The following is a 461373-nucleotide window of genomic DNA, read 5'->3' on the forward strand; positions in this document are numbered from 1 at the left end:
ACAACGGCGCGTCGGCTCAGACGGTCACGCTCGTGACGGCGTTGTTCGATGCCTCGGGCGAGGACGGAGCGATGGTTAACTTCTCGTATCAAACGCAAACGCTCGGCGCCGGCGCAACGTCGACGTTGACGGCGGGCTTCAAGCTGCCGAACGCGGTTGCCGGATATAAGGCCAAGCTGTTCGTCGTGAGCGGCAGCAACTTCTTGGCCCCGTCCGGAATTCTAAGCGAGCCGGCCGTCTTGGCCGGAAAGTAAGCCGTTAACAGTATTAGAAGTTCCGGACGACACAGAGCTCGTCCGGAACGGAGGAGGATATGGCCTATGAGAAAGTGGATCATAATGCTGATCGCCGCGCTGTTCATTCAGCTCTTGCCAGCCGTGGCGGGAGCAGCTTCCGGAGCTTTGACGGCCTCGATCGATCAAAGCGACCGCAAGGTAGTCATCGAGGGCAGGCTTGCGGAGCCCGGCGCCGAAGTGCTGGTCACGGTCACAGACCCGAACGGACGGCTCGACTACTTCAATCAGAAAACGACGGACGAAACCGGCGCTTTTCGCTTCAGCTACGTGAGCGGTTCGACGACGGCGGGCATCTATCGCGTTCGCGCCATCGGACCGTCGGGTGCCGGCGGCAACGACCTGCAAGCCGAATATACCTATACAGGTTCTGCAACGAACGGCAATGAGCCGGGAACGGGGGCCGTCTCACCGTCAGCAGATGTCGAGATTGTCTTGGGCGCGGACGGAACGGTTGTGTTAAAGCCGCGTCTCACCCGCGATCCGGTCAATGGCGGCCTCTACGCCACGATTGGCAGCGAGGCGCTGAAGCGGGCGATGGAATTGGCGACACCGGATTCTGGCGGGATGCGTCATCTCCTCATTCAAGCGAAGTCGGAAGAGCCGGCAAAAGCGTATCGTATCGCGCTGCCCGCAGCGGCCCTGAGCATGGATTCGAAATCGGCGTCCATTACGCTGGACACGCCGATGGCCGCCGTTACGGTCCCATCGGACATGCTGGCCGCAGAGGGAGCTTCGGTTGCGGAGTTTGCAATTGAGGAAGCGAGTCGCGACGGATGGAACGAGGCGACAAGCGCAGGCGTAGGCAATCGTCCGGCAGTCGATATCGCCCTTAAGCTCGACGGGAAGCCGGTAAATTGGCGCAGCGAGTCCTCTCAAGTGGATGTGACGATTCCCTATGCGCCCGCGTTAGCGGAACAGGACGCCGAAGAGCGGCTCATCGTCCGGTATGTCGACGATAGCGGCCAATCCGTTCCGATCCTTAACAGCCGGTATAAGGACGGCAAGGTCTCTTTCCGAACGCCGCATTTCAGCACGTATGCCGTCGCGTTCGGCGGAGAGACGTTCATGGATTTGCCCGTTGCCCACTGGGCGCACCAGGCTGTAGGCGCATTGGCGGCCAGGGGCATCGTCCAAGGGAGGACGGACGGTTCCTTCGCTCCGGCAGCTTCAGTAACGCGAGCCGAATTTTTGACGCTCCTGACGAGAACATTGGAGCTGCGCGCGGATGACGGCGGCAACATTTCAGGCGAGCTTTCTTTTAAGGACGTGTCCTCCAGCGCCTACTATGCGCCGGCGCTTCGCGCTGCGGCCAAGGCAGGTGTCGTCAAAGGCGACGGCAGCGGCAACTTTAGGCCGAGCGAGCGGATATCCAGGCAAGAGCTGAGTGCGATGGTCTATCGGGCGCTTGTCTCGACGGGACGGCTTGCCACGGCAGAGAGTCAGGCGGCAAGCATTGTTTTCAAAGATGAATCCGAGATCGCCGCTTACGCGCGAGACAGCGTCAAGGCGCTCGCTGACGCCGGCATTATGCAGGGCAGCAACGACGCGTTCCGTCCGGCTGCATCCGCTTCGCGGGCCGAAGCCGCGCAGGTTATGTATAAAATCTGGTTTGCGAATGCTGAATAAGGCGGCTCGATGGCCATTTCCGTCCGATGGGGCGGAGATGGCCATTTTTTGTTAAAATCAGTACTTTAAGAAACCGCCTCCAACCGATCATTATAGAGAGATGATATTTATAAGAGGGGTTCTTGAACAGAATGGCGAAAAAAACGATCATGCGCAAAACGTACCTCCGAGCGTTTGTCACCTCGGCTATTTTAATAACGGTCATTGTTAGCGCGTTTTCTCTGTACCTGGTGCAAAGGTTCTCCCAGTCCGCGCGGGACGAGGTTCTCTCGACCATACAGAACCAGCTGAAGCAGGTGCAAAAAAGCACGGAGTTTACGCTATACAAGCTCCGCTTGTACGGCATGCGGATGTTCGCGGACGAATTGGTCCGCGAATGGTTCTCGAGCCCGAACGATCCGCAGCTGCTCGTGCGCCTGTCGAACAGCATGAAGGAGTACGCCGCGTCCGAGCCTTTTATCCAAAATATTTATTTGATCAGCGCCAGAGAGAATCGCGTATGGACGCTGCGCGAGTCGATGTTCGACAATATCGATTTTTTCGATCAGCCGCTGCTTCAGAAGGTCAGGAACGACAGAAGTCCTTATTTCCGGTTTCAGGGGCACCGCGACGAGAAGCGGTCGTATATTTATTTGGCGATTCGCGACAACTCGATGAAAAACTCGGACGGCTATCTCGTCATGATGGTCGATAAACGCAACTTCGACGACAATGTGCTGCAGTCCGAGATATACAGCCAGATGCAGCTGCTCGTAACGGACGCCGCCGGCAATTTTATTCTTGGCAACGAGAACGAACGGCTGCTGACGGCGATCCCCACGTTCGGAGAGATGCCGGAGGGCAGCTTCGATTGGAAGGGCGACGGCCGGAAGTGGTTCGTTCATACGGCGCAAATCGAACCCGAAGGCTGGCACGTCTACCAGTTTACCCCTTGGGATGTCTGGCAGTACAAGCTGAAGGAGCTGCGCAACGCCATTTTATGGTCGGCGGTGGTCATGCTGACGCTCACGCTCATCTTCCTGTTCTGGGTTTCCCGCCGGCATTATATGCCGTTCAGCGAGCTGATCGGCTTGATTCAGCGCCATGGGACGGACGCGGACGAAAGCGGACGCCTTCAGCCCGAGCATCAGATTTTGCGCAGCGGGATCGGCAAGCTGGTGACGCAGGTCGAGCAGATGAACCAATCGGTCAAATCCAACCGGCAGACGATCCGGGAGGATATGCTGCGGTTATGGATTCGCAACGGGACGCTGCCGGCCGAAGCGCTTCAGTCGCTGATCGAGCTGACCCCGATCGCAAAAGCGATGCAGTTGGGGCTTGCGGTCGTCCGAATCGAATATTATTCCTCCTTCGAGGAGAAGTACAATTTTTATTCCAGAAAGCTGCTGAAATACGCCATGGGCAACATTGCACAGGAAACGCTGCGCTATCACCATGCAGAATGCGAAGCCGTCGATTTTGACGACGATCATATCGTATTGATCTGGGCCGGCTCGATGTCCGGCGAGGACATTCGCCGCATGCTGACGGATATGAAAGCAAATATCGACCGATGCCTGCATATCGCTACGGTATGTTCCTATCATAAGACGACCGAACAAAACTTTAATCTTCAATCCGTTTACCGGCAGGCGATAGAGTATTCCATGCTGAAGTTTTTGAACGGCGAGGACAGAATTTACGAGGAGTCGGATTGGAGCCGGTTTCAGACGCAAACGCTGGAGCCGTTCTCCGACAAGCTGATTCAACAGCTGCTTCAATCCGTCAGCAAGGGCGAGGAGCACGAGGCGTTCCTTGTCATGGAGCAGCTGTTCGCGCGCCTGCGGCATCTGCCCTTCGAAGAATGCAGATTCCAGCTCATCCGGCTCGTGTACGGCATGAAAAAAATATTTTTGCGGGCCGGCGCGCTTCAGGACTTCGACGGCGTATCGCGCCAGCTGGATCGCTTCGCCAACCTGAACGAGGTTTACGTGTGGCTGAAGAACGAGATGATCGCGTTCAAGGAACGCAACCAAAAGCCGGGCCGCGAGACGCGCAAGGAGGACGTCGTCGCTTCCGTCGTCGACTACGTAAGCAGACATTTGCAGGAAACGGTATTGACCGTCGAACAGATCGCCGAGCATATCGGTCTTTCCCCGAACTATGTGCGAACGATATTCAAGGATGTGTTGCAGCTGTCGCTCTCGGACTTTATCCTCGGCCTTAGGATCGAGAAGGCCAAAAAGCTGCTGCGCGCGACGGACTGGCCGATCACGCAAATTATGGATTCCGCCGGCTTCCAGACGAAGAGCCACTTCTTCACGGTGTTCAAGAAGGCGACTGGGATGACGCCCATGCAGTTCAGGTTCGAAGCGGACGATAGTCGCATCTAGGCAAGCATTAGAATGTAGGCAAGCATGATAGGAAGAGCCTCTATTTCATGGAACGATGAAATCGGGGTTCTTTTTTGCGTTTCGTTATAATGAGAACCTGCAAAACCGCATAGAAGCAGCCTTTTGATAGAACGAGAACTATCCAGAACCAGGAAAGCCCCGATAAGATGGGGGCACCGAAAGGGGAGGGAAATGTCCATGGGTAAAGTGTTGAAATCGTTATTGGCATTCGTAATTTTATTAGGGACATGGAGTTGGTCTGCGAACAACGCCCGTGCGGCGGAACGCGGCACGCTGAGCATGGATCAGACGGTCGTAGAACGAGGGCAGCCGTTGACGATCCGTTACGCGGGAGCTCAGGGCAAAAAGGACTGGATCGGCATTTACCTCAAAACCGAAACGCCGAAAAAGGGAACGAATGCCTGGAAATGGGGCTATGTGAACGACATCCCCGATGGCACGATCACGCTGACGGATGCAAGCGAAGGCAAAAAGGAATACCCGAGGCTGCAGGATCTGCCGCCGGGAGATTACTATCTCGCGTATTTGCTTAACGATGGTTATACGGAAAATGCGGATCGCTTTTATTTCCAAATCGTCAACAAAGCGATCACACAATTGAAAGCGGTTCCGGATTCGGTAGCGTTAAAGCTGGACGACCAGGAGAACAGCGCGCAGCTGCAAGTCGAAGCAACCTACAATACGAACGAAACGAAGGACGTGACGGCGGCAGCCGGCATTCAGTATGTCAGCAGCGATCCGCAAGTCGCGACGGTGACCGCGGCAGGATTGGTGCAAGCCGTGTCGGCGGGAGCCGCTACGATCAATATTGCGTTCGAAGGAACATCGGCAGCGGTCGAAGTCACGGTAGCGCCGGCGACGCAGGAACCCGGTCCGAAGCCGGAGATCGAGTTCAAGGTAATGAGCTTGAACCTGTGGGCGGGAGACGCCATCAAAAAGCACGGCAAAGACAAGGTGGTCGAGTTCCTCGAGAACGTGATCCGGGTGTCGGGCGCGGATGTCGTCGGCATCCAGGAATCCAACGATGCGATCGTGACGCAGGCAGCTGCAGCGCTAGGCTACAACATCAGCATCAGGACCGGCTCGGATCGCAGTCTCATCAGCAAATACCCGATTCTCGATGTCGATAAGGACAAGGACTATTACCTGATCGAGGTCGATCCGGGCAGAGCGGTGGCCGTCGGCAACGTGCATTTGAATTCCAAGCCCTACGGCCCCTACAGCATTGCGGACGGCATGGCCGTGCAAAGCGTCATTGCCGACGAAAATGTAGGGCATATGGTCGAGATGCGCAACCAGTTCGGCAAGCTTCCCGCGCTAGCCGAGCAAGGGCTGCCCGTCTTTCTGACGGGAGACTTCAATGTGCCGTCGCACCTGGATTGGACGGAGGCGACGAAGGACCGCTACTTCGGCAAAGCGGTGGAGTGGCCGGTATCGAAGAAGCTGGAGCAGCTGGGCATGATCGATTCCTATCGGGCCATCTATCCCGACCCGGCCGCGATGCCCGGCATTACCTGGGCGGTCGAAGGTACCGAGTGGAGAAAGCCGAAGGAAGTATACGATCGAATCGACTATGTGTATGCCGGAGGCCCTGCGACGACGCTCGGCAGCAAGCTGATCGGCGAGAAGGAAGTCAACGGCGGACCGACCTCCTATGCAGACGTACAACTGGACAGCTACTTGCCAGACCATCGCGCCGTCGTATCCACGTTCAAGGTGAAGCCGCGCACCTATGCGGACTTGAATTTGCCGTCGGCTCCCGAGCCCGAGCTTACCAGTACGCTGAATATGGATTTGAAGACGGTAGAGCGCGGGCAGCCATTGACCGTCCAATACACAGGGGCTCAAAGCGCTAAAGACTGGATCGGTATTTACCGCGCAAGCGAAACGCCGAAAAAAGGGACGAACGCCTGGAAATGGGCTTATGTCAGCGGTATTCCAAGCGGCACGATAACGATCACGGACGCAAGCGAAGGCCGCAAGGAATATCCGAGGCTGCAGGATTTGGCGCCGGGTGAATACTATCTCGCGTTTTTGCTTAACGACGGTTATACGGAGAACGCCAAACGCTTCTACTTCCAGATTGCGGACAAACCGACGGTATCCCAATTGACGGCTGTCCCGCAATCCGTGGAGCTGAAGCTGGGTGAAAAGGATAGCGAACAGCTGCAGGTCGATGCCACCTACAGCACGGCTGAAACCAAAGATGTGACAACGGTGGCGGGCATCCTGTATGTCAGCAACAAGCCGCAAGTGGCGACGGTCACTTCGGCAGGACTGGTAAAAGCCGTTTCGGCAGGAACGGCCGAAATCGGTATAACGCTTGAAGGGAAAACGACGACGGTCAAAGTGACGGTAAGTCCGACACCGACACCGACACCGACACCGACACCGACACCGACACCAACGCCGACGCCGACGCCGACACCGACACCGACACCGACACCGACGCCGACACCGACACCAACGCCGACGCCGACACCTACGCCGACACCGACACCGACGCCGACGCCGACGCCGACACCTACGCCTACGCCTACGCCAAGTCCGACGTCTGCACCAAGTCCGACGCCCGCGCCAACCGCCAAACCGTTGAATGAAGTGTTCAGCGATGTAGGCCGCAACAACCCTGTACAGGCTTCCATTCAGGCGATGTACGACAAAGGCGTCGTCCTCGGCACGCCGGATTATAAATTCAACGGCAATGCCGCGCTCAAGCGGGCGGACGCCATCATTTTGTTGAACCGTCTGTTCGGGATCAAGGACAACCTGACAACTGCGTTTCAGGATGTGAAGCAGGACAGCTATTTTGCCGGAGCCGTCGGGGCGGCCAGCGAGCTGGGCCTGGTTAACGGCACGGATGCGAATACGTTTAATCCCAAGGGCCATGTTAGGAATCTCGATTACCTGGTGATGTCCTATCGCTACCTGACCCTCCAGAAGTTCATTGCCGAGGGAGATCGCAACGATTCGGCAGCCGGAAAGCAGAATCTGGGCGACGTCCCGGGCTATGCCAGGGAGGCGGTCCGCTACTTCCTCGGTCAAGGTCTGATCGCGCAAGCCGATGTCTTGCGTCTGTCCGATGCGGTCACGCGCGAAGAGGCGGTCGTGCTGCTGGCGAAGCTTGATCGGATCTATCTGAACGCTGAATCGTAAGCTGTACGTTGAGGTTGCCGACTGTGCGAGCAGGGGCAGCCTCTTTTTCGTAAACCGGCGAGAAAAGAAGTTCTTGCTGCGTTTCGTTACAACGAGAACCTGCAAAAACCGCATAAGAACGGCGTTTTGGTAGAACGAGAACTATCCAGAACCGCGCGCCTTCCGATACGATGAGGACATCGAAAGGAGAGGGCACAATTGAGTTTCTTGCGGGAGCTTCACAAAAACAAAAGTATTTATGCGATGGCGTTGCCCGGTCTTCTATTCCTGCTCGTGTTCGCCTACTTGCCTATGGTGGGCCACGTGATCGCCTTTAAGAAGTTTTCCGTCTCGAAGGGCATATGGGGGAGCGAATGGAACGGCTTCAATAACTTCAAGTTCTTTTTCGGCAGCGACGACTGGATCCGCGTGACGCTCAATACGATGGGACTTAACGCGCTGTTTCTCGTCTTCGGCCTCGGCCTGGCCGTGATCCTGTCCATCGCGCTGAACGAGATTCATGCCCGACTTTACAAGAAGCTGGCGCAATCCATTATATTTCTGCCGTATTTCGTCTCCTGGCTGGTCGTCAGCCTGATGGTTTTCGGCTTGCTCAATTCGACGAACGGCATGATCAATCACGAGCTGCAGTCGCTTCATATCGGCGCGATCGATTGGTACAGCACGCCGGCGTATTGGCCGGCCATCCTGACCGTCATCTCCATCTGGAAGTTTGCCGGATACAACTCGATCATCTTTTTGGCGGCCATCTCGGGCATCTCGGACGAGCTTTACGAGAGCGCACGCATCGACGGCGCGAACCGGCTTCAACAAATCTTTTACATTACATTCCCTTTGCTGAGACCCACTTTGGTTATATTGACGCTGCTGGCGGTCGGGCGGATCTTCTATGGGGACTTCGGTATGATCTACGGCATCGTCGGCGAGAACTCGCTGCTTTATCCGACGACCGACGTGATCGATACGTTCACGTTCCGCGCGCTTCGCGGGCTGGGCGACTTCGGCATGGCATCCTCGGTGGCGCTCTACCAGTCCGTCATGGGGCTATTGACCATTCTGCTGTTTAACGGACTCGTTAAAAAATACGATCCTGATTCCAGGCTTTTCTAAAGGAGAACCCGCAAATGCAACGACGTTCGAAAACGAGTATCGGCGATCGGCTCGTCAACGGTTCCGCTTATGCGATTACGACGCTTTTCGCCCTCTTTTGCTTGATTCCGTTCTGGATGGTCATTATCGGCTCCTTTACGGACGAGAGCAGTCTGAGAGCGGAGGGCTTCAAGCTGATCCCCAGCAAGCTAAGCCTGTACGCCTATGAATTTTTGCTGCGCGGCGGGCAAGTGTACCGAAGCTATCTCGTGACGATCGAGACGACCGTCATCGGCACGCTTACGGCGGTCCTGATCAGCGCCATGTTCGCCTACGTGCTCGCCCATCGCAAGATCAAGTACAAAAATGCGTTGTCGTTTCTCACCTATTTTACGATGCTGTTCGGTTCGGGTCTTGTCGGCTTTTACATTCTCGTCGTCAACTGGCTGCATCTGAAGGATACGCTTTGGGCCTTGATCCTGCCGTATCTTCTGAACCCGTTCAATACGTTCGTTCTCGTATCGTTTTTCCGTACGGTGCCGTACGAGCTGAACGAAGCCGCGACGGTCGACGGCTCGGGCGAATGGCGGACGTTCTTCCGCATCATCCTGCCGATCACGACGCCGGTCCTCGCCACGACGACGCTGCTGTACGCCTTGCAGTACTGGAACGACTGGTGGCTCGCGCTTTTGTTCATCGACGACTATACGCTGCACCCGCTTCAGATCATGATTCGGCAGCTCATCTCCAACATGAACGCCGCAGCTTACATTCAGGGCGCGTCGACCGGCCAGCTCCAGCAGATCCCGGCCTACGGGGTGCAGCTGGCGACCGTCTGCGTGACCATCGGACCGATCGTGCTGCTGTATCCGTTTCTGCAGCGCTACTTCGTCAAAGGGCTGACGATCGGCTCGGTCAAAGGCTAATTCGGGCTATAACCGGCATTATTCGGTTGAGCATATAAAGAAACATTCCAGGGAGGCAATCGAAATGAAAAGAAAATGGATGCTGCTGGCGTGCTTGACGACGCTGACCGCCTCGGGCGCGCTGGCCGGCTGCAGCGGCGGGGACGACAACAAGGAAGCGGAGGGCTCAAGCCCTGCCGGCACGAAGCAAGCGCAACAAAGTGAGGCGCTTAGCCCCGCCACGTTAAAGATTTATATTCCCGGAGACCGCCCCAAGGATATGGACGCCGTCATCGCCGAAGCCGAGAAGCGGATGGAAGGCACGCTTAACGTCAAGCTTAACATCACGTTTATTCCATGGTCGGATCTGGACAATAAAACGTCGCTCGCGCTCGCTTCCGGGGAAGCCGTCGACCTGATCTTCGATGCGCCGTGGCTGCATATGAACAAGATGGTCGCCTCCGATACGTACGAGGATCTGGAGCCGCTGCTGCAGCAGTACGGTCAGACGATACTGAAAACCCGGCCGCAGGAAATGTGGGACGCGAACAAGTTTAACGGCCATATTTACGGCATACCGCTCGGCGTCTCTCAATATCAGATCAAGGGCTTCTACATCCGCAAAGACTTAAGAGAGAAGTACGGCATGCAGCCGCTGAAAACGTTCGACGATCTCTCGCAGTACCTGTACAAGGTGAAAGAGAACGAGCAGGGGATGAGTCCGCTGACGACGCTCGTGTCGACCGACCGCATCACGAACGCGTATCCCTTCTATTTCGATTCGACCTACGACGTCAAGCAGGAAATTCCTGAGATGTATCCTTTCTTCTATAAGAAAAACAATGACGGAAAAATCTATACGCTGTTCGAAAATAAGGACGAGGGCATCTGGTCGGGCATTCAGGGCATGCGCAAATGGTATCAGGACGGCATCGTGAACAAGGATAACCTGGCGGTGCAGAACGAGCGGGATTTGTTCACGGCGGGAAAAACGGCGGCGATCACTTCAGCGGACGTCGGCATCCCGTCATCGATCCAGGACGCCGTCGGCAAGCTCGGCGGGTCGGCCGAATGGGTCACCTTTATGGATCCGTCGCAAAAGTACCAGACCGACTTCAAGCAATGGAACTTCATCAGCGTGCCGAAGAGCAGCAAAAACAAAGAGCGCGCCATCATGTTCCTGAACTGGGCGAACGAAAAAGAAAATTACGATTTGCTCAGCTACGGCCTGGAGGGGAAAAACTGGGAGGCAGTCGGCGAAGACGGCTTCAAGGCGCTGAACGGCGATTATCCGAACTTCGGCTTCGACTGGATCTGGAACCCGACCAACGAACGCTACGACGCGTCCCTGTCGCCGGATGAGCTGAAATGGTGGAACTGGGCGAAGGACGCGGCCAACTTCACGAAGTCGAAGGATTCCGGCTTCACGTTTAATCCAGAGCCGGTGCTGCAAGAGATGGCAAGGCTGAAGGCGAACTCGTACGTTTATCCGATTCTGCTAGGCACGCTCGATCCGGACAAATCCTTTGCCGACTTCGAGGCCAAATACGGAGCGGATCTGAAAAAAATTCAAACGGAATATCAAAAGCAACTGGATGCTTATCTGGCGGCGCAGAAATAAGGAGATTCGAAAATGGCCTTGAGCAGGTTTCCGCACAATCCGATCGTAGCAACGAACGACGTAAAGCCGATCCATCCCGATTTTCAAGTCGTCGGCGTATTTAACGCAGGGGTGGCGACCTTTGGAGACGAGATTATTCTATTGCTGCGCGTCGCGGAGATGCCCATTCAGTCCGACGATAACCAGGTGTTGGTGCCCGTGCTGAGCGAAACAAGCGGACAATTGGAAATCATCCGCATCGCCAAGTCGGACGACCGGTACGATCTGTCGGATTCGCGCGTGATCAAGCAGCGGGGCAAGTACGCGTACCTGACCTCCCTCTCCTATCTAAGGATTGCGCGCAGCGCCGACGGTGTGCGCTTCACGGTGGACCCCGGTCCGGCGATGCTGCCGGACGGCCCGCTGGAGGCCTGGGGCATCGAAGACCCGCGGATTACGCAGATCGGCCGCCAATATTACATCACGTACAGCGCGATCTCGTCAAAGGGCGTGAGCGTCGGCGTCGCCGTGACGGAGGATTTCGTGACCTTTGCGCGAACCGGCACGATGCTTCCTCCTGAGAATAAAGACGTCGCGATTTTCCCCGAAAAAATCTGCGGCAGCTATTATGCGCTCCATCGTCCGGTCCCGAAGGCGATCGGTTCTCCCGAGATGTGGATCGCGCAGTCTCCCGATCTCATTCACTGGGGACGGCATCGGCATCTGATCGGCCTTCGGGAAGGTCAATGGGACGGCGGGAGAATCGGCGGCGGCGCCGTCCCGATCCGGACGCCCGAGGGCTGGCTTGCCCTGTACCACGGCGCGGACGAGACGGACCGCTATTGCATGGGCGCGCTGCTGCTGGACCTGGCGGACCCGGCCCGCGTGATCGCCAGATCCCGCGTGCCCATCCTGGAGCCGGAAGCGGAATACGAGGTGAACGGCTTTTTCGGCCGGGTCGTCTTTTCGTGCGGCGCGCTGCTGCTGGATCGGACGATCCGCATGTATTACGGCGCCGCGGACGAAGCGATGGCCGGCGTGGACATCCCGTTGGCCGATATTTACGACACGCTGTATTGAAAGGGCGGAGGGCAGTGCGAGCTGCCTTCTTTTATCCCGATATTGGAAGGCGCTTTCAAATTGCGTTGAGTTTAAAAAAAGGAGCGCATGTACATGGCTGAACCTGTGCAAAGGTTTGTGAAAAAGTGGCTTTGTCTTGTTCTGATCGGTTCGATGATATCGTCCTTGTGGGTATCGGCCTCCGCGGCGGCGAGCACGTCCGACGGGACGAACGCGGCGCAGGAGATCGCCGATATGAAGCGGATGAAACAACGGATGGTCGAATTTTACATCTCCAAAGACATCATCAACGACGGAACGAACGGCCGGGTCGAATGGACGTTCAAATCGCAGGCCGCCGCTTACTTGTCCAGCCAAAAGCCGGACGGAAGCTGGGCGGACGTCGATTATGCGAGCAAGCAATCCGCCGCCAACGGGCGAGGGTGGCCTTCCTACCTGGCCCTGGACCGGATGCAGTCGATGGCTGCGGCGTTCGCCGATCCGAAGAGCCTGAGCTATCATAGCGAAGCGATGCTGGACGGCATCAAGCGGGCGCTGGATCATTGGTTCACGGTCAAGCCCACTTCGACCAACTGGTGGGAGAACACGATCGGCACCCAATTAAGGCTGGAGAAGGTCGCGCTGCTGTGCGAAGGCTACTTGACGGCGACGCAAGCCTCCAATATCGTCGGCACGCTGGACAGCAGCCCGAACACCGTCGACGGCGCCAATTCGTCCTGGTACAACCAAAACTACATGTACCGGGGCTTGCTGCTCGAGGATGCTCAAAATGTCCGGAATGCCGTGGACGCCTTTAACGTGCTGTCGGCCGTGACGACGACGGTGACGGGCATCCAGTCGGACATGTCTTTTTTCCAGCATGGCAAAACCAACTATACGACGGGCTACGGCAGAAGCTTCGCCAGAGACATGTCGTTCTGGGCGTACGTTACTTCGGGTACCGTCTTCGCCTACAGTCAAGCGGCGATCGACTCGCTGTCGTCCTACCTGCTCGACGGCACCCGATACCAGGTGAGAGGCGACGTCGCCGACCTGGGCATGGGGATGAACGGACCGGACTGGCCGGACTACGCGAGCGCGGCCCTGACCTTCTATGAAGATCCGATGCAGTGGATGGAGGCGGCCAATCCGAAGCGGGCTTCGGAGTTTGCGAGCTTCCTGGACAATATTCGCCGGATCGGCACGAGTACGAGCAACGGACTGAACGACAACAATATGACGCAATGGCAGACGCTCGTCTCGTCCCATATGCGGGCGGACTACGGCATTACGGTCAAGATGTCCTCCAGCACGGTGAAGGGCGGCGAATGGAGAACGATCAATCCGGGCGGCTACAACCTGCTGTACTGGACGCCGCAGGGCGCGACCGCCATCCAGCGGACGGGCGACGAATACAGGCCGGTCTACCCGTTGATGGACTGGATGCACGTTCCGGGCACGACGGCTCCTTACGTACTTACGAAGGACGGGAATTTCAACAATCCCCGGACGTTCGTAGGCGGCGTGACCAACGAGCGCTACGGCGCCACCGCCTTCGACTTCAACAAGCTGAGCACCAGCGGCAAAAAGGGCTACTTCTTTTTCGACGACGAAATGGTGGCGCTCGGCGCGGGCATCGCTTCCACGAACGCCGCTCCGATCCATACGACCTTGAACCAAAGCAAGGCGGTCGGCGACGTGATCGTGGACGGCCAGACGATGGCGGAAGGGACGAAGCAGACGAACGGCAAGTGGGCCTACAACGATCGGATCGGCTATGTATTCCCGAATCCGACGGACTTCCAGGTCAAGCTGGAGACGAAAACCGGCAAATGGAGCGACGTCGTCACGGGCAGCTCGACGGAGCCGATCACGAAGCCGATCTTCTCCATCTGGCTCGATCATGGCGTCAAGCCGACCGGCGCTACCTACCAGTACATCGTGCTGCCGGACAAATCCGCCGAAGAGGTTGGCAGCTACGCGAGCGACAACCCGATCCGCATCCTTTCGAACACGGCATCGGTTCAGGCCGTTCGGCACGAAACGCTGCGCCTGTCGGAAATGCTGTTCTATCAGCCGGGAACGGTGACGGTAAGAGACGGGCTGACGGTTGCTGTGGATAAGCCCGCCATGGTCATCGTCGACGAATCTGCGTCGCCTGTGCGCATCTCGGTCGCCAATCCCGAGACGCCGGGAATTACGGTGAACGTGACGCTGGACCGGGACGGGGAAAAGACGACGACGACGTATCGGCTCGGCAAAGACATCTTCGCCGGCCGAAGCGTGACCCTGAACGAGGGAGCCGCCCTCGACGACAGCGGATTCGACCTTGCCTACACCAAAGGCGCGGCTGCTTCCTCCAGCCAAGGCAAGCAATTCGCCTCGAATGCGACGGATTTGTACAGAACGTCCTACTGGCATTCGAACGCTTCGGACGACGAATGGCTTTACGTGGATTTGCAGGACTCATATACGATCAATAAAGTCCGCTTGAAGTGGGAGTCGGCCTACGGGAAAAGCTACAAAATTCAAGTGTCGAACGATGCCGTCGCCTGGACGGACGTCTACGCCACCTCGCTTGGAGACGGCGATATCGACGACATTTCCTTCGGCAAGGTAAACGCCAGGTACGTCCGCATGCAGGGCGTCCGGCAGGGGAACGCGAACGGCTATTCGCTGGCTGAATTCAACGTCTACGAGGCGGTCGCGCCCAATCTCGCGGAAGGCAGGAACGTGGTAGCGAGCTCGATCCGGGCGGCCGACGTATCGGCGGGCAATGCGGTCGACGGCTCGCTGACGACCCGCTGGGGATCCAACTACACGGATCAACAGTCGATTTACGTCGATCTGGGCGCAAGCCAGACGATCGCGAAGGTCGTGCTGCATTGGGAGGCCGCGTACGGCAAGGAGTATCAAATCCAGGTTTCCGACAATGCGGCGGATTGGACGACCGTTTACAGCACCGCGAACGGAGACGGCGATATCGACGAGATCGCCTTCGAACCGGTGAATGCGAGATACGTCAAGATGAACGGCTTAAAAAGAGGAAGCACCTACGGCTATTCGCTCTGGGAATTTAAAGTGTACGGCGCCGAGACCGCGGAGCGGATACCCGCCCGGGTCGAGCTGAAGGCGACGCCGTCTTCCGCGACGGTCGGCGACGACGTGTCCGTCTCGGGCGTTGTGTATGACGGCGACGGGCTTCCGATATCCGGCGTGGCCGTCGAAATTTCGGCATCGCCGGGCAGTGCAGACACCGTTCGCGCGATCACGGACGAAAACGGCGGGTTCAGCCATATTTACGCGGCGCCGGGGGTTGCCGGCGACATGACGATCTCGGTCATCCTGCCTTCGAGTCCGTCTGTAACCGGAACGATCGTCGTGCCGGTGAAGCGGGCTCAGCAGGTGCCGGTTCGAATCGGGCTGCAGGCGACGCCAACTTCCGTGGCGGTCGGCGGGGCCGTGTCCGTAACGGGAATCGTCTACGACGGCGACGATCTGCCGGTTGCTGGCGTAGAGGTCGAGCTCGCTGCTTCCGCGGGCGGCTTCGAACAGACTACAGCGGTAACGGATGAGAACGGCGGATTCAGCGCGATCTTTAAGGCACCGTCTGTTGCGGGAGAAGTGACGATTACGGCCGCTTTGGCCGCGAATCCGTCCGTGGCGAACACGATTGCCGTTTCGGTTCATGAGGCCGTGCAAGTGCCCGCTCGCATCGAGCTGCAGGCGACGCCGTCTACCGTGACGGCGGGGAGCGAAGCGTCCGTCGCGGGCGTCGTATACGACGGCGACGATCTGCCTGTCCCCGGCGTAGAGGTCGAAGTCTCGGCCTCGGCGGGCAGCGTCAAAACCGTGAGACTTGTAACGGATGCGAACGGCCGGTTCGACACGGTGTACACGGCACCGTCCGCAGCCGGAGAAGCGACGATCACGGCCGCCTTGACCGCTTATCCGTCTGTGACGAACGCGGTTAAAGTGTCCGTCGGCCAAGCCGAGCAAGTGCCTGTCCGAATCGAAATGCAGGCTGCGCCATCCGCCGTGTGGACCGGAGACGAAGCGACCGTGACGGGCATCGTAACGGATCGCGACGGTCTGCCTGTGTCCGGCGCAGCGGTTGAGCTCGCGGCTTCATCGGGCAGCATTCAGGCGTCCAAAGCGACAACGGATGCGAACGGCCGGTTCAACGTTCGCTTCACGGCACCATCCGCTGCCGGAGAGGCAACGATCACGGCCACGTTGTCCAAGACGCCGTCCGTGACCGGCAAAATAAGCGTCTCCGTCCACGAGCGTCCAAACGGCGGCAATCCGAACGGAGGAACCGTGACGCCGCCGGCCAAACCCGACGAGCCAAGCGATGGTCCGGACACGCCGGACGTTCCAGGCCGCGAGTTCTCGGACATCGCCGGTCACTGGGCGCAAGCGAGTATTATGGAAGCCGCAAAAAGAGGGATCATTACAGGCTATCCGGACGGCTCGTTCCGTCCTTACCGCACGGTGACGCGCGCCGAATTCGCGGTCATGCTGGTCAAGGCGCTCAAGCTTCAGAACGAAGCGTCGGTCCTGTCCTTCGAGGACGCGGACCGAATCGGCCAATGGGCCCGGACGGCCGTTGCGCAAGCCGTAAGCATGGGGCTGATCCGGGGCGACGCGAACGACAACTTCCGTCCGGACGCGCCGTTGACAAGATCGGAAATGGCCGTCATGCTCGCGAGAGCGTTGAGCCTGACGCCTGAAGCGGCGTCCGCGGGCTTCACGGACGATCGCGACATTCCGGCCTGGGCCGTCGGCGCTGCTGCCGAGATGAAGAAGCTGGGCATCATGCAAGGCAAAGGCGGCAACGGCTTCTTCCCGAACGACGTCGCGACGAGAGCGGAAACGGTCGCCGTACTGCTCCGGATGCTGGAGGCGAAGGAAAAGGAACAGGAATAACAATAAGGATTAGCACAAGAAGAAGCGAGAAAAACCGAATGATCGAAGTGCCAGCCCCTTTCTCGATATTTTTCGAGGAAGGTTTTTTCTTAATTTGCAACACGTAGAAAATCGAGGAGCACACACTTGCTGCACTTGCTAACTTGGATGTGTCGAGCCATTTTCTAGAGTACTGAAACAGCCGGCGGAAGTAAATAGGTATAGCTCGAGCAAACAATTGGAGGGAGAAATCCGGTTCAACTACGCTAATCTTGATTCAATTGAGCGGGGAGTGTGGGGCGATAAGTGTTCAAAAGCAGTTAATCGGCGCGCTGAACCAGGACGGGGTGAAATAAGTGTTCAAACGCAATTAATGAGATCAAAATCGGACCAAAAACGTTCGAAGTTGACAATTTAACTGCACTTTAACACTTATTCCATCCAGGACGTCGCGATCAAGGGAAATAACGGCTTTTTAACAGCTATCGGACGGGGCGCGAGCGCAAGGCCACGAGCGCAAGGACGCCAAGCCCTCAGGCTTGGTGTTGTTCATAGTTCACGATCGCCCTTATCGGCCTCGGAATACTCGCAGTCCCGTCAAGTAACGCTGTACAGTGCCTATTCGGTTCGGCATACAACGCAGACCCGTCAAGTAACGCTTTAAAGCGTCTCTTTACCCCAGATTACGCCGCTGTCGTGTCAAGTAACGCTGTACAGCGTCTCTTCGGCTACGAATACGCCGCAGTTCCATCATGTAACGCTATACAACGCCTTTTCAGCTAGCGGTCGGCTATTGGAACAACTGTTTGGGACCAGACGATTTTTCTTCGTCCGCATCGGCAGGAGGCGTGCTAGGTCGCCGCTCCCGCCCGCTCCGACTCGTTTGCGCGCCGTTTGTTCGGCCGTCTGGCAATCAACAGGATTAATTCGACAAGCAGCACGGGCAGGGTCACGCGCGCAGGATAAGCCAAGTATCGCGGCTCCCAGGTCGGACGGAATTTTTCTTTATATTTGCGCAGCCCCTTGAAGCCGTACCAGTGCCCGCCGTATTCGTAAAGCCGGTTCGCCAGCTTTTCCTCGCGCATGGCGGCGCGCGCTTCGCCGACGCTGGACAGGGGAGCCATGCCCAGATTAAAGACGGAATAGCCCTGATCGTGGGTCCACTCGAGCAGGCGAATGAACAAAAAGTCCATCGTCCCGTTCGGGGTATCCGCGAGATGGCGCATCAGGTCGATGGACATCGTCCGCCCGTCGTCGTAGCTTGGCGCCAGTGTTGCGAATGCGACCTCCTGTCCGTCCGGCGCCAACAGCGCGGCGATCGGCGCATTTTGCAAATAGGCGGTCTCGAACCAGCCCAGCGAAAATCCTTTTTCCCGACGGCCTTTGAGCCATGCCGCCGAGATCCGGCCCAGTCGCTCCAGCGTTTGCGGGTCGTACGGAGGCTGCAGCACCTCGAACCGGTATCCGTCGCGTTCAAAGCGATTAATGACGTTACGAAGATTGGTATTTGCTTTTCCGGCCAGCGAAAACGTCGTCAGATTCACCAGCGCTTCTTCGCCCAGCTTAAAAAAGCGATAGCCATTTTCGTGATAAATCGGCAAATAGGCGGGGGCTACCTGGTAAAAAACGACCTCCAGATCGTATAAATCGGCATGCCGCTGGCATTCCTGAATGCCGCTGCTGATCAGCGAAGCGTCGCCCAGCGGGTCTCCGAGTACCACAAATTTATTGCGAATGATCGAATAAGGAATGAGTACGCGACCGTCGCATGCCCAGAAAAAGCGCTTGTCCCCCGTAAACAGCATATGCGTGAGCAGGTTGCCCTGGGCTCCCTTCAAAAAATCGCGAACCCGGTCCAGCTCCTCGGCGGAAGCGCCGCATGCCGTTATTTTGTTCGGTCGCAGCACAAGCGCGAGCGACAGCAGCAGCCAAGTCACGCCGAGGCCCGTCACGACGGCGATCGTGTGCTCGGTCGGGTTCAGAATCAAATGAAGGTAGCGATTGTCAGGAATCCGGCGCACAAAATTAGGCACGGTACCGGCGGCTACGATATCGTAAACATAGGCGATGAGCAGGGTGGTCGCGGCCCAGACCGCCATGCGCTCCCGAGGGATCGGCGCGCCGATCCTGTAGAAACGCGCGCGCGATAAATAAAGCAAGAGCGCGACAAACAGCAGAAAGATCGCTTCCTCGAAATCAAACGCCTTGGTGAACGTAAACAACGCGCCGGCGCACAGCAGGCCGAGCGTCCACTGATAGGCACGCTTGATTCTGCGGGAGATGCCCCATGACAGAACGATCAGCATCAATCCGATCGTGAGGCTTAATTGGTGGGAAAGGCGCATGAGCGGCGCGGATAGAAGCTCCTCGGCAAATTCCAGCCGTCCGAGCAGGCCGGGCGTCGCAGCCGACAGGAGCAGCACGCCTCCGCTTAGAAATACCAGCTTGCCGAGCGCCCATGCGCCGAATTCGGAGATCCAGGCATGCTGGCCGGGGAATTCCCACAAGCGCTGCCAGCCGTTGAGCGAATCCTCCAGCGCGGCCTCATCGTTATCCGCCGCTTTCTGCCGGTTCTGGGCAAATTCGAATGCGCCAATAATGAGCCCGATGAGCCAAGGGAACAGATAATAGAGGATGCGAAATAGAACAAGCACCGCGGCGGTGTGCTCAGGCGCGTAGCCGAGCGCTTGCAGACCGAACAGCGCGATCAGGTCAAAACCCCCGATGCCGCCGGGCGCGAGGCTCACCAGTCCCGCTACGGCAGCGACGGTGAAGATGCCCATCGCCGTAAGGAAAGGGAGATCCGGAAGCAGCGTCGATCCGACCATCCAGAACACGGCGCCCGCCAGCGCCCACTCCGCCATGGAGACGAGCACGGATGCGACGATGGTGGAGGGATTCATCCGCGGCAGGCCGCGGTTCAACCATTTCGCATAAAAAGAAGTGCGTTGAAACAGCAAATAGCCGGGCAGGTAAAGCGCCAGGGCCCAGACGGCATATAGCGTCCAGCGATGGGTTCGAATCACCGCGTCGATCGGAAAAAGCCCGCAGATCCCTCCCCAAGCCAGAATCGATATCCCTGTGATGGTGATCGTAGAGAGGAAGGCGATGACGGCCGTTATGGTCGGAACCGATAGACCGCGGTTGCGGTACAGATAGGTGCGCAGCGCGGCTCCGGCCACGCCGGCGAAACCGATGACGCTATTCGAGGTGTTGGCGATCCAAGCAATGCGAAAAGTCGCCCAGCGTCCGATGGTAAGCCGGAAATGCCGGCGAAGCACGAATTCGTAGCCGCCGACCGCCGCGACGGCAACCAGAGACGATGCGATGAGCAGCAGCAGCCGCGACGGCTCGATCTGCCGCAATACATGCAGCGTGGCCGCCCAGTCGATTCGGTGGAATTCGGCTTGTCCTTCCCAGACGATGAGTCCGATCACGGCGACTGGAATCAGGATTTGGATTACTTTTAACCGGTACAGCGTAGACAAGAGCTTCAGCGCCTTTAGGCGAGGGAGCTCTTTTTTGGTTTTTGCCATAAATGTTCTCCTCATCCACTGGTCGTACACAAAGTATACCCTGAGCGACCTTTCTGAAAAAATATTTATTTTGCGGCGAACAAGCGCAGCTCGTTTAACGTCCTTTTTGATATGACCCAAGCCAAGTGTTAAAAGACGGCGCAAGTAGGAATGATACCAACAAGTTGGCCGCACTTGTTCATCGTGGAGGCGATTACCATTGGACACGCTGACAAATTTGCTTGCGCACTACGGATATGGACTTATCTTCTTGTTCCTGTGTCTCGAGATGCTCGCGCTGCCGCTTCCCGGCGAAATGATGATGAGCTATATCGGACTTTTTGTGTATGAACAAAAATTGAGCTGGCTGTTCAGCATCGTATCGGCAGGCACGGGCGTGTTGACGGGCGTGACGCTCTCATACTGGATCGGGTACCGGCTGGGCCGGCCGTTTATCGTTCGTTACGGGCATCGCGTCCATCTGACGGAAGCGCGCATAGACAAGCTGACCCTTTGGTTTGAAAAGTACGGGGACAAGCTGCTTTTCGTCGCTTATTTTATTCCCGGCGTCCGCCATATAACCGGATATTTTTGTGGCGTGACCCGCATGCCTTTTCGGCGTTATGCGCTTTATGCTTATACTGGCGCGATATTCTGGGTGGGGTTGTTTATCTCCCTCGGCAAGGTGCTGGGTCCCAAGTGGGAACAGTATCACTCGACGGTCAACCGTTATATGATTATTTTCGGCATCGTCTCTGCGCTCGTGGCCGGCCTGGTCTATGTGTACAAAAAGTACAAGGACCGGGTCCTAGAAGCGCTCATGCAGCAGCTGGCGCATGGGGTGCGCCGTTTTCGTTCGTTCGGGAAGGTACGGCTGCTGCTGTTGGCTGCTTTCGCGGTGTTTATTGTTTTTTTCTCGCTCATGCTCGGCGTGATTCAAGACTTTTTGGGGCAGGAGTTCGGCCAATTCGACGAGATTGCGTCCTTTCTCGTCATCGCCTCCTTCGGTCCCGGTTGGGACGGATGGATGCACGTCTTCGAGCAGCTCGGCACGCTTTATTTGTATGGCCCCGTGCTTGGCCTGACAGCGATTTGGATCATGCTGCGCAGCAAGGAGCGGAGGCTCGACCTGATCTTTCTTGTATGGGTTGTCGTAGGCGGAGAGTTGCTCGACGAAATTTTGCGCACGGTCTTCCATCGTCCGGGGCCGGTCGCGGCTGATGTTCAGCTTTTTAATACGTTCCCCAGCGAAGAAACGCTGATTACCTTGACGGTCTGCGGATTTTCGGCTTTCCTGCTGCTGCGCCACTACCACTTTCGTTATGTAAGGGTGCCCCTCGTGCTGGGCGTCATCTCGATCTGTCTCGCGGTGGGCGTCAGCCGGATTTATTTCGGGGTGCAGTACCCCAGCGACGTCTTTGCGGGCTATGTGTTCGGGGGCGCATGGGTCAGTCTCCATGTGATGCTGCTGGAGATTCTCCGGAAGCTGCGAGCCGTGGGGGATTGATGGCAGTCGCAACCGGAAGTCCCGGCAGGCAATCGGCAGGCAATCGGCAGGCAATCGACAATCCTTCCGCAAGATCATGCCTATCGATGAACCGCTAATCGGAAAGGATAGAAAGAGGCCGTGCTTTCCATCCTGAGTCGGGCGGGGCGATTCGCGGGCAGATGGGCGCGCTATTGGCATGCAGACGATTTTCCGGCGGTTTGCATTTAAAAGCCTGCATTTTTACATGTATTTTCTGCCGACCAAGGGCACGTGAAAAAATACATGAAAATTTGCAGGCAAATTCAAAGCGCAAGCCGGAAAACGGGCTGATGGAGGAAAATACCTGCACATTCGCATCTTTTGTTCCCGAAAGGATAGATATCGGCGAAATTAGATGTATATTTGCAGGTTTGCGTCGAAATGAGGCGACGGGTGACGATTGACTGCTGGCGCCCCGGATTTGAAATGAAGCTCCAGGTAGAGATTCTTCGCCTAGTGACGCTGTAAAGCGTCTCTTCGCCTTGGTTGGCGTCGAGATCCCACCAAGTGGCGCTGTAAAGCGTCTCTTTGCCTTGGTTGGCGTCGAGATCCCGCCAAGTGGCGCTGTACAGCGTTTCTTCGCCACGGATGGCGGCGAGATCCCGCCGTCGTCCAATACTGTCGGCTTAGCTTAGAAGCCGATATTGTCCTTCAGGTGAATCGTGCCGTTTTTAAACGTCGTATTGGCGCCCTTATCGTTGATCAGCGTATTGCCCGTGAAGTAGATGTCCTTGATCTGACCGTCGCCCCATACGCCGATTCCGCGATGCGCGGCGTTTTTGATCGTGTTGCCCGTGAAGGTGACGTTGTCGATGACGCCGGTCGACGCATACACGAGCACGTTCGGATGGTTCTGGGGCTCCTGGATGCCAGTGTGGTCGACCGTATTGCCTTTCACCGTAACGTTGTTGACGTTGGTCGTATTGTAGGAGCCTTCGCAGGCGATATAAATGCCGGCCATTTGCGTATCCTTGACGGAGTTGCCTTCAATTAATACGTCTGTACCGCCGACGACGGAGATGCCGCGTGCGAGCGAGCCGTATCCGACATCGTTGTTGCGGATCGTGATGTTATTAACGGCCGGCTCGTCGTAGCTGACGACCGCAATCGTATCGTCGCCGACGCCCTTCACCAAGTTGCCTTCGACCGTAATGAAGCTGCTGCCGTTCGTCATATGAATGCCGTCGGCGCCAGTCGAATCGACGATGTTGTTCGTGATCCGGCCGCCCTTGGCTTCATAGGTAACCATGATGCCGGCCGTGCTGGACTTGTACACATAAATGCTGTCGATGACAAAATTCGTAGCGCTGCGGACGGTGATGCTGTTCTTCTCGTTGGCGCCGTTGCCCCGTGCTACCGTCGTCGCATACGCATGCTTGATGCCGCTCAGCGTGACGCCGTCGCCCTTGATGTCGATGGAGCCGTTTTGCGGATCGGTCGAGGTAAGCGTCGTCTGGTCCTTGCCTGCGCCGCGCAGGCTGATGCCGTCAAGCGTCAAGATCTTGCCGAGCGTGAAGTTGCCGGCCGGGACGGTCACGAGCTTGCCTTGCGTCTTGGCCTTGGTCAGGCACGAGAGGAAGGCCGCGTAGTCATCCTTGCCGTCGTCAGCGATGGCGCCGCAGCTCGTCACGTCGATGCCTGCTGCCGGCGTAGGCGTCGGAGTTGACGTAGGCGTCGCCGTTGCAGTCGGCTTGGCAGTAGGCGTCGGAGTAAGTGTTGGTGTTGGCGTTGGTGTTGGCGTCGGGGTTGACGTAAAAGCGGGCGTAGCCGTTGCTGTCGGCTTGGAGACCGGCGTCGAGGTAGCCGTAGGCGCAGCAGTCGGTTTAACCGTTGGCGTCGGAGTCGTAGTTGGTGTTGATGTTGGGGTTGGAGTAGGAGTTGGTGTTGATGTTGGGGTTGGAGTAGGAGTTGGTGTCGCAGCCGGCGCATCGGACTTGAATTCGATGGTCGGACTCCAGAGCGTTTCGTCGCTGACGGCTGTATTTTTACGGTTCACGATGAAGTAGATGGCCGTTCCCTTTTCGACAGGGACGCTTCCGACGCTTTTCGGGGCGTAGCCTTTGACGTAGATTAGCGTATTTTTCCACAGCAGCTTGCTGTCCTTCAGGACCGTAACGACGGTTCCGTCACCTTGCTCGGAGCTTCTGGAAACTTCACCGGTGATCGCGATCGTACCCTTGTCCGGCGCGACCCACTTGAGGACGGAGTCGGCGTTCTCGTCGGGACGCTGCGTATCCTTCGATACCCATGGATAATCGCTGTTCGCAGGCTGCCAGCGCTTGTTGGCAGCATTATAAACAAGGTCCGTGTAGATGGAGCCTACGAGTTTCTGATAGTACCATTGATGCTGGCCTTGCACAGTTCCGAAGTCGGCGGCGGCGGAGAAGACTTGCGTGGTCGTGCTGCTTGCGGCGTATGCCGGCTTTTCGGTAGAAGACGAGAAACCATAAACGACACCGAGAGCCAAAACAAGCGCCATAGCCACCGAACTGAACTTTTTCAAGAAAAAACCCCCATCGCATGTTTGAGTGTTGGATTGAGTGGGTAAAGACGGAGTGACAGGTCTGTAAAATGAATATCGGCGCTGCGAACGGCGGCATGAATATCTTGGCATCACCTTTTCGGGTGCCAGATTATTCCTGCTGCTTTTCGAGCTGAATTACGCCAACTTACACACCATCGCTTCCGTCCTCAGCCTTATCCCCAGTCCTACTCTTTGTTGCCTCTCCCGCATGTCCCTCAATATTCCTATTCAGCGGTATCGCCATCCGGACGAGCGCTCCCATAATCGGGCTGCACTTCCCATCCGTACGGCAATCTAAAGCCCGCACAACGTCAAAACAAAGTTTGATCGTGGATTTAAACTACCGGATCGGCAAAAACCGATGCTAAGATGAGCCTATCTTCCAAGGAAAGGGGCTCGCGAGCAATGAAATCGGTGCGCATACAGGGCAGCCGCCGCACCAGCCGATCAAGCTTCATCGTTACATTAAAACGCAACAAATGGCTGTTGTTGTTGGCCGCGCCGGCTACGATCGCCGTCATCCTGTTCTCTTACCTGCCCATGTTCGGCGTCGTACTCGCATTTAAGCGATACAACTTTACGGACGGCATATTCGGCAGCCCCTGGTCGGGCTTCGACAACTTCAAGTACTTGTTCGCGACACGGGATGCATTCAACAGTACGATCAACACAGTCTATTTAAATGCCTTGTTCATCGTATTCTCGCTTCTCGGTTCGATCGTCGTCGCCTTGCTCATGATGGAAGTGCGCAACAAGTGGCTCGTGAAGTCCTATCAATCGGTGCTGTTTTTTCCTTACTTCATCTCGTGGGTCATCGTCGGCTACTTCGCTTATGCGCTGCTCAACTACGATACCGGCACGGTGAACCGATTGCTCGAGGCTGCGGGGCTGGATGCCGTTCAGTGGTATACGAAGCCGCAATACTGGCCGGCGATACTGGTACTCGTCTATGTATGGAAAAACGTCGGCTACTTCAGTCTCATTTACTTGGCGGGAATGCTGGGCATCGACAAGGAGTATTACGAGGCGGCGACGATGGACGGGGCGACCAGGCTCCAGCAGATTCGCAAGATCACGCTGCCCCTGCTCGTCCCGCTCATCACCATTATGGTGCTGATGCAGGTCGGAAGAATTTTTTTCGCGGATTTCGGCCTTTTTTTCAACGTGACGCAGAACAGCGGCGCGTTGTACAGTACGACCGACGTCATCGACACTTACGTATTCCGCACCTTCCGCGTGCTGGGCGATGCGGGCATGGCTACGGCGGCAGGCTTGTACCAGGCCATATGCGGGCTGATTCTCGTCTGCATATCCAATTGGCTGGTCAAAAAAGTGAATCCGGACAACGCTTTGTTCTAAGAAAGGATGTAATGGCATGAGCCGCAAAACCGAATGGGGCCGAGGGCTCGTTCACCTGACGCTGCTTCTTCTCGCCGTCGTCTGCATCGTTCCGCTGCTTCTCGTCGTATCGGCATCGTTCTCGGACGAGACCGCGATCGCCGAATACGGCTATACGATCATACCGAAATCGATCAGCTTGTACGCGTACCGCTACATTCTGTCGAATCCGTCGCAAATTTTTTCGGCCTATGAAGTGACCATTATCGTCACGATCGTCGGCACTGCGCTCAGCCTGTTGATCTCGTCCTGCCTTGCTTATGCGCTGTCCCGACGGGACTTCGCGTACCGGCGCGGCTTCGCGTTTTTTATTTACTTCACGATGCTGTTCAACGGCGGACTCGTGCCGAGCTATATGCTGGTCACTCAAACGCTGCATTTGAAAAACAGTCTGGGCTCGCTCATTCTTCCGTACCTCATCGTACCGTGGTTCGTGCTGCTCCTTAGAACCTACTTTTCCGAAATACCGGAGCCGCTCCTCGAGAGCGCCAAACTGGAGGGGGCCGGGGAGCTGAGAATCCTGTGGAACATCGTGCTTCCGCTGTCGCTCCCGGCAATCGCCACCGTCGGTTTGTTCATCATTTTAATGTATTGGAACGACTGGTATCTGGCGCTTCTGTATCTGGACGACAGCCACAAGTTCCCGCTCCAATATTTGCTGTACACGATCATGCAGAACTTGTCCGCGATCAAAGCGAATCCGATGCCGGGAATGGCGATTCATCTGCCCGGCGAAAACACCAGGATGGCCATCGCCGTCCTCGCTACCGGACCGATCCTGTTCGTTTTCTTATTCGTACAGCGGTACTTCGTGGCAGGGCTGAAAGTCGGCGCGGTCAAAGGATAACGATAGGCTTATACCGGGAGCCCGGATAAGTATAGATGGACTGCCACACACAGACATAGGGAGGAAAAAGAATGAAAAGGGCGAAGCAATGGCAAGGGCTGGTCTTGTCCGCATGCATGGCAGGAACGATGATGCTGGCCGGCTGCGGCAACAACAACGGAGAGAATAGCGCAGGTTCGGAGACTGCAAAGGCATCGGCGTCCGCAGGGGCTTCGGTAAGCGCGACCGCATCCGCTTCAACGCCGTCCGCGGCCAGTCTGGCACCGGTGGAGCTGTCCTGGTACGTTCCCGGCACGCCGCAAAAAGATACCGAGCTGGTGGAAGCGGAGATCGACAAGTATCTGAAGGACAAGATCAACGCAACCGTCAAAATCAAGTTCATCGATTGGAGCTCCTTCGAGCAAAAGATCAACGCGATGACGGCGACGGGGGAGAATCTAGACCTTGTCTTCACGGCGTCGTGGTTCAACAATTACATTACCAATGCCGGCAAAGGCGCTTATCTCCCCTTGAACGATCTGCTCGATCAGTACGGCCCGCATTTGAAGGAGAAGTTCGGCAAGTACCTGCCCTCCGCGCAAGTCAACGGCAAGCTGTACGCGATTCCGTACAACATCAGCGCGATGGCGCTGCAGCGCGGGATCGACGTCAGCAAGGAGCTGGCCGACAAGTATAAGTTCGATCCGAGCGGCATTAAGAAGCTGGAAGACTTCGAGCCGCTGTACGCGCAGATCGTACAGAACGAGAAAGGGATTATCCCCGTTGGCATGGACAACAACCAACGCTCTTATCTGGCCATGTATACGCTTCCTTATATGTTCATCGACAACAAGCTCCCGGGCGCCGTCAAGCAAGGCGACGACTCGCTTACGGTCGTCAACCAATATGAGACGCCGGAGTTCAAGCAATACGTGGAGCGGATGAGAAGCTGGAACGAAAAGGGCTTCATCAACAAGGACTCCGTCTCGCTGAAGGATTCCGATACCCCGCTGAAGGCGAAGAAATTCGCCGGCATCGTCGACAATGCCGCGCCGGGCTGGGATGTGTCGTTTAAAAACAATTACGGCTTCGATATTTATCAGGTCACGACGACGGAGCCCGAGATCACGACGTCCGGCATTTTCTCCAGCATGACCGCCATCAGCAAAACGAGCAAAAATCCCGAAAGAGCGATGATGCTGCTGGACCTGGTGAACTCGGACCCCGCGCTGCTCAACCTGTTCGCGTTCGGGATCGAAGGCAAGCATTACACGGTCGTCGACGGTTCCTCGGACATCAAGATCATCAAGCGGCCGGACGGCGTCACGGCGGAGACCAACGGCTACGATCTGAACGGCGGCGGCTGGCTGTTCGCGGATCCGTGGATGCTGTACGACTACAGCCCGGACCGCGTCGCGCAGGTCGAGGCCCAGAAGGCGTTCGTGGACACTGCGAAGCTGTCGCCGATCCTCGGCTTCGTCTTTAATCCGGATGCGGTGAAGACGCAGGTGGCGAGCGTCACGGCGATATTCGATCAATATATGCCCGCGCTCGGATCGGGCTCTCTCGACACGGACAAGGCGCTCGCCGAGTTCACGGACAAGCTGAACAAAGCAGGCGCCAAGGAGATCGTACAGGAAATGCAGCGGCAGATCGATGCCTGGAAAACGCAAAAATAAGACGAGCGGATCCAGAAGTCGGAGTCGGAGTCAGCGAGCGCACGGCGATGCCGGCGCTCCGCCTGGCTCTGATTTCTTTCCCATTTTCCGCGCGGAAGGCGTTATGATAGGGGTAGCCCAGCAAAGGAGTCTGCAGCGATGAGATTTCTGAACCGTTCCTACAGCATGTACAAGAAGATGATTCTCTACATTTCGGTTCTGATCGCCGTCGTTCTTTTCGTGCAATCTCTCATCCTGAACCGGAATTTTGAGAAGATCGGATCCAGAATGACGTTCGATTCGAACGTTAATATGCTGTCCCAGATCAGTTACAGCGCGAATTATATGAACGATGCGGTGAGAAGCTTCGCCGCCACCATCTATTCCGACCCTAACAATCTTCCGCTGAGATACGCGCCATCGGCCAACCCGGAAGAGATATATGGACAGCTCCAGATCATCGATACGATGGTCAACCAGTCTCCCTATATTTATTCCGTATACATATATAACGGCGAGCAGGACCGGTTTTACTCCTCGAAAACGGGCACGATCGTCGACGCCGATCATTTTCCGGATCAGGATCTGGCGCAGCTGATCGAGCAGAATCTGCTGCCGGCCGATTATCAATTTTCGCCGATTCCCCGGCAAATTCCGCTTAACAGCTACAACGGGGCGAACCGGCTGGCTACGAACGTGCTGACCTACCTCATCTGCGATCGATACTCCGACAGCGGACGCATTCAGAGCGCCATCGTCATCAACGTGAAGGTGGACTACCTGACGGGTCTGATCAAGGAGCTGAAAAATAAAGGCTCGTCCCTGTCCAACGATGTCGCGATCGTCACCGGCGGCGGTCTCATCAGCGACGGATTGCATGCCGATGCGGAGCAGGCAGGGCCGCTCGGCAAGGCTTCCATGCAGCGGGTCGCGGGCAGCACGGAGAAGTCCGGCTACTTCAAAGCCGGTTCCGGAAAAGACAGCAAGCTCATTACCTACGTTTCCTCGGACATTTTGGACTGGAAATTCGTAAGCGCTACGCCTTTTCAAGAAATCGTCAAGGACATTAACAAGATCAGGCTGGTCACCTACTTCGCTTGTGTCGTTATCGCCGCCATCGGGCTGGTGCTTGCTTATTTTCTGTCCAAGCACCTGTACTCCCCGCTGCGCCGGGTGATCGGCACGGTCGGCAGCGCGGTCAACGCGGATCCGGCCGGGGAGCAGATCAGCGAGATCGAATTTTTGTCCCGGGTGTTCATGGATAACATCGAATCGGCCAAATCGCTGAAAATCGCCAAAAACGAGAACGACTACCGGCTAAAGCAGCAGGAGCTTCGCCATCTGCTCACCGATCGCAGCCTGAGTCCGGAACAGATCGAGAAGACGTTCCTTCGTCTGCATGTCGGCCTGCTCCCGCGCAGTCCGCTGTTCGTCTGTCATTTTGCGATCGACGATTTGGACGCGTTCCAGCGCCGATTCAGCTTGCGGGACCAGGAGCTGTTCCGGTACATGGTCGGGAACGTGAGCGGCGAGATGATCGACGGGCAGTTCCGCCACGAATTCGTCGTCCTGGGCGATCGCCAGCTGATCCTGATCTCGCAGAGCCGGTCGGACGATGCCGTGAGCGCGTATTCGCAGGTGCCGGGGCTGATGCGATGCATTCAGGAATGGTTTGCCGAGAAAACCGGTCTGTCGCTGACGGTGGCCATCGGCTATCTGGTACCCGACGTATCGGAGATCCACTCCGCTTACAACAATGCCGTTGAACTGTCCAAGTACCGTTTCATCTACGGACATCGATCCATATTGACGCCGGAGGCTGCGGATGCCGTCAGCGCGGAGGCTTTCGAGCGGCCCATCAGCCTGGAGCGCCAGCTGGACGAGAGTCTGTCCGCGGGCAAGCTGGACGACTGCATCCGCCACTATTCGGATATCGTCCGGCACATCTCGCGTTACTCGTACGATGACGTCGCTTCCTATCTGCTCTACTTTTGCTACCTGATCTATATGAAAGTCAACGATCTGGAGTCCAAGGGCTACGACAAGCTGCCCCTCGAGATCCAGCCGTTCACGCAGGAGATCGTCGCCTGCGAGACGCTCGAGCAGGTTAACGTCAAGTTCATGGAAATGTTCGCGTCGATCGCCGAGGTCGTGAAGCAGAAAAAGTTCAAACGAAAGAATGCATTGGCGGAAAAGATCATTCACATTCTGGAGACGGATTACCGCAATAAAGGCTTGTGCCAGGAAGGCGTCGCCAGCGATCTGAACGTATCGAAGGACTACGTGGGCCGCATATTCAAGGAGACGTACGCCCAGTCCTTCGGCGAGTACCTGAACGAAATCAGGCTGAATCGGGCGGCTCAGCTGCTCAGCACGACCAAAAAGAACATCGCCGAGATCGCCGAGGAGATCGGCTGGGAAAATAAAAATTACTTGTACACGCTGTTCAAAGCCAAGTTCGGCATGACGACAAGCGAATATCGAACCAAATACGGCCTGTGAGCGCACAGGCTTTTTTTGCGGAAATTTAGAGGCTTGATGTGCAGTTAAATAAACAAATGACGTGATCTTAAACTTTAAAACGAAGCGGAACGCTTGCCATAATCAAGGCGACGGACACGGCACGACCGTTACGGGCGTGCGTCGAACGCGTCGAATTTGAAGGCGGAGGCTTCCTATGGAACAAGACAGCGGTTGTCCGTTTGAAACGGTGTCGTTAACGTGCGAGTACGCGGTCAATCCCATCGGGATTGAAGAAAAGCACCCGCAGCTCGGCTGGGCGATGACGCATAAAGAGAGAGGCCAACGCCAGACAGCATACCGGATTGTCGCGGCGAGCTCGACCGGGCTGCTGGAGGCGGACCGCGGCGACTTGTGGGATACCGGCAAGATCGAGTCGGCGTTGTCCTGCGGCATCGCGTACGGCGGGAAGGCGCTCGGCAGCGGCGAAGCCTGCTACTGGAAGGTGAAGGTCTGGGATGCGGACGGACGCGAAGGTTTATTCAGCCATATGGCTTCCTTCGAAATGGGGCTGCTTGAGCCGGGAGACTGGAAGGGAGGCTGGATCGGTCCGGCCGGCGGCTGGAACGGCGCGTCGGTGCTGCTGCGCAAGGCATTTCGACTGGAGAATAGAGCGGTGAAGGCCAGGGCGTACGTGGCGGGGATCGGGTACTTCGAGCTGAGGCTGGACGGCAGCAAGGTCGGCGATCATGTGCTCGATCCGGGTCCGACCGACTACGGCAAGCGGGTGTTCTATGTAGCCTTCGACGTGACGGATCGCTTGTATGCCGGCGACCATGCCATCGGGCTCATCCTGGGCAACGGCTGGTACGGCGCGCCGAAGGCGCGCATTCAGCTGAATATCGAGCTGGAGGACGGCTCGCGGGAGCAAATCACTACGGCGTGGGATTGGGACAAAGGCTGGCATATCGCGCAAGGCCCGATCGTAAGCAACAGCATCTACGGCGGGGAAACATACGACGCCAGACTGGAGAAGGAAGGCTGGGATACTGCCGATTACGATATGGCCCGGTACAATCACCGGGCGAACGGATGGATTACCGCATCTGCGACGGACGGTCCGGGCGGCGCGCTCGTCCCGCAGACGATGGAGCCGATCCGGGTGATGGGGGAGCTGGAGCCGGCCTTGAGCCGGCTGCCAGGAGACAAGGTGCAGGTGTACGATTTCGGCCAGAACATGGCCGGCTGGGCGAAGCTCACCGTGCTCGGCGAGCGCGGCGCAATCGTCAAGATGAGGTATGCGGAGACGCTGCATGACGACGGCTTCGTGGATCAGGACAACCTCAGACTGGCCGAAGCGACGGACACTTACATCTTGCGCGGAGGTGGAGCGGAGGTTTACGCGCCCAGATTTACGTATCACGGCTTCAGATACGTGCAGGTGGAGATCGCTGCGGGGCAGGCGCAGGTCGAGGGAATCGTCGCCCAGATCGTGCGTTCCTCCGTCTTCGCAGCGGGGGATTTCGCATGCAGCGACGAGCTGGTTAACCGGCTCCATCGCAACGTCTGGTGGACGGAGGCAAGCAATCTTCACGGCATGCCGACGGATTGTCCGCAGCGGGACGAGCGGATGGCCTGGCTCAACGATGCGACTGCGAGAGCGGAGGAGGCGTTCTACAACTTCGACATGTCGCGGTTTTATCCGAAGTGGCTGGACGACATCGCGGATACGCAGGACGAACGGACAGGCGCGATCGCCGACACGGCGCCTTACCGCTGGGGCTTCCGGCCGGCCGATCCGGTGGCGAGCTGCTACCTGACGATTCCGCTGATGCTGTACGGGCATTACGGAAACAAGAACGCGCTGCGGCGGCATTATGAAGGGATGAAGGCTTGGAACCGCTATTTGGAGGAGGAAGCGGAAGATTTCATCGTGAGGCGCAGCTATTACGGCGACTGGGCTTCGCCCGTCGTCGATTGCGAGCCGAACGGCGAAGGCGACGGTGCGGTCTCGCAGCACACGCCGGGCGCGCTGGTCTCGACGGCGCACTTCTATTGGAATGCGACGCTGCTGGCCCGTGCGGCGGATATTCTGGAGCGGCCGGACGAAGCGTCGCGATTCGCGGCGTTGGCGGACAGCGTCAAGCAGGCCTTTAACGCCGCATTTCTGGAAGAGCAGACGGGCCGGTATGCAGGCGGAGGCCAAGGCCCGGCCAGCATCGCGCTCCGGTTCGGACTGGTGCCCGAAGAGCGGGCCGCCGCCGTTCTGGCCGATCTGGTCGTCGATATCGCCGATCGTTACGACTATCATTTGAGCACCGGCAATCAGTGCACCAAGCATATGCTCGAGACGCTGGCCGAGCGCGGACAGATCGAGACGGCTTACAGGCTCGTGACGCAGACGACGTATCCGAGCTGGGGCTTCATGATCCAGAACGGCGCGACGACGGTATGGGAGCGATGGGAGCTGGATATCGGCAATACGATGAATTCGCGCAATCATCCGATGCACGCCCATGTCGGCTCGTGGCTGTACAAGTATGTGGCCGGCATCGGCCTCGCGCAAGACGCGCAAGGGTTCGACCGGGTCCGGATCAAGCCTTATCCGGCGGGAGATCTCGCATTTGCAGGCGCTAGCATGCACACGGTCAAAGGGGTGGTCGCCGTCCGGTGGCAGCGAGAGGAGGGAACCTTTACGATGCGGGTCGAGCTGCCGGCCAATGCCGGCGGCACGGTCTGTCTGCCCGTTCCCGAAGGGGAGTGGGAAATTCGAGAGGAGCGCGGCCCGATCTGGCAGGCGGGGCGGTACGTGGAAGGAACGGCGGGCGTCTATGGCTGCGCGCCGAAGGACGGCTACGCCGAACTTGCGGTCGGCTCGGGCAGCTATGTTTTCATGGTACGAAAAATGAACGCGAGGGAGCGGTCTTCATGAACAAGTATGCAGTCATTCTCGGCAATCTGGGGAACACCCGGGACCGGTTCTTAAGCTCGGGCTACAAGGATCAGCCGGATCAGGCGGCGATGCTGCGCCAGGCGGCCGAGATCGATGGGATCCAAGGCGTGGAGCTTGTCGGGAGCTGGGATATTACCGATAGCACCGTCGAGGAGGTCGGGGATCTGCTCGACAAAAACAACCTGCAATGCGTATCGATCATTCCCGACTTGTTCGCCCAGAAGCGGTGGGGCGGCGGAAGCTTCGCGGCCAAGTCCGCGTCCGTCCGGGAACAGGCGTTGGAAGAGACGATGAAGATGGCGGAATTGGCGCGAAAATTGAAATGCCCGCTGATCAACGTCTGGCCGGGACAGGACGGCTACGATTACCCGCTGCAAGGGAATTTCCCGCAGGAGAGAGCCTGGCTGCAGGAAGGCTTGGCCAAGGCGTGCGCCGCCTATCCCGACCTCCGCTTCAGCCTCGAATACAAAGTCAAAGAGCCCAGGACGCACAGCTACCTGGCTCGCGCGGCCGATACGCTGCTGACCGCCGTCGGCACGGCGCTGCCGAACGTCGGCGTGACGATCGATACCGGCCACTCGATCATGGCGGGCGAGAACATGGCGGATGCGGCCGTTCTGCTGCAGCAGACGGGGAACAGGCTGTTCCACATGCATTTCAACGACAACTACAGAGCCTGGGACGACGATATGATCGTAGGCTCGATTCATTTTGTCGAATATATCGAGCTGCTCTACTGGCTGAAAACGACCGGTTACGAGGGCTGGTACTCGATGGATCAATATCCGTACAGGGAAGACGGCCAGGGCGCGGTTCGGGAAAGCGTGCGGTTTCTGCAGGGGATCGAGCGCATGCTGGACGACGCGGCGATGGACGAGATCGGGGAATTGATCCGGGAAGGCAATGCCGTCAAGTCCACGGCCTGGTTCCGCAGCAAGGTATTTAACCTACAATGAGAGGCGGAGTGCCTGTGAGAACGATAAAAGCCTGCGCAGCCGGAACGATCGTCGCCATCGCCGCTTTGCTGGGGAGCGACCGGTCGGCAAGCGCCAGCAATGCGGCATTGCCGATCAGCTACGTTGCGGCATCTTCCAGTCAGACGGGCTACGAGCCCGCCAAAGCCGTCGACCATGTTTACGACAGCGGGGCCAATCGGTGGGCGGCGAACGCCGCTCCTTCGGCCGCGAGTCCGCAGTGGATTTCTTTTGACCTCGGCAGCCTCAAATATGCCGGCGCGATCGAGATTTTCCCCGAAATCGGAAGCGGACCGAAGGATTTTACGATCGAGACGTCCGCGGACGGCGTCTCCTATACGGTCCAGCGTACGGTTCATTTAACGGCCGACAAGCGGACCTACAGCAGTTGGACGCCGCTCAAGACCCGGTATATCCGTGTCAAAGCGACGGCTGGCTTTGGCGGCAAGATGCAAATTCGGGAAGCTTATCCGTTTTCGGAGATTTACCCTTATCGCGTAGGCACGTTGGCCGCTGGCGATCCTTACGATTTCTCCAGGCTCACCGAGGCAGGCTTCGACGCATTAAAAAAGGCGAACGTTCAGCTGGTAAATATGGCTCTGGGCGGCTATGCGCCCGATTATGCGGCACAGATTCTTCCGAACGGCGGCGATCCGGACGTCGATGCCAACTACCACTGGGCGAAGGCGGACGAGACGGTCGCGCGGTTCGCGAGCCACGGCTTCGATATGGCCTTCGGCCAGAATATCGGTCTCACTACGACCGCATGGCCGCAATTAAGCGATCCGATGGTGGACGAGCACGGCAACGCGTTCGACACCTCGATCCGCGGCAATCCTTTTGCAAGCGATTACTTGACGTTATCCAAAGCCTTCGTTAAAAAAGTCGCCGCACACTTCGCGGACAATCCGTACGTCAGGTCTCATTTGATTACGGGTCCGGGATTTTTCGGCGGCATGGAAATATTCGGCGGCGATATCGTGAATCCGTCTTTGTACGTCTACGACGACAATGCCAAAGCACGGTTCCGGGAGTGGCTGCAGGCGCACTATGCCAGCCTCGCCGCGCTGAATTCGGCATGGGGAACCGCCTATGCTTCGTGGAGCGGCGTTCAGCCGCCGCTGCCGCTGAGGACCGGCATGACCGGCGCCTACGATGCCCGTCAGAGCTGGTCGGATCTCATGTTCTGGCTCCGCGACTATGTCGTGGCGTTCGCGCGGCAGACGGCTTCGGACGTCAGGGCCGTCACGGACAAGCCGCTGTCCGTCGAGATCGACGGCACGAATCTGTTCAGTCCGATGGAGAGCCAGGCCAGCGTGGGGCTGGTCGCGAGAGTGTTCGGCGATTACAAGCCGTTCGTCCTGGCGGGCAGCTCGTCCGACGAAGTGTTCGGCTCCGCGGCGCTGGCCGCCGCCGCTCGTTTTTACGGCTACGCTACGGCGATGGACAACGCCAATTATGAATCGGCCGAGATCAGCGACGATACGATGTTCGGGCTGATGTCGAAGGGCATCGGCACGTTCAACAACAGCAATCTGGCCGAGGATTTTATCGGCAGCGGCTGGGTGGGCGCGCCGCATACGACCGGCTGGGACCCCTCGGCCAGCTATACGCCTACGCACGAGCTTAACCAGTTCGCCGAGAAAACGAAGCGGCTGCTGGCGGTCGACCCGCTGCCGGCGCAGAGCGATGTCGCCGTCTATAATTCTTTTTACTCCAGCAACTACCGCAAAGGCTATCGCTATGACGACTATATGAATATTTACGACAAGGATCACGGCGTCGGCTTTAACGTCCGTCCGTTCGCCAGCTGGTCCCATTATATCGACAGTCCGGACATCGTCGACGATTTTCTGATCGAGGACGGCGCGCTGTCGAACTACAAGCTGCTGGTAACGGCCAATGCCAGCCTGACGCTCACGTCCGATACGGCGCAGAGCAACCTGCTGAGCTGGATTCAAGGCGGAGGCGCCATCGTCGGCTTTGGCAAGGACAGCTTTAACTACAAGCTGAACCTGTCGACCCGCTCCATCTCCGGCGGGACGAACGTGTCCGACTGGATGATGGGACTGTCCGGGGGCGCCGCTGCGACGACGACCGCGAGCCGCACGGCAAGCGTGGCTGCCAACAAGCCGGCCTGGCTGACTTCGCTGAAGCCGGGAGAGACGGCGACGTTCGCCGTGGAAGACGGCAGCCAGGCGCAGGCGTTCACTTCGCTCGTCAGCGGGGCGACGCCCGTGCTGGTCGACGGCAGCGGCCGTACGATCATGGCGGAATATGGCTACGGCGCCGGCAAAGTGCTGTTCAGCACCATTCCCGTCAGCGACAGCGAGCTGTTCCACGATGAATTCATGGGCAAAATCTTGCACGACTTCGCCGACCATGCGGGAATCGTGCGGGAAGTCGCGTACGACGGCGATCGCTTCCACGCGGCCTATATGGGCACGAACAAGCTGGACGACAGCAAGGTCGTCGTCGTCGCCGATCCGAAGTATATGGCCGGCGGTCAATATTCATCCAACGGAGAGGTCGCCGATCCCCAGTACCAGGGGAACGGGCAGACGATGACGATCAAGACCGGCGCCGGTCTGAACGGGCAGGCGGTGACGTTGGATGTCACAACGCCGTGGAACCATGTCAGCGGAGGCACCATTCGGGAGACCTCGCTTAATACGCCGCAGAAATTGATTACGTATACCGCTTCTTCTTCGCAGCCGCTAACGCTGCAGGCGCTGCCCTACGGGTATTTGCCGATCGCGGGCGTATCGGCCGGCATGGCCGATACGCCCTATACGCCGGATAAAGTAGCCGACGGTCTGAAGGAGGACTCGGGTTACTGGCTGGGCGGAGGCGCGTCGGTGGCGAATCCGCAAGTGCTGACCGTTGATCTCGGCAAAGCGTACCCGGTTGCCGGCATGGACTTGTACCCGTACGCCGATGCCGACGAGAACGAGCTGTTCTCGTTCGAGGACGGGCGATACGACGGCTGGACCGTCACCGGCGCCGCATTCGGCACAGCTCCGAGCTCGGGAACGCACGGCGGCTCGGTGACGAATATCAAAGGCAAGTTCTGGGCCGATTCGAGGTGGGGCGACGACTCGATCACGGGCAAGCTGCGCAGTCCGAAATTCATGATCGACAAAGACGTATTGAGCCTGCGAATCGCCGGCTACGACGGCCCGGCAGGCACGAACGGGCAAAATTACATCATGATTAAACGCGCGTCCGACAACACGCCGCTCTATGTCGTCCGTCCGCCGCAAAGCAATGCGCTCGTGCCGCGGCAGCTCGACGTGCAAGCATCGATCGGAACGGAGGTGTATCTGGAAGCGACGGATGCCGACGTCGATGCCGCCTATGGCTGGATCGGCTTCGACAGCGTCTCGCTCAGCAACTACAAAGACAAGGGAGCGGTCGCCGATTTCTCGTTCGAGCAGGGCACCTTTGCGGGCTGGAGCGCTTCCGGCGCAGCATTCGGAACGGCGCCTTCGAGCGCGGATCACGGCGGGACGGTGACGGGGGTGCGCGGCGTTTATTGGGCGGATTCCCTGGCCGGGGGGCAGGCTGCAACAGGCACGCTTAATTCGCGCCAGTTTTTGCCCGAGAAACAATTGCTGACCTTCCGCATCGCCGGCTTCGACGGAACGAGCGGCACCGACGGCAAAAACTTCGTCTATCTGCGAAGGGCGTCCGATGACGCCATATTGCTAACGGCCAAGCCGCCGCAAAGCGGCAGCTTCAAGCTTGTAAACTGGGACGTATCGGCTTACATGGGGACGCGCGTGTATATGCAGGCGGTGGACGGAAATGGCGGAAGCGCCGATGCTTGGCTCGGAATCGACGACGTCCGATATAGCGGCGATCTTGGCTTCGAACGGGGAACCTACGCCGGCTGGACCGTCACCGGAACGGGTTTCGGGTTGTCGCCTACCTACCAGAAGACGGATCCGACGCGTCCCTGGGGCAAGACCGTGGCGTCCGTGCCCGGCTACGACGGCAAATATTTCGCTTCGACGCATGCCGCAGGCAGCACCGCAACGGGAATCTTGACCAGCCGAAGCTTCGTCGTCGACAAGCCGATCCTGTCGTTCCGCGGCGCGGGCTACGACGGACCGGGCGGCAGCAACAACCAGAATTACTACTGGCTCATGCGCGCTTCGGACGATACGCCGCTCATCGTAGGCAAACCGCCGCAAAGCGATCATTTCACGACGACTTATTGGGACGTGTCCGCGTACATCGGCGAGGAAGTTTATTTCAAGGTGGAAGATACCGATGCATCGGACGGCAGCGCAGGCTGGATTGCGTTCGACGACCTGCAGCTGCTCGGCAACTTCGACTTCGAGATCGGCACTTGGGCAGGCTGGACGACGACCGGCACGGCCTTCGGCTCGTTCCCGCTGCTGTACGATCCGAACGGAAGCGTGAGCGGGTTCCGCGGATCGCGTTATGCGGCCTCTTATCTGAACGGCAATGCGCCGACGGGGACGCTGACGAGCGAGCGCTTTACGCTGGAGAGCGGGACGTTTTCTTTCCGCAAGGCCGGCTACGACGGCCCTTCGGGTACGAACGACCAGAACTTTTACTATTTGCGAAGAGCATCGGATGACGCCATCTTGTTTAGCGCCAAGCCGCCGCAGAGCGATTCATTCGTGACGGAGACGTGGGACGTATCCGCCTATGTCGGCACAAAGGTTTATTTTCAGGCGGTGGACGGGGCTGCCGATTCGTGGCTGGCGGTGGACGATATCCAGTGGCGCGGCGCCGGACCGAAGACGTTCGCGGTACAGGTATCGTCCGACGGTACGACCTGGAGCGCGCCCGTGCTCACCGTCGCCGACCAAGGCAACCGCTTCGGCAGCTATTCCTGGACGCCGGCGAACGGGCGTTATATTCGGTTGAGCATTACGGAGGGTTATGGCGATCAGGTGGCGATCAAGGAGCTCGCATTCCGCCAAGCGTTGAAGGAGCTGCCGATCGCAGCGGCCACCGCGTCGTCGGAGGGAGCGGGCTACGAGGCGGGAAAGGCGATGGACGGCATTGCCGATTCCGATAGTAACATGTGGTCGAGCGTCGGCGCTCCGCCGTCCTGGATACAATTCGACCTGGGCGCCGTTAAAAGCGTAGGAGCCGTTGAGGTATTCGCCCGCAACAGCGCGTTCGCGCAAAAGCTGGGGCCGGCAGAGTTCAGCGTTAAGGTGTCGGCCGACGGCGTCGGCTGGACGACCGTGTACATCGCGAAAAACAACGGCGAGAACGATACGACCTACACGTTCCCGGCCGCGAGCGCCAGATACGTGAGGCTGGATATCGCGAGCGGCTGGAACGGAACGTCGCAAATCAGGGAGGTCAAGATTTTCGAATGAATGATTTCATTGATTCGCGGGATTCTTTAGAGTCATTTGACTCGCTTGATTCGCTTGCGGGCGGGAAGCGGCTGTTCGATCGGGACTCTCCCGTCTACCGCATGCCCGCCGTCACAGCCTGCCCGGAGCTGGATTACCGGTCCGCTTCGGGGGACATCGTCAAGGCCTTGTATTTCCGAGGCCTTGATTATCTCGGCCGGCCGACGCGGGTATTCGCTTATATGAGCGTCCCCGCAGAAGCATCCGACGCGTCGCCGGTGCCGGCCGTCGTGCTCGTTCACGGCGGTCTTGGCACGGCGTTCGCCGAATGGGCGGACAAGTGGCGCGCTCTCGGCTATGCGGCCATCGCCATCGATACGGAAGGAAACAAGCCGATTGCGCCCGGGAGCTGGGATTACGAGCGGGACGATTCCGAATTGGCCGGTCCCAAGGGCGATCCGACGTTCGCGACGATCGGCCGGCCTTTGTCCGAGCAGTGGATGTACTTTGCCGTCGCCAAGGCGCTGCTCGCGGGCACGATCCTCCGTGCCGACGACAGGATCGACGGCGGCAAGATCGGGATCGTCGGCATCTCCTGGGGCGGATTTATCGCCAGCCTCGCGATCGGGCAGGACGACCGTTTCGCTTTTGCCGTCCCGGTATATGGTTCAGGCTATTTGCAGGAGTCCCATGGCGACTTCCGTTCGAAAATGGCGCCCGACCCCATCGCTTCGCTATGGGACCCATCCGTCTATCTCGATGCCGTGGCGATGCCGACGCTATGGCTGAACGGCGATCTCGACTACGCTTTTTCCCCGGACGCCACGAGCAAGTCCGCCGCCGCTACAGGAGGGAGCCTTTGCCTGCTGCCCGATATGGGGCACGGACATGCCGAGGGATGGGCACCTTCGGAAATTTACCAGTTTGCGGACGGCGTGACGAAGGGAGGGCCCGGGCTAATCCGAATTGTCCGCCAACCTGCGGCGTTGGCCGGCCGTGGGATCGAGCTGGCTTTTAAGTCACCGTCAGGCGTCTCCGTAACGCAGGCATACGTCCGCTGCTCGAAAAGCGCGCTATCCTATGCCGTCGACGGCGAAAACGGCGCTTGCCGGGCGACCACGCCATGGGTCACCGTTCCTGCTATCGTCGACGAGTTAAGCGGCACGATTCGCGCCGAGCCTCCACCCGCAACGCAGCTCTACTACGTGAACATCGTCGGAACGGACGGCGCAAGGTCGTTTACCGTATCTTCTCAATTGGTTCAACTGGAAGGCACGCGCTAGATTCGCATGAAACAGGCCTCGATCGCGGCGATCGAGGCCTGTTTTTAACGGGATGACCAGGGTTCGGATGTTGGGCTAGTCGAAAAAGCGGCATATGTACCGCCTCACGAGAGCGAGATAAACGGCAAAATCGCGCAGCTCCCTCAGAAACCGCCTTCCGTGACCGAAGTTACACGGAATAACCGTGCAACTCCTGTAGAGACCGCCTCCCGGATCGAAGTTACACGGAAACGCTCGTACCTCTACGCCGATAAGTGCAAATGGGCATTATTTCCTCATCGGGGACGCTCGATCCTGTGCCGATAGGCGCAAAAAGACATTATCGGAGCGTCCGCGAAGCTCGTAAAGGCAGCGATAAGCGCCAAAAGGCACGATCGTCGCCTTCGCTACCCCCGGAAAGGTACCGATAATCGAAGCAGGACACTAACGCCGGCTATTTTTTCATGTTTTATTCAAAGCTTCTGCGGCAATCCGGTTGATTGAGGGAAATAGATGCATTGTTGCTTCCGGCGGCAGACGTCGCAGCGCGAGAGACGCAATTTATGTACGATACGAATGCGCAAAATTAGCTAATGCAAAGCGCCGCACGCTAAAACAAACAAACATACTGGGACGCCCTCTCCATGAGTCTTTCCCGACGATCCGCACGAACGGGTTGTTCCATGCCGATCAACTGCTGCAGCGCGGTTCGAGCCAAATGCGAATATACGTCGTTTCCGCAACATCTCCGCTCTAGCTCCTGCGCGTCGAAAGGCTGTTTGGCAATCAGTATCTTCCGCAAGCCATTCGACCAGGTCACCCAATCGGACGGCTTATCGCAAGCTTCAAGCACCCACTCGCTCGCGACCGGTCCGGCATTCGTGGATAACAGCAAATGAATTCGATCGCAGTCGAGGTCTCTTTGAACGAAGGGTACGATGAAAAGCTCCAGCTTAAAGATGAGGACGACTGGCGATGAGCTTGCCGGAGCGGCCGGCGTTTCGATGGCTTGCACTTGCATGTTACGGTATCTCTCCCTTCGAGCCGCGACGGCTTGCCATTTATGATAGGCCGATCCGCTCGATCTGTAAAATGCAGCGATAGTGGATAGGCTTATCTTAAAGGCAAATTTTTCAGCCGCAGTAAAGCAAGGCTCGTAAAACCACTCATTTTGCGATAAATCTCGTCGTCTCTTGCATTTGCTTTGGCATTGGCATTTGTTCGGTCAGTTTCGCGAGCCAATTCCGCTATCAGTCCCGCGAACGAAAACGATAACCGACGCCCGGCTCCGTCAGTATAAACTGCGGCTGCGTCGAATCCGCCTCCAGCTTTTTGCGCAGGTGGCCGATGTACACGCGCAGGTAGTGGCTGTCGGACTCGCTATGCTGATCGCCCCACACCTGCTGCAGCAGGTGCCGCTGGGTGACGACTTTGCCGGCGCTCACGGCCAGCAGCTTGAGCAGGTCGTATTCGGTCGGCGTCAGCTTGACCCGCTCTCCGTTCAATTCGACGACGCGATGAATCAGATCGATGGTCAGCGCGCCGAACGTCAGGACCGGCTCGTTAATCGATTGAGAAGCCGCATGCCGCAGCGCCACCCGGATGCGGGCGACGAGCTCGCCCATGCTGAACGGCTTGGTCACATAATCGTCCGCCCCGCCGTCCAGCGCCACGATCTTGTCTTCCTCCCGATCCTTGGCCGTCAGCACGATAATCGGCGCCAGCGACCATTCCCGGATGCGGCTGAGCACCTCCAGGCCCGGCAGATCCGGCAGCCCGAGATCAAGCAAAATCAAATCCGGCCGAACCAGCGCCGCCTGCTGCAGCCCTTCCTCGCCGGTCGCCGCCTCGTGAATGACGAATCGGTATGCCTGTAAAGTTACGCGAAGCAGCTTGCGAATTTGCGGCTCGTCATCCACGATCAAAATTCGTGCGCCTTGCTCATTCATCGCCATCGTTCTCCGTTTCCTGTTCCTTTAACCGATCCTGCCGGTCCTGCCAGTCCCGCCGGTCCTGCCGTTCGCCGGCATCGCCCAGCGGAAGCGCGATCGTCATTACCGTGCCATGCGGCTCGTTGCGCCTTCCCGATATCGTGCCGCCGTGCAGCTCCGCGATTCCTTTGCAGATGGCGAGGCCCAAGCCCGTGCCCGTTACTTGCCTCGTGGCATCGGCACGATAAAACTTGTCGAATATCCGCCCGTATTCCTCCTCCGCAAGTCCGATCCCCTGATCGGCCACCGCAATGACCAGTGTGTCCGAGTCGAACGACACCGCGATGTCGATCTCGCTGTAATCCGGGCTGTACTTGATCGCATTGCCGACGACGTTCGCCAGCATTTGCTCCAGCAGCACTTCGTCGCCCGATACCAACGGGACGTGTTCGGGCAGCCGCACTCTAAACTTGCGATGCTCCTTGTAGTCCTGAACCTGGGCCAGCGTTACCCCGACCAGATCCTCAACGTCGCACCAGTTTCTCCGCAGCCGCAGCATGCCGCTCTCGAGCTGCACCATGCTGAGCAGATTTTTCACCAGCCGGTTCATCCGCAGCGCGCCGTCGCGAATATTGATCGACAACTCCTTCCGGTCCTCGGAGGTGAACGGCGCGTCGTCCGACGCCAGCACGGTGGCGGAGCCGATGATCGCGGCAAGCGGCGTCCGCAGCTCATGGGAAACGGAATCCAGGATCGCCGTGCGCAGACGTTCCGATTCGGCCGTCAGATGCGCGATCTTGGCTTCCTCGGCCAGCTTCGCGCGGGCGACGGCGCTAGCGGCCAGTCCGCCAAGCGCCTCGAGCATTTCTCGCTGTCCGGCAGTAAACAAGCTCTTCCGCTCCTTCAGATTAAGCGCGAGCACGCCGTATACGCGCTCCTCGGTTCGCAGCGGCAAATAGCAGCCGGGCGCGTCGCGCAGCGTATGCGAGCCATAGCCGATCGCTTCGCCGTGATCGAAGGCCAGCTTGGCGGTCGCTTTTTCCGCTTCGCCTCGTCCCCAATCGCTATCCGCGGCGGAGCGGTGGCTAAGCACCAGAGTGCCCTTTGCGTCCGGCATATAAATGGCGACCTCGCTGCCCATCGATTGCGCCGCTTGACGGGAGACGTTATCGAGCAACACGTTCACGTCGGTGATCGCGTTCATCTGCCTGCTCAGCGTATATAGCGCCGTCGTCTGCGCTTCTCTCTGCTTGGCATAAAGCAACTGCTGCTTGAGCCTTGAAGCCAGGCTGGCGGTCAGCGCGGCGACGGCCACGTAGACGGCGAACGATACCAAATAACGCAGGTCCGCCACCGAGAAGCTGAGCGTCGGCGGGACAAAAAAGAAATCCAGCGCGACGATCGCGAGTACGGCCGCATAGATCGCAGGGCGAAGACCCCACCAGACCGCGCTGACGAGGATCGGAAATAAATAGATCAGCGCAATATTCACCAGATCGAACGCGAGGCCGAGCACATGCATGACGACCGTCATGAGCGCGACCAGAAGGGTGATGCTTGCATAAGGCCGCCAGCGCGCCCATAAAGCTTGCAGGTTCCGCACGAATTTACACTTCCCGCCCGCACGAATTTCCGGACTCGTTTTCCTTAAGGTTACTGTAAACAGCGAAGAAAATAAACCGTAAAGAGGTGTAAAAATACTATAAAAATCACTCATAATCTTAATAATATTCAGTATTCGAGAGAAAACGGGAGAACAGTACCTTTTTTATTTCCATTTCTATCGATTTTAATCGAATATCCATTTAAATCCGATTTGGGTTCCTTTACAGCAAGTTCAGCCGGGCGTAAGATACGTGCAGAACGGTGCCTGGCTAGCACGGAGGCAGCGGATTGACGGTTTGATGAGGGAAGGGATTGCGAGACTGTTTTAACAAATGGCTTTCACAAAATCGTTAGACGCTGAATCCTGGAACGAGCAGGAACGGGGGAACCAATCGGGGCCATATACGGCTCCACGGGGTGAATCGCCAGGCACATGACAGTGCCCGGCGTAGGGCGGCTCTCGCGCCCGAATCCGACAGCTAACCTCGCAAGCGTATCGGAGAGGCAACACTTGTCGCGCGCGATCCAAGACGACGGTCTTGATCAGAAGCCGCGGGAAAGGTTCCTCCTTTGCCGGGCTTCTTTTTTGTTGCCTTCTTCCTACTTAGGAGGGGGAGCTTATGGAACAACGTCGTATTTTAGTGGCTGCGTCGGATGCGGCGGGGAGAGACTTCATTCGCCAGGCGCTGTACAAAAAGCTGCCTGTAGCCGCGCTTACGAACAACGGCAGAGAAGAAAAGGCGCTGCGGAAGATCGGAGTAAGCGAAGTTGTGCATGTAAATACTTCCTGTATCAACGAGAACGCCGCCGCGCCCGCATTTCCGATCGGACGGGTGTTCATTTTCGAATCCAGCCTGCCGCTGACCTGCCGGTATTTGCAATGGGCGACCGGGTGCTCGTGTCTTGCGATTACTGTCGTTACGCATGCCTGGCATCCGGAAGTCATTTACAAAAAGCTGGGCGCGAGATACGTGGTGCGTACGCAAACCGGGGAAGTCGGATTTTTGCTCAGCCGTCTGCTCGATTGATTTTAAAAAGGAGTGTATGACCTTGCTCGATATTTGGATGACGTTGACGTTACTCGCCGCCTTTGCGCTTGTCGCCGGATTCGTAATCTGGTGCGACAAATCGATCGACGATGCGGGAGGCGAGCGCGCATGACGATCGTGCTGATTTTCACCGGCCTGCTGCTGATCTACCTGGTGTACGCCTTGCTGCACCCGGAGAAATTTTAACGATACGCTTATCTGAGTCGCTTTAGCCCAAGGAGGAAAGGCCATGGATCTCTTGCAAATCGTCATCGTCATCGGCATTCTCGTGCTGATCGCCAAGCCGCTCGGAAATTATGTTTTCCACGTCTTCTCCAACGCTCCCAATCGGACCGACGGACTGTTCGGCTGGGCCGAGAAGCCGATCTTCGCGATACTCGGACTTAAAGTCCGTCCGGGGATGAGCTGGAAGCGGTACGCGCTCAGCTTCGTCGCGACCAACTTCGTGCTCGTGGCGGTCAGCTACATTCTGCTGCGGATACAAAGCGGACTGCCTTTCAATCCGAACGGCATCGGCAACATGGAGCCGACGCTGGTCCTCAATACGGTCATCAGCTTCATTACGAATACGAACCTGCAGCATTACAGCGGCGAGACGGGCTTAAGCTACTTTTCGCAGATGGCGGTCATCATGATGATGATGTTCACGTCCGCGGCGACCGGGTTCTCGGTGGCGGTGGCTTTTGTCAGAGGCATTACGAGCAAAGGAAGGACGCTGGGCAACTTCTTCGAGGACTTCGTCAAATCGCACACCCGGATTTTTTTCCCGCTTGCCATTCTCGTAACGCTCGTATTGGTGGCGCTGCAGGTGCCGCAAACGCTGGATCCGACGCTGTCGGTGACGACGCTGCAGGGCGCCGCGCAGCAGATCGCTATCGGACCGGTCGCCTCGCTGGAAGCGATCAAGCATCTGGGCACGAACGGCGGCGGCTTTTTCGGCGCGAACTCGGCGCATCCGTTCGAGAATCCAAGCGCGTTGACCAACGTGATCGAGATTCTGTCGATGTGGGCATTGCCCGCGGCGCTGCCCTTCACGTATGGCCGATTTGCGAAGAGCCGCAAGCACGGCTGGGTTATTTTCTCGGCGATGATGGCGCTGTTCCTCGTGTTTCTGACGGTCGCCTACACGGCGGAGAAGAGCGGCAATCCCGCGCTGGAAGCGCTCGGCATCGACGCTTCGCAGGGCAGCATGGAAGGGAAGGAAGTTCGCTTCGGCATCGCTCAGTCCGCGCTGTTCACGACGGTGACGACGGCGGCGACGACGGGCACGGTCAACAATATGCACGATACGCTGACTCCGCTAGGCGGTCTGGTGCCGCTCGCCGAGATGATGCTGAACGTCGTATTCGGCGGCAAAGGCGTCGGCCTCGTCAACATGCTGATGTACGCGATGCTCGCCGTGTTCATCTGCGGCCTCATGGTCGGCCGGACGCCGGAGTTCCTCGGACGCAAGATCGAGCCGCGCGAGATGAAGCTGATCGCGGTCGCGATACTGGCCCATCCGTTCATCATCTTGGCGCCGACGGCGATCGCCTTCCTGACCGATCTGGGCAAGGGATCGATATCGAATCCCGGTTTTCACGGCATCTCGCAGGTGCTGTACGAATATACGTCTTCTGCCGCCAACAACGGCTCAGGCTTTGAAGGCTTGGCGGACAATACGCCGTTCTGGAATGTTACGACCGGCCTCGTCATGTTTTTCGGACGCTACGTTTCGATGATCGCGCTGCTGGCCGTCGCCGGTTCGATGACGCGCAAGCAATGGGTGCCCGAGACGATCGGCACGTTCCGCACGGATAACGCGCTGTTCACCTTCCTGCTGATCGGGACGGTCATTCTGATCGGCGCGCTGACCTTCCTGCCTGCGATCGTGCTCGGACCCGTCGCGGAGCATCTGACGATTCGCCAATAAGAGATGGAGTGAAGCAGCCGTGAACGATAAACGCAAAAAAAGCATGTTTTCCGGACCGCTGGTCGCAGACGCCCTGAAGGCGAGCGCGATCAAGCTGAATCCGGCGGTCATGATGAAAAATCCGGTCATGTTCGTTGTCGAGGTCGGCACGGTCATCGTGCTGCTCATGACGCTCTTTCCCGGTTACTTCGATGCGAAGGACCGCATCGGCTTCAATCTGACGGTATTTCTGATCCTGCTGTTCACGGTGCTGTTCGCCAACTTCGCCGAAGCGCTGGCCGAGGGCAGAGGCAAGGCGCAGGCCGATACGCTGAAGCGGACGAAAAAAGAAATTACCGCCAATAAGGTCGTTAACGGCGGCGGCGTAAAAACGGTGCCCTCGACCGAGCTTCGCAAGGGAGATATCGTCGTCGTCTCGCAGGGAGAGATGATTCCCGGGGACGGCGAAGTGATCGAGGGGCTGGCATCCGTCGACGAGTCCGCGATCACCGGCGAATCCGCGCCTGTCATCAAGGAGGCGGGCGGGGACTTCAACTCGGTAACGGGCGGCACGCGGGTTGTCAGCGACCGGATCAAGATCCGTATTACGAGCGATCCCGGCGAGACGTTCATCGATCGGATGATCGCGCTCGTCGAAGGCGCCAAGCGGCAGAAGACCCCCAACGAGATCGCGCTGAATACGCTGCTGATCAGCCTCACGATTATTTTCCTGATCGTCGTCGTCACGCTCGGACCGATCGCGTCCTACGTGGACGTCAAGCTGGAGGTGCCGGTGCTGATCGCGCTGCTGGTCTGTCTGATTCCGACGACGATCGGCGGGCTCCTGTCCGCGATCGGCATCGCCGGCATGGACCGGGTGACACAGTTCAACGTGCTCGCGATGTCGGGCAAGGCGGTCGAGGCCGCGGGCGACATCAACACGATGATTCTCGACAAGACCGGTACGATCACCTTCGGCAACCGGATGGCGAGCGACATCGTAGCGGTCGGCGATGCCCGCATCGAAGAGACGGCCGCCTGGGCGGCGATCGCTTCGATCCGGGATGAGACGCCGGAAGGCCGCTCCGTGCTGGAATGGATGAAAAAAAACGGAAAAACGTTCGACGCTGCGATTGGCGAAGGCGGCAGCTTCGTGGAATTCAAGGCGGAAACGCGGATGAGCGGCATCGATCTGCCGGACGGACGCCAGGTCCGCAAAGGCGCCGTCGACGCGATCCGCAAATGGGTGGCGACACAGGGCGGCGTCGTACCCGAGGATCTAAGCAAGCAAGCGGACCGGATTGCCTCGGAGGGCGGCACGCCGCTCGCCGTAGCCGTCGACAAGCAGGTATTCGGCGTCATCTATCTCAAGGATACGGTGAAGCCCGGGATGAAGGAGCGGTTCGACCAGCTGCGCGCGATGGGTATCAAGACGATCATGTGCACGGGCGACAACCCGCTGACTGCGGCGACGATCGCGAGAGAAGCCGGCGTGGACGACTTTATCGCGGAGAGCAAGCCGGAGGACAAGATCGCGGTGATCCGGCGCGAGCAGGTCGACGGCAAGCTGGTCGCCATGACCGGAGACGGGACGAACGACGCGCCGGCGCTCGCGCAAGCGGACGTGGGGCTTGCGATGAACAGCGGCACGACGGCCGCCAAGGAAGCGGCCAACATGGTCGACCTCGACTCGGACCCGTCCAAGATCATCGAGGTGGTCGCGATCGGCAAGCAGCTGCTCATGACCCGCGGCGCCTTGACGACGTTCAGCATCGCCAACGATATCGCCAAGTACTTTGCGATCATCCCGGCCATGTTCATGCTGGCGATTCCGCAGATGGACGCCTTGAACGTCATGCAGCTCGGTTCGCCGCTGTCGGCTATTTTATCGGCTTTGGTGTTCAACGCCATCATCATTCCGCTGCTCATTCCGCTGGCGATGAAAGGCGTCGCTTACCGGCCGATGAGCGCTTCGCGCCTCCTCAGCCGCAATCTGCTCGTCTACGGCCTCGGCGGGATCGTGGCGCCCTTCGTCGGCATCAAGCTGATCGATATGCTCGTTCACGTGTGGATCTGATTGCGCGACAGCGAGTAACCCATTTGAAAAGAAAGAAGGAATCGGCCATGAGTACGCTTGTGCAGGACCGGCAGGACGACGACGGCGCGCGCTCGGGCGGCTCGACGCTCTGGATCGCCGTTCGCATCAGTCTGCTGTTCATCATTTTATGCGGTATCGTCTATCCGCTCGTCAGCACGGGGCTCGCGCAGCTGCTTTTCCCACACCAGGCGAACGGCAGCTTGCTTAAGGACAACGGCGGCAACGTAGTAGGCTCCGAGCTGATCGGACAGCCGTTCACGGATCCAAGCTACTTCCAGGGTCGCGTCTCAAGCATCGACTATAAAGCGGAGGCTTCCGGTTCGAATAATTACGGGCCTTCCAATCCGGACCTGCTCGCCCGCACCAAGGAATCGATCGCGAAGTGGCGGCAGGAAAATCCGGACGTGCCGGTCGATCGGCTGCCGATCGCGCTTATCACCAATTCGGGCTCGGGGCTCGATCCGCATATTACGCCACAGTCGGCGCTTGTGCAGATTGCGAGGATCGCCAAGCTGACCGGCCTATCCGCGGCCGAGCTGTCGTCGCTGGTCGACGTTTACACTGAAGACCGCGACCTGGGCATTTTCGGCGACAAGCGGGTGAACGTGCTGAAGCTCAATCTCGCCCTGAAGGAAAAGCTGGGCAAATAAAAATCGTTCAAAGCCCTGTCCGTGCCTGTTATGACGGACGGGGCGGTTGCCTATCTGTCCCTTTGTTCCGCTGCCGATCTGAAATTTTTTCATTGTGTCGCTTTGTCCGACCAACGGCGGTCTTTATCGCATTTTTCGCATATAAACGAGGTGTATCCTTTTGCCGGTAGCCAAGCTTAACGGAACGTCGCTCTACTATGAGACGCAAGGAAGCGGAACCGCTCTTCTGTTCATTCACGGGCATGGCTGGACGCATCGCATGTTCAAGCCCCAGCTCGATTACTTTTCCGACCGTTATCAGGTGATCGCCTGCGATCTGCGCGGCAACGGCCGCTCGGGCGAATTGCGGCAGTCTCCGGATGACATTATCGATACGCAGTGCCTGGATCTGATCATGCTGCTGAACGCGCTTCATATCCGGGAAGCGGTGTTCGTCGGCATCGCTTACGGCGGTTTGATCGTGCAGCAGATTGCGACGCAGTACCCGGAGCGGGTCAAGGCGATCGTCATCGCGGACAGCTTCTGCCGCAGCGAGGCATCCACGTTTCTGGGCAAGCTTCAGCTGGCTGCCGCGTATCTGAGCTGGGTAGATTACTACGCGCCCGGCGAGCTGCTGCTCCCCTCGCTGCGGCTCGCGTACCGCCGGTGGGGACGCGCTTACAGCGAGCTCCGGCGAAATGTGCTGGACCGGAGACCGCGAGAGCTGTACCGGCAGCGGCTGGCGACCAGGCGCATCGATTACTCGACACGTTTAACCGAATTTACCCGGCCTGCATTAGGCGTCGTCGGCGACTACACGGCGTTTGGCGTCGAGCGCATGAGAGAGGTCGTCGCCCACCTGCCGCAAGCCAGGCTGGCGATCATTCCCGACGCGAACGAACCGAGCAGCCTGTGCCAGCCGGATTCGTTTAACGATGTGATCGAACAATTTCTGGAACGGCAGGCGCTGCGGCCGCGGCGGGAGGAGGGGAGCGGATGACGGAGTTTCGGCGCAAAACGCCGGAGGAGATTTTATACTCGATATCGAAGCTGCATCGCGGACGCCTGAAGGTTATCATCGGCGCGGTCAGCGGGTCGGGCAAAACGTATCATATGCTGCGGGAAGGCAATCTGCTGAAGCAGCAGGGGATCGACGTGGTGATCTGCGCGGTAACGACGATGCAGCGTGCGGAAACGGTGCAGCAGACGCTCGAGCTCGAGCGCGTGCCCAGCATTCATTGGCATAAGGAAGGCATCGAGCAGAAGGATCTGCCGCTCGACGCGCTGCTTGCCCGCAACCCGGAGGTGGTGCTCGTCGACGGCCTGGCCCACCGCAACCGCGACGGCGCGCGGTTCAAGACGCGGCTGGAGGATATCCGCTACCTGATGGATCACGGCATCAGCGTGATTACGACGATCAACGTGTACGAGCTGGAAGGGGAAGACGAGATCGTCTACAAGCTTACGGGCATACGCGCGGAGGAGACGGTACCCTCCGACACGCTGGAGCTGGCGGACGAGGTGCGTCTGATCGACGTGTCGCCGGAGACGATCCTGAAGCGAATCGACGAAGGCATTCTGGGCGACCGGCGGCATCCGGCGATGTGCCGTCGCGGCAACCTCGGCGTGCTGCGCGAAATCTCGCTGCGGCTGATGGCGGAGGGCGTCAACGATTCGCTGGAAAAGCATCGCGAGGCGCTTGGGCTCGTTGGCCCTTCCGGCGCAGCGGAGCGGATCCTCGTCTCGGCGCAATACCACTGGAACGGATCGCTCCACGTGCGCAGAGGACAGCAGATTGCCAGACGGTTGAACGGGGATCTGATCGTCGTGACGTTCGTACGTCCCGGGCGGACGCTGACCAAGGACCAGCAGGTTTTCAAACGGTCCATTCAAAAGCTGGCCCAGAAGGTGGATGCGAAGTTCGAGGAGCTGCCGCTTCCCGGCCGGCGCAAGCTTCCGTCGCTCCTCGTGCGTTATGCGACCGAGAACAACGTCACGCGAATCGTGATGGGGCATTCCGATAAAAACCGCTGGCAGGAAAAGTGGCAGGGCTCCATCGCCAACCGGGTGCTGCGGAAGACGAAGAACATCGACGTGTTCATTATGGCGGATCGCGCGGAGCAGACCGGCGAGCGCATCCTGCCGATTAAGCCGAGGCCCAAGGCGGCCGCGGAGCGATATCGCCGTCTTAGCACGGGAGAGATCGAGAAAAAGATCGAAACGATCCGCCGGGGCACCTTTAAGGTTTATATCGGAGCGGCTCCCGGGGTCGGCAAAACGTTCAAGATGCTGCAGGAAGGCAACAGCTTGCTCGGCAAAGGGATCGACGTCGTCATCGGCCTTCTGGAGACGCACGGGAGGAAGGAGACGGCGGAGCAGGTCGGTGCTTTGCCTGTCGTGCCGAGAGCCGTCATCCCCTATCAGTCGGCCAGGCTGGAGGAGATGGATACGGAGGCGATCGTCGCGCGCCGGCCCGAGGTCGTCCTGGTCGACGAGCTGGCGCATACGAACGTGCCGGGAAGCCGGGACAAAAAAAGATACGAGGACGTCATCCGCCTCCTGGACAGCGGCATTTCCGTCATTTCCACCGTAAACGTGCAGCATCTGGAGAGCCTGAACGACGCGGTTGAGCAGCTGACGGGCGTTCGCGTGCGAGAAACGGTCCCGGATGCGATTCTGCGGCTGGCGGACGAGGTGGAGCTGATCGACGTTACCCCTCAAATGCTCCAGCAGCGCATGCGCGAGGGGAAAATCTATGCGGCGGATAAGGTCGATCAAGCGCTCGGATCCTTTTTCAAAATCGGCAATCTGATCGCGTTAAGGGAACTTGCGCTTCGCGAACTGGCGGACGACGTGGACGAACGCCTGGAAGCCTGGGACCGCAACGCCTCGCTTCGCGGCCAATGGCGGCGGCAGGAGATGATTTTCGTATGCGTGGACGCAGGCCCGCGCGCCGAGCGGCTGATTCGCCGCGGATTCCGCATCGCGCACCGGCTCAAGGCGGAGTGGCATGTGCACTATGTGCAGCGGGGCGCCGAGGCGAGCGGCGATGCCGCCAAACGCTTGGATACGCTGCGCCAGCTATGCGAACGGCTGGGCGGGAGGATGGAGATCGCTCCCCTTGGCGGCCGCAAGCGGATCGGCGAAGCGCTGCTGCAGCGAATGAACGAATTGAACGCGACGCTGCTGATCGTCGGCCAATCCCGCCGGCCGCTTTGGCACTCGCTGCTGAAGGAGACGGTCGTTCATTTTATGCTTCGCCGGGCCCGGGGAACCGATATGCTGATCGTCGCGGATTTCGACCGGAGCGCCGGAGAGTAAAGGGCCATAGCCGTTCGTCAAAGGAACATCCGGCAGCCGATCTCCATTTACGCACAACGTACGATCGGAATCTTCAACGGTAATGGATGAAATGCAGGAACCAATCGCAAGCCGGGCTCAGCACGAACTGTTGAAGGCGGATCAGCGTCAAGCGGGGCCAATCGTTCAGCTTGGCAAGGCTCATATAGACGCTCCAGGCGACAAGCAAGAGGAAGCCGGCCGATTCTCCCTTTCGTCCGTGCGCCAGCATCGCTTTACACCCGAAATAGGCGAACAGCAAAATTCCTGCGGCGAAAACGCCGAAGAGCGGGGTAAGCTTCATTCGTTTTCCTGCTCCTCGAGTTTTTTGAACGTTTTGGTGCTGACGCCGACTCGCTCGATTTTCATTTTAATGTCGGTTTTCAACGCGATCGACGCGAACGCCTCGTCCCAGTTGTTCTTCACCGACTTCCAGTATTTCGGATCATGCCGATGGACGGCTTCCGCGAAGCCAAGAACGTCGGCTTTGTGCATTTTGACGGCCTTCCAGGCCTCGTCGACGATATTGTCGATTTCCTCCTTTAATCGGGCTTCCAATTGCTGAAGGACGCTGGGCTCCAGCAGATCGAGCGCGCAGTCCATCTCTTCGAGCGCGCCTTCTGTCCGAATGCGGACGTCCATGGTCAGCCGTTCGCCGGCTCGCCTCGGCACGAGCTTCGTCGAAGACTTCGTGATTCGGAAGGTTCCCAGCTGCTCCGTCTGGCCCCTGTTGACGCATGGAAAAGCGAAGGTGGCAGACTTGATGCGGTCGGCGATAAAGGAGACGCCCAGCGCTTCCCGCTGGTTCAGCCAACCGACCATCCGATCGGCTTTGAACAGGGCGAGGCGTCCGAGTTTAAGCCTCGCCGTCAAGCTGGTCTTCGACAGTTGATCCGTCCGGTTTACGTCCGGCGAGCCGCCGATGTAGATTTCCGGCAATACGCCGCTTCGTCCATCCCCCACGATACTCATTGCGAACTCGTATACTTTGACGGCAGGCAGAATCGAATCGATTCTGCTTTCCTTCGCGATCAGGGCCTGCAGCCCTTCTCCGCTGATGCGCTGAATGGCGAACAACTGACTGATTATTCGCGAAGGGTCCCCTTCGGAGATCAGAATATTGACGGTCTCCCGCGCTTCCGGCAGCCTGAAGTACACGTCCAGGATGGCGTTCATGCCGGAGCGGGCGGCTCTGTCGCTTACGACCAGCACGCGATTATGCGCAAAATAGAGCTCCCGCGGGCTTTCCATGACGCTGCGGGACACGGCCTCCCTGATCGTTTTTCCCGTGGTCGAATACACCGTAATCGGCGATCCGCTGCTGCCTGCGCCGCCGCCGCCGTAGCCTGAAGAGATGGCTGAAGGGATAATGATCTGGTAGGAGATGGTCCAGCCTTTATCCGTCTTGTCGAAGCTCGTGGCGGACGTGATGGCGAGCTCGTTGAGCTCGGTCCGGTCCCAGCACCCCGACAGCAGGATGCAGAAGGCCAGGCAAGAGGCAGCCAAGATACCCTTACGAATCGTTCGGGTCATACGAACGTCGCCTCCTCATTCCTTTGGCCGTGACCCACAGACCCGCCGCGATGATTGCCGGCACCAGCGCATTGCTGAACAGCAGGTCTAAAAAACCGGTTTTAACGGTGTATGCGTAGAAGTCGGCGGCATTGCCCCACGAGTACAGCGCATTCAGCAACACGAACAGACCCAGCGCGAACAGGAATGGCCGCTCGTTGCGGATATGGAAGCTTTGCACCAAGCACTGGCTAGCCCCGAACATGAGGACCGAGAGCTTCAAATACATGGTCAGCAGCCAGATCGAGATGAATACGATCTCGAGACGCTCAAGCAGGCTGCCGATCTCGATGACGCTCACGATCAAAAAACCGGGGTAGGTGATGAGCGGCACGAGGCGCGGGCCGAACGTCGCGATCGAGACGGCGACGGTGACGGTGATCGACGCGCCGGCAAGCGCCACACCCGCGATTCCCGCACGGATCGCGCTTTTTTTTTGCCGGATATAAGGCGCTAGCAGCAGCAAGACCGCGACCTCGGACATCCAGCTGGCAGGGAGGAGACTGCCCTTCAGAACGGGCGTAAAGGAGCCTTCCCACAGCGGCAACAGCGGCTTCACGTGCATGTTTTTCATAATGAGCAGAGAACCTGCGGCGATCAACAGGACCGAGAAGAGGAACGTGATCATGTTGACTCTGACGATCGTCTCGATCCCTTGGCCGACCGCGTAGAGCACGACCAGCATGATGATCGACATCGTCAGCCATTGCGGCGTGCGATGCAGCACTTCATCGGATATAAAATACGAAAATTCGCTCAGGGTGATCACGGAGACTGTGATATAGTAGCGGGCCAGGAACAGTCCGATCAATACGCAAGCCCATCGTCCGAGTCGTTTCTCCAGCCAATTCATCAGGGGCATGCCGGGGTTTTGATTGCCAATATGGCCGACCAGCACGGCGATCCCGATTCCGATGAGCGTGCCGATCGCCGCCGACTGCCAGGCATTTTGCTTCGCGAACGATGTGATCGCTCCTGGAAGCAGCAGGATGCCCGTCGGCGCGATCGTGAACATGATGAGCGCAGACACTTGAAAGGACGTGATTTTCTCTTTCATTCGTCGTTCCTTTCGCCGGAAAAGGACGAAGGCGGCTCGGGTTTTTGGTTTTTGCCTTGCCGGACGTTCGCCTTCGGATCCGCGATCAGCCGCGGCCTCGTCGAGAGCGCCCACCAAGGCAAGCGGATGAACACATCCTTCAAATTGGGTATCGAGAGCGGTGACAACGGCAGCATGAACGGAATGCCGAACGACCGGAGACTGACCATATGGATCAACAAAAACATCAGCCCCGTCATGACGCCGAACAAGCCGAAGGTGCCGCCCAGTATCATCATGGCAAAGCGGATGAGCCGAGAGGCCGTCGCCATGTTGACCGACGGGATGACGAAGTTCGCGATGGCCGTAAAGGAAACGACGATGACCATCGCCGCCGATACGAGCCCGGCCTGCACGGCGGCTTGACCGAGCACGAGAGCGCCGACGATCGAGATCGCCGATCCCATCGCTCTCGGCATGCGCACCCCGGCTTCGCGGAGCACTTCGAAGGTGATCTCCATGATGAAGGCTTCCACGATCGCCGGGAACGGCGTCCCCTCCCGCTGCGCGGCCAGGCTGATCAGCAGCGTCGTCGGAATCATTTCCTGATGAAAGGTCGTGATCGCGATGTACAGCGAAGGGAGAAGCATTGAAACGAGGAACGAACCGAACCGGATCAATCGCAGAAAGGAAGCGATGTCGAAGCGTTGATAATAGTCTTCGCTCGATTGAAAGAAACGGTTGAACGTGACCGGCGCGAGCAGCACGAATGGCGTGCCGTCCACGATGATCGCGATCTGGCCTTCCAGGATCCCGCCGACGATCGCGTCGGGGCGCTCCAGGTTTTGCAGCGTCGGAAACGGCGTGAACGTCCGGTCCTGAATGAACTCTTCGATATAGCCGCTCTCCAGGATGCTGTCCGTATCGATGCCATCGAGCCGTTCGTGGATTTCGTCGACGATTTTTTGGTTCGCAATGTCCTTCAGGTAGACGACGGCGATTTGGGTTTGCGTCACCGTTCCGATGCTTTTATGATCGATCCTCAGTTTCGGCGACTTGATTTTTCTCCGGATGAGCGAAGCGTTCGTCCGCATGCTTTCCGTGAATCCTTCCTTCGGTCCGCGGATGACGGTCTGGGAGCTCGGTTCTTCTATGCTTCGATGCTCGCCGCCCGCCGTGTTCGCGCATACGGCGATCTCGCTCCCCTCGACAAGCACGACCGTGCTGCCCTCAAGGAGCGACTTGAGAATCTCTTCGCCGGTTCGGACCTCCGCGATGCCGCCGACGGCCAGCACCTTGTCTTTGAGCAGCCGCAAACGTTCGGAGCCCGTTATCGACTCGACGAGCGATTGTGCCGCGTCCAGAATGCGATCGACGATCCTCCCGTTGACGGACATCGGATCGACCAGTCCTTCGATGTAGACGATTGTCACGAGCGGCTGCCCATCTGCGCCGCAGGCAAAATCGCGGGTCACGATATCCGCGCCGTGGCCGAGCTCGTTCATCATCCATTCAAGCGCAACTGCGGACGATTCGGGAATCGGGGTTGAACGTCGTTTGGTCATGCGCGCACCTTCATTTGTCGGTTTTTCGCCAGCATGATCAAGAGTAGGAGCAGGGGAATGGCGATTTGAAAGATAGGGAAGTGATACTTCAAATTGTATTTAAAACCGATCCACACCTGCGCCATCTGGCTGCGAAACAGGAGGGAGCCGCCGAAGATCACCATCCCGACCGGCAGGATCATCGTGCGGTGCCGCAGCTTGAGCAGACGGGAAGCGGTGAGCGTAGCTGCCAAAAAGTAGGTCGTTTGCTTCATGAAGACGCCCGTGAACAGAAGCAGAGCGACGAAGGGATCCATCCGCTCGATGACGCTCGCGATTTGGACGAAGCTCGTGCCCATCATGAACGGAATGGAGCTGATCAGCGATACCGGACCGAGGCTGCCGATGATGGCTATATTGGTGACGACGATGAAGACGCCTGCGAACAAATAGCTGAACAAGGTGACCCGGCTTAACGTCTTGCGGTCGCCGTAATATTGCCAGAGCATCAGAAAAACGACCATTTCTCCGAATGGAAAAGAAATAACCTCGGGAATCGCGGCGTCGAAAACCGGCCGCACGCCCCCCTCCATGATCGGCTGCAGCCGTTCGAGATGAACGATATCTGCGCCGATGAGCAAGAAGATCAGCGCGCAATAGACGATGAGAACGACAGGGAGGAGAACCTCGGCCAGGCGGAAAAACACTTCCACCCCTTGATAAACCGCATAGGCGGACAAAAGAATTAATACGAGCAAAACGACAGCAAGCGGGGTATGCGGAAGCAAATATACAATCATCAAATCGCTGAATTCGCGAAAATTCCGGATGGATTTATAGCTGAAGTAGAGGATGTAGGAAACGGCGAGCACCGTGCCCGCATACTTTCCGAAGTAGGCCAGCAAGATGTCGACGAGATTCTGGCGAGGCGCGAGCTTCTGGATCGACAGGGTGACGAACGCGAGTAGCGCGAAGCCGACTAGCATGGCGAAGAGCGTGGCGATCCAGGCATCGCGCTTGGCGTCGCTGGCCAGCAGGAACAGAGACGAGCTGCCGATCTGAAACAGGATGATCAAAGCGGACAATTGAAAGCGGCTGTACTGGACGATGGCTCGCACCTCCCTCGGCAGGGTAAATATGGAACCTTCGTATTTTGCATGAGGGGGAATGAAATTATGCACCTGTCCGAATAGACGAAGAGCCGCCCCAGGTCGGAGCAGCCCTTTTCGCAAGGTCTCGAAGCTTACTCGGCTGAACGGGAGGGCATCGGTGCGATTGCGCCGCTTACGCCGTCCGGCGCAGTGGCCAAACGCCAGATCGCTACGAGCTTTAGCCTTTACGGCTAGGCAGCTTCGTCACGGAACCCGTGCCTGGGGATTGCTCGGACGCGAATTCCGTATCGCTTTGCGTCGAAGACGGAACCTTGTTCGCTTGAACGTTTTGACCTTGGCGGGTCGTGTTGTTTTGCTTGTTGTTCGGCATGTGTCGCACCTCCCGGTTTTAAATTGAAACAGCCTGAATAGGTTTCCGAATGCGCCGACGAACTATGCTGGAAGCGTCCATGAAAATAAAGGGCACAAAGGAACTGTCGTAAAAGGTTGAGAAGCCTCGGCCGACGCCACGGTTTCGCCAAGAAGCGCTAGACAGCGTCTCTTGGCCACGGTTGGTGCAAGAGCAGCCATATAATGTTGCACAGCGCCTCTTTGCCAACAATTGGCGCCGGAGCCGCCTAAGAAACGCTGTACAACGCCTCTTGGCCGCGAATATCGCCGAGGTCTCCCAAAGAAACGCTGTAAAGCGCCTCTTGGCCGCGAATATCGCCGACGTCACCCAAAGAAACGCTGTACAGCGCCTCTTGGCCGCGAATATCGCCGACGTCCTCCAAAGAAACGCTGTACAGCGCCTCTTGGCCGCGAATATCGCCGACGTCACCCAAAGAAACGCTGTACAGCGCCTCTTGGCCGCGAATATCGCCGACGTCACCGAAAGAAACGCTGTACAACGCCTCTTCGCCGCATTTTTCGCGAAGGTCCCCCAAAGAAACGCTGTGCAGCGCCTCTTGGCCGCGAATATCGCCGAGGTCCGCCAAAGAAACGCTATACAGCGCCTCTTGGCCGCGAATATCGCCGAGGTTCCCTAAAGAAACGCTGCACAACGTCTCTGCTCCAAATTTACACCGAGCTCCCGCCAAGTGGAGACGGCTTTGCTATCCCCGTAATCTACTCAAAAAGTGGCCGCAGACCGAAACGCAAACGGGACGAAGCAGGAAATTCCTCTGCTTCGCCCCATTTTTAAAATCAAATTGCTCTAACCGACAATCAGTTTTCTCCCCGTGCCTTCAGCTGCGCGAGCAGCTTGTCGCCTTCGACGTCCAGATTCGGCAGGATGCGGTCGAGCCACTTCGGCAGGCGCCAGGCGGCATTGCCGAAGATCGCCATGACGGCGGGGACGAGCGCCATGCGGACGATAAAGGCGTCGACCAGAATGCCGACCGCGAGGGCGAAGCCGATCTGCTTGATCATGATGTCCGGCGCGAAAATAAAGCCGGCAAAAACAGAGACCATGATGACAGCGGCTGCAACGACGACGCGGCTGGCTTGCTCGTAGCCGTGCACGACGCTGTCGATTCCTTTATGACCGTGTACATAGGATTCGCGCATCGAGCTGACCAGGAATACCTGGTAATCCATGGCCAACCCGTACAAAATGCCGGTGACCAGAATCGGCATGAAGCTGAGCAGCGGTCCGCCGGTGTCGAAGCCGAAAATCGCGTGGAGCCAACCCCATTGGTAGACGGCCGTCGTAATACCGAACGTCGCGAGTACGCTGAGCAGGAAGCCGACCGTCGCCTTGATCGGCACGATGATCGACCGGAAAACGAGCAGCAGGATGATCAGCGACAGAATGACGATAATGACGATGTAGACGGGGAAAGCCTCCGCCAGCTTGGCGGACATGTCGATATTGATGGCGGTGAAACCCGTGACGCCGATCTTCACGTCGTTGGTCTGCGCGATCGGCGAATCCGTGGCGCGCAGCGCCTGCACGAGATCCTTGGTCGCGTCGTCCGTCGGACCGGTCGTCGGGATCAGGCTGATGATGCCGATGTTGCCCGCTTCGTTCACGCCCATCGGCGAGACGATCGCGACGCCCGCTTGCTTCTGGAGGCCCTGAACGATCGCGCCCAGCGTCTCCATCGTGATCTTGCCCGATTCGGCGCGCGGCTCGGCAACGAGCAGAAGCGGGCCGTTGTAGCCTTCTCCGAAGCCTGCGGAGATGGCGTCGTAGCTCTGACGGGCGCCCGTGTCGAGGTTCGCCGTCGCGCCGGACGGAATGCCCATCTTCATCTCGACGACCGGAATGGCGGCGAAACCGAGGACGACGATGACGATAACGACGACGAGCCAGCGTGCCTTGACGATGCCTTTAACCCACGCATGCGCGAATCCGTGCTTCTCGGAAGCCGAAGCGCTCTTGTTGGCGCGCGCCTTGGCCGAACAGATGCGTTCGCCGATAAGGCCAAGCAGGGCGGGCAGCAAGGTCAGGGCGATCAGCACGTTGACGAGGACGGTCGCCGCGGCGACCAGGGCCATGGCCGACAGGAACGTGATGCCGATAACGAGCATGCCGCACAGGGCGATGATGACGGTCAGGCCGGCGAAAAAGACGGCGCTGCCGGCCGTGCCGATCGCCCGGCTGGCGGCCTCGCGCGCGCTTAGCCCCTGGTCGAGAATCATGCGGCGCTGCCGATTGACGATAAACAGCGCATAGTCGATGCCGACCGCGAGTCCGACCATAAGAGCGAGCACCGGCGTAATGTCGGTCATCGTGATGAATTTGGAAAACGCGAAGGCTGCGCCGACGCTGATGCCGACCCCGAGGATGGCGATCAGGAGCGGCAGGCCCGCTGCGACGACCGAGCCGAGCGTCATCAACAGCACGACGGCCGCGACGACGATGCCGACCGCTTCGGTGGAGCCGATCGCCGGTTTGCTCTTCAGCGAGTCGCTGGGCAGCGCAGTGATGCCGGAGCCGTTCTGTTGGACGCGCTCCGCGGCTTCGATGATTTGATCCGGTACTTCTTCGGGGAGCGACGTCTGCTGCATGGTAAATTGGAATTGGAACAGCGCGACGCTGCCGTCGGCGGAGATCAGGACGCTGGGTACCGGCGCGCCGTCGATCATCATCGGGCCGTAAGGCGCCGCGGCGGCCGCTGCTTGCCCGGCTCCGCTATCCTGGGCCGCGCCCGCGGCGGCCGAACCGCCCGCTTGACCGCCCGCTTGACCGCCCGCTTGACCGTCCGCCTGACCGCTCGCCTGGCTCGCATCGGCAGAAACGCCTGCCGCAGCGGCTTGCTGGGCCAGTTCGGCCGGATTGATGACGTACTCGTTGGCGTAGACATCGTTCACGGCCTTTTGAATCAAGGCGCCACGCTCCGCGGTGTCGAGGCGCTCGCCCTTCGGCGCGGTGAATACGATGCTGGCCTGGCCGCCGGACGCCGCCGGCAGCTCCTCGGCCAGCTGGTCCAGCACCTTTTGCGATTCCGTGCCCTCGATCTTCATCTCCGAGCTGACGTGGATGCCGTTCACGCCGAGCAGCGCGAGGACGACGGCGAGGATCACGAGCCAGCCGGCGATGAACGGCCACGGTTTGCCGTAGGCGGTCTTGCCCACTTTGTACAGGAATGTCGACATAACGGGGGTTTCTCTCCTTTATATATACGGTCTGTGCGAAAATCTAAATTAGAAGCCCTTGCGCAAATGGTTGAAAGCCGTATCCAGGTATTGCTCGAACGTCATTGCTTCAGCAGATTCTACCGCCGTTTCGCCGGGCAGAAATACGTTAAGACTGCCGTCGATGAGCGGCAGCATGATGCCGTACATCGCCCCGGCCAGCAAATGGGCGTAGCTCTCGGGATATCGCCCGCGGGACAGCTCGCTCAGAATCGTCTGCGCCTCGAATTGCAGCTTGCGAAGCAAGCTCAGAATGTACGGCTCGAGCGTCGGCGCTTCCTTAGACATCGTCAAGAGCGTGCGGAGCTTTCGGAACATTTCTGCGGTAATCCGCAATTTGAGCAAATGCTGCAGCGTATCGAGCGGAGGGGCATCGGGCGGTATGGCGGCGAGCACCTGCTCCGGCGGCTTGTGGTTTTCCTTGAAGGTCACTGTGGACATGACGACGGCCTCTTCCTTGCAAGAAAAGTGGTTGGCGAAGGTTCTTCTCGAATAGCCGGCGCGCTGCGCGATGTCGTCAACCACGAAGCCGTCCAGCCCGCGTTCCAGCGCGAGCTCGTAAGCCGCATCCGCCAGCGCGTGCGCGGTCGCCTCTTTTTTCATATCGCGTAAGTTTTGTTTGATCATCATATCTTCGTTATTTTTACACCCCGATTCCAAATAAGAAGCCTGCCTTGGCAAATGCCTGCGTTCTAATATAGATTATTGCCCAAAGTGCAAAGTTGCACAATGGGTAACGTATTACGAATTTGTGAACGCATTCCGGCCATCTATTTTTTGGCGCGGCATCCTTATCGTTGAATTCGTCATCGGCCCGTTGAATCCGTCATCGACGGGGCGGTCGGCTCGAATTACAATAAGGTATACTTTTAGTGCGAATGATCTGTATCCCCAATGGATATCGTTTCGGAGAAAGGGATGAAAGCGCTCTTGTATACCGTACTGGTCGTAGATGACGAAGCCATCGTATGCCGGGGCATTAAGGATTCCCTGGAGGCGTCAGGTCTGAATATCTCTCACGTGCTTACCGCGTGGAACGGCTATGAAGCGCTTGATTACGTGCGCATGGAATCCGTCGACCTCGTTCTGACCGATATTCAGATGGACGGCATGAACGGCATCGAGCTGATGGAGTCGATCTTGTCGGAGAAGCCCGATATTCCGGTCGTCGTCATCTCCGCGCACGACGAGTTTCAATACGCACAGCATTGCATACGCCTCGGCGCGCGCGATTATTTGATCAAGCCCGTGCTGCTCTCGCAGCTGACGCAGGTCGTCGAGAAGGCGCTGTCGGATCGTCACGAGAAATACAAGCGAATCGCGGAGGACTCGCTGAAGCAAAAATTTTCGCTCACGGGCATGACCTCGCTCAGAACCTACATTTTAAATGAAGCGATCGCGGGCGCGCTCATGCCGGCCGAAGACGATCCTTTTATTTTCGAGCAGCTCGAGGTTCGGTTGGAAGGTCCTTATTTTGCGGCATTCGTCATCGAGCTGCTATGGGAACGCGCGGGGTGGGAAGGAGAAGCGATCCGTTCCTTTCGAGACCAGAATCTGCTCAAATATGCTTCGCTTAACATCGTCGAGGAGACGGTATCGGATTGGGAGGCGATCTCCTTTTTCGGTCAGGGCAATCGCCTCGTTACCATTTTGCAATTCCGCGACTTCGGAGCGTCCCAGGATCGGACGGAGCAAGTGACGCAGCTGAACCTCGTTGCGGCAGGCGTCGTGAACAACATCCGCAGCTGTCTGCGGATGGAAGCCGTAATCGGCATCAGCCCGCTGCGTCGCGGACTGTCGGAGCTGCCCGAGTGCTACCGGCAAGCGGCGGAAGCCGTGAGATGGCGCGGCTTGTACGAGACGCACAACGTGTTTTATGCGGAGGATTTTCAGCGAAGAGAGGCGTCGATCCGGGTCCAGTGGCAGGAGAAAACCGACCGGCTCGTCGAATGGATGAAGACGGGGAGCAAGGGCGAAGAGGTCCATGACGCGGTCCGGCGCTTTACCTTGGATATCGCGCCCGCATTCGATACGGCGGAAGCGACCGCCGGGATCGCGCTCAGCATCGCATACCGCGTATATGCCATGCTGCTGGACATGAAGGAGACGGTAGGCGAGCGGTATCGGGCGCTGGAACCGATCGTTTATTTTCAGCTGCCTTCGGCGGCCATCGAGATCCGGCATCGTCTCGAAGCTTACCTGACGGAGGCCGCGACGCTCATTCGCACGTCCATGGACGACCGCGACCACGTCATCGTGCAGCAAGCGATCGATTATATCCGGAGGACGTACAGGCACAAAGGCTTGAAAATACAAGATATCGCGGACCATGTCCATTTGAGCCCGAACTACTTGAGTTATCTGTTCAAGCGAATCGCGGGCGATACCGTGTGGGATTTCGTCACCAGCCTGCGGATGGAGGAGTCCCGTCACTTGCTGCTTAGCACGTCCAAGAAACGATATGAGATCGCGGACGAGGTCGGCTACGAATCGCCGGAGCATTTCAGCCGGATATTTAAGCGCTTTTACGGAGAAAGTCCCAATACCGTTCGTCGATGAGGGTGACTACCATTGTTCAGGCAGGCGAATTCGTACGGATTAATGAAAAAAGCGCTGCTGTTCGTCGTCGTGCTGATCCTCGTTCCGATGCTGCTGATCTTCTGGGTCGCCTCCGACCAGGCGTCCCTGTCGATCAAGCAGCAGACGGGCAAGGCCTTTTTTGAGTTGAACAGGCAAAATCATGCGACAATGGACCGCGTGCTGGACTCGATCGACCAGACGACGGTGGCGCTGATCGCTTCGGACGCGGTGCAAAAATGGAACGACGTCGAGCGAATCGCGGACGATGAACGCGTGCAGCGGTACGTGGCCACGGAGAAGCTGCTTGCCGATTATTCCTCCCAGGTCAAATACTCGCTGTTCGTCATGACGGACCGCGTGTCCGAGTTCGAATTCGCGCCGAATTCGGACGTGTCGGACGGCGGCGTTTTTTTCGTACGGGACTTTAAGGACATTCCGTGGCTGAACACGGCCATTCAGGCGAGCGGCCTCGGTACCGTATCGCTCATCGATAAGTTCGGCTTCAAACAAAAGCCGCAAAAAACGATGGCCTATACCAGAGCGGTGACGGACATCTCCTTGGGGCGCAAGACGACCAGCGTGCTCGTCGCCACGGCGATCGAGAACAAACTCAAGACGGATATGAACGCATTCGCGCTGCCCAAAGGCACCGATGTCTTTCTCGTGAACGCCGACAACGAAGTGCTGGCCGGCACCGCTGCGCTCGGCTCGAAGTCGGAAACCCCGGAGACGGGAAAAGTGCTGTTTCCCGGCGTCCGCATCACGGGCAATGTCATGCATATCTTTCACGACAGCGTGGCTTACAATAACCGCCTCATTTACGATATCCCGGTCGAATCGCTCGTCGGCGCCCACAAGAAGGTGCAGGAGATTTTGCAGCTTTCCGCGGTGTGCTATTTTATCGTCGTCATGTTTTTCTTCTTCTATTTGGGCAAGTCCTTTTTCAGGCCGATGGCGAGGCTCGCGAGCCTCACGAGATCTTACGAGCCGGGCCAGGCGTTCGCGAGTTTCGGAGAGGCGGACCGCAAGGACGAGATCGGGTTCGTCTACCGCACCTTCTATAAAATGACGCAGAGGCTGAACCAGCTCGTCAAAGAGAAGTACCTGATGGAGATCAAGCAAAAAGAATCCGAGCTCATGCTTATGCACTCACAGATCACGCCGCATCTGCTCTACAACACGCTGGACTCGGTTTACTGGTACGGCATCCGGGGCGGCGTCCCCGAGGTGGCGCATATGGTGCGCGACCTGTCGACGATGCTGCGGATCGGCCTTAGCAGAGGCAAAGAGATCATCACGATCCGCGAAGAGCTTAATCATGTCGAAGCCTACTTAAACCTGCAGGAGAAACGGTACGAAGGCTCCTTCCTGTACCGGATCAATCTGGAGGAAGGCGCAGACGCCTATTTGCTGCCGAAGGTCGTCATCCAGCCGCTCGTGGAAAACAGCATCCTGCACGGGGTCGGCAAGATGGACGGGGAAGGCGAGGTCGCGATCGATATCCGGGTGTCCGGGGGCTTGCTGCTGATCGCGGTCGAAGACAACGGATTTCGCCCCGTCGACCTGGCGAAGATCGAGGCCATCCTGTCGGGAACGGCCGACCAGGACAAGGGCTTCGGCATCCGCAACGTCCACAAGCGGATTCAGCTGCGGTTCGGCGACGCGTACGGCCTCTCGTTCGAAGCGCGCGAAGAGGGCGGGACGAGAGCCTTGATCCGGCTGCCGGCGGTTTTATCGGAGAGCGAGATCAAGGGAACGGGATGAGGCAGGCGATCACAAGCGTGTAACAGCGGAAGCGGGAAGAAGCGGGAGGGTTCCCGCTTCTTCCCGCTTTTGATGTTTTGATAAGTGGGGACTGCATGGAGATTGCTGCGTTGGCGGGGGAGCGTCGGTGGCGGGCCGTTGCGCGGCACTGAGGTGCTTAAAGTATCGACGTAGGTTAATAGTTGGCCGGTGCGCGGGATTGTGGTGCCTAAAGAATGTAGCTTGGCCGCAGGCGGGGGCTCCAGTAGCGATGGTGCACCATGTATGCGCATCTATGGGCAATCCCGGCCACGGGTCCGCAGCCTCGTCGCCAGCCCGCTCCGCCACGCAGCGTTCTGTGAGAATCCGTCACGCGATGCATAGGTTCGATCATGGGATTGGCGGGGACCGCCATTTACAATAGAAGGTATAACTCGAATAGTAGAAAGGATGGTGGCTGGTTTGGCATCGCAATCGCCGGTTGCGCGCAAAGGGGAAGCCGGCGGCCGGCTATCGAAGTCGTTCAGAGACTATTTCTGGGGCGTCGCGTTCCTGGTCCCGGCAATCGCCGTTTTCGGCTTGTTCTTATGGACGCCGATCGTGAAGGGCGTCGTTTACAGCTTTTACAGCATCGACTTCGTCAACGGGAACCACTTCATCGGCTGGACCAACTACGTCGAAGCGCTGGCGAGCAGCGATCTGGGCATCGCGGTCCGCAATACGCTCTTTTATATGTTCCTCGGCGTCCTCATGGGATTCTGGGTGCCGAGCGTCGTGGCGATCGCCATATCGGAGCTCCGGCGATTCCAGAGCGGGATGCGGCTCATCGTTTACTTGCCGAACATCGTGCCGGCGGTGGCGCTGTACGCGATGTGGATGTGGCTGTACGATCCGCTCGGTCCGCTTAATCAGTTGTTGTCCTGGTTCGGCATCGACCGCGTCGACTGGCTGACGAACAAGCACTGGGCGACCTTCTCGATCGTCCTGGCCGAGACATGGCAAGGCTTCGGCGCGACGGCGCTCATCTATCTGGCAGGCATCGTCGGCATTCCGAAGGACCTGTACGAAGCGGCCGAGATCGACGGCGCCGGGGTGTTCAGACGAATTCGGCATATTACGCTGCCCGGCATCAGGCATTTGTACCTGCTCCTGTTCATCATGCAGCTGATCGCGACCTCTCAAGGCTTCCAGACGCAAGTGGCGCTGACCGGCGGCGGCCCGAACAACGCGACGCTGACCTATATGTATCAGATTATCAATCAGGCGTTTACGTATATGAATTACGGCAGAGCCTCCGCGATGGGCGTAATGATGTTCGTCGTGCTGACGGTGCTGTCCGCCGTTCTGTACCGCCTGCAAGGAAGGAGCCCTCAAGCATGAGCAAAGCCGTCCGCGAACGAAGCATTATGTCCTCGTTCGATATGAACAAAAAGTCGGTCATGATCGCCTACGGCGCGATGCTGGCGCTGCTCCTCGCGCTTGCCGTGACGCTCTTGTATCCGTTCGGAATGACGCTGTTCGGTTCGCTGAAGACCAAGGAGGAAATCTTCGTCTTTCCGCCGAGCTATTTTCCGCATCATCTGGAATGGGGCAATTATGCTTTAGGCTTTAAATACGTCAATCTGACGAGAGCGTTTTTGAATACGCTTTTGCTTTATGCGGGGAACGCTTTCTTCGCGCTGCTCATCCCGGGACTGGCCGCGTTCAGCCTGTCGCAGATGAAGGTCCCCTATCGCAAGACCGCGACGCTGTTTTTCATGAGCACGCTCATGATCCCGAGCGCGACCTATCTGATTCCGAACTTCCTCAATCTGCAGAGCCTCGGCATGCTCAATTCCTACTGGGCGTTCTGGCTGCCAGCCGGCGCGAATGCGTTCAACATCCTGCTGCTCAAAAGCTTCATGGACGGCATCAACAAGGAGCTGTTCGAAGCGGCGCGCATAGACGGCGCCTCGGAGCTTCGCTGCTTTGTCAGAATGGCGCTGCCCCTCTCGCTTCCCGTGTTCTCGACGCTGCTCATATTCACGTTCACGGCGACCTGGAACGATTGGTATTGGCCGTCTCTCGTGCTGTCTGTCAAAGAAAAGTATCCGATCTCGTCGCTCGTGTATTATGATATCGTAACCGCCACGATGCTGACCTGGAACGTCAAGTTCAGCGTACTTACGGCCATCATGATTCCGCCGCTTATCTTCTTCATCATTTTCCAAAAAAATATTATGCACGGTCTGAATCTGTCGGGCGTCAAAGGATAATCCGCGGTGAATCCGTCATCACAATGCTGTGGATCCGTCATCGAATCGGCAAGCCCGCACCGTTATGATGAACTTGTCAAATGAATCAAATATAGGAAGGGGAACTAAAAATGAACAACAAGAAAAAAGGTCTCGCATTTTCCTTGCTCACCATGATGCTGGTCGCCACCGCCTGCGGAGGCAACAACAATGGCAACGCAGGAGCATCCGCTTCGTCGAGCGCTTCCGCCTCGCCAAGCGCCTCCGCATCCGCTTCCGATGCGGGCGCCTCCAGCCCGGCCGCTTCCACCGAAGCGCCGAAGATTACGATGACGATCCAGTACCCGAAGCCGGACAACACGGAGGCCATCGCGCTTGAAGACAGCCGGATCAAGCGGTTCGAAGAGAAGTATCCGAACGTGACGATCAAGAAAAACGATTGGCAATACGCGCCCAGCGAGATCGGCATCAAGATGGCCGCGCACCAGGCCCAAGCCGCATTCAACACGTTCGCTACGGAAGGGAAGACGCTCTCGGAGCATCAATGGGCGGCCGATCTGACGACCCTGATGGCCGGCTATGAGCACAAGAACGACTTTAATGAAAAGCTACTCGGGCCGATGACGATCGGCGGCAAACTGTATGCGCTGCCATACGACGGCTACATCATGAACGTCATGATCAACAAAAAGCTGTTCCAAGACAAGAACATACCGCTGCCGACCGCGGATTGGACGTGGGACGACTTCTATAACGCGGCAAAAGCGACCGCAGATCCGGGGAAAGGGATCGCGGGCTTCGCGATTATGGCCAAGGGCAACGAAGGCGGCTGGAACTGGACCAACTTCCTGTATCAAGCAGGAGGCAAGGCGGAGAACGTGGCGGACGGCAAAGTGACTTCCGCGTTTAACTCCGATGCCGGCGTCAAGGCGATGGAATTCCTGAAGAAGCTGAGATGGGAAGCGAATGCGCTGCCGCAAAACTGGGCGCTGAATTATAATGAAACGTACAACTTGTTCAAGCAAGGACGCGCGGCGATGGTCATCGGCCAGAAGATCGAAGACTCGGTCAACCAGGCCGGCATGAAAAAGGAAGATCTGATGGTGCTGCCGATGCCTTCTATGGAGAAGGGCGGCGATCATGTCGGCGTGATGGGCGGCAACTATCGCGTCATTAACCCGCAAGAGCCGCCGGAAGTGCAGCAGGCCGCGTTTAACTATCTGACGCTGGATTACTTCAATCAGAGCGGTCTTGACGAGCTGAAGCGCATTCTGGATGAGCGGAAGACGAACAATCAGGTTTACTTCTGGGATCCGACGAGCGTGTATTACAACATCGATTCCGATTACGGCAATCAGATGAAGGACATCCTCGCCCAGTATCCGGATACGGTGTTCACGGTGGACGATCAAGCGGTCTCCATGATGAAGGGCGAGCCGGAAGCGACCTATAATGCGCAGGATTACTACGGGGTCATCACGACCGCCATGCAGGCAATCTTGTCCGACAAGAACGCAGACCCCAAAGCCGAGCTCGACAAGGCGGCCAAAAAGTTCGACACCGAAGTGCTCTCGAAAATCAAAGTGGAATAGGAAGCGGAGGAAAGCAGCATGACAGTAGTGCGCAGGCTGGCAAATGAGGAAATGAAATTAGCAGTCCGCTTGTCGGACGATACGTTTCGCGACGCGGAGCAGACGTCGATGGGGACCGCGTTTCCCTTTATATTCTCGGACGCGGCGGCGCACTTGTCATACGGCGCATTCGAAGCGGACGGGAGGCTCGTAGCGTTCATGGGTCTCGTGCCCTGGACGGTACGGATCGGCGCGGCCGAGCTGAGCGTGCTATCGCTCGGCTCGGTGTGCACGGAGCCTTCGGCAAGAGGCAAGGGCTATGCAAGTCAATTGCTGCAGCAGGTGTACGCGTTCGCCCGCGAAGCGGGCGCTTCGCTGCTGCTCGTATCGGGCGACCGTTCGCTCTACACGCGCAACGGATGCGCGCCCTTCGGACGGGTGCTCCGGTACCGCGTGAACCCGGCGCAGGCGCAGACGCTGCTCGCCGGCGGCCGCGGCGAGGAAGGGATCGTCCGCGAGCTGCGCGCGGACGATCTGTTCGCGCTGCACGCGGCGATGGCTTCCCGGCCCGTGCGGTATTGTCTCGGCGTCAACGAGCTGGCGATGCTGCTCAAGGCGGAGGCGTTCGCAAGCATCATGAAGATGTCGCAGCGCGTGCTCGTGCATGAATCGGGCGGATGGATAAAAGGCGCCGCCGTAATCGGCGTCTCAAGGAAGTCGGACGGGTACGGAACCGTGCTGGAGCATGCCGGAGATCCGGAGGCGCTCGCGGCGCTGTTCGGGGAAGCCGTGCGCCGGTACGGACTCTCGACGCTGGACGTTCCCGTGCCATGGCACGAGCGCGAACTGCAGACCAAGCTAGACGGCATTCCCGACGAGACGGAGAACCACCCCGGCACGGTGGGCATCATGGACGGCGATGCGCTGATCGATCAGCTTCGCCCATGGCTTCGGGAGAGGGGGGATATTAGCGAACTTATCCTTAAGCAAAGGGAAGACGGCCATTGGCTGCTAGGGAGAACGGGAGGCCCGCCACCTGCCATTTACACTTCGCAGCAGCTGATCCGGCTTATTTTCGATTGCTCCGGCGCGCGTGACGAGCCTGCACCGGAAGGCGCAGAAGCTTTCCGCGATTTGTTTCCGGTCCCTTTTCCCTACACCGCAGGACTGTGCTATATCTGAGCATTTCGATTTTATTTCATTGACGGAGGGCATCCCGATGAAAAAAACGATTGGCTTCAGCATTCAAGCATCGCTGACGGTAACCGCCATTGTAGCAGTATCGCTGGGCGTTCCGCTGGGCGCGCCGCTCAAATCCGCGCATGCGGCCGGCGTCACCGCGGTCAGAGCAGCGGACTTCCTTGATTCGCTCGGGGTCGCGATCCATCTGGGCCAGGGGCAGAGCGCGGCGTCCGTCGGCGCCGCCATGTCCTACGCGGGGCTTCGCAACGCCCGCGATATGATGAACGAGCTCGGCGACGCGAATGGCTTGCTGTACCTGTACAACACTTACGGCATCCGGACCGACGCGGGCGTGAACGGCCCGAACGACGCCAATCTGACGGATCAGCTGAACAAGGCCAGGACGCTCGCGAACGCCGGCGCGCTTATGGCGATCGAAGGGCCGAACGAGCCGGGCAACTTCCCCGTCACGTTCCAGGGTCAGACTTCTTCCCTCACCGGCACCTTCATGCCTGTTGCCAAGTACCAGCAGTCGCTGTATAGCCAGGTCAAGGCGGACTCGGCGCTGCTGAACTATCCCGTATACAGCGCGTCCAACCTCGGTGCCGAACCGGACAATGTCGGCCTGCAATTTATCAAAATCCCGAGCGGAGCGGGGACGCTGATGCCGGACGGCACGACCTATGCGGACTACGCGAACTCCCATAACTACGTATCGGGCAGCAACGGCCAGCTGTTCGGGCAGACGCTCGGCGACAACGTGACCTGGAACGCTGCCGACCCGACGCTCGAAATCTACAATTCGCTGCGTCAGGATTTCGGCGTGACCTGGAACAAGAAATTCAACGGCTATACGAACGCACAATTGCAAGCGCTACCAAGGGTGACGACCGAGACCGGCTGGCCGTCGACCGGCGGCCCGGGCAACGTCATTACGCCGCAGCAGCAAGGCAAGCTGTTCATGAACCTGTATCTGAGCCAGTTCAAACGAGGCATCAAAAATACGTTTATTTATCAGATCAAGGACGACAGCGAAGCGAACTTCGGCTTCGTCGACGTCAATTACAATTACAAGCCGGCCGCCGACTATATGCATAATTTCACGACGATCCTTAGCGACTACGGCTCCATGACGCCCGGGCAGCTGGGTTACTCCATCGCCGGCGCGCCGGCGACCGTTCACGATCTGCTGCTGCAAAAGCATGACGGCACGTTCGAGCTCGTCGTCTGGAACGACCGTTACAGCGGCACGAACAATATTACGGTCAATCTGGATGTCCCCGCGGCGATCGCGAGAACGTACGATCCGACCGTCGGGACGACGCCGACCGCGACGTATGCGGGCGCAAGCGCCATTAGCCTGGCGATGACCGATCACCCGATCGTCATCGAGATTCCTGCCGCCGCGGCGGCGACGGTATCGGGTACGTACACCTATGCGACCGGCTATTCGTCCACGCAAGGGGCCAACCAGTGGTATTACAAGCAGTGGAACGGCTCGGCTTATTCGGACATGACCTGGAACGGTGCCAGATGGAAGGGAGCGCAGACTTGGAGCCTGATCGAATCGACCATGCTGCATCCGGACACGAACGCATCCACGCTCGCCTGGAAGGCGCCGAAGGCTGGCACCGTGAACATCAGCGGCAATGTCCGGAAGCAAGACATGGGCGGCGGAGACGGCGTCAACGTCAAAATCATGAAAAACGGTACGCAAGTATGGCCGGCCAGCGGATGGCAGTACATCGCCTTCAACGACGGCACGGGGTATAACCCGAACGTGAACGTATCCGTTGCCCAGAACGACATGATCTACTTCATCGTCGACAAAAACGGCAACAACGCCAGCGACGCGACGTACTGGAATCCGATCGTCGCGTATCCGCCTTCCTACACGTTTTCGAACGGATTCTCCGCCACGCAAGCGGCCAATCAATGGTCTTACAAGCAGTGGAACGGCTCGGCCTACTCGGACATGACCTGGAACGGCACCGCTTGGAAGGGCGCGCAGACCTGGTGCCAGATCGTGCCGAACGTGCTGCATCCGGATACGAACGCCGCCGCGCTGGCCTGGCGGGCGCCGCAAGCGGGCACCGTTAATGTCAGCGGCAACGTGAGGAAGCAGGACATGGGCGGCGGAGACGGCGTCAACGTCAAGATCATGAAGAACGGCACGCAGATCTGGCCGGCGAGCGGGTGGCAGTCGATCGCCTTCAACGACGGTACGGGTTTTAACCCGAGCGTGAACGTGACCGTCGCCGTAAACGACGTGATCTACTTCGTCGTCGACAAAAAGGGCGACAACGCCAGCGACTCGACGTATTGGAATCCGACGATCGCTTATTAAATCAGTCCGACTTCGCAGCAATATAGAAGCCGTCCCCCGTTATCGCGATGAGGGGGGCGGCTCTTTTCATTTTTTCCCGATCCACACGCCAACTTCCGAAAAACGGAGACGCGATACGAAATATCGAGCCTACCCAACGTTGCGGGAGGGATCGTACAATACAAACAGATGAAAACACTTACAACGCTTGAAAAAGACAGGAGGTCGATCGTATGGATGCCCGTGCGGAGGCGCTGGAAGCGCAGCGGACGCAGGCGCGCACGCGACGGGGCGGGGCGGCCGGATGGGCCAGGAAGCTGCTCGCCCAGCGCTACCTCCAAGCGATGGCCTTGCTGGGCGTAGCCTGGATGCTCGTGTTCAACTACATCCCGATGTACGGCCTGATCATCGCGTTCAAGGAGTACAACATCATCAAGTCGGTCGGCGAGGCGCCGTGGGTAGGCCTGACGCATTTCCGCGAATTTTTCTCGGACGAACAACTGCCCGGCGTTATCCGCAATACGATCGGCATCAGCCTGCTCAAGCTGATCGTTGGCTTCCCGCTGCCGATTCTGTTCGCTCTTTTTCTGAACGAGCTCAGGTCGGTCCGGTTCAAAAAAGCGGTGCAGACGATCTCGTACCTGCCGCACTTTCTGTCATGGGTCATCCTGGGCGGCATTCTCACGACCTGGCTGTCGGACGTAGGCGTAATCAACAAATTTCTGCAGGCGCTCGGCCTCATTCGCGATCCGGTTGATTATCTGGCCAGTCCGGGATACTTCTGGACGATCGTCGTCTCCTCGGACATCTGGAAGGAGCTCGGCTGGTCGGCGATCATCTATCTGGCTGCGATGGCGAGCGTGTCGCCGGAAATGTACGAGGCGGCGACGATCGACGGCGCCGGACGCTTTCAGAAGATGCAGTACGTGACGCTGCCCGGCATCGCCGGCACGATCTCGATTCTGTTCATTCTGGCGGTCAGCGGCCTCTTAAACTCCAACTTCGATCAGATCTTCGTCATGCGCAACGCACTCAACGACAGTACGAGCAACGTCATCGACATATTCGTGTACCAGACGGGCATCTCCCAATCCCGTTATTCGTACGCGACCGCCGTCGGCCTGATCAAGTCCGTCATCACGCTCGGACTGCTGCTCGGCGCGAACGGCATCTTAAAGCGCATGAACCAATCCACGCTGTTCTGACCGAGATCTAGAGAAGGGAGGGAATCCGATGTTCGCATTAAAAAGAAGAACGAGAGGCGAGGCCGTCTTCGATGGCATCAACGTCCTGCTCATGCTCGTCATCTGCTTCGTGACGATCTACCCGGTCTGGTACGTGCTCGTCAACTCGCTGAACAGCGGGCAGGACGCCATGCGCGGCGGCATCTACTGGCTGCCCCGCGTGTTTACCCTGGACAACTACGCGGCGGTCGTCGACAATCCCGGCATCGTGACCGCGATGGGGATCACGGTCGCCAAGACGCTCGTCGGCACCGTCCTGCACGTCTTTTTCACGGCAATGGTCGCCTACGCGTTCTCCCGGCGGGAGCTGATCGGACGCAATCTGTACATGATTCTCGGCACGGTCACGATGATCTTCAACGGCGGGCTCATCCCGACCTTCCTGCTCATTCGCGACTTGCAGCTGCTGGACAATTTTTTCGTATACATCATCCCGGCCATGTTCAGCTTTTTCGACCTGATTATCTTCGTATCGTTTTTCCGCGAGCTGCCGCAGGGACTCGAGGAAGCCGCCAAGATCGACGGCGCCAACGACCTGGTGCTATTCCTGCGGGTCGTCATCCCGGTCTCGCTGCCGGTCGTCGCGACGATCGCGCTGTTCCACGGCGTGTGGCAGTGGAACGACTACTTCGCGGGCGTCATCTATATCACGCAGAACACGGAGCTGCAGCCGATCCAGACGTTCCTGTACCGCGTCGTCGCGCAGAACGATACGAGTCAGATGGTGACGGCGGCGGCAGGCGGCATTACGAAGTCCGTCACGTCCAACTCGGTGAAAATGGCGACGATGGTCGTCACGACGCTGCCGATCGTGCTCGCGTATCCGTTTTTGCAGCGATACTTCGTGAAGGGGCTCATGATCGGGTCGATCAAGGGCTGATCCGGACGGACGACGCTTCCATTAAATAGGGCAACCACGATTTTCCACATAGAAGACTGTCCATTAGAAAAGCAAAGGGGAACGAACATGAACAAACGCGTATCCAACAAAACGATCGCCTCCACGCTGCTGCTCGCGCTGACGTTCTCGCTGTCGGCCTGCGCCGGCGGCAACAACGAGAGCCAGTCGAGCTCGAGCGCACCCGCCTCAAGCAGCGCCAGCCCGTCCGCCAGCGCGTCTTCGGCTTCGGCGACCGCCTCCGCTAGCGCGGAGAGCGAAGGCGTTGCGTCATCCGACGCGCCGGGCTGGCAGGCAGATGCCGCCAAGCCGATCACCTTCGACTGGTACCTGAACTTCTCCTGGTTCCCGAACAAGTGGGGCGTCGATCCGACCTCCCAATACGTCACGAAGAAGACGGGCGTCAACATCAACTTCATCGTACCGGCGGGCAACGAGAACGAGAAGATGAACACGATGATCGCCTCGGGCAAGCTGCCGGACTTCATCACGCTCGGCTGGTACGAGGACGCGGTCAAAAAAATGCAGGAGGGAGGGCTCGTACTGCCGCTCAACGAGCTGGCCAAGGAATACGACCCGTATTTCTTCAAGGTCGCCGACCCCGCGAAGCTGAGCTGGTACACCCAGCCGGACGGCAACGTCTACGGTTATCCGAACGCATCGTCCTCGCCCAAGGACTACGAGACGTACGGTACGAATTTTACGTCCAATCAGACGTTCCTCGTGCGCAAGGACATGTACGAAGCGCTGGGCAAGCCGGACATGCGGACGCCGGAAGGCTTCCTCGCCGCCCTCAAGGCCGCGAAGGAAAAGTACAAGGACGTGAACGGCCAGCCGCTCATCCCGCTCGGCCTGCACGAGTTCACGACGACGGGCAACTATTCGCTGGAAGATTATTTGGCCGACTTCCTGGCCATTCCGCGCGACGTCGACGGCAAGCTCAACGACAAGTACGCCCTCGTCGACAACGAAGAATACGTGAAGTGGCTGAAGGTATTCCGCCAGGCGAACCAGGACGGCCTGCTCGCGAAGGACATCTTTATCGACAAGCGCACGCAGATGGAGGAAAAGATCGCGCAAGGCCGCTACTTCGCGATGATCTATCAGCGCTCCGACCTGGCCGCACAAGAGAACGTGCTGTACGCCAAGGACCCGAACTCGGTGTATATCGCCGTGGACGGTCCGGCCAACGCGAAGCTGGATCCGCCGAAGCTGGCCGGTCCTTCGATCTCCGGCTGGACGGTCACGCTCATCTCCAAGGACGTCAAGGACAAAGCGCGCGCCATCAAGTTCCTCAGCTACCTGATCAGCGAGGAAGGACAGAAAGATCTGTACCTTGGCGAGAAGGGCTTCTCGTACGATACGATCGACGGCAAGGACCAATTCAAGCCGGAAGCGCTGCAGCTCATGCAGTCCGACCGCACTTCTTTTGACAAAAAATATGGATCGTCGTACACTTTCTGGATGCTGATGGACACGAACATGAACCTGCAATGGGCGCCGCCGAGCGTCGAACCGACGAAGCAGATGGAGGACTGGACGCGCGGCAAGACGGTCAGCTATTCGCAGTACGACCTGATCGATCCGCCGGCCACGTCTCCGGAGGGCATCTCCAAGACGAAGATCGACACGCTCTGGAGCAAGGCGCTGCCGAAGCTGCTGCTGTCGAAGTCCGACGCGGATTTTGACAAGATCCTGCAGCAGTTCAAGGACGACCGCGCCAAGGCCGGCTATGACGCCATGCAGGCGTTCCGCCAGAAGAAGTTCGAAGAGAACGTCAAAAAGCTCGCGGATTTCATGAAGTAAGGCTTTGACCAAGGACTGTCGCCCCTTTCGGGACGGCATGTCCTTTTGGAGTTTTTCGGGCGAAGCTTAGAATACGACGGCAACGGAAGTGACGGCATGCGGATGCGGACATGGTGGAAAAAAACGGTGCGAAGGCTGGTCGAGCGGCAGGAGCAATGGTCGCTGCAGACGCGGCTGATCCTGGCGTACGTGATCATCCTGCTCATTCCGAGCGTCCTGATCTCGCTGCTGCTGTTCAGGCAGTTCGCGGGCAGCGCGATCGACGAGATGGAGCGGAAAAACGAAAACACGCTCGAGATCGAGCGGCTTAATATCGACAACAACATCGAGACGATCAGGCGCGCGGCCGACCTCAGCCTGGCGGACCAGGAGGTACTCGATTACATCTCCCGGTCGACGGATCCGGATACCGCCGAGTTGATCGACTTCAGCACGACGGTCGTTCCGGCGCTCGGCCGGCTTCAGTCCAACAATCCGAATATCGCGCACATCCGCATCTATTTCGACAACAAGCGGATCAACGAGATCTATCCGGTATTCGCGGACGAAGAGCGGGTCGCGAAGGAGCCGTGGTTCGGCCGCCTGACCGCTTTGGAGAACCGAACCGCGTGGAGCTTGACGCCGAACGACCCGGATCCGTTCAAGATGATATTCGAGAACGCGCCAGCCGGTCAGCCGAAGGTCGCTTTTCTGAAGGAGATCATGTACCCGCTGGGCGTTCACGCCGGCATACTCGAGGTCGACATGCTGATGTCCAGCTTCTTCCCCAAGACGTTCGGCAGCAGTGCAGACGACATGTCCCAGCTGGTCATCTCGGATTCGCAGGGACATCTGTACTACAACCCGCAGCAGAAACTGCTGGCGGCAACCGGCGTGTCGCCGGAAGAGCTCGCCGACGCGCTGAATCCGGGGGTGCGGCAGCAACCGGCGAGCTTCCGCCTGACGCTTGGGGGCCAACCGTTCCTGGCCGTCTCCCGCGAGATCGAGCCGCTGGGCGCCCGGATGATCAATGTTGTCTCGCTGCAGCGTGTGCTGGACAGCGCGAGGCAGACGCGCGACCGCCTTATCGCAGCCAACGTCATCCTGATCGCGATTCTGAGCATCGCGACGTATGCGCTCAATTCGTTTATTTTGAAAAGGCTGCACATGCTGACCGATTCGATGAAGCGGGTTCGCCAGGGCGACTTCGGATTCGACCTGACGGTCCGCGGGGGCGGCGAGGTCGGCGAGCTGGCCCATCATTTCCGCAAGATGCTGCGCAAGATCAACGAGCTGATCGCGGATGCGGTGAACAAGAAGGCCGCGTCCAAGGAAACCGAGCTGCGGTCGCTCAAGAACCAGATCGATTCGCACTTCCTGTACAATACGCTCGAAAATATCAAGATGATGGCGGAGGTGGAGGGCCAATATCCGATCTCGGACGCGCTCACCTCGCTGGGCGGTCTGATGCGCTACAACCTCAAGTGGACGAGCGAATACGTCCGGCTGCGCGACGAGATCGCGCATATCACCAATTATATCGCCATCATGAACATCCGATACGAGAACAGAATCCGTCTCGCGCTCGACATCCCGGCCGCCCTGCTCGACCAGGAGCTGCTCAAGATGTCGCTGCAGCCGATCGTGGAAAACGCGGTTAAGCACGGGCTCCGCGCGTCGTCCATGGAGGCGCTGACGATCCGCATCGAGGCGGAGGCGCGCGAGGGGACGCTGCTGCTCGCCGTTCGCGACGACGGACGCGGCATGCCGGCGGACCGCGTCGCGCAGCTCAACCGGTCGATCGCTCTCGAGGCGCCGGAATCTCCCGGCGCAGCGGCGGCCGGAGCGGACGCCGGGCGAGAAGGGGGCGGCATCGGACTACGCAATGTCCATCAGCGCATCCAGCTTTATTACGGCAAGGAGTACGGCCTCGCGGCCGAAAGCGAGGAAAGCGCTTATACGCGCGTCGTCATACGGATTCCATACTTTATTTTGACGGGAGGCGCAGGCTGATGCGAACGCTGCTCATCGTCGACGACGAGAAAAACATACGCGCGGGTCTGAAGGCCATGATCGAGCGCCAGTACCGGGACCGGTACGACGTGTCGCTGGCCGCCGACGGGACGGAGGCGCTGGACGTCATCCGGGACGGACGGATCGACATCCTGATTACGGACATTCGCATGCCGGAGATGGACGGCCTGGCGCTCATCCGGCATGTCGCGGAGCTGTCCCCGAATACCGCCGTCATCATCCTGAGCGGCCACGACGACTTCCAGTATGCGAAGGAAGCGATCAAATTCCACGTGCGGGAGTATTTGCTGAAGCCGATTGTCCGGGAAGAGATGTACGGCATTCTGGACAGGGTGGAGGCGGAGCTCGGCCGCGCCGAGGAAGCAGAGAGCCGGCTCGACGAAGCCGACCGGGTTCGCGAGGAGCTGCGGACGGCCCAGCTGCACTATATATTCGTGCACCCCGCCATCGATCCGGCTGACGCCGCGGAGCGCTGCAGGTCCGCGGGGCTGGAGCGTCTGGAGACGGCTTACCGGGTCGGCGCGCTTAGGTTCGCCGGCGACCGCGGGCAAAATGTGCTCGCGCAGGAGTTTCTTGCGCGCGGCGCGGAAGGGCGCGCGACCTTCCATCTGGAGGATCAGGACGGTTACCTGATCGTATTGACCGACGAGGCGGCGCTGTTCGACAGACTTATGCGGCATTTGAAGGACAAGAGCGTCTCCTCCGCCTACCATATCGGGCTGAGCCGCATGAAGGAGCGGCTTGAGGATGTTCGCGCCGGCTATGCCGAGGCCCGGCGCGCCGCGGGCTACAGCCTGCTGCAGCCGCGCTGCAGCTCGTCGATCATTCGCTACGAGAGCGTTATGGACCGGACGGACGCTCCTGAGCTGCCGGTCGACGACGTCCGCAGGCTCGCCAATATGCTCGGAACGGACCGCGAAGCGGATATGAAGGCGATTTTGGTGCGCTTGTTCGATCTGAAAAAGACTTCGGAGGTGTCGCTCGACTATTTGGAGCGTCTCAGCAAGCTGCTGAACGAGACGGTATTCGACGACGTATTCCGCACGTACGGCGAAGCGTCGCTGGAAATTTTGCGTCTGTATAAGCGTGTGGGCAGCATCTATCGTTTCTCGGACATCCACGAATATTTTCACGAGGCCGAAAATCTGCTGTTCCGGCTGAACGATTACGTCCGGACGGTCCGCTCCACGCTCGGGGATAACCGGGAGATGCGGAAGGCCGTTGCTTATATCGAAGCGCATTATGCCGAAGACCTGAACATGGCCACGGTGTCCAATCACGTATCGCTCAATTATTCGTACTTCAGCGAGCTGTTCAAGGAATACACGGGGCAGAGCTTCGTCTCGTACGTCAAAGCCGTGCGCATCGAGAAGGCCAAGGCGCTGCTCGCGCGTACGGACGCCAAAATATACGAGATCGGCCAAAGCGTCGGCTTCGAAAACGCGAAGCAGTTCAACCGCGTCTTCCGGGAGCTGGAGGGCGTCCCGGCGTCGGAATATCGCGTGAGGCGGCAGGGGGCGGGCCACCTTGCGGGGGAGCTGGATACCTCCGACACGTAAAACAAGCTTTTTCCCCGCTCGATATGACCGATTCCATTTTTTGTCGCAGGAATACGATGATCGTATCCTAAGACAAGGAAGTGATTGAATTGGCCAATCGAAATGTACGCCTCGCACTCTGGTCCGGCACCAACTTTACGGGCCGCCGCATCGTTTTCCGGCGCGGAGGCGTGGCGGTTCGGGACCTGGGGGCATTCCGGTTTAACAACATTTTGTCGAGCTTTCGGCTCAACAATGTCGTGCAAAGCGCCCAAGTCACGCTTGTGCTGTTTTCCCAAACGAACTTCCGCGGCTCGTTCCGCGTGTTCCGCGGGAGCCAGAGCGTAGCGAATCTGGGAAGCTTTAATTTCAACAACGTCACGTCTTCGTTCGTCCTGGTCGGGCGCAGACTGACGAACGAAGAGATCGCCCGCATACAAAGTACGGGCACTCCGCCGCGCGACGTGCTCGTCATCAGGCAATAAAGGATTCGCAGCCGAGCTCTTACTAGACAAGCTGCACCGCCGCAAACGAATCGAAATGACATGACCGTCAGGGCGATATCCCTGGCGGTTTTTTCGGTTTATTCGCCCCGTTGCCCGAAAGTTTATTTTTTTTTAATCTTTTCCTTATTTCCGGTTTATTTTCGTTTTCAGGCGATTTAGAATTGGCCGCTAATATGAATTCAGGCGGCCGACGAAGCCGCGAATCGGAATCAGGAGGTCATGAAGGATGAAAAAGAAATTGGCGATGGTAGGAGCGGGGCTGACGATCGGGAGCGCGCTGCTGGTAACGTCGGCGTTTGCGGACATCGGGGGCGCGGGCGGCGGCTACGAGGCGTATAAGACGGCGATCAAAACGACCGCGGCGACGGAGAACGCGACGCAGCATTACGTCCTCTCGGTGAAGGATAACGGCCAGGAGCTGCTGAACGTCAACGGGACGCTGAAGGAAAGCAAGGCCGCACGGGGCGTTAGCGGCAGCGCAGAGATCGCGACGGGCGCGGCGTCCGAACAGCTCGAATTTTACCATCAGGACGGTACGACGATCTTCAAGTCCGGCAGCAGCGACACGTACAACGTGGCGACAGAGACGGACGAATCGGATCGCACCGAAGGCCATGACTGGGGTCCCGAGGATCCCGCCGTTGGGCAAGGGCTGGAGAAGCTGGCCGACGCGCTCGTCGGCAATCTGAAAAATAACGTAAACCTGAGCGGCGGAACGGGCGGCGCGCAAGCGATCGACATGACGCTGAAGGGGTCGCAAATCCCGGCGACGTTTAACGTGATCGGCTCGCTCGTCGTGAAGGAAGCGCTGAGCGCGGAGAACGCGCATCGGGAGTCGGCCTTGAAGGATACGGGCGTCGTCGGTATCGATCTCTCCCGCCTGGACGCGAAGCTGCCCCGGTTGACGCAGGACGTGAACATCGACGAGGTCTCGCTGCACGCCGAGATCGACGCGAATCACTTTATCGTCCATCAGGTCGTCGAACTCGCGGTCACGGGCAAGGATGAAGCGGGCGCATCGCGTCGCCTGACCGTCAGCGCGGATATCGATACCTGGGACGTGAACGCCACGACGCCGGATACCTTGGACCTGGCCGGCAAGAAGATCAACAAGATCGAAGCCGACAAGCTTCAAGACTAACTGGCGAATGACATCCGGAAAAAGGGAGCGGCCTGGCGGCCGCTCTGCCGCTTCACTAAGAGGAGGGAGATTATGTCGGAAGCCGCGGTGCTGGACATACAAGGGCTAACGAAACGCTATAGAAACAATCGGGGCGTAAGCGAGGTCGCGCTCCAGGTAAACAGAGGCGACGTCTACGGCTTCTTCGGCCCGAACGGCGCCGGCAAGTCCACGGTCATGAAGATCGCCGCCGGCTTGGTCCGCGCGGATCGCGGAAGCGTCCGGCTGTTCGGATTCGATATCGCCGAGGACTACGAGCGCGCCATGCGCCGCGTCGGCGTGCTGATCGAGAAAGCCGAAGCCTTCGAATACATGAGCGCCTACAAAAATCTGGAGCTGGCCGCAAGGCTGTATCCGGAGCTGCCGAGGACGCGGATCGACGAGGTGCTCGAGCTGACCGGACTGTCGGCGAGCAAGCGGGAGAAGGTCGGCCATTTTTCGCTCGGCATGAAGCAGCGGCTGGGGATTGCGTCGGCGTTGATCGGCCGGCCTGAGCTGCTCATCCTGGACGAACCGACCAACGGGCTGGATATCGAAGCGACGGTCGACCTGCGGGAGCTGATCGGACGGCTTGCGAGCGAGGAACGAATCACCTTTTTCCTGTCCAGCCACCTGATCTCGGAGATGGAGTCGATCTGCAACCGGATCGGCATCATTCAGGAAGGCCGGATCATTCGGGAAGGCAGCTTGACGTCGCTGAAGCAAGCTTCGGGCCAGTCGCTGGAGAGCTACTATATCAGTCAGATTCGGTCGGAAAAAGGAGGAGAGACGAATGGAGCTGCTCAAGCGATCGACCGTTAATGAGCTGATGAAGCTGTATGCGAGAAAAAAAACGATCTGGCTGCTGTTGGTCGCCTTGCTCTTGCCCTTCGCAGGCCTGCCTGTCGTCCGGCAGTTGCAGAACGGATTGGGCGTCGCGGGTATCGCAAGCGATCAGTATGCCGTCACGATCCTGAACGCCATGACGCTGTTCGTGCTGCCGCTGCTGATCTTCATGACCGCGTCCGATATGGTATCCGGCGAGATCGGCGACAAGACGATCCGATCCGTGCTGTCCCGCCCGGTGAGCCGGTCCAAGATCTATGCCGCGAAGCTGCTCGCGCTGTTCGTTCATACCGCCGGACTGCTGCTGCTTGTTTTCGTCGCATCGGAGGCCGCGGCCTTCCTGCTGCCGGACGCCGGAATAGCGGCGGGGGGACTGGCCGAAGCCGCCGTCGCCTATGCGGCGTCCGCTCTCCCCTTGTTCGTGCTGTGCACGGCGGCGGCATGGGTATCGCTCGGCTTCAAAAACGCGAGCGGCGCGCTGACGGTATGCATCCTGCTGTACGCGGCCGCCAAGGGGCTGGCGCTCGTTTTCCCCGACTACATGGTCTTTTCGCCCGTCACGTACATGAATTGGCATCAGCTCTGGCTGGGCGGTTCGATCCCCGCAGGGAGAATATTCGCGATTCTCAGCCTCCTTGTCGGTTGCGGTATGGTATTCTATACAACGGGCTATTACTTTTTCGATAAAAAAGAAGCGTAGGAGAATGCATATGTCGATCCGCATCAGGCTCTTGCTGTCTTATCTGGCGATGCTGATCATCCCGCTCATCCTGATCGGCATCTCCTTCCTGGTGATCGTCGTCTCTGCGGTCGGCGATCTGAAGTCGGTGTTCACGCTGGATACCGGAGACGGCAATCCGCTCGCGGCGATCATGGGCGAAGAGTCAAGCATCGCATCGGATATCCGGACGCGAATCGCCGGCGACCCCGACTCCTTGCGTGACCCTTCCCTGATGAAGGCGTACGACGATCGGCTGCAGAAGATCAACATGGGATTGATCGTCCGCTTGGACGATCGGGTCGAATATATCTCGCCGGACCTGAAGGAGACGAGGGTCGCTTCCAATCTGCCGCCCTTCGGCACTGAAGTCCGCTGGATGGAAGGCCACGATATCGGCAACGGCAGCTGGATGCTGGACCGTCAGTATAACGTCGTCTTCCAGGACGGCTCCAAAGGCAGCTTTTATATGCTGCTGAACTTGGATTTTCTGGGCTGGCTCGCGGAGCGCATTTCCAAGCCCTTTTTACTCGCGCTCCTGATTATCCTGGTGGTGGTCAACGGCATATTGACGTATTTCGTTTCCCGCAGCATCATTCGCCCGCTTCGTTCCCTGCGGCGAGCCGCAGAGGAGATCAAGGAGGGCAATCTGTCCCACCCGGTCCGCCCCGAATCGCGGGACGAGATCGGCGAGCTTGCGGCCGCATTCGAGGAGATGCGGATCAAGCTGAAGGATTCGGTCGACCTGCAGCTGCAGTACGAGGACAATCGCAGCAGTCTAATTTCGAACATTTCCCACGATTTGAAATCTCCGGTCGCCGCGATTCGGGGCTACGTCGAGGGCATCATGGACGGCGTCACGCATACGCCCGAGATGCTGGACAGCTACATCAAGACAATTCACCGAAAAACGGTCCAAATGGACCGTCTGATCGACGAACTGTTCCTGTTCTCGAAGCTGGACCTGAAGCGGCTGCCGTTTCACTTTGAAGAAGTGACGCTGGACGACTATCTGTCGGATTGCGCCGAAGAGCTCCAGTTGGACGCGGAAAAGCGCGGCGTGAAGCTGATCTACGAGCCGCCCGCGCTAGCGGAGCCGGCCGTCGTCGTGGCCGACCGCGAGAAGCTGAAGCGCGTGTTCGTCAATATCGTCGAGAACGCGGTGAAGTACGCCGACAAGGCGGACGCGGCCATATGGATCGGATTTATCGAAGAAGACGGGTATTACAAGATCGGGATCCGCGACAACGGGAAGGGCATCTCCGCGGAATCCTTGCCTCATATCTTCGAACGGTTCTACAGGGCGGACGCGGCCCGCAACGTGGATACGGGCGGCAGCGGACTCGGCCTCGCGATCGCGCAACAGATCGTCGAGGAGCACGGCGGCAGACTGACGGCGACGAGCGAGCTAGGGGCGGGCACGTTGATCACGATCTCGCTTAAGAAATGGACAGGAAGGGGGGCGCCGGATGAAACGCATCCTGATCGTCGAGGACGATCTCAGCATGGCAGAGCTCGTACGGGATTATCTCGCGATTCATAACTATGAACCGCATATCGAGACCAGCGGCGACCGGGGGTTGAAGCGGGCGCTCGAAGGCAAATTCGACCTGGTCCTGCTCGACCTGATGCTGCCGGGGATGGACGGCTTCGAGATTTGCCGCCGATTGCGCAGCGAGCTCGATATCCCGATCCTCATGGTCTCCTCCAAGAAGGAGGACATCGACAAGATCCGAGGACTCGGGCTCGGCGCGGACGACTACGTCGTCAAGCCGTTCAGCCCGAGCGAGCTGGTGGCGCGCGTGAACGCGCACCTCGCCAGGTACGAGCGCCTGTCGGGTGGCGGCCAGAAGCGGGAGGAGATCCGCATCCGCGGCCTGCTCATCGACAAAGCCTCGCGCCGCGTCTTTGTTAACGACAAAGAGGTCGCGTTCACGACGAAGGAGTTCGATCTGCTCGCGTACCTCGCCTCCAATCCGAACCGCGTATTCAGCAAGGAGCAGCTGTACGAACAAATCTGGGGCATGGACTCGCTCGGCGACCTGCCTACGGTCACGGTGCACATCCGCAAGATCCGGGAGAAAATCGAGATCGATTCCTCCCGGTCGCAATACATCGATACGATATGGGGAGCCGGCTACCGCTTCCAGGTTTAAAGGAACGGAATGAGAACGCGGCCGGGCAGCGAGGTCAGGCGCGATGCCGGCACATTTCCGCGCACATGAGGATGAACGCGCCTGCGCCGTGCAGATCGTTCTTGCTGGTCGGTCGCGCGATATAGTGGGCGTAGTCCCCAATGCCCGTGCCGATGCAGATGCCGCCGATGACGACATGCCCGTCGCCGTCGAACGTCAGCGTATCGATCACACCCTGATAGCCCCTCCAGGCGTTCGCCATATACTTAGCGTCCAGGTAGCCCATCCGTACCGCTTTGGCGATCGCATGGACGTAGAGGGCGGTGCAGGAATTTTCAAGCCAATTGTCCGGCCGGTCCGTCTGGTCCACGACCTGGTACCAGCGGCCGGTGGCGGCGTCCTGATACTTCGTCAGCGCGACGAGCAGGTTCTGCAGGATGGCCGTCAGCTTGGCTCTGTCGCGGTGATCCTCGGGCATGTACTCGAATATCTCCAGCAAGGCGACCGGATACCAGCCGATGGCGCGCCCCCAGAACTCCGAGGCGAGGCCGGTCTTCGGGTCCGCCCACTCGGCGGTCCGGGTCTCGTCCCAGCCGTGGTACATCAAGCCGGTGACGGGGTCGGTCGTATGCTCCGCCATGAGCAGCGCTTGGTGCGCCATCAGATCGAAGTACGCATCGTCGCCGAACGTTCGGCCGTATTGGACGGCGATCGGGCCGCCCATGTACAGGCTGTCAAGCCACATTTGATTCGGGCAATAGTCTTTGTGCCAAAATCCCCCCGACGGATTTGTTTTCCACGATTTAATGAGCGGCACTAGCGCGTCCAGCGCTTTCTTGTAGCGTTCGTCTCGGGTTTTCTCGTACAGGTTGAACAGGAGCACGCCGGGCTGGATGTCGTCGAGCTCCTCCAGGTTGATCTTCCGGATGCTGCCGTCCTCGCTTACATGGCTGTCCACCCAACGCTTGATGTAGTCCAGGTATTTGGAATTCCCCGTCTCCCTCCAGCATTTCTCCATGCCCGACAAAAAGACGCCTTGATGATAGTGGAACCGGTCCGGGGGGAGCTGCTCGGGCTCGAACTTGGCCATCAGCGCCTCGCAAGCCAGCTCGGCCCACTGGATCGGGGAGTAGTTATCCCGGGACCGGGACGTTTCTGCGGCTGCCGTTTGCGGCTGTTCCATCTTGCGCATTCCTCCTTTGTGTTATAAACCTATAGTAGCAGCGATAAATGTTCATTTTTTGCGATTTATGCGGAATTCTTCTTATATCTTGCGGTAAAAAAGGAATGCGAAGGGCGGTGGCCGCCAGTGGAGGAGATCCGGTACGATAATGCGGAAGGAACCTTCACGGTTTCCCATCGGAAGGCGCCGCGGCATCATATGCCGGTTCGGCACTTTCACGGCACGTACGAGATTTTTTATTTGATGTCGGGCCGGCGGCGGTTTTTTATCCAGGACCGGACGATCGTCATCGGCGAAGGCGACATCGTCGTTATCGCGCCGAACGTCGTGCACCGGACGACCGATACGGATAGGCCCGAGCACGAGCGGATTGTCGTGAACCTGCGCGGGGAAGACATGCTCGCGGTGAACGGCGCAAGCGCGGATATGCTGGATGCGCTGTCTGTGCGGGAGTTCGTCGTTATCTCTGTTGGCGCTTCGGCCGAACGGCATGACCTTGACGCGCTTGCGCGGCGGATCGTGCGGGAGGTTCGCGACCGCGGGCCGGGTTTTGAGCTTTACGCGCAGACGCTTGCCATGCAGCTGCTGGTGAATTGCTTCAGGCTGGCGGGTCCGGCAGATGAGCCGCTCCGGGACGACCCGAGCCCGATGCATGCCCGAATGTCGGAGATCGTCAAGTTTATCAACGGGCATTATGCGGAGCCGCTGTCGCTGCGGATGCTGTCCGAGCGCTTTTTCGTCAGTCCCTATTACTTGAGCCGCTCCTTTAAGGAGGTAACTGGCTTTGCGTTTGTCGAATACGTCAACAGCGTCCGGGTCAAGGAGGCGAAGAAGCTGCTGGAACAGTCCACCCTTCCGGTCAATCAGATCGCGAGGAAGGCTGGCTTTCGGTCCGTCACGCATTTCGGGCGCGTGTTCAAGCTCGTCACGGGCCGCCCGCCGATGTACTACAGGAAAGGGAGATAGTCGGTTTTTGCGGTACGCAGGCCGGTTTTTCACGCGAATCTTATTGAATAAGAACAATCGTTAAATCTGCTTATTTGCCCGGTTTCCCGCTTACGTTACATTGACTAGTAGGCAAGCTCATCAAGGAATCCGGGAGGCAAAGGTACGCGATGATATTCGAGAGGTTCGAGGAGAAGCACATAGAGGGCGCGTTGGCGCTGTGGAACAAGGAGCTGGGCGCCTCGTTTCCTATGCGGCCGAGACTGCTGCGGCAGAATGCGCTTGAGGATAGCCGGCTGCTGCTCAAGGGATCTTGGGCCGCACGCGATTCCAAGAACGGGACGGTCGTAGGCTTCGCGATCTCTAAAATGCCGGGCGAGGACGACGGCCGCTTCGGTCTTCGGCGAGACGCCGGGTGGATCCAGGCGCTGCTGGTCGATTCGTCGCAACGGGGGAGCGGCCTCGGGAGCGAGCTGCTGCGTCTGGCCGAAGATGCCATACGCGAAGCCGGAGCGGAGCGAGTTGCACTGGGCAACGATCTGCATCGCCGCCTGTTCCCGGGCATACCGGGAGAACTCGCGGCGACGCGACAATGGTTCGAACGCAGGGGTTACGTTCACAGGGAAGACGTCTACGACCTGATCAAGTCGTACGGACCGGACGAGCGCGTCGCCATGCCCGCATTCGGCGGCGGCGCGTTGGCGAGAGTCGCGGGGCCGGCGGACCGGGAAGCGCTGACGGCGTTTATGGCGAGGTGCTTCCCGGGAACCTGGGATTTGCAGCATCGCGACTATTGGGAGAGGGGCGGCATGGGGCGCGAGTACGTCCTGCTTGAGAAGGACGGCGCGATCGTCGGCTTCTGCCGGATAAACGATGCGGCTTCGCCTCTGCTGGCGCAGAATGTGTACTGGGCGCCGCTATTCGAGGAGGAGCTCGGCGGCATCGGTCCGCTCGGCATCGACGAAGCGTGCAGGGGATATCGGTATGGCATCTCGATCGTGCAAGCCGCCATTCACTTCCTGACGGCGCGCGGCGTGCGGCGGATCGTCATCGACACGACGCCGTTCGTCGAATTTTACGGCAAGCTCGGCTACGAGGTGTGGAAATCGTACGCCAAATACGATAAGGAGTTGGCCGAGGCGTAAGCGGGCGCGATCGTAAAATCGCTCCCGTGACACCGCCGCGGGAACCGGCGGATAGGGGAACCTGGTCCGCGGAGACGGAAAAATGGGCAATTTAGCATAGCAAAGTAGCGAATCGTATGTCCGGAACTCACCACCCGCGCACAGCCTTTGCAGCACCACTCTCCAGTATCTTGCGCGATTCAACGCGTCAAATCGCTTCGGCGCCGTAGGACCAGCAGGTAGACTCGTTTGCTATAGGGAATATGAGCGGCACGCACGTCAAACACCGTCAGGGCGATAATCCTGACGGTGTTTGAACGTCCATCGCGCCTCGAGGCCATCAACCCGCGATTTACACTTAATTTGATGGTGCTACGCTGACTTTGAATCGCTAAATGGTCAGACTTGGAATAATAATTTTTAGACTGATCCAAATATTAAACCAGCGACGGTCAAGGACCTGAAAAATAAAGTCCTGGACCACCGCCGGTTTTATTGAACTAAAGTCTCCCGTTAGTTTAACTCCCTCTAAATCAAGTTTTCAAGCGTTTTACATCCTGTCTAGGCGGTAAGCCATACATTCGGGAATACTCGCGGCTAAATTGGGATGGACTTTCATAACCTACCCGAAATGCTACATCTGTGGCATCTGCCCCTTCGGTTAATAGTAAACGCCGTGCCTCCTGAAGTCTTAGTTGCTTTTGAAATTGTATTGGGCTCATCGCAGTAACTTCTTTAAAGTGTCGATGTAGCGTAGAAACACTCATATTAGCAATGTCGGCAAGTTCTTCAATTCGTTGTGATCGTGAAAAGTTGTTTGTCAGGTATAAAATTACATCGTTGATTTGATGAGCGGAACTACCCATAATCGCTATTTGCTGGAGCGCCCTTCCATGCTTACCTTGCAGAACTCGATATAGAATTTCCTTTGTATAGAGTGGCGCGAGCAGCGGTATATCATTTGGATGATCCATTAAACGCGCTAGCCTAAGGGCTGGATCGAGTAAAGGTAGATCTATCTGGCTTACATACATACCACGCTTAGCATTTTCCTTTGAACCTTCCTCGATATTTGAGTCGCGTATAACCTCTAAAATTTGATCTGCAGTAAATTCGAGAATATAGCCTAAATACGGTTCATTGGGTGTAGCTTTAGTGATTTTGGCGATAACGGGTAGATGAACAGAAGAAATTAGATAATCAGATGGGCAGTATCGAAATCGTTCCTCTCCGAGTAAAACCTCTTTCTCTCCCTGAACGACAATACAAAAAGAAGGGGTATACATTCCATGGTTAGTTACAAGCGCATTGGAATCGCGAACAAAACGTAAGAATGGGATATCGGTTTGATAAACGCCGTCCTTTTCCGAATATCGAGTAATAATGCCGGCCAGTTCTTGTTGCTGTTTTGCAATGACTTCAGACATTGGAACAATCCCCTTCTGCCTTTATTGTAGTTGAATTATAGTCGACTTCAGGAGCGTTTATAAGTGTCATGGGACGATTAGGCAAACATTTGACATGATCGGGATAACGGTCGCCTTTCGATTCAGTGCATAATAAGTATGTGGGAAGGGAAGAGATTCAAGGATGCTGAGCGTAGGCTTTCTTCAGTAGTGTGGAATAAAGTTCATAAAATTAACGGAGGATTTCATATGCAAAAAGTTGTTTTGAACAATGGTGTAGAGATGCCTGTACTCGGTTTTGGTGTTTTTCAGATAGCGGATCAAAATGAATGTGAACAAAGCGTTTTCGACGCCATCGCGGCAGGCTATCGGCTAATTGATACTGCGGCTTCTTATATGAATGAGGAAGCAGTGGGTAGAGCGATTAAGCGGAGTGGCGTGGCACGAGAAGAACTGTTTATTACGACAAAGCTTTGGGTGCAGGATACTGGCTACGAGAAAACTAAGAAGGCATTCGAGCGATCGCTGGCACGGTTGCAGCTTCACTACCTCGATCTATATTTAATTCATCAGCCTTTTGGTGATGTACATGGTTCTTGGCGAGCGATGGAGGAGTTGTATCACGAGGGAAAAGTCCGTGCAATTGGTGTAAGTAACTTTCATGAGGATCGTTTGATCGATATGATTATTCAAAATGAAGTTACGCCGGCCGTTAACCAGGTTGAAACGCACCCGTTTAACCAACAAATCGACAATGCAAAATTCATGAAGGAAAACAATGTTCAGATCGAGTCCTGGGCACCATTCGCTGAAGGGAAAAACGATCTTTTCCATAATGAGGTATTGGTGTCCATAGCTCAGAAGTATAATAAATCCGTTGCTCAAGTGGTTTTGCGTTGGATGACGCAACGAGAAGTTGTTGTAATACCAAAATCTGTTCGTAAGGAACGAATTATTGAGAACTTCAACATCTTTGATTTTGAATTAACCCAGCAGGACATGGAGTCGATTGCTAAGCTGGATACAAAAGAAAGCCTGTTCTTCTCGCATCGTGACCCTGCGATGGTAAAATGGATCAGTGAACGTAAGCTAGAAATTTAATCTCCATACTTTCCCTTAAACAAAGAGCAGGTAGGCATGTCTATCGCCACCTGCTCTTTAAGCTCTAACACACCGTTTGTTGAACAAATCTGCCCATTAGGAGTGTACAGTATGATCTCTAACGACATCATCTCCAACCGGCCCGCTGAAGTATCTCTGTCACAAAATCGCTTTTAGCATTCGTGTATGCCGAACGGTCGTAACTGAAGCGTTTGGCAAGTCCCAATTTTAAGTCACTGTATCTTTTGGCGTCTTCGAGATGGCCTCACAAAGCGAAAAAGTATATGTCGCTTATATTCCACATTGTCCACTGTACATACGTACAGGTGATGCCAAACGACATCGTCGGGAGGAATAAAGGCCTCTCGTCCATTAGCCCCTAAATCACCTTCATGGACATAGCCTAGAGTTGCGAGTCTTTGGATAGCCGTGTGCACATCTTCTTGTGTAGAGACCACTACGTCCATATCGACAATAGGCTTTGCTGCTATTCCTGGAACCGATGTACTACCAACGTGCTCAATTGTGATAATAAGGTCATTTAATACCGGGAGTACAAACTCCCTTAGCTCTTCAAATGTCCGAATCCAACCAGGGTCGTACTCAACAACTTTTAGCGTCAAGCCCAAGCGATCCCCTCCAGACTATTTATCATTATATTCCGGGTAATTTGTATAATACATACAATTTTCTGAACAGCCTATTGGAACACTAGGCAGGATTATTCCCCATTTTATCATGATTCCATTGAGCAAAACTGCCCTTTAGCTAATGAAAACGACAGCTGATCTTTAGATCTGCTGCCGCTGTGTATGCTTGTGCTACCGTCTGCCGTCAACTGAAACCTTATCTAAGTGATCTAGATGCAGGTGTTAGCCAGTTCAAATGTTTTATGTATTCAGCTTCAGTTCTGCTTGCTCCTAAAATACTCTGCTGTTTCATGAATTTCATCATTTTCTGAGAATAATCCTCGATCAATAAATACTTTTAATAATTCTGGGGCTACCTCTCGAGTCACTTCTAGTAATCTAATGTATTGCCATTCGTCCGCCCAATCAATACATCTAATAGCAACTTCAGAATAGTATTGTGTCAACCACTTGGGTGGTATTTTCTTCATACTGTCTCTTGCTAAAGTAATTACAGTTATGTTCTGACTCTCGCAAGCATAATTAACAAGAACCCCCAGCAAGTTCATTCCAATTTCACTTGGCATTTGGTCGAGGGTTTTTAGACTTTCATAGGCATCCGGTAGTACTTTGTTAAGCGCTTTGCGTAACTGTAACTCGTAGGGATCAACTGATGGGCTGTCCATTATTATTCACCTCCGTAATCCACTGGTAAGACCTTGAACTGACAATTGGCGGTTTCACTGTCGTACTTGTGTTTAACGACATCAAAGCAGCTACCTTTTCCACACTCCCTTTAGGAGTAAACTTACAATAATTCTTTAATGTATGTACTTCATTGCCAACCTTTAGCTGAACTGCCTGCCGGATCCTGCCGGCAGGCAGCGTAGCTGAACCATCGATCCTCGTTAGGCATAATTTTCGAATGGTTTCTTAAATAGGTTTGTCAACGGCGCGTACCCCTGTATTTTTTCATCAGGTTAAAAACCAAGTAAGCAACACTTGTACAGAGCAAGAGAATTCTATCAAGTTTTAAATTAAGCTCGGTATTACTTCCGCTGAAAATATAATCATGGTAAAAGAAATGATTTTCGAGCGTAAAAGAACGTCCTGAAGCATCCAATCATTTAACGTTAATGAATTGAATTTGTTGCGTTAAACTGCTCGTTAGGCTGAATGTCAGCTGCCGCTCTGCAACGGTCTATACTTTAATTTTCAGTCTCACACGTTATTTCATAGAACGCCCGCGTAATCCCAGTTCCTTATACAAATGCCCGTCCAGGTAATCGTGCAAATAAAACCGCGAGCGCAAGTAGTGCTCCGCCATATCGGCCGGCTGGAACGTTCGGAGCACCGTCTCCATGCGCGGCCGGACCTTGTCGAGTCCCGTTCGGGTGATCCGGTAGTGTCTTTTACTAATTATGACTTCTCCTGAACTCGCTCGGCGTAAGCCCCGTGTAGCGCTTGAACACGCGGTTGAACGAGGCGACGGTATAGTAGCCGACGAGCGAAGCGATCTCCTGGATGAGCAGATCGGTATCCCGCAGCATCTGGCTGGCTTTGTTGATGCGCACGGTCAGGATGTAGTCGCTGAGATTCGTGCCCGTCTTTTCCTTAAAGTACGTGGACAAATAAGGTCCCGTGATGCCCAGCTTGCCCGCGATCGCGTCGAGCGAGAGATCGTCGCCGAAATGCTCCTCGACGTATTCCATGACGAACTTCGTGATGATATCGGTCTCGGATTTCTTCGCGCGCACGGCTTCGGCCGACTTCGCGAGGAACTTCCCGAAGAACGCCTTGTATTGCTCCAGCGTGTAGCAGCTTTTCAATTGATCGTAGGGCGATCCGCCTTCGGCGAAGGTCGTGAACGATATATTTTGCGCGTACAAAATTTTGATCGTGCGATTGACCACGTCCTTGGCGAAGTCCTGAAATTGATGGGCGAGCGCGCCCGCCCGCGCGAGCTGGTCGAGCAGCTGGTTCACGAGCGGCACCGTCACCTCGTCGCAGCCGGCCTGCAGGTTGGCCGTAAGCTCCTGCTCCTCGGAAGGCGCCGGTATCATAAGCGAAGGCTGCGGGATCCATTCGCCGATGACCTGCACGTCCTCGCCGAGCCTGCGCTGCTTGACCAGATCGAGGACGTCCTGGTACGTCTCCGCGAAGTCGGCGGAGTGGCTGCGGACCGGGCTGATCGCGATCGTGAAGTTGCAGTACGGGATGTCCGTACCCAGCATGCGGACCAGTTCGTCCATATTTTCGCCTTGCAGGCTCGCGCCGCGATCGTTTTTGACAAACAGGATCGTCAGCACCTGATCCTTCTCCAGCTGGAAGGTGAGGGAATCGTCGTACCGGCTGGAGAAATGCGCGTCAATCAGCTCTTTGTACATGTTGAAGGCGCGTAGGGGCGCGTTCGCGATCTCCTTGGCGAAGCGCTCCTTGAATTCGATCTGCGACAGCACGAGCCGGTAATGCGCGTCCGAGTCGACGGTCACCGGCAGCTGATCGACGCCGCCGTGAATCTTTTTCAGCTTCTTCATATAAGCGAACTGCTGCAGCAGGTTGTTTTTGGCGAGCAGGTCTTCATGATATTCTCGGTTGGAGCGCGACAGGTCGCTTAACGTGTCGTGCAGCAGGTTGAATTCCTTGATCCGGCTCCCCTCGCCCGCGGGGACGCCGACCGCGCGCAGGGACTGCACGGAGCGGATCATGTTCGCAAGCGGATTGTGGAACCGCTTGGAGAACCAATACGACACAGCAAGGCCGATCAGCACCGACAGGACGAGCAGCGCCAGCATGATCAGGTTCAGCCGGCGAAGCTGCGCGGCCAGTCCTTTGTCGGGCACCATCTCAAAGTACGTAAACCCGGTCTCCCCGCCGGTCCGATAGAAGTAGTAGCTGTTGTCGATTTTTACATAGCCCTTCCCGGTCTTCCCGGCGATCTCCGTCGGAAGCGCGACACTGTCGTCGGAAGAATAGAGCGCTTGCCCCGCGGCGTCGACGATAAAAAACGTGCTGCTCGGCTTGGCCTGGTGAAAAGCCGTATAGATGCGGTCGCCGTTCAGGAAAGCGATGAAGGCGAAGTCGCGATCGTAGCCGTTTTTGACCAGAATCGGCATCAGCGTCCCGAGCGGCTTGCGCTCGAAGGGCGTGACGGAGGCGAACGAAGCGGCGGGATACACTTTGAAGCTAACCTCGCGGTCCATCTCGTGCCGCCAAAAATCGGCCGTATACGCCGGTTCATAATAAAACTTCGAAAACATCGTATCCGCGTCGCGCGTGCCGTCCCGGTCGATTATGAAGTCGTCGCCGCGGAAGTAATAGACGATATTGTCCAGGTAGAGCGAGGTGTTGTTCAAATCGTGCGCCAGCGACTTCTGCACGTCGACGACGACGTCGTACCGCCTCATCGGATCGCCGCGCTTCAAGATTTCCGTGTCGTTGTCGAATAGATAGCCGAGCATAAAGCTGCGAACCAGCTTGATATGTTTCTCGTAATTGGCGGCCGTCGCGTTCAGATTTAGGCTGCTGTTCAGGATGATCTCGTCCCGGATGTTTTGCCTGAAAAACGTGAAGGCAACCCAATTGATGGAGACCAGAAGGAGAATGATCGCGATGAAGCTGCCGAACAAGGTGTAGAAAAGAGACATCTGATTTTTGGCCGTCCCCCGGAATCGCGCCGTCCATTTCATCCGATTACTCCTTTTTAACAATTTCGTCGATCGAGCTTTACATAAAACTGAGTATAGCCCCGTGTCAGCTTTACTCTCAATACTCATCGCTTCGGAAACTTATCCTTTCTTACGATCAACCGCAAATACGCCCTTCTTTTTAAGATTCGACAAGAACCGTAAGATTCCCTGATGGCGAGCCCCTCGCCGCGCTTGCTATGATGACCGCATTCGAATGGAGGAGGCGGTCTTACAAATGGGATATCGCGTGGCCGTGATCGGAGCCGGCATCATCGCAGGCTCGCATCTGAAGGCGATGCTGGGCAGAGATGACCTCGCGCCCTGCGCGGTCGCTGACATTGCCCTGGATCGGGCGAACGCCTTGGCGGCAGAGCACGGCATCCCGTCCTACGCGGACTACAAAGAAATGATCGAAAAAGAACGGCCGGATATCGCGGTCGTCACCCTGCCTCATTTTTTGCACAGGGAAGCCGCGTGCTTCGCCGCCGCCCGAGGCTGCCATATCATGCTCGAGAAGCCGATGGCGATGAGCGTGAGCGAATGCGACGAGATCATCGAAGCCGTGTACGCCGGCGGGGTCAAGCTGATGGTCGGCCACACGCAGCATTACGACGCGGCCAATCTCGCGGCCAAGGCCTGGATCGACGGCGGCCGGCTCGGACGACTGACGATGATTAACGACAGGCGCCACCAACGGTACGACACGCCAACCAGGCCGGCATGGTTTTTCGAGAAAGACAAGGCCGGCGGAGGCATCCTGACGAATCTGGGTTCGCATTCGATCGACAAGATCTTATGGATGACTGGCGAGAGAATCGCGAGAGTGACGGCAAGCATCCGCTATGCGGATATGAGAGGGGATATCGAAGGGGGCGGCTCGGCCTTGCTCGTGACCGAATCGGGCATACCCGCGACGCTGTCGCAATCGGGCTACCCGGGCGCCGTCGTCGACGAGACGGAATTCCGGTTCACGGGCGGCTGCATGAAGCTGCTGACGGGTAGAGGGCTCTGGGTAAGCGACGGAGGCGATTATGAGCAAGTGAACGTGCCGCCGCAGCCGGACCCGTTCGTCCGCCAGTTCGAGGACCTGATCGGCGCGATTCGCGACAACCGCGAGCCCGAATGCTCGATGGCTTACTCCCGCAGCGTCGTGGCAGTCGTAGAGAGTCTGTACCGCTCGCATGAACGAGGGGCGGAAACGGAGGTCGAACGTTAAGAAGCTTCGCGAATGTAACGAAAACCGAAGAAATGCGAGGTTTCCGCATATCGCATCATTGCGCCGCCTTCGGAACATTCATTAAGCTAGGCGGCATAGACACATCGCTTCAGACTGGAGGGTCGCAAGTGGCGTTATTCCGATTGAAATTCAATAGAAGCAAGTACCTGCTGCTGCTCTTTTTGCCGGCGCTGATCTACTACATTCTGTTCAAGTACGTGCCGATGTTCGGCATCCTCATCTCGTTCAAGGATTACAACCCGTTCAAGGGGATCTGGCAGAGCGACTGGGTGGGACTCAAGTATTATTCGATGTTTTTTCACAGTCCGGACTTCCCCAAGCTGCTGAAAAACACCGTCCTGCTCGGCGTCTACAAGGTCGTCTTCGGCTTCCCGGCCCCGATCATTCTGGCGCTGCTGCTTAACGAAGTGAGGAAGGGCGTCGTCAAGCGGCTCGTGCAGTCGATCAGCTACCTGCCTCACTTCATCTCGAACGTTGTCGTGGTGAGCATGATGTTCCTCTTCCTGTCACCGACAAGCGGCCTCGTCAACCACTTGATCGAATGGATGGGCTACAGTTCCGTCAACTTCATGCAAAACGAGAACTATTTCCGCACGCTCTACATCTTGTCGGAGATCTGGCAGCATATCGGCTGGGAAACGATTATTTATCTGGCCGCGCTCAGCGCCATCGATCCGCAGCTGTACGAAGCGGCGACCGTGGACGGAGCGAGCCGTTGGCATCAGTTGCGCCATATTACGGTACCCGGCATCATGCCGGCGATCGTCATCCTGTTTATCCTGAACATCGGTCACGTCCTCGACATCGGCTTCGAAAAGGTGTTGCTCATGCTCAATCCGTCGATCTATTCGACCGCGGACGTGCTGAGCACGTACGTGTTCCGGACGGGCATCCAGGCGATGAACTACAGCTACGGTACCGCGATCGACCTGTTCACGAGCGTCGTTAACCTGCTCTTCATCCTCACGGCGAACTGGATCAGCCGCAAGACGAGCGAGACGAGCCTATGGTGAGGAAAGGAGCGAACGCGTCATGAAGCCTAAATTCGGTCTATTCGATGTCATTTTGTATGTCGTGCTGTTCGCCGTCGCCGCGTCTGCGCTGTATCCGTTCATTTATATGATCGCGGTCTCGCTCAGCGGCACCGTGCCCGTGCTGAAGGGCGAAGTGTTCTTCTGGCCCAAGGAATTCAACCTGAACACGTACGCGGCCGTCTTCGACAATCCGGAGATCGGACGCGCCTACGTCAATACGATTATCTATACGGCGATCGGCACGGCCATCTCGCTCATCGTCAGCGCGGCGGGAGCTTACTCGCTCTCCAAGCGTGATATGCTGTTCCGCAACGGTTTTATGGTCATGGTCGTCATTACGCTCTTTTTCAGCGGCGGCATGATCCCGACCTTTCTCGTCGTCAAAAGCTATCATCTCATCGATACGATCTGGGCGATGGTACTGCCGGGCGCAGTCAGCACGTGGAACCTGATCGTCATGCGCACGTTTTTCTCCGGCATGCCCCAGGAGGTGGAGGAGTCCGGCAAGATCGACGGGTTGACCGACATCGGCATCTTTTTCCGGCTCGTGCTTCCGCTGTCCAAAGCGATTCTCGCGACGATCGGCCTGTTCTACGGCGTCGCCATCTGGAACAACTTTTTCTCCGCGCTGCTCTATCTGCGGGATGCCGACTTGTTCCCGCTGCAGGTCATCGTTCGCAATATGGTGCTGCAAGGCTCGGGCGGCGCCAATGGCGCGGGCAACATCGGCGGCGACAGCATGATCGTCGACGAAGCGCTCAAGTACGCCACCATTATCGTGACCACGGTTCCCATCCTCTTGATCTACCCGTTCCTCCAGAAGTATTTTGCCAAGGGGGCGCTCATCGGGTCGGTCAAAGGTTAACATACAGACATGGGAAAATTCGATCGGAAAACAGAAAGTGAGGGGCAACAATGAACAAAAAGACAGCAGTCGTATTGTCCGCGGTCATGGGCGCGAGCGTCGTGCTCGGTGCATGCTCGAAAAACAACAACGAAGGGGCGAGTCCGTCGCCGTCCGCCTCGGCCACGACTTCCGCAAGCGCAGGGGCCAGCGCGTCCGCCGCGCCGACGACGATTACGCCGCAAACGTTCACGTTCCTGGATTACAGCAATCCGAGCTGGCCGTACGACGCGAACTGGAAGATCTGGTCCTATATCAAGGAGAAGACCGGCGTCACGCTCGACATCCAGCTGCCCGCGGGCAATCTGCTCGAGGACGCGATCAGCCTGGCCATCGCCGGCGGCGACATGCCCGATATCATGTGGACGCAGGAGAAGCGCCTCGCCGACAAGTTCGGCCAGCAGGGCGCGCTCGTCAACATTCTCGACTACGTCGACGACATGCCGAACTTCAAAGCCTGGATGGAGAAGTACCCGGCCGAGACGCAGAACATGCTGTCCTCGGACGGCAAGATGTACGAATTCCCGAACCAGGGGCTCGGGGAGTCGAATCGCCGGACATGGATGTACCGCGAGGACGTCTTCAAGAAGCTGAACCTGTCGACGCCGAAGACGTGGGACGAGCTGTACGAGACGCTCAAAAAGCTCAAGGCGGAATATCCGGACAGCTACCCGCTTACGGTGCGCAACGGACTGCGTTACTTCGAGGACTTCGCGGCGGGCTTCGGCGTATCGGCGCCGGTCGACGCGCAGCGGGTGAGCGCTTATCTGGACGGGACGAGCGGCGAATGGAAGTACGCGCCGATTCAGCCTGCGTACAAGGACATGCTCGTCTATTTCAACAAGTTCTATAAAGACGGACTTATTCCGAAGGACTTCCTGACGATCGATACGAAAATGTGGCAGGACATCGTGTCCACGAACCGCGCGTTCGTCACGCTTGACTACATCGGGCGGATCGACTTCTACAACAGCGCGCTGCGCAAGGACAATCCGGACTTCTCCATGAACTTCATGGCGCCGCCGGCGGGTCCGACCGGTCTGCAGAAGAACGCGTTTACGGCTGTCACGGAAGAAGGCTTCATGATCTCCTCCAAATCCAAGAAGATCAAGGACATCGTCAAGTTCATCGATTTCTTCTACTCCGAGGAAGGGCACAAGCTGGTGAGCTGGGGCAAGGAAGGCGACACCGTCAGCGGCGACAGCTTCATCGAGAAGTACACGGACATCTCGGACCTGCGCAAGAAGACGGGTCTGTCGACCGACGGCACGTACACCTGGTTCGACTTTAACGCCCACATCTCGGTCTCCTCGCCGGAACTGAAGTCCGCCTACGAGCAGGCGCCGCAGTACGACAACGCCAAGACGTCGACGCCGCCGTTCACGCCGGAGGAGCAGCAGGTGCTGAGCACGAAGGGCGATTCGCTCAACAGCCACCGCGACGAGAACTTCGCGAAGTTCATCATGGGCACGCGCAGCTTCGATACGTGGGACAAGTTCGTCGAAGAGCAGAAGAAGCTCGGCTACGAAGAGATTTTAGAGATATACAAAAAAGCGGACGAGCGCGCGAAGGCGGCCGTGAAGTAAGCAAGCAGCAAAAGGAAACATCGCAAGCCCCGTTGGTCGAATCGGCGGGGCTTTGCCATACCCGAAGGCGCGAAAGGAAGGTTCTGTATGACACTTCTCAAGTTGAAAAAGAAGCTGGCGGCCGCGATGGCCGCGCTCCTGCTCGTCTCAAGCGCGCTCGCCGCGCTGCCGCCGAACGAGGCGGATGCGGCCGGCGGGGACGACTCGCCCTTGATCGTTCCTTATTCGCAGCAGCTGAACGCCATGGATTCCACGACGAACGTAGCGGGCGACACGGTCGGCACCGCTGGCGTCGCCCTCGTCCCGAATGCCGATCCGACCTACATCAAGGAAGGCACGGGCTCAAAAAAGTGGCTGCTTGCAATCAACGTAGATGCCGCGAATCCGACCGCGTACATCGCAGGCGCGGCACTGATTTATCCGAAGGCCGCGCCAAGCGTCGATCTGAACGGCTACGGCACGTTCAAGTTCTGGGCGTACAACGTGAAGGCCCGGACGGGCGATCAGGCGGACAAGCCGATCCAGCTCCGGTTTTTCATGAAGGGAGACAGCGAATATTATTATTACCGGCTGCCGCTCGATTGGACGGGATGGAAGGAAGTCGAGATTCCGCTTGACGTCGTCAAGACGCAGAAGAGCTCGGCCAATGTCAAGGCGTGGGGGCCGCTCGACTACGTTCGTCTAGACCAGGCCGGCGTCGGCGGCACGACGCTCGATCCGAGCTTAAGCATGTATCTCGACGACTTCCGCCTGACGGGGACCGGCGAAGTATATCCGGCTGTCGCGGACAAGCCTTCAGGCGAATACGTCAACAAGACGACGGTGACACTCTCGAGCGCGACGAAGCCCTCGACGCTTGCGGGCGTTTACTACAAGCGGGTCGGCGTCGACGACGATTTTCAGCGCTATTCAGCGCCGCTCGTGCTGACCGAGAATACGACGCTTGTGGTTAAATCGTCTCTCGCCGGGACGGACAGCGCGGAGACGACCTATAACTATACGTTCGTCTACCGCGACTTCGTGGAAAACGTGACGGCCAGCCCGTCCGCCGGCACGTACGCCGAACCGAAAACGGTTGCCTTGCGTTCGGCGACGGAAGGCGCGGCAATTTATTACAAGATCGAGGGCACGGATGCGGACTTCAAGCCTTATACGGCGCCGCTGCCCGTCGATCGTTCGCAGACGATTACCGCCAAGGCGGAGTTCGAAGGCAAGGTCAGCGAGGAGACGCGCTATGCGTACGACATCGATCTGTCCAGCAGCTCGAGCCTGCAAATCGGCAATACGGAAACTTTCGCCGGCTGGACGAACACCGTCCCTGCGGCCGAGCCTGCCGTCATGGGCGGCTTCTCCGGCCGCTGGCTCGATCCGACAACGCCGATCGACGTCACGGACATTACGAATGCGCCCTGGCAAGCGAACGACCAGCTCGAATTCTGGCTGTATTCGGACCGCTTGTCCAACAAAAAAATATACGTCATCGTCAGCACGCCGGACGACGCCAATCCGGGCAACGAATATTTCATGAGCTCCTTTTTCGTCGATTGGCAGGGCTGGAAGAAGATCGAGCTGCCGTTTAACAAATTCCTGAATTCCAACGGCGGTGCGAAGCTCGAGAATATCCGCAAAGTCATCTTCCATCCGCGGTGGTACGATTCGGATCCGGTATCGAGTCCGGACGACAAGCTGTACTTCGACGCGATGGCGCTCGCCAAAAACGCGGTTGAGCCGTCGATCCGGCAGATCGACAAGAGCGCGCTACCGGGCAGCGAGGTTCACTACGCCTTTTCGTTGAAAAACATCGGCGGCGCCGATACGGCTTATGCGCTGTCGCTGAAAACGCCGATGGGCGCGGGTTATGGGACGACGTTCCCGGCGACGACCGCGGTCGTGGCAAACGGCGCCGAGACAGACGTCGACTTGTTGGCGACCGTGCCGGCCGCCGCGCAAGCGGGCAGCGCGACGAAGGCGGTCCTGAACGTCCATCCGCTCGCGGGCGGCAAGGATACGACGATCGAACTGAATCTAAAGGTCGGCGCGCCGAGAACGGCGACGAAGCAGCATCCATACGTGATGCTCTCCGGAGATCAGCTCGCCGAGGCGAAGGCCAAGATTCAGGAGTATGGCTGGGCGGCGGATTACCTGGCCGCGATCCGGATCAAAGCGGACGAATGGGTGAATAAATCCGTATATTACCCGTCCAAGCCCGGCGGAGAGAGCACGCTGTACGTGTGCGGGGACACGCCGCTCGTCTTCGATTACGACAAGCCGCACGAGCACAGGTGTCCGACAGACGGCACCTGGCTTACGGGCGACGACCTGGACGCCGCCTGGCGGTTCACCGCCCACACGGTGAACATCGAAGCCGCGCGCAATCTCGCGCTTGTCTACGCGTTGACCGGCGAGACGAAGTATGCGGCGAAGGCCAAGGAGATACTGACGCATTATGCGGCGCTGTATCCGAGCTACCCGCTGCAGCCGCTGAACGGCAGAATCTACTATCAATCGCTCGACGAAGCCGTCCAGATCATCGAGCTGGCGCATGCCTACGATCTGATCGAGCCGAGCGGCCTGCTGACCGCCGCCGAGAAGTACGACATCGAACAAAACCTGTTTGCGCCTTCGGCGAAGACGCTGCAGGGCTACGATGTCGGCAAGTCCAACTGGCAGACGTGGCACAACGCGGCCATCGGCACGATCGGGGCGATTCTGGAGGACAAGACGCTGATGGACTTCTCGGTAGATGGCCGCAGCGGCTTTAACTTCCAGATGAACAACAGCGTGCTGTCCGACGGATTTTGGTACGAGGGAGCGATCGGGTACCATTTCTACGCGCAGTCCGCGTTGTTCGACCATGCGCAGGCATTGCTCGGCATGGGCTACGATTTATTCGCCAACCCGAACTTCAAGAAAATGTACGACGCGACGCTGCAGTACGCGTTTCCGGACCTGGGCATTATCAACGGCAACGATTCCGGCAAGTACCCGACGAGCCTGGCGGCGCCGGGACGGGTCGTGCCGATGGACTACGAGGCCGTCTACGCGCACTATGGCGATCCGGCCTACGGCGCGCTGCTGAACAAGCTGTATGTGGACAAAGGACGCGTGCGCGGCGGATTCGTCGTGCCAGGCAATACGTCTTCCGGCATTGCCGGCGAGCAGGCGGTTTTCTATGGCGCGGAGGTTATCCCAAGCGGCGGATCGCTGTCAGCGGAGAGCATGAACTTCACCGGACTCGGCCATTCGGTGCTGCGCGCCGGGGAAGGCGAAAATCAGCTGTACGCGCTCGTCGATTACGGCTTGCACGGCGGCTACCACGGGCACCCGGACAAGCTGCACCTCGAGATTTTCGGCCAAGGCGAGCGTCTCGCGCCGGATCTCGGCATTCCGCCTTACAGCAATTCGATGTACGAGTCCTACTATAAAAAGTCGTTCGCGCACAATACGGTGCTGGTCGACGGGGATACGCAGCAGATTCCGACCGTAAACGGCGCGGAGACGTACGAGCCGACGAAGCTGTTCCTGCAGTCGGGGCCGCTCGGCATCATGACCAATACATCAAGCAAAGCCTACGCGGGTATGGATCGGTACGAGCGCACCGTCGCGGTGACGAAGGACTACCTGATCGATCTGTTCAGCGTCGCCTCAGGCACGGAGCGCCAGTACGATTGGGTGCTGCACGGCATGGGCGACTTCCAGGCGGACCAGGCGATGGCGCCGTATGCGGGTCCGCTCGGCACGAAGGATGCATACTCCTTTTTCCGAAACGGCAAATCGCAGACGGTGGCAGGTCAGTGGGAGGGCGCTTGGAAGCTGCCGTCCGGCAACGGGCTGAAGCTGTTCAGCCTGACCGGCACGCCGTCCGCGCCGACGCAGATCATCGTGGGCGAAGCGCCGGGACCGGGCAATGCGACCGACGTCTACACGCCAACGCTGGTGAACCGCGTCCAGGCGAAGAGCGCGCAATTCGTCAGCGTGCTGGAGCCGTACGCCGGCGAGAGCGCGATCGCCTCCGTTGGCAGGACGGAGGACGGGCGGATCCAAGTGAAGCTGAAGGACGGACGCGAGCAAGTCTTCTATTATAATGCGAATGCCGAGACGGCAGGCGCGCTGCAATATTACTTTGTGGACGGGAAGGAAGGGACCGCGGCGCAGGTGCGGCCGGAGGCGAGCTTCGCAGGCGGCGTGCTGGATCTTGCTGCCGGCGATGACGGCGCGTTCGACAGCCTGACGGCCGTCGTGTATGCGCCGGGCGCGACCAAGGTCCGCTGGAACGGCGAGGAGATCGCCTTCAAGTCGGACAACGGTTTCGTCATGGCGAGCGTGCAGGCGAAAGACGAGCCTGAGCCATCGACTTCGCCGTCGCCAACGCCGACACCGACACCGACACCGACACCGACACCGACACCAACTTATGTGCCTTCGCCGACGCCATCGCCGGCCAAGCAAGCGGAAAAGCAGGTGCAGCCAGGCGAGGCCGTCTCGCTGTCGCTTGGCCAGGAAGTTACCGTATCCGTACCGGCTGGCGCGTTGAACCGGCCTGTGACCTACAAGATCGTCAAGCTGGAAGACGCGGCCTTCATCGCGCAGCTGCTGAAGGATAGCGATCCAGCTGCCAGCGCGATCTACGAGATCGACAAAAGCGAGTCGGGCAAGTTCGCGGTGCCGATTACGATTCGCTTGACGTTCGATCCGGCCAAGGTCGGCGATGGCCGGAAGCCTTCCATCCATTATTACGACGAGTCGAAAAAGCAATGGATCGAGATGGGCGGTACTGCAAGCGGCACCTCCGTCGAGGTCACATCCGACCATCTCACCAAGTTCGCCGTATTCGCGGTGAACGCATCGCCGGTCTCGATATTCGCCGATACGCAGGGGCACTGGGCGAGCGCCGACATTCAGACCGCTGTGAAGGCAGGTATCGTGAAGGGCTATGAGAACGGCACCTTCAAGCCGAATCAAAGCGTCACTCGCGCGGAGTTCAGCGTCATGCTGATGAACGCGCTGCAGCCCGAAGGGCAGGCCGGCGCCGTGCCGGACTTCGCCGACCGCGACCAGCTTGGCGACTGGGCGGCGGAGGCCGTCGCGCAGGCGGTCAAAGCCGGCATCCTGCACGGCTACGACGATCGCACGCTCCGCCCGAACACCGGGCTGACCCGCGCGCAGCTCGCGGTCATGCTCGCAGCCGCGCTGGGCAGCGATCCCGCCTCGGATCCTGACGCCGCGTCCGCCTTCACCGACGCCGCGCGCATCCCGTCCTGGGCGTCGAGCGCCGTGCGCGCGGTTCAGGCGGCGGGCCTCATGAAAGGCCGCGCCGGCGGCCGCTTCGAGCCGGGCGGAACCGTGACCCGCGCCGAAGCGGCGACCGTCGCCGTACGTATAATCGAGCTCTTGAAGGTGAAGGGGCGTCCATAAGGTCGCCGTAAAAAATGCCGCTGGCGCCCGTATCGGGCTGCCGGCGGCATTCTTAGTATCCCGAGTGATTTAAAAAAGGTAAAATTAAAAACCACAAATTGCAGCAAAAACCGCGACAGCCTTCGTTAAACAAATGGAAAAAGACACTTCAATTATGCAGCCTGCCAGTAGATCCGGCGGGCTGTTAAGTTAACTGGCAGGATAGTTAAATCATTGGTGCTAAGAACTTTTTGTTACAATACCTTGCTATATAGAGTATTATGCTATATAAATATAATACAAGTTATTTCCAAGTTTGTGAGACGTGGAGGTGTACATGTGGAAGTAAATAAAGAGGTATTAAAAGGTCATATAGACACGATAATACTTTCCTTGTTGTGCAACAAGGAAATGTACGGTTACGAACTTGCCAAATTAGTTAGAGAAAATAGCAAAGAACAATTCGAATTGAAAGAAGGCACGCTTTACTTGTCACTGAAGCGGTTGGAAAAAAACGAGTGGATATATTCCTACTGGAGTGACGAGCAAGGACCTGGTGGAAGAAGGAAATATTATAAAACCACGCCATCGGGCGAAGAAACTTTCCAACAAAAACTTTCGGAATGGCGGTTCATCAAAGGGATAATCGATTCATTTTTGGAAGGGGAAGATAAGAAATGAAGAAAGTCGAAGCATTCGTGGATTCTGTTTATCAAAACGCAGTAGGAAACAAAAGAGAAATAAAAGAATTAAAAGCTGAAATGAGGAGCCACCTTCTGGAAGCAATTCATGAATTGAAAAAAGAAGGAAAACCAGAACAAGAAGCAATTCAGCTCGCAATCGAACGTTTTGGTGGAGAACAGGAAATGCGTTATGAAATTTCTCAGCTTTACCACAAACAAAAGCTCTTTGCAAAAGGGCTGTTATTTACAGCCATAGCGGTACTTTTAGTCGCTATATTCTCGTTTCAATTCCTGTATCAACGAGATTATTTGAGCAGTCATGATTTTCCGCATCGCATGAATGAGAAGATAATTGGCGTTCTAAACGACCACGAATCCATCACGGAAGAAGTCAAAAAAGAAGTTGAGTCTATCATGCAAAGCAATAAGAGAGTCGACAAAATGGAAATTTACTATACGAAAGGTTCTGATGGAAAACCGTTAGAGGGAACTGAATTATTTAATTATTTGGAAAACGCAAAACCTATTTATTCATACTCTGAAGATGTTGATACACCAAGATGGCTATGGGCTGGGTATTATCGCGGCGGTAACGGTATGGGAAACTGGTTTATTTACACGTCGGCATTCGGTTATTACGTAATATCCATTTTAATTCTGGTATTGGGAACCACTCTTTATTGGGCTTTATTCACAATCTGGGCAATTGTCTATGCTTTCCATACGACAAAGAAAGCGAGCGTCTTATGGGTGCTTATTTTCTTGCTTTTTAACATCATCGGTTTCGCGGCCTTCCTTTTGACTAATAAGAGGATTTCCAAACGTATTCAAATCTAATTAATAATTATTTGATTAGGGACGGGAATTGAAAATGAAACGTAGAGACTCTTAAGCTCCTAACGGGAGACTTTAGCTTCCCAGGACACAGCGGCAGCCGGCCACAGCTATCAATATAGATGACCTAAGAATATCAACTAGACAGTTCAACTAGCGTTTCGAGGCCCGGGTAGCCAAGTCAAGTTCAGACCCGTGTAAACAGGTACATGGCGCTCCTCATTGTCAGTCCTCCGGATAGCCGCATCATCCTTGACGTCATTGGCCGCGAGGAGTATGCCTTTCTTTTCAAGTCATGCCGTTCGCCGCTGCCACGGAAGCACCCTTCAGAAAAGAACCAGCGAGCCGCACATGCTCGAACGGCAGCTGAGGATTCGCAATACGGCGCAGCATCAGCTCCGCCGCTCGCTCCGCTGCCTCCTTTAGGAGCAGCACAGGCCGCGCAATGTCGGGATAGAGCGGATGGACTTCACTGTCCATCCTGATCACCGACACGTCGCCCGGAACGGACAGCCCCGCCGCCTGAAGCGACGCCATCGCCCAGGTCACGTCCTCGTTAACCGCGCAGACGATCGCCGTAAAATCCGACTCTCTTAGCCTCGCGCCAAGCATCCCCGGGCTTTCCGTACGATTCGCCGCGATATCCGTAATATGCTCGTTCGGCTGCAGCGGCAATCCGAGCCGACTGCACGCGGCCTGAAACGACTGCCAGCGCAAGCGGAAGCCTCGCTGCGCCTTGATATCGCCGATGAACAGGATGTGGCGATGCGCGTACGCGACAAGCAGGTTCACCGCCAGATGGACGGCGTGCTGCACATCCCAAATGACACTGTCGACCTCCACGGCATCCGGCGGGTAATTGATCATCACCTTAGGCAGAGGAAGATGGAGCAGCGCCGCCTCAGTCCAATACGGCAGCGCCGGAGACAGAAACAGCCCGTCCATATAAAGCACCCCGCTCCGCTCAAGCCATTCCTGCGAATCTCGTTCGCCAACCAATCTTGCGGGGATAACGAGCGAGACAAGGTGATGCCCGAGCTCATGCAGCCGCCGATCGAGCCCCTCGACCTGCAGACTGTAAAAAGGCCCCTCACCCGCCATCACCGTGGCGAACCGGCGGGGCTTCCCCGCACCGACCCACGGAATCTGCTCGGCGGACAGACCGGCGGCTTGCGCCTTTGTCCGATAGCCGAGCTCCCGGGCGGCTTGCCAAATATCCCGGCGAGTCGACTCTGACATGCCAGGCAGTCCCCGCAGTGCTTTGGACACAAGCTGAGACGCTCTGCGATCGTTTGCAGACTGATTTCTTTTTTGCGAGGCATGCCGCTCTCCTCCACGCGCTTTTTCCATTAATGTAACAAAAGTGAAACTATAATGAAACCCGTACCTCTCCTATAATGAAGCCAAATCGAGGATTGAAAGGATGGAGATGGCGGTGAGTATACATTCGTCCGTTCCGCTTCAACGTGCTGTAGAAATATACGACGAGGCCGATATTGTCGTAGTGGGAGGAGGGCCTGCGGGCACGGCAGCGGCCATTAGCGGAGCTCGCTGCGGCAAAAAGGTCGTACTCCTCGAGCACTCGGGACAGCTCGGCGGCATGGGGACTTTGGGGAATGTTAGCGTATTCATGGGCGTCGGGAATGTGACGGGGATATACCGGGAAATGGTGTCGGAGGTGTTGCCGGATCACCTGCCGCAATCGCACGAGGGCTCCATCTGGCCGCAATATTCGCCGTTCGAGCTGCGGCATTATCTCAACACAAAGCTTGAGCGGGAAGGCATCAAAGTTTACTATCATACGAGCTTCGTCGCTGCCGCGATGGTAGGCGATACGGTAACCGGGGTGATCGCGAATACGCGCCAGGGGCTGAAGGCGTTCCTCGGCCGGACCGTGCTCGATTGCACCGGCGACGCCCGTGTGGCTCAGGACGCCGGCGTGCCCATTCGCACCGGACGGAGCGAAGACGGGCTGACTCAGCCCATGACGCTCATGTTCATGATGCAAAACACCGGTAAGCCGGTGAAGCCATATCTGCCCGACGACTGCTACTACTACGAGACGGTCGATGAACTCCCGCAAGGCCGCCATTTGTATTGGGAGCGCAACGGCAATGGCACACTCCTCGTTAATATGACCCGGGTCAAAGGCAACGGCGCCATGATCGAGGATATTAATTTCGCGGAAAAAGAATCCCTTCGCCAAGTATTCTCCGTGGCCAACTACTTGCAGCGCCACGGCTTCGAGACGTATGTGCTGTCGCATGTGCCCGGTCAGGTCGGCGTCCGGGAGACAAACTAGATCGAAGGACGCTATACGTTGACGGAGAACGATGTGACGGGCGGCCGGCGCTTCGAGGACGTCGTGGCGCAGACGAACTACGAGATCGATATACACAGCCCGGACGGGCGCAAAGGAACAGACGAACGCCACGTAAGCGGCTACGATATCCCGTACCGCTGCATGTTACCCGTTAGCGTGAATGGCTTGCTGGTCGCAGGGCGTTCGATATCGGCCACCCACGTCGCCATGTCATCGATGCGCATTCAGGCCACGTGCTACGCGCTCGGTCAGGCCGCCGGTATCGCGGCCGCATGTGCCATCGATGACGGCGTGGACCTCGCCCAGGTGCCGATCCCTAGACTGCATGAGCGAATGCAGGAGCAAGGCGTTAAGTTTCTAAAGTAGGACGAGAAGAGAAGAGCGCCAAGGAGCAGGCGCAGCTCCCGGCGGTCTTTTTGCTATGGGTGATGCGTATGGGCTCTTACGGATTCGTAGAAGTTCTTCATCTTCAAATGTTGACAATAATAAGCTGTGTAACTATTATAGTTACATAAAGAAGGGGGTGAGCGAAGTCAAAATCAGCACCAGATTCTCTGTAGCGATTCATATACTGAGCATGTTGTCGATAGGTAAAAATACGATTTGTACTTCTGAGCTGTTTGCGAGCAGTGTAAACACAAATCCGGTAGTTATTCGTCGAATAACCGGTATGTTGAAAAAAGCAGGCTTTATTAATGTGAATTTAGGTTATGGGGGAACAACGCTTTTAAAGCCAATTGAGCAGATAACCTTGCTTGACGTATATCGGGCGGTTGATGTTGTGAAAGAGGGGCACCTGTTTCAGATTCATGAAGATACAGAACTGTCGTGCATTGTTGGAGCTAATATTCAAAATGTTCTTGCGATTATATTTAAAAAAGTTGAAATTTCTATGGAAGATGTTCTCGCTAGCTTCACTATACAAGATATTGTAAATGATTTATTAAAAAAGGCACAGTAAGATTAAAGCCTTTTTTTAGATCACTATGTAACCGAAACGGTTCCAGTTACATTAAAGCGAATTACACATAAAATTTCAAAGGAGAAATTAAAATGGGTAAAATACTTATCACTGGAGCAACAGGTAATCTCGGCATCAGGACACTAGATCTTCTTCTTCAAAAAGTTCCGTCAAATCAGATCGCTGTATTGGTACGTGATCCGGAATCTGAAAAGATAGAAAGATTTGTTAAGGAAGGTGTAGAAGCTCACCAGGGCGACTATTTTGATTATAACTCCCTTTTGCGAGCCTTTAATGGTGTTGAAAAAGTGATGCTCATTTCCGCGGTAGCATTTACCGACCGCAATACACAACATTTCAACGTCATCGCGGCTGCAAAGCAGGCTGGGGTTAAACAAGTGATCTACACGTCGATCATACGAAAAGAAAATTCAAATCTTATTTTGCCCGAAGTAACGATGTCAGACTTATTTGCTGAACAAACGCTTAGAGCATCCGGATTAGACTATACCATTCTGCGGAATCCACCGTACCTTGAAACCTTGCATTCGTTTTATGGAGATGCGCTTAAAGTTGGCGGCGTGCGAGTACCGGAGGGTTCCGGTAAAGTAGCCGCTGCATCTCTGGATGATTTGGCGGCAGTCAACGTGGCTATTCTCACCCAAAACGGGCACGAAAATCATACATACAATCTAAGTGGCAGTGAGGGAAGCTCTTTTGCAGACATCGCTGAAGCCCTCACGGAGATAAGTGAGAAAAATATCGCTTATGAGACCCTTAGCGAAAATGATTATCTTGAAGCCATGGGCATGCCTGCTTTTACAAATGATTTCTTATTAGGTTGGGTGCGAGCAGTCAACACTGGAGAATTCTCGGAAACGTCCGGGGATCTTGAACGTCTAATTGGCCGAAAACCAATGACATATAAGGAGTTCTTTAAAAAACAAATATCCATTTCTAAATAGGAAGATTAAAAGCTGTTAGTGCGCCTGGGAAAAAAGGCAACATCGTTTTGAAATTTTAATTGCTGGCTCCTGCGGCGCTGGTTACACCCTTCAGGGAACCAGCGCAGTTTTTTAAATGAGATCAAGATGTTTTTAATCTGATGGCATCGTAGAAGGTAAGTCGGTTTTTCCCGGAAATTTTTGATGCATAGAGAGCATCATCGGCTGCAGCTAATAATTGTGCCGGGTCTTGTGCCGTCTGTGGCCAGAAAGCCGCACCGATACTGCATCCAATATGGATGACACGGCCATTAAAAATGAATGGATCATTTAACAATTTAATCATTCGATTAGCCACTGTCGTTGTTCCATCTAAAACGGTCTCCGGAGAGAATTGGAGGATGGCAAGGAATTCATCTCCTCCAAGACGTACAGCCATCTCACCTTCTCTCAAACAGGAGACTAGTCGATGTGCTACGTTTTTTAGTAATTCATCGCCTGTTTGATGACCGTACGTGTCGTTTACACGTTTAAATCCATCCAGATCGAGGTACAGGAAAGCCAACGCACTTTCGGACTCCTTTGTTTGAGAGATTGTGTCTTCTAGATACGAATCCAGTGCGTTTCTGTTAGGTAGGCCGGTTAGGTGGTCATGGTTAGCTATTGTTTCCATCTGATCAAGTGCACGTTCCGTGCGGGTAAGTTCGCTAACAAGACTCTGCAGAGATTTTGACATGATCTCTATATCCTTGATCCCTCGATGCTGTGGAATCGACACACTCTCGCCATTTCGTAATTGATCTGCAGCACGTGTAATTCGTTTCAGCGGAACGGCGATAAAGCCCTAACAAACCAGTTGATCAAGGTGAAATAATAGATGCAGCAGCACAGATTAACAATAGCCGTTCTTTGAGAGTTGAAACCGGTGCGAATGCGTTATCGACCGGCTCACGAACGATCACGGTCCAACCAAGCCCTGGATAATCCAAATAACCATCGCCATAAGCGAATGCGGTCAAATAGTTATGACCGCCGGCCATTTGACAGTGGCGTAACTATTTTTTCCTTCTTGGGCGGCAGATAGCCCAGGGATGTCCAATCGTGTACCCACCATTTGTTCTGGACCAAGAAGGATTGTATTATCATTCTTGCTCACAATGAAGATATCGTAATAGCTGTTTCGGTCCATTAATGGCTGAAGGATCGATGCACTTACTTCCTTGGACCATTCCCAACTCAAATGTGTCGCAAGCACACCAACCGTAGCTCCAGAATCATCGGTTACTGGGATACTGATATCGACGAATTCAAGCGGATCACCGCTTGGATTGGGAAGCAACTTTGCCAAAAGAACGGCTTCATGAACGTCACCAATGAAGGTTCCTTTAATCCCATTTTGAAATACCGGACGTTGTGCTACATTTTTTCCTTTTAAGATGCCGCCAGTCGAGGCAATAACATTCCCTTTAGAGTCTGTAAATCCTACCCAGGTGAAAGAGGGAATGTGAGTCTGCAAACTTTCTAGAACACGTTGAATGGCAACAGGATCACTCGGATTGTTAATGACATCGAGCGTCCCTACTACGTTAATTTCGCCGGCACGTGACCACATATAGTGGTCGAGTTTTTCCGCCATCTGAAAGGAGATTTCAGTCAGCGATTTACCGATCTCATTCTTAATTGCAGAACAGAACTTGTATGATTAGAGATGACCATTGTGAGTATCGTTGAAAGCATGATGATAATAACGGCTGACTTGACTGAAAGTATGGTTCGTAAATTAAGTGACATTGTTCAAGCCTCCTGCAAAAACTATCAGCTATAACCAATAGGAATTTAAGGGGCAGGAGCTTGGATATCTTTCCAATAGCTGCGAGGAAGGTCTTTCGAGCAAGTTAATTTTAAACTTTGGGTAAAATAGGGGGCGCGAAAATACAAGTCGCATTAACGAAAGGGTGACGTCCAACATGACGAACAAAAGGTTGGAAGGCATTCGGGCGCTCGTGACGGGAGCGTCCGGCGGTCTGGGCTATGCGATGACGGAAGCGCTGCTGGCGGAAGGGGCCAAGGTAGCGGTATCCTTTAGAGCGGGAGATAAGCTGGATCAAGCGGTTGCAGGCTTTAATGAAAAAGGATACGATGCGCACGCCCTGCCGCTTGACGTGCGATCCGAGCAGTCAGCAGAGGAAGCTGCACGTTGGGTCCGCCGCGAATGGGGCGGGCTCGATGTGCTGGTGAACAACGCCGGCATCGGAATGAAGACAGTAAATCCGCGCTTTCTCACCGAGCCTCAGCCTTTTTACCAGGTAACGCCCGAAGGCTTTCGGAATTTAATCGATACCAACGTGACGGGCTATTTCCTCGTCGCCCGCGCTTTTGCGCCTCTTATGATCGAGCAGGGCAAGGGGCGTATTATCAACATTTCAATGAACTATGAAACCATGAAAAGAAAAGGCTTCGTGCCTTACGGTCCGTCACGCGCGGCAACCGAATCGCTCTCTTATATCATGGCAGAAGACCTAAGGGAACACGGCGTGGCGGTCAATATGCTGCTTCCCGGCGGGGCGACGGTGACGGGGATGATTCCTGACGAACTGCGCAAGGAACTTGGCCCGCAGACACGTCTGCTCACGCCGGAAATTATGGCAGCACCCATTGTCTACCTCGCTTCACCGGACGCGGAGGGCGTGACGGGAGAACGGATCGTGGCAATCGAATTTGAGCAATGGTTGTTCAACCGGGACAATAAAGGATAACCAACGATGGAGGAGCACGATAATTTTAAATACTTGGATGAGCAGTTACAACATAAACATTCCAAGGAATAAGTGCAATAGGAGCCATTCCTGTAATGAAGCATCAAGGGTTGACGAAACTGTCGTCGTCCTGGAAGGGACGGCTCTGTTCCCGCATACGCGCTCAAGTAGCTGACATTCTCTCCCAAGTCGTTTCGTCATCTCGTTAAAGTTGAAATCCTGCGATGAGCGAGAAAACAGACGAACAAAATTTCTTTTGAGCGGGGGGGAGTCAAATGGCACAAGAATCTGATGAGCGCGAGTTGCAACAAATCAAACAATTGCAACAGATGTTTCTGGAGAAACTGATAACTCAACCTTATCCCATGTATCCGAATTACGGAAAAATCACACGTTATGAAGAAATCCCCATTAATTTACCTGAACAACGTCAACTTCGTCATCCTGGTGTAGAGGGATTAATGGTGCCGCTTCCAATCATTGAAAATCCGAATTACAAAGGGAGCGGTAAGTTAGCGGGTAAAGTTGCTCTTATTACGGGAGGGGATAGTGGCATTGGTGCGGCAGCAGCCATTGCCTTCGCAAAGGAAGGTGCTGACGTTGCCATTGCATACTTGGACGAACATGAAGATGCTAATCGAACAAAAGCAAGAATCGAAGAACTAGGGCAACGTTGCCTGTTGATGCAAGGAGACTTGCGAGATAAACAACAATGTATCGCCATTGTAGAGCAAACCGTAAAAACCTTCGGATGCCTGGACGTTTTATGTAACCATGTTGGCATCCAATTTCAACAACTAAGCCTTCTTGACATTACAGACGAACAATTCGACGACACCTTCAAAGTCAACATATACTCACATTTTTACACAACGAGAGCAGCGATTCCTTACTTAAAACCAGGCAGTTCCATTATCGGTACTTCTTCCGTCGTAACGTATGTAGGCGAGCAGCAAATGATCGATTATACAGCCACAAAAGGCGCAATTGTCGGTTGGACACGTGCTTTGGCTAAAAATGTTGTGAAACAAGGCATTCGAGTAAACGCCGTTGCTCCGGGTCGAATCTGGACGCCACTCATTGCAGCCAGCTTCTCGTCGGACCAAGTGGCTGTTTATGGCGCATCTAACCCCATGGAACGAGTGGCTCATCCATTTGAACTCGCACCGACGTATGTTTATCTAGCTTCTGACGATTCGCGTTTTGTTACAGGTCAAGTGCTGCATGTGGACGGTGGGGAATCCACGAATTCTTAATACAAGGAGGTCCTTGGATTGAGATATGAATTTAGTCCAGAAGTTAAGTTATTGCTTGTGAATCGTTCAACGGAAAAAGTGACTATGATCTATATTGAGGATTCATGGCAGATGCCTCGAATAGGACTTAGACCGCCTTATTATTGCTACCCAAATTATAAAATGAATTATCCAATCCTATAACCAGAGATTCGCTCGATGTGAGCGCCAGAAGCCCGTGTATCAGCTAAACTGACACGGGCTTTGCCGTTTGTAGAAATCTTCAGGAAATGGCTGTGCATTCGGTAGTACGCAGTATACAAAAGCCGCCAGCCTGATCGCGGACGAACCCCCGATTGTGCCGGATGACAAAAGTGATTAGAGCCACTTTAAGCGCATTTTCAGTACCCGTTCAACCAAGCATCAGTTGGCATTCACGCGGCATTCAGCCTGGGGGGCTATCCTTGTCTTACCGGAACAACCGGTGAGAGAAGGAGGTGAGAACGTGAAACGCGCTTCAATACTTAAGGGAATCGCCATCGGTTCGCTCGTCGTTTTGTTCATGATCCTCGTGGCCAAGCTGTTCGGGCTGCCCCATCACGAAGCGGTCGCCCATCCGCAGGCATGGGGCCATGGCTTCGGGCGGCGCGGCTGGCAGCCGCCTTCGACGGACGGACAAGCTGTCGCCGTCCTGCCAATCGTGACGGTCGTCCTGCGCGTCATCGTGCTGTTCTGCGGCGCCGTCGTGCTTTTCAAAGCGAAGGGTCTGCTAAGATGGGCGGGCGCCCTGATCGCCGCCGTCTCTCTGATGAGCCTGCTGACGCCGTTCTGGGGACTTGCGGTCGTCGCCCTCGTCATCTGGCTGACGTTCAGAATCAAGCGAAACGAAGCCTTCGAAGCCTCCGCTCAAGAGGCTGTACCGTCGCCGTATACGACCAGCATGAACCGCGGCCAATTTTTGGACGAGTGGGAACGCAGCCAATATAAGGAGGAACGATAAAATGGGAATTTTCTCGAGAATGAAGGATATCGCAATCGCAGACGTCAACCGGGTACTGGACCGCATCGAAGATCCGATCAGCATGGCCCGTCATTATATCAGGCAGTTTGAAGAGCAAATCGACCGCGCCCGAGGCGCGCTGGCTACCCAGCTCGCGGCCGAGCAGCAGTACGATCTGCTCGTGGCGCAGACGGGACAGCTCGTGGACAAGCGCGCGAGGCAGGCGGAGCTGGCCGTAGACCGCGGCCAGGACGATATCGCTGCGCTGGCCTTGCAGGAGAAGCTGCATCACGGCAAGCTGCTGCAGACCTACCTCGAGCAGCGGGATGTCATCCGCAATCAGACGGCGAATCTGCGCCGGGAGATCGAACGGCTGCAGGAGCTGCATCGCGAGCTGAACAATAAGCTTTCCTTCCTCATGGCCCGCGCCAATGCCGCGGCGGCGATCCGGGAAACGGTAAAAGCCGTTCCTTACGGCGATGCCGACAAAATTTCCAGGGAGTTCGGACGCATCGAACAAAAGGTCATGCGGTGGGAGGCGGGCGCCGAAGCGCATCTGTCCACGGGCCGTCCGTCGGTCAATCTGGCGGAATGGTCGGAGCGGGACGAGATCCAGTCGGAGCTCGAGAAATTGAAGGCCGCAAGGCAGGCGTAATTTTCAAATCGTCCTATCCCTCAAGCTGGTTCCGGCACTTGGCCGTGGCCGGCTTGTTTCTTATGATTTGGAGGTCGTTGTTTAAGGGCGTTATTTGCAGGCGGCATGGACAAGATTTTAGAGAAGTCATCGTAAAAATGAATTTTGTACATGGCGTAGGGTGCGAATACTGGACTATACTCTGACATAAGGAGGAGAGGACGCAATGAGAATCGATGCTCACCAGCACTATTGGTCGATCGCGCGGACGGACTACGGATGGCTGACGCCGGACAAAGGCATCTTGTATCGGGATTACGGGCCTGATGACCTTAAGCCGTTATTGGCCCGCTATGAATTCGATGCGACGATCGCCGTTCAGGCCGCCCCCTCGGTGGAGGAGACGCTTTATTTGCTAGGCTTGAGCGAGTCGGAGCCTACGCTGGCAGGCGTTGTAGGATGGCTGGACCTGACGGATCCGCGGATGGAACGGGAATTCGTCAAGCTGAGGGAACACTCGTCATTCGTCGGCATACGCCCGATGATCCAGGATCTTCCCGACGGCTGGATCCTGCAGGATGCGGTTGTGGAAAATATCCGGATGCTTTCGGAGGCCGATTTTCCGATCGACCTTCAAGCGCGTCCGCGTCATCTCACCGACCTGATCCGCCTGGCCGAGCGCGTGCCGAAGCTTCGCGCGGTCGTCGATCACCTGGCCAAGCCGGAAATCGATCGAAGCGCCTGGCTGCCCTGGAGCGAACATTTCGCCGAATTAGCCGGTCACGAAGGGATTTTTGCCAAAATATCCGGCTTTTCCGCAGAGCCCGGACGTGAGTGGAAGTTGAAGGAGGCCCGGCCTTATGTCCGCCACGCTCTGGAAGCGTTCGGTCCGGACCGGGTCATGTACGGAAGCGATTGGCCGGTTTGCCTGGAGTCTTCCACCTACGATGCGGTTTTGCAAGCGACGATCGATTTCGTACCCGATAGTTGGACCGAAGAAAATCTCGACTTTTTATTCGGCAAGAACGCCGAGAAGTTTTATAAGTTAACCTTGAATCCCGGCAAGTGACGCGACGAACGAGGGGCAAGCGCATGCGGCAATGATTCCGGTCCTAAGGAGTTGGAGAAATGGCAGACATACAACGTGCGATGCAAGATCTTTTGGAACGAAAGGTCGAGGAGGGAAACGAGCGGGGCCTTCAGCTTGCCGTGTATTATCAGGGCGAGCTCATCGTCGACGCTTATGCCGGAATTGCCGACCAAGCAAGCGGGAGAGCGGTTGATGGGAGTACGCTTTTCCCGGTTTTCTCGACAACCAAAGGTGTCGTTGCAACCGTAATCCATTTGCTGGCAGAACGTGGACGATTACAATACGATACGAAAATCGCGGATATTTGGCCCGAATTCGGCGTGAACGGCAAATCGGATGCGACAATCGGGCATGCGCTTTACCATACGACAGGAATCCCGCACATGCCGACGGGGATCGGTATTGCGGATGTGGGCGATTGGGATAAGATGTGCGAGGAGATCGCAAGGCTGACTCCCCAATGGCCCCCGGGCGAACGTATGGAATACCATGCGATTACATATGGCTGGATATTAGGCGAGGTTGCGCGCCGGGTAGACGGGCGTCCGTTTTCGCAGATACTCAAGGAAGATATTAGCGTGCCCCTCGGCATTACGGACATGTACGTGGGCTTGCCGGAGGGAATGGAACATCGGGTGGCCGTTCTCGAGGAGCCTGGTTACGTTCAGCCAACCGAAGAAGCGGATTCTCTGCAGGCCATCCCCGCCTGGATCTGTCCGCTGCATGCGTGGATGAATACGCCGGCAGCCAGACGGGCATGCGTACCGGCCAGCAACGGCATCATGTCGGCCCGGGCGGCGGCCAGGCATTATGCCGCGCTGCTTCCCGGCGGGATCGACGGCGTCCAGCTGTTGCCGGATTCGCGTATGAAGGTCGCGACAGCGCCGCTAAGACTGAAGGACAATGTTCCGTTGCCCAGAGGAATGGGATATGGACTCGGGAAAGAGGGCGATATCATGGGCGACCGTCTTGTGATATTCGGGCATGGCGGGTATGGCGGCTCTATTGCGTTCGCCGATCCGGAGTTGGGGCTTGCCGTCGGTTTTACGAAAAATTTGTATTCCCCAAACGATGCCGGCTCGTCTATCATGGAGGAATTGAGAAGAAGAGTAGCCGGATTGTGAAGTCAAACAAGAGGTGACGGGAAACCCGCCTCCTCTTGCTCAACCTCAAACGATCAATACAGCTGCGTGATCTTCCACCAGTTGATATCGAAGCCGCCCGTGACGGCATAGAGGCCGAACTGGTAAGTGCCGGCCGTTATCTGCACGACGTGCGAGACGGTCCGGTAGCTGGAGAAGCTGCCGGTATTCGGCACATTGATTTCGCCCAGCACGGTCGCGCCGGAATTAATGTCGAGCGAAATCTTGCCGTTGTTGTTCGGCGTCGCCACGCGATATTCCACGAGATAGGTGCCGGTCCGCGGAATTTGCACGTTGCTGAACGCGATCCAATCTTGGCTGTCGATGCCGCCGACGTTTTGTCCGCCCCCGGTATCCGGCGTCGTCTCCTTCATGACGCCGCTCATCGACGTGTAGTCCTCCGCCTGGAACGTGCGCGTGAAGCAGTCCCCCGTACTGAGCTCGCAGATGTCCGCACGGTTCGTGGATACCTTCAGGTCGTCGTACCAAACGTACGAGTCGTTCGCGGGCGCGAACGACGACGTAGCGCCGCCGAAGAACGAGGAGAAGTACGCTTTGTCCACCAGATCCGTATTCCGCACGAACCGAAGACCGGTAATGTTGGCCGCCGATACGCCGTTGTACCAGATCTGGATCTCGCCGTCCGGGTTGGCGTTGCCGTTCGTCACCGTGTTCACCTTCAGCCGCTGGACGATGTTCACCCACGTGCCCTTTGGATAGTAGATGTCGGAGCCGTTAGGATTTTTCAGCACCGCGTAGTCTCCATACTGCCCCGCATCGTCCATATGATAGTAGTAAATGGCGGCTTGGCCGCCGCTGCGCCAGATCATGCGCGAGGTGAAGCCGTTGTAGCCCGTGCATGGAATTCCGCCCGAACATGCACCGCCTCCAGCTAACCCAAGCCCTAGCTTCCCCGCGAACTCGGTCGTTCCCCAACTGTAATCGCTGCTGAAGCGAACCCAGTAAGACAAATAGTACTCTCTTCCCGGCGTCACCTCGAACGGCGCCTGGGCGCCTGAATTGGGCGGATCGATCTGACCTTGCGGATAAAAGACGCGCAGCGACTGGCCGCCGGAATGGTTGAAGTTGTAGCCGTCAATCCAGGTGCGCGTGCTCATGCCGTTGTCCCAAGGCGCGTTCCATCCGTCGAGCGCCCACTGGCTCAGCGTATAGGCGCTGCCTCTGGCCGGACGCTCGAACGTATTGATCTTGGGCGCGGCGAAGGCGGCGCCTGCATCCGTCAGCAGTAGCAGCAGTACGATCAGCGATACTAATTTTTTCATCGTATCCCTCCTCGATTTGTTAACGCTTCCAAATTTGCCGTCACATCCGATCCGTTCTGGTTCGCCGGGGCTCCATCCGCCACCCCCTTATTCGCGCAAGTCGCCGGCTTATGTTTCTTTTCCAAGCTCTTCGTACCGTTTGGCGCAGAAATAACGTAACATGCGGGATATCCGGGGCGAAATTGGCATGTATGCTGAATATTCTCATTGCTTAAACAAGCAAGCCCCGACGCGCGCATGAATGATTTCGATTCTTTGCAATCGACCTGAAGCGGGGGCGCTCGAATCCGGAATGCGGTATAGTTAAGCCTGAAAATGTAAATGGCAGGTGTTCGCTGATGATCGGCTCTTATTTGTTTCCCATTTCCTATGCTTTCTTAAGTTTTCCGATTGCGGCCGCGATCTTTACCGTTCCGTTCCTGGTCGTGCAGTACCGGCGCCATGGCTATGTCCACAAATGGCGGGCGTTGATCCTGTACCTGCTGCTGCTGTACCTGCTGAACGCCGTGTTTTTAATCTTGCTGCCGCTGCCGTCGTCGATCCACAATGCGCCGCCGGATGCGGGCTCGTACTTCCAATGGATTCCGTTTCACTTCCTGACCGATATCGTTAGGGAAACGGGTGTCTCGCTCGATCGTCCGTCGACGTATCCGCATCTGCTGATCGAGCGGGCGGTGCTCCAGGTGGCCTTTAACGTGCTGCTGACGATTCCGTTCGGGCTGTTCCTCCGCTATTATTTGAGAGCTCACTGGGTTCGCTGCTTGCTGTTGTCCTTCGGCTTGTCCTTATTGTTCGAGACGACGCAGGTGACGGGCATCTTCGGCATCTACGATTATCCGTACAGGCTGTTCGATGTCGACGATCTGATGACCAATACGGCCGGGGGAATGGTCGGATATGTATTGGCGCAATGGTTCGCAAGCCTCCTGCCCCGAATCGACCGGCTGGACGCGGGAGTCGACCTATCGCTGAAGCGGGTGAGCTACACCCGAAGAGCGATCGCCGCCGGAATCGATTGGTGCTTGCTGCTGCCGGTTTGCGCCGTTTTGGGGATGCTTCGCTTACCGATCCTTTACGTCTTCGGCTTCATCGTCATCGTTTATTTTATCGTCATTCCTTATGCGACGAACGGCCGGACGGCCGGCAAATGGGTCGTGCGCATCCGCGTGCGCGGAAAAGGGGAGCGCGTATCGCTGCGGGAGCTGATCGTGCGGTACGGCTTGTTGTATCTGCTGGCCGGCGGCATCAACCTGACCTATCCGATCGTGGCCGTCCGCGACTTTTCGCCGCTCGTCCTCATCCCTTACGCCGTCGGACTGTTCGCGATGGACGTCTGGCTCGGCATCCATGGGATCCGCTGCGTCTTGAGCCGTCGGCGCATGCCGTTCCACGATAAGTGGAGCGGTACGCGACAGGTCGTCAGTTAGGGGAATGCGGCTTTGAATTGAAAAGGCTATTTCTCAAAATAAAGTTGTGATCGACGACATGTTCGTGCACCATCTCCGGATAATAGTGAGCGATGACCGTCTCGTTGGGGACATCTTTGGGTACGCGCAAAGCTCGCGAATACAGCTCCGTGCCTGATTGCAGATTTTCATCAAATAAGATGAAACAATCTAAAGACCGGACGAAAATCCATTCGACCGTTTCGCCATATGGATTTTCATAATCCATTTCATTCTGCTTGGCTTTCTTTTCGGCGATAGTATAAGCGTGGTCGGGCGACTGCGCATTTACGAGGAGAATGCTTTCTTCGAATGACTTATGCGTGTTGGAATAGTTTTCGTCTATCGTTGCAGGATCAGGATGGCCGGTTATGACGGCTTCGTACAATACCTTTACCGCGTACCATCCCCAGGTTGATTTTCTGTTTTTTTGATTTTTCATGGGATCGACTCCTTACGAGATGCCTGGAAAAACCGAATATTCTAGCGTATTCTAGTTACTACCCGCTTTAAATGCCTCAAAAAAACGATCTTGGGTATCACGTGAATGGCGTGGACGGGCGAGTGGAGTCCGTGCATATGAAAATAGCGCATTTCTGCGCTATTGTTAAGCATCCTATAATTGAAGGGCGGTCGAGTGGAGTCCGGGCATGCAAGCGATCAACGAACAGGCGTGTAGCTGAGCGCCATGACGCCGGAGTCGAAGCGTTTGGTATCGATCAGTATCAGATTGAGTCGGTCGCGAATGCCACCCAACAACCGGGGGCCATGTCCGGCAACGATGGGCTGTACCAGGAAGTGATACTCATCTACCAAGCCTAGCTGCGCCAGGGTCGAACCGAGGCCCGGACCGCCGTTAACGAGCAGCGTTTTCCCTTCCGCCAGAAGCTTCGGCACTTCCTCGGAAACGGGTCCTTTCAACAAAAAGGAGTTGTGCCACGACACGTGATCCAGCGTCCTCGAGAAGACGTACTTGGGTTTTTGATCGAGCTTGCGTGCGAAGTCGACCAGGAATGGAGGTCCTTTGCCGCTGCTGGCGATGGCTGGCCAGGCACTTTCCATCAGTTGGTAAGTTTCTCGTCCGAACAGCCCGCCATCGGTCCGGTCCATCAGATCCTCCGAGTACTGGTGAAGTTCCTCATCCGCAATCGCCTGTCTGTGGTCGCAGCAACCGTCCAACGTCACATTCATTTGCAGAATTACGCGTCCCATATGCATGCAGCCTCCTTTATGTATGCATTCTATCATTAGAAATGCGTGGCGGTTTCTTATCGATTGCTATTGTGCAAAAGCCGGCTCCGCATGTGCGGATCCGGCTTCTTTGGCAATCTCGGCAGGCGATTATGCTTCCTGAACTTTGACTTCCGTCCGCGCTGACAGGTCCTTGACCTCGTGCGGATGATCCTTGCGTTTGATGAAAAAGGAGAGCAGCAGGCCGACAACGCCGATTGCGACGATAACGAGGTACGCATCGTTGATGCCCTGGATCATCGCTTCCATCGACATATGCGCCTGGTCGGTGCCGCCGGCGGCAGCCATCTCCGTGTAGTGCGTCTTGGTGCGGTCCGTCATCACGGTGACCAACAGCGAGGTGCCGATGGCGCCTGCAACCTGCTTGATCGTATTCGAGATCGCCGTGCCGTGGGCGCCGAGCCGCGGCGGCAGCTGGTTGAGACCCGCCGTCGTGATCGGCATCAGGAACATCGCCATGCCGATACGTCGGCCCGTCGACATGAGCACCAGGTACGTATAACTGGTCGAGTCGGTCAAGTTCATAAAGCCGATCGTCGTGCCGATCGTGATGGCCATGCCGATGACGGACAGCCACTTCGCGCCGAAGCGGTCGAACAGCTTGCCTGTGATCGGCATCATGAAGCCCATCAGGAGCGAACCGGGGAGCATCAGCAGGCCGGACTCCAGCGCGGTGTAACCCCGTGCGTTCTGCAAATACAGCGGCAGCAGCATCATGTCCGCGTACATCATCATCGTGACGGCGATGTTGATGATGGTCGTGAGCGTGAACATGTCGTACCTGAAAGCGCGAAGATCGAGCAGCGGATTGTCGGACGCCAGTTGACGCCAAGTAAAGAGAACTAAGGCGACGACGCCCGCGATCAAATACGTGATGACCTCGGTGCTCGACCATCCCAGGCTGCCTGCCCGGCTAAAACCGAATAGCACGGCGCCAAAGCCGATCGTGGACAGAAGCACGCTGACGATATCGATTTTCGGGAACGACCGCTCCGACACGTTGCGAAGATAGATAAAGCCCAAAATGATGACGAGTACGACAAACGGCAGCATGCCGTAGAACATCGTTTCCCAAGGGAAGTTCTCGAGGACGTACCCGGCAAGCGTCGGTCCGATCGCAGGCGCGAAGATGATGGCGAAACCGACCATGCCCATTGCCGCGCCGCGTTTGTTGGGCGGGAACAGAGTCAGAATGACGTTCATCAGCAGCGGCATAATAATACCGGCACCGGCCGCTTGTATGAGGCGTCCGGTCAGCAGCACCGGGAAGCCGGTTGCGACAGCCGACACGATCGTACCTGCCAGGAAAATAATCATGGAAGCCTGGAACAGCTCCCGGGTCGTGAACCGCTGCATTAAAAAGGCCGTAATCGGAATCAGCACGCCATTGACCAGCATATATCCGGTCGTCAGCCATTGCGCCGTCGTGGCCGAAATTCCGAAGTCAGTCATCAGTTCCGGCGTAGCGACGCTCATGATCGTCTGATTCAAGGTCGCAAGGAATGCCCCCAGAATCATGATGAACAGGATCGGCCCCTTTTTAAGCGAACCGCCCTCACCAACCAAGGTTTTACTCAACTGCCTCATCCCTCTCAAGTCCGCGGTGGACTAAATTTACACAGTGTAATATAATTAACACGGCATAAATTAGATTTTAACCGGATCTGCGAGCTTTGCAATCGACAGTAATCGATGGATTGTAAATTATCTCGCATGGAAACGGAATCTCGTCGTTTAGTTTCGATATGATAGACAAAACGAAGAGGAACTGTAGTCCAGCCAGCGGAATTCGATTGGAGGGTTACTATGAGTCAGGCCACGCCGCGCACCGATCCCCGTATCGTTCGCACGCGCCGCATGCTGCGCGATGCATTAGTCGAACTGCTGGAGGAGATGGACGTCGAGAAAATCTCGGTGAACCGACTGGCAGAGCGCGCTACGATCAACCGGGTGACGTTCTACCTGCATTACCGGGACATCCCGGACATGATGGAAAAGATGGCGGACGAGATGATCGAGGACCTGCGCGCGATCCTGCAATCGCCCGCAGCCCGGCAAAGTCCCGCCCAACAGGCCGAAGGCTGGCCGCTGATGGTCAATCTGCTGGAGCATATCGCCGAGAACTTCCGGTTTTACAAGGTCATTTTGACGACCAGGCGGACGACGGTTTTTACGGAGAAATTTTTAAGGCTGCTGACCGATATGGTCGTGGAGCGAATCGACAGCCCGGAGGGGGAAGCGAACCTTGCCGCCCTGGGCATCCAGCGGGATGTCGTCGTCTGGTACGGCTCCTCGGCATTGATCGGCACGATTATCTCATGGCTGCGCAACGACATGCCCTACACGCCGCTATATTTGGCCAAGCAGTTCATGCTGATGAGGCGTCAGCACGAGAAGCCTCCGGTATTGCCGAGAGCGACCGATCAGTAGACGTATCTCCGCTGCCACCAGTAGCTGAACAGAAACAGCAAACCTTCGGTCAGCAGCTTGGAGGCAAAGAGCGGGAAGCCGATCGTCTCGTGGAGCGAATAAAGCAGCGCATAATTGAAGATCAGAATAATGACGGCCAATGCATAGTAGCGGGGGAGAGAGCGTCGGACACCCGTACGCTTGCCGCCGAACACGAATTTGCGGTTCATCGCATAATTAAAGGCGGAGCTGAAAATGCGGGCGCCGACGACGGCGACCAGCAGGTTGGACGTTATCCATTGCAGCAGGAACAGCAGGGTGAAGTCGAGCGCAGCCGACAGAACGGACGATGCGCCGAACTTGAGAAACGGAAAGTAAATGCGTGCCGAGTCGGCGAGCGGACGGAAATGCGAGGACTTGTTGTCGTCGAGGTAGACGGTGTCGATCGGCACCTCGACGGTCGCGTATCCCGCCGGCTTGGAGGCGAGCAGCATGTTCATCTCGTACTCGAACCGCTCCCCGGGCACGCGGCAGAGCCAATCGAGCATATCGGTCGAATATCCGCGCAGACCGGTCTGCGTGTCCTGAATGGGCGCACCCGTCGCAAAAGCGTATATCAATCGGGTGGCCGAGTTGCCGAAGCGGCTGCGCAGCGGCACTTTGCCGGTGAAGCGACGGCTGCCGAGTACGATATGGCGCCGGTGCGTGCGAACCTTTTGCGCGATTCGCATAATATCGTGGGGCAGATGCTGCCCGTCGCTGTCCGCGCATACGACGCCTTCCGTGTCGCCCGTGCGCTTAATAAAGTCGAAGCCGGTTTTTAACGCCTTGCCCTTGCCTTTGTTATCTTCATGCGTCAAAACGGTGCATCCGGCCTCCCGCGCCGATTGGAAAATGCCGTTGTATTTGTCCCCGCTGCCGTCGTCCACGATCAAGATCGGCGTATCGGTTACCTTTTTCAAGTCGTGAATCAGACCCAGCAGCCGCTCGTCGGGTTCGTAAGAAGGAATTAAAATCGTCATAGCCATGCCTCCTCGGCGAGATTGTCGTCAGCCCTTATTCGGGAAGAAAGATGATGTCGCTTACGCCCCGTTCCTTTTCCTTGCCTTGCGGATTGTTCACGACCTTGCCGTTGAAATACATCGTAGAGGAGCCGCCGCCGTCCAGGTTGTAAGCCTCGGTCGCGCCGAGCTCGGCGAACAGGTCCGCAAATTCATTCAGCGTCATGCCTCTGCTGTCCGACGAGCGTCCGTCCACGACGACGAATACATAGTGGTTGGGCGCGATCATGCCGATGCCCGTCCGCGGATTTGCCCCGTCGATCGTGCGGTTGCCGAAGTTGGTGTCGATCTTGACGTTGTCGAAGTTGTCGACGGCGACGCCATTCTGGACGAGCGTCGGGCCGAACGAGAAGGTGTTGGTCACGCCGTCGGCCAGCAGGGAGGCGGAAGTCTCTTCCTCCTCGTCATAGGACTTCATCGATCCGTCCGAGAGCAGGGCCAGCCCTTCGCGCGCCGGTTCGTCCCGGTAGAGCGTGCCGTTACGAATGACGACGCCGTCGTTGCGGAAGCCGTAGTAATCGCCGTTAATCGCGAATACGGCGCCGTGGTTGGCCGCGATGGTGGACGTGTTTTGCGTGATATTCGTGCCGAAGGCGTCTTTGGCGAACGCCGTTTGGATGCTCGTGCCGTTTTTGAGGATCACGTCCGCGACATAGTAGGTGATCAGGTCGTCGCCCGAGCCCTTTTGCACCTTTTGGATGCTGATTTTTTCGTTGTCGCTCTCGTAGTTCCAGTCGTCGGACTGAACGCTGCCGGTCGAGGCTGTCGTCGAGTCGGACGCTGAGCCAGTCGTCGACGTTGATGACGAGGCTGCCGCAGAACCGTTTGTTGAGGCGTCCGGGGTCGTCCCCGCGGTAGAGCCGGCCGACAGATTGGATACGTTCGACGAAGTCTGCGCGCTCGCAACCCGGACCTCCACGTGCTCGATCAAGTACCGGTCGGCGAGCTTATACGTGACGGTTCCGAGCGTCGCGAGGACCAGGACGACGGATGCAATGATTTTGGTTTTTCGCTTCAGGCGTTTAATGGCGACCACTCCCTGTCGGTATGAAGAGGATGTATGCTGTACGGGATTCATTATCGCGGAGGGAACTGAATCGACCTTGAACGCAGGCTGAAGGAAGGGTGAGCCGAAGCTGACCGATTGCTGAAAGTGTGAATAGGGGCGAATTGCAGCTTGAGCTGCGGATGCGAGAGGGGCTATTCGCCGGGCGGAAGGGGAAATTCGGGGAGAGGGCGTGAAGGTACCGGGAAGGTACCGGGAAGGGGGCGAGAGGTGATAGGAGGAAGCAGTCAGAGGTTCTAAAGGTACCGTCTTTTACCGTGTAACTCGGCCACTCATGGCCCTCGCCGGGGCCGTAACACGGTTTTTCCGTGTAACTCGGTCGCTGCCGCGAATGCCAAAAAAGCCCCCTCTCGGCCGATTGCCGAGAAAGGGCGCACATGGATGCTCAAGTCGTCGGTAAGCTCGCGCGCTTCTGCTGCTCCTCCCGGTATTGGCGGGGGGACAGTCCGTAGCGCATGCGGAATTGCCGATGGAAGTAGGTGTAGCTGTTGAAGCCGCAGGACGCCGCGACGGCATCGAGCGACATGGACGTGTGCCGGATGCGCTCGCAGGCGGTCGCGAGACGGACTTCGATCGCGTAACTCATGATCGATTGGTTGAAGCAGCGCTTGAACAGCGACACGGTGCGGGATACGCTGACCCCGGCGTGTCTCGCGATCTGCTCGAGCGTCAGCGCCTCGGCCGCGTGCTGGTCGATGAAACGCTTGATGCTGTAAGCGACATAAGCGGGAGTAGAGGCCTTTTCCGTACCGGCCGTCTCGTACAGCCGCTGCAGCGACAGGCAGAAGGCGCGCAGCAGGTAATCGGTCAGCTCGTCTCTCGCGTTGCCGGACCGGAGCGTTTCCCGCTCGAGCCGGCTCCATAACTTCAGCAGCTCGTCGTCGAGCGGGACGGCGGTTTTTCTCGGCGGGTCGAAGCGCGCCCACCATTCATCGATCCATGTGCCCGTGCAGATGACGTAATAATCGATGCTGTTGTCCCTCAGGATCAGCTCGTACGGATCGCCGGGCCTGAATAGGAGCAGGTCGCCGGGAAAAATTTCGGAGAATTCGCCGTCGATCAGCGCCTCGCAGCTGCCGCTCGTTTGCAGCCGAATTACGTATGTATATAACTGCTGTACAGGATTGCGGGACCGCCTCTTGTGATGCGCCATGCCGACGTAAAGCGGATCGGCGCGCAGCTGCTGATCGTTCGACATGGCGGTTCTCCCTCCTCCGACTCGGGCATTGCGGCTTCGCAGGCTCCCCGCCGCAAGCATTCGTTCGTCGTTAATAACCGCGCTCGCGAAGCCACTCCCTGCTGACGCGAACGCTCTCGAGCGCCGGACCCGCGCAGTCGTCCTGCTCCACGATGAGCCATTCGGTGCCGGCCGCTTCGGACGCCGCCAGCACGGCGGGCAGATCCATGTCGCCGCGCCCGAGCTCCACCGTCTCGACTTCGCCGGCCGGGGATTTGCGCATATCCTTCAGATGGATAAGCGGCACGCGTCCCGCGTATTTCCGAATATATGCAACCGGATCGCATCCACCGTGCGCGACCCAGCATACGTCGAGCTCGCTCTTCATGAAGCCGGGCGAGACGCGGCCGAAGAACGCGTCGAACCACCGCTCGTCCTCGTACGTCTCCGTAAATTCGATCCAATGGTTGTGGAAGCCGAACGTAATCCCCTGCTCCGCGAAGCGCGTGCCGCAAGCTTCAAAAAAAGCCGCCGCTTCCGGCAGAGGCATTCGCTCCGATGCGGTGATCCCCGGGCAGACGGCGAAGCGGTTGCCAAGAGCAGCGCTCATGGCAAGCTCCTCGTCCAGGTGATGGCGCAGCCGGTTCACGTTCACGTGCGTGCTGACCGTCTTCAGCGACAGCCCATCCATCAACTCGCGCAGCCGCTCCGGGTCATATCCGTAATAGCCCGCGAATTCGACGCCCTCGTAGCCTAGCTCGGCCACCCGCCGCAGCGTTTGCTCGAAGTCCCGCTCCAGCTCGTCCCTTAACGTATACAATTGCAATCCGACCTTCATTTTCGTCATCGTCCGCATCCTCCGATTTCGCTGCTCGCTTAAGCTTTGTTTCTATTATAGAAGCAGCAGATCGGCGCGAACATAAAGGATGTCATTAGAACATGAACGATCTGACTGCCGCAGGCGATCGGGATCAGGCCTGATGCTTGCGATAATCGCCCGGCGTGAGCCCGGTGTGCTTTTTAAAGGTGCGGTTGAAATGGCTGATATGATTGTAGCCCGCGCGCGTCGCGATCTCGGTCACGCTGAGGTCCGTGCCCAGCAGCAGCTCCATGGCCGCCTGGATGCGGAGCGCGGACAGCAGCTCGATGTACGATTTGCCCTTGACCAGCTTCAGCAGGTTGCTGAAGTAAGACGGCGCCATAAGCGCCCTGGCCGCCATATCCTCCAGATGAAGGTCCTCGTCGTAGTGCGACTCCATATAGGCGATCGTTTCGAAAAAAGCTTTGCGGTGGTAAGCGACCTGCTGCCGCTCGCGGGGGCTCTCGGCGCCGGAATATCGTTTGTACTGCCGGCAGGTCAGCACGAGCAGCTTGAGCAGCTCGGCCCGGATCGCGAGCCGATAGCCTTCCTCTTTTTCCTCCCACTCGGCCGCGATGACGTCCAGCAAGCTTTCGACGACGGCCTGCGCGGGCAGCGTCAGCGTCATCTTGGGCATCAGGTCGGCCTCGGCGATAAGCGGGCGGATGAAGGCGAAGTCGACGAATGTCTCGATGCTTGCCAGGTCCCGCAGGCTCTCATGGATCGCATGAGGCATGAAGTCGACCTGGTACATGACGAAGTCCATCCCTTCGCGCCGCTCAAGCCGATGCTCCTGAAAGGGCGGAATCGAAAAAAGGTCGCCTTTGGCCAGCACGTGGCACTGTCCGCCCGCCCAATGAAGGCAGCTGCCGGAGCGCATATAGCAAAGCTGCAGATGCTCGTGCGCGTGCAAAACGTCGTTCATCGTCCGGGGCCGCCGAATCTCGATCTTAAAGGGAAACGCGTCGTCCAGCATCTCTTTGGAGCCGTAAATCGGATAATCGGGCATAGGACCTCCGCTGCGTCTCGTTCTATTCCTATCATCGTACACGGATTCTCGGAAATGTTCAAAAGAAGCGCGGAAAAAGGGAGGCGATCCCCCTGAAAGCCCTGCCATAATCATCATGTCCGGTTGCGAGAGACGAAAACGAAAGTGAGGTGCGGCATGAATCGATTGGCATTCAGCACGCTCCCTTGCGAGGGCCTGACATTGGACCAGATGCTGGAGCTGGCCGTCCGCTGGGGCTTCGGCGGGATGGAGCTCAGGGAGGGCGCGTCATGGGGCGTATCCACGGACATGACGGCCGAGGCGCGCAAGTCGGCATTCCGCAGCTTTGAACGGGCCGGCGTCCGGGCGACCGACATCGCCTCTGGCGTTTGTCTTACCGGTCTTGACAGCGATGAGGCGCAGCTCGAAAACTTGCGGCGCTCGGTCAGGCTGGCGCATGACCTGCAGGCGGGTGGCGTACGGATTTTCCTCGGCTACTTCACCGAACGAAGGGACCAGATTATGCCGGCCATCCCCTACGGGGCGCTTGTCGCGCATATCGCGGCCGCCTGCGACGATGCGGTGCCGCTCGGCGTGCCGATCTGGATCGAGACGCACAACGAGTTCGCGACCGGCCGCTCGCTCCGCAAGCTGCTGGACGATGTGGGGCGCGACAACTGCGCGGTCATCTACGATATCATCCACCCGCTCGAAGAGGGCGAGCAGCCGGAGGAGACGGTGGCGCTGCTGGGTGCGCAGTGCGCCCACGTCCATATGAAGGACGGCGTCCCGTTCGAGGATCCGATGCGGAGCAGCTGGAAGTACACGCGGATCGGAGAGGGCCGGGTTCCGGTCGTTTCTATCGTAGAAACGCTGGAGCGCGCGGGCTATTCGGGCAGCTACTCCCTGGAGTGGGAGACCAAATGGCGGCCCGAGCTGCAGGCGCCGGGCATGGAGCCCGAGACGATTTTTCCCGCCTATGCGGCGAAGATGCGCGATATTTTAGACCAACTTGGGAAATGAGGGACGCAATATGAAAACATTGGTTACGATTGCGGATCTTGGACTGCTGGAGCTGTTCTGGCGGCCCGCGGTCCGCGACAAGCTGGCAAGCTTTTCCGAAGCCGACTTCGTCGAGCCGGGGCAGCCGTTCGACACTGCGGCGCTGGCCGAGCGGATCGGCGATTACGACGCCTGCATCACGTCGTGGGGATCGCCGTTTTTCTCGCCGGACGCGCTCGCGTCCGCCGGCAAGCTGAAGTTCATCGGCCATGGCGCCGGCAGCGTCGCCTCGATCGTCGGCGACGACGTGTTCGATACGCCGATCGTCGTGACGAGCGCCAACACGGTGCTCGGACGTTCGACCGCCGAGCTCGCCGTATCGCTCATCCTGGCAGGCGCCTGGAATCACGCCGGCTACGCCGCCAGGCTGAAGCGCGGACAGTGGAGCAACAACAACCGCGAATCCGTGCTCGGCGTGACGAGCAGAACCGTCGGCATCGTCGGCTACGGCGAGATCTCGAAGCAGGTCATCGCCATGCTGAAGCCGTTCGACGTCCGGCTGCTTATCCATTCGGGCTATTGCCCGCCGGAGGAGGCGGCCGCGCTGGGCGCGGAGCTCGTGGGCTTGAACGAGCTGTTCGAGCGCAGCGATATCGTCTCGCTGCACAATACGTGGACGCCGCGGACAGAGGGCATGATCGGCGCGGAGCAGCTCACGCGCCTGCGCGACGGAGCGCTGTTCGTCAACACGGCGCGCGGCCCGATCGTGCAGGAGCAGGCGCTGGCGGACGAGCTGCAAGGCGGGCGCATATTCGCGGCGCTCGACGTATACGCGTCGGAGCCGCTGCCGCGGGAGCACGAATGGCTCTCGATGGACAACGTGCTCTGCCTGCCGCATATCGGCGGCTTCCACGGCCTCCTGAAGCGCGATCTGTGCGATTTTATCGTCGACGAGCTGCATCGGTTCACGAAGGGCGAGACGCCGATCGGCACCGTCACCCGCGAGCATTTCCGCCGGTTGACGCCGAGATAACGATCCCGAAGGCAAAGCGCGTCCGAATAACCAAGACCCAACAGAATAAGCGGGATGCCGCGGCTTAGATTCCGGAAGCCGAGGCATCCCGCTTTTTGGCGTTCTTTTCAAAATATCAGAATTGACTGCTTGCCTAACAAATTTGACCATCCTTTTGGCGGAGATCTTTAAAATAAAAGAAACAAAAGGAGGATGGAAGAGATGAACATCGGTTTAATCGGGTGCGGCGCAATGGGAAGCGTTTATGCCGATCGTTTGGCATGGATGAATGGGGTACGGGTGACCGCAGTCTGCCATCCCGAGCGGGCTAAGGCAGCGCGTTTAGCTGAGTTGCTGCATGCCGGCGTCCACGAGTCCTACGGCGAGATGATCGCGCGTCCGGATCTGGATATCGTCTGCGTGACTTTGCCGACTTATTTGCATAAGGAATACGTGCTGCAGGCGCTGAACGCCGGAAAACACGTGATTTGCGAAAAACCGCTTGCGCTTACAGAAGCCGATTGTTTGGAACTCATAGAGGCAAGCCGAAAGAATAAGGTCAGGTTGTGCGTCGCGCATGTGGTCCGATTTTTTCCGGAATATAGAGATGCCCGAACGCTCATGCGCGCTGGGAAGGCGGGATCGGTCGCGTCCGTGCGTGCGGCAAGAGCTAGCCTAATGCCGACGGAGAACAGTTGGTTTTTGGATAAGCGCAAAAAGTTGACCGCCGGACACAAGAAAATCCGGTTTACCAAAGGCGCGAATTCAGCGGAAATCGACTATTTGGATGTCATGCTTAAGCCTTGAAGCGAAAAAAGCAGTCTGTCTCCATTAGAGGGCAGGCTGCTTTTTGTTGCGCCTCATCGGGGAAACTTTTTTTAAAGCTCATCCCAGCCATTCCGCCGAGACCGACGATATGCTCGCAAGTTGCCTTAACGGGTGGAAAAAACGCATAGCGCCTCATCGCGTTGGTGATGCTAACGATTGGCGCAACACTTTCAATTCCAAACATTCCAAGCATGGAGACAAAGGGGAGTCGGATCTGATGTGGCAAAGGGCAATGGCGGCCGCGCTCGTATTGACGACGTCGCTGACGATGGCAGGATGCGCGAGCAAGCAGGGCGACGTCGGCAATTCGAACATCAAGCCTCAGAGTATCAATGACCGGTTCTCCGACGACGGTCGCAACGAAATGAACCGCATGCACGGCACGCAGCGAATGAACAACAATGTGGTCGGCCTTCACGGCAACAGCCACCTGGAGATGGACCAGAAGATCGCGGATAAACTCGCCGCGCGGTCCGACGTACAATCGGCTTACGTCGTCCGCTCCGATCGCAATGCCTACGTCGCGATCATGTCCGAAGGACATGGAGACCATGAGCTCTCGAGCACGCTGAAGGGCGAGATCGCCGACGAAGTCAAAACAATGTCGCCGGCCACGGACCACGTGTACGTGTCGTCCAATCCCGAATGGGGCGACCGGATGCGCGGCTACGCCGAGCAAGTGCGGCAAGGGCACCCGATCCAAGGGCTCCTGACCGAGTTTAACGCGATCGTGAACCGGATCTTCCCGACGGCCGAAGACGGACACCGCAATGCCGGCTATGAGGGAACGGCAGGCAATGCCGGAGACAACGGCCTCCATGGTAACGGTGCTTATAGTGGCGGCATCCATGGCAGCAGCCTTCAAGGCAACGGCACCCACAGCGGTGGTGTCCACGGCAGCGGCGTAACCGGGGGCGCAAACGGCGGCCCGGCATTTGGCACGAACGCCCGTCACCCGCATATGAACAACGTTTCCCGGCCGTAGCATTCAACCGAAATATAAACATGAAACAGCCTGTCGCGAAGCGTGCGACAGGCTGTTTGCATGGACTTCAATCGTTTCCCGCAGTGTTGCGCCCAATTTACGCACTCACCGCACCAGCCAATGGTACGCTTCATATGATAGATCGACTGTACCCTTCACCCTGCAAGCATCTGAATCCCGGGCAAGGAGGGGTGACATACGTTGAGAAGCAGCGACCACAAGAACAAATTCCTTCTTACCAATCGGGAACGCGAAGTGTTCGAGCTATTGGTACAGGACAAGACGACCCGTGACATTGCCCAACAGCTGTTCATTAGCGAGAAGACGGTTCGAAATCATATTTCGAACGTCATGCAAAAGCTGAACGTCAAGGGTCGTTCGCAAGCGGTCGTTGAGCTGATTAAGCTCGGGGAATTGAAAATCTGATCCGGAGCGATCCGGACGCGGACCGGCCTTCTTTTCACCGCTTTAGGCGGAGGAAAGAAGGTTTTTGGTTTGCGAAAAAACGGGGAAGGGTGCTAATTTCACTTGACCCCGCACCGGTCCATACGGTTTAGCCTCCAACCGAATACGTTAAGAAAGAAGGATATTCGCGATCTGAACGGGGGGGCCGGTGCGTTTGAGGCTTCTATTCGCCTATTATTTGCCGAGCGGCGGCATGGAGACGTTAAACCGCTTGAGGGCCGAGCATCTCCGCCGCCATGGCGTCGATTGCCACCTTTTGTATTTTTGGAGCGGCGAAGGACTGGGCAACAACACGACGGGCATCCCGACAATCATTACGAACGACGATTCCGAAATCAAGCATCTGATAATTAACGGCGGCTACGACGCGATTTTCGTTTCCACCGACGCGCTGACGCTTGCGCGCTTCCGCCGATTGGGGTTCGCAAAGCCGCTCATATACGAAACGCAGGGTCTCGGCTCCAAGGAGCAGGCGCGCGAGACGCTGCTCGGGGCCGCGCCGTTTATTCGCAGCTTCGCGAGCGCCGTCCTCTATCCGCGGACCTCGCATTTGCACGAGCTGTTCCAGGGCATGTTCAGCGACATTGCCCAGTTTTCCTTCGACAACCTGCTCGACACGGAGCGGTTCGGATACCATCCGGTCCCGATTCATCCGCACCCGATCATCGGCTGGATCGGCCGGATCGAGCCCAACAAAAATTGGCGGGCGTATCTGCAAATCGGCGCGGAGCTGCTCCGACGGGGACACGACGTGCATCTGTGGATGTTCGAGGATCCGACGCTGAACCAGCCGGACGATGAAGCCGCGTTCAAGGGCCAGCTCGCCGCGCTCGGGCTCTCGGATCGCGTCGTACGCCACTATAACGTCCCGAACCTTGTCATGTCCGACTATTTGTCCATCATCGGCGATTCGGGCGGCTTTCTCGCGTCGACCTCCATTGCCGAAGGATTCGGATATGCGGTCGGTGAAGCATTGCTATGCCGTTGTCCCGTCGTCGCGGCGGATTCCGACGGCGTCAGGGCGTTCATCGAGCATAGCCTGACCGGTTTACTGTATCCGCAGCACGGCATCGGCATCGCCGCCGACCTGGGCGAAGCCCTGCTCCTCGACGGCGCGTTCCGAGAGCAGATGAGAACGATCGGCAGGCACTACGTGACGCAGCGGTTCGCGCCTTCCTTGTACGTGAACAATTTGCTGCTCATGCTGAGGGCGCTTGGCATCGGCTAAGCGCTCTTCTTGTCGATTTTTGAGGGAAATCGCTTCAATTCCGCATAATCGCGCGCAATCCTGGGGTTGCTGCGGCATTACGGCGACTTATCCCGTCAATTGCGCGCTAAGCTCTCGTTTTTATCGTTTTGTTCAGGTTTACATATCGTTCCGAATGCTTGAGAATGAGGAAGTTAATCAATCTGTGAACACGCGTTAACAGCTTGTTCTAAAGGAGTGTTCGCGATGAATACCGCCGCGGTCCCGAAGTCGGAGCCGACCTCGTACGGACTGGAGCATCTATTCGAAAACGAAGCGTTGACGGATCGGCGCCCTTCGAGAATTTTGTATCTACTATATAAAGACCACTGGATCAAGCTGTTATGGTCGGCCTTTTATTTTCTGATCAAGCACTCGCCGGTCTATGTGCTCCCGATCATCACCGCCAACCTGATCAACATGGCAACCAAGCCGGATAAATACAGCACGAGCTCGTTATGGTGGAATATCGGCATTCTGTTCGTCGTTATCGTACAAAACGTACCTACTCAGGTGCTCCATATCAGCTATATGAGCAAGGCCATCCGCTACGTCGAAGCCAGCCTGCGAAGCACGCTCGTCCGCAAGCTGCAGCGGCTGTCGATGTCCGCGCACGGCGAGCTGGCCGCGGGCAGGCTGCAGTCGAAGGTGCTTCGCGACGTCGAAGCGATCGAGTTTTTGTCGCGGCAGATGATGCTGTCGGTGCTGCCCGCGATCGTCAGCGTCGTCGTGGCGGTCGTCATCACGGCGGGGAAGAGCTGGACGGTCATGCTGTTCTTCCTGCTGACGATTCCGGCGGGCGTCGCGATGGTGACGTTTTTCCGCAAAAAAATACAGCGCACGAACAGCGACTTCCGCAAGCAGATCGAGTCGATGTCGGGTCAGGTGTCGGAAATGGTCGGCATGATGCCGGTCACGCGGGCGCACGGCCTGCAGGAGACGGAGATCAACAAAATCGACAGTACGCTTAGCAAGCTGCGCACCAAAGGGTACAAGCTCGACATCGTGGAAGCCTACTTCGGCTCGGCCGCCTGGGTAACGTTCCAGACGTTCCAGGTGCTGTGTCTGGCGTTCACCGTGCTGCTCGCGTTCCGCGGAGAAATCCCGGTCGGCGACATCGTGCTGTATCAGTCGTACTTCGCCATGATTCTCGGCGCGATCACGCAGCTGATCAACATTTACCCCAACATTGCCAAGGGCTTCGAATCGATCTATTCCGTCACGGAGATTCTGCTCTCGCAGGACACGGAGGAGTATCGCGGCCATCGCAAGCTGGAAGAAGTCAGAGGCGAATTCGATTTCCGAAACGTAAACTTTGGCTACCCCAACTCGGATCGGCACGTGCTAAATGGCTTTGATCTGCAGGTCAAGGCCGGCGAATGCATCGCGCTCGTCGGCGCCTCGGGCGCCGGCAAGTCGACGGTGCTCAACCTGGCGATCGGCTTCAGCAGGCCGACGTTCGGCGAAGTCGCGATCGACGGCGTGCCGATGGACGAGCTCGACATGACGTCCTACCGGTCCCGGATCGCGGTCGTCCATCAGAGCACGGTGCTGTTCTCCGGGACGATACGCGAGAACATCACGTACGGGCTCCCCTCGGTCAGCGAGGAGCGGCTCGACGAAGTTATCCGGATGACCTATTTGCAGGATGTAATCGCGCAGCTGCCGCAGGGCCTCGACACCGCGGTCGGCGAGCATGGCGGCAAGCTGTCGGGCGGCCAGCGTCAGCGGATCGCCATCGCGCGCGCGCTCGTGCGCGATCCGAAGATCATCCTCCTGGACGAGGCGACCTCCGCGCTCGACAATGAATCCGAGTACTACGTGCAGCAGGCGATGCAGAAGCTGATTCAAAATCGCACGACGTTTATCGTGGCGCACCGATTGTCCACGATCCGGGACGCCGACCGCATCGTTGTCATGAAGCGCGGACAGGTGGCAGAGATCGGCACCTACGACGAGCTGATGGCAAAGGGCGGCGAATTTTACCAGTTGAAGCAGCTTCAGGCGTGATGGAGCGGCTGCAGGCTGTCGTGGTCTTCCTGAGAGGCCGTCACGACAATGGCTCGTCCGGCTGCGGCGAGTTCCGCTAGGAGGCTCTGTCCGGAGCCTCTTTTTGCTGATAATGGGACCTGTTCGATCAGGAGCCTCCGCCCGGCGCTTCTCGGCCTCTGTCGCACGCCCTTGCCAGCTCGCAGGCGCATGACTAACTTATTTAATGGAAGGAATCGGGCGATCGGCGTCGAAAGAGGGGAATAGTACGCTTTTGCAGCGTAAAATGTCGAGGGGGTTGTCGAAAATGAGCCGGGAGCGTTTTTCCGCGAATCCCCGTTTGCTGCTGGCGCTGCTGCGCAATCCGTCGGCCGCGCTCGCGCTGCGCGGCGCCGAGGATTTGCCGCTCGGCTTGATCGGAGCTGCGGTGTCCGTCGCCGGATTTTATGTTTGGGTGCTGGCGGTTCAAAACCGGATCGAGCATGCGATGTCGTTTTTTTCGGTCCTCTTCGTGAGCCGGCTCTTCAGCTCGGGGCTGGCGTTCAAGCTGCTGCTGCTTGGCCTGCTGTCTTTATTGGCCGTAACGGCATCTCTATCCGCAGTGGGGAACCGACTCGGCCGCCGCAAGCGCTCCTGGATCGAGATCGTCACGTATCAAGGAAGCTCGCAGCTGATGTTCGGGGCGGGCTACATCGTCTCCGCGCTGGCAGCGTTTCTGTCGGTCAAGCTGTCGTTGGCGCTGACGGGCGGCCTGCTGCTGCTCAGCCTGCTCACCTTGGTCATCCATGCATTGGAGCTGCACGAGGTGGACCGCAAGGACAACTTCGCCGCGGTGCTCATGTCCGTCGCCAGCTATGTCGTTCTGTTTTCCATATGCTGGCTGCTGCTTTTCTAATGCGGTATAAGCCGGATATACGCGATCGCAAATGGCAAGCCGGAGCCGCTCAGGATAGCTGGGCGGCTTTTTGCGGCAGCCGGACCTGGAATACGGTGCCCCGCTTCTCGTCCGAATGGACCGTCAGCGTGCCGGCGTAGTGAGCGACACGCTCCCGCACGATCGGCAGTCCGAGCCCCCGATTGCTCCCCGGTTTGGTCGAAAATCCCGGCTCGAACAGCCGCGCGCGCGCCGCTTCGCTGATCGGCGGGCCAGGATTGGACACGGTCAACTCGAGATAACCGTCATACAGTCGGAAGCCCGCTCGTACGCGGCGCTCGCTTGGCGGCATTTTCACAACCTCGTCAAAGGCATTGTCAATCAGATTGCCGGCGATCTTCACGATGTCGATGACCTTGACCGGGGATTGCGGGTTCCACCGACCGGCGAATTCGCTGGAAAAGTCAATCCCGAGGCCTAGCGCGACGGCTGTCTTCGCTTGGAGCAGCGCGGCGACGGCGGGGATATCGTGATGAACGATGTCGCCGACCTCATGCGTCTCTTTCACGATATCCGACATGAAGGCTTTCAGCTCTTGGATCTTGCCGAGCTTCAGCATCGTATGCATGACCTGGATGTGGTTGAGAAAGTCGTGGCGCTGCCCCCTGATGGAGGTGAACATGCCGCTGATCTGTTCGATATAGTGCTCTTGCGTGGACAGCACGGTATCCTTCTGCGTGCGGTCGATCAGACGAACGACATAGAAGATGGTCGGCAAGGTCAGCAGCACGGTCGCGTAAAACAGGCAATCGAAAACGGCGTAATGCGCGTTTGCGCCCGGCGCGACGCGGAACAGAAGCGCGGTTGTGCCGGCGAGAAGCTGGAGCAGCAGACAGACGAGCACGCGGACCAGCCCGTTGCGGCGAATGTAGCCGCCTGCCGCGCGCAGACCGGCGTACCAGCGGACGGCCAGCGGTCCGACGGCCGCCGCGATCGTCCATTGGACGAACAGCGCCGGATACAAGCAAACGATGAACTCCAGGAAGTTTTCCTTTGCCGAGAAGCCTTCCGTATTCCCGTAAATCACGCCTTGGAGGTAGAGCACGGTCAAATCGCTCAGGGCGCTGATGACATAGGAGAGCAGAACAATCATCAGCTTTTTTTTGGCGCCGATATTTCTGAACAGAACGAAGAGCAGCAGGGTCGTAGCGGCTATGGAATTCAACATGTGGACGGGCATCGTCAGGACGGGGAATAAAAGATCCGTATAGATCGATTGAAGTGCCGCGAGCGCGAAGATGCGCCGCCAGCGGCCTGCAGGCCGCAGTCCAAGCACCGCAAAGGAGAGCCACAGAAGCGTGAACGATTGCGGAATGGAGATGAGCAGGTCTTGCCGGGCAAACGATGCCAGATCTTGCATGATGACGTTCTCCTTTTAAGCGCGGCTCGACTAGGCTGCATTCTCTATGCTACATTGAGGGCGAGGGCAGTGTATGTTTATACTTTAAATCGTTTTGCCGATTTTGCCCACTGCGTTCGATACGAATCGATAAAGAGAGGCGTCGAAAATGGCGGGCAACGACAATGCCGGAGAAGAATTAACCAAGCACGAGCAGCTGCTCGAATACATAAGAGACCTGCCGATCGGCACGCGCATTTCCGTGCGGCAGATGGCAAAGGACAGGGAAGTATCGGAGGGAACGGCCTACCGGGCGCTCAAGGAAGCGGGACTGGCGGGGTACGTCAGCACGAAAGAGAGGATCGGGACGGTCCGCGTGGGCCGGAAGCGGCGCAGCCATCCCGAGCAGCTGACGTTCGCCGAGGTGCTGGAGATCGTGCAGGGCAGTCTGCTCGGCGGCGGCGAGGGTCTCGACAAGACGCTGCACAAGCTGGTCATCGGCGCGATGGAACTGGACGAAATGACGGGCTATATCGACGCGGGGAGCCTGCTTATCGTCGGCAATCGCGAAGGCGCTCACCGCATCGCGCTGGCGCATGGGGCCGGCGTACTCGTCACGGGGGGCTTCGGGACGAGCGAAGACGTGAAGGAGCTGGCGGACGACCGCCAGCTCCCGATTTTGACCTGCAAGCACGATACATTTACTGTCGCGTCGATGATCAACCGGGCGATGTACGACCGGCTCATCAAGCGCAAGATCATGATGATCGCGGATCTGGTCGAGCCGACGGCCAAGGTCGGCTCCATCAAGCAATCCGCGACGGTGGCGGACTTCCTCAAGACGAGCGCGGAGACGGGGTACTCGCGCTTCCCGGTCGTCGACGAGTGGAACCGCGTCGTCGGCATGGTGACGTCCAAGGACGTCGTCGGCCGGCCCCCGGATCAATCGGTGGACAAGCTCATGACGCGCAGGCCGATGACGGTCACAATGAACACGCCGATCGCGTCGGCGGCACACCGGATGGTGTCCGAGGGCATCGAGCTGCTGCCCGTCGTCGACCGCCAGCGCAAGCTTGCGGGCGCGGTCAGCCGGGCCGAGCTGCTGCGGGCGATGCAGTTCGCTAACCGTCCCGAGCAGCTTGGCGAGACGTTCGACGCGCTCGTGTGGGCGGGCTTCGCCGAGGTGCGCGACACCGAAGGCCGCCAGTCGTTCACGGGCCTCGTGACGCCCCAGATGTCGGGGGCGCTCGGCACGCTGTCCGAGGGCGTGCTGACCATGCTCATGCAGCAAGCCGTCGCCAGGATGGCGGCGGAGCTCGGCCGGCATGAGCATATCGTCGAGAATATGACGGTGTATTATCTGAGGACGATCCCGATCGACGCGCAGCTCTTGATCCGGCCGCATCTCATCGAGGCGAGCCGGCGCCATCTTAAGCTGGAGGTCACCGCGTCGCTCGCCGACGGGGAGGTCATGGCCAAGGCGATGATCACTGCGCAGACGATCGACGCTTCGTGAAGAAGGCGTGATTGCGCATGCCGGCGAACAGGTTAAAGATGCCGAGCACGAGGAAGGCGGAACCGACGATAACGCGGAGCGTCGAGCCGCTGTAAATGAACATCTGCAGCAGCGCCAGCGCGATCAGCATGATGCCGAGGCAGATGTTCATGCGGGCGGTCATCAGACCGCGCTGCGTCGGATCGGCGCTGCGCCGCGACCGGAAGCTGAAGCCGACCGACAAGATCAGCGAGACGAGAATGGCGATGCCGAAGATCCAGGACAGGATCGCTTCAAGATTGGACAAAGGGGGCAGCTCCTTCAAATGGCGAATTGTCCCTCATTGTACCATATTCCCTATTCCGATTGAATGGCGCTTGCGCTCACCTTCTGAGCAGCGGCGCCGCTTCCGCCCATATCGTCAGCCGTCCGTCCGCCGCCAGCGCCGTGCGGATATGCACAGCGTAATCTTTTTTTTCGATATCCGGATATACGGCGCCGTCCAATAGGCTGCGGGCGAGTGCGGCGTCGGAGCCGATATCGTAGATTTTTCTCCCCATGAAGCTCCGCTTCAGGCTCGTCATGAGCCGCTCCTTGAGCGCGCTTTCCGTCACGGCGTCGAGGGGCTCCCGGCCGGGCGCCTCGTTGACGTACAGGACGATGCTCGAGATGATCGTTTCGCCGGCTTCCGGCTTCTCCTTTTGCCGTGCCTGCTGCTCCGCCAGTTCCGCCTGCTCCTTGAGCTCGTAATTGTTCAGGACGATCCTGTTCGTCTGATCGAGCACGATCGCGCTGTAGACCGCCGCGCCCACGATCATGCCGCATAGAAAAAAGGCCGCGGCCTGCATCCCTCGCCCGTATTTCGCAAAAACGGGTACTCTCATACGTCTCACCCCGGATTTCTGCACATCCATTGCACCAGCTCCGTCGCCAGATGGGCGCCCAGGAAAGCGCAGACGATGTAGCCGATCTGCTGAACGGCCGGCGACAAATACCCTTCCATCACATTCGCTTCGATCACGCGGATGGGATCGATCGAGCCCCCTACGGCGACGACGACCGCCCAGATCTTGATCCGGCTCGCGATCTCGAGCACCGTCTCTGCCGGCGGACGCCAGAGGAACAGCGCCGCCATGCCTGCCAGCATCGCTCCGCCGAGCACCACGCCGAAGGCGATACAGAAGTCGAGCACCGCATGCGCGTATACGCGGTTCATGTCCATCCCCTCCTATGCTTATATGTATGGGACGTGCCCGCGCCGATATGATACAATTCGATTAATGGGAACAAAAACGGGAACACGGGGAGGCATGGCGATGTGCGGATTCGTCCATCTTCATAACCATAGCGAATACAGTCTGCTGGACGGGGCTTCGCGCATCAAGGACATGACCGCAAAGGCGGCGCAGCTCGGCATGAAGGCGCTGGCGCTGACCGATCACGGCGTCATGTACGGGGCGATTCCTTTTTACAAGGCTTGCCGGGAACGCGGGATCAAGCCGATTATCGGCATGGAGGCGTACGTCGCCGCCGGATCCCGGCTGGAGAAGGCCTCGCGCCGCGACCAGCCGATCTATCATCTCACGCTGCTCGCCAAAAACGCGGTCGGCTACCGCAATCTGATGAAGCTAAGCTCGATCGGACACCTCGAAGGCTTTCACTACCGCCCTCGCATCGACTTCGAAGCGCTGTCCGGGCATGCCGAGGGGCTCGTCTGCCTGAGCGGCTGCATGAGCAGCGAGCTGTCCCAGCATCTGCTGCAGGGGCGGGACGCCGAGGCGCGGGAGACGGCGCTGCGCTATCGGGAGCTGTTCGGCGAGGACTATTTCCTCGAGATCCAGGACCACGGCCTGACCGATCAGAAGCGGATTACGACAGGCGTGCTGAAGCTGTCCGACGAGCTGGGCATACCGCTCGCAGCGACCAACGACTCGCATTATTTGAACGAAGAGGATCACGTCCTTCAGGACGTGCTCATCTGCATCGGAACCGGCAAGACAGTGGATGACCAGGACCGGTTCCGGATCGGCACGTCGCAGCTGTACATGAAGACCGGCGAGGAGATGTCCGCGCTGTTCCGCCACCGGCCCGAGGCGGTGACCAACACGGCGCTGATCGCGGATCGCTGCGAGCTGGAGATCGATCTTGGCGCGCATATCTTGCCGAAGTTCTCGCCGATACCCGAAGGGATGACGGCGGAGACTTATCTGGCCGAGCTATGCCTGGCAGGTCTGCGGAAACGGTACGGCGAAACGGCGGCATCGGCAGGCGCGGGCGGGGCGTACGTAGGGGCCAACGGCGCTACGGACGACGCGGCTGCGGCGGAGACCGTTGCCTCCGAGGCAGAGGCGCGGCTGCGTTACGAGCTCGACGTCATCGCCAGGATGGGCTTCAGCAATTACTTCCTGATCGTCTGGGACTTCATCCGCTACGCGCGCGAGCAAGGAATCGCCGTCGGGCCGGGGCGGGGCTCGTCGGCGGGCAGCATCGTCGCTTACAGCCTGCGCATCACGGACGTCGATCCGCTCAAGCACAAGCTGCTGTTCGAGCGTTTTCTGAACCCGGAGCGCGTGAGCATGCCCGATATCGACGTCGACTTCAGCGACGAACGGCGGGACGAGGTCATCCGCTATGTCGCGGCCAAGTACGGCAGAGGCCACGTCGCGCAGATCATCACGTTCGGCACGCTCGCCGCGCGCGCCGCGGTGCGCGACGTGGGCCGCGTCCTCAATCTGCCTTACGGGGACGTGGACCGGGCCGCCAAGCTCATTCCCGGCATGCCCGGCATGTCCATCGAGCGGGCAGCGAAGGACAACCCGGACTTTCGAGCTCTGACGGAGAAGGGCGGACCGATCGCGGACCTGATCGCGATGGCGCGGCGCGCGGAGGGCATGCCCCGGCACGCGTCGACGCACGCGGCCGGTGTCGTGATCTCGTCCGAGCCGCTCACGGATTACGTCCCCCTGCAGGAGGGGGCGGAGGGCGTGCCGCTGACGCAATATTCGATGGAGCACCTCGAGGCGGTCGGCTTGCTCAAGATGGATTTTCTCGGCCTGCGCAATTTGTCGATCATCGAACGAGCGATGCAGAGCGTGCTCGAGTCGACGGGCCATGCGCTGCGGTGGGAGGAGATTCCGTACGACGACCCGGCTACGTACGAGCTGCTCGGACGCGGCGACACGACGGGCGTCTTCCAGATGGAGTCCGCCGGGGTGCGGCGGGTGCTGCGCGACATGAAGCCCAAGTCGTTCGAGGACATCGTGTCCGTCGTGGCACTGTATCGGCCGGGACCGATGGACTTCATCCCGCAGTTCATCAAGACGATGCACGGGGAGATCGCAGCCGAATATCCGCATCCGGACCTGGAGCCGATCCTGCGGGATACGCACGGCATCATCGTCTATCAGGAGCAGATCATGCAGATCGCGTCCCGGATGGCAGGGTTCTCGCTGGGCGAGGCGGATCTGCTGCGGAGGGCGGTCGGCAAAAAGAAACGGGAGATTCTCGACGAGCAGCGCGCACACTTTGTGAAGGGCAGCCAGGGGCAGGGGTATACGGACGAAGAAGCGAACCGGGTATACGATATGATCCTGCGCTTCGCGGACTACGGATTTCCGCGGGCGCATGCTGCCGCCTACGGCGTGCTCGCTTTCCAGACAGCGTACCTGAAGGCGCACTATCCGGTTCCGTTCATGGCGTCCATGCTTACTTCGATCATCGGCAACCAGCGCAAAACGGCAGAGTACGTCGACGAATGCCGCCGCATGGGCATTCCCGTGCTGCCGCCGGACGTGAACGAGAGCCGGGTGCTTTTTACGCCCGTTTGCACGGCTGCCGCGTCCGAGCAAGAGGAGACTCGGGGACACGGCGCCGCGTCAGACGATCCTGCTCGCGCGTTTGCAGTGTCCGGCGATCCCGCTCGTACGTTTGCAGTGTCCGGTGATCCCGCTCGCTCCTTCAATGCCATCCGCTTCGGGCTTGCCGCCGTCAAAAACGTCGGCACCCAGGCCATCGAGAGCATCATGAAGGAGCGGACCGACAGGCCGTTCGAGAGCCTGTCCGATCTGTGCAGACGCGTCGATCCGCGCGCTTGCAACAAGCGCGTGCTCGAGTCTCTGCTGCTGTGCGGCGCGCTCGACGCGCTGCCCGGCCACCGGGCGCAGCTGCTCGCCGCGCTCGACGAGTCCGTCGAGGCCGCGGCGATCTGGCGCAAGGAAAAGGAGGAGCTGCAGCTCGAGCTGTTCGACCTCGGCGACGCCCCGAATTGGGAGGTGGACCTGCCGGAGGTCGCTCCTTACACGCAGAGCCAGACGCTGGAGCTCGAGCGCGAGCTCCTCGGATTGTATTTGTCCGGCCATCCGCTGGACGCGTTCGACGGGCTGTGGCAGGAAGCGGGCCTGGACCGGCTCGCCGATCTGGCCGAGGCGGAGGACGGCGCACAGGTCGTCACGGCGGGCATGGTCGTCTCGCTCAAGCCGATCGTGGCCAAGAGCGGCCAGGCAATGGCCTTTCTCGAACTCGAGGATCGGATCATGGGCGCGGAGCTCGTGGTGTTCCCGTCCGTCTGGAAGTCGGCATCGGCCTTCGCGGGAAAAGGCGCGCTCCTGCTCGTACGGGCCAAGCTCCAGCAGGGCGACGAGGACTTCAAGCTGCTGGCGGACGAGATCGTGCCGCTGGCTGCGGATACGCTAAGGCGCGAAGCGGCCCGCATGCGCAGAGGCGGTCCCGGCGGCTATCGCAGCGGCGGGACCCGCCCGGGTGCCGATGCGGGCCGCGGCGCCGACCGGTCCGAAGCCAAGCCGGCTGCAGCGGAGGGCGCGCGCCGGACGACGTCGGTCGTCAAGCCGGCAGCGTCGCCGGACAAGGCCCGGGCAGGCAGCGGCGAAGCGGGAGCGAGCGCCCAGCGCTTCTACGTCCGGATCGACGCCGGTCACGAGGCGCCGTCCGTGCTCAAGGATCTGCAGGCGCTGCTTGCCAGGCACAAAGGGCCGCTGCAGACTGTATTGTTCTACGAGCGCGAGCGCAAATCGCTGGCGTTGAACGATTCTTACCGCGTCCTGCCCTCGGCTGCGCTTACGGCCTCCGTCGAGCGCCTGCTCGGCGAGGGTACAGCGAAGGTTAAATAGATGGCGACTTTTCGCGGCATTGTTGCGCAACTCCGCCGAAACCGCCATCAAGTAGCTGAGTAACACGGAAAAACCGCGCAATTCCGCCGAAACCGCTACCCGGTAGCTGAGTAACACGGAAAAACCGCGCAACTCCGCCGAAACCGCTACCCGGTAGCTGAGTAACACGGAAAAACCGTGCAATTCCGCCGAATCCGCCATCAAGTAGCTGAGTAACACGGAAACCGCGCAACTGTGTGCCGATAAGCGCCCAAAGACACTAACGCCACCTCCGCTACACGCGGGACTGTGCCGATAAGCGCCAAAAGACACTAACACCACCTCCGCTCCACGCGGGACTGTGCGGATAAGCGCCCAAAGACACTAACGCCACCTCCGCTACACGCAGGACTGTGCCGATAAGCGCCAAAAGACACTAACACCACCTCCGCTACAGGGAGTGATTTTCTGCGCTAATGATCGTGGAGCGGGCAGCTTCCCTTCAATGTACAGCGCGTTGGCATGATGACATAACGTCCAATCGGTTTACCAAGACGTCTCCAGCAGCCTGCAGCGTCCGAACAAAATAAATTCGGCGCCGCGAACGCGGGTTTTTGCGGCGGTTCGCATACGCGCCAAAGCCGCGCCGCAAGCGGACATCGCCGCCGTTTTCGTCCGCCGGCCCGCAGCGCTTTGGGCGGCGCCGCCGCCCGCCGGCCCAGTCGCCATGGCGGCTCACGGTTGCTAGTCCCGATCTTTGTATGCTATCATTTCCTTATTGTAGAATCGATCACCTTTGGAGGTACCGCGTCATGTGGACGGTCATTTATATCGCGCCGACCGCCAAGATTGCGGAGCGGATTCAGAGTCGTCTGGAGGGCGAGGGCTTTCTCGTCCGGGTCCGGTCGATCAACCTGGTCAAGCCGCAGTACGAGATATTGGTGCCTTCCGGTGAAGTGCAAGAAGTTCAAGAAGTGCTCGGCAGTATATTGCATATGTGACTCATGCGGCAGATTGCCGTCCTTCGCGGGTCGGATCGTCCTATGCATGTCGCGCCTGATAGCTGCGGATTTCGTCCGCGCGGGCCGCGTTTTCTCCGTACGGGACACGCCCGTGCGGAGCACCGCCCGCCGCCGGCGGGACCGCCATTTTTGCGCCTTGTGAGGTGTCGCTGTGTTTAAGGATTTATTCCAGAAGAAGAAATATGCTACCGTACCTTCCGTCTCCCAGGCCCCGGCGGCCAGCGAGCGGCCCAAGCGCGAGATTCCCGAAGGATTGATGAATCGCTGCCCGAAGTGCGGGAACATTCAGTTCAGCAAGGAATGGGAGAAGAACCTCAAGGTGTGCTCCACCTGCGGTCATCATTCGCGGCTCAACGCCCTGGAGCGCATTGCGATGACGCTCGACGACGGGCGTTTTTTTGAGACCGATGCGGACCTGACCTCGGAGGATCCGCTAGAATTTCCTGGCTACAAGGCCAAGCTGGAGCAGCAGAAGGCGAGCTCCGGACTCAAGGACGCGGTCGTTACGGGCGAAGGTGAGCTCGGGGGCATCAAGGTCGTCGTCGGCGTCATGAGCTTCGACTTTTTCAGCGGCAGCATGGGGTCCGTCGTCGGTGAAAAAGTGACGCGCGCCATCGAGCTTGCGGCCGCCAAGAAGCTTCCGCTGCTGCTCTTCTCGACTTCCGGCGGCGCCCGGATGCAAGAGAGCATCCTGAGCCTGATGCAGATGGCGAAGACAAGCGCGGCGCTCGCGAAGTTTCAGGAAGAAGGCGGACTGTTCATCTCCGTGTTCACCGATCCGACGCTAGGCGGCGTATCCGCCAGTTTCGCGAGCCTCGGCGATTATATTTTGGCCGAACCTGGCGCGATCGTCGGTTTTGCCGGACGCATCGTCATCGAGCAGACGATCCGGCAGAAGCTGCCCGACAACTTCCAGACGGCCGAGTTCAATCTCAAGCACGGCCAGCTGGACAAGGTCGTGCATCGCAAGGACATGAAGGCTTTCTTGATCAATCTGCTGGAGATGCATGTCGCGGGAGGTGCTTCAGATGGACAATAAGCTCCCCTTCGAAGGCCCGTTGTCCGAGCAGCGCCGCAAGATCGACCATCTCAAAAAAGTCGGCGTCGAGCAGAACATCGACTTCAGCGAGGAGATCGCCCGGCTCGAAGAAGCGTACAAGAAGCTTGAAGACGAGATATACAGCAACCTGTCCGGCGCTCAGATCATGCACCTGGCCCGCGTTCATTCCAGACCGACTACGCTCGATTATATCAACGAGATTTTCGACGATTTCATCGAGCTGCACGGCGATCGGCTATACGGAGACGATCTGGCGATCGTTGGCGGCATTGCCAGGCTTAACGGCGTGCCGGTGACGGTAGTCGGCCACCAGCGGGGCAAAGACACGAAGGACAACATCCAGCGGTTTTTCGGCAGTCCGCATCCCGAAGGCTTCCGCAAGGCGCTTCGCTTCATGCAGCAGGCGAACAAGTTCGGCCGGCCTATCATTACCTTTATTGATACGAAGGGCGCTTACCCCGGCGATTCCGCCGAGGCGAGAGGGCAATCCGAAGCGATCGCCCGCAACCTTAAGGAAATGGCGCTGCTGCGCGTCCCCGTCATCTGCGTCGTGATCGGCGAAGGCGGGAGCGGCGGCGCGCTGGCGCTCGGCGTAGGCAATCGCGTGCTGATGCTGGAGAATTCCATTTACTCCGTTATCTCGCCGAACGGTGCGGCTTCGATCCTCTGGAAGGACGCCTCCAAAGCCGACCAGGCGGCGGAAGCGATGAAGATTACGGCCAAGGATCTGCTCGAATTCGGCATCATCGAGGAGATCGTGCCCGAGCCCAAGGGCGGCGCGCATCTGGATCCCGCCCGGACGGCCGAGGCCGTCAAGGCCGCGGTGTGGCGCCATCTCGAGGAGCTGTCCGGCATGTCGCCGGAGGCGCTCGTGGAAGACCGATACCGCAAGTTCCGCAGCGTGGGCAAGTTCGCCGCGCCAGAGCTCGTATGAGTATGACCGTGCGCCCTTCCGATCCCCGGACGGGCGTTCGGCATGAGTTTTAACATCCGCATTACCGTTCCGGCGTCTGAATCGGCGTCCGGGCGGGTACAATCGGTGGTATACGGTATAATTCCGTCCGCTTGACATCCAATGGAGGTAATCTTAATCATGCGCAAAACGAAAATCGTCTGTACGATCGGCCCATCCAGCGAATCGCTCGAAAACACGAAAAAACTGATCAACGCAGGCATGAACGTGGCACGCTTAAACTTTTCCCACGGCGACTACGAGGAGCATGGCAACCGGATTAAAAATATCCGTCAGGCGTGCGAGGAGCTCGGCAAGACCGTCGCCATCCTGCTCGACACCAAGGGACCCGAGATTCGCCTCGGCAAGCTGAAGGAAGAGCCGATCGAGCTGGTGGCCGGCGATCACATCACGCTGACGACCGAAGAGATTCTCGGCGACCGCGACCGCATCCCGGTTACCTACAAGGAGCTGCCGGGCGACGTGCACGTCGGCTCGACGATCCTCATCGACGACGGCCTGATCGGCCTGACGGTCACCAAGATCGAAGGCACCGAGATCGAATGCCAGATCGTCAACAGCGGCCCCATCAAGAGCAAGAAGGGCGTCAACGTGCCGGGCGTCGCGATCTCCATGCCGGGCATTACCGAGAAGGACGCCAACGACATCCGCTTCGGCATCGAGCAGGGCGTCGACTTCATCGCCGCTTCGTTCGTCCGCCGCGCGAGCGACGTGCTCGAGATCCGCGAGCTGCTCGAGAAGCACGACGCGCGTTACATCCAGATCATCTCCAAGATCGAGAACCAGCAGGGCGTGGACAACCTCGACGAGATCCTCGAAGTTTCCGACGGGCTGATGGTCGCGCGCGGCGACCTCGGCGTCGAGATTCCGGCCGAAGAAGTGCCGCTCGTACAAAAGCAGATGATCGAGAAGTGCAACCGCGTCGGCAAGCCGGTCATCACGGCGACCCAGATGCTCGACTCGATGCAGCGCAACCCGCGTCCGACGCGCGCCGAAGCGTCCGACGTCGCCAACGCCATCTTCGACGGCACCGACGCCATCATGCTCTCCGGAGAGACGGCCGCGGGCAAGTATCCGGTCGAATCGGTTCAGACGATGTCCCGCATCGCCGAGCGCGCGGAGTCCGCGCTTCGCTATCGCGAGATCTTCACGAAGCAGGCCGAAGCCCAGCAGACGACCGTCACCGAAGCGATCAGCCAAGCGGTCGCCAACTCGTCGCTCGACCTGAACGCCAAGGCGATCGTCACGTCCACGGAGAGCGGCTATACGGCACGGATGGTATCCAAGTACCGTCCGAAGTCCCCGATCATCGCGGTAACGCCGGTCGAGCAGGTTCGCCGCCGTCTGCAGCTCGTCTGGGGCGTCATCACGGTGGACGGCAAGTCCGCTTCCACGATCGACGAGATGGTTGACATCGCCGTTCAGGGCGCGATCCACTCCGGCATCGTGCGCCTCGGCGACACCGTCATCATCACGGCGGGCGTACCGGTCGGCCGCTCCGGCACGACAAACCTGATCAAGATCCACAACATCGGCGAGCTCATCGCCAAGGGCCAAGGCATCGGGTCGCAGAGCGCGACCGGCCGCGTAGTCGTCGCGACTTCGCCGGACGAAGCCATCAGCAAGATGACCGAGGGCGCGATCCTCGTCACCCCGGCGACGGACAGGGAGTACATGCCTGCGATTCAGCAAGCGGCTGCCGTCATTACCGAGACGGGCGGCATCACGTCGCATACGGCGGTTGTCGGTCTTAACCTCGGCATTCCGGTCATCATCGGCGTCGAGAATGCGACGCAGCTGCTGCACGACGGCATGGAGATCACGTTGTACGCGGAGCACGGCGTCATCTATACCGGACAAGCCAAGGTACTGTAATACGACGATAACGACTAACGGGACGACAGACGGAGCAAGCTCCGCTTGCGTCCCGTTTCTTTTGAGCGAACGAGGGAGGATTAAGCAATGGCAAGCGCATGGCTTCTGCACCCGCTTCGAGTGAGGTACCAGGAATGCGACCAGATGGGCGTCGTCTATCACGCGAATTACGTGAACTGGTTCGAGATCGGGCGAACCGAATGGGTGAGGCGGATCGGCTGCGATTACCGGGAGATCGAGACGAAGGGACTGCTGCTGCCGCTCGTCAAGCTCGACGTCAACTTCGCGCAGCCTGCCCGTTACGACGACTGGGTCACGGTGTGCACACGGGTCGCGGACAAGACGGCGTTGCGGATCGAGTTCGAATCGCGGATCATGAAGGGCGACCTGACGGCGAGCGTAGGACGCGTGTCCAAGGACGACCCGGCGGGAGAACTTCTCGTGTCGGGCGTCACGAAACACGTCTGGGTGAATAACGAATGGAAGCCGGTCCGGCTCGACCGGGAAGCGCCGGAGGTTTGGACTGCGTTCAAAGCATTAGCGGAAGCGTAACGGGCGGTTTTAGACGCATATCCCCGATGATTGCCATTCGCCGCCATACGAATAGACGTGCCAGAGACCCTTTTAACGACATCCTCTTCGTTCTGGAAAGCAGCTTCTGCTGCAACGCCGTTTCGCACGCGCCGTATAAGAGAAGACGGAAAGGGGAGTTTGCCATGATAAAACGCTTGATGTGGATCGTCATTGTCGCCGTCCTGCTCGAGGCATGCGGTATTTATATGATGCAGCGATGGATCGGCGGTTGGCCAACCTTCCTGCTGCTCCTTACCGGCGCAGTCGCAGGTGCGCTGCTGATGCAATCCGAGGGACGTAAAGTGTGGGGCGAGGCGCGCCTCCAGCTTTCTTCCGGCCAAATGCCTGGACATGCGATTCTCGACGGCATCTGCGTGCTTGCAGGCGGGCTGCTTTTGATCGTGCCGGGATTTCTGTCCGACCTCGTCGGGCTCGCCATGCTGCTTCCGTGGACGCGCTCGTTATTCAGGATGGGGCTGTACGGCTGGCTCGCAGGCAAAGTACAGTCGGGCGCGTTTCGGATCTCAGGCGGCGGGTTTCGCAGATTCTGACGAAAAGGATCATAACCGCTCGATTTTACATTCCCTTCACGTTCGTTTGACGCTGCGATAACATCCCACTAACATAATGGTCATAAGACTGTAGCTTCAATTATTGCAGCGCAATGGTTCGAATTGAAAAGGGGAGAGCGACAAGCATGCACGGATCCCAGAAATACATTAACCGTGATCTTAGCTGGACTGAATTCAACCGGCGCGTTCTTGAAGAAGCCGAGGACCCGGGCACGCCGCTGCTCGAGAGATTTCAATTTCTCTCGATCGTGGCGAGCAATCTGGACGAATTTATGAGCGTGCGCGTAGCCGGACTGCGCGAGCAGCTTAAGGCCGGCTTCAACAAGCCGGACTTTACCGGATATACCCAGGGCGGCTTGCTCAAGCGGCTGTCCAAGCGGGTCGCGCGCATGGTGAGACTCCAGTACAAAACGTACCGAGAGCTGCTGCGCCTGCTTTCCAAGGAAAATATTGCGCTGGCTTCCTGGGAAGATCTGAACGAGGAGCAGCAAGAGGCGATGACGGTCTATTTTCAGGAGATCGTCTTCCCGGTTTTGACGCCGATGGCGGTCGACACGAGCCGCCCGTTTCCGTTGCTTCACAACAAGGAGCTGTATCTGGCGGTCGTGCTGAGACCTGAGGATATGGTGGGCGCGGACCAGGAAAACGGGATTTATTTCGCCATCGTGCAAGTGCCGTCCATTCTTACGAGAACGGTGGAGGTCGCCAAGCGCAAAGGAAGCCGCAAAAACGCGTATTTGCTCCTGGAGGAGCTGATCCGGGTACAGATCGGACAGCTGTTCAGCGGTTACGTGACCGAGTCCGTGCACGCATTTCGCGTAACGCGCAATGCCGACCTGGCGCTTAACGAGGAAGGCGCGGAGGATCTTATCAAGGAAATGGAAAAGGAGCTGCGCCGCAGGCGAAGAGGCTTCCCGGTAAGGCTCGAGATCGAGAAGGGAATGTCGATTCAGGCCAGGGAGCTGCTCATGGAGGAGCTCGAGGTCGGCGAGGAGGATATCTTCGAGATCGACGGACCGCTCGACCTGACGTTCCTCTCGAAGTTTACGGGCTCGCTACCAAATATGGAGCATTTGCGATACCCGCCGATCGAGCCCGTCTACCCGGCTGCCTTCGACGTAGCGGACGATATTCTCTCCGTGCTGCGCGAGCGCGGGGATGCGCTCGTCTATCATCCTTACGAATCGTTCGAAGTCGTCAACGACTTTATCAGCGAGGCGGCGGAAGATCCCGACGTGCTCGCGATCAAGATGACGCTTTATCGGGTCAGCGTCAATTCGGTGCTCGTCCAGGCGCTTGCGAGGGCCGCAGAATCGGGCAAACAGGTGACGGTTGTCGTCGAGATTAAAGCACGGTTCGACGAAGCCCGCAACATTGCATGGGCCAAGCAGTTAGAACGCGCGGGCTGCCACGTCGTCTACGGCCTGGTCGGTCTGAAAACGCATGCCAAGATCACGCTAGTCGTGCGTCGGGAAGCCGGATCGCTGCGCCGGTACGTGCATGTAGGGACGGGCAACTACAATGAAAATACGGCCAAACTTTACACGGATGCCGGACTGTTCACCACTAACCCGTGGATCGGCGCGGACGCGTCGGCGCTTTTCAACGAGATGACTGGCTATTCGTCGCCGCACGATTGGCGTGCGTTTGCCGTTGCGCCTGCAGGTCTCCGTCCCCGGCTGTATGAGCTGATCGACCGCGAGATCGAGAGCGCCAAGCAGGGTAAGCCTGCGCGCATCGTCGCGAAAATCAATTCCTTATCCAGCCAGCCTATGGTGGATAAGTTGTACGAAGCGTCGCAAGCGGGCGTCAAGGTAGATCTGATCGTGCGCGGCGTATGCTGTCTGCGTCCCGGCGTGCCGGGCTTAAGCGACAACGTGCGCGTCATCAGCATTGTGGATCGATTTCTCGAGCACTCCCGCATCCTGTACGTGTCCGCTGGCGGCGAGGACGAGGTTTTCATCTCGAGCGCGGACTGGATGAGCCGCAACCTGAGCCGGCGCGTCGAGCTGCTGTGTCCGGTATACGACCGCGGTCTCCGGCTTGCGCTTCGCAATATGCTGGAGCTGAACTTGCAGGATAACGTCAAGGCCAGGGAGCTTATGTCTTCGGGCGGCTACGTTCGCGTCCAGAACGATCAGCCGCCGCTTCGCAGCCAGTTCGCTTCCAGCGATATTCCGCTATGGAAGACGATCGCCGACGCCAAAGATTTCACATGAATAACTAATTCGTCTAATCTGCCATTTACATTCCGGGCATAAGATAAGACTGCGGGATGGAAATGGAGAGGAGGGACGAGGATGATCGAGTTCGATGTCATCGTCGGCGGCGAAGTCAAGGAGACGCTCAGGCCGAACACGTCGAGGCTGAAGGAAGTTTACGACTACATCAACGAACAGATGAAGCTGATGCGCGGCAAGTACGGCTACGAAGTCAGAGTAATGCGCAGAATTTTATATTAAAAAAAAAGGAAGCCCGCAGGCGTCCTTTTTTTTATGAAGAGATATATAGCGATCAATGGAATGATGGCTATACGAACTAGACGAGGCGTAACGAGGGCGTCAGTCCCCAGCATTTTTTGAAATCTTTGCCGAGCGCCTGGACCTCGGTCGTCTCCACGGGAAGCGCATGGCTGGCTGCGGCATCCAGCAGCAGGCGGCCGGCTGCGCCGCTGGTTACGCGAAGCGACGTAATCGCTTGGGATTCGCTGCGGTCCAGCGCCGCGGCGAGCTGCAGCAGCATGCCGAGCTTGGCGCAGAGCTCTTCGTCGCCGGGGCGTACCAACGCCCGATAGGCTGTCAGGCTGCGCCTCAGCGCATTGGCGTTGCGATAGGAGGCGATCGCCGCGACGAGCAGCTTTTCGCGGTGGGACATGCCGTTCCAATGCGCATGCATGAGGATATAGAACGTATGCTGGGCGCAATCGTTGTAATCGAGCACGGCTCCGATCCGGAAGAGCCGGGATGCCGCGCTAAGCAGGCGGCGCCAATCGGCAGGCAGCTCGATGCCCGGCGCAAGCTGGTCGTACAGGGCGAGCGAGAGCCGGTTCACCTGGGCCAAATGGCTCAAGGGCGCGCCGGGGTACAATGCGCACAAATTGCGGATGCTTTCTTCCGCAACGGCGTCCTCGCCGTCCGTCTGCAGCTCCGGCAAGCAGGTATCGTAGAACAAGCCGTCGCGAAGACCCGCGCCGCAGACCACGATTCCCGAAGAGCGGCAGGCGCGGAGCACCGCTTGAAGAATGATAAGTCCGGGCACGATGACGTCCGCGCGATCCTTCGACAAACCCGGGAGCTTCCGGCGCTTTTCCACCGTCAGGGGGGCGAGCAGGTCGATAGACGAAGCCAGCTGCTCCGACGTAATCTCGTACCCGTGCAGGTTGGCGAAGGGATATTCGTCCAGACGCTGGCGCAGCTTGCCGAGCGCGCGAACCGTGCCCCCCAGACCAATGACGGGGAGTCCGGGATGCTGGGAGATCCAGGCCTGCGCGCCGAGCTTGTCCAGAATGTCCGCCTCCATCGCGTCGAGCGTCGACTTAACGACGGGCGCTTCGCCAAGGCTGAATCGGGTAGACGTATTGACGCAGCCGATGGGAAACGAAACCGACGAGACGATCTGGCGGTTGCGAAGAAGCGTGATCTCCGTGCTCCCGCCGCCGATATCGACCACGAAGCCGTCTTCCACGTTCATCGTGCGCAGCATGGCAAGACTGCCGAGCCGGGCTTCCTCCTCGCCGGGCAGCAGCTCGATGACAAGGCCCGTTTCCTCGAAAAGCGCGGACAGCGCCTGGTCCCGGTTCGAAGCCTGGCGCACCGCGGCCGTCGCGACCGTCCGGATGCGTTCGGCGCCGTGAATGCGGCAGATGCGCTTGTAATGGCGCAGCACCTCGCCGAGCTCGGATACGGCTTCGGCAGGCAGCCTGCCGTCGGGCGTCAAGCGCTGGCTCAGCCTGGCCGGCCAGCGGCCTTGGTCGATGACGCGGTACGCGCCTTCTTCCGTCACGCGGTAGACGGACAGACGAACCGTATTGGAGCCGATATCGATCATACCCGTCGTCTGGGCTGTAAATGACATAAAATCCTCCTCCGGCAGCGTTCGCCCTGAAGCGAGCGTCCGCCCTGAACGCTATATCGCTCTATTCTAACATCATGGGCTCGCGCGCAAAAGCACGGAGCCGCCCGGATAGGGCGAAAGGGCATAATTCCGCGTAACGCTTGGACACAATATGTGTAACATCAGCCAGCGCGGGGAGGATCTTATGGAAAAATCCAAGTATTACGTGTCGGTCCAGGCCAGGACGATCAATACGCAGCGCGGAGACGCCGCTTACGAGTTTGAGATCGAGGCGGGCGAAGAAGAACTGGTTCAGCTGCAGGAGCTGTTCGATTCGATGGACGAATTCGACCAGGCCGGCTTTTGGCGGTCGCATCAGCCTTTTTTGGAATACAGCCACGATCCGGAAAACGACGGCTACGATTACTACCTGAAAGAAATCTATCGCCGTCTGAGCGATTGGGGCACGGAAGAGACCAAACGCCATATCGCTACGATGGATGTCGGTTCGATGTGAAGGATAGACCCGGTCCTATAAAAAGCGCAGCGGCGTTCCGGGTGTTCCGGAATCGCCGCGCCGACGCGTCAGCGCGCGAATGTGAGAGTATTCGTCTATATATGCGATAAAGCATTTTTATGCTTCGTTCGGTTCCATTCCCAATTGAAATCGTTTATCATTAATGAAGGCTTTAAAAACCGAAAGTAATATGGGTTTACGTGGACGAAGCGGACGGCAAGGTTGACGGCGCGTCCGGACCGCCGGCCCCGAATTTCCGTAAAGCGCATTGTGCGCTTATTTGATTCGTTATCTTGGAATTGAAGGAGAGAGAACCATGACAGCTACCAAAGGCCTTGAAGGAATCGTCGCCGCATCCTCGTCCATCAGTTCCATTATCGACGGCGTGCTGACGTATCGCGGGTACAATATCGACGAGCTGGCCGAGAAGGCGAGCTTCGAAGAAGTCGCATATCTGCTCTGGAACGGCAAGCTCCCGACGCAGGGCGAGCTGGATGCGCTGAAGTCTCAGCTTAGCGATGCTGCGGCAGTGCCGAGCGAAGTCATCGACGGACTTCGTCTCTATCCGAAGGGCGCGAACTCGATGGCCGCGCTCCGCACGGCGATCTCGAGCCTGGCGCTGTACGACGCCGAAGCGAACGACCCGAGCCGGGAGGCCAACTACCGCAAGGCGATCAAGCTGCAAGCCCAGATGGGCACCGTGATCGCCGCCTTCGCGCGTCTGCGCCAAGGCCAAGAGCCGGTCGCGCCCAAGCCCGGCGTCGGCGTCGCTCACAACTTCCTTTACATGCTGACCGGCGAAGAGCCGGCCGAAGTCGCGGTCACCGCGCTCGACAAGGCGCTTGTCCTGCACGCGGACCACGAGCTTAACGCTTCTACGTTCGCTGCTCGCGTTACCGTCGCGACGCTGTCGGACATTTACTCCGGCGTCACGTCCGCGATCGGCGCGCTGAAGGGCCCGCTGCACGGCGGCGCCAACGAAGCGGTCATGGTCATGCTGGACGAGATCGGCACGCTGGACAACGTCGAGCCGTACATCCAGAACAAGCTTAACAACAAAGAGAAGATCATGGGCTTCGGCCACCGCGTCTACCGCACGGGCGACCCGCGCGCCAAGCATCTTCAGCAAATGTCCAAAAACCTGAGCGAGCTGAAGGGCGACAGCCGTCTGTACGACATGTCCGTCCGCATCGAAGAGCTCGTGACCGGCCAGAAGGGGCTGAAGCCGAACGTCGACTTCTACTCGGCTTCCTGCTACACGCTCCTCGGCATTCCGCGGGACCTGTTTACGCCGATCTTCGCCATCAGCCGCGTCTCGGGCTGGACCGCGCACATTCTCGAACAGCTCGGCGACAACCGTCTGATCCGCCCTCGCGCGGAGTATGTCGGCCCTGTCGACCAGCACTACGTGTCGATCGCCCAGCGCTAAGTTCAAGCTCTGCGGCAAGCCGCGGGCTGTCCGTCCCCTTCGGGCCGGCCGGCACGCCGGTTTGTCGCGCTGCTACGCGTGCACCGGCGAGCATTCATGGTGCGAATTCATTACCTACATCTACTATCCAGGAGGCTACCTACCCATGCAACTCGAAAAATTCGAACTGCCGCAATCCGGCGAACCGATCAAAGTGGACCAAAACGGCGTCCTGAACGTCCCTAACAACCCGATCATCCCGTTCATCGAAGGCGACGGTACGGGCCGCGATATCTGGGCCGCTGCCAAGCGCGTGCTCGACGCAGCCGTTGAAAAAGCATACGGCGGCGAAAAGCAAATCTCCTGGTACGAAGTATTCGCAGGCGAGAAGGCGTTCAACGCTTACGGCGAATGGCTGCCTGCCGATACGCTTACCGCGATCCGCGAATACATCATCGCGATCAAAGGCCCGCTGACCACGCCGATCGGCGGCGGCATCCGCTCCCTGAACGTTGCGCTTCGCCAAGAGCTTGACCTGTACGTGTGCCTGCGTCCGGTTCGCTACTTCGACGGCGTTCCTTCGCCGGTCAAGCGTCCGGAGCTGGTCGACATGGTTATCTTCCGCGAAAACACCGAGGACATCTACGCTGGTATCGAGTATCAAGCTGAGACCGCCGACGCAAAGAAGGTCATCGAGTTCCTGCAGCAGCAAATGGGCGTTAAGAAGATCCGCTTCCCCGAGACTTCGGGCATCGGCATCAAGCCGGTATCCAAGGACGGCTCCGAGCGCCTGATCCGCGCAGCCATCGAGTACGCGATCAAGCACAAGCGCAAGTCGGTTACGCTCGTCCACAAGGGCAACATCATGAAGTTCACCGAGGGCGCGTTCAAGAACTGGGGCTACGAGCTGGCTGAGCGCGAATTCGGCGACCAAGTGTTCACCTGGAACCAATACGACGCAATCAAGGCTGAGCAAGGCGAAGAAGCGGCTAACGCAGCGCAAAAGTCCGCGCTGGCAGAAGGCAAGCTCCTCGTGAAGGACGCGATCGCCGACATCGCGCTGCAGCAAGTGCTGACGCGTCCGACGGACTTCGACGTCATCGCGACGCTGAACCTGAACGGCGACTACCTGTCCGACGCCCTGGCTGCCCAAGTCGGCGGCATCGGCATCGCTCCTGGCGCGAACATCAACTACTTGACCGGCCACGCGATTTTCGAAGCGACGCACGGTACCGCGCCTAAGTACGCCGACAAGGACGTCGTCAACCCGGGCTCCGTGATCCTGTCCGGCGTCATGATGTTCGAGCACCTCGGCTGGCTCGAAGCGGCCGACCTGATCTACAAGGGTCTGGAAAAGTCCATCAACAGCAAGATCGTCACGTACGACTTCGCTCGTCTGATGGAAGGCGCGACCGAGGTCAAGTGCTCGGCGTTTGCGGATGAAATCATTAAAAACATGTAGTTTTTTCGGGGGCTTAGCCCCCGGATCCCCCGGCACGACCCCTTAGATCCCCCTTCGGGATGCTACAACCCTCTAGATCCCCCATTCGGGGATGCACAACCCCCTAGATCCCCCTTCCAAGGGGGACTCCGAGGGCGTTGCCCTCTGGACACCCTGTCGAATAACGGTTGGGAGACAGAGGCGCAATGGTGAGGGAATGCCGGGGGAGAAGAGCAAATTATAACAGTCCTCTTTGTCGGTGCTTATGTGTCGGCGAGGGGGATTGTTGTTTTTAGGGGATACAGAGAGCAAGGGACAGAGCAGGGCAAGAGCAAGAGCATGGCAAGTGCAAGAGCATGGCAAGTGCAAGTACAAGGCAAGGATAGTGCTAGGGAAGAGTAAGGCAGGCGAGGTAACGGGTAACCTATTCGTGAGGAACTTTTAGGAGGGAATACGAATGGCAATGAAACGGGCGAAAATTACGGTCGTAGGGGCCGGGTTTACCGGGGCTACTACGGCATTGATGTTGGCGCAGAAGGAACTGGGGGATGTCGTCCTAGTCGACATTCCGCAGCTGGAAAACCCGACGAAGGGGAAGGCGCTGGACATGGCCGAGGCCGCGCCGGTGCAAGGCTTCGACGCCAGAATCGTCGGCACCGCGGATTATTCGGATACGGCCGAGTCGGACGTTGTCATCATTACGGCCGGCATCGCGCGCAAGCCGGGCATGAGCCGCGACGACCTGGTGAGCACGAACGCGGGCATCGTCAGGTCCGTCTGCGAAAACGTAAAGACGACCAGCCCGAACGCTTATGTCATTATTCTCTCGAACCCGGTCGATGCGATGACTTACGTCGCCAACAAGGCGCTCGGTTTTCCTAAAAACCGCGTCATTGGCCAGTCCGGCGTTCTCGATACCGCCCGTTACAACACGTTTTTGGCCCAAGCGCTGAATGTGTCCGTCGAGGACGTGCGCGGCGTCGTGCTAGGCGGACACGGGGACGATATGGTTCCGCTCGTGCGGTACACGACGGTGGGCGGCATCCCGGTCGAGCATCTGCTGCCCAAGGACGAGATCGAAGCGATCGTTGCGCGCACGCGCGTCGGCGGCGGCGAGATCGTCAGCCTGCTCGGCAACGGCAGCGCCTACTATGCGCCGGCGGCCTCGCTCGTCCAGATGACCGAAGCGATTTTGAAGGACAAGAAGCGTATCCTTCCGGTCATCGCCCTTCTGCAAGGCGAATACGGCTATGACAATCTGTTTATGGGCGTTTTGGCCGTGCTCGGCGGCGACGGCATCGAGAAGGTGTTCGAGCTCGACTTGACCGATGACGAGAAGGCGGCGCTCGCCAAGTCCGCGGCGTCGGTCCGCAGCGTCATCCAGATCGTCGAAAACGCCTGACGGCCTTACCGTCTTCTTGTGCATTCCCGACTCCAAGGTCCGACGACCTTGGAGTTGTTTATGCGAAAGAGAGCAAAACCGGAAAAGGAGATGATCCGATTGTCATTGGATTTATATAGAGAACGTCGAGATCGGCTTATTTCCTTTATGAAAAAGGAAAGGATCCGGATCGGACTGGTGACTTCGCCCACCAACGTCGCCTATCTCACGGGCTTCGCTTGCAATCCGCACGAACGTTTTCTCGCGCTTGCGCTGGACAGCGCCAATCGCGCCGAGAAGCTGTTTGTGCCGCTGCTGGACGCGACCGCTGCCCAAGAGGCCGCGCCTGGCCTCGCTATCGTACCGATCTCGGACGTCGACGATGCCTATGCGTTGCTGGGCGGGCACATGCCCGCGCCGGGCGTGGATTCGATCGGCGTGGAGAAAGGAGCCGTGTCGCTGGCCAAGGCTGAACGGCTTCAGACGGTGTATTCCGGCGCCGTCTTTGCCGATCTGGAGCAGTCGATTCTGGATATGCGGATCGTCAAAAGCGCGGACGAGATCGGCCGGATTCAACGGGCTGTCGATATCGTCGAGGCGGTTATGGCCCATGCGGTGTCGCAGGTTCGCATTGGAATGACCGAGCTTGCGCTTGCGGCGGAGATCGAGCGCAAGATGAGGGAGCTCGGCGCGGACCGCCCGGCCTTCGAGACGATCGTGCTCACGGGGCCGCGTTCGGCGCTGCCCCACGGCGTGCCGGGCCAGCATGAGATTCGCAAGGGCGACTTTTTGCTTATCGACATCGGCGTGCAGGCGGACGGTTATTGCTCCGACATCACGCGAACCTTTGTGGTCGGCGAAGCATCGAAAGCCCAGCGTGACATATATGAGGCGGTGCTGGCCGCCAATGAAGCGGGGATCGCGGCATCCGCGGCTGGCGTCCCCGTGTCCGCGGTCGATGGGGCCGCTCGCGAGACCATCGAGAAAGCGGGCTTCGGTCCGCTGTTCACGCATCGGGTCGGGCATGGCTTCGGCATGGACATTCACGAGCAGCCGTCCATGTCGGGCGCAAGCGGTACGCCACTGGCTCCGGGAATGGTTTTTACGGTTGAGCCGGGCGTATACGATTCTGTCGTCGGGGGCGTACGAATCGAGGATGATGTCTATATCATGGATGACGGCAAGGCCGGCGTCCTCACGCGTTTTCCGAAGCAGTTGACCGTCATCTCCGCGAAAGATCATTAAGGAGGGCATTTCCATGAGCGATTTTGCGCAAAAGCTGGATCGGTACGCGGAGCTTATCGTCAAGGTAGGCGCCAATGTGCAGTCGGGTCAGACGGTCGCGGTCAACGCGTCACTGGACAGCGTGGAGCTGGCAAGGTTGGTCGTGCGAAAGGCATACGAGGCCGGAGCGCGCAACGTGAAGGTATTTTGGACGGACGAGGTCGTCACGAGACTGAAATACGATCTGGCTCCCGACGAGGCTTTCCTGGAGGAGCCCAAGTGGTCTGCGGCAGAAAAGCTGGAGCTGGCCCGCGCGGGCGCGGCTTCGATCAATCTGATGTCGGACGATCCGGACCTGCTGAGCGGCGTGCCTGGCGAGCGGATCGCCAACGCGCAGAAGGCGGCGAGCCGCGTCATGAAGGACTATCGCGTGCTGTCTAGGGGCTTCAAGTTCAGCTGGACGATCGCCACTGCGCCTTCGAAGGGGTGGGCGGACAAAGTGTTCCCCGATGCGCCAGAGCAGGAACGGATCGGGCTTCTATGGGAAGCGATCTTCAAGCTTGTACGGGCCGACCGTGAGGATACCCTGGCCGCATGGGAGACGCATCTCTCCGAACTGAAGCGCAGAGCGGATATTTTGAATGCCAAGCAATACCGCGCGCTAAGGTACGCGGCTCCGGGTACGGTTCTGACCATCTCGCTTCCGGACGATCACATATGGCTCGGCGGGCGCAAGCAAAATGCAGACGGCGTCTGGTTCGTGCCGAATCTGCCGACCGAAGAGGTGTATACGGCGCCGAAGCGGGACGGCGTGCGGGGGATCGTGTCCAGCACCAAGCCGCTAAGCTACGCCGGACAGATCATCGACGGCTTCTCCTTCGAATTCGAAGAAGGCCGGGCGATTCGGACTTCGGCTGCGAAAGGCGCCGAAGCGCTCGCGACGTTGGTGCAAATGGACGAAGGTGCCGCCTATCTCGGCGAAGTCGCGCTCGTGCCCCATCGCTCGCCGATCTCGGACAGCGGCCTGCTATTTTACAAGACGCTCTATGACGAAAATGCGTCCTGTCACCTCGCCGTTGGCGGCGCCTACTCCTCTTGCGTCGCAGGCGGCGCGGATATGAGCCAGGAGGAGCTGTCTGCCCGCGGCTTGAACAACAGCACCGTTCATACCGACTTCATGGTCGGCTCGGGCGAGCTGGACATTTTCGGGGTGAACGCGGACGGGAGCGAAGAACCGGTATTCATCAAAGGCGCATGGGCGTTTTAAAGGTGTTTTAAAGACGTTTTAATGGCTTTTTGAAGTCATTTTGAAGACGTTTTGAAGCGAGCCTTCACGGCCTTTTTTACTTGTCCGCCATGTTTGTGTATACTAGGTGTGACTTGTCTTATTATGGTTGTGGAGGTACATTTCGCGATGTATGAGGTTATGATTTTTCTGCACATCGTCGGGGCGGTAGGAATGGGGATTTACGCCATTTTGCCGTTTCTGGCCAAGCGCTTCCGGCAGTTGTCCACACCGGCTCAGGAAGGCCTTGCCAGCGGTCTGGTAACTGCGGGGCGAATCGGCCAGTATTCCTTGGTCCTGCAGCTGCTGACGGGCGGCTACCTGATCTCTCAATCGGATTACAAGGTTTCGTGGATGGTAACGGTCATCGTATTGTTCGTCGCACTCGGCGCATTGTCGGGCATCGTACAGGCACCACTCAAGCGGATCGCTGCCGCTGCTGCCGGCGGACAAGACGCCTCGAGCAGCATTTCGCGCGTGCAGACGCTGAGCTTCGTGATCCTCGTTATTTTCCTGGTCGTCATCTGGCTGATGGAGAATCGTTGGTACGCTTAAACGTATTTTTAATTTAGCGGATCGACCAAAAAGGCTCTGCCGCGCGACATGCGCAGGCGGAGCCTTTTGCTTGGAGAGAACGAAAAGGCAGAGCACGGCAGCGACCCATGTCGGTATGATGGCCATCGGCGAACTTTTGCGATGGAAGGCGCGCGCCTGAAGCCCGTAAGCTTAATCGGCATCGGCATCGGCATCGGCATCGGCATCGGCATCGGCATCGGCATCGGCATCGGCATCGGCATCGGCATCTCGCTCGCGTTCGGACAGCTCGTCGATCGTCTTTTCAAAACTCGGCGCGAGCCGGTTCAGGAACCAGTCGATTTCGGGCATTCCAAGTGCGGCGAGCCGGTCTTCGAACTGCCTGCGCGCGGTAGCGAACTCGCGGTTGCCGGCCGACATTTCCGATACGCATTTGAGATAACCGTCCAGAATATCGGCCGCTTTGACGTACCGGTTCAGCTCGTCGTCCTGCATCTGCCGCATAAGCAGCGGCTCATAGACATGGATCAGCTCCGGGGGCACGGTGCCGAGCAGCCGTTCGGCGGCCAGTCGCTCGAGGTCCCTGAAGTTGGACAGCAGCGCGGGGTTATGATGCTTGACGGGCGTCGGGATATCCCCCGTGATGACTTCGGTCGCATCGTGGAACAATGCTCGGCTTGCCGCCTTGTCGGGGTCGACGTCGCGGCCGAATACGTCTCTCGCGATCGTGCACAACAAATGGGAGAGCAGCGCGGTATGATATGAATGCTCGGCAACGTTTTCCTTGGTCGAGTTGCGCATGAGGCTCCACCGTTCGATGTACCGCAGACGGTATAAATAAGCCAAAAAATGATGCTCCTGCATATCGCGGCTCCTCCTTATCCATTCCTCCATTTACTATAACTTACATGAGACTGCCCGGCATCCCCTCCGGTCTGTTAAGTTCGTCTGAATTTACACTGCGCTAATACTCCTGTGTTAAGATAAAGAAAAGTCGGCATTTGGAGGATTGGCTATACGCATGGCAAGCCGCACGGGAGCGCAGATGAGCAAGTTCCGCTTGAAGCTTACCGCACTGTTTATGCTGCTCATCGGATTGTCCGTGCTCACGGCGGGCATTTTCACGGGACAATTTTACAAGCACAACCATCTCGAAGCGCTCGGCAGCCACATGGAGACGCAGCTCCGCGTACTCTCTGCCGCGGCGCCCTGGCCGAAGGGCGAATCCAGGGAAGCGCAGACCGCGTATTTGCAGGCACAGGCCGTCCGGTTCAAGGAGCTCGCGGACATGCGGGTGACGTACATCGCGACGGACGGCGAGGTGGTCGGCGATTCCGACCATGAGCCCGGCACGATGGACAACCACGCGGGTCGCGAAGAGGTAAGGGAAGCGCTGGCGGACGGCATGGGCAGGAGCATCCGGCACAGCGACACTTTGAACGAGAACATGCTCTATGTCGCATACGCCGTCAAGGACGGAGCGACCGGGGAAGCGCTTGGCGTTATCCGGCTGGCGATGTCGCTCTCGGCCGTCGAGCACAGTCTCGATCGCATGTGGATGGCGCTTGCGCTCGGCCTGCTCGCGGTATTCGCGCTGGCAGCGGTCGTCAGCTACAGGGTGGCGCTTAGCGTCACGCGTCCGCTGGAGCGCATGACGTCCGCAGCCAAACGGATGGCGGGCATGGACTACAAGGTGCGAATTCCCGACGCGGGCAAGGACGAGGTCGGCGAGCTGGGCCGCGCGCTGAACGCCATGGCCGCCAATCTGCAGGACCATATGGGCGAGATTCGCAGGAACGAGCTGCATCTCCAGTCGGTGCTCGACCATATGATCAGCGGCGTCGTCATGATCGGTCCGGACGGCCGGATCCGCATCTACAACCGGAGCGCCGAGCTTCTGCTCGGCAGCCTGGCGCGCGAGCGGGTGGGCCGCAGCTATACCGAGGCCAAGCAGCAGTACGAGCTGCTGCAGCTGATTCGCACCGGCTTCGAGACCGGCGAGCCGATTCACGAGGAGCTGACGGTCTATTATCCGGAAGAACGGCTGCTCGAGCTGAATCTGGTACCGATCCCGATGGACGACGATACGGCGCCTGGCCTGCTTCTCGTCTTGCAGGACGTGAGCGCGATCCGACGTCTCGAGCGGATGCGCAGCGAGTTCGTCGCCAACGTATCGCATGAGCTCAAGACGCCCGTCGCTGCCGTCAAAGGCTTCGCGGAGACGCTGCTCGCCGGCGCGGTCAACGATCCGGAGACGGCCCGTTCCTTCTTGAAGATCATTCAGGACGAGAGCGACAGGCTGAACCGTCTGATCGGGGATATTTTAGAGCTGTCGAAGATCGAGTCGCGCCGCTCGCCGCTGCAATTTTCACCGATTGATCTTCGCACTTTCCTGGAGAGACAGCTGGAGTTCCTCGGCACGGAGGCCGCGAAGAAGGAAATCTCCCTGGAGCTCGACGCACCCGAGGAGCTGTTCATCGAGGCCGACGAGGACCGGCTCGGACAGATCGCGCTGAACCTGCTGCAAAACGGAATCAGCTATACGCCGGAGGGCGGACGTGTGCGGGTGAAAGCAGTCATCGTAGAGGCCGAGAGAGAAGAGGGCGGAGAAGTCGAGGAGTATGTCCGCATTACGGTTTCCGACACGGGCATCGGCATTCCGAAGAAAGACCTGCCCCGCATTTTCGAACGCTTCTACCGGGTCGACAAAGCCCGCTCGCGCAGTTCCGGCGGCACGGGACTTGGGCTTTCGATCGTCAAGCACCTGGTAGAGCTGCATCACGGCACGATTCGGGTGGAGAGCACGGTGGGCGTCGGATCGACTTTTGTGATTGAACTGCCGCTTATTCAAGACTATTAGCATTACGTTATTTTACGTGGCGTTAACATTCGGATGATGCTGAATTTACGGCGGCATGATAAATTGACTGAAGAGGCCGGGACGTCATACGGACCGATCGGACTGGAGGAGCTTATGTCGGACAAGGTGCTCATTATTGAAGACGAACCTACCATAGCGCGTCTGGTCACCTACAATTTGTCGCAAGACGGATACGAGACCGAAGTGATCGGCAACGGCGCGGAGGGACTTCACAAGGCGATTCAAGACGAATATGCGATCATATTCCTGGATCTGATGCTGCCCGGGATGAATGGCTTCGAGGTGCTTCAGAAGCTGCGCCAGCATGGCGTGAAGACGCCGGTCATCATCTTGACCGCCCGCAACGCGGAAGAAGAGGTCGTTCAAGGGCTCAAGCTGGGCGCGGACGACTACATCACCAAGCCGTTCGGGGTTGCGGAGCTGCTTGCCCGCACGTCTGCGGTATTGAGGCGCTCGCGCAACGAGGAGGCTCGACCCAAGTCCGATCCTACCGGCGAAAAGGTGATCTCGCTCGGCGCGCTGCAGATCTATCCGGACAAATACGAAGTGCAGGTCGGCTCCGAATGGATCACGCTTCGTCCCAAGGAGTTCGAGGTGCTGCTGTACCTGGCCGAGCGCCCGGGCATCGTCATTACGCGCGACGACCTGATGAATGTCGTATGGGGCTTCGATTATATCGGCGGACAGCGGACGGTGGACGTACATGTCAGTTCGCTGCGCAAGAAGTTGGAGCTGAACCAGCAATCGGTGCAGATCGAGTCGATCCGCGGCGTCGGCTACAAGCTGACGGTCAGCCGGAAGACGGGAATTGCCGGTAAGGTATAATAGGCTTGGCAAGCGGGACGGATTCGCCGGTTACGGACGGCGGATTCGTCTTCTTTGTGCTAAAATGGGAGCACGGATTTAAAGGAGTTGACGCGGAAATGAACGACTATACTGCGCAGCCGGACGGCGTGTTCCGTTCGGTCTGCTCGCTTGATTGTCCGGACCAATGCGGCTTGCTCGTGCACAAGCGGGACGGCGTTATCGTCAAGGTCGAGGGAGACCCCGATCACCCGGTCACCCGCGGCGCGATCTGCAATAAGGTACGCAATATGGCGTCCCGCATTTATGACGACAAACGGCTGACGACGCCCCTTAGGCGTGTCGGTTCCAAGGGCGAGGGGAGATTCGTGCCGATCTCCTGGGACGAAGCGGTCGCAGAGATTACAGATCGGTGGAAAACGCTGATCGCGGAATTCGGTTCTGAAAGTATACTTCCGTATAGTTTTTACGGAAACATGGGCCGGATCGGGACGGAGGGGATGGGGAACCGTTTTTTTAACCGGATGAACGCTTCCCATCTCGACCAGACCATCTGCGAGGCGGCAGGCACGGTCGGTTATCGGTATACGATGGGCGGCAGCTACGGCACCGATCCGGAGCAGACGGTTCATGCCAAGCTGTTCATCTTCTGGGGTATCAACGCGGTAAGCACCAACATGCATCAGGTCACGATCGCGGAGCAGGCCCGCAAGGCCGGCGCCAAGATCGTAGTCATCGACGTCCACCGCAACCGGACCGGCAAGTGGGCGGATTGGTTCATGCCGCTGCGTCCGGGTACGGACACGGCGCTTGCGCTTGGCATCATGCACGTCCTGTTCGCGGAAGGCATGACGGACGAAGCCTTTTTGCGCGAGTATACGGTCGGTCACGAGGAACTGCGGGCGCATGCGGCAGCATACGATCCAGCCACCGTGTCGGGCATCACCGGCGTACCCGAGTCGGACATCTTGGAGCTCGCCCGGCTATATGGACGGACGTCGCCCTCGTTCATTCGGATCGGCAACGGCATCCAGCATCACGACAACGGCGGCATGAACGTGCGTGCGATCGCCTGCCTGCCGGCGCTGACGGGACAATGGCTCGTGCCGGGCGGCGGCGCGATCAAGGGCAACGGAGGATACGTCAGGCACAACGCCAAGGCGCTCGAGCGTCCGGAGCTGCGCGGCGGGCGGCAGGCGCGGCGCATCAATATGAACCGGATCGGCGGCGCACTGCTGGAGCTGGAGCGACCGATCTCATCGCTTTATGTCTACAACAGCAATCCGGCAGTCGTCGCGCCGGAGTCGAACAAAGTCCGGAAGGGACTTGCCCGTGAGGATCTTTTTACCGTCGTGCACGACCTGTTCCTGACCGAGACCGCCAAGTACGCGGATATCGTGCTTCCGGCGACGTCCGCCTTCGAGAATACGGACCTGTACCATTCGTACTGGCATCATTACGTGCAGATCCAGCAGCCGGTGGTGGCTCCATACGGGGAGAGCAAATCGAACAACGAGGTGTTCCGAATGCTCGCCGCGTCAATGGGTTATTCCGAGGACGCGTTCAACGACGACGATGCGGAGCTGATTCGACAGGCTGTCGATTTCCCGGGCAATTCCGCTTACGACCCTGTCACTTACGAGGCGTTGGTCGAAAACAAATTCGTGCGCGCGAACGTGAAGCCGTTGTTCCCGGGCCGGTTGTCGACGCCCAGCGGCAAGATCGAGCTGTATTCCCAGGCGATGGAGCGTCATGGCTTGCCGCCGCTGCCGACGTATTCTCCGTTGGCGGAGACGGGGGACAATGCTTTCCCATTTGCCTTCATTCCGGCGCCGAACCATAACTTTTTGAACTCGACGTTCTCCAACAACGACAAGCATGTCCGCATGGAAAAGGTGCCGAAGCTGCACATGAACGCGGCGGACGCGGAATCCCTGGACATCGGCGAAGGGGACGAGGTACGCATCTGGAACGAGCGCGGCGAGGCTTGGCTGATCGCGTCGATCGGCGAGGACGTGCTGCCCGGCATCGTCGTAAGCCAGGGACTGTGGGCGGACAAGAGCGAGGGCCGCAATGCGACGGTCAATGCGCTTACGCCGGACCGCCTGTCCGACATGGGGGGCGGCGCCGTGTTTTTCTCAGGCCGGGTAGCGGTTGCGAAGGCGTCCGTATCTGTCGATGCGGTCGGCAGCGCGACCTGAAGCGTGATTGTATCGACAGAGAAGAAGCAGGGGGGCTCCTGCTTCTTTTTTGTGTTTTGAACGAGGCCGGCTGCTGCCGCCGCATACGCTTGACAAAGTCATGATATAAATTTAAACTAAATCTAAATATAAATGACTTGGAGTGGGTATTTAGGCTGGAACAGCGATGCGACACATCGTTATTTTCAGCGACTGCCACCTGAACTGGTAAGCTTTTTATAAACTCAATTTCAAATAAAGAGGGGATTCCCATGACCAAACGCAATCTGACGGCCCCCCGCAAGCTCGTCTACGACATCGTGATGCAGGCCCACGACCACCCGACCGCCGCCGACATCATCGATCGTCTCAAGTCGCAGGGACAGTCCGTCGCCTACGCCACCGTTTACAACTCGCTCCGCTATTTGACCGACGAAGGCCTGATTCATGAGCTCAAACTCGAGGGCAAGACGAGTCGATACGACGGCCGCGGCGAGGACCATGCGCATATCGTGTGCGTCTCCTGCGGCAAAGTCGACGAGGTGATGACGCCGCCGCCCGCAGAATGGCTCGCTAAGGTCGCAGAGGAGAGCGGATACGCGCTCACGGAAGAGCAATTTATTTTCAAAGGAGAGTGCCCCGCATGCCGGATATCCAAGCAGAAGAATTAATGGGCGCGTACTGCGACACGACGCGCAGGATCGTCGTCGTCAGCGCGTACCCGGCGCGGCTGCAGCCGCTGCTTGCGGAATTGACGACACGCTGCTATGACGTGCTCGTCTTCCGTCACGGGCAGGAGGCGCTGCTCTCGAGCCTTCAGATCGATCTGCTGATCGCGGACCGATCGGTCGCAGGGCAGGACCCGCTAAGCGGAATGTCAGAGCTTAAGACGCCTGCACTCTATCTCGTGGAGCCGACCGCGCTGCAGGCTGACCTTAAAGCTCCCGATCCGGCTTCCAACGCAAACGAAGCCTGGCCGGGCGATGTCGGCACGCTGCTTTCCCGAATCGAGGATATGGCCGGCAAGAGCGCCCCGATAGCCGGCCCGGATGAAGCGATATTTAAGGACATCCGTATGGACCTCCGGCGCGTCACCGTCCAGCGGGACGGACGGCGGATCGAGCTGACCAAGACGGAGTTCGATATTTTGCGGGCTTTGCTAATGGCCGGCGGCGGCGTGTTGTCTCGCCAGGACCTGATGGAAAAGCTGTGGGGAGAAGGCTACTTCGGCGGCAGCAATTCGATCGATGTCCATATCAAAAGCTTGCGCAAAAAGCTCGGCGACGACCCGAAAAATCCACTTTATATCGTAACCGTTCGCGGCGTGGGCTACCGGACGGCCGACTAGCCCGGTCGCATCCACCGGAAGAGCGTAAACGACGGAGCACCGCATTTTCTTCATCAAACGTTCATGCCGCCTTCATGGGGCCTTCATGCCCGCACGGCTGTCCGGTGATAAGATGAATTCATCGAACGCCAAGCGCCTGAGAGGAGAGAGTCATATGAGACATACGATTATCGTCGGCACGGGTCCTGCGGGACTGACCGCGGCCATCTATCTTGCCCGCGCGGGGCTCGCTCCGCTCGTCATCGAAGGTCCCGAGCCCGGCGGCCAACTGACGACGACGACCGAGGTCGAGAACTTCCCGGGATTCCCCGAAGGTATCATGGGCCCGGAATTGATGGATAATATGCGCAAGCAAGCGCAGCGGTTCGGCGCCGAGTTTCGCAGCGGCTGGGTGACGAAGGCGGATTTGTCCAAGCGTCCGTTCACGCTGACGGTCGACGGCAAAGAAGAACTGCAAGCGCAGACCGTTATCGTCTCCACGGGCGCGTCTGCCAAGTACCTGGGCATTCCCGGGGAAAAGGACAACGTCGGACGCGGCGTCAGCACCTGCGCGACCTGCGACGGCTTCTTTTTCAGAGGCAAGAAGATCATCGTCATCGGCGGCGGCGACTCCGCGATGGAGGAAGCGAACTTCCTGACCCGCTTCGCGTCGGAAGTCGTGCTGGTTAACCGGCGCACCGAGCTCCGCGCCTCGAAGATCATGCAGGAGCGCGCCCGCGAGAATGCGAAGATCAGCTGGAGCCTGAACCGCACGCCGCTCGAAGTCGTCGCCGGACCGCTCGGCGTGAAGGGCCTTAGGGTGCTGAACAACGAGACAGGCGAGGAAGAATGGATCGAAGCGGAGGGCGTATTCGTCGCGATCGGCCACACGCCGAACACGAAGTTTCTGGAAGGTCAGCTCCAGACGGACGAGACCGGCTATATTCTTGTCACGCCAGGCACGACCGAGACGAACGTACCGGGCGTGTTCGCTTGCGGCGACGTTCAGGACAGCAAGTACCGCCAGGCGATCAGCGCTGCGGGCACCGGTTGTATGGCCGCGCTGGACGCCGAACGGTTCCTGGAAGCGAACGAATCGCCGGCTTCCATCGCAGCCGTTTTCTAAGAGAACGCGAAATCGCAGTCTCTGGCGAAATAAACGTACTTTATCCATCACACTACACCTAGGAGGATTCATCCCATATGACGACCATCGCCAATCCGTATCCGTTCGCCAAAGTCGGCCTTCCCGCCCCAACGTTCAACCTGCTGTCCACGAAAAATCTCGATTCGCTAGAGGAGAAGGTGTCGCTTGAAGATTATCGCGGCAAATGGCTCGTGTTCTTCTTCTGGCCGTTCGACTTCACCTTCGTCTGCCCGACCGAGATTCGCGGCTTCAGCGACAGCTACGACGAATTCAAAGCGCTGAATTGCGAGGTGCTGGGCGCGTCGGTGGACAGTATCTATACGCACAAAGCCTGGATCGATACGCCGGTCGACCAGAACGGCATCGGCGCGATCAAGTTCCCGATCGTGTCCGACTTCACCAAGGAAACGGCGCATGCCTACGGCATTCTCGACGATGCGTCCGGCGCCGCCCACCGCGGTCTCTTCATCGTCGATCCCGAAGGCGTGCTGCGTTACCAGGTCGTGACCGACATGAACGTCGGCCGCAGCGTGGACGAGACGCTTCGCATCTTGCAGGCGCTCCAATCCGGCGGCCTGTGTCCGGTGAACTGGAAGCCGGGGCAAAAGACGCTTGGCTGATACCAAGCTATAACATAATAATGGACCGGAAGCGCGACTTCCGGTCCATTTGCCCGTTTGCTGCGCCATCGCTTCATCGAGGGGAGTTATGGGGAAAATGGGAAGAGGCTTGCCGACTGTCACCGCTTCAATGGAGGCGCAGGCGGCAGCCGAAAGGAGGAAAACGCGATGAACGAGGTCGTCGTAAAGCTCATGCAGCACCGCTCCGTACGATCCTTTGATCCGGCGCCGATTCCCGAAGCGCATCTGCGCGAGATCGTTGCGGCCGGCCAAATGGCATCGACTTCGAGCAATGTGCAGGCTTACAGCGTCGTCGCGGTCACGGACCCGGCGCTTAAGCGGGAATTGTCCGTCCTGACGGGGAATCAGGCTTATGTCGAGACCTGCCCGGCGTTTCTCGTCTGGTGCGCGGATTTGAATCGTCTCTCCAGCGCCGCAGCGGCGCATATCGAACCGGGCGACGAGACTTATGCGGATTCCGCGGAAAGTTTTATCGTCGCGACGGTGGACGCTTCGCTGGCCGCGCAGAACGCGGCGGCTGCCGCAGAATCGATGGGCTACGGCATTTGTTATATTGGGGGCATCCGCAACCGAATCGAGGAGGTATCGTCGCTTCTCGGCATTCCGAGTCTGGCATACCCGGTGTTCGGCATGTGCGTGGGGCTGCCGGACCAACCTGGTGGACAGCGCCCGCGCCTGCCCGTCGAAGCGGTGCTTCACTGGAATCGGTATAACGCTGAACAAGGGCTCGGCCCCGTCGGCGAGTACGACGAAACGATGACCCGATATTTGCAGATGAGAACGGAAGGCCGTAAAAGTACGCCGTGGACGAAAATCATGGCGGAATGGCTGACGAGGCCTAATCGCCTGGAAATGATGGAATACTTAAAGAAGCGGGGCTTCCTGCGGCGCTGAATCCGCGTCTTTTTTGTGACAGCGTGCATCGCGCTTGAGATCGCGTCGTTCATTGTCCTATACTACTATCTATTGCGACATACCGGCTTAAAACGAGCCGCTTGAAGGAGGATGGACGCGATTTTGAGCCCAACATGGAAAGGGGCGGCAGCGGCACTGCTGGCGATGACGCTGCTCGCAGGATGCGGGGCGGGACGGTCGGATTCGAACGGAGAATCGGCGTCTCCGACCGCATCGTCCGCGACCGCTTCGGCGACGGCATCGTCCTCGGCTGACCGGGCACTGCCGGCCGACGGGGAGGCGAAGACCTACCGTTTCGACCTCAAGTCAACGTCGGTCGAGCCGCTGCCCAAGTGGGCCGGCCAAGTCGACATGACCAAGAAGGATCCGTTGTACGTATCCGGTACCGACCTCGAAGGCGCGCTTACAATCAATCTGAAGCTGTCGCGCAAAGGCAATTACTTGATCGCCGGCGGCGAGGGCGTGCTGTGGAACGGGCAGCGCTCCGTCAAGTTCGCCATGCCGGACAATTCCACGCTGCTCGAGAAGCCGCTGAGCGCTGACGGCACCCTTGTATACGGAGGCCTCCAGGCGCGTTCGGATGAGATCGACCGGGACTTTTCCTTCGACCTGCGTCTCGTTCCGGAAGCGGGCGAGCTCGAGCTGCGGCTGCCGAACAAGGACGGTCTTATCCGCTTCGGACAGAGTGCGGTGCTCGAACGGCACGAGGAAGAGGTCGCCCAGGTCGTCTCGGCACCCTGAATTTCGAAGCCCCATCTTCCGGCGGGATGGGGCTTTTGGCGATGACGAAGCTTGACGCCCGAGGAACGCTGCACGTATAATTAATTAAAATCCGATTGACAATATCGGAATAAGGAAAAAGGTGTGAGCATTCATGTCCAAGATCGTCATTTTGCAAGGCAGCCCGACAGCTAAATCCCGATTGAACGGCGTGCTGGATCGCGTGCGCAGCCAGATCGAAGAGAGCGGCGCCGAAGTGTCTGTGATCAACGTTCGCGATTTGCCCGCGGAGGACCTGCTCCATGCCCGGTTCGACAGCCAGGCAATCGCGGAGGCCAACGCGCTGGTAGCGGACGCGGACGCCGTCGTCATCGCTTCTCCCGTATACAAGGCATCCTTCACCGGGATTCTGAAGGCTTACCTCGACCTGCTGCCGCAGAAGGGTCTGGAAAATAAAATCGTGCTGCCGCTCGTCGTCGGCGGAACGATCGCGCATTTGCTGGCGATCGACTACGCTTTCAAGCCGGTCCTGTCCGTACTTGGCGCCCGCAACATCCTGACCGGCGTCTTCGTGCTGGATACGCAGGTGACCTGGGGCGACGACGGCCAAGCGCGGATCGAAGAGGATATCGCAGGCCGCATCGATGCGGCGACTTCGCTGCTCGTGCAGGAAGCGCGCTGGCAAACCTCGCGGGCGCAGGGCTAAACGGATCGGCAGCCTCTTTTCTCAACATCAGATGCAACCATAAATGCAACCGATCCGCGGCGATTGAGCCCGGTCGGTTGCGTTTTTGTTAAATAATAAGCAAAAGCTTGTGGACGACCGCCCTTTCGTTATAAAATTGATGTCATGTTGTGTCTTGCGGGGATATGTTGAGGATACGAACGAAAGTCGTTAGCGATAAGGCAGCCAAAAGGAGAAGGTATCATGATGACCATTCACAGCAAAACGAGCCATTGCAAAATCGTCGATTGTACGGTACGCGACGGCGGACTCGTCAACAATTGGGATTTCAGCGTTGAATTCGTGCAGGATCTGTACCAGAGCCTGAACGAGTCCGGCGTCGAATATATGGAGATCGGCTACAAAAATTCGCCGCGCCTCCTGAAGGGCGCCGACCAAGCGGGACCTTGGCGTTTCCTGGACGACGACTTCCTGCGCAAGGTCATTCCGCACAAGCTGAATACGAAGCTGTCCGCGCTGGTGGACGTCGGCCGCGTCGACGAGAACGATATTTTGCCGCGGAGCGAGTCGCTGCTGGATCTGATCCGCGTCGCCACCTACGCGCGCGATACGGAGAAGGCGATCGAGCTCGGCACGCTGTTCCACGAGCGCGGCTACGAGACGACGATCAACATCATGGCGCTGTCCAACGTGATGGACAACGAACTGAACGAAGCGCTGGCTATGATCGGCGACAGCCCGATCGACGTCGTCTACATCGTCGACTCGTACGGCAGCCTCGATCCGGACGACATGCGTTTTCTGGTGGAGAAATTCAAGCGTACGCTGAAGCACAAGCGTCTTGGCGTGCACACGCACAACAACATGCAGCTGGCGTTCGCCAACACGCTGGCCGCCGCCGACCTCGGCGTCGAGCTGCTTGACGCATCCGTCTACGGCATGGGCCGCGCAGCCGGCAACACGCCGACCGAGCTGCTGCTCGCCAAGCTCACCAATCCGAGCTACAGCCTGCGTCCCGTGCTGGGCATGATCGAGCGCCATATGCTGAAGCTGCGGGAAAAAGAGGAGTGGGGCTACCTCATTCCGGATATGATCACCGGTACGCTCGACGAGCATCCGCGTTCGGCTATGGGCTGGCGCGCTTCGGCGGAGCGCGACCGCTTCACGGATTTCTACGACAAGATGACGACGCCCGAGATTTTCCCCGGCAAATAAAGTCGAAACGGCTCGAAAAAGGGACGAAGCAGCGCAGTCTGCTTCGTCCCTTCGCGTTAATGGTAGCCGCCGAGCTCGCCTTGGCCGCGGACGGCGGCGGCATGCTTTTGGGGGTTGGGGTGGAAGAAGGCGTCGCCGCTCAGCGACTTGCCGCCAACCGTAACCGCTTGGACGGATACGGCGATGTCGAGCGATTCGGCGAACCGCCGAAGGAGCGCCTCCTGCTGCATGCCGTCCAGCTCGATGTACCAGGAAAAGGTGCCGTAATGCTGAATGACGAACAACCTCGCTCGCTCGAAGGCGACCTGCCACTCTTCGTCGCCTTGCCGGACGAGCAGGGACGCAAGTTCAAAGGTTTCCATATTCGCATAATCTCCAGTCGTTAAAGGGAATGCCGATCCGATAGAATTGGCGTGACGGACGCGGCGGGCTATGATAGGGATAAGAAGCCGTCGCGTAGTCGATGCATTCATTGTAGCCGTTCGCAGGGCGGGCGCGCAACGCGGGAAGGAGCGGAGAGCATGCCGGGGATGGGAAAAGAAGAGGGGCTGCATGCGATATTTGTCTATGGATCGCTGCTGCCGGGGCTGGAGAACGCAAGCCTGCTTTGGCCCTTCGCCAGGTCCGATCCGCAGCGGGGATCGGTTCACGGAAGACTCGTGATTGCGGACGGTTATCCGGCATTGATCCTGCCTCCGCCCGGCACGACATCCGCAAGGCGCGTACGCGGCTTATGGACGCTTGTAGACCGGGAGACGCTGAGTCGGCTCGACCGGCTGGAAGAATACTTCGGCCCGGAGGAGGCGAACGACTATGAACGCGTCTGGGTGCGCGACGCCGCTCGCGACGAGCTGGCAGGCTGGGTCTACGTCTGGCCGGACGACCGTGGACGGGCCGATGCCCTGGTCGAATGGTGGCCTGACGCGCAGTTAGGTTTTTGACGCGCGATTCGTAGCGGCATATGCGTCCAAGATGGCCCCTTCGCGTCATGCGGACAGGCAGCGACATCGCTTATACTGGTAGTTACGAATTTTACGGACCGATGGAAGGCGGTAATGCGGCGATATGAGAAAAATCGAAATGGCCGGAACGGGCAGCGACAGATCGCGGACCCTATTCTCGCCGGCGGTTCGGCGGATGGGCATGCTGGCGCTATGGCTCGTCCTGATCGCTTCTTTGGCAGCGGTCTTCGCGCCGGCGGCGGCAGCGCATGCGATCTTGGAGAAGGCTGCGCCCGCGCAGGACGCACAGCTCGCAGACAGTCCCGGCGCTGTCGAACTGACGTTCAACGAACGGCTCGACGGCGGTGCGTCCGCGCGCGTCTCCGTCTTGAACAGCGACTCCAAGACCGTGGCCGCCGGCAAGCCGGAGCGAACCTCCCAAGGGAAGGGCATTCGTCTTGCGCTGCCCAAGCTGGGCGAGGGTCATTATACGGTGACTTATTCGGTTATCTCGGCAGACGGACATCCGGTCGAGGGCGCATACGTATTCACCGTGGGTAACCCTCCTCCGCTGACAGACGCCGCCGAGCTCGATCCGCATGCCCAGCTGGGACATAACGCCCACAATCATGGCGGCGAACAGGACCTGACGACGACCCGCTTTATTTTTTATGCCAGCCGAGTACTGTATTTCGCTTCCGTGCTGGTGCTGTCAGGGTTGCTGTTATGGGGGCTGCGACGCAAGTCGTCTGCCGCGGAGCAAACGTCCCGGGAGACCTGGATCGGCTGGACGGCACAGTTCGGCGCGCTTGCGACGCTAGTGTACGTCGTTCTGCAGATGTCGAACCTGACGGAGGGCGAGCCGTTCTCCGAATGGGGGCGCATCTTGACCGATACGACGGTCGGACGCCTCTATGCCGCGCAGCTCGTGCTTGCGTTTGCCGCGCTGCTGCTTCGCGGGGTGGGCACTTACGTCAGGCTGGTCTGGGTGCTGCTCGCGCTTGCGACGGAGGCTTGGAACGGACATGCCGCTGCGTTCGCGCCGGAAGCCTACACGCTGGCGCTCGATTTCGTTCATCTGCTGGCTGCGGCCGTCTGGTCGGGCGGGCTGGTGCTTCTCGCCGCCGTGTGGCATCGCGAGAGACCGGAGGCGGGCAGGTTCGCGATCGACTTTTCCAAATGGGCGCTGCTCTCCTTCCTGCTGCTCGCGCTGACCGGCACGCTCAGCACGTTGAAGTTTTTGCCCACGCTCTCCTATCTGTTCGAGACGTCCTGGGGTACGTGGCTCCTCATCAAGATCGGCCTGTCGCTGCTGGTCGTCGTCACGGCGTTTCTTATCCGCTTGCGTCTGCGAAAGGGCGAGCTGCCTCGCGCCGGGCTGCTTCGCGCGGATCTCGGCCTGCTCGGCGCCATCGTGCTTAGCGTGGGCGTATTGACTTACCAGAACCCGCTGCCGGCCAACCAGCCGATCTCCTACCACGAGATGGGAAATGACATGCACGTGACGCTTCGCATTACGCCCGGCGTGCCGGGAGACAATGCGTTTACGCTGAAAATATGGCTGCCGGACAGCGTCGGCGCGCCCAAGAAGGTCGCGCTTCGCCTTCGTCCGCTCGGCAGCGGAGACGTCGGATTTATCGACGTGCCGCTCGAAGCCTACGAAGATTCGGAGCTAGACGATTTCCCCGACTTCACCAAGGCGACCTTCCGGTCCAAGGGGCCTTACCTGGCGGTGCGGGGACGCTGGGAGGCGCAAATCCGGGTGACGGACAGCACCGATACCGAGATCGTGAAGTCCACGACCTTCCGCATTTATTAACGGCTCCAATCGGTGCCGCAGCCTCTGGGGACGGGAGAGAAGCCGATGAACGACCGCCGCATCAAATGGATGATCCTGCTCATCCCCACGCTGACGATCGGCCTGTGGGAGTATGTCAGGCATGCCTTCCTGCTGCCGTACATGACGATGGACCTGGGCAATTTTCTGGCGCCCTTCATCGTTCTCGCGGTGACGCTGACGCTCGTGCGGGGCTTGTTCGCGCGGCTGGAATCGTCCCAGCGGGCGCTCCAGCGCGAACGTTCGCTCAGCGCGGCGCTGGAAGAGCGGGAGCGGCTCGCGGGCGAGCTTCACGACGGCATCGCGCAGTCGCTGTTCTTGCTGGCGGTCAAGCTGGACAAGCTGGATGCGTCGCCGAACGAGGCGGCACGCGCAGCGACGGCGGGCGAACTGAGGGAGACCGTGCGCGACGTGCACGAGGATGTGCGTCAGGCGATCGCAAGGCTTCGTCTGCCTCCAGAAGCGGCCGACCATGCCTGGGTGGAGCCGCTGCGCGAGCTGCTCGGCGAGACGGCCGCTCTGACCGAGGCGAAGGCGGAATTCCGCTGGGAGATTCCCGAAGATATGCTCGGCGTTAAGGAAAAAGTCGAGCTGCACGCCTGTCTCCGCGAGGCGCTGGTCAACGTGCGCAAGCATGCCCGCGCGGAGCGCGTATACGTCGTGGGCGAGCGCGACAAGAGCGGCGGCTTCCGCTGCGCGGTCATCGACGACGGCGTCGGCTTCGCGGGCGATCCGCTGGAGGCGCCGGGCAGATTCGGCCTGCGCATGGTTCGCGAGCGCGCGAGCCGCATGGGGTGGACGTTCGGCGCCGAGTGCCGGGACGGTCTGACCGTGATCGAGCTGACCAAAAAAGGAGCGAACGAAAATGGACGGCGGATGGCGCATTCTGCTCGTTGACGACCATCGGCATGCGAGGCAGGGCATGCGGGAGATTGTAGAAGGATGTCCCGACTTCATCATCGTCGGTGAGGCCGCGAGCGGCGAGGAAGCGATCGGTTGCATGCCGGTTGCCAAGCCCGATCTCGTACTCATGGACATTCATATGCCGGGAATGGGAGGGCTGGCAGCCTCCAAGGTCATCAAAGACGCGTATCCCTGGGTCAAGATCGTCATCGCGACCGTATCCGACGAGCCCGCCCATCTGTTCGAGGCGCTCAAGAAGGGAGCGCAGGGTTACCTGCTCAAGAATCTGAATCCTTCGGCCTGGCGGGAATATTTGCGCGCAGTCGCTTCGGACGACGCCCCGCTGAGCCCGGATATCGCGCTATCGATTCTTAGAGAATTCGCCGGTCGCGGACGGGATGGCGGAGGCGATAGCCCGGCAGAAGCGCGAAGCCCTGTCAGACGGGTCGGCTTGCCGGAGAGCGACGAGCCGCCGCGCGAGGATCTGACGCCGAGGGAAAAGGAGATTCTCCTGGAAGTGGCGAGAGGACTCACCAACCGGGACGTCGCTTCCGCGCTCGGCGTATCGGAGCACACGGTCAAAAACCATCTGAAAAACATTTTGCAAAAGCTTCATCTCGGCAACCGGGTGCAGCTGGCGCGCTACGCATACGAGCAGGGCATCGTCGAACCGTGACGCTCCCTGCTTTTTCATTTTGACCCGATGGCTTTCCTTTTCAGAAAATAAGCTGATTTTGACATGAAAAATAGTATACTTGATGAGGTTTCCGGTATTTGCGAGTGTGGCTAAAATCAAGCTAAGCGAAAAAATGGTAGCGCTTACCTTATTTAACGCGCGAAGGAGGGGCGGATCATGCGGAATTTTTTCCGTCACTTCACCAATCACATGAAAATCAGGAACAAGCTGATTATTTCCTTTATCGCTGTCGTATTGGTGCCCACGCTGATCGTCGGCGTCTATCTGACCGTGGAGCTGCGGAAAATGGCGCTGCGAGGAGCGGCGGAGCAGATCGAGACGAACATGGATCGGGTTAAGAAACGAACGATGGACCTGCTTAACGTCTCCTACGATATCTCCTACCGTCTGTCCAACGATACGCGTCTCGGCCAGCTCGCCAATGGCGCCTACGATTCGACCTATAGCGTGGTGGACGCCTACCGCGAGTATCCCGACTTCAAGGAGTACGTGAACCTGTACCGAGAGATTACGAGCATGCGGCTGTACGTAGAAAACCCGACGCTCCTCGACAATTGGGAGATCATCCCTACCGACGAGCAGACGAAAAAAACGGACTGGTACCAATGGGCGAAAAAATCGGACGGCCTGATTCGTTGGAGCTATGTCACCGACGCGCGGGACGGCTTGCGTTATCTCAGCCTGATCCGCCGCATCGATTTTTACAAGCATTCCACGAACGGCGTGCTCGTCATCAACGCGAATTCGGCGATGCTCAACGGCATCCTGAGCCAGGAATCGTTCGATACGATGCTCGTCGCGGACCGCGATATCGTAGCCGCGAACCATCCCGAGCTGGTCGGCAAGACGCTGGAGGACCTGGCGATCGATCCCGATATCGTCGACCGGCGAAGCGGCGCGTTCATGACCAAGCTCGGAGATCGTCGCGTGCGGATTCAAATCGCGGATCTGTATCCGGACAACCCGCTGATCAACCTGCGAATTCTGTCCATCTTCTCGGTCGACGATATCGTGCGCGAGCCGAATCGGATCATTCGGTCGGCGGTGGCCGCGATCGGACTGGGCCTCGTCGTCGCCCTCGTTCTGATCCTGATCCTGTCCAAGCTGATCGGGGACCGGCTGCTCCGCTTGAGCAAGCATATCTCCAGGGTCGCGACGGGCAAGCTCGACCTGAGGCTGTCGATTGACGGCAAGGACGAGATCGGGCAGCTGTCTCGTCAGTTCAACGCCATGCTCGGCAGCATTCGGGCGCTGATGGGCGAAGTGAACGAATCCAATCGGCAAAAAAGAGAGCTGGAGACGAGGCAGAACGAGATCAAGCTTCGAATGCTCGCCAGCCAGATCAACCCTCATTTTTTGTTCAACACGCTGGAATCCATCCGCATGAAGGCGGTCGTGAGGAAAGAAACCGATATCGCCCGGACGGTAAAGCTGCTCGGCAAAATGATGCGCAAAAACCTCGAGGCCGGCAGCGGCGTCATCCCCGTATCCGCGGAGATCGATATGATCGGATGTTATCTGGACATTCAAAAATTCCGCTACGAAGACAGGCTGCAGTACAAGCTGAATATCGATCCGGAGGCGTTGTCCGAGCGCATCCCGTCGCTCGTCATCCAGCCGATCGTCGAGAATGCCGTCATCCACGGCATGGAAAACAAAGAGGAGGCGGTAACCGTGGAGGTCACGCTGCAAAGCCGCGTTGACGGCCTGTTCGTCGAGGTGAGGGACGACGGCGCCGGCATGTCCGCGGCGCGCTTGGCCGAGGTGACGGCAAGCCTGCGAGACCCGGGGGGCGCGGAATCCTCCGATCACATCGGCCTGCGCAACGTCAACGCACGCCTCGAGCTGTCTTATGGCCCGGAGCATGGGCTCGCGATCGAGAGCGCGCCTGACGAGGGAACCTGCGTCCGGTTCGTCATACCTCGGGGAAAGGGGGATCAAGCAGATGTATAAGGTCGTTCTCGTCGACGACGAGCCGTCGATCCGGGAAGGGCTCGCGGAGCTGCTCGACTGGGAATCGCTCGGGTACCGGATCGCCGGCTCGGCGGCCAGCGGCAAGGAGGCGTTAGGTTTGAACGCGCAAATCCGCCCCGAACTCATGATCGTCGATATTCGGATGCCGGGCATGGACGGCATGGAGCTGATTCGCGAGCTGAAGAAGGAGGACGCCGGTGTCCGCGTGCTTGTCCTCAGCGGCTATGCCGATTTTAATTACGCCCGCCAGGCCATCGCTCTTGGCGTCGACAATTATTTGCTGAAGCCCGTGGACGAGGATGAGCTGGCGGACAATCTATGCGCGATCAAGCGGGCGCTAGACGAGAGGGAAGCGCAGCGCGAAGCGGAAAAGCGAACGAAAGAGGAGCGTCTCTCCGAACGGCTGGAGACGATGCTGTCGGAAGCGCCGGCGAGCGCCGAGACGTGGGCTGCGGAGATGGCATCATGGGGCGAGGCAGATGCGGGCTTCCGGGTCGTGCTGATCGACATCGACGCGGACGGCGGAGAGACGGCGCTTGTGCGGCGGCAGATCTGCGAACGGCTTAAGGCCAGTTACGAGAAAACGGGAGCGGGCATCGTCTTCGGTGCGGGCGCTTCGATCGGGCTGCTGCTTGCGGACAGCGTGCTCCGGGATTCTGCCCGACGCAGATTAACGGCTTCTCTCCGCGATTGGGGCGAGCTTGCCGGCTGCCGGGTATTCGCGGCGGCAGGCGAGGGTGTGACCGATGCCGCTGGCATTCCTTTGTCGTTCGCTGCGGCCAAGCTGCGCGCGCAGCACCGCTTCTTTTACGACGGCGCGGACTTTATCGACGACGAGACGGCACGGCGGCTGCCGTCCCCGGAGGCGGTGGCCTTCGAGCCGGACCTGCTGCAACGGCAGGCGGAGCGCCTATACCTCGCGGTCTGCACGGGCAGCGAAGCCCGCGTGGCGCCGATCGTCGAGGAGATCGGCGATCTCATGCTGGGCGCCGGCGAAGGAGAAGATTCGCTCAAAGCCCGGTTCGTCCAGCTGCTGACGCGCCTGCTCGAGAAACTGTCGGCCCGCCAGCCGGGCGCCGGCTCCGCCCCGACGCTGCTTGAGTCGAAGCTGCTGGCGATTCACCGCGCATGCGGGTATCAAACGATGCTCGCGCAAATCTCAGGCCTCCTCGTTGAAGCGATTCGATTGACGGACGACGGCGGGGGAGAGCGTCAGATTCGCAAAATGACGCAGCTGATCGATGCCCACTACAAGGACAATCTGAAGCTGGAAAAGCTGGCCGAGGCGTTTAATTACAACAGCGCTTATCTGGGGAAGCTTTTCAAGTCCGTGACCGGGGATTCGTTTAACACCTATCTCGACAAAGTACGGATCGCCAAGGCCAAGCAGTTGCTCCAGACCGGGCTCAAAGTGTACGAGGCGGCGGAGCAGGTCGGCTATCCCAACCCGGATTATTTCCACGGCAAATTCCGCAAATACGAGGGCCTTTCGCCTGGCGCCTACCGCAGTCAATTCGAATCGTCGTGATCGCGAAGCATAAAGGACGGACAAGGCAGCAAATTCAGCTGTTGGGTCCGTCTTTTTTAGAGGCTTTCTGAAAACGTTTTCTGAAATCCCTGATTTTAGGAGGAAAGTGGGGCGGATTTGCCGGGTAGGACCGCTGAAAGCGTTCTCTTATAATAAAGCCAAGCAAGGAGGTGATCGCATGAGGACAATGACGGCAAACCAAGAAAGGCAAATGGAGAGCGTGTCACGGAAAAAGGGCGGCGCCTTTTGGAAAAAGTTTTTCCAGCAGCGATATCTGTATCTGATGTCCGTGCCGTTCGTCTTGTGGGCCTTCGTATTCAGCTACTTGCCGCTCTGGGGCTGGACGATGGCCTTCCAGAAGTTCAAGCCTGGCATTCCGTTCGGGGATCAGAAGTGGGTCGGTCTTCAGTACTTTAGGGAGTTGTTCGCGGACGAACAATTCTACCGGGTGCTGCGCAACACGCTCGCGATGAGCACGATGGGACTCGTCGCCGGCTTCGTCGTACCGATCGTGTTCGCGGTCGTCCTGAACGAAGTGCGGGCGATGCCGGTCAAACGATTCGTGCAGACCGTCTCCTATCTCCCTCACTTCGTCTCTTGGGTGGTGGTGGCGGGGATCGTCACGAAAATGCTGTCGACCGAGGGCGGCGTGGTCAACGATATCCTCGTCTCTCTCCATATCGTCGACGAGCCGATCCAGTTCATGGCCAAGGGCGGTTTGTTCTGGTACATCGTCACCGCCTCGGACGTGTGGAAGGAGATGGGCTGGAACACGATCATCTACCTCGCGGCGATCGCGGGCATCGGACCCGAACTATACGAGGCGGCCAAAGTGGACGGGGCGAGCCGGCTGCGCCAGATCTGGCATATTACGCTGCCGGGCATTCGCCCGACGATCGTCGTCCTGCTCATTATGTCGATCGGGCACTTGGTCGGGATCGGCTTCGAAAAGCAGTTCCTGCTCGGCAATCCGCTCGTCAGCGATTATTCCCAGGTGCTTGACCTGTACGCGCTCAATTACGGTCTCGGCCTCGGACGCTTCTCGTTCGGCACCGCCATCAACATTTTTAATTCCGTCATCAGTGTGTTCCTGCTCCTCGTCGCCAACGGCATCTTCAAACGCACGACCAAAGAAAGCATCTTCTAAGGAGGCCGGCCCGCATGCAAGCGATCAGACGTTTCGCCGGCCGTCCCTGGTCGGATCAGCTTTTCGAAGTCGTCGTGTACGTGATTTTGATCCTCGTCACCGTCGTTACGCTCTACCCGTTTCTCAACGTGCTGGCCATCTCGCTGAACGACTCGACCGACAGCGTGCGGGGCGGCCTGACGATCTACCCCCGTGTGCCGACATTCAAAAACTACGAGACCATATTCGCATTCGGCGGCCTGATGACCGGACTCAAGATTTCCGTGCTGCGAACGGTCGTCGGCACGCTGATGGGGCTCGTCAGCGCCTCCATGCTGGCCTTCACGATCAGCCGGGCGGATTTTCAGGGCAGACGCTTCATCTCCGCTTTCCTGGCGCTGACGATGTACGTGTCCGGCGGTCTGATCCCGTTCTACATTCTGATCCGCGACCTCAACATGATGAACACCTTTGCGGTCTACGTGCTGCCCGGACTCGTGAGCGCCTTCAACGTCTTTATCATCCGTTCGTTCATCGACGGCATTCCCTTTGCGCTGCAGGAATCCGCGAAGCTCGACGGCGCCAACGACTGGACGATTTTCTGGCGCGTCATCCTGCCGCTTACGAAGCCGGCCCTCGCCACCATCGCCCTATTCCTGGCGGTAGGGCAGTGGAACGCCTGGTTCGACACCTATCTGTACAACGGCTCCAGCGAGAAGCTCACCACGCTGCAATTCGAACTCATGAAGGTGCTGCAGAGCACGACGACGAACGCCGACCAGTTCCGCGGACGCAACATGACCGAGGTCATGCGGCAGATCTCGCCCGAATCGGTCAAAATGGCGATCACGATCGTCGTGACCGTGCCAATCCTCGTCGTTTATCCGTTTCTGCAAAAGTACTTCGTCAAAGGCATGACGCTCGGCGCCGTCAAAAGCTGACGCCCGCCGGCTGGACGCCGCGACAACCGAAGGGATCCGCAGGATTCGATCCTGTCCAAATAAGATCCATCATTCAGAGCAAACGGAGGGTTTAGTGATGAAAAAGAGAATGAAGGTAAACGCGCTGCTGCTCGCCGGCGCCATGACGCTGAGCTTCCTGTCCGCCTGCAGCAAGGATAACGGCGGCAATGGCGCCGCTTCCGGGGCCGCGCCATCCGGATCGTCGACGGCAACGGAAGCGGCCAAGGAAGGCGAGGATCTTAAGCCTGTCACGTTTACTTACTTTTCCGAAGACCCGAATCCGAACTGGAACAACATGCAGGACGACGTCTCCAAAGAGATCACGAAAAAGACCGGCGTCACGCTCGATGCCGAATTCGCGGTCGGCGACCCGGCGCAAAAAGTCGCGCTCATGGCCGCAAGCGGCGAGTATCCGGACATCATCGCGGCCAAAGGCGACATCGGCAAGCTCGTCGACGCCGGCGCGGTGCTCGACCTGACCGAGCTGATCGACAAATACGCGCCGAACATCAAAAAGGTGCTCGGGCCTTATATGAGCCGGGCGAAGTATACGACCGAAGACCAATCGATCTATTCGATCCCGACCTGGTCCGCGGTTGACGAGGTTAAGGCGGTCGCGGGCGGCGGCTTCGAGCTTCAGCACCGCGTCGTCAAGGAAGCGGGGTACCCGACCATCCGCACGGTACAGGATTACGAAAAGGTCATCAAGGATTATCTCGCCAAGCATCCGACGGACGAGAACGGCAACAAAAACATCGGCCTGTCCCTGAACGCGGACGACTGGCATATGTACATCTCCGTCACGAATCCGGCGACCTTCGTGACGGGCGGCTCGGATGACGGCGAATATTTCGTCGATCAGCAGACGCACGAAGCGATCTACCATTTCCGGCGTCCGGAGGAGAAGGAATATTTTCGCTGGCTGAACCACATGAACGCGGAAGGGCTGCTCGACAAGGAGAGCTTCGTGCAAAAATACGATCAGTACAAAGCGAAGGTCGCCTCGGGCCGCGTGCTCGGACTTATCGACCAGGACTGGGATTACAACGACGGCCAGCAGGCGCTCAAGACCGCGGGCAAATTCGACCAGACGTACGGCCACTATCCGGTCACGATGGGCGAACAGTTCAAGGAGACGTCGTTCTGGCCGACGGGCTTCATGGGCGGGTACGGCATCTCGATCTCCAGCAAGGCGAAGGATCCAGTGCGCATCATCAAGTTCCTCGACTACCTCGCTTCGGACGAAGGCCAGGTGCTCAACAACTGGGGTATCGAAGGCAAGCATTACGTCGTCGAAAACGGCAAGCGCGTCGTGCCCAAGGAAATCCAGGACCGCATCAACAACGACAACACCGCGTTCACCAAGGAGTCCGGCCTCGGCTTCTACTGGAACATCATGGTCCACTACGGCGACGGCGTGAAGGACCCGACGGGCAACTATTATACGAAAAACAGTCCGGAATTGATCACCGAGGGCTACAGCGACGCGGAGAAGGAAACGCTTGCGGCGTACAAGGCGACGACGTGGAAGGACCTGTTCCCGAAGGAAGACGAGTTTAACGTGAAGGCGTACGGCGCCGCGTGGAACATTCAGATTCCGGGAGAGGACGAAGTGTCGATCCTCGGCAACAAGATGAAGGACATCACCTGGAAGCGAATTCCGGAGGCCATCCTCGCGAAGCCCGAGGACTTCGACAAGATCTGGGACGCCTATCAGAACGACCTGATCAAGGCAGGCGTCGAAAAGATGGAGAAGGGCTACACCAAGTACGTGCAGGACCGCGTGAAGCTGTGGAGCGCGGACGAAGGGAAATAACGATTGGCGAGCCTCCGCGCCCTCTCCGGGCTGTGGAGGCTTTTTCATTTGCGGCCATGGCTCTTTGGGGTCATGCGCTTCGATGAGGACGGCCTCTATAATAGGCATATCCCATAGAAACGAAAGGTTGATCGTAGATGAAAAAAATCGGAGCCCTGCTCTTCGCCGCTACGATGGCGTTCGGGTATACGGGCTTGGCGAGCGCGCACGTCCGGGTCGAGCCGGCGGAGGTGGCGCAGAACGCTTACCAGGTGTTCACGATCCGCGTCCCGAGCGAAAACGAGGGCGTCAACACGACGCAGGTCAAGCTGGACGTCCCTGCGGGCGTGGAGGTGTCGCGCTTCGAGCCGTATCCGGGCTGGACGAGCACGACCGAAAAGGACGCGGACGGCAAGGTCGTCTCCGTCACCTGGAAGTCCGACGGCCAAGGCATCACCGAGACGGAGTTCGTGCAGTTTCTGTTCCAGGGGCATGTCGCGGAGGACGCGAAGGAGCTCGTATGGAAGGCGCACCAGACGTATTCGGACGGCGCCGTCGTCGACTGGAGCGGCGCGCCCGACGCCGATACGCCGGCTTCGGTGACCGCGGTAACGGCGGCTGCGGCCGACGGGGACGGGCACGGGCATGCGGATGCCGCATCGACGGAAGCGTCGGACGGCGATCGGGATCCGCTGACGCTGGGCCTTGCGATCGCGGGCCTGGTGGCGGGCCTGGCCGCGCTGGCGATCGCGCTCCTGCGCAGGAAGTCGCGCTGAGGGGAGCGCGAGGGCGCTCGGGCGAGCATAGCGGACTTGCGTGCCGCCATGGACGCCAAACCAACGCCTCGGGGCCGATAGCGGCAGAAAGTCCCGCTGTGGCCTGCAAACTAGCTGCCTCGCGGCGCTCTCCAGCGAGCGATAGGGGCAGCGCGTGCCGCTAATGGCCGGAGGGACGCTCTCCAGCGAGCGATAGGGGCAGCGCGTGCCGCTAATGGCCGGAGTGACGTTCTCCAGCGAGCGATAGGGGCAGCGCTTGCCGCTAATGGCCGGAGGGACGCTCTCCAGCGAGCGATAGGGGCAGCGCGTGCCGCTAATGGCCGGAGGGACGCTCTCCAGCGAGCGATAGGGGCAGCGCGTGCCGCTAATGGCCGGAGGGGGCGCTCTCCAGTGAGCGATAGGGGCAGCGCGTGCCGCTAATGGCTGGAGGCCGTGCTTGCCAGCGAGCGATAGCGGACGCTGGCGCCTTTATTTGTCGGCGCGTATCGCAACTGGGAGCGTAGCCGGATTGACACCCGGTCCGCGCCCGTGTACAGTTGAACCATGAATTCCACTGGGGGCGCCCGCGAGGGCTGAGATAAGGCAGCGATGCCTTGGTCCCTTTGAACCTGATCTGGGTCATGCCAGCGTAGGAAAGTGGACCAATGTGCGTAGCAAGCTGCATCGGATCGCAGCGCCGCAAGCCGTCAGGCCGCGTCGTTGCAGACCGCGTCGTTGCAGGCCGAGCCGTCTTTCCGCATCCGCGGGGAGCGTTCGTCCTTACGTCCGCCCCATGCAGCTCGAAGCTGCTCGTTTTGGCCGCTCCCGACGGGGCGGCTTTTTTGCATGCCGAATCGTGCGCAAAAAGCCGCGTCTCGTACGGAGCGCCGATCCAGGCGTATTTACGTCCGCCGACGGCTCAAACCGTCTTCGTGCGCGAATGCGTTTGCGGCTTCGTCCATCCGTCATTGTGTTTTCTTTTTTCGCAGCGCGCCCTTGTCGGCCTCCCGGAGGAATTCGTTCGAATTCATTCCAGGGAGGTTTTTTAGCGATGGAGAACATGACCGGGGCGCTGCCCGGAAGCCGCAAAGTCTATCTGAACGGAGAGGGAGACGTTCGCGTGCCGATGCGCGAGATCCGCCTATCCGATAGCACGGGACGGGACGGCTCCTCTCAGCCGAACGCGCCGCTGCTCGTTTACGATGCCAGCGGCCCTTACACGGACGATAGTTACGAGGCCGATATCCGAAAAGGACTGCCGACGATCAGGGACGCATGGATCGCATCCAGAGGGGACACGTTCGAATACGCCGGAAGGAATCCCGTTCCGTCAGACGACGGCTACAGATTCGAAGCGCAACCGCCACAAGCGCAGGCTTATCCGGGACTGAAGCGCAGACCCCGCCGGGCGGCGGCGGGACGGAATATCACGCAGCTCCATTACGCGCGCCGCGGCATCGTCACGCCCGAGATGGCTTATATCGCCGTCAGGGAAGGCATGACGCCCGAATTCGTGCGAGACGAGGTGGCTGCCGGACGCGCAGTCATCCCCGCCAACGTCAACCATCCGGAGTGTGAGCCGATGATCATCGGACGGCATTTCCACGTGAAAATCAACGCGAATATCGGCAACTCCGCCGTCGTTTCCTCCATCGAAGAAGAAGTGGAAAAGATGACCTGGGCGACCCGGTGGGGCGCGGATACGATCATGGATCTGTCGACGGGCAAAAACATTCACGCGACCCGCGAATGGATCTTGCGCAACGCCCCGGTCCCCGTCGGCACGGTGCCTATTTACCAGGCGCTCGAAAAAGTCGGCGGACGGGCCGAAGCGCTCACCTGGGAAATTTACCGCGACACGCTGATCGAGCAAGCGGAGCAGGGCGTCGATTATTTTACGATTCATGCCGGCGTGCTCTTGCGCTATATCCGGCTGACGGCCGAGCGGGTGACCGGCATCGTGTCGCGCGGCGGCTCCATCATGGCGGCCTGGTGCCTCGCGCATCACGAGGAGAACTTCCTCTACACGCACTTCGAGGAGATCTGCGAAATCATGAAGGCATACGACATCACCTTTTCGCTCGGCGACGGCCTCAGGCCCGGCTCGATCGCGGACGCCAACGACGAGGCGCAGTTCGCGGAGCTGGAGACGCTCGGCGAGCTTACCCGCATCGCCTGGAAGCACGACGTGCAAGTCATGATCGAAGGGCCTGGCCATGTGCCGATGCACCTGATCAAGGAAAACGTCGACCGGCAGATGGCGGTATGCCAAGAGGCGCCATTTTACACGCTCGGACCGCTCACGACGGATATCGCGCCCGGCTACGATCATATTACTTCGGCCATCGGTGCTGCGATGATCGGCTGGTTCGGCACGGCCATGCTCTGCTATGTTACGCCTAAAGAGCATCTGGGTTTGCCGAACAAAGAGGACGTCAAGGACGGCGTCATTGCTTACAAGATCGCGGCCCATGCGGCCGACCTGGCCAAAGGCCATCCGCGGGCCAAGCTTCGCGACGACGCGCTTTCGAAAGCCCGGTTCGAATTCAGGTGGCGCGACCAGTTCCATCTGTCGCTCGACCCGGAGCGCGCGATGGCCTACCACGACGAGACGCTGCCTGCCGAAGGGGCGAAGTCCGCCCACTTCTGCTCGATGTGCGGACCGAAGTTCTGCAGCATGCGGATCACGCAGGATATACGCGACTATGCGGCCGCCCGCGGACTGAACGACGAGGAAGCGGTGGAAACGGGCATGCGCGAGCAGGCGGACGGTTTCAAGGCAGCGGGCGGGAAAATCTATGTCTAGCGCCGGGTTTGGGGCATGGGCATCCGGCAGAGGCAGTCCCGCTCCCTGGGAAGTCGGCAACGCGCATGTCGAATCTCTGTCCAGATACGACCGTCAAATCCGCTTCGCGCCGATCGGAGCCGAAGGTCAGCACCTGCTCGAAGGCGCGTGCGTCCTCGTGGCCGGCGTCGGCGCACTCGGGTGCGCGCTCGCGCAGCAGATGGTCCGCGCCGGCGTAGGCACGGTCAGGCTCGTGGACCGGGATTTCGTCGAACGCGGCAATTTGCACCGCCAGTCGTTGTACGACGAGGCGGATGCCGCAGCGTCGGCGCCGAAGGCCGTCGCAGCGGCGGCACGACTGAGAGAGATCAACAGCGACGTCCGGATCGAGCCTTTCGTTGGCGAGATCGGGCCCGGGAGCGTCGGGACGCTGCTCGCAGGCGCGGACCTGGCGCTCGACGGAACGGACAACGCCGAGACCCGCCTCTTATTAAGCGACGCTTGTTTCGTCAGGGGCATTCCTTTCTTGTACGGCGGGGCGACGGGATCGGCAGCCAGCGCGGCGTCGCTGATACCGGGCCTGACGCCATGCCTGCGCTGCCTCATCGGAGGAGAACGAGAGGCGGAAGCAGGGGATACGTGCGATACGGCAGGTATCGTCGGCCCGGCGGTCGAGCTGACCGCTTCGCTTCAAGCGGCGGAGGCGCTCAAGTGGCTGAGCGGCAATCGCGGCGCGATGCGGCGAACATGGATTACAACGGATGTCTGGCGCTTCTCGCTGCGGGAGACGAAGCTGCCGCCAGGACGGCCATCCTGTCCTTTTTGCGGGGATGCGAGCTCCTCAAGCGCTGGGGAGCCGGAGATAGCAGGCTCTGCCGGGTTGGAAGCGACCGTCTTGTGCGGAAGAGGCACGATCCAGGTGGCGACGGGCCGCCCGCTTGCGCTGCAAGCTTGCGCAGACCGCCTCGCGCGCCGCGGCTGCCGGATTCTCGTCGTCAACGACTATCTCGTCCGGGCGCTGACGCCGTGCGGCGCCACGCTTGCGGCGTTCGGCGATGGTCGGGTGCTCGTACGCGGCCAGGCCGGCATTGCAGACGACGCAGACGAGGCGATCCGGCTATGCCGGACCTACGTGATGGAGAAACCCGGATATTCGGGGCCGGAGGAGGAGCTGCATTGAGAACGATCGAGGATTGCAAGCTGTACGTGATAACAGGCGAACAGTATCATCCGGGCAGGCCGTTAGCCGAGGTGATGGAAGCCGCAATCGCCGGCGGGGCGGACATCGTCCAGCTTCGGGACAAGAACGGTACGCCCGCGGAGCGGTTTGCGAAGGCTAAGTTTCTCCGCGCGTTGACCCGCCGCCACGGCGCGCTGTTCATCGTTAACGACGACACAGAGCTAGCTCTCGCCGCCGATGCGGACGGCGTCCATCTTGGGCAGGACGACCTGCCTTTGGAAGAAGCGAGGCGGAGAGTGGGCAGAGGCATGCTGATCGGCATATCCACGCACGAGATCGCGCAGGCGCTGGAGGCTGAACGCGCCGGCGCGGACTATGTCGGCGTTGGACCGGTTTATCCGACGGCGACCAAGCCGGGAAGGAAAGCCGTTACGACTTCTTACGTTTCCGAGGCTGCCGCGATGCTGCGGATTCCCTTTTTCGCGATTGGCGGCATTGCGCCCGAGACGGCCGGTGACGTGCTTGCGGCGGGCGCGCGGCGGCTATGCGCGGTATCGGCCGTGGTCGGGCATCCCGATCCGGCCGCCGTATGCGTATCGCTGAAACGCAGCATCGAGAAATGGGAGGCGCTGGACGCCGGGCGCATGAACGGCTGGACGACGGCCGAAAGCATGGAGACCGAGGAGACGAAAAAGTCCGAGAAGATTAAAGAGACTGAGGAGACTAAGGTGACTGAGGAGACTAAGGTGACTGAGGAGACTAAGGTGACTGAGGAGACTGAAGAGTCTGAAGTGACTAAGGTGACTGAGGAGAGTTTGGTGACCGAAGAGTGCATGAAAACGGCGGCTGTCGTCTCCCCGGTAGCCGCGACTGCCGACGGGATGCGGATCCCGTTGCTGCTGAACGGCAAACGCGCCTGGAGCGAAGCTTCCACGCTCGGCGCGCTCGCGACGGCTCTCGGCCTTGCCGAAAGAAGGGTCATGGCGGAGCTGAACGGCGAAGCGGTGCCGAGGGAGGACTGGAACACCGTTCAGATTCGCGCTGACGATCGCGTTGAGTTCGTACAATTCGTGGGAGGTGGATGATCGATGAACGCACCATCTTCGAAGCTAGCGATCGGCGGCATCGCGCTCAGGTCCAGGCTGTTCTTGGGCACGGGACGATATCCGAGTCCTGCCGTCATGCGCGAGGCGCTGGAAGCTTCGGGCGCGCAAGTCGTTACGTTCGCGGTACGCAGAGTCGACCTCGACGACGCCGGGGACGACCCGCTGCTGCGGCATACGGAAGGGAGGGACCTGGTCTATCTGCCGAATACGTCAGGCGCGTCGACGGCGGACGAGGCCGTCCGGATCGCCAGGCTGGCGAGGGAAGCGGGCCTCGGCAATTGGGTCAAAGTGGAGATCAGCGGACATCCGCGGCTGCTTCTGCCCGACCCGGTCGAGACGCTGAAGGCGACGGAACGCCTGGCGCGCGAGGGATTTACCGTCCTGCCTTATACGTCCGACGACCCGATGCAGGCGTTAAGGCTGGAGGAGGCGGGAGCCGCGGCCGTCATGCCGGGCGGTTCGCCGATCGGCACGGGGCTCGGCATTCTCAACCCTTACAGTTTAGGTTGGATCGCGGAACAGGCCGGCGTACCCGTCATCGTGGACGCAGGGCTCGGCTCGGCCGCCGACGCCGCGACAGCGATGGAGCTCGGCGCAGACGGCATCCTGGTCAATACGCCCGTGGCAAAGGCGCGGGATCCTGTCGCTATGGCCGCAGCTATGAGGCTCGGCGTCGAGGCCGGATGGCTGTCGCGGCAGGCAGGCCGAATCCCTCGGCGCGCGTACGCTTCGGCGAGCAGCGACGAGGCCGGCGCGTGGTTCGCGAGGCCGCCGGCGACAGGGGGGATTCGGCCTTGAAGCGGACCTTGCTCGTGCTGGGCGGCGGCATCGTCGGCTTGTCCTGCGCCTATGAAGCGCTGAAGCAAGGATGGCGCGTGATCATCGCCGACCGCGGCGAGATCGGCGGGCAAGCTTCGGGAGCGGCCGCGGGCATGCTCGCGCCTTATTACGAAAACGGAGACAGTCCCGACGCCTTTTTCCGACTTTGCATGGACAGCTTCGCCCGATATCCGGCTTGGACGGCGGAGATCGAGGATGCTGCCGGTGTGCGCGCGGGCTTGGTCCGATCGGGCAGCTTGCATGTCGCCCACCGCGACGCGGATCGGCTGTCGCTTCTTGGACGGCTCGCTTGGCAGTCGGGCCTAAGCAGGGGCATGGAGTGGCTGAACGAGACGGCATTGTCGCAGCTCGAGCCGTCTTTGCCACGAGGGCTTGCAGGCGCGCTCTATTGTCCGGAGGAAGCGCACGTGCAGGCACCTCTGCTGGTCAAGGCGCTCGCAAGAGCCTGCGAGCGGCTCGGCGCGCGGCTGCTGCCGCACGCGGGAGAGATGACCGCCGTGAACCAAGGCGCGTCCGGCGGACTCTCCGTCCGCTTCGAGGAATACGGCACGATCGGCGCGGACGCCCTCTGCTGCTGTCTCGGCGCATGGAGCGGTCAGCTGGCGGATTGGCTGGGACTGCGCATTCCCGTTCATCCGATACGAGGGCAAATTTGCGCCTACGACCCGGCGCCCGTCTCCCTGCGACATATCGTATTCGGCGCGCAGGCGTACTGGGTGTGCAAGCCGGACGGCTCGCTCGTCTGCGGCGCGTCCGAAGACGAAGCCGGCTTCGATCGGACGGTGACCGAGGGCGGCGTCGGAAGGCTCGTTCGGGCGAGCGGGTGGATGTTTCCCGGATTGGCCGGCGCCGCGCCGGCCCGGAGCTGGGCGGGGCTGCGTCCCGCCACGCTGGATGGGTGGCCGCTGATCGGCCCCGTGCCCGGCAGATCCGGCGTATATGTAGCCGCCGGTCATTATCGCAACGGCATCCTGTTGAGTCCGGCGACGGCAGCCGCATTCGGGGGGTGGCTGGCTGCGGGAGGAGGAGCGCGCGGCGTAGGCGGCGAAGCGGCGAGTCACGCGTTCCGGCCCGGTCGCTTCGGCCACTATGCAGGAGACGAGCGGAAGGAGGCGACGTCCGTATGAATGAGCCGGCGATGGCCGATCGGACAGGCGCCGAACGCATGGGGAGCGGAAGCGGCCCGGCCCGGGCGCTCACGATCGCCGGCTCGGACTCTGGCGGCGGGGCCGGCATCCAAGGCGACTTGAAAACCTTTCAGGAGCTCGGCGTATACGGTATGAGCGCCGTTACGGCGGTCACGGCGCAAAACAGCCTGGGCGTGCAGCAAGCCGAGCCCATGCCGCCGCGGCTCATCGCGGCCCAGCTCGACAGTGTGCTCGCCGATCTGGGCGCGGACGCGGCCAAGACCGGCATGGTTCCAACACCGGCGGCGGCGGAGGCCATCGCCGGCGTGCTGCGGCGCTTCGGCGTCCGCAGGCTTGTGGTAGACCCGGTGCGGCTGTCCAAGGACGGTTTCGCGTTAGCCGGACCCGGCGCATTCGAAGCGACGGCGAAGCTGCTGCTCCCGCTGGCCGAGCTGGCGACCCCGAACGTGCCCGAAGCGGCGGCCCTGCTCGGCGTTCGCGAGGGGGAGCTCGCCGAGATCGGCGCCCGCGTCGAGGCCGCCAGGTCGCTGCTCGCTTGGGGACCGCACTATGTGCTGCTTAAGGGCGGACATGCCCAGGATGACGCGTGCACGGATATATTGGTCGGCGCGGCGGACGGCGGCGCCGAGCCGATGCTGCTCCGCGGGCCGCGCCTGCCGGGCCCGGGCGCTCACGGCACGGGCTGTGCATTCGCCGCAGCCGCCTGCGCAGCCATGGCGCTCGGCCGGGACGTGCCGGCCGCTTGCCGCAGCGCCAAGGCGTTCGTCGCCGCTGCGCTCGCGGCGAGCTTCCGGCTGGGCGCCGGGACGGCAAGCCTGAATCATGCGTGCGGGAAGCCAAAAAAATAGTCCGAATGAAGAACGAAGTTAGCTTCCAACGCGAATCGGTTTTACAAAAGTCGCGTCTTTGTTTAATGCCGTGTTTACCTCCATCGGATAAAGTGGAGCAAATCACCGATGGAGAGGAACATGGATCCGTATGCAAACCTGGAAAACGACACTGGCCGCGCTGCTCGTCGCGGGCGCGATTCTCCCCGCCGCATCGTCGGCTCGCGCGGCAACGGTCTCAACGGTGCAAGGCTACGAGCCGCTCCGCAATCAGATGGATCAGATCGGCGCCACGATCACTTGGGACAGCGACGATAAATCCGCTTTGGTCAAGCTGAAGAACGGACTCGCGGGCACCTTCACGTCAGGCGAGAAGGCTTATCGACTGGCCGGCAAGGCAGGCGAGACGACGGACGAGGTTAAAATCGTCGGCGGCAAAATGTATATCCCGTCCAAGCTGTTGCAGGCCATCCTCGACGAGAATGCCAAGTACGCCGATCCGGCGGATATCATCGTCCCTTATTCGGTTACCGCCAAGGCCGAGACGGCCGCCGTGGAGGATGGCGAGGATGCGGCCGACGATCCGGCCATCTGGCTCGATCCGAACGATCCCGCTCAATCTAAAATCATCGCGACCAACAAGGGCGGCGGCGTCCTCGTTTACGATCTGAACGGCAAAGAGCTTCAGAACTACAAGGTCGGGAAGATGAACAACATTGACGTGCGCTACGGGTTCCGGCTCGGCGGCAACAAAGTCGATATCGTCGGCGCGACCAACCGTTCCACGAACACGGTCGACATCTTCAAGATCGACGGTGCGACCGGCGAGCTCACCGACATCGTGGCGGAGCCCATCAAGGCCAAGATGGAGGAAGTGTACGGATTCAGCCTGTATCACAGCCTGCGGACGGACAAGTTCTATGCGCTGGTGCTCGGCAAGGAAGGCGAGTTCGAGCAGTACGAGCTGAAGGATGACGGAAAAGGGAAGCTCGCGGGCAAGCTGGTCCGCGAATTCAAGCTCGCTACGCAATCGGAAGGCTTGGTTGCAGATGACGAATACGGCATGATGTATATTGCGGAAGAGGATTATGCGGTCTATAAATACGATGCCGAGCCGGACGGGGGAGCCGATCCACTGTCTACGGTGGACGAAGCGGACGGCCGCCGGCTGCAGGACGATATTGAAGGGCTGACGATCTACTACGGCGCGGACGGCCGCGGCTATTTGATCGCGTCCAGCCAAGGCAGCGACAGCTATGCGGTCTATGATCGCGAAGGCGACAATGCCTACATCGACAGTTTCAAGATCGCGGACGGCCCGTCGACCGATGGAACCTCGGTGACGGACGGCATCGACGTGCTGGGATTCGGGCTGGGCGAACAATATCCCTATGGCGTGTTCATCGCCCAGGACGACACCAATATCGACGGCGGCAAAAAGCTCAACCAGAACTTCAAAATGGTCGCCTGGGAACAGATCGCGCGCGGAGCGAAGACGCCGCTCCTGCTCGACAACCAAGTGGATCCGCGCATGCTCCAGAACCGCAGCGCCAAGTAATATTTCAAAGCGCTTCGTCATATCCTGAACGCGCCGAGCGCCGGAGGCTATTCCTCCGGCGCTTCTTTGCCGCGTGTAGAAGAGGAATTAATCGACGGCGCGGTTTGATCTCGTTTTGTCGCGAGCGACCCGAAAATCGCGCCATTCTATTAAGGTTATGATATATTTATTTCGTTATGGTCGTCGAGCAGCAAGCACATCGTCTTTTCCATCATGCATGGAGAAGGAAGGGGGACTTTTATGAATCAGGTTTATCAGGAAGGCAAGGTTTTTGCAAAGTCCTACATAGAACCCTTCACGGAGCGGACGGACGCGGAATCGAGATTTCCGGAGGAATCCTTTAAGGCGTTGGCCGAACATGGCTTTCTGAAGCTGCTGGTACCCGAGGCGTACGGCGGTTCGGGCAAGGGGCTGGAGGCGCATGCCGAGGCTTGCCTGGCTTTTGCGGAGACGTGCGCTACGACCGCGCTTTGCTATATGATGCACAATGTCGCAGTCATGTGCCTGGTCACGCACGGCAGCGAGGAGCTGAAGAAGCGGGTTTTTGCGGACATCGTCGAGAACGGAAAGTTCATGGCGCTGGCCTACAGCGAATTCGGAACGGGCACCCACTTTTATATTACGGAAACGACTGCCGAGGTTAACGGCGAATACACCACGTTCAACGGCAAAAAGAGCATGGTCACGTCCGCTTCCTATGCGTCCTACTATCTCGTGCTCGCGCCGTCTGCCGAAGAAGGCAAAATCAACAACTGGGTGTTCCCGCTGGCGTCAGAAGGCCTGTCGTTCGGACTGTCGGAATGGAACGGCTTGGGGATGAGAGGCAACTCGTCTTGTCCCGTGAACATCGATCATGTAACGCTGGATTCGACGCACCGCATCGGAGCGGAAGGTTCGGGCCAGGAGCAAGTATTCAATGTCGTCGCTCCGTTCTTCATCACGGGGCTGGGCGCGATCTACAGCGGTACGGCCATGCATATATTCGAGATCGCCAGCGGGCATGCTTCGGGCAGAAAATACCCCGACGGGAGAACGTTGTCCAATATCGAGACGATCCAAATTCATATCGGAAGCATCTACAAACAAGCGTCCGCAGCTAAAGCCCTTACGATGGAAGCCGCCAGAGCGGGCGCGAACGGAGAGGCCGACGCGTTGGCGAAGATTCTGTCGGCCAGAATCTTTGCCTCGGAAGCCGCGATCGAATGCGGAAGGCTCGCCATGAGGGTCGGCGGCGGCAAAGCCTACAATAAGGCGCTTCCGCTCGAAAGGCTGCTCAGGGACGCCTATGCCGGCCAGATCATGGCGCCAAGCGCGGACGTCCTGACCGTCTGGCTCGGAAAAGCATTGACGGGTCAGATGATCCCATAAACACGCAAAGGAGCGAGCGCGGTTGAGCAAGGATCCGATTAAGGTCGGGGCGGTTATCTACGATCCGCGGGTTACCGTGATCTGGGGAATCATCTCCGATTTTTTCAAAGAGGAAGGGCTCGAGATCGAATGCGTCTACTATAAGGATTACGAAGGACAAGTCGACGGCCTGATGAGCCGGGAGATCGACATCGCTTGGAATTCCCCGCTGGCCTGGCTGGATACGTATTTAAGGACGGACGGCAAGTGCCTGATGGGTTCCATGAGAGATACGGATCGTGACAGAAAAACCGTCTTCGTCGTTCGAAAAGACAGCGGCATCGCCGAGCTGGATGGACTGAGAGGAAAGACGATCGGCTTCGGCGCGGTCGATTCTCCGCAAGCCCGATTAATTCCGATCAATCATCTGCATCGGCATGGACTTGAATACGGAGCGGACTATACGGAGCAAAGGTTCGATATCGGCGTCGGCCTCCACGGCGACCACGTCGGCGGAGAGCTGGACGCGATGAAAGCATTGACGGCGGGAACGGTCGACGCCGCCGTCGCGCTGGACCTGAACTGGGAAGCTTGGAAAAAGGACGGCACCGTCGACGAGAACCAGCTGGTGTGCATAGATACGACGCCATTGTTCGACCACTGCATTTTCACGGCGCATCCCGATTTTTCGTCGGAACGATTCGCCGAATGGCAGAACGTGCTCCATCGGATGGACTACGGCAATGAAGCCCACCGGAAGATGATGGACATGGAGGGCTTGAAGGAATGGGTGGAGGGCCGAATCTCGGGATTCAGCCAGCTGCGCGAAGCCAACGGCTATTTAAAGTTTCTGAATACGTAAGGCCGATGAAAAGAGAAGCGTGGAAGCCTCCGCTACTTCTCTTTTCCCTATTTATATTCACTTCGGGAGATCGAACCTATGAAAAAACCGTTGCCGCTATTCCCCGTTTCCTTGATCGGAAGCATGCCCAGATCCAAAGAGGTGCTTGGCGCCTTAAGAATGACGAGAAGCGGAAGAATGGAACCCGGCGACTTCGACCGGCTGATCGAGGCGGAAACGCGCAAAGTCGTCCGGCTGCAGGAGGAATCGGGTATCGATATCGTCACGAGCGGCGAGCTGGGTCGGGATAACTACGTATCCTTCGTCGCTGGCAAAATCGGCGGCGTTCGAATGATGAGCATGAGCGACATGCTCGAATATATCGACGATAAAAAGGCGTTCGAGGATATGCTGACCGCGCTGGACGTGCCCGCCGTGAGCATTAAAAACGCGATTTGCGCGGGCAAGCTGCAGTACGATGGGGACATCGTCGCGAGCGAGCTTCGGATGCTTAAAAGGCTCACCGACAAACCCGTCAAGATTACGTTGCCGGGTCCCTATTTGCTGACCCGATCGATGTGGCTTCCGAATCTCTCCGGCCAGGCTTACGGGGGCAAGGAAGAGCTCGGGCAGGATGTCGTCCGGATCTTGAAGGCAGAGATCGACAACCTGGCGAGCATCGGCGTCGACGTGATCCAGTTCGACGAACCGGTATTGACCGAGGTCGTATTCACGGAGGGCAAGCCCAGATCCTTTATGTGCGCGGCGCTCTCCGAGAGAAAGGATCCGAAGGAGGAGCTCGAATTCGCCGCTTCCTTGATTGGACAGGTCATGGCGCACGTAGACCGAACCCGGACCGTCGCTTCTTTGCATGTGTGCAGAGGCAACTGGAGCAAAAACGAAAGCACGTTGTTGACAGGCCCATACACGCCGCTGCTCGAGTTGTTCGCCAAAGTGAATCCGGACCTGCTGACGCTTGAGTTTTCGACGCCAAGAGCAGGGGAGCTGAGCTCCTTGCTGGCCGATCCGAGGATTGCGGCCCATACGTCGCTCGGTCTAGGCACGATCAATCCGCGCACGGATGACGTCGAAACGATAGATTCGATCCTCTCAAAAGCGCAAGAGGCTGCGACCTACTTGCCGGTCGATCGAATATGGCTGAATCCGGACTGCGGCTTCGCTACCTTCTCCAATAGTCCCGTCAATGTACTGGAGACGATCGCGGGCAAAATTCGTTCGCTAACGGAAGCGGCTTCCGTGCTAAGGAGCAAGCATCATGAAGCGAACGGATGAACGATTAAACGCCTTGTACGAGTCCAAGATATTCGATATGAACTTTAGAGGCACGTCGGCCGACCTCTCCTCCGTAAAGATTTATACGAATAAAAACAGCGTACACGTCGAAAAGCAAATCAGCTTCGACTCGGAATACAAGCCGATCACCAGTCTTGAATATTTCGCGGGGTCCGTGCTCAGCAGCATCCTGTTGGCGTTTTTGGAGCGGCCGAATAGGGGCTCGGTCGTGGAAGAGATCGAGGGCGTGTTGAACCTTTCTCTGGAGAACCCTTTATCTCTGGTTGGCGTCAAAGGCTACGAGGAAGAACCGCGAATAACCAAAATGACGGTGACCGTCTTTCTATACGTAGACTTGGAGGACAAGGCTTTTGACGATTTTTGCTCGGGCGCGCTTGCGCGTTCCCCGATTTACAATACGTTAAAAAGATCGATGTCGCTTGAAGTCCTGTTTAAAAAGCTAATTTGAAGCGATCAATCGGAGACCGTCTCCGATGCCCGCTTGCTTGACGCGGCGCGTTCCCCTATAATAGTCAGTAATTCAAAGCAAAAATGGATAAATGCGACGATGGAGACAAGTAAGCAGCGCCTGCCTGACCAGGGAGGGTACGCCGAGACTGAGAGCGCGCCCGAGGAGAAGAGCTGCCGAATTTCACTCCGGAGCAGTCGCTTGAACGCCGACCATGCTAAGCAGCGTTGGCCAGTAGAGCGGACCGGCAGCGGCCCGTTACGCCGTTCGAGCGGGAATTCCGGCTTGACGCCGCTGCCGAACCGGCAGGCTGTCGTCAGCTAGTTTCCAATTAGGGTGGTACCACGGTCCTTTCGTCCCTTTTACGGGGAGGAAGGGCCTTTTTTGTCGGTTCGCCAACGGGCAAGCCGGCCGATAGACCAAGCGATGAAGGAGAGAGGCATCATGAAGGACCGGTTGGAGGCGCTGCGCGTCGAGGCGCTCGCGCAAATGCAGGAGGTGGCCGATGCCGGCCGCCTGAACGACCTGCGCGTGCATTACCTGGGCAAGAAAGGTCAACTTACGGAAATTTTGCGCGGCATGGGCGGACTCAGCGCCGAGGAGCGTCCGGTGATCGGGCAGGTCGCCAACGACGTGCGTGCGGCCATCGAAGCCGTGCTCGCCGACAAGCAAGCCGCCTTCGATCGCGCCGAGACGGAGCGGAGGCTGGCCGCGGAGACGATCGACGTTACGCTGCCGGGCAGGAGCGTCGCGGCAGGCAGCGTTCATCCGCTGACCAAGGTGACGCAGGAAATCGAAGACATTTTCCTCGGCATGGGTTATACGATTGCGGAAGGCCCTGAAGTCGAGACCGACTATTTCAACTTCGAGGCATTGAATCTGCCGAAGGATCACCCGGCGCGGGACATGCAGGACTCCTTTTACATTACGGACGAGATTCTGCTGCGCACGCACACTTCGCCGGTCCAGATCCGCGCGATGAAAAACGCGGACGGCGCGACGCCGCTTAAGGTCATTTGCCCGGGCCGCGTATACCGCCGCGACGACGACGACGCGACGCACTCGTTCATGTTCCACCAGATCGAAGGTCTGGTCGTCGGCCCCGACATCCGCATGAGCGACCTGAAGGGCACGCTGCTGCAATTCGTCCAGGCGATGTACGGCCCGCAGGTTCAGATTCGGCTGCGTCCAAGCTTCTTCCCGTTCACCGAGCCGAGCGCCGAGGTCGACGTCACCTGCACGCAGTGCGGCGGACAAGGCTGCCGGATGTGCAAGCAATCGGGCTGGATCGAGATTCTCGGCTGCGGCATGGTGCATCCGAAGGTGCTCGAGCACGGCGGCTTCGACCCCGAGCAAGTGTCCGGCTTCGCCTTCGGCATGGGCGTCGAGCGCATCGCGCTGCTGAAGTACGACATCGACGATATTCGTCACTTCTACAACAACGATCTGCGATTCCTCGGGCAATTCGCCCGCATGTGACGGCTGCTGCCGGTATTTTAGCGAAGGTGAAAAAGGAAGGAGCGGTATAACCCGTGAACGTATCCTATCAATGGTTAAGCGAATATATCGATCTCGGCGGCATCGAGCCGCAAGAGCTCGCAGATCTGCTCACGAGGGGCGGCATCGAGATCGACGGCGTCGCTTCCCGCAACGCAGGCGTCACGAAGACGGTCGTCGGCTATGTATTGGAAAAGGAAAAGCATCCGGACGCGGATAAGCTGAACGTCTGCAAGATCGATGCGGGCACCGGCGAAACGCTGCAAATCGTCTGCGGCGCGCCTAACGTTGCGGCCGGGCAGAAGGTGCCCGTCGCGCTCGTCGGCGCGAAGCTGCCGGGCGACCTGCAGATCAAGCGCGCCAAGCTGCGCGGCGTCGAATCGCAGGGCATGATCTGCTCCGCAAGGGAGCTCGGCATCAACGACAAGCTGCTGCCGAAGGAGCTGCAGGAGGGCATCCTCGTGCTGCCGGCTGATACGGCGGTGGGCACGGATATCGCCGACCTGCTCGGCCTGAACGATTCGGTGCTGGAGCTCGATCTGACACCGAACCGCTCGGACTGCCTGAGCCTGCTCGGCGTCGCTTACGAGACCGCCGCGCTGACCGGCCGGCCGCTGACGCTGCCCGAGCCGGAGAAGGCGCTGTACCCCGCGGCGGACAAGACCGCGGACGCGATCGCGGTCGCCATCGAATCGGGCGAAGCTTGCAGCCACTACGCGATGCGCGCCGTGAAGGGCGTCAAGATCGGCCCGTCCCCGCTCTGGCTGCAAAACAGGCTGATCGCCGCCGGCATCCGGCCGATCAGCAACGTCGTCGACGTCACGAATTTCGTCATGCTGGAGTACGGCCAGCCGCTGCACGCGTTTGACGCGGCCAAGGTCAAAGGCACCGTCCGCGTTCGTTTCGCACACGAAGGCGAGACGCTGGTCACGCTCGACGGACAGGAGCGCAAGCTGGAGCCGCACATGCCCGTCATCGCCGACGACGTACATGCGATCGCGCTCGCCGGCGTCATGGGCGGTCTCGATACCGAAGTGACGGCGGACACGGTCGATATTCTGCTCGAATCCGCCCGGTTCGCGGGCGCTCCGGTTCGCAAAACCTCGCGCCAGCTGGGGCTTCGTTCCGAGGCCTCGGCGCGCTTCGAGAAAGGCGTCGATCCGGATCGCGTGCTCGGCGCGCTGGACCGCGCGGCTTCGCTGATCGCGCAGACGGCCGGCGGACTCGTCACCGACGGGGTCGCCGAGGTGCGCCTCGCAACGCCTGCCCCGGCGGTCATCGAACTCTCGCTTGAGCGGATCAACCGGATGCTCGGCACTTCGCTCTCCTCGCTCGAAGTCAAGACGATCTGGTCGCGGCTTCAGTTCGCAGCCGAGCCGGCCGGCGAAGGAGTCTGGCGGCTGACAGTGCCCACGCGCCGCGGCGATATTACGCGCGCGGTGGACCTGATCGAGGAAGTTGCGCGGCTGAACGGCTACGACCGCATCCCGACGACCCGCATCGAAGGGCCGACGACCACGGGCGCGCTTACGAAATCCCAGTCGATCCGCCGGGAACTTCGGAAGCTGCTGTCGGAAGCCGGGCTCAGCGAGGCCGTGACCTATTCGGTCACCTCCGCAAGCCGCGCCGCGCTGTTTCCGGAGCTGTCCGGGGCTGCCGAAGGCATGCGGCCGATCGGTCTGGCCATGCCGATGAGCGAGGAACGCAGCTCGCTTCGCGCGACGCTGCTGCCGAATCTGCTCGAGGCCGCTTCCTACAACAAGTCCCGCCGCAACGCGAACGCCGCGGTGTTCGAGATCGCGAGCGTGTACCATTCCGCGGAGGAACGCCTTACGACCCTGCCCGCGGAGCATCCGCGGCTGGCCTTTCTGCTGACGGGCAACCGTCTGGGCGCAGGCTGGAACCAAACGGCGTCCGCCTACGATTTCTACGATGCGAAGGGCATCGTCGAGAAGCTGTTGGCGCGGCTCGGTCTGACCGGCGCGGTCCGCTTCGAGCAGGCGCAGCCGGCTGACTTCCATCCGGGCCGTACCGCGGCGTTGAAGCTGGCGACCGCGTCCGGCGAATCTACGATCGGCTACGTCGGCCAGCTGCATCCGGAGCTTCAACGCGAGTTCGATCTGGGCGACGCCTACGCCGCCGAGATCGATTTGAAGCCGCTCTATGAAGCGGCGGATTTCCGCATCGTATACAGCACGCTGCCGCGCTTCCCGTCCGCGGAGCGGGATCTGGCCGTCGTCGTCGACGGATCGTTGCCGGGAGCGTCCCTCGTGGAGGCTGCGCAGCAGGCTGCGGGCGAATGGCTGGAGTCCGTCCGCGTGTTCGACGTTTATGCGGGAGAGCGCCTCGGCGCAGGCAAAAAGAGCGTGGCGCTCTCGCTTGTGTACCGTCATCCCGACCGTACGCTGAACGACGAGGAGATCGCCGAAGCACAGCAATCCGTCGTTGCCCGGCTGGAACAATCTTTCAGCGCGGAGCTTCGAAAATAAGCAGGAAACGGCGCAAAGCGCAGCGAATACATCAGAACGCGAAAAGCGGGCTGAGAGACGTTCGCTGCGATTTTGCTTAATTGGAACGTGGGAGGAATAACCGTGAATGCTGACGACAAGACACGCGTAACGGTTGACATATACGGCACGCAATACACGTTGACCGGACACACCAGCAGCGAGTACATGAAGCGGGTAGCGGTACTCGTGAGCGATCAGATGCACAAGATTGCAAGCGGCTCGCCGCGGCTTGATCTCGCGAGGCTCGGCGTGCTCGCTTCGGTTAATATGGCCGACGAGCTCATGCGCATCCGCCGGGAAAACGAGCGGCTCCTCCACGAGGAAATAGAACGCAAGCGGTTGTCCGCCGAGATCGAGACGCTGCTGGCCGACTGGGACAAGCATAAGGCCGAGAGCGCTGCTGCACTGGAGACTGCGGAGCGGGAATACGCCGAGCGGCAGGCCGAGCTGCAGCAAAAATCCGAACAAGCCATCGCGGAAGCGACGGCAAGGGCGGACGAAGAGCGCGAACGGCTGCGCAGCGTTCATCAAGCCGAGCTCGATCGGATCATGGCCGACCACGCGGCCGAGACCGAGCTGTATGCCGAAGAGGCCGAAGAGCTCCGTACGGCCCACGCGGCAGAGCTCGATCGGCGCTCGTCAAGCTATCAGGCCGAGCTCGAGAGCCTGAAGTCCGCGCAGCGCGTCGAGCTTGAACGGCTTCAGGCTGAGCAGGCGTCGGAGCTTGCGAGCGCCAGGTCGGCGCACGAAGACGAATTGGAGCAAGCGACAGCGGCATTGCGCGCCGAGTTGGATGCGGCTGCCGCCAGACACGCGGCCGAGCTTGAAAGCGTCGTCTCGGCTCATGGAGCCGAGCTCGAGCGGATTCAGTCCGACCACGCCGCAGAAGCCGAGCTCTTTGCGGAGGAGAACGATTCCCTCAGGCAGGCGCATGCCTCCGCGATGGACGAGATCAAGTCCGCGCACGCGACGGAGCTTGCCCGGCTGCGGTCCGCGCACGAAGCGGAGCGAGAGCGGGTCCAAGCGACGTTCGAGGCCGAGCTGCGCGACGAGCGCGTCTCGCGCGCCGAAGAGCTGGAATCGCTGCGATCGGCGCATGCGGACGAGCTGGGGACGCTGAAGAGCGGACACGAGCAGACGTTGGCCGAGCGGACGGAGCGGCACGACGAAGAGCTGCGTACGATGCGCCAAGGCTACGAGGACGAGCTGGCCTTGCTGCTGGAGGGCAAGCAGGAAGAATTGCAGCGGCTGACGCTGACGCTGGAGACGGCGCTGCGGGAGCGCGAGGAGATTCGCGCGCGCATGCAGGATGCGCTGGATGCGGCGCTTATCGAGGGCGAGGACCGCGTGAACGCGCTTCGGGAGAACCATGCGGCGGAGCTGGCAAGTCTCGAGGCACGGCAGGCCGAGGAGAAGGAACGCCACGAGGCGGAACGCGTTTCCGAGCTTGAGGCGCTGAAGGCCGGTCATCTGGCGGACCTGGAGCGGCTTAGCGCGGGACATAATGCCGTGCTTGAGGAGCTCCGTCTGGAGCTTGCGCTCGAGCGCGAAGCCCGCGAGGCGGAAGGCGCGGCGGCCGGTGCCCGTTTGGCCGAGGCGCTGGAGCGAGCAGCGGCCGATCGTGAGGCCGCGATCGGCAAGCTGCGCGCCGAGCATGCGGGAGAGCTTGACCGCGTGCTCAAGGAGAGCCGCGGCGAAGCCGAAAGTCTGCGCGCCGCCCATCAGGCGGAGCTAGAGACGCTGAAGCAGCAAAGTTTGGACACGCTGGAGGCCTTCAAGAGCGAGAGCCGGGACGAGCTGGAGGCTGCCAAGACGGAGCTGGGCGGCGAGCTCGAAGCCGCCAAGGCGGCAGTGGAGCGCCTACATACGCAGCTGGCTGAGCAAATGTCCGCGGCGAGACAAGCCGTAGCGGCTGCGGAGGCGAACTTCGACGAGGAACGCCTTGCGCTGACGGTGTCGCTGGATGCCGCCAGGCAGGAGGCTGAAGCGGCCGGGCAGGCAGTTGCCGCTGCGAAGCAAGAGGCGGATGCGGCCAAGTGGCAGATCGATGCCCAAGCGCAGCGCTTCGCGGAGGAGCGCGGGCAACTGGCTGCGCAGGCGGACCGCCAAATGGCGGAGGCCGCAGCGCTGCTGGAGGAGCGCTTGCGCGAGGCTAACGAAGCCGCAGAACGGCGTCTTGCGGAAGAAAGAGCGGCGGCTGCCGCGGAACGCGAGGCTGCCGTGAAGGAAGCGGCTGCGCCGCTTGAAGCCGAGCTCGCTTCGACGCGCAGCGCCGCGGACGAAGCGCAGCTGGAACTGGAGCTGCAGCGCGAAGAGAGCGCTGAGGAGCTGGCGCGTTTGCGCGCGGCTCAGGCGGAGGAGCTTGCGAGACTTCGCGAAGCGCAAACGGAGGAGCTGTCGAAGCTTCGCGCAGCGCGAGACGAGGAACTTGCCGGCCTTGCTGCGGAAGGCGAAGCTGCGCTGAAGGAAGCCGTGGCGCCGCTTGAGGCTGAGCTCGCTTCGGCGCGCAGCGCCGCGGACGATGCGCGGCTGGAGCTGGAGCTGCAGCGCGAAGAGAGCGCCGAGGAGCTGACGCGTCTGCGCGCGGCTCAGGCGGAGGAGCTGGCGAGACTTCGCGACGCGCAGGCTGAAGCGTTGTCGAAGCTCCAAGCAGAACGGGCTGAAGAACTGTCGCGGCTTGCGGCCCAGCGTGAGACGGCGTTGAAGGAGGCTGTCGCGCCCCTCGAGACCGAGCTCGCCGCGGCACGAAGCGCAGTGGACGACGCGCATCTCGAACTGGAACTGCAGCGCGAGGCAAGCGACGAGGAGCTGACGCGTCTGACCGCGGCACAGCGAGAGGAACTGGCGCGTCTGCACGCGGCAAAAGACGAAGAACTGGCGAAGCTTCGCGCAGCGCATGCCGAGGAGCTGACGCGCCTTGCGGCCGAACGCGAAGCAGCCCTCAAGGAAGCTGCCGCGCCGCTTGAAGCCGAACTGGCCGCGGCGCGCAGCGCCGCGGACGACGCGCGGCTGGAGCTGGAGCTGCAGCGCGAAGAAGCCAGCGAGCAACTGTCTCGTCTGAGCGCGGTGCAGCGCGAGGAGCTGGTCCGTTTGCAAGCGGCAAGGGACGAAGAGCTGTCGCAGCTTCGCGCGGCGCAGGCCGAGGAGATGTCAAAGCTCCGCGCGGCGCAGGCGGAAGAACGCTCGCGACTTGCGGCCGAACGCGAGACCGCTCTCAAGGAAGCTGTCTCGCCGCTGGAAGCCGAAATTGCCGCAGCGCGGCAAGCTGCGGACGATGCGCAGTTGGAGCTGGAGCTGCAACGCGAGGAGAGCGCCGAGCAGATCGAGCGTCTGATCGGGGCACAGCGCGACGAATTGGCGCGTCTGCAGGCGGCAAAGGACGAAGAGCTGGCGCAGCTTCGCACGGCACAGGCCGAAGAGCTGTCGCGCATCCGCGAAGCGCAGGCCGAGGAGCAGTCGCGGCTCCGTGCCGCGCAAGACGAAGCGCTGCGCCAGGCGAAGGCCGAGGCGGAAGCTGGCGCGGCCTCTGGGCGTCAAGCGCTTGAGGAAGAGCTGCGCGTGACGCAGGAACTGTACGAGGCCGAGTTGAAGCAGGCGCTCGGCAGCCAGGACGCGGCACTCGCCGCCGCCGAGGCAGCCGGCGCAGAGAACGACCGATTCCAGGCGCGTTGGTCCGAGCGCGAGCGCGAATGGCAGTCGCAGCGCGCGAAGCTGGAAGCCGAAGCGGAGGCGCTGCGCGCAGCCGCGGAGCAGCGGGCTCAGACTGCTGCAGCGCATGAAGCTGCTCTGATCGAGGCGGAAAAGGCGGCTTCCGAGCGCTTGCGCGACGAAGCCGACGCCCGCGAAGCAGCCGAGCGTGAGGCGAACCGGCTCAAGGAGCTCGCGGATGAGCTCGCGGAACGCGAACAGACCGCGGCAGATGCGATCCGGCAGCTCCAGCGGCGGGCAGAAGAGGCGGCGCGCGAGCGAGATGCCGCGTCCGAGCGCCTGGAATCGCTGGAGAGCAAGCTTCGCCAGGCGACCGGCGAGCAGCAGCGCGAACGCGAGTCGCTGCAACGCGCCGAAGAAGAGTTGAGGTCGGCCCGCGAGCAGGCGGCTGCCGCCGTCGCGCTTCAGGCCGAGCGCGACGCACTCGAGCGGCAGCTGCAGGCTGTCGGCGAAGCCGAGCCGAGTCAGGCTGGCGAGGAAGCGACGGAACGGCTGACGCAGGAGCTCGAACGCGTCCGCAACGAGCATGAGGCGCTTAAGATCGAGTACAACAAGCTGCAGAACGAATACAACGAGTGGATCGACATGCTCGAGGAGCATACCTGACCGTCGCCGGAAGACTCGAAAGACCCGCCCTCCTGCGAATAAAATCGCCCTTCCGAACGGATGCAGATCCGGCCGGAAGGGCGATTTCTTTTTGCGCGTTATTTAACGATCAGGGTGGCCTTCATCGCTAAATGTCCTTGCCCGCAGACGATATTGCATTTGATCGTATAAGTGCCCGCCGCAAGCGTTGCGACCTTCGATTTTTTTCCGTTGCTCAACTTGACACCTGCCTTCTCGATCTCGACGCCGTGCGCGCCTTGCTCGTTCTCGAGCATGTAGCGGATCGGCGTATCCTTCGGCACGGTGTACTCGGCCTTGTCGAATTGCCAGTTGGTCGCCCGGATAACCAAGTCCTGCGATGCGACGGCGGTCTCCTGCTCTGCGGCATTTTCGTTCTTGCCTCCGCAAGCGGCGAGCGCTCCCGTCAATGCAAGCGCGGCCATTGCGGCAGCTATTCTTTTGCGTACCATTCTCATTTTCCCCCATCCCTCGTTTGCCGGGTATGAGCGGGTCATGCCCAGACTTTTCTATATTAGCACATCCTGCCGCAAGGATAAAAATGGCACTTTCGCCTGGCTTCGAGCCTACAAAGGGATGTCCGAAATCGACATGGACGAAGTCCGAAACGGGCATGGTCAAACGCGCAAGCATTATTTATAATGTGATAACGATTATCATTTTCATATAAGGAGCGTTATTCGAATGTTTGCAAGAACGAAGCCATGGCGGTTGGCCGTGATATGCATGTTTGTACTCTTGCTGCTCGCAGGCTGCGGAAAGAATTCCAATGCCGGGAACGGAAACGAAGCGGCAGGATCGTCTCCCGCTCCATCCTCCCAAGCTGCGGACCGCGGAGCCGATACGACCGTCTATAAAGACGCTTTGGACAGGGAAGTTACGATTCCGGCGCGTCCGCAGCGAATCGTTACGACGCAGTACTTGCCCGAGCTGCTGGCGGTAGGCGTCAAGCCGATCGGCGTCGTCTCTCACTTACTCACGGGATTCGTATCGGTGAAGGACGAGATCGACGGTATCGAAGACATCGGTCCCGCCAACAACATCAATCTGGAAAAGACGCTCGAGCTCAAGCCGGACCTCATCATCGCCGCGGATTGGGACAAGGACCAGCTGGACAAGCTGCAGGCAATCGCGCCGACGGTCGTCGTGGCCTGGGAGGGCGAGGATGCCTTCGCGCATTTGGACCAAGTCGCCGCCTTGCTCGGAAAGACCGAACAAGCGGAGGATTGGAAACGGGCGTTCGACGAAAAAGCCGCCTCCGCCGCAGAAAAGCTGAAGGCGTTCGTCAAGCCCGGCGAAACGTTCGGCGTCGTCGTCATCGGCGGATACGAAAAAGGCCAGCTGCGGGTTTATGGATCCGGCAACGTGGGTTATACGTTGTTCGAGACGCTCGGCTTCCCGATGACGGACGTCGTCAAGCAGGAATGGGATAAAGGCGGCCATGAGCTCGGCATACAGCTTTCTCTGGAAAAGCTGCCCGAATTCGCGTCCGCGGATCGTCTTTTCCTCGTCAAGTTCGACAACGACCCGGACTTTGCGGACCAGGTGCTGAACAGCGCACTGTGGAAAAAGCTGCCTGCCGTTCAAAACGGCCGCGTCTACGAGGTAAGCGACACGCTGTGGTTTTCCTACGACGTTCTGTCCTTCGACAAGCAGCTGGACGACGCAATCCGTCTGCTTGCCAAATAATCGAATAGAAGGCCAAGATCATTCCCGCTATGGGCATGGTCTTCCTGCATGTTAGGGGGATACCTCATGTTATCGAATCAAAAGGCGTCCGCTGCCGCTGCACGGCTTCCGTTTTTGTACCGTTGGACAGATATTGAGCGCGTCGAACCGCTTCCAGGGCAACCTGCGGAACTGCCAAGCCGATCTTCCTTCATGCTTGTCGCGGCCGAGTCCGGAGCGATGAAGCTGTCCGACGCGTGCGGCGTGCGGATCTGCGAATTGTCCGCCGGCGATCTCTGCGTGACCCGCGCGACCGTTCGCATCCATTCCGACGCAGACGCGGGTGCGGACGCCTGCGGGTTTGCCGTCGCCTTTCGCCGGCTGTCGCTTAATGAGACGGAGGCGAACCAGCGCGACATCATGGATGACGGGGGCGGAGGGCTGCCTTTAAATATGCGGCTGAACGTCGATCCGCAAGCGATCGGATGGATCGGCGAATTGTTCGCGCTCCGCGATGCCGAGAACCTGTCCGGGATGTATAACGCTCAAGCGTTGTTTCAACGGTTGATGGCCAGCGTGATTGAAGCCGGGAACGGGAACGGGAACGGGAAGGGGAGAGGCGCCATGGCGCCCGAACGGCTCGGTTTCCGGTACGCGGTAAGAGCGACGGTCGCTAAAATGGAGGCGCAGCCCGCCTTGGCTTGGACGGTCGAACGATTGGCGCGCGAGGCGGGGTGCTCCGTCCGGCAATACGCAAGAATATTCAAGACGCTGACCGGAAAAAGTCCGCTCAAGCATTTGACAGGGCTGCGGATGGCGGAGGCGAAGCGCAGGCTGCATAGCGGGGAAACACCGCTCGCCGACATTTCTGGCGCGCTTGGGTTTGCGGATCCTTTTCATTTCAGCCGCGTATTTAAACGTCACGAAGGGTTGTCGCCGAGCGTATACGCGCGCGCCGGAAGCCAGGGCGCTCGAATCGTGGCATTCCAATATCTCGGCGAGCTGCTCGCACTGGGCCTCAAGCCACTGGGCGCTCCGAGCCGATTAATGGACTGCCGTTTTTTTACCCCGCGCATCCGGGGGATCGCGTCTACAGGCGGCTCCGTCGTTGAACCGAATCTCGACCGGGTTCGGGCGCTTGAACCAAATCTGATCCTCACCTTCGACGGCCACCATTACGAACAGTACGCTGGCATTTCGGATACCTTGAATTTATCCTGGTCTTTGTCCCCGGAGGAGCGATTAATGGCCGTAGCCGATAAGGTGGGCAAGCAGGAGGAAGCGGCACGCTGGGTGCGGGCCTATCGCAAAAAAACCGAGGAGGCTGCCGACCGGTTCGCAAGAGGACCCGATCATGTTCGTACTGTGACGTTCATTTGGACGAACGGGCTGCCGGAGACCGTTCAAGTGTACAAGGAAGCGGGGTTAATCCACGATCTCGGCTGGCGTTCGCCAAGAACGGTAAGAGAAAGGAAGACCGAGGATTGCCGGCCATATAAGTTTGATATTCCCGTGGCGCTTTTGCCGCACTACGCGGGAGAGGCGCTGTTCGTCGCCGTCAGTCCCGATGAACGATCGCGGCTGCAGTTCGAGCTGCTGAAGCAGAGCGCCATATGGTCGGAGCTGGAGGCCGTTCGCCAAGGCCGGGCGTACGTCCTGGGGCAGGAGTGGCTGCGCGACGATCCTATATCGTTGGCAGGTCAGCTTCGAGAGCTGCAAGCGATCGTGCAAAAACCTCGCGGCATCCTTTGACGGAGCCGCGAGGTTTTTGATGGCAAGAACGGATTTAGCGCAGCCGGACGGCTCCATTAATGGTGCCGTTTGCCGGCTTTGTACGGGTTGCCGATCGGGATGAACAGGTCGATGATCCCGATGACCAGCGCCGCCAGCAGTGCGCCCAGGATCGAAGCCGTGACGCCGCTGACGACGAACTGAGCGAGCCAGATTACGAGCGCGCTGCACAGGAAGCCGACGATGCCGCGTCCGAACGGCGTCACGTTTTTGCCGAAAATCGCCTCGATAATCCAGCCGAGCACGGCAATCACGAGCGCGAGCATGAGGGCGCTCCAGAAGCCGCCGACCGTGAAATGGGGAACCAGGTATCCGACGATCATCAAAACGATCGCGGACACGATAAAGCGTACGACATGTCCTAAGAAATGCATGGCTTAATTACCTCCCGTTGTGGGGCTGTCGTCCGGCGAGCCGCCGGCATTAAAGGTATTGTATCCAGATTGATCGCCGGTTATAACGGAGTCGTAATGCAAGCGCAGCCGCCATCGGATATAATGGGAGGCGAGAGGAGTTGGCGCAACGCCGTGAACGACAAGGCGCTATATACATTGGAATACGATAAAATCGGCGAGCGGCTCCGCGAGCTTGGAGAGACCTCGCTTGGCAAGGAGCAGGCGGCCCTCATCCGTCCTTCCTCCGATCTCAGGGACGTGAACCGGCGGCTCGACGCGACGGCCGAAGCCGTACGCGCGATCGACGTCAAGGGCACTCCGCCGTTCGGCGGCATCACGGACGTCCGGCCAGCGCTCGGCCGCGCGAAGCTCGGGGCGATGCTGCTGCCGACCGAGCTCATCGATATCGCGCAGTTCATCATGGGCTCGAGGCGCATCCGCAAGTATGTAGGCGCCGTGTCCGAAGAAGCGGACATCCCGCTGCTCGAGGATCTTTGCGAGCCGCTGATCGATGCCAAGCAGCAGGAAGACGAGATACGGCGTTGCATCGACGAGCAGGGAGATGTCCTGGACGCAGCGAGCGCCGAACTGGCGGCGATCCGCAGGGAGATCCGCACGAACGAAGGACGCGCCCGGGAAAAGCTTGAGAGCATGATCCGCTCGTCCTCGGTGCAGAAGATGCTGCAGGACGCGCTTATTACGATGCGCGGAGACCGGTATGTCATACCGGTCAAGGCTGAATACCGCTCGAACTTCGGCGGCATCGTGCATGACCAGTCGGGCAGCGGCGCGACGCTGTTCATCGAACCGGAGGCCGTTCTCACGATCAACAACAAGCTCCGCGAGCTCAAGCTTCGCGAGACGCGCGAGATCGAACGGATTTTGCGCCAGCTGTCCGAGAGCGTGGGCGTCAAAGGCGAGCTGCTCATCGGGGACGCCGAAGCGCTCGGCTATATCGATTCGATCTTCGCGCGGGCGAAGCTGGCCGACCGGATGCAAGCGACCAAGCCACAGATGAACGGCGAGGGTCGCCTGCGGCTGAAGCGGGCCCGGCATCCGCTGATCGACGCCAAAAAAGTCGTGCCGATCGATATCGAGCTTGACGATACGCATTCGGCAATCATCGTCACCGGGCCGAATACGGGAGGCAAGACCGTATCGCTCAAGACAGTCGGCCTGCTTAGCTTGATGGCGATGTCCGGCTTGTTCGTGCCCGCCGACGAAGGTACGATCCTGTGCGTCTTCGACGGCATTTACGCAGATATAGGCGACGAGCAGAGCATCGAGCAAAGTCTGAGTACGTTCTCAAGCCATATGACGAATCTGATCGGCATGCTGGGCCAAGTGACGAGCCGAAGTCTCGTGCTGCTCGACGAGCTCGGCGCGGGCACCGACCCTGCTGAGGGCTCGGCGCTCGCGATCGCCATCCTCGAGCATCTGCATCGCCTGCGCTGCAGGCTGCTCGCCACGACGCACTACAGCGAGCTGAAGGCGTATGCGTACAACCGCGAGGGCATCATGAACGCCAGCATGGAGTTCGACGTCGCGACGCTGAGTCCGACCTACCGGCTGCTTGTCGGCGTGCCCGGCCGAAGCAACGCCTTTGCGATCGCGGAGCGGCTCGGTCTGCCCCGGTCGATCATCGACCACGCGCGGGGCGAGGTGTCCGACGACGAGCTCAAGGTCGACACGATGATCGCCTCGCTCGAGCGGGATCGGAGGACGGCCGAGTCGGAGCGCCAGCTGGCCGAGCGGATCAAGCGCGAGGCCGAGGAGCTGCGTCTCAAGATCGAAGAAGACCGCGCGAAGCTTCAGGATCAGCGCGTCAAGCTGCTCGAAGACGCCCGCGAGGAAGCCAGGCTTCAAGTGGCGAAGGCGCGGCGCGAGGCCGAGGAGATCATCTCCGATCTGCGCAAGCTCGCTCTGGAAGAAGCGGCGAGCGTCAAGGAGCACAAGCTTATCGAAGCCCGCCGCAGACTGGACGATGCCGTGCCGGCGCCGGTGGCGAAGCCGCGTCCGTCCGCATCCAAGAGCGCGAAGCTCGGACCGGGCGACGAGGTCAAGGTTTACAGCCTTGGCGGCCAAAAAGGCCATATCGTCGAACTGGCGGGCAACGACGCGTTCGTCCAGCTCGGCATCATGAAGATGAAGGTGGCGCTGGCGGATCTGGAGCCGGTCAAAGCGCCGAAGGACGCGGCAGCCAAAAAGTCGCAGCCAGTCGCGGCCGGCGCGACCGTGAAGCGTGCGGCTTCGGACCAGATCCGGACGGAGCTGGATCTGCGGGGCGCCACGCTCGACGAGGCGATCATCGAGACCGACCGCTTCCTCGACGAATCGTTCCTTTCGAATCTGCATCAGGTATATATCATTCATGGCAAAGGAACCGGGGCGCTGCGTACGGGCATTCAGGAGTTTCTGCGCAGGCACAAGCACGTGAAGAGCTACAGGCTCGGCAATTATGGCGAGGGCGGCGCCGGCGTTACCGTGGCGGAGCTGAACTAGCGTTAGGAGCGTTCCGCATGAATGAGCCCAGTTCCATCGACCGGCTGCTGTCCCATCCGGCGGTCGCGATCCCGGCGTATTTTTCCGTCGGCATTCTGATGCTGATCATCTGCCTGTACTGCTTCGAGCGGGTGACCAAGTACGAATGCTGGCAGGAAATCCGCAAAGGCAACTTAGCGGTCGCCATGGCGACCGGCGGCAAAATATTCGGCATCTGCAACATTTTTCGGTTTTCCATCCAATCCAAAGACAGCATCTACGAAAGCATGCTATGGGCGGGCGGCGGATTTCTGCTCCTGCTCGCCGCGTACCTGCTGTTCGAATTCGTCACGCCGGTATTCCGGATCGACGAGGAGATCGGCAAGGACAATCGCGCGGTGGGATTTATCTCCCTGCTGCTGTCCGTATCGCTTTCCTATATTATCGGCGCGGCGGTGACGCTGGACTGACAGCGGCCGCCGCAGGAGGTTTCGTATGAAGTATTTATGGGGAACGCTGTTCGCGCTTGCGGCCCTTTTCTTTATTTTAGGCATCGTCTATATGGTGAGGGAGGGTTAAAGCCGTGGCTGCCAACGTAATTATTTGCCCCTGGTGTCAATCCGAGATTATTCAGGAACCGGGCGAGGAGCCGGACAAGTACTGTCCGGTCTGCGACAATGAGCTAAGCGGGTACCGGACGCTTCGCTTCGGTCTGGGAGAAGAAGAGCCGGAAGAGGACGAAGAGGAAGAAGCGGAGGACGACTCGCGTTACGGACGCCCGGGTCGGCGCGGCCTGCCCGAAGACCTCGAGGGGCTTGGCCTGGACGGCGACGACGACTTGCGCGGCAAGGACGAAGCGCTGCTCCGTTACGAGGACACGGTCGAAGCGATTCTGGACGAGCAGGAATTCGTGCCGGAATGTCCGCAATGCCGGGAGTATATGATCGAGACGGGACGTCAGGTCGTTCAGACGGCCTCCTTCACGCCCAAACGGCCGGAGCGGCTGCGCGGCAAGGCGGTCCTCGAAGCTCCGTTTTCGATGACGCTGTATATGTGCCCTTCGTGCTTCACGATGGAATATGCGTTGTCCGAGGAGGACCGCAGCCGTATCGGAGACAATCTGAGCCGGGAACCCGAAGCCGACGGAAAGTGAGACGACGAATATGAAGAAGTTGGTGTATCAGAGCGTGACGGAGCTGATCGGCGATACGCCGGCCGTTCGGCTTAATCGCTTGACCGGACCCGACGACGCGGAGGTGCTGGTCAAGCTCGAACGATTCAATCCGAGCGGGAGCGTGAAGGACCGGGCGGCGAGCTCGCTCATCGAAGACGCCGAAGCGAGGGGCTTGATCGGACCGGGATCGCTGATCGTCGAGCCGACGAGCGGCAACACGGGCATCGGTCTGGCGATGAACGCAGCGGCCAGGGGCTACAGGCTCATCCTCGTCATGCCGGACAATATGTCCAAGGAAAGAATCGACCTGCTGAAGGCTTACGGCGCCGAGGTCGTGCTGACCCCCGCATCGCAGCGCATGCCCGGAGCGATCCGGGAAGCGCAGTCCATTGCGGCGGGCACGCCAGGCAGCTTTATGCCGAACCAGTTCGAGAACGCCGCCAACCCCGATGTCCATCGCAGAACGACGGCGCTTGAGATACTGGAGCAGACGGAAGGAAGGCTGGACGCGTTCGTGGCTACAGCGGGCACGGGGGGGACGATTACCGGCACTGGCGAGGTACTCAAGGCCAGGTTGCCCGGCCTTTACGTGTCCGTCGTAGAGCCGGCCGGCTCTCCCGTGCTGTCGGGCGGCGTGCCGGGACCGCACAAGCTCGTCGGCACGAGCCCAGGCTTCGTTCCGTCCATCCTCAATACCGACGTCTACGATGAGATCGTTCAGGTGACGGACGACGACGCCATCGACACGATGAGGCGGCTGGCGCGCGAGGAAGGGATATTGGCGGGACCTTCGTCCGGCGCTTCGGTATGGGCTGCGCTCCAGCTCGCCCGCAAGCTCGGCAAGGGCAAGCGGGTGCTGTGCATCGCGCCAGATACGGGCGAGCGATATTTGTCGATGGATTTGTTTTAAGATTCGCCTCGAGAGCCGCGTACTCAGTGAAGATCGTTTATGCCGTGCCGGCGGCTGCCTGTACGGTCTTTAACGAGCTGTCCCAATGTCATGCAATGACGGGGCGGCTTTTTCGCTTTTTAGGCTGCGTCTCGACTTGCTAAACCCGCGCTCAGGTGCGTGGAGAGCGGGCTTGTGCGGGAAGCGTGCACGAGAATAACGCAAATTTGGGCTATATTGAGTTCTGCGTGAGTGGCGGGTGAGCTGCCGGCAGTGTGGATACAACAATAGCGCAATTTATGCGATCTTTAAGTTTCTCTTGCGTGTGCCGTTCGCGGATAAGCAACCGGGGTTGGCCGCATACTATGCCCGATTGTCCATTTACAGGAGGGATTGTCATGCTTCAACCGATCACCGGCAAAGAGCTCGAGTACATCGCGGATTCGATGTCCAACGAGGATCTGCTCATCAAGCAATGTACGGCCGCTTCCGCGTCCTGCTCGAACCAGCAAATCAAGCAGGTGCTCGATCATCAGGCGCAGGTGCATACGCAGCATTACCAAACGCTGATGTCGCTGCTTCAGCAGCACCAGCCGCTCGCACCCACGCAACCCCAAGCCTAGAATCGCATCCGAAAGGGAGGTCACACGAAATGACGCCAGCAAACCAGTTTATGCCTGACGAGGATTTGGCTTATACCGTGCTCGCCGATCTGAAGCGCGTAACGCGCGAATACGCGACTGCGGCCACCGAGTCGGTCTGTCCGACCGTTCGCCAGCAATTCACGCAGCTGCTGAATGTGACGCTGCAGATGCAGGGCGAATTGTACACCACGATGCAATCTGCCAACATGTATAACGCCTCCTCGCCGACGCTGCGGCAGGAGATCGACAAGAACCTGAAGACGTATCAGGACACCCAAACGAAGACGCAGCAATTCGTGCAGCAAACGAAGCAGAACGCGATCCCGGCTTGGCAGCAGCAACAGCAAAACGCCCAGCAGCAAATGCAGCAGCACTGAGCGCGCAGCGCGCCCCGAGCAACATCCTCCCCCGGACGGCAGTAATCCGGCGGGAGGTTTTTTGTAAACGGGGGATATTGAAATTTCTTTTCACGGGGCCTGTATTTGATGTAATATGAGAGGTATTCAGGAGGGATCCCCATGAACGAATTTAAGTTGAAGATTCTGGATCTGCTCAAGGAAGACGCGAGATTGTCCGCTTCGACCATCGCTACGATGCTTGGGGCGGACGAAGTCGAAGTGTCTGCCGCCATCGCGGAGATGGAGCGGGACCATGTAATCGTGAAGTACGCTACGGTTGTGAATTGGAGCAAGGTAGACGACGAGAAAGTGACGGCGCTCATTCAAGTCGAGTGCACGCCGGAGCGCGGACGGGGCTTCGAGAGCATCGCGGAGCGCATTTATCTGTATCCCGAGGTCAAATCGGTATACCTTATGTCGGGCGCGTACGACTTGCAGGTGGAGATCGAAGGCAAGACGCTTAAGGAAGTCGCTTCGTTCGTCTCCAACAAGCTGTCGACCATCGAATCCGTTATCGCGACCAAGACCTTTTTCATTCTCAAAAAATATAAACAGGACGGGATTATCTTCGAGGAGTTCGAGGGTGATCAGCGCCTGCTCGTTTCTCCTTGACGCGATAAGGGAGCGAGTATTTCGAAAAGGACGGTTGTCCAATGATTACGAACCAACAGACGCGCGGCAAGGAATCGACCCAAGGGATGAATCGTTATTTGTCCGCCGGCGCGCGCGCCATCCCGCCGTCCGGCATCCGCAGGTTTTTCGATCTGGTCAGCGCCAGCAAGGACGGCAGCATCATCTCGCTGGGCGTGGGCGAGCCGGACTTCGTGACGCCGTGGCATATTCGCGACGCAGCGGTCTATTCGCTTGAAAAGGGCAAGACGCAGTATACGTCCAACGCGGGCATGCTGGAGCTGCGCGAAGAGATAGCTTCCTATTTGAACAAGCAGTTCAATCTGCAATACGAGCCAGGCAACGAAGTGCTCGTGACGATCGGCGGCAGCGAAGCGATCGACCTTGCGATCCGGGCGCTCGTCGAGCCGGGGGACGAGGTGCTGATCCCCGAGCCTTGCTACGTTCCGTACAACCCGATCACGGCGCTCGGCGGCGGCGTTGCCGTCGGCATCGAGACATTCGCCAAGGACGGCTTCCGGCTGACGGAGGAGGGCTTGCGCGCAGCGATCACGCCGCGTTCCAAGCTGCTGATCCTTTCTTATCCTAGCAATCCGACGGGCGCGATCATGAGCTACGAGGATATGCTGCCGATCGCAAGACTCGTCGAGGAGCACGATCTGATCGTCGTGTCCGACGAGATCTACGCAGAGCTGACCTACGGTTCCAAGCACGTCAGCTTCGCCTCCTTGCCAGGCATGAAGGATCGTACGATACTGGTGAGCGGCTTCTCCAAGGCGTTCGCGATGACGGGTTGGCGCATGGGTTACGCTTGCGGCCATTCCGAATTGATCGGCGCCATGCTGAAGATCCATCAGTATACCGTTATGTGCGCCCCGATCATGGGGCAGGTCGCCGCGCTAGAAGCGCTGAAGAACGGCATGGAAGAAATGTACCGCATGGTCGAGTCCTACAACCAGAGAAGAAGGCTCGTCGTTCAAGGCTTCCGGGATATCGGCCTGGACTGCCACGAGCCGCAAGGCGCGTTTTACGTTTTCCCTTCGATCGAGTCGACCGGCCTGTCGTCCGAGGAATTTTCCATGCGGCTCGTGAGGGACGCGAAGGTCGCGGCCGTGCCCGGACACGTGTTCGGCAGCGGGGGAGAAGGCTTTATCCGGTGTTCCTACGCATCCTCCGTCGCCCAATTGACCGAGGCGCTGGAGCGTATCGGACAGTTCGTTCGGCAGCTAAAATAGGGAAAATGGAAAAAGGATGTTATTTTTTCTAAAGTTCTGCTATAATTACCCTTGTTTTGCAGACTTGCCCGTAGCTGCGGAGAGGGGGAAAACGATGGCGACAGCAAGCAATCATTCTTTGGATTCGGCTCAGCCCGCAACGTGGGTGTCGGCCAGGAATGCCTACAGTGAAGCCGGTGCGTCTCCCTCTTATAACGACCGAAGCCTCATCGAAGAAATCGACTTGCTCAGGCGCCGCATGACGGAGACCTTCTTGCGGGAAGACTCCTTCACCGCGGAGCCCGTCATGGAGATCAGCCGCATGCTTGACGTGAAGATCAACGAATACATGAGACTCAGCTATCATGCCCGTTAAGTCCGGAGCTTCGCTCCGGGCTTTTTATTTTGCCGCGCACATGCACCGGCTCGACGCTTTTTCAAGTCGCCGCTCGATTGTGCTATAGTTAAGCTAGTTATTTTTGCGCCTGGGAGGTGTCGGGAGATGCTCCTGTTGGTAACCGGCGGCACCGGATCGGGCAAATCGGCTTATGCCAGGCAGTTGGCGGAGTCGCTGGGACGGGAGGCGATCGGCTTCAACTGTCCGGCGTGGCCGCAGATTGACGCCAACCCGGCGGGAAAGGCGGGCGCCGTATCCAATACCCTTGCCGCGGACGCGTTCGCGGACGTCAAGCATGCTTCCGGACGGCACGGCTTCGCATGGACCGAGCTGCCCGCAGACGGCTCCTGCGCGCAGACGCTGACACGCGTCAATCTGGACTCGAATCCTTACCGTGCCGAGCGAAGGGCGCTGGTGCTGGACAGCCTGTCAGGCTGGCTGCGGCATCGCGTGCTCGAAGACCGTCCGGGCGAAGGGGAGGAAGAGCGCGTGTCTGCCGAAGCGGGCAAGCTGCTCGGCGCGCTGCTGGCGTTCGAGGGCGTCGTCATCGTCGTGACCGAGGAGGCGACCGCGGGTCTGGCCTCGGAGCCGCGCGAGAGAGCCTTTATCAAGCTGCTGGCCGAATCCAACCGGAGACTGGCCGCGGCTTCGCATACGATCTACCGTCTGTCGTTCGGGATCGCCGAGGCGATCCGGGGCGAACGGATCTGATTCGGGAGGACAGGGCGATGAAGCTGTATACGAGAACCGGCGACAAAGGCACGACTTCGGTCATCGGCGGCAAGGTAAACAAGGACGACGAGCGGGTGGAGGCTTTCGGGACGATCGACGAGCTTAACGCGTTCGTCGGCCAGGCTGCGGCTACTGCAGGGACGGGAGCGGAAAAGACGGCGGATGCAGCAAACGAACCTCCGGGGGGAATCCGTGCGTTCCAAGTCCGGCTGCTCGAGGAACTGACCGTCATCCAGCACGAGCTGTTCGACTGCGGCTCGGATCTGTCCTACGCTGAGCCTCAGCCTGAACAGCTCAAGGTCAAGTCCGAGCTGGTGGAGCGGCTTGAGGCCTGGATCGACCGCCATGAGGCGGGCAATCCGCCGATCGCGAGGTTCATTTTGCCGGGCGGTACGGCGACGGCCGCCGCGCTGCATGTCTGCCGCACCGTCTGTCGACGGGCGGAGCGCGCCGTCGTGACTTTGGCGGCGACGGGCAGGCCGTGTCCGCCAGAAGTCGCAAAGTATCTCAACCGGCTGTCGGATTACTTTTTTGCGGCGGCGCGCGCCGCCAACGCCAAGGCAGGCGTGCAGGACGTCGAATACGAGCGGGGAGCGGCGGTTTTCCGCCGCATCGGCAAGGAGCTATAGCAGCGATGGAATGGGAACGCACGGAAGGGTATTACAAACCGCTCGTACACGTTGCGGACGAGCGGGACGAAGGCCGTATGCTGCGTGACGTACTTCGCAGCCGGGTCGGGATCTCGCGGCGGCTGTGGACGAAGCTGAAGGCTTCGGAAGAAGGCGTGACCGTGAACGGGAACGCGGTTTTTTCCAGTTTTATTTTATCGGCCGGCGACATCGTGGCGCTGCGGATGGCGGAAGAGTCCTCGGACGACATTCTGCCGCAGCCGATGGCGCTCGATATCGTGCATGAGGACGATGACCTGCTCGTGCTTAACAAGCCTGCGGGCGTCATCGTCCACCCGACGACCGGCCATTACGCGAATACGCTTGCGAACGGCGTCGTGCATTACTGGCGGGAGCGCGGCGAGCGCTGCCGGTTCCGACCGGTCAACCGGCTGGACGAAGATACGTCCGGCCTCGTGATCGTCGCCAAGCACCCGTACGCGCAGCAGCAGCTGTCCGCCCAGATGACGGCCGGCACGGTGCTCAAGCAGTACCGCGCCTATGCCTACGGACGTCCGCCTGCGGACGAGGGCGAGGTGAACGCGCCGATCGGCCGCGTGCCCGAAGACCCGCACAGGCGGGCCGTCCGGGAGGACGGTCAGCCTTCGCTTACGTACTACTCGCTGTCCGAAGCTTACCCTTGCGGCGCGAGCGCGCTGGACATCAGGCTCGGCACGGGCAGGACGCACCAGATTCGCGTGCATATGGGCGCGATCGGATGCCCGCTCGTCGGCGACGCCTATTACGCCGATCCGGCCTGGATGCGCACGCCGCTCGCCGGCGCGCTGTCCTGCGCGATCGGCAGGCAGGCGCTCCATGCGGCGCAGCTGGCGTTCCGTCATCCGGTGACGGGCGCCGAGACGAAGCTCGAAGCGCCGCTGCCCGCGGACCTTCGCGAGCTGGAGCGCGTCCTGCGCGAGCTTCCGTCGCGTCTGGACGTCCTTTGAGCATGCATTTATCGAACCTGGAGGAACGCAGCGATGTCTAAAAAGTTGACCGTTTACCAATACCCGTCTTGCGATACCTGCCGCAAAGCGATCAAAACGCTGCAGGGCGAGGGACATGAACTGGATTTGATTCATATCAAGGAGTCTCCGCCGTCCGTCGAGGAGCTGCGCAAGCTGGTCGCGGACAGCGGACTTGCGATAGGCAAATGGTTCAATACGGCGGGCGACGTCTACCGGTCGCTGGGCCTGAAGGATCGCATGGCGAAGCTGTCCGACGACGAGAAGCTCGAGCTGCTCGCGGGCAACGGCATGCTGATCAAGCGGCCGGTCGTCTCCGACGGACGCAAGGCGACCGTAGGCTACCGCGAGGAGGAGCTGAAGCGTGCCTATGCCGAATGACGGCCGGGAGCACGAAGAGAAGCTGGACGATCGGAAGCTTGCGGACGGCGGACAGGAAAGGCTGACGGATGCGGGCGACGGGATGGGCACTGACCAGCCTCAAGCCAATCCGCCCGGCCCCGACCTGCCGACCCCGAAGCCGATCGACCCGAACGCGCCGCCCGTTCCGCCGACGCATGGCGATGAGGAGCGGGTCGACACCCCGGAAGAGGGCGGCCGGCGCAAAGGGGGCGGCGGATCGTGGGCGGCGATCGGCGCCGTGCTCGCTTTTTTGCTGGGCAAGGGCAAGGCCGCGCTGCTGCTGTTCCTGAAGTTCGGCAAGCCGCTGATCTCGATGGCGATCACGGTCGGTGCCTACGCCATTATTTATCCATGGTCGTTCGCCGTCGGATTCGTAGCACTCATCTTCGTTCACGAGATGGGTCATGTATGGGTCGCGAAGCGAAAAGGCTTGCCGGTGACGGCGCCGGTGTTCATTCCTTTTCTCGGTGCGGCCATCATGATGAAGCGCAATCCGAAGGACGCGGCGACCGAGGCCGATATTGCGCTCGGAGGTCCGTATTTGGGCACGGCCGCAGCCTTCGTCTGTTACGGAATCGGCGTCTATACGGACAGCCCCGTTTGGCATATGCTGGCGTACGTCGGTTTTTTCCTCAACCTGTTTAACCTCGTTCCGGTCCGTCCGCTTGACGGCGGCAGAATCGCTTCGGCCGTGAACCGCTGGATCTGGCTCGCGGGCGTCGTTATCGGTCCGTTCATCATCTGGTACACGCATAGCGTTATTTTTATCCTGATCTGGGTGTGGTTCCTGTTCACAACCTACCGGAAGTTCAAGGCGAAGAAAGGCGAAGGCCCGGTTCACGTCGCCGAAGGCGTCTATCAGGCTAAGGCGGATCCCGCGCTGCCGGACTGGTTTTACCGCGGTTCCAGCCATTTGCGCGAGCTGCCGTATACAGCCTATTGCAAGCTGGACGGCCAGCATATGGTCGAGTTCGAATGGGAGGCGCTGTCCTTCAAGGGTGAGCTGCCGATCGACCAGGCGATTCTTATCCGGCGCGTCTACGCCCATCAACTCGAAGGCCCGGACGCCGAGCAGAACTTGACGCTGAAAGTGCGGGTCGAAGGCAATGTCTATGAGCCGGACAACTATTACGAAGTAAAAAGCCGCGACAGATGGCGGATCGGAAGCTTGTACATCGGTCTGATTGTCGTACTGGTCTATATGATGTGGGTCATTCAAGAAGCAGGCTGGACGAACCCGGCGCAATAACGCGGCCGGGTCGCTGCGCGCATACAGGAAGGATGCTGTAAACGATGAATCGGCAAGCTTGGAGATCGGATCGGCTGGACCGTCTGGGTTCGGCTATTTTTTCGGAGGTGGCCGGATGGAAGGCCGCAGCCCGCTCCGCGGGGCTCGACGTCATTCAGCTTGATATCGGCAGTCCGGACAGGCCGCCCGCAATGGGGATTCGCGAGCGGCTGGCCGCGGCGAGCCTGCGGCCCGAGCTTTACCGCTATCCGGGCACGGAGGGCAGTTCCGCGTTTCGCCAGAAGGCCGCGGAATGGTTCAAGCACCGTTTCGGCGTCGCCCTCGAACCAGAAAGGGAGATACTCTCGCTTATGGGAACGCAGGACGGGCTGGCCCATCTGGCGCTAGCCGTGACGAATCCGGGAGATGCGGCGCTGCTGCCCGACCCGGGCTATCCCGTCTATCAGGCCGGCCTGGCCGTAGCCGGCGTGGAGACCGTGCCGCTGCCGCTGACGGCGGAGCGCGGCTACCTGCCTGACTTCGAGGCGATCCCGGACGACGTCTGGGCCAAAGTCAAGTTCATGCTCCTCAGCTATCCGAGCAATCCGACCGCAGCAGTCGCCGACCTGTCCTTCTTCAAGGAAGCGGTAGCCTTCGCGAAGCGGCGCGGCGTTCTGCTCGTGCACGACAACGCCTACAGCGAGATGGCGTTCGACGGCTTCAAGCCGCCGAGCGTGCTGGAGGTGCCCGGAGCCAAGGAGATCGCGATCGAGTTCCATTCGCTGTCCAAGTCGTTCCATCTGGCCGGCGCGCGCATCGGCTTTGCGGTGGGCAATCCCGAAGTGCTGGACAGTCTTCGCGCTCTGAAGAACAATATCGACTTCGGCGTATTTCTCGCCGTGCAGGAAGCGGCCGTCGAAGCGCTGGAGCTGGACTTAAACGCGCCCGACCCCGTCGCGCCCGAGTACGAGTGTCGCCGGGACGCCTTCATCTCGGCGATGGCCGAGGCAGGCTGGACGATTCCGGCGCCGCGAGGCTCGATGTTCGCCTGGGCGCCGGTGCCGGCAGGCTGGAGCTCGCGCGAGCTCGCAAGATCCATGCTCGAGCATGTCGGCGTGGCGGTCATTCCCGGCAACGCGTTCGGCGCGCTCGGCGAAGGCTATGTGCGTTTCGCGCTTGTCGAGCCCGAGGAGCGGCTGCGCGAAGCGGCAGCCCGCATCGGGCGATTTTTGCGGGAGCGCGTTCCATCCGAATGACAGAGATACGACGATGCCTGGATAAACAAGGGGCCGAGTCCAATCCGTGCGTTATGCTATAATAGGGTGATAGTTTAACGCGCGAGGGTGAGAGATAAATGAATGGCAACGATCAAAGAGTGCTGCTGGTCGACGGCATGGCGATCTTATTCAGGGCCTACTTTGCGACCTCCTATACCGGATACATCCGCAAGACGAAGGCCGGACTGCCGACCAACGCGGTCCACGGCTTCGTACAATACTTTTTCGATGCGATCAAGACGTTTCGTCCTACGCACGTCGTCTGCTGCTGGGACATGGGGAGCTCGACCTTCAGGACGGAGCAGTTCGGCGCTTACAAGGGCAACCGCCCGGAGCCTCCGCTGGAGCTGATTCCGCAGTTCGACCTGGTCAAGGAAGTCGTCGCGGAGATGGGCGTCCTTAACGTTGGCATGCGCGGCTTCGAGGCGGACGATTGCATCGGCACGCTCGCTGCGGCGCTCTGCGCGGACGCCGAGGTGTATGTGCTTACCGGCGACCATGACCTGCTGCAGCTCGTATCGGAACGTGTGAAGGTCGTTATCATGAAAAAAGGCAAGCTCAATTATGCGGTATACGATCTGGACACGCTGATGAGCGAGAGGCAGTTGACGCCTGAGCAGATCGTCGATCTGAAAGCGTTCATGGGAGATACGAGCGACAATTACCCGGGCGTGCCCGGCATCGGCGAGAAGACGGCGCACAAGCTGCTGCTCGAGTATCGGTCCGTCGAGGGTGTGCTGGACAATCTCGACAAGCTGGCCAAAGGCGTTCGCGCCAAGATCGAGGCGAACCTGGAGCTGCTGCATCTTTCGCGCGAGCTGGCCAAGATTCGCCTGGACGCGCCGATCGCTTGCACGCTGGATGAATGCGTGCTGGAGATCAGGCGCGAAGCGGCGACGCGCAAGTTCGAGGAGCTGGAGTTCGGCGGCTTGTACAAGCTGCTGGGCGCGGCGGAATTGCTCGGCCGAGCCGAGGCTGCGGCGGCCATGGAGGATCCGTTTGCGGAGCCCGATGTTTTGCAGGCTGAGCTCACGTTTGCCGAAGCCGATGCCAAGCTCCGATCGTTCGGTTCATAGAGAGTAACAAAGAAGCGGTTAAAAGGGAGTACTCTCCTTTTAACCGTTTTTTGTTACTAACGATCTATCGCGTTTCTTTAACGGTCGTCATCCGTATCTCCGAGCGGATCTTCGCCCGGGTAAATGCGGGGCAGGTCCTCGTGAAGCTCGATATTTTCGTATCCGGAATGCGTATCCTGGTCGATGCGCCAAGGTTTTGACCGGCCCAGCTTCAGATTCGTGACGAGACTTGCGCCGTAAGGCCCTTCCGGGAACTCTTCAAGAAATAAGTCGTTGCGGGCAGACTCCACGGTGCTCAGATCTGTAGTGGTCCGGCGGTCTTCGGAGAGGAATCGGGACATGGAAAAAGCCCTCCTTTTATAAGGATGGGCTTATTGTGCGTTCCGGGTGGGCGGTTCATGCATAAGGATTGTTCAGGACCGTCAGTCCGTAAAATGAACCTCGCCGAGAACAAGCGCCAAAAACTGGGACAGCTCGGCTGCCGCTTCTTCCTCCAAACGGAAGACGGACGCGATGACGCCTTCTTCCTCCAGATCGTCGTAAGCGAGCACGCCGCTGCGGCCGGACTGCATGTCGACGACAAGCTTTTTGCCATAAAATCGGTTTGTCGTCACAATCGCCAAGTCGAAGCGGTTCAATCCCGGAGACACGAAGGTCACGAAGCGCGTGGACGTCTGCTCGGTACTGTCCGAAAGAAAATCGAAGTCTGCCATTTCCATGCGGGGAACTCCCTTCAGCTAAGTTTATTCGTACGGCGGTTTTTGATGAATGAATTGCGGGCTTACGATGCGATCCTCATAGCTCTTGTGGAACACGGAGGTTGCGGAAGGGGACATTGGAGGAATCAGCCAAGACCAGCGTCCGGTTACGTCTCTGCCGGCTTTTTCTTCATTGCGCTCGAAAACGCTGAACTGCTGCGCGGCCGTATGGTGATCGACGATCGTCACGCCGGCAAGCCGGTAGGAGTGAAGCACCGCGGCGTTAAGCTCGACCAGCGCCCGATCCTTCCAGAGCGACGCATTCGAAGACGTGTCCAGACCAAGATTGGCCGCAATCCGGGGCAGCAAATTGTACCTGGCCTCGTCGCCAAGATTGCGCGAGCCGATCTCCGTTCCCATGTACCAGCCGTTAAAAGGTGCCGCAGGGTACCGGATGCCTCCGATCTCAAGCAGCATGTCGGAGATGACGGGGACGGCGTACCATTTGGCAGGAAAGCCGGCGAACACATCCCGGTCCGGGTGGCTGAGAGGAACCTCCAGCGCGTGCGTTCGCGGAATTTCGAACAAACGCGGCGGCTTGCTGCCATGCTGGACGACGAGTGGCAGCAGATCGAACGGCGTTCCTTCGCCGCGCCAGCCAAGCCGCTCGCAGACCCGTGTAAACCCGACCGAAGCGGGGTCGCCCATTACGCCTGTCGTACTCTCGTAGCCTGCGTACCGCAGCAGCTGGTGATTCCAAATCCGAAACGTATCGCAGCCCTCTCCGGCCTGCGGCAGAATCGTGATCGCCGGTCGAATCTCCCCGCCGTTGACGGCGAACGCGAGATGCCGCAGCAGAGCGTCGAACACCTCTTGCTCGCTGGTTGCATCGCGCTCGTCGAACACATGCATCCTGTTCCAGAACAATCGGCCTATGCAGCGGTTGGCATTGCGCCACGCCATCTTTGCGCCGTGCGTCAGCTCTTCGGGGGTATGGCTGTAAGTGCCCGTCGCCGCAATCTCGGCAAGTACTTCACGACGTCTGGCGGCGGCAGCGGTTTCCTCCATTCCGGTTTCCTCGGCGACGCGCGTCAGAAAAAGCTCCGCCTCGGATCGCAGCGACCGTACGCCAATATCGGATGAAGTCGTCGTGTGCATAGTTACCCGCACTCCTTCGCGGTCAAGTTGGCAAGATGTTGAGTTTACCTTACCATAACGGTTCTGACCCGGCAAAAGTCGATCCTGTGAATATCGTCCCTTGAGGCTCTTGTCAAAATCGTCTAATTTTGGTACGCTGGAGCAGAACAGGTCGAACGGATGAGGAAGCACCTCTATCGCCAAGCGCGGGACGAGGTGCTTCTTTTTTGTCGCCTTTTTTCTCCCTTGGACGACTTGGTATCCCAGCGCCGGCGCATGCCGGACCCATACAAGGAGGACGAAGGCTATGAAGATCGTGTTTTTGAATCGGCTTGAGCAAGGCAGCGGTTACCCGGCGGGACGCGAAGGACAGGTATTCATCGGGGAGGAACAGGGCAATTGGACCGCAGGCTGGCAAGAGACGGCCGAAAACGGAGATGCCGAGCGGACGATCTGGTACGAGGGCACGAGCTGGGAGGAGCTGTTGTCGTCGTTCCGTCATGGCGTTGCGGGCAGGATGAAGGAAGGGTACCGTCCGATGCTGGACGGCATGCTCGAGGATACGCCGTTCTGGGAGCGCAAGCCGCAGCTGCAGACGCTGCTTCAATGCTATGCGGACGGACAACCGGCTTCGGACGAAGTGATCGAATCGCTTCGCGTATGGCGAAGAACGAAGGCGGCCGAGGAGAAGAGGCCGGCTTATATGATCGCGACCAACCGCGAGCTCCACGGGTTGGCGGTATTTTTGCCGCATAACCAGGCGGAGATGCAGCAGGTGCCGGGTTTCGGCAAGCTGAAGGCGGAGCGGTACGGCGTGGAGCTTGTCGCGATGCTGGCCAAGACGGAGCGCAGCCATTCATTCCCGCTGGACTGGGTATCCGGTGCGGTATCCGCCGATCAATACGCCGCTTGGATGTTCTCCCAGCGGGAGGATCGCTACGGCAAAAGCTTGTCGCTTATTCAGGAGAAGCGCAAGCTGCTGGCAGGCATTCGCGAGGGCAGCTCGCTGACGGAGCTCGCGCAGCAGATGCAGTGCGCGCGCAGAGAGCTGATCGCGCGGATCGAGCAGCTTGACGAAGAAGGCTACGACGTACTGCCGCTGATCGATCAGGAGCTGGCCGCCGTGCCCGAGCAGGAGAAGGAGGTCGCCTTGGGGGCGATGGACGAGCTGGGAGACCGCTTTCTCAAGCCGCTGCAGCAACGGGTGTACGGAGGCCAGACGGGCACCGAATATGCCGAGACCGAGCGACAGTACGAGAAGCTGCGCATGCTCCGCATAACGTTCCGTAGGAGCAGGAAGATCGCGATTTAAGGTCGAATTCGGCTATAAACCCGCGTTCATGGCAATAAAGCGCCCTTTTGCAGCCGAACCGGACGTGATATGATGCCAAGGATATTGAATCGGCACGCATGCGGGTTCGGCGAGGGGCGCTTACTTACATGGAATTGGACAAAAAAATGAAGCTCGGCCGTCTCACCTGGCCTATTATGATCGAGATGTTCCTCGCGTTTGCCATCGGCACGTCGGACACGCTGATGGTGAGCCGCATCTCGGACGATGCGGTAGCTGTCGTAGGCTTTTCCAATCAGTTTTTTAATGCCGTAATCGTCGTTTTTATGCTGGTCGCAAGCGGCGCGGGCATCTTGATCGCCAATCGTCTCGGCGCCGGTGAAGCTTACGAGGCGCGCAAGCTTGCGATCGTCTCGGTCGTCCTGACCGGCGCGATCGGGCTCGTCGTCAGCCTGCTCATGATATTCGGGGCAAGCCAATTCGCCGGATGGCTTGGCATGCCGCACGATATAAGGCCGCTCGCGAAGGATTACTTGGCGATCGTGGGCGGCGGTATGGTCTTCACCGCGATCGGCAATGCGTTGTCTACGGCCATCCGCAACACGGGCAATACACGCTCTCCGATGTACATCGCGATTATGATGAACGTCGTTCACATTTTTCTGAACGCGCTGTTTATTTTCGGCCTGCTCGGCTTTCCGAAGTGGGGGCTGTTCGGCGTAGCGTTGTCCACGCTGTTCGTGCGGGCGGCGTCGGTCGTGCTGCTGCTCTACGTGTTCCGCTCGTCCTTCGGCGGCCGGATCGGCCTCCGCGAATTTCTGCGTCCGGACTGGAGCAAGTCGCGGGAGATCTTGCGGATCGGCTGGCCGCTCAGCATCAACGGCGGCTCATGGCAGATCTCCCAGCTCGCGATCACGGGGCTCATCGGCGTGATGGGCGCGCAGGAGCTGGCGGCGCGAACCTATATGAACACGATGGAATCGTTCGCTTTCACGATCGGGTGGTCGTACGCGATGGCGGTGCAGATCCTGATCGCCTACCTGTTCGGGCAGGGAAGGCTGACCGAGGCGTATCGAAGCGCTTATCGCGCGATGGGGTACGGCATGGCGTTCGTCATGTTCAACACGGCGCTTATGCTCTTGTTCCGCAAGCAGATCATCACCTTTTTCACGGACGATCCGTGGATCGTGGATATGGCGATCGTGCTGCTGTGGCTCAATCTGATTCTCCAGCCGGGCAAGATGCTCAATATGGCACTCGGCCAATCGATCGTGGCGGTCGGCGACAGCCGTTATATGATGAAGATATCGATACCCAGCCAGTGGCTGGTGTCCGTCGGCCTTACTTATTTGCTGGGCATCCAGCTGGAATGGGGGCTTTACGGCGTCTATGCCGGCATGATCCTCGACGAGTATATCCGGGGCGTCGTGCTGTACCTTCGCTGGCGGCATCACCACAAGCGCGGTCTGTTCGCCGATAGCGGCGACCGCGGCGCGGGGGCGTTGGCCGCGACAGCGGGCGGCGTACAGGTCTAATCTTCGTTCAACGACAAAGGCGCTCCCGTTCGCTGCCGCTGCAGCGTATCAGGAGCGCCTTGTCTGAGGTAGCGGACCGGCGTCGTTCATAGCCAATCCTTCTTGCGGAATATATAGAACATTCCGAAGCCGAGACCGATCATGATGCACAGCAGTACGACGGAACCATACTGGTCGTGCATCCCGGGAATGTAATCGAAGTTCATCCCGTACACCCCGGTGAGGAAGGTGAGCGGCATGAAGATGGTCGTCAGCGCCGTGAATACGCGCATGATCTCGTTGGCGCGGTTGGCGACGCTGGACTGGTAGGCTTCGCGCAAGTTGCCCATCAGGTCCCGGTACGTCTCGAACGTTTCGTAAATTTTGACGGCATTTTCGTGAATGTCAATGAAGTATTTTTGCAGCTGGTGATCGATGAGCCTGAGATCCCGCTTGTTGAGCGTGGCGATGACGTCGCGCTGCGGGCCCAGCACCTTCTTGAGCCACAGAATCTCGCTTCGCAGCCCGATGATCTCGGTGAGATGCGACTTTTTGGTGTGCATCAGAATATCTTCCTCGAGCTGCTCGATGCGGGCCTCGATCCGGTCGCCGACGGAGAAATAGTTGTCGACCACGATATCGACGAGGTGGTACATCAAGCGGTCGGCCGAGTTGACTTCCTGCTCCCAGAGAATCGGCTTGATGCTGCGCAGCTCGTTGATCTTCTGACGCGTGACGGTGATCAGATAGTGACGTCCCAGGAAGACGTTAAGGGAGCGGAGGAAAATCTCCTCGTCGTCGAACCGGATGCTGTTGATGACCAGGAAATAATGGCTCTCGTAAACCTCGAGCTTGGGTCGCTGCTCTTCCTCCGTCAGACAGTCTTCGACGGCCAGATCATGGATGCCGAACAGCGGCTGCAGGACGACCAGGTCGTCGACGTCCGCGTCGATCCAGTAGAAGCCTTCATCCGGCGGAATAAGCGTTTGGGTAATATCTTCAACAGGCGTGAATACGCCTTGACGGACCAGGCGGATTTTCATGAATATCGCTCCTTGTCATAATCGGCTTAAGCGCCGCCCGGCGCGCCTGTCTAAGGTCGCATGGGTACGGCGCTGTCGTATTATGCAGGGCGAACATCCGCGCGCGAAGGGGTTTACTCGGCGGAGCCGGGCAAGCGCGGGGCTTCGGCGGCGGACTCTCGTCCTGCGGCAATGCGTCTTGAAGTGCGACTTGGCCCAGGATGATCTCCTTCCATGACCGGCTCCCCCCTTCCGTTTTTCGGATCGCTGCTTAGCTCCGAATCCGCCCTGTCCGGGCGCAATCCGTGTTAAGTATAATCCTCCGCTTGATCCCTTTCAAGGACAATTTCTCGCGGCTGTCTAGGCGCTTGACGGAAGCGGGACGATCGGTTACATTAATTGTAGTTTAACCCTTACAACCGAATAGTTTTGCCCATCTTATCAAGAGCAGGCGGAGGGACTAGCCCGATGAAGCCCGGCAACCGGCGTAGCGTACGCACGGTGCTAATTCTTGCGAAGACGTCCGTTTCGGACGTTTCTGGGAGATGAGAGAGGCGATCGCGCGACCGTTTGTTCACGACGACCCCTTTCCGACGAAAGCGGGTCTTTTGTTTTGCCAACACACCTGATTAGGAGTGATATTATGCCCATCAAGGTACCCGACAATTTGCCCGCCAAGGAGATACTGGCCGGAGAAAACATATTCGTCATGGACGAAAGCGTCGCCTACCACCAGGATATTCGGCCGCTTCGGATTGCGATACTGAATTTGATGCCGACGAAGGAAACGACCGAGACGCAATTGCTCAGGCTGATCGGGAATACGCCGCTGCAGGTAGAGGTCGTGCTTCTCCATCCGAAGACGCACACGTCCAAGAATACGTCTTCCGAGCATCTGGAGAGCTTCTACAAGACGTTTGACGAGATCTCCCACCAGCGCTACGACGGTCTGATCATCACAGGCGCGCCTGTCGAGACTTTACCCTTCGAAGAGGTCAACTATTGGGAAGAACTGAAGGACATTATGGATTGGAGCGCCAAGTACGTTACTTCGACCTTCCATATATGTTGGGCGGCCCAGGCGGGCCTTTATCACCACTTCGGCGTGCCCAAGCTGCCGCTTGAAGAAAAGCTGTTCGGCGTGTTCCCGCATACGATCGCGAAGCGCAACGTGCCGCTGCTGCGGGGATTCGACGAAATGTTCTACGTGCCTCAGTCCCGGCACACCGAGGTGAGACGCGAGGATATCGATAAGGTGCAGCAGCTCGAGGTGTGGGCCGAGTCCGAGGAAGCGGGCGTGTATATCGTGGCGTCGCGCGGGGGCAAGCAGATTTTCGTTACCGGACATTCCGAATACGACCCGAACACGCTGAAGTGGGAGTACGATCGCGACAAGGCCAAGGGGCTGCGGATCGACGTGCCGAAAAATTATTATCCGAAGGACGATCCGTCGAAAATGCCGCTGTCCACCTGGCGGGCGCACGCAAACCTGCTGTATTCCAACTGGCTGAACTATTACGTCTACCAGGAGACGCCGTACGACCTGGGCGCGGGCATCTGAGCGGAGGAGCCGCAGGAGAAGCGCTTGTACGCATGCATGCGTAGAGACGGCAGGATCGATCGAGTTAGCGGGCGCAAGCCCAACCTAATGAAGATGGAGGAATTCTATTTATGAAAATCGAAAGCCGTCTTGCCCAAATCGGTTCGCAGGAGGATCCGGCTACCGGCGCCGTGAGCTTCCCGGTTTACCAAGCGACCGCATTCCGCCATCCCAAGCTCGGTCAGAGCACGGGCTTCGACTACGCCCGCACGAAGAGTCCGACGAGAGCCGTGCTCGAAGAAGCGGCCGCGCAGCTCGAGAGCGGAGACCGAGGCTTCGCCTGCAGCTCGGGCATGGCCGCGCTCCAGACGATCTTCGCCCTCTTTAAGCAAGGCGATCACTTGATCGTCTCGCTCGACTTATACGGCGGCACCTACCGGCTGCTGGAAAAAATCATGTCCCGCTTCGGCGTGACGGCATCGTATGTGGACACGAACGATCTGGACGCGCTCGAATCGCTGCGTACGCCGGCTACCCGCGCTGTCCTGATCGAGACGCCGACCAACCCGCTTATGATGATTACGGACATCGCCGCGGTCGCTTCCTGGGCCAAGGTGCATGGGCTGCTGACGATCGTCGACAACACACTGCTCACGCCGTACCTCCAGCGGCCGATCGAGCTCGGCGCCGATATCGTCATCCATAGCGCTACCAAGTACTTGGGCGGTCACAACGACGTGCTGGCTGGACTGATCGTGACGAAGGGGCAAGCCTTGTCCGACGAAATGGCGTTTCTGCACAACTCGATCGGCGCGGTGCTCGGGCCGCAGGATTCGTGGCTGCTGATGCGGGGCATGAAGACGCTGGCGCTGCGGATGGAGAGGCACGAGTTCAATTCCGTCAAGCTGGCGGAGTGGCTGGACGAGCACCCGGCCGTGGCGTCGGTATACCACCCCGCGCTGCCGGCGCATCCGGGTCACGAGATTCAAAAACGACAGGCATCGGGCAGCACGGGCATCTTCTCCTTCCGCATGAAGGACGCCCGCACGATCGAGCCCATTTTACGCCATTTGCGCCTGATCGCGTTCGCGGAGAGCCTTGGCGGCGTCGAGTCGCTGCTGACCTATCCGGCAGTGCAGACGCACGCGGACATTCCCGAGGAGATCCGCCGTAAGGTTGGCGTGGACGACCGCCTGCTGCGCTTTTCCGTCGGCATCGAGCATATCGACGATCTGATCGGCGATTTGGGGCAGGCCATCGAGGCCGCCACGGCCGAGATCGGAGGGGAACGCGCGTGACGCATCCAAGCGACCGGCACGCGGGAGACCGCGAGTTCGCCACCAAGCTGATCCACTTCGGCGCGGAGATCGACGAGGCGACCGGCGCCTCCAGCGTACCGATCTATCAGGCGTCGACGTTTCACCACTTCGACCTGGAGCAGCCGCCCAAGCACGATTACAGCCGCTCGGGCAATCCGACGCGGGAAGCGCTGGAATCTTATATCGCGCTGCTCGAAGGCGGTACGCGCGGGTTCGCGTTTTCCTCCGGGATGTCGGCGATCTCGACGGCGTTCCTGCTGCTCTCGGCAGGCGACCACGTCATCGTCACGGAGGATGTTTACGGCGGCACCTACCGCCTGTTGACGACCGTGCTGAACCGACTGGCGATCGAATCCACCTTCGTGGACATGACCGACTTCGAGCAAGTCATCGCGGCGCGCAGGCCGAATACGAAGGCGCTGTTTATGGAGACGCCGTCCAATCCGACGCTCAAGATCACCGATATCAAGCGGATTGCTGGCTGGGCCAAGGAACAAGGGCTGCTCACGATGCTGGACAATACGTTCATGACGCCGTACCACCAACGTCCGATCGAGCTTGGCGTCGACCTGGTGCTGCACAGCGCGACCAAGTTTCTGGGCGGCCACAGCGACGTGCTGGCGGGCTTGATCGTTACGGCGGACGCGGAGCTCGGCAAACGGGTCAAGGCGCTGCAGAACGGCCTGGGGACGGTGCTCGGCACACAGGAGAGCTGGCTCCTCATGCGCGGCATGAAGACGCTGCAGGTACGCATGGAAGCGAGCGAACGCGGCGCGCGCAAGCTCGCGCAATGGTTGAGCGAGCATCCGGGCGTGGCGCGCGTTTATTATCCTGGACTGGAAGGTCATCCGGGTAAGGAAATTCACGAGCGGCAATCGCAAGGCTACGGCGCCGTCGTCTCGTTCGATGCGGGGAGCGGGGAAAAGGCGAGGCGCCTGCTCGGCAAGGTTCGCATACCGATCGTGGCGGTCAGCCTTGGCGCAGTCGAGAGCATTCTGTCCTATCCGGCGATGATGTCCCACGCCGCGATGCCTGCTGAAGTAAGGGCGGCGAGGGGCATTACCGACGGACTCGTGCGCTATTCGATCGGGCTCGAGGATATCGACGATCTCATTCGCGACCTCGCGCAGGCGTTGGAAGACTAAGAAGATCAAGGTCTAGCCGTGGTTTTGGACGGATAGAAGCGGCTGGAGGATCTGCTGGACGACGGCTAGAGGACGGCTAGAGGACGGCTAGAGGACGGCTAGAGGACGGCTAGAGGACGGCTAGAGGACGGCTAGAGGACGGCTAGAAACCAGCTAGAAACCAGCTTCCATAATTCGCCTTTCCGAGCATTCCGATTCGTGATAAAATAACAATATTCGACAAGAACGATTCGACAAAAAGATTCGACAAGACAAGGCAGGCGATGACGTGACCGCGACGATGCTGCTTGAGAGATTAAAGACGATGGCCAAGGCATTTCTGCCGGATCGCCGGTTGAATGCCTTCCCGCCGGATTTTACGATCCGGCGGCCGATCCTGTCTCTTCTACGGCAGTGTCTCGGTCGCGGAGAAGCCTGCTTTTTAGCGTTGTACCGCTGGGAGAGCAAGTTCGATCCCGAGCATCGGAAGCATGGCCGCGAGGACGAAAAGCGGCTGTCCGCCGCCAGCCGAAGGCAGCTCGCGCTGCTGGCGCGCGAGCAGTTCGGCAAGCGGGAGCTGATCGGCATGGATCAGTACGGCCCGCAAGATTATGTCGTGCTCGTCAGCGCGACGCAGGATCCTGACGAATCGTTCGTGCCCGTCTCGCTGTTTCGCAGGCTGGAGCTGCTGCGGCACGCCTTCGAAGGCGGCACAGCAGCCGTCTTGTCCGAAGCCGCGGAGCAATGGCAGCTGACCGGCACTTACGTGCCGGTATCGAGCGCTTCTTGGGCGGCAGATCGGGATGCGGCGACGTTGTTCAAGGAGACTTTCGATTTTGCGTTGGCGCTCGCCACGGGTGCGGTTACGCCGCAAGTAATCGAGGCCCGCAGGCAGCTCGACGAGATCTTGGCGGAAGGCCGGATCTCGGTGCTGGCGCAGCCGATCATGGACCTTAGAAGCGGCGATGTGTACGGCTGGGAAATTTTGACGCGTGGTCCGGCCGCTAGCGTGTTCCATATGCCGGACGAGCTGTTCCGCTTCGCTGGACAGAGCAAGCTGCTGAGCAAGCTTGAGTTTATCGTCGTACGGCATGCGCTGGACGAGATCGCGAGCCGGCGCATCTGCGAGCCCGTCTTTCTGAACGTCACGCCGGTGACATTGGCGCATCCCTTGTTCATGGCACATCTGGAGCAGTGCCTTGAACGGCATCCGTCGCTGTCCGCCGGGCAGATCGTGCTCGAGATTACCGAGCGCCACGAGATTCACGATCTGTCGGAGATGTCCCGGATATTGGACCGCTTCCGCGAGAAGGGTTATCGCTTTGCGATCGACGATGCAGGTTCGGGATACTCGAGCCTGCAATGGATCGGCGAGCTGATGCCGGAGCTGATCAAGATCGATCGCTCGGTTATCCAGTTCGTGGATCGGTACAAGGTCAAGGAAAGCCTGCTGCGCGCGATCGTGACCGCGGCCGGCGAGATGAGCTGCGATGTCGTGGCGGAAGGCGTCGAGCGCGAGGAAGAGGCGGACGTGCTGTTCCGGCTCAACGTCAGCATGGGACAAGGTTATTATTTCGCACGTCCGAATCCGCTGCTGCACGAGCATGAGCGTGGTATTTTCCAAGAGATGAAGGAACGGATACAAAGTCGGCGCGGATTGGTTGCTTCCTGATAATGGAAGCGCCTTTTCATTCGGAAGTAATCGTGATTTATTTCACAAAGAAATGCATGACAAGGACGGCGAACAGCGTTAAAATAAGTGCATAGTGAAGGAGGCTTGAACGATGAGTGCGGTGGATGGAATACTATCACGCGCGCTGCAGGGCCAGCGCTTGGAATTGGAAGATGTCGTCAAGCTGTTCGAGTCGGAAGAGATCGAGAAAATGGGTGCGGCAGCGAACGAGCTGATGCTGCGCCGCCACCCGGATCCGATTACGACATTCGTAGTCGGCCGGAATGTGAATTATACGAATATTTGCGACGTATATTGCCGTTTTTGTGCCTTTTACCGCGCGCCGGGCTCCAACGAAGGCTACGTGCTGCCGGACGAACTGATTTTGCAAAAGATTCAGGAGACGGTCGACGTCGGCGGTACCGAGATCCTGATGCAAGGCGGTACGAATCCGAACCTGAAGTTCGGCTATTATCTCGATCTGCTGCGCAAGATCAAGGCGCGTTTCCCCGATATTACGATGCACTCCTTCTCCCCTGCCGAGATTCACAAGATGAAGGATGTTTCGGATGGACTGTCGCTCGAGGAGGTCATTCGTCAGATACACGAGGCGGGCCTGGACTCTTTGCCGGGCGGCGGCGCCGAGATTCTCGACGATCGTACGCGCAAGAAGATCAGCCGGCTCAAAGGCTCTTGGCGCGATTGGATGGACGTCATGACGACCGCGCACAAGATCGGCATGAACACGACCGCGACGATGGTCATCGGCTTCGGCGAGACGATGGAAGAGCGCGCGCTGCATCTGTTGCGCGTGCGCGAAGCGCAGGATGAGTGCCTGAACAATGGCTACCCGTCCAAGGGCTTCCTGGCGTTCATCCCGTGGACCTTCCAGCCGGACAATACGAACATGAAGCGCGAGAAGGCGACGCCGGAAGAATATCTGAAGACGCTGGCGATCAGCCGCATCGCGCTCGACAATATCGACAACTTCCAGTCCTCCTGGGTTACGATGGGACCGGAGATCGGCAAGCTGTCGCTTACCTATGGCTGCAACGACTTCGGCAGCACGATGATGGAGGAAAACGTCGTCTCGGCGGCGGGCACCACGCATAAGGTCAACATCGAGCTCATCCTGAAGCTGATCCGCGAGGCAGGCAAGATTCCTGCGCAGCGGAATACGCGGTACGAGATTTTGAAGGTGTACAACGAGGACGAGAGCGTGACGCGGGACTTTATTATGCAGAACTGATTCCACTTCTTTTTTTGAACGCTTATCCAGCTTCTATCCCTTTGGGAAAAAGCGCGGATAAGCGTTTTTTTCGGCTGCCTGGAGGTTAGTGAAAACGAGGGCGGCGCTGCTCGGGCGTCTTAGCGGCAACGGGTGCCAGGTGTGCTCGTTAATACCGCCGGCAGGCCCACTACATCGCCCGTGACAGCCTCTGATATCGTCCCTGATCGCGGAGGATGCCCCACTTTTCCCATGTCGCCTTGCTCGTTACTCTATGTTGCCTGTTTGCCTGCTCCAAAAACATCTCTTCGGATTCCGCATTTTACCAACCCGAAATTAATAAAATATACCACATGCGGCGAGCGATCGTATATGGCGATTCCGGTCACCATATAGCTTAAGAACAGGAAGCCGGGGGTGAGCGGATGAACAGGGAGCGGTGGGCAGTTAGTTTGTACGGGGGGCTGGAGATGAGAAGCAGGCTTCAGCGCATGATGAACGATGCCTTTGAGGGGCTGGCCGACAGTGCGGGACAAGGCCCGTGGCGCCTTGCCGAACGCGGCGACGCCATCGTGTGCGGGCTGGATATTTCCGCTGGACAAAGGGAGTTTTGCGACAAGATCGGCATGGTGCTGGCGGAATTCGTGCTGGCGGTCAAGGAGCCTCAGGCGCTCGAACGATTTATGCAGCGGAGATTAGGAACGCGCGACCAGAAGGAAATCAAGACGGGGATCCGGGAAGCGATCGTCTTGCTGAACGGGGAGCTGCCGGACGGCGAAGCGGGCGGCCCGGACGCCGTCGCCGGCGAAGGCAGGAAACGAAGGCTGGTCAAGATAGCGGTGAAGCTTGGCGATTATTTATGGCGAAACGGCTCGCTTCATCTGGATGGCTTCATGCGGTTCCGTATGCGCGAGCATGCCGAAGAACTGAAGGAAGCGGCCGAAACTGCGGTGGAAGAAATGCTGATGGACCGGCAGTACCAGGAGTTCATGCGCCTGCTTCAATCGATGGTGAAGGGGCAGGAGACGGGACTGCCGGCAATCCACGTATTGCACGGCGGAGGACAAGGACCGACGCTGCTCGACGAGAAAATGCGTCCTTTGCAGGACGAACCGGTTACCGAACCGATCCTGCAGGCGGCATCCGATCAGCAGGACCGCGAGAGCTTGCTGGTCACTCGGCTGCTCGCGGCGAGCCCGAGAAGACTTTATATCCATACGGACGAACCGGATGCGCAGGTCGTGCGGACGCTGATGGGCATTTTTGGCGAGAGAGCCGCCATTTGCGACCATCCTGTGCCGCGCTGAAGCGGGCGCATGAAAAACCCATGCACAGGAGGCCGGAAGCTCCGAATCGAGTCCTATGTCCGCTTGACGCATGCGGCCGGCAGCGGGTATAATTCATCGTATCGGCTGTGAGAAAGACAGCGGCGCTGCAACGGACGGCCCAGAGAGAGGAACCTTGGCTGCAAGTTCCTTCCGGCAACGGCAAGCGTCGACCCCTTTCGAGCTGCAGCTCCGAACGCAAGCGGCATTCTGCACGGTTCGCAAGCAAGCGAACGGGCAGCGAGGCGCGCATCGCCACTAAGGGCTGCCGGGTCATGACCGTTACTCATGCCTAGAGAATCGTCCGTACGCCGTCTTGAGCGGCAGGCGCGACGGTTGAACGAGGGTGGAACCACGGACGCCATTAGACAGGCGCTCGTCCCTTACCGGGGACGGGCGCTTTTTTGCGTTGATTTGTCCCCAATAATAAATTCAACGCTGCCAAGGAGGCCAACGCAATGACTGTACAGATCAAATTGCCGGACGGAGCGGTCCGCGAATACGAGGACGGCTCCAACATCGCCGACGTCGCCGGTTCGATCAGCCCGGGACTGAAGAAAAACGCCGTAGCCGGCAAGCTGGACGGCAAAGTCGTCGACCTGAACGCCGAGCTGACGCCGGACGCCAAGGTCGAAATCGTGACGCTCGATTCCGCCGACGGCGTCGAAGTGATGCGCCACAGTACCGCTCACCTTATGGCGCAGGCGATCAAGCGCATTTACGGCGATACGGCCGTGAAGCTGGGCATCGGCCCGGTAATCGAGGACGGCTTTTACTACGATATCGACATGGAGCAGTCGATCACCCCCGACGACCTGGCGAAGATCGAAGCCGAGATGGAGAAAATCGTCAAGGAGGACCTGCCAATCGTGCGGCGCGTCGTCAGCCGCGAAGAAGCGCTTCGGATCTATACCGAGCTCGGCGATCCGCTCAAGCTGGATCTGATCAACGGGCTTCCCGAAAGCGCTGAGATCACCATCTACGACCAAGGCGAATTTTTCGATCTGTGCCGCGGGCCTCACCTGCCGTCGACCGGCCGCATCAAGTCGTTTAAGCTGCTCAGCGTGGCCGGCGCTTACTGGCGCGGAGACAGCAAGAACAAGATGCTGCAGCGCATTTACGGCACCGCCTTCGCGAAGAAGGCGCAGCTCGACGAGCATCTCCATTTCCTTGAGGAGGCCAAGAAGCGCGATCACCGCAAACTCGGCAAGGAGCTCGGCATGTTCACCTTCTCCCGCGAGGTCGGCCAGGGTCTGCCACTGTGGCTGCCGAACGGCGCTAAGGTGCGCCAGATGCTCGAACGCTACATCGTCGATCTCGAGGAGAAGCTCGGCTATCAGCATGTTTATACGCCCGTTCTCGCCAACGTCGACTTGTACAAGATCTCGGGGCACTGGGAGCACTACCAGGAGGACATGTTCCCGCCGATGCAGCTGGACAATGAGGAGCTTGTCCTTCGTCCGATGAACTGCCCGCATCACATGATGGTGTACAAGAGCGAGATGCGCAGCTACCGCGATCTGCCGATCCGGATTGCCGAGCTCGGCACGATGCACCGCTACGAGATGTCGGGGGCGTTGACCGGCCTGCACCGCGTGCGTGCGATGACGCTCAACGACTCGCATATCTTCTGCCGTCTCGACCAGATCAAGGAAGAGTTCAAGCGCGTCGTACAGCTGATCCAGCGCGTGTACGAGGACTTCGGACTCAAGGAATACCGCTTCCGCCTGTCCTACCGCGATCCGGCGGACAAGGAGAAGTACTGGCCGGACGACAATATGTGGGAAACGACGCAGCGCATGCTGCGCGAGGTTGTGGACGAGCTCGGGCTCCCGTACTTCGAGGCGGAAGGCGAGGCGGCGTTCTACGGACCGAAGCTGGACGTACAGGTAAAAACGGCGCTCGGCAAGGAAGAGACGCTCTCGACCGCCCAGATCGACGTGCTCCTGCCCGAGCGCTTCGAGCTTGAGTATGTCGGCGACGACGGCAAAAAGCATCGTCCGGTCGTCATCCACCGCGGCATCATCAGCACGATGGAGCGTATGACTGCGTTCTTGCTGGAGAACTTTGCCGGCGCGCTGCCGGTATGGCTGTGCCCGGTGCAGGCCAAGATCCTGCCGGTCAGCCAGGCGTTCGAGGCCTATGCGCGCGAGCTCGAGGACAAGCTTCGCGAATCCGGCGTTCGCGTCGTGGCGGATCTTCGCAACGAGAAGCTGGGCTACAAAATTCGCGAGGCGCAGCTCGAGAAGGTTCCTTATATGCTCGTCGTAGGCGAGAACGAGTCCGCAGCCGGTACCGTATCCGTACGCCGCCGCGGCGAAGGCGATATCGGCGCCGAGCCGATCGACGCATTTATCGCGCGAATCAGGGGCGATATCGACAGCAAGCGCACCGACTGACAGGTTTCGAATCGCGACGAATAAAGCTTGCGGGCTTGGGGCATTCTCCCTCTAGGAGGAATGCTACCAATGCCCGCAAGCTTTTTTTTCAGATCGGCCATCGTACTTCTCGTCGTTTCCGCCGCATGGACATCGTCCGACGCTCCGCGCGCGGTCGCGGAAGCAAAAGCGGAAGAAGAACGGGAGGAATCGTATCCCGCCACAGTATCGGTACTGGCGACCGGCTACACGGCCGGCGTCGAGTCGACCGGCAAGCGCCCGGGGCACCCGCAATACGGCGTGACCTATTCCGGCGTCAAAGTGAGGCGCAGCAAAGTATCGACGATCGCGGCCGATACGCGCCTATTTCCATTGGGGACGCTTCTTTATATCCCGGGCTACGGCTATGGCTGCGTGGCGGATACCGGCTCGCGAATCAAAGGAAGACGGATCGACCTCTATTTCCCGTCGACTCGCCAGGTTTTCAAGGAATGGGGGAAAAAGCAAGTCAAGGTCAAGGTCATCCGCCGCGGTAACGGGAGAGTGACGGAGACGATGCTGGACGAGATGAACGAGGTCGCGGTGGCGGGCCAGGACTTGTCCGACAAAAAATTCGATTCTTAGTATATTTATGATATTACGATCGGAATCCATATGTTAAAATAAAGGAGATGAGGATCAAAAGGCCTAAGGAGTGACATTGAGGCATGACGAACTCCCGCGGAGAAATCGGAAGTCGCGAACAATCCGCTATCGAGGACGAACTTCTGAACGAGTTGTATCGGGAGATGCTGCGGGTGGCCCGTCACAGGCTTCATCACAAGAGCGACGCGATCGACGTGGTCCAGGAAGCATGGGTTAGAATCTTGGAAAAGCGGGACACGCTTCGGGAGAGCAACAAAATTATCCCGTGGGCGAAGACGATCGCCGCCAATCTGGCGTTGAACGCCAACCGCGCCAGGCGCGTCAAGCCCGTCAGCGAGCTGAGCGAAGCTTATGCGGCCGGCGAGTCGGGGGCAGGCAGATTAAGCGAGCCGGAGACGATGGCGGAGCTGACCGATATTCTCGGACGGCTTGAGCCGGCGACGCGCACGCTGCTGCTTTACAAGTTTTATTACGGGTTCAAGGACGATGAGATCGCGGCTGCCCTGCAGGTGCCGGTCGGTACCGTCAAAGCCCGCATCCACCGGGGGAAGGCCAGGCTGAAGGCCGAGGCCGGTGGCGCAGGAGCCATGGATTTATAGCGATTCGAATATAAGAGAGGGGAACCGCGAGGTTCCTCTTTTATTTTGCCCGGCAGACAGATATAATGTTAGCTATTATTACATTCTGTCGATCCGATGTAGAATGTGTCGACGGAAGTCGGGGGCGATTCGCAATGGCCGGATGGCGGAAGTGGTTCAACGGAACGGACGGGACCGAAGCGAAGCGGGCGGCGTCCGATACGGCAACCGCCGTGTCGGCGGGGAGCGCGGCAGCAGGGCATGACGCGGATCAGGACAAGCTGCGGACGATGGTCGGCGAAGCCGTCGTCATTTCCGACCGGCTGCAGGCTGCGGTCGGCGAGGTGGATTCGAGCGTCGGGCAGCTGGAAGCGATCGCGGACCGTTCTGCCGTGCAGGAGGACCGGCTGCGGCAGCAGAGCAGGCTGGCTTCAGGGCGGCTGGACGAAGCGTTTTCGGCATTGCAGGAGGTTGCGGCCGCTTCGGAGGAGATTCGCGCCACCTCGGAGGGAATGAGCCGGCAGAGCCGGGAAGCCAGGGACGTCGTAATCGACGTATGCAAGTCGATGCTGCAGACCGACGAGGTCATGAACGATCTCGCGGTCCATCACGGTACGATGGAGGAGCGGGTAAGCGTACTCATTGCCGAAGCCTCCAAAATTACGCAAATGAACGATTTGATCCAGGAGATCGTCTCGCAGACTTCCCTTTTGGCGCTGAATGCGGCTATCGAGGCTGCGCATGCGGGCGAATTCGGCAGCGGCTTCACCGTGGTTGCCCAGGAGATTCGCAAGCTTGCCGAGCAGAGCAGCATTGCGGTCAAACGCTCGTCGGGCATCGTCCGCGACATCGAGGCGGGCATCCGGCAGGTCGTCGCTTCTGTAGCCGAGGAGAAGCAGTCGGTCGCGAGAGGCTTGGCCGAAATGCAGGTCAATCGGGACCGGATGGACGCGATTTACAACCATATCGTCAAAGTGGACGGACAGGTCGGCAAGACGCTCACCGCGGCGGCGGAGCAGGCGAGCCGGACTTCGGCAGCCAATGCGATGCTCAAGGATGTGGTCGACTCCGTCAATCAAATGATGTCCAGCATTGACGATACGCTCGCGCAAAATCTCAAGCAGCGCGAAGAGACGGCCAAGCTCGGCAGAGTGTCTACGGAGCTTAAGGCGGCGGCGGACGAGCTGATCGGCGCCGTTCATCAGGCCGGCGGCAAGGTTTGGTCGGATACCGGGCTCGCGGAAAAAGAACGTTGGATGCAGTTCCTCACGACGATGGCGGCCGATCCTGCGCTCGCCGGACTGAATGAGGATATCCACCGCAAGGTGCTCTCCGGTTGGCTGGCGCAGACGGCCGGCGTCGAAGCGATCTGGTCCAACAGGGCGGACGGATCCTTCGTTTTTTCCGAACCGGTCGCGGGCCTGCTCAACGCACGGAGCAGGGAGTGGTGGAAAAAAGCGATGGATGGCGAGATTTTCGTATCGGAGGTATACTTGTCCGCCATCACGAAAAAGCCCTGCGTGACAGTGTCGACGCCGCTGCAGGGAGCGGATGGCCGTCCGATCGGCGTCGTCGGCATCGATATTGTCATCTCTTCCTAAAAAATAGCTGACATAAGGGTTCTCATGCTGGCTGTTTTCCGATACAATTGGCTTACGTGTGATGAATCTTCACAAGAATAGACAGGTGATATTTCATGACAAAGCTCATTGTGCAAGGAATCCCGTCATCGGCGGCGCCGTCCCGGCAAGCGGAGGTGCACTCGCTGGTCGACGCGCTCATCGAGAAGCGGCTTGAGGAAGTCGCGGAGATCGAGCAGATGGTCCAGCGCTATGAGCGCCGCGTGCAGAAGGAAGAGCAGGCCTACCGGACGATGTCCACCTTTCGCAAGTTCCTGAGCGGCAAGAAGCCGGATCACCATGCGGCGGTCGAATATATCCATTACGTTAAAAAGCCGCTTGAAAAGGCCAGGAAGCTGCGCGAGGAGATTGCGCGGTACGAGGCGATGAAGCTGAACGGCGAATATATAGAAGAATAAGCATTTGCGCGGTTTGCGCGACATCAAAGAAGCTTTTCCGAGGACCTGCGGGTCGCATTCGGAAGAGCTTCTTTTGTCTTGCTGTCAGGCGTGATGAATTCGGGGCATCGGCATCGGTTCCTTGCCGAGTTCGGCCCAAATGTACTTCAATAGAAGCTCCGTCTTCAACCGCTCGGCTGCCGGCTCGTCCCACAGATTGCGCAGCTCGCCCGGATCCTCTTGCAAGTCGAAAATCTCGCCGTAGGTTTGATTGTAGTAAACGGTAATTTTGTACCGCTCGTCCACGTACGTTTTTTGGTGGATCGTCGTCGGTTCGTGGCGGAACTCGCAGATCGCGTGATCCCGCGCGCTGGAGCGGTTGCCGAGCCATGTCTCTTTTTGATCGACGCCCGTCATGGCATGCGGGATCGGAATGCCGCAGAAAGACAAGAAGGTCGGCGCGAGATCGACCAAGGATTGAATGGCGTCTGACCTGCGCCCTGCGGGTACACGTCCTGGATAACGGACGACGAAGGGGAGCTTGATCAGGTCTTCGTAATGAAACCCGCCTTTCGCCTGAAGCCCGTGCTGACCGAAAAAATGGCCGTGATCCGTCGTAAAAACGACAAGGGTGTCCTCGGCCAACCCGAGCTCGTCCAGCCGGTCGAGAATTTTGCCGATATACTTGTCCATCATGCTGATCATGCCATAGTAAACGGCGACCAGCTTTTTTTTGTCGTACGCCGTCATTTTGAACTTCGAGCCGTACTCGTAATAAAGATGCGAACGATAGCCATGGATGCCGTATCCGGTCTCGACAAGGTGCGAAAAGTCGGGATCCGCCTCTTGGGTGAGTCCGAAGTGCGGCGGATTGCGGTCGTGCTCTCCCGGAACAAGTGCAGGTATCGTCAGCTTGTCCGGGTCGTACATCGTATCCCAGGGTTCCGGCGCCAAATATTCGGGATGCGGATCAAAGAAGCTGGCCCAGAGGAAGAAAGGTTCGTCGGAATTTTTAAATGTTTCCATCATCGCGTTGGTCCGCTCTGCGATCCATGTATTGTAATGATATTTTTCCGGAATCGGCCATTTGTACGTCGCCGCGGGGTCCATCGTGCCGGTCGGCGCCAGGAAGTAATCCCGCCAGTTCGCGCAGCCTTGCTCCTCCATCCACAGCGCATAATGCTGTCCGACATGGGCTTCGTTCGTATGGTTGCGAGCCAGCTCGACGTGGTCGAAGCCGTAGAACCGTTTGTCGAAATTATGCCAATAATCCAGGTCCTGGAGAAGCGGATAAGCTTCGAGCGATTCGTATTCGGGGGTCGACATCAGCGGTTGGAAATGCGCTTTGCCGATCAAAGCGGTTCGATATCCTGCTTCCGCGAAGTCCTCGCCTACGGTGTGCCTGTCCTCCATTAGCTTCGTGCCGAGCGTCCAGGCGCCGTGCTGGCTTGGATACATGCCGGTTAGAATCGATGCCCTGCTTGGGGTGCAGGTCGGATTCGGGCAATAGGCTCTGTCGAACGTCGTGCCCTCCCGAACGAGACGGTCCAGGTTGGGCGTCGATATTTCGGGATTGCGAGCGCCGATGGTATTCCAGTGCTGCTGATCGCTTGTAATTAGCAAAATGTTAGGTTTTCTCGACAAGGATAATCCCCTCCTAGTATGATATTAGTGAAATGATAGCGTTTGATAAATAGCTATTTGTTAGATTTCTATTGTCATTTTGTTGTCTTCTGGAGAGAAAAGGAAATGGGTGAAAGGAGCAGGCGGGGATGATGCAGGAGTACGAATACGAGTATGCCCAGTTCATTTACTATACGCCCGGCCGTCTGGACAAACAGAGTCAGCTCTGGCCGGTCCGGGCGGGACGCAGCATCGCCAAGCCTTCATACGAGGTCGGACCGAAGCGGATCGAGTGCCACAGCCTTCATTTTGTATACGAGGGCAAAGTGAGGATCGAGTGGGCGGGGAAATGGGCGGAGCTGCACAAAGGCGATCTGTTCTGCTTGTTCCCCGGACGAACGTACCATTACCGTCAGCTTCCGTCCGAAGCGCCGCTTCGAATGAACTGGCTGGCGCTCGACGGCGCGAGAGTAGGGTCGCTGCTCGAACTGGCTGGGGTGACGCCGGATCGTCCCTTTCGGAAAAAGGCGGTCACGTCAAGCGTTAAGGCATCGGCCGAGCGCGTCATCGATGCGCTCTCCGCAGCCGAACGCCGGAAGCCGGCCGCGGCGTTGGCGCTGCAAGGCATAGTCTGCGAGCTGTTCGCCGGTCTGATCTTGGATGCGGCGCCGATCGATGCCAAGGAGCATGTCGGATGGATTCGCGAATGCCTGGATTTTATCGAGCTTCACGCGACGGAAGGCATCTCCGTGCAGCAGGTGGCGTCATTCGCGGGCGTGCACCGCTCGTACTTTTCCGACGTGTTCGCCGAACAAGTCGGCATGCCGCCGATGAAGTACATTCAGAAGATTCGAATGGAAAAGGCCATAAGTCTGCTGACCGAAACGGACGCGACGATTACGGAAGTCGCACTGTCTCTGGGCTACCCAAATTTGTACACGTTTACAAGAGCGTTCAAAGTCTATTACAAAGTCCCTCCTTTATCCGTTCGATCGACGAGAAGCGCACCTTCCGTGCAAGGATGACTACAAAGGAGAACGCTAAAAATGAAGCTGGCGGCTTTTCGAAGGCGGATTTCGCCCAGATTGAACATGCAAGGGAAGATTTTTATCGCATTTGCCCTGGTTACGCTGCTGTCCATCGTATCCGTGACGGGCATCGTTTACGTGAACATGCGCGATACGATCAAGCAAAATGCGGTCACCTCGGTGCTGGACAGCATCCGTCAGGCGGATGAATCGCTCAATATTATGCTGCAGGAAATCGACCGGCTGAACACGGTCGTCGTGTCCAACAAATACGCCGTCATCGACACGATCATGAGCCCGAGCGAGGAGATCAGCTATGAATGGTTTCAGGAGCAGAAGCTGATCACCGGTTTTCTCTCGGGGCTTATCGATTATAAGCCCTATATTTCGCGAATCGCCGTCGTTGGGCTGAACGGGAAGGTGTTTTTTTCCGGCAGTCCTTGGATCGACCGTACGTTCCTGGAGACGCCGACGATGGACTTTATTCTGCGCAACGGCTCGCGTCATGCTTATTTTAAGCCGGTGGGGACGGCTGACGCCATTACGGTCGGGCGCGAGATCCGATATAATCGCGAGGCGATCGGGGTCGTGATGGTGGATCTGAATTATGATTTTATCAAAAAAACGTATGCGGTAAAGCCGACTGCGGACAGTCTGCTGTACGTCCTGGACGAGCAGGACGAATTCGTCTACGCGACCGAGTCTGCGCCTTCCTCCGCGCCATCGAACGAAACCTTGGTCAGCGTCAAGCAGCGATTCGCCGGTGCGGGAGATGCTGCCGAAATGAAAATCGACGGAAGATCTTACATCGTCGTCCGCCGTCAATCCGCATATACGGGATGGACGACGCTGGCGCTGATCCCGATGGACTCGCTGCTCAGCGAATCCACGAGAATCCGCAATCTGATGATCGAAGTATCGCTCATCGTATTTGCCGTCGTCCTGATTGGCTCGCTTCAGATGTCCTCCCGCACGACCATCGACATCAGGAGGCTGAAGTCGATGATGACCCGGGTCAAAGACGGCAATCTATCCTTTCCCAAAACCGAGATCAGAACCAAGGACGAGATCGGCGAACTCTACCATGTCTTTATCAACATGGTGGAGGAGCTGAAGCGGCTGATGGAAGATATCCGGAACAGCGAGAAAAAGAAGCGCGAAGCGGAATTGACCGCGCTGCAGGCGCAAATCAGGCCCCATTTTCTCTACAATTCGCTCAATACGATCAAATACCTGGCCAAGCTCAACGGGGTGCCCAACATTGAAGAGGCGTCGGGCGCGTTGATCGAGCTGATGCGGGGCGTATTGGGCAACGCCAATGAATTTCTCTCGGTACGGGAGGAATTGAACTATGTGGCCAGCTACGTCGCGCTCGAAAAATACAAGTTCATGGAGCCGATCAAGCTGCAAACGCAAATCGAGGACGACGAATTGCTGGCGTGCCCGGTACTCAAGCTGATGATCCAGCCGCTGGTGGAAAATGCGATCGTTCATGGCGTCGGTCCGTCCGGAGGCGTCGTGCTCATTCGCGTCTTTGCGGAACAGGGAGACCTCAAGATCGAAGTGACCGACAACGGCAAAGGCATGACGCAGGAACGCATGGATATGCTCCTGGGAGAGCCGGACGCCTCGGAGCAGCCGTCCCGCTTCTCCGGCATGGGCGTGCGCAACGTGCATGAGCGGATCAATCGGATGTACGGCGAGCCGTACGGCGTGAAGCTATACAGCGAGCCGGGTCTGTACACGACGGCGGAAGTTCGTTTCCCCTTGCTCGGACAGACGGATCAATCATGGAAAGAGGAGCGTTGAGCCATGTTTCGAGTGCTGCTTGTAGACGACGAGCCGTTGGTGCGCCATCACCTGGCGACGCTTCTGGATTGGAATAAAGAAGGATTCGAATTGAGCGGCGAAGCGCATACCGGCGCCATGGCGCTGGCTTCGATCGGAAGATCGGCGCCTGATGTCGCGATCATCGACGTGAACATGCCGGAGATGAACGGCGTAGAGCTCAATCGAACGATTAAAGAAAAGCATCCGTCCGTGCGGACGATCATGCTGAGCAGCTACGACGATTACGACTACGTGCGCGAATGCCTGAAGGACGGCGCCGTCGATTATCTGTTAAAGCACCGGCTGAATGAGACGGCCCTTCTGGCGGTATTGAACAAAGCGGTCGAGATACGGCCTTTGGACGATCGGCAGCGCGGGGAAAATACCGGAGAGGAAGTGGCCGAGGATCGGGAAAATCCCGCGGTCATAAGAGATTTTCTTGCGGACTTGGCGAGAGGGAGGCCGGAGGCGGCGTCAAATTTGGAGGCCGAGGCAGGTCGACACGGAATGTTCCGGGGGGCGATCCGCTATGTGGCGGCCGCCGTGCAGATCGTGTCTTTCAGGCTGTTGACGGAGTCTTACAGCGACGTGCAGACGAATCGGCTTGCGCAGCAGGCCGTCGATATCATGCAGCAGAGTCTCGGAGACATGCGCGAGCGGATCGTGGCATATGCGGAGGATGGACGCTTGATCGTCTTGTTCGCGTTCAAGGAACGGAGCGAGCATATCGTCGCCGGCGAAGTCGGGAGAATGATCGCGAAGCTTCAGCATGCGCTCGAGTTATTGCTGAATCTCAAGTGCATGGCCGCGCCCGGTTATATTTGCGGCAACCTGGCGCAGTTTGCCGCCAGCTATGGCGCCGCGGTACGGGCGCTCGACGCTTCGCCGTCCTCGGAGCGGCCAAGCTTGTTCAACGGGCGCGTGTCGCTGACGATCGAGGAGCAGAAGGACCTTTTGCTCTCGATCGAGCGCTTGGACAAGGAAGGCATGCATCAGCTGCTCGCCTCCGTGTTTTCTTCCGTGCGCGGACAGCCCGTTCATTCCCAGACCGTTCAGATGATCGTCAGCGAGCTTCTTCATACCGGAGACAAAGCCGTCAAGAAGTGGATGCCGACTTTGTCGTCCGAAGCGATCAAGAGCGAGCTGCCGTCCCGCGCCGATCTCGGAAAAATCGCCGAGCTCGCCGAGTTGGAGCTGTGGCTCCAATCCTACTATGCCGGATTGCTCAAGCTGCTGAAGCGCCAACGCGCGAACGGGCCTTACTCCCGGCATGTATCGCAGGCGATCGAGCTGATTCTTGAAAAGTATCAAGGCTATATTACGCTGGAGCTGGCAGCCGGCGCGATCGGCCTCAATCCGTCTTATTTAAGCCGGATATTCAAAGAGGAGACGCATGCGACTTTTTCTGAATATTTGAACCGCGTGCGGATCGACGTCAGCTGCAAGCTGCTGGAGAGCGGCCGGTATTCGATCAAACAGATCAGCACGCAGGCGGGCTTTGCCAACTACAATTACTTTTTCAAGGTGTTCAAGGAAATGAAGGGCGTGACCCCGCAAGCCTATCTGAACGGCGACCGAACCGTCAAATAAGTGGAGTGAAAAGTCATAATATTGCAATTGGCAGCGTTTGCAGCGCGCTTACAATGAAAACACGCCGGTAAAACGCTTACAACGTCGGTTCGGTGAAAAACACATTAAGCGGAGGTCATAGAGGTATGCGTAAAAACTGGAAAAGCTACGCGATCGGCACGATGGTCGCGTCCAGTCTGGCGCTCGCCGGGTGCAGCTCGAATTCCGGCGCAAGCGGAGGTGCAGAGCCGGCTGCTTCGACTAGCAGTGCCGTAAAAGCAAGCGGATTCCCGATCGTGGATCAGCCGATCAAGCTGAAGATGTTCACTCGGACCGCGCCCGTTAACGGACCGTTCAAGGATATGCCGGTGTTCCAGGAATACGAGAAAATGAGCAACGTTCAGGTGGAATTCACCGAAGCGCCGACGGACGGATTTCAAGAGAAGAAAAATCTGCTCTTCGCGTCCAACGAGCTGCCCGACGCTCTCTACCGATCGGGACTCTCGCAGCTCGAGGCGACGCGATACGGAGCGGCCGGCCAGTTGATTCCTTTGGAGAACCTGATCGATCAGTACGCGCCGAACCTGAAGCAGCTGATGGATCAATATCCGGAGATTCGCGCGGGGATCACGACGCCGGAAGGCCATATCTACGCCATTCCGGGCATCGTCACCCTGGACGCCGCCCGCACGGACAAGAAGTGGATCAATCAGGCGTGGCTGAAAAAGCTGAACTTGAAGATGCCGGAGACGACGGACGACTTGTACAACGTGCTCGTCGCCTTCAGGGACCAAGACCCGAACGGAAACGGCAAAAAAGACGAGCTGCCGATGACCGCCCGCGCTCCGGTAGCCGGCCAGGGACTGCCTATACTCGCGATGATGAGCGGGTCGTTCGGTCTGGATTTGCAGTTCGGCTACAACATTAATCTTGAGAACGATAAAGTGAATATTTGGATGGGCAACGACCGGAACAAAGAAATGCTCATGTATTTGAACAAGCTTTATAAGGAAAAGCTGCTCGATCCCGAGATGTTTTCGCAGAAGGAAGCGGATTATCTGGCCAAGCAAGGATCGGGCAATACCGGATTTTTCTTCGATCAAACGAATAATAACTTCTTGTCGATCCAGGATCAGTATACCGGCATCGCTCCGCTGAAAGGTCCGCACGGCGATCAGCTGCAGAGCCAAGGTGCGCCGGTCGCGCGGGATTTCGGGGCATTCGCCATCACGTCCGTCAACAAATATCCGGAAGTCACAATGCGCTGGATCGATTACTTCTATAGCGACGAGGGATCCACGCTGCTGCGATTCGGCAGAGAGGGCGAGAACTACGAAGTGAAGGACGGTATTCCATACTACACCAAGGCATTCATCGACTCGGGCAACCAGTCGAAGCTCACGCCTTACGCCGGCGGCGGCGCGCCGCACCTCATCAGCGAAAAGGTCGCCTCCTTCATCAACCCGCCGCAAGTGCAGGAAGCGCAAAAGAAGCTTGATCCGTTCATGCCGAAGGTCCGCTACGCGGCGCCGATGTTCGACGAAGCGACCGCGCAAAAGGTAAACATCCTGCGCAACGATCTTGACAAGTACTACGAGGAGCAGAGCACGAAGTTCATCGCCGGCGCGCTCAGCTTCGACAAGTGGGATGAATTCCAGGCGACGCTGAAAAAGCTGAAGATCGACGAGCTGCAGCAGATCTACCAGGACGCCTACGATAAGATGAAAAAGTAATCCTGGCTTAGGCTTCCTCGAAAAGCGAGCAGAAGAAGAACGGAGTCCTCTCTTCGGACGAACGTGCCCGCAAGGGAAGTCCGGAGAGAGGCATCCTCCGCTCAGATAGGAGTAGATACGCATGGAGAGCGTGCAACCCAAAGCGGCCGCCGCAGCGACCGTCAGCCGCAAGCGGCAGGGCAGCGGACTGCTGAGACGGATGGCCAAACGGTATGATTTGTACCTGATGCTCCTTTTGCCGATCGCCTGGTATTTGATATTCAACTACGGGCCGTTGTACGGGCTGCAGATCGCGTTCAAAAATTTCAATCCGGGCAAGGGCATCGCGGGCAGCGAATGGGTGGGCTTCGAGCATTTTCAGCGGTTTTTCGAATCGTATTACTTTAAGAGATTGCTGTGGAATACGTTATCCATTAACCTGTTCTCCCTGCTGATCGCGTTCCCGGTGCCGATCCTGCTGGCATTGATCGTGAACGAGCTTCGCAGCAAGTCCTTCGGCAAATGGCTGCAGAACATTACCTTTATCCCGCACTTCATGTCGGTCGTCGTCATCGTAGGCATCCTCTCGGTCTTTCTGTCTCCGAGCACCGGACCTGTCAACAAACTGATCGAGTGGCTCGGGGGGGAGCCTGTCCGCTTCATGGAGTCCGTGGGCTGGTTCAAGACGATCTTCATCAGTTCGAATATCTGGCAGAATATGGGCTGGCAGTCGATCATCTATATCGCGGCGCTCAGCGGCGTGAATCCTCAGCTGTACGAGGCGGCGAAGATGGACGGAGCTTCCAGGCTGCGGCGAATATGGCATGTCTCCTTGCCGGGGATCGTGCCGGTCATCGTCATTTTGCTTATATTGGATATCGGCCACTTCATGGATGTCGGATTCGAGAAAATACTGCTCATGCAGAACAACCTGAATCTCGAAACGAGCGACGTCATCTCGACGTTCGTCTACACGACAGGCATCCTCAAGGGCGAATACAGCTATACCGCGGCGATCGGTCTGTTCAACTCGCTGATCAATCTGACGCTCCTGCTGCTCGTGAACCGGTTCGCGCGCAAGACCGCGGAGACGAGTCTATGGTAAAGGAGGCAACTTGCGATGGCTAGACCAACGACCGTTAAAAGCGCATCGGACGGCCGCGTATTCGACATTGTCGTGAACGTCTTCGCCGTGCTGATCATCCTCGTCGTCTTGTATCCGCTGATCTTCGTCGTCAGCGCTTCGTTCAGCGATCCGGCCAAGGTGCTCGGCGGAGAGGTGTGGCTGCTGCCCAAGGGGTTCACGCTGGCCGCCTACGAGAACATCCTGCACAACGGGAAAATCTGGACGGGCTACCGCAATACGATCTTTTACGCCGCGGCCGGCACGCTCATCAATATGATCATGACCGTTCTGGCGGCCTATCCGCTGTCGAGGCCGGATCTTCCGGGACGCAGGCTGCTCATGGTGATCATTACACTTACGATGTTTTTTAACGGAGGCCTCATTCCTACTTATATGCTTGTCAAAAACCTGCATATGGTCGATACGGTTTGGGCGCTGCTCGTACCCGGCGCGATCGCCACTTACAATCTGATCGTCATGCGCACGTACTTTCAGGCCAGCATTCCCTGGGAGCTGCAGGAGGCCGCCCACATGGACGGCTGCTCGAACTGGCGGCTGCTCTGGAATATCATCCTGCCTCTGTCCAAGCCGATTCTGGCGGTCATGGTGTTGTTTTACGCGGTCGGTCACTGGAACTCTTTTTTTAACGCACTCATCTATATTCGCCGGGAATCGCTCTACCCGCTGCAGCTCGTGCTGCGCGAGATTCTGATGATCAGCCAAAGCGACGCGGTGGACGCCAGCGTCGGGATCGAGGACAAAATCCTGCTCGCCGAGAGCATCAAGTACGCGGTCATCATCGTATCCAGCCTGCCGGTGCTGGTCATGTATCCTTTTGTCCAGCGGCACTTCGTCAAGGGCGTCATGATCGGATCGATCAAAGGTTGAAGACGCAATGAACCATTAATCACGTTCTATGGAGGCCGACCTTGAAAAAGAATGCAACGATATCGATCGACTGCAGCAGACCGAGCGACCATACGGTTAACCCTTATCTATTCGGACATTTCGTCGAGGACATACGCGATCATATGGACGCGATGCTCGCTTTCCCGCTGAAGGACATGGACTTCGAGAGCGAGGCGGAGGAAAAGCAAGCGGTCTCCGGCCGCTGGCGCGCCTATACGAACGGGAAAAACACGCAGTACGCCCTCGAGGCGTCCGCCCAGCGGCATTCGGGACGCGCTCAGCGTATCCGACTGCTGAGCGACGACGAGGCCTATGCCGGCATCGCGCAGAAGGCGGCGCTCAAGGGACCGATCGCATACGCGGTCAAGCTGGTCGCACGCGCTTCCGTCGAGCTGCGCTATTTGCTCGTCGAGGCGGTCGACCGGCGTACGGAGGCGTCGCTCGGCAGCGTCCGCATCGACTTGGCCAGCCACAACTGGCGCGAATACGAAGCGCGGCTGCCGGTCTCGGGCGCCTGCGCCGACGCGGAGATTCGCGTGTACGTACCTGCCTCGCATCCGAGGTGGATCGATCACGTGTCTACCGGCATGCTGTGGATCGATCACGTGTCCCTGCTCCCCGAGGACAGCGTCGGCATCGTGAAGCGGGAAGTCGTGGAGATGACGCGCGACCTGAACGCGGGCATGATGAGGCTCGCAGGCAACTACATCAGCGCCTACCACTGGGAGCACGGCGTAGGTCCCGCGCTCGAGCGGCCCGTCATGTACAACGAGGCGTGGGGCGGTTGGACGAGCAAGTACTTCGGAACGGACGAATTCATCGGCTTCTGCAAGGCGCTTGGGGTAGAGCCGCTCATCTGCGTGAACGACGGCTCTGGCACGCCGGAGGAAGCCGCGCAGTGGGTCGAATACTGCAACGGCGGGATCGACACTCCGATGGGCGCTCTGCGGGCCGCCAACGGGTATCCCGAGCCATACCGTGTCCGCTATTGGGAGATCGGCAACGAAGTATGGGGGCAGTGGCAGGTCGGCACCTGCTCCGCCGAGCGATTCGGCGAGCGCTGCGTCGCCTTCGCGCAGGCGATGAAGGCGGCGGACCCTTCCCTCGCGCTGATGGCCTGCGGCCATACCGACCAGGACTGGAACCGGGCCGTACTCGACATCGCGGGCGAGCATATCGACTATTTGACGCTGCATCTGTATCACGGCTACGGACGCTTCGGCATGAACCGGGAGACGCCGGCCGAGGAACGGTACAAGGCAATGGCTGCCTTCTCCGAATGGACGCGGTCGGATATCGGGCGGACGGCGGCGCAGATCGCCGCGAATCCGAAGCACGCCCATATCAAGCTGGCGATCACCGAGTACAACACGATGTATTATCCGAATACGATCCGCAAGGGATTGCCCGAGGAGCATACGCTCGGCGCGGCGGTCGCCAACGCCGCCAATCTGAACGAGATGCTGCGCGCGAGCGACCTGGTTCAGATCGGCAGCTTCTCCGATCTTGTGAACGGCTGGCTCGGCGGCTGCATTCGCGTCGGCGACTACTATGCGGATCAATACTGCGGCAAAGAGGCGGGCTGGAGCGGTCTGCCCCTGACCGTATACGGCACGCCGACTTATGAAGTGATGAAGCTGTACGCGGGCAGCGACATCAGCCGCATGCTGCCGGTCGATACTGTCTGCGGCAGCTTTTCCGTCCAATCTCCCAAGCCGGCGCCATTCGCACTGGACGTCCTGCCGGACCTGGACGTCGCGGCTTGCGCGAACGAGGACGGTACCGTCGTTACCGTATTTATCGTAAACCGCAGCCTGGAAGAGGTCAGGACGGAGCTTCGTCTGGACGACTTCGCGGCTTCGGACGCGACTTCGCTGCACGAGATCACCGGCGATTCGGCAGACGAGATCAACTCCGTATTCGAGCCGGCGAAGATCGCTTGCACGACCCGGGTCATATCCGCCGCCGAATGGCAGAGCGGATATCCACTGCGTCCGTCGTCGGTGTATGCCCTTAAGATCGCGACCAAGACCGGCAAGGGAGGCGCCGAATGACGACCAAATCGTATATCAAGGATTATCCGCGGCCGCAGTTCGTGCGCGACAGCTGGCTGAACCTGAACGGCCGATGGAGCTTCCGCTTTGACGATGAAAACGCGGGGGAAAAACTAAGATGGCAGGAGACGTTCGAAGGCACGCATACGATCAACGTACCGTTCACGTACGAGACGCAGGCGAGCGGGATCGGCGAAGAAGCGTTCCATCCGCAAGTCTGGTACAGCCGGTCCGTTCCGATCCCGAAGGAGGCCGAGGGCAAGCGAGTGCTGCTGCACTTCCAGGCCGTCGACTATATCGCCAAAGTATGGGTGAACGGGACGATGGCGGGCGCCCATCAGGGCGGCTATGCGGCTTTTAGCTTCGATATCACGCCGTATCTGGTCTTCGGGGCCGACAATACGATTACGCTCAAGGCCGAGGACAGCGACAGCTGCACGCAGCCGCGGGGCAAACAGCGCTGGACGAAGGACAACTTCGAATGCTTCTATGTTCAGACCACCGGCATCTGGCAGACGGTGTGGCTGGAGTACGCGGCGGAGCAGCGGCTCGATCGCGTCAAGATCACGCCGGACATCGACCGCAATCGGGTTCGCTTCGACTATGAGGTAACCGGGACGGAGGCGGCGAACGGGCTTCGGCTCGAAGCGATCGTCACGTTGAAGGACAGGCCGGTGAAGCGCGTCGGTCTCGATATCGATCGTCCGTGCCTATCGGTCGAGGTCGATCTCGTGCATGAAGCGAACGGTCCGTGGAAAAAAAGCTGGTGGTCGCCGGAGCTTCCGAATCTGTACGACGTGGAATTTGTGCTGTACGCAGGCGGCGAAGTGGTGGACCGCGTCGGCTCCTACTTCGGCATGCGCAAGATCTCGATCGAGAAAAACAAGGTGCTGTTGAACAACGTGCCGTTCTATCAGCGATTGATCCTCGATCAAGGTTACTGGACGGAGAGCCATCTGACGCCGCCGAACGAGGAGGCGCTTATCGAAGACATCGACAAGGTAATGGAGATGGGCTACAACGGCGTGCGCAAGCATATGAAAATCGAGGATGCTCGCTTTCTTTATTGGTGCGACGTGAAGGGACTGCTCGTGTGGTCCGAGATGGCGGCGACGTTCGAGTACCACGACCGGGCCGTCGAGGCGTTTTCGAAGGAATGGCTGGAGATCGTCCGTCAGCAGTACAATCATCCGAGCATCGTCGCATGGGTGCCGTTCAACGAATCGTGGGGCATCTCCTCCATTCTCCGCGACCGCAGCCAGCAGAAGTTCACGGAGGGCATCTACCATCTGACCAAGGCGATCGATCCGAATCGTCCGGTCATCGCGAACGACGGCTGGGAGCATACCGTGTCGGATATTCTGACGCTGCACGATTATGTCGAAACCGGGGACGAATTTCTGAAGCGGTATGCGGATCTCGAAGCGATCACAGATAACGATACGACTTGCAACAAGTGGAAGTATGCTTTTGCCGAAGGCTACGGTTACAGGGGGCAGCCAATTATGATCACCGAGTTCGGCGGGATCGCGTACCGGTCGGAAAAAGGCTGGGGCTATGGCCGCCAAGTCGATTCGGACGAAGCGTTCATCGAGCGATTCGAGGGTCTGACCCGCGCGATCCGCAGCGTAGAAGGCATCTGCGGCTACTGCTATACGCAGGTGACCGACGTGCAGCAGGAGGTTAACGGATTGCTGACCGAGGACCGCAAGCCCAAGATCCCGCTGGAACGGATCCGGGAGATTAATTTGTCCTAAGCATTTGGACCTTAGCAAACGAAAAGCCGATTCCGGAGTCGTCCGGGATCGGCTTTTTCTGATCAGTTTGAACCTTTCATGCGGGAGAGCTCAGGCATTCGTCGAGTCGTCAGACGTATTCTTACGAAGTCGGGTCCGCCCAAAAAAAGGGGGCGCTACTCTGCCTTCAGCCGCTCGATATCAAGGAAATCGTGCTCTTGGCTGTAAGCGGGCACACCGTGGATGCCGACGTCGAGACCGACGAGCTCTTCGTCGCGGGAGACGCGCACGGGTCGCCAGGCATTGATGAGCTTAAGGGCGCCCCAGGTGAGCGCGAAGCCCCAGACGGCGACGACGGCAAGCCCGAGGGCTTGAACGCCAAGCAGCTTCCAGCCGCCGCCGTAAAACAAGCCGGCGTTAGGGGACAGGCTCGGCACGGCGAACAGACCGACCGCGAGCGTGCCGATACTGCCGCATATCCCGTGAACGGCGAAGGCGCCTACCGGATCGTCGACGCGACGACGCTCGAGCCATTCGGTTGCCAGCACCATCGCGATGCCGCTGAACGCGCCGATGAAAATGGCCGCTCCGTCCGATACGAAGGCGCAGCCTGCGGTGATGCCGACAAGGCCGGCTAGCGCGCCGTTAATAACCGTAGGCGGGTCCGCTTTTTGATAGCGCAAAATGGTAAACAAGATGCAGGCAGCGCTGCCTGCCGCGGAGGCGAGCATCGTCGTTACGGCAATGTGGCCGATGTTCGGATTGGTCGCGCTGAGCGTGCTCCCCGAATTGAAGCCGAACCAGCCGAACCAAAGAATGAAGGCGCCGACGGAAGCGAGCGGGAGGTTGGAGGGCGGGACGATGTTGACCCGGCCGTCCTCGGCGAACCTGCCGATGCGCGGACCGAGGAACAGGGCGGCTGCCAGCGCGGCGAAGCCTCCGAGCGCATGAATGGCCGCAGAGCCGGCGAAGTCGACCATTCCCAGCTTCGCGAGCCAGCCGCCGGCGGACCAGATCCAGTGACCGGAGATCGGATAGATAAGCCCGGTCATGACAATCGTGTAGACGATGTACGCGCGGAAATGAATGCGCTCGGCGACGGCGCCGGATACGATGGAGATGACGGCAATGACGAATGCGCATTGGAACAGCCAGAAGGTGTCCGTCGAGATGTTCAGGCTGAGATGGGACAAGTCGCCCTTCATGCCGAAGCCGGACGTTCCGATCAAGCCGCCGGCATCCTTGCCGTACATTAGCGCGAAACCGACGGCGTAGAACAACAGGGCGCCGAACGAGATGTCCACGAATACCTTCATGATGATGCTGACCGCGTTTTTTTGCCGGACGAAGCCTGCTTCGAGCAGCGCAAAGCCGCCTTCCATCAATAAGATCATCGCGGCGGTCAATACAACCCATATTGTATCGACGCCGCTGGAGAGCGTCTCCAACGTCATTCTACTTCCCCCAGAATGCTTCGATTTTTTGTCGCATGACCACAAGAAGAATAAAAATACGACCAAATTATATATTTAGAAGTCATATATGTCAACGAAACATGTTATGAAAAATGACATGTTAAAGAGGCTGGGTAGCGCCTCAGTCCCGAGACCGAGGCAAGTTACATCCCGCGCCGCTATGGATGCGATTCGACTTTCCTTTATAATGTAACCAGCAGAACCTATTCGTACAGAAAACTGGAGGAACCCCTATGCAGCAATCGGTGCTTCACCGCATTTTTTGGGGCTTTATTCTGATCGGCGGCGGCCTGATCTTTTTATTGAATCAGAGCGGGATCATCGAGGTGGATATCGGCTATCTATTTTCGAACTACTGGCCCGTCTTGATGATCTTTTTCGGCATTCAGGGGATGCTGCTGCAGCGGAGAAACGGATTCGGCTGGAATTCGATCGTCGTTTTGATGGGACTTTTTTTCCTGGGGCGCAATTTGGGATGGCTGCATTGGGAGCTCGGCGATTTGATTCGTTTCGCCATTCCCGCCGCTCTTATCATAGCCGGTCTCAATATGGTTTTCAGAGGAAGCGGTTGCGGAAAATCGAAAAAGAAATGGGAGGAAAGCGGCTGGAACGAAGTGACGCCTCCGCCCGCTCCCAAGCCGTTCGAAGCTCCGCTGCCGCCGCCTCCTCCGCCGCAACCGTATGACAGCCCGACTGCTTTTGCCGATGATCCCGTTCCGGGAGACTCGCACGCGGCCGAGCGGCGTTCGGAGGATCCTGGCGAAGGCGATGCGCGAGGGCGCGGCTGGGATCCGACCGATCGTCTGAGCCAGCGCATGGAGCGGCGCCAGGAACGGATGGACCACTTCAACGCCAGGATGCAGGAGCGCGTCGAACGGATCCATGCCAAGCACCGCGAGCGTCATCAAGCCAAGGCGCGTGAACGTCATGCGAGGCACGGACATTTCGATGAGCAAGCTTATGGCGGGGGCAACGAAACCGAGCGGATGTGGAAGGAATATCACCGCCCGCCCGGCCATTCGATGCGAGGATCCCGTATCGACCACAGCCGATTCATCGGCGACGTGCACATCGGACAGGAGATGTGGGAGCTTCAGCCGATGAGCATCTCGCATTTTATCGGAGACACGACGATCGATCTGACGCGCGCACATATTCCCGTCGGCGAGACCCGTATCTACGTATCCGCGTTTATCGGGGACGTCAAGGCGTATGTGCCGGGCGATCACAGCGTCGGCATCCGCGTCGTCTCGAGCTGCCTGATCGGAGACGTGAAGGTGCTGGAGCAGAAACGCGGCGGCCTCTTCAATCAGATGTCTGCGGAGACGCCGGGATTTCAGGATACAGACAAACAAGTGGTGCTTATCGTTAGCTGCTTCATTGGCGACGTGCGCGTGACGAAGGTGGGATAACGACTGATGCCGAAGCTGCTTCGCAATATCAAGTGGGAGTGGGCTTTTTATGCGACGCTCTCGGGCGCCGTCGTGGTGGGCGTCATCTACGGCCTGTGGCGTCCTCATATTGAGGCGCTGCCTGCGGGCGCGGCCATCTACAGGCTGATTCCCTTGCTGATCGCCGTCCGGATCGTCAGCGCGTACTTCCGGGGCAGGAGGTATCAGAGCCGTATCGACGCGCTCCAGGAGGCGCTCAAGCAGTCGGCCGCCGGCAATTGGGAGGCGAGGCTCCCGGAGGAGCGGACCGATGCGTTCGCCGGCTCGTATCGCGAATTCAACCGGCTGCAGCTGGGGCTGGCCGAACGGCTTCGCCTGCTGCAGCAGCTCGGCGAGAAGGAAGTGATGGGCAAGGCGGCCACCGTAGAGGAAGCGGTGCTCGAGGAGCGCAGGCGGCTGGCCAGGGACCTTCACGATACGGTGAGCCAGCAGCTGTTCGCCATCCATATGAGCGCTTCGGCGCTGCCGGCGCTCGTGGACAAGAACCCCGAGCATGCCGGCCGCGTCATGCAGCAGCTCATCGAGATGTCCAAGGCCGCGCAGCGCCAGATGCGCGGCCTGATCGCGCAGTTGCGGCCGCTGGAGCTGCAGGGCAGGACGCTGCCGGAGGCGCTGGACCGCTGGTTCCCGGATTACTGCCGGCAAAACGGCATGCAGGGCACGCTCGACGTGCGCGTATCCGCTGCGCTGCCGCCCGCCATGGAGCATCAGCTCTTTTTGATCATTCAAGAGGCGATGGCCAACGTCATGAAGCATTCGGGCGCGGACGAAGTCAGGCTCGTCCTGGGAGAGACCGACAGGCAAGTACTGTTATCGATCGACGACGACGGCGATGGCTTCAGCGCGGATCGGGTCAAGGCGGGCTCGTACGGGCTGACCACCATGCGCGAGCGCGCGATTCAGCTCGGAGGCGACGTCGAGATTGCGACCAAACCAGGCGCTGGCACGCGTATCAAGGTCGGATTGCCCAAGTTCGCCCATGCGATCGAAGGAAACGGAAGGGGATAATCGGAAATGAGCGGAATAAGCGCGATGCAAAGCCCGAGCGGCGTATTGATCGTAGACGATCACGAGATGGTGAGGGCCGGCATTCGGACGTATCTGATGCTGGACGACCGTTTTGAGGTGATCGGGGAGGCTTCGGGCGGGCAGGAAGCGATCGACCGGCTTGACGCCGGCGCGTACGGAGGCCGAGTCCCCCAGCTTGTGCTGATGGATCTGATGATGCCCGGCATGGACGGCGTCGAGTCGACCCGCGCCATGCTGGCCAAGTATCCGCATGTACGCGTCATTATACTGACGAGCTTTCTGGAGGATGACAAAATTGTGGCCGCGATCGAAGCGGGAGCCGTAAGCTATGTGCTCAAGACGGTGTCGGCGGACGAGCTCGTCTATGCGATGCAGGGGGCGCTGCGCGGCATGCCGGTCATGAGCGGCGACGTCTCGCAGGCATTGACCCGCGGCCTTCGCAGACGGACGGCGCAGGATGAGGACGAGGGACTGACGGAGCGCGAGCGGGAGGTGCTGCTGCTCATTGCCGAGGGCAAGTCCAACAAGGAGATCGGGGACGAGCTGCATATCAGCATCAAAACGGTGAAGACCCACGTCAGCAACCTTCTTATGAAATGCGAGCTCGAGGACCGGACGCAGCTGGCTATTTTCGCGCACCGCAAGGGGTGGGCCAAGGCGTAGGCGAAGCGCAGGAAAAGGGGCGAGCGCATAGTCGATTCGCGAAATAACGATGCGCCGCATACTTATTTGGCGCGTACGATGTGCCGTATTCTTATTTGGCGCGTAGCTGGCTGGAATGGCGGAACAACGATGTACCGCATTCTTAAGCGGAGCGTGGCGGGCCATCTGACTGAATGACGAACGGGTGACGATGCCGGCGAGGTTTAGCTTACCAGTCAATCGGGCATTATATGGCTAAAAAGGCGGAATACCCATGCAGCAGCTGTCATCGCGACTTGCTTCGACGCAGGTTTCATACATTCAGGCGCAGGAAGGCCTTGACGATCTCGGATTTAACCTGGGCGGCAACTGGGATTACAAGACCGGCTCGTTCGACCGGGCGCTCGACAGAGAGCACAAGGTCTGGCTGCGGCTCCCCTTCGAGGTGGAACGGGGCGAGCTCGACGCAGAAGCGGAGAAGACCGATGCGATCATCCGGTTTGGCCAACCTTATGTCCTGAGGCACGAATATGAGGAAGGCCTGGATCAGGACGCGCAGCCGCGCACGCTCGGCGGTTTTTTCGACCAGTTCGCCGCGCCTTCGAACCCCGATGCCCAAATCGACGAATCATGGATCCGCGAAGCGGAGAGAGTGCTAGAGCAAGCGGAGGCTAAGTTTTTACACTAACCGCTATTAACCGGATTTACTAAGCGATCGTCCGCCAGTTAGATGGGGATATTCGAACGGCAGCCCTCCGGCGACACGGGGGGCATTTCTCTTTTTTTAACTTTTTAATATTGATTCAGTTCACTTTAAGATTGTTTTAAGGTAAGTAGGCGAATATGTAGTCAAGAAGAACAACGACCGCAGGCGCTAACGCCACGGTGACATGGGAGGAATCGAACATGGACGATCAGAACAAAAAGCCGGAAGACAATCTCTTCGGGTTCCGATATGGCAACGAACGCGAAGAGAACGGCGAAGAGGGAACGGCGAAAGGGCCGGAGTTCCGGTATGCGGATCATGCGGAAACGCGCGAGACGAACGCACGCGAGGAAGGCTACAGCGAAGCGGCTTCGGGTTCGGATACGCCGGACGCCGGATTTACGCCTCACAGAGAAGAAGAAACGAGGTTCACTTACGGACCTTTTGGCTCGGACCGCGAGCGCAGCACATCGTATGGCTCAGCCTACGATAGCGGCAGCGGCGCGAGCGAGCGTCCCGCGACGCCGGCGGTTCAGCAGACCGAAAGGGAGTACCGGCCGTTCACTGTATCGGGCAACGGCAGGAACTGGGAAGCCTCCAAGCCTCCGCGCAGATCTTCGATCCGGTCGGTATTCGCTTCGTTCATGGCCGGCGTAGTCGTCGTCGGCGGACTGATGTTCGCGGCCGATCGCGGCGACTGGTTCAGCACCAAGGCCGCTGCACCGGCATCGGCCGCGGTATCGACGCCCAGCGACAATGGCGGCGCCAAGACGGTAGCCAATGTCACCGATACGGTAAGGCCGAACAACATCTCGAAGATTTTCGAGCAGGCTAGCCCGGCAGTCGTTAAAATCGAAACCTACGTCAAGGCTTCCAGCCGCGGCAGCTCGGGCAACAGCTGGATGGACGACAATCCGCTGTTCCGTCAGTTTTTCGGCGATGATTATGGTGACGGCTCCGGCGGAAACGGGGGCAACGGCGGCAACGGCAGTGGCAACGGGTCGGACGGCAGCGGTTCGCTGCAGGAGGAAGGCATGGGCTCTGGTTTCATTTTCGACTCCACGGGCTATATCCTGACCAACCAGCACGTAATCGCCGACGCGGACGAGATCAAAGTTACCGTTACCGGCCATCAAGAGCCCTATACGGCGAAGCTGCTCGGCTCGAGCTACGATCTGGACCTCGCGGTGCTGAAGATCGAAGGCACGGACTTCCCGACGCTTAAGCTTGGCGATTCCGGCGCTTCCAACATGGGCGACTGGGTCGTGGCGATCGGCAATCCGTACGGCTTCGACCACACGGTCACCGTCGGCGTACTCAGCTCCAACGAACGCGAGATCAGCATCCAGGATTCGGACGGCACGCGCAACTACGAGCACCTGCTGCAAACGGATGCTTCGATCAACCCCGGCAACTCCGGCGGACCGCTGATCAATCTCAACGGCGAAGTCATCGGCATCAACACCGCCGTCAGCTCGCAGGCGCAAGGCATCGGCTTCGCAATCCCGACGAGCACGATTACCGAAGTGCTGGATAACCTTAAATCCAATACCAAGATTCCGGCGAAGCCGTCTCCGTTCATCGGCGCGACGCTGCAGGACATCAGCAGCTCCGCCGCACGCCAACTGGGACTGTCAAGCACGGACGGTTCGCTCGTCAACAGCATTTTGTACAACTCGCCGGCTTACAAGGCTGATCTCCGTCAATACGACGTCATCCTCGGCATGGACGGCACGAATTACAAGACGAAGGAAGAGCTGATTGCCGCGATTCAGAAGAAAGGCGTAGGCGACAAGGCAGTGCTGAACGTGTACCGCGACGGCAAGAAGATCGATCTGACGCTCACGATCGGCAACAAGAGCGATTTCGAGGATCAATCGACGCAGCAGCAACAGCAACAGCAACAACCGTAAAATTATCTGCTACAATAGCGTTAACGGGGCAGTCGCCGAGACTGCCCTATTCTTTTAGACGGAGGAACACATGAGACCGCATATTCTCGTTATCGACGACGACGACAAAATCACCTCCCTGCTGAGGCGCAGCCTGGCTTTCGAAGGCTATGAAGTTTCCACCGCATCGAACGGTCCCGCGGGACTTGGCATTGTGGCGGACAAGTCCGCTGACCTGGTCATCCTTGATGTTATGATGCCGGGGATCGACGGCTGGGAAGTGTGCCGCAGACTGCGGACCGCAGGAATCAACGTGCCTGTGCTGATGCTGACGGCCAAGGACGACGTGCAGGACCGGGTGAAGGGACTGGACCTCGGGGCCGATGATTACCTCGTGAAGCCGTTTGCGCTCGAGGAGTTAATGGCCCGCGTACGAGCACTCATGCGTCGTCGCCCCGAGCCTGCCGGAGAGAACAATCGGCTGCGCTTCGACGATCTGGTGCTCGATGTCGACGGACGCGAGGCGATCCGCGGCGACAAGCGCATCGAGCTGACCGCCAAGGAGTTCGACCTGCTCCACCTGTTCATGCAAAATCCGAAGCGCGTCCTGTCGCGCGATCAAATCATGGACAAGATCTGGGGTTACGACTATAGCGGGGAGTCCAACGTCCTCGAGGTCTACGTGGCGATGCTGCGCCAGAAACTGGAGGAATACGGGGACAAGCGTCTCATTCAGACGGTGCGGGGAGCGGGCTATGTCCTGAAGGGAGACAGCTAGGTCATGTCGATCAGGCTGCGATTGACTTTGTGGTATTCGGGGCTGCTGGCAATTGTTCTAATCGCATTCAGCGTCATTATGTATGTGGTCGTATCCCAGAATACGATGGGCGTCATTAAAACGCGTCTGGCTAACGAAGCCGATAAAATAGTGGTACAAGTATCGCCGGATGATCTGGATCTTAAGCCAAGGGCCTCTTCTCCTTTCGATCTCATCATCGCCGTACAGGTCGTAAATTACACGCAATCGTTCGAAGGGGTCGTAAACACCAAGTCCAGCAATCTGATCGCTTCCAATATCACTTTTCCTTTCCCCTCGGCCAAGCAAGCGATAGACGGCACCTATCGGACGGTCACGCTCTCGGGAACTCCCTTTTTAATTTATGAGAAGCGGCTGGAGCTCGGCGGACAATTGCTGGGGCTGCTGCAAGTTGGCGCTTATACGGGGAAGGAAATCGACTATTTATCCCAGATGAGGGTCATTATCGGCGCCGCCGGCCTCGCCAGCCTCGTTCTTGCCTTCGTTATCGGCCTCTTTCTCGCGCGTAAGGCGCTTCGTCCGATCGAGAAGGTCACGGAAGCGGCGGAGCGCGTGCAAAGCGGTTCGGATCTGAAGCTGCGGATTCCCGGCGAGAGCCAGGACGAGATCGGCCGCCTCACGCGAACGCTCAATCATATGCTGGAGCGGGTCGAAAAGGCGTATAATGTACTTGAAGAATCGAACACGGCGCAGCGCAGGTTCGTATCGGACGCATCGCATGAACTGCGGACGCCGCTGACCACGATTCGGGGCAATGTGGATCTGTTGGAAAAGGTCTGGACGGAGACGAGCTCCGGCGCGGCGGCCGAAGAGCAGGACGGCGCAATTGCGAAGCCTCGGCTGTCCCTGGCGGAGCGGGAGGAGCTGTCGCGCGAAGCGCTGCACGACATCTCGGACGAAGCGCGGCGGATGAGCCGGCTCGTCAACGATCTGCTGTCGCTGGCGCGCGCGGACGCCGGTTATGTCGTGGACAAGGAGCCCATCGAGCTGCTGCCCCTGGTCGAAGAGGTGGCCCGCAGGGCCGGATTTCTGCCTCGCAAGGCGGAGTGGGTTGTCGGCCCGCTGGACGCGCTTGTCGGCATACGTGTCGTGGGCAACCGGGATTACCTCATGCAGCTGCTGTTCATTTTTATCGAAAACGGATTTAAATACACGCCCGCCGGCGAAGTTCGCCTGGAGGTATACCGTCAGGATGATCGTGTAGGCTTATCCGTCACCGATACGGGCATCGGCATCTCCAAAGCCGATATGCCCCGCATCTTCGACCGCTTCTATCGGGCCGACGAATCTCGCGGACAGACATCCGGCACTGGACTAGGTCTCTCGATCGCCAAGTGGATCGCGGACATGCACCGCGCTTCCCTGGACGTCCAGTCCCGGCCCGAAGGCGGCAGCCGCTTTACCGTTTGGCTTCCCGTCGACTTTTCCGATCGCCCGGATTACGGTATAATAGAGGCATCGGTACGCCCGGCTGTTCCCGAATCGGAACAAAGCTGACAGGTACGGGCGAGAAAGCGGGTTACGAAAATGGAGATCGTTAAAATTTCCCCTCGCGGATATTGCTACGGCGTGGTGGATGCCATGGTGCTTGCCCTTCAGACGGCGCGCAACCTGGATCTGCCGCGCCCCATTTATATTTTAGGGATGATCGTGCACAACAGCCACGTGACCGAATCGTTCAAGGACGAGGGCATCATCACGCTGGACGGCGCTAACCGCCTGGAGATTCTGGAAGGCGTCGAGTCCGGCACCGTTATTTTCACAGCGCATGGCGTCTCGCCCGAGGTCCGCAGAAGGGCCAGGGAAAAAGGACTGACCATCGTGGATGCCACCTGCCCGGACGTGACGAAGACGCACGATCTGATCCGCGAAAAGGTCGGAGAAGGCTACGATATCATTTACATCGGCAAAAAAGGACACCCCGAGCCGGAGGGCGCTATCGGGATCGCGCCAGACCGCGTGCATCTGATCGAGAACGATGCAGATATTGCGGAACTTCGACTTGCCGGCGACCGTATTATAATAACGAATCAGACGACGATGTCGCAGTGGGATATCCGACATCTCATCTCGAAGCTGCTCGAGACGTTTCCCCGAGCGGAGGTCCACAACGAGATATGCTTGGCGACGCAGGTTCGTCAGGAAGCCGTTGCCGAGCAAGCTAAGAATGCGCAGCTCTGCATCGTTGTGGGCGATCCCCGGAGCAACAATTCCAATCGACTCGCCCAAGTATCGGAGGAGATCTCCGGCGTGAAGGCTTACCGCGTCTCCGACGTCACGGAGATCAAGCGGGAGTGGCTAGCAGGCATCGAACGCGTGGCCGTCACTTCCGGCGCATCCACGCCGACTCCGCTGACCAAGGAAGTCATCCAATACCTGGAACGATATGATCAGAACGACCCTTCGACCTGGGAGATCCGCCGCACCGTCAACATGAGCAAGCTGCTGCCGACGGTTAGAGAAAAAACAACCATTTGAGCCTTTCTTGGCTGGAGTGGCGCCGCAGGCCGCGAGAAAGGAGCGCCATGCAACAACGTCTTCGCAAGTTCGTCCGCTATCTGAAGCTGCAGTACGTCAAGCTGCTTCGCGCCAAGGGCGGGGCTTATTCAATAGCGATGGGATTTGCGATCGGGCTGTTCGTCGAGATGTTTAATCTGCCGACCTACGGCACCTCGTTCGTTCTCATCTTTCCGCTGATCTACCTGCTTCGGGGCAACTTGCCCTCGGCGCTGGTCGGATTCGTTTTCGGCAAGCTGATCTATATCCCGATGTCCGTGCTGAACAAGATGGTGGCGGACGCGGTGATGCCTGCGCACTTCGCGGTGAACTTCTCGTTCCTGCCGGAGAAAGTTAACCATTTTCTGCTGTTTAACCTCAAGATGATCGTCGGGGGGATGATCGACGGTCTCGCGCTCGGCATTTTGTTTTTCTTTCCGATCTGGTACAGCGTCCAGGCGTTCAAGCGCAAACGGAGAGAAAAGCGCCGCGCGAGAAAAATCGTCATTGAAGCGAACAAGCCGGCCATGGAATGACATGAGAAGACGATAGCCCCGGGGATTGACACCCGGGGTTTTATCGTCTATATTTACTTTAGTGCTTAAAAGCGTATAAGCGTCGAAGCGAACAAGCGCGAAAGTGAATGTGATGATAACCAATATCGAATCCGGGAGCGTGTCCTTATGATCGTCATAACTTCTCCGCATATCTCCGAAGAACGCATCTTGGAGATTGCCGAATATATTCAAAAAAGCGGCGTACAGCCTCATATCTCGCGCGGTACGGACCGCACGGTCATCGGCATCATCGGCAAAGCCGAGCCGTCGCTCGCGGAGCATATCCGCTCCATGCACGGCGTGGAAAACGTCATCAAGATTTCCAAGTCCTACAAGCTGGCAAGCAGAGACTTCCACCCGGACGATACGATCATCGAGGTGAAGGGCGTGAAGATCGGCGGCGACAACCTGGTCGTCATGGGCGGACCGTGCGCGGTCGAGACGCCGGAGCAGATCGACGAGATCGCGCGTCTGGTCAAGGCGGCCGGCGGCCAGGTGCTTCGCGGCGGCGCGTTCAAGCCGCGTACCGGTCCTTACAGCTTCCAAGGAATCGGCGTGGAAGGCCTGAAGTGGATGAAGGAAGCCGGCGAGAAATACGGCTTGCTCACCATCACGGAGGTCATGGCGCCGGAGTTCGTCGACATTTGCGCAGAATACGCGGACATCATGCAGGTCGGCACGCGCAACATGCAGAACTTCGATCTGCTTCGCAAGCTCGGCACGATTCAGAATCCGGTGCTGCTGAAGCGCGGGTTCAGCGCAACGTATGACGAATGGCTGAACGCGGCGGAGTACATCCTGGCGGGAGGCAATCCGAACGTCATGCTGTGCGAACGCGGCATCCGTACCTTCGAGACTTACACGCGCAATACGTTCGACCTGGCTGCCATCCCGGTCATCCAGCAACTGTCTCATCTGCCGGTCATCGCCGACCCGAGCCATGCGACGGGACGCCGCGAGCTGGTCGAGACGATGACGAAGGCATCCGTCGCCGCAGGGGCAAACGGTCTCATTATCGAGATGCATACCGATCCGGACAACTCGGCGACGGGAGACGGCGTGCAGTCGCTATTCCCGGACCAGTTCGCGAACCTGCTCAAGGAGCTCGAGCAGCTCTCGCCGCTGCTCGGCAAGCGTTTCGATACCGCCAAGGAGCCGGCCGAAGCGTTTGCGACTTGGAAGAAGTAATAGAGCATTGGATGAAGGACCGCCAGGCATGCCGGCGGTTCTTTTTTATATGTTGAGAGAGTTGTGTCGCGGCCTTTTAAACGATGGAAGCGGACTTCAGGCGAGCTATTCGCAAAGAAGTAGTTGTGATGCGAAATGTGGACCCGAGATCACACGGAGCAGCGTTACACGAAGAAACCGTGTAAGTTGCGCAGAATCCGCCGCCTGGGAGCGACGTTACACAGAAAAACCGCGCAACGCTCGAAGAAACCGCCATCCGGAAGGAAAGTTATACGGAAAAACCGTGAAACTCTGCAGAAACCGCCACCGAGGAGTTGAGGCACACGGAAAAATCGCATAACTCCAAGTCAATTTCATAATTCAAAAAATCGCTAGTTTAAACAAACCTAATCAAAGATTTGACGAATAACGTTCGGTTTTGGGCTTATTTCCGAATCTCAGAGGTTCTATTTTGTATTAAAAGTTCGGAATTATTCTGGTAAAAAATGTTTATGAAATTGACTTCTCCTGCAGAAATTGCCATCCTGGGGCAGAGTTACACTGAAAAATCGCATAACTCTAAGTCGATAAGCGCATATGGGCGCTAACGCCGTATTTGCGGTGCCTCGGATTGTGTCGATAAGCGAAAAAAGGCATTAACGCCGCTTCCGCACCGCTTGGATAGGTGTCGATAAGTGCAAAAAGACATTAACGCCACTTTCGCACCGCTTGGATAGGTGTCGATAAGTGCAAAAAGACATTAACGCCACTTTCGCACCGCTTGGATAGGTGTCGATAAGTGCAAAAAGACATTAACGCCTTTCCCCCCCCCATACGTCGGACTGAAGCAATAAGATCAAAAGGGCGCTAACGCCGGCTGTCAGGAGCACAGACACGCACGAAAAAGTCCGCCAGCGCATCGCGCTGGCGGACTTTGCAATCAACACATTTTAAAGCGTACGCTTCGGCTTGCGGTTGCGAAGCCGGATAGCGAACAGGATGAGCGATGCTGCGATCAGGCCGTAGCCGATAAGCGGGTAGATCGGCGCAGTTTCGCCGGTCTTCGGCAGCTGGCCGCCGCCGTTAGCCGAGCCGGAGCCGGAAGCGCCTGAGGATGCGCCGTTCGAGCCGCCATCCGCGCCGCCGTCTTCGCTGCCGTTGTTCCCGCCCGCGTCTACGCCGCCCGAACCGTTGCCGCCGGTTCCGTCGGTACCGCCGGTGCTGCCGTTGCCTTGGCCAGGGTTATCCGAGCCAGGATTGTCGGTACCGCCGTTGTCGGTGCCTGTACCGGTGTCAGGCGTTTGCGGCTCACCCTTCTTGAGGACGAGACCCGCATCGACGGTCAGGTCGCTCGCGCCAGGCTGCAGCGAGATGACGCCCGTGCGTCCGTCAGGGCCGGCATCCGAATCGTTGTCGCCCTTCGAACCGGCGGCATGAACGGTTGTCCACGCATATCCGTTCGGAAGCTTGAAGCCGACTCGGTAAGCGCCAGGCGCAAGATCCTTGAACGCGTAGTAACCCGGTTTGCCGCCGGCGTCTTGGCCGGTCAGCTGCGTGGCGATCTCGTTGCCGTCGGCATCGTAGAGGGTTACCTCCACGTCGTTCAAGCCGACTTCGCCTGCATCCTGCTTGCCGTTCGCATTGCTGTCGATCCATACGTAATCGCCTATCGACGACAGCGGGATCAGGCCCGCGTCGATTGTCTTGTCATTCATGCCGGCGATCAGAGAGACGACCGGCGTCTTGCCAAGCGAGTCCGCGTTGGAATCCTTGCTTCGGTCCGTTCCTTGCGCAGGCTTCGTGAATTGATAGCCGGCCGGCAAGATGAATTTGACCGTATAATCTTCAGGATTCAAGCCTGTGAAAGCATAGTATCCAGGCTTGCCGTCAGCGTCGTTGGCCGTGACCTTCGTCGCGACGAGCGCGTTAAAGCGATTGTAGAGCTCGACGGTCACGCCGTTCAGACCCGTTTCGGAATCGTCCTGCAGACCATTGCCGTTCACGTCCAGCCACACGCGGTCGCCGAGAGCGGCAGGGATGATGGCCGGTACCGGATAGAAGCCGGCGTCGATATCGTCGCGGTACTCGCCAGGCGTCAGCGTGACGGCTGCCGTATCGCCTTCAAGTCCGGCATCGGAGTCGCGCGTGGCGTCCGGCGTAGCGCCTTTGCTCGTGAACAGCTGGCCGTCCGGAATGTAGAACTTGATTTTGTACGTATCCGGCATGAGGCCATCGAACTTATAATAGCCCGGCTTGCCGGCCAGATCGGCGGTCGTCGTCGTCTTCAGCACGTTGCCGAGGGCGTCGAGCAGCTCGACCTTAAGTCCGTTGCGTCCTTTCTCGTCGGGGCCTTGGATACCGTTGGAGTCCGCATCCTCCCAGACAAAGTCGCCGATCGCCGCCGGCAGGACGATGCCTGCGTCGATGCTCATGTCGTCCTGGCCGGCCGTCAGCGAGATCGGACCGGTCGTTCCCGACGCGTCGACATTGGAATCGTTATCGGTCGTGTAACCCGTGCCTGTAACGAGACTCTTCGTGAACATATAGCCAGCCGGCAGATCGAAGCGCACCTTGTAGCTGCCGGGGTACAGATTCGTAAACAGATAGTTGCCCGAGGCGTCCGTTACGGTCGTCACCGGCGCACCGCCGCTAAGGACAGGCGAACCGTCGCCTTGGAGCAGGCGGACGATTACGCCGGCTGCAGCCGAATCGGCAGGCTCTCCGTCCTGACGCCCGATGGCGCCGAGGTCCACCCACAGCTTGTCGCCCAGGTTGACGAGCTTGATAAGGCCTGCGTCAAGCGTCGTGTTGATATCGCCCGAGGACAGCGTCACGGATGCCGTGCGCCCGCCATCGCTTGCATTCGCATCGGAATCCGCAGTGTCAAGCGGCCCGGCATCCTGCGCCGTAAACACATAGCCGGCCGGCAGGTCGAAGGAAACCCGATAAGTTCCGGGAACCAGACGGTCGAACAAGTACTTCCCGTCCGCATCCGTCGTTGTCGTGACCGGCAAGCCGCCGCTCATCACAGGCGAACCGGCTCCGTCCAGCAAGCGGACGGTCACGCCCGCCACGCCTGTCTCGCCGGCATCTTGGATGCCGTTCAGATTGCGGTCCATCCAGACATAGTCGCCGAGCGCGGTCAGCTTGACGAGACCCGCGTCGGTGTCGACGTCGTTCTCTCCCGGGCTGAGCGAGACGATCGCCGAGTGTCCGGTGATCGGATCGGCATCCGAATCATTGCTGGCGGTGCTGCCCGTTGCATTCTTTTTCGCGAAAATATAGTCGGTCGGCAATTCGAACTGTACGATGTAGTCGCCGGGAACGAGCTTCGTGAACTTGTAGCGTCCGTTCAGATCGGTCGTCGTCGTGACGGGTACACCGCCCTTCAGGACCGGATTGCCGCTGCCGTCCAGCAGGTTGACCTTGGCGCCGGCAAAGCCGTTTTCGCCGACATCCTGAATGCCGTTGTCGTTCGCGTCGTGCCAGACGGTATCGCCGAGGGAAGCCAGCTCGACGAGCCCCGCGTCGATCGTCAGATCGTCCTGCTCGGAGACGAGCGTTATGGCATCGCTAAAGCCGAAGTTCGTGCCGGACACGTCGTCGTCCGCGTTGGAATCGATCTCGCGATTTGAGCCGGCCTGCGATTGCGTGAACATATAATCGTCGTTCGGCAGAATGAATTGCACGACATATTCGCCGGGCCACAGATTGGTAAACAGGTAAGAGCCGTCTGCGTCCGTTACTGCCGTCTTGATGACGGTCGTCAGATCGGCCGCATCGTACAGCTTGACGGTGACGCCTTCGACGCCGGGTTCGCCTGCGTCCTGAATGCCGTCGAAGTCCTTGTCGCTCCATACAAAGTTGCCGAGCGATACTCGGTCTACGATGCCGGCATCGATGTCGGTGCGCTGTTGTCCGATGGCGAGCGTCACCGTATCGGTAAGGCCAAGGTCCGCATCCGCGTTCGAGGCGTCCGAGTCAACCGCGCTTGTGCTTTGATGCTTGCCGGTAAATTTGAAGCCGGCAGGCAGCAGGCTGAACTTGACCTTGTAGTCGCCGGCGGACAAGTTAATGAATTTGTAGTTGCCGTTCGCATCCGTCGTTTGCGAAGCGACGGGATTGCCGTAAGCGTCGTTCGCAGGCGTCGTGCCGTCCGCCTCGAACAGCTCGACCTTGATGCCGCTCTTGCCCGGTTCGCCCGCATTCTGGATGCCGTCTCCGTTCAGATCGTGCCATACCAGGTCTCCGAGCGATGCAAGCGTGTGAATGCCCGCGTCGATCGTCATATCATGCTCGCCCGTGGACAGCGTCTTGTCCGCGAGACCGACGGAGCCGGTGCCTTGCTTGATCGCGTCCGAATCCTTTGCGTCGTCGCTGCCTTGATTAGGCTGTACGAACCAGTAGCCGGTCGGCAGCGTGAATTTAACCGTATAGCTTCCCGCATTGAGGTATTGGAACTTGTACAGTCCGTCGGCAGCCGTCGTTTGGGTGGAAATCGCCGTACCGTACGCGTCGGCCGTCACCGGATCTCCCGTGCCGTCCAGCAATTGTACTTGAACGCCGGCTACTCCCGTTTCTCCGGCATCCTGCACGCCGTCGCCGTTCGTATCCAGCCACACCTTGTCGCCAAGGGATGAGAGCTCGTACAGTCCCGCATCGATGTCCATATTGTCGACGGCATTCATGGCGATCGTGGCCGTCTTTGCTTTAGTCGCCGTAGGCAGCGCCGGCACGATCGCGTCGGAATCGCTGGCCGCGGTGCCCGCGCCATTGATCGTGAACAGGTAGCCGTTGCCCCGGACGAACTCGACTTTGTAATTGCCCGGATAAAGATTCGAGAATTTGTAGAGGCCGTCCACGGCGGTCGTCGCCGTGCGATAAACGGCAGTCGTCGAGTCGTCCTCGTAATACAGGTTGACGACAACGCCGCTCACGCCTGGCTCGCCGGCATCCTGCACGCCGTCTTGATCCTTGTCGTTCCACACGTAGTCGCCGAGCGCCACGAGCTTGACGAGGCCTGCATCGATTCGCATATCGCGGGCGCCAGGCGCCACTACGGTCAAGATCGTATCCGTTTGGCCGGACGTCTGCAGCGTCGGCTCGTTGTTGGCCGAGCGATTGACGTCGGAGTCCGAAGCTGCGCCTCCTTGACCCTTGCGCGTAAATCCGTAACCGGTCGGCAGGACGAATTCGACCTTGTACTTGCGCGGCAGCAAATGATCGAACAAATACTTGCCGTTCGAATCGGTCGTAGCCGTTACGAAATTGTCGTTACGGTCTTTGACCTGTGCGCCGGATTCGGTCAACAGACGGACGGTAACGCCCGACTTAGGAACATCGGTCGGATCTGTCCCCTGCTTGCCGTCGGCGTTGCCGTCGACCCATACTTCGTCGCCGAGCTCGACGGGAAGCACATAGCCCGCATCGATGGTCAGATTTTTCTCCCCGAGCCGCAGGTCGATCACGTCCGAAAATCCGAGCGGCTTCGCTTTGTCGGCCGTCGCTGCGCTGCCGAAGGTCGTAGCGCTCGCCAGATCATAAGCGTTGGAATCCTCGAATCGCTTGCTGCCCTTATCCTTATAAGTCAGCAGAATATCTTCGGCTGTTCCGTCGGAATCCGTATCGAACGCGTACTGGGAAGGGAACTTGACCTTGTACTTGCCCGGGAGCAGGTTGTCGAACAGATATTTGCCGTTCGCATCTGTCGTTTGCGTGCCCTGGGTAACCCAATTCGAGCCGATTTGCTTGAACAACTCGACCAGAACGCCGGACACGCCGTGTCCCGCTGCCGGTTCATTTTGCGTACCGGAGCCGTCAGCGTCGTACCATACATAGTCGCCGATTGCGCCGAGCGGAGGCTCGAGTCCCGCATCGATCGTGAGATCGTTTGCGGTCAAGTGTATCACGTCCGTAATGACGGTAGGCGACGTGTCCGACGAACCAACCACGCCAACATTGGAGTCTACGGCGTTGTTGCTGCCGGCTTCCTTTTGGGTCCATGCGGTAAAATGACGCGCTTCGTTCGTATAAGCGTCGGCACCGCTGCCGTATTTGTAATCCTCGGGCAGGGAGGTCGGCATCGTGAACTTCACTTTGTAGTCGCCGGCCGGCAGGTTCGGGAACAAGTAGTAGCCCGCCTTGCCGCTGGCGTCGGGACCGGTCACCGTGGTCACCGGGATATGAACGGTCGTGCCGTCGTCCTTGAAATCCTTCGTGAACGGCGTGTTGTCGGATTTCAACAGCTCGACCTTGACGCCGTTGACGCCCGGCTCTCCGGCATCCTGTATGCCGTCCTTATTAACGTCGGCCCAGACATAATCGCCAAGCGACAGGCCGGTAGGCGGATTGATATGCACGCCGACTTTTGGCGGCTCGGCCGGCTCGAGCTTGGAGCTCGTGCCTTTTTCCTGCGCCTGATGCGCAAAGGAGTTCCAGGCGATCCGGTCAACGGTCGTGCCGAGCGGCGCTTTCATCATCCAGACGATCGGATATTCCTGGCCGGGAGCGAGCGAGAACGCCGCCGCGAATTCGAACTTAAGCGCCGTGACGGTCGTCAGGTCGGCCGGCGGCGTCGCGCTCCAACCGGAGGCCGTGTTGATCTTGGCATGGACATCCGTACTGTAATAGACGGTGTAGTCCGCATTGGCGGCCAACGGCTCGGTCAGCACCGTGCCCCATTCGGATCCGCGCGAACCGAGAAGCGCGCCTTCGTCGCCTTGGCGGGGCAGCGTATCGACAACGACCACATGGTCGACGTCGAAGTTCGAGTTGTTTTTGACGGTCAGCTTGTAGTCGACCCGTCCGCCGGCAACCGTGTTGCCAAGCTGGTCGCAGGAGACATCGCCGAACGTACAGCCGGTCGGGAAGGTGCCGGCCTTCCAGTCGTCGTCCAATTCGCCGCGAACCCGCTTGTACGAGCCGAGCTCGGCTACTCGGTTGACGGTGACGTCGGCAGAGGAGCCGATGTAACGGTTGGTCGGACTGCCGTCGCCATCGTAATCGTTCGTATCCGTCTTGAGCGGATTGAAATAGTAGTCGTTTAGGTAAGCTTCGTTGTTGGACGTAACGCCCGCCTGATTCGTATAGGTCGTAGCCGGCGCGTATTCCGCGATTTTGGCTTTGACGCGAATCGTGAACGAGCTGTTTAATGGCATCTTGGTGCCGGGCGCGAATTTCCAGCGCAGCAGCGTTCTGTCGCCGCTTAGCGCCGTCGGCGTGGGGGCATCGAGCGCGAACGAAGCGGCAGAGAAGTTGGCGCTCGAATCCGAGATCGCCGCGGAGACGTATTCCAGTCCCTTCGGCAGCACATCGAATACGATCGGATCGTGGAACTCTGCGCTCGAGAACGAAGTATTCGATACTTTGAGATCGAATTCCGCGTAGCTGTCCGTCGTTGTATTAGAAGGGACGAACGGGCCGCTGCTCACAAGCGTCTTGTCGAGCCGCACGAGCGGCCGGTCCTGCCAGACGTAAACGTCGGCGCTGTCGCTGCCATGCTTCGGCGTGGAGTCGAACGTATAATCCAGGTTCGCCGTATTGCGAATATAATTGCCGTTCGTGATGGAAGATCCGCTTCTCAGCGTATACGTAAGGGTAAAATTCGTCGTCTGGCTGAACGAGACGGGAAGCGAACCCGCGAAGCGGAACTGAACGCCCATCACCCGATCTGCGCCCAGATTCAACGAAGAGGCGGAGAGCTTCTCGGAGGTCTCGGGGCTGACGGACTGCCAGTACACCCAGTCACCCGCGACGGGGCTTGCCTTCGTCGTGTAGTACACCGCATAGTTTACGCTGACTTCATGGAACGTCGCGGTGTCGATTTCCTTCAAATCGAGATTCACCGGATTGCCGCCCGAATCTTGCGTCGGTGTCATGTCGGCGATGACGGCATCCTCGAGCGTGCTGTTGGAGCGGTTGCTGAAGCCGCCGACATAGAACTTGACGTCCTGTCCGGGAGAAATTTCTTTTTGACGATCTTCCACGTTTTTATAGAAGCCGCCGGGGCCAGTGTCGATTTTCGTGTCGGTAAAGCCATGGCTGACATTGGCGCTAGTCGACAGCTGCGGCTTGCCCAGCGGGTTGTAGGTGACGTTCGCGATATTCGTCACGGTCGTCGACGTGTCTACGCTGCTTGCTGGATATCGTACGGTCACGTAATAGACCGCGTCGTCGGCAAGCGTACCTGCGGGGCTCCAGGTGACGACGCCGGTCGCGCCGGGCGCCGGCGCCGAGCTCGGCGTCGGATAGGCGGATACGAACTCGGCTTCGGCCGGCAGCGTATCCTTCAGCACGACATTTTCAATATCGAGCACGCCGATATCGGTGCCGGACTTCTTATTGTTGAACGTCAGCTTGTACTGGACTTGACCGTCTACGAGCGGCGTCGGAATCGGAGAGACCCGTTCCTTGACGAGCTCCCAGTCCGCGGCGGCTTGTGCCTTGACGGTTACGGGATTGGACGCTTCCAGTTCGACCGTCGGATTGCCGCCGGCGTCCGGTCCGTAGATCTTGGCGGTCGTCGTGGTCTCCGTGCCGTCGGGCGTCGTATGCGCGGTATAATGCGCGTTGATCTGCAGCATGTACGACGTGCCTGCGACCGGGCCGCCGGCGCTTGAATTTTTGAAGCTGAACTCAAGATTGTTCCCGACCTGCGTCATGCCGGAAAGAATGGATAGCGGGATATAGTTGTTGAATTCGACGCCTGCCGGAAGCGGCAGCACGAGCTTCAGCTTCTCGGTGTCGATCCCGCTGTCCACCAGATCGGAAAAGCTGAAATTGATCGTATAAATGAAGGTGCGTCCGGAATCGACGACCGGCACGTCGGTCGACATGCTCATCAGAATGCCGTTAGCGGCGTCGCTATCGGCGTTCGCATCCGGCTCCGGCAGCCAGGAGCGGCTCCACAGCAGTCCGAAGACAAGCGTAATGGCTAGAAAAGACTTAAAAATCTTCATTGCTTACAGGTCTCCTGTTCCATCTGAATTTTGGATTAATACGGCGTGGACAATAAGGCGATGCGTCGGATTTTTGCGCGGATGACAGGTGACCAGCGTCAGCTCGGAGACACCGTTCCCGGCGTCGTCCAGCACGGACAAATCGTTCGGTTCAACGATCTTGATGGTTGTAACCCGGTATGTAGAACGTCCGATCGAAGTGTCCACCTGCACGGTGTCCCCGACCGCTACTTCGCCGAGCCGGTTGAAGTGTCTGCCGCGGGTCAGGCTTCTGTGTCCCGCGAGGACGAAGTTGCCCGGTTCGCCGGGCAGCCTGTCCGGCACGACCGTCCCGGCGCCCCGCTTCAAGGCGGACGCGTCCGATCCGTAGACGATCGGCTCGCTGATGCCGATCCGGTCGATCGAGACCGTCCCGAGCACCTTGGCGCCGTCGATCTCCCGCCACTCGGGCAGCGGCATGACGGCTGCCGCCATATTCGTCGCGGCAGGGGAGGGCTGCGCAGCCGCCGCCTGGGAGCTCCATGCGGCGAGCAGACGCAGCTCGCGTTCGTCTTCACGGTGTTCGGCCAGGCGGGGATACAGCACGAGCGCGATGCCCGCAGCCAACAAAAGCAGCGCCGTCAGTGTCAGCGCGGGCCTGCCGCGCTTCGGTGTTCCTGTCAAATCAAACCGTTCCTCCTCCATTGCAGTCGAATTTCTATACTAGCAGCCAGTCTAAAGGACAAAACTCTACAAAAACTGAACAAGCTGCTTTCAAAAATTTCAAAAATCAAAAAAACCGGCAACGTCCTTTTTGAAAGGGCGTTGCCGGTTTTTCATGAACGAACGTATTTGGCGACGAATGAGAAGGTGAGCAGGACGGCAGTCAGAAAACGATCCCTGGCGTACGCATCGCCGTCATGGGTTAGGCGTCGAAGAAGAGTGATCAGGTCGACGGGCGGCGTACCAAGCCGCAATCTCTGCTGAAGGCGGGTGAGCATATTGGTCCTCGCTCATCTTGACGAGCAGCGCATACTGCTGGTCGACCATGCTGTTTTCCCCGAGCGCCGCGTGGAGCTTCATTATAAGGAAGTAAACCTCTTCGGAATACGGGAACCGCGACTGTACGCGGTAAAGCCAATCCAGGCCGTAGGCTGGCATGCCGTGCTCTTCGAGCAGGACGGCCAGCCGGAGCGCATATCTGTACCAAAGCACGCGCAGTCGCCGACGCTCCGTGTCGGCCCATTCGTAGTCTTGCTCCTCGAAGTAATCGCCGGTGAATGCCTCGAGCCAAGATTCGTAATATTGCAGCTCATTTTGTAGTGTCTCGTCGGCCGGCGGCATGCGCCGTTCCCAGTCGTCCACGTCGATGAGAATATCGTCGGTCATCAGCTCGTAGCCGGCTTTCGTATTCAGAATTCGAATGCCGAGGCCCGCCGACTCCATGGACTTGCGCAGCTGGTAAACCGTCGTGTAGAGGAGCGCATAGCTGCGATCGGGAGCAAGCTCCGGCCAGAGCAGCTCGATCAGCGTATCCTTTCGCGTCTGCTGCCCGCGTCTGTGAAGCAGGAAGGCGAACAGCTCTTGCGCCTTGTTCGTCCTCCAGGCGAGCTGCGACGGGACAGGTCCGTATTCGACGGACAAGCTGCGGAAGCAGCGGATGACCGTATGGACGCCGGACGGATCGGCGTTCGTCTGCGCCGGAAGGCCTGCCGTGCTCTCCAGCCGTTGAAGCGTCTGCGCGAGACGCGGCAGCAGCACCGGTTTGAGCAGGTAGTCCAGCGCGTTTACCTCGAATGCCTTGAGGGCGTATTCCTGATAGGCGGTCACGAACACGATCCGGGCGCCGGGGAGCGCCTCTTGGAAATGAAGGGAGGCTTCGAGTCCGTTCATGACAGGCATATCGATATCGAGAAAAATGACGTTCGGCTGAAGCGCATCGAGCGCGTCGAGCGCGTCTTTGGCGTTGCCGAATTTGCCGCAGATCTCGATGCCGCCTAGTTTTTTTAGCTGCCTTTCCATATCGTTCAATGCCAAGGGTTCGTCATCGACGATTATGCATTTCAAATCGATCCCGCCTCGTTCAAGTTCCGGCGCCGCCAGCGATCGCCATTTTTCTACATTATATCGAAGTCCGGGGGGAAATGGGGCTTGAAACCATAAATTCTGCGCTTCTGCCCGCCGGCGTACAATAAGTAACGAGGTGATGGACGAATGCTGAAGCTGGGCGTATTGGATCAATCTCCGGTTTTGAGCGGAGGGGACGCGGCACAAGCGCTGCGGGACACGGTCGAGCTGGCGAGGCTCGCCGAAGGGCTCGGCTATTCGCGCTTCTGGGTATCGGAGCACCACAATGCGACAGGACTCGCCGGTTCCTCTCCGGAAGTGCTGCTTGCCGCGCTCGGGGCGCGAACTTCGCATATTCGCATCGGTTCGGGCGGCGTCCTTCTGCCGCATTACAGTCCCTACAAGATTGCCGAAAATTTCAGGGTGCTCGAAGGCTTGTATCCGGGAAGAATCGATCTGGGCATCGGCCGGGCGCCGGGAGGCATGCCTCTCGTATCGCGTGCGATGGGCAGGGAGGCGGGCAAGGACAAAGAAGCGGGGTTCGTGAACTCGCTGCATGAGCTCGCAGCTTATCTCAATCTGGGACCGCCGCTGGGCGCCGGCCACCCGTTGGCCGGACTTACAGCTTCGCCGGCCGTCCAGACGCGGCCGGAGGCATGGCTGCTCGGCTCCAGCGGCCATAGCGCGCAGGTCGCTTCGGCGCTGGGCGCCGGCTTTGCATTTGCCCATTTTATTAATGGGCAGGGCGGGCAAGGCGCCGCGCGAGAGTACAGAAGGCGATTCAGGCCGGGACTGCTCGGCGCTTCGCCCCGTGTCGCGGTATGCGTATACGTCGTCTGCATGGAAGACGACAGCCAGGCGGAGCGGGAGGCGACCTCGCTCGACCTGCGGCTGCTGCTGAACGAAAAAGGCGAATTCGGCCGGCCGGTACCGAGCCGCGAAGAAGCGCGCGCTTACCCGTACAACGCGGCCGACCGGGCGAGGATCGCGGAGAACAGAAGCCGAATGGTCGTCGGCGGACCCGCACGCGTGAAGCAGATGCTGTACGCGCTCGCTGCAAGCTATGGCGCCGACGAGATCGTCGTCAATTGCATCACGGCGGACGCCGCGTCCCGATCCGCCAGTTTGGCGCGCGTCGCCGGCTTGATCCGCCAGCGGATCGCCAGGTAATTAACCGGCAGGCGGGAATTGGCGGAATGTGATAAGAATCGGGCGGAAGCCGGACGTTCGGCTTTTCGCGCGCCGGACGGATCGAGCGGTCCGAAGGCTTGCGCGCCGCCCGCCGGACGCGGGTTTTCCTTCCCGTAAGGGCGTGGTTTTTCGGTATGTCAAAAGTGTTAACATACCTCACACTTCCACAAAAAATACCTTACATAAGTATTGACGCTCTTCTATCAAAAAATTTATAATAGCGACAGAGTTCAGGTGAAAAGTTGAACGTTGTTTCGTTTCATAAGACCTAATGTTCGGAAATGGGGAGGAAATTCGAAATGTCTGCACAAAACGTTTTGGATCTCATCAAGGAAAAGAATATTGAGTTTGTTGATTTTCGTTTCGTCGATCTGAACGGCCGCGCCCACCACATTACGCTGCCGGCGACGGAAGTGGACGAAGATACTTTCGTTAACGGCGTAGCATTCGACGGTTCTTCGATCACCGGCTTCCGCGGCATCGAACAATCCGACATGGTCATGATGCCCGACACCGAATCGGTCTACGTGGATCCGTTCACCGCTCACGCGACCCTGATCGTCATGTCCAACATCTACACGCCGGACGGCGAACGTTACGACCGCGACCCGCGTTCGATCGCGCACAAAGCCGAAGAATTCCTGCAACAATCCGGCGTAGGCACGACTGCTTTCTTCGCGCCTGAATCCGAGTTCTTCATTTTCGACGACGTACGTTACGAGAGCACGATGAATTCTTCTTCCTTCTTCGTCGATTCCGAAGAAGCCGCATGGAATACCAACCGCAAGGAAGAGGGCGGCAACCTGGCGTTCAAAGTAGGCGTCAAGGGCGGTTACGTGCCGGTTGCTCCGGTCGACTCCCAGCAAGACATCCGCAGCGAGATGGTCCGCCTGATGCAGGATTCCGGCCTTCGCGTCGAGCGTCACCACCACGAAGTGGCGACGGCCGGCCAAGCGGAGATCAACTTCCGCTTCGATACGCTGACCAAGACTGCCGACAACCTGATGAAGTACAAATATATCGTACACAACGTTGCACGCCAATATGGCAAGGTCGCTACGTTCATGCCGAAGCCGCTGTTCGGCGACAACGGTTCGGGCATGCACGTGCACACGTCGATCTTCAACGAAGGCGAGCCGCTCTTCTACGAGAAGGGCGCATACGCGAACCTGAGCGAGCTTGCGCTGAACTACATCGGCGGCATCCTGTACCATGCGCCTGCGCTGATCGCGATCACGAATCCGTCCACGAACTCCTTCAAGCGTCTGGTTCCTGGCTACGAAGCGCCGGTTAACCTCGTATTCTCCGCCGGCAACCGTTCTGCAGCCGTCCGTATTCCGGTCGCTGCCGTTACGCCGAAGGGCTGCCGCATCGAGTTCCGTACGCCGGACTCCACGGCTAACCCATATCTGGCCTTCGCAGCCATGCTGATGGCAGGCTTGGACGGCATCAAGCGCAAGATCGACCCGAGCGCCCTGGGCTACGGTCCGTTCGACAAGAACATCTACGAGCTGTCCGACGAAGAGAAGGCAGAAATCCGCAGCGTACCGGGCAACCTGGACGAGGCGCTTGACGCCCTCGAAGCGGATTTCGAATTCCTGACCGAAGGCGGCGTCTTCACCAAGGAATTCATCGATAACTACGTCGACGTGAAGCGCGCCGAAGCAAAGGCTGTGGCAATCCGCATTCACCCGCACGAATACGGCCTCTACTTCGATTGCTAATCGATGCGTATTTTCGGAAAAGCTCCCGCAAGGGAGCTTTTCTTGCGTATGCTCAGCCTTTTTCGGCAAACGGAATCGTGTCGAGCGGTTCATAAGAGGGCGACCGACCGAGATGCGATCGAAATATCGTGATTGAGCTCGCGGGCCAGACGATATGCAAATTCTCTTCCTGAGCGGAGAAAGAACGCCATAGCTCCTGCAGCTTATCCTTGGTGCAAGAGCCCCCTTCGCAGCTTCGGGCGAGCGTAACATGCGGATGATAAGGCCTGTCCTCGGGCTCGTAGCCGATCCGCTCCCGCAAGCGTTCGCCAAGCAGGCGGTGCAGCTGGTGCAGCGGCGAGATTGCAGGATCCGCCTCCTGACTGGCGGCGACCGCATTGTCGTCGTTAGATTCTTCTACGCCGCACCAGAGCACGCGCGGCGCGGAGGCGGGGCCGAAGGTGCCCGGGACGGAGAGCGACAATCGGGGAGGACTCGTCTGCCCGGCGGCTTCCGTCGCTGCGAGCCGGATGTCGGACAGCTTGTTCTGCGGCGTATTGCCCAAGTAATGAAGCGTGATATGGTAATCCGCGGGATGCGTCCATTTTCGATAAGACAGTGCGGGCTTCATTCCTTGCGATATGCCGCCTAGCGCGCGTTCGATGGGCTGTGGGAGTGCAATTCCTAGGAAAAGACGAAGGTTTTCCATGATGGCCTCCTCATTCGTTCGGGAATTTTGTGTTTTGTCATCCTTTTGTCCTTTAAAGCGGTTGAACACGCCTGGCAGCTTTGTTATGATGTTTGAAGATGAAACGACTACAAGGTGGGAAATGAAATGTCCAATCGTGCCTACAATTTTAACGCGGGTCCGGCCGCTTTGCCCTTAGAGGTTCTGCAGCGGGCGCAGGAGCAATTTGTCGATTTTGAGAACAGCGGCATGTCGCTGATGGAGATGTCCCACCGCGGCGCCATTTACGAACGCGTACATAATGAGACGGAGCAGCTGGTACGCGAGCTGATGGGCGTGCCCGAGGGTTACAAGGTGCTGCTCGTCCAAGGCGGCGCCAGCACGCAGTTCGCCATGGTGCCGATGAATCTGCTTAAGCCGGACAAGGTGTCCGCTTATGTCGGGACCGGCAGCTGGGCGACCAAAGCAATCAAGGAAGCGAAGCTGTTCGGCGAGGTCTCGATCGCAGCCTCCTCCGAAGCGGACGCTTACAAGCGCATTCCGTCCCCGGGCGAGCTTAGCGTGCCGGACAACGCCGCATACGTCCATCTGACTTCGAACGAGACGATCGAAGGGACCCAGTGGGCCGAATACCCGGACACCGGCGAGATTCCGCTCGTGGCGGACATGTCCAGCGATATTTTGTGCCGGCCGGTCGACGTATCTCGTTTTGGACTTATCTATGCAGGGGCGCAAAAAAATCTCGGACCGTCCGGCGTCACCATCGTCATCGTGCGCGAAGATCTGGTCGGCGCACCCTCGATGACCGTGCCGACGATGCTTCGTTACGACACCCATGCGAAGAGCGGCTCTCTGTATAATACCCCGCCTTCGTTCGCCATTTACATGGCCAACCAGGTTTTGCACTGGGTGAAGGCGCAGGGCGGCGCCGCCGGCGTAGAGCGATTGAACCGGGAAAAAGCGAATCTCATCTACTCGACGATCGACGCGAGCGGCGGCTTCTACAAAGGCTTCGCGAATCCGGACAGCCGTTCCATCATGAACGTCACCTTCCGACTCGGCAGCGAAGAGCTCGAGAAGAAGTTCGTCAAGGACTCCGAGGCCGCAGGCTTCATCGGACTCAAAGGCCACCGCGACGTCGGAGGGCTGCGCGCTTCGATCTACAACGCCGTACCGCTCAGCAGCGTCAAGGCGCTTGTGGACTTCATGGGCGAATTTGCCCGCACCAACGGTTAGGGACGTCCGGCTGCTGCCGACGCATGCATAGCAGGCCGAATTGGATTAACCGCGGCGCCCGCCGCGGTTTTTTCGCATCGGCTGATGCATCGCCTGATGATATTTGCTAAAGGAGGATGGCATCGAATGCCTTTTCATATTGTACTCGTCGAGCCCGAGATTCCCGCGAATACCGGCAATATCGCCCGTACTTGCGCCGCTACGGGCACTCACCTGCATCTGGTGCGCCCGCTCGGCTTCTCGACCGACGACAAGGTGCTGAAGCGCGCGGGTCTCGATTATTGGTACGCCGTCAACATCACGTATTACGATTCATTCGGAGAGGTAAGAAGCGCATTCCCCGAAGGGCGGTTTTTCTACGCCAGCACCCGCAGCTCGCGACGCTACAGCGAGATGCAGTACAGGGACGGGGACTTGTTCGTCTTCGGCAAAGAAACCAAGGGCTTGCCGCAAGCGCTCCTCGACGAGAATCCGGGACAGAGCATCCGCATGCCGATGACGGACAAGGTCCGGTCGCTTAATCTCGCCAACTCCGCTGCGATCGTGGTGTACGAAGCGCTTAGGCAAACCGGTTTTCCTGGATTGGAAGGCTAAAAAGCTAATTTTTTCGACATAAATCGGCAAGATTCTTGCATTATTTTAAGCAAAATCTATTTTTTGCAGGGATTGTCGAGGAAGTTAGCGAACCTTAGGTTAAGACTTGGGCATAATCCGCACTTGTTATGAATAACGAAAGAATGGGAGAGGACTGCTTTGAAGCCTGCTGGTGTCGTAAGAAAAGTGGACCAACTCGGCCGGATCGTGCTGCCGAAATCGCTGCGTAAACGTTATCAGATGAATGAAGGAGATCCCGTAGAGATTCTGGTGCAGGGAGATCATATTATTCTGGAGCGTTACCGCCCGCGGTGCGTATTCTGCTCGTCCATGGAGAACGTCACCGAATACAAGGAACGCCATGTTTGCGGCGCTTGCCTGAAGGAAATGAACACGCTCTAATTCACAATTCCATCGACTGTTAACGAGAGCCCTTCCCGACCGGCAGCTGTGCCGGACCGGAAGCGGCTCTTATTCGTTTCAGGACGCCTATCATTAAAAGACCCCCAGTACAGCCCGCTCGCGCGGAGTTGTCTTGGGGGTCTTGCCGCTTCGCGAAGCCTGAGGCGGATGCCTGTCCGAAATCGGGATCAGAGACCTTTGGTCTTGTCCTCGTTGTACGCGGCAGTCAGCATCGCCGTGATGAACAGCGCGAATACAAGCATGACGATCCAGAACTTGTCGCTCATACCCAGTAACATGTTCGACACCTCCACTAAACTTCCTCTATTATAACCAAGCCCGCCCAAAAAGAAAACGCAAAAAACGGCGTTCGCGCAGCATACACTGTATTGTGGGCAAAACGCCCGGCGCGCGAGCGCACGGAAGCGATTGGAGATGGGGGCCATGATCAATTGGATGGGCGGCTGGCCTGCGGACGGTTTGTTGGCTGAAGCCGAGTGGCAGGAAAAGCGCCAGGCGTCGTCTGCTGCGGCGGCGGAAGCGATCGCGTACAGACTGCGCCGGCAGGAAACGGAGAAACGGCTCTCCTCGCTCGTTTTGTCGGGCCAGCTCGGTCCTTATTGGCAGCCTGCGGACGACCCGGGACAATGGCTCCTTACGGATGACGCGGACGAAGCGCTCAGATTGACGACGAAGGAGCTGCTGCGGCCGGGCGATGCGGTGCTGGTCGAGCGTCCCACGAGCCGTACGGCATTGCAGCTGTTCGCCCGGGCGGGCGCGGCCGTATTCGAGGTGCCGGGCGGCACGGAGGGTATGAATCCGGAAGCGTTGTCGGACGCCATCGCCGCCGTGAAGCCGCGCGCCGTCTATGTATCCCTGACCTGCTCGGATCCGGCGGGCTGCAGGTGGAGCGACGAACGGCGCGCCGCGCTGTTAAGACTGTGCGCGCAAGCCGGCGTAGCGCTCGTTCTCGACGAGCGGCAAAGTCTGACCTGCGACTGGACGGCAAACCTGGCGGATGGTCAAGAAGCCGGGCCGACCGCGGTCATCGGCGGCCTGCCGTCCGGACTCGTGTCAGGCATGCGCCTCGGGTGGCTTCAATGGACCGGGTGGACCGAGGCCGACCGGACATTCATACCCCTTCCTCCTGCGAGAAGACCGGACCGCGAGCGGGATGCGCTGGACAACCGCGAGGCACTGCTTCGTTATTGGAGCGAATCGTCTCCGATCCCGGCGCTCGAGACGCTAAGGTTCATCTATCGGACGCGACACGCCTTGCTTGCGGAGCAAATCGCGCAGACTGGAATTCCGGGCTTGATCTGCAAGCAGCCCGAAGCGGGGAGCCACGCCTGGCTGAAGCTCCCGGACGGATTGGAGGGCGAGCCGCTGCTGAAGGCGGCATGGCTCGAAGGCGTACTGTTCCAGCCGGGGGCCGGTTATTACGCGACGGCGGCGGATCGATCGCGGCTGCGCCTGACGCCTGTTCATTCGGATGAGCGGGAAATCACGGAGGGCGTCAAGCGGCTGCGCCAGACGATCGAGGCTTTTACGGGAAGATCGGGATAAAGCTCAGTAATCGGAGCCGATCGCGTATAGCTGGCCGTCGACGAGTTCGACGTTGCGGCGCATGAGGCGCTCGTCGCCGCGGTTCGTGCACGCGCCGGAGCGTCCGTCGAACGTCCAATAGTGGAGCGGACAGTAAAAATCGCCGTCGGCAAGCAGCACCTCTCCGCCGGCATGCGGACAAAACGAGAGAAGGAGCAGCAGGCGTCCTTCCTCGTCCTTCGTCAGCCAGTAAGGCGTGCCGTCCAGCTCCAACGATAAAGGCGAGCCGTCGAACATCTCGGCGGAACCGAGCAGAATGCGCGAATCGGTCATGTGCGCTGCAACTCCTCTATATAGTAGATAGCCGATTCAAGCGCGTCGGCATTTATGGCTGCTTCGTCTTCTAAGGCATCTAACCGTTCGGCGGATTCAGCTTCGGCAGCCTCCGCGCCGGACTCCGTCCGCTCAGCGGCATCTGCGGCAGCGGCACCGGCCCACGGAAACAGGGTCGTCCAATACGATACCGCTTCACGATATTCAAGCAACGCGGCATGACCGGCCGGCGTCAACGCGTACAGCCCGCGGCCTGTCTTGGAGAACCAGCCGTAATAGTTGCTGCGCAGCAGCTGGCCCGGATCGGCGACGCCGGTGAGCGCGCCGACCTGCCTCGGGGCTAGCGCAGGCGCGTCGGCGCAGCGGAGCGCCAGCGCGCATTGGAGCGCGCGCTCCCTGTAAGCCGTGACGAGCTTGCGCTTCGTACTGCCGCCGATATTGTAATCGCCGCTGCGTCCCGCGAATTCCTTGAGCAGCTTGGCGGCGCCCTTGCGCCGGCCGCCGGACCTGGCCGTCGGCGCGGCGGCCGGCAGAAGCGGAACGGCCGATGCCGCGTAGCGCTCGGCCGCGTTCTCGGCGACGGCGGGCGAGACGCCTCCAGTCGGAATTACTCCGGCCGGCGGGGCGCCGATCTCGCACCATACCTCGATAACCGGCCGCTTGGTTTTGTAAAAGGTCACCGTCATGAAGCCGAGAGAGAGCCTGCGGCACAGATCCGAAATCTCGCCGAAGCGCTGGTTATGCGCCCCCTTCTTGACCCGGTTGCGCTCGACGGCGAGCCATACGGCGGCGCCAGTGCGCTGACGATCCAGGCCTTGCAGCAGCAGGGCGAGCGTAAACGTTTTTTTCATCTCGACGATGACGGGCAGCGATTCGCCATGCCGGAGCGCGACCAGGTCGCAGCCCTTGATCTCCGCTTTGACCTCGTAGCCCCTCGCCGTCCAGAACGCTTTGAGCGCAGGATACAGCTCCGTCTCGTATTTGACCGCCATGCCGATTCCCCCGTTCGCCGCTTGATTCACACATTATAGCACGGTCATTTATTTTCATCCCGTTTTCGGGGCAAATTCGTCCACCTCCCCGCATAGGTATAGAGTACGTTGCGAAGACGATGAATGGTCACACCGATAGAGAGACGGAAGAGACAGGGAGGATAGCGGCATGGACATCTTCAAGCGGCTCGCCGAGTACCGGACTGCTAGCGAGAGGTTGACGTGGACGGGATCATTTCGCGACTATATCGAATTGCTGAAAAACGACCCCGTACCTGCGATGACCGCGCATTCCAGGGTATACGACATGATCGTCTCCCACGGTGTGGAAGAGCAGAACGGCGTCAAGAAGTACAAGTTTTTTGAAAACGACATTTACGGCCTCGATCGTACGCTCGAGCGGCTGGTCGAAGAGTATTTTCATTCCGCGGCCAGACGGCTCGACGTCCGCAAGCGGATCCTGCTGCTCATGGGACCGGTCAGCGGAGGCAAGTCCACGATCGTCACGCTGCTGAAAAGAGGGCTGGAGCAATATTCGAGAACGGAAAGGGGAGCGGTTTTCGCGTTGCAGGGCTGTCCGATGCACGAGGAGCCGCTTCATCTGGTGCCCAGCGAGCTTCGGCCTGACTTTGAAAAGGAGCTGAACGTCCGCATCGAGGGCAATCTCTGCCCGTCCTGCGCGCTCCGGCTGCGCAGCGAATACGGTGGCGATATCGAGTCTTTCCCGGTCGAGCGCGTGTTTCTGTCAGAAGATACGCGCACCGGCATCGGCACGTTCAGCCCGTCCGACCCCAAGTCGCAGGACATTGCGGACTTGACGGGCAGCATCGACTTTTCGACCATCACCGAGTTCGGTTCGGAGTCCGATCCGCGCGCCTACCGCTTCGACGGCGAGCTCAACAAAGCGAACCGCGGTCTTATGGAGTTTCAGGAAATGCTGAAGTGCGACGAGAAGTTCCTGTGGAATCTGCTGTCGCTGACGCAGGAGGGCAACTTCAAGGCGGGCCGGTTCGCGCTCATCAGCGCCGATGAGCTCATCGTGGCGCATACGAACGAATCGGAGTACAAGACGTTTATCGCCAACAAGAAAAACGAGGCGCTGCAGTCGCGGATGATCGTCATGCCGGTACCGTACAACCTGCGCGTAAGCGACGAGGAGAAAATCTACGGCAAGCTGATCGGCCAGTCCGATATGAGCCACATCCATATTGCGCCGCATGCGCTGCGGGCCGCTGCCATCTTCAGCATCCTGACGCGGCTCAAGGAATCCAAGAAGCAGGGCATGGACCTGGTCAAAAAGATGCGGCTTTACGACGGCGAAGAGGTCGAAGGCTTCAAGGACGCGGACCTGAAGGAAATGCAAAACGAGTTCAACGACGAAGGCATGTCGGGCATCGACCCTCGCTACGTCATCAACCGCATCTCCAGCGCCCTGATCAAGCAGGACCAGGAATACATCAATGCCCTCGACGTGCTGCGCGCGCTCAAGGACGGACTCGATCAGCATCCTTCGATTACGAAGGAGGAACGCGAGCGGTACTTAGGCTTCATCTCCGTCGCGCGCAAGGAATACGACGCGCTGGCGAAGAAAGAAGTGCAGAAGGCGTTCGTCTACTCGTTCGAGGAATCGGCGCGCACCTTGTTCGAGAACTATCTCGACAATATCGAAGCCTACTGCAACTGGCAAAAAATCAAGGATCCGTTGACGGGCGAATCGATGGATCCCGACGAGCGCCTCATGCGCTCCATCGAGGAGCAGATCGGCATATCCGAAAACGCGAAAAAGGCGTTCCGCGAAGAGATTCTGATCCGCATCTCCGCTTATTCGCGCAAAGGACGCAAGTTCGACTACAGCACGCACGAGCGCCTGCGCGAAGCGATCGAGAAAAAGCTGTTCGCCGACCTCAAGGATATCGTCAAGATTACGACCTCCACCAAGACGCCGGACGAAAATCAGCTGAAGCGCATCAACGAGGTCATCAACCGCCTTGTCGAAGAGCACGGCTACACGACCGCCAGCGCCAACGAGCTGCTGCGTTACGTCGGCAGTCTGCTGAACCGCTGATCGCAACGCCCCCATTTTCATACCGCATCGCCGATCCTGCCTCCGGCAGGATTTTTTTTATGGTGTTCTCCGGACTCGGGCGGCGAAAATTGGCGATTTGTCTTTCAGGCCAGCGCGCGATCGGTGCGCCCGGAGCCGGTCGGACGTTTGACGTAATCGGCCCTGCATCCACGCCATTCTATCGCCTTGCTGCGAAAGAAAGCGGAAGACGACTGTTGACGGAATCGCGCGGAGCTACTATGATCTAACTAAGATCTAAGATAGATTTTAAAATGGTTCAAGAGGTGGCGCCGAGGTGAAGCCTTCCGCTTTTTTGAAAATGGGGCCCATGCAAGCTGCGTTCGAGAACGGCGGGTTGCGCGCGATTACGTATGGCGGCACGGAAATCGTACGAGGCTTGTATGCAGCGGTTAGAGATCGGAATTGGGGGACCGTCGAGCCGCGATTGTCGGATGTTCGATCGACAAAATCCACGGACGAGTGGACGCTTCGTTTTGTCAGCCGTCACGTTCAAGGCGATATTGACTTCGAATGGAGCGGCTTTATCGCGATGCGTCCGGATCGGCTCCGCTTCGACTTCGACGGCGTCGCCCGTACCTCTTTCCTGAAAAACCGGATCGGCTTCTGCCTCTTGCATCCGATGACCTTCGCCGGCTTGCCGGCGGTCGTCCGGACGGAAGGGGGACTCGTGCACGGCGCCTTTCCGGGCGCGATCTCGCCGAATCAGCCGTACAAGGCGATGCAGGGAATCGAATTCGAGCCGCTCCCCGGCCTGCGGGTGGATACGACCTTCAACGGGGACCTGTTCGAAATGGAGGATCAACGGAACTGGACGGACGCCTCTTTCAAAACCTATTGCACGCCGCTGGATCTCCCCTTCCCGGTCCGGATGGAGGCGGGGCAGCGGCTGACGCAATCCGTGATCATCGAGGTCGCCCAAACCGAAACCGGGTCTGACGGCGGCAGCGCGAATGATCGGCCGCGAGGCATCCGGGCCGGTATCGGCAAGCAGGTACAGGACGCAGCCGTCCGGATTAATGCAGATCGAGCGGCCGTGTGCCGACTTCCGGATATCGGGCTCGCGATGGCCGAAGAGGTGCCGGATGAAGCCTCTGCCGCATTGCTGGAGCAGCTGCGGCCGGCGCACCTGCACGTTTCGCTCGACCTCGGCGAAGACGGGTGGCGCGCATCGCTGAGGTCGGCAGCTGCCGCAGCAGCCCGATACGAATGCGGCTTGACGCTGGAACTGCTGCTGGACGGCGGCAAGGAGCGGCTATCGGAGCTCGTCCGGCTGATCGCTGGCGACGGAACCGGACAGCCGATGCCGGTCTTGCGAATCCTTCCGTATGCGTCCGGTACGTTTACGACGGATGCGGCTGCACTGCAACGTGTCCGGGAAGCGCTTGCGAATGCCGGTCTGTCGCTGCCCGTCGGCGGCGGTACGCGCGCTTATTATGCGGAGTTCAATCGCGCAGCCCTGCCGCTGCAAGAGATGGAACTGGCTGTCTATACGATCAATCCGCAAGTGCATGCCTTCGACGATCGTTCCTTGATGGAGACGCCGGCTGCGCAGCGGGAGACGGCGATCGACGCCGCAGCCAAGTCCGGGAAGCCGCTCTATATCGGACCGATCACCTTCAAGCCTCGTCTTAATCCGAACGCGACGAGCGGCGGCGGGGCGATACCACTCTCGGAGCGGACGGACCCGAGACAACACGGGGCGTTCGGCGCGGCATGGACGCTGGCGAGCGTCTCGGCGCTGTGCGCACCGCAGGTGCGCGCGCTCACTTATTTCGAGACGTCAGGCCCGCTTGGACTGGTATGCGGCGGCAAGGCAAGTCCGCTTTACTTCTTATTGCGGGACCTCATGCGGATGCCCGGCGCCGACGTGCTGTCCGTCGGCCGTTCGTCCGAGGACGTCGCCGTTCTGGCGCTTCGGACGATCGACGGTCGGCTTCGCCTGCTGCTGTCCAATACGACGGCTGCGCCTCGGGCCGTAGAGATCGACGCAGGAGATTCCTATGCGTTCCGGTCCGAGGTCTCTTACGATTCGAACGATGTCGCTTCAACGGGCAGTCGCGCTTCGGCGACTGTCGAAGCGATAAAGGAACAGCGTCCGGAAGTGACGGTCGACCGCAGAGTTAGCAGAATACTGGCACCTTATGCGTGCATATGTGTGGATTTTGAGAAAAGCCGCGATATCGATACTTAAGAAAAGAGGGTGAAACGCGGGTGCAGCAATCCTTTGTCCGCGCGACTTATTTAATCGAAACGCCGCACGAGCCGCAGCGCGCCGCTGCCATTATGGCCGGCGAGCAATCGACCGGAACCTTCGTCGCCGTGCCGGGAGAGACGGACGAGGTGAAGGCACGCAGCGCCGCCCGGATCGTCTCCGTCCGGCTACTGGAGATCGTCCGCGAGCCTTCGCTGCCTGGCGCCACCGTGCCGGCGGGGCATAACGGAGACTACTACCGCTGCGAGGTGACGCTCGATTTTCCGTACGCTAACTTTGGACCGTCCATACCGAATCTGATGGCAACCGTCGCCGGCAACCTGTACGAGCTGCAGGAATTTTCGGGACTGCGCTTGATCGATCTGACCTTGCCGGATGAATTCGTGGAGGCTTATCCGGGGCCCAAGTTCGGGATGGCGGGCACGCGCAGGCTGGCAGGCGTCTACGACGGTCCGATCATAGGAACGATCGTGAAGCCGAGCATCGGGCTGACGATCGAGGAACTCGGCGCGACCGTAAGAGGGTTGGCCGAGGCGGGACTGGACTTCATCAAGGACGACGAGCTGAACGCGAGCCCGCTGTTTGCGCCGTTCGAACGCAAGGTCAAGGCCGTCATGGAAGAGATCGAGCGCGTCGCGGACCGGACCGGACGCAAGACGATGTATGCCTTTAACATTACCGGGGACATCGACGAGCTGCGGCGTCGTCACGATCTCGTGCTCGAGGCCGGCGGCACCTGCATCATGGTCAGCATACAGAGCATCGGACTCGCAGGCCTGGCCGCGCTGAACCGCTACAGCCAGCTGCCGATCCACGGCCACCGCAATCAATGGGGCATGATGACCCGGCATCCGATGCTTGGCATGGCGTTTCCGGCGTATCAGAAGCTGTGCAGGCTCGCGGGAGCCGACCACCTGCATGTCAATGCGCTGAACAGCAAGTTTTACGAGAGCAACGCGTCCGTCATCCGCTCGGTCGAGGCGATCCGCGAGCCGCTGCTTGGCGGCTACGAAGCGGTGCCGGTGCTTTCCTCGGGCCAATCCGCGGTCACCGCCGCGGAGACCTATCGGGCGCTCGGCACGTGCGACCTGCTGAACGTGGCCGGTGGCGGCATCATGGCGCATCCGGACGGACCGGCTGCCGGCGTGCGCAGCATGAGGCAGGCCTGGGAAGCGGCCCGGCAGGACGTAAGCGCCGAAGACTACGCCCGGTCGCATCCGGAGCTGCGGCGGGCGCTCGACAAATTCGGCAGACCGCAAGTCGCGCAGGCGGAGAAAGAGGGATAGAGCCATGATGGGACGCAAACAGGAGCGGCTACAGGAGTATGGGCAGGAGCGTTATCAGGCTGCCGGCCTGCTGCTGTCTTTTTACGGGGACGACTTTACGGGCTCGACGGACGTGATGGAGGCTTTGGCGCTGAACGGAGTGAGGACGGTGCTTTTCCTGGAGCCGCCTGCGCCGGAAGCGCTTGCCGCCGAATTTCCGGACGTCCGGGCCTTTGGCGTGGCGGGCGTAAGCCGGGCGATGAGCCCCGCCGAGATGCAGCGTGAGCTGGAGCCCATCTTCGAGCGGCTGCGGGCCATCCCGACTCCGCTCGTCCACTATAAAATATGCTCGACCTTCGATTCGTCGCCGGAGGTCGGCAGCATCGGAAGGGCGATCGAACTTGCCTCGGCCGTCTGCCCGGCGCAGCGCTGCGTGCCGCTGCTGGTCGGCGTTCCCGAGCTTAGGCGGTATACCGTCTTCGGCAATCACTTTGCCGGCGTAGGCGCGCAGACCTACCGGCTCGATTTGCATCCGACGATGTCGCGCCATCCGGTCACGCCGATGGACGAAGCCGATCTGCGCGTCCATCTGTCGCGTCAGACGGACAAGACGATCGGCCTGATGGATATTTTAGACCTGGCAGGAGACGGGGCGCGCGTCCGAAGCAGGCTGGCGGAGCGACTGGCGGAGCGGCCCGACATCCTCCTGTACGACGTGCTCGACGAAGAGCGCCTCAAGCGCGCCGGCGAGCTGATCTGGGAAGCTGCCGGGCAAGGGGATAATCGTGTCGTATTCGGTTCGTCCGGCGTCGAATACGCGCTCGTCGCGCACTGGCGGGAGGTCGGTCTCGCAGCCCCCGATACCGGGATGCTGCAGCCGCGGGGGGCCGTCGACCGCCTGCTGGTCGTCTCGGGGAGCTGCTCGCCGACGACGGAGTCGCAGATCCGCTACGCGATCGCCGCCGGATTCGCTCCCGTACCGATTCAGGCGGAGAAGCTCGTCGATCCGGCGACGGCGGATCAGGAGCGGCGCAGATTGACCGAGCAAGCGAACGCGCTGCTGCGCGAAGGCCGCAGCCCGCTTCTATATACGGCGCTCGGTGCCGAGGATCTGGCCATCGGCGCGACGAGAGAAAAGCTGGCGGGGACCGGCCATGCCGCATCCGATACGGGCAAGCTGATCGGCGAGCAGCTCGGGCGGCTGACCCGCGAAGTCGTCGCGGACAACCGGCTGCAAAGGTTTTTGGTGGCGGGCGGGGATACGTCGGGCTTTGTCATGCGAGAGCTTGGCATCTATGCGCTCGAATGCCTGATGCCGATCGCGCCCGGCGGTCCGCTGTGCCGGGGCTACGCCAAGGACGACCGATTCAACGGCGTCGAGCTGGCGCTTAAGGGCGGCCAGGTAGGCAAGGCGGATTATTTTGTCCGCGTGCTGGAGGGCAAATAGGCGGAAGATGCCGCGCTTTTCGAGCCGGGCAATTCCTTTCATCATTCATATGGTTTCATAGATCTCTTATTCTAAGGAGTGTGTCAGATGGCAACGACAATCGCGTTAATCGGAGCGGGCGGGAAGATGGGCTGCCGGATTACGGACAACTTGAAGAACGGCGATTACGCTATGAAATACGTGGAGATCAGCGAACGCGGTCTGGAAAACCTGAGCGCCCGCGGCCTGACCGCTACGCCCCAGAACGAGGCGGTGCAGGCGGCGGACGCGGTCATTCTAGCCGTCCCCGACGTCGCCATCGGGACAGTGTCCGCTGTCGTCGTGCCGCTGATGAAAGCGGGCGCCATGCTGATCGTGCTCGATCCCGCGGCGGCCTATATGGGACATCTGCCGGAGCGGAGCGATGTGACCTATTATGTGGCTCACCCCTGTCATCCTCCCGTGTTCAACGACGAGACGGAGCCGGCCGCACGCAAGGATTACTTTGGCGGCATCCATGCCAGGCAGGCGGTCGTATGCGCGTTGATGCAGGGACCGGAGGCGCATTATGCGCTTGGCGAAGGCATCGTCCGCGACATGTACGCGCCGATTCTGCGCGTGCACCGCATCAACGTGGAGCAGATGGCGATGCTCGAGCCGACGATGGCGGAGACGATCGGCGCCGCAGCCGCGATGTTTTTGCGTCAGGCGATGGACGAGGCGGTTCGTCGCGGGGTGCCGCAGGAGGCGGCGCGGGACTTTATGCTCGGCCATATCCAGATCGAGCTGGCGATCGCCTTCGGCGAAGCGGGCAACCCCTTCTCCGACGCTTGCCTTGTCGCGATGGAATACGGACGCCGTTATTGGCTCAAGGACGGCTGGGAGCGCCTGTTCGAGCCGGAGCAGGTGCGCGAGCAGATCGACGTGATGCTGCACCCGGAAAAGCTGGACGCGATCGCTGGGCAGCATTGAGAGGAGCGCGATGTCGATGTGGAAGGTCGGATTGATCGGCACCGGGTACTGGTCCGTGAATCATCTTGCGGCGTGGCGGCGGATTCCCGGCGTAGAGATCGCAGCCTTATGCAACAGGGGCCGGGGGAAATTGGAGCAGCGGGGAGCGGAATTCGGCGTTCCGGCTTCATCCTTGTATACGAGTCTGGACGACTTTTTCGCCCGCGACGACGTGAATATCGTGGACATTGTCACCGGTCCGGAGACGCATCTCGAGCTCGTTACGCGCGCCGCGCGCGCGGGCAAGCATATCATGTGCCAGAAGCCGTTCGCGTCCACCCCGGAGGAAGCCGAGGAAATGGTACGGATCGCCGCGGAATGCGGCATCCGGCTGATGGTGACCGAGAACTGGCGATGGCTGCAGCCGAATCAGATCATCAAGCGGGCGCTCGATGAAGGGACGATCGGCCGGCCCCAGGTCGGCAGGTATATCCATACGGACTACTACACGTCCCGGATGGCGCCAGGGGTTCCGCTGCCACAGCCCTTTTTTCGCGAAATGCCCAGGTTGCTCTTCTACGAGATGGGCGCGCACTGGTTCGACACCCTCCGTTTCTTCTTCGGCGATCCGAGTCGGTTGTACGCGGAGACGCTTCGGATCAGCCCGCATATCGCCGGCGAAGATTCGGGCATCGTGACGCTCGGCTACGACGACGCTTACGTCGTCATGGACATGAGCTGGGCGACCCGGCGGGAGCTGGACGGACCGCCCGCGGAGCAGGTACTGGCCGAGCATCGCGAGCAGATCGTCATCGAAGGCGAGCGCGGGACGATGAAGCTTTATGTCGATGGCAAAATCGCCCTGATCGACCAGCGCGGCGCGGAGACGATCGTGGCCGAGCGGACGGAGCTTGACCATGCGGAGAGCCACTTCAGGCTCCAATCGCATTTTATCGACCGGCTCAACGACGGACATCCCTTCCAGACGAGCGGCGAGGACAACCTGAAGACGCTGAATCTGATATTCGCCGTGTATCGGAGCGCGGAGCGGCACGAAGTCGTTCACGATCCGGCGGCAGGGGCGCGGTTGGGGCAGGCATAGCGGCAAGGTATGCCGCTATTGCGCCTGGGGCCGCGAATTGGGCGGGCATAGCGGCAAAGCATGCCGCTATCGCGCCTGGGGCCGCGGCTTGGGCGGGCATAGCGGCAAGGCGTGCCGCTATTGCGCCTAGGGCTGCGGCATGGGCGGGCATAGCGGCAAAGCATGCCGCTATTTCTCCTGGGGCCGCGGTTTGGGCGGGCATAGCGGCAAAGCATGCCGCTATTGCGCCTAGGGCTGCGACTTGGGCCGGCATAGCGGCAAAGCATGCCGCTATTTCTCCTGGGGCCGCGGCTTGGGCGGGCATAGCGGCAAAGCATGCCGCTATTGCGCCTAGGGCTGCGACTTGGGCCGGCATAGCGGCAAGGCGTGCCGTTATCGCGCCTGGGGCTGCGACTTGGGCGGGCATAGCGGCAAAGCGTGCCGCTATCGCGCCTGGGGCAATCTTTTGGACCTCGCTCTTCGCGGCATTGTAAGCCTCGCGGGCCGAACCTGGAAGGGGACCGAACCCGACCCGGATGTTAAAATAGGGTTGCAATAAGATCACGCATAAGGGCGGTTGATTTTCAGTGACCGATTCAAACGTACAAAAGCCGGCCGAGTTGATGAAGGAACGTGCCTACAGGCAAATTCACGAGGCCATTTTAAATGAACTGTTTCCGCCGGGCGCCTTTTTGTCGGAGCGCAAGCTGATCGATTTTCTCGGCATGAGCAAGACGCCGATCAAGTCGGCGCTCGACCGTCTGGAGGCCGAAGGCTTCGTGCAGGTGTCGCCCAAGCAGGGCATCCTCGTCAAGGATCTGGCGATCGACAAGGTCCGTGATATTTTTGAATTGCGGATGGTGCTCGAGCTGTATATATGCGAACAGCTGGCCGGACGCCTCAAACCGCAGGAGGCCGCCCTGCTCGAGCAAAATCTCGAGCTGCAGAAGCGGACGGCCGACGAAGAAGACGAGACCGGCTTCACCCGGGCGGACTCTGAATTTCACCTGCTCCTGAGCCGATTGTCAGGCAACGAAGAGATTCATGCGGTGATGACGATGTATCAGGCGCATCTGTACCGCTTCGCGCTTCGCATTATTCGCCGGGTGCCGAACCGGATGCAGGCCGCTTATCAGGACCACCTGGATATTTATCGCGCGCTGGCCGGCGGGGACGCCGATCAGTGCAGGCGGCTGATTCAGGAACATCTGGCGTTCGGCAAAGGCGTATTGACCAACTAAAAAGGAACCTTGCTGCGTAAGCGGCATGTCGGGGAGGATGTTAACGGATGAGCACGGCAATGCAAGCGCTGCGAGTCGGCGACAACGGACGTATTTTAACGACGGAAGACGGTAAGCCCTTCTTTTGGCTGGGGGATACCGCCTGGGAGCTGTTCCACAAGCTGAACCTGGAGGAAGCGGAGCTGTATCTGCGCACTAGAGCCGCACAGTCGTACAATGTGGTGCAGGCCGTCGCGCTGGCCGAGTTCGAAGGCGTCACGACGAGCAACGCATACGGGCGCAAGCCATTGACGTTCCTAGGCGACGGCGCTGCCGATCCTTCGCAGCCGGACACGGCAGGCGAATATTCCTATTGGGACCATGTCGATGCCGTCGTCCGTCTGGCTGCGGAGCTGGGCATCTATATCGCGCTGCTGCCGACCTGGGGGGACAAGTTCAATCAGATGTGGGGCAAGGGGCCGGATATTTTCACGCCGGACAATGCCTATGCTTACGGACGCTGGCTCGGCGACCGGTACAAGGACGAGCCGAATATCGTATGGGTGCTCGGCGGCGACCGTCCGCTGTATGCAAGACGTCATTTTGAAATCGTAAACCGGATGGCTCAGGGCTTGACCGAAGGGGACGAGGGGCGTCATCTTCGCACCTTCCATCCGAACGGGGGCATCTCGTCTTCGCTGCATCTCCATGACGAACCATGGCTCGACTTCAATATGATCCAGTCCTCGCATGATATCGGGGAACGCACGAATTACAAGCTCGTACAAGCCGATTACGCCAAGCTTCCCGTAAAGCCGACGTTCGATGCGGAGCCCTGCTATGAAGACATCCCGCGCAGCTACAACGCCGACAACGGGTACTTCGACGAGGCGGACGTGCGAAAAGCTGCCTATTACGCCGTATTCGCAGGCGGCTTCGGCCATACGTACGGCCATCATTCCGTCTGGTCGATGAGCGACGGCGCCTACGCCTCCGTCGAATTCGACGCGCCCGGCGCGTTTTTCATCATGAGCTGGCAGGAAGCGCTCCATCGTCCCGGCGCCGAGCAGATGCGGCATCTGCGCAAGCTGATGGAGTCGCGGGATCTCGTATCGCGTGTACCGAATCAATCGCTCATCGCGGACAATTACACGGGTTCCAATTATATGACGGCTACGAGCGGCCCCGGTTACGGATTGATCTACTGTCCGAACGGACTGCCCGTCCGAGCGGTGCTGTCGCAGATCCCCGGCCGGCACGTAAAGGCGTCCTGGTATTGCCCGCGTACGGGTAACGCCACCTTCATTGGAGAATACGACAAAGAAGACGTATTGAGCTTCACGCCGCCTTCCCGCGGAAGAGGAAACGACTGGATACTATGTCTGGATCATGAATGAGACATTTGAAACCATTGACTTCCTCCATGGCCTGATGCAGACTATATGAACATCTGACAAAAGAGGTTCATATTTTAATGCCCTTATTCCGCAACTGGCTTCAAATCATGATGCTCGCGTTGCCGTCGCTGTTCGCTTTCGCCACGCAGACGGTTACCGGCACAGTCAACCTCATTATGGTCGGTCATCTGGGCGTCGTCGTCATCGCCGTCGTCGGCGTCTCCAACATTATCATGTACAACGTGTTCGCGCTGTTCTCCGGCATCGGGCATACGGTCAATTATCTCGTCGCGCAAAATTACGGGGCGGGGGAGATGCGCAAGGGGATCGGCCGGACTTATCTGGCGTTGATCGCAAGCGCCTGCATCGGCGCGCTTATCGTACTCGCGGGATGGCTGGCCAGCGAGGGCGTACTCGCGCTCACCGGCGGCTCCGACAACGTCGTGGCAACGGGGGCCGACTATCTCGAGCTGCGTTTCTACGCGATGGCGTTCGGCATCGTCAGCTTCGTGTTCCACGGCTTCTTCCGCGGCGTCGGCAATACCCGCGTCTCGATGATCGTGGCGATCGTCTCCAATCTGATCATGATCGGCTTGACTTACGGCTTCGTCAATGGCACGCTCGGCTTGCCGGAACTTGGCGTCAAGGGCGCCGGTTGGGCGATTCTCATCGGGGAAGCGATCCAGCTCCTGCTGTGCCTGATCGTTTTCTACGGCCCGATGCATCGCAAGTTCGCGACGCGTGCCGTACCGAAGCCCGACTGGCGGGAGCTGCGGCTCGTCGCCCAGGAGAGCGGCAAGCTCGGTCTGATGGAATTTTCGATGAGCGTGTCGATGTACATCTTCACGATGTTCGTCGCCCGGCTCGGGGATGCTGCGCTCGCGGCCAACGAGGTGGCGCTGAACATCATGTCGTTCGGCTTCATGCCGGCGTTCGCCTTCGGATCGACGGCGACGATCCTCGTCGGTCAGGAGATCGGGCGCGGCAAGCCGCTGCTCGCGCGGAGGGCGGGGACGGATACGGCCGTGATGGGGAGCGTGTTCCTGCTGCTGCTTGGTACGGCAGAACTGATCTGGGCGGTTCCGATCGCGCGGATGTTCAGCCACGATCCGCTCGTGTACGAGACGGCGGCGCATCTCATCCAGGTATCGGCCTATTTGCAGATCTTCGACGGACTGTACAATTTCTATGCGGGCGGTCTGCGCGGCATCGGAGATACGACGTTCCTGATGCGGGCGTCGCTCGCGCTCAGCTTCTTGCTGTTCGTGCCGCTCACGTACCTGCTCGTCCAAGTCGCGGACTGGGGCAGCATGGGCGCGTGGCTTGCGCTGTATACGTTCCTGACCGTCCTCGGCACGACCGTAGCCGTACGTTATTACAGGACGGACTGGCACGCGGTCCGGCTCAAGGAAGCGCACGGCTAGCGTCACGATTCACATAAAAAAGCACCGTTCCTAAACAAGATCTTCGAGATCTTCGTTGGAAACGGTGCTTTTTTATCAGCCGTTGATGACCGTGCCGCCGTTCACGTGCAGCACCTGCCCCGTCACGTACGAGGAGTCCTCGCAAGCGAGGTAGACATACGCCGGCGCGAGCTCGTCCGGCTGTCCCGGACGCTTCATCGGGCTGTCGGTACCGAACTGCGCTACCTTCTGTTCGTCAAAAGTCGAAGGGATGAGCGGCGTCCAGATCGGGCCCGGCGCGACGGCATTGACGCGGATGCCCTTGTCGACGACGTTGCCCGACAGCGAACGGGTGAAGGCGACGATCGCGCCCTTGGTCGAGCTGTAATCGAGCAGCTCCGGGCTGCCGCGGTAGGCGGTAATCGACGTCGTGTTGATGATCGTAGCGCCTTTCTTCAGATGCGGCATCGCTGCCTGCGTCAGGTAGAACATGCCGAAGACGTTCGTGCGGAACGTTTTTTCCAGCTGCTCCGGCGTGATGTCCTCGATCGTCTTCTGCGGATGCTGCTCGGCCGCGTTGTTCACGAGTACGTCCAGCTTGCCGAGCTGGGAAACCGTCTGTTCGACCGCTTGCCTGCAAAAAGCCGGGTCGCCCACATCGCCGTCCAATATGATGCACTTCCGGCCCTCGGACTCAACCTGGCGCTGCGTCTCGCGCGCGTCGGTGTATTCGCTGAGGTAGAGGATCGCGACATCGGCGCCCTCCTTGGCGAAGGTGATCGCGACGGAACGGCCGATTCCGCTGTCGCCGCCCGTAATAAGCGCCACCGTCCCGAGCAGCTTGCCGGCGGCTTTGTATGTCGGAGATTCGACCTCGGGGGCCGGATACATATCGCTCTGAATGCCAGGTTGTTGATCCTGATGCTGCGGCGGGACATGGGACGGACGCGCAGGCGTCTCGGTCGGGCTCGTCGTCTGGTTGGTTGGCGTCATGGCCTATCACTCCTTCAATAGTGTTCTAGGAGTAAGTTAAACCAAACGCCGCCGTTCTACGCACGATTCTCCGAATTTGGCGCGAACTTACAGGTTTTTACGCGTCGAACTCCGTCGGCTTGCCGCCGTCGCAAATGTACTGGCGATTTCCGCATGTCAGATCACTTTTGTCCAGGATTTGAATCGGAATGTGCATTTTCAAACGATAAAAGCGGATCTATAATCATATCCGCGCAAGGCAGGAAGCTGACCAGGGAAAGGGGAGTTGCAGGGTGAATGCCATTTTCGAAAGGTTTCCTTACCGGGTTCCGGCGAGCAAACGCGTCCGCGTCATCGTGAACACCGATGCCGCGAATGAGGCCGACGACCAATTTGCGATCGTACAGGCGCTGCTGACGCCCAAACTGGACATTCGCGGCTTTGTGGCGACGCATTTCGGCGCGCAACGGACGGAGACGTCGATGGAGCAGTCGTTCGACGAGATCGAGCGAATTCTGGCGTTGATGGAAATGAGCGGGGATTACCCGGTGTACCGGGGATCCGCCGGACGGCTGAACGACGAAGCCCCGATCGTCAACGAAGGCGCGCAGTTCATCATCGACGAAGCGATGCGCGACGATGCGGAAGAGCCGCTGTTCGCGATCTTCCTCGGCGCGATTACCGATCTCGCGGCGGCCTACAAGGCCAAGCCGGAGATCGCCGGAAGGCTGACCGCCGTATGGATCGGTGGCGCTTATCCGGACGGCGGGGAGGAGTTCAATCTCGGCAACGACATCGCCGCGGCCGACATTGTGTTCGGATCCGATATCCCGCTATGGCAGGTTCCGAGGGACGTCTATAAAATGCCGCGCGTCTCGCTGGCAGAGCTTGCCGTCAAAGTGAGGCCGTGGGGGACAATCGGCGAGTACCTGTTCAGACAGCTGGAACAATTCAATCTGTTGCCCACCCATTCGCCGCGCTGGCCGCCGGGGGAGTCGTGGAATATGGGCGATTCGCCGGCGGTCTCCCTGCTGATCGACGACCAGAATTTCGATTGCGAGCTCCGGCACGCGCCGGAGATCGGCGCGGATATGGGCTATGTCCATTCCGGGGCGCGCAGGCAAATCCGGGTGTACAAAAGCGTCGATTCCCGGTTTATTTTGGAGGATCTGTACGCCAAGCTTCAGCTTTTTCACGAACTGCAAGGTTTTCATTTCTGATATTCGCGCGGCGTCATGCCGGTCGCCTGCTTGAAGATGCGGCTGAAATAAAACGGATCGGCGTATCCGACCTGCTCGCCGACCGCCTTGACGGGCAGGTCCTTGCGCTGCTTGAGCAGTCGCTTCGCTTCATTGATCCGAAGCGTGGCGATGTACTTAGAAGGCGCTTCGCCGACGTGCTTCAGAAAAACTTTGCTTAAATAAGCGGACGAGAAGCTGAACTGCTTCGAGAGCTGCTCCAGGCTGATCTCCTCGTGAAAATGCTCCCGTAAATATTGCTGAATGCGCTGCACGGTCTTTTCGATGTCATTGACTTCGACGATGGGTTCTCTCGACAGCTGCGCCCGGACGTCGTCCAGTACGTCCGCCAGGTCCTGCTGCTTGAACGGCTTGAGCAGATAGTGCTTGACGTTAAACTTCATCGCCTGCCGGGCATATTCAAAATCGGCGTATCCGCTGGCGATGACGATCGCGGTGCGCGGATAGTAGTTGTGCACTTCTTCGATCAGCTTCAGGCCGTCCATCACGGGCATGCGAATGTCCGTGACCAGCACTTGCGGCTGCAGCCGCCTGACGAGCTCCAAAGCTTCCTCGCCGTGCGTGGCTTCGCCGACGACGGAGAAGCTTTGGCGGCTTTGCTCGATTTTGCGGATCAGGCCGCTGCGGATCAAATCCTCGTCCTCGGCGACTACCATTGAATACTGAATGTCCTGCATGCCGATCACTCCTTGTGCAGCAGCCCTCCGATGCGTACGGACGCACCGCCCTCCGGAAGGTTGCGGATTTCGAAGATTCTGTTTTCGCCGTAAATGAGCTTCAATCTTAAATAAATGTTGAGCAGCCCCATGCCGTTCAGCTCGAGCGCAGGGAGGTTGCTTGACGTCTCCAGCGAGGCCAGTCGCTCTTGAAGCTGCGCGAGCTTGTCCGGCTCGAAGCCGCTGCCGTAATCCCTCACTTCGATCTGCCAGTTGGCCGCGGATAAAGTGCCGATAATATCGATCCGCCAGGGCGGCGCTTGGGACATGCCGAATTTGATGCTGTTTTCGGCGAGCGGCTGTACGACCAGCTTGGGCACCGTCTGCGCGAGCATCTCCTCGGGCACCGCAACCCGGTAAGTCAATTTGTCTCCGAACCGCACTTTGTTGATTTCCAAATAATTCACCGTGTGCGTCAGCTCGTCCCGCAGCGGTGCCTGCCGTTCCTTCGAGGTGATGTAGCGCAAGCCGTCCGACATATGCTCGATCATCGCGATCAGCGGTTCGTTCATGCGCTGTTCGGCCATTTCCTGAAGGTTGGTCAGCGTGTTGTACAGGTAATGCGGATTCATCTGCGTCTGCAGGGCGTTGAGCTGCGATTGCAGGCTTTGCGCCTCGGCCAGCAGCAGGTGGTCCAGCGACTGCTTCAGCCGCTCGCTCATGCGCTGGAACGCGTCGTGCAGTTCGTCCAGCTCGATGAAGCCGCTTTTCATTTTTTGCTGGGCGATAATGTTGGACCCGATATGCTCGAACGAAAAGTTGCGCACCGCGCGCCGGATCCGGTAGATCGGGAACGTGATCTTGTTGGCCGCATAGAAGGAGAGGCCGATGCCGAGCGCAAGCAGCACGAAGGCGGTTCCGAACAGCTGAAACGTAAATTTTTTGAGCGGCCTGAACAGGTCTCTCTCGGAAGTCGTCAAAATCGTGTACCAGCCCGTCGAAGCCGAATAGTGCAGCGAAAGCAGCTGCTTCTCGCCCGTGACCGGATCTTTGAACGGAAAGCTGCGGTAAGCGTCGGCGTCCTTGTCCAACGGGGCGATCAGGCTGCTAAAAGCTTCGCTGCGCTTGTCGTCGTGCTCAAACGGATAGAGGGTCCCGCCGTCCCGATTCAGCACGTAAATATGGCCGCGATACGGATTGTTGCTTTCGAAGTCGGCGGCGCTTGCAAGCACGCGGTAGGCGTATTGCTTGACTTCGATGGCCCCGATCGGCACGTTGTACTCGTCGTACAGCAGCCGGTAAAGCGAGATGGAATACCTCCCGGCCGCGGAAGAATAATACTTGGAAAGCTGCAGATCCAGCTTCGGATCAGAGACGAGCTTGCCGGGCTGCTGCTGCAGCAGCTGATCGATAAACGGCGTGTCCTCCTTTTTATAGACATGCTCCCGGTTGTCGAAGCCGGTTCCGTAATAACGGCCGTTAAAAGAATACAAATAAATTTGCTCGACGAGCCGGGAAGGCCCGATAATGGCGGTCAACGCATCCGTGAGCACCTTGGCGTCGTCGTTCTGCCGAATGCGCTCCTGCTGCTCGGCGGAAGCCGAGCCGTAATCGGACGACGGCGCCCCCTTGGACGCGTCTTCCCCGTCCGTACTGTCCGTTTCTTGCCCGCTGCCGTCGGACATATAGCTGGCAAATCGCGACTTGACCAGATTGGAGTACATCACGTTCAGCGAAACCCCGTTTAGCTGCTCGATCTGCTGAACGAGCTGGTCCTGGATCGAGACGCCGAAGCTCTCCAGCGTGCTCATGGCCTGTCCCCGGAGTTGACGGGTCGACCAGGCATTGAAAAAGAGAACGAATATCGCGAATACGATCAGGATAATGGAGGAATAAGTCAGGAACAAAGCCGTTTTCATACTTTTGAACATGATCTCGTACTCCCCGATGCCAAACTGGACGAAACGCAATTAAATTATAGCGCAACCTTATGGGAATGTAAGCGGTTAAATTCAGACAAGTTTTGGACCGATTATTCTATGGAGGAAAAAATTCAGCCCATTATACTGAAACTATCATCCTTCGATGAACCAGCCGTAAACGAACAGGGGGACTATTCGAATGAAAAAGTGGACGATAACCTTGCTTTCCTTATCCGTCGCGATGTCGGTCGCACTGGCCGGTTGCGGAGGCAATAACGCCAAGGAAACGGGCGACGGCAGCGCTTCTTCGTCTGACGGAGCGAGCGGAGCCTCCGAGCAGGGGGGCGGCCAAAAGAACGTGACGCTGACCTATATGGCGAGCCAGGGTTGGATCAAGGATTCGGAAATGGAGCTGGCGAAAAAGTTCGAAGAGGAAACGGGCATCAAGATCGATTATCAGATCGTGCCTTCCGACCAATATTTTAACGTGCTGAAAACGAAGCTGAACGCCGGCGAAGGCCCGGACATTTTCGGCGGACAAAGCGGTTATAGCGAGATCACGATGAACTACAACGTCGAAAAAAACGCCGTCGACCTTAGCGACCAGGAATGGGTGAAACGCGAAGATCCTTTGTCCGTCGAGCAGCTAACCGCAAACGGCAAAGTGTATGCGCTTACGATCTGGGACACGTACAGCAGCTTCGTGGTCGCGTATAACAAAAAGCTGTTCAATAAGCTCGGGCTGGAAATTCCAAAATCGTACGAGGAGTTCAAAAACGCGGCATTGAAGATCCAGAAAGACGGCGTCACGCCGATTTACGAGCCGATCGCCGACGGATGGCACCATGTGCTCTGGTTCGCAGAGCCAGGACCGAACTACGACAAGCTCGAGCCGAATCTGTACGACGATCTGAACCAGAACAAAAAGAAATTCGTGGATAGCAAGGCGATGCTGGATTCCATGACGCAGCTGAAAGAAATGTATGACCTGGGCTTCTTCGGCGACAACACGCTTTCCGACACCGGCTCCGACACGGTCGCCAAGCTGGGCAGCGGCGAATTCGGGATGAGCCTGGTGGCGCAGAGCGTAGCGACGGAGCTGGCGGGACAATATCCGGAATATAAAGTCGAGGACATCGGGTTCTTCCCGATCCCGCTGACGGACAACCAGATTTACTACATCAATCCGGGCGGCCCGAGCAAGTTTATTTATTCCGGCTCGAAGCACATCGACGAGGCGAAGCGGTACTTCGACTTCCTGACGAAGCAGGAAAACCTGCAGTTCATGCTCGACAACGATCCGACGATCTCCAATTTGAACTTCCCGGATCTGAAGAACAAATATACATCGGAGCAGCAAAAGCTGTTCAGCAGCTATCCGGAGCGCGGAACAGACATTCAAGACTACGTCAACTACGTAAACCCGCAATGGATGGACATCGGAAAAGATATCGTCTCGATGCTGTCGGGCGCCATTCAGCCGATCGACGTGTTGAAAAGCATCGACCAGCGCCGCGCGGACATGGCCAAGGTGGCCAAGGATCCGAACTGGAAATAATTGACGGACCGGCAGGGATCGGGGTTGGCAACGGCTGCGGAAACGGCCGTTGCCAATCTTTCTTACAAGGGAAGTGAGGGGAATCGCGATGAATCGCGCCATGTATCCGTTTTATTTCGGCATTGCGGCCTTGGTCGTCTACTCGGTGTTTTTCGTCGTGCCGGGTCTTATGGGCATTTACTACTCGTTTACCGACTGGAACAGCTACTCGGACGAGATTCATTACATCGGCTTCGACAATCTGGCGAAAATCTTCTCCGGAGACGCGAAGTATATCAGCTACATCGAAAATACGCTCGTGTTCACGGTCAGCACGGTCGTGCTCAAGACGGCGCTCGGCTTGCTCTTCGCGATCATGCTGAACGACGGCATCCGGGCGAAGGGGCTTCACCGCGTCATGCTGTTCATGCCCTCCATCCTTCCGATGCTCGTCGTCGGCCTGATTTTCAAATCGATTTTAAATCCCGCCACGGGGCTGTTGAACGAATCGCTGCGGGCGATCGGACTCGATTTTATGGCGCAGAAGTGGCTGACCGACCTGAGCTGGGCTTTCAAATCGATCATTGCCGTCGACGTCTGGAAGGGCGTCGGCTACATTATGATCATTTTGCTGGCCGGCCTGCAATCGATCGACAAAACCTATTACGAGGCCGCCGCCATCGACGGCGCGAACTTCTGGCAGAAGCTGCGGCGCATTACGATTCCGCTCCTCGTTCCGGCGCTTGTCGTTACGACCGTGCTGAACTTGCTGCACGGCCTTAAGGTGTTCGAAGCGGTCTACGTATTGACGAACGGAGGGCCAGGCTATGCGACGGACGTCATGTATACGGCGATTTTCAAAGAGTTTTCCAACGGCAACTACGGCATGGGCACTGCGCTGTCCTCCGTCCTGTTCGTCGTCATGACGGCGCTCGGCTACTTCGTCGTACGCCTGATGTCGAGGGAGGGGGACGAACGATGATGAACAGGGCCCTATTGCCCGGGCTGCGCAATGCGCTTGCCTGGATCCTGAGCGCGATGATGTTTATTCCGCTGTTGCTCGTCGCGGTCAACTCCATGAAGACGAAGGCCGAAGCGAACGGCATGAATATGTCGCTGCCGAAGGCGTTGCAGTGGTCGAACTATTCGGTCGTCATCAAGGACGGGAAACTGATCCAATCGTTCTTCAACAGTCTGCTGTACGCCTGCGGGGCGACCGTCGGCAGCATCCTGCTCGCTTCGCTGGCTGCCTACGTCCTGTCGCGCAACCGTACGAGGCTGAACAAGGCGACATACTTTTATTTGATCATGGGCATCGCGATGCCGACCAACTTCGTCACCTTGATGAAGGTGATGCAGTGGACGCATCTGGTCAATACGCAGATCGGCATCATTCTTATGCTCGCGGCGTCCAGCATTCCGTTCAGCGTGTTTCTGATCTACGGCTTCGTCGGCGGCGTCCCCCGCGAGCTGGACGAAGCGGGAATCGTCGACGGCTGCTCGCCGATCCGCCTGTTCCTCACGGTCGTTCTGCCGCTGCTGACGCCGGTGCTGGTGACGGTGGCGATTTTGAACTTTATGGGGACGTGGAGCGACTTTATCCATCCGCTGTACTTTTTGAACCATTCGGAAAAATGGCCGATGACGCTGGCGGTATACAATTTCTTCGGCCGCTTCCAGGTCAATTGGAACCTCGTGTCGGCGGACATCGTGCTGACGACGCTGCCGGTCATCGTCATTTATTTGCTCGGCCAACGGTTCATCATCTCCGGCATGACGGCCGGTTCGGTCAAAGGTTGAATCCAGGATAAGGGGAGGCGCGAAAAAAGTGACGCATGACAGCTCTCGAGCGGACGCGGCGACGGCCCGGCAGCAGGAGGTATCGCCGGCGCACGATCCGCGCAGCGCTTGGTTCACGGAGGCCCGGTTCGGGCTGTACATTCACTGGGGCTTGTATGCGCTGGGGGCGCGCCACGAATGGATGCGTTCCCGGGAGTTTATGAGCAACGAGGCCTACGAGAGATATTTCCGGCATTTCGATCCCGATCTGTACGATCCGGCGAAATGGGCGAAGCTGGCGGGCGCTGCCGGGATGAAATACATGGTAGTGACGACCAAGCACCACGAAGGCTTTTGTCTATGGGATTCCAAGTTGACCGAGTACAAGGCGACCAACGCGCCTTGCGGCAAGGATCTGCTGCGGCCGATGCTCGAGGCGTTCCGTGCGGAGGGTATCCGCACGGGGCTGTATTATTCGCTGCTGGATTGGCATCATCCCGACTATACGGTGGACGTCAAGCATCCGCTGCGCTACGACGAGGCATTCGTCGCGCGGGACGCGCTGCGGAAGTGGCAGAACTACGTGGACTATATACACGGCCAGACGAGGGAACTGTTGACGGAATACGGCGACATCGACGTGTTGTTTCTCGATTTTTCGATTCCGGGCGAGGAAGGCTTCCCGGGAAAAGGCAAGGACGAATGGCAAAGCGAGCGGTTCGTGGACATGGTCCGAACGCTCCAGCCGAATACGCTGATTAACGATCGGCTCGGCGTGCCGGGCGACATCACGACGCCGGAGCAGTATCAGCCGCGCGAGTGGATCAAGATCGACGGCAAGCCCGTGCTGTGGGAGGCGTGCCATACGTTCAGCGGCTCCTGGGGGTATCACCGGGACGAGGAATCCTGGAAGAGCACGGAGCAGATTCTGCGCATGCTGATCGACACGGTGAGCAAGGGAGGCAACTTCCTGCTGAACGTGGGCCCCAATGCCCGCGGCGAGCTGGACGAACGGGCGGTAGAGCGGCTGGAGGAGATCGGCGTCTGGATGAGGAAGCACCAGCGCGCCATTCACGGCTGCACGGCTTCGCCCGCCCATCTGCCGGCTTGCCCGGAGGACTGCAGGTTCACGTACAACCCGAAGACGAACCGGTTGTATGTTCATTTGTTCGCGTGGCCGTTCAAGCAGCTTCATCTGGCGAATTTCTCGGGACGCGTCGAATACGCCCAGCTGCTGGACGACGCTTCGGAAATCCGGATGGTCGAAGGCGAGAAGAAGCTGACGATCGAGGCGGGCGCGTTCGACGAGGGCCGTCCGGCGAACATGCTGACGCTGCAGCTTCCGGTCAAGAAGCCGAAGGCGGCGATTCCGGTCATTGAGCTGTTTTTGAAAAGCTAGCGGCAGCCCGCGAGAAGGAGAAGATCGGGATGAAAAAGAAGTACCGGATGGGCGTCATCGGCCTGGGCGAAGGCCGCAGCATCATGTCGGCCGCGCTGCAAAGCGAGCAATGGGAGCTGGCGCAAGTATGCGATTTGAACGAGGAGCTGTGCCGGCAGCGGGCACAGGAATTCGATTTTCATCACTGGACGACCTCCTACGAGGAAATGCTTGCGAACGCCGAGATCGACGTCATCGCGATCTATACGCCGGATCAGCTTCACTTTACGCATATCAAGCAGGCGGTCGAGGCCGGCAAGCATGCGATCTGCACGAAGCCGGTGCTGCCTTCGCTGGACGATGCGCCTGAGCTGCTTGCCGTCATGAATCAGACTGACCGCAAGCTCTTTATCGGGCAGAGCACGCGTTATTTCGAGCCGATGCTCCATCAGCGCCGGGATTTCGAAGCCGGCAGGCACGGCGAGCTATCTGTGGTGGAGGCGCATTACATTACGGACGGGCGCTGGTTTCTGGATAAGGGCTGGAGCAGGCAGAAGAGCTTCAGCTGGTTTTACGGCTTCATGATTCACGCGGTCGATCTCGTGCGCTGGTACCTCCCGGACGCTTCGGAGGTGTCCGGTTTTGCGCTGACGAGCGCCAATACGAAGGCATTCGGACTTGAGGCTTGGGATTCGCTGCGATTCGTCGCCCGCAACGAAGCGGGGCAGATCGCCACGATGGCCGGCGACTACGCGCTGCCTACGCTCGGACAGCATGCGCAATCGCAGATCGGCTGCGTCCTTCGCGGCACGGAAGGCACGACTCGCGCGGAGTATTCGAATTTGGCCTACTATACGAATTTTGCCGGAGAGGGGCCTAAGGTGCACACTTTTGACGACAAGGAGCCCTATTATTTCCGATTCGAAAATAAGAGCCACCATGCGGGAGAGTATCAGAACTATATCGAATACTTCGCCGATTGCCTGGATCGGGGTGAAACGCCGCTGCCGGACGCCGGGGAAGCCGTTCGCACGCTGGCATTCATGGAGGCGATGACCCGAAGCGTTCAGCGAGGCGGGCAGCCGGTCAAGCTGGCCGAAGTCCTCGAAGCGTACGGACTGTAAAACGAACGGGGGGATCGTCGGGATGGAGCTGCACTACAATCGGCCAGCCGAAACATGGACCGAGGCGTTGCCGGTCGGCAACGGCAGGCTCGGCGGCATGGTCTTCGGCGGCATCGAGCAGGAGCGCGTCTGTCTGAACGAGGACACGCTATGGTCGGGCTATCCGCGCGACTGGAACAACCCGAAGGCGCTGCAGGTCCTCCCAGAAGTGCGGCGGGCCGTGCTGGAGGAGCGCTACGAGGACGCCGAGCGGCTTAGCAAGGCGGGCATGATGGGCCCTTATACGCAGGCCTACATGCCGCTGGGCGATTGGCATATACGCTTTTTCCACGGCCATTTCGCGGACGGCTACCGGCGTTCCCTGAACTTGGAGGATGCTTGCGCGAAGGTCGGCTACGACATCGGCGGCGTCCGCTATACCCGGGAGCTGCTGGCCTCGTATCCCGATCAGGCGCTCCTGTACCGCATCGCCGTCAGCCAGCCGGGCAAGCTGTCGCTGAAGGCTTGGCTGGACAGCCCGCTGCGCTCGACGACGGCCTGGCGGGACGGCGGGGCGGACGAGGCGTTTTTCGCGGTGCGGGGCGATTGTCCGTACGAAGTCAGTCCGAATTATGTGCAGGACACCGAGCCGGTCAAGTACGAGGCGGAAGCGGACAGCCGCACGATCGCGTTCGAGGGCCGGCTGGCCTGCCGGACCGATGCCGGCGCCAAGCTGAGCGTCGACCATTCGGGCATCCATATCGAGCAAGCGACGGAGGTCGTGTTTTATTTTACGGCAGGGACGAGCTTTGCGGGTTTTGACCGGATGCCGGACCGCGCGGCGTTCCCTCCTGGCGAGCTGGCTGAACGGCAGCTGGCGCAAGCGATGGCGATGCCGTTCGCGGAGCTGAAGCGCCGGCATGAGGAAGATTACCGGCCCTTGTTCGGACGCGTTCGCTTCCGCCTGGGCTCCGATTTGCCGGTAGCGGCAAGGGATAGGGCGACTGACGAGCGGCTGCGGCAGTACGGCTCGCAGGACCCGGAACTCATCGCGCTGTTCGTGCAATACGGTAGGTACCTGCTGCTCGCGTCCTCCCGTCCGGGCACGCAGCCGGCTAACTTGCAGGGCATCTGGAATCGGCATATCCGGCCGATCTGGAGCTGCAATTATACGCTCAACATTAATTTACAAATGAACTATTGGCTGGCGGAAACGGCGAACCTGAGCGAATGTCACGAGCCGCTGCTGCAATTCGTAGAGGATCTGTCCGTCACCGGCGAGGAGACGGCCCGCGTCCATTACGGCTGCAGAGGCTGGACGGCGCACCATAATTCGGACCTGTGGCGGCAGTCCGCGCCTCCGGGCAACTACGGCGACGGCAATCCGCTGTGGGCGAATTGGCCGATGGGCGGCGTTTGGCTCTGCGCACATCTGTGGGAGCATTACTTGTTTACGAACGACCAAGCTTTTCTGCGGCAAAAAGCCTATCCGGTGCTCAGGAAGTCTGCGCTGTTCTGCCTCGACTGGGTGCAGCCGAATGAGCAAGGGGAATACATGACGAATCCCTCCACTTCTCCCGAGCACCGCTTCCGGCTGCCCGACGGCAGAACGCCCGCGCTTACCGTGTCTTCCACGATGGACGTCAGCCTCATTCGCGAGCTTCTGACTTATTGCATCGAGGCGGCTGAGCAGCTTGGGCTGGAGGAGCCTCTTCTGCCGGAAATGCGGGAGGTTTTGGAGAAGCTGCCCGCGACGAAAATCGGGAGCCACGGGCAAATTCAGGAGTGGTATTCTGATTTTGCCGACGAGGACGAGGAGCACCGCCACGTGTCTCATTTGTACGACCTGTTTCCCGGCGCGGCTTGGGGCGAGAACAAGCAGGCGCATCTGTACGAGGCGGCGAGACGGACGCTGAAGCTGAGGGGAGACGGAGGAACGGGCTGGAGCATCGGTTGGAAAATCGCGTTATGGGCGCGTCTACGGGACGGCAACCGCGCGCTTGATATCGTGCGCAGGCTCTTGATGCAGGTCGAGGACGACGGCGTCATGGATTTCCATCGAGGCGGCGTGTACGCGAACCTGTTCGACGCGCATCCGCCGTTTCAGATCGACGGCAACTTCGGCGCAGCGGCAGGCATCGTCGAGATGCTGCTGCAATCGCACGAAGATCGGATCGATCTGCTGCCGGCCTTGCCCGACGAATGGACGGAGGGCGAGATCAGCGGGTTCAAGGCAAGGGGCGGCTTCACCGTCGATCTGAAGTGGGAGCGGGGGGAGCTGGAGACGGCCCGCATCGTTTCTGCGTCCGACCGGCCGCTGCGGGTCGCCTACAGAGAGCCGATCCAGCTGCTCTGCGCTCGGTCCGGCTCGCCGCTGGCGGCGGACGCCGCCGCGGAGCAGACGATTGCGGCGGAAAAAGGCCGAACCTATACGGTTCGGCTCGTGCGAGACTGAGGCTTCTTGCTCCACGGCGATGTGGAGCGAGAAGCCTTTTTTCGTTTTTTAAATATTTTTACGCGTCGTCTTGCCGCCGTCGCAGGTATACAGCACGGGTTTGCCGTCGACGACCGTCTCGAGGTGAACCGGCTTGCCCCAGAGCCTTGCCATATAGGGAAGCGTGCGCTCGGTATACTTGGCGTCCAGCTCGACGCCTTCGTACCGGTGGCTGACGTACAGCTCGCCATTGCGGTGGTAATCGCCGTCGGTCACGACCAGATACGGAAATCCTCCGTTTACCCTCGAATACACGAGCTGATCCCGGACGTTTTCCCATTCCTTGTCGGTGATCGTCCAGTCCGCGCCTTTTTTCTCGAACACGTACAGGTCCAGGTCCTCCGTCAGTTTCTTCGTCAAGTAGTTGCGGATGAACGAAGGGTCCGAATCGAGCTCGCGCACCTCGAACATCGCCTCGCGGCCGAACCGCTTCTCGATATCCTCGAACATCTTGAGACCCAGGTAATAGGGATTAAGCGAACTGCGGGACGGCTGGACGACGGAGGCGTTCAGCTTGGCGTATTCGATCGTCTCTTCGGAATCGAGATTCAGCTCGCGGATAATGCGCTGATGCCAGAAGGTCGCCCAGCCCTCGTTCATGATTTTGGTCTCGATCTGCGGCCAGAAATACAGCATTTCGTCGCGAAGCATGGACAGAATGTCCCGCTGCCAGTCTTCCATGAAAGGCGCGTATTCCTGGATAAACCAGAGGATGTCCTTCTCCGGTTCCGGCGGAAACTTGCGCAGCTCGGGCTTATGGTCTTGGATTCGCAGCCGCTCCGCGCGCTCTTCGTCGTCGAGCATCCAGATATCGTCGTAAGCCGAAGTCGGCGCGGACTTGCGCCCGAGCTTCTGATCGCGCTGCTGCGCCTCCATATAACGGCGCTTGTCGAGGCCTTGCGGTCGCACGATGCCGGGTTCCACGTGCTCCTGGATCGCGAGCACCGCATCAAGGAATTTCTCTACCTCTTCGCTGCCGTATTCAAGCTCGTATTGACTGATTCGCTCGGCCGTCGCGGACATGCTCTCGACCATATCGCGGTTGGATGTGGAGAAGCGGGCGTTGTTTTTGAAAAAATCGCAGTGCGCGAGCACGTGCGCCACGATCAGCTTGTTCTGGATGAGCGAGTTGCCGTCGAGCAGGAAGGCGTAGCAGGGGTTGGAGTTGATGACGAGCTCGTAAATCTTGCTGAGCCCCAGGTCGTACTGCAGCTTCATTTTATTGAAGGTTTTGCCGAAGCTCCAGTGGCTGAAGCGCGTCGGCATGCCGTACGCCCCGAACGTGTAGATGATGTCGGACGGGCAAATCTCGTAGCGCATCGGGTAGAAATCGAGCCCGAAGCCTTGGGCGATCTCCGTAATCTCTCCGATGGCCGATTCCAGTTGGCGTTGATATTCGATATGGGACATGGGCGCGTTTCCCCCTCGGATTGGCATGACATGATTACTCATGTATATGCGGGGAGGAGGCGCGGCTTGACTAGGTTGTGTTCGGAGCGGATACCGAGCGTTTACGAAGGCGCAATAAGAACGATGCGTTAATTTATATGTAATGAACCCGTTAATCTTCGATTGTATACATGGCTAACACAATAATGACGTTAAGGACAATCAGCGACCAAAAAATGAGATTGGATTTATATTTTCGAATGAAGTTCATGCCAACACCTGCTTAGTTAAAGGATTGAAATTTTTCTAGAAGAACGTTTAGTAGATACCTGCCAATTTTATCAGAAAATAAAGATATTTCCTATGCCTCTTGAAGTAGATTGTGGAAAAGGGCCGAAATTGCTCACAAAGTTGAAATTTTTGTCTGTTAATAGGAGAATAGGAGAAGGCGGTGCTAGAACTGCTTATGGGCGGGAAGCCGTCCAGGTCGGGCTAGGCATTCATTTAAAGACAGGTAGGAGGAATTTTTTTGAGCGCGCTAAACAAGTTTCAATCGTGGCTGTCTTCTACGCAGTCGAATTTGAAGGATCAGGTCAAACGCTTCAAAAATAAGGATCTGATGGATGCGATCGTGGCTGGGTGCGCCATCGTCGCGGTAGCGGACGGGACTGTGTCTGCGGAAGAAAAACAGAAAATGGCTGGCTACCTGGGTCGCAGCGAGGATCTTAAGGTATTCAATATGTCGGAGGTCATCGCACGATTCAATCACTTTGCAGGCAACATGGATTTCGACATCATGATCGGCAAGCAAGAGGCGCTGCGCACGATCGCCAAATTCAAAGGTAAATCCGAAATCGGACGCGTTATTATCGGCGTCTGCTGTGCCGTCGCTTCCGCCGATAACGATTTTGACGAGTTGGAAAAATCCGCGGTTCGCGGTATTTGCCAAGTGCTGGAGCTTAGTCCGGGCGAATTCGGACTTTAATCTCTTTCAATATCCCTTTTTTGTATTTTATGGCGAAAAAGCTCTGATTCTCCGGAACCATCCCGTATTTGCCTCGTATTCTATCATGATTAATCGGAAAGAGAGGTGCACCATTTGTCAATTTCACTCGTAAAGGGACAAAAAATCGATCTGACGAAGGGAAATCCGGGCCTCAGCAAAATCATCGTCGGATTGGGCTGGGACCCCGCCGAGACAGAGAAAAAGGGACTGTTCGGTACCAAGAGATCGACGCCGAACATTGACTGCGACGCCTCCGCATTGATGCTGGACGCGAACGGCAAGCTGGCGAAACAGACCGACCTCGTATGTTTTCACAATAAGACGAGCGGCGACGGTTCGGTTGTCCACTCCGGCGACAATCTGACCGGCGAAGGCGACGGGGACGACGAGCAGATCTTTATCGATCTGGCCCGCGTGCCGTCCAACGTAGATAAAATTTTGTTCGTCGTCAATATCTACGACTGCGTGAACCGCAAGCAGGACTTTGGAATGATCAAGGCGGCCTATATCCGAACCTTGAATCAGGCGAACGGCCAAGAGCTGCTCCGCTACAACCTGTCCGACAACTACGCGGGCAAGACAGCGCTGATCGTCGGCGAAGTTTATCGCAACGGCGGAGAGTGGAAGTTCAATGCCATCGGCGAGAGCGGACACGCCCCGCATATCGATCTTCTCGCTAAACAATACCAATAAAATAACAATCGAAAAGAGGTAATATTTCATGGCTATCAGCTTATCCAAAGGGCAAAAAATCGATCTGACCAAGACAAATCCCGGTCTCTCCAAAATTCTCGTAGGACTCGGCTGGGATACGAACAAATACGATGGCGGCAAGGATTTTGACCTTGATGCCTCTATTTTTTGCCTCAACGAACAGGGCAAGACAGGTTCAGACACCGACTTCATTTTCTACAACAATCCTAAGAACGCCAACGGCTCGGTAGAGCACACCGGCGACAATCGTACCGGCGAAGGCGACGGAGACGACGAAAAAGTAAAGGTAGACCTGGCTGCAGTACCTGCCGAGGTAAGCAAGATCGCCTTCTGCATCACGATTCACGATGCTGTCGAGCGCTCCCAGAATTTCGGACAAGTATCCAACGCCTTCGTTCGCATCGTGGACGAGCAAAGCGGTGCCGAACTGATCCGTTACGATCTCGGCGAAGACTTCTCCATCGAGACGGCCGTCGTCGTCGGCGAACTGTACCGCAACGCAGGCGAGTGGAAGTTCAGCGCGGTCGGCAGCGGCTATAAGGACGGTCTGGCAGGTCTCGCGCGCGACTTCGGTTTGTCCGTATCCTAAAAAGCAAGGAGCCGAGTGCATGTCCATCAATTTGTCCAAAGGGCAACGCATAGACTTGACGAAGTCCAACCCGGGTCTGACCAAGGTCGTATTGGGATTGGGCTGGGACACGAACAAGTACAATGGCGGTAACGAATTCGACTTGGACGCCAGCGCTTTCCTGCTTCACGAAGAAGGCAAGGCCAAAAGCGAAGAAGACTTTGTCTTCTATAACCATCTCAGCGCTTATAACGGCGGCGTAGAGCATACGGGCGACAACCGTACTGGCGAAGGCGACGGAGACGACGAACAGATTAAGATCGACTTTTCGAAACTGCCGCCCGCCATTTCGCGAATCGGAATCACCGTAACCATCCATGAGGCGGATGTCCGGGGTCAGAATTTCGGCCAGGTTTCAAATGCATTCGTGCGACTGGTGGACGAAACGACCGGACGCGAGATTTTGCGCTACGATTTGGGCGAAGACTTTTCGGTCGAGACTGCGATCGTATTTTGCGAAGTATACCGTAGCGGCACGGATTGGAAATTCCAGGCGGTAGGCTCCGGTTTTACCGGCGGCCTTTCCGCACTGGTTCGGAATTACGGTCTTTCATAACTCGAACCGGGATGCGGGCGGCGATGGGCATGTTCGTCTCCGCTCGCTCCCGGCACCCGAAGGGGAAGATGATACGTTGTCATTACAGGTGATCAAAGGCCAGAAAGCGGACTTGACAAAAAATAATCCGAACGCCTCGGCCGTCGTTTGCGGCATTGGCTGGCAGGGCGGCAACGGAATTGAAGTAGATTTTTCCGCATTTTTACTCGGACCGGGCGGTAAAGTATCGGGAGATGCGGATTTGATTTTTTACGGAAACCCGACAGGAGCCGGCGGCTCGGTAAAGCTGGCACAGAACGACAAACGGAGCATTGGCGGTCGTACCGATCTGGAACAGCTCAGCATCCGATTAAAAGAAGTGCCTTCAGCGATCGAGCGGATTGCCTTTGCGCTCACGATCTATGAGGGAGAGAGCCGAAGGCAGAGCTTTAAAGATTTAAGCGGCCTCTATATTCGGTTTGTCGAAGAAAGCGGCGGCTCCGAATTGCTGCAGTTTAACCTTGACAATTCTTTCTCCGTCGAGACAGCTATCGTTGTTGGAGAGTTATATAGACATAACGGCGAATGGAAGTTCAATGCGATCGCTTCAGGGTACTCTGGTGGGCTCGCTGCGCTTTGTGCAAGTTTCGGTATTGAAGTGAAGGAGGCGGATGCTTCGGGCCCTGCGGACAAGCAGCCTGCAGGCGCACCTCCGCAATCGTCCGCTCCCACGCCGCCGGCCCAACAGCAGCCTGCCTTGCCGCCAGCCCCGCCGGCACCCCCGGTCAACTTGAGCAAGATCTCGCTCAAGAAGCGCGGCGACACCATCAACCTGGAGAAGAAAAGCGGACAGCTTGGCGAGATTCTGATTAACCTGAACTGGAATCAGAAGAAAAAGAAAGCCGGTCTATTTGGCGGCACGAGCGGCGTAGATCTGGACCTGGGATGCCTGTTCGAGATGAAGGACGGTTACAAGGGCGTGGTGCAGGCGCTAGGTAAATCGTTCGGAAGTTTCTTGGACGAGCCCTATGTATCGCTGGACGGAGACGACCGGACAGGGGCGGTGACGACCGGCGAGAACCTGCGGATCAACGGCAACAAAATCAAAGAAATTAAGCGTATTCTCGTGTTTGCCTTTATCTATGAGGGCGTCGCGAACTGGGCCCAAGCGGACGGCGTCGCAACGATCAAGCAGTCCGGCGGCCCGGATATCGAAGTGCGAATGGACGAGCACGACAACCGCAACGGGATGTGCGCTATTGCGCTGATCGAAAACGTAAACGACGATACATTCAGCATTAAGCGGCTGGTAGAGTATTACCAAGGACATAAAAAATTGGATGAGGCTTACCGTTGGGGTATGAGATGGACGGCAGGCAGCAAATAACCCTAGAAGGGAACAGGCTCCTGAATGGACTTTTTCCAGAGTGTCATCGACAACTTTACAAGCTTTTTTAACTGGCACAATCTGACGGATATATTAACGGACCCTGTAAGTTGGGGCATTATCGCGACGCTGGTCGTGCTCGAAGGACTGTTGTCGGCGGACAACGCGCTCGTGCTGGCTGTCATGGTTCGGCATTTACCTAAGGATCAGCAGCGAAAGGCGTTATTCTACGGTATTATAGGCGCGTATATCTTCCGCTTCGTCGCGATCGGCGTGGGCACGTACCTTGTCCAGATCACATGGATCAAGGTGGCCGGCGGGTTGTACCTGTTGTGGATCGCGCTCAGCAATCTCTTCTCCCTCGAATTCCGGATGATTCGAATCGGCGGCATCCCGTTGATTCCCATTATCGGCATCAAGTCCGGCGAAGAGGAAGAGGTGGAGAACAAGGGTCTCGGCTTCTGGCGTACCGTGTTTGCCGTAGAGCTGATGGACATCGCCTTTAGCATCGACAGCGTCCTCGCGGCGTTTGGCGTCAGCGAGCAGGTTTGGGTACTGTTTCTTGGCGGCATCATCGGCGTATTGATGATGCGCGGCGTTGCACAGGTGTTCCTCAAGCTCATTGAGAAAATCCCTGAGCTCGAAAAGACGGCCTTTATTCTGATCGTCATTATCGGGTTAAAGATGATTGTCGGCGCATTTGGCGTGCATGTATCCCATGTCTTGTTCTTCGGCTTGCTGATCGCGATTTTCGGAGGCACCATCATCTGGAGCATGCTGAAGAAAAGGCGCGAAAGCAGTTCGACCCAGTATTAAGAGCCCGCATGGTTTACAAAATCCCTCATGGAGACATGAGGGATATTTAAATAACGGGCATGTGCGCATAGCTTATCGCGAGGCGAGAGGGGAGCAATAATTTTGAGATATTTCAATTATCTGACGCCTGACAGCGCCCAGTCTATTTTTTATCGGATGCCCGAACCATTCAATAATGGATCGGACAAGGAACTCATTGCCCATGCTGTCGGGGCTGCCCTCTATATGCCTGCGACAAAAGAAACGATTGCCGAAGACCTCGTTTCTTCCAAACACGAAGGTCTCGTGTCGGTTGTCATTGACCTGGAGGATGCGATCGGCGACAACCAGGTTCACATGGCCGAACAAATCTTGCTGCGGCAACTCGCGAAGCTCGAGCATTCGATGCAGGAAGGCCATTTGGCTTGGGACAAGCTGCCGCTTTTGTTTGTGCGCGTGCGCAGCGCCTTGCAGTTGAGCAGCCTGCTGGAACGATTAGGAGATAGTCGATATCTCTTGACAGGCTTCGTATTTCCAAAGTTCACGCCGGACATGGCGAGCGAATACTTCGATGTGCTGACTGCCTATAATGCGAATCGTCCGCAAGGAGCTTCGGTGCTTTACGGCATGCCGATTTTGGAAACGCCAGAGATCATTTATCTGGAATCGCGAAGCGAGACATTGCACAGGCTGTCCGAGCAGCTTGCCTTGTATAAGCCGTACGTACTTAACGTGCGGATCGGCGCGACGGATTTTTCAAGCCTTTTCGGTCTGCGACGAAGCCCGGACAATACAATATACGACATCGGCGTCATAAGGGATTGCATCGCCGATATCGTCAACGTGTTCGGCCGAACGAGCAGCGGCTACGTTATTTCCGGTCCGGTGTGGGAGTACTTCAAAAGCGACAGATTGTTTAAGCCGCAGCTGCGGCAGACGCCCTTCGAGGAGAGTATGGGGTACCGGGGAAAGCTGCTGCGGATGTCGTATGTGAACCGATACGAGGACGGTCTACTCCGCGAAGTGGCAATGGACAAGGAGAACGGCATCGCAGGCAAGACGATTATCCATCCGTCCCATATTAAGCCTGTACAGGCCATGTACGTCGTTACGCACGAGGAATATCTGGACGCTCTCCATATCCGAGAGAACGATCGTGGTCATCTCGGCGTGATGGGCAGCGCGTATGCGAACAAGATGAACGAAATCAAGCCTCATCTTTCCTGGGCCAATCGGATCCTGATGAGAGCCAGAATATATGGGGTGCTGCATGAGAATCAAAACTACACCTGCCTCCTCGCCGAGGAACGGCAGTCCGCGACGGTATGAGATCGGACGAGATCTTGCAGTCGAGGTCAGCCTGACGTGGAACCCGCTCGATCTCCAGCAGGATATGTTGTTCGGCATGGCGGCACGCAAAAACAAGAAGCGAGGTTTCCTTTTCGTAAGTAAAGTGCTGGGCAAGCATATCCCTGTGCAGCCTCAGCTATCTTTGCTTGCAGGAAGGGCGTTGGCGGAATTGCTCGCAGCCCCGGACGGCATACCGTCGGATACGCTGATCAGGATCGGAGAGGCGCTTGGACGGCCGGGCGCGGGGGAGGCGGACGCAACGGAACTGCTGCGGACGCTTCGACCGCTCGATGCTGCTCGGCCTACGTTGTTCATCGGCTTCGCAGAGACTGCGACCGCGCTCGGGCACAGCATGTTCGCGGCCTTTCGCGGGGATGCATATTATCTGCATACGACCCGGGAGCACATCTTAGGGCGCAGCGTGAGCATCGCCTTCGAGGAGGAGCATTCCCATGCGACCTCGCACCGCTGTTACATAGACGAGCCGGAGCGGGTCGCGCGCGCCGAGCGGGTCGTGCTGGTTGACGACGAACTGACGACCGGGAAGACGGCGCTCAACATCATCGGCGACTTGAAGCGTCAGTACGGCATCGCCGAATATGTTATCGCCAGTCTGCTGGATTGGCGGTCGGAGACGGACCGCGCTCGCTTCTCGGCCTTCGAGGCCGAGCAAGGCGTCCGCATCCGGACGCTGGCGCTGATGTCCGGCCGAATCGAAGTGGCGGGCCAGCCGATCGAAGGGGAGGACGATGAGTCGGAAGCTTCGGGGTTCGAAGCCGAGGACGTGCAGTTCCGCGAGCTGGACTTAAGCGATTCGTTCAGCGAAGCGGAAACCGGCGAGGGACTCCCGTATATGCGGTTCAGCGGACGCTTCGGTCTAGGCGCGGAGGCGCAAAAACAATTGGACGGCGAGCTCGCGCGTGCGGCCGAGCGCTGCAGGTCTGCGAGAGCGGGGGAGCGTACCCTGTGCATGGGAACGGGGGAGTTCATGTACATACCGATGCGCATCGCCGCGGAGATGGGAGGAGGCGTCCGATACCAGTCCACGACGCGCAGCCCGATTTATCCTTCGGAGGCGAATGCGTATGCGGTTCGAAGCGCTTGGTCCTACGAAGCGCCCGACCATCCCGGCACCGTCAATTATATGTACAACGTTCCCAGCGGCCGATATGACGAGCTGTTTCTGTTCCTTGAACGTCCTTTCCCGTTGAACGAGGAGCTAAGACGCACGCTTCGAAGCTTGCGGATCCCCGTCGTCCATCTTGTCACTTGTACGCGGAGGCGAGCAGACCATGAATAGATCAAAAGCGCCGACGAACATCAAGGGACCGAAGCCCATGGGCAGTTACAACAAAGAGGACGTCGTTTTTCTGCTGAAGGATCTCAGCGACGCGTCTCTCGAGCGGGGGGCAGCAGAGAGGGAGAAGGAGATGCAGCGGGGCGGACACTACTCGGAGTCTCTCCCGATCGAATATCGTCCGACCGAAGAATACGTGCGTCTGTTCCACGGAACGCTGCAGGATTCCGCCGAGGCGCTGGCACTCGCCGCGGGCACGGTGGCCGAACTGATCCTGCAAAAGCGGGGCAAGGATATCGTCCTTGCTTCACTCGCGAGAGCAGGGACGCCGATCGGCATCTTGATCAAGCGTTATATGAAGGCAACGTACGGATACGATTGGGCGCATTACAGTCTTTCCATCATTCGCGGCAAAGGGATTGACGAGAATGCGCTGCTGTACATCAGTCAGCGGCATCCGGACATTCCGATCCAGTTTGTGGACGGTTGGACGGGAAAAGGCGCGATTCGTCGCGTGCTGAGCGAAGCGTGCCGGGACTTCCGGGAGAAGTACGGCATCGCACTGGTAGACGACCTCGCGGTGCTTGCCGATCCGGGGCGTTGCGCGGAGACGTTTGGCACGCGGGACGACTATTTGATCCCCAGCGCCTGCCTCAATGCGACGGTGTCCGGCCTGATGAGCCGCACCGTACTGCGCGGCGACTTGATCGGACCGGACGATTTTCACGGGGCGAAGTATTACCGCGAGTGGGAGGCGGAGGACGTCTCGAACCTGTTCGTCGATACCGTCTCCGCCCGCTTCGAGCTGATCAAGGAAGAAGCCCGGCTTCGGGCGGAATGGCTGCTGGCTGATCGGGAGGCGACGAGACCGACCTGGCAGGGCATGCGGGACATCGAGCGCATCCAGCAAGACTTCGGCATTGAAGACGTGAATTTGGTCAAGCCCGGCGTAGGGGAGACGACGCGTGTTCTGCTGCGCCGCGTGCCCTGGCGCATTCTCGTCGACAGAAAGGACAATCCGGATCTAAAGCATATTCTGCTGCTCGCGGCGGATCGCGGCGTTCCCGTGGAGGTATATCCGGAGCTGACCTATTCATGCTGTGGTATTATTCGGCCGGTCAAGGGGGAGTCCGATTGATTTTCGCAAGCGATTTGGATCAAACGCTAATCTACTCGGAGCGCTCCATGGGCAACGTGTCGAAGGAAGAAATCGTGCCGGTCGAGTTATACGAGGGCCGCTTTATCTCCTTCATGACCAAGACGGCGATGGACAAGCTCGAACAGCTGACCGAGCTGGCCTCGTTCGTACCGGTCACGACGCGTACGCCTGAACAGTACAGGCGCATTTTTGCCATATCGGACCGCTATCGTCCGACATACGCAATCGTCAGCAACGGCGGGACGGTGCTCGTGAACGGGGAACCGGATCCCGAGTGGCGAGAGACGGTCGGACAAGCGCTGCGGAGCGGGTGCGCCGGGCATGCCGAGGTCCGGGAACGCTTCGACCGGATCGCACACGAAAGCTGGGTGAAATCGTCGCGACTGTGCGACGAGCTGTTCTTCTCGATCGTCGTCGAGCGGGAGCTGGTTCCCGAAGCGGAGATCGAAGCGCTCAAGGCGGAGTTGTCGATGCTCGGCTGGCACTTTTCTCTTCAGGGCCGCAAGATCTACCTGGTGCCGGACTCGGTGACTAAGGGAGCCGCACTGCTGTACGTGAAGCAGCGGATCGGCTCTGAATTTGTTTTCGGCGCGGGAGACAGCCTGCTGGACGAGAGCCTGCTGCTCGCTTCCGACTTTGCCGTCGCGCCCGTACACGGCGAATTGGGGGTACGTTACGACGCCCATACGCATATTCATTTCACCCGAAGCACAGGCATACTCGCATCCGAAGAACTGCTCGATATCGCGAATGAATACGCGCGCGGGCGATCCCGACCAGGCGGCGCGACTTCTATATGAGACTCGGAGGAAACATGAGATGATCCGTATTTACATGAACCGCTGGTTCTCGACTGCTTATCACTACATCCGGATGATTCGCGACAATCCGGACGGGGAGACGTTCAGGTTCTACGGCACGCATCCCGACATTCAACATCTGTCGCTGCTGGCGGCGGATCATCGGGAAACCGAGCCGCCGCTGCTCGGTGAACAATATGCGCAATTTTGCGCCGATTACTGCCGCCGCCACGAGATCGATTTGTTTATTCCCCGCCTGCACATGGAGGAAATCGCCCGGCATATTCATCTTTTCGACGAGGTAGGAACAAGGGTGATGGTATGCCGGGATCTGCCGCTGCTCGATGCGATGACGGTCAAAGACCGATTCTATGAAAAGCTGCGCGCTACCGACGTTGTCGACATTCCGGCGTACGAGGTGGTCGACACGCCCGAGGCGTTCAAGCAGGCTTACGAACGCTTAAGCGCCGAAGGGCATCGGATCTGCTTCAAGCCGACCAAAGCTGAGGGCGGCATGGGCTTTCGGATTATAGACAATAATAGAAATCCGCTGGCCGATCTATACGGCTATGTGACGCTGTCGACGTCTTTCGAGCAAGCTTATTCCGCCTTGTCGGCCGCCGATCGGTTCGACGATCTGATGGTGATGGAGTGGTTGGAAGGGCCCGAATACAGCATCGATTGCCTCGCTTCTGCCGCGGGCGAGCTGCTGGCTGCCATACCGAGGCGCAAGTCGGACGGACGCAAGTACGTACTGGAGAGCGTGCCGGAATTGCTCGACATTTCGAATAAAATCGCTAAAGAATTCAGAATCCCCTATGCCTTTAATATTCAAGTCCGTTATAATAATGGCATTCCGAAATTGCTGGAAATCAACCCGAGGATGTCCGGCGGGCTTTATATATCTTGTTTGTCTGGCGTGAATCTGCCTTATCTGGCTGTAAAGGCCGCGCTGGGCAGGCCCGTCGGACCCGTGGAGCCGCAGTTCGGCATCACGGCCAGCTATATCGAGCACCCGCTGGTATTAAGATAGTCGCTGCAGACAGTCCCGTCGAGACCGCGGCATCAACCGGAATGGAGGGGATTCCTTTTGTCCAGCTTCAAGAGAAACTTTTTCATCGCGCTGGGAAGCTTCATCGTGGGCATCGTCGTCTATCGTTTATTTTCAGTCTATGCGGCGATTGCAGTTCCGTCCGTTGTGTTGTTGTTTTCCGCTTCGCTTCCCGGCCGCCGTTCAAAGGACAACGCACCCGTCGTACCGACAGTGACGCAACCGGCTCAGTCGCCTCCGCCATTTGAAGCCAGCCGTTCCAACTGGGGCAGAGAGCAGCCCTCCGCAGACGGACCGCAGACGGATGCTGCATCCGGGAGAACGGGTACGCCGATCGCAACGCCAGATGCCGCACATCGCGAGATTACAGATCCCGAGCTTGCTTCCGCCAGCGAGTACATAGACGTCTTGCAGGATATGATCTTGCTCGAAGGCGAGAAAAACACGCTCGACGACGAGATCGTGCAAAAAACGCTCGCACTGCTTTCGCGAATCAACCGGTTGATACCTGATCTCGATACACTGGGCGACAGCAACATCAATTATAATATCGTTCGTCTGGTGCGAAGGGATCTGAACTCGACGATTAATCCTTTTCTCCGTCTAAGCGGAGAAGCCAAGCGCCATAACCGACGCCTGTTGCTGGACGGCATCAAGGACATCAATTCCAAGCTGACCGCATACACGCAGACGATCGAACAGAAAGATCTGCTAGAACTCCGTACGAAGGCAGAGCTGATCCAGCAGCGATACCGTTATAACGATTAATTCGAGGAGGCGTGTATCTTGGCAACGACGACACCAGCCTTGCAGGTTCAGGTCAAGCCCGACGATATCGAACGACTTGAACAGGAAGCGAAGCAGACCATGCAGCGGGTCGCAACTGCGGACGTCACACAGCTTGATACGCTCATGGACGAGATCGCGAAGCGCGGCCAAAAGACGTTGGATCGCTCCACCCAGACGTTGTCCATGCTGGAGCGGCCGCTGAATGACCTGTCTTCGGGCAAGCGCTCGGAGATTACGGGCAACATGCTCAAGCTCCGGACCGAAGTCGAAGAGCTTAGCCGCGCCAAGCAGCTCGGTTTTTTCCAGAAGCTGCTGCGGAAGTCTTCGCTGCAGCAGTATGTATATAAGTACCAGTCCGTCAAGACCAACGTCAATGCGATCGTTACGTCCCTCCGGCACGGCCGCGAGAACCTAGAAGAGAACGTCGTCTTGATGCGGAATCTGAAGCGCAGCAGCCTGGAGAATGTATATGATCTTCAGATGCTGATCGAATACGGCAATCGACTGAAGGCGCTTTTCGAGGCCGAGATCGCGAAGCCCGAGAACGATAGCCGCAAGATTCAGCTCGAGCGTGGACTCCGCAAGGTCGTTACCCGACTGCAGACGTATACCGAGATGGTTATGCTCTACCAGCAGGCGATCGCTGGTACGGACATTATCAACGATACGAACGATAAGCTGATCGATGCTGTCGACGGCGCCATTGACAAGACGCAGCACCTGCTGTCCGTCTCCGTTCTGATCGCGCAGGCGATCGACGACCAGTTCAAGGTCATTGACGCGGTCAATTCGACGAATGAGATGCTGGGAAACCAGTTTGCCGAAAATGCCCGCATGCTTAACGAGTCCAGCGAAAAAGCGACCCAGGCGCTGGTGAAGCCTGCGATGAGCCTTGAGCTGGTGGAACGAGCGATGTCGGATTTGTTCCAGGCGATGGACAAGTACGAGAATTCCAACCGTCAGATCATTCAGACGGTATCGGCGCAGACCGCCAAGATGACCGAGATCAATCAGAAGGTTGGACAGCGAATCGGCATCGAAGCCGGCGAGCGAGTCGATAGATCGTCTGCGGCGACGATTCAGGAGCCTGCGGCCAAAGGTTTTTTGGAATAACGATGAAACGATAATTTTCGGGAAAACCGTTGGGGACGATTTTAGTCCTTGACGGTTTTTTTATCGGTCAAGGTATATAAAACGTCTCATTCTCCCAAAATTTATCATAGGCGCTCCTGATAGAAGCATATATTTCGAATGAGGAGCCCGAGTTTGATAAACGGAGTGTGCGAGATGTTAACATTTTTAATGATGTTGGCGATTATTATCATGCTGATCGGGGCAGCTGCTTCCGAACGAACGGAAGCTATACTAGAACTGAACGACGACCTGTCACGATGATTTAATGAAAACCTTCCACCTTTTAGTTCTGTCCTTTTGGGTCGCTCATAATCTTTCCTTCTTTGTCGGACGTCTGCAGCTTATAGTCGTTCGCGCTTCCATCGACGATCGCGAACCAAAAACGGCCGTCCTCGTTCTGCGTAATTTCTGCGTTCGTCTGCGTTCCGTCAGCCTTCTTAAGGTTTACGGATGAAATGTCGTCGCCCAATTGCCCCGCTATTACGGTAACTCCTTCGAGATCAAAGGTGTGCGCTAACAATCCTGCTTTTGAAAGACGGGACTCCTCCGCGGTGTCCGTGAAGTTGGCGGTCGCCAGGAGGTTCCATTCCCCGGAACTTCCGTCCTTGTCGTAGTAATCGGCGCCGAATTTGTAGGCGTCATCCCCATAGCGAACCGACCAGAACTGGAGCTTAGCATGCTCGCCCGGCAGGATCCAAGTCAGGTCGCGGCGGTTATCTTCATCGTATGCCTGCGCCTCTGTGCGACCGTCGGCTAATATAGCAGGGCCGAATTTGATTCCGATCGGCCCTTCGATGCCAATGGCGGAAGTAATTTGGCCAGATTCGGGTTTGTCCAGGATTACATGTGTCTGAGAGTCGGAAAGTCCGGCGTAAAAAATCGCGCAAGAAGCGGCGACCGCGGCGGTCAGACTCGCAGCCGTGACGCGGCGATAAGTCGGTCCGCGGCTTTCGGGCATCACCGTTCGCTCCTTAATTCGAGCGGCTAGCGTTTCCTTAAAGTTGCGCTCGCGCAGCGGTTCGCCTTTTAACTGATCGTACCACTTCGGATCGTTAGGCTCGTTCATCTTCCTCGTCCTCCTTTAATAGAAACGCTATGCGACGCCTCGCCGCGAATAAACGCGATTTGACGGTGCCTTCCGGAATCCGCTGCAGATCGGCAATCTCCGCGACGGAGAGCTCGTATTTGGCATGCAGCACGAGCGTCTCCCGCAGCTTCACGGGCAGGTCCAATACGTATCGCCAAATCTCACTCGCCGCCTCGCGCGCCAGATAATCCTGCTCGGCGGACCGTCCGGGCTGCCGCGGCGACACGATATCCATCAGCAGCACTTTGCGAAAAAAAGCGGCGTTGCGATAATTGAAGCTGACGTTGCGCGCGATCCGGAGCAGCCAGGTTTTTAACGATGCTTCTTGCCGGAAGCCGTAAAAATGGCGATATGCCTGGATAAACGTATCCTGGGCGATATCGTCGGCCATCGCGCGATGCTTGACGAGGAAATAGGCGTAGTTCCATACGTCCTGCCCGTACCGGTCCATCAGCTCCCCCAACAATGCCGGGTCCGGGTTGACCCGGTGGGCCAGGTCTTCTTTGTCCACGACTGATCACCTCGGCATATAGACAAGCGAAGCGGGCATCCGGTTCACTCGTTTAAGGAAATAATCGGGATTTTTACGTAATTGCGTTAAACCGTCCGACTTGCTAGACTAATAGGTAGAATGTATGTTCGGGAGGAAAACAAAGTTGCCCGCATTCTTATTCGAACCCGCCAGATACCCGGAGCAGCCGGGCGTATACATCATGAAGAATAACGAAGGCCGGGTGCTGTACGTCGGCAAGTCCAAGTGCATCCGGGACAGGCTGCGCGCCTATTTCAACGGCGCCGACAAGCGGAGGCGGATTCCCGCGCTGACCGCGGAGATCGCCGAGATTGCCGTCATCGTCGTGAACAACGAGCACGAGAGCCTGATTCTCGAGAACAATCTGATCAAGATTCACAAGCCTCCTTACAATCGCGCTCTGAAGAAGGACAACAGCGGATATGCATACTTGCAGCTGACCCGGGAGCCATTGCCGAGATTGATCGCGCATTATCGCGACCGGCGCGCGGTGCGCGAGGTGGCCGGCGAGGCGGCAGCCGCCAGGAGCTTCGGCGGCGCCGCGGAGCACGAGCTGCGTCTTGCGCTCGAGCAGACGGCGGCGGGCGCAGAGGCGCTGGACTTCGTAGCGCATCGGCCCGGGCGTCAAGTCCCGCTTCCCGCCACGGCCGCGGAAGACCAGCCCGCCGAGCGGTTCGGGCCGTTCGTCAGCAGCCGGTTCCGCGAGGCGGTCATCGCCTTCGTGACGGAGCACTATAAGCTCCGTACCTGCGTCACGCTGCCCAAGCGGGCGTGCCTTGAGTACCATCTCGGCAAGTGCAGCGGGGTCTGCGCGGGCCATATCTCGCACGACGAATACCGCGAGACGGCACGTGCGGCGGCCAGGCTGCTGGCGGGCGGCGGCGAGCGGCTGGTCGGCGCGATGTACAGCCAGATGGAGGCGTACGCTGAGCGGCTCGCCTTCGAGAAGGCGGAGCATATGCTGCGTCATATCCGCATCCTCGAACGCACGCCGGAGCGACAGATCGTCGATACCGAGACCGACGGCACGCAGGAGGCCGTCTACTTCGGCGAGTCGGACGTTTGCATCGCGCAGCTGCACGAGGGGATGCTCCACCGCCTCGAGTGCATCCCCTGGTCGCGCGGGGAAGTCGGGGCGGCCGCATGCGACCGCTTCCTGATGGAGCGGTACAAGACGCTGTCGCGTCCCGACGAGATCATCGCGAGCGAGATCGGCGACGCGCGCCTGCTTCGCGCGGCGCTGCGAAGGCGGGGCCAGCCGGCGGTGAGAATCACGGTGCCGCAGCGCGGCATGAAGCGGGACCTGCTCGGCTTGTGCCGGCGCAATCTCGAGGAGACGAAACGCGCGAAAGGCTGAATCGCACGACGGTCCGCCGTTCGTGCGATTTGCATTTTTTTCGCGAATAGGCTTACTTGCACGGGACTTAAGGTCATGTTACAACAGGTGGATAACGTAAACGAAACGAATGCGATGCGGAGGAGAAGACAGGTGTCTGAACAGGAACGGACGGATGCACGGACCGGCGAGACCGAGCGCCTCGCCGAGGTGATCAGGATCATTGACCGCAAGCTGCTGAAGGAAATGTCCGTACAAGGCGAGCGGCGGGGAGACGTCGTCGGCATTCGCCAGGAGTTCTGGGACGATCTGGCGATCAACTTTTCCGACGAGACGGAGCTCGGAGAGACGTGGAGCAGCATCGTGCAGCAGGCCGAGCTGCTGGCGGAGCGCGAGCGGAGCCACAGGGTCGCTTCGGAGGCCGCCGAGCGGCTGGCGCATCAGCACGACAATCCTTATTTCGCGAGGATCGACTTTGCCGAAAAGGCGGCTGCCTCGAACGACGCCGGCGAAGGAGCAGCAGGGGAGACTGCGGAGCCCGAGGTCATCTATATCGGCAGAGCGTCTCTCGTCGGCGATGATGGAGAGACGTTCTACATTTATGACTGGCGCGCGCCGGTCTCGAGCCTTTTTTACGATCACGAGCCGGGTCCCGCGTCCTATGAGACGCCGGGGGGAGAGATCGCGGGCGAGCTGACGCTCAAGCGCCAGTTCGTCATTCGCGGCGGGCGGCTGAGGCATATGTTCGACACGGACGAGACGATCGGCGACGATATCTTGCAGGCGGTGCTGTCCGAAAAGTCCGACACGGCGATGAAAAGCATCGTCGCCACCATACAGAAGGAGCAGAACCGCATCATCCGCGACGAACGCCACCGCCTCATCGTCGTGCAGGGCGCGGCCGGCAGCGGCAAGACCTCTGCCGCTTTGCAGCGCGTCGCTTATCTGCTCTATCGTTACCGGGACAGCCTCACGGCCGAGCAGATCGTGCTTTTTTCGCCGAACCCGGTGTTCAAAGGCTATATCTCTCGCGTTTTGCCGGATCTGGGCGAAGCCAATATGCGCCAGATGACGTTCCGCGAGCTGATCGAGGCGCGGCTTGGCAGGCGCTTCGACGCGGAGGACCTGTTCGCGCAGACCGAAGATCTTGCGGCGACGGAGGGTACGCGGGAGGGCGATGCCAGGGCGCGCGCGGTACGGTATAAGGGCTCGGAGCATTTTTTCGAGACGGTCGCGGCGTATTTGGACCGTCTAAAGCGGGAGGGCGTCGTCTTCCGTCAGCTCCGCTTCAAGGGCGATACGATTGTGTCCGCCGATGAGATGAGCCGTCAATTTTACGGCGAGTACGGAGAAGACAGCTTCGGCGACCGGCTGGCCAAGCTGCGGCGGTGGCTGAACGGGCGCCTGACGGCGTGGGTGGACGACCAGTTGCAAGAGCCGTGGGTCGAACAAGCCGCAGAGCTGCTGGAGGAAGAGGATATTCAGCGGGCTTACGTAAGCGTTAGGCGGAAGGGCGGCTTCCACGAAGGCGCGTTCGACGACGAGGACAAGATGACGGAGCTCTTGCTGCGGCAGGCCGCCGAGAACGCGATCGGTCCATTGCGCCGTGCGGTCAAGGGCTTCCGGTTCATGGACGCTCCCGAGACGTATCGTCAGTTGTTCGTCAGCCGCTCGTTGTTCGCCGCTTGCGCGCCGGACGGCCGCCTGCCGGAGGGGTGGGACTGGATGGCGCAGCGCGTCGAGGACAAGCTCGGCCGCAAGGAGCTGGATCACGAAGACGCCACGCCGCTGCTGTATCTGATGGAAGCGCTCGAAGGCTTCCGCAAGGTCGAGGGCGAAGTGAAGCATCTGTTCGTCGACGAGGCGCAGGATTATTCGCCGTTCCAGGCGGCTTACCTGCGGAGGCGGTTCCCGCGCGCGCGGATGACGGTGCTGGGCGACTTCAACCAGGCGATCTACGCGCAGGCGGAGGACAGCGGCGGCTTCGGGGGCTGGACGCGTCTGGCCGAACCGTCCGACACGGCCGTCTGGCGGCTCACGACGAGCTACCGCTCCACGAAGCCCATCGTCGAGCTGTCGAAACGGATTCTGAAGCCGGAGGACGCCGAAGGGATCCGCCCGTTCAACCGCGAAGGGGAGGAGCCCCGCCTGATCCGCTGCCGGGATCGCGCGCATCTGGCAGAGCTGGCAGCCGCGGATGTGACGGCGCTGCTCGCGGCGGGCCACGCGACGATCGGCGTTATCGCGAAGACGGCGCAGGAGGCCGGCGACGCATGTTCCCTGCTGAAGGAGCAGCTCGGCGAGGACGTGCCGGTGACGCTCGTCAGCGGCGGTTCGGCCAACCTGCCGAAAGGCGTCTCGGTGCTGCCCTCCTATTTGTCGAAAGGCATTGAATTCGACGCCGTCCTCGTCTGGGATGGCTCGGCGGAGCGATACGGGCAGGAGCGGCACCGCAAGCTGCTGTACACGGTGAGTACGCGCGCGCTGCACGTGCTGCACATTTATTATACGGGCGAGCTGTCGCCGTACCTGACATAGCGACAGGGCTTGTTGAAGCGCATCGGACTTGGCCGGACTTGCGCCCCAAGGCGATTGGCTGCGGGGACCGGACGATTGCATTAACGAACGATTGCATTAACGAGCGACTGCATTTAACGAACGAAAGCATTAACGAATGACCAAGCAGGAACTTATGAAAGAGGCTTTTTGCGGAGACTGCCCGTTAATCGGCAGCTTCCGCGCGGAAATTCAAGGAGGAACCTATATGCCTGACACGATAGATAAGGACATCGGCCGGTCGATGGGGGAGGCGCGCAGCGTGCTGAAGCGCTTCTTTGGGTACGATGCGTTTCGGCGGGGACAGGAGGAGCTGATCGAAGCGATTCTGAGCGGCCGGGATGCGCTCGGCGTCATGCCGACCGGCGCGGGCAAGTCGATCTGTTATCAAGTACCTGCGCTCCTGATGCCGGGGGTGACGATCGTCGTATCGCCGCTGATCTCGCTCATGAAGGACCAGGTGGATGCCTTGAACGCGGCAGGCATCGAGGCGACGCTCATCAACAGCACGCTTTCGGCCAAGGAAACCAACGACCGGCTGCGCGATATTTATTACGGACACTACAAACTTGTGTACGTCGCGCCTGAGCGGCTCGAGTCCGAGCGCTTTCGCGGGATGCTGCGTCATATCAAGGTGCCGCTCGTCGCCGTCGACGAGGCGCACTGCGTCTCGCAATGGGGGCATGACTTCCGTCCGAGCTACATGGGAATTTCCCGCATGCTGCAGGATATTGAGCCGCGCCCGGTGATGGCGGCCTTCACCGCGACGGCGACGGACGTCGTCAAGGACGATATCGTCGACCGGCTCAGGCTGGCGTCGCCGGCTCGCATCACGACGGGCTATGCGCGGGAGAATCTGTCGCTGTCGGTCGTCAAAAATGCGGACAAGCGCGACTATCTCGTCCGCTACATCCGGGAGCGCGCCGGCCAGTCCGGCATTATTTACGCGGCGACGCGGCGGGAGGTCGAGGGGCTTGCCGGGTTTCTGACCTCGCTGGGGCTTCCGGCCGGCATGTATCATGCCGGCTTGCCGGAGGAGGAGCGCGCGCGGACCCAGGAGGCGTTCATCCGCGACGATCTTCAGCTGATCGTGGCGACCAACGCGTTCGGCATGGGCATCGACAAATCAAATGTGCGCTACGTGGTGCACTTCAATATGCCGAAAAATCTGGAGGCCTATTACCAGGAGGCCGGCCGCGCGGGACGGGACGGCGAGCCGGGCGAGTGCGTGATGCTGTTTTCCGCGCAGGACGTCGTGACGCAAAAGTTTTTTATAGAGCGGAGCGAAGCGGAAGACGAGCGCAAGCGGAACGACTATCGGCTGCTGAACGATATGGTGGAATATGCGCATACGTCGGATTGCCTGCAGCGCGCGATCGTCCGGTATTTCGGCGAGGACGGCGGCGAGCCGTGCGGAAGATGCAGCAGCTGCAACGACGAGCGGGAGCTGCGAGACGTGACCGACCAGGCCAAGCTGGTTTTCGCGTGCGTTTCCGCCATGAAGCAGCGCTTCGGCATTACGCTGACGGCGAAGGTGCTGCGGGGCGCGAGCGATGCCAAGGTACGGCAGTTCGGCTTCGACAGCTTGCCTTGGTACGGCAGGCTCGGGAGTCTGTCGGAAAAGGAAATTGTGCAGCTGATCCACGGGCTCGTCGCGGACGGTTATCTCAAGCTTACGGACAGCCAGTATCCGGTCGTGCAGCTGGCGGCCAAGGTGCGCGGCGTCATGAGCGAGGGTGAGCAGGTATTCCAGCGAATCGAGCCGCAGCAGAGCGGCGGGCGGACGAGCAGCCGCTCGCGCTCGGGCGGCGTATCGGCCGTGCCGCCTGCCGATGCCGAGCTGTTCGAGCGGCTGCGGGAGGTTCGCAAGTCGCTCGCGACGCGCGAGGGCGTGCCGCCGTTCATCATCTTTGGCGACGCCACGCTGCGGGAGATGTGCGCGCTGCGCCCCACGTCGGAGCATGAGATGCGCCGCGTCAAAGGCGTGGGCGACGCCAAGCTAGAGAAGTACGGCGAGGCGTTCGCGGAAGCGATTCGGGTTTATGTGGAGGGCTAGCGATGAACTAGTTGCGCAGCTGTAGACAATTCCGTCCTTTCGGGGCTATAATTACATCATCATTAATCGACGTGAAGCACACGCCGCTTTCATGCGTTTTCCCGGTCTCCAGGATCGGGAAGATGCGGGGAGCGGCTTTTGTTGTTCCGGCGGATTAGAGGAGGCGTGTCCAGTGTCCCGGTTCGATGAATCGTACACAGTTTGGCTGCAAGCGCATATTGAGGCGGAAACGAATCCGCGGAGGAGGGAAAGGCTCGAGAAAGGCTTAGGACACAGTACGGTCGAGTTTTTGCGAACGATATGGTTTCCCCGTGTCGGCCATTTCGACGATTTGTATCCCGAATGGGAAGTGCGCGACTTCGGCGGGGGCTACAGGTATATCGATCTCGCCTATATGCCGGGAGGAGCGAAGGGAGCGATAGAGATTCAGGGCTATGGTCCGCATGCCAGAGATCTCGATGTAAGACGGTTCAAGGATTTGTGCCGAAGGCATTGCCTAATGGCGCTCGATGGATGGACGTTTTTGCCTATCGCTTACCCGTCGATCGTAGAGGAGCCGGGACAGTGCCAGCAGCTGGTTCTTGCATTTATCGGCCATTTTATCGCGTCGGATGCCTCCTCTTCTCTTGATTGGCTGGAAGCGGAAACCGTGCGGTTGGCTCGGCGCATGCTGCGACCGATTAGGCCGCTGGAACTGGCCGACCATCTGAGGGTAAGCGACCGGCACGCCAGGCGCGTTCTTCAGAGGCTGGTGGCGATGCATTTGCTGGAGCCCGCCGGGGGCGGCGAAAGAGTACGCGCATACAGACTTAGAAGTTGAGTTCAACGGACAACGGACAGCGGTTGCGGACAAGCGGACCCGGGAGGCGTTATTTTTACAAAAGCCAACCTCTTTGTAGAGGATCCGGACTCAGGTTCCGTTATTCGCGCAAAAGAGGGGGGATTGGGTTGCTGAAAAGCAAAATAAGGGCTCTCTTGTCCGCAAACAGTCCAAAAAAGACCGAATAAGTGAGAATAGCGGAACTAAGGTCCGCGAGCTAGAGAGCGGCGCAGCGGAGCTTGGCTGGGGAGCGCGTAGCGGTTAACACTTCTCCATCTTTCAAGCGCCGCTCTCGCCGACCGATAGCGCGCCGCGGCGATACATGGCGAAGCGGACCGCATCCGACAAGCCGGCAGGGCATTGGACGATGACCGTCACTTCAGGCGCCGGCGCCGAGGTGCCGGAACGGGCGGGACCTCGCAGCCATAGACGGTGCAGGCAGAAGCCCATGCCGAAGCCGACGACCGCTCCGACGATCCCCCAGACGATGGGTCCCCATGCGAGTCCGAAGCCGCAGGCTACGCCGACGACGGCCAATGCCGTCGCCCAAGCGGCTCCCATCTCGACGGCGTCGCTGTGCCTGGCTTCGGCTGCCGAGTCGGCGCGCAGATTCATGCCCACCGCCAGAATATGCCTACGCTCGATCCCGCTACGCTCGATGTCGGCAAGCGCCTGCTCCAGCTCTAGCGAATGGGCGAAGCATCCGATCAACAGCATAATCTCACCCCGAATCTAAAAATATCGCGATTTCTGTCCGTTCGTACGTTTTTTTTAAGTATTCCCGCTGCTCCACGCAGAACAGCCGATTCTGCTCGATCGTCACCCGGTAAGCATGGTAAGCCGCGCCTCCGAGCACGGAAGGCATGAACATGAACCAGTGCTGCGACAGCATCCCGGTCGAACGCGAGACGGACCCGTACAGCAGCTCGACGCTTGCGGCAAGCGAATGGGACATGCCGATATAGACCCACCACCAGAACATCAGGTAAAAGGCCAGGCAGAACCGCTGGTTGTACAGCTGTCCGAGCCCGGGGAAGAGCAGCGAGTAAAAAAAGCCGGTCAGCGGCTTTTTACGCTCGATATACTGAACCTCCATCGGATGAATCATCATGCGCGGAAGCGGCTGTTCTTCGGCCGACAGCGAGCGCAGGCGACCCTGGTAACGGGCGGCGCGGTAGCTGTCCCAGATGGTAAACAAATAAATGGTCGCGTACCCGAACGCCCAGTCGGCGTGGAGCACGGCCGTGGCGTCGTCGAAGCGTCCGCAGAACGTGTACACGATCGCATCGTTCAGCCGGGACAGCCTGTTGATCAGCATCTCCGTCAGCGTGAGCAGGACGCCGCGCGCATACTGATTGATAATAAAATGGCCGAAGCCGGGAAAGGCCGACGACCACCAGGCGACCATAAGCGGGCGAGGGACTGACGCATAGGTGACGCCGAGCATGCTCATGCGAAGAATCGGGTACCGTGTGCGAGAGAAGGTATTTTCCATGCCTCTAGTTTGCAATTTATTACAGTAATTATGCGTCCTTCCAGCTCGGAGTAGAAACGCCGAAGTGTGGATATACTTGGCAAGTCGAAGGTCTGCTGGTCGCGGCATCCCTCGTATAACTGACAAAATGGGCGGTGAGAATTGTGAACGATTCGCAATCGGCGTCTCCGCCTGCCAAGCTGGCTGTCGTCCTAAGCGAAAATATCGACATGATCCGTTCAAAGCTCGGTCATGCGTCGGACCTGCTCGTCAGCGAGCATCAATCCAAGAGCGGCATCCGGTATGCGGTTTTTTGCATCGATGGCTTGTCCAGCCGCTTGGTCGTCCAGGAGCATCTGCTCGAGCCGTTGATCGGCTCGGATGCCGGCAAGGCGAATCTGCCCGTCCAGGAAGTCAGAACGACGAACTCGCTGGACGAAGCCCTCATCGCAATCTTGTCCGGCGATGCAGCGGTGCTGTCCGAGGACAGCGACTGCGCGCAGATCGTCGGCACGAAGTTCTGGAATTCGAGATCCGTGGAGGAACCGCAGACCGAGGCGCTGATTCGCGGACCGCGGGACGGCTTTACGGAAGATTTCCGCACGAATACGGCGTTGATCCGAAGAAGGCTTCGCGATCCGAATCTGCGCTTCGAGACGTTCCAGCTGGGCAGACGCTCGCGGACGGACATCGCCGTCGCCTATGTCGAAGGCATCGTCCACGACGAGCTGCTGCAAGAGGTACGCAGACGGATTCATACGATTGACGTGGACGAGATAGCGGGATCGGGCTTCATCGAGCAGTGGCTGACGGACCATCAATTGTCCCCTTTTCCCCAGATCATGAGCACGGAGCGTCCCGACAAGCTGTCGGCCGCGCTGCTGCAGGGCAAGATCGGCATTATCGTGGACAACACGCCGTTTCAGCTCATCATGCCGATGACGTTCTTTTCGTTTTTTCATTCGCCTGAGGATTATTACCAAAATTGGATTATATCTACAGTTATCCGGGTCATGCGGTTCGGGGCCGCTTTTCTCGCGACCTTCATGCCGGCCTTTTATATCGCGCTGACCGAATTCCACCACGGCATGCTGCCTTCGGAGCTCGCCTTCTCGATCGCAGGCTCCAGAGAGGGCGTGCCGTTTCCTTCGGTCGTCGAAGCGTTCGCCATGGAAGCGACGCTCGAGCTGCTCAGAGAGGCGGGCATACGGCTGCCCAGGCCGATCGGCCAGACGATCGGCATCGTGGGCGGTCTCGTTATCGGGGAAGCCGCGGTCAGAGCGGGCATCGTCAGTCCGATTATGGTTATCGTCGTCGCGATTACGGCCATTTCCTCGTTTTCTTTGCCCTCGTATACCTTTGCGATCTCGCTGCGTTTGCTGCGCTTCTTGGTCATGATGGCGGCGGCGTTGTTCGGCCTATATGGAATCGTGCTGGCCTACATCATGCTGAATATTCATATCGCCAATCTGAAGAGCTTCGGGATCCCGTATTCGACGCCGTTCGCGCCGACTTTCCTGAACGATTGGAAGGATCTCATCCTGCGCGCGCCGCTTAAGCTGTTGGCCACCCGGCCGCAGATGATGCGCACGAAGGACAAAAATCGCATGAAATAAGTGCAAAGGGCGGCTCACCATGAAAACATTCGACTACGGGGACAATCAGATCGGAACCCGCGAAGTGTCGATGACGATCTCGTCGATCATGATCGGAATCGGCATTCTCACGCTGCCAAGCATGCTGGCCAGTCATATCGAGGCATCCGACGGCTGGGTGTCCATCTTGGCTGCGGGGTCGATCGCTGCCGCATGCGGACTCGTCGTCTGCAGGTTAACGAGCCGATTCCAAGGCAGCACCTTTCACAACTATACGGCAAAAATAGCCACGAAACCGATCGCCTCGCTCATATCGGCGATTTACGGCATCTATTTTTTGTTATATCTCGCTTACGAGGTTCGATCGATCGCCAAGATTTCCCGGATGTATTTGCTCGAAAATACGCCGATCGCCTTTATTACGGTCGCTTTTTTACTTATCGTCGTTTATGCCGTATCCGGCACGACCGCAGCGATGCTCCGCTTGAACACGATGTTTTTGCCGATCGTGCTCCTTATTTCCGGCGTCGTGCTTCTGTTCGGCATTGAACTGATGAGTTTTAACAACCTGAAGCCGTTCATGACGACCAGCCCGCTCGAGCTCGTCGCCGGCACGAAGGATACGACCTTCGCCCTGCTGGGCTTTGAAGTGCTGCTCTTCTATGCGCCATTGCTCAGGCCGACTGTCCGCACGGAAAAGGCCATGCTGATCGGCATCGCGATTCCCGTCGTGCTGTGTTTGCTGACTTACCTCTATTCGGTCGCGATTTTCACGAGGGAGGCGACCGCGCAGATTTTGTTTCCGACCGTCGAGATCGCCAAAGAGGTGCGATTGCCGGGGCAATTTTTCGAGCGCCTGGAATCGATTTTTTTCACGGTTTGGATTATGACGATATTCAATACCTCCTGTATGGCCATGGAAGCCAGCGTCAGCTGCCTGCAGGCGATCGTCTCCAAGTTCGACAAGCGCTTGTGCATATTGATCTTGTGTCCGATCGCGTACTTCATCAACATGCTGCCCGAGAACATGCTGCAGTACCAGAGGTTCGGATGGATCGTCAGCTATATCGGGTACGGGACCGCCGGCGCGATCCCGATCATTTTGTTGATCGTGGCGCGGCTAAGGAAGGGCGAGACCGGTGGTTAGCCTTCGAAGTATACGTATGCCGCTGCTGCTGACAGCCGTCTTCGCATTGCTGGCGACGGGCTGCTGGGACCGTGTTGAGATTAACAATCGGGGCTTCGTGGTGGGTATATCGATCGATGCGGTGGCCCCGGCCGACGACGAAGAGGAGCAGGCCGCGGATTCGCAGTTCCGGATTTGCTATCAAATCGTCATTCCCGGCGGGCAGAGCGGGGACGGGGAGGGCGGTAAAGGCAGCACCGGCTATTCGAATATTTGCGGGCAAGCGGCAAGCGTGTCTTCGTTTGACCAATACGCGACCGACAAGCTTAGCCGGGCACCTTTTTACGATCATCTGAAGGTCATACTCGTCTCCGAACGGGTGGCCAGCCAGACTGCCGGGTTTGCCGATATGCTCGATTTTTTCATGAGAGGCACCGGCGTCAGGCGCTCGATCAAGATTCTGGTCTCCAGGGGCAACGCTGCCGACGCGCTGTATGCCCAGTCGCCGAACGAAGGGCTGCCGGCTGCCGATATCGAGAAGATATCCGGCAACCGCAGCAGCCTGGAAAAGCTTCCGGCTACGCAGATCGGATATATTCACGAGCGATTCATGAACGAAACGAGTTATGCGGTGCAAGCGCTCGAGACGAAGGACAAATCCGCCTTTGTCTCCGGAAGCGCGATCTTCGACGGCAAAACGAATCGCCAGCAAGGGGCGCTCGACGCCAGACAAACGGCCGGACTTAATTTTCTGCGCGGCTATCAGATGAGGGGGACGATCATGGTTCGTTCAGCCGGGTCGCGTATCGGGCTTAACGTCTACGAGATCAGATCCCGCATCCGTGCCGACGTCCAAGATCCGGCGCACATCGTCTTCAAGGTCTCGGTCAGCGCCGTCGTGTCGATTCGCGAGACCACCGGCGCCATCGACGTGATGCAGCGGCCGATCGCGGATCGGATCCAGCGCGATGCCGCTTCCGAGATTGAATCGATGATCGAGGAAGCGGTCTATGCCGTGCAGGGGATCGGCAAGGACGCGCTCGGTCTCGGCGAAGAGTTGAAGCGAAACCATCCCCGCACGTGGAAAAAAGTAAAAAACGATTGGGATCAGGGCAAAAATCTGCTGACGGCTTGCGAAGTCAGGGCGCACGCACGCGTCGGCATTCGCTTGACCGGGACCGTCGACCAGACGGAGCGGGGATAACCTTGCGAGGAGAGAAACGCCAGTGCTGTTCACCGGAGAGATGTTGATCGGGCTGTTCCTGAGCTTTGCCGTTCCGTACGCGTTAGGCAAATTGAGCCGCTTCCTGCAAGTAAAGTCGGACCCGCCATGGAAAAAGAAGCCTTAGCGCGTATTGCCCGCGATGCCCGTCTGACATACAATTGGAATAGTCAGGAGCGGGAAGCGGGGGAAACGACAGCATGAAAAAGGGAGTCGGCGTTATTCTCGCGGCTATGCTGCTGCTGCCTGTCGGCGGATGCGGATCATCTTCGTCGACCGCCTCGTCATCGGCCATCGGCAAGGGAAATGTGCAATGGGCGTTCACGCAAGGCGACCAGCACCCGGAGAAGCTGTTGATCGGCGTCATCCAGAGTGCCAAAGAGACGCTTGACGTCGCCATCTACAGCTTGACTTATCCGGATATCGTCGCGGCCATCCGCGACGCTCATCGGCGCGGCGTCGCCGTGCGTCTGCTGACGGATCGCATTCAGGCATCCGGCAAGACGCAGAAGGAAGCGCTCAAGCTGCTCGGCAGCGCAGGGATCCCGATCAAGATCAACAGTCACAGCGGATTGATGCATCTGAAAATGACCGTCGCCGACGGGCAAGTGGCGACAACGGGCTCTTTCAACTATTCCAAGGCAGCGAGCACGACGAATGACGAGATGCTGGTCGTGCTGCGCGATGCGACTGCGGCCGCATCGTTCGAGGAAGCGTTCGAGCGCGCCTGGAACGATCGCGAGGGATACGAGACGCTGTCAGCCGCCATTGCCGAGGACGATTCGCCGTCGAAGCAGGGCAAGCCGGCGCCATCGGTGCAGGCGCAGCAGCCCGACGAGGGAGAGGACGTCGCAGAGCCGCCCGTCGCGTCGTGCGCATCGCCTCAGATCAAAGGCAATATCAATTCCAAAGGGGACAAGCTCTACCATGTGCCCGGCGGCAAGAGCTACGATCGCACGAAGCCCGAACAATGGTTTTGCAGCGAAGCGGATGCGGAGGCTGCCGGATTTCGCAAGGCTGCCGGGTAGACGGGTAGACGATACGAGGGAAGATAGGGGGAATCGCAATGAAGTTTTCGTTATGCATCGGCGCGTATCAGGGCGAGGACGAGATCTATCATCTCGAAAAAGTAAAAGCGCTCGGATTCCACGGCTTGGAATATTACGCCTGGTGGCAGCTCGACGATTTGAAGCGCACGGCGAGAGCCCAGGAGCGGATCGGCGTCGGTATCGTCGCGACCTGCACGCCTTTCATCAGCCTGGTGGACGAGTCGCTGCGCGGCGACTATCTGGACGGGATCAGCCGCACGATTGAAGCGTGCAAGACGCTTGGTACCAAGTCGATCATCTCTCAGACCGGCAACGAGCTGGACGGCGTGCCGCGAGACGTTCAGCAGCTCACGATGGTGGAGACGCTGAAGCGGGCCGCGCCGCTGCTCGAAGCGGCCGACATCGTACTGGAGCTTGAGCCGCTGAACGGTCTTGTCGATCACAAAGGTCATTACCTGCAGCGCTCGGACGAGGGAGCGGAGATTGTAGACAAGGTAGGCAGCAGCCACGTGAAGCTTGTGTTCGACGTCTACCATCAGCAGATTACCGAAGGCAACGTCATTCGCAATGCGACGGCGTATCGCCATCGGATCAACCATTACCATATTGCGGACAACCCGGGTCGCCATCAACCGGGTACCGGCGAGCTCAACTACATCAATATTTTAAAGGCGATCAAGGAGACGGGCTTCGAGGGTTATGTGGGCCTGGAGTGCGGCTTTACGATCGATCCCGACGACGCGGTCGAGCAGTTCCACGAGGAAATCGTCGCACGTCTCGGGTAATATAAGTTTACATCTGTGCATACCACCCCTGGATTTGGCTATTCTAGCCAACGGGGGTGTTTTTTTTTGCTCACCGAATGGTTATGGACGGGGGGCAGTTTCGTGCTCCTGCTGATGTTAGTCGTCCCGTATCTGTCGGGCAGCCGCATACGGGAGATTTGGACGGTCTTTTTAACGATGCAGACGATAAAATGGCTCTTCGGCGTGCTGAAGGCGGAGTTCCGGCTGGTAGAATTTCCGGTGCGATTCTTTCCCTATGCCACCCAACAAGATTTCGCGACGGACTTCGCGCTATGTCCTGCGATGGCCGTTTTTTACGCGATGATCGTCCGCGGGCGCACGCTTCGCGTTCAACTGGGCTATGCCGCGTGCTTTGCGGCCGTTTATGCGCTGTGGAGCTGGGCGATGACGAAATGGACGAACCTGCAGGTTCATCTGCACTGGCGTTCTGAATTCGACTTTTTGTTCGTATGGGTCATGCTGCCGGCAGTGAAGCGAATCTCGGACTGGATCCTCGCGAAGCCGACAGCCGCTTCAGACGGAGAGGTCCGCCGATGAAGCTCGAGCACTGGATCGAGACTTTCGTCTGGATGCTGTCTGCCGCGCTGCTATATGGGTTCATCCCGGCCGACAAACGAAGGGAAGCTGCGCTAAGCATCATCTTCATGCAGTTTATTGCTTGGCTTCTAGGCTTGGTTGTCGTCGAACTGCATTGGATCAGCTATCCTCAGCGCATCTTTACCGAAGCGACTCGGGCTAACGTAACTTTCGAATTTTGTGCCCTGCCGGCAATCGGCGCGATTTTTAACGTCCGTTATCCCGCAGAGAAGCCTTTCTGGCACCGCACGGTTTACGCGCTTGCATTTCCGACGGTTTTGGCAGCGGTAGAATGGCCGATCGAGATATACACCGATCTTGTCCGTTACGAGCATTGGAACCTCGCGGCGACCTGGATCAGCGAGCTTGCGGTGCTGCAGGCCTGCTACAGGTTTTACCGATGGTACTTCGGCTCTGGGGACAGGGCGCGGCTGGACGTATGAGCAGGCGTATGGCGCTGGGTTCGTCCGGGCAAAATGGAGGAGAATGCCAGCGCTGAATGGAGGCTGACGATGGCTGACCCGAAGGACGTGGACGGGGGAACGAAGTCCGACGAAAACACGAAACCAACCCTCGAAGCCGTGGCCGAGGCGATGAAGGGCTGCGTGGATTGCCTTCATGAGAAGCTCGAGGGCAGCGGCGCCGACCTGGTCTATTTTCCGACGCTCGTCGACCTGAACAACCTTCAGCGGGATCTGATACGTCCCTTGTCCCAGGCGTCCTCCGAAGCGTTGAACACGCTGCTGTCCGGTGCGCCCTTCAGGGCCGCGACCGACCTGAAGTCGTGCATCAAGTCCATCATGGACGGAGCTGCCGCCGTTTTTGCTGGACAGAAGGTGTACCTTTTCGATGCGCCCAAATCGACAGGGAGGCAAGTCGAGCAGTCGGAGACGGAGACCGTCATTACCGGACCGCACGACGGCTTCGTCGAAAGCCTCGAGGAGAACCTTGGCGTCATCCGTAAAAGGCTCCGCAGTCCCAAGCTGAAGACCGTCGCGCTCGAGGTCGGAGAAATCGCCAAAACCCGCGTCATTTTAATGTATGTCGAAGGAATCGCAAACGAAGAATTCGTGACTTTGTTAACCGGCCGCATTCGTGACATCGAGATCGACGGCGTGTCGGATTCCAATATGCTCGTTCAGCTGATCGATGAAAATCCGAACTCGCTTTTCCCGCAGTATCTGACGACCGAGCGGCCGGATGCTGTCGTATCGAAGCTGCTCGGCGGACGGCTGGCGGTCATTCTGGACGGGAGTCCGGGCGTGTTTTCGGCGCCGACGGCATTTCTCGAATTTTTCTCGTCGCCGGACGATTATTACCAGCGGTGGCCGATCGGCACCGGCTTGCGCATCCTTCGGCTGATCGGCTTTTTGATCACAATCTGTTTTACTGCCTTTTATGTATCGGTGACGACGTTCCACTACGAGATGATTCCCCACACGATGCTGCTCAATCTCGCCGAGTCCAGAAGCCGGGTGCCTTTCCCGCCGTTGATCGAGGCGCTCCTTATGGAGACGACGATCGAGCTGCTGCGGGAAGCGGGCGCGCGCCTGCCGACGAAGATCGGTCAGACCATCGGCATCGTCGGCGGTATCGTTATCGGGCAAGCCGCCGTCCAAGCCGGATTCACGAGCAACATCCTGATCATCGCAGTCGCGATCTCCGCGATCGCTTCGTTCGTTATTCCGAGCTATATCATGAGCGCATCGCTGCGCCTGATCCGCTTTGGCCTGATCATCCTGGCCGGCATACTCGGCAACTTGGGCCTGATCTTTGGCATCGGGTTTATCGTCGTCCATATGGCCGGCGTGACGAATCTCGGCACTTCGTATTTGACGCCTATCGCCCCGGCGAAGTTCATGGATATCCTCGACACGCTCGTCAGAGGCCCGTTCTGGGCGCTGCGCGAGCGGCCTACGCTCAGCCGAACGAAGAACAAGGTTCGTACGAAAGTCAAAAGATAGCGGAGGCAACCCGTGAAGGAAAAACTGAACAGCTTTCATGTGGCGCTTCTAATTTACATGATCGAGCTCGACGTCACCGTATTAATGCTGCCTCGCATGGTCGCCGTTCAGATCGGCACGAACGGCTGGCTCGGATTCCTGGGCTTGTCGCTCATCGCGGCTTTTAACATTTGGCTCTATAAGCTCGTCTACAGTGCGGGACAAGGAAGATCCGTGTTCGAAATCTCCGAGGCGGTCCTTCCAAAGTTCGTTTTGTATCCGGTTTATGCGGTGCTGTCTCTTCTGTGGCTCGGAATCGGCGCATTTGCCGGCAAGAGCTTTGTGCTTGTGTTCCAGACGCTAAGCTTCCAGACGAGCTCGCCGATGCTGATTTTTGCCGTTTATTGCCTGCTTGTATACGTGCTGCTCTGCAAGGATCTCTACAGCATCGTCAAGGCCTCCACGGTGTTTTTTTTGCTATCCATCTGGATGCTGCTGCTGGCGCCGAATTTTTTTAAAGACTGGAGCTTCCACCGGTTCACATCGTTTTTGTTTCAGGGCACGACAAACGGCCACAGCTTGAACGGCATGCTCGACGTGTATTCCGTTTTTATCGGCTATGAGCTTTGCGTGTTTCTGTTTCCTTTTTCGGATGCCAAGACAAAACTGTTTAAAGGTGTCTTTGCCGGTCATGCGATCATTACGTCGACCCATTTGTTTACGATCCTGATTTCCTTCGGTTTTTTCAGCTTCGAGGAAGTGAAAATATTGCAGTTTCCCGTCATTCACACGCTGGAGTACATCGAGATGCCTTTTATCAACCGCGTTGAAAATCTGGTTTTTCCCTTTTTCCTGTTCTCCAATCTGGTCACCACCGTCATGTTCGCTTTTGCCGCCCGAAGCGCGCTACGCCGCATGCTGCCCCATATCGAAGACAAGCGCCTAGCGCTGCCGTTAGCGGCGGCGATATTCGCGCTCGGCTTTTTGCCGACGGTATTTCGGGAGGCCGCCGATTGGATTCGGCTTACGTACTTCACGGAGACCGGCGTCGCGTTCGCGCTGCCGCTGCTCCTGCTGCTGCTCGTCAAGCTCGGCGGCAAACGGACCAAGGAGGTCTCTTGACGGTGAGAAGGAACAAGGGAATCGTCTGGCTGCTTGCCGTCGTCGCGATGCTTGCCGGATGCAGGGATCAAAAAATACTGGAGAAAATCGGGTTTGCGCGCACGATCATTCTTGAGAAAGCGGATGGCCCCGACAAAGCCTTGAAGGTCACGATCAGCATCCCAAAAACGAATCAGACGGAAAGCATCGTTTACACGGATATTGCGAAGAGCTTCAAGCAAGCGAAAATTCATTTTGATATGCAAAACGATCGCCGGATCGTGTTAGGCCAGCTGAGGCAAGTCATGTTCGGAGAGTCGCTGGCGCGCGTGGGCGTATGGCTCCCGATGGAATCGATCTTCCGCGATCCTGCGATCGGCATCCGCACGCACGTCCTGGTCGCGGAGGGAGACATCCAGCGGTACGTCAAAAGAACGTTCGCGCAGGGTGGGACGATGGGCGAATATATCGATAATCTGGTGCGCTCCGATGCCGCCACCCGGGGGCAATACGATACGAACCTGCATACGTTTCTGCGGGATTATTACGACGACGGGACGGAGCCGATCGCCACGATTATAGGCGAGACGGACGAGGGGTTGAAGGTCAACGGCATCGCGCTGTTCGTCAGGGACCGGTACGTCGCCAAAATAAAAGCGGACGACGCGATGTATTTTTCCCTGCTTCGCGCGGATGCCAAGAATGCCGCTTTGTTTATGGACGAAGTTGAAACGCCGCGCGGAACGGGCAACATCTCGCTGGCTAACGTCTCGGGCAAGCGCAAGATCAAGATTTTGTCGCTGCCGGATACGAACCGGAACAAGCCCGCGCGAATCGTCATCGGAATCAAGCTCAGAGGCTCCCTTATGGAATACGACGACCTGCTGCAAATGAACAATCTCGCCAGTCAGCCCGTACTTGAGCGGGCCATGAGCAAGTTCGTTGCGGAACGATGCGAGCGTTTGATCCGCGAGATGCAAAAGCCGGGGGCGGACGGCATCGGGATCGGCAGCTACGTCCGCGACAAGATGCGCTATGCGGACTGGAAAGCGCTCAATTGGAACAAGGCTTTTTCGGAGGCCGAGATTCAAGTCGTCGCAGAGGTCAAGATCACAGATTACGGCAGACTGATCGATGCCAGCGCGTGAGCGGTCGCATCGGTGTGACGAATGTCATTGCCTGCGGCGGCAGGTTGTGGCAAGCTGATGGGGTAAGCGGGATGATATAAACGGTCCCGAAGAGGAGGCTTCCCCATGAAGTTCGATTATCTACCTCCGGCCGATCAGATCATCGAGATGATCGGCCGCATCTACCGGTTCGGCATGACGACGACGTCCGGCGGCAACTTATCCGTCCTGGACGACGACGGCGATATATGGATTACGCCTGCCGGTGTGGACAAGGGTTCCCTGCGCCGGGAAGATATCGTGCGCGTGCGCGCGGACGGGAGCCATGCGGGCCTGCACAAGCCATCGAGCGAATTTCCGTTTCACCAGGCGATCTATCGAGCGAGGCCGGACCTGCGGTCAGTCGTGCATGCGCATCCTCCGGCGCTTGTCTCGTTCAGCATTGTCCGCAAGGTTCCCAACGTGGACATGCTGCCCGGCGAACGCGAGATTTGCGGCGAGGTCGGGATCGCGCCCTATGCGCTGCCCGGCAGCGCGCAGCTCGGGGAGAACATCGCCGCCGTATTCGCGGAGGGCAAGCGCTGCGTGATGCTCGAGAACCATGGCATCGTCGTAGGCGGCGATTCGCTGGCCGATGCTTACAAGGCGTTCGAGACGCTGGAGTTTTGCGCGCGCATGGAGATTCAGGCCTCCGGCATCGGCCGACCGCGTTCGCTCACGTCGGCGCAGCAAGCGCTGGCGGCATCCGCTGCCCCGGCGCTTCAGGTGCTTCCGGCGCGAAGCGGTCCGATAACGACAGCCGAGCGCGAGGCGCGCGTGCGGATGTGCGACTTCATTCGCCGCTCCTATGAGCAGCGTTTGTTCACGAGCACGCAGGGCACCTTTTCCGTGAAACTGGCGGACGACGCTTTTCTAATCGCGCCGCACGGATTGGACCGCAAGTATCTGGAGCCGGAAGATCTTGTGTTAATTAAGGACGGCTTGGCTGAGCCGGGCAAGCAGCCGAGCCGCTCCGTCCTGCTGCACCGGGCGATCTACGCGCAGCAGCCTCACGTAGGCTCGGTGCTGGTCGCCCACTCGCCCTACACGATGGCGTTCGCCCTGACGGACCGTCCCTTCGAGTCGAAGACGATTCCCGAAGCGTATATTTTGCTGCGCGGAATGCCTAAGCTTCCGTTCGAATCCGTCTACGAGTCGGTGGAGGAGACGGCGGCGCGGTTTACGCCGGACGTCCCGCTCGCGCTCGTCGATAACAACTGCGTTATCGCCACGGGCAGCAGCCTGCTGAACGCCTTCGACCGGCTGGAGGTCGCGGAGTACAGCGCCAAATCGATCATCGAGACGGCGAATCTCGGCTCCATCGTTCATATGGACGACGATAGCATCCGGGATATCGAAGAGGCGTTCGGACTATAGATGAGCCTTAACCGGGAGCGAGATCGCTCGGGCGCTAACGAGGACTTTCTCTTCGTTGGCGCTTTTTTGCGTTCCTTTTTTACTTTCATTCATGCGTCCGGGCGACGGCGTCAGAACGCCAAACGAATCTCCGCAGGAAGCGTGTGACCGTCACGACGCTCGGCGAATATGGAGTAGGAGACGGCAGCCGTCCCTAAGCGGCTAGCTTCATGAGCGAGGTGCTGGAGCATGGTCAAAACTTGGCGGGGCGCGCCTGCGGCAGACGGCTACCGCATGCCGGGCGAATTCGATGCGCACGCCGGCACCTGGATGCTGTGGCCGGCGAGGACCGATACGTGGCGCCTGGGAGCGAAGCCCGCGCAGGAGGCTTTCCGGAGGGTGGCGCTCGCGATCGCGTCCTTCGAGCCGGTCACGATCGGCGTGAACGGGAGCGGGTTCGAGCATGTGCGGCGGATTATGCCTGGCGCGGTTCGCGTCGTCGAGCTGTCCTCGAACGACGCCTGGATGCGGGACATCGGACCGACCTTCGTGAGAAACGATACGACCGGAGAGGTGCGCGGCATCGATTGGGGATTTAACGCATGGGGCGGGTTGAACGGCGGGCTTTATTTTCCATGGGACCAGGATCAGCTCGTAAAGCAGAAGGTGCTCGAGATCGAAGGCAAGGATCGATACGATGCCCGGGACTTTGTCATGGAGGGCGGTGCGATCGCCGTGGACGGCGAAGGAACGCTGCTCGCAACGGAGCAATGCCTGCTGCATCCGAACCGCAATCCCCGCCTCTCGCGGACGGAGATAGAGTCGCGGCTCGCGAGGTCTCTTGGCGTGCGGCGGATCGTCTGGATCAAGCGCGGCCTCGCCGACGACGAGACGGACGGCCACATCGACGAGTTGGCGGCGTTCGCTGCGCCGGGGATTGTCTTGCTGGCATGGACGGACGATCCGGATCATCCGCAGTACGAGATCGTGCGGGAGGCGGAGGCGGCGCTTGAGGCGCAGCCGGACGCGAGCGGACGGCGCCTGCGGCTCGAGCGGATTCCGCTGCCGGACCCGATCGAGCTGACCGCCTCGGATTGCCGGACGATCGATCGCGCGGCGCAAAGCTTCGGTCGCAAGCCGGGCACGCGCATCGCGGCGTCGTATGTCAATTTTTACTATTGCAACGGCGGCTTGATTGTCCCGGCCTTCGGCGATCGCCGGGACAGGGAGGCGCTTGCGAGGTTTTCCGCTCTCTTCCCGGACCGCAAGGTGGTGCAGGTGTATACGCGGGAAATCGCGTTTGGCGGCGGCAACGTCCACTGCATTACGCAGCAGGTTCCGGATGGGGGGCGCGGGTGATCTGATTACGGAAAGGAAACTGATTTATATCTGACTCACAAATTAATTGACCTTCCAATTTTTACAGGATATAATGCCTTTATTGTAATCCAGATATAAGTTAGAAATCGAACGATGGATACGGTAAAGGAGCCTGCACGATATGGCCTACATTTTATCTCAACTGAACAAAACCGGCCTGCCGCCGCTGCTTGCAGGCATTGCCGACAAGACGCAATGGCTGGAGAAACGGACGCAGATCCGCAGGACCTGGCTGGAATATATCGGGACGCTGCCGGAGCGGCCGCCTGCCCGCCTGCGGTACGTGTCCGCGACAGAGGAAGCGGGTTATACCCGTCATCGCGTCGAGTACGACACGGCATACGGGGATACGGTCCCCGCTTATCTGCTCGTGCCGGCCCCGCTTGCGGACGGCTCCCGCCCGTCATCGGGATATCCCGCCGTCATGGCGCTTCATCCGACCCATGAGATCGGCAAGGACGACATTGCGATCGTGCCGGGCAGGCCCAACCGCGGCTATGCCGTCGAGCTGGTCCTGCGCGGATATGTCGTGCTTGCGCCGGATGCGCTCACGGCCGGAGAACGTATTTATCCCGGCTATCCCGCTTTTGACAGCACCGCGTTCTATGAAGCGCATCCGGAATGGTCGACCGTCGCCAAAAATGCGACGGACCATATGCAGGGCATCGACGTCCTCGCGTCGCTCGCGTTCGTCGACCGGCGCGCGATCGGGGCGATCGGGCATTCCTTCGGCGGCTACAATGCTTATTTTCTGGCGGGCCTGGACGATCGCATCCGCGCCGTCGTATCGAGCTGCGGCTTCAGCCCCTTCGCCGGCGATCCGCACCCGGACCATTGGGGCTACCGGTCGTATCCGTACACGCATATCCCGAAGGTGAGTGCCGACCTGCAGGAAGATCGGGTTCCGTTCGATTTCCACGAGATCGCAGCCCTGTGCGCGCCCGTGCCCTTTTTTAACTATGCGGGCCAGCAGGATGCCATCTTTCCGCACTGGCGCTCGGTCGCCGAAGGGATGGGGGAGCTGGCCAAGCTGTACGGCTTGCTGGGCCGCGAGGACCGGTTCCGGTTCTATCTCGGCGAGGGCAAGCACGATTTTCCCGAAGAGATCCGCTTGCTGGCATACCGCTTCTTGGATCGCTGGCTCAAGCAAGAAGGAGAATAAGCGATGAATCCGCTAAAAATCGTCATGCTGCAAAGCCGTCATTTTACGGACCGCATCTTTAACGAAGCGCACTTGTCCCGAATCCGGCAGTTCGGCGAGTTGATCGTCAACGACAGCGTAGGCAATCCGACGCCCGAGCGGGCGGCAGAGTTGGCCGAAGGCGCGGATATGATCATCACGTCATGGGGCTGCCCGCCGCTTGACGCGCAGGTCCTCGACCGCTGTCCGAAGCTCGGCATCGCCCTGCATGCGGCCGGCACGGTCAAGCCGATCGTAAGTCCGGCGCTGCAGGAGCGCGGCATCCGGGTCGGTACGGCGAACGAAGCGCTGGCCCGCGGCGTGGCGGAGACGGCGCTCGGTCTCGCCATCGTATCGCTCAAGAACATGTGGCAGCTGGCCCGCAACACGCGCGAAGGCGAGTGGGACAAGCAGCGGGAGCGCGTGCGCGAGCTTTACGAGGTCACCGTCGGCGTCATTGGCGCAGGGCTGTCCGGCCGCCACTTGATCAAGCTGCTCCAGGCGTTCGAGGTTCGGGTGCTCGTGTACGACCCGTTCGTGAACGAAGCCGCGATCGCGGGCATGGGCGCCGAGAAGGTCGAGCTGGACGCGCTGCTCTCCGGCTCGGACGTCGTCTCGATTCATGCGCCGTCGATTCCGGAGACGGAGCGCATGATGAACGCGCGCACGCTCGGACTGATGAAGGAAGACGCGATTCTCATCAATACGGCCCGCGGCTCGCTCGTCGACGAGGAGGCGCTTGTCGCGGAGCTGCGCAAAGGACGGCTGTGGGCGTGCCTTGACGTCACGGACCCCGAGCCCCCTTGCGCCGATCATCCGTTCCGCTCGCTGCCCAACGTCACGCTGCTTCCGCATATCGCCGGTGCCGAGAACAATGGCCTGCGCCGGATCGGCGCCTATATCGCGACCGAAGTCGAGCGATACGCCGTCGGCAAGCCGCTTCAGGGTGAAGTCGACGTAACCCAGCTGTTCAGGTTGGCTTAGGTCGTGTTGACACTGCGCGAAGCGCGCAACTAAGATAAGAAGAACATCGGATTCCGACTCGCCCGCGGGTACGCGAATCCTTTTTATTTCTTAGAGGCGGTTGGGAGAGAGTTATGAAAACGAAGCAAAGCCGCAAAACGTTCCGGATCCGCCAGGACGAGATGCTGAGCCGCCTGAGGCAGGACATCCTCGAGGGCGTTCGCAAGCCGGGGGAGTTCCTTCCTTCGGAGAAGGATTTGTCGGACCGGTTTGCGCTTAGCAATAAAATCGTACGGGACGTGCTGGCCGAGCTGGCCGCGGAAGGCCTGATCGAAAAAAAGCCGCGGATCGGCAGCGTCGTCTCGCAGCGCAGCGAGCCGGAACGCATCGTCTTGAAGCTCGGCCACCACGGATCGACGCTCCGGGAGACGGAGCTGAAGGCGCTGCTGTCGAGCTTCGAGGCGCGGTATCCGCACATCCGCGTGCAGGACGTTACGCTGCCGGGCCACGATCCGATCGCGCTGAAGCCGTACTTGGAACATGGACTGGTCGACGTGATCACGCTCAACGATGCCGAGCTTCGGACCTTCCGGGAAACGGGAGATGCGGACGGGCTGCTGCCGCTGGTAGGGGAGCCGGAGTGCTACCCTTTTTTAACCGGCGCGATGACGGCCGGCGGCACGCTGTTAGCGAGGCCGTTTACGTTCAGTCCGACGATTTTGTGTTACAACCGCGAGCATTTCCGCGAGCGCGAGATGTGGGAGCCAGACAGCGGTTGGGGCTGGGACGAGCTGCTTGGCGCGGCGGACCGGCTCACGGTGCCTCAAGAACGGGCAGGCTTTCATTTTTCGGCTACCCAGCGCAACCGGATCGCCGTATTTTTGCTGCAAAGCGGGGCGAAGGCGGAGCGGGATGCCGCCGGCCGGCTTCGCATGCGCGGCACGCGGATGCTCGCAGGCATTCGGCGTTATAAGGAAATCGTCACGGACCGGATGACGCCGCTCATGTCCGAGCGCGATGCCGGATTTCGTGTCGAGGAGCTGTTCGCGCAGGGCAAGCTGTCGATGATGCTGACGACGTATTACGGCTTGAACGCGCTCCGGCAGGCCGACATCGCTTACGATATCGCGCCGCTTCCCCGGCTGTCCGATCCGGTCACGCTGGTCATCGCGATCGGGCTCGCCGTCAACAGGCATTCCCCTCGCGCGGCGGAGGCCAGGCTGCTGACGGAGTACTTGACCGGGCCGGCCGCGCAGGCGGCCATTCGCCGCGATACGCTCAGCCTGCCCGCCTTGCGCGCGGCCGCCGACGAGCCGGGCAACGGCGACGGCGCCGAAGGTTTTTCCCGCCCCTCGAGGTTCGGCATGTACCGGGAGATCATTCCGACGTATCGATTCGGCGATGCGCTAGGCCTGCTGGAGCGGGAGTGGAGCCGTCTGCTGCCCGAGGTCATGCTGTATTTGTCCGGGCTTCAGTCGGAGGAAGCGTTTTGCGACAAAGTCGAGGCGGCCGGACAGTTTTCGTGATCGCCGGCATTCAAAAAAACGCGCGAGCCGCATTCGCTCGCGCGTTTTTTTATCGTTTACGTCGGCCTTGCTCATACTTCTCCTGCCGCTTGCACGAATGATCCGCTAACGGTTCCGTGACTTTACCCGATGATCCGAACGGCGATGAAGGCAAGATCCTCGCTATCGACCGCGCCGTCCCTGTTGATGTCCGCCCGCTTGGCTTCCGTCCATTCGGCGCTCGTGGCGTCCTTGCCGTAGTAAGTCGATACCTGGACGAAGTCGGCGATATTGAACAGCGGGTCGTCGTCCATGTTGCCCGTCGCGTCGGTTATCCGGTGGGATTCGAAAGCCGCGATCGCGGCCGACAGGTTCGATTTCGCCGCTTGCACCTGCGCCTCGGTCGCGCCGGTCTGATGAAGCACGGCTTTAGCCGCGTCGATGGCCGCAGTCAGGGCCGACTTCAAACCGGTCAGCATAGCGCCGAAAAAGTTGCCAGTAGCCGTTCCCGCGACCGCCTGGTCGCGCGTCGATTCCGCCTGCGCGATCAGCGCTGCGAGCGACGCCTGATCGGATATATTCACTTCTGCGGAGCTTGCCGCCAGCGCGGTGACAACGCCGGCTTCCGTGGATACCGATACCTCAGAAGCTGCGAAGCTCGACGGACCCGTGGGCGCGTCCGTCTTCGCCCGAAGCTTTAAGGTCAGGAACGGCGTGCCCGCCGGCAGCGTCCCGGTTCCGGTGCGACCCGCCAATATCCGCAGCTTGCCTGCCGTCGCATCGTTCGTGACGATAACCGCCTGCTGCGCAAAGTCCTTAGCGTAATCGTCATAAACGAACTTGTCAGGGTCGTAAGAGAAGGTAAGATCGACGCCGGCCGCCTGGCCCGCTTGATCAAGGCTCAGGCGAACGTCAAGCGGCTGGCCGGGACTGACAGCGCTCGCGCTTGTCGTCAGTTTGACCGAAGCTTCCGCCTGCGGCTCCGTTTTTTTCAAGCCGACCCAGTCGATATTCGCAGCCCCGGCGACGTTCCACATCTTGAGCGTCACGGGTCCGGCGGGCAGATAGGTGCCGGCGCGTACCCTAATCGCTCGCCATTCCTCCGGCGTGGTTCCCCAACTCGGCGTGCTCGGAATTTCAGCCGAATACAGGTCCGAGCCCAGCTGAATCAGCCGCTTCATCGGAACGCCGCCGAGCTCCCAGCCGCCCACGTATTTCATCGCCACATCGTAGTAGCCGGCTTCGGGAACGTTAAGCTGCCAAGTAATCGTTTGACCCGGATTGCTCCACCCGCTGACGCCTGCGCCGCCCGAGAGAAAGCTGCGCGTGTTATATGTCGCGATCCCGCTATCCGCGCTGCTGAAGCTTTCCGCTTCTGCAAATACGTCTAGACCTGCCTTGACAGCCTCGAAGTCGGACGTTTGTTCCGACGGCGTCACCGCACCCGATCCTGCGCTGCGCAGCTTAAGGGCTCCCGTCGGATTCGGTACGACGATCTTGGCGTTTGCGCCGACGAACATGGCGGGCTTGACGCCGCCGCTCCCCTCGATCAAGAGTCCGGCCGGCGCTTCGAGCACCTCGTACAACCCTGCCGCGTTCGATAAGGTCCCCCAGGCCGCGGTGCCGCCGTGGCCGTCCCCATAAACGGACAGCGTTACCGTTGAAGCCGAGCCGTTGATTGCAACCGGATACGAAATGGGAGCGAGCGGCGCGGGGGCCGGAATATCGCGCAAGAGCAGCCGATGCTGACCCGGTTCGACATTCAAGGTTAATGCGCTGGCTGCCGTATCCCAGTGCACGCCGCGCGAATACACGGCTTGCGTTACGCTGCCGCCCTTGGGCAGACTGCGGTATTTTTCATCCAGAACGGTCGTCACGCCGGATTTCAGCAAGCTGACTTGCGCATCCTGCGTGCCTGTAATCGACAGCTCGTCGCCGGAGAGGGCGACGGTCGCAGGCTGCGTGCTGCTAATCCGCGTCTGGCCGTTTACGGACAGCTGGGTGCCGCCGACCAATAGAACGGAATCTCCTCTGACGGTAGCCGCGATGCCGTCGAATTGAACGTTGTCCTCGGTAACGACGACGCCGCTTTGACCCGTGCGTACATACACGTTCGTGCCATCGGCGAAGTGCAGCTTCCTGTACGTATCGTGCGCCTCGGATACGATGCTCTGCGGCGTGGAGCCGGCCTCGTAAGGAACATAGGTGGATACGATCGTCGCATTTTTGGTTTTTGGCGTTTTGAATCCGCCATGTTGCCGGATTCTGCCCACATAGGGCTGTGCTTCAGGGTTGTATTCCGCGCCGTCGGCGCCGACGTACTTGTCGGTTACCGGGATGGCGCTTAGCCCCGGGTAGTACAGATTGACTTTAAGAGCAGCCTGGTTTTTGACGATCGTGGCGCTGTCGTTCGTTTCGTCGAGGCTTAAGCTTTTATCGGCGTGAAGCCAATATTCGAAGCTCGAGCCGCCCGGCTCGCGCGCCTTCAAATTATCGACGACCACGAAGGCGCCCGGTTTTACGTAGATGACGCTTCGCTGCGCCAGATCGAGACCGGCGTTGCTTCCGGCATTGTAAGCTTCCTTTGCGTCGCCGACCGCCGCGTCGAAATCTTTATTCGTGGCGAAGCCCGTAATCTGTCCGGATGCCCGCATATCGTTTGTGCTCTGGCCTTTTTTGCCGTCGTACGTAATCGCGTTATGGGAAAAGGTTTGCTTGGCGTATTTGGTGTAATGGCCGCTGTCGTAAGCGTCGTAGAATCCCCCTTCCACCGTAAGCTCCTCGCCGAAGGCTTTGATGATCAAGCTGTTCTGATCCGCCTGGCTGTGATTGTAGCTGCCGAACGGACTCGACTTCATAAAGAGCGAGATCCGCTTCGGATCGATGAGGCTGGAGTGCATCGCGACCGTTCCGATTTGCTCGAAATAGCGGGCCGTCGGCAGCTCTACGGGAGGACGCGCCGGCAGGTCCGCGTCTTCGTATAAGTAAGTCATGAAGTTATCGATATCGTACTGATATTGCCGCGCGTACCATTGCATCGTCTGATCCTGCTGCATTTGGGCGTTGCGGGTGATGCTGGCGGACACATAATTGCGGGAGATGCCGTCGTTGCCGTTGCCGAACGCGCCGCCAAGCTGGCCTGGCGGCAGCATATACATCGCATACGAGGACTCGTTGCGAAAATACGCCTTCCGGTAGCCGTTGAAGCCGGTGGCCGCATAGAGCGTATCCAGAAATTGCTTGCCGGACATGCTGGACCACTGCCAGTAGCCTTCGCCGTTGCCCCAGCCGCCGTCTTCCCCGCCCCATGTCGGAGACAGATTAATGTAAGCCGGCACGATGAGATTGAACCATTCCTGCGCTTTCTGCGAAACGACGGTGCCGTTAATGTCGACGTCCTCATGCAGCAAAGCGGTCGCGATGATGCCGAGGTAGCCGTTGACCGTCCAGCCGTGGGAATCGTACGGGTTGCTGGTAATCGGCGCTTCGTCGTACAGAACGTCGTCCGCGATCGTCTGCGCGCGGTCCAGCACCATCGCGAGCGCCGTTTCCCTTTGCGCCGGGCTCAACAGATCGTAAATCCAGTCGTAAGTCATCGCGCTCGTCAACACGATGTCCCTGTGAACCTGGTCGTTGCCGCCTGCAGCGTTGTCATATTGAGTAGGGCCTTCCTGGGTTCTCCAGGTGGAGACATGCAGCAGCCGTTCCTTGGCGAACTCGCCGTATACGGGGTCTCCGGTAACCAGATAGACAAAGGCGGCATTGATCATTGGAGCGGTTACTTTTTGCGTTTGCGCGAGCACGGTCGGACCGGTTTGCGTTTTGACCGGTTCGCCCGGCATTTGATGGTCGTTCGTATTAATGATTGATTTAATCCGGTCGAACGTTTTTTTGCCGGCCCCGTCTTTTCTGGCGCGGAATTCCGTCAGCTTGTCGGCTGTCGTCAGCACGCGGGGATGCGAATCGGGCACGTTCGCGATGAGCTCGGATACGGGCGGAACCGGAAAGGGCACGGCATCGTCGTCGATCCGGAATTGCCGGACGTCGCTCCAACCCGACCATCCCGCCGGTTTATGAAACCGAACCCTCCAGAAGTACGATTGACCGTCCGCGAACGCGGTCGGGAAATTATAGTAGTTGACGGCGATATCGTTCTTCTGGTACATCACGTTCTCGAAGCCGCTGTCGGCCGCCACCTGCAGCTCGTAGGCATCGGCGCCCGAAATGACGGGCCAGCCGAAGTCGGGGGGATTTTGCGTCGTTACGAGACGGTCGATCGGTTGAAAATGCCGCGAGCCCGCAGGATTCAGATTTGTCGGCCACGACAGCGAACCGTTCGGCGGCGGCGTCGCTGTCGGCGTAGCGGTCGGTGTCGCTGTCGGTGTCGCGGTCGGCGTCGGCGTCGGCGTCGGCCCGGAGGTGGCGTCCGCTGCGGTCAGCGTTGCCTGATCCCAATACAGGTCCGCCGTTCCCGTGCCGGACGTAGAGAGCTCCACCTGTACGGCGGTCGTCCCGGCAGGAGGTTCGGCCGTTAAGGTTAACGCTTCCCAACTGCCCGTGCCGGTCGTTTGCGCTTCGGCGAATGGCTGTCCGGCGGCGCCGATAAAGCGGAGGATCAGGCTGCCGCCGCCCGACAAGGCTTTCGCGTTCACCGCGGCCGTATAGGCTTTGCCGGGTACGGCAGGGGCCGTCGCGCTTTTTACGCTGTAAGCGTCCGTCGCGGATTGGTCCGACACGTGCAGCGATTTAATGCCGTGCGTAGCATAGGCGGCGCCTGTCGCCGTAGCGATGCTGGACGCCAAGCCGTGGTCGACCGCGGTCCAGTCGGACGGCCTGACGGTTGTGGCGGCCGCCTCGAAGCTCGGATTCAGAAGCAATTCGGTCGTCTTCAGGGAGGCTTCGTCCACGTAGACGGTTCCGGTTCCGGCGCTGCTCGGGATGACGACGATCATTTGCAAATAGGCAGTATCCGCCGGCGCCGTCCCGCTGGCGAGAATCGTCTGCCACTGATTGCCGGCCGCGCCAGGAACCGATTTTTGCGCGTTCGAACTCCCATTGGCATCGAAATACCTGATAATCAGCGTAAGCGCGCCGCTCTCGATTTTTCCTTTGATGCCGGCCGTAAAAGAAGCCCCCGGAGAATAAGGGATCAACGGACTTTGAATGCCGCCCGTATTATTGGAGATCTTGACGCTGCGCGTCCCTTCCGTAGCTTGTTCGGTCGTGGATTCGACGGTTACGGCCGCATTGAACTTGGTCCAGCCGGCGGGCATATTGCCGGACGCCTGCTCGAACCCGGGATTGGGCAGCAGCTCGGGTCCGAGGACCGGATTCGTTCCGGCCGCGCTGGCAAACGAAAAGGAAAACAAGTTCAGGAGCAGACTTAAGCCCATGACGCATACGAGCGTAATCGACGTCTTGCGTTGAAACGTACGGATGTTCAAATGATGTCGCCTCCATGGTTAAAGTAATTGCGGGTGCAAATCCGAATGACGAACGATTTCACCTCCGATCGATGCCGATACGCAAGCGCATTGTATTGTGTTCATCAGGAGATCTGAATACGCTTTCACCATGGGGGTCGTCGCCTGACAAGATGATGGTAAGACGCCCGTCCGCGGCAGTAAACGAACGATCCTGACGGACCTTCAACTCCTTTCATATTTTCTGATAAAAGTATCAGCTTTCGAAAAACCGACCAAGGCGCGCTTTACGGCGTATTCACGAGCATTTGCGGCTGGGCTTTTTTATAGATTCTTATCGTTTTTGAATGAACCCGAAAGAAGTTGCAACTTGCGGAATACCGCTCATTTCCCGCCGCCCGCCGCCCTTATATGATGAAGGTATAGGCAAAAGGCAAATAAGGGGAGCGCGCAAAAGATGAAAAAAAGACTAGTTTCCGCGCAGGCCACGGACGGCATCGGACGGCTGCGCGCCAAGTGGGCGGACCCGCCCATGGATTGCAGGCCGGTTCCGTTCTGGTCCTGGAACGGAACGCTTGAGCAGGATGAGCTGAACGCGCAGGTCGATGGCTTCAAGACGCAAGGCATGGGCGGCTTCATGATGCACGTGCGGGAAGGCCTCGAGACGCCTTATCTCGGCGAAGCTTTCATGGACCGCATTCGGGATACGGTGGCGAAGGCCGAGGCGGAAGGAATGCAGGCCTGGCTGTACGACGAAGACAAGTATTCCTCGGGAATGGGCGGCGGCCAAGTCGGGCGAATCGGGGGAGACGCCGTCCGCGCAAAGGCGTTGTCGTTGACCGTTGCGCGAACGCTGGATACTGATGATTCGATTCAAGCCGCGTACGTCGCGGTCATCGAAGGCGACGCCCTTCGCAGCTGCGAGAGGCTCGCGAAGCCGGATGCGGACGCAGCCGGCCATGCGCTTGCGGAGGGCGAAGTTTATCTCGTCCTGCGACGCCATGTCGCGGCGCCGAACGAGTGGTGCCACGGCGACGCGTATCCGGACGCGCTGAATCCCGAGGCGGCCAGGCTGTTCATCGAGACGACGCACGAGAAGTACAAGGTCGCGGTCGGCGAGGCCTTCGGGCGAACGATTCCCGCCATTTTTACCGACGAGCCTTCGATCCGCGGCTTCCACGAGGGCTTAAACCGGCCGGACATGACCTGGATCGCCTGGTCGGACGTGCTGCCGGAAGCTTTTCTCGTGCGTAACGGATACGAGGTTTGGGAGCTGCTGCCGTATTTTTTCTTTTGCGGCCCCCACGCGGCGCGCATCCGGCACGACTATTGGGCGACGGTGACGGAGCGGTTCGTCGATGCCTATACGAGGCAGCTCGCGGATTGGTGCCGGACGAACGGCATCGCGCTTGCCGGACACTACTGCGAGGAAGGGAGCTTGATCGGGGCCGCGCTTCATTGCGGCGCCGTCATGCCGCATTACCGTTATCTGGACGTGCCCGGCATCGACACGCTGTGCGAGCAGACGGACGAGAGTCTGACGGTGAAGCAAGCGTCGAGCGTCGCGAACCAGTACGGCCGAAAAAAGGTCATTACGGAAACGTACGGCGTAACCGGGTGGGGGCTCACCTTCGAGAGCCGCAAGTGGATCGGCGACTGGCAGCTCGCGCTCGGCGTCAACGTGCTGACGCACCATCTTGCGCTGTACACGCTCCGCGGCTGCCGCAAGCGGGATTATCCGCCTTCGTTTAACTATAACGTCAACTGGTGGCCGCACAATCGGACGATCGAAGATTACTTCGCGCGTCTTGGCGCCGTGCTGAGCGAGGGCAACGTTCGAAGGGACGTGCTCGTCGTCCACCCCACGTCCTCGGTATGGACGATGCTCGGCCGGGACGTGCAGGCGGGACCATGGCGCAATAGGGCGGGAATCGCGGAGGAGCTGGAGGCTTACAATAAGGCATTTAATGAGCTGATCGACCTGCTGCACGGCGAGCACTACGACTTCGATCTGGGCGACGAAACCATCCTGCGCGAAGTCGGCGCCGTGGAGGGCGATCGGCTCATCGTCGGGCAAGCCGGCTACCGCGTCGCGGTGCTGCCGGATCTGCGCAATCTGGCGCGTCCGACCCTGGAGCTGCTGATCGCTTATATGGAGGCCGGCGGCATCGTGCTGTCGTACGGGGACGGGCCGAATCTGCTGGACGGCAGGGAGGCGGGGAAGGCGCTGTCCGTGCTTACCGGGCATTCCCGGTTCATGAGGCTGAACGGCATGCTTGAGCTGCCGGCGGCGCTTGCCGGCCTGTTCCCGCGCCCCGTCAGCCTGCGCGGGCGTGACGGCGCAGAGCTGCGCCGGTTGCTCTGCATGCGCAGGGAGCTGCCGGACGGCATCGTCGTGTTCGCGGCGAACAACGACCGCGAAGCGGGCTGCGAGGCCCGGATCCGCATCGAAGGCACCGGGACCGTCGAGCGGTGGGATCCGCTGTCCGGGGAGTCGACGCCCGTCGCGTCCAGGCAGGAGAACGGATTCGCGGTTTTCGAGGATCGGTTCGGTCCCGCGGATTCCAGGCTATACGTGCTGCGCGCCGGAGAAGCGGAGCACGGCGCCGCCGCTGCCGCGGCAGGCACGACGACCGACGGGACTGCTCTGAACGACGAGCTCGCGCGTCAATTACCTTTTTCCGAGCCTTGGCTTGTCCTCGACGCCCCGGTTTCCTTCTCCCGGTCCGCTCCCAACGCGCTGGTTCTCGACCGCTGCAGGTATCGGCTCGGGGACGAGGCGTGGTTGGAGGAAATGGACGTATGGCAGGCGCAGCGGGAGCTGCGCGAACGGCTGGGCATGCGTCAGGTTTACGCCAACGGCAAGCTCCAGCGCTACTTATGGATCGGCGAGCCGCATCCGCGAGACGGGGCGGAGGCTGCATTCCGATTTTCTTTTGATGTCAGCCGCGTCCCCGAGGGGGAGGTCAGGCTGGCCTTCGAGCAGGCGGAGCGTTTCCGTTTTGCCTTAAACGGCCGTCCCCTCGCGCATTCGCCCGACGGCTGGTATTTGGACCGATGCCTGGGGACGGTCAAGCTGCCGCGGCTAGCGCAAGGGGAGAACGCGCTGGACGTTTCTTGCGCCTACACGCACGATATGGAGCTGGAGGACGCGTACCTTCTCGGCAGCTTCGCGCTTGATTCTCGCCGCGGCCTGATCCGCGAATCCGAGCGCTTGACCCTTGGGGATTGGTGCGGGCAGGGCTACCCGCATTATTGCGGAAGCATGATTTACCGTTTTGAGTTCACGGCCCCAAGACGCCGGCATGCGCGCGTATTTATGGAGATGGGGCCGTACGAGGCGGTAACGGTAAAGCTGACGATCAACTCTCTCCGCGAGCATGCGATTCCTTGGCGGGCCGCAGGTACGGTCGAACTGACGCCATGGCTGACGGACGGCATCAATGCGCTCGATATCGAGATCGCGGGCAGCCCTCGCAATCTTCTCGGTCCGCTCCACGAGGCCAAGCCGGGCGCCGCATGGACGGACTGGTGGTCGTTTCGCCCGACCGGAGACGCGTATTCCCCGGAATACCGGCTGCAGCCCTACGGCCTCATGGGGCCTGTCAAGCTTTTTGCGATCCCCAATTCAGATTATTAATGGTACGATCAGAGGAAAAAGGAGGGAGTCGCATGAGAAAATTCAATCCGATCCCGCTGTTCAAAGACCGGTCCACTTCCTTGTTTTTGCGGCTTCTCTCGGGTTTCCTCTGCATTATCCTGCTGATGAGCTCCCTCGTGCTTTACTTTTATTCCGAATCCAAAGAAAACGTCCGCGAGCAGATCGTCAAATACAACACGCTGATGCTCCAGCACACGACGGAAAGCTACGAAAAGCATCTCGACATGGTCAAGCGCCAGATGCTCGTTTTTCTGCTCAGCGAGAAGGCGCAGAACCTGCGCGCGGCTCCCAATTACCGGGAGATTCCGCTTCTGCAGCAGGAGATCAACGGATGGACCTCGGACCTGCAGATGTATATGAACAATATCGTTTTTTTCACCCGGTCCAAAGATTTGATCGTCGAAAAGGGAACGAGCGCGCCCGCGAATTCGATGTTTAACGTATTTTACGAGAGCGAGGCGTACGATGCCGCGTTCTGGGAAAAGCAGTTCGACGAGGATTACAGCGCTCGCGTGCTGCCGGCCGACGTTTTCCGCAACCATATGTTTCGCAGCGCGACCACGATCGTCGGAGAGCTCGTTCCGATCGTTTTCAAAACCAAGGGCAGCCATGACTTTTTAATGATCGTCTTTCTGGACGCCCGGAAAATGTTCGAATCCTTTCACCAGGCCGCGGGCGACGATTTTATGGTGATGGACGATACGGGCCGCGCGATCTTCCGGAGCGCAGGCCAAACGCCGGAGATCGACCCCGCCGGGCTGCGCCAGGCGAGCGGAGGCGAGTACGTCTCGGACGGCAAGTACTATTTTCAGTCGAAAGGAACCCTGACCGGCTTCACTTACGTTCAGCGCGTGCCCGTCGAGCGGATCGCCTCGCAGACCCGCATGAACATCACGCTTATCGTCGCGACCGGCTTCTCGATCGCCGCCGGCATCGTCATCTCCTGGCTGTTCGCGACCGGCATCAACAACCCGCTCCAGAAGGTGATCGGCGCCATCCGCGGCGAGGCCGGCAGCGCGTCGTTCCGGTCGTCGATCCGGGAGTTCAACATTATTCGCGGCCAGCTCCAGGACAAGGAAAAAATGCATAAACAGCTCGCGTTCCTGCAGCAGCTTAAAGCGATCCCCAGTCACGGCGCCCCGCCGCCCGCCGCCTTCAAGGACGAGCCGTTCGTCATCGTGCTGTTCCACGCGATGAGCAGGCGGGAGGAAGACGACGAGCAGGCGTATTTCCGGACGTGGCTCAGTTATATGAAGGTACATATGGAAGACCGGCTCGGCCGGGCCTTTCCCGAATCGATGACCTTCCACATCGAGGCCTATCAAATCTTAAGTCTCGTCTACACGAGCCAGCGCGAGGAAATCATCATTCGCCTGAAGCAAATGGAGCCGCTCTTCGAGCAGGATCGGGCGTTCGGCACGGTGACGGTCGCCGTCTCCTCCGTATACGGCAACGCGGGCCGGATCGGCGCCGCCTACCGGGAAGCGCAGGACCTCGTGCTCGAGCGCAAGCTGGCCGATCGGATGCAGATCGTGACCGCACGTACGGCCGGAGCGGAAACGATCGGGTTCGCGCCCGACCAATGGAAGGAATTCCAGTCGAACCTGCGCGAAGGCAACGAGGCGCAGCTGACCAGCCTGATCAAGCGAGTTTTCGCCAAATGGCAGGGGAAAGAAGTGCCCGCGTCCGCCTGGCTGGCGTTCGGCGAGGGGCTGATCGGCAAGATCAAGAGCGAGGCCAGTCCGCTCGTCATCGCGCCGGACCGGCTGCAGGAGATTTTCACGGACGTCGACCGTCAGCTGCAGCGCTGCATTACGGTATCCGAGCTGGAGGCGCTGCTGACGCGCAAGACGGCGCTCGCCGCGCAGGCGTTCCGGGAGAAAAAGCAGCTGCGCGACCCGATCACGACGTTTGTCGTCGAATACGTCAACCAGCATTTGTCCGAAGAAATCTACCTGGATACGCTGGCCGAGCGGCTCAACCTGAGCGGCGGCTACCTGTCCTCCTATTTCAAAGAAAAGACGGGAATGAACATCGTCGACTTTATCAACGAAACCCGGATCATGAAGTCGGCGAGCCTGCTGGTGGACAGCAAGTACAAGGTGCAGGACGTGGCCGAAGCCGTCGGCTACCGCAACATTACCTCCTTCAACCGCATGTTCAAAAAGTACATGGGACTCACCCCGAGCGAATTCCGCAGAAAGCCGGGCGCGGAGCGTTGAAACAGAAAACGTTCTTGCCGAAGAGACAGCCGATACGTGTGAAAAGAAGCCGGCTCTTCCGGGCGGACACAGGTTCCGCTATTTGCGCCAAAAAGGTCATTATTTGGTTAGTCGCGGACCGAGCGTCCGTTATTTCGGTCAATACAGCGGCCAAAGCTTCACTTTAGACGAAATAGCGGACCTCGTGTCCGATACGCCATGGAGATGAGCCAGTACGAGGCGGATAACTGATCCTGTGTCCGGAAATAGATAGGCGACGCGTACGTCACCGTCAAATCCTGTCCCCTCGCCGGACTTTGAGGGCGACGGCAAGCGCCTGGGCTGATGTTTAGGAAAGTGGGCTTTTTTTCGACTATCCGAAAAAAGCTGCAAAAGAGCCGCATTCCGGTGATTTACGGACCGGCTGCCGCTGATTACGATGGGTTGCATAAGGCGGCCGGCGAAAAAGCGAACGCGCCGCACTGCCGCCTTGCAATCGCAGCCGGCTTCATCGGCTCAGCCAAAACCATTTTCGGAAGGGGTTTCCTATGAAAAAGAAAACGACGGGCAGAAGCGCAGCAGGCGTGCTGGTCGCCTCCGCGCTGACAGCGGCCATGCTGGCAGGCTGCAGCGGCAACAACAACAATAATGCCGGCGCATCGAGCTCTGCGCCGGCATCGCCGAGCGCCAGCGCCAGTTCCTCCGCCGGCGGCAGCGCCTCCGCATCCGCCTCGCCGAGCGCGGCGCTGCCGGAGCCGGGCAAGATCTCGATCTTCACCGAATATTCGACCGCATGGCCGCCTCAGGCGGACTGGGGCGTCTGGAAATGGGTGAAGGAGGAGACCAACATCACCGTCGAGCAAAAGACGGCTACGACGACCACGCCTTCGGAAGCGCTTGCGCTCGCCGTCTCGTCCGGCGATATGGCGGACGTGATGTCCGTATTTCCTGCTGACGTCCAGAAGTTCGGCTCGCAGGGCGCCTTCCTCGATCTGTCGAAGCATATGGACAAAATGCCGAACGTCAAAGCCTATCTGGACAGTCACCCCGTCATTAAGATGCGGGTGACGCAGCCTGACGGCAAAATTTTGAATATCATCAACGACGGTGCCGGCGCCGGCAACCAGCTGGTCTGGTTCTATCGGGAAGACATCTTCGACAAGAACGGACTGACGCCGCCCAAGACTTGGGATGAGCTGTATACGACGTCCAAGAAACTGAAGGAGCTGTATCCGGACAGCTACCCGCTCGTGTTCAGGCATGGCCTCGGCACGTTGCAAATCTTCGCCCCGTCCTTCGGCATCCTGCCGGAATATCAGAAGGATCCGGCGACCGGCAAGATGACGTACGGGCCGCTTAACCCGAACTACAAGACGATGGTCGAATACCTGAACAAGTTCTACAAAGAAGGGCTGTTCCCGCCGGACTGGCTGTCGATGGACTACAAGGCGTGGACGCAGTTTATGGCCACGAACAAATCTTTCATCAGCGTCCAGTATATCGGCCAGATCGAAACGATGAACAACCAGCTGACCGAAGGCCGCCTCAAGTTTATGGCGCCTCCGCTCGGCGCGGGCGACAAAGCCTACCTGCCTCAGGGCGGTTACGAGGATTACGGCTTCTCCATCGCTTCGAATACCAAAAATCTCGACGCCGCGCTCCGTTACCTGGACTATATTTACTCGGAAAAGGGACGCGACATCCAAAGCTGGGGCAAGGAAGGCGAAACGTACACCGTCGTCGACGGCAAGCGCAAGCTGAATGACGTTTATAAGGAATCGAACGACCTGCGCCGCATATCCGGCATTCTGTCGGCGGGTACGTACGGCTGGTTCGACTTCGAAGCGCCGTTGTCCTTGATCAAGGAAAGCGAGCGGGAAGCCTACGTCGAGTCGCCGAAGTACCAGTTCCCGGTCGCCAGCACGATGCCGATCCTGTCCAAGGAAGAGACGGATTCGATCACTACGCAGATCGACGCGGTCTACAAATATTACTCGACATCCATCAGCAAGTTCATCATGGGCGAGACGCCGCTCACCGAGTGGGACAACTTCCTCAAAGAGCTGGATAAGTACGGCCTGCAAAAAGTGCTGCAAACGTATCAGGTCGCGCTCGATCGCCAGAACGCGTCCAAATAAGAACGAGTCGAAGAGCGGGGCCGTCGTCGGAGCATCGATCGACGGTCCTCTCCATATCGCGGAAAGGGGATGAAGCCGTGAAGCCAATGCTAATCCGGAATCTGAAGCGAGACCGGACTTACTTCCTGCTGCTCGCCCCCGTGTTGCTGTACTACGTGCTGTTCAAGTATGTCCCCATGTTCGGGATCATCGTATCCTTCAAGGACTACAATCTGTTCGCAGGCGTATGGAAAAGCGACTGGGTCGGGCTGAAATATTACAAGATGTTTTTCCAGAACCCCGACGCTTACGACATCATCAAAAATACGTTCGTACTCGGCATTTATAAAGTGGTATTCGGGTTCCCCGCGCCGATCATTCTGGCGCTGCTGCTCAACGAGCTGCGGTGGAAGGCTTACAAGCGCTTCGTTCAGACCGTCAGCTACCTCCCGCACTTTTTGTCCGCCGTCGTCGCCTCGGGCATCATCATCATGCTGCTGTCGCCGAGCACGGGCTGGATCAACCATGTCATCCAAAGCTTCGGCTTCGAGCCGATCAACTTCTTGCAGCAAGCGTCCTGGTTCAGGACGGTCTATATCAGCTCGGAAATCTGGCAGGAGATCGGCTGGGGCTCGATCATCTACCTGGCCGCGCTCACCGCGATCGATCCGCAGCTGTACGAGGCGGCGCGCATCGACGGCGCGAACCGGTGGAAGCAGACGCTCCACGTGACGCTGCCCGGCATCGCGCCGGCGATCGTCATCCTGTTTATATTGCAGATCGGCAAAATCCTCGAGTTCGGGTTCGATAAGGTGTACCTGCTCTCCAATCCGGCCACGTACGGAACGTCCGACATCATCGCGACTTATGTCTACCGCATGGGGATCATTCAAGGCAACTTCAGCTATGCGACGGCGATCGACCTGTTCATGGGGCTCATCGGCCTGGTCTTCGTCTACTCCGCCAACCAGGTGAGCCGCAGACTCGGAGAGACCAGTCTATGGTAAGGAGCGACTCTCATGACTAAACGCATCGGCGTCTTCGATATCGTCAACGTCCTCATTTTGGCCTTCGTCGCGGCAGTGGCATTGTTTCCGTTTATCCACATGGCGTCCGTATCTCTCAGCTCGGCGCATTACGTCGTCCGCAACGAGGTATCGTTTTGGCCGCGGGGATTGCAGTTCGACGTCTATGGCGAGGTGCTGCGGGACAATCGGCTGCTGGTCGGTTACAAAAATACGATTATTTACGTGGTGCTCGGCACCGTGCTGTCGCTTTTTTTCACGTCATTGGGCGCTTACTCGCTCTCGAAGCGGACGCTGACGTTCGGCAAGCCAATCATGCTGTTCATCGTGTTCACGATGCTGTTCAGCGGCGGGATGATCCCGACGTACCTGGTCGTGCGCAGTTACCACCTGATGGATACCGTTTGGGCGATGGTGCTGCCCGGCCTCGTCTCGACCTGGAATCTGATCGTCATGCGCACCTTTTTCCAAGGGATACCGGCGGAGATCGAGGAGTCCGGCAAGATCGATGGTCTATCCGATATGCGCACGCTCTTCAGCATCGTGCTTCCGCTGTCCAAGCCGGTGCTGATGACGATCGGGCTGTTCTACGCCGTCGGCATTTGGAACAATTTCTTCTATGCGCTCCTTTATTTGCGGGAAGAGAGCCTGTACCCGCTGCAGCTCGTCATCCGCAATATCGTCATGGTCGGCCAGATCGGCGACGCGATCACGAGCGCGGCCAGCGACCAGCAGGGCATCGTGCTCGAATCGCTCAAGTACGCGTTTATCCTCGTCGGCACGCTCCCGATTCTCGTCGTCTATCCGTTCATCCAGCGTCACTTCGTGAACGGCGTGCTGATCGGCTCGGTAAAGGGCTGACGGCGCGAAGCGCTCTTCGGCTGCATATAAAGTCAAATTAATCCCAGTAATCCGTCACTTCATCCCATATTCAAGCGAATCTTCCATATGGTAAGGTGTACAAAGATAGATTTACGGTTCATGAAGCGGGGAGGGTGCTCGTTGGTCGGCTATGCGGTCGTGCTCGGCGCGGTATTCATCTGGGGCGTCTCTTACATCGTCATGAAGGAAGCGACGACGGACTACCCGCATTTGCTTTTTCAGTTCTGGCGTTATGCGGCGGTGTCGCTCATTTATCTCGCCTGGTCTTACCGCTCGCTCAGGTCGATTCCGGCGAAGGTATGGAGGGACGGGCTGTTGCGGCTCGGCCTCGCGAACTTCACACTGGGCATCTTCTCGATCTTCGCCGTGCAGTATACGACGCCGACGCGGGTCGTCGTCATCAACAGCTTCATCATCGCGGTCGTCCCCTTGCTGCGCTGGATTCACGACAAGGCGCGACCCGAGCGGCACGAAAAATGGGCGATCGGCATCGCGCTCGTCGCCATCGCGCTGCTGATCGATCCGCGGGACGGCGGCTTGAAGCCGGGGGACGGGCTCGCGCTGCTCGGCATGATCGGCTATGCCTACTCGATCGTACTGACGAACCGGCTCCTGCTTCGGGACCGGGTCTCCGTCGTGCAAGTTTCCATGCTCGGGATCGTAGGCTGCACCTTATACTTTAGCGTTGCAGGCATCGTCTATGCCTCCCTGCGTCCGGAGGGCTTCGGGCTCAAGCTTCTGGTTTCGCAGCCGGGCACGCTGACGGGCATTCTTTTTATGATTTTGTTCGTTTCGCTCGCCGCCAATCTGCTGCAGGTGTTCGGCCAGCGCAAGCTCCCCCCGGTGACGGTATCGATCCTCTTCTGCCTGGAGCCCGCCGTGACGGCGGCGCTCGATTACGTCCTGCTCGGCAATCCGCCGTCGCTTCGCATGGCGCTGTGCGGGACGCTGCTGATCGCGGCGACGCTTGTCGTCGCGCTGCGGGGCCTGACGGGACTCCCGCGCAAGCGGCGCCCTGAGGCGGGGGATCGCGCAAGGTCCGCGAGTGGCGATCGACGCGGGGAGAGTCCGCCTCTGTGAATCGGCGACCGGAATACATAGACGAGGGGAAGGAAAGCAGCATGCAGATTCGCGATGGAGATTACTTGACCGCTTGCGCCGCGTTAGCGGACACGGGGGCTTACCTCACCCCGGACACGCAAACGGACTGCGCGTACGACGCCGTAACCCGATTGCTGGCCGAAGCGCGCGTCCCTGCGCCGGCAGAGCTCGCCTACCGGTCGGCGACCTTTGAAGAGCAATGGCCGCCATCGCTCGCCGCACGCGTACGAGCCGAATTCGGGGACCTCGCGACGGAAGATCCGGAGGCGTACGCGATCGTGACGGAGGAGGACAGGATCGCCGTGTACGCCGCCTCTGCACGAGGCCTGCTGTACGGCGCGGCGACGCTGGTTCGGATGGCGGAGGACGGCTTCGTCCGGCACGGTCTTATTTACAATCGGCCCGCTTGTCCGGTTCGCGGCGTAAAGCTGTATTTGCCGACCCGCGACGGCATCGCCTATTTTAAACGATTCGTCGACTTGCTGTGCCGCTTCCAGTTCAACACGGTCATGCTGGAAGTGGGCGGAGCGATGGCCTACGAGCGTCACCCGGAGATCAACGAGGGCTGGGTTCGTTACTGCGCGGAGATGCGCGAATACAGCGGCAAGACGATACGCATCCAGGAGCAGACCTTCCCTTGGTACAAAAACTCGATGCACGTCGAGAACGGCGGCGGAGGCTTCCTGACGCAAGACGAGGTGCGGGAGCTCGTGCTGTATTGCAAGGCCCGCTTCATGGACGTCATCCCGGAAGTGCCTTCCCTCAGCCACTGCGATTACTTGCTGATCAACCATCCCGAGCTCGCCGAGCGGAAAAACGATCCGTATCCGGATACGTATTGCCCGTCCGACGAACGTTCGTACGCGCTGCTGTTCGACGTGCTCGACGAGGTCCTGGACGTATTCGAGCCGAAGACGGTGCATGTCGGTCACGACGAGTACTACAGCATCGGCCTTTGCGAACGCTGCAAGGGCAAAGCGGCCGAGAAGTTGTATGCGGACGACCTCGCGCGCATTCATGGCTATTTGGGCGAAAAAGGCGTGCGGACGATGATCTGGTGCGAGAAGCTGATCGACGCGAAGGACGGAAGCGGCAAGCCTTGGGGCGGCGCGGAGCGTCCGATGGTCAGCCACGAGACCGGCGAGCCGTTCGGCGAGACGATTCCGCCCACGCACGAGGCGATCGATCTGGTGCCGCGGGATGTCCGTATGCTCCATTGGTACTGGCAGATCGACGCGTCGTACGACAGGCTGTTCCTGGATCGCGGCATGCCGCTCGTCTACGGCAATTTTGACGGCCCTTCTTTCTTGAATTGGAAAGAACGGCTCGGCGCCGGCGCGCAAGGCGGCATCATCTCGAATTGGAGCGAGACCGCGGAAGGCAACCTGCAGCGCAACGGGATTCTCTTCTCGATGGCCTATTCGGCCTTTATGTTCTGGCGGGCGGATTACGAAGAGGGCGCATACGCGGCGATCGCGGACGCTTCGTTCGAGGCGTTGTACCGCGACAAGTATCGGTCGCTCAAGAGACGCGCTGCGGCGGCCGGGGCCGACTCGGGCACCGCTTACCTTGAGATCGTGCACGCGACGGACGACTTTTGGCCGTACCGCCGCTTTTTCGACGGTATCTTCCTGGACGAAAACGAGTACCGGATCGGCGCGTACACGCTTGCGTACGACGACGGCAGCGAAGCGGAGGTTCCGATCTGCTACGGCACGAATATATCCGGCTTCGAACGCAGCTGGGAACGCGCAGTGCCGGACGACGAACCGCTGATGAAAGACGCCTATAAGGTCGACGATTCCTTGCTGGAAGCCGCGTATACGACACGTCCGACGCAAACGCCTTCTGGCACCTATTACCGCTGGCTTCTCGAAAATCCGTTCCCGCGCAAAAACGTTGCGCGCGTTCGGCTGACCGTGGACGACCCGGCCGCCGCCAACATTTTCGTCAAGGAAATCCGGCCCGTGCCGATGTCTTCCGCCTGGACGGCCGGACGAACGGCACGCCGGCCGCTGGTACGAATATTAGGCGAAGGCGGCATCGTCTGACGCGAGCGCATTCTCCTTCGCCTTCCGGCGGAGTAAGAATGCGCGTTTTTGCGGTTTATGCCGTTCAGCCCAGCGCGTCCAGCATCGCCTCGCCCAGAACACGATCGAACGGTCCCCAGCCGGTATCTTCGTTTCCGAACGCGTGATTGACCATATTGCCTTTGAGCTCCGTAACGAAGTATTTGCCGAACCGATGCAGGTTGTCGAAATATTCGAATCCGCCGACGAACGCTACGCCGTATTCGGAAGCCAGCCTTCGGTACAAGGCGTAATACCGGCGGATATTACGCTTCGCGCCGTGCTTCGTGAAAAGCGGATTGACGCCGTTCGCCATGACGATCATGCAGGCCGCGCCGTATTCGAGAACACGCTCCACGATCGCCCGGACCGTCCGTTCGATATGCGCCTCGGCATGGCCGGAGCACGCATCGTTGATCATATATTCGAGGACGACGAGATCAGGGGCGACGGCAAGCACCTCTTTTTCCAGCCGATGAATGCCCATGACCGATTGCTCTCCGCCGACCGCGACGTTCGAGCTGAACAGCCTCGCGTCCGGGTAACGCGCACGGAGGCCCTCCATGACCTGATAGGGCCACAATCCCGAGCGTGTCGCGCTCTCGCCGAAAAAGGCGATGCGGAGCGGACGTCCTTCCGCTATCGCCCGCCTGAAATCCGCGAGATGTCCGGTCTGTTCGAGGGGGATCGTCGATGCCGGCGTGGTCCCGGCAAGCACCGGCCTGCAGTCCAGAATCATTTCGGGAATCGCTTCGATTACGAAGCGCAGAGGCGCGTCCACATCGCCTCGGGAAGGCAGCGGAAATGCCAGGCCGAGTCCCCAGTCGACTTCAAAACCGTAAGCCGTCTCCATGACAAGCGGCAGTTCCTCGTCCCACTCGAACGTACGGGCCGTCGTCCAGCGCAGCGATTCCCGCGTAAGCGTCAGTCCGGTGCCGTAATCTTCGCCCGAGGCGCCCATCCTAATCAGAGGGCTGCCGCCGGGGTTGGGCTCGATCTCGATATAATACGTCCGTCTGACTATATCTTCGTAACGGCCGCGCAGCGTGACGGGCGGGGAAGACGTGGACATGCTCGAGACCGCGCTCTCTCCGCCGTACACGCAGGATTGTCCCCAACCGGTAAAAATATGGGCAAGGACGAAGCCGTCCTTCACGCGCGGAGGCTCCGGCAGCAGAAGCTCTCGCGAATCCGGCGCATCGACATCCCCTTCGACGACGGTCAAGGAACCGTCTTCCCGGAGCGCGATCGCATCGTATCGGCAGAGCCATACGGCATAATCGAGCGAGAGCGTCTCGCCTTCCGCGATCCGTCCGCCGGACATTCGCTTCACCGTGCCCCAGTGATAGTCGTACGCATAGTCTGCATCGGGCGCATATTTCGTCCCGCGGTCGCTCGAATACACCGCCAGCGTACCCGGCACCATCCGCTGGTAGGGGACGCCGCCGCTGCCGCGAATATCTTCGCCGTTCCACCAGGAAGGCGAGGCAGTGCCGACGCCGCGAATCGTATAGACCTGGTCAAGGTATTGCCTTTGGCCCGCCGGCCGGATAGGCAGCTTCGTCTCGGCGGGGACCTCCACGACGCGGTCCGCGATCGTAAGAAAGCCGGGTTGAACGATAACCGCCATCGAGGCGGGAGCGGTAGAGACGACGGAAAGGCCGGATACCTGCGCGTTCAAGGGGGGGAGTCACTCCTTCGAGCTCTGTTTGGTTTGCCCCTATTGTAGAACGCGTTCTCCCGAACCTGAATAGATAATCGTACAACCGCGTATTGATTTTTGTGCGGCTTTAAAACTCGGGAAAATTTCGCCGCTTTTATAGGTATTGTCGCGCAAACTGATAGCGTTTATATAAGACGATTTCGAAGCTCGTCATGGCGAAGACGGACGATGAGTTCAATTCCGTCTACGACGCTTTCGTCAAGCAAATCAACCAAGTCGGCGCGGGGAAAGCAGAGAAGGTCTTGTACCAGCGTCATCTCGCGGATCTGCAGAAAAAAGGGCTAAAGTAAGAAGGTAGCCCGCTACTTTCCCCCGCGGATGAACTTGTTGATCAAAGCGTAAAAGGGGCTCGAATCCAGGTCCGCGAATCCGTTCAGGTCGCCGATCAGATCGGCAAAAAGGAAAGGCAGCAGACCGATCGCGAGCGCGGCGACGATCATCCCGACCGTTAAGCTCCGAAGCATGCGGCTCCATGCGATCATGAAGTTCATCTCCTCCAATCTAAATTCTAAATACGACGAAGAAGCGATCGCCCCGGATGAGAGGCGATCGCTTCTTCTTTTTACACGACGATCTCCCGCTTCTTGAAGAACGTCTTCAGCGCGTTGTACACCTCGGACTTCTCGCGGATAACGTAGTAGAGGAATTGCTGATGATCCAGGTGTTTGTAAGCCGACATCAGCGTGCTCGAGCGATTGTATTGGTTGACTTCGCCGTAGCCGAAAATGTTGGCGCGTCCGAGCAGCTCCTTGATCAGACGCACGCAGCGCTCATTGTCGCTCGTCAGGTTGTCGCCGTCGGAGAAGTGGAACGGGTAAATGTTGTAGCTCGACGACGGATAACGGTTGTCGAGAATCTCGAGCGCCTTGATGTAGGCGGACGAGCAGATCGTGCCGCCGCTCTCCCCGCGCGTGAAGAACTCCTCCTCCGTCACTTCCTTCGCCTCGGTATGGTGCGCGATGAAGACGATTTCCACCTTCTCGTACTGCCGCCGCAGGAAGCGGGTCATCCAGAAGAAAAAGGAGCGCGCGCAGTATTTTTCGAAGGAACCCATCGATCCGGATGTATCCATCATCGCGATGATGACGGCGTTGTTCTGCGGCTTCACGATCTCCTCCCACGTCTTGAAGCGCAGATCGTCCGGCGAGATGCCGGCGATCTCGGCCCGGCCGTCGCGGGAATTGCGCCGCAGGTTCTCGAGGATCGTCCGCTTCTTGTCGATGTTGGACATGATGCCCTTGCGCCGCACGTCCGTGAACCGGATCTCGGTCGACTCGATGATCTCCTTGTCCTTGCGCTTCAGGTAGGGCAGCTCGAGCTCCTCGAACAGCATATTCTCGAGCTCCGCGATCGAGATTTCGGCCTCGACGACGTCCTCGCCGGGCTCGCTGCCCGCGCCTTCCCCTTTGCCCCCTTTCGCAGCCGGATCGGTCCCGAGCACGTCGCCAACCTGGCTGTCGCCGTCTCCCTGGCCGACATGCTTCTTCTTATTGTGATTGTAAACGATATGGTATTCGTCCATGCTGCGGATCGGGATCTTAATGATCTGCTTGCCGTTCGACATGACGATATTTTCCTCGGACAGCAGGTCGGGCAGATTTTGCTTGAGCGCCTCGCGGACTTTTTTCTGGTGACGCGACTGATCCTGGTAGCCCTTGCGGTGGAGAGACCAATCCTCTCTCGACAAGATGAACGATGGCTTGTTCACGATTTTTCGCACCCCTTTTCGGCCTTGTGCTCCGGTATGCATTTAATATATTCGGCTTCGACCGTTCGATGTGTGCGAATTGGAGCGGATGCTGCCGCACCTGTTTGATTTTCCGATTCTGGAGCGCATACAATGGGGTAAGGGGATGAAAAAGAAGGTTTTGCATCATCATGAAAATGGTGACAAATGAAAAGGAGCGATGAGACGGGTGAAGGATACGATCGATAAAATGATCTCGCTGGGATTGGGCGTCGTCGTCGCAAGCAAGGAACAGATCGAGAAGACGGTTGACGAGCTTGTGCGAAAGGGAGAAGTCGGGCGCGAGGAGTCCAAGGGGCTGGTCGACGAGCTGATGCGAAAGGGCGCGGAGGCGCGGAGCAAGATCGAGGATATGGCGCAGGAGAAGGCGAGCGCCTTCCGCGGCGACGGCCGGTTCGTCACCCGCGAGGAATTCGCGGCGCTCCAGCTGCGGATCGAGGCGCTCGAGGAAAAGCTGCGTCAGATCGAGATACGTCCGGCAGAGATGTGAGCGCGGTGCTGTCATGAATGCGGGAAAAAGGATACGGCAGCTCCGGCGATACCGGACGATCGCGACGGCGCTGGCGCGCAACGGGTTCGGGTATGTGTCCGACGAGCTTGGGCTGGTCGACAAGCTTGCGTTTTTCCGCGTTGCCGAACGCAAGGACATCCGGACGAAGAGCATCGGCGAGCGAATCCGTCTCATGCTGGAGGAGCTCGGACCGACGTTCGTGAAGCTCGGCCAGTTGGCGAGCACGCGTCCGGATTTGATACCGGCTCCGATCCTGAAGGAGCTCGAGCTGCTCCAGGACCAGGTGCCGCCGTTTGCCTTCGCCGAAGCGTCGCGCATTATCGAGCGCGAGCTGGGCGCTCCCGTGATCGACTTGTTCGACCGCTTCGAAGAGACGCCGATTGCGGCTGCCTCCATCGGACAAGTCTACCGGGCGACGCTTATAGGCGGGACCGATGTCGCGGTGAAGGTGCAGCGGCCGGGCATCTCCGCTCAAATGGAGACGGACCTGGAGATTCTGGCGGATCTGACGCGGCTGGCCGAGCATCGTCTCGAATGGGCGCGGCAGTATCGGCTGCGCGACATGGTCGAAGAGTTGGCGAAGGCGCTGCGAACCGAGCTCGATTACGGCGCGGAAGCGCGCAACGGCGAGCGGTTCGCCAGAATGAGCGTGAATTGGGCGCATATCGAGGTGCCGAACGTGCATTGGGACTATTGCTCGCGGCGCGTGCTGACGACGGATTACATAGAAGGCATCAAGCTATCCGATCGTATGCAGCTCGACGCTGCGGGGCTCCCCCGCCGTCTTCTCGCCGAGCGATATGCTTCGACCTTGTTCGAACAGACGCTTGTCGAGGGCTTTTTTCACGGCGATCCGCATCCCGGCAACGTGCTTGCGCTCCCGGACGGGCGGCTCGCCCTGCTGGACTTCGGCATGGTCGGGCGCCTGACGCCGGCAGCCAAGCGCAACTTCGCCGCTTTCGTGATCGCGCTTCGCAATCAGAGCACCAAAGGCGTGCTGCGCGCGATCGGCAATATGGGCGCGGTTCCGGAGGATGTGGACGAGGAACGGCTTTTTGCCGACATCGACGAGATGCGGGAAAAGTACTATAAGGTTCCCTTCGACCAGATCTCGATGGGGGAAGCGGTGCAGGATCTGTTCGCCGTCGCGTTCCGCCACCGGATCCAGGTGCCTGCGGAGCTCACGCTGCTCGGCAAGACGATGCTGACGATGGAAGGCGTCGTGTCGTCGCTCGACCCGGACTTCAGCGTCTTCGACGTGGCCGAGCCGTTCGGCAAAAAGCTGCTGCGCGAGCAGCTGAGCCCTGCGCGTATCGCGAGGGCCTGGATCGAGGAAGCGCCGGAGTTCGCCGAGCTGATCCGCGACGTGCCTGCCGGACTTCGGCAATGGTCCAAGCTGGTGCACAAGGGCCGCATTCGGGCGGAGATCGAGATCGCCCAGGTCGACAAGATGACCAAGAAGCTGAACCGGATCAGCAACCGGCTGTCGTTCAGCATCGTATTGCTTGCCCTCAGCATCATTATGGCCGGGCTCATCATCGGCGCCGCGCTCGGGCATGCGGAGACGTCGATTTGGCGATTTCCGATCATCGAGACGGGCTTCGTGATCGCCGCGCTCATGTTCGGCTGGCTCATCTACGCTATTATTCGTTCCGGCAGATTTTAGCCTCTACCCGCAGCACAGCCTCGGGGACGTTCCTGCGCTTTTGCAGGATGCCCCCGAGGCTGTCTCGCGTTAAAAGCCGCATGAGATGCTGTCGGAGCCGGCTCTCGCGGTTATTTGACCGCGCCGGCCGTGATGCCGCTCGCGATCTTGCGCTGGAACAAAATGTAGACGACGAGCACCGGTATAATCGTGATCAGCAGCGCGGCGAACAGCGGGCCCCATTCGGTGCGGTACTGCATCTCGGCCTGCAGGACGCCGATCTCGACCGGCAGCGTGTATTGCTTCGGATCGTTGATCAGCACCGTGCCCACGACATATTCGTTCCAGATGTTCAGGACGTTGATGATGGCGACGGTGACGAGCCCGGGCTGCGAAAGGGGAAGCATGATCCTGAAGAACGTTCCATAATACGAGGCCCCGTCGATGACCGCCGACTCCTCGAGCTCCTTGGGCAGCGACTTGAAAAATCCGACGAGGACGAACACGCCGAAGGCGAGCACGCTCGAGGCGTACACGAGGATGAGGCCGAACCAGGTGTTGATCAGGTGGAGCGAATTCAGCAGGAAAAACAGCGGAATGAGCGCCAGCACGAACGGCACCATCATCGAAGCGATGTAGAACAGGTAGAGAAGGCCGCTGCCCTTGAAGGAATAGCGGGCGAGGACGTAAGCCGTCGAGGCCGAGAGCAGAAGCCCGAGCGCGGTCGATCCGGCGGTGATGACGAGCGAATTGACGAAGTAAGCATCGAAATTGTATTTATCCCATACATACGAGAAGTTGGACCAGAGCAGCGGCAGCTTCGGCAGCGCCCAAGGCGCATTGGCCAGAAACTGGGCGTTGTTTTTCAAGGCGTCCAGCAGCGTCCATGCGAGCGGGTACAGCACCGCGAGGCTCCATACGAGCAGGATCGCGTAAAATATCGTTTTGGCGGCCGGATTGCGAAGTCCCAGTTTCATCGTCGTATCCCCCTAACTCATCTCGATCGTTTCCCGGTGCAGCAGCCGCTGTAAGGCGACGGTGGTGATCAGCGACGTGACCAGGATGAGCACGCCGATCGCGGCGCCGAAGCCGAAGTGGTATTGGCGGAACGCCATTTGGTACAAATACGAGCCCATGACCTGCGTCGTATTGTCCGGGCCGCCCTCGGTCATGATCCAGACGATGACGAAGGAGCCGTTCAGCGTCGTCATCATGATGTTGATAATGGACACCTTCATTTGTTCCCATACGAGCGGCAGCGTGATATGGCAAAATTGGTGCCATTGGTTGGCGCCCTCCAGCTCGGCGGCCTCGTACAGAGAATCCGGCACGTTCTGGATCGCCGCGATGAGCAAGATCATGTAGAAGCCGATTCCCGCCCAGACCGACGGCGGCAGCAGCATCCAGATCGTATGCGACGTGAAGCCGAGCCAGGTGATCGCGACGGGCTCCTTCGTGAAGAGGGAGAGGAAGGCGTTCAGGAAGCCGATCTGCGGATTGTATATGAAGTTCCAGAGGACGCCGATGACGACCACGGAGATGACGTTCGGGATAAAGTAGATCGAGCGGAAAAAGCCGGACATTCGGAAGCCGAATCGGGTGAGCGCTACCGCGAAAAACGTCGCGAGCAGCATGATGCCGACGATCTTGCCGACCACGAGGAAGTAATCGTTGCCGAGCGCCTGCCAGACGATCGGGTCGCGCAGCATGTCCTTAAAATTTTGCAGGCCGATGAAGTCCATATGATCCGACATGCCGGACCAGTCGAAGAGCGAATAGTATAAGGCTTTGATGACCGGATAGATGGTAAATACGCAGAAAAACGCAAGCGTCGGAATCGTAAAGCTGGCGATGAACAAGCCGCGCTGCCATTTGGCGGTACCGGATGTCTTCAAGTGGGCCCCCGTCCTTTCCTATCCATGAGCCGAAGGAGACCCGGCTGCCGGGCCTCCTCGAGCCTAATGCATGGATGTTTTTTTATTTGCTGACCTTGGCGGCGGCGTCGGTCACGCGCTTTACCCATTCGTCCGGCGTGATTTTGCCGATCGAGAGCGCGTCGGTCGCGTCCCACATGACTTTCTCGACGTCTGCGTTAAACGTGATCATCGGGATGACGACCGTGTTCGGGTCGGTCAGGAACTTGGCCGCGTCCTTGACGAAGTTCGGCGCGTTAGAGCTTGAGATATCGCCCTTGATGTTGGATGGCGCGCCGCTCAGCTCTGCCCACTGCGAAGCTTGCGCCTCGGAGAAGATGAAGGACAGGAACGCCTTGGCCGCTTCCTTGTTTTTCGCCTTGCTCGCGATGGCGACCGAAGCGGTGGACGTGTTGGCGACGACTTTGCCGCCGGCCTTCTGCGTGACCGAAGGGATGAAGCCGAAGTCGAAGCCGGAAGGAATGTCCTTGCTCATCTCGTTCGGCAGCCAGAGGCCGTTCGGAATGAATGCGTCCTTGTGCTGCAGGAACGACATTTGCGAATCCGTATGATTGATTTGAATGGACGCTTTGTCGATGAAGCCCTTGTCGCGCAGCTCCACGATCTTGTTCAAGCCGGCCATGACGGCCGGACTCTTGAACGCGTCGACCTTCGAATCCGCCATGTCTTGCAAAATTTTATAGTCGTCGTTGTTCGCCGAGACGATCGCGGGGAAGAGGAAGGCGTCCTGGATGTAATACGGGTATTTGCCGGTATGGATGAACGGCGTGACGCCCGCCGCCTTGATCGTTTCCGCGGCCGCGATGAACGAATCGTAGTCGGTCGGCTCGGTCCAGCCCTTTTCCTTGAACAGCGCCTTATCCCAGAAGATTCCCCATGAGTTCAGGACGAGCGGGATGTTGTAGATCTTGCCGTCATACTGCTGCGGCTGCTGCGCGAGAATGTCCTTGATCAGGGTGCCGTCCACGTTTTTTGCCGTCTTGTACCATTCGGTCAGGTCTTCGACCTGGCCGTCTTCGACCATCTGGCGGTCGTTCAGTCCCGCGCCGTCGATGTAGACGAAGTCCGGCGGATTGCCGCCGATCCAGCGCGGCTTGTTCTGCTCGTTGATCTTGGGGCCGCCGCTTTCGATGACGTTCAGGTCGGGATTGGCCGCCTTGAAGTCGGCGATGACCTTTTTCCACCACTTGTCGCCGTAGCCGCCGACGAAGTATTGGATCTCGAAGTCGCCGGTCAGCTTCGTTGCCGCGGCTTCGCCGCTAGCGCCGGCGGAAGCGCTAGGAGCGGCCGATGCGCTTGCCGAAGCTGTCGCCGCGGCGGAGGAAGCGCTCCCCGCGCCGTTATCCTTGTCGTTCGAGCCGCAGCCCGCCAGCGGCAGCACCGCCATTGCGGCGGCCAGGCCGACGGCCGCCATCTTTTTGTTCAATACCAATACCATGCAGCAAAACCCTCCCCGGATATGGATGATACGGTCGCTTAACTTGGCGCCTGCAATCATCATACCGGGGAGGGCGTCGGGGCTCTATCGAATATATTACGGGAAATCTAGAGGATCTTATGATTGTATTACTGGGCGGCGTAGGCGGCGCTGCGGGTGATCGCGAACGATTGCAGCTGGTCCAGCGCTGCTTTGGGCGAGAGGTGGTCGTACAGCACCGCGTCTCCCATTTTGCGCGTCTTGTCCAGGACGGCTTGCCAGGCGGGCTCCTGGATCGGGTAGAACTTGGCCGCCGCCAGGGCGGCGATATCTCGCTTCATCGAAGGATCGTCGGCCGACAGCGTATCGCCGACCGTCGACGTCACCGGGATGAAGCCTTCGCGCACGACCATGTCCCCGTAGTTCGCGTCGTCGTAGAGGAAGTCGAGGAACTTGGACAGGGCGACCGGGTCCGTATGGTCCGTCTTGAACGAGACGAGCACGTCCTGCACGCCGAACGAGACGGGCGCCTGCCCGTCCTTCACCGGAATCGGTCCCGATCCCCATTCAAAGCCCGGAAATTCGCGCGGCACGACGGACGAGAAGTAATTGCCCGAGATCATCATGCCGAGCTTGCCGTCGCCCATGATGCGCTGCTTTTCGTCCCGCGTCGTCACGGTCGGCTCCTCGTCGGTCAGCCCTTCGTCGTACAGCCGCTTGAGGAAGGACAGCGCCTCCACGTTGGCCGGCGAGTTGACGGCCCAACGCCCGTCCTTGATCCAGTCGCCCCCCGCTCCGAAAAAAAAGTAGGAAAGATAAGCTTGCACCTCGTCGTCCGTCAGGTCGACGCCGAAGCCGCGAGCGTCACCGGCGGAGACGAGCTTGCGCGCGCTCGCTTCGAGCTCGGACCAGGTGGCCGGCGGCTGCCCGATGCCTGCGGCGGCGAACAGCTTCTTGTTGTAGTACAGATTGCGGACAGATGCAACGTAGGGGATCGCGTATTGTTTGTCGTCGAGTCGGTCCATGGCGGCCAGATTCGGATAAAACTTGGACAGCAGCCGGGGCGAGGCGATCTCGCTTAGATCGTTCAGGATGCCGGCCTTGGAAAAATGCGCGTAGACGTTCGTGTTGAGCAAGTCGGGCGGCTGGTTGCGGCTGATCATCGCGGTGTAGATGCCGTCCAGCACGTTCCAATTGGCGACCTGCAGCTCGACGATGATGTCCGGATTTTTGAGCTCGAATTCGTGGACGAGCTTCTCGAGGTTCGCCTTCGTCTCCGTGCTGTACTCCGCGGCGACGAACCGGATGAGCGATTGCTTGGGCTCCGCAGGCGCGGCAGGCGCAGGCTGCCGCTTGGCGCAGGCGCCGAGCGGGAGCGCGAGGCAAGCGGCGGCGACCAATCCCGCGGCTGCCGCGCGATAGAGGCTTGGCATATGGAGGCCTCCTTTGAGGTGGATGAGATGATTCCGTCGACTAGCTGCCGTCGCCGTCGAACGGGAAAAGCAGCTTCTGATTTTCCGGCGCATACATGTTGGACTTGGTCACTACGACCGAATCCGTGTACGAGACCCGGCTTGCGCCTCGCGGTTCCGCGCGCTTCAGCGCCGCCTTCACGCCCAAGTACCCCATGTTGAACGGCTTCTGCACGATCAGCGCGCTCATGACGCCGTCCTCGAGCAGCCGGATCTCGTAGACCGAGCTGTCGAAGCCGATCAGCTTGATTCGTTGGTCCCCGGCTTCTATGATCGCGCGGGCCGCGCCGAGGGCCGCCGTCTCGTTCAGCGCGACGACGACGCTCGGAGGCTCCGGCATGGCGAGCACGGCTTTCATGATCTCGTAAGCCTTGTCCTCCGAATCCTCGCAGTAATAAATCTCCGTCACGCCGCCTGGATACCCGTTAACCGCTTCCCTGACGCCCGCCTCGCGCTCGCCGGATACGCGAGAGCGCTCGAAGTCGCTCACGATCGCGACGTTCGGCCGTCCGTCCGTCAGATCGGCGGCGGTCTGGCCGGCTTGTCTGCCGGCTTCGCGGTGATCGTTCAGGACGGACACCGGCGCCGTCCCCGACTGAAGCGGCATGTCGATGACGACGACCCGGATGCCCGCCTTGCGGATCGCTTGCACCGCCTCGGAGACGCGCGGATCGTCGACGGGGGCGACGACGACGGAGGAGCGGCGGGCGGCCAGCGCATCCTGGAGAAGTCGGACCTGCGTATCCGCATCCGTCTCCTCCAGCGGGCCCTGGATATCGATCGTCGCGCCCGATTCCTTGGCGGCCGCCGCGGCGCCCGCGCTGACGGCCTGCCAGAAGTTCGAGCGCACGCTGCTCGACTTGAGCACGACGGAGACGGAGCGGTCGCCGCCCTCGGCGAAATAGTAGATCTTGATATACAAGCCTGCGCAGAGCGCGGCCGCAGCCAGCAGCAAGGTCAATGCCCAGGCGTATTTATGATTGCGCATCGCTAGTTTTCCACCTTCGGTATTTTGATCGTGACGCGCGTTCCTTCGTACGGCTCGCTCTTGATGAAGATGCCGTACGCCGGACCGAAGAACAGGCGGATGCGTTCGTGCGCGTTGCCGACGCCGATCCCTTTGGCGAAACCGGCCTCGACCGGCGCGGGATTCCAGATTTTCTCGATCGTCTCGGCGGTCATCCCGACGCCGTCGTCTTCCACCTCGAAGACGATCGCGCCGTCCTGCTCCCTGCCGCTGATAACGATCGTTCCTTTCTCCGGCAGGCTGCGGATTCCGTGGTAGATGGCGTTCTCCACGAAAGGCTGGAGCAGAATCTTGAGTGTCTTGTACTTTAGAATGCCTTCCTCGAATTCGATCCGGTATTCGAGCTGGTTCGCGTAGCGCATCTTCTGGATCAGCATGTAGCTGCGGATATGCTCCTGCTCCACGCTGATCGTCACGAGCTCCTGGTCTTTGGCGATGCTCGCGCGGAACAGGCGGGCGAGCGCGGACGTCATGAGCACGACCTGTTCGTGCTGCTTCTGCTCGGCCATCCAGACGATCGAATCCAGCGTGTTGTACAGGAAGTGCGGATTGATCTGCGACTGCAGCAGGGCGAGCTCGCTCTTGCGCTTGTTTTCCTGCGTGGAGATGGCCTCGGACATGAGGTTTTTGATCTGGCCGACCATCATGTTGAAGGTCCGGCTGAGCTGTCCGATCTCGTCCATCTGCCGTACCGGTGCCTTAACCTCGAAATTGCCTTTTTCCACGAGCCGCATGTTCCGCTGCAGGTTGCGGATCGGCCTTGACAGCCGGTGGGAGAGCGCCACCGAGAGCAGGAGCGCGACCGCGATGCCGATCAGGGAGATGAGCAGCGAATTGCGAAGCGTCTCCTTGTATCCGATCAGGTCGCCCGCATAAGCGACGCCGACGATCTTCCAGCCGAAGTTCGTGTCCTGCACCGAGTAGAAGCGCTTGCCGTCCTCGTCGTCTACCGCGAAGGAGGTGCCGCTGGGTGCCCGGAGCACGTCCGCGATGCGCTCCGTCCGAAGTGAGCTGTAGATGAGCTGCTGCTGAGGATGATAGACGATATCGCCCTCGCGGTCGACGATGAACACGTAACCTTTTTTACCGATGTCGATTCGTCTCAGCAGGTCGCTAACCACGCTCAGGTTCAGGTCGACGAGGAAAATGCCGTCCGCGGTGATTCCGTCCGTATTTTTCAGCTCGCGCGAGAGCGATACGACCCAGCGGTATTCATCCTTGATGATGTTTTGCACATGCGGCGCGGAGATGACGGACTTGCCTCCGGCCTGGCGGGCGCCGATATACCAGGACTGCTCCTTGGGCGGCGCGTTCGGGTTCAGCGTCGTGATGCGGCGGTCGCTCACGTACCGTCCGTTGTAGCCGAACACCATGATGGAGGCGATATCCTTGCGGGTGTACAAAATGGACTGGAACAAATCCGAGATGCGCTTTTCGTACGGCCGTCGCTCTTCGTCGGTAATAAAGCTGTTGCTGGAAATGTAGTATTTGACGTCCTTGTTCGTCAATGCGAGCAGGGAAATGTTCTCCATGTTGTCGACGTAGGATTGAATGTTCGTGTTGACCTGCTTGATGACCTCCTCAATGTAGTTCTCGGAGTTGTGCCGGACGGCGCCGGCGGACAAGCGGTAGCTGAAGAAGGTCGTCGCGGCGATCGTCAGCAGGATGAGGCTGGAGAAGGCGACGGCGATGCTGGCCTGAATGCTCTTGAGCGGGAAAATCGGCAGAAAAGGCCTGAATTTTCGCAGCATGTCAGCGGCGCTCCTCCCGGTCCGCGAGATCGCGGTAGTCCCGAGGCGACATGCCGGCATGCTTTTTGAACAGCAGGCTGAAGTAATTCGGATCGGCGTACCCGACCTGGCCGGCGATCTCGTAAAACTTGAGCGGCGTCGATCGAAGCAGCGTTTTGGCCTTGTCCATCCGCACCCGGGTCAAATAGTTCGACGAACGTCTCGCCTGTGTGCTGCTTGAACATTTGGCTGAAGTAGCTCGTACTCATCAGGACATGCCTGCAAATCTCCTGCAGGGTCAGCTGGTCGCTTGCGTAATTGGTTTCGATATAGGCCGTTGCCTTGCCGATCTGCTCGCGAATGAACCGGTTGCGGCTGCTCGCCGCGGCCTCTACCATGGCGGCGACGATCTCTTTGAGCCAGCGTTCGATCTCGTCGAGCGTCTTGAATTTATAGACGTCGGTGATCCAGAGCGGGAGCGCCTCCGAGCCGCTGCGAATTCCCATTTCCTGCATGACGTCGGTCAACGTCAGGACGAGCTTCTGCATATGAAGAAAACAGGCTTCGATCGGCAGCCGCGACATTTTAAGCTCGCGTACGCTGTCTTCGATATGCGCGTAAGCTTCGGCGGATGAGCCCGTCCGCACGGCAGCGGCAAGACGGCGGCACCCGTCGTCCGGCGAAGGCGCGGCGGGCGGCTCGCCCTCCAGGTCGGCGATGCCCAGCACGCGGTTTTTGCCCATCAGGAAGCGGTAGTCCAGCGCCGACAGCGCCCCGCGGTACGACTGCGGCAACTGCTCCGCCGAAGCACAAGGCCTGCCGATGCCGACGGTAAGCGTGAAGCCGAGGAACCGGTCCACATGATGCCTTACCTCCTCGGCGATGCCGAACGCCTGCTCGTAGAGCGCACTCTCGTCCTCGTGGCCGAACAGGATTGCGACCATGCGCTCCTCCCGCGTGCGGAACAGCAGGACGTCTTCGCGGCCTTGCACCGTTTCCTCGAAAATATTGTAAGCGGCGAAGCGAAGAAACTCCGCGTCGTGCGCGTCGCTGAAGTGGGTCTCTCGATCGCCGAAGTCGTCGATGTCCGCGGCCAGCGCCAGATACGGCGGAGAAGCGGCAGGAATGCCAAAGTAGGCGAATCGCTCCTCGATCTCAGGCCGGGAAAGGCCGAGCGCGACGAGACGCTCCAGAAAACGTTCCTTGAGCAGCGGCAGACTCTGATGCAGCTGGCTGTGCAGGCGGGTGAGATCCTCGCGGCGCTGCGTCTCCTGGTCCATTTCCGCGCGGACCTTGTCCAGGAGCGCCCGGATTTCCGCCGCCGTGACGGGCTTCAGGATGAAGTCGGACACCTTCAGCCGGATCGCCTGCTGCGCGTATTCGAACTGATCGTAGCCGGTCAGGATCAGCACTTTGATATAAGGATAGTTGGCGGCGATCAGGCCGGTCAGCTCGAGTCCGTCCATAAAGGGCATGCTGATGTCGGAGATGACGAGATCGGGCCTCGCGTCTTCGATCGCATCCCACGCTTCTCGGCCGTTGGCGTAGTCGCCGACGAGCGCGAAGCCGTGCTTTTGCCAATCGATCGTGTTTTTCAAGCCGTCGCGGACGACGGCCTCGTCGTCGACGAGGATGACTTTGTACATGGCGCGTTCGCCCCCTCTCTTGGATCCTCGTTCTCATCATAATCGAAGCGCTGCCGGACGAGGGGGTAAAAATATACGATGAGGGGTAAATAATCGCCGTTCGAAGGCGCGGCCGCGGCGCTGTGGCGCAAAATGCCGCCGCCGTGTTATCATTTGGGTAGTAGCGCGAGCGCGGCGAAGCACGCCCCCGGACGACGGTCCTCTGTCAGCCGGGGGTTCGTTTTGCGCATCGACAATTGCCACGCAGGAGGAGAGCGCCGTTGAAGACACTGGTCATCGCGGAGAAGCCGGACATGGGCCGCAATATCGCCGCCGTCATCGAGCCGAAGGCACAGAACAGACGCTCCTACCTTGAAGGAGAACAATACATCATCACGTGGGCCATCGGCCACCTGATCGGTCTCGCCGAGCCGGATCTGTACGACGACAAGTACAAAAAGTGGCGGCTCGGCGATCTGCCGATCATTCCCGAGCGGTTCAAGCTGCTGCCCAACCCGCGTACCAAGGACCAGCTGGAGACGATCCGCGAGGTGGCCAAGCGTTGCGACCGGCTGGTCAACGCATGCGACGCCGGACGGGAGGGCCAGCATATATTTTCGCTGATCCAGCGGCATCTCGGGCTCTCACAGCCGGTCAAGCGGCTGTGGATCTCGGACCTGACGGCCGAGACCATACGCAAGGGGTTCGCCGAGCTTAAGGAAGGCGCCGAATACGAGAATCTGACGCGCGCGGCCAGAGCCCGTAGCGAAGCGGACTGGCTCATCGGCATGAACGGCTCGCGCGCTTTCACGACCCGGCACAACGAGCTGCTGTCCGTCGGCCGGGTGCAGACGCCCGTCCTCGCGCTGATCTACGACCGGCAGGTGCAGATCGAGTCGTTCGACTCGCTCAAGTTCTATGAGGTGTCGGCGCAGTTCGTCCAGGGCGATACCGAATATCGCGGGCTATGGCAGGGGGAGCGGATCTCGGACGGCGACAAGGCGAAATCGATTGCGGACAAGGTGCGGGGCAAAGAGGGGAAAATCGCGAGCTACGAGGTGAAGGATACCAAGGAGTATCCCTGGCGGTTGTACGATCTGACGCTGTTGCAGCGGGAAGCGAACGGCAAGCTCGGCTTTTCGGCCAAGAAGACGCTGGACGTCGCGCAAGCGCTGTACGAGAAGCACAAGGTCATCACCTACCCCCGCACCAACTCCAACTATGTGAACAACGAGAATATACCGGAGATGCACAAGGCGCTGGACGCGCTGCGGGGGACGGACTACGAGGCGATCGCGGCCGGCGGCAACAAGCGGCTCGTCCATACGGGCAACAAGGGCGTTTGCAATCCGGCCAAGGTTGAGGATCACCACGCGATCATGCCGACCGCCAAGAAGGTGGGGGCGTTGTCGCCGGACGAGCGCAAGCTGTACGACATGATCGTGCGCCGGTTCGTCTCGCACTTTTACCCGCCGGCGGAGTTCAAGATGCACACGGTGCTCACCGAGGTCGCGGGCGAGACGTTCAAGACGACGGTCAAGCAGCTGATCGCCAAAGGCTGGAAGGTCGTCTATGAGGATGCGGGGAGCGGCGGAGCATCGTCCGGCGGAGGCGCGAAGAAGGGCAAGGCGGATGCGCCTTCGACCGGCAAGGACGACGATGCGGAGTCCGAGCGCGGCGAAGAGGTGGAGACGAGCGGGGAGTTCTCGCTGCTGGCGGAGCTGCCGGTACAGTGCGCCGAGGCGGAGGCCAAGGAGAAGGAGACGCAGCCGCCCAAGCCTTACACCGAGGGGACGCTGCTGAAGGCGATGGAGAGCGCGGGCAAGCAGATCGAGGACGAGGAGCTGCGCGACGCGATGAAGGATTCGGGCCTTGGCACGCCTGCGACGCGAGCGGCGACGATCGAGCGGCTCAAGCAGGTCGGCTACGTGGACATGCAGGGCAAGCGCATCGTCATCACGCCAAAGGGGCGGTCGGCGATCCAATTGATCCGGGGAGCTGGCGTCGAGCTGCTCGCCTCGCCGGAGATGACGGGGCAGTGGGAGCGGCGGCTTGCCGAGATCTCGCGCGGACAAGCCTCGGCCGATGTATTCATGGCGAATGTGCAGAAGTTCACGCGGCTCATCGTCGACAAGGTCCGCGTGCAGCCGCCGGCGACGAAGGCGGCGTTCGCGAGGCCTGAGCCGGCCGCGGGCCGCGGGCGCGGGAAGGGCAAGACTGCCGGCGACGGCGGGGCGGCGGGAGGCTCGCGCGGGCGCGGGAGAAGTAATGAGGCCGGCGATGCCGAGGCGGCGGGAGGCGCGGGCGGCCGCGGGCGGGGCAAAGCCCAGGCCGATGGCAGCGCGAGCGCGGGCGATGCGCCGTCGCGCAGCCGGGCAAAGGGCACCGGCGCCAAGAGCGCCGAAGGGCGCTCGAGCGGGACGGCTGCCGGCCGCTCGCCCGGCGCCACGGGCGCTGCGACCGCGGCAGGCGCCAGGTCGCGCGGGGCGGCAGCCGGATCAAGGGCGGCGACCGCATTGGCGACATCTGCTGCGCCAGCGGCTGCAGGACCGTCTGCACCGCCGGCATCGGCCGGATCAAGGGCTCCGTCTGCGCCTGCCGGATCGACGAGCCTGCCAGCGTCCGCCGGAGCGTCGGCTTCACCGGCAGCCCGCCCAGCCGTCATCGCCAAGTGCCCACGCCCGGGATGCGGCGGTTCGATCTTTATGGGCCGCAAAGGCTACGGCTGCAGCGAGTACAAGTCCGGTTGCGGCTTCGTCGTCTGGCGGGACAGCTTCGGATTGACGCTGGACGAACGGCTCGCCGCCGAACTTATTCGTACGGGCCGGACGTCCAAGCTGAGCCTGCGGGACGAAGCCGGCTCGATGCGCGAAGCGCGAATCGTGCTGGCCGATCCGTCCACGGGCAGGCTGGCGATCGAGGACTAAAGTACGGATTTGCCCAAGCGAGATACAAGGAAAACCGTGTAACTCGCGTCATTTAGCGCCATGCAAGCCGAGATACGCGGAAAAACCGTGTAACTCGCACCATCAAGCGCCGTGCACGCCGAAATACACGGAAAAACCGTGTAACTCGCGTCATGCAGCGCCATGCACGCCGAAATACACGGAAAAATCGTGTAACTCGCACCATCAAGCGCCGTGCAAGCCGAGATACGCGGAAAAACCGTGTATCTCACGCCATACAGCGCCGTGCACGCCGAAATACACGGAAAAACCGTGTAACTCGCGTCATGCAGCGCCGTGCACGCCGGAATACAAGGGAAAACCGCCTATCCCCGGCGTCGCAGCGCGTTTTCGCACGAATATCGCGTTCATTCAAACTCAATCTAATGGAGGTAAAAAAGATGCTGCTCAAAAAATACATCGGCATCGGCGCGATCGTCGCCGGCTTGGCCGTGGCGTTTGGGGCGTTCGGCGCCCATTCGCTCAAAGAGACGCTGTCGGAGCATTACTTGGAAGTGTTCGAGACCGGCGTTCGCTACCAAATGTACCACGGCCTCGGACTTTTGCTCGTCGCGCTGCTGTCGGACCGACTGCCGTCGGCGACAAAGCTGATGCGCTGGTCCGCCAGGCTGCTGCTTATCGGCACCGTCTTGTTTTCGGGTAGTCTATACATTTTGTCCCTTAGCAGCACCGACTGGCTTGGCGCGATTACGCCGCTCGGAGGCGTCGCTTTTCTCGCCGGCTGGGCATGTGTGGCGATCGCGGCATTTAAAGGCGGCCGAGACGCTGCCTGAATCGCTTCAAAATCTCCTCTTTGTCAGTCAAGCGCTATTTGCCTCTATGGAATAATGCTGTACGATTGGAAAGTTTGCACTATAATGATACCTATAGCAAACTGCAAGCGGACGATCTTCCATAGAGAAAGAGGGGGCGTATCATGGATCATTGGAGCGCGCTTGCGCTCGCCTCGGCCGTCTTCGCTGCGCTGCTGCTCGGAACCGCCGCCTTCTTGCTCGTTTTGCTCCGGCGAGAGCGACAGCGATCGCGTAAGATCGCAAGTGCCGTCGATTCCGACTGGATCAACCTGCTGCGAGAGAGCCCGATCTCGCTCACGATCATCAATAGCGACGGCATCGTGGAGAATATTAGCAGTCAACTGCTCCCCATGCTAGGCACCTCCTCCGACCGCGTATTCGGCCTTCATTTCCGGGACATTGTTCATGCGGACTCGGCCGGTCAAGCCGCGTCTCTCTTCGCCCGCACGCTTAGCGGAGAGAAATGCGTCGCGGATGTGAAGCTGCTGCGCTCGGACGGTGCGGCCATCGAGGCGCACGTCGAGACGAGTCCCTACATGCGCGAAGGCGCCATCGCCGGCATCGTCGTATTTACCCAGGACCAGAGCGATCAAAAGCGCTCGATGGAACGAATCCGTTATATGGCCTATTACGACGATATGACGGGGTTGCCGAACCGACGGTTTTTCATGAACCGGCTGACGGAGCGGCTGCACGCCGCGGCCCAATCGGTGACCAGGGTCGCCGTCTGGTACATGGACATCGACCGCTTCAAGCTGGTCAATGCGTCATACGGTCGCGATTATGGCGATATGCTGCTGCTTCAGGTCGCAGAGAGGCTGACGCGCTGGTTCCCGGATTCGACCAATATCGCCCGGGTTGAAGGCGACGAGTTCGTCGGCATGTTCGACGATTTCGAGCGGGACGACCAGGCCATCGCGCGGATCGAAGGGGTGACGAAGCAATTCGAGGCGCCGTTCGAGCTTGGCGGCGTCACAGTTCATGTGACGGTCAGCGTAGGTCTGGCGACCTGCGGCTCCGAATATCCGGATGCGAACGTGCTCCTGAAACAGGCCGACACCGCCTTGCACCGGCTTAAGGAAAACGGGCGCAACGGCTGCCTGCTCTACGATCCGGCCTTCGAACATACGGCAATCAACAAGCTGACGCTACAGCACGAGCTGATGGAGGCGATGAGCCGCCGTCAATTCCTGCTGTACTATCAGCCTCAATACGATCTTCGAAGCGGAAGGCTTGTCGGCTTCGAAGCGCTGATCCGGTGGAGGCACCCCGAGCGGGGAATGGTACCGCCGTCTCATTTCATCCCCGCGGCCGAAGAGAGCGGACTGATCATGACGCTTGGAGACTGGGTGCTCTTCGAGGCATGCAGGCAGAATCGCGCCTGGCAGCGCGCGGGACTCCCTTCCTATCCGATCTCCGTCAACCTGTCGATCCGACAGTTCGCGCAGCCCAATCTGGTCGGGAGAATTGCCGAGATTCTGGACGAGACGGGACTGGCGGCTCCCTATCTGAAGCTGGAGATCACGGAGAGCATCGCCATGGACGTCGAGCGGGCGACCGCCATTCTGGAATCGCTCAGCGACCTGGGCGTCGGCATCAGCGTGGACGACTTCGGCACGGGCTACAGCTCCTTCAGCTACCTCAAGCGGCTGCCCATCGATTGTCTGAAGATCGACCGCTCGTTCGTAAGGGATATCCATCAGGATCCTAACGACAGGGCGATCGTTGCAGCGATTATTGCAATGGCGCATAATTTGCAGATCGGCGTCATCGCAGAGGGGGTAGAGACCGAGGAGCAGGTGCGATTTCTACAGCAGCATGCCTGCGACGAGATGCAAGGATATTACGGAAGCCCGCCGCTGCCTGCCGAAGAGGCGGGCACGATGCTGGGTAGAGATCACGGCTTGGCGATAGCCGGCTTAGACAACGACAACGCCGCGGCCCTTTGAGGGACTGCGGCGTTTGTTTTGTTATATGGGCTTAATCGGCAAAGTCGTCAATCTCGTTCAGTCGGAAGGAGTAGACGCTTTTTTCGTCGACATGGTAGACGGTCAACAGCTCGTTGTCCGGATCGAAGTTGACGACACGGCAAGGGACGCTGAGCTTATCGCCCTTGGCCCTGTTCACGGTGATGCGGATTAAGCGGGAAGTTTTGATATATTCGCGAATCCGCGAATCGAGCGAATCTGTAAGCACCTGATGCTTGGACTTCGCTGTCTTTAATTCGTGTTGAATGGTCTCGCCGAGCACGATGCCGGATTGAATGCGAAAGTCAGCATAGCCTCCCGCATTCAACGATCTCAGCAGCTGCTCCAGCGCTTCTCCGTTTGTACCCGCCTTCACCATAATATCAACAGAGAATAGATAGGAACGTTCTGGGTTGTTGTCTGAAGCTTTAGTCATGAGTTGCCCCCTATCTAACGGCGTTCTGTATCCATAGGATCAGGTTTGCTAGGAATAATATATCATGAATGCCAGGTGCGACAAAGTATTATTTTGGGTACCAGTCTATATCCTTATAGGTCGAAAGGAGCATATGCTGAACTCGGATAGCCGTGCTCCTCATTGTATCCGTTGGAGGTGAACGATAATGATCAAACTGGTTCCGATCGTCATCGACGGGTACACCGCCCTCGGCGTCGAGGTGCTGCTCCCGAAAACGACGTTGCTGGCAGTGACGGCTGGATGCGGTTACATTATGTGCGGTGCGCTTGATGTCGCCCTGCTCAACGACAAACTGAAGGACAGGGGCATCCTCGCCGGCCGCGCGGTCGGCGTGAAAACGCTCGATCAGCTGCTGGATGCGCCCCTGGAATCCGTCACTTACGAAGCCGAGCGCGCTGGCATCGTTCCGGGCATGCAAGGGCGTGCTGCCGTCGCTCGCATGGCGTCGATGTCCGCGCAACAGGAAGGGTAAGCCGTTCGAAGGCAAATGCGGTTACTCTTTGAGTAACCGCATTTAGTCGCCGCCATTGCCTTTATTCGTCGAACAGCTTGCGAAGACCGATGTCGTAAGGCGCAGTCACGATGCCTTTCTCGGTAATAATCGCCGTTACGAGCTCGCTTGGCGTGACGTCGAAGGCGGGATTGTATACCTTGACGCCCTCGGGAGCCGTCCGCTTGCCGAAACCTACGGTCACCTCGTCTGCATGCCGCTCTTCGATCGGGATGCTCGCCCCTGTCGGCGTCGACAGGTCGATCGTGGACATCGGACAAGCCACGTAGAAGGGAATGTTGTGCGCCTTGGCCAATACGGCAACGCCGTATGTGCCGATCTTATTCGCTACGTCGCCGTTCGCCGCGACCCGGTCGGTACCGACGATGACGGCTTGTACCCAGCCCTTGGACATCACGTGCGCAGCCATGTTATCCGTGATCAGCGTCACGTCGACGCCCGCCTGCTGCAGCTCGAACGCGGTAAGGCGCGCGCCTTGCAGGACCGGCCTTGTCTCGTCCGCGTAAACCTTAAGCGCAATGCCTTGCTCCAGCGCAAGGTAGAAGGGGGCAAGCGCCGTGCCGTATTTGGAGGTGGCAAGTCCCCCGGCGTTGCAATGGGTAAGAACGCCCATGCCGTCCTCGAACAGCGTAAGCGCATGCTCGCCGATTCGCCGGTTGGTCTCGATGTCCTCGGCTTGAATCTGCTTTGCCTCCGCGAGCAGCGCTTCTACGGCTTCGCGCGACGAAACGCCGGAGGCAGCCAGCGTCTTCGCGCGTTCCTTCATGCGGTCGAGCGCCCAGAACAGATTCACGGCCGTCGGTCTTGACGTTGCGAGATGCGCGGCATGGCGCAGGGCCTCGTCCGCCATCGCGGTCACGGGACCCGGGAAATGCTGTACGCCCAGCACGACGCCGAACGCCGCGGAGATGCCGATCGCAGGCGCGCCTCGCACGGCCAGATTGCGAATGGCTTCCCAAACTTCTTGTACGGTCGTCAGGTTTAAATATACCGTTTGCTCGGGCAGCAGTCGCTGGTCGAGCAGCTCAAGCGTCCCTTCGTTCCATCGGATCGGCTCAAGCACGCCTTTGATCGGGGCGCCCGATTGTTGAATGTCGCTCATTGATCGCTCTCCTTAAGCTCTAGTTAGTCGGTTGGGTCAGCTGCGGTAGCCGGCAGCGGTCTCCGCGATCCGGACGAGATCCTCGATCGACGTCGCGCTGCGGTTGGACACGATCAAGTTGCGGGCGATGTCGAGCGCAAGGCGCTGCGCCCGTTCGCGCGCATCCCGGTCGGGGATCGTCGCGATGTCGGCGACCTGCGCGAGTCCGTAAATGCGTCTAAGCGCCTTGGCGCCAGCAAAGCCGATCGTATCCTGCAGCAACCGTTTCATATAATCGTCTTGGTAGCCGCGGACGCTAAGGCGCTTGTCGACGCCATGCTCGTCCCACAGCGCGCGGAATTTGCGCTCGAACCGCGTCCACAGCTCCGTAATCGTATGAATCAGATAAGCTCTGCGGTCTCGTCGGCCGGCTTCGTCCGGACTCCAGTGCTCTTGCCCCGCAAAATTCAGCAGCAGGTTCGCGACCGTTGCCCCGATATCGAAGCCTATCGGACCGTAATAGGCGAATTCCGGATCGATGACCTTGGTCGAAGCCGGTGTTACGAAAATGCTGCCGGTATGCAGATCCCCGTGAAGCAGCGCTTGCGCCTGGGTCAGGAACTTCTCGCGCAGCTTGGCCGCCTCGAGCAGCAGCTCTTCGTCGTGCCAGACAGATTCGGCTGCGTCCCGCAGATGGGGCTCGATATTGTTGGATTCCGCATCGAAGTAAGGGAAATTAAGGACGAAATCTTCCGTAATCTTGCACAGATCCGGATTGATGAAACGGCCGAGCTGCACCTTTTTGTCCTGCTGGTTCATGCCAAGATCCGAAGTGAAGAACAGCGTGCGGGACAAAAACTCTGCGAGATGTTCGGCAAAATCGGGATAAACGCCGCCTTCGATCAAACCTTTGCGCATAATAACGTGATCGCTCAGGTCTTCCATGATCGTGAGCGCCATATCGGCGTCGGAGCGGTAGACGACCGGCACGAGACCGGGAGCGAGCTCGCCCTGCTTGATAAGCGCTTCGCCTTCGATCCGCGCGCGGTCGAGACTGAGCGGCCAGGAGTCGCCGATAATTTTGACATAAGGGAGCGCTTGCTTGACGATGAGGCTGCGTCCGGTCGCCGGCTGCGTAATATGGAAGACGAGATTCAGGTTGCCGTCCCCGATCTCGCGGGAGACGAGCTCCTCACCTGTAGGAAATACTTCGACGATCGAACGGGCGATCTCGATGGCTTCCGCTTCGCTCAGCGGGTGATACTTGCTCATGGACAGGGCACCTCCGATAATGTACGCGGCTTGTCTGCAGCTGGGCGGACAATCTACAAGACAGTATAGAACAAATCACCCTGCAAGGCGAATGTCGACGGTCTCGATCCGGTTACTATTATAAAGGAAAAAGGCGGCGGCGGAACAGCCGATTTCGCGGCCGGTTTGATGTTCGCCGACTTGGCATGTTAAGGTAATTCCGAAAGAAGATACCGGGAGGGATATGGATGAACGGTTCAAATCTCATCGTGCGTCTCGAAATGGATACGGACAGAGCCGTCTTCGGCGCGATCGCGACCGCGATCGGCGCGGCCGGAGGCGATATCGTCGCGATCGACGTCATTCGGCCGGGGCAGAAGAGCATTCGCGATCTGACGATCCGCAGCGATGCGGGCCAGGAGGCGATCGCTTCGGCGATCCGCTCCGTCGATGGTGTCCGGATCGTTAACATCTCGGACCAGACGTTGCTGATCCATCTCGGCGGCAAGCTCGAGGTGACGCCGCGCATCAAGATCCGTACGCGCGACGATCTATCCCGTGTCTACACGCCGGGCGTGGCAAAGGTTTGCATGGCCATCCACGAGGACCCGGCTTCGGCGTTTTCACTCACGATCAAACGCAACACGGTCGCCGTCGTCAGCGACGGCAGCGCCGTGCTCGGTCTGGGCAACATCGGCCCCGCCGCGGCGATGCCTGTCATGGAAGGCAAGGCGATGCTCTTTAAGGAGCTTGCAGGCGTCGACGCCTTCCCGATCTGCCTCGACACGCAGGATTCGGACGCCATCGTCGAGATCGTTCGCAGTCTCGCGCCAGGATTCGGGGGCATCAACCTTGAGGACATCTCGTCGCCCCGATGCTTCGAGATCGAGCGCCGCTTGCAGGAGCTGCTCGATATCCCGGTTTTCCACGACGATCAGCACGGCACCGCCGTCGTACTGATCGCCTCGCTGATGAACGCGGCCAAGTGCGTCGGCAAGCGTATGGACACGCTTCGCGTTGTCGTCTGCGGGATCGGCGCGGCCGGCATGTCGATCGTCCGCATGCTGCATTCGGCCGGCGTGCCGTCGGTCGTCGCCGTCGACCGCGAGGGCATCCTGTCCGCCGATCGCGAGTACGCCAACCCGGCCTGGCAATGGTGCGCGCAGCATACCAACCCCGAAGGCCGGACAGGCGGCTTGACCGAAGCCATCGCGGGAGCGGACGTTTTCATCGGCGTATCCGGTCCCGGCGTGCTGAACGTAGACCAGGTCAAGTCGATGGCCGCCGACCCGATCGTGTTCGCGATGGCGAATCCCGAGCCCGAGATCCGTCCCGACCTCATCCAGGGCATCGCGGCCGTCATCGGCACCGGCCGCAGCGATTACCCGAACCAGATCAACAACGTGCTCTGCTTTCCCGGCATCTTCCGGGGCGCGCTCGACTGCCGCGCGTCTCGCATTACGGAAGGCATGAAGCTGGCCGCAGCCAAGGCGATCGCCGCCGTCGTTACGGACGAGCAGCTCAGCAGCGAATATATCGTTCCGAGCGTGTTCAACGCCGATGTGGTCGAAAACGTGCGAAAAGCCGTCATCGAAGCGGCCTACGCAGATAAGGTCGCACGACGTCAGGTCAAGCGCAGCCTGGGCGACGAAGATAAAACATCGCACGCGGAGCATGGCATTTGAAGCTGTTCATCCATCGCAAGGACCTGCGGATCTCGGACCTGCCGGCGTTGGACTATATGGCCGCCGGCGGAGAGCCAGGCATGCATGCGCTGTTCCTCGATCCGTTTCTTCTTCGCGGGGAGAGATACCGGGAGCACAGCGGCGCCGGGTTTCTTCGGGCGGCGGGCCGACTCGAACGCGCCTATGAAAAAGCGGGGCGCAAGCTGAACATATTATACGGCGAGCCGGCTGCCCTGCTGGATCGTGTGCTCGACGCACGGCCGGATATTCGCGAGGTCATCGTGCACGAGGACTACACCCCTTATGCGAACAAGCGAGACCGCGAGTTGAGGGAAGCGGCGCTGGCGCGCGGCGCCGCTTTTACCGCGCTTCCGGATCTGTCGCTCGCGCCGATGCGCGATTTTCACGAATGGACGGGCCGCCAGACGCCATACAAGGTGTTTACGCCTTTTTACCGGCAATGGCGCGCCTTTCTCGCTGAACGCTATACGACCGTATACGCAAGCGAAGTGAGCGACCTGGACACGGTCGCCGCGCCGAGCCTGCCGGATTGCGGCCTGCCGGCGCACCTCAAGTCCGTCATGGAAGACCGGGACGGACAAGCGCACGAGCCGGAGCGACGGCTGCGAAGCTTCCTTAACGGCGCGCTGTCTCGCTACGCCGAAGCGAGAGACGCCTATGCGCAGGACGGCACAAGCAGGTTGTCGGCTTCGCTGAACCGCGGCGAGATCTCTGCCAGACGCCTGTACGTCGCCGTCGGCGAACTCGGCTCGATCCAGTCGGAGAGCTGGCTGCGGCAGCTGGCGTGGCGCGACTTTTACCTCTATCAATCTCGTATGGACCCCGATTACTATCATTACGAGAGAAAGTTCGATCTGTCCGGCCTGGACGACCGCCACTTCGCCGCCTGGCGCGACGCAAGGACAGGCATTCCGGTGATCGACGCGGCCATGACGCATTTGAACGAGACCGGCTGGATGCCGAATCGGCTGCGAATGATCGCGGCGATGTTTCTGACAAAAAACTTGCGCTGCCCGTTTATTTACGGCGAACGGTATTTTCGGCTGAAACTATCGGATTACGACAACGCGCTTAATAGAGGCGGCTGGCTATGGGCTTCCTCGCTCGGCTTCGACGCCGCGCCTTACTTTCGCATCATGAATCCCGTAACCCAGTCCAAGAAGTTCGATCCGGCCGGCGACTATCTCCGAACCTGGCTGCCTCGCGCCTCGCTAGACGCCGCTGTCCCCATACACGAGCCCGCGCCGGACGCCATCGTCGACCTCCGCCAATCCCGCCTTGACGCGATCGCTGCCTACAAGGCGATTATTCAGAATGCAGCGCGTGAACCGGATGACGACTGAATCCCTCTAACAGGATAGATCGCAAGAAAAGAGGCAGGGGAAAAGCGGATGTCGGAATTGGCATGGGAAACGGATGCGTTTATTCGAAGCCGTCGAGCCTGGCACGCCTTTGACTTTTGTCACTTATACGACCGGTTCGCTCTATCGCGTTCCCGGCCTTCAAACCGTAATCGACCTGCCCAATTGAGCCGTCGCCTTGGCTTCCCCGCCCCGCATGCTATAATAAGGGAAGCAGAATTCGACAGGAGGCGCGACGCCAATGGACAATCCGATTGCGCTGCGGGAATGGGCGGTGGCGGTCAAGGCACTGGAGACGGGCAAGCAGATTGTCGTGCTGCGCAAGGGCGGCATCGCGGAGGAGACGAAGGAGTTTCGGCTGGAAAGTCCAACGTTTTTCCTTTTCCCATCCTACGAGCATCAGCGTGAGCATCTGGTCAAACCGGGGACGAGCCCGAGCGTGGCGGAGACGGTAGCGGCGTTCGAGAAGGAGCCGGGTACGGTCGTCGTCTCCTCGTACGCGGAGGTCGCGGGCGACATCGAAGTAACGGACAGCGAGACGCTGCGCAAGCTGGATCCGTTTCATTTGTGGACGGAGAACTATGCGGAGGAACGGCTCAAGTGGAAAAAAACGAAGCCGCTGCACGTTTTGCTGCTGCGCGTATACGTGCTGGATGAGCCGGTCGCGATTCCGAACGACGAGCGGTACGGCGGTTGTAAGTCCTGGATTCACCTGGCGGAGCCTCTATCCGCGCGGGAAGCCCGTCCTGCGTTAGTGGACGAGGCGTTCGACAAAGAGGTGCAAGCGGTACGTCAGGCACTCTCTGGCGTCCTATAGAATGCGGGTCGGTCTCGCTTGAGGCTCGACCCGGTTTGCAATTTTCATGACATTTTCATAAAATGGTGGTTGAGAATCACTGAGAATCACTTTAGAATAGTTATAAATAAGAAATGGATCTTAAGTGGCGACCGCAGGTTGCTGAAAAAGGGGTCAACCCCACTTGGCGTCCGTATAACCTGGAGGGAAAACAATGTCCAACTTGTTCGAAATCAAGGGCTTGAAGTCGGAAATCGAAGGCAAAGAAATTTTGAAAGGCTTCGATCTGACAATCAAGGCTGGCGAAGTGCACGCGATCATGGGCCCGAACGGCACCGGCAAGAGCACGCTCGCTTCCTCGATCATGGGCCATCCTAAATATGAAGTAACCGACGGACAAGTGCTGCTGAACGGCGAAGACGTGCTGGAAATGGGCGTCGACGAGCGCGCGCTTGCCGGCCTGTTCCTCGCTATGCAGTATCCGAGCGAGATCACGGGTGTGACCAACGCGGACTTCCTGCGCAGTGCGATCAACGCGCGCCGCGGCGAGGGCAACGAGATTTCCCTGATCAAGTTCGTCCGCCAGATGGAAGCGAAGATGAAGGAGCTCGAGATGAATCCCGAGTTCATGCACCGCTATCTGAACGAAGGCTTCTCGGGCGGCGAGAAAAAGCGCAACGAAATTTTGCAAATGATGCTGCTCGAGCCGAAGCTCGTCATTCTTGACGAGATCGACTCCGGCCTCGACATCGACGCGCTGAAGATCGTAGCCGCGGGCGTCAACGCGATGCGCTCCGAAGAGCGCAGCTTCCTGATCATCACCCACTACCAGCGCCTGCTTAATTATATTAAGCCCGATCATGTTCACGTCATGATGCAGGGCCGCATCGTCAAGTCCGGCGGTCCTGAGCTGGCTGAGCGTCTCGAAGCCGAAGGCTACGAATGGGTCAAAGAAGAACTGGGCATCGTCGACGAGACGGTCGGCCAAGCCTAAGAGGATAAGGGAGGTCATACAACCATGAGTACGCCTACCGCCTCTTTTGGCCGCGATGCCGCATCGAGCATCGCCCGTAGCAAAAACGAACCCGCTTGGCTCGTCGCCTGGCGCGAGAACGCCGGCGAGCTGGCATCCCGGCTCGAACTGCCGAAGCCCGAGAAGACGCCGATCCAGCGCTGGCCGCTGGACCTGTACGGCACGGACCGCCCGGGCGCCAAGGTCGACTCGGCATCGCAGCTGCCCGAAGCGCTAGCGAAGCTGCTGCCCGCTGAAGCCGGCGGCGCGCTGATCGTGCAGCACAATTCCTCCGTCGTCTATACGCATCTGTCCGACGAGCTGAAGGCAAAGGGCGTCGTGCTGACGAGCCTCGAGGAGGCCGCGCGCAGCCACGAGGAGATCGTCCGCAAGCATCTGATGACGGCTTATGCGCCGGATGAGCACAAGCTCGCAGCGCTGCACGCGGCGCTGTGGAACGGCGGCGTCTTCCTGTACGTGCCCCGCGGCGTCGAGATCGAGGAGCCTGTGCAGGCGCTGCTGTTCGCGGACGACGCCGAAGCGACCTTCGTGCCGCACGTGCTGATCGTCGCCGAGGCGAACAGCCGCGTGACCGTCGTCGAGAATGCCTCCACGGCCGTCGGCGAAGCCGCGCTCGTGTTGAACGGCGCCGTCGAAGTGTTCGCCAAGGACGGCAGCCAGGTCCGTTATGCGGCCGTGCACAGCCTTGAGAAGGGCGCGGTCGACGTCTCGTACCGCCGTGCCGTTCTGGAGCAGAACGCGCGCATCGAATGGATCGTCGGCGAGCTGCAGGACGGCAACATCCTGTCCGACACCAAGACGATCCTGAAGGGCAACGGTTCGACATCCGACGCCAAGATCATCACAGTCGGCACCGGCAAGCAGCGCATGAGCCTCACGACGGGCGCCGTGCACTTCGGCCTCTCGACGGAGAGCGACATGATCACGCGCGCCGTCATGAAGGAAGAGGGCACCGCCGTCATCAACGGCGTGACCAAGATCGAAAAAGGCGCGACCCGCGCCAACGGTCAGCAGACCGAGAAGGTGCTTATGCTGAGCCCCAAGGCGCGCGGCGACGCGAATCCGATCCTGCTGATCGACGAAGACGACGTCAAAGCCGGCCACGCGGCGAGCGTAGGCCAGGTCAATGCGGAGCAGGTGCATTATCTGATGTCGCGGGGCATCTCGAAGACGGAAGCGGAGCGCCTGATCATCTACGGTTTCCTTGATCCGGTCGTATCCGAGATACCGCTCGAGAGCGTTCGCGAGCAGCTGCAGCGCATTTTAGAGAGGAAGTTGGGTTAAATGGACGCTCGCGCATTAAGAAGCGAATTCCCTATTCTGGATCAGGAAATTAACGGTCATCCGCTCGTCTATCTGGACAACGCCGCGACCTCGCAGAAGCCGCGCAGCGTCATCGACGCCGTTAAGCGGTACTACGAGTTTGACAATTCCAATGTCCACCGTGGCGTGCATACGCTCGGCTCGCGCGCGACGGACGCCTACGAAGGCGCCCGCGAGAAGGTAGCCCGGTTCCTGAACGCCGCTTCTGCGCGCGAGATCATTTTTAACCGCGGCACGACGACCGGTCTCAATATGGTGGCCGGCGGGTACGCCCGTCAGCAGCTGCGAGAAGGCGATGAGATCGTCATCACGCAGTCCGAGCACCACAGCAACCTGATTCCTTGGCAGCAAGCCGCCAAGGCGACGGGCGCGACGCTGAAGTTCATTCCGCTCCAGGAGGACGGCAGCCTGAAGCTCTCCGATGTGGAGGCGACGATCACCGAGCGCACCAAGATCGTGTCGATCGCCTACGTGTCCAACGTGATGGGCACGGTCCATCCGGTCAAGGAAATCGCGGCCATCGCCCACAAGAACGGCGCGATCATGGTCGTGGACGGCGCGCAAAGCTCGCCCCACATGAAGGTCGACGTACGCGATCTCGACGTAGATTTCTATGCGTTTTCCGGCCACAAAATGTGCGGCCCGACGGGAATCGGCGCCTTGTACGGCAAGACGGCGCTGCTCGAGAAAATGGAGCCGATCGAATTCGGCGGCGAGATGATCGACTTCGTCGAGCTGTACGATTCGAGCTGGAAGGAGATCCCGTGGAAGTTCGAGGGCGGCACGCCGATCATCGCCGGCGCGGTCGGCCTCGGCGCCGCGATCGACTTCCTCGAGTCGGTAGGTCTGGACGAGATCGATCGTCACGGCAGAGAGCTGTCCCGGTACGCTTACGGTCGCCTGTCCGAGATCGAGGATATCTCGATCTACGGGCCGAGCGGCAACCGCTCGGGGCTCGTCACGTTTAATCTCGGCGATGTGCATCCGCACGATGTTGCCACGGTGCTCGACACCGAGGGCATCGCCATCCGCGCCGGACACCATTGCTGCCAGCCGCTCATGCGCTGGCTCAAGGTGAGCGCGACGGCGCGGGCAAGCTTTTACCTTTACAACACCGAAGAAGACGTCGACCGGCTGGTGGACGCGCTGGTCAAGACAAAGGAGTTTTTCCAGTTATGAGCCAGTTGGACGATTTATACCGCCGTGTTATCATGGATCACTATAAAAACCCGCGCAACCGCGGGACGATGGACGACGAATCCGTCACCGTCAACCTGAACAACCCGACCTGCGGCGACCGCATCTCGCTGCAGCTGCACATCGAAGACGGCGTCGTGAAGAACGCCCGCTTTACCGGCGAGGGCTGCTCGATCAGCATGTCCTCGGCGTCGATGATGACGGATGCGGTCAAGGGCAAGTCGACGGACGAAGCGCTGGCGCTGGCCGGCAAGTTCTCATCCCTGATGAAGGGCGAGCAGGTCGAGTTCGACGAGTACGAGGACATCGACGCGCTGTCCGGCGTCGGCAAGTTCCCGGCCCGGATCAAATGCGCCACCCTCGCCTGGAACGCGCTGCGCAAGGGCGTCGAGCACGAAGGGCAAGGCAAGGTTGAAGAAAACGTCGAGCAGTAAGCTTGATTTCGCAATTACAGCACGAACACTATGAAGGAGGGACAATCGTCATGGCGAAGCAAATGCCCGAAATGGAAGAGTACCAGTACGGTTTCCGCGACGAGCACAAGGCCGTATTCCAATCCGGCAAAGGCCTGACCCCGGAGATCGTCCGCACGATCTCGGAGATGAAGGGCGAACCGGAGTGGATGCTGAACTTCCGTCTCAAGTCGCTGGAGCAGTTCAACAAGATGGCGATGCCGCGTTGGGGCGGCGACATGGACGAACTGGACTTCAACGACATCCAGTACTACGTCAAGCCGTCGGAAAAGCAAGGCAAGACGTGGGAAGAAGTGCCGGAGGAGATCAAGGCGACGTTCGACAAGCTGGGCATCCCCGAGGCCGAGCAGAAATTCCTGGCCGGCGTCTCGGCCCAGTACGAGTCCGAGGTCGTTTACCACTCCATGCAGGCAGACCTTGAAGCCCAGGGCGTCATTTTCACCGACACCGACACGGCGCTGCGCGAGCATCCGGAGATTTTCAAGGAATACTTCTCGACCGTCGTTCCGGCAGCGGACAACAAGTTCGCCGCGCTGAACAGCGCCGTATGGTCCGGCGGCAGCTTCATCTACGTGCCGAAGGGCGTCAAGTGCGAGATCCCGCTGCAAGCCTACTTCCGCATCAACTCGGAAAACATGGGCCAGTTCGAGCGCACGCTCATCATCGCGGACGAAGGCAGCTTCGTTCACTACGTCGAAGGCTGCACGGCGCCCGTGTACAGCACCAACTCCCTGCATAGCGCCGTCGTCGAGATCATCGTCAAGAAGGACGCGCGCGTCCGCTACACGACGATCCAGAACTGGGCGCCGAATATTTACAATCTCGTCACCAAGCGCGCCGTCGCCGAAGAGAACGCGACGATGGAGTGGGTCGACGGCAACATCGGCTCCAAGCTGACGATGAAGTACCCGGCCGTCATCCTGAAGGGCCGCGGCGCTCGCGGCATGGTGCTCTCCATCGCCGTCGCCGGCAAAGGCCAGCACCAGGACGCAGGCGCGAAGATGATCCACCTGGCGCCGGACACGACGTCCACGATCGTCTCCAAGTCGATCTCCAAACACGGCGGCAAGGTCACTTACCGCGGACTCGCTTCGTTTGGCCGGAACGCCGAAGGCGCCAAGGCGAACATCAAGTGCGATACGCTCATCCTCGACAATCAGTCGACGAGCGACACGATCCCGTACAACGAGATCTTCAACGACAACGTCACCCTCGAGCATGAAGCGACCGTCTCCAAGGTATCCGAAGACCAGCTCTTCTACCTGATGAGCCGCGGCCTGTCCGAAGCCGAGGCGACGCAAATGATCGTCATGGGCTTCATCGAGCCGTTCACCAAGGAGCTGCCGATGGAGTACGCGGTCGAGATGAATCGCCTCATCAAGTTCGAAATGGAAGGCAGCATCGGTTAATCGCTGCGATTCGTCTCGGCTAGTCCGAGACAACATAGGTAAACCAGGAATCCGTAGAATTTTCTACGGATTTCTTTTTGTCAATGAAGTTCGCCTTGCTTTCCTTTTTGATCGGGAGACGACGTATTGTGGACAGGGAAGCGCACTTTTGGCGTGCGGAGCTTTCGTGGCTTCGGATGAGCCGTCCACAGACAGACGTCCGTGCGAAACGCGGGTTAAATGTCCGCCAAAACGATAAGGTTTGCCAGGGAGATCCTCGATCCTCCCTGACGGTTTCGTATTAATAGGTCAACCAGATACTTCTGGTTGGCCTATTTTTATGGCTGTTTTAAGAAGGCGGCGACCGGGAGAACGCCTGACGGTTTTGGGGCATTGACGCCCACCCAAGTCATTGAGTCTTGAAAAGTATGAGCTGGTTTTCATAAGGCAGCAAGCGCGCTCAAGCTTGTTGACATAGCCCGGAATTCATAAGCGCCGCGATGGACGTGACAAAGCGAGAATATCATGCATAGACCGAGGGGGTGCTACATGGACAGGCAGACGTTCTTTGGCCTACTTGGCCCGCAAGCGCAGCGGGCGCGAATTGAGGGCTCGCCGCTTTTCCCGAGCGTGAGATTAGCTCAGAACCTGCTGGAGACAGGCGGCAGGATCGACGAGCACTATAATCTTGGCGGCATTAAGGCAGGCGGAGGAAAGCCTAATCAGTGGTGGCGTGGGGAAACGTATACGACGCCGACATGGGAATTCGTGAATGGCAAGCGCGTACAGGCGTTGGGAACGTGGCGTTCTTACAAAAGCGTTTATCATTTTTACAAAGACCAGGATTTATTGCTCGGCCATGCCCGCTATGCCCGCGTCCGGGCCGCCAAGACGGCCCCGGAACAAGCGGAGGCGCTCCAGCTTAGCAGGTACGCGACGGATCCGGCTTATAGCAACAAGCTTTCTCAGCTTATCAAAACGTATGATCTGACGAAATATGACGATTTTGAGGAGGCGGACATACCGATGACGACGGAGGAGCGGGAACAGTTCGAGCAGCTTCAAAAAGAGGCTAGCGAGCAGACGGCGCTAATCAGATCGCTCGCCGACCGGCTTGCTTTGGTGGAAAACAGGCAGATAATCGCCGAGCCGCCCGTATGGGCTGCCGCCGCCGTGCAGGCTGCGGTTGATGCCAAGCTGATCGATACGCCGCGCGGCGGAAGTTACGACTTTTACCGGCTGCTGACCGTGCTGCATCGCAAAAACATCATATGAATCAAACTTAAGAATGCCCTCGGGCACTCTTTGCCCGTAAAACCGTTCCTGCGTTACGGCATAAATCCGTCGGCGTTTAACCATCCTAACGACAGAAAATCCACAAGGATGCTTCGGGGGGATGGTTAAGCATGCGCAATCGTGTGTTCGCAAGGGCGGCCTGTGCAGGTATAGCGGCGGCTGCAATCCTGGCAGGTGCCGGATGCACGGACAACCCGGGCGATACGGCAGATCTGAGCCAGCGATACGCGCCGGTGCGGGTGAAGTCGACAGAGCGGACAAAAGCCGACGAGAAGGCCGAGAGCAGCGTCATCAGGCTTCACAGCATTCATCGCACGGGGTATGTATCGCTTGCGGACGTGGCGAAGGCAGCGGGTTATACCGGAAGGTGGCTCGATGACGGAAGCTATGGTCTGGGCGATCATGACCCGAGATGGAAATTCCGTACGGGAGACAGCCGCGTGCAGGCTGACGGCAAGGTGAGCAGGCTGCCGGCGCCGGCGGTAAAGGAGAATGACAACTTGTACGTTCCGGCAGCAGGACTGCCCGCCTTGTTCGGAAAAGAACTGGCCATGCGTACGAATAAAGACACGATTTCCTTTCTTCCAAGAGCCTTTGGCCATGACGCAGGCCATGGAGGGTTGCCCTTCGCCGACGCGGCCCCGGGCACGGCAAGCGGCGGAAAGCTGCGGATCGCCTCCGCTTCAAGCGATGCTGCCGATATCATTTCGCACGGGCAGAAATTCCTGGGAGTCAAATACGACTTCGGAGCCGGCGACTACGAAAAAACAGGGTTGTTCGACTGCTCGTCGTTCGTAAAGTATCTGTTCGCCGAAAAGGGCATTCAGCTTCCCCGTACCGCCAGGGAGCAGGCCGAACACGGAACTGCGGTGTCAAGGAACGAGCTGCAGCCCGGGGATTTGATGTTCTATTATGTGCCCGGCCGATTCAAGACAGATAAGACGGTCGGTCACGTCGGCATCTACATGGGCGGCGGCAAAATGCTTCACTCAAGCCCGAAGCCGGAGGACGGGGTTCAGATTACGGATATCGACAAAGCCTATTGGCAGGATACGTTCTTATACGCCAAGCGGCTGCTCTAGAGACTCCGGGCAAAAGCATGAAAAAGCCCCGGCCGAATATGGCCGGGGCTGTCTGTTGTTCAGGTGGAAATCCGATCGATCTCAAGGCCGTGTTCGACGGCCAGGTCGATAAACTTATCGTCGACGTGAATAAGCGGACGGAACGGATCCGTGGGGTGCGTCATAATGATCGTCCCCCACCGTCCGTCGGACAGCTGCGCGCGCTTGCCGATAAAATTGGGGATCATCCGGTTAATGAACGTCAAAGTCATCTCCGCGTCCAGTTCGTTAAAGCTGAGCCTGTACAGTTCCTTAAGCACGCACAGCAAATCCCGCTTCTCCTGATAGACGCGATCCGAACTCATGGCGCTATATATGTCCGCGATCGCGATGACTCTGGACATCGGCATGATCGCCTGGTCATGGAGCCGCTCGGGATATCCCGTACCGTCGCGTCTCTCGTGGTGCTGGAGCGCGGCGACGGCGATCTCTTCGTCCGAATACGAGTCCTTCAGAATCTGATAGCTGTGGGCCGAATGCTTTTTGATTTCCTCAAACTCCGCATCGGTCAGGCGCCCGCTTTTCTTCAGGATCTCTTCCGGAATCCGACACTTGCCGATATCGTGCAGGAAACCGGCCATGCCCGCTCGGATCTGGTCCTCTTCGCTCCACTCCAGCCACTTGGCCATGTAGAAGGAGAGCATGCCGACCTGGACCGAGTGCTGGTACGTATATTCGTCCTGCGTATGCATGCTCAGCATGAGCGATACGACGTCCCGTTCTTCCTGGAAATGCCTGACGAGCGGCTGGAAGCTCTCCTTCGCATCCTCCTCGGAAATTTTGCCTTCGACGAGCGCCTGCTTGAACAGCAGCTCGCAGCCAGCGACTGCATCCTCGAACTTGTAGCGGAGCTCGGGCGGGAACAGGTCGGCGGCGGTCTCCGAGGCTTCGAACGAAGGGGAGACCCGCTGCTCGATGTCCACGTAGTCGATCCGATGCTGGTAAAGCCGAGACAGATCGGACTCGTTCAAGATCGCGCCGCTGGACAGAACGTGCAGGCCGTACGCGTTAAAGATATCTTGCGAGATTTGATCGCCAGCTTGCAAATCTGTAATATGAATTCGCATCGCGCACCTCGCCGTATGGTCTTCTGCGGCATCAACGTCGGATAACCGCTTTCAAACCATATGTTACCAAGTAAAAGGAGCGCTTGCAATCGATTTTTGTCGAAAGGGAGTAGGACTATTCGCCGATTAACTCGGCGTAGAGGCGCCTTGCCCGCACTGGATCGTCCGTGCCGGATACGAGCGCGCGGCCGTCGGGGAATAGCGCGAAGGCGATGCCGTCGTCCCGGCGGAGCCGAAGCAGGTAGTCGTGCAGCTCAATACGCCCGAGCGGCGCCCATCTGGCGGCGAGCAGCGGCAAATCGAGCGACGCATCGGAGGCTGCAGGCGATACCTGGACCGTCCTACGGCCGCAGAGCGAGGCGGTTAGCGGCTCGGCGGCGTCGCCGTCCAGCCATTCGAATCGGCGCTCGCCGCCGCAGACGGGGCAATCAAGCCTTCGAGCGCCTGCGATCCCGAGCTGCTGCCAGCCCGTATGCCAAAGGTCTGTCTGGAGCAGCGCGCCGTGCAGCGCCTCTTCGTGCCCGGCGAGCAGCTTGATCGCCTCCATCGACTGCACGGATGCAATAAGGTCGACGATCGGTCCGAGAACGCCTGCCGTCTCGCATGTATCGAGCGTGCCGCCGCGCGGCGGCTGCGGAAAGAGGCAGCGCAGGCAAGGACCGCCCGTGCCGGGGCGGATCGTCATCGTCATGCCGGAAGCGCCGACGGCCGCTCCGTAGATCCATGGCTTGCCATGCTTCACGCTCCACTCGTTGAGCAGGTACCGGATTCCGAAGCTGTCCGTGCCGTCAACGACAAGATCGGCGTCCGCCAGCAGCGTCTCGACATTGCCGGCGTTCAGATCGACCGCATATGACTTGTACGCGACGTCGCCGTTGATCGCGGACAGCCTTCGCGCGGCAGCGACTGCCTTCGGCGTTCCTTGGGCCGCGTCAGATTCGTCGTAGAGCAGCTGTCGCTGCAGGTTGGTCGGTTCGACGACGTCGCGGTCGATCAGGATGAGGCGGCCGATGCCGGCGCGGCTCAGATGGTTGGCCGAGACGCAGCCCAGCGCGCCGACGCCGACGATCGCGGCGGTCTTGGCCGACAGGCGCGCCTGCCCTTCGACGCCGAACGGGGCGAAGCGGGTCTGACGCGCATAGCGGTCCGCATAACGTGCGTTCCCGTCCGCCGCGCCTTCGGTGAACGAATCGGTCACGGCCCTTCACCTGCCGGAGGCGCCAGCGGATTCCAAGGGCCGGTCTGATGTCCTTTCCATTCGGAACCGTCCTCGTACACCTCGCGTTTCCAGATCGGCACCGTCTGCTTGAGTCGTTCGATCGCATACCGGCTCGCTTCATAGGCGGCAGCGCGGTGCGGCGAGGAGACGGCGATGAGGACGCTGGTCTCGCCGATGCCGACCGATCCGATGCGGTGGTGGATCGCGCACAGCGTGCCGGGCCACCGCTCGCCGATCTCGTCGCCGATCTGCCGCAGCGCCGCGAGCGCCATCGGCTCGTACGCTTCGTAATCAAGCGTGACCGTACGCTGGTCGCCCGTTAGCCCCCGCGTCGTTCCCGCGAACAGGAGCGCGGCGCCGTGATCGGGGTGGTGCACCAGCGATAACACATCGTCCGTCGACAGCGCCGCTGCCGATATCGCATAGGGCGCTGCGGATGTCGCCGCGGACCGGTCGCCTTCGACCGGTCCGCAGCCGCCGGAAACGGGCGGCAGCAGCGCAAGCTCGTCATCGTGGCCGAGCTCCGCTTCGTCCTGGGAAAACGCCTGGTTGCGCGCGACGAACGACACCGCGATCAGATCGGCCTGCTCCGGGTGGGCGGCCGCAAGGCGGCGCTTCAGCTCGCCGGCCGTAAGTCTCTCTTCCGCAAATGACGTCTCGAGCAGGCGCGAACCGAGTCGCTCCGCCAGTCCGGCGAATAAATATATTTTCCATCTGTATGTCGTCATAAATTTGCCCTGCCTTCCATACGATTCACCAGGGGATGCCTTGTCCAAGCATATCATAATGCTTCTGAAAATGTTATGCTATACCCATGTCAGCTAGTATTACAGGGAGCGATTCGAGCTTCCTGAAGGAGGGCTTCGCCATGACGGAATTGAAGGATCGATACGACCGCAAGCATACGTACCTGCGCATCTCCGTCACGGACCGCTGCAACCTGCGCTGCCTGTACTGCATGCCCGAGGAGGGCATGGAATTCATGGACCGGGACCGCCTTCTGACCTACGAACAGATCGCCGAGGTGGTGGAGACCGCCGCGGGATTCGGCATATCCAAGCTTCGGATCACCGGCGGCGAACCGCTCGTCCGCCCGGGCATCGCCGGGTTGATCGCGACCCTGAAGTCGATTCGCGGCATCGAGGAGATCTCCCTTACGACGAACGGGCTGCTGCTCGGCCCGCAGGCTGCCGCGCTTAAGCGCGCCGGACTCGATCGCGTCAATATCAGCCTGGATACGCTGGACAGCGCGCGCTTTCGCTTTATCGCGCGCAGGGGCAGGCTGGACAAAGTGCTGGAAGGCATCGAGGCCGCGGCAGAGGCCGGGCTCGGACCCATCAAGCTAAACTGCGTGCTGCTCAAAGGCGTAAACGAGGACGAGATCGGGCCCTTTCTCCGCCTGAGCGCCGAGAAGCCGCTTCATATCCGGTTTATTGAATATATGCCGATCGGGCACGACGACGCCGGCTGGCGCGATCACTATCTGCCGCTGACGCGCGTCTCCGAAGAAGCCGATCGTCTCGGACTGGCTTACGAGCCGCTGCCTGAAGGACCTGCAGGCAACGGTCCGTCCGAGAACTTCCGGATCTTGGGCGGGGCTGGCTCCTTCGGTCTGATCCATCCGGTCAGCAATCATTTCTGCGCCAATTGCAACCGTCTCCGCTTGACCGCGGAAGGCGACCTCAAGCCCTGCCTTTACTGGGTGGACGAGCTGAGCGTCCGGCCGGCGCTCGGTTCTCCGCAGGCGATGCGCGAGCTGTTCATGAAGGCGATGCGCATCAAGCCGGAGAACCACGAGATGGCGGCGTTGCTGGCGGGAGATGCCCAGTCGCACGTGCCGACGGGGCGCAGAATGTCTCAAATCGGCGGGTAGGGGGCGACAATTCGGTGCAAAGCGGCAAGCTGATTCTGCTTCATACCAACGATATCCACAGTCATTTCGAGGAGGCCGCCAGGGCGGCCGATTATATAAAGGAAGTCCGCAGATCTGTACCGGCGGAGCGGCTCCTGCTCATCGACTGCGGCGACCATCTGGACCGCGTACGGATCGAAACGGAGGGCACCGACGCCGTCGTGAACAGAGAGCTCCTGACGCGGCTTGGCTATGACGCGGTGACGTTCGGGAACAACGAAGGCCTGACCTATACGCCGGCCCAATTGTCGCGGCTTTACGAGGATGCCGCCTACCCCGTCGTCTGCGCGAATCTGAAGCTCTCCGCGACGGGACGTCCACCGGCATGGATGCGCCGGACGCTGACCCTTCAAAAAGCCGGACTGACGGTCGGCCTGTTCGGGCTAACCGTACAGTTCAGCGATTTTTACGAGCTGCTCGGCTGGGAAGTGTCCGATCCGCTGGAGGAGGCGGCCGCTTGCGTCGCCGAGCTTCGGGCCGACTGCGACGTCGTCGTGGCGATCTCGCATCTCGGACTGCGCCAGGACGAACGGATGGCGGCTGCGGTGCCCGGCATCGACGTGATCCTCGGCGCCCATACGCATCACTTGCTGGAGGTTCCGCTGCGGATCGGGGGCACGGTCGTCTGCGCGGCCGGCAAGTTCGGCCGCTATGTAGGCACAGTCGAGATCGAGCGCGGCGCCGAGGGACGGGGGCTCGCCATCGAGGGTCGAACGATCCCGACAGAGGGCCGGGAAGGGGATCCAGAGACGGCGGAGATCGTCGCCGCAGCGCTCAAGGAGGCCAAGCTGGCGATGGCTGAGCCGATCGCGCGGTTGGTCGTTCCGCTCGCCGGAGATGCAGATGCGGAGAGCCCGCTCGGGACGCTGCTCGCGGGGGCGCTGCGCCGCAAGACCGGCGCCGAGATCGGACTTACAAACGCAGGGCAGATTTTGGACGGACTTTCGGCGGGGCCGGTGACCCGCGAGCGAATCCATGCCGTATGTCCGTCGCCGATCAACCCGTGCCTGATCGAGCTGACCGGCGAGCTGCTGAAGCAGGCGTTCGAGGAGAGCCTGCTGCCGGAGTTCATCGGTTTGGAGTTTCACGGCTTCGGCTTCCGGGGCAAGGTGCTTGGCCGCTTGTGCACGGACGGCGCCGAGGTGGTCTTCGATCCCGCCGCGCCGCCGTACGAACGGGTCTGCAGCGTTCTGGTGAACGGGGAACCGCTGGACGATAAGCGGGTCTATACAGTCGGCACGCTCGACATGTTTACGTTCGGCATCGGTTATGTCGGCTTGAAGCAGGGACGCGTGTTGCGCTATTGCCTGCCCGAGTTCATTCGCGACTTGCTGGCCGAGGCGCTGAGCGACGAGCGGGCGGTAGCCGATTGTGTCCGGCGCCGCTGGTCGGAGAGCGCTGCCTCCGCGGCATTATAATCCGCATCGCGCTATTCGCGAATTCGCCTCATTAATCAAGCGTCCGCCGGTTCGCCGTCAATAGCGAACTAGCGGACGTATTTTTGTGGGTTCTTAAGGAGTTTTGGCGAATAGTGTCGACTTTTAGGAAGGAATATCTTGTCAATGGGCGTCAAATCTCTTACATTATCATAAGAGGATTCCGATGATATAGCCAGAGCCTTTGTCTGCGGAAGAGTACCAACAAGGGGGGAGTTAAAGGAATATGCGCTTGATGCCAGTGACAGCTTGCCTCCCCGGAATGAGGCTTGGTAAAAAGATTTTCTCCGAAGATGGCATCGTGCTGCTGGCTGAAGGAGTCGAGTTGACCCAGGGACTGTTGAATCGCCTGAGCAGTATGGGCATTCATTACATCTATATTTCGGACCCGAAGACCGAAGGCATCGAGATTCCCGAGCTGATCAGCGAGGAGACGCAGCGGCGGGCGCTGAAGACCGTTAAGAACGTGTTCCGCGAGATGGCCGACAGCTCCCGGCGCGGGATCTATCCCTACGTCGGCAAAGCCGTGCGCGAGACGATGTCGACGATCCTCGACGATCTGTACAGCAATCGGGACGCCATGATCATGCTGCTGAACCTGCAGAGCGTGGATCACTATTTGTATATCCATTCGCTCAACGTCTGCGTGTATACGTCGCTGCTCGGCATCGCCCGCGGCTACAGCAGGGACGAGCTGATGACGCTTGGCCTCGGTTCCCTGCTGCACGACGTCGGCAAGTCCCGGATACCGCTCGACGTGCTGCTGAAGCCGGGGGCGTTGTCCAAGCAGGAGTTCGAGGAGATGAAGCGCCATACCGAACGCGGCTTCCAGCTGCTCAAGGACGAGCCCAACCTGCCGCTCATCGTCGCTCATTGCGCCTTCCAGCACCACGAACGGCTGGACGGCTCGGGCTATCCGCGCGGCATTCGAGGCCACGAGATCCACGATTACGCCAAGTGGATCGGCATCGTCGACTCGTACGATGCGATGACGAGCCACCGGATCTACCGCAACGCCATGCTGCCGCACCAGGCGGTCGAGCTCTTGTACGCGGGCAGCGACTCGCTGTACGACACGGAGATGCTCCGCCTGTTTCGAGACAAGGTCGCCATCTATCCGGTCGGCATGACCGTAGAGCTGTCGAGCGGCCAGACCGGCGTCATCGTGGACGTGAACACGCTGACGCTGCATCGGCCGATCGTGCGAATCCTTACCAACGAAGGCGGCGAGGAGCTGAAGTCCCCGTTCGATATGGATTTGTCCAAGCACCTGTCGGTCATGATCTCCCGCGTCGTGACCAACGGTCCCGCCTTAAGCGAAGCATAGGCACGCATTCGAGCCCTTGGAGCGGCATGTCTCCAAGGGCTTTCGTTTGCGTTATCCGGCGCTTACCCGGTACAATAGCATTACATTCGACAAGACAGGGAGTATGACCGATGATTGGCTCCGCCCAAGCCGGGACGGGCGCCCTTTTCGCGCCGCCGGCCGATCTCACGCCGCTGTCGCCTGCGTACGATCCGTGGGATCCGATCCGTTCGCTGCAGGCGTACGGCAAGCATGCGCTCACGAGCGTTGAATTTACCGTTACTCATTTATGCAATATGCGATGCGAGCATTGCGCCGTCGGCGACAGCCTGACGATGACCGAAGCCGAGGCGCTGCCGATCGACCTGATGCTCCGCAGGCTGGACGAGGTCGAGCATCTGGAGACGATCAGCCTTACCGGCGGAGAGCCGACTTTTAGCATGAACACTGTCACGGGCGTGCTGATCCCGCTGCTTAAGTACGCAAGGTCGCGCGGCATCCGCACGCAGCTCAATTCCAACGTGACGCTTGATTACGGCCGTTACGAGCTGATCGCGCCTCATTTGGACGTCATGCATATTTCCTTCAATTACACGGAGGCCGAGGATTTCCACCGCATCGGCTTCGCGCGCACCGGACGGGAGGTCGGCCTCGGGGCCGCCGGGCGCATGTACGAGCGCATGATGGAAAACGCCAGACGGCTGGCCGACGGCGGTCTGTTCGTCTCGGCGGAGTCGATGATCAACTACCGGACGCACGGGAAAATGAAGGAGATCCACCGTCTCGTCGGCGAGATGGGCTGCAGCAGGCATGAGGTGCATCCGATGTATCCGAGCTCCTTTGCCTCGGGACTGCCCGCGATCACGAAGCGGCAGATGCTCGAAGCCGTCGAGGAACTGCTTGACGTCAGGCGGCGCGACATGTGGATGCTGTTCGGCACGCTGCCGTTTTACGCTTGCGGGGACGATCCGCTGGAGCGCCGCCTGCTAAGCAGGCTGGCCGACGAGCCGAATGTCACCGTGCGCAACGATCCGGACGGCCGCAACCGCGTCAACGTCAACCTGTTCAGCGGGGACGTGTACGTGACCGATTTCGCGGCCGTCCCGCCGTTCGGCAACGTCAAGACAGAGCGCCTCGACGACGTGTTCGACCGCTGGCAGGCGCACCCGATGCAGCGGGGCCTCAATTGCCATTGTCCGGCTGCGGGCTGCTGCGGTCCGAATCTTCTGGTAACCGACATGTATTACAAGGATGTCGACTTTACCCGCCGACGCGCGATCGTCTAGACGATCGCGCGCATGCAAGCGCCGAGCGCGATGTACCCGCAATTACCGCGCCGTACGAAAGGAAGCTGAAGCTGCTTGAACACGGAATTGTTATGGGGTTCGATCGCCTGGCACGCCGTACTCGTTCTTTTTCTCGTGCTGCTGAACGGATTTTTCGTAGCGGCCGAATTCGCGCTCGTCAAAGTGCGCCAATCCCGGCTCACGCAGCTGACGAACGAGGGGAATGTCAGGGCCAAGTACGCGCTTAAGGTCAACCGCAAGCTGGACGTCTATCTGTCGGCCACGCAGCTAGGCATCACGCTCGCCTCGCTCGGGCTCGGCTGGACGGGCGAGCCGGCCATCGCCGATCTGATCGTCATCCCGCTGCTTCACCAATACGGCGTGACCAACGAGACGACGATCCATACGATCTCGTATATCATCGCGTTCAGCGCGATCACGTTCCTTCATATCGTGCTGGGAGAGCTCGCGCCCAAGTCGCTCGCGATCCAAAAGTCGGAGGGCGTATCGCTGTGGCTGTCGCTTCCGCTGCTGCTCTTCTACCGGCTGTTCCTGCCGGTCATCTGGCTGCTCAACAACGCGGCGAACCTGCTGCTGCGTTTGATCGGCGTCAAGCCTGCCAGCGAACACGATGCGGCGCATACCGAAGAAGAGATCCGCATCCTCATGAATGAGAGCGCCAAGAGCGGCATCATCGACAAGGAAGAGATGACGCTGTTCGACAACGTGTTCGAGTTTTCCGAACGGGTGGCCCGCGAAGTCATGCTTCCTCGTACGGACATGGACTGCATGTTCACCAACCTGCCGTTCGACGAGAACATGAAGCTCGCTTACCGCGTCAAGCATACCCGGTATCCGGTCGGCGTCGAGGACAAGGATCAGATTATCGGATTCGTCCACATCACGGACGTGCTCACGGCCGATCCGGACGAAGAGCAGGATCTGCGCGCCTACTTGCGTCCGATATTAAGCGTGCCTGAGTCGATGGAGATCAGCCGCGTGCTCAAGCTTATGCAGCGCCACAAGTCGCAGCTCGCGATCGTCATCGACGAATACGGCGGCACGGCCGGCATGCTGACGGCCGAGATGATTCTCGAGGAGATCGTCGGGGAGATGCGGGACGAATTCGACGACGAGCCGCCGGCCGTCGAAATGCAGGGCGACGTCTATTCGGTGGACGGACGCATGCTGATCGAGGAGGTCGACGACCTGCTCGGCGTCGAGATCGAGGAAGAAGAGGTCGATTCGATCGGCGGCTGGCTGTTCAAGAGCCTTGACGGCAACGTCGAGGAGGGCCACAAGATCGTCGAGCAAGGCTATGTTTTCGAGATCGCCGAAGTGGAACGTCTAAGAGTCCAGCGCGTACATATCTATCGGTATAAACAATCGGATGCGGACGACCGTACGGACTCGCCTTCCGGTCTGTAGTTGACGTATTCCGGATTCGCCGACAGGGCGAACGATCCTCGAAAGGTGTGAATGCATGCCGCTGCGCACAGTATTGCTGATGGTTTTGGGGCTTGGATTTCTTTATTTGCTGTTTACGGTAGGCGCACCGTTCCTGCTGGCTTTGATCGTCGTGATCTTCCTTGAACCGCTGACCAAGATTTTCATGACCAAGTTTAAAATGAACCGGCTGACGGCGTCTACGGTGACGAGCACTTTGTTTACGCTCGGATTGCTCGGACTTATGGGACTGATCGGCATCAAGATTTTCGAGGAGCTGACCTCGTTCTGGAGCAATCTGCCGTCCTATCTCAAGAGCGCCAATGACTACATCCAGGACGCGCTTGAAAAAGCGAGCAACTCGTACAACGGCGTGGGCAACGACAATGAGCTGCCGATCAAGCTGGAGAGCTTGACGAACAATCTGACAGATTGGTTGTCGGGACTTGCTACGTCGATCTCCAAGCCGCTTGTCGGGTTTGCGGCGGGCATCCCGAGCTTTTTTGTCGTCATGATCGTGTTTTTTGTCGCCGTGTACCTGTTCAGCCTGAGCCTGCCGACGATGATGGCCTCGTTCCTGTCCGTCTTCGCCGAGGAATCCAGAAGCCAGGTCTCTCAAGTCATGGAAAATTTGCGCAGGTCGATATTCGGCTTCCTGCGGGCACAGTTCGTGCTGAGCCTCATGACGTATGTTCTCTCCTTTGTCGGTCTGCTTATCATCGGTACGGGCTACCCGCTCGCCATCGCGCTGCTGATCGTCGTCGTCGATATATTGCCGATCCTCGGCACGGGGTCCGTACTCGTGCCATGGGCAGCCTATATGTTGCTGACGGGAGACACTTACGCCGGCATCGGACTCATTCTGCTGTTCCTCGTCATTACCGTCGTACGCAGGATCGTAGAACCGAAGGTGCTCGGGGATGCGGTCGGCATCGGCGCGCTCCCTGCGCTCATCAGCTTGTATGTCGGCTTCGAATTGGTCGGATTGGTCGGCGTCTTCCTCGGTCCGGTCGTCGTTATCGTGTACATGGCCGCCCGCAAGGTGGGATTGATTAATCTCAAGATCAAACTATAACAGACCTTCGTTTTTAACCGCGCTGAGTCTCCGCCTTTAATAAGGCGGGGGCTTTTTTTGCAGACAAGCCAATCTAAATTTATCCGATCTTGTCGTTCAAACCGGGCCCATGGGCGCATAGGCTAGAGCAGTACGCCGTACGGTCTAGCCTAAGGAGGAATCCGCGTGTACGACAACCAGTGGAGGGAATGGCACCCTTATGTCAGCCCCGACGATCCGTGTCCCCCCGTGCCGGTAAAGAGGTATATCGTGCCGCCCAATCAGTACATTTATTTTCAACCCTCGAATTTGCCCCAATTTCCCCTCGACGAAGCTCTGTTCAGAGGTACGCTGTGGCCCGCGTTGTATAGTCCGTATACGTCGCGCTGCAACCGCAAAGGAGGCTGATGGGCGTGGCCGACAGAGAAGAAGCCGTGAACCGGAACATTGAAAATACTTATGCGCAGCATGCGCCGCAGCGAGGGGGAGAGGCTTACAAGCGGGACCTGCTGGAGATCCAGAAGGTCGACTTCGCGCTGGTGGAGCTTAATTTGTTCCTCGACACGCATCCGGCCGACCTGCAGGCGCTTCAGCAGTTCAATCAGCTTGCGCAGTTGCGCAAGCAATTGATGGCCTCGTTCGAGCAAAAGTACGGGCCGCAGATGGGGTTCGGGAACAGCTTCAGCCGCTATCCCTGGCAGTGGATCGATACGCCGTGGCCGTGGCAAGTGTAGAAGAGGGGGCGCGATATGTGGGTTTATGAGAAAAAGCTGCAGTATCCCGTCAAGGTCGGGAAATGCGATATCCGTATGGCGCGTTATTTGTCCGAGCAATACGGCGGTGCCGACGGAGAGCTCTCGGCCGCGCTTCGGTACCTCAATCAGCGCTATACGATTCCAGACAAGGTTATCGGCCTGCTGACGGACATCGGCACGGAGGAGTTTGCCCATCTCGAGATGATCGCGACCATGATTTATAAGCTCACCAAGGACGCGTCCGTCGAGCAGTTGGAGGCGGCGGGGCTGGGACCGCATTTTGCCAACCACGACAGCGCCCTATTCTACGAAAACGCCGGCGGCGTACCGTGGACGGCGACCTACATACAGGCGAAGGGCGATCCGATCGCCGACTTGTATGAGGATATCGCCGCAGAGGAAAAAGCGAGGGCGACCTATCAATGGCTCATCGATATGACGGATGACGTCGATATCCAGGACAGCCTGAAGTTCCTTCGCGAGCGGGAGATCATTCACTCGCTGCGGTTCCGCGAGGCGGTCGAGATCATCAAGGCGGACCGGGAGCAGAAGAAGATTTATTGAATTCAAGGTCCGGCGCAGGATCGGTGGCCATTGTGATTGGTTATCGGACCTGCGTCTTTGGTCATGTAAGTAAACTTTATCGGGACGCTGGCCTAGATAGAATGGAGTCGACCCTGAAACGACAGAGGGAAACTTCATCTACCAAGATTAATCTACCGGGCGCCGAACATTTTCATGAGGAGCGAGTGCAAAAAAAAAGCGGAGTCATGGACTGAAGTAAAAGTCCGAGACTACCGCTGTTTAATTGATGCATTTTTCCATTTATGCGATCTGCATAATAACAAGGTGTGCGGAATCGGGCCTCGTTCCTCCAGCTAACGGAGTAATAGTGAGTGCCGTGGAGTTGCCTGCCGGATTTCGAACCGTGAGAACAGAATTAATGACGGTGGTTTGTACAAGTGCCATTCCTACGATTTGAGAAGTTCCTGTCGCACGTCCGACTACCGTATAGGCCAGATCTGCACCGTTTAATGTTAATAGCAGTTGACCGGCTTCGTTAACATTCACCTGAAACAATACCTGATAAGTGCCAATCGCAGCCAAGTTAAATGAGCTGGCATTAATGCGGGTAATCTGAGTCCCGCTGACGGGACCATCTTGCGGAAAACTTACATCCGTATTAGGAGCGACTGTTGCTGCATTATCAGGCGGCATTAAGGCAAAAAAATCTGCAAATCCTAAAACCGATCCCGCCGGTCCTGCCGGTCCTACTGCTCCTGCAGGCCCTGCCGGTCCTACTGCTCCTGCAGGCCCTGCCGGTCCCGCCGGTCCCGCCGGTCCAACAGCTCCTGCCGGTCCCGCCGGTCCAACAGCTCCTGCCGGTCCCGCCGGTCCTGTCAATCCAGCTGCGCCGATGGCTCCCGCGAGTCCTGCGATGCCCTGTGGTCCGAGCGCTCCTGCGATTCCTTGCGGCCCGAGAGCGCCAATCGCCCCAATAATTCCTGCTGCTCCTTGCGGCCCCAATGCCCCTGCGAGTCCTTGGGGTCCGAGCTCGCCAATCGCGCCTACAAGCCCTGCAATACCTTGTGGTCCCAGCGCTCCAGCAATTCCTTGAGGTCCAAGAGCGCCGATCGCTCCAACTATTCCTGCTGCTCCCTGCGGCCCTAGCGCTCCAGCAAGTCCTTGAGGTCCAATTTCCGTGATGGCTTCCGCAAGTCCTTGAAGCAATACGCGTCCTTCAGGCGGAGGACACCTTTTACAAACGATCTTTTTGGCTACTCGAACGTGATGTTTCTTTTTTTTCTTTTTCGGAGGACACACCGTTACGGTTTTCTTTTTGCACCGTTTTTTTACATCGGGACAACTCATCACGACACCTCCCCATTAAGATTGTTCAGTGTACGTGCGTTTATTTTTTAGGCATGGACGAATAGCCTGCTATCCGCTAGACAAAGAACTATTTTTAGCAAAATGGGTTTATTCCAGCCTTCCTGTTTTTTTATCGGCCCCGACAATGGGCTTGGCCTTATACCGAGCAATGTCTAATACTGATACGTTATAGGAGCCAAGGAGTTTGCCCATCTCGAGATGATCGCGACCATGATTTATAAGCTCACCAAGGGCGCGTCCGTCGAGCAGCTGGAGGCGGCGGGACTGGGACCGCATTGCCAATCAAGATAGTGCGTTGTTTTGGGGGATTGTTCGTGCGCTTTGCGGACAGCCTTTAGTTCAAAGGTCCTGATGCTTTTGTCATTTATTTGTCATCGGGAGATGGTATAGTAGGTTCATACGTCTTGAAAATCTTGTAAAGGATGGGACATGTATTGCCCTACTACTACTTTCATGAAGTGTGGACGCCGCTGAAGCTGTTCGGGATCCGGCTGTACCGCGACGAGGAGCGCGCGTTATGGATTAAGGCATGGCATGCGAAAAAGAGAAAGCTTCGCAATCCTGCCGGTGAGCGCGCTTCCCGTTAATATCGATGATCGTTAGAAATTTGCCACTTCCGCCGGGCTCCGGTATGATGGATGAAAAAACCGAGGAGTCGACTATGAAACCGTACGATTTACCGGAGGCCATGCTTTTTGATCTGGACGGAACTTTGTTTCGTACCGAGACGCTGCTTAAAGAAGTGCATCGCCGCGTCTTCGCAACCTTGCGCGAGGAAGGTTTATACCTAGCGCCTGAGCCGCCTGTCGAGCGTTTGCTAGGCTCGCTAGGCATGCTGCTGGAGCATATCTGGCAGAAGGTCATGCCGGACGGTTCGCAAGCTGCGCAGGACCGCGCCAATGAATTGCTCTTGCAGTATGAGCTGGAGGAGCTGGAGAACGGGCGGGGCGAATTGTACGAAGGGGTGCCGGAGGTGCTGGGCGAGCTGAAGTCGCGCGGCGTGCGGTTGTTCGTGGCCAGCAACGGATTGGAATCCTACGTCAAAGAAGTGCCGAGGCTGAGAGGCATCGGCGATTTGTTCGAGGGCTTCTACAGCGCCGGCGAATACGCCACGCGCTCCAAGGTGGAGCTTGTCCGCCTGCTGCTCGAGCAAAGCGGCGCGAAGTCGGCGTGGATGGTCGGCGACCGTCACTCGGATGTCGAAGCCGGGAAAGGAAACGGCCTGTTCACGGTCGGCTGCGATTATGCCGGCTTCCGGCGCGAGGGCGAGCTGGACGGAGCGGACGTGCGGATCGCGCGCTTTTCCGAGCTGCTGGATTTGGTGCGCGGAGTTGGAATATAAAATTCCGCTCAACTTAAAAGAACCGTCAGGGTGATCTATCCCTGACGGTTCTTTGTTAACGGTTGTTTCCACGTAACGGCACGAATGGGAAGGCAAGGGGGCAGAATCGGGCAATGTGGGCTGTAATCGCCGGTTATAGAGAAAGCAAGGGTTAATTGCAGTGCCGGCAGGAGCCAATGCCTGCTATTTAGGAGGCGAGCGCGAATCGGATCCAGTCCGCGGCGGTGGCCGGATTCAGAAGTTTGCTCCTCCTCCCATGCCGCTTAAACTGCCGATGCCGCCGCTCCCGGCCGTCTCCGCAGGGAAGCTGCCGCTTACCGGCGGCACTCCGCCCGCGGATGCCTGCGGCCTGCCGGCAGCAAAGCCGGCGCCGCTCCCCCCGCCGGTGACGGGACCGCCGGCCGCAGCGCCGCCGCTGCCGCTGCCTGCACCTGCGCTGCCCACGCCCGAGCCGGCCGGCAAGCGGCTTTTGCCGGTGCGCGCGAGCCGCCGCTGGCGGTGAAGCCACACCGCGTACTCGAGCGGCCGCGACAGCGCCGTCCGGTATACGTCTCGCTCGCCCGCCTGGATGAACACCTCGCGCGCGGGCTTCGGATTGACCTCCAAGAGCCAGACGCGGCCCTCACGGTCGATCGCCAGATCGAGCGCAAGCTCGCACAGCGCGCCGTACGTGCGCTCGAGATGCCGCGCCACGCCGATGCCGAGCGTCTCGGCGGTCTTGCGGATCTGGCCGATCCGCTCCTCGCTGCCGATCCATTCGCGCAGCAGTGTATTCATGGGCACGGCTCTGCCGCCGCCATGCAAATTGCTCGTGATGCTGCGGGGCGGACCGACGCGGCCGGCACAGCCGGTCACCGTCCATTCGCCTTCGCCGTTTTTTTGCACGAGCATCCGGTAATCGTGCACTCGCCCGCTCGGCAAACGGATATGCAGTCCCTGCTGCGCGATATACCGGTCGCCGTGCTTATCCCATGACCGCAGCACGGCGGCGAGCTGCTCCTTGGACACACGCCGCGGCGTCACGATTCGCCGGGCGTGATCGCGACCCTGGACGGCGTAGGTGCCGTCCTTCATCCGCTCCACGCGCAGGATGCCGCGGCCGCCCGTGCCGTTGATTGGCTTCACGTACACAAGCGAATGCTTCCGAAGCATCGCCTGCACGTCTTCGGGCGAATCGTAGAATCGGGTCGAGGGCAGGTGAGCCTCGAAGGCGGCGACCTTGCCCAGCGTCCGGTGAACGGTCCACTTGTTGCGAAGCGGCCGGTTCAGGAACGTCAGGTGCCCGTATTTCCGCCTGAAGGCAAGCAAGCGCTGGAATCTCGGGCTGCGCTGGATTCGGCAGCGGTCGTAGATCAGCTGCGGGAAACGGACCCACTTGCGTTCCCAGGATCGGGAATCGGGGCTGTAAAACATCGCGAAAATGCGGTCGCCCGCCTCGTCGACGTCGTCCGGCGTGAAGACGAATACGGAGAGACCGAGCTTGCGTCCGATCACGGTCATGCGCGCATAGACGGACTTTTCCTCCAGCATCTTGCGTTCGTTCAAGTACAGCGTCAATATGCCAAGCGTCGGCTGCGCCGCCACGTTCGTCACCTCGGTTGGGAATCTGCCGCAAGGGCAAGCGTTCCGGCTTTACTGTCGCTTGACGGCCTTACCTTCGCTCCTGGCTGCGCCGCCGATGAATATATTGGCCGTATTGAAAAATGCGCTCGAGCGACTTTTTGCGTATATGCGGCTCATCGAATTTCATCGGCTTGGAGTTCGCTTCGAAAAACCACAGATGTCCATCCTCGTCGACGCCAAGGTCCATGGACATTTCGAACAGACGGCTGTGAGAGGAGCGCTCGATCCGTTCCGCCAGTACGAGCACGGTTTGGCGGACCTTCGTGAATACCTGCTGCGCCTTTTCGGGTCCGAACACGGCAGCGAGCAGCCGCTCCGGGTCCTCGATCGAGCCGCCTCGCGGCACATGTGTCGTGATGCTCGAGGAGCCTGCCATTCTTGCGCCGATGCCGGTCAGCTCCCAGGCGCCGTCCGCGTTTTTCTGCACGAGTGCGCGCAGGTCGAAGGGACGGCCGTTCACTTTCGCAAGCGAGATGCCCTGCTGGGCGATATACGGCTCGGATTGGGTTTTCGTATTGGCGCGCACCCGCAGCCAAAGCCGGTTCAGCGTCGAGCAGTGGTACGTGTTGCTTCCTTTTTCGTCCTGCACCTGCAGACGGTAAGGGAGGTTTTTTTCCGGCGAGATCTTGACCGTCATGATCCCGACGCCCGCTTTGCCCATGACCGGCTTGAGATACACGAGCGGATAACGCTTCAGCATGCCGGACAGCACCGTCTGCTCGGTCAGCCGCTTCGTCTCGGGGACGAAGCCGCGCGTCGTTTTATACTGGCTCAGCCATTTGAACAAGGACCATTTATTGAAGAAGCGCCGATTGAAAAACGCCATGTCGGGCTGGCTGGCGATCCGCGCCAGCTTTTTGCGCACCCAGGGCAATCTCTCATCCTCGCGGAGCGGAATGCGATTGTATACGAGCGTCGGCCGGGGGAACCAGGATTTGAGCCATATGTCCTTCGAAGGATTGTACGTGAAGCCCAGCACGCGAGGCGCGCTAAGCTTCAGATTCCGGACGGTTACGACGTAAGTCAGGAAGCCTTGGTCCTCGCCGGTCTTCAGCAGGTCCGCGAAGTTCTGTCGGTTGCCTCGAAACAACTGCAGGTCGTCGTCGATCGTCAAGATCGCGAGGACGGGCTTCTCCTGCGCCTGCACGTTTGCGCTTCCCGGCGTCACGGCAAGCACGCCCGGTTCTGCGCCGGCTGGTCGTAGCATCAGGACTCATCCTTCCTGCGGAATTTGCTGAGATACAGACAGTGGTCCAGAATATATTCAAGCGAGGCTTTGCCCTGCTCTTTAAGCGCGGGGTGCTTGAAAATCGAACGTCCGGGCTTCGCGTTCGCCTCGAACATCCAGATCTCCCCGTCCTTGTCGATGCCGATATCGAGCCCGAGCTCGCCGAGCGTATGCGAATAGTTGCGCTCGATCGCTTCGGAGAGCTTCACGGCCGCGTCCTTGGCATTTTGCAGCACTTCGGACGAGCGGTCTCCGAACGTCCGGCTTAGCGCCTGTTCGGGCGTCATGAGCTGCCCGCCGTTTTTAACGTGTGTGGTTACGCTCCCGCGGCCCGCTTTTTTGGCGCCGATGCCGGCGACAACCCAACGGTTGTCGCCGTTTTTATGCATGTGGAAGCGGAAATCGATCGGACAGTGGTCGATCTCGATCAGGCGGATCCCCTGCTGCACGACATAACCGGACAGACGCGCGCCGTGGCGCGCTCTCAGCATGCGGATCAGGCTCGCGAAGCTGGTGAACCGGAGCAGGACATTGCTCGTGCCTCTCCGGTAGCGAACGAAGTAGCCCCGCTTCGGATGATACGTCAATCGGTAAATGCCCATGCCGAGGCTGCCGCCCGTCGGCTTGTAATAGAGGAAGTGATGTTTTTCGAGCAGCTCCTTGATTTTTTCGGACGTCGGATTGTTGATCGATTCCGGAAGGTGGGCGAGCGCCTCCGGATCGTTGTCCAGCAGACTGTACACGTCGGATTTATTGAAAAAGCTCCAGTTAAAAATCGGGATGCGCCTGCGGACGAATTTTTCCCGCAGGGAAGTGATATAGCTGCCGGTCTCGGCGCGCCTGCTCGGGAGCCGATTGTATACGACGTCCGGCAGCGGTACGACGCGGCGTACCCAGCCGCCGCCGCCGTCGAGGAACCAGCCGTGCACCGTTTCCTGCTGCCAGTTGATATCCTTGGGCGTGAACGCGAAGAAATAAGCTTTCTTCTGGCCGATCGCGAGCAGCTGCTTGACGAAGCCGGTCCTCGGGCCGAAAGGCGCGGTCTGCGAGCGGTCGCCGTCCGTCAGCACGCCGATCAGCGGTCCAAGCTGGATCTCGTCGCCGTTCGCTTCGGCCAGATAGACGTTGCCCGATTTCGGGACGCGGACGGAGCGCCTGAGCCCTGCGGAGAGGAAGACGTGGTGCCCCTTGCGCTTTATGGTCTTCAGGGCGGCGGGCACGACATCCCGGCCCAGTTTTACGTTGATCGTTTTGCGGTCGTCAATTTTCAGCATTTTGGCGAGCGGGCTGGACAGCCACACGACCTTCTCCGCCTGCTGCGTGAAGTGAACGTTGCACAAGGTCAAACTCATGACATACCCTCCCAGATGATACAAGCAGGATGTAACGCGCATAGGCCAATGGGTTGTGAATCGCATCCGACATCGCCGCGTCTCCGGCCTCCGCCATGGACGCGCGTCCGGGCTTCGTGTTCGCTTCGAGGAACCAAATTCGGCCTCCGCGGTCGATGCCGTAGTCGAGGCCGAGCTCGGCGAACCGGCCGTACATTTGCTCAAGGCGGGCGACGATGGTACCGGAAGCCTCGCGCAGTCGTTCCAGCAGCAGACCTGCCGTCCGTTCGCCGAACAATTCGGCGAGGTACGGAGCGGGCGGACGGGCTACGCCTCCGCCGTGGAGGTTGGCCGTGACGGATTCGGGCGCTCCCGTTCTGACCGCGATGCCGGTCATGCCCCAGACGCCGCGTCCGTTCTTCTGCATGAGCGCGCGCAGGTCGAAGGGCTCGCCGTGCGTGCCGCGAAGCGCCAGCAGCGGCTGCATCAGGTAAGGGCGCTGCCCGACCCAGGCGCGAACCTCTTGAAGCGCGTCTCGGCGGGGAAGCCTGCGCGCGCGCACCAAACCTCCGGAGGCATCCCTGCCGCTCAGCGTCCAGCTGCCGCCGGCCGACTCCGCGATGGCGAGCGCGCCTTTTCCTTGCGAGCCGCCGGAGGGCTTCAGAAAGGCGGAGCCTCCCTTCGCTTCGACCCAGGCGACGAGCGAGGCGACACCCCGGTAGGCGGCGAATGGCGGCAGCAGCGGGCGGATCTCGCGGCAGCGGAACAGCGTGCGGAGCACGGCGGTCTTGCCAGGCAGGCTGCCGTTCAGCAGCCTGAAGCAGCCTCGCTCCCGCATCGTGCGCAGCGCAGCGAGGCTGCGCTCGCGGGACGCGCGGTCGTCAGGCCAAAGACGGTCGTAGAGCAGCGTGGGCGCCTCCACGGTCTCGCGCCGCCAGCCGCCGTCCACAAAGCGCCAGCCTGCGACCGCGTTCGTGCGGCTGTCCCAGGTCGCAGGATCGAAGGCATAGGCGGCGAGCGCATGCCGGGGGGCGGCGGCCATCAGACGCCGGATGAACTCCGCTTCGGCGAACGGCGCTGCCGTCCCTCCGTGCGTATATTCGCTGCGTTCGCAGATTAAAATGCCGATGGGTCGCAGCTCGCTCTCGTTCGCCGGCCCTTCGTGGGTGCGGTCGCGCCGGAGACCGTTCGGCGCGCGTCGCGCACCGCGGCCTGCGCCTTCAGAATCCTGCAAGGTAACGGGCATATTGAATCATCATCCGCACGGAAGGGCGGATTTTCCCCTCGTTTAATGGCGTATTGTCGTTTTTGGAAGGCTTCGAGTTCACTTCCAGCAGCCATACCCGTCCTGACGTGTCGAGCGCCAGATCGACGCCGAGCTCGCCGAAATGGGCGGGAATGCGTTCGTCGACGCCCCTGGAAATATCAAGGGCTGCCTTGTGCAGCCGCGCCGATACGTCCTTGCGGGCGCCGGGGGCCATGTTTGACTTCGCCACCGCTTCCTTCACCGTGGACAGCGTACCGCCGCGCGCAAGATTGGATACGTAATGCTGACTGCCGGCGATTCTGCCGACGATGGACGTGACGACCCATTTCCCCGAAGCGTTTTTCTGCGTCAGCGCGCGGAAGTCGACCGGCCTGCCGCCGATCTCAATGAGCGTCAATCCCTGTTGAATCAAGTAGCGCACGGTTTTCATCTTGCCGCTGATTGCAGAGAACACCTTCACCAGATTCGGATACACTTGCTTGCGCGTGCCCATGGGAGTTGTGAACGACGCCGTCCAGCCCTCCTGGCCCGAGCGGCTGAGCCGGATGATGCCTTTGCCGAGACTGCCGCGCACCGGTTTGAGGAAGACGGACGCGTACCTGGCGCACATGCTCTTCAGCGTCGTATAGCTCTGCAGCGAATGGGACTCGGGCAAATAGCGGAGCACCGCGGTATCGCCCTTAAGCGCATCGAACACTTCGGATTTGTCCAGAAACTTCTCGTTGAACACTTGGGCGCCGTAGCGCTGCTTGATGTCGATCAGAAATTGCTGGACGCTGGATTTGTTCTCGAGCTTGCGCGAGGTCAGCCGGTTGTTTACGACATCCGGCGCCGGCAGGACAGCCTGATGCCATCCGCCTTGATAGACCCAGCCCTCTACGCCGCCGCTCCTCGAACCGATGCCGCCAGGCGTGAAAAAGTAGACGAACGCGCCCTGGCTTCTGCACGCATCCACCAGCTCCCGGCAGAACATCGTGATGCTGCCGAACGGCTTGTCGGGCTGCGTCGGATAGTCCCGGCTGACCAGCACCCCGATAACGGGGCCGAGCGACAGCGTGCGGGAAACCGAGCGGTACTGAAGGCGCAACGGCGTGCCCGAGGCGAGCCCCAAGCGCCTGGCCAGGGCATGCCCGACGCGCAGCCCGTCGTACCGGGATACGGGGACCACGGTGACCGATTGGCGAAAGGAACCGAACTGCAGGATAAGCTGCTGCTGGGCCGGGATTTTGGCTGCCTTCATCACCGAATCCCCCAGCATCAGGACGTCATCGGCCATTATGCCTGAGCTTACGACCTGGACGTCGACCTTTGGGGTAGGCATGTGGACGGCTCCTTCCAACGTGCTCGCAGTCCGCCTCCGAACGGCCCGCGAAGGGCCGCCTTGCGGACGCAGGCGAGAATACACCATCATATGAGGACATCTATCCATAGGTGATTGGCCGACTCCGCCTAAAAACTCTATACTGGGAAGAAACATGCCGATCGGGGAGGCCGGGAGATGAAGGATTCGCTGCCTCTTTGGACAAGGGCGTTCGAAGGAACGCTAGTTCAGGACCATGAGAGCGATTCGGCTTCCGAAACCTCACGCATCTATTACAGGCCGGCACGCTGGGCGGCGAATTGCAACACGCAAGGGACGACGTGCACAGGGAACATTATCTGCGCCGTGTTTTGGACAAATCGAGAACAATACAAAAACGCCTCCTGGACGAGCGCTTCGGCGCGCGCCAGGAGGCGTTTTGCTTGTGCATGAGGCTGGCCATTCATCATCGAACCGTTAAGCCTGGTCGCCGAGCGCTTCCTCGACGGCTTCGCGCTCCGCCTGCTTGCGGTGAGCGATCCGGCTGGCCGCGGAAGCGGCGATGGCGCCTACGATATCGTCCAGGAACGTATGCACGTCCTTGCCGTTTTTCTCGTTGAGCTTCTTAAGTACGCCGGGCTTGAACTTGTCTACGTAGCCGAAGTTCGTGAGGCCGATGCTGCCGTACACGTTGACGATGCTGAGCGCGAGCACCTCGTCGCAGCCGTAAAGCCCCTCGTCATGCCAGATCATGTTCTGCAGCGGGGGCAGCAACTGGCCCTGCTCCGCGAGCATGTCGAGCTGTATGCCGGTCAGCACGGCGTTCTGCACCTCGCGCTTGGACAGCACGGCTTCGACGTTCGTCACGCATTCGTCGAGGGTCAAATCTTTAAAATAATCCTTTTGCAGCAGCATGACCAATTGGCCGATCTGCTCCTTGGACACGCCGCGCTTGCCGAGCCAGTCCATGGTCGCCTGTGCGACTTCCTTGCTATTAAGCCGGTAGTTGGCCGGATTGGACATGAGACACACCTCTTTCTTGTATCGCTCCCGCGTCAAGCGATCACGATCATTATATTCCTCGCCGGTGCAGGACAAACCGTACATATTTCTCCCGGGGGCTCGTATACATAGTACTACAATACGAGGGAAGCGATAAAGCGCGGCGCCCCTGCGGGAGGAATTGGCAAATATGATACCTGTTCATTTTCGAAAACCGTTGTGGAAGCTGCTTGCCGCGGGAGGACTAGCCGTCGCTGTAACGGGCTGCAGCATCTCGGGCGTAGAAAAGACCGCCACAAGTCCGATCGACGCGCCGCCGGCCGCCGTCGAAAATCAGATGCTGCAGGCCGCCGACGACGCCATGGCGCCGATGGGGAGTTCCGCGATCGCCGACGGTTTGACCGTGTATCTCAAGGACAGCAAAGGCTACGTCGCGCCCATGACGCTGGACCGGTCCAAGCAGGAGAGCGCGACCGGACAGAATGCGCCGGAAATCGAAGCGTTGGCCTGGATGACCGCCGACGCCAAGCTTGCGGGACAGCTTCCTCCCGGCTTCACGCCCGTGCTGCCCAAAGGGACGGTCGTCTCCAAGGTCGTTAAAAATCCCGAAGCGGGTTCGGTCACCGTCGATTTCGCGAAGCCGCTGTCCGGCATTCCGGCATCGGACGAGCGCAAGGCGCTCGAGGCCATCGTCTGGACGATGACGGAGCTGCCGGGCATCGACAAGGTGCATCTCACCGTCGCCGGCCAGGACATGACCGAGCTTCCGGCATCCGGCTTGCCCGTTCCCGGCGTGCTCACGCGCAATATCGGCATCAACCTGGAGCGGTCGCCGCAGGTCAAGGTGAGCGAATCGATGGCCGTGACGCTTTATTTTTCCGCCAAAAACGAGCAGGGAGACGGCTATTTCGTACCCGTAACGCGTCTTGTCGAGCGGCAGAGCGACCGTGCCCGCGCCGCGCTGAGCGAGCTGATCAAGGGGCCGCAGGATACGAAAAGCCTTGAAGCCGTCATGCTCGCGAATACGAAGGTAGAAGAACTCGCCTTAAAGTCGGATACCGTGCAGGTCAAGTTGCAGGAGCAGGATTGGGCGGCCGGAATGCCCATGCCTGCCGAAATGATGGAAGGTTTGGTGCTGACCCTGACCGAGGCGACCGGCGCGCCGAAGGTCGCGGTCGCCGTCAACGGCAGCACCAAGCTCACCGGAGCGGACAGCGAGACGTATGAGCAGCCGGTCGAACGCCCGGCGCAGATTAACGCCTTTACGGGCTGAGTCGGCCGAACCTGCTTCGCCGCAACGCGGACGGCTATCGGATCAACCCGGATCCTTGAATCGATACGTTCGCGCGCACTTCGAACCGAATCTCCGGGTAGAGACGCTTCCATTTCTCCCATCTGCCCTTCGCATTGTGATGGTCGGCCAAGTAATGCAGACCGAAGCCGTACGGATCGACGCCGGCGTCGCGGATCTTGTACAGCATTCGTTCTGCCTCCTCCGAGAAGTGCTTGCCCATTTTGCGCTCGAGCCCTCCCCAATCTTTCTCCAATAGATGGGGGGGGCTTTGCTCGAGGAAGCCCTCGATGCGGATATTGACGATCGCGACGGGATCCTCTCCGCCCTTTAAATTGATTTTAGAAGTCGTGTGCGTAGCGGCGAGCACGATGTTAAGCGGTTTATCCGGAAGCACGAGGATCGTATTGTCTACGCCGAAGGCCGTCATATTGAACAAGAGCGTCTCGTCCGAATCGAGGAAGAGACGCGTTTTGTCTTTGTCCAACACGGCGGCGCGGTCGATCTTGTAGGCGTCCCGGAACACGTTGGCCACGGGCAGCACCGGGTCAAGGCCGGTCTCGTATACCCGGCGGTACAAATCGAACAGGTAAGTCGTGACCGTGTTGGCCGCCTCCGTGCCTTCGTTGCCGAACGACAGAAAGAGCGAATTGCCCGGATATCGTTCCGACTTGGGCTTCAGGCTGACGACGGAGTAAGCGTCAGGATCGCCGACCATGACGTTCGAGACGCTCTGGATATCGCGGCGTCGGGACAGCCATTGCAATGAGTTGTCGATGCCGTCCTTCTCGATCAGCTTACGGCCGAGGATGAACTCGCGGCAGTGTCCGAATTCCAGCTCCTTGTCCACGGTCGATTTCAAATGACGGACCGCTTCTGCGATTGAGGCGGCATCCGCGGTCTGCACAACGGACATGGCGCCGCCCTCTTCGATCTTGGAGGAAGGGAGGGCCAATCGAAGCGACACCCGATAGGGTGCGGCCGGATTGTCCGAATAGTCGAATCCTGCGGAGACGACGAAGTAACGTTTGTCGATGTCTTTCAACTGGCAACCGCCGAGCATCGGGAGCATCGTCAGACCCAGGCAGAGCAGCAGCGTTCGTTTTAGGATCATCGGTTCGCACCCCCGCTCTGCGGACTCCGCGATTCGTCGATCCGCTTCATGTATCCTTTTTTCTTCATGACGACGAAGACGATTAATAGCATGACCAAAATGGATTCGATGATAAAGCGCGTGACCAGCCACAGCTCGGCAGCCACGCGGTTGAATATATCGTTGGTAAAATACGCGTAGACGAACGTCAGCCCGGCCAACACCCCGCAGATCCACCAGTTGATGGCAGGCACGTTGACTTCGTCCGTCTGCGGCTTGTACTTTTTGAAGCAGGCTTTAAAAAACTCCATGCCCGTATGCCACGTATTCATGACGAACACGAGCGATAGGAATGTATAGAGCAGCAGGAACAAGTAGAGCACGCGCTGGATAAATCCGTACTTCATCATGAGGCTGTCGGTCGTGACGCTCCAGACGTACAGATAGTTGCCGACGGCCTGGGTGCCGTGGAATCCGATCGGCACGAAAAAGGAAACGAGCAAAAAAAAGGTGCCGACGATCGGAATGATCCACCTGAACCTGAACTTAAGGTCACTCGGATTGAGTCGGTTGAACAGCGTGATGTTCATATGGCCGGAGAAGACGAAGGAGGCTGCGAAAAGGCAGACCATCGACGGCGGCTTGCGAATGCCCGCGTCGGCGACGAGCCGAATGGCGTCCCAGTCCAGCCAGTGGCTGAAGAGCGCCTTGAACAGAATCCACAGAATGATCGGCGTGCTGACGATAAGCAGCACCTCGTGCGTGAACTGTACCGATCGGGACGTGCGGGAAGCGGCCCACAGCGAGGCTGCCGCCATGATCGCCAGGTTCAAATAGGAGCTGGCCTCGGGATCGAAGAAGATGCCGACTGTGTTCGAGTAAGAGAACAAGACGATGATGCCCGCGGTGCACCAGACCACGACGCCGACCATGTTCAGGCAGTTGGCGAGCCAAACCGGCAGGAAGAGCTTGTATATCTCGGGCAGTCCGAGTCCCGGGAAGCGTTGGAAGACGGCGGACGTTACGTAGCTATACAGCGTGCCGCAAGCGATAGCCAGCGGAAAAGAAGACACTGCGCCATCGAACCTGTGGCTGATCAGCACGTAGGGAACGAGCACCATGATATTCATCATGCCGACGTAGAAGATGTGATAGTAGTAATAGCGGATCATAGGCCCGCCTCCTTTTTACGCTCGCTTATTTGATGTTGTCGCTGGCTTTGCCCGCCTTGCTCTGGAACAGGGCGAAGTAAGGCTCGCCGAAGCTTCGCATGTTGCACAAATACACGACGAGCATGAATATGCCGACCACGACGCCGACGAGTCCCGCGAAGACGGCTACGAGGACGAACGCGTACTTCAATATGCGAATGAAGTAGCTAAACGTAGAGTTCGGAATGACGAAGTTGGAGATGGCCACGACGGACGTGACGATGATCATGATGCTGCTGACCAGACCCGCCTGCTGGGCGGCTTGCCCCAGAATCAGACCGCCGACCGTCGCAGCCGTCGAGCCGACCGACCGGGGCAGTCGGAGGCTGGCCTCGATAAGCGCCTCGATCATGAACAGCATAAGCAGCACTTCGATGAAGGACGGATAAGGCACGGCCGCGCGGCTCCCGTCGATCGTGAACGCGAGCTGGACCCGGAACACCTCGGGGTTGTAGGACACGATCGAGATATAAAGCGCCGGCAGCAAAAGCGTCAGCATCATCGAGACGTATCGCAGGCCGATCAGGAAGCGGCTCATCCAGGACGGCTCGTAATGGTCGTCCATTGCATACATGAAGTCGAAAAAGTGCACGGGCAGCAAGATGGCGAACCGGCTGCCGTCCATCAGGACGGCCAGCTTCCCTTTGTTCAGATGGATGCTGAGGCGGTCCGGTCGCTCGGTGATCTGCGTGATCGGGAACAAGCGGTACTTGGCTTGCGAGATCTGCTTGGCTAGCTGTCCGGCGGACAAGAGCAGGCCTTCGTCCAGGTTGCGCAGCCGCTTGCGTACCTCCTCCAGCGTCGTTTCGTTGCGTTTGGTGCGATCGTAAAGCAAGGCGATTTTGGATTTGGACTGGTTTTGCGGCTCGAAGTTTTCTACCGTCAGCTCGGGAACGTTGTACAGGTTGCGGACAAGCGTCAGATTGAGATCGAGATTTTCGGTAAAAGCGGATTGCGGGCCCTGCAGGGACGCCTCCACTTGCGTCTGGTCGGGCTGGGTCTGCATTCTCCTTATCGCGCGGAATACGAAGACTTCTCCCTCGTATTCCAGAATGATGTATCCTTTGAGCAAAAAATCGACCCATTGGTCCTCGGGGACATCCTTCATGAATCCGATGCTCGTATGCAGCATTCTTCGGAATTCGTCCGGGTCGAACCGGTAGGAAAAAGGCACGACGATGGCGTCTTTGAGCTGGTCCATGTCGCACATGCCCGGGAAAAAGCAAATCTGCATCTTGGCGTAACCGTTGTCCATCGTTTCGGCCGTAAAATCGGAAGGCGTGCCGAGAATATCCTTTACCTTTTCAAGCATGGCGGGACCTCCTTTCATTTCCATTCCCGGCTAGGATGCCCTGAATCCGGGGACTCATTCGTTACGCAGCTTCGGCATGCTTAAGGGGACCGATGATGCTTTTGACCGTGCACTCTGGTAAAATGGGATGGATTTGTCGGGGGGACGCTTGTCCCGTCGCTTTAGCTCAAGGAGGAATGGCAATCATGAGATCGGACGGAAGAGATGCCGGCGAGCTGAGACCGATGGCCGTCGTGCTGAATCCGAACAAATACGCCGAAGGCTCGGTGCAGATCGAGATGGGCGATACGAAGGTGCTCGTCACGGCAACGGTCGAGGAGCGCGTGCCGCCGTTTCTGAAGGGGCAGGGCAAAGGCTGGGTGACGGCCGAATACGCGATGCTGCCACGAGCGACCCATTCGCGCAATCAACGGGAATCTGTGAAAGGGAAACAAGTCGGACGCACGATGGAAATCCAGCGGCTGATCGGGCGGGCGCTCCGCTCCGTCGTCAACCTGGAAGCGCTCGGTGAGCGGACGATCACCTTGGACTGTGACGTGCTGCAGGCGGACGGAGGCACGCGGACGACGTCGATTACGGGCGCGTTCATCGCGCTCGCGCTCGCCGTGCACAAGCTTGCGGGCACGAACGCGTTCGCGAAGTATCCGCTGACCGACTATTTGGCTTCGGTAAGCGTGGGCGTGCTGGGCGACGCCGCGCTGCTCGACTTGAACTACGCGGAGGATTCCAAGGCGAAGGTGGACATGAACGTCGTGATGACGGGCGCGGGCGCATTCGTTGAAGTCCAGGGAACGGGCGAGGAGAAGCCGTTCTCGCGGGCGGAGCTTGACGGCATGCTGGCGCTTGCGGAATCGGGCATCGCGAGACTGATCGAGCTGCAGAAGCAGGCGCTAGGCGAAGCGGGCGCGAGGATCGGCACGGTGCGGACATGAGGCTGGCGCCGGGGGATACGCTGCTCGTCGCAACGCGCAACAAAGGGAAGACGGCGGAGTTCAGGGCGGCCTTCGCCGCGCTTGGCGTGAAGGTAGCCGACTTGACCGAATTCGAAGGCGGGCGGGATATTCCGGAAATCGTCGAGGACGGCGATACGTTCGAGGCGAATGCTGCGATCAAGGCGAGGGCGGTGTCGCTCGCGACCGGGCTGCCCGCGCTGGCGGACGACTCGGGCCTGTGCGTCGACGCGCTCGGCGGCGCGCCCGGCGTTTATTCGGCTCGCTATGCGGGCGAAGGCGCGACCGATGCGGACAACAACGCGAAGCTCGTTCGCGAGCTGCGCGCCGCCGGGGCTTCGGTGGCCGCCGCTGAGGCGGGCGGGGCGGAGGACGCGCTTAGCTCAGGGCGCTTCGTGAGCTGCCTCGTTCTTTATAAGCCGGGCGGCGACACGCTGAGCGCGGAGGGCGCGGTCGAAGGCATCGTCACCGGCGCGCCCCGCGGTGCGGGCGGGTTCGGTTACGACCCGTTGTTCTGGCTCCCGTCGCACGGAAGAGCGATGGCGGAGCTAAGCGTAAGCGAGAAAAACGCGATCAGCCACCGCGGGCAAGCGCTGGCGAAGCTGCTTCGCCTCCTGGGCGCGCCCGAGGCGGAGCGCTGAGTCTGTCGGGATTGCAGCCAGCAAACAAAAAAGGGATAAGGCAGCTTTATTTCTGCCTCATCCCTTTTTTGTTTGATCAGAAAGCAACCAATTGCGACGATTCGCGTCAGTAAACTTTTTTGGACGTGCCGGAACTTTTCGATGGCATGCGGCCTCAATGCCTGCATTTATACATGTATTTTCTCCCCACCCACAGCACCTGATAAAATACCTGCAAATGTGCAGGTAAATTCAGCGCACAAGCCGGAAATTCGGCTGATGGAGGAAAATAACTGCGTTTTGGCATCTATCCGCTTGAAAAGGGCCGACATCGGCAGAAATAGATGTATATTTGCAGGCTTTGCGGAAAAGGAACGACGCGGGCGATCGCGGGACTATTGGAACGGCTGGCGGATGAACCATCGACAGGTTTTCCGCACCGACTATACGAGCCGGACTTTATATTCCCGCAGCCAATAATCGACCTGCAGCAGGTAGGCGAACAGCTGAGGACCGCTCATGAGCTGGCCGAACCAGGGCAGGTTCGTGCCGGCATCGGCCGTTTCGGCGATTTGCCGGACCTTTTTCCCGTCGATCAACAGCAGGAGCGGAGACGAGACATCGTCGAGGCGCTCCAGCAGACGCGATTTCACCGCTGACAGGTAATTCGGATTATGCGTTTTCGGATAGGGACTCTTTTTCCGGTACAGCACGTCGCTCGGCAGGACGCCCTCGAGCGATTTGCGAAGGATGCCTTTCTCCCGGTCGCCCGCCTGCTTGATTTTCCAGGGAACGTTAAACACGTAATCGACCAGGCGATGATCGCAGTAAGGTACCCGCACTTCAAGTCCTGCAGCCATGCTCATCCGGTCCTTGCGGTCCAGCAGCGTCGGCATGAACCGGGTGATGTTCAGGTACGACATGCGGCGCATGAGCCGCTGCTCTTCGTTTTCGCCGGGCAGCGCCGGCACCTCGCTCACGGCCTGCGCGTACCGGTCGGCTACGTACTCCCGCGGCCGGACCGTCTCGAGTACGACTGGCGACAGAATGCTCTCCCGAAGATCAACGGACAGCGACCAAGGGAACGTGTTAGCTTCCAGCGCTTCCTTGCGGTGGAACCACGGGTAGCCGCCGAACACTTCGTCCGCGGCTTCGCCGGAGACGGCGACGGTTGCGCCTTTTTTTATTTCCCTGCAGAACAGATAAAGGGAAGCGTCGATATCCGCCATCCCGGGATAGTCCTTGGCCCGGACGGCCGCCTCGAGCGCCTCGACGAGTTCGGGCGTGTCGAACTGGATCGGATGATGGACCGTACGCAGATGCTCGACCATCCGGGCGATCCACGGCGCATCGGCGTTCGGCTGGAAGGCATGTGCCTTAAAATGCTTATCGTTGTCGACGTAGTCTACCGAATACGTGTCGACGTTGCCCTGTCCCGTGCGGTTGTAATAGGCGACTGCGAGCGCGGTCAGAGCGCTGGAGTCGAGCCCGCCGGACAGCAGCGTGCATACGGGCACGTCGGAGGCGAGCTGGCGTTCGAGCGTATCGGCGAGCAGCTCGCCGATACGGGCCGCCGTCGCTGCTTCGTCGTCCTCGTGTTCCCGGCTCTCGAGCTGCCAGTACGTCCGGATGCGCAGGCCGTTCCGGTCGAAGCTGAGCGTCTGACCCGGCTTCAGCTCGGACAGTCCGCGCCAGATGCCGTGACCGGGTGTCCTCGCAGGACCGAGCACGAACAGCTCCGCGAGTCCTTCGCCGTCAATCTCCGGCTCTACGTCCGGGTGCGCCAATACCGCTTTCGGCTCTGAGCCAAATAGGAACCGGCCTTCGTCATGCCGGTAGAACAACGGCTTGACCCCAAGACGGTCGCGCGCGGCGAACAGCGTCTGTTCGAGCGAATGCCATACGGCAAACGCAAAAATGCCGTTGAGCCGCTCCACGCAAGACGGTCCCCACTCGATGTAAGCTTGCAGCAGCACTTCCGTATCGCAGTTCGTCTTGAACGCGTAGCCGAGCGTGAGCAGCTCCCTTTTCAACTCGGGCGCGTTGTACAATTCGCCGTTGTAAACGATGACGCAGTCGTGGTCCTCCGCTTCCTTGGACGGACGTATCATCGGCTGCGCGCCGTTCGCCGGATCCATGACGGACAGGCGCCGGTGTCCGAACGCGCAATGGCGGGAGAGCCACGTGCCCGAGGCGTCGGGGCCGCGCAGCTCCAGCGTTTCCGTCATGCGCTCGAGCGCGTCGGCCTGTTGCGTCAAGTCCCGGTTCCAATCGATCCAGCCTGTTATTCCGCACATGGCCTATCGCAACCTCCCCGCTGGTATTGCCTGGCTGCCTTATGAATGGGGCAAAACCAATCAAAAGATGTGTATGCGGAATTGAGAGTAAAATGTCTGTCCTTGCGGAAAAATTAAGAACGGGCGTCCGAAAGGAGAGGAATGCGGCCATGTTGACGGTTAGGCACGCCGCTTTTCGAAGAGTGCTGGCGAGAGGCAGGCAGCTGTACGGCGAGGTAGAGGTGCATACCGACTTTGCGCGCGCGCCGCGGCTGCTGGCGTATTTCCGCAAGGAAGACGACGGCAGGCTGCAGCTCGTCCGCGTGATGAAGGAGGATTCCTTCCTGGAGCCGGGCGTCATCGGCATCGCCGAGCTCCCCGTCTACGCCGCCACCGAGGACGTAACGGATCAGCTGTTCAGCGGTCCCGATCATGCGGCAGGAGAAGACAGACACCTATTCGGTCGGCAGATCGTCGCGATCGGCGAGGTGCGGGAGGCGCTCGAGCAGGCGCTTGTCTAGGGCCGGTCAGCTTAAACAGCGAGAGGAGGGATTGGCATGCCCGGAAAAAGGAAAAAGAATAAAGGCAACAGCTACGCCGAACGGGGCGAGGAATTTGCCGAAGCGGTGATCAAGTCGACGGAAGGCAACCATCCGGCGCAAAACGCGCCCGCTTCGCCCCACAACCGGTAATCCTAGAATCGCGATGGAAACCGAAACCGTGCAACTTGGCGGACCTCCGTCTCGTCTTATTTTCCAAACGGGAAAATAAGGGAGTTTGAAATGATGTTTGCGACCTCATTTGGAAATAAGGCAGCGCGGCGAATCGTAATCGCCGCGCTGTTCGTCATGGCGCCGGCCTGGCTTAGCGCCTGCGGGAATAATAACGGCGCCGACCAGGCGCAAACGGCCAAAGAGACCGTCGCAGCCGTGTCGGGAACGACTGCCGCAGGAGCTGCGCCAGTCGACGAACCGTCGTCGGGCGCCCCTGAAGTGGACAGTCTCGCCGATGCAGTCAGCCCGTCGCCAGCGTCGTCTCCATCTTCGCTCACTGCAGCCACCTCTGCGAGCGTGTCGCGGACAATCATGTTCGACGGCGAGACCGGAGAAGCCGCCGTCTCGCTGCCGCTGGTCGGCGTGCCGACCGCATACGGCGTCGACGGGGACGGGGACGGAGAACCGCCTTCCTTGCTGCCGGAGTCGGACCTGCCTGCGCAAGGGTTTGTCGTTCCGAAGAAGCTGGCGTCCAAGCTGGCAGTCTATTGGATGAATCTAGGCTACGACAACCAAGGATTCATGATGCTTGCACCGAGGGATTGGACGGTCACGGGGTCTGTCGGCGCGAATGGCTCATTCGGCATGCACGCCGAAAATTCGGTCGATGCAGGGCAGTTCCTGGATACGATCGATACGGCGGGCAGCTGCCAGGGCTGCGCGATCGCCGATATCGGCGCCTACTTTCCGGAGTTGGCGAAGTGGGCGGAGGAGCAGGGATTCCCTGCAGATACGCCTAAGACGTACTTGTCCTCGAAGCCGATCGGCGACAGGATGATCGAATTTACCGAAACGTCGGACAATGGGCGTGACGGTTACGGCGTGCTTGGGGCCGCATACGAGGAGCATGAAGGAGGCAGCTTGTTCAGAACGGCAAGAACGGGGTATGCGCAGGAGGATCGGGCTGTTGCCGAGACGATGATCGCTTTTTACGAATGGATGTACGGCGATCGCTAAGGCGCTTACTTGAGCGCGGTCAGGATGACGCCGACCGTAATCAGCCCGATGCCGATTCCGTTTAGCAGCGTAATTTTTTCTCCGAGAAAAAGAAACGCGAGCAGCGCGGCAATCACGACGCTAAGCTTGTCGACCGGGCCGACCTGCGCAACCTTGCCGTACTTGAGCGCGAGGAAGTAAAACATCCAGGATACGGCGCCGGCTACGCCGCTGAGCGCTACGAAGGTTAACGCCTTTTTGTGTCCCCAGATCGTACCCAGTTCGGCCCATTTCCCTTGGACGACCACTACGCCGAGCATGAAGACGGCCATAATGACGGATCTTACGGCCGTCGCCGCGTTCGAATCGATGTTTTGCAGTCCGATCTTGCCGAAGACGGCGACGAGCGCGGCGGCCGCTGCGGATAGCAATGCATAGATGAGCCAGATTCCCATTTTCAAGAAAACCTCCATAACGGTTGTAGGTACAGCTTCGCCTGCGCCGTCACCGTAGCGCACGATCGGTGTTATAATAGTACGGAAGCGATCGAACGCTAGATCACGGCAGCATGGAGGCAAACGGCGTGGCACATTTATACTTTAAGTATGGCACAATGAACAGCGGGAAATCGATCGAAATTATCAAAGTCGCGCACAATTACGAAGAGCAGGGGAAGCGCGTGCTTCTCTTTACCCCCGCCATCGATACGCGTATCGGCACCAACGTTGTCGGCTCCCGCACCGGCATGACGCGACCCGCGATTCCGGTAGCGGCGGACACCGACCTGTTCGAGCTCGTTCGCAGGGAGCAGAGCGGCGACGGGCAGCGTATCTCTTGCGTACTTGTGGACGAGGCGCAATTTCTCAACAAGCGGCAGGTGCTGGAGCTCACCTGGATCGTCGACGAGCTCGATATTCCCGTGATGGCGTTCGGGCTGAAGAACGATTTCCGCAACGAGTTGTTCGAGGGCAGCTACAACCTGCTCGTCAACGCCGACAAGATCGAAGAGATCAAGACGATCTGCTGGCACTGCGACCGCAAGGCGACGATGGTCGTCCGTTCCGTGGGCGGCGTGCCGGTGAACGAAGGCGATCAGATCATGATCGGCGGCAACGACGATTACAAGCCGGTGTGCAGAAGCTGTTATCGCAAGACGTTTCAGGGCGGTCTTTGAGTCGAACTTTGGAGCGCGCATCCGCTTGATCAATATGAATCCCCGAGTCTCGTGCGCGAGGCGCGGGGATTTTTTCCTTTTATTCTGCCGGGTACAAGGAAGAGGGGACGACCAGCCTAACCCTCAGTTCGCATAAAAGGGACCCTTTGTCCGACTGGAGGCTATTACGTGTATTATTACAAGGAAGAGCTTATCAATATCATCAAGCCGGACAAGCCGGCTATCAAAACGTCCAGTTCAACTTCCGGCCGGATCCGACCCGGATCGGGGAAATATTCCAAGGCCGATCCCCAAACCGCAAAGGCGGGCCGCTCTCTGTGACGCCACCGCCGCAAGGCTTCCCGGTGCCGCAGCTGCCCGACATGCCAAATGAGCACGCGCCGGGATTGGTCGACATGACGCGTTAAATTTGACCGGATGAAAGAAGTTCCGACGGCTGCCAGCCATCGGGACTTCTTTGCTTGCGGAGCGCCGTATGGAGTTGCCCGACGAGCGGGCAATAAACGGGAATCAGCCGGATTGTCCGCTTCGTCGCAAGGCGTCCGATGCGACCGACAAGCCCGCATAGTCGCCGACCCGATCGTCGAGCGCCGCAGGCAGGACGCTGCATGCGCTTAGCGCATGTGTCAGCGCCTCCCGCTTCAATGCGGCCTGCATCGGCGGCTCGAGCAACGGACGCAGCTTCGCGTAGATGCTGCCGATCACTATGCGCTCGGGATTGAACAGGTCCACGAGCACGGCAAGGCCCTGGCCCAGACGGTCGCCGCTGATGCGCATCGCCGCAAGCGCCGTCTCGTCTCCGGCCAGCGCCGCCTCGCCGACCCGCAGCGCGGTAATCCCGCCGAGCTCGGAGACGGAGGCGCAATAGGAGGGGGCATGGCCGCGCTGCAGCTGCTCCAGCGCCAGCGAGGCACCAAGCTGGGCGATGCCGCCGCCGCTGCAGAAGCCTTCGAACGAGCCGAGCTTGCCATAGCCGACCGGACCGAATTCGGACAGCCGGATATGCCCGGCTTCCCCGGCCATACCGTTAGCGCCGGCATATAGCCTGCCGTTCAGAATCAAGCCGGCGCCAAGACCCGTGCCGAAGGTCAAGAAAACCATATGGTCCGTCCCCCGGCCCGCTCCCCATTGCCACTCCGCCAGCGCGCAGGCGTTGGCGTCGTTTTGCAGCGCGACGGGTGCGGCTTGCCGCTGCCGTACGGCGCCGACGATGTCGACCAGGTCCCAGCCGGGCAGGTTGGGCGGAGATAAGATCAGTCCTCGGCTTGCGTCGAGCGGCCCGCCGCAGCTGATGCCGACGGCGTCCGGCGCGGCGGCGCCGGCTGTGGCAAGCAGCGCATCGAGCCCGTCCAGCAGGCTGCCGATCATGAATTCAGGCGTGCCGGCCGTAGGCAGCATTTGCTTGCCGACGATCTCGATGCCGTCCATCGTCGGTCGTCCCAGACTGACGGCGCACTTCGTGCCGCCGATATCGATGCCCGCGAGCAGCTTCATGAGGCGAACAGCGCCTCCTCGATCGCGATGCACAGCGCATGATAGATCGGCAGATGACGCTCCTGGACGTCCGGCGTCGTATAGGCCGGGACGGCGATGGCCGCGTCGCACAGCGCCGCGAGCCTGCCGCCGGATCGGCCCGTCATGCCGATGACCGGAATGCCGGCGGCTTTGGCGGCCTGGGCCGCGCGCACGACGTTGGCGGAGTTGCCGGACGTGCTGATCGCGATCAGCGCGTCGCCGTCTCTCGCGTAGCCGAGCACCTGCTGCGCATAGACGAGCTCGGCGTCCATATCGTTGGCGACGGCGGTGCACAGCGCTGCGTGCGCAGACAGCGAGATCGCCGGCAGCGAAGCCTGCAGGCGATCGGCGAGACGACGCCCTTCGCCGGGCAGCGCGGCTTCGAAGCGCTCGCATTCGCCGGCCGAGAGCGGCCGCTTTTTCATAAAACCCTTCATTAATTCTCCGACGATATGGTCGCAGTCGGACGCGCTGCCGCCGTTGCCGCAGAGCAGCAGCTTGCCGCCGCCGCGGTAGACTTGCAGACAGATGCGAAGAGACGCATCAAGCTCGGCTTCGAGCACATGGAGCTCGGGATAGCGAGCGAACAAATGATGCCAGACAGTCATAGGAAGGCCTCCGCCGATTGCAGGATTGGATGGATTCCTTCCGAGTGTAGCGGGGAAGCGGGTGCCTGTTCTTGTCTTTTTATCCTGCGGATTGCACTTTTTTCGGAAAATCACTGACGTTCGTTCTGCGTCGGATTCCCGTTCAAGGTCAGACGTTCATCCTGCGAAGAGCCTTCCTCCCGCTTGCGGGAAGCGCTCGGTGATATGCCGCGATACTGCTTGTACACGCGGATAAAGTAGGCAAGTGACCCGAATCCGGCATTATAGGCGATCTCAGTAATCGGGAGCGAGGAACCGGATAGCAGTCGATCCGCATAGGACACGCGGAGCCGCTGCACGTATGCGCTGAACGTCTCGCCCGTCCAATCCTTGAACTTCTCGCTGAAATAGCCCGGAGACAGATGCAGCTGCGCCGCAGCCTCGGCGAGACTGATGGATTCCCGGTAATGCAAATGAATATAACGCAGCGCGCGCCTGACTTCATACTCCCGAACGATGGGTCCTGCCGCTCCGTCGACGGCGCTGCCGCGTTCGCTCGCGCGCAGCACATCGATCACGATTCGGCCTAGCGTGTACCGCACCGCCGCGGCGCGAGCGAGCGATGTCCGCTCCGTCTCCTGGCGCAGCCGCGCCAGCTCGGCCTCGAGCAACGAAGTCGCCTCCTCTCCGAGCTGCACGGCGAGCGGCCCGGGGGCTTCCAACAGCAATTCGAGCAGCTCGTCGTCCAGCAGCGCGCCCGAAAATTTGCAGTTCACGAGCCGAAGGGCGCCTCCCGGCGCTAAAGTCACCTCATGCGCATCCGCGGGCGAGAGCAGCGAAAAAGTTCCTCGCGAGAGTGCCATCTCCGCGCCGTTGATGCGCTGGCTGCCCGCGCCTGACAGCACCAGCTCCATCTCGTAAAAGTCGTGCGCATGGAGCTCCCAGTTGCGGACGATCTCGTATTCGGACACGGCCAAAGCCTCGCCCCGGTTCAAATAGTCGGCTGCGCTGAGCCGTTCGAGCCATTTTCGGGACACGGCGGTCTCCTCCTGCATGAAAGCGTCTTTTCTCCCCACTATACTACGATTGGTGGTACGCAGGCTTTTTCGCTTGGCGGCTGACCGCAGTTTTCCGACGCGGTCGCTAGATTATTACTTGTCCAAGAAGCTTGCTTACTATTATATAAAGCGTTCGCAGCGGCCGGTCTGCCTCATGATCGACAACCCGGAGCAGAGGCGGGTTAGCTTGTCACAGGCAACGATTCGCTGGAGGTGGCGGACGAAACAGGGCGTCGTCTTCCCGCGCAGGGAGGCGGCCGCCATCCCGCATCAAGACGAGCGGGAGCCGGTGGCCCGGCGTCCCTACCTTGGACCGGGATGAGGAATAGCAAAAGAGCCGAAAACCCTTGGAAATAAAGGGCTATCGGCTCTCTTTCATTTATATGAACCAAAAGGAAACAGTCAAAACTGGCGTCCCAAGAGGGATTCGAACCCCCGACCGCACGCTTAGAAGGCGTGTGCTCTATCCAGCTGAGCTATTGGGACACAGCTTGATTATATTACCACAGGGACGGTGCTCCGCTCAAGTACTAATTTAAAATTCGGCGGCACGACCGACCGGCACGCGAAGCGGCTTGCGCATATGCCTGTACGGATGGCCGTTAATGGAGACGCGCTTGTCTTCCTCGAACCCGAGCCGGGCGTACAGGGCGCGCGCGCCGTCTTTTTCAATATCGACGTTCAGCCCGATTGCTGCGTAACCCTGCGCGACCGCCACCGACTCTGCATGGCGGATGAGCGCCTTGGCGAACCCGCGACCTTGATATGCCGGAAAGACGGCGACGGCATCGATATAAAATTCGTCTTCGTCGGCTTCGCGATCCTGCACGACGTCACTGAAGCCTGCTTCCAGCAGCAGCCGGGCGATAGGGGCGTAGAGCGCATCCGTCAGATCGCCGCCATAACACAAAATCGTGCCGGCCGGTTCATTCCCCTCGGCGACGAGCAGCGCGTGGCGTTCGGCGCTGAAACGGTTGCCGGGCAAGCGGTAGTATTCGGCAAGCTTGGCCAGCACGGCCGCCTCGGTACGTTCGCCGGTGAGCCGGTAGGCGATGTCTTCGATGGCCAGCAGCACCAGCTTGGATACCGCTGCCGCATCGGCAGGGCCTGCGGATCTGATCAGCATCGCGTATGTCGCCTCCATTATCATAATTAAAGCTTGGAAACAAAAAAGCCTCTGCGGCAACAGAGACTCGTCGGTTATGCGGTTGGAGCGGGTGATGGGAATCGAACCCACGCCTCAAGCTTGGGAAGCTGGCGTTCTGCCATTGAACTACACCCGCGTAGCAGTAGTATAATAGCATAGCTTGGCCGCGCTAGGCAATGCGCCGCTTTTTAATTTGCCGCGTCTTCATGATATAATTCCTGAATCGGACTGAACAAGCAAGCGCTCGGACAGCGATGGAGGAAGGGGTTCGCGGCGTGTCGGACTTCACTGGGGACAATCTGGTCTTGTTTCCCAAGACCTTGGACTACTATCAGATCAAATTGACGCGCATGCTCGAGACGGAGCGATACGGGGAAGCCAAGGGCCTGTTGGACTTCCTGCTGCAGTGCGGAGGCGAAGCGGAGCGGCATCATACCGAGTGGCAGGCGCTGCTTGGCTGGCTGGAGGCCGCTTTTCCGGAGGCGACGGCAACGGGACTCCCGGGAGAAGAGGCGGATGACGCGGTCGAGGAGGACGAGGACGCGGATGCCGTTCTCAGACAGCGGGTGCTGGGGCGGGCGGCAGAGGATCCCGCCTATTTGCAGCGGCTCGTATCCATGCTATTCGATAACGAGGACCCCGAGCAGCAGCTGCTGGCGCTAGGCCAAATGGCGCATCTCCCGGGACCCGAAGCCGAAGAGGCGCTGCGGCGATGGCTGTCCGAACGCGAGCGCCATCCGCTCGTGCAGTTCCGGGCGCTGCAGCTGCTCCGCAGGTTCGGGGCGGAAGGGACGGCGGTCATGCTTCGGGACGGCGAGGCGCTGTCGCTCGAGATCGAGGAGACGCCGCTGTCGTTCGAGGAATTCCCGCGCGCGGTGCTCGATGTGCCGGAGCGGCTGAGCCGAATGGCGGAGGTGTCCGATCCTGCGCTCTCTTACTTTGCCGACGAGATGTGGCGGGAATGCGTGCAGGCGGCTTACGGCTCCAACGTTTTCAAATGGATGATGGAGGCCGACGACGGCGCATCGGATCTGTGGGCGGCGGCGCTTCACCAGCATTTGCTCGAGAAGCTCCACGGTCAGACGGGCGACGAATGGACGCGGGAGCAGTACGGAATTACGGGCGAGCTGCGGTTTCGGTACGAGCAGGCGCTGCGCTGGCTGCGGATGTACGGAGCGGATACGGTCTGATTTGCGCCCGTTTTTGCCTTGAATTCGCTGCCAGTATTGTTCTATAATAAAATGGTTTATGTCAATCGGCCGCATCTGGCGGCAAGACGTCTTCGGAGGGATTGAATATTATGCAAGCAAAATGGGAAAAAATAGAGAAGAACCTTGGCGTTCTGGAGGTCGAGATCGACGAGGCGAAGGTCGCCGAGGCGCTTGACAAGGCCTTTAAGAAAGTCGTTCAAAAAGTAAACGTACCCGGCTTCCGCAAAGGCAAAGTACCGCGCGGCATCTTCGAATCCCGCTTCGGCATCGAGAGCCTGTACCAGGACGCGATCGATATTCTGCTGCCAGGCGCGTACAGCGAAGCCGTCGAACAGACGGGCATCGTGCCGGTAGACCGTCCCGACGTGGACGTCGAGCAGTTCGGCAAGGGACAGTCCTTCATTTTCAAAGCCAAAGTTACCGTTAAGCCCGAAGTGACGCTGGGCGAGTACAAGGGCCTCGAAGCTCCTGCCGCGGAGACCGAAGTCAAAGAAGAAGAAATCAATGCCGAACTCGAGCGCCTGCAGAACCGCCATGCCGAGCTCGTCGTCGTCGACGAAGGCCCCGCGCAAAACGGCGACACCACGATCATCGACTTCGAAGGCTTCCTGGACGGCGAGCCGTTCGAAGGCGGCAAGGGCGAGCGCTATTCGCTCGAACTCGGTTCCGGCTCCTTCATTCCGGGCTTCGAAGAGCAAGTTGTCGGCCTGAACATTGCCGAGGACAAGGAAATCAACGTCACGTTCCCGGAGAACTACCAAGCCGAGAACCTTGCCGGCAAGGATGTCGTGTTCAAGGTGAAGCTGCACGAGATCAAGCGCAAGAACCTGCCTGCCCTGGACGACGAGTTCGCGAAGGACGTCAGCGAGTTCGACACGTTCGACGAATACAAAGCGGACCTGACGAGCAAGCTGAAGGAGCGCAAGGAAAAAGAAGCCGAAGCAGCCAAGGAAAACGCCTTGATCGACAAGGCAGCCGAAGGCGCCGAGCTTGAGATCCCGGCTGCGATGATCGAGTCCGAGATCGACAGCATGCTGAAGGATTTCGAGAGCCGTCTGCGCATGCAAGGCATGACGCTGGACCTGTACTACCAATTCAGCGGCCAGGACGAGGAAGCGCTGAAGGGCCAGATGCGCGTCGACGCCGAGAAGCGCGTCCGCAACAACCTGGTGCTCGAAGCGATCGCGAACGCGGAGAACCTCGAGATCTCCGAGGACGAGCTGTCCGCGGAGCTGGACAACCTGTCCAAGATGTACAACCGTTCTGCCGACGAGCTGCGCACGATTTTCGGCTCCAACGGTTACATCGACACGCTGAACGCCGACCTCAAGGTCCGCAAGGCCGTCAAGTTCCTGCTGGAGAACAGCAAGAGCGCATAATCGCCGCAGGTCCGACGCATCGTCGGCCTCCGGTTCATAATCATGAGGCACGTGATCTTCGCGTGCCTCATTTTTAACCCTACATATGCTCCGAATATACGCGAAGCAAGCGGCTTTTTCGCCGACATGACATTCGGGTATGAACATGTTAGAATATTACCGAATCGCGAAGTCCATTTCAGAAAAGAGGTTGGCGCGTATGGCATTGGTCCCTATGGTCGTTGAACAGACTAACCGCGGAGAGCGGTCTTATGACATCTACTCGCGGTTGCTAAAGGACAGAATCATATTTCTAGGCAGTGCGATTGATGACGATGTCGCCAATCTCATCATGGCCCAGCTGTTGTTCCTCGCCGCAGAAGACCCGGAGAAGGACATCCATCTTTATATCAATTCCCCTGGCGGTTCGGTTACGGCCGGCATGGGTATTTACGATACGATGCAGTACATCAAGCCTCCGGTGAGCACGATCTGCGTCGGCATGGCCGCGAGCATGGGATCTCTGCTGCTGACGGCGGGCGCTCCCGGCAAGCGCTTCGCGCTTCCGAACAGCGAGATCATGATCCACCAGCCGCTCGGCGGCGTGCGGGGGCAGGCTTCCGATATCAAGATTCACGCCGATTGGATCGTCAAGACCAAGGAGAAGCTGAACAAGATCTATGTAGACCGGACCGGACAGCCGTACGAGAAGATCGAGCGGGATACCGACCGCGATAACTTCATGAGCGCCGATGAAGCGCAGGCTTACGGGCTGATCGACAAGGTCATCTCTTCTCCGACCAACGTATAAGGAGTGATTCCATGTTTAAGTTCAACGACGAGAAGGGCCAGCTGAAGTGTTCCTTCTGCGGCAAGTCGCAGGATCAGGTTCGCAAGCTGGTAGCCGGACCGGGCGTCTATATATGCGACGAGTGCATCGAGCTGTGCACGGAGATCGTCGAGGAGGAGCTCGGACACGAGGAAGAGCTCGATCTCAAGGATATTCCGAAGCCGATCGAGATTCGCAATATTCTAGACCAGTACGTCATCGGCCAGGAGCAAGCAAAAAAATCGCTGTCCGTCGCCGTTTATAATCACTACAAGCGGATTAACTCGCAAAGCAAGATCGAGGACGTCGAATTGCAGAAGAGCAACATCATGCTCGTCGGCCCTACGGGCTCGGGCAAGACGCTGCTCGCGCAGACGATGGCCAAAATTTTGAACGTGCCGTTTGCGATCGCCGACGCCACTTCCCTGACGGAAGCCGGCTACGTAGGCGAAGACGTCGAGAACATTTTGCTCAAGCTGATTCAAGCTGCGGACTACGACGTAGAAAAGGCCGAACGCGGCATTATCTATATCGATGAGATCGACAAAGTGGCTCGCAAGTCCGAGAACCCGTCGATCACTCGCGACGTGTCCGGCGAAGGCGTCCAGCAGGCGCTGCTGAAGATTCTCGAGGGCACCGTCGCCTCCGTGCCTCCGCAGGGCGGACGCAAGCACCCGCACCAGGAGTTCATCCAGATCGATACGACGAACATTCTCTTCCTGTGCGGCGGCGCATTCGACGGCCTCGAGCAGATCATCAAGCGCCGCATCGGCAAGAAGGTCATCGGCTTCAGCGCGGCCCTCGAAGGTCAGAAGGAGCTCAAGCCCGGCGAATATTTGTCCCTCGTTCAACCGGAGGATCTGCTGAAGTTCGGCCTGATCCCCGAGTTCGTCGGCCGTTTGCCGGTCATCTCCTCGCTCGAGCCGCTTGACGAAGCCGCGCTGGTGCGCATTCTGTCCGAGCCGAAGAACGCGCTGGTCAAGCAATACCAGAAGCTCCTCGAGATGGACAACGTCAAGCTCGATTTCGAGCAAGGCGCGCTCGAAGAGATCGCCCGCGAAGCGATCAAGCGCAACACGGGCGCCCGCGGCCTGCGTGCCATCATCGAAGGCATTATGCTTGAAGTGATGTACGAGGTGCCGTCCCGCGACGACGTCAATTCTTGTGTCATCACGGAGAAGGTCGTGCGCGACAAGATCGCGCCCGAGCTGACGAACAAGAAAACCAAGAAAAAAGAAGAGAGCGCATAAAGCGCCTCTATTCCGCTCAAGTTCCACCCCGCCCCCTCGCGTATGCCGTGCGGAGGCGGGGTGGACTTATGCCTTTACGGGGTGAACTGAACCATGTATTTGCGTACGGATACCGTGCCGGTCCGCGTCGGCAATCTGACGATCGGCGGCAACAATCAAGTCGTGCTGCAGAGCATGTGCACGACGAAGACGGCGGACGTCGCGGCCACGGTGGCCGAGATCAAGCGTCTTGAGGAAGCCGGCTGCCAGATCGTCCGCGTGACGGTGAACAACAAGGAAGCGGCAGCCGCCATCAAGGAGATCAAGAAGCAGATCAGCATTCCGCTCGTCGCCGACATTCACTTCGACTACAGGCTGGCGCTGCTGGCGATCGAGAAC

Annotated in this window: 368 protein-coding genes, 2 tRNA genes, 3 pseudogenes and 3 riboswitches (2 of these 376 running past the window's edge); of the genes and pseudogenes, 277 read left to right on the forward strand and 96 right to left on the reverse strand. The window is 59.0% G+C overall.

Features of this window, described 5'->3' with window-relative positions:
* From KB449_RS05810 to KB449_RS05850, 9 genes are all read left to right on the forward strand, one after another.
* Positions 1 to 254, forward strand: partial view of a discoidin domain-containing protein gene (locus KB449_RS05810; protein WP_282907470.1) — the end only. The gene continues 3178 nt to the left of window position 1, outside the view; 254 of the gene's 3432 nt are visible here — the last part of the coding sequence; the start codon falls outside the window, past its left edge; it ends in the stop codon at positions 252 to 254.
* A 66-nt stretch (positions 255 to 320) separates the two neighbouring features.
* Positions 321 to 1922, forward strand: a complete 1602-nt coding sequence (locus KB449_RS05815) for an S-layer homology domain-containing protein (protein WP_282907471.1) — start codon at positions 321 to 323, stop codon at positions 1920 to 1922.
* A 131-nt stretch (positions 1923 to 2053) separates the two neighbouring features.
* Positions 2054 to 4294 (forward strand): helix-turn-helix domain-containing protein, encoded by a 2241-nt coding sequence (locus KB449_RS05820; protein WP_282907472.1) that lies wholly within the window; start codon positions 2054 to 2056, stop codon positions 4292 to 4294.
* A gap of 198 nt (positions 4295 to 4492) precedes the next feature.
* A complete protein-coding gene (locus KB449_RS05825) occupies positions 4493 to 7471 on the forward strand; it encodes an S-layer homology domain-containing protein (RefSeq protein WP_282907473.1) in 2979 nt (992 codons plus the stop codon).
* Between the two features lie 198 nt (positions 7472 to 7669).
* Positions 7670 to 8581: an ABC transporter permease gene (locus KB449_RS05830; RefSeq protein ID WP_254638939.1), complete on the forward strand. Its 912-nt coding sequence runs from the start codon at positions 7670 to 7672 to the stop codon at positions 8579 to 8581.
* Positions 8582 to 8595: 14 nt separating this feature from the next.
* Positions 8596 to 9486, forward strand: a complete 891-nt coding sequence (locus KB449_RS05835; RefSeq protein ID WP_217592277.1) for a carbohydrate ABC transporter permease — start codon at positions 8596 to 8598, stop codon at positions 9484 to 9486.
* Between the two features lie 64 nt (positions 9487 to 9550).
* Complete coding sequence (locus tag KB449_RS05840) at positions 9551 to 11086, forward strand: extracellular solute-binding protein (RefSeq protein ID WP_282907474.1); 1536 nt, start codon at positions 9551 to 9553, stop codon at positions 11084 to 11086.
* A gap of 12 nt (positions 11087 to 11098) precedes the next feature.
* The gene (locus tag KB449_RS05845) at positions 11099 to 12145 is read left to right on the forward strand and encodes a glycoside hydrolase family 130 protein (RefSeq protein ID WP_282907475.1); all 1047 of its coding nucleotides are present in this window, start codon (positions 11099 to 11101) and stop codon (positions 12143 to 12145) included.
* Between the two features lie 93 nt (positions 12146 to 12238).
* The gene (locus KB449_RS05850) at positions 12239 to 17053 is read left to right on the forward strand and encodes a polysaccharide lyase family 8 super-sandwich domain-containing protein (RefSeq protein ID WP_282907476.1); all 4815 of its coding nucleotides are present in this window, start codon (positions 12239 to 12241) and stop codon (positions 17051 to 17053) included.
* A gap of 830 nt (positions 17054 to 17883) precedes the next feature.
* Here the strand turns inward: KB449_RS05850 and mprF are convergent.
* Complete coding sequence (mprF, locus tag KB449_RS05855; RefSeq protein ID WP_282907477.1) at positions 17884 to 20568, reverse strand: bifunctional lysylphosphatidylglycerol flippase/synthetase MprF; 2685 nt, start codon at positions 20566 to 20568, stop codon at positions 17884 to 17886.
* Between the two features lie 199 nt (positions 20569 to 20767).
* Here mprF and KB449_RS05860 point away from each other — a divergent pair, with 199 nt between their 5' ends.
* The gene (locus KB449_RS05860; protein WP_282907478.1) at positions 20768 to 22054 is read left to right on the forward strand and encodes a bifunctional DedA family/phosphatase PAP2 family protein; all 1287 of its coding nucleotides are present in this window, start codon (positions 20768 to 20770) and stop codon (positions 22052 to 22054) included.
* A 652-nt stretch (positions 22055 to 22706) separates the two neighbouring features.
* On the opposite strand, the gene KB449_RS05865 is transcribed toward KB449_RS05860, so the two are convergent.
* Complete coding sequence (locus KB449_RS05865; protein ID WP_282907479.1) at positions 22707 to 24578, reverse strand: right-handed parallel beta-helix repeat-containing protein; 1872 nt, start codon at positions 24576 to 24578, stop codon at positions 22707 to 22709.
* 426 nt (positions 24579 to 25004) lie between these two features.
* Here KB449_RS05865 and KB449_RS05870 point away from each other — a divergent pair, with 426 nt between their 5' ends.
* The 8 genes from KB449_RS05870 to KB449_RS05905 all read left to right on the forward strand — a co-directional run bounded on the left by KB449_RS05870 (position 25005) and on the right by KB449_RS05905 (position 41496).
* Positions 25005 to 25958, forward strand: coding sequence for an ABC transporter permease (locus KB449_RS05870; RefSeq protein ID WP_282907480.1), 954 nt, complete (start codon positions 25005 to 25007; stop codon positions 25956 to 25958).
* 16 nt (positions 25959 to 25974) lie between these two features.
* A complete protein-coding gene (locus KB449_RS05875) occupies positions 25975 to 26844 on the forward strand; it encodes a carbohydrate ABC transporter permease (protein ID WP_282907481.1) in 870 nt (289 codons plus the stop codon).
* A gap of 71 nt (positions 26845 to 26915) precedes the next feature.
* Positions 26916 to 28502 carry an ABC transporter substrate-binding protein gene (locus KB449_RS05880; RefSeq protein ID WP_282907482.1) on the forward strand — a complete coding sequence of 529 codons (1587 nt, stop codon included), beginning with the start codon at positions 26916 to 26918 and terminating at the stop codon, positions 28500 to 28502.
* A 138-nt stretch (positions 28503 to 28640) separates the two neighbouring features.
* Positions 28641 to 30983: an AraC family transcriptional regulator gene (locus KB449_RS05885; RefSeq protein WP_282907483.1), complete on the forward strand. Its 2343-nt coding sequence runs from the start codon at positions 28641 to 28643 to the stop codon at positions 30981 to 30983.
* Between the two features lie 175 nt (positions 30984 to 31158).
* Positions 31159 to 33873 (forward strand): alpha-L-rhamnosidase, encoded by a 2715-nt coding sequence (locus KB449_RS05890; RefSeq protein WP_282907484.1) that lies wholly within the window; start codon positions 31159 to 31161, stop codon positions 33871 to 33873.
* Positions 33870 to 34850, forward strand: a complete 981-nt coding sequence (locus KB449_RS05895) for a sugar phosphate isomerase/epimerase family protein (protein WP_282907485.1) — start codon at positions 33870 to 33872, stop codon at positions 34848 to 34850. The genes KB449_RS05890 and KB449_RS05895 overlap by 4 nt, the downstream gene beginning before the upstream one ends.
* Positions 34851 to 34864: 14 nt before the next feature.
* Positions 34865 to 40234 carry a discoidin domain-containing protein gene (locus KB449_RS05900; RefSeq protein WP_282907486.1) on the forward strand — a complete coding sequence of 1790 codons (5370 nt, stop codon included), beginning with the start codon at positions 34865 to 34867 and terminating at the stop codon, positions 40232 to 40234.
* The gene (locus tag KB449_RS05905; protein ID WP_282907487.1) at positions 40231 to 41496 is read left to right on the forward strand and encodes an alpha/beta hydrolase family protein; all 1266 of its coding nucleotides are present in this window, start codon (positions 40231 to 40233) and stop codon (positions 41494 to 41496) included. The genes KB449_RS05900 and KB449_RS05905 overlap by 4 nt, the downstream gene beginning before the upstream one ends.
* A gap of 589 nt (positions 41497 to 42085) precedes the next feature.
* Here the strand turns inward: KB449_RS05905 and KB449_RS05910 are convergent.
* The 3 genes from KB449_RS05910 to KB449_RS05920 form a co-directional block, all read right to left on the reverse strand.
* Positions 42086 to 42496 carry a hypothetical protein gene (locus KB449_RS05910; protein ID WP_282907488.1) on the reverse strand — a complete coding sequence of 137 codons (411 nt, stop codon included), beginning with the start codon at positions 42494 to 42496 and terminating at the stop codon, positions 42086 to 42088.
* Between the two features lie 229 nt (positions 42497 to 42725).
* The gene (locus tag KB449_RS05915) at positions 42726 to 43430 is read right to left on the reverse strand and encodes a response regulator (protein ID WP_282907489.1); all 705 of its coding nucleotides are present in this window, start codon (positions 43428 to 43430) and stop codon (positions 42726 to 42728) included.
* A complete protein-coding gene (locus KB449_RS05920) occupies positions 43417 to 45009 on the reverse strand; it encodes an ATP-binding protein (RefSeq protein ID WP_282907490.1) in 1593 nt (530 codons plus the stop codon). Before KB449_RS05920 ends, KB449_RS05915 begins: the two co-directional genes overlap by 14 nt.
* A gap of 347 nt (positions 45010 to 45356) precedes the next feature.
* Positions 45357 to 45520: riboswitch (cyclic di-AMP (ydaO/yuaA leader) on the forward strand.
* A gap of 111 nt (positions 45521 to 45631) precedes the next feature.
* On the opposite strand from KB449_RS05920, the gene KB449_RS05925 reads away from it, so the two are divergent.
* The 7 genes from KB449_RS05925 (at position 45632) to KB449_RS05950 (ending at position 53999) form a co-directional block, all read left to right on the forward strand.
* Positions 45632 to 46039, forward strand: coding sequence for a hypothetical protein (locus KB449_RS05925; protein ID WP_282907491.1), 408 nt, complete (start codon positions 45632 to 45634; stop codon positions 46037 to 46039).
* 129 nt (positions 46040 to 46168) lie between these two features.
* On the forward strand, positions 46169 to 46246 hold the full coding sequence (gene kdpF / locus KB449_RS36430; RefSeq protein WP_110468956.1) for a K(+)-transporting ATPase subunit F: 78 nt from the start codon (positions 46169 to 46171) through the stop codon (positions 46244 to 46246).
* A 43-nt stretch (positions 46247 to 46289) separates the two neighbouring features.
* On the forward strand, positions 46290 to 47972 hold the full coding sequence (gene kdpA / locus KB449_RS05930) for a potassium-transporting ATPase subunit KdpA (RefSeq protein ID WP_282907492.1): 1683 nt from the start codon (positions 46290 to 46292) through the stop codon (positions 47970 to 47972).
* A 19-nt stretch (positions 47973 to 47991) separates the two neighbouring features.
* On the forward strand, positions 47992 to 50028 hold the full coding sequence (kdpB, locus tag KB449_RS05935; RefSeq protein ID WP_282907493.1) for a potassium-transporting ATPase subunit KdpB: 2037 nt from the start codon (positions 47992 to 47994) through the stop codon (positions 50026 to 50028).
* Between the two features lie 47 nt (positions 50029 to 50075).
* On the forward strand, positions 50076 to 50699 hold the full coding sequence (kdpC, locus tag KB449_RS05940) for a potassium-transporting ATPase subunit KdpC (protein ID WP_282907494.1): 624 nt from the start codon (positions 50076 to 50078) through the stop codon (positions 50697 to 50699).
* Positions 50700 to 50859: 160 nt separating this feature from the next.
* Positions 50860 to 51678: an alpha/beta fold hydrolase gene (locus KB449_RS05945; RefSeq protein ID WP_282907495.1), complete on the forward strand. Its 819-nt coding sequence runs from the start codon at positions 50860 to 50862 to the stop codon at positions 51676 to 51678.
* Positions 51675 to 53999, forward strand: coding sequence for a histidine kinase (locus KB449_RS05950; protein WP_282907496.1), 2325 nt, complete (start codon positions 51675 to 51677; stop codon positions 53997 to 53999). The genes KB449_RS05945 and KB449_RS05950 overlap by 4 nt, the downstream gene beginning before the upstream one ends.
* Positions 54000 to 54072: 73 nt before the next feature.
* Here the strand turns inward: KB449_RS05950 and KB449_RS05955 are convergent, their stop codons facing one another.
* The 9 genes from KB449_RS05955 to KB449_RS05995 all read right to left on the reverse strand — a co-directional run bounded on the left by KB449_RS05955 (position 54073) and on the right by KB449_RS05995 (position 63529).
* A complete protein-coding gene (locus tag KB449_RS05955) occupies positions 54073 to 54321 on the reverse strand; it encodes a hypothetical protein (protein ID WP_282907497.1) in 249 nt (82 codons plus the stop codon).
* Positions 54318 to 55550, reverse strand: a complete 1233-nt coding sequence (locus KB449_RS05960; protein ID WP_282907498.1) for a Ger(x)C family spore germination protein — start codon at positions 55548 to 55550, stop codon at positions 54318 to 54320. The genes KB449_RS05955 and KB449_RS05960 overlap by 4 nt, the downstream gene beginning before the upstream one ends.
* Positions 55531 to 56646, reverse strand: coding sequence for a GerAB/ArcD/ProY family transporter (locus KB449_RS05965; protein ID WP_282907499.1), 1116 nt, complete (start codon positions 56644 to 56646; stop codon positions 55531 to 55533). The genes KB449_RS05960 and KB449_RS05965 overlap by 20 nt, the downstream gene beginning before the upstream one ends.
* Positions 56643 to 58190, reverse strand: coding sequence for a spore germination protein (locus KB449_RS05970; RefSeq protein WP_282907500.1), 1548 nt, complete (start codon positions 58188 to 58190; stop codon positions 56643 to 56645). Before KB449_RS05970 ends, KB449_RS05965 begins: the two co-directional genes overlap by 4 nt.
* Complete coding sequence (locus KB449_RS05975) at positions 58187 to 59287, reverse strand: GerAB/ArcD/ProY family transporter (RefSeq protein WP_282907501.1); 1101 nt, start codon at positions 59285 to 59287, stop codon at positions 58187 to 58189. Before KB449_RS05975 ends, KB449_RS05970 begins: the two co-directional genes overlap by 4 nt.
* 211 nt (positions 59288 to 59498) lie before the next feature.
* The gene (locus KB449_RS05980) at positions 59499 to 59651 is read right to left on the reverse strand and encodes a hypothetical protein (protein WP_282907502.1); all 153 of its coding nucleotides are present in this window, start codon (positions 59649 to 59651) and stop codon (positions 59499 to 59501) included.
* Positions 59652 to 59898: 247 nt separating this feature from the next.
* A complete protein-coding gene (locus KB449_RS05985) occupies positions 59899 to 60324 on the reverse strand; it encodes a hypothetical protein (RefSeq protein WP_282907503.1) in 426 nt (141 codons plus the stop codon).
* A gap of 163 nt (positions 60325 to 60487) precedes the next feature.
* Positions 60488 to 62863, reverse strand: coding sequence for an MMPL family transporter (locus KB449_RS05990; RefSeq protein WP_282907504.1), 2376 nt, complete (start codon positions 62861 to 62863; stop codon positions 60488 to 60490).
* A 48-nt stretch (positions 62864 to 62911) separates the two neighbouring features.
* Positions 62912 to 63529, reverse strand: coding sequence for a TetR/AcrR family transcriptional regulator (locus KB449_RS05995; protein ID WP_282907505.1), 618 nt, complete (start codon positions 63527 to 63529; stop codon positions 62912 to 62914).
* A 291-nt stretch (positions 63530 to 63820) separates the two neighbouring features.
* Between KB449_RS05995 and KB449_RS06000 the strand changes: the two genes are divergently transcribed.
* The 18 genes from KB449_RS06000 (at position 63821) to KB449_RS06085 (ending at position 87422) form a co-directional block, all read left to right on the forward strand.
* A complete protein-coding gene (locus KB449_RS06000; RefSeq protein WP_282907506.1) occupies positions 63821 to 65461 on the forward strand; it encodes a response regulator in 1641 nt (546 codons plus the stop codon).
* A gap of 42 nt (positions 65462 to 65503) precedes the next feature.
* Entirely contained in the window at positions 65504 to 67246 is a 1743-nt protein-coding gene (locus KB449_RS06005; RefSeq protein WP_282907507.1) for a cache domain-containing sensor histidine kinase, read from the forward strand.
* A gap of 432 nt (positions 67247 to 67678) precedes the next feature.
* Complete coding sequence (locus tag KB449_RS06010; RefSeq protein WP_434082487.1) at positions 67679 to 68605, forward strand: carbohydrate ABC transporter permease; 927 nt, start codon at positions 67679 to 67681, stop codon at positions 68603 to 68605.
* Positions 68602 to 69480 (forward strand): carbohydrate ABC transporter permease, encoded by an 879-nt coding sequence (locus KB449_RS06015; protein WP_282907509.1) that lies wholly within the window; start codon positions 68602 to 68604, stop codon positions 69478 to 69480. The genes KB449_RS06010 and KB449_RS06015 overlap by 4 nt, the downstream gene beginning before the upstream one ends.
* A gap of 110 nt (positions 69481 to 69590) precedes the next feature.
* Positions 69591 to 71051: an ABC transporter substrate-binding protein gene (locus KB449_RS06020; protein WP_282907510.1), complete on the forward strand. Its 1461-nt coding sequence runs from the start codon at positions 69591 to 69593 to the stop codon at positions 71049 to 71051.
* Positions 71052 to 71069: 18 nt separating this feature from the next.
* Positions 71070 to 72212: a GNAT family N-acetyltransferase gene (locus KB449_RS06025; protein ID WP_282907511.1), complete on the forward strand. Its 1143-nt coding sequence runs from the start codon at positions 71070 to 71072 to the stop codon at positions 72210 to 72212.
* Between the two features lie 37 nt (positions 72213 to 72249).
* Complete coding sequence (locus KB449_RS06030) at positions 72250 to 74559, forward strand: hypothetical protein (protein WP_282907512.1); 2310 nt, start codon at positions 72250 to 72252, stop codon at positions 74557 to 74559.
* A 212-nt stretch (positions 74560 to 74771) separates the two neighbouring features.
* Positions 74772 to 75743, forward strand: coding sequence for an ABC transporter permease (locus KB449_RS06035; protein ID WP_282907513.1), 972 nt, complete (start codon positions 74772 to 74774; stop codon positions 75741 to 75743).
* 28 nt (positions 75744 to 75771) lie between these two features.
* Positions 75772 to 76662 carry a carbohydrate ABC transporter permease gene (locus KB449_RS06040; protein ID WP_282907514.1) on the forward strand — a complete coding sequence of 297 codons (891 nt, stop codon included), beginning with the start codon at positions 75772 to 75774 and terminating at the stop codon, positions 76660 to 76662.
* A gap of 87 nt (positions 76663 to 76749) precedes the next feature.
* On the forward strand, positions 76750 to 78486 hold the full coding sequence (locus KB449_RS06045) for a type 2 periplasmic-binding domain-containing protein (protein WP_282907515.1): 1737 nt from the start codon (positions 76750 to 76752) through the stop codon (positions 78484 to 78486).
* A gap of 96 nt (positions 78487 to 78582) precedes the next feature.
* On the forward strand, positions 78583 to 80478 hold the full coding sequence (locus tag KB449_RS06050) for a sensor histidine kinase (RefSeq protein WP_282907516.1): 1896 nt from the start codon (positions 78583 to 78585) through the stop codon (positions 80476 to 80478).
* Positions 80478 to 82058 (forward strand): response regulator, encoded by a 1581-nt coding sequence (locus KB449_RS06055; protein ID WP_282907517.1) that lies wholly within the window; start codon positions 80478 to 80480, stop codon positions 82056 to 82058. Before KB449_RS06050 ends, KB449_RS06055 begins: the two co-directional genes overlap by 1 nt.
* A gap of 89 nt (positions 82059 to 82147) precedes the next feature.
* Entirely contained in the window at positions 82148 to 82522 is a 375-nt protein-coding gene (locus tag KB449_RS06060) for a hypothetical protein (RefSeq protein ID WP_282907518.1), read from the forward strand.
* Positions 82523 to 82769: 247 nt separating this feature from the next.
* Entirely contained in the window at positions 82770 to 83684 is a 915-nt protein-coding gene (locus tag KB449_RS06065; RefSeq protein ID WP_282907519.1) for a hypothetical protein, read from the forward strand.
* Positions 83685 to 83756: 72 nt separating this feature from the next.
* Complete coding sequence (locus tag KB449_RS06070) at positions 83757 to 84524, forward strand: ABC transporter ATP-binding protein (protein WP_282907520.1); 768 nt, start codon at positions 83757 to 83759, stop codon at positions 84522 to 84524.
* Entirely contained in the window at positions 84496 to 85248 is a 753-nt protein-coding gene (locus tag KB449_RS06075) for an ABC transporter permease (protein ID WP_282907521.1), read from the forward strand. Before KB449_RS06070 ends, KB449_RS06075 begins: the two co-directional genes overlap by 29 nt.
* 10 nt (positions 85249 to 85258) lie before the next feature.
* Positions 85259 to 86809 carry a sensor histidine kinase gene (locus KB449_RS06080; RefSeq protein ID WP_282907522.1) on the forward strand — a complete coding sequence of 517 codons (1551 nt, stop codon included), beginning with the start codon at positions 85259 to 85261 and terminating at the stop codon, positions 86807 to 86809.
* Positions 86736 to 87422 (forward strand): response regulator transcription factor, encoded by a 687-nt coding sequence (locus KB449_RS06085; RefSeq protein WP_282907523.1) that lies wholly within the window; start codon positions 86736 to 86738, stop codon positions 87420 to 87422. The genes KB449_RS06080 and KB449_RS06085 overlap by 74 nt, the downstream gene beginning before the upstream one ends.
* Positions 87423 to 87456: 34 nt before the next feature.
* Here KB449_RS06085 and KB449_RS06090 read toward each other — a convergent pair whose 3' ends face one another.
* Positions 87457 to 88584: a glycoside hydrolase family 88/105 protein gene (locus tag KB449_RS06090; RefSeq protein WP_282907524.1), complete on the reverse strand. Its 1128-nt coding sequence runs from the start codon at positions 88582 to 88584 to the stop codon at positions 87457 to 87459.
* A 126-nt stretch (positions 88585 to 88710) separates the two neighbouring features.
* On the opposite strand from KB449_RS06090, the gene KB449_RS06095 reads away from it, so the two are divergent.
* Together KB449_RS06095 and KB449_RS06100 are read left to right on the forward strand one after the other, a co-directional pair.
* Positions 88711 to 89550, forward strand: a complete 840-nt coding sequence (locus tag KB449_RS06095) for an AraC family transcriptional regulator (RefSeq protein ID WP_282907525.1) — start codon at positions 88711 to 88713, stop codon at positions 89548 to 89550.
* A 149-nt stretch (positions 89551 to 89699) separates the two neighbouring features.
* Entirely contained in the window at positions 89700 to 90674 is a 975-nt protein-coding gene (locus tag KB449_RS06100) for a GNAT family N-acetyltransferase (RefSeq protein WP_282907526.1), read from the forward strand.
* A gap of 512 nt (positions 90675 to 91186) precedes the next feature.
* Here the strand turns inward: KB449_RS06100 and KB449_RS06105 are convergent.
* Entirely contained in the window at positions 91187 to 92080 is an 894-nt protein-coding gene (locus KB449_RS06105) for an AraC family transcriptional regulator (RefSeq protein ID WP_282907527.1), read from the reverse strand.
* A gap of 228 nt (positions 92081 to 92308) precedes the next feature.
* Here KB449_RS06105 and KB449_RS06110 point away from each other — a divergent pair, with 228 nt between their 5' ends.
* On the forward strand, positions 92309 to 93160 hold the full coding sequence (locus tag KB449_RS06110) for an aldo/keto reductase (RefSeq protein ID WP_282907528.1): 852 nt from the start codon (positions 92309 to 92311) through the stop codon (positions 93158 to 93160).
* 127 nt (positions 93161 to 93287) lie between these two features.
* Here the strand turns inward: KB449_RS06110 and KB449_RS36435 are convergent, their stop codons facing one another.
* From KB449_RS36435 to KB449_RS06120, 4 genes are all read right to left on the reverse strand, one after another.
* Positions 93288 to 93386 (reverse strand): hypothetical protein, encoded by a 99-nt coding sequence (locus KB449_RS36435; protein WP_350356212.1) that lies wholly within the window; start codon positions 93384 to 93386, stop codon positions 93288 to 93290.
* Between the two features lie 7 nt (positions 93387 to 93393).
* On the reverse strand, positions 93394 to 93789 hold the full coding sequence (locus KB449_RS36440) for a GrpB family protein (RefSeq protein WP_350356213.1): 396 nt from the start codon (positions 93787 to 93789) through the stop codon (positions 93394 to 93396).
* 275 nt (positions 93790 to 94064) lie between these two features.
* Complete coding sequence (locus tag KB449_RS06115; RefSeq protein WP_282907529.1) at positions 94065 to 94475, reverse strand: hypothetical protein; 411 nt, start codon at positions 94473 to 94475, stop codon at positions 94065 to 94067.
* A gap of 729 nt (positions 94476 to 95204) precedes the next feature.
* Positions 95205 to 97478 (reverse strand): helix-turn-helix transcriptional regulator, encoded by a 2274-nt coding sequence (locus KB449_RS06120; RefSeq protein ID WP_282907530.1) that lies wholly within the window; start codon positions 97476 to 97478, stop codon positions 95205 to 95207.
* Between the two features lie 235 nt (positions 97479 to 97713).
* On the opposite strand from KB449_RS06120, the gene KB449_RS06125 reads away from it, so the two are divergent.
* From KB449_RS06125 to KB449_RS06155, 7 genes are all read left to right on the forward strand, one after another.
* Positions 97714 to 98694 (forward strand): Gfo/Idh/MocA family protein, encoded by a 981-nt coding sequence (locus tag KB449_RS06125; RefSeq protein ID WP_282907531.1) that lies wholly within the window; start codon positions 97714 to 97716, stop codon positions 98692 to 98694.
* Between the two features lie 128 nt (positions 98695 to 98822).
* Entirely contained in the window at positions 98823 to 99728 is a 906-nt protein-coding gene (locus KB449_RS06130; protein WP_282907532.1) for an ABC transporter permease, read from the forward strand.
* A gap of 19 nt (positions 99729 to 99747) precedes the next feature.
* Positions 99748 to 100614 (forward strand): carbohydrate ABC transporter permease, encoded by an 867-nt coding sequence (locus KB449_RS06135; RefSeq protein ID WP_282907533.1) that lies wholly within the window; start codon positions 99748 to 99750, stop codon positions 100612 to 100614.
* 50 nt (positions 100615 to 100664) lie between these two features.
* Entirely contained in the window at positions 100665 to 102239 is a 1575-nt protein-coding gene (locus KB449_RS06140; RefSeq protein ID WP_282907534.1) for an extracellular solute-binding protein, read from the forward strand.
* A gap of 87 nt (positions 102240 to 102326) precedes the next feature.
* Positions 102327 to 107654: an S-layer homology domain-containing protein gene (locus KB449_RS06145; RefSeq protein ID WP_282907535.1), complete on the forward strand. Its 5328-nt coding sequence runs from the start codon at positions 102327 to 102329 to the stop codon at positions 107652 to 107654.
* 318 nt (positions 107655 to 107972) lie between these two features.
* On the forward strand, positions 107973 to 108314 hold the full coding sequence (locus KB449_RS06150) for a PadR family transcriptional regulator (protein WP_282907536.1): 342 nt from the start codon (positions 107973 to 107975) through the stop codon (positions 108312 to 108314).
* Positions 108311 to 109153: a permease prefix domain 1-containing protein gene (locus KB449_RS06155; RefSeq protein ID WP_282907537.1), complete on the forward strand. Its 843-nt coding sequence runs from the start codon at positions 108311 to 108313 to the stop codon at positions 109151 to 109153. The genes KB449_RS06150 and KB449_RS06155 overlap by 4 nt, the downstream gene beginning before the upstream one ends.
* 285 nt (positions 109154 to 109438) lie before the next feature.
* Here KB449_RS06155 and KB449_RS06160 read toward each other — a convergent pair whose 3' ends face one another.
* Positions 109439 to 110389, reverse strand: coding sequence for a LacI family DNA-binding transcriptional regulator (locus tag KB449_RS06160; RefSeq protein ID WP_282907538.1), 951 nt, complete (start codon positions 110387 to 110389; stop codon positions 109439 to 109441).
* Between the two features lie 265 nt (positions 110390 to 110654).
* Here KB449_RS06160 and KB449_RS06165 point away from each other — a divergent pair.
* From KB449_RS06165 to KB449_RS06175, 3 genes and pseudogenes are all read left to right on the forward strand, one after another.
* Positions 110655 to 111839, forward strand: a pseudogene (locus KB449_RS06165) (FAD-dependent oxidoreductase).
* Positions 111840 to 111996: 157 nt separating this feature from the next.
* Positions 111997 to 112434 (forward strand): Rrf2 family transcriptional regulator, encoded by a 438-nt coding sequence (locus KB449_RS06170; protein ID WP_282907539.1) that lies wholly within the window; start codon positions 111997 to 111999, stop codon positions 112432 to 112434.
* A 92-nt stretch (positions 112435 to 112526) separates the two neighbouring features.
* On the forward strand, positions 112527 to 113399 hold the full coding sequence (locus tag KB449_RS06175; RefSeq protein ID WP_282907540.1) for an SDR family oxidoreductase: 873 nt from the start codon (positions 112527 to 112529) through the stop codon (positions 113397 to 113399).
* A gap of 121 nt (positions 113400 to 113520) precedes the next feature.
* Here KB449_RS06175 and KB449_RS06180 read toward each other — a convergent pair whose 3' ends face one another.
* Positions 113521 to 114114 (reverse strand): GGDEF domain-containing protein, encoded by a 594-nt coding sequence (locus tag KB449_RS06180; RefSeq protein ID WP_282907541.1) that lies wholly within the window; start codon positions 114112 to 114114, stop codon positions 113521 to 113523.
* Positions 114115 to 114393: 279 nt separating this feature from the next.
* Complete coding sequence (locus KB449_RS06185) at positions 114394 to 115014, reverse strand: PDC sensor domain-containing protein (protein WP_282907542.1); 621 nt, start codon at positions 115012 to 115014, stop codon at positions 114394 to 114396.
* A gap of 331 nt (positions 115015 to 115345) precedes the next feature.
* Here KB449_RS06185 and KB449_RS06190 point away from each other — a divergent pair, with 331 nt between their 5' ends.
* From KB449_RS06190 to KB449_RS06215, 6 genes are all read left to right on the forward strand, one after another.
* Positions 115346 to 116134, forward strand: a complete 789-nt coding sequence (locus tag KB449_RS06190) for an SDR family NAD(P)-dependent oxidoreductase (protein ID WP_282907543.1) — start codon at positions 115346 to 115348, stop codon at positions 116132 to 116134.
* 275 nt (positions 116135 to 116409) lie between these two features.
* A complete protein-coding gene (locus tag KB449_RS06195) occupies positions 116410 to 117390 on the forward strand; it encodes an SDR family oxidoreductase (protein WP_282907544.1) in 981 nt (326 codons plus the stop codon).
* Between the two features lie 484 nt (positions 117391 to 117874).
* On the forward strand, positions 117875 to 118369 hold the full coding sequence (locus KB449_RS06200; protein ID WP_282907545.1) for a hypothetical protein: 495 nt from the start codon (positions 117875 to 117877) through the stop codon (positions 118367 to 118369).
* Position 118370: 1 nt separating this feature from the next.
* Positions 118371 to 119024 carry a PspA/IM30 family protein gene (locus KB449_RS06205; protein WP_282907546.1) on the forward strand — a complete coding sequence of 218 codons (654 nt, stop codon included), beginning with the start codon at positions 118371 to 118373 and terminating at the stop codon, positions 119022 to 119024.
* Between the two features lie 205 nt (positions 119025 to 119229).
* Entirely contained in the window at positions 119230 to 120072 is an 843-nt protein-coding gene (locus KB449_RS06210; protein ID WP_282907547.1) for an amidohydrolase family protein, read from the forward strand.
* Positions 120073 to 120131: 59 nt separating this feature from the next.
* Positions 120132 to 121217 carry a serine hydrolase domain-containing protein gene (locus KB449_RS06215; protein ID WP_282907548.1) on the forward strand — a complete coding sequence of 362 codons (1086 nt, stop codon included), beginning with the start codon at positions 120132 to 120134 and terminating at the stop codon, positions 121215 to 121217.
* 53 nt (positions 121218 to 121270) lie between these two features.
* Here the strand turns inward: KB449_RS06215 and KB449_RS06220 are convergent, their stop codons facing one another.
* Positions 121271 to 122518, reverse strand: coding sequence for a carbohydrate-binding protein (locus KB449_RS06220; RefSeq protein ID WP_282907549.1), 1248 nt, complete (start codon positions 122516 to 122518; stop codon positions 121271 to 121273).
* 338 nt (positions 122519 to 122856) lie between these two features.
* On the opposite strand from KB449_RS06220, the gene KB449_RS06225 reads away from it, so the two are divergent.
* On the forward strand, positions 122857 to 123945 hold the full coding sequence (locus tag KB449_RS06225) for a VanZ family protein (RefSeq protein WP_282907550.1): 1089 nt from the start codon (positions 122857 to 122859) through the stop codon (positions 123943 to 123945).
* Here KB449_RS06225 and KB449_RS06230 read toward each other — a convergent pair.
* The 3 genes from KB449_RS06230 to KB449_RS06240 form a co-directional block, all read right to left on the reverse strand.
* Positions 123938 to 124405, reverse strand: a complete 468-nt coding sequence (locus KB449_RS06230; protein ID WP_282907551.1) for a DUF4288 domain-containing protein — start codon at positions 124403 to 124405, stop codon at positions 123938 to 123940. The genes KB449_RS06225 and KB449_RS06230 overlap by 8 nt on opposite strands.
* Positions 124406 to 124623: 218 nt before the next feature.
* Positions 124624 to 125175 (reverse strand): dihydrofolate reductase family protein, encoded by a 552-nt coding sequence (locus tag KB449_RS06235; protein WP_282907552.1) that lies wholly within the window; start codon positions 125173 to 125175, stop codon positions 124624 to 124626.
* A 129-nt stretch (positions 125176 to 125304) separates the two neighbouring features.
* On the reverse strand, positions 125305 to 126801 hold the full coding sequence (locus KB449_RS06240) for a DHA2 family efflux MFS transporter permease subunit (protein ID WP_434082488.1): 1497 nt from the start codon (positions 126799 to 126801) through the stop codon (positions 125305 to 125307).
* Between the two features lie 219 nt (positions 126802 to 127020).
* On the opposite strand from KB449_RS06240, the gene KB449_RS06245 reads away from it, so the two are divergent.
* Positions 127021 to 127644 carry a TetR/AcrR family transcriptional regulator gene (locus KB449_RS06245; RefSeq protein ID WP_282907553.1) on the forward strand — a complete coding sequence of 208 codons (624 nt, stop codon included), beginning with the start codon at positions 127021 to 127023 and terminating at the stop codon, positions 127642 to 127644.
* Here KB449_RS06245 and KB449_RS06250 read toward each other — a convergent pair.
* From KB449_RS06250 to KB449_RS06270, 5 genes are all read right to left on the reverse strand, one after another.
* Positions 127638 to 128645: a bifunctional glycosyltransferase family 2/GtrA family protein gene (locus tag KB449_RS06250; RefSeq protein WP_282907554.1), complete on the reverse strand. Its 1008-nt coding sequence runs from the start codon at positions 128643 to 128645 to the stop codon at positions 127638 to 127640. The genes KB449_RS06245 and KB449_RS06250 overlap by 7 nt on opposite strands.
* A gap of 34 nt (positions 128646 to 128679) precedes the next feature.
* On the reverse strand, positions 128680 to 129720 hold the full coding sequence (locus KB449_RS06255; RefSeq protein ID WP_282907555.1) for a phosphodiester glycosidase family protein: 1041 nt from the start codon (positions 129718 to 129720) through the stop codon (positions 128680 to 128682).
* A gap of 415 nt (positions 129721 to 130135) precedes the next feature.
* Complete coding sequence (locus tag KB449_RS06260; RefSeq protein WP_282907556.1) at positions 130136 to 130948, reverse strand: AraC family transcriptional regulator; 813 nt, start codon at positions 130946 to 130948, stop codon at positions 130136 to 130138.
* Between the two features lie 70 nt (positions 130949 to 131018).
* Complete coding sequence (locus tag KB449_RS06265; protein ID WP_282907557.1) at positions 131019 to 131774, reverse strand: sugar phosphate isomerase/epimerase family protein; 756 nt, start codon at positions 131772 to 131774, stop codon at positions 131019 to 131021.
* Between the two features lie 124 nt (positions 131775 to 131898).
* Positions 131899 to 132795, reverse strand: a complete 897-nt coding sequence (locus KB449_RS06270) for an AraC family transcriptional regulator (RefSeq protein ID WP_282907558.1) — start codon at positions 132793 to 132795, stop codon at positions 131899 to 131901.
* 156 nt (positions 132796 to 132951) lie between these two features.
* Between KB449_RS06270 and KB449_RS06275 the strand changes: the two genes are divergently transcribed.
* The 8 genes from KB449_RS06275 to KB449_RS06310 all read left to right on the forward strand — a co-directional run bounded on the left by KB449_RS06275 (position 132952) and on the right by KB449_RS06310 (position 141196).
* The gene (locus tag KB449_RS06275; RefSeq protein WP_282907559.1) at positions 132952 to 133797 is read left to right on the forward strand and encodes a sugar phosphate isomerase/epimerase family protein; all 846 of its coding nucleotides are present in this window, start codon (positions 132952 to 132954) and stop codon (positions 133795 to 133797) included.
* Positions 133798 to 133807: 10 nt separating this feature from the next.
* Positions 133808 to 134809, forward strand: a complete 1002-nt coding sequence (locus KB449_RS06280; RefSeq protein ID WP_282907560.1) for a hydroxyacid dehydrogenase — start codon at positions 133808 to 133810, stop codon at positions 134807 to 134809.
* A gap of 201 nt (positions 134810 to 135010) precedes the next feature.
* Positions 135011 to 135595: a Gfo/Idh/MocA family protein gene (locus tag KB449_RS06285; RefSeq protein WP_282907561.1), complete on the forward strand. Its 585-nt coding sequence runs from the start codon at positions 135011 to 135013 to the stop codon at positions 135593 to 135595.
* Positions 135596 to 135833: 238 nt separating this feature from the next.
* Positions 135834 to 136601 (forward strand): YhcN/YlaJ family sporulation lipoprotein, encoded by a 768-nt coding sequence (locus KB449_RS06290; protein WP_282907562.1) that lies wholly within the window; start codon positions 135834 to 135836, stop codon positions 136599 to 136601.
* 201 nt (positions 136602 to 136802) lie between these two features.
* Positions 136803 to 137027, forward strand: coding sequence for a helix-turn-helix domain-containing protein (locus KB449_RS06295; protein ID WP_271750335.1), 225 nt, complete (start codon positions 136803 to 136805; stop codon positions 137025 to 137027).
* Positions 137028 to 137220: 193 nt separating this feature from the next.
* Positions 137221 to 138294, forward strand: coding sequence for a glycosyltransferase family 4 protein (locus KB449_RS06300; RefSeq protein WP_282907563.1), 1074 nt, complete (start codon positions 137221 to 137223; stop codon positions 138292 to 138294).
* A 225-nt stretch (positions 138295 to 138519) separates the two neighbouring features.
* The gene (locus KB449_RS06305) at positions 138520 to 140322 is read left to right on the forward strand and encodes an ABC transporter ATP-binding protein (RefSeq protein WP_282907564.1); all 1803 of its coding nucleotides are present in this window, start codon (positions 138520 to 138522) and stop codon (positions 140320 to 140322) included.
* Positions 140323 to 140608: 286 nt separating this feature from the next.
* Entirely contained in the window at positions 140609 to 141196 is a 588-nt protein-coding gene (locus KB449_RS06310) for a hypothetical protein (protein WP_282907565.1), read from the forward strand.
* Positions 141197 to 141245: 49 nt separating this feature from the next.
* On the opposite strand, the gene KB449_RS06315 is transcribed toward KB449_RS06310, so the two are convergent.
* Positions 141246 to 142595 (reverse strand): sensor histidine kinase, encoded by a 1350-nt coding sequence (locus KB449_RS06315; protein WP_282907566.1) that lies wholly within the window; start codon positions 142593 to 142595, stop codon positions 141246 to 141248.
* 148 nt (positions 142596 to 142743) lie between these two features.
* Here KB449_RS06315 and KB449_RS06320 point away from each other — a divergent pair, with 148 nt between their 5' ends.
* The gene (locus KB449_RS06320; RefSeq protein WP_282907567.1) at positions 142744 to 144090 is read left to right on the forward strand and encodes a DRTGG domain-containing protein; all 1347 of its coding nucleotides are present in this window, start codon (positions 142744 to 142746) and stop codon (positions 144088 to 144090) included.
* On the opposite strand, the gene KB449_RS06325 is transcribed toward KB449_RS06320, so the two are convergent.
* From KB449_RS06325 to KB449_RS06335, 3 genes are all read right to left on the reverse strand, one after another.
* Complete coding sequence (locus KB449_RS06325) at positions 144062 to 144376, reverse strand: YtpI family protein (RefSeq protein ID WP_282907568.1); 315 nt, start codon at positions 144374 to 144376, stop codon at positions 144062 to 144064. The two genes, KB449_RS06320 and KB449_RS06325, sit on opposite strands and share 29 nt — an antisense overlap.
* Before the next feature lie 76 nt (positions 144377 to 144452).
* On the reverse strand, positions 144453 to 144953 hold the full coding sequence (locus KB449_RS06330) for a sporulation membrane protein YtrI (RefSeq protein WP_282907569.1): 501 nt from the start codon (positions 144951 to 144953) through the stop codon (positions 144453 to 144455).
* A 5-nt stretch (positions 144954 to 144958) separates the two neighbouring features.
* The gene (locus KB449_RS06335) at positions 144959 to 145285 is read right to left on the reverse strand and encodes a YtrH family sporulation protein (RefSeq protein WP_090109936.1); all 327 of its coding nucleotides are present in this window, start codon (positions 145283 to 145285) and stop codon (positions 144959 to 144961) included.
* A gap of 100 nt (positions 145286 to 145385) precedes the next feature.
* On the opposite strand from KB449_RS06335, the gene KB449_RS06340 reads away from it, so the two are divergent.
* The 9 genes from KB449_RS06340 to KB449_RS06380 all read left to right on the forward strand — a co-directional run bounded on the left by KB449_RS06340 (position 145386) and on the right by KB449_RS06380 (position 157711).
* Positions 145386 to 149195 (forward strand): DNA polymerase III subunit alpha, encoded by a 3810-nt coding sequence (locus KB449_RS06340; RefSeq protein ID WP_282907570.1) that lies wholly within the window; start codon positions 145386 to 145388, stop codon positions 149193 to 149195.
* Between the two features lie 791 nt (positions 149196 to 149986).
* On the forward strand, positions 149987 to 150175 hold the full coding sequence (locus KB449_RS06345) for a glutamate decarboxylase (protein WP_282907571.1): 189 nt from the start codon (positions 149987 to 149989) through the stop codon (positions 150173 to 150175).
* A 172-nt stretch (positions 150176 to 150347) separates the two neighbouring features.
* The gene (gene accD, locus KB449_RS06350; protein WP_282907572.1) at positions 150348 to 151235 is read left to right on the forward strand and encodes an acetyl-CoA carboxylase, carboxyltransferase subunit beta; all 888 of its coding nucleotides are present in this window, start codon (positions 150348 to 150350) and stop codon (positions 151233 to 151235) included.
* Positions 151225 to 152190: an acetyl-CoA carboxylase carboxyltransferase subunit alpha gene (locus KB449_RS06355; RefSeq protein WP_282907573.1), complete on the forward strand. Its 966-nt coding sequence runs from the start codon at positions 151225 to 151227 to the stop codon at positions 152188 to 152190. The genes accD and KB449_RS06355 overlap by 11 nt, the downstream gene beginning before the upstream one ends.
* A 159-nt stretch (positions 152191 to 152349) precedes the next feature.
* Positions 152350 to 154104: a pyruvate kinase gene (gene pyk / locus KB449_RS06360; RefSeq protein WP_282907574.1), complete on the forward strand. Its 1755-nt coding sequence runs from the start codon at positions 152350 to 152352 to the stop codon at positions 154102 to 154104.
* Between the two features lie 87 nt (positions 154105 to 154191).
* Positions 154192 to 154656 (forward strand): acyl-CoA thioesterase, encoded by a 465-nt coding sequence (locus KB449_RS06365; RefSeq protein ID WP_282907575.1) that lies wholly within the window; start codon positions 154192 to 154194, stop codon positions 154654 to 154656.
* Positions 154657 to 154820: 164 nt separating this feature from the next.
* The gene (locus tag KB449_RS06370; RefSeq protein ID WP_282907576.1) at positions 154821 to 155228 is read left to right on the forward strand and encodes an FxsA family protein; all 408 of its coding nucleotides are present in this window, start codon (positions 154821 to 154823) and stop codon (positions 155226 to 155228) included.
* A gap of 113 nt (positions 155229 to 155341) precedes the next feature.
* The gene (ppk1, locus tag KB449_RS06375) at positions 155342 to 157468 is read left to right on the forward strand and encodes a polyphosphate kinase 1 (RefSeq protein WP_282907577.1); all 2127 of its coding nucleotides are present in this window, start codon (positions 155342 to 155344) and stop codon (positions 157466 to 157468) included.
* Between the two features lie 81 nt (positions 157469 to 157549).
* Complete coding sequence (locus tag KB449_RS06380) at positions 157550 to 157711, forward strand: mechanosensitive ion channel protein MscL (protein WP_090109908.1); 162 nt, start codon at positions 157550 to 157552, stop codon at positions 157709 to 157711.
* Between the two features lie 76 nt (positions 157712 to 157787).
* On the opposite strand, the gene KB449_RS06385 is transcribed toward KB449_RS06380, so the two are convergent.
* Positions 157788 to 159323 carry a Ppx/GppA phosphatase family protein gene (locus KB449_RS06385; RefSeq protein WP_282907578.1) on the reverse strand — a complete coding sequence of 512 codons (1536 nt, stop codon included), beginning with the start codon at positions 159321 to 159323 and terminating at the stop codon, positions 157788 to 157790.
* A gap of 184 nt (positions 159324 to 159507) precedes the next feature.
* Here KB449_RS06385 and KB449_RS06390 point away from each other — a divergent pair, with 184 nt between their 5' ends.
* The 7 genes from KB449_RS06390 to KB449_RS06420 all read left to right on the forward strand — a co-directional run bounded on the left by KB449_RS06390 (position 159508) and on the right by KB449_RS06420 (position 167113).
* Complete coding sequence (locus KB449_RS06390; protein ID WP_277529443.1) at positions 159508 to 159819, forward strand: hypothetical protein; 312 nt, start codon at positions 159508 to 159510, stop codon at positions 159817 to 159819.
* Between the two features lie 316 nt (positions 159820 to 160135).
* The gene (gene citZ, locus KB449_RS06395) at positions 160136 to 161248 is read left to right on the forward strand and encodes a citrate synthase (protein WP_282907579.1); all 1113 of its coding nucleotides are present in this window, start codon (positions 160136 to 160138) and stop codon (positions 161246 to 161248) included.
* Between the two features lie 145 nt (positions 161249 to 161393).
* Complete coding sequence (gene icd, locus KB449_RS06400; RefSeq protein ID WP_282907580.1) at positions 161394 to 162689, forward strand: NADP-dependent isocitrate dehydrogenase; 1296 nt, start codon at positions 161394 to 161396, stop codon at positions 162687 to 162689.
* A gap of 436 nt (positions 162690 to 163125) precedes the next feature.
* Positions 163126 to 164070, forward strand: a complete 945-nt coding sequence (gene mdh / locus KB449_RS06405; protein WP_282907581.1) for a malate dehydrogenase — start codon at positions 163126 to 163128, stop codon at positions 164068 to 164070.
* Between the two features lie 90 nt (positions 164071 to 164160).
* Complete coding sequence (locus KB449_RS06410; protein WP_282912748.1) at positions 164161 to 165294, forward strand: M24 family metallopeptidase; 1134 nt, start codon at positions 164161 to 164163, stop codon at positions 165292 to 165294.
* A 13-nt stretch (positions 165295 to 165307) separates the two neighbouring features.
* A complete protein-coding gene (locus KB449_RS06415) occupies positions 165308 to 166540 on the forward strand; it encodes an aminopeptidase (protein ID WP_282907582.1) in 1233 nt (410 codons plus the stop codon).
* Positions 166541 to 166687: 147 nt separating this feature from the next.
* The gene (locus KB449_RS06420) at positions 166688 to 167113 is read left to right on the forward strand and encodes a DUF2269 family protein (protein WP_282907583.1); all 426 of its coding nucleotides are present in this window, start codon (positions 166688 to 166690) and stop codon (positions 167111 to 167113) included.
* Positions 167114 to 167284: 171 nt separating this feature from the next.
* On the opposite strand, the gene yfbR is transcribed toward KB449_RS06420, so the two are convergent.
* Positions 167285 to 167956: a 5'-deoxynucleotidase gene (gene yfbR, locus KB449_RS06425; RefSeq protein ID WP_282907584.1), complete on the reverse strand. Its 672-nt coding sequence runs from the start codon at positions 167954 to 167956 to the stop codon at positions 167285 to 167287.
* A 181-nt stretch (positions 167957 to 168137) separates the two neighbouring features.
* On the opposite strand from yfbR, the gene pnpS reads away from it, so the two are divergent.
* The 11 genes from pnpS (at position 168138) to KB449_RS06480 (ending at position 179607) form a co-directional block, all read left to right on the forward strand.
* A complete protein-coding gene (pnpS, locus tag KB449_RS06430) occupies positions 168138 to 169952 on the forward strand; it encodes a two-component system histidine kinase PnpS (protein WP_282912749.1) in 1815 nt (604 codons plus the stop codon).
* Between the two features lie 114 nt (positions 169953 to 170066).
* Positions 170067 to 170798 (forward strand): response regulator transcription factor, encoded by a 732-nt coding sequence (locus tag KB449_RS06435; RefSeq protein WP_277565186.1) that lies wholly within the window; start codon positions 170067 to 170069, stop codon positions 170796 to 170798.
* A gap of 98 nt (positions 170799 to 170896) precedes the next feature.
* Positions 170897 to 172978: a molybdopterin-containing oxidoreductase family protein gene (locus tag KB449_RS06440; protein ID WP_282907585.1), complete on the forward strand. Its 2082-nt coding sequence runs from the start codon at positions 170897 to 170899 to the stop codon at positions 172976 to 172978.
* Positions 172979 to 173229: 251 nt separating this feature from the next.
* Positions 173230 to 173628, forward strand: a complete 399-nt coding sequence (locus KB449_RS06445) for a Fur family transcriptional regulator (RefSeq protein WP_282907586.1) — start codon at positions 173230 to 173232, stop codon at positions 173626 to 173628.
* Complete coding sequence (locus KB449_RS06450; protein ID WP_282907587.1) at positions 173601 to 174305, forward strand: winged helix-turn-helix transcriptional regulator; 705 nt, start codon at positions 173601 to 173603, stop codon at positions 174303 to 174305. The genes KB449_RS06445 and KB449_RS06450 overlap by 28 nt, the downstream gene beginning before the upstream one ends.
* A 154-nt stretch (positions 174306 to 174459) precedes the next feature.
* Complete coding sequence (trxB, locus tag KB449_RS06455; RefSeq protein WP_282907588.1) at positions 174460 to 175410, forward strand: thioredoxin-disulfide reductase; 951 nt, start codon at positions 174460 to 174462, stop codon at positions 175408 to 175410.
* Positions 175411 to 175487: 77 nt separating this feature from the next.
* Positions 175488 to 176051, forward strand: coding sequence for a peroxiredoxin (locus tag KB449_RS06460; protein ID WP_282907589.1), 564 nt, complete (start codon positions 175488 to 175490; stop codon positions 176049 to 176051).
* 168 nt (positions 176052 to 176219) lie between these two features.
* Positions 176220 to 176966, forward strand: coding sequence for an oxygen-insensitive NADPH nitroreductase (gene nfsA / locus KB449_RS06465; protein ID WP_282907590.1), 747 nt, complete (start codon positions 176220 to 176222; stop codon positions 176964 to 176966).
* A gap of 123 nt (positions 176967 to 177089) precedes the next feature.
* Positions 177090 to 177728 (forward strand): hypothetical protein, encoded by a 639-nt coding sequence (locus tag KB449_RS06470; protein ID WP_282907591.1) that lies wholly within the window; start codon positions 177090 to 177092, stop codon positions 177726 to 177728.
* A 133-nt stretch (positions 177729 to 177861) separates the two neighbouring features.
* Positions 177862 to 178413, forward strand: a complete 552-nt coding sequence (ssuE, locus tag KB449_RS06475) for an NADPH-dependent FMN reductase (protein WP_282907592.1) — start codon at positions 177862 to 177864, stop codon at positions 178411 to 178413.
* Positions 178414 to 178638: 225 nt separating this feature from the next.
* Complete coding sequence (locus tag KB449_RS06480; protein ID WP_282912750.1) at positions 178639 to 179607, forward strand: aldolase catalytic domain-containing protein; 969 nt, start codon at positions 178639 to 178641, stop codon at positions 179605 to 179607.
* Positions 179608 to 179663: 56 nt separating this feature from the next.
* Here KB449_RS06480 and KB449_RS06485 read toward each other — a convergent pair whose 3' ends face one another.
* Entirely contained in the window at positions 179664 to 179969 is a 306-nt protein-coding gene (locus KB449_RS06485; RefSeq protein ID WP_282907593.1) for a hypothetical protein, read from the reverse strand.
* Between the two features lie 159 nt (positions 179970 to 180128).
* Between KB449_RS06485 and KB449_RS06490 the strand changes: the two genes are divergently transcribed.
* The 24 genes from KB449_RS06490 to zapA all read left to right on the forward strand — a co-directional run bounded on the left by KB449_RS06490 (position 180129) and on the right by zapA (position 213840).
* A complete protein-coding gene (locus KB449_RS06490) occupies positions 180129 to 180548 on the forward strand; it encodes a gamma-glutamylcyclotransferase family protein (protein ID WP_282907594.1) in 420 nt (139 codons plus the stop codon).
* Between the two features lie 124 nt (positions 180549 to 180672).
* The gene (locus KB449_RS06495) at positions 180673 to 182367 is read left to right on the forward strand and encodes a copper resistance CopC/CopD family protein (RefSeq protein ID WP_282907595.1); all 1695 of its coding nucleotides are present in this window, start codon (positions 180673 to 180675) and stop codon (positions 182365 to 182367) included.
* Positions 182368 to 182412: 45 nt separating this feature from the next.
* Entirely contained in the window at positions 182413 to 183282 is an 870-nt protein-coding gene (locus tag KB449_RS06500; protein ID WP_282907596.1) for a sensor histidine kinase, read from the forward strand.
* Positions 183251 to 183964 carry a response regulator gene (locus KB449_RS06505; RefSeq protein ID WP_282907597.1) on the forward strand — a complete coding sequence of 238 codons (714 nt, stop codon included), beginning with the start codon at positions 183251 to 183253 and terminating at the stop codon, positions 183962 to 183964. The genes KB449_RS06500 and KB449_RS06505 overlap by 32 nt, the downstream gene beginning before the upstream one ends.
* Positions 183965 to 184141: 177 nt before the next feature.
* The gene (locus KB449_RS06510) at positions 184142 to 185938 is read left to right on the forward strand and encodes a histidine kinase (protein ID WP_282907598.1); all 1797 of its coding nucleotides are present in this window, start codon (positions 184142 to 184144) and stop codon (positions 185936 to 185938) included.
* Positions 185931 to 187487: a response regulator transcription factor gene (locus KB449_RS06515; protein WP_282907599.1), complete on the forward strand. Its 1557-nt coding sequence runs from the start codon at positions 185931 to 185933 to the stop codon at positions 187485 to 187487. Before KB449_RS06510 ends, KB449_RS06515 begins: the two co-directional genes overlap by 8 nt.
* Before the next feature lie 178 nt (positions 187488 to 187665).
* Positions 187666 to 188634 carry an ABC transporter permease gene (locus KB449_RS06520; protein WP_282907600.1) on the forward strand — a complete coding sequence of 323 codons (969 nt, stop codon included), beginning with the start codon at positions 187666 to 187668 and terminating at the stop codon, positions 188632 to 188634.
* A 14-nt stretch (positions 188635 to 188648) separates the two neighbouring features.
* Positions 188649 to 189554, forward strand: a complete 906-nt coding sequence (locus KB449_RS06525; protein WP_282907601.1) for a carbohydrate ABC transporter permease — start codon at positions 188649 to 188651, stop codon at positions 189552 to 189554.
* Positions 189555 to 189651: 97 nt separating this feature from the next.
* A complete protein-coding gene (locus KB449_RS06530; protein WP_282907602.1) occupies positions 189652 to 191391 on the forward strand; it encodes an ABC transporter substrate-binding protein in 1740 nt (579 codons plus the stop codon).
* Between the two features lie 137 nt (positions 191392 to 191528).
* On the forward strand, positions 191529 to 192146 hold the full coding sequence (locus KB449_RS06535; RefSeq protein ID WP_282907603.1) for a YcnI family copper-binding membrane protein: 618 nt from the start codon (positions 191529 to 191531) through the stop codon (positions 192144 to 192146).
* A 545-nt stretch (positions 192147 to 192691) separates the two neighbouring features.
* A riboswitch (TPP riboswitch) is annotated at positions 192692 to 192798 on the forward strand.
* Positions 192799 to 193176: 378 nt separating this feature from the next.
* The gene (gene thiC / locus KB449_RS06540; protein WP_282907604.1) at positions 193177 to 194931 is read left to right on the forward strand and encodes a phosphomethylpyrimidine synthase ThiC; all 1755 of its coding nucleotides are present in this window, start codon (positions 193177 to 193179) and stop codon (positions 194929 to 194931) included.
* Positions 194924 to 196090 (forward strand): ThiF family adenylyltransferase, encoded by a 1167-nt coding sequence (locus KB449_RS06545; RefSeq protein WP_282907605.1) that lies wholly within the window; start codon positions 194924 to 194926, stop codon positions 196088 to 196090. The genes thiC and KB449_RS06545 overlap by 8 nt, the downstream gene beginning before the upstream one ends.
* Positions 196087 to 197175: a thiamine phosphate synthase gene (thiE, locus tag KB449_RS06550; protein WP_282907606.1), complete on the forward strand. Its 1089-nt coding sequence runs from the start codon at positions 196087 to 196089 to the stop codon at positions 197173 to 197175. Before KB449_RS06545 ends, thiE begins: the two co-directional genes overlap by 4 nt.
* Positions 197176 to 197178: 3 nt before the next feature.
* A complete protein-coding gene (locus KB449_RS06555) occupies positions 197179 to 197994 on the forward strand; it encodes a thiazole synthase (protein WP_282907607.1) in 816 nt (271 codons plus the stop codon).
* Positions 197991 to 199163: a glycine oxidase ThiO gene (gene thiO, locus KB449_RS06560; protein WP_282907608.1), complete on the forward strand. Its 1173-nt coding sequence runs from the start codon at positions 197991 to 197993 to the stop codon at positions 199161 to 199163. The genes KB449_RS06555 and thiO overlap by 4 nt, the downstream gene beginning before the upstream one ends.
* Positions 199160 to 200032, forward strand: coding sequence for a bifunctional hydroxymethylpyrimidine kinase/phosphomethylpyrimidine kinase (gene thiD / locus KB449_RS06565; RefSeq protein ID WP_282907609.1), 873 nt, complete (start codon positions 199160 to 199162; stop codon positions 200030 to 200032). The genes thiO and thiD overlap by 4 nt, the downstream gene beginning before the upstream one ends.
* A 130-nt stretch (positions 200033 to 200162) precedes the next feature.
* On the forward strand, positions 200163 to 201569 hold the full coding sequence (locus tag KB449_RS06570) for a phytase (RefSeq protein WP_282907610.1): 1407 nt from the start codon (positions 200163 to 200165) through the stop codon (positions 201567 to 201569).
* Between the two features lie 240 nt (positions 201570 to 201809).
* The gene (locus KB449_RS06575; RefSeq protein ID WP_282907611.1) at positions 201810 to 202937 is read left to right on the forward strand and encodes an acyl-CoA dehydrogenase family protein; all 1128 of its coding nucleotides are present in this window, start codon (positions 201810 to 201812) and stop codon (positions 202935 to 202937) included.
* A gap of 22 nt (positions 202938 to 202959) precedes the next feature.
* Positions 202960 to 203778: a phosphate/phosphite/phosphonate ABC transporter substrate-binding protein gene (locus tag KB449_RS06580; protein WP_282907612.1), complete on the forward strand. Its 819-nt coding sequence runs from the start codon at positions 202960 to 202962 to the stop codon at positions 203776 to 203778.
* A 78-nt stretch (positions 203779 to 203856) separates the two neighbouring features.
* Positions 203857 to 205050, forward strand: a complete 1194-nt coding sequence (locus KB449_RS06585) for a cobalamin-independent methionine synthase II family protein (RefSeq protein ID WP_282907613.1) — start codon at positions 203857 to 203859, stop codon at positions 205048 to 205050.
* A complete protein-coding gene (locus tag KB449_RS06590) occupies positions 205034 to 205519 on the forward strand; it encodes an OsmC family protein (RefSeq protein ID WP_282907614.1) in 486 nt (161 codons plus the stop codon). Before KB449_RS06585 ends, KB449_RS06590 begins: the two co-directional genes overlap by 17 nt.
* Before the next feature lie 444 nt (positions 205520 to 205963).
* Complete coding sequence (gene pheS, locus KB449_RS06595; RefSeq protein ID WP_282907615.1) at positions 205964 to 206998, forward strand: phenylalanine--tRNA ligase subunit alpha; 1035 nt, start codon at positions 205964 to 205966, stop codon at positions 206996 to 206998.
* Between the two features lie 53 nt (positions 206999 to 207051).
* Positions 207052 to 209505: a phenylalanine--tRNA ligase subunit beta gene (gene pheT, locus KB449_RS06600; protein ID WP_282907616.1), complete on the forward strand. Its 2454-nt coding sequence runs from the start codon at positions 207052 to 207054 to the stop codon at positions 209503 to 209505.
* Between the two features lie 102 nt (positions 209506 to 209607).
* On the forward strand, positions 209608 to 213840 hold the full coding sequence (zapA, locus tag KB449_RS06605; RefSeq protein WP_282907617.1) for a cell division protein ZapA: 4233 nt from the start codon (positions 209608 to 209610) through the stop codon (positions 213838 to 213840).
* A gap of 98 nt (positions 213841 to 213938) precedes the next feature.
* Here zapA and KB449_RS06610 read toward each other — a convergent pair whose 3' ends face one another.
* Positions 213939 to 214316 (reverse strand): cupredoxin domain-containing protein, encoded by a 378-nt coding sequence (locus KB449_RS06610; RefSeq protein ID WP_282907618.1) that lies wholly within the window; start codon positions 214314 to 214316, stop codon positions 213939 to 213941.
* A gap of 226 nt (positions 214317 to 214542) precedes the next feature.
* On the opposite strand from KB449_RS06610, the gene KB449_RS06615 reads away from it, so the two are divergent.
* Positions 214543 to 215547: an ABC transporter substrate-binding protein gene (locus tag KB449_RS06615; RefSeq protein WP_282907619.1), complete on the forward strand. Its 1005-nt coding sequence runs from the start codon at positions 214543 to 214545 to the stop codon at positions 215545 to 215547.
* A gap of 66 nt (positions 215548 to 215613) precedes the next feature.
* Complete coding sequence (locus tag KB449_RS06620) at positions 215614 to 217278, forward strand: AraC family transcriptional regulator (RefSeq protein WP_282907620.1); 1665 nt, start codon at positions 215614 to 215616, stop codon at positions 217276 to 217278.
* A 56-nt stretch (positions 217279 to 217334) separates the two neighbouring features.
* On the opposite strand, the gene KB449_RS06625 is transcribed toward KB449_RS06620, so the two are convergent.
* Positions 217335 to 217691 carry a phage holin family protein gene (locus KB449_RS06625; protein ID WP_282907621.1) on the reverse strand — a complete coding sequence of 119 codons (357 nt, stop codon included), beginning with the start codon at positions 217689 to 217691 and terminating at the stop codon, positions 217335 to 217337.
* A 153-nt stretch (positions 217692 to 217844) separates the two neighbouring features.
* On the opposite strand from KB449_RS06625, the gene KB449_RS06630 reads away from it, so the two are divergent.
* The 16 genes from KB449_RS06630 (at position 217845) to KB449_RS06705 (ending at position 231887) form a co-directional block, all read left to right on the forward strand.
* Positions 217845 to 220214, forward strand: coding sequence for an endonuclease MutS2 (locus KB449_RS06630; protein WP_282907622.1), 2370 nt, complete (start codon positions 217845 to 217847; stop codon positions 220212 to 220214).
* Positions 220215 to 220231: 17 nt separating this feature from the next.
* Positions 220232 to 220663 (forward strand): DUF350 domain-containing protein, encoded by a 432-nt coding sequence (locus KB449_RS06635; RefSeq protein WP_282907623.1) that lies wholly within the window; start codon positions 220232 to 220234, stop codon positions 220661 to 220663.
* A 113-nt stretch (positions 220664 to 220776) separates the two neighbouring features.
* Complete coding sequence (locus tag KB449_RS06640; RefSeq protein WP_282907624.1) at positions 220777 to 221346, forward strand: hypothetical protein; 570 nt, start codon at positions 220777 to 220779, stop codon at positions 221344 to 221346.
* Between the two features lie 10 nt (positions 221347 to 221356).
* Positions 221357 to 222277, forward strand: a complete 921-nt coding sequence (cysK, locus tag KB449_RS06645) for a cysteine synthase A (RefSeq protein WP_282907625.1) — start codon at positions 221357 to 221359, stop codon at positions 222275 to 222277.
* A 377-nt stretch (positions 222278 to 222654) separates the two neighbouring features.
* Entirely contained in the window at positions 222655 to 222879 is a 225-nt protein-coding gene (locus tag KB449_RS06650; RefSeq protein WP_090109800.1) for a hypothetical protein, read from the forward strand.
* A 29-nt stretch (positions 222880 to 222908) separates the two neighbouring features.
* A complete protein-coding gene (locus KB449_RS06655) occupies positions 222909 to 223277 on the forward strand; it encodes a spore coat protein (protein WP_282907626.1) in 369 nt (122 codons plus the stop codon).
* A 141-nt stretch (positions 223278 to 223418) separates the two neighbouring features.
* Positions 223419 to 223910 (forward strand): Lrp/AsnC family transcriptional regulator, encoded by a 492-nt coding sequence (locus KB449_RS06660; RefSeq protein WP_282907627.1) that lies wholly within the window; start codon positions 223419 to 223421, stop codon positions 223908 to 223910.
* A 41-nt stretch (positions 223911 to 223951) separates the two neighbouring features.
* Positions 223952 to 225163, forward strand: coding sequence for an aminotransferase class I/II-fold pyridoxal phosphate-dependent enzyme (locus tag KB449_RS06665; RefSeq protein ID WP_282907628.1), 1212 nt, complete (start codon positions 223952 to 223954; stop codon positions 225161 to 225163).
* Positions 225164 to 225257: 94 nt separating this feature from the next.
* Positions 225258 to 225518 (forward strand): aspartyl-phosphate phosphatase Spo0E family protein, encoded by a 261-nt coding sequence (locus KB449_RS06670; RefSeq protein WP_282907629.1) that lies wholly within the window; start codon positions 225258 to 225260, stop codon positions 225516 to 225518.
* A gap of 126 nt (positions 225519 to 225644) precedes the next feature.
* Positions 225645 to 226250 carry a bifunctional adenosylcobinamide kinase/adenosylcobinamide-phosphate guanylyltransferase gene (locus KB449_RS06675; RefSeq protein ID WP_282907630.1) on the forward strand — a complete coding sequence of 202 codons (606 nt, stop codon included), beginning with the start codon at positions 225645 to 225647 and terminating at the stop codon, positions 226248 to 226250.
* Positions 226251 to 226267: 17 nt separating this feature from the next.
* Entirely contained in the window at positions 226268 to 226900 is a 633-nt protein-coding gene (locus KB449_RS06680) for a cob(I)yrinic acid a,c-diamide adenosyltransferase (RefSeq protein WP_282907631.1), read from the forward strand.
* A gap of 5 nt (positions 226901 to 226905) precedes the next feature.
* Positions 226906 to 227886 (forward strand): RluA family pseudouridine synthase, encoded by a 981-nt coding sequence (locus tag KB449_RS06685; protein ID WP_282907632.1) that lies wholly within the window; start codon positions 226906 to 226908, stop codon positions 227884 to 227886.
* Between the two features lie 33 nt (positions 227887 to 227919).
* Positions 227920 to 228285 (forward strand): Spx/MgsR family RNA polymerase-binding regulatory protein, encoded by a 366-nt coding sequence (locus KB449_RS06690; RefSeq protein WP_282907633.1) that lies wholly within the window; start codon positions 227920 to 227922, stop codon positions 228283 to 228285.
* A complete protein-coding gene (locus tag KB449_RS06695; protein WP_282912751.1) occupies positions 228275 to 229555 on the forward strand; it encodes a site-2 protease family protein in 1281 nt (426 codons plus the stop codon). Before KB449_RS06690 ends, KB449_RS06695 begins: the two co-directional genes overlap by 11 nt.
* Positions 229556 to 229599: 44 nt before the next feature.
* Complete coding sequence (locus KB449_RS06700) at positions 229600 to 230790, forward strand: aminotransferase class I/II-fold pyridoxal phosphate-dependent enzyme (protein ID WP_282907634.1); 1191 nt, start codon at positions 229600 to 229602, stop codon at positions 230788 to 230790.
* 98 nt (positions 230791 to 230888) lie between these two features.
* Positions 230889 to 231887: a 5'-3' exonuclease gene (locus KB449_RS06705; RefSeq protein WP_282907635.1), complete on the forward strand. Its 999-nt coding sequence runs from the start codon at positions 230889 to 230891 to the stop codon at positions 231885 to 231887.
* Between the two features lie 77 nt (positions 231888 to 231964).
* Here the strand turns inward: KB449_RS06705 and KB449_RS06710 are convergent, their stop codons facing one another.
* From KB449_RS06710 to KB449_RS06720, 3 genes are all read right to left on the reverse strand, one after another.
* On the reverse strand, positions 231965 to 232228 hold the full coding sequence (locus KB449_RS06710) for a hypothetical protein (RefSeq protein ID WP_282907636.1): 264 nt from the start codon (positions 232226 to 232228) through the stop codon (positions 231965 to 231967).
* 81 nt (positions 232229 to 232309) lie between these two features.
* Complete coding sequence (locus tag KB449_RS06715) at positions 232310 to 232606, reverse strand: DUF3055 domain-containing protein (RefSeq protein WP_282907637.1); 297 nt, start codon at positions 232604 to 232606, stop codon at positions 232310 to 232312.
* A gap of 24 nt (positions 232607 to 232630) precedes the next feature.
* On the reverse strand, positions 232631 to 233743 hold the full coding sequence (locus KB449_RS06720) for a nitric oxide synthase oxygenase (RefSeq protein ID WP_282907638.1): 1113 nt from the start codon (positions 233741 to 233743) through the stop codon (positions 232631 to 232633).
* Positions 233744 to 234029: 286 nt separating this feature from the next.
* On the opposite strand from KB449_RS06720, the gene KB449_RS06725 reads away from it, so the two are divergent.
* Together KB449_RS06725 and KB449_RS06730 are read left to right on the forward strand one after the other, a co-directional pair.
* Complete coding sequence (locus tag KB449_RS06725; protein WP_282907639.1) at positions 234030 to 235034, forward strand: HRDC domain-containing protein; 1005 nt, start codon at positions 234030 to 234032, stop codon at positions 235032 to 235034.
* 128 nt (positions 235035 to 235162) lie between these two features.
* On the forward strand, positions 235163 to 236548 hold the full coding sequence (locus KB449_RS06730) for an MATE family efflux transporter (RefSeq protein ID WP_282907640.1): 1386 nt from the start codon (positions 235163 to 235165) through the stop codon (positions 236546 to 236548).
* Positions 236549 to 236634: 86 nt separating this feature from the next.
* Here KB449_RS06730 and corA read toward each other — a convergent pair whose 3' ends face one another.
* Positions 236635 to 237570: a magnesium/cobalt transporter CorA gene (corA, locus tag KB449_RS06735; protein WP_282907641.1), complete on the reverse strand. Its 936-nt coding sequence runs from the start codon at positions 237568 to 237570 to the stop codon at positions 236635 to 236637.
* A gap of 414 nt (positions 237571 to 237984) precedes the next feature.
* A riboswitch (SAM riboswitch) is annotated at positions 237985 to 238101 on the forward strand.
* A 91-nt stretch (positions 238102 to 238192) separates the two neighbouring features.
* Here corA and metA point away from each other — a divergent pair.
* From metA to KB449_RS06790, 11 genes are all read left to right on the forward strand, one after another.
* Positions 238193 to 239110 carry a homoserine O-acetyltransferase MetA gene (metA, locus tag KB449_RS06740; RefSeq protein WP_282907642.1) on the forward strand — a complete coding sequence of 306 codons (918 nt, stop codon included), beginning with the start codon at positions 238193 to 238195 and terminating at the stop codon, positions 239108 to 239110.
* Positions 239111 to 239220: 110 nt separating this feature from the next.
* Positions 239221 to 240387: a PLP-dependent transferase gene (locus KB449_RS06745; RefSeq protein ID WP_282907643.1), complete on the forward strand. Its 1167-nt coding sequence runs from the start codon at positions 239221 to 239223 to the stop codon at positions 240385 to 240387.
* On the forward strand, positions 240384 to 241553 hold the full coding sequence (locus KB449_RS06750) for an aminotransferase class I/II-fold pyridoxal phosphate-dependent enzyme (RefSeq protein ID WP_282907644.1): 1170 nt from the start codon (positions 240384 to 240386) through the stop codon (positions 241551 to 241553). Before KB449_RS06745 ends, KB449_RS06750 begins: the two co-directional genes overlap by 4 nt.
* A 268-nt stretch (positions 241554 to 241821) precedes the next feature.
* Entirely contained in the window at positions 241822 to 243204 is a 1383-nt protein-coding gene (locus KB449_RS06755; RefSeq protein WP_282907645.1) for an EAL domain-containing protein, read from the forward strand.
* 112 nt (positions 243205 to 243316) lie between these two features.
* Positions 243317 to 244453 carry a cyclic dehypoxanthinyl futalosine synthase gene (gene mqnC, locus KB449_RS06760; protein ID WP_282907646.1) on the forward strand — a complete coding sequence of 379 codons (1137 nt, stop codon included), beginning with the start codon at positions 243317 to 243319 and terminating at the stop codon, positions 244451 to 244453.
* A 449-nt stretch (positions 244454 to 244902) separates the two neighbouring features.
* Positions 244903 to 245739, forward strand: a complete 837-nt coding sequence (locus KB449_RS06765; RefSeq protein WP_282907647.1) for a putative sporulation protein YtxC — start codon at positions 244903 to 244905, stop codon at positions 245737 to 245739.
* A 476-nt stretch (positions 245740 to 246215) separates the two neighbouring features.
* On the forward strand, positions 246216 to 248156 hold the full coding sequence (thrS, locus tag KB449_RS06770) for a threonine--tRNA ligase (RefSeq protein ID WP_282907648.1): 1941 nt from the start codon (positions 246216 to 246218) through the stop codon (positions 248154 to 248156).
* Positions 248157 to 248225: 69 nt separating this feature from the next.
* Entirely contained in the window at positions 248226 to 248759 is a 534-nt protein-coding gene (locus KB449_RS06775) for a 3D domain-containing protein (RefSeq protein WP_282907649.1), read from the forward strand.
* Positions 248760 to 248842: 83 nt separating this feature from the next.
* Entirely contained in the window at positions 248843 to 249379 is a 537-nt protein-coding gene (locus KB449_RS06780) for an RNA polymerase sigma factor (protein WP_282907650.1), read from the forward strand.
* Positions 249380 to 249513: 134 nt separating this feature from the next.
* Positions 249514 to 250959, forward strand: a complete 1446-nt coding sequence (locus KB449_RS06785; RefSeq protein WP_282907651.1) for a methyl-accepting chemotaxis protein — start codon at positions 249514 to 249516, stop codon at positions 250957 to 250959.
* A 95-nt stretch (positions 250960 to 251054) separates the two neighbouring features.
* Positions 251055 to 251396: a hypothetical protein gene (locus tag KB449_RS06790; protein WP_282907652.1), complete on the forward strand. Its 342-nt coding sequence runs from the start codon at positions 251055 to 251057 to the stop codon at positions 251394 to 251396.
* Between the two features lie 84 nt (positions 251397 to 251480).
* Here the strand turns inward: KB449_RS06790 and KB449_RS06795 are convergent, their stop codons facing one another.
* Positions 251481 to 253019, reverse strand: a complete 1539-nt coding sequence (locus tag KB449_RS06795; RefSeq protein ID WP_282907653.1) for a sulfatase family protein — start codon at positions 253017 to 253019, stop codon at positions 251481 to 251483.
* Positions 253020 to 253147: 128 nt separating this feature from the next.
* On the opposite strand from KB449_RS06795, the gene KB449_RS06800 reads away from it, so the two are divergent.
* The 8 genes from KB449_RS06800 to KB449_RS06835 all read left to right on the forward strand — a co-directional run bounded on the left by KB449_RS06800 (position 253148) and on the right by KB449_RS06835 (position 264983).
* On the forward strand, positions 253148 to 254023 hold the full coding sequence (locus KB449_RS06800) for a helix-turn-helix domain-containing protein (protein ID WP_350356214.1): 876 nt from the start codon (positions 253148 to 253150) through the stop codon (positions 254021 to 254023).
* A gap of 21 nt (positions 254024 to 254044) precedes the next feature.
* The gene (locus KB449_RS06805) at positions 254045 to 255835 is read left to right on the forward strand and encodes a sensor histidine kinase (protein ID WP_282907654.1); all 1791 of its coding nucleotides are present in this window, start codon (positions 254045 to 254047) and stop codon (positions 255833 to 255835) included.
* Positions 255836 to 255838: 3 nt separating this feature from the next.
* The gene (locus KB449_RS06810) at positions 255839 to 257446 is read left to right on the forward strand and encodes a response regulator (RefSeq protein ID WP_282907655.1); all 1608 of its coding nucleotides are present in this window, start codon (positions 255839 to 255841) and stop codon (positions 257444 to 257446) included.
* A 125-nt stretch (positions 257447 to 257571) separates the two neighbouring features.
* Positions 257572 to 259158 (forward strand): extracellular solute-binding protein, encoded by a 1587-nt coding sequence (locus KB449_RS06815; protein WP_282907656.1) that lies wholly within the window; start codon positions 257572 to 257574, stop codon positions 259156 to 259158.
* Between the two features lie 121 nt (positions 259159 to 259279).
* Positions 259280 to 260242: an ABC transporter permease gene (locus KB449_RS06820; protein WP_282907657.1), complete on the forward strand. Its 963-nt coding sequence runs from the start codon at positions 259280 to 259282 to the stop codon at positions 260240 to 260242.
* A gap of 15 nt (positions 260243 to 260257) precedes the next feature.
* Positions 260258 to 261151, forward strand: coding sequence for a carbohydrate ABC transporter permease (locus KB449_RS06825; RefSeq protein WP_282907658.1), 894 nt, complete (start codon positions 260258 to 260260; stop codon positions 261149 to 261151).
* A gap of 41 nt (positions 261152 to 261192) precedes the next feature.
* Complete coding sequence (locus KB449_RS06830; RefSeq protein WP_282907659.1) at positions 261193 to 263226, forward strand: alpha-L-arabinofuranosidase C-terminal domain-containing protein; 2034 nt, start codon at positions 261193 to 261195, stop codon at positions 263224 to 263226.
* A complete protein-coding gene (locus tag KB449_RS06835; RefSeq protein ID WP_282907660.1) occupies positions 263223 to 264983 on the forward strand; it encodes a glycoside hydrolase family 2 protein in 1761 nt (586 codons plus the stop codon). The genes KB449_RS06830 and KB449_RS06835 overlap by 4 nt, the downstream gene beginning before the upstream one ends.
* 155 nt (positions 264984 to 265138) lie before the next feature.
* On the opposite strand, the gene KB449_RS06840 is transcribed toward KB449_RS06835, so the two are convergent.
* The gene (locus KB449_RS06840; protein ID WP_282907661.1) at positions 265139 to 266416 is read right to left on the reverse strand and encodes an ammonium transporter; all 1278 of its coding nucleotides are present in this window, start codon (positions 266414 to 266416) and stop codon (positions 265139 to 265141) included.
* A 254-nt stretch (positions 266417 to 266670) separates the two neighbouring features.
* Here KB449_RS06840 and liaF point away from each other — a divergent pair, with 254 nt between their 5' ends.
* From liaF to aroF, 10 genes are all read left to right on the forward strand, one after another.
* Positions 266671 to 267849: a cell wall-active antibiotics response protein LiaF gene (gene liaF / locus KB449_RS06845; RefSeq protein WP_282907662.1), complete on the forward strand. Its 1179-nt coding sequence runs from the start codon at positions 266671 to 266673 to the stop codon at positions 267847 to 267849.
* A gap of 6 nt (positions 267850 to 267855) precedes the next feature.
* Positions 267856 to 268896 (forward strand): sensor histidine kinase, encoded by a 1041-nt coding sequence (locus KB449_RS06850; protein ID WP_282907663.1) that lies wholly within the window; start codon positions 267856 to 267858, stop codon positions 268894 to 268896.
* A 6-nt stretch (positions 268897 to 268902) separates the two neighbouring features.
* A complete protein-coding gene (locus KB449_RS06855; protein WP_282907664.1) occupies positions 268903 to 269580 on the forward strand; it encodes a response regulator in 678 nt (225 codons plus the stop codon).
* Positions 269581 to 269833: 253 nt separating this feature from the next.
* Positions 269834 to 270247 (forward strand): YugN family protein, encoded by a 414-nt coding sequence (locus tag KB449_RS06860; protein WP_282907665.1) that lies wholly within the window; start codon positions 269834 to 269836, stop codon positions 270245 to 270247.
* A 218-nt stretch (positions 270248 to 270465) separates the two neighbouring features.
* The gene (locus tag KB449_RS06865) at positions 270466 to 272178 is read left to right on the forward strand and encodes a S1C family serine protease (RefSeq protein WP_282907666.1); all 1713 of its coding nucleotides are present in this window, start codon (positions 270466 to 270468) and stop codon (positions 272176 to 272178) included.
* A 70-nt stretch (positions 272179 to 272248) separates the two neighbouring features.
* Positions 272249 to 272935, forward strand: coding sequence for a response regulator transcription factor (locus KB449_RS06870; protein ID WP_282907667.1), 687 nt, complete (start codon positions 272249 to 272251; stop codon positions 272933 to 272935).
* A gap of 3 nt (positions 272936 to 272938) precedes the next feature.
* On the forward strand, positions 272939 to 274471 hold the full coding sequence (locus KB449_RS06875) for a sensor histidine kinase (RefSeq protein ID WP_282907668.1): 1533 nt from the start codon (positions 272939 to 272941) through the stop codon (positions 274469 to 274471).
* 30 nt (positions 274472 to 274501) lie between these two features.
* Positions 274502 to 275452 carry a 4-hydroxy-3-methylbut-2-enyl diphosphate reductase gene (locus KB449_RS06880; protein ID WP_282907669.1) on the forward strand — a complete coding sequence of 317 codons (951 nt, stop codon included), beginning with the start codon at positions 274502 to 274504 and terminating at the stop codon, positions 275450 to 275452.
* Positions 275453 to 275499: 47 nt separating this feature from the next.
* On the forward strand, positions 275500 to 276006 hold the full coding sequence (locus KB449_RS06885; RefSeq protein WP_282907670.1) for a DUF2062 domain-containing protein: 507 nt from the start codon (positions 275500 to 275502) through the stop codon (positions 276004 to 276006).
* 147 nt (positions 276007 to 276153) lie between these two features.
* Positions 276154 to 277215 (forward strand): 3-deoxy-7-phosphoheptulonate synthase, encoded by a 1062-nt coding sequence (gene aroF / locus KB449_RS06890; RefSeq protein WP_282907671.1) that lies wholly within the window; start codon positions 276154 to 276156, stop codon positions 277213 to 277215.
* Positions 277216 to 278144: 929 nt separating this feature from the next.
* On the opposite strand, the gene KB449_RS06895 is transcribed toward aroF, so the two are convergent.
* The 3 genes from KB449_RS06895 to KB449_RS06905 all read right to left on the reverse strand — a co-directional run bounded on the left by KB449_RS06895 (position 278145) and on the right by KB449_RS06905 (position 288197).
* Positions 278145 to 286151: an SdrD B-like domain-containing protein gene (locus KB449_RS06895; protein ID WP_282907672.1), complete on the reverse strand. Its 8007-nt coding sequence runs from the start codon at positions 286149 to 286151 to the stop codon at positions 278145 to 278147.
* 3 nt (positions 286152 to 286154) lie between these two features.
* On the reverse strand, positions 286155 to 286814 hold the full coding sequence (locus KB449_RS06900) for a class D sortase (RefSeq protein ID WP_282907673.1): 660 nt from the start codon (positions 286812 to 286814) through the stop codon (positions 286155 to 286157).
* Positions 286815 to 287048: 234 nt separating this feature from the next.
* Positions 287049 to 288197 (reverse strand): response regulator, encoded by a 1149-nt coding sequence (locus KB449_RS06905; RefSeq protein ID WP_282907674.1) that lies wholly within the window; start codon positions 288195 to 288197, stop codon positions 287049 to 287051.
* A 147-nt stretch (positions 288198 to 288344) separates the two neighbouring features.
* Here KB449_RS06905 and KB449_RS06910 point away from each other — a divergent pair, with 147 nt between their 5' ends.
* The gene (locus KB449_RS06910; RefSeq protein WP_282907675.1) at positions 288345 to 289367 is read left to right on the forward strand and encodes an LLM class flavin-dependent oxidoreductase; all 1023 of its coding nucleotides are present in this window, start codon (positions 288345 to 288347) and stop codon (positions 289365 to 289367) included.
* 320 nt (positions 289368 to 289687) lie between these two features.
* Positions 289688 to 291112, forward strand: coding sequence for a type I glutamate--ammonia ligase (glnA, locus tag KB449_RS06915; RefSeq protein WP_282907676.1), 1425 nt, complete (start codon positions 289688 to 289690; stop codon positions 291110 to 291112).
* 52 nt (positions 291113 to 291164) lie between these two features.
* Here the strand turns inward: glnA and thpR are convergent, their stop codons facing one another.
* The gene (thpR, locus tag KB449_RS06920; protein WP_282907677.1) at positions 291165 to 291800 is read right to left on the reverse strand and encodes an RNA 2',3'-cyclic phosphodiesterase; all 636 of its coding nucleotides are present in this window, start codon (positions 291798 to 291800) and stop codon (positions 291165 to 291167) included.
* Between the two features lie 126 nt (positions 291801 to 291926).
* On the opposite strand from thpR, the gene serC reads away from it, so the two are divergent.
* The 4 genes from serC to KB449_RS06940 all read left to right on the forward strand — a co-directional run bounded on the left by serC (position 291927) and on the right by KB449_RS06940 (position 295577).
* On the forward strand, positions 291927 to 293015 hold the full coding sequence (gene serC, locus KB449_RS06925) for a 3-phosphoserine/phosphohydroxythreonine transaminase (protein WP_282907678.1): 1089 nt from the start codon (positions 291927 to 291929) through the stop codon (positions 293013 to 293015).
* A gap of 126 nt (positions 293016 to 293141) precedes the next feature.
* Positions 293142 to 293609 carry a tRNA (uridine(34)/cytosine(34)/5-carboxymethylaminomethyluridine(34)-2'-O)-methyltransferase TrmL gene (gene trmL / locus KB449_RS06930; protein WP_282907679.1) on the forward strand — a complete coding sequence of 156 codons (468 nt, stop codon included), beginning with the start codon at positions 293142 to 293144 and terminating at the stop codon, positions 293607 to 293609.
* Positions 293610 to 293768: 159 nt separating this feature from the next.
* A complete protein-coding gene (locus tag KB449_RS06935) occupies positions 293769 to 294011 on the forward strand; it encodes an AbrB/MazE/SpoVT family DNA-binding domain-containing protein (protein WP_282907680.1) in 243 nt (80 codons plus the stop codon).
* Positions 294012 to 294455: 444 nt separating this feature from the next.
* Positions 294456 to 295577, forward strand: coding sequence for an aminotransferase class I/II-fold pyridoxal phosphate-dependent enzyme (locus KB449_RS06940; RefSeq protein WP_282907681.1), 1122 nt, complete (start codon positions 294456 to 294458; stop codon positions 295575 to 295577).
* 3 nt (positions 295578 to 295580) lie between these two features.
* Here KB449_RS06940 and KB449_RS06945 read toward each other — a convergent pair whose 3' ends face one another.
* Together KB449_RS06945 and KB449_RS06950 are read right to left on the reverse strand one after the other, a co-directional pair.
* A complete protein-coding gene (locus KB449_RS06945) occupies positions 295581 to 295889 on the reverse strand; it encodes a Rieske (2Fe-2S) protein (protein WP_282907682.1) in 309 nt (102 codons plus the stop codon).
* Positions 295886 to 296881: a DUF2161 family putative PD-(D/E)XK-type phosphodiesterase gene (locus KB449_RS06950; RefSeq protein ID WP_282907683.1), complete on the reverse strand. Its 996-nt coding sequence runs from the start codon at positions 296879 to 296881 to the stop codon at positions 295886 to 295888. Before KB449_RS06950 ends, KB449_RS06945 begins: the two co-directional genes overlap by 4 nt.
* A 169-nt stretch (positions 296882 to 297050) precedes the next feature.
* Here KB449_RS06950 and KB449_RS06955 point away from each other — a divergent pair, with 169 nt between their 5' ends.
* From KB449_RS06955 to KB449_RS06995, 9 genes are all read left to right on the forward strand, one after another.
* Positions 297051 to 298946 carry a PrkA family serine protein kinase gene (locus tag KB449_RS06955; protein WP_282907684.1) on the forward strand — a complete coding sequence of 632 codons (1896 nt, stop codon included), beginning with the start codon at positions 297051 to 297053 and terminating at the stop codon, positions 298944 to 298946.
* Between the two features lie 295 nt (positions 298947 to 299241).
* A complete protein-coding gene (locus KB449_RS06960; RefSeq protein ID WP_282907685.1) occupies positions 299242 to 301158 on the forward strand; it encodes a D-apionate lactonase family protein in 1917 nt (638 codons plus the stop codon).
* 20 nt (positions 301159 to 301178) lie between these two features.
* Positions 301179 to 302465, forward strand: a complete 1287-nt coding sequence (locus KB449_RS06965) for a ribulose-bisphosphate carboxylase large subunit family protein (RefSeq protein WP_282907686.1) — start codon at positions 301179 to 301181, stop codon at positions 302463 to 302465.
* 4 nt (positions 302466 to 302469) lie between these two features.
* Positions 302470 to 303891: a four-carbon acid sugar kinase family protein gene (locus KB449_RS06970; RefSeq protein ID WP_350356215.1), complete on the forward strand. Its 1422-nt coding sequence runs from the start codon at positions 302470 to 302472 to the stop codon at positions 303889 to 303891.
* An 87-nt stretch (positions 303892 to 303978) separates the two neighbouring features.
* The gene (locus KB449_RS06975; protein ID WP_282907687.1) at positions 303979 to 304842 is read left to right on the forward strand and encodes a phosphogluconate dehydrogenase C-terminal domain-containing protein; all 864 of its coding nucleotides are present in this window, start codon (positions 303979 to 303981) and stop codon (positions 304840 to 304842) included.
* 16 nt (positions 304843 to 304858) lie between these two features.
* Positions 304859 to 305923 (forward strand): Gfo/Idh/MocA family protein, encoded by a 1065-nt coding sequence (locus tag KB449_RS06980; RefSeq protein ID WP_282907688.1) that lies wholly within the window; start codon positions 304859 to 304861, stop codon positions 305921 to 305923.
* A 566-nt stretch (positions 305924 to 306489) separates the two neighbouring features.
* Complete coding sequence (locus KB449_RS06985) at positions 306490 to 307143, forward strand: GntR family transcriptional regulator (protein ID WP_282907689.1); 654 nt, start codon at positions 306490 to 306492, stop codon at positions 307141 to 307143.
* A gap of 47 nt (positions 307144 to 307190) precedes the next feature.
* Positions 307191 to 308519, forward strand: coding sequence for a glycoside hydrolase family 140 protein (locus tag KB449_RS06990; protein WP_282907690.1), 1329 nt, complete (start codon positions 307191 to 307193; stop codon positions 308517 to 308519).
* Between the two features lie 77 nt (positions 308520 to 308596).
* Entirely contained in the window at positions 308597 to 309943 is a 1347-nt protein-coding gene (locus tag KB449_RS06995) for an MATE family efflux transporter (RefSeq protein WP_282907691.1), read from the forward strand.
* 75 nt (positions 309944 to 310018) lie between these two features.
* Here KB449_RS06995 and KB449_RS07000 read toward each other — a convergent pair whose 3' ends face one another.
* Positions 310019 to 310915: an SDR family oxidoreductase gene (locus KB449_RS07000; RefSeq protein ID WP_282907692.1), complete on the reverse strand. Its 897-nt coding sequence runs from the start codon at positions 310913 to 310915 to the stop codon at positions 310019 to 310021.
* A 272-nt stretch (positions 310916 to 311187) separates the two neighbouring features.
* Here KB449_RS07000 and KB449_RS07005 point away from each other — a divergent pair, with 272 nt between their 5' ends.
* Positions 311188 to 312114 carry a nucleoside hydrolase gene (locus KB449_RS07005; protein WP_282907693.1) on the forward strand — a complete coding sequence of 309 codons (927 nt, stop codon included), beginning with the start codon at positions 311188 to 311190 and terminating at the stop codon, positions 312112 to 312114.
* On the opposite strand, the gene KB449_RS07010 is transcribed toward KB449_RS07005, so the two are convergent.
* Positions 312105 to 312830 (reverse strand): response regulator transcription factor, encoded by a 726-nt coding sequence (locus KB449_RS07010; RefSeq protein WP_282907694.1) that lies wholly within the window; start codon positions 312828 to 312830, stop codon positions 312105 to 312107. The genes KB449_RS07005 and KB449_RS07010 overlap by 10 nt on opposite strands.
* A gap of 5 nt (positions 312831 to 312835) precedes the next feature.
* On the reverse strand, positions 312836 to 314740 hold the full coding sequence (locus KB449_RS07015) for a sensor histidine kinase (RefSeq protein ID WP_282907695.1): 1905 nt from the start codon (positions 314738 to 314740) through the stop codon (positions 312836 to 312838).
* Between the two features lie 190 nt (positions 314741 to 314930).
* Here KB449_RS07015 and KB449_RS07020 point away from each other — a divergent pair, with 190 nt between their 5' ends.
* From KB449_RS07020 to KB449_RS07045, 6 genes are all read left to right on the forward strand, one after another.
* On the forward strand, positions 314931 to 316289 hold the full coding sequence (locus KB449_RS07020) for an ABC transporter substrate-binding protein (RefSeq protein ID WP_282907696.1): 1359 nt from the start codon (positions 314931 to 314933) through the stop codon (positions 316287 to 316289).
* An 88-nt stretch (positions 316290 to 316377) separates the two neighbouring features.
* Positions 316378 to 317250 (forward strand): carbohydrate ABC transporter permease, encoded by an 873-nt coding sequence (locus KB449_RS07025; RefSeq protein WP_282907697.1) that lies wholly within the window; start codon positions 316378 to 316380, stop codon positions 317248 to 317250.
* A complete protein-coding gene (locus KB449_RS07030) occupies positions 317247 to 318068 on the forward strand; it encodes a carbohydrate ABC transporter permease (RefSeq protein ID WP_282907698.1) in 822 nt (273 codons plus the stop codon). Before KB449_RS07025 ends, KB449_RS07030 begins: the two co-directional genes overlap by 4 nt.
* Positions 318069 to 318096: 28 nt before the next feature.
* Entirely contained in the window at positions 318097 to 319446 is a 1350-nt protein-coding gene (locus KB449_RS07035; RefSeq protein WP_282907699.1) for an alpha-L-fucosidase, read from the forward strand.
* 29 nt (positions 319447 to 319475) lie between these two features.
* The gene (locus tag KB449_RS07040; protein ID WP_282907700.1) at positions 319476 to 320549 is read left to right on the forward strand and encodes a Gfo/Idh/MocA family protein; all 1074 of its coding nucleotides are present in this window, start codon (positions 319476 to 319478) and stop codon (positions 320547 to 320549) included.
* 22 nt (positions 320550 to 320571) lie between these two features.
* Positions 320572 to 322983 carry a glycoside hydrolase family 95 protein gene (locus KB449_RS07045; protein WP_282907701.1) on the forward strand — a complete coding sequence of 804 codons (2412 nt, stop codon included), beginning with the start codon at positions 320572 to 320574 and terminating at the stop codon, positions 322981 to 322983.
* 48 nt (positions 322984 to 323031) lie between these two features.
* Here the strand turns inward: KB449_RS07045 and KB449_RS07050 are convergent, their stop codons facing one another.
* Positions 323032 to 324432, reverse strand: a complete 1401-nt coding sequence (locus tag KB449_RS07050; protein ID WP_282907702.1) for a SpoVR family protein — start codon at positions 324430 to 324432, stop codon at positions 323032 to 323034.
* 508 nt (positions 324433 to 324940) lie between these two features.
* Between KB449_RS07050 and KB449_RS07055 the strand changes: the two genes are divergently transcribed.
* The 13 genes from KB449_RS07055 (at position 324941) to KB449_RS07115 (ending at position 337035) form a co-directional block, all read left to right on the forward strand.
* On the forward strand, positions 324941 to 325396 hold the full coding sequence (locus tag KB449_RS07055; RefSeq protein ID WP_282907703.1) for a tellurite resistance TerB family protein: 456 nt from the start codon (positions 324941 to 324943) through the stop codon (positions 325394 to 325396).
* 114 nt (positions 325397 to 325510) lie between these two features.
* Positions 325511 to 326110: a TerD family protein gene (locus KB449_RS07060; RefSeq protein WP_282907704.1), complete on the forward strand. Its 600-nt coding sequence runs from the start codon at positions 325511 to 325513 to the stop codon at positions 326108 to 326110.
* A 28-nt stretch (positions 326111 to 326138) separates the two neighbouring features.
* The gene (locus KB449_RS07065) at positions 326139 to 326720 is read left to right on the forward strand and encodes a TerD family protein (protein ID WP_282907705.1); all 582 of its coding nucleotides are present in this window, start codon (positions 326139 to 326141) and stop codon (positions 326718 to 326720) included.
* A 19-nt stretch (positions 326721 to 326739) separates the two neighbouring features.
* Positions 326740 to 327315: a TerD family protein gene (locus KB449_RS07070; protein ID WP_282907706.1), complete on the forward strand. Its 576-nt coding sequence runs from the start codon at positions 326740 to 326742 to the stop codon at positions 327313 to 327315.
* A 76-nt stretch (positions 327316 to 327391) separates the two neighbouring features.
* On the forward strand, positions 327392 to 328681 hold the full coding sequence (locus tag KB449_RS07075; RefSeq protein ID WP_282907707.1) for a TerD family protein: 1290 nt from the start codon (positions 327392 to 327394) through the stop codon (positions 328679 to 328681).
* Positions 328682 to 328705: 24 nt separating this feature from the next.
* Positions 328706 to 329497: a TerC family protein gene (locus tag KB449_RS07080; protein WP_282907708.1), complete on the forward strand. Its 792-nt coding sequence runs from the start codon at positions 328706 to 328708 to the stop codon at positions 329495 to 329497.
* A 102-nt stretch (positions 329498 to 329599) separates the two neighbouring features.
* On the forward strand, positions 329600 to 330805 hold the full coding sequence (locus KB449_RS07085; RefSeq protein WP_282907709.1) for an HpcH/HpaI aldolase/citrate lyase family protein: 1206 nt from the start codon (positions 329600 to 329602) through the stop codon (positions 330803 to 330805).
* A complete protein-coding gene (locus tag KB449_RS07090) occupies positions 330747 to 332126 on the forward strand; it encodes a phosphoribosyltransferase family protein (RefSeq protein WP_282907710.1) in 1380 nt (459 codons plus the stop codon). The genes KB449_RS07085 and KB449_RS07090 overlap by 59 nt, the downstream gene beginning before the upstream one ends.
* Complete coding sequence (locus tag KB449_RS07095) at positions 332119 to 333261, forward strand: cysteine protease StiP family protein (RefSeq protein WP_282907711.1); 1143 nt, start codon at positions 332119 to 332121, stop codon at positions 333259 to 333261. The genes KB449_RS07090 and KB449_RS07095 overlap by 8 nt, the downstream gene beginning before the upstream one ends.
* Positions 333258 to 334082 (forward strand): HAD family hydrolase, encoded by an 825-nt coding sequence (locus tag KB449_RS07100; RefSeq protein WP_282907712.1) that lies wholly within the window; start codon positions 333258 to 333260, stop codon positions 334080 to 334082. The genes KB449_RS07095 and KB449_RS07100 overlap by 4 nt, the downstream gene beginning before the upstream one ends.
* A gap of 19 nt (positions 334083 to 334101) precedes the next feature.
* The gene (locus KB449_RS07105) at positions 334102 to 335115 is read left to right on the forward strand and encodes an ATP-grasp domain-containing protein (protein WP_282907713.1); all 1014 of its coding nucleotides are present in this window, start codon (positions 334102 to 334104) and stop codon (positions 335113 to 335115) included.
* A gap of 57 nt (positions 335116 to 335172) precedes the next feature.
* Positions 335173 to 335901, forward strand: coding sequence for a hypothetical protein (locus KB449_RS07110; protein ID WP_282907714.1), 729 nt, complete (start codon positions 335173 to 335175; stop codon positions 335899 to 335901).
* 18 nt (positions 335902 to 335919) lie between these two features.
* A complete protein-coding gene (locus tag KB449_RS07115; protein ID WP_282907715.1) occupies positions 335920 to 337035 on the forward strand; it encodes a toxic anion resistance protein in 1116 nt (371 codons plus the stop codon).
* 304 nt (positions 337036 to 337339) lie between these two features.
* Here KB449_RS07115 and KB449_RS07120 read toward each other — a convergent pair whose 3' ends face one another.
* Together KB449_RS07120 and KB449_RS07125 are read right to left on the reverse strand one after the other, a co-directional pair.
* Positions 337340 to 338122: a hypothetical protein gene (locus KB449_RS07120; RefSeq protein ID WP_282907716.1), complete on the reverse strand. Its 783-nt coding sequence runs from the start codon at positions 338120 to 338122 to the stop codon at positions 337340 to 337342.
* Complete coding sequence (locus KB449_RS07125) at positions 338109 to 338654, reverse strand: sigma-70 family RNA polymerase sigma factor (RefSeq protein ID WP_282907717.1); 546 nt, start codon at positions 338652 to 338654, stop codon at positions 338109 to 338111. The genes KB449_RS07120 and KB449_RS07125 overlap by 14 nt, the downstream gene beginning before the upstream one ends.
* A 145-nt stretch (positions 338655 to 338799) precedes the next feature.
* Here KB449_RS07125 and KB449_RS07130 point away from each other — a divergent pair, with 145 nt between their 5' ends.
* From KB449_RS07130 to KB449_RS07145, 4 genes are all read left to right on the forward strand, one after another.
* A complete protein-coding gene (locus KB449_RS07130; RefSeq protein WP_282907718.1) occupies positions 338800 to 340032 on the forward strand; it encodes a GIY-YIG nuclease family protein in 1233 nt (410 codons plus the stop codon).
* A 132-nt stretch (positions 340033 to 340164) separates the two neighbouring features.
* On the forward strand, positions 340165 to 342549 hold the full coding sequence (helD, locus tag KB449_RS07135; protein ID WP_282907719.1) for an RNA polymerase recycling motor HelD: 2385 nt from the start codon (positions 340165 to 340167) through the stop codon (positions 342547 to 342549).
* Positions 342550 to 342775: 226 nt separating this feature from the next.
* The gene (gene recQ / locus KB449_RS07140) at positions 342776 to 344623 is read left to right on the forward strand and encodes a DNA helicase RecQ (protein ID WP_282907720.1); all 1848 of its coding nucleotides are present in this window, start codon (positions 342776 to 342778) and stop codon (positions 344621 to 344623) included.
* Between the two features lie 172 nt (positions 344624 to 344795).
* The gene (locus KB449_RS07145) at positions 344796 to 345443 is read left to right on the forward strand and encodes a transcriptional regulator (RefSeq protein WP_282907721.1); all 648 of its coding nucleotides are present in this window, start codon (positions 344796 to 344798) and stop codon (positions 345441 to 345443) included.
* 279 nt (positions 345444 to 345722) lie between these two features.
* Here the strand turns inward: KB449_RS07145 and KB449_RS07150 are convergent, their stop codons facing one another.
* Positions 345723 to 346160 carry a hypothetical protein gene (locus KB449_RS07150; RefSeq protein WP_282907722.1) on the reverse strand — a complete coding sequence of 146 codons (438 nt, stop codon included), beginning with the start codon at positions 346158 to 346160 and terminating at the stop codon, positions 345723 to 345725.
* Between the two features lie 4 nt (positions 346161 to 346164).
* The gene (locus KB449_RS07155) at positions 346165 to 346896 is read right to left on the reverse strand and encodes a hypothetical protein (RefSeq protein ID WP_282907723.1); all 732 of its coding nucleotides are present in this window, start codon (positions 346894 to 346896) and stop codon (positions 346165 to 346167) included.
* A 185-nt stretch (positions 346897 to 347081) separates the two neighbouring features.
* Here KB449_RS07155 and KB449_RS07160 point away from each other — a divergent pair, with 185 nt between their 5' ends.
* From KB449_RS07160 to KB449_RS07235, 16 genes are all read left to right on the forward strand, one after another.
* Entirely contained in the window at positions 347082 to 348533 is a 1452-nt protein-coding gene (locus KB449_RS07160) for a spore germination protein (RefSeq protein ID WP_282907724.1), read from the forward strand.
* Between the two features lie 19 nt (positions 348534 to 348552).
* Positions 348553 to 349659: a GerAB/ArcD/ProY family transporter gene (locus KB449_RS07165; protein ID WP_282907725.1), complete on the forward strand. Its 1107-nt coding sequence runs from the start codon at positions 348553 to 348555 to the stop codon at positions 349657 to 349659.
* A 16-nt stretch (positions 349660 to 349675) separates the two neighbouring features.
* On the forward strand, positions 349676 to 350842 hold the full coding sequence (locus tag KB449_RS07170) for a Ger(x)C family spore germination protein (RefSeq protein WP_282907726.1): 1167 nt from the start codon (positions 349676 to 349678) through the stop codon (positions 350840 to 350842).
* Positions 350843 to 350864: 22 nt separating this feature from the next.
* Positions 350865 to 350987: a hypothetical protein gene (locus KB449_RS07175; RefSeq protein ID WP_282907727.1), complete on the forward strand. Its 123-nt coding sequence runs from the start codon at positions 350865 to 350867 to the stop codon at positions 350985 to 350987.
* 73 nt (positions 350988 to 351060) lie between these two features.
* Positions 351061 to 351888 (forward strand): phospholipase D family nuclease, encoded by an 828-nt coding sequence (locus tag KB449_RS07180; protein WP_282907728.1) that lies wholly within the window; start codon positions 351061 to 351063, stop codon positions 351886 to 351888.
* Between the two features lie 38 nt (positions 351889 to 351926).
* Positions 351927 to 352694: a TIM barrel protein gene (locus KB449_RS07185; protein ID WP_282907729.1), complete on the forward strand. Its 768-nt coding sequence runs from the start codon at positions 351927 to 351929 to the stop codon at positions 352692 to 352694.
* A 102-nt stretch (positions 352695 to 352796) separates the two neighbouring features.
* Positions 352797 to 353252, forward strand: coding sequence for a CBO0543 family protein (locus tag KB449_RS07190; RefSeq protein WP_282907730.1), 456 nt, complete (start codon positions 352797 to 352799; stop codon positions 353250 to 353252).
* Positions 353249 to 353734 carry a CBO0543 family protein gene (locus KB449_RS07195; protein WP_282907731.1) on the forward strand — a complete coding sequence of 162 codons (486 nt, stop codon included), beginning with the start codon at positions 353249 to 353251 and terminating at the stop codon, positions 353732 to 353734. The genes KB449_RS07190 and KB449_RS07195 overlap by 4 nt, the downstream gene beginning before the upstream one ends.
* Positions 353735 to 353803: 69 nt before the next feature.
* Complete coding sequence (locus KB449_RS07200; protein WP_282907732.1) at positions 353804 to 355255, forward strand: spore germination protein; 1452 nt, start codon at positions 353804 to 353806, stop codon at positions 355253 to 355255.
* Between the two features lie 12 nt (positions 355256 to 355267).
* A complete protein-coding gene (locus tag KB449_RS07205; protein WP_282907733.1) occupies positions 355268 to 356356 on the forward strand; it encodes a GerAB/ArcD/ProY family transporter in 1089 nt (362 codons plus the stop codon).
* Between the two features lie 2 nt (positions 356357 to 356358).
* Positions 356359 to 357483 (forward strand): Ger(x)C family spore germination protein, encoded by a 1125-nt coding sequence (locus KB449_RS07210; protein WP_282907734.1) that lies wholly within the window; start codon positions 356359 to 356361, stop codon positions 357481 to 357483.
* Between the two features lie 105 nt (positions 357484 to 357588).
* On the forward strand, positions 357589 to 358878 hold the full coding sequence (locus KB449_RS07215) for a class II aldolase/adducin family protein (protein ID WP_282907735.1): 1290 nt from the start codon (positions 357589 to 357591) through the stop codon (positions 358876 to 358878).
* A gap of 228 nt (positions 358879 to 359106) precedes the next feature.
* Positions 359107 to 360216 (forward strand): agmatine deiminase, encoded by a 1110-nt coding sequence (aguA, locus tag KB449_RS07220; RefSeq protein ID WP_282907736.1) that lies wholly within the window; start codon positions 359107 to 359109, stop codon positions 360214 to 360216.
* Positions 360217 to 360358: 142 nt separating this feature from the next.
* Positions 360359 to 361399, forward strand: coding sequence for an alpha/beta hydrolase family protein (locus KB449_RS07225; RefSeq protein WP_282907737.1), 1041 nt, complete (start codon positions 360359 to 360361; stop codon positions 361397 to 361399).
* 3 nt (positions 361400 to 361402) lie between these two features.
* On the forward strand, positions 361403 to 362401 hold the full coding sequence (locus tag KB449_RS07230; RefSeq protein WP_282907738.1) for a hydroxyacid dehydrogenase: 999 nt from the start codon (positions 361403 to 361405) through the stop codon (positions 362399 to 362401).
* Positions 362402 to 362514: 113 nt separating this feature from the next.
* Positions 362515 to 363906, forward strand: coding sequence for an extracellular solute-binding protein (locus KB449_RS07235; RefSeq protein WP_282907739.1), 1392 nt, complete (start codon positions 362515 to 362517; stop codon positions 363904 to 363906).
* Between the two features lie 122 nt (positions 363907 to 364028).
* Here the strand turns inward: KB449_RS07235 and KB449_RS07240 are convergent, their stop codons facing one another.
* Positions 364029 to 369329: a DUF4962 domain-containing protein gene (locus KB449_RS07240; RefSeq protein WP_282907740.1), complete on the reverse strand. Its 5301-nt coding sequence runs from the start codon at positions 369327 to 369329 to the stop codon at positions 364029 to 364031.
* A gap of 436 nt (positions 369330 to 369765) precedes the next feature.
* Here KB449_RS07240 and KB449_RS07245 point away from each other — a divergent pair, with 436 nt between their 5' ends.
* From KB449_RS07245 to KB449_RS07275, 7 genes are all read left to right on the forward strand, one after another.
* Complete coding sequence (locus KB449_RS07245; RefSeq protein WP_282907741.1) at positions 369766 to 372948, forward strand: glycosyl hydrolase; 3183 nt, start codon at positions 369766 to 369768, stop codon at positions 372946 to 372948.
* Positions 372949 to 372980: 32 nt separating this feature from the next.
* Positions 372981 to 375191: an AraC family transcriptional regulator gene (locus KB449_RS07250; RefSeq protein WP_282907742.1), complete on the forward strand. Its 2211-nt coding sequence runs from the start codon at positions 372981 to 372983 to the stop codon at positions 375189 to 375191.
* A 527-nt stretch (positions 375192 to 375718) separates the two neighbouring features.
* A complete protein-coding gene (locus KB449_RS07255; RefSeq protein WP_282907743.1) occupies positions 375719 to 377308 on the forward strand; it encodes an extracellular solute-binding protein in 1590 nt (529 codons plus the stop codon).
* 86 nt (positions 377309 to 377394) lie between these two features.
* Positions 377395 to 378294 carry an ABC transporter permease gene (locus tag KB449_RS07260; protein WP_282912754.1) on the forward strand — a complete coding sequence of 300 codons (900 nt, stop codon included), beginning with the start codon at positions 377395 to 377397 and terminating at the stop codon, positions 378292 to 378294.
* A gap of 12 nt (positions 378295 to 378306) precedes the next feature.
* Positions 378307 to 379173: a carbohydrate ABC transporter permease gene (locus tag KB449_RS07265; RefSeq protein ID WP_282907744.1), complete on the forward strand. Its 867-nt coding sequence runs from the start codon at positions 378307 to 378309 to the stop codon at positions 379171 to 379173.
* A 141-nt stretch (positions 379174 to 379314) separates the two neighbouring features.
* Positions 379315 to 380274, forward strand: a complete 960-nt coding sequence (locus KB449_RS07270) for a DMT family transporter (protein ID WP_282907745.1) — start codon at positions 379315 to 379317, stop codon at positions 380272 to 380274.
* A 41-nt stretch (positions 380275 to 380315) separates the two neighbouring features.
* Positions 380316 to 382346: a family 20 glycosylhydrolase gene (locus KB449_RS07275; RefSeq protein ID WP_282907746.1), complete on the forward strand. Its 2031-nt coding sequence runs from the start codon at positions 380316 to 380318 to the stop codon at positions 382344 to 382346.
* A gap of 64 nt (positions 382347 to 382410) precedes the next feature.
* Here the strand turns inward: KB449_RS07275 and KB449_RS07280 are convergent, their stop codons facing one another.
* Complete coding sequence (locus tag KB449_RS07280; protein WP_282907747.1) at positions 382411 to 384045, reverse strand: SGNH/GDSL hydrolase family protein; 1635 nt, start codon at positions 384043 to 384045, stop codon at positions 382411 to 382413.
* A 194-nt stretch (positions 384046 to 384239) separates the two neighbouring features.
* Here KB449_RS07280 and KB449_RS07285 point away from each other — a divergent pair, with 194 nt between their 5' ends.
* Positions 384240 to 384377 carry a hypothetical protein gene (locus tag KB449_RS07285; protein WP_282907748.1) on the forward strand — a complete coding sequence of 46 codons (138 nt, stop codon included), beginning with the start codon at positions 384240 to 384242 and terminating at the stop codon, positions 384375 to 384377.
* A 12-nt stretch (positions 384378 to 384389) separates the two neighbouring features.
* On the opposite strand, the gene KB449_RS07290 is transcribed toward KB449_RS07285, so the two are convergent.
* Together KB449_RS07290 and yhbH are read right to left on the reverse strand one after the other, a co-directional pair.
* The gene (locus KB449_RS07290; protein WP_282907749.1) at positions 384390 to 384569 is read right to left on the reverse strand and encodes a hypothetical protein; all 180 of its coding nucleotides are present in this window, start codon (positions 384567 to 384569) and stop codon (positions 384390 to 384392) included.
* A gap of 80 nt (positions 384570 to 384649) precedes the next feature.
* Positions 384650 to 385795 carry a sporulation protein YhbH gene (yhbH, locus tag KB449_RS07295; protein WP_282907750.1) on the reverse strand — a complete coding sequence of 382 codons (1146 nt, stop codon included), beginning with the start codon at positions 385793 to 385795 and terminating at the stop codon, positions 384650 to 384652.
* Positions 385796 to 386003: 208 nt separating this feature from the next.
* Here yhbH and KB449_RS07300 point away from each other — a divergent pair, with 208 nt between their 5' ends.
* A complete protein-coding gene (locus tag KB449_RS07300) occupies positions 386004 to 386324 on the forward strand; it encodes a phasin family protein (RefSeq protein ID WP_282907751.1) in 321 nt (106 codons plus the stop codon).
* Between the two features lie 13 nt (positions 386325 to 386337).
* Complete coding sequence (locus KB449_RS07305; protein WP_282907752.1) at positions 386338 to 388011, forward strand: ABC1 kinase family protein; 1674 nt, start codon at positions 386338 to 386340, stop codon at positions 388009 to 388011.
* A 110-nt stretch (positions 388012 to 388121) separates the two neighbouring features.
* Here KB449_RS07305 and KB449_RS07310 read toward each other — a convergent pair whose 3' ends face one another.
* The 7 genes from KB449_RS07310 to KB449_RS07345 all read right to left on the reverse strand — a co-directional run bounded on the left by KB449_RS07310 (position 388122) and on the right by KB449_RS07345 (position 397216).
* On the reverse strand, positions 388122 to 388967 hold the full coding sequence (locus KB449_RS07310; RefSeq protein WP_217594057.1) for a carbohydrate ABC transporter permease: 846 nt from the start codon (positions 388965 to 388967) through the stop codon (positions 388122 to 388124).
* A gap of 12 nt (positions 388968 to 388979) precedes the next feature.
* Complete coding sequence (locus KB449_RS07315) at positions 388980 to 389885, reverse strand: carbohydrate ABC transporter permease (RefSeq protein ID WP_282907753.1); 906 nt, start codon at positions 389883 to 389885, stop codon at positions 388980 to 388982.
* 82 nt (positions 389886 to 389967) lie between these two features.
* Entirely contained in the window at positions 389968 to 391362 is a 1395-nt protein-coding gene (locus tag KB449_RS07320) for an ABC transporter substrate-binding protein (RefSeq protein ID WP_282907754.1), read from the reverse strand.
* 128 nt (positions 391363 to 391490) lie between these two features.
* Complete coding sequence (locus tag KB449_RS07325; RefSeq protein ID WP_282907755.1) at positions 391491 to 392774, reverse strand: extracellular solute-binding protein; 1284 nt, start codon at positions 392772 to 392774, stop codon at positions 391491 to 391493.
* A gap of 40 nt (positions 392775 to 392814) precedes the next feature.
* Positions 392815 to 393801, reverse strand: coding sequence for a substrate-binding domain-containing protein (locus KB449_RS07330; RefSeq protein ID WP_282907756.1), 987 nt, complete (start codon positions 393799 to 393801; stop codon positions 392815 to 392817).
* A gap of 2 nt (positions 393802 to 393803) precedes the next feature.
* Positions 393804 to 395591, reverse strand: a complete 1788-nt coding sequence (locus KB449_RS07335; protein ID WP_282907757.1) for a sensor histidine kinase — start codon at positions 395589 to 395591, stop codon at positions 393804 to 393806.
* Positions 395498 to 397216, reverse strand: coding sequence for a response regulator (locus KB449_RS07345; protein WP_434082489.1), 1719 nt, complete (start codon positions 397214 to 397216; stop codon positions 395498 to 395500). Before KB449_RS07345 ends, KB449_RS07335 begins: the two co-directional genes overlap by 94 nt.
* A 260-nt stretch (positions 397217 to 397476) precedes the next feature.
* Here KB449_RS07345 and KB449_RS07350 point away from each other — a divergent pair, with 260 nt between their 5' ends.
* The 3 genes from KB449_RS07350 to KB449_RS07360 all read left to right on the forward strand — a co-directional run bounded on the left by KB449_RS07350 (position 397477) and on the right by KB449_RS07360 (position 402904).
* Positions 397477 to 400122, forward strand: a complete 2646-nt coding sequence (locus tag KB449_RS07350; RefSeq protein ID WP_282907758.1) for a DNA topoisomerase 3 — start codon at positions 397477 to 397479, stop codon at positions 400120 to 400122.
* Between the two features lie 419 nt (positions 400123 to 400541).
* Positions 400542 to 400934 carry a DUF423 domain-containing protein gene (locus tag KB449_RS07355; protein WP_282907759.1) on the forward strand — a complete coding sequence of 131 codons (393 nt, stop codon included), beginning with the start codon at positions 400542 to 400544 and terminating at the stop codon, positions 400932 to 400934.
* Positions 400935 to 401077: 143 nt separating this feature from the next.
* Complete coding sequence (locus tag KB449_RS07360) at positions 401078 to 402904, forward strand: putative bifunctional diguanylate cyclase/phosphodiesterase (protein WP_282907760.1); 1827 nt, start codon at positions 401078 to 401080, stop codon at positions 402902 to 402904.
* A 31-nt stretch (positions 402905 to 402935) separates the two neighbouring features.
* On the opposite strand, the gene KB449_RS07365 is transcribed toward KB449_RS07360, so the two are convergent.
* On the reverse strand, positions 402936 to 403358 hold the full coding sequence (locus KB449_RS07365) for a hypothetical protein (RefSeq protein ID WP_282907761.1): 423 nt from the start codon (positions 403356 to 403358) through the stop codon (positions 402936 to 402938).
* Positions 403359 to 403545: 187 nt separating this feature from the next.
* On the opposite strand from KB449_RS07365, the gene KB449_RS07370 reads away from it, so the two are divergent.
* Positions 403546 to 403872: a YunC family protein gene (locus KB449_RS07370; protein WP_282907762.1), complete on the forward strand. Its 327-nt coding sequence runs from the start codon at positions 403546 to 403548 to the stop codon at positions 403870 to 403872.
* Between the two features lie 61 nt (positions 403873 to 403933).
* Here the strand turns inward: KB449_RS07370 and mtnA are convergent, their stop codons facing one another.
* Entirely contained in the window at positions 403934 to 405013 is a 1080-nt protein-coding gene (gene mtnA / locus KB449_RS07375) for an S-methyl-5-thioribose-1-phosphate isomerase (RefSeq protein ID WP_282907763.1), read from the reverse strand.
* Between the two features lie 36 nt (positions 405014 to 405049).
* Entirely contained in the window at positions 405050 to 406264 is a 1215-nt protein-coding gene (gene mtnK / locus KB449_RS07380) for an S-methyl-5-thioribose kinase (RefSeq protein WP_282907764.1), read from the reverse strand.
* A gap of 227 nt (positions 406265 to 406491) precedes the next feature.
* On the opposite strand from mtnK, the gene KB449_RS07385 reads away from it, so the two are divergent.
* The 10 genes from KB449_RS07385 to KB449_RS07430 all read left to right on the forward strand — a co-directional run bounded on the left by KB449_RS07385 (position 406492) and on the right by KB449_RS07430 (position 417898).
* Positions 406492 to 407928, forward strand: a complete 1437-nt coding sequence (locus KB449_RS07385; RefSeq protein ID WP_282907765.1) for an NAD-dependent malic enzyme — start codon at positions 406492 to 406494, stop codon at positions 407926 to 407928.
* A complete protein-coding gene (locus KB449_RS07390) occupies positions 407925 to 409292 on the forward strand; it encodes a cryptochrome/photolyase family protein (RefSeq protein ID WP_282907766.1) in 1368 nt (455 codons plus the stop codon). Before KB449_RS07385 ends, KB449_RS07390 begins: the two co-directional genes overlap by 4 nt.
* 259 nt (positions 409293 to 409551) lie before the next feature.
* Positions 409552 to 410127: a DUF1802 family protein gene (locus tag KB449_RS07395; RefSeq protein WP_282907767.1), complete on the forward strand. Its 576-nt coding sequence runs from the start codon at positions 409552 to 409554 to the stop codon at positions 410125 to 410127.
* Between the two features lie 193 nt (positions 410128 to 410320).
* Positions 410321 to 411100, forward strand: coding sequence for a Fe-S cluster assembly ATPase SufC (gene sufC, locus KB449_RS07400; RefSeq protein WP_090115527.1), 780 nt, complete (start codon positions 410321 to 410323; stop codon positions 411098 to 411100).
* 24 nt (positions 411101 to 411124) lie between these two features.
* On the forward strand, positions 411125 to 412423 hold the full coding sequence (gene sufD, locus KB449_RS07405) for a Fe-S cluster assembly protein SufD (RefSeq protein WP_282907768.1): 1299 nt from the start codon (positions 411125 to 411127) through the stop codon (positions 412421 to 412423).
* A complete protein-coding gene (locus KB449_RS07410; protein WP_282907769.1) occupies positions 412424 to 413641 on the forward strand; it encodes a cysteine desulfurase in 1218 nt (405 codons plus the stop codon).
* Positions 413638 to 414093, forward strand: coding sequence for a Fe-S cluster assembly sulfur transfer protein SufU (sufU, locus tag KB449_RS07415; protein ID WP_282907770.1), 456 nt, complete (start codon positions 413638 to 413640; stop codon positions 414091 to 414093). Before KB449_RS07410 ends, sufU begins: the two co-directional genes overlap by 4 nt.
* Positions 414094 to 414143: 50 nt before the next feature.
* On the forward strand, positions 414144 to 415541 hold the full coding sequence (gene sufB / locus KB449_RS07420; protein ID WP_277537923.1) for a Fe-S cluster assembly protein SufB: 1398 nt from the start codon (positions 414144 to 414146) through the stop codon (positions 415539 to 415541).
* A gap of 528 nt (positions 415542 to 416069) precedes the next feature.
* Complete coding sequence (locus KB449_RS07425) at positions 416070 to 416795, forward strand: glycoside hydrolase family 73 protein (protein ID WP_282907771.1); 726 nt, start codon at positions 416070 to 416072, stop codon at positions 416793 to 416795.
* A 131-nt stretch (positions 416796 to 416926) separates the two neighbouring features.
* Positions 416927 to 417898, forward strand: coding sequence for a C40 family peptidase (locus KB449_RS07430; RefSeq protein WP_282907772.1), 972 nt, complete (start codon positions 416927 to 416929; stop codon positions 417896 to 417898).
* Positions 417899 to 417957: 59 nt separating this feature from the next.
* Here KB449_RS07430 and KB449_RS07435 read toward each other — a convergent pair whose 3' ends face one another.
* The 3 genes from KB449_RS07435 to KB449_RS07445 all read right to left on the reverse strand — a co-directional run bounded on the left by KB449_RS07435 (position 417958) and on the right by KB449_RS07445 (position 420951).
* Positions 417958 to 419004, reverse strand: coding sequence for an HD-GYP domain-containing protein (locus tag KB449_RS07435; protein ID WP_282907773.1), 1047 nt, complete (start codon positions 419002 to 419004; stop codon positions 417958 to 417960).
* 115 nt (positions 419005 to 419119) lie between these two features.
* Complete coding sequence (locus KB449_RS07440) at positions 419120 to 420202, reverse strand: ThiF family adenylyltransferase (protein ID WP_282907774.1); 1083 nt, start codon at positions 420200 to 420202, stop codon at positions 419120 to 419122.
* Positions 420199 to 420951, reverse strand: coding sequence for a molybdenum cofactor biosynthesis protein (locus KB449_RS07445; RefSeq protein ID WP_282907775.1), 753 nt, complete (start codon positions 420949 to 420951; stop codon positions 420199 to 420201). Before KB449_RS07445 ends, KB449_RS07440 begins: the two co-directional genes overlap by 4 nt.
* Before the next feature lie 140 nt (positions 420952 to 421091).
* Between KB449_RS07445 and moaA the strand changes: the two genes are divergently transcribed.
* The 9 genes from moaA to KB449_RS07490 all read left to right on the forward strand — a co-directional run bounded on the left by moaA (position 421092) and on the right by KB449_RS07490 (position 429982).
* Positions 421092 to 422096 (forward strand): GTP 3',8-cyclase MoaA, encoded by a 1005-nt coding sequence (gene moaA / locus KB449_RS07450; protein WP_282907776.1) that lies wholly within the window; start codon positions 421092 to 421094, stop codon positions 422094 to 422096.
* Positions 422097 to 422110: 14 nt separating this feature from the next.
* Positions 422111 to 423553, forward strand: a complete 1443-nt coding sequence (locus tag KB449_RS07455) for a bifunctional metallophosphatase/5'-nucleotidase (RefSeq protein ID WP_282907777.1) — start codon at positions 422111 to 422113, stop codon at positions 423551 to 423553.
* 244 nt (positions 423554 to 423797) lie between these two features.
* On the forward strand, positions 423798 to 424898 hold the full coding sequence (locus KB449_RS07460) for an HD-GYP domain-containing protein (protein WP_282907778.1): 1101 nt from the start codon (positions 423798 to 423800) through the stop codon (positions 424896 to 424898).
* A 110-nt stretch (positions 424899 to 425008) separates the two neighbouring features.
* On the forward strand, positions 425009 to 426163 hold the full coding sequence (gene yfkAB / locus KB449_RS07465; RefSeq protein WP_282907779.1) for a radical SAM/CxCxxxxC motif protein YfkAB: 1155 nt from the start codon (positions 425009 to 425011) through the stop codon (positions 426161 to 426163).
* 75 nt (positions 426164 to 426238) lie between these two features.
* Positions 426239 to 427591, forward strand: coding sequence for a hemolysin family protein (locus KB449_RS07470; RefSeq protein ID WP_282907780.1), 1353 nt, complete (start codon positions 426239 to 426241; stop codon positions 427589 to 427591).
* A 55-nt stretch (positions 427592 to 427646) separates the two neighbouring features.
* Positions 427647 to 428684, forward strand: coding sequence for a sporulation integral membrane protein YtvI (gene ytvI / locus KB449_RS07475; RefSeq protein ID WP_282907781.1), 1038 nt, complete (start codon positions 427647 to 427649; stop codon positions 428682 to 428684).
* A gap of 165 nt (positions 428685 to 428849) precedes the next feature.
* Positions 428850 to 429071 (forward strand): spore coat associated protein CotJA, encoded by a 222-nt coding sequence (locus KB449_RS07480; protein ID WP_282907782.1) that lies wholly within the window; start codon positions 428850 to 428852, stop codon positions 429069 to 429071.
* A gap of 98 nt (positions 429072 to 429169) precedes the next feature.
* Positions 429170 to 429397 (forward strand): spore coat protein CotJB, encoded by a 228-nt coding sequence (locus KB449_RS07485; protein ID WP_282912756.1) that lies wholly within the window; start codon positions 429170 to 429172, stop codon positions 429395 to 429397.
* Positions 429398 to 429412: 15 nt separating this feature from the next.
* Entirely contained in the window at positions 429413 to 429982 is a 570-nt protein-coding gene (locus KB449_RS07490) for a manganese catalase family protein (protein WP_282907783.1), read from the forward strand.
* Between the two features lie 261 nt (positions 429983 to 430243).
* On the opposite strand, the gene KB449_RS07495 is transcribed toward KB449_RS07490, so the two are convergent.
* Positions 430244 to 431290 carry a collagen-like protein gene (locus KB449_RS07495; RefSeq protein WP_282907784.1) on the reverse strand — a complete coding sequence of 349 codons (1047 nt, stop codon included), beginning with the start codon at positions 431288 to 431290 and terminating at the stop codon, positions 430244 to 430246.
* 189 nt (positions 431291 to 431479) lie between these two features.
* Here KB449_RS07495 and KB449_RS07500 point away from each other — a divergent pair.
* The 3 genes and pseudogenes from KB449_RS07500 to KB449_RS07510 form a co-directional block, all read left to right on the forward strand.
* A pseudogene (locus tag KB449_RS07500) lies at positions 431480 to 431615 on the forward strand (manganese catalase family protein); the annotation flags it as partial.
* A 130-nt stretch (positions 431616 to 431745) separates the two neighbouring features.
* Entirely contained in the window at positions 431746 to 431898 is a 153-nt protein-coding gene (locus KB449_RS07505) for a hypothetical protein (RefSeq protein WP_282907785.1), read from the forward strand.
* A 74-nt stretch (positions 431899 to 431972) separates the two neighbouring features.
* On the forward strand, positions 431973 to 432653 hold the full coding sequence (locus KB449_RS07510; RefSeq protein WP_282907786.1) for an HAD family hydrolase: 681 nt from the start codon (positions 431973 to 431975) through the stop codon (positions 432651 to 432653).
* Positions 432654 to 432887: 234 nt separating this feature from the next.
* On the opposite strand, the gene KB449_RS07515 is transcribed toward KB449_RS07510, so the two are convergent.
* The 6 genes from KB449_RS07515 to KB449_RS07540 form a co-directional block, all read right to left on the reverse strand.
* Entirely contained in the window at positions 432888 to 434237 is a 1350-nt protein-coding gene (locus KB449_RS07515) for a YheC/YheD family endospore coat-associated protein (protein WP_350356216.1), read from the reverse strand.
* Between the two features lie 67 nt (positions 434238 to 434304).
* Positions 434305 to 435483, reverse strand: coding sequence for a YheC/YheD family endospore coat-associated protein (locus KB449_RS07520; RefSeq protein WP_282907787.1), 1179 nt, complete (start codon positions 435481 to 435483; stop codon positions 434305 to 434307).
* Entirely contained in the window at positions 435483 to 436856 is a 1374-nt protein-coding gene (locus KB449_RS07525) for a YheC/YheD family endospore coat-associated protein (protein ID WP_282907788.1), read from the reverse strand. The genes KB449_RS07520 and KB449_RS07525 overlap by 1 nt, the downstream gene beginning before the upstream one ends.
* Complete coding sequence (locus tag KB449_RS07530; RefSeq protein WP_282907789.1) at positions 436765 to 438081, reverse strand: YheC/YheD family endospore coat-associated protein; 1317 nt, start codon at positions 438079 to 438081, stop codon at positions 436765 to 436767. Before KB449_RS07530 ends, KB449_RS07525 begins: the two co-directional genes overlap by 92 nt.
* Positions 438056 to 439423, reverse strand: coding sequence for a YheC/YheD family endospore coat-associated protein (locus KB449_RS07535; protein ID WP_282907790.1), 1368 nt, complete (start codon positions 439421 to 439423; stop codon positions 438056 to 438058). Before KB449_RS07535 ends, KB449_RS07530 begins: the two co-directional genes overlap by 26 nt.
* A 456-nt stretch (positions 439424 to 439879) precedes the next feature.
* Positions 439880 to 440425: a phosphatidylglycerophosphatase A family protein gene (locus KB449_RS07540; RefSeq protein ID WP_282907791.1), complete on the reverse strand. Its 546-nt coding sequence runs from the start codon at positions 440423 to 440425 to the stop codon at positions 439880 to 439882.
* A 169-nt stretch (positions 440426 to 440594) separates the two neighbouring features.
* Between KB449_RS07540 and KB449_RS07545 the strand changes: the two genes are divergently transcribed.
* A complete protein-coding gene (locus tag KB449_RS07545; protein WP_282907792.1) occupies positions 440595 to 441677 on the forward strand; it encodes a GerMN domain-containing protein in 1083 nt (360 codons plus the stop codon).
* A 34-nt stretch (positions 441678 to 441711) separates the two neighbouring features.
* Here KB449_RS07545 and KB449_RS07550 read toward each other — a convergent pair whose 3' ends face one another.
* Genes KB449_RS07550 through KB449_RS07560 form a run of 3 tightly spaced genes read right to left on the reverse strand, consistent with a single transcriptional unit; the run spans position 441712 to position 445311 of the window.
* Positions 441712 to 442809, reverse strand: coding sequence for a Ger(x)C family spore germination protein (locus KB449_RS07550; RefSeq protein WP_282907793.1), 1098 nt, complete (start codon positions 442807 to 442809; stop codon positions 441712 to 441714).
* On the reverse strand, positions 442806 to 443960 hold the full coding sequence (locus KB449_RS07555) for a GerAB/ArcD/ProY family transporter (protein WP_282907794.1): 1155 nt from the start codon (positions 443958 to 443960) through the stop codon (positions 442806 to 442808). The genes KB449_RS07550 and KB449_RS07555 overlap by 4 nt, the downstream gene beginning before the upstream one ends.
* Before the next feature lie 25 nt (positions 443961 to 443985).
* The gene (locus tag KB449_RS07560) at positions 443986 to 445311 is read right to left on the reverse strand and encodes a spore germination protein (protein ID WP_282907795.1); all 1326 of its coding nucleotides are present in this window, start codon (positions 445309 to 445311) and stop codon (positions 443986 to 443988) included.
* Positions 445312 to 445496: 185 nt separating this feature from the next.
* On the opposite strand from KB449_RS07560, the gene rph reads away from it, so the two are divergent.
* Both rph and rdgB read left to right on the forward strand, forming a co-directional pair.
* Positions 445497 to 446243 carry a ribonuclease PH gene (gene rph, locus KB449_RS07565; protein WP_282907796.1) on the forward strand — a complete coding sequence of 249 codons (747 nt, stop codon included), beginning with the start codon at positions 445497 to 445499 and terminating at the stop codon, positions 446241 to 446243.
* Complete coding sequence (gene rdgB, locus KB449_RS07570; protein ID WP_282907797.1) at positions 446240 to 446902, forward strand: RdgB/HAM1 family non-canonical purine NTP pyrophosphatase; 663 nt, start codon at positions 446240 to 446242, stop codon at positions 446900 to 446902. The genes rph and rdgB overlap by 4 nt, the downstream gene beginning before the upstream one ends.
* Before the next feature lie 422 nt (positions 446903 to 447324).
* Here the strand turns inward: rdgB and asnB are convergent, their stop codons facing one another.
* Positions 447325 to 449178, reverse strand: a complete 1854-nt coding sequence (gene asnB / locus KB449_RS07575; protein ID WP_282907798.1) for an asparagine synthase (glutamine-hydrolyzing) — start codon at positions 449176 to 449178, stop codon at positions 447325 to 447327.
* 149 nt (positions 449179 to 449327) lie between these two features.
* Between asnB and KB449_RS07580 the strand changes: the two genes are divergently transcribed.
* The 3 genes from KB449_RS07580 to KB449_RS07590 all read left to right on the forward strand — a co-directional run bounded on the left by KB449_RS07580 (position 449328) and on the right by KB449_RS07590 (position 450887).
* A complete protein-coding gene (locus KB449_RS07580) occupies positions 449328 to 449678 on the forward strand; it encodes a hypothetical protein (RefSeq protein WP_282907799.1) in 351 nt (116 codons plus the stop codon).
* A gap of 36 nt (positions 449679 to 449714) precedes the next feature.
* Positions 449715 to 449849, forward strand: coding sequence for a hypothetical protein (locus KB449_RS07585; protein WP_282907800.1), 135 nt, complete (start codon positions 449715 to 449717; stop codon positions 449847 to 449849).
* 93 nt (positions 449850 to 449942) lie between these two features.
* Positions 449943 to 450887, forward strand: a complete 945-nt coding sequence (locus KB449_RS07590) for a DUF4850 domain-containing protein (protein ID WP_282907801.1) — start codon at positions 449943 to 449945, stop codon at positions 450885 to 450887.
* Between the two features lie 5 nt (positions 450888 to 450892).
* Here KB449_RS07590 and KB449_RS07595 read toward each other — a convergent pair whose 3' ends face one another.
* Positions 450893 to 451321: an EamA family transporter gene (locus tag KB449_RS07595; protein WP_282912758.1), complete on the reverse strand. Its 429-nt coding sequence runs from the start codon at positions 451319 to 451321 to the stop codon at positions 450893 to 450895.
* 128 nt (positions 451322 to 451449) lie between these two features.
* On the opposite strand from KB449_RS07595, the gene KB449_RS07600 reads away from it, so the two are divergent.
* On the forward strand, positions 451450 to 452040 hold the full coding sequence (locus tag KB449_RS07600; protein ID WP_282907802.1) for a thymidine kinase: 591 nt from the start codon (positions 451450 to 451452) through the stop codon (positions 452038 to 452040).
* A 218-nt stretch (positions 452041 to 452258) separates the two neighbouring features.
* Positions 452259 to 452447, forward strand: a pseudogene (locus KB449_RS07605) (manganese catalase family protein); the annotation flags it as partial.
* A 103-nt stretch (positions 452448 to 452550) separates the two neighbouring features.
* On the opposite strand, the gene KB449_RS07610 reads toward KB449_RS07605, so the two are convergent.
* From KB449_RS07610 to KB449_RS07635, 6 genes are all read right to left on the reverse strand, one after another.
* Entirely contained in the window at positions 452551 to 453534 is a 984-nt protein-coding gene (locus KB449_RS07610) for an ROK family protein (protein ID WP_282907803.1), read from the reverse strand.
* Positions 453531 to 454163, reverse strand: coding sequence for a D-sedoheptulose-7-phosphate isomerase (locus KB449_RS07615; protein WP_282907804.1), 633 nt, complete (start codon positions 454161 to 454163; stop codon positions 453531 to 453533). The genes KB449_RS07610 and KB449_RS07615 overlap by 4 nt, the downstream gene beginning before the upstream one ends.
* Before the next feature lie 110 nt (positions 454164 to 454273).
* Positions 454274 to 455179 carry an AraC family transcriptional regulator gene (locus KB449_RS07620; RefSeq protein WP_282907805.1) on the reverse strand — a complete coding sequence of 302 codons (906 nt, stop codon included), beginning with the start codon at positions 455177 to 455179 and terminating at the stop codon, positions 454274 to 454276.
* Positions 455180 to 455609: 430 nt separating this feature from the next.
* Positions 455610 to 455686: transfer RNA gene (locus KB449_RS07625), tRNA-Arg, on the reverse strand.
* A 49-nt stretch (positions 455687 to 455735) separates the two neighbouring features.
* Positions 455736 to 456326 carry a GNAT family N-acetyltransferase gene (locus tag KB449_RS07630; protein WP_282907806.1) on the reverse strand — a complete coding sequence of 197 codons (591 nt, stop codon included), beginning with the start codon at positions 456324 to 456326 and terminating at the stop codon, positions 455736 to 455738.
* An 83-nt stretch (positions 456327 to 456409) separates the two neighbouring features.
* Positions 456410 to 456483, reverse strand: a tRNA-Gly gene (locus tag KB449_RS07635).
* Between the two features lie 139 nt (positions 456484 to 456622).
* Between KB449_RS07635 and KB449_RS07640 the strand changes: the two genes are divergently transcribed.
* The 5 genes from KB449_RS07640 to ispG all read left to right on the forward strand — a co-directional run.
* Positions 456623 to 457537 (forward strand): HEAT repeat domain-containing protein, encoded by a 915-nt coding sequence (locus tag KB449_RS07640; RefSeq protein ID WP_282907807.1) that lies wholly within the window; start codon positions 456623 to 456625, stop codon positions 457535 to 457537.
* A 110-nt stretch (positions 457538 to 457647) separates the two neighbouring features.
* On the forward strand, positions 457648 to 458937 hold the full coding sequence (gene tig / locus KB449_RS07645; RefSeq protein ID WP_282907808.1) for a trigger factor: 1290 nt from the start codon (positions 457648 to 457650) through the stop codon (positions 458935 to 458937).
* Positions 458938 to 459136: 199 nt separating this feature from the next.
* Complete coding sequence (gene clpP, locus KB449_RS07650; RefSeq protein WP_090115565.1) at positions 459137 to 459727, forward strand: ATP-dependent Clp endopeptidase proteolytic subunit ClpP; 591 nt, start codon at positions 459137 to 459139, stop codon at positions 459725 to 459727.
* Positions 459728 to 459738: 11 nt separating this feature from the next.
* Entirely contained in the window at positions 459739 to 460995 is a 1257-nt protein-coding gene (gene clpX / locus KB449_RS07655; protein ID WP_217597306.1) for an ATP-dependent protease ATP-binding subunit ClpX, read from the forward strand.
* 93 nt (positions 460996 to 461088) lie between these two features.
* A protein-coding gene (gene ispG / locus KB449_RS07660; protein ID WP_282907809.1) for a flavodoxin-dependent (E)-4-hydroxy-3-methylbut-2-enyl-diphosphate synthase crosses the window boundary here: on the forward strand, positions 461089 to 461373 show its beginning. It continues 855 nt past the right edge of the window; 285 of the gene's 1140 nt are visible here — the first part of the coding sequence; it begins with the start codon at positions 461089 to 461091; the stop codon falls past the right edge of the window.

Origin of the sequence: Cohnella hashimotonis (assembly GCF_030014955.1) — a bacterium.
GTDB classification, from domain to species: Bacteria; Bacillota; Bacilli; order Paenibacillales; family Paenibacillaceae; genus Cohnella; species Cohnella hashimotonis.

What these genes read in the sequence shown, in the direction of transcription:
- KB449_RS05815 (WP_282907471.1), top strand. Translation starts at nt 321, where the DNA reads ATGAGAAAGTGGATCATAATGCTGATCGCCGCGCTGTTCATTCAGCTC.
- KB449_RS05820 (WP_282907472.1), top strand. Translation starts at nt 2,054, where the DNA reads ATGGCGAAAAAAACGATCATGCGCAAAACGTACCTCCGAGCGTTTGTC.
- KB449_RS05825 (WP_282907473.1), top strand. Translation starts at nt 4,493, where the DNA reads ATGGGTAAAGTGTTGAAATCGTTATTGGCATTCGTAATTTTATTAGGG.
- KB449_RS05835 (WP_217592277.1), top strand. Translation starts at nt 8,596, where the DNA reads ATGCAACGACGTTCGAAAACGAGTATCGGCGATCGGCTCGTCAACGGT.
- KB449_RS05840 (WP_282907474.1), top strand. Translation starts at nt 9,551, where the DNA reads ATGAAAAGAAAATGGATGCTGCTGGCGTGCTTGACGACGCTGACCGCC.
- KB449_RS05845 (WP_282907475.1), top strand. Translation starts at nt 11,099, where the DNA reads ATGGCCTTGAGCAGGTTTCCGCACAATCCGATCGTAGCAACGAACGAC.
- KB449_RS05850 (WP_282907476.1), top strand. Translation starts at nt 12,239, where the DNA reads ATGGCTGAACCTGTGCAAAGGTTTGTGAAAAAGTGGCTTTGTCTTGTT.
- mprF (WP_282907477.1), bottom strand. Translation starts at nt 20,568, where the DNA reads ATGGCAAAAACCAAAAAAGAGCTCCCTCGCCTAAAGGCGCTGAAGCTC.
- KB449_RS05870 (WP_282907480.1), top strand. Translation starts at nt 25,005, where the DNA reads ATGAAATCGGTGCGCATACAGGGCAGCCGCCGCACCAGCCGATCAAGC.
- KB449_RS05875 (WP_282907481.1), top strand. Translation starts at nt 25,975, where the DNA reads ATGAGCCGCAAAACCGAATGGGGCCGAGGGCTCGTTCACCTGACGCTG.
- KB449_RS05880 (WP_282907482.1), top strand. Translation starts at nt 26,916, where the DNA reads ATGAAAAGGGCGAAGCAATGGCAAGGGCTGGTCTTGTCCGCATGCATG.
- KB449_RS05885 (WP_282907483.1), top strand. Translation starts at nt 28,641, where the DNA reads ATGAGATTTCTGAACCGTTCCTACAGCATGTACAAGAAGATGATTCTC.
- KB449_RS05890 (WP_282907484.1), top strand. Translation starts at nt 31,159, where the DNA reads ATGGAACAAGACAGCGGTTGTCCGTTTGAAACGGTGTCGTTAACGTGC.
- KB449_RS05895 (WP_282907485.1), top strand. Translation starts at nt 33,870, where the DNA reads ATGAACAAGTATGCAGTCATTCTCGGCAATCTGGGGAACACCCGGGAC.
- KB449_RS05905 (WP_282907487.1), top strand. Translation starts at nt 40,231, where the DNA reads ATGAATGATTTCATTGATTCGCGGGATTCTTTAGAGTCATTTGACTCG.
- KB449_RS05910 (WP_282907488.1), bottom strand. Translation starts at nt 42,496, where the DNA reads ATGCAAGTGCAAGCCATCGAAACGCCGGCCGCTCCGGCAAGCTCATCG.
- KB449_RS05915 (WP_282907489.1), bottom strand. Translation starts at nt 43,430, where the DNA reads ATGGCGATGAATGAGCAAGGCGCACGAATTTTGATCGTGGATGACGAG.
- KB449_RS05925 (WP_282907491.1), top strand. Translation starts at nt 45,632, where the DNA reads ATGGAACAACGTCGTATTTTAGTGGCTGCGTCGGATGCGGCGGGGAGA.
- kdpF (WP_110468956.1), top strand. Translation starts at nt 46,169, where the DNA reads ATGACGATCGTGCTGATTTTCACCGGCCTGCTGCTGATCTACCTGGTG.
- kdpA (WP_282907492.1), top strand. Translation starts at nt 46,290, where the DNA reads ATGGATCTCTTGCAAATCGTCATCGTCATCGGCATTCTCGTGCTGATC.
- kdpC (WP_282907494.1), top strand. Translation starts at nt 50,076, where the DNA reads ATGAGTACGCTTGTGCAGGACCGGCAGGACGACGACGGCGCGCGCTCG.
- KB449_RS05950 (WP_282907496.1), top strand. Translation starts at nt 51,675, where the DNA reads ATGACGGAGTTTCGGCGCAAAACGCCGGAGGAGATTTTATACTCGATA.
- KB449_RS05955 (WP_282907497.1), bottom strand. Translation starts at nt 54,321, where the DNA reads ATGAAGCTTACCCCGCTCTTCGGCGTTTTCGCCGCAGGAATTTTGCTG.
- KB449_RS05960 (WP_282907498.1), bottom strand. Translation starts at nt 55,550, where the DNA reads ATGACCCGAACGATTCGTAAGGGTATCTTGGCTGCCTCTTGCCTGGCC.
- KB449_RS05965 (WP_282907499.1), bottom strand. Translation starts at nt 56,646, where the DNA reads ATGAAAGAGAAAATCACGTCCTTTCAAGTGTCTGCGCTCATCATGTTC.
- KB449_RS05970 (WP_282907500.1), bottom strand. Translation starts at nt 58,190, where the DNA reads ATGACCAAACGACGTTCAACCCCGATTCCCGAATCGTCCGCAGTTGCG.
- KB449_RS05980 (WP_282907502.1), bottom strand. Translation starts at nt 59,651, where the DNA reads ATGCCGAACAACAAGCAAAACAACACGACCCGCCAAGGTCAAAACGTT.
- KB449_RS05990 (WP_282907504.1), bottom strand. Translation starts at nt 62,863, where the DNA reads ATGTCGACATTCCTGTACAAAGTGGGCAAGACCGCCTACGGCAAACCG.
- KB449_RS05995 (WP_282907505.1), bottom strand. Translation starts at nt 63,529, where the DNA reads ATGATCAAACAAAACTTACGCGATATGAAAAAAGAGGCGACCGCGCAC.
- KB449_RS06000 (WP_282907506.1), top strand. Translation starts at nt 63,821, where the DNA reads ATGAAAGCGCTCTTGTATACCGTACTGGTCGTAGATGACGAAGCCATC.
- KB449_RS06005 (WP_282907507.1), top strand. Translation starts at nt 65,504, where the DNA reads ATGAAAAAAGCGCTGCTGTTCGTCGTCGTGCTGATCCTCGTTCCGATG.
- KB449_RS06015 (WP_282907509.1), top strand. Translation starts at nt 68,602, where the DNA reads ATGAGCAAAGCCGTCCGCGAACGAAGCATTATGTCCTCGTTCGATATG.
- KB449_RS06020 (WP_282907510.1), top strand. Translation starts at nt 69,591, where the DNA reads ATGAACAACAAGAAAAAAGGTCTCGCATTTTCCTTGCTCACCATGATG.
- KB449_RS06025 (WP_282907511.1), top strand. Translation starts at nt 71,070, where the DNA reads ATGACAGTAGTGCGCAGGCTGGCAAATGAGGAAATGAAATTAGCAGTC.
- KB449_RS06030 (WP_282907512.1), top strand. Translation starts at nt 72,250, where the DNA reads ATGAAAAAAACGATTGGCTTCAGCATTCAAGCATCGCTGACGGTAACC.
- KB449_RS06035 (WP_282907513.1), top strand. Translation starts at nt 74,772, where the DNA reads ATGGATGCCCGTGCGGAGGCGCTGGAAGCGCAGCGGACGCAGGCGCGC.
- KB449_RS06040 (WP_282907514.1), top strand. Translation starts at nt 75,772, where the DNA reads ATGTTCGCATTAAAAAGAAGAACGAGAGGCGAGGCCGTCTTCGATGGC.
- KB449_RS06045 (WP_282907515.1), top strand. Translation starts at nt 76,750, where the DNA reads ATGAACAAACGCGTATCCAACAAAACGATCGCCTCCACGCTGCTGCTC.
- KB449_RS06050 (WP_282907516.1), top strand. Translation starts at nt 78,583, where the DNA reads ATGCGGATGCGGACATGGTGGAAAAAAACGGTGCGAAGGCTGGTCGAG.
- KB449_RS06055 (WP_282907517.1), top strand. Translation starts at nt 80,478, where the DNA reads ATGCGAACGCTGCTCATCGTCGACGACGAGAAAAACATACGCGCGGGT.
- KB449_RS06065 (WP_282907519.1), top strand. Translation starts at nt 82,770, where the DNA reads ATGAAAAAGAAATTGGCGATGGTAGGAGCGGGGCTGACGATCGGGAGC.
- KB449_RS06070 (WP_282907520.1), top strand. Translation starts at nt 83,757, where the DNA reads ATGTCGGAAGCCGCGGTGCTGGACATACAAGGGCTAACGAAACGCTAT.
- KB449_RS06075 (WP_282907521.1), top strand. Translation starts at nt 84,496, where the DNA reads ATGGAGCTGCTCAAGCGATCGACCGTTAATGAGCTGATGAAGCTGTAT.
- KB449_RS06080 (WP_282907522.1), top strand. Translation starts at nt 85,259, where the DNA reads ATGTCGATCCGCATCAGGCTCTTGCTGTCTTATCTGGCGATGCTGATC.
- KB449_RS06085 (WP_282907523.1), top strand. Translation starts at nt 86,736, where the DNA reads ATGAAACGCATCCTGATCGTCGAGGACGATCTCAGCATGGCAGAGCTC.
- KB449_RS06090 (WP_282907524.1), bottom strand. Translation starts at nt 88,584, where the DNA reads ATGGAACAGCCGCAAACGGCAGCCGCAGAAACGTCCCGGTCCCGGGAT.
- KB449_RS06100 (WP_282907526.1), top strand. Translation starts at nt 89,700, where the DNA reads ATGATATTCGAGAGGTTCGAGGAGAAGCACATAGAGGGCGCGTTGGCG.
- KB449_RS06105 (WP_282907527.1), bottom strand. Translation starts at nt 92,080, where the DNA reads ATGTCTGAAGTCATTGCAAAACAGCAACAAGAACTGGCCGGCATTATT.
- KB449_RS06110 (WP_282907528.1), top strand. Translation starts at nt 92,309, where the DNA reads ATGCAAAAAGTTGTTTTGAACAATGGTGTAGAGATGCCTGTACTCGGT.
- KB449_RS06115 (WP_282907529.1), bottom strand. Translation starts at nt 94,475, where the DNA reads ATGGACAGCCCATCAGTTGATCCCTACGAGTTACAGTTACGCAAAGCG.
- KB449_RS06120 (WP_282907530.1), bottom strand. Translation starts at nt 97,478, where the DNA reads ATGAAATGGACGGCGCGATTCCGGGGGACGGCCAAAAATCAGATGTCT.
- KB449_RS06125 (WP_282907531.1), top strand. Translation starts at nt 97,714, where the DNA reads ATGGGATATCGCGTGGCCGTGATCGGAGCCGGCATCATCGCAGGCTCG.
- KB449_RS06135 (WP_282907533.1), top strand. Translation starts at nt 99,748, where the DNA reads ATGAAGCCTAAATTCGGTCTATTCGATGTCATTTTGTATGTCGTGCTG.
- KB449_RS06140 (WP_282907534.1), top strand. Translation starts at nt 100,665, where the DNA reads ATGAACAAAAAGACAGCAGTCGTATTGTCCGCGGTCATGGGCGCGAGC.
- KB449_RS06145 (WP_282907535.1), top strand. Translation starts at nt 102,327, where the DNA reads ATGACACTTCTCAAGTTGAAAAAGAAGCTGGCGGCCGCGATGGCCGCG.
- KB449_RS06155 (WP_282907537.1), top strand. Translation starts at nt 108,311, where the DNA reads ATGAAGAAAGTCGAAGCATTCGTGGATTCTGTTTATCAAAACGCAGTA.
- KB449_RS06160 (WP_282907538.1), bottom strand. Translation starts at nt 110,389, where the DNA reads ATGTCAGAGTCGACTCGCCGGGATATTTGGCAAGCCGCCCGGGAGCTC.
- KB449_RS06175 (WP_282907540.1), top strand. Translation starts at nt 112,527, where the DNA reads ATGGGTAAAATACTTATCACTGGAGCAACAGGTAATCTCGGCATCAGG.
- KB449_RS06180 (WP_282907541.1), bottom strand. Translation starts at nt 114,114, where the DNA reads ATGTCAAAATCTCTGCAGAGTCTTGTTAGCGAACTTACCCGCACGGAA.
- KB449_RS06185 (WP_282907542.1), bottom strand. Translation starts at nt 115,014, where the DNA reads ATGGCGGAAAAACTCGACCACTATATGTGGTCACGTGCCGGCGAAATT.
- KB449_RS06190 (WP_282907543.1), top strand. Translation starts at nt 115,346, where the DNA reads ATGACGAACAAAAGGTTGGAAGGCATTCGGGCGCTCGTGACGGGAGCG.
- KB449_RS06195 (WP_282907544.1), top strand. Translation starts at nt 116,410, where the DNA reads ATGGCACAAGAATCTGATGAGCGCGAGTTGCAACAAATCAAACAATTG.
- KB449_RS06205 (WP_282907546.1), top strand. Translation starts at nt 118,371, where the DNA reads ATGGGAATTTTCTCGAGAATGAAGGATATCGCAATCGCAGACGTCAAC.
- KB449_RS06210 (WP_282907547.1), top strand. Translation starts at nt 119,230, where the DNA reads ATGAGAATCGATGCTCACCAGCACTATTGGTCGATCGCGCGGACGGAC.
- KB449_RS06215 (WP_282907548.1), top strand. Translation starts at nt 120,132, where the DNA reads ATGGCAGACATACAACGTGCGATGCAAGATCTTTTGGAACGAAAGGTC.
- KB449_RS06220 (WP_282907549.1), bottom strand. Translation starts at nt 122,518, where the DNA reads ATGAAAAAATTAGTATCGCTGATCGTACTGCTGCTACTGCTGACGGAT.
- KB449_RS06225 (WP_282907550.1), top strand. Translation starts at nt 122,857, where the DNA reads ATGATCGGCTCTTATTTGTTTCCCATTTCCTATGCTTTCTTAAGTTTT.
- KB449_RS06230 (WP_282907551.1), bottom strand. Translation starts at nt 124,405, where the DNA reads ATGAAAAATCAAAAAAACAGAAAATCAACCTGGGGATGGTACGCGGTA.
- KB449_RS06235 (WP_282907552.1), bottom strand. Translation starts at nt 125,175, where the DNA reads ATGGGACGCGTAATTCTGCAAATGAATGTGACGTTGGACGGTTGCTGC.
- KB449_RS06240 (WP_434082488.1), bottom strand. Translation starts at nt 126,801, where the DNA reads ATGAGGCAGTTGAGTAAAACCTTGGTTGGTGAGGGCGGTTCGCTTAAA.
- KB449_RS06245 (WP_282907553.1), top strand. Translation starts at nt 127,021, where the DNA reads ATGAGTCAGGCCACGCCGCGCACCGATCCCCGTATCGTTCGCACGCGC.
- KB449_RS06250 (WP_282907554.1), bottom strand. Translation starts at nt 128,645, where the DNA reads ATGACGATTTTAATTCCTTCTTACGAACCCGACGAGCGGCTGCTGGGT.
- KB449_RS06260 (WP_282907556.1), bottom strand. Translation starts at nt 130,948, where the DNA reads ATGTCGAACGATCAGCAGCTGCGCGCCGATCCGCTTTACGTCGGCATG.
- KB449_RS06265 (WP_282907557.1), bottom strand. Translation starts at nt 131,774, where the DNA reads ATGACGAAAATGAAGGTCGGATTGCAATTGTATACGTTAAGGGACGAG.
- KB449_RS06270 (WP_282907558.1), bottom strand. Translation starts at nt 132,795, where the DNA reads ATGCCCGATTATCCGATTTACGGCTCCAAAGAGATGCTGGACGACGCG.
- KB449_RS06275 (WP_282907559.1), top strand. Translation starts at nt 132,952, where the DNA reads ATGAATCGATTGGCATTCAGCACGCTCCCTTGCGAGGGCCTGACATTG.
- KB449_RS06280 (WP_282907560.1), top strand. Translation starts at nt 133,808, where the DNA reads ATGAAAACATTGGTTACGATTGCGGATCTTGGACTGCTGGAGCTGTTC.
- KB449_RS06285 (WP_282907561.1), top strand. Translation starts at nt 135,011, where the DNA reads ATGAACATCGGTTTAATCGGGTGCGGCGCAATGGGAAGCGTTTATGCC.
- KB449_RS06290 (WP_282907562.1), top strand. Translation starts at nt 135,834, where the DNA reads ATGTGGCAAAGGGCAATGGCGGCCGCGCTCGTATTGACGACGTCGCTG.
- KB449_RS06305 (WP_282907564.1), top strand. Translation starts at nt 138,520, where the DNA reads ATGAATACCGCCGCGGTCCCGAAGTCGGAGCCGACCTCGTACGGACTG.
- KB449_RS06310 (WP_282907565.1), top strand. Translation starts at nt 140,609, where the DNA reads ATGAGCCGGGAGCGTTTTTCCGCGAATCCCCGTTTGCTGCTGGCGCTG.
- KB449_RS06315 (WP_282907566.1), bottom strand. Translation starts at nt 142,595, where the DNA reads ATGCAAGATCTGGCATCGTTTGCCCGGCAAGACCTGCTCATCTCCATT.
- KB449_RS06320 (WP_282907567.1), top strand. Translation starts at nt 142,744, where the DNA reads ATGGCGGGCAACGACAATGCCGGAGAAGAATTAACCAAGCACGAGCAG.
- KB449_RS06330 (WP_282907569.1), bottom strand. Translation starts at nt 144,953, where the DNA reads ATGAGAGTACCCGTTTTTGCGAAATACGGGCGAGGGATGCAGGCCGCG.
- KB449_RS06335 (WP_090109936.1), bottom strand. Translation starts at nt 145,285, where the DNA reads ATGAACCGCGTATACGCGCATGCGGTGCTCGACTTCTGTATCGCCTTC.
- KB449_RS06340 (WP_282907570.1), top strand. Translation starts at nt 145,386, where the DNA reads ATGTGCGGATTCGTCCATCTTCATAACCATAGCGAATACAGTCTGCTG.
- KB449_RS06345 (WP_282907571.1), top strand. Translation starts at nt 149,987, where the DNA reads ATGTGGACGGTCATTTATATCGCGCCGACCGCCAAGATTGCGGAGCGG.
- KB449_RS06355 (WP_282907573.1), top strand. Translation starts at nt 151,225, where the DNA reads ATGGACAATAAGCTCCCCTTCGAAGGCCCGTTGTCCGAGCAGCGCCGC.
- pyk (WP_282907574.1), top strand. Translation starts at nt 152,350, where the DNA reads ATGCGCAAAACGAAAATCGTCTGTACGATCGGCCCATCCAGCGAATCG.
- KB449_RS06365 (WP_282907575.1), top strand. Translation starts at nt 154,192, where the DNA reads ATGGCAAGCGCATGGCTTCTGCACCCGCTTCGAGTGAGGTACCAGGAA.
- KB449_RS06370 (WP_282907576.1), top strand. Translation starts at nt 154,821, where the DNA reads ATGATAAAACGCTTGATGTGGATCGTCATTGTCGCCGTCCTGCTCGAG.
- ppk1 (WP_282907577.1), top strand. Translation starts at nt 155,342, where the DNA reads ATGGTTCGAATTGAAAAGGGGAGAGCGACAAGCATGCACGGATCCCAG.
- KB449_RS06380 (WP_090109908.1), top strand. Translation starts at nt 157,550, where the DNA reads ATGATCGAGTTCGATGTCATCGTCGGCGGCGAAGTCAAGGAGACGCTC.
- KB449_RS06385 (WP_282907578.1), bottom strand. Translation starts at nt 159,323, where the DNA reads ATGTCATTTACAGCCCAGACGACGGGTATGATCGATATCGGCTCCAAT.
- KB449_RS06390 (WP_277529443.1), top strand. Translation starts at nt 159,508, where the DNA reads ATGGAAAAATCCAAGTATTACGTGTCGGTCCAGGCCAGGACGATCAAT.
- citZ (WP_282907579.1), top strand. Translation starts at nt 160,136, where the DNA reads ATGACAGCTACCAAAGGCCTTGAAGGAATCGTCGCCGCATCCTCGTCC.
- icd (WP_282907580.1), top strand. Translation starts at nt 161,394, where the DNA reads ATGCAACTCGAAAAATTCGAACTGCCGCAATCCGGCGAACCGATCAAA.
- mdh (WP_282907581.1), top strand. Translation starts at nt 163,126, where the DNA reads ATGGCAATGAAACGGGCGAAAATTACGGTCGTAGGGGCCGGGTTTACC.
- KB449_RS06410 (WP_282912748.1), top strand. Translation starts at nt 164,161, where the DNA reads ATGATCCGATTGTCATTGGATTTATATAGAGAACGTCGAGATCGGCTT.
- KB449_RS06415 (WP_282907582.1), top strand. Translation starts at nt 165,308, where the DNA reads ATGAGCGATTTTGCGCAAAAGCTGGATCGGTACGCGGAGCTTATCGTC.
- KB449_RS06420 (WP_282907583.1), top strand. Translation starts at nt 166,688, where the DNA reads ATGTATGAGGTTATGATTTTTCTGCACATCGTCGGGGCGGTAGGAATG.
- yfbR (WP_282907584.1), bottom strand. Translation starts at nt 167,956, where the DNA reads ATGCAGGAGCATCATTTTTTGGCTTATTTATACCGTCTGCGGTACATC.
- pnpS (WP_282912749.1), top strand. Translation starts at nt 168,138, where the DNA reads ATGAGCAAGTTCCGCTTGAAGCTTACCGCACTGTTTATGCTGCTCATC.
- KB449_RS06435 (WP_277565186.1), top strand. Translation starts at nt 170,067, where the DNA reads ATGTCGGACAAGGTGCTCATTATTGAAGACGAACCTACCATAGCGCGT.
- KB449_RS06440 (WP_282907585.1), top strand. Translation starts at nt 170,897, where the DNA reads ATGAACGACTATACTGCGCAGCCGGACGGCGTGTTCCGTTCGGTCTGC.
- KB449_RS06445 (WP_282907586.1), top strand. Translation starts at nt 173,230, where the DNA reads ATGACCAAACGCAATCTGACGGCCCCCCGCAAGCTCGTCTACGACATC.
- KB449_RS06450 (WP_282907587.1), top strand. Translation starts at nt 173,601, where the DNA reads ATGCCGGATATCCAAGCAGAAGAATTAATGGGCGCGTACTGCGACACG.
- trxB (WP_282907588.1), top strand. Translation starts at nt 174,460, where the DNA reads ATGAGACATACGATTATCGTCGGCACGGGTCCTGCGGGACTGACCGCG.
- KB449_RS06460 (WP_282907589.1), top strand. Translation starts at nt 175,488, where the DNA reads ATGACGACCATCGCCAATCCGTATCCGTTCGCCAAAGTCGGCCTTCCC.
- nfsA (WP_282907590.1), top strand. Translation starts at nt 176,220, where the DNA reads ATGAACGAGGTCGTCGTAAAGCTCATGCAGCACCGCTCCGTACGATCC.
- ssuE (WP_282907592.1), top strand. Translation starts at nt 177,862, where the DNA reads ATGTCCAAGATCGTCATTTTGCAAGGCAGCCCGACAGCTAAATCCCGA.
- KB449_RS06480 (WP_282912750.1), top strand. Translation starts at nt 178,639, where the DNA reads ATGACCATTCACAGCAAAACGAGCCATTGCAAAATCGTCGATTGTACG.
- KB449_RS06485 (WP_282907593.1), bottom strand. Translation starts at nt 179,969, where the DNA reads ATGGAAACCTTTGAACTTGCGTCCCTGCTCGTCCGGCAAGGCGACGAA.
- KB449_RS06490 (WP_282907594.1), top strand. Translation starts at nt 180,129, where the DNA reads ATGCCGGGGATGGGAAAAGAAGAGGGGCTGCATGCGATATTTGTCTAT.
- KB449_RS06495 (WP_282907595.1), top strand. Translation starts at nt 180,673, where the DNA reads ATGAGAAAAATCGAAATGGCCGGAACGGGCAGCGACAGATCGCGGACC.
- KB449_RS06500 (WP_282907596.1), top strand. Translation starts at nt 182,413, where the DNA reads ATGAACGACCGCCGCATCAAATGGATGATCCTGCTCATCCCCACGCTG.
- KB449_RS06505 (WP_282907597.1), top strand. Translation starts at nt 183,251, where the DNA reads ATGGACGGCGGATGGCGCATTCTGCTCGTTGACGACCATCGGCATGCG.
- KB449_RS06510 (WP_282907598.1), top strand. Translation starts at nt 184,142, where the DNA reads ATGCGGAATTTTTTCCGTCACTTCACCAATCACATGAAAATCAGGAAC.
- KB449_RS06515 (WP_282907599.1), top strand. Translation starts at nt 185,931, where the DNA reads ATGTATAAGGTCGTTCTCGTCGACGACGAGCCGTCGATCCGGGAAGGG.
- KB449_RS06520 (WP_282907600.1), top strand. Translation starts at nt 187,666, where the DNA reads ATGAGGACAATGACGGCAAACCAAGAAAGGCAAATGGAGAGCGTGTCA.
- KB449_RS06525 (WP_282907601.1), top strand. Translation starts at nt 188,649, where the DNA reads ATGCAAGCGATCAGACGTTTCGCCGGCCGTCCCTGGTCGGATCAGCTT.
- KB449_RS06530 (WP_282907602.1), top strand. Translation starts at nt 189,652, where the DNA reads ATGAAAAAGAGAATGAAGGTAAACGCGCTGCTGCTCGCCGGCGCCATG.
- KB449_RS06535 (WP_282907603.1), top strand. Translation starts at nt 191,529, where the DNA reads ATGAAAAAAATCGGAGCCCTGCTCTTCGCCGCTACGATGGCGTTCGGG.
- thiC (WP_282907604.1), top strand. Translation starts at nt 193,177, where the DNA reads ATGGAGAACATGACCGGGGCGCTGCCCGGAAGCCGCAAAGTCTATCTG.
- KB449_RS06545 (WP_282907605.1), top strand. Translation starts at nt 194,924, where the DNA reads ATGTCTAGCGCCGGGTTTGGGGCATGGGCATCCGGCAGAGGCAGTCCC.
- KB449_RS06555 (WP_282907607.1), top strand. Translation starts at nt 197,179, where the DNA reads ATGAACGCACCATCTTCGAAGCTAGCGATCGGCGGCATCGCGCTCAGG.
- thiD (WP_282907609.1), top strand. Translation starts at nt 199,160, where the DNA reads ATGAATGAGCCGGCGATGGCCGATCGGACAGGCGCCGAACGCATGGGG.
- KB449_RS06570 (WP_282907610.1), top strand. Translation starts at nt 200,163, where the DNA reads ATGCAAACCTGGAAAACGACACTGGCCGCGCTGCTCGTCGCGGGCGCG.
- KB449_RS06575 (WP_282907611.1), top strand. Translation starts at nt 201,810, where the DNA reads ATGAATCAGGTTTATCAGGAAGGCAAGGTTTTTGCAAAGTCCTACATA.
- KB449_RS06585 (WP_282907613.1), top strand. Translation starts at nt 203,857, where the DNA reads ATGAAAAAACCGTTGCCGCTATTCCCCGTTTCCTTGATCGGAAGCATG.
- KB449_RS06590 (WP_282907614.1), top strand. Translation starts at nt 205,034, where the DNA reads ATGAAGCGAACGGATGAACGATTAAACGCCTTGTACGAGTCCAAGATA.
- pheS (WP_282907615.1), top strand. Translation starts at nt 205,964, where the DNA reads ATGAAGGACCGGTTGGAGGCGCTGCGCGTCGAGGCGCTCGCGCAAATG.
- KB449_RS06610 (WP_282907618.1), bottom strand. Translation starts at nt 214,316, where the DNA reads ATGAGAATGGTACGCAAAAGAATAGCTGCCGCAATGGCCGCGCTTGCA.
- KB449_RS06615 (WP_282907619.1), top strand. Translation starts at nt 214,543, where the DNA reads ATGTTTGCAAGAACGAAGCCATGGCGGTTGGCCGTGATATGCATGTTT.
- KB449_RS06620 (WP_282907620.1), top strand. Translation starts at nt 215,614, where the DNA reads ATGTTATCGAATCAAAAGGCGTCCGCTGCCGCTGCACGGCTTCCGTTT.
- KB449_RS06625 (WP_282907621.1), bottom strand. Translation starts at nt 217,691, where the DNA reads ATGCATTTCTTAGGACATGTCGTACGCTTTATCGTGTCCGCGATCGTT.
- KB449_RS06635 (WP_282907623.1), top strand. Translation starts at nt 220,232, where the DNA reads ATGAATGAGCCCAGTTCCATCGACCGGCTGCTGTCCCATCCGGCGGTC.
- cysK (WP_282907625.1), top strand. Translation starts at nt 221,357, where the DNA reads ATGAAGAAGTTGGTGTATCAGAGCGTGACGGAGCTGATCGGCGATACG.
- KB449_RS06650 (WP_090109800.1), top strand. Translation starts at nt 222,655, where the DNA reads ATGCTTCAACCGATCACCGGCAAAGAGCTCGAGTACATCGCGGATTCG.
- KB449_RS06655 (WP_282907626.1), top strand. Translation starts at nt 222,909, where the DNA reads ATGACGCCAGCAAACCAGTTTATGCCTGACGAGGATTTGGCTTATACC.
- KB449_RS06660 (WP_282907627.1), top strand. Translation starts at nt 223,419, where the DNA reads ATGAACGAATTTAAGTTGAAGATTCTGGATCTGCTCAAGGAAGACGCG.
- KB449_RS06665 (WP_282907628.1), top strand. Translation starts at nt 223,952, where the DNA reads ATGATTACGAACCAACAGACGCGCGGCAAGGAATCGACCCAAGGGATG.
- KB449_RS06670 (WP_282907629.1), top strand. Translation starts at nt 225,258, where the DNA reads ATGGCGACAGCAAGCAATCATTCTTTGGATTCGGCTCAGCCCGCAACG.
- KB449_RS06675 (WP_282907630.1), top strand. Translation starts at nt 225,645, where the DNA reads ATGCTCCTGTTGGTAACCGGCGGCACCGGATCGGGCAAATCGGCTTAT.
- KB449_RS06680 (WP_282907631.1), top strand. Translation starts at nt 226,268, where the DNA reads ATGAAGCTGTATACGAGAACCGGCGACAAAGGCACGACTTCGGTCATC.
- KB449_RS06685 (WP_282907632.1), top strand. Translation starts at nt 226,906, where the DNA reads ATGGAATGGGAACGCACGGAAGGGTATTACAAACCGCTCGTACACGTT.
- KB449_RS06690 (WP_282907633.1), top strand. Translation starts at nt 227,920, where the DNA reads ATGTCTAAAAAGTTGACCGTTTACCAATACCCGTCTTGCGATACCTGC.
- KB449_RS06695 (WP_282912751.1), top strand. Translation starts at nt 228,275, where the DNA reads ATGCCGAATGACGGCCGGGAGCACGAAGAGAAGCTGGACGATCGGAAG.
- KB449_RS06700 (WP_282907634.1), top strand. Translation starts at nt 229,600, where the DNA reads ATGAATCGGCAAGCTTGGAGATCGGATCGGCTGGACCGTCTGGGTTCG.
- KB449_RS06705 (WP_282907635.1), top strand. Translation starts at nt 230,889, where the DNA reads ATGAATGGCAACGATCAAAGAGTGCTGCTGGTCGACGGCATGGCGATC.
- KB449_RS06710 (WP_282907636.1), bottom strand. Translation starts at nt 232,228, where the DNA reads ATGTCCCGATTCCTCTCCGAAGACCGCCGGACCACTACAGATCTGAGC.
- KB449_RS06715 (WP_282907637.1), bottom strand. Translation starts at nt 232,606, where the DNA reads ATGGAAATGGCAGACTTCGATTTTCTTTCGGACAGTACCGAGCAGACG.
- KB449_RS06720 (WP_282907638.1), bottom strand. Translation starts at nt 233,743, where the DNA reads ATGCACACGACGACTTCATCCGATATTGGCGTACGGTCGCTGCGATCC.
- KB449_RS06725 (WP_282907639.1), top strand. Translation starts at nt 234,030, where the DNA reads ATGAAGATCGTGTTTTTGAATCGGCTTGAGCAAGGCAGCGGTTACCCG.
- KB449_RS06730 (WP_282907640.1), top strand. Translation starts at nt 235,163, where the DNA reads ATGGAATTGGACAAAAAAATGAAGCTCGGCCGTCTCACCTGGCCTATT.
- corA (WP_282907641.1), bottom strand. Translation starts at nt 237,570, where the DNA reads ATGAAAATCCGCCTGGTCCGTCAAGGCGTATTCACGCCTGTTGAAGAT.
- metA (WP_282907642.1), top strand. Translation starts at nt 238,193, where the DNA reads ATGCCCATCAAGGTACCCGACAATTTGCCCGCCAAGGAGATACTGGCC.
- KB449_RS06745 (WP_282907643.1), top strand. Translation starts at nt 239,221, where the DNA reads ATGAAAATCGAAAGCCGTCTTGCCCAAATCGGTTCGCAGGAGGATCCG.
- mqnC (WP_282907646.1), top strand. Translation starts at nt 243,317, where the DNA reads ATGAGTGCGGTGGATGGAATACTATCACGCGCGCTGCAGGGCCAGCGC.
- KB449_RS06765 (WP_282907647.1), top strand. Translation starts at nt 244,903, where the DNA reads ATGAGAAGCAGGCTTCAGCGCATGATGAACGATGCCTTTGAGGGGCTG.
- thrS (WP_282907648.1), top strand. Translation starts at nt 246,216, where the DNA reads ATGACTGTACAGATCAAATTGCCGGACGGAGCGGTCCGCGAATACGAG.
- KB449_RS06775 (WP_282907649.1), top strand. Translation starts at nt 248,226, where the DNA reads ATGCCCGCAAGCTTTTTTTTCAGATCGGCCATCGTACTTCTCGTCGTT.
- KB449_RS06780 (WP_282907650.1), top strand. Translation starts at nt 248,843, where the DNA reads ATGACGAACTCCCGCGGAGAAATCGGAAGTCGCGAACAATCCGCTATC.
- KB449_RS06785 (WP_282907651.1), top strand. Translation starts at nt 249,514, where the DNA reads ATGGCCGGATGGCGGAAGTGGTTCAACGGAACGGACGGGACCGAAGCG.
- KB449_RS06790 (WP_282907652.1), top strand. Translation starts at nt 251,055, where the DNA reads ATGACAAAGCTCATTGTGCAAGGAATCCCGTCATCGGCGGCGCCGTCC.
- KB449_RS06800 (WP_350356214.1), top strand. Translation starts at nt 253,148, where the DNA reads ATGATGCAGGAGTACGAATACGAGTATGCCCAGTTCATTTACTATACG.
- KB449_RS06805 (WP_282907654.1), top strand. Translation starts at nt 254,045, where the DNA reads ATGAAGCTGGCGGCTTTTCGAAGGCGGATTTCGCCCAGATTGAACATG.
- KB449_RS06810 (WP_282907655.1), top strand. Translation starts at nt 255,839, where the DNA reads ATGTTTCGAGTGCTGCTTGTAGACGACGAGCCGTTGGTGCGCCATCAC.
- KB449_RS06815 (WP_282907656.1), top strand. Translation starts at nt 257,572, where the DNA reads ATGCGTAAAAACTGGAAAAGCTACGCGATCGGCACGATGGTCGCGTCC.
- KB449_RS06820 (WP_282907657.1), top strand. Translation starts at nt 259,280, where the DNA reads ATGGAGAGCGTGCAACCCAAAGCGGCCGCCGCAGCGACCGTCAGCCGC.
- KB449_RS06825 (WP_282907658.1), top strand. Translation starts at nt 260,258, where the DNA reads ATGGCTAGACCAACGACCGTTAAAAGCGCATCGGACGGCCGCGTATTC.
- KB449_RS06835 (WP_282907660.1), top strand. Translation starts at nt 263,223, where the DNA reads ATGACGACCAAATCGTATATCAAGGATTATCCGCGGCCGCAGTTCGTG.
- KB449_RS06840 (WP_282907661.1), bottom strand. Translation starts at nt 266,416, where the DNA reads ATGACGTTGGAGACGCTCTCCAGCGGCGTCGATACAATATGGGTTGTA.
- liaF (WP_282907662.1), top strand. Translation starts at nt 266,671, where the DNA reads ATGCAGCAATCGGTGCTTCACCGCATTTTTTGGGGCTTTATTCTGATC.
- KB449_RS06850 (WP_282907663.1), top strand. Translation starts at nt 267,856, where the DNA reads ATGCCGAAGCTGCTTCGCAATATCAAGTGGGAGTGGGCTTTTTATGCG.
- KB449_RS06855 (WP_282907664.1), top strand. Translation starts at nt 268,903, where the DNA reads ATGAGCGGAATAAGCGCGATGCAAAGCCCGAGCGGCGTATTGATCGTA.
- KB449_RS06860 (WP_282907665.1), top strand. Translation starts at nt 269,834, where the DNA reads ATGCAGCAGCTGTCATCGCGACTTGCTTCGACGCAGGTTTCATACATT.
- KB449_RS06865 (WP_282907666.1), top strand. Translation starts at nt 270,466, where the DNA reads ATGGACGATCAGAACAAAAAGCCGGAAGACAATCTCTTCGGGTTCCGA.
- KB449_RS06870 (WP_282907667.1), top strand. Translation starts at nt 272,249, where the DNA reads ATGAGACCGCATATTCTCGTTATCGACGACGACGACAAAATCACCTCC.
- KB449_RS06875 (WP_282907668.1), top strand. Translation starts at nt 272,939, where the DNA reads ATGTCGATCAGGCTGCGATTGACTTTGTGGTATTCGGGGCTGCTGGCA.
- KB449_RS06880 (WP_282907669.1), top strand. Translation starts at nt 274,502, where the DNA reads ATGGAGATCGTTAAAATTTCCCCTCGCGGATATTGCTACGGCGTGGTG.
- KB449_RS06885 (WP_282907670.1), top strand. Translation starts at nt 275,500, where the DNA reads ATGCAACAACGTCTTCGCAAGTTCGTCCGCTATCTGAAGCTGCAGTAC.
- aroF (WP_282907671.1), top strand. Translation starts at nt 276,154, where the DNA reads ATGATCGTCATAACTTCTCCGCATATCTCCGAAGAACGCATCTTGGAG.
- KB449_RS06895 (WP_282907672.1), bottom strand. Translation starts at nt 286,151, where the DNA reads ATGAAGATTTTTAAGTCTTTTCTAGCCATTACGCTTGTCTTCGGACTG.
- KB449_RS06910 (WP_282907675.1), top strand. Translation starts at nt 288,345, where the DNA reads ATGCTGAAGCTGGGCGTATTGGATCAATCTCCGGTTTTGAGCGGAGGG.
- glnA (WP_282907676.1), top strand. Translation starts at nt 289,688, where the DNA reads ATGTCTGCACAAAACGTTTTGGATCTCATCAAGGAAAAGAATATTGAG.
- thpR (WP_282907677.1), bottom strand. Translation starts at nt 291,800, where the DNA reads ATGGAAAACCTTCGTCTTTTCCTAGGAATTGCACTCCCACAGCCCATC.
- serC (WP_282907678.1), top strand. Translation starts at nt 291,927, where the DNA reads ATGTCCAATCGTGCCTACAATTTTAACGCGGGTCCGGCCGCTTTGCCC.
- trmL (WP_282907679.1), top strand. Translation starts at nt 293,142, where the DNA reads ATGCCTTTTCATATTGTACTCGTCGAGCCCGAGATTCCCGCGAATACC.
- KB449_RS06940 (WP_282907681.1), top strand. Translation starts at nt 294,456, where the DNA reads ATGATCAATTGGATGGGCGGCTGGCCTGCGGACGGTTTGTTGGCTGAA.
- KB449_RS06945 (WP_282907682.1), bottom strand. Translation starts at nt 295,889, where the DNA reads ATGACCGATTCGCGCATTCTGCTCGGTTCCGCCGAGATGTTCGACGGC.
- KB449_RS06950 (WP_282907683.1), bottom strand. Translation starts at nt 296,881, where the DNA reads ATGGCGGTCAAATACGAGACGGAGCTGTATCCTGCGCTCAAAGCGTTC.
- KB449_RS06955 (WP_282907684.1), top strand. Translation starts at nt 297,051, where the DNA reads ATGGACATCTTCAAGCGGCTCGCCGAGTACCGGACTGCTAGCGAGAGG.
- KB449_RS06970 (WP_350356215.1), top strand. Translation starts at nt 302,470, where the DNA reads ATGATGGGACGCAAACAGGAGCGGCTACAGGAGTATGGGCAGGAGCGT.
- KB449_RS06975 (WP_282907687.1), top strand. Translation starts at nt 303,979, where the DNA reads ATGGCAACGACAATCGCGTTAATCGGAGCGGGCGGGAAGATGGGCTGC.
- KB449_RS06980 (WP_282907688.1), top strand. Translation starts at nt 304,859, where the DNA reads ATGTGGAAGGTCGGATTGATCGGCACCGGGTACTGGTCCGTGAATCAT.
- KB449_RS06990 (WP_282907690.1), top strand. Translation starts at nt 307,191, where the DNA reads ATGAGCACGGCAATGCAAGCGCTGCGAGTCGGCGACAACGGACGTATT.
- KB449_RS06995 (WP_282907691.1), top strand. Translation starts at nt 308,597, where the DNA reads ATGCCCTTATTCCGCAACTGGCTTCAAATCATGATGCTCGCGTTGCCG.
- KB449_RS07000 (WP_282907692.1), bottom strand. Translation starts at nt 310,915, where the DNA reads ATGACGCCAACCAACCAGACGACGAGCCCGACCGAGACGCCTGCGCGT.
- KB449_RS07010 (WP_282907694.1), bottom strand. Translation starts at nt 312,830, where the DNA reads ATGCAGGACATTCAGTATTCAATGGTAGTCGCCGAGGACGAGGATTTG.
- KB449_RS07015 (WP_282907695.1), bottom strand. Translation starts at nt 314,740, where the DNA reads ATGTTCAAAAGTATGAAAACGGCTTTGTTCCTGACTTATTCCTCCATT.
- KB449_RS07020 (WP_282907696.1), top strand. Translation starts at nt 314,931, where the DNA reads ATGAAAAAGTGGACGATAACCTTGCTTTCCTTATCCGTCGCGATGTCG.
- KB449_RS07025 (WP_282907697.1), top strand. Translation starts at nt 316,378, where the DNA reads ATGAATCGCGCCATGTATCCGTTTTATTTCGGCATTGCGGCCTTGGTC.
- KB449_RS07030 (WP_282907698.1), top strand. Translation starts at nt 317,247, where the DNA reads ATGATGAACAGGGCCCTATTGCCCGGGCTGCGCAATGCGCTTGCCTGG.
- KB449_RS07040 (WP_282907700.1), top strand. Translation starts at nt 319,476, where the DNA reads ATGAAAAAGAAGTACCGGATGGGCGTCATCGGCCTGGGCGAAGGCCGC.
- KB449_RS07045 (WP_282907701.1), top strand. Translation starts at nt 320,572, where the DNA reads ATGGAGCTGCACTACAATCGGCCAGCCGAAACATGGACCGAGGCGTTG.
- KB449_RS07050 (WP_282907702.1), bottom strand. Translation starts at nt 324,432, where the DNA reads ATGTCCCATATCGAATATCAACGCCAACTGGAATCGGCCATCGGAGAG.
- KB449_RS07065 (WP_282907705.1), top strand. Translation starts at nt 326,139, where the DNA reads ATGGCTATCAGCTTATCCAAAGGGCAAAAAATCGATCTGACCAAGACA.
- KB449_RS07070 (WP_282907706.1), top strand. Translation starts at nt 326,740, where the DNA reads ATGTCCATCAATTTGTCCAAAGGGCAACGCATAGACTTGACGAAGTCC.
- KB449_RS07080 (WP_282907708.1), top strand. Translation starts at nt 328,706, where the DNA reads ATGGACTTTTTCCAGAGTGTCATCGACAACTTTACAAGCTTTTTTAAC.
- KB449_RS07090 (WP_282907710.1), top strand. Translation starts at nt 330,747, where the DNA reads ATGAGAATCAAAACTACACCTGCCTCCTCGCCGAGGAACGGCAGTCCG.
- KB449_RS07095 (WP_282907711.1), top strand. Translation starts at nt 332,119, where the DNA reads ATGAATAGATCAAAAGCGCCGACGAACATCAAGGGACCGAAGCCCATG.
- KB449_RS07105 (WP_282907713.1), top strand. Translation starts at nt 334,102, where the DNA reads ATGATCCGTATTTACATGAACCGCTGGTTCTCGACTGCTTATCACTAC.
- KB449_RS07120 (WP_282907716.1), bottom strand. Translation starts at nt 338,122, where the DNA reads ATGAACGAGCCTAACGATCCGAAGTGGTACGATCAGTTAAAAGGCGAA.
- recQ (WP_282907720.1), top strand. Translation starts at nt 342,776, where the DNA reads ATGCCTGACACGATAGATAAGGACATCGGCCGGTCGATGGGGGAGGCG.
- KB449_RS07150 (WP_282907722.1), bottom strand. Translation starts at nt 346,160, where the DNA reads ATGCTGTTGATCGGATGCTTCGCCCATTCGCTAGAGCTGGAGCAGGCG.
- KB449_RS07155 (WP_282907723.1), bottom strand. Translation starts at nt 346,896, where the DNA reads ATGAGCATGCTCGGCGTCACCTATGCGTCAGTCCCTCGCCCGCTTATG.
- KB449_RS07165 (WP_282907725.1), top strand. Translation starts at nt 348,553, where the DNA reads ATGAAAACATTCGACTACGGGGACAATCAGATCGGAACCCGCGAAGTG.
- KB449_RS07170 (WP_282907726.1), top strand. Translation starts at nt 349,676, where the DNA reads ATGCCGCTGCTGCTGACAGCCGTCTTCGCATTGCTGGCGACGGGCTGC.
- KB449_RS07180 (WP_282907728.1), top strand. Translation starts at nt 351,061, where the DNA reads ATGAAAAAGGGAGTCGGCGTTATTCTCGCGGCTATGCTGCTGCTGCCT.
- KB449_RS07185 (WP_282907729.1), top strand. Translation starts at nt 351,927, where the DNA reads ATGAAGTTTTCGTTATGCATCGGCGCGTATCAGGGCGAGGACGAGATC.
- KB449_RS07195 (WP_282907731.1), top strand. Translation starts at nt 353,249, where the DNA reads ATGAAGCTCGAGCACTGGATCGAGACTTTCGTCTGGATGCTGTCTGCC.
- KB449_RS07200 (WP_282907732.1), top strand. Translation starts at nt 353,804, where the DNA reads ATGGCTGACCCGAAGGACGTGGACGGGGGAACGAAGTCCGACGAAAAC.
- KB449_RS07215 (WP_282907735.1), top strand. Translation starts at nt 357,589, where the DNA reads ATGAAGTTCGATTATCTACCTCCGGCCGATCAGATCATCGAGATGATC.
- aguA (WP_282907736.1), top strand. Translation starts at nt 359,107, where the DNA reads ATGGTCAAAACTTGGCGGGGCGCGCCTGCGGCAGACGGCTACCGCATG.
- KB449_RS07225 (WP_282907737.1), top strand. Translation starts at nt 360,359, where the DNA reads ATGGCCTACATTTTATCTCAACTGAACAAAACCGGCCTGCCGCCGCTG.
- KB449_RS07230 (WP_282907738.1), top strand. Translation starts at nt 361,403, where the DNA reads ATGAATCCGCTAAAAATCGTCATGCTGCAAAGCCGTCATTTTACGGAC.
- KB449_RS07235 (WP_282907739.1), top strand. Translation starts at nt 362,515, where the DNA reads ATGAAAACGAAGCAAAGCCGCAAAACGTTCCGGATCCGCCAGGACGAG.
- KB449_RS07245 (WP_282907741.1), top strand. Translation starts at nt 369,766, where the DNA reads ATGAAAAAAAGACTAGTTTCCGCGCAGGCCACGGACGGCATCGGACGG.
- KB449_RS07250 (WP_282907742.1), top strand. Translation starts at nt 372,981, where the DNA reads ATGAGAAAATTCAATCCGATCCCGCTGTTCAAAGACCGGTCCACTTCC.
- KB449_RS07255 (WP_282907743.1), top strand. Translation starts at nt 375,719, where the DNA reads ATGAAAAAGAAAACGACGGGCAGAAGCGCAGCAGGCGTGCTGGTCGCC.
- KB449_RS07260 (WP_282912754.1), top strand. Translation starts at nt 377,395, where the DNA reads ATGCTAATCCGGAATCTGAAGCGAGACCGGACTTACTTCCTGCTGCTC.
- KB449_RS07265 (WP_282907744.1), top strand. Translation starts at nt 378,307, where the DNA reads ATGACTAAACGCATCGGCGTCTTCGATATCGTCAACGTCCTCATTTTG.
- KB449_RS07275 (WP_282907746.1), top strand. Translation starts at nt 380,316, where the DNA reads ATGCAGATTCGCGATGGAGATTACTTGACCGCTTGCGCCGCGTTAGCG.
- KB449_RS07285 (WP_282907748.1), top strand. Translation starts at nt 384,240, where the DNA reads ATGGCGAAGACGGACGATGAGTTCAATTCCGTCTACGACGCTTTCGTC.
- KB449_RS07290 (WP_282907749.1), bottom strand. Translation starts at nt 384,569, where the DNA reads ATGATCGCATGGAGCCGCATGCTTCGGAGCTTAACGGTCGGGATGATC.
- KB449_RS07305 (WP_282907752.1), top strand. Translation starts at nt 386,338, where the DNA reads ATGAATGCGGGAAAAAGGATACGGCAGCTCCGGCGATACCGGACGATC.
- KB449_RS07310 (WP_217594057.1), bottom strand. Translation starts at nt 388,967, where the DNA reads ATGAAACTGGGACTTCGCAATCCGGCCGCCAAAACGATATTTTACGCG.
- KB449_RS07320 (WP_282907754.1), bottom strand. Translation starts at nt 391,362, where the DNA reads ATGGTATTGGTATTGAACAAAAAGATGGCGGCCGTCGGCCTGGCCGCC.
- KB449_RS07325 (WP_282907755.1), bottom strand. Translation starts at nt 392,774, where the DNA reads ATGCCAAGCCTCTATCGCGCGGCAGCCGCGGGATTGGTCGCCGCCGCT.
- KB449_RS07330 (WP_282907756.1), bottom strand. Translation starts at nt 393,801, where the DNA reads ATGCGCAATCATAAATACGCCTGGGCATTGACCTTGCTGCTGGCTGCG.
- KB449_RS07335 (WP_282907757.1), bottom strand. Translation starts at nt 395,591, where the DNA reads ATGCTGCGAAAATTCAGGCCTTTTCTGCCGATTTTCCCGCTCAAGAGC.
- KB449_RS07345 (WP_434082489.1), bottom strand. Translation starts at nt 397,216, where the DNA reads ATGTACAAAGTCATCCTCGTCGACGACGAGGCCGTCGTCCGCGACGGC.
- KB449_RS07355 (WP_282907759.1), top strand. Translation starts at nt 400,542, where the DNA reads ATGCTGCTCAAAAAATACATCGGCATCGGCGCGATCGTCGCCGGCTTG.
- KB449_RS07360 (WP_282907760.1), top strand. Translation starts at nt 401,078, where the DNA reads ATGGATCATTGGAGCGCGCTTGCGCTCGCCTCGGCCGTCTTCGCTGCG.
- KB449_RS07365 (WP_282907761.1), bottom strand. Translation starts at nt 403,358, where the DNA reads ATGACTAAAGCTTCAGACAACAACCCAGAACGTTCCTATCTATTCTCT.
- KB449_RS07370 (WP_282907762.1), top strand. Translation starts at nt 403,546, where the DNA reads ATGATCAAACTGGTTCCGATCGTCATCGACGGGTACACCGCCCTCGGC.
- mtnA (WP_282907763.1), bottom strand. Translation starts at nt 405,013, where the DNA reads ATGAGCGACATTCAACAATCGGGCGCCCCGATCAAAGGCGTGCTTGAG.
- mtnK (WP_282907764.1), bottom strand. Translation starts at nt 406,264, where the DNA reads ATGAGCAAGTATCACCCGCTGAGCGAAGCGGAAGCCATCGAGATCGCC.
- KB449_RS07385 (WP_282907765.1), top strand. Translation starts at nt 406,492, where the DNA reads ATGAACGGTTCAAATCTCATCGTGCGTCTCGAAATGGATACGGACAGA.
- KB449_RS07395 (WP_282907767.1), top strand. Translation starts at nt 409,552, where the DNA reads ATGGACAATCCGATTGCGCTGCGGGAATGGGCGGTGGCGGTCAAGGCA.
- sufC (WP_090115527.1), top strand. Translation starts at nt 410,321, where the DNA reads ATGTCCAACTTGTTCGAAATCAAGGGCTTGAAGTCGGAAATCGAAGGC.
- sufD (WP_282907768.1), top strand. Translation starts at nt 411,125, where the DNA reads ATGAGTACGCCTACCGCCTCTTTTGGCCGCGATGCCGCATCGAGCATC.
- KB449_RS07410 (WP_282907769.1), top strand. Translation starts at nt 412,424, where the DNA reads ATGGACGCTCGCGCATTAAGAAGCGAATTCCCTATTCTGGATCAGGAA.
- sufU (WP_282907770.1), top strand. Translation starts at nt 413,638, where the DNA reads ATGAGCCAGTTGGACGATTTATACCGCCGTGTTATCATGGATCACTAT.
- sufB (WP_277537923.1), top strand. Translation starts at nt 414,144, where the DNA reads ATGGCGAAGCAAATGCCCGAAATGGAAGAGTACCAGTACGGTTTCCGC.
- KB449_RS07425 (WP_282907771.1), top strand. Translation starts at nt 416,070, where the DNA reads ATGGACAGGCAGACGTTCTTTGGCCTACTTGGCCCGCAAGCGCAGCGG.
- KB449_RS07430 (WP_282907772.1), top strand. Translation starts at nt 416,927, where the DNA reads ATGCGCAATCGTGTGTTCGCAAGGGCGGCCTGTGCAGGTATAGCGGCG.
- KB449_RS07435 (WP_282907773.1), bottom strand. Translation starts at nt 419,004, where the DNA reads ATGCGAATTCATATTACAGATTTGCAAGCTGGCGATCAAATCTCGCAA.
- KB449_RS07445 (WP_282907775.1), bottom strand. Translation starts at nt 420,951, where the DNA reads ATGACGACATACAGATGGAAAATATATTTATTCGCCGGACTGGCGGAG.
- moaA (WP_282907776.1), top strand. Translation starts at nt 421,092, where the DNA reads ATGACGGAATTGAAGGATCGATACGACCGCAAGCATACGTACCTGCGC.
- KB449_RS07460 (WP_282907778.1), top strand. Translation starts at nt 423,798, where the DNA reads ATGCGCTTGATGCCAGTGACAGCTTGCCTCCCCGGAATGAGGCTTGGT.
- yfkAB (WP_282907779.1), top strand. Translation starts at nt 425,009, where the DNA reads ATGATTGGCTCCGCCCAAGCCGGGACGGGCGCCCTTTTCGCGCCGCCG.
- ytvI (WP_282907781.1), top strand. Translation starts at nt 427,647, where the DNA reads ATGCCGCTGCGCACAGTATTGCTGATGGTTTTGGGGCTTGGATTTCTT.
- KB449_RS07490 (WP_282907783.1), top strand. Translation starts at nt 429,413, where the DNA reads ATGTGGGTTTATGAGAAAAAGCTGCAGTATCCCGTCAAGGTCGGGAAA.
- KB449_RS07495 (WP_282907784.1), bottom strand. Translation starts at nt 431,290, where the DNA reads ATGAGTTGTCCCGATGTAAAAAAACGGTGCAAAAAGAAAACCGTAACG.
- KB449_RS07510 (WP_282907786.1), top strand. Translation starts at nt 431,973, where the DNA reads ATGAAACCGTACGATTTACCGGAGGCCATGCTTTTTGATCTGGACGGA.
- KB449_RS07520 (WP_282907787.1), bottom strand. Translation starts at nt 435,483, where the DNA reads ATGCTACGACCAGCCGGCGCAGAACCGGGCGTGCTTGCCGTGACGCCG.
- KB449_RS07525 (WP_282907788.1), bottom strand. Translation starts at nt 436,856, where the DNA reads ATGAGTTTGACCTTGTGCAACGTTCACTTCACGCAGCAGGCGGAGAAG.
- KB449_RS07530 (WP_282907789.1), bottom strand. Translation starts at nt 438,081, where the DNA reads ATGCCCGTTACCTTGCAGGATTCTGAAGGCGCAGGCCGCGGTGCGCGA.
- KB449_RS07535 (WP_282907790.1), bottom strand. Translation starts at nt 439,423, where the DNA reads ATGCCTACCCCAAAGGTCGACGTCCAGGTCGTAAGCTCAGGCATAATG.
- KB449_RS07540 (WP_282907791.1), bottom strand. Translation starts at nt 440,425, where the DNA reads ATGTCCAATCCGGCCAACTACCGGCTTAATAGCAAGGAAGTCGCACAG.
- KB449_RS07545 (WP_282907792.1), top strand. Translation starts at nt 440,595, where the DNA reads ATGATACCTGTTCATTTTCGAAAACCGTTGTGGAAGCTGCTTGCCGCG.
- KB449_RS07550 (WP_282907793.1), bottom strand. Translation starts at nt 442,809, where the DNA reads ATGATCCTAAAACGAACGCTGCTGCTCTGCCTGGGTCTGACGATGCTC.
- KB449_RS07555 (WP_282907794.1), bottom strand. Translation starts at nt 443,960, where the DNA reads ATGATCCGCTATTACTACTATCACATCTTCTACGTCGGCATGATGAAT.
- KB449_RS07560 (WP_282907795.1), bottom strand. Translation starts at nt 445,311, where the DNA reads ATGCTTGAAAAGGTAAAGGATATTCTCGGCACGCCTTCCGATTTTACG.
- rph (WP_282907796.1), top strand. Translation starts at nt 445,497, where the DNA reads ATGAGATCGGACGGAAGAGATGCCGGCGAGCTGAGACCGATGGCCGTC.
- rdgB (WP_282907797.1), top strand. Translation starts at nt 446,240, where the DNA reads ATGAGGCTGGCGCCGGGGGATACGCTGCTCGTCGCAACGCGCAACAAA.
- asnB (WP_282907798.1), bottom strand. Translation starts at nt 449,178, where the DNA reads ATGTGCGGAATAACAGGCTGGATCGATTGGAACCGGGACTTGACGCAA.
- KB449_RS07580 (WP_282907799.1), top strand. Translation starts at nt 449,328, where the DNA reads ATGTTGACGGTTAGGCACGCCGCTTTTCGAAGAGTGCTGGCGAGAGGC.
- KB449_RS07585 (WP_282907800.1), top strand. Translation starts at nt 449,715, where the DNA reads ATGCCCGGAAAAAGGAAAAAGAATAAAGGCAACAGCTACGCCGAACGG.
- KB449_RS07590 (WP_282907801.1), top strand. Translation starts at nt 449,943, where the DNA reads ATGTTTGCGACCTCATTTGGAAATAAGGCAGCGCGGCGAATCGTAATC.
- KB449_RS07595 (WP_282912758.1), bottom strand. Translation starts at nt 451,321, where the DNA reads ATGGGAATCTGGCTCATCTATGCATTGCTATCCGCAGCGGCCGCCGCG.
- KB449_RS07610 (WP_282907803.1), bottom strand. Translation starts at nt 453,534, where the DNA reads ATGAAGCTGCTCGCGGGCATCGATATCGGCGGCACGAAGTGCGCCGTC.
- KB449_RS07615 (WP_282907804.1), bottom strand. Translation starts at nt 454,163, where the DNA reads ATGACTGTCTGGCATCATTTGTTCGCTCGCTATCCCGAGCTCCATGTG.
- KB449_RS07630 (WP_282907806.1), bottom strand. Translation starts at nt 456,326, where the DNA reads ATGCTGATCAGATCCGCAGGCCCTGCCGATGCGGCAGCGGTATCCAAG.
- tig (WP_282907808.1), top strand. Translation starts at nt 457,648, where the DNA reads ATGCAAGCAAAATGGGAAAAAATAGAGAAGAACCTTGGCGTTCTGGAG.
- clpP (WP_090115565.1), top strand. Translation starts at nt 459,137, where the DNA reads ATGGCATTGGTCCCTATGGTCGTTGAACAGACTAACCGCGGAGAGCGG.
- clpX (WP_217597306.1), top strand. Translation starts at nt 459,739, where the DNA reads ATGTTTAAGTTCAACGACGAGAAGGGCCAGCTGAAGTGTTCCTTCTGC.